The sequence below is a fragment of the Streptomyces sp. IBSNAI002 genome (assembly GCF_052244475.1).
Lineage (GTDB): Bacteria > Actinomycetota > Actinomycetes > Streptomycetales > Streptomycetaceae > Streptomyces.
In genome coordinates this window covers 5502865-5964237 of record NZ_JBQPXG010000002.1, presented here as the reverse complement: position 1 = coordinate 5964237, position 461373 = coordinate 5502865, and the positions used below count along the sequence as shown (strand labels likewise).

Below are 461373 nucleotides of genomic sequence, written 5' to 3'. Positions count from 1 at the left end.
CGCTCAGCGCGACCGGCCCGAACCGCACCTTCCTGTGGAGCGGCAAGATCGACGCCTCCAGCAAGGACGGCGGCGACGAGTCCGGGCTGACCTGGGAGACGTACGCGGAGGCCCTCCAGCGGGCCGGCATGACCTGGAAGGTCTACCAGAACGCCCAGGACAACTACGGCGACAACGGTCTGGCCTACTTCAAGAAGTTCACCGACGCCGCGCCCGGCAACCCCCTGCACGACCGCGGCATGTCCTCCGTCCCGCGCGTCACCGGCTCCACCCCGGACGACATCGCGGCCGCCATCCGCGCCGACGTCGTCGCCGGCACCCTCCCCCAGGTCTCCTGGGTCGTGGCCAACGAGGCCTTCTCCGAGCACCCGTACGCCCCGCCGGGCGACGGCGCGCACTTCGTCGACCTCGTCTACCGGGCGCTCGCCGCCGACCCCGAGGTCTTCGACTCGACCGTCCTGTTCCTCAACTACGACGAGAACGACGGCTTCTTCGACCACGTCCCGCCGCCCGTCGCCCCGCCCGGCACCCCCGGCGAGTACCTGGACGGCGCCCCGATCGGCCTCGGCTTCCGCGTCCCGATGATCGTGATGTCCCCGTGGACGCGGGGCGGCTGGGTGAGCTCGGAGGTCTTCGACCACACCTCGGTGCTGCGGTTCATGGAAACGTGGACGGCCGCCCTCGGCACCCCGGCCGGCTGCCCGAACATCAGCGCCTGGCGCCGCAGGGTGACCGGCGACCTGACCGGCGTCTTCGACTTCGCCCACCCGGTCTACGGGGTCCCGGCGGGCCTGCCCTCCACCGCCAAGGTCATCGGCCAGTCGACCTGCGCCCCGCTGCCCAACCCGGTGCCGCAGGACAACGCCCTGCCGGCGCAGGAGGCCGGGACGCGCCCGGCGCGGGCGCTCCCGTACCAGGTCAACGGCAACCTCGACCGTCTGGAGTTCGGCGCGGCCGGCAAGATCCTGGCCTGGTTCTCGATGACCAACCAGGGTGCGGAGGCCAAGCGGGCGGCGCACTTCTCGATCCACCCGCACCAGTACCGGGACACGGCCGCCTGGCAGTACACGGTGGACGCGGGCGCCACCTCCTCCGACTACTTCAACATCGGGCTCGGGCACGGCTCGGGCAAGTACGACATCTCGATGTACGGCCCGAACCGCTTCCTGCGGCGCTTCCTCGGCGACGCCGCGAAGCCGGGCAAGGACCTGGAGGTGGCCGCCCGCTTCGCGGTCGAGCCGGGCACGGGCAAGACGGCGGTCTACTTCAGGATGACCAACGCCTCGGCCGCCGCGGTCACCTTCACGATCCGCTCCAACGCCTACCGCACGGACGGCCCGTGGACGTACACGGTCCCGCCGAACTCCTCGCGCGAGGACTACTTCAACGCGGTGGCGTACAGCAACGGCTGGTACGACTTCACGGTCCTGGCCTCCTCCGACGGCACCTGGTCGCGCCGCTACACGGGCCACATCGAGTCGGGCGCCCCGAGCATCTCCGGGTCCTAGGCCCACCGCGCCCTACGGGGGCTACAGCACGTCCCCGTCGCGCCAGTCGAAGTCGAGCCGCGCGGCGGGGTCCGGCAGGACCCCGCCGGGCGGCACCCACACGTAGGTGGACCCCTCCTCGTCCGGGAGCCCGACGGGGCCCCCGGGCGAGAGCGCCCCGAGCCGCCCGCCCCACACCTGCCACCCCCGGCCGCGGTACAGCGCGGCCCCGTCCTCGGAGGCGGACAGCGCGCCGAGCACGTAGGCCCGTGCGACGACCCGCTCCAGCTCGGCCATGACCTGCCCGGCGAGCCCCTGCCGACGGTGCCCGGCCCGGACGGCCACGGCCTCGACGTACCCGACCCGCAGCGCCCTCCCCCGGTGCACGGCCCGCCGCTGCACGACGCTCCCGTGGGCCACCAGCACCCCGCCGGCGCGCACCAGCGCGTGCATCCCGCCGAGCGCGTGCTCGAAGTCCTCGTCGGCGAAGTCCCCCTCGAAGGCCTCGTCGAGCAGGGCCCGCACCTCGCGGAGCTCGCCGTCGGCCAGCTCGGCGGTGTGCACGACGCGCAGGCCCATCACTTCTCCAGCCACTCGGTGTACCAGGTGCGGAAGTCCGGCGCCTCGGGCAGGCAGGACCCGAAGTCCTGGTCCAGGTGCCAGACCTGACCGGCCAGCGGCCCGCTCACGATCAGCCTCGAATAGATGCCGCACCCCTGCTCGGCGAGGACGAGCGTGCCCAGGGTCAGCCCCTCGCGCTCGTCGAACCTCCGGTTCTGGTCGAACGGGCGGGGTTCACGGATCGGGCAGGGCGCGGCCAGCCGGCCCGGGCGCCGGTCGTCCTCCCACTCCCCGTCCACCGCCCAGTCGTCGTCGGCCTCCGGGCGCGGGGTGACCAGCGGCATCAGCCCGTGGTGCGGGCCGGCGGGACCGTCGCCGACGGTCAGGGCGAACGACCGGTACTCTTCGGGCAGCCGGATGCCGTGCTCCGCTTCGAAGGCCCGGATCTCCGCCTCCGGGACCGGCGCGCGCAGTTCGTACCGCATGATCTTCGCCCGCAGGCGTGCCCGCACGGCCTCCGCGTCCCAGTCGCTCATGCCGCGACCGTACCAAGGACCGCATTGCGGACGCCGGACGCCGTCCACCGGCCGGAATCGGCCGACACGGCTCTGGCGGTCTGGACCATTGCCTCGGCAGACTCGCCGCATGTCGCCCGATACCCAGCAGTGGACCCCGATCCACGGCCAGCCGTACCGTCCCGCCCCCTACCGGCCCGAGCGGATGGCGAGCGCCGAATCGCTCGCTCGCGCCGCCGGGTTGCGCACGCGGATGGACGAGCGGCGGACCGTACGGCACTTCTCCCGCGATCCGGTGCCCGAGCAGGTCGTCCGGGACGCCGTCGCGTGCGCCGCGACCGCTCCCTCCGGGGCGCACCAGCAGCCCTGGACCTTCGTCCTGGTCAAGGACCCGGAGGTGCGCCGGCAGATCCGCGCCGCCGCCGAGCAGGAGGAGGTGCTCTCGTACGACGGCCGGCTCGGCGACGAGTGGCTCGCGGCCCTGCGCCCCCTCGGCACGGACGCCGTGAAGACCCATCTCACGGACGCCCCGGCGCTGATCGTGGTCTTCCAGCAGCGCTACTGGCTCGGCCCGGACGGCACCAAGCACAAGCACTACTACGTCGACGAGTCGGTCGGCATCGCGGTCGGCATGCTGCTGTCGGCCCTCCACCTTTCGGGCCTGGCGGCCCTGGTCCACACGCCGAGCCCGATGCGCTTCCTCTCCCGCGTCCTGGACCGCCCGGAGAACGAGAAGGCCTTCGCGGTCATCCCGGTGGGCTACCCGGCGGACGACTGCGAGGTCCCCGACCTGGTCCGCAAGTCCCTGGACCAGGTCATCGTCGAGGTCTAGCCCGGAACTGGGACCGCCCCCGCTCCGGACTTGGGGGTACCGGAGCGGGGGCGGGGTTCAGCGGGCGGTGGTCAGCCCATGTGCGGGTAGCCGTACTCGGTCGGCGCGACCAGGGTCTCCTTGATGGAGCGGGTCGAGGTCCAGCGCATCAGGTTCGACGCGGCACCGGCCTTGTCGTTCGTACCCGAGGCGCGGCCGCCGCCGAAGGGCTGCTGGCCGACGACGGCGCCGGTGGACTTGTCGTTGATGTAGAAGTTGCCCGCCGCGAAGCGGAGCTTCTCCATCGCGTCCGCCGCCGCGTAACGGTCCGCGGCGATGACCGAGCCGGTCAGGGCGTACGCCGAGACGGACTCCATCTGCGCGAGCATCGCGTGGAATCCCTCGGTGGACTCGTCCTCGTAGACGTGGATGGCGAGGATCGGGCCGAAGTACTCGGTCGTGAAGACCTCGTTCTCCGGGTCGGTGCACGCGATGACGGTCGGGCGGACGAAGTAGCCCTCCGAGTCGTCGTAGGTGCCGCCGGCGATGATCTCGCAGGTCGGATCGGCGATCGCGCGGTCGATCGCGGCCTTGTTCTTCGCGAAGGAGCGCTCGTCGATGACGGCGCCGATGAAGTTGGTGAGGTCGCGGACGTCACCCATGGCGATGCCGTCGACCTCGGCCGCGAAGGCCTCCTTGAAGCCGTCGTTCCAGATGGAGGCCGGGACGTAGGCGCGCGAGGACGCCGAGCACTTCTGGCCCTGGAACTCGAAGGAGCCGCGGGTCAGGGCGGTCTTCAGGACGGCGCGGTCCGCGGACGGGTGCGCGACGACGAAGTCCTTGCCGCCGGTCTCGCCGACCAGGCGCGGGTAGGACTTGTACGTCTCGATGTTGTTGCCGACCGTCTTCCACAGGTACTGGAAGGTCTTGGTCGAGCCGGTGAAGTGGATGCCGGCCAGCTCGGGGTGGTTCAGCGCCACCTCGGAGACGGCGATGCCGTCGCCGGTCACCAGGTTGATGACGCCCTTGGGCAGGCCGGCCTCCTCCAGGAGCTCCATGAGGAGGACCGCGGAGTGGGTCTGCGTCGGGGACGGCTTCCACAGGACCACGTTGCCCATCAGGGCGGGGGCGGTCGGCAGGTTGCCCGCGATGGCCGTGAAGTTGAACGGCGTGATCGCGTAGACGAAGCCCTCGAGCGGGCGGTGGTCGCTGCGGTTCCACACGCCGGCGCTGTTCGCGACCGGCTGCTCGGCCAGGATCTGGCGGGCGAAGTGGACGTTGAAGCGCCAGAAGTCGACGAGCTCGCACGGGGTGTCGATCTCGGCCTGCTGGGCGGTCTTCGACTGGCCCAGCATGGTCGAGGCGGCGAGCTTCTCGCGCCACGGGCCGGACAGCAGCTCGGCGGCGCGCAGGATGATCGCGGCGCGGTCGTCGAAGGACATCGAGCGCCAGGCCGGGGCGGCGGCCAGGGCGGCGTCGACCGCCTCCTGCGCGTCGGCCGCGGTGGCGTTCGCGTAGGTGCCGAGCACCGACTTGTGGTCGTGCGGCTGGACCACGTCGAAACGCTCGCCGCCGCCCATCCGCTTGACGCCGTTGATCGTCATCGGGAGGTCGATCGGGTTCTCGGACAGCTGCTTGAGCTGCTCTTCGAGGCGCGTGCGCTCCGGGGTGCCGGGGGCGTACGAGTGGACCGGCTCGTTGACCGGAGCGGGGACCTGGGTCACAGCATCCATGGGGCTGGTAACTCCTTGACCTAGTTCTTGGCTAGTTCTTGGTGATCATCGAGCGGAGGAAGAACAGCAGGTTGGCCGGCTTCTCCGCGAGGCGGCGCATGAAGTAGCCGTACCAGTCCGTCCCGTACGCGGTGTACACCCGCATCCGGTGGCCCTCGGCGGCGAGCCGCAGGTGCTCTTCGCTGCGGATGCCGTACAGCATCTGGAACTCGTACTCGTCCAGTTTGCGCCCGGCCTGGCGGGCCAGCTCCTGGCCGATGGCGATCAGCCGCGGGTCGTGGGACCCGATCATCGGGTAGCCCTCGCCGTCCATCAGGATCTTCATGATCCGGACGTACGCCTTGTCGATCTCGGCCTTGTCCTGGTAGGCGACCTCGGCGGGCTCCTTGTAGGCGCCCTTCACGATCCGGACGCGGCTGCCGTTGGCGGCCAGCCGGCGGGCGTCGGCCTCCGTGCGGAAGAGGTAGGCCTGGATGACGCAGCCGGTCTGCGGGAAGTCGCGGCGCAGTTCCTCGTGGATGGCGAACATCGAGTCGAGGGTGGTGTGGTCCTCGGCGTCGAGGGTCACGGTGGTGCCGATGGCGGCGGCGGCCTCGACGACCGGGCGGACGTTGGCGAGCGCGAGCTCGTGGCCGCCCTCCAGAGCCTGGCCGAACATCGACAGCTTCACGGACATCTCGACGGTCTCGCCGAGGCCGAGCTCCTCGAGGCGCGCGATGAGCTGGAGGTAGGCGTCCCGGGCGGCGTGCGACTGCGCCACCTCGGTGATGTCCTCGCCGACGACGTCGAGGGTGACCTCGAGGCCGGCCCGCGTCAGGTCCTCGACGATCGGGATGACCTGGTCGACCGTCTCGCCGGGGATGAACCGGTTCACCACGGGCTTGGTCACCGGAGCGGCAGAGACGATACGACGCATTTTGTCGCTGCGCGAAGCGGCGAGGATCACGGGACCCAGCACGGGTGCACCTCCAGCGGGTGGCAGAAGAAAAGCGCAAGTAAAACCACCGTGAAACCTAAGGATCGGTTTGATCCTCTGCCATCGACAGCTGTCACGCATCCGTGTCCGGGATCTCATACATCTGTCTGAAGGGTCCGGTCCGGGGTGGGAGAATGTCCGGGTGAAGGGCGATTACCAGGACCTGGTGGACGAGATCTCGGCGCTGCTGGGCGCGCCGGCGACGCTGGAGAACCGGGACTTCCGGCTGATCGCCTTCGGCGCGCACGACAGCGACGACGACCAGGCCATGGACCCGGTGCGCACCCGCTCGATCCTGACCCGGCAGTCCACGGCGGCGGTCCGGTCCTGGTTCGAGGGCTTCGGCATCGCCCGCGCCACCGGGCCGGTGCACATCCCGGCGGCGCCCGAGGCCGGGGTCTTCCGGGGGCGGATCTGCCTGCCGGTGCGGCGCCGGGGCGTCGTGCAGGGCTACGTGTGGCTCCTCGACCAGGACCCCGGCCCGGGGCCGGCGGAGCTGGCCGCGGCCATGGAGGTGGCCCAGCGCATCGGGATCCTGCTCGACGAGGAGGCGAAGGCCGGGGCCGATCTGTCGCGGGAGTTCCTGGCGGTGCTCACGGCCGGGCGGGGCTGGCAGCAGGACATGGCGATGGCCGCGCTGCGGGTCGCACTGGGCCCGGCCGCGGAGGGGCTGCACGCCGCGGTGTGCGTGGCGCCGTGGTCCGGGGAGGCCCCGGCGTCGGTCCCCGGCGCGGCGGCGCTCTGCGTGGTCCCGGGCGGGACGGGACCGGGCGACCCGGAGGCCGCCGGGGGCGGCGGCGCGGGCGGAGGCCGTACGCCGGGCCGGCGCGCCCCGGCCCTGGCCGTCCTGCTGAGGCTGCGCTCGACCGACGCCCTCGCCCCGGCCGTGACGGCGATGGAGCGGCTGCTGCCGCGGGCCGGCGCGGCGGACGCCCGGCAGCGGCCCGCGACCGCCGGGGTCGCCGACCCGGTCCGGGCCCTGTCCGAGCTGCCCGCCGCCTGGGAGCAGGCCGTCGCCGCGGCCCGGGCGGCCGTCGCGCAGCCGAGGCTGGGCCCGGTCGCCCGCTGGGCGGAGATCGGCCCGTACCGGCTGCTGGCGGCCCTGGCCGCCGACCCGGTGGACGATCCGGCCACGCGCGCCCTGCTGGGCCCGGCCCACCGCGAACTCGCCCGTACCGCCGAGGTGTTCCTGGACTGCGCCGGCCAGGCGGGCCGCGCGGCCGCGGCGCTGGGCATCCACCGGCAGACGCTGTACTACCGGCTGGCCCGCGTGGAGCAGCTGACCGGCCTCGACCTGGACGAGGGCGAGGACCGGCTGCTCCTGCACATGGCCCTCAAGACGGCCCGCCTGGCCTGACCCGTACGGGCTACGCGCTCAGGACGCAGTCCTCTCCCGGGGCGGCTCCGGGTGCGTCAGCGCCGCTGCGGCGGCCCGCATGCCCTCGGTGAACTCCTCCGCGCTCGCCGCCGACTTCGGGTCGAAGAGCCACTGGATCATCAGGCCGTTCAGCAGCGCCTGGTAGAAGGTGCCCAGCGTGCGCTCCTCGCGTTCGGTGACCTCCTCCTCCGGGGTGCCCGTGAGCAGCGCGATCAGCCCGCGGCGCCCCTCGGCCTGCGAGGCCGCGAGCAGTTCCCGCAGCTCCGGCATCCGGTCGCGGGCGAGCGCTACCTCCAGGCCGGCCGACCAGACCGGACCGGCTTCGGCCCGGTGGGCGAGGAACCCCTCCCAGACCGCGCGGAACCGTTCCAGCGAGCCGCCCTCGCCCTCCATGCCGCCCTCGAAGACCTCGCCCAGTTCCTGCATCAGGGCGGTGAAGGCCTGGGCAAGCAGGGCGTCCTTGGAGCCGTAGTGGTAGCCGATGGAGGCCAGGTTCGCTCCCGAGGCCTTCACGACGTCTCGCGCCGTGGTCCCCACGAAACCCTTCTCGACCAGGCACTTCTTCGCGCCTTCGAGCAGGTCTTCCCGATGTCCCATGCCGTCACGGTAGCAATACGGGCGTCACAGACGTAAGTCCAAGACGCGCGTTCCATACGCACGTTCCATACGTTCGTCATAGACAAGCATGTATGGCGCTTGTGCATTGCTGCCCATGAGGTGCTCATCGCGGCCCGGGGGCTGCTCGGCACCGGCGGGGCGACCCTGATGCCCTCGACGCTGGCCCTCGTCCGCAACCTCTTCCAGGACCCCGTGCAGCGCGGCCGGGCGATCGCCGTCTGGTCCGGGGTCATGACCGGCGGGATCGCCCTCGGTTCGGAGACGAGCGGACGGATGCTCGATCACTTCTGGTGGGGCTCGGTCTTCCTGGTCAACGTCCCCGCGATGGTGCTCCTGCTGGTGCTCGTCCCCGTGCTGGTCCCGGAGTTCAAGGACCCGGCGCCCGGCCGCTTCGACCTGCTGAGCGTGCTGCTGTCCACGGCGGCCGTACTGCCCGCCGTCCACGGCCTGAAGGAGATCGCCGCCGAGGGCTTCGCGCCGCTCCCCGTGGGCAGCGTGGCCGTCGGCCTGGCCTTCGGGTACCTCTTCGTCCGACGCCGGCGCACCCGTGACGACGCGATGGTCGCCCGGGCGCTGTTCCGGGTCCGCGGTGTCGCGGCGGGCATCGGCCTCAACACCGTCGCCGCCTTGCCCCCTCGGTGGTCATCGGCGCCGCCGCCCCGGTTTCCGCGGCCCTGATGCGCGGGGCCGGAGCCCCCGCCCCGGCCGCGGCGGAGCGGGCCGGGCGGGCCGGGACACCGGCGCGGGAGGCGACGTACCGCTGACCGGGGCACCAGAGCCGTACGACGCGGAAGGGCCCGGGGGACGTCCCCCCGGGCCCTTCCCTCTGGTTCCTGCCGGTCAGCCGAGGCTGACGGTGCGCGCCGAGACGGCGCCGATCTCGGCGGCGATGTCCGCGAGGACGTTCGCCGGGACCTCGGCGTCGACCGTCAGCACGGCGAGCGCCTCTCCGTGCTCCTCCGCACGGGCGACCTGCATGCCCGCGATGTTCAGGCCGCCCTCGCCGAGCACGCGGCCGACGGCGCCGACCACGCCGGGGCGGTCGGTGTAGCGCAGCACGACCATGTGGTCGGCGAGCGCCAGGTCCACGTCGTACTCGCCGATGCCCACGATCTTCTGCAGGTGCTTCGGGCCCGCGAGCGTGCCGGAGACCGAAACCTCCTGACCGTCCGACAGGGTGCCGCGGACGGTCACCACGTTGCGGTGGTCCGGGGACTCCGAGCTGGTGGTCAGGCGCACCTCGACACCGCGCTCCTGTGCGAAGAGCGGGGCGTTGACGTAGGAGACCGTCTCGTCGACGACGTCCTCGAAGACGCCCTTGAGCGCGGAGAGTTCGAGCACCTTCACGTCGTGCTGGGTGATCTCGCCGCAGACCTCGACGTCGAGTCGGACCGCGACCTCGCCCGCGAGGGCGGTGAAGATGCGGCCGAGCTTCTCGGCGAGCGGCAGGCCCGGACGGACGTCCTCGGCGATGACGCCGCCCTGGACGTTCACCGCGTCCGGTACGAGCTCACCGGCGAGGGCGAGGCGCACCGACTTGGCGACCGACACACCGGCCTTCTCCTGGGCCTCGTCCGTGGAAGCGCCGAGGTGCGGGGTGCAGACGACCTGGTCGAGCTCGAAGAGGGGGGAGTCCGTGCAGGGCTCCTTCGCGTACACGTCGAGGCCGGCGCCGGCGACCCGGCCCTCCTTGATGGCCGAGTACAGCGCGGCCTCGTCCACGATCCCGCCCCGGGCGGCGTTGACGATGCGGACCGACGGCTTCACCTTGTGCAGGGCCTCGTTCCCGATGAGACCGAGGGTCTCGGGGGTCTTGGGCAGGTGCACGGTGATGAAGTCGGCGACCTCCAGGAGCTCGTCCAGCGTCAGCATCTTGACGCCCATCTGGGCGGCGCGCGCGGGCTGTACGTAGGGGTCGTACGCGACGATCTTCATACCGAAGGCCGACATGCGCTGCGCGACCAGGACGCCGATGCGGCCGAGGCCGACGACACCGAGGGTCTTCTCGCTGAGCTCGACACCCGTGTACTTGTTCCGCTTCCACTCACCGTTCTTCAGTGCGGTGTTGGCCTGCGGGATGTTGCGGGCGGTGGCGACGAGCAGGCCGCAGGCGAGCTCGGCGGCGGTCACGATGTTGGAGGTCGGCGCGTTGACGACCATCACGCCGGCCTTGGTGGCGGCGGAGACGTCGACGTTGTCCAGGCCGACGCCGGCACGGGCGACGACCCGCAGCTTCTTGGCGGCGGCGATGGCCTCGGCGTCGACCTTGGTCGCGGAACGGACGAGGATCGCGTCGACGTCGACGATCGCGGGCAGCAGCTCGGCGCGGTCGGCACCGTTGCAGTGCCGGATCTCGAAGTCGGGGCCGAGCGCCTCCACGGTGGCGGGCGACAGCTCTTCGGCGATGAGTACGACAGGTTTCGAGCTCACGTGGGTCCTCACAGGTCCAGTGCGGACGGCCGTCCCGACGGCCGCAGGCGGTGGAGGGGGTAGCCGCGTGGAAGACGCACGACACTGTGGGCCTGACGCGTATGTGTTGAGCAGTGTAGTGGCGCCGGCGGACCGGATTTCCGCCTGTACGGAAGGATCACCCGTCCGTGGTTGGCCGCCTTGGACAACCCGGGCCGTCCCGCGGCCGTCGGGCCGTGTGCGGCGGGGCCGGGACGCACCGTCCCGGCCCCGCCGCACACCCGGTCAGCTCTCGCTGCTGTCGACCCAGCTCATCAGCTTGCGCAGCTTCTTGCCGGTGGTCTCGAGCAGGTGCGCCTCGTCGGCCTTCTTGTACTCGTTGTACTTCGGCAGACCGGCCTTGTACTCGGCCATCCAGGTGTTGGCGAACTCGCCGTCCTGGATCTCGGCGAGGACCTTCTTCATCTCGGCCTTGGTGGCGTCGGTGATGATGCGGGGGCCGGTGATGTAGTCGCCCCACTCGGCGGTCTCGGAGACCGACCAGCGCATCTTCTCCAGGCCGCCCTCGTACATGAGGTCCACGATGAGCTTGAGCTCGTGCAGGCACTCGAAGTACGCGATCTCCGGCTGGTAGCCGGCCTCGGTCAGGGTCTCGAAACCGGCCTTGACCAGCGCGGAGGCGCCACCGCAGAGGACGGCCTGCTCACCGAACAGGTCGGTCTCGGTCTCCTCGGTGAAGGTGGTCTTGATGACGCCGGCGCGGGTGCCGCCGATGCCGGCCGCGTACGAGAGCGCGAGGGCGAAGGCGTTGCCCGAGTGGTCCTGCTCGACGGCCGCGATGCACGGAACGCCGCGGCCCTCCTCGTACTGGCGGCGGACGAGGTGGCCCGGGCCCTTCGGGGCGACCAGGGCGACGTCCACGTTGGCCGGGGGCTTGATGAAGCCGTAGCGGACGTTGAAGCCGTGGCCGAAGAAGAGCGCGTCGCCCTCCTTGAGGTGGTCCTTGATGGACGCCTCGTAGATCTCGGCCTGGAGCGGGTCCGGGGTGAGGATCATGATGACGTTCGCCCATTCGGCGGCCTCGGCCACCGGGAGGACCTTCAGACCCTGCTCCTCGGCCTTGGCCTTGGACTTCGAGCCCTCCTTCAGGCCGACGACGACGTCGACGCCGGAGTCACGGAGCGACAGCGCGTGGGCGTGGCCCTGGCTGCCGTAACCGATGACCGCGACCTTGCGGCCCTGGATGATGGACAGGTCGGCGTCGTTCTCGTAGAACAGCTCGGCCACTGGGATATCTCCTTGGTGCGCTGGTGTTGCTCCCACCGTACGGCGGGGAACGTAATCTGAGTTTCTCGGTCTCGCCATGCGAACGTCAGGCGCTGCGCTCGAGCGCGCGCAGGCTGCGGTCCGTGATGGACCGTCCGCCGCGCCCTATGGCGATGGTGCCGGACTGCACGAGCTCCTTGATGCCGAAGGGTTCCAGCATCTTGAGCATGGCGCCCAGCTTGTCGGTACCGCCGGTGGCCTCGATGGTGACGGCCTCCGGGGAGACGTCGACCGTCTTGGCGCGGAACAGCTGGACGATCTCGACGATCTGCGAGCGGGTCTCGTTGTCGGCACGGACCTTCACCAGGACGAGTTCGCGCTCGATCGCGTTGTGCGGCTCCAGCTCGACGATCTTGAGCACGTTGACCAGCTTGTTGAGCTGCTTGGTCACCTGCTCCAGCGGGAGGTCCTCGACGTTCACGACGATGGTGATGCGGGAGATGTCGGGGTGCTCGGTGACACCGACCGCCAGGGAGTCGATGTTGAACCCGCGGCGGGAGAACAGTGCGGCGATCCGGGCGAGGATGCCGGGCGTGTTCTCGACCAGGACGGAGAGCGTGTGCTTGGACATGTGAGGCGTTCTCTCTCTCGGCTCTCTCGGCTCAGTCGTCTTCGTTGTCGCCGAAGTCGGGACGGACGCCCCGGGCTGCCATGACCTCGTCGTTGGAGGTGCCGGCGGCGACCATCGGCCACACCATGGCGTCCTCGTGGACGATGAAGTCGATGACCACCGTACGGTCGTTGATCGCGTTGGCCTCGGCGATGACCTTGTCCAGGTCGGCCGGGTCCTCGCAGCGCAGGGCGACGCAGCCCATGGCCTCGGACAGCTTGACGAAGTCCGGGACGCGGGTGCCCTTGCGGGGGGCGACGGACTCGCCGAGCTGGGAGCCGACGGTGTCGTGGCCGGTCTCGTCCGCGTGGAGCACGGTGTTCGAGTAGCGCTGGTTGTAGAACAGCGTCTGCCACTGGCGGACCATGCCCAGCGCGCCGTTGTTGATGATCGCGACCTTGATCGGGATGTTGTTCAGCGCACAGGTGACCAGTTCCTGATTGGTCATCTGGAAGCAGCCGTCGCCGTCGATCGCCCAGACCGTGCGCTCGGGCATCCCGACCTTGGCACCCATCGCGGCCGGGACCGCGTAGCCCATGGTTCCGGCGCCGCCGGAGTTCAGCCAGGTGCGGGGCTCCTCGTACTTCACGAAGTGCGAGGCCCACATCTGGTGCTGGCCGACACCGGCCGCGAAGACGGTGCCCTTCGGCGCGAGCGCGCCGATCCGCTCGATGACCTGCTGCGGCGAGAGGCTGCCGTCCTCGGGCAGGTCGTAGCCCAGCGGGTACGTCTCGCGCCAGCGGTTGAGGTCGTACCACCATGCGGTGTAGTCGCCGGGGTTCCCCTCGGTGTGCTCCGCCTGGACGGCCTGGACCAGGTCGGCGATGACCTCGCGGGCGTCGCCGACGATCGGGACGTCGACCGCGCGGTTCTTGCCGATCTCGGCCGGGTCGATGTCCGCGTGGATGATCTTCGCGAACGGGGCGAAGCTGTCCAGCTTGCCGGTGACGCGGTCGTCGAAGCGGGTGCCGAGCGCGATCAGCAGGTCCGACTTCTGGAGCGCGGTGACGGCGGTGACCGCGCCGTGCATGCCGGGCATGCCGACGTGCAGCGGGTGGCTGTCGGGGAAGGAACCGAGCGCCATCAGGGTGGTGCAGACCGGCAGGCCGGTCAGCTCGGCGAGGACCTTCAGCTCGGCGGTCGCGCCGGACTTCATGACGCCGCCGCCGACGTACAGGACCGGGCGCTTGGCCTGGCAGATGAGCTTGGCGGCCTCGCGGATCTGCTTGGCGTGCGGCTTGGTGACCGGCCGGTAACCGGGGAGGTCCTGGGAGGGCGGCCACGTGAAGGTGGTCTTCGCCTGCAGGGCGTCCTTGGCGATGTCGACCAGGACCGGGCCGGGGCGGCCGGTGGAGGCGATGTGGAAGGCCTCGGCGATCGTCCGCGGGATGTCCTCGGCCTTGGTGACCAGGAAGTTGTGCTTGGTGATCGGCATGGTGATGCCGACGATGTCCGCCTCCTGGAAGGCGTCGGTGCCGATCGCCTTGGAGGAGACCTGGCCGGTGATGGCGACGAGCGGGACGGAGTCCATGTGCGCGTCGGCGATCGGGGTGACCAGGTTGGTGGCACCCGGGCCGGAGGTGGCCATGCAGACGCCGACCTTGCCGGTGGCCTGCGCGTAGCCGGTGGCGGCGTGGCCGGCCCCCTGCTCGTGGCGGACCAGGATGTGACGGACCTTCTTCGAGTCCATCATCGGGTCGTACGCGGGGAGGATGGCGCCGCCCGGAATGCCGAAGACGGTGTCGCACCCCACCTCTTCGAGAGAGCGGATGAGGGACTGCGCGCCCGTGACGTGCTCAACTGCGGCGGACTGGTGTCCGCCGGAACGGGGCCGCGGCTGCGGATGGTGGGCCCCGGTGGCCTGCTCGGTCATCGGCATTCTCTTCTCGAAGCTGAGGGTTTTACGAGGATTCGACTCTGTGCCAGTGCAACAAAAAACCCCTCGTGCCGGGAGGCAAGCGAGGGGAGCGCGTCGGGTGCGTTGAGCGGGGACATGCTGGTCCCGGCTTCAGCCGACGCGCTTTCCAAGTACGAGAATTCGGGTGCGCATGGCACTGACCCTCCCTCCGGCGGGAGGGTGATGTCAAGTAGGTGGGACGGGCGTCTCATTATGTGAGCCTCTGCGGATGGCCATCGATCCCCCGGACGAACCACCGGCCAGGGCGGGCTGGACCGCACCACCCGGTACAGGGAACGTACCGCGCACCAGCGCACGCCGCAGCCTGTATTCGTCGAGCGGTCCGGAGAAGGCCGTTCCCTGGCCGTGGGTGCACCCCATGGCACGCAATGCCAGGACCTGCTCGGGCAGGTCCACCCCGTCGGCCACCGATTGCATGCCCAGGTCGTTTGCGATCCGCAAGAGCCCTGCGGTGATCTTGTGGAGGCGGGCCGATTCCACGACGCCCTCCACCAGGCCCCGATCCAGCTTCAGCATGTCGACCGGGAGGCGCCGCAGGGCGCTGATGGCCGCGTAGCCGCTGCCGAAGCCGTCCAGCGCGATCCCCACCCCGAGCCGGTGCAGGGCGGTCAGACGGCGCTCCAGATCGTCGAAGGGCACTCTGGGGTCGGATACGGCGAGCTCCAGCACCAGCGCCCCGGAGGGCAGCCCGTGCCGCGTCAGCAGCGCCTCCACGGAGCCCAGGGGCACGGCCCGGTCGAGCAGCCGCTGGGCAGTCATCCGGACGGCCACGGGTACGTCGTGCCCGGCCCGGTGCCGGTCGGCGGCCTGCTCCACGGCCTGCTCCAGCAGCCAGCGCCCGAGCTCTGCGCTGCGGGTGCTCGTCCCGGCGACGAAGCCGGGCGGGGTGTCCGCGCCCGCGGCCGAACCCTCGCTGTACTCGGCCACCCGGAGGAACTCGGCCGGGGTGAAGAGGATCCCCTGGGCCGAGCGCCAGCGGGCCTGCGCGACCACGGCGGAGACCTCGCCGGTGGCCAGCGAGACCACGGGCTGGTGGAGCAGCGCGAACTCCCCCTCGTGGAGCGCGGTCCGCAGCCGCCCCGCCAGCTCCGCCTTCCGCACGACCTCGGCCTGCATCTGGGGGGCGTACAGCTCGACGCGGTCCTTGCCCCCCGCCTTGGCCCGGTACATCGCGAGATCCGCGTTGCGCATCAGGTCCGAAGGGGTGATGCCGGGGTCGGCGAAGGCCACGCCGATGCTCGCGGCGACCCTGACCTCGCTGCCCGCGATCCGGTACGGCTGGGAGAGCGTGGTGCGCAGCCGGTCGGCGATCTCGTGCACCTGGTACTCGCGGGCGCTGCGGTCGCGGCTGCCGTCGCCCAGGATCAGCGCGGCGAACTCGTCCCCGCCGAGGCGGGCCGCGGTGTCCCCGGCCCGGACCGAGTCCTGGAGCCTGCGGGCGGCCTCGATGAGCAGCTCGTCGCCGGCCTGGTGGCCGATGGTGTCGTTGACCGCCTTGAAGCCGTCGAGGTCGATGAAGAGCACGGCGGAGCTGTGGTCGCCCGCGCGCCGGCCGGTCAGGGCCTGGCGGACGCGGCGGGTGAACAGCGCCCGGTTGGGCAGGTCGGTCAGCGGATCGTGTTCGGCGCTGTGCTGGAGCTGCGCCTGGAGCCGGACCCGTTCGGTGACGTCGCGGCTGTTGAGGATGAGCCCGCCCTGGTGGCGGTTGACGGTGGACTCCACGTTGAGCCACTCGCCGCCGCCCGATTTGAACCGGCATTCGATGCGGGTGGTGGGCTCCTCGGCCGGTGGAGCGGCCAGGAAGCGGCGTACCTCGTGGACCACTCTGCCGAGGTCGTCGGGGTGGATCAGGGTCGCGAGCTCGGTGCCGACCAGCTCCTCGGCCTCACGGCCGTAGACCCCGGCGGCGGCGGGGCTCACGTACCGCAGGGTGCCGGTGGGCGCGGCGATCATGATGACGTCACTGGAGCCCTGGACCAGGGAGCGAAAGTGGTTCTCCTTCTGGGCCAGTTCCTGGGTCAGCGCGATGTTGTCGAGGAGCATGATGCCCTGGCGGATCACGAGGGCGAGCACGACGGTGCAGCCGGTGAAGACGACCATGCGGTCGACCTTCCGGCCGTCCACGACGTTGTAGAGGATGCCCAGGGTGCACACGGCGGCCGCGAGGTACGGGGTGAGGGCGGGCAGCGATCCGGTGATGGGGCGGCTGTGCGGCCTCTCCACGCGCCGGGGGCCCGCCGGTTCCGGCCCGGGATGCAGGCGCCGGGCGCCCCAGGGCGCGTACGCGAGCAGCAGCGAGCCGGCGAACCAGCCGGCGTCGAGCAGCTGGCCGGACTGGTACTCGGCGCTCAGCAGCGGTGAGGTGAACAGGGCGTCGCTGAGCACGGTCAGGGCGAGCGCGGCGATGGCGGTGTTGACGGCGGAGCGGTTGGTCTCGGACCGCCGGAAGTGCAGCACCAGGACCATCGAGACCAGTGCGATGTCCAGGAGCGGATAGGCCAGCGAGAGGGCGGCGCGCGGGACGCTGCCGGGGGCGCCGGACTGCGCGGTCCGTGCCGCGTGGGCCAGCGCCAGGCTCCAGGAGAGCGTGAGCAGCGAGCCGCCGATGAGCCAGGAGTCGAGCCCGAGACAGACCCAGCCGGCCCGGGTGACGGGACGCTTGGCGAGGACGAGCAGGCCCACGATGGCCGGCGGGGCGAAGCACAGGAAGGCGAAGTCGGCCAGCGAGGGCTTGGGCACGTCCTGGCCGAGGATCACCTCGTACCAGCCCCAGACCGCGTTGCCGGAGGCGCCCATGAGGGAGGAGAAGGAGAAGAGCAGCCAGGCGGGACGCTCGCGGCTGTCGATCGCCCGCGCGTAGGTGTAGCAGGAGACCGCGGCGAGTAAGCCCGCCGCGCTGAGCCCGAAGTCACCCATGATCTCGGCGACTTCCTCCGATCCCCAGTTGAGGGCGGCGCCGACGGCGTATCCCCCGCTGACCAGCGCGAGGAGCAGCTGCATGGCCAGGCCCCTGCCGCCGCCCGAGAGGGACGGACGGTTCAGGAGCGCCGCCCCCGGGGCGCTCACCGGTCCCCCTCGCCCGCGGGTTCCGGTGCAGTCCAGTCTCGGCAACGTCGCCTCCGGCGGCTCTGCCACGTCGGATCCTTCGTCCATCGGCCGTGCATCGCCCGTCGCCCCCCAAAGTGTCCGATCACTCCCCAGCGCCAGACGTTCCCGGCGCAGCCCCTTCTTCCGGACGATACACCACTTTCGTCACTCAGCGACATAGCTTCTCTACGCTCCGTTACCAAGCGGGGAGTTGCTCCCACCGAGCGCATCCGGACGACTGCGGAGCGTGCGCACCACGCGTCAGGTGGTGATCAGTACCGTGTGCTCCACGGGGTCTCCGGCGGCGAACCGGGTGAGCTGGCGCGCCAGCAGGCGCTTGGCCCGTGGCTCGAAAGCCGTGCTGCTGCCGCCGACATGGGGCGTGATCAGGACGTTCGGAGCATGCCAGAGCGGGTGGCCGGCGGGCAGCGGTTCCGGGTCGGTCACGTCGAGGGCCGCGCGCAGCCGGCCCGACTCGACCTCGGCCAGCAGGGACTTGGTGTCGACGACGGGACCGCGCGCGACGTTCACCAGCAGGGCGCCGTCCTTCATACGGGCGAGGAACCCGGCTCCGGCCAGCCCGCGGGTGGCGTCGGTGAGCGGGGTCGTGAGGATCACCACGTCGGCGCCGGGCAGGAGTTCGGGCAGATCGGCCAGGGCGTGGACGGGCCCGCGCGGTGCGGTGCGCGCCGAGCGCGCGACGCGGCTGATCCGTCCGCACTCGAAGGGCGCGAGCCGGTCCTCGACGGCCGAGCCGATCGACCCGTAGCCGACGATCAGTACGGACTTGTCGGCGAGGGCGTCGTAGACGCCGAACCGCCATTCCTCACGGTCCTGGCCGCGGACCATGCCGGGGATGCCGCGCAGGGAGGCGAGGGTCAGGGCGAGCGCGAGCTCGGCGGTGCTCGCCGTGTGCACCCCGGCCGCGTTGCACAGGCGCACCCCGGGACGTAGACCGCCGAGGCCGCCGAGGATGTGGTCCGTGCCCGCGGTGAGGGTCTGGACGACCTCGACGGCGGGCATGGCGGCCAGCGGACGCACGGTGACCGCCGGGGACTTCATGTACGGGGTGACGTAGAAGACGCAGTCGGCGGGGTCCGCGGGGAAGGTGTCCTCCCCGTCCCAGTGGCGGTAGGTGAAGGAGTCGGGCAGGCCGTCGATCTCCCGGGCGGGGTACGGGAGCCAGACGTCACGGGTCTTTACAGTCATGATCAGGAGGCTATGCCAGGCGTGCGGATCAGGCCGTTGGCTAGGTTGGTGCCGGACCGGGAGGGGGACCCACGGGTGGAGCGCAGGTCGATCGGGGCGGGAGCGCTGGCGGTGGGCGCCGTCGGGCTCGGCTGTATGCCGATGAGCTGGGCGTACGCGCCTTCGCGGCGGCGGGGGCAGGAGTCGCTGGCGGCGGTGCACACGGCGCTGGACCTGGGGTCGAACCTGCTGGACACGGCCGATCTGTACGGGCCGTTCACCAATGAGCTGCTGCTGGGGCGGGTGCTGGCGGAGCGGCGGGCGGAGGCCTTCGTCTCGGCCAAGGTCGGGCTGCGGGCGGGGGACCAGCACGTGGTGGCCGACGGGCGGCCGGGCTATCTGCGGCGGGCCTGCGACGCCTCGCTGCGGCGGCTGCGGACCGACGTCATAGACCTCTACCAGTTGCACCGGGTGGATCCGGACGTGCCGGTGGAGGAGACCTGGGGCGCGATGGCGGAGCTCGTGGGCGCGGGGAAGGTGCGGGCGCTCGGGTTCTGCGCGCTGGGGGCGGGGGCCGGTCCGGGGGCCGGGCGGCGCGGGGACCGGGCGTACGCGACGACCGTGCGGCACCTGGAGCGGGCGCAGCAGGTGTTCCCGGTGAGCGCGGTGCAGGCGGAGCTGTCGGTGTGGTCCCCGCAGGCCGCGTGGCAGCTCCTGCCGTGGTGTGCGGCGCGCGGGGTGGGGTTCCTGGCGGCGATGCCGCTGGGCAGCGGGTTCCTGACCGGGACGCTCACTCCGGGTGAGGGCTTCGAGTCGGAGGACGTGCGGGCCCGGCATCCGCGGTTCACCGCGGATGCGATGGCCTCGAACCAGGCGCTGGTGGCGGGGCTGCGGCGGGTGGCCGGGCGGCACGGGCCGGGGGTCACGGTGGCGCAGGTGGCGCTGGCGTGGGTGCTGGCGCAGGGGCCGCAGGTGGTTCCGGTGCCGGGGGCGGACCGGGCGCGGTGGGCGGCGGAGAACGCGCGGGCCGCGGAGGTCCGGCTGACGGCCGGGGACCTGGCCGAGATCGCGGCCCTGCCGGTCGCGGTGGGAGCCTGGGACTGACGGGGCCGGCGGCCACAACCACTCGATCGGGTGTACGAGTGGTGGAACTTCGGGAACCGCCGCGGCTGTTGAGTCTGATGAAAGGACGGGACCGGACGACCGGAAGGGAACAGGACGATGCGATACGGAACGACTCGCGTGCGGCAGGCGGGGTACGGGGCTTCGGGCGCGGGGCGCCGGGGCGTGCTGGCGGCGGTGGCGCTGGCCGGGTGCGGCGCCCTGCTGGCGTCGGGGTGTTCTCCGGCGGGCGGGCCGAAGGCCGGGCCGGGGAGCTCTCCACCGGGCACGGCGGCGGGCTCCGGGTCGGCGGGGCCGGCGGGCAGCGCGTCCGCGTCACCGGGGGCCTCGGGACCGCCGGCGAAGGGCATGGTGACGGTGACCGGCGAGGTCGCCAAGGGCCTGGAGTCGCCGTGGGGCGTCGCCGAGCTGCCCGGCGGGGACCTGCTGGTGGCCTCGCGGGACAAGGGGACGATCAGCAGGGTCGCGCTGGGCTCGGGCGCGGTGACGCCGATCGGGGAGGTGCCGGGGGTGGCCCCGGGCGGGGAGGGCGGGCTCCTGGGGCTCGCGCTGTCCCCTTCCTTCGCCTCGGACCGGCTGGTGTACGTGTACTTCACGACGGAGTCCGACAACCGCATCGCCCGTATGCGCTATGACGAGCAGCGGCCCGCCGGGCAGCAGCTGGGCGCTCCGGACACGGTGTTCCGGGGCATCCCCAAGGGGCTCGTCCACAACGGCGGCCGGATCGCCTTCGGCCCGGACAAGATGCTCTACGCGGGGACGGGCGAGACCGGTGAGACCGGGCTCGCGCAGGACAAGAAGTCGCTGGGCGGCAAGATCCTGCGGATGACCCCGGACGGCGATCCGGTGCACGGCAATCCGGAGGCGGACTCGGTCGTCTACTCCTACGGGCACCGCAATGTGCAGGGGCTGGCCTGGGACAAGGACAAACGGCTGTGGGCGGCCGAGTTCGGCCAGAAGGCCTGGGACGAGCTGAACCTGATCGAGCCCGGCGCGAACTACGGCTGGCCGGAGGCCGAGGGGAAGGCCGGCAGACCGGGTCTGCGGGATCCGGTGGCCGTCTGGAAGACCGACGAGGCCTCGCCGAGCGGGATCGCGTGGGCCGAGGGGTCGATCTGGATGGCCGGGCTGAAGGGGAACCGGCTGTGGCGGATCCCGCTGGCCGGTGCGGAACCGGTGGCCGAGCCGGAGGCCTTCCTGGAAGGAAGGTACGGACGGCTGCGCACGGTGGTGCCGCTGGGAGGGGACCGCTTGCTGCTGGTGACGAGCGAGACGGACGGGCGCGGGTCGCCGGAAGCGGGCGACGACAGGATCCTGACACTGACGGTGCGGTGACCGGCACGGGCCCCGTTGAGGGCGGAAGGTGTGGTGGACGCGGTGTTCAACATGATCGAGGAGCTCTTCAGCCCGGGACGCAAGCACACGGACGAGGAGAAGAAGCGGCTGGAGCTGTCCCGGGTCGACGTCAATGACGGTGACCCGGGACGGGGGCCGATAGACCTGGACTCCGGCCAGGTGCTCATACGCCTCGGTGAGCAGCCTCCGGCTGAGGGCTGACCGGCCCGGACGGGGCGAAGAGCCGCAGCCTGTGGGCGAGGGCGGCCGCCTCGCCGCGGCCCGCGACGCCCAGTTTGGCCAGGATGTTCGAGACGTGGACGCTCGCCGTCTTCGGGGAGATGAACAGCTCCTCGGCGATCTTGCGGTTGGTGCTGCCGGCGGCCACCAGGCGCAGGACGTCCCGCTCGCGGCTGGTCAGGCCGAGTGCCTCCACCGGGTCGGCCTCCGGTTCGGGCGGGGCCTGGGGTGTGCCGGCGGGGGTCAGCGGGAGCCGGGCGCGCTGGGCGAGCAGGGCCAGGTCCTCGCGCAGCCGGCGTGAGCCGAGCCGGTCGGCGGTGGCGTGGGCGGTGCGGAGCAGGGCGGCCGCCGCGTCACGGCAGCCGCCGGCGGCCAGCAGGGCCTCGGCGAGCCGGTGGCGGGCCCGGGCCAGCAGGTACGGGCGCTCCAGCGGGCGGACGGCCGCTTCCACGGCGGTCCAGTCGGCGACGGTGTCCCGGTCCTCCGCCCGCAGCAGCTCGGCGCGCAGGTACGCGGCGTGGGCCTCCCACACCGGGGCCGGGGCGGGGAGGGGCCGGGCGGCGCTGCGCAGGGCGTCCAGGGCCTCGGCGCGGCCGGTGTCGGCGGCGGGCAGGCCCCGGGAGTCCGCCTCGGCCGTCGCGGCGGCGAGGAGCAGCGGCCAGGCGTACCGGTGCTGCCCGAGCGGGAACCCGTACTCGATCGCGGCGGCCGTCTCGGAGCGGACGTCGGTGATCCGGCCCTCCCCCGCGGCGATCCCGACCGCGAGGCGGTAGAGCGGTATCCGGTGCTGGGGCTGGGTGTCGTGGGTGCCGAAGTGGGAGTGGGCGGCGGCGAGCTGGTGGGCCGCCTCGGTCAGCTCGCCCCGGGCCAGGGCGAGGTAGGCCAGCCGTGCGGAGGCGGAGCCGCGCGGGGCGGCGCTCTGGCCGACGAGCAGGGTGCGCCGGGCCGCGGCGGTGGCCTCGTCCCAGCGGCCGAGGCTGTAGAGGCTCTCCGCCATGTTGCCCCGCACCCAGGCCTCGGTGTCGAACAAGCGTGATCTGCCGACGAGTTCCGCTCCCTCTTCGGCCAGCTCCACCGCTTCCCGTGACCGTCCCGTGCTTTCCAGCTGAGAGGTGAGGTTGATATGTGCACGTCCCGCGAGCATCGTCAGGCCGAGTTCGGTGGCCCGGTCCTTGACCGTGCGCAGCTCGGTGAAACCGGCTTCGCCGGTACCGGCGTCGGTGAGGAGGCAGCCGACCGTGATCCGCGCGTTGAGCTCCACCTCCTCGGCGCCGACCATCCGCGCGTAGGCGACGGCGCGCTGGGCCGCTTCGAGGTTGCCGGGGCCCGGGTTGTGGAGCATGCCCCAGCCCGCGGCCCGGACGAGGACCTCGGCGTGCACCTGGGACGGGGGCAGGCCCCGTACGAGCTCCTGTGCCTTGGCGATCTCCTCCCAGCCGTCGCTGCGGCCGAGGCCGGCCACCAGCCGGGAGCGCTCGGTCCAGAACCAGGCGGCCCGCAGTGGGTCGTGGCCGTCCTCCAGGGTCCGCAGCGCCATTTTGGTGATCTTCAGGGCGCGTTCCCGCTCCCCTCCGTAGCGGGCCGCGACGGTCGCCTCGGCCATCAGGTCGAGCCGTCGCAGCGGGGTGCTGGCCGGGTCGCAGCCGCACGGCGGGTACACGTCGGTGTCGTCCGCCGGGCGCAGCGCCCCTCGGACCTCGTCCGGGGCGCTGTCCCACAGGTCCATGGCCCGCTCCAGCAGGCGCAGCTGCTCGGAGTAGGCGTGCCGGCGGCGGGCGGCAACCGAGGCGGCGAGTACGGCGGGCAGCGCCTTGGCCGGGTCGTTGGCCTGGTACCAGTAGTTGGCGAGCCGGATGACCCGCTCCTCGGCGCGGATCAGGGACTCGTCGGCCTCCAGCGCCTGCGCGTAGTGCCGGTTGAGGCGGGAGCGCTCGCCGGGCAGCAGGTCGTCGCTGACCGCCTCGCGGACGAGCGAGTGGCGGAAGCGGTAGCCGTCGCCGTCGGTGGTGGCGAGCAGAATGTTGGCGCCCACGGCGGCCCGCAGGGCCTCGATGAGCTCGTCCTCGGTGAGGCCGGCGACGGCGCGCAGGAGCGGGTACTCGACGGTGGAGCCGCCCTCGGCGACGATGCGCACCACGCGCTGGGCCTCGTCCGGGAGGACCTCGACGCGGACGAGGAGGAGGTCGCGCAAGGATTCGGTGAGGCCGGCGCGGCAGCCGCTCGCCTTGGAGGCGACGAGTTCCTCGACGAAGAAGGCGTTGCCGTCGGAGCGTTCGAAGACCGAGTGGACGAAGTCCTCCTCGGGCTGCGTGGCGAGGATACCGGCGAGCTGGCGGCGCACCTCGGCCCGGTTGAAGCGGGGCAGCTCGATGCGCCGGACGGTGCGCAGCCGGTCCAGTTCGGCGAGGAGCGGGCGCAGCGGGTGGCGGCGGTGGACGTCGTCCGCGCGGTAGGTGGCGACGACGACAAGCCGGCCGCTGGCGAGGGTGCGGAAGAGGTAGGAGAGCAGGTGCCGGGTGGAGGTGTCCGCCCAGTGCAGGTCCTCGAGGACGAGGACGACGAGGCGTTCGGCGGCGAGGCGTTCCAGCATCCGGGCCGTCAGTTCGAACAGCCGGGCGGTGCTCTCCTCGTCGTGCGGGCCGCGCGGGGTGTCGCCGAGTTCGGGGAGGATCCGGGCGAGTTCGCCTTCCTGGCCGGCGGCTGCGGCGGCGAGCTCCTCGGGGAGTTCCCGGTGCAGGGTGCGCAGGGCGGTCGAAAACGGGGCGAAGGGAAGTCCCTCCGCCCCGATCTCCACACAGCCTCCGACGGCGACCACGGCGCCGCGGCGGGCCGCTTCTCCGAGGAACTCCTCGGTGAGGCGGGTCTTGCCGACCCCGGCCTCTCCCCCGATGAGCATCGCCTGCGGCTCCCGGCCGGCGGCGCGGGTCAGTGCGTCGGTGAGCAGGGCCAGTTCGTCGGCTCGGCCGACGAACACCGGGCTGACAGATCTGGTCTCCACGTCGCCGAGCATCGCACAGACGTCCTGTCCGGCGGCACTCGATATCGGTGCGCTTCTCATCACGTGTCAGTTCACGCGGTCTGCGGCGCGCGTCACGCGGCGCGGGCGAAGCGGCCCCGGTGTCCTCTCACCGCACCTTCGGGTTCCTGGCTCCGCGAGGAGGCGCGGCGGGCCTTCTTGGCCTCCCGCGCCAGGCGGTACGCGTCGGCCTCGCGGATGAGGTCGGCGGTGCGGGCGGCTGCGATCTCGTACTCGAACATCTCGTACTCCCTGGCTGCGTTGCTCGGTCACCTCGTTCGGTGTGATCCGAGCTTCGCGTGCCAGGGGGTGCCGGCACATCGGTCGCATGCCGCATTTGCCGGGGGCAGGGGGCCTTAGTCCGGGGCCGTGTGTTCCCCGGACGGGCTCAGGAGACCTAAGGCGGTGCCTAGCCGGCTGCCTTCGGGATGGCGAGGAGGAGGTCGAAGTACATGAGGACGAAGAGCAGGATGCCCAGGGCGCCCAGGGCGATGCCGGCCCAGGAGACGGACCGCACCCAGGCGGGGAGGACGCGCTCGGGGGTGCCGAAGGCGGGCAGGGCCAGCACGAAGACGGCGATGATCAGGGCCAGGGTGGAGAAGATGCCGTTCACCAGGGCGGTGGTGTGCCACGGACCGGCGAACTGGGCGGCGATCTGCGCGTTGGCGTCGGCGGCCTGGGACAGTTCGAGGCGGCCGGTGATGCTCGTGCGCTCGGACACGATGCCGGCGACCCAGCTGCCGCTGAGGGCGACCACGGACAGACCCGCGGCGACGATCGCGGAGGCGGCGGATCCGACGTGGCTCGGCTCCTTGGCCTCGTCCTCGTCCTCGTCGAACGCGTCGTCGTCCAGGTCCCCGTCGGTGAGCGCGGCGTCGGCCTCGGCCTCGGCGGGCTGGGCGGTCTCGGCCTTCTCGAGGTCGACCGGGGTGGTGTCCGCCTCGGGGGCGTTCGTGGCGGGGGTCTTCGTGGTGTCCATGCGTGGCACCGTAGGCGGCCTGTCTGAGAGTCTCATGAGAAATGCGGCGGACCCCGCCGCATCGGGGCCCGGCCGGTGCTCAGGCGGAACGGGCCGCGGTCCACTCGTCGGCGAGGACGGCCCAGACCTCGGTGCTCTGGCGCACGCCCCGGTGCAGGTGGTTCTCGCGCATGACGCCCTCGCGGGTCAGGCCGAGGCGCTCGGCGACCGCGATGCTCTTCTTGTTCCCGGTGGCGACGTGCCACTCCACGCGGTGCATGCCGCGCCCGTCGAAGGCCCAGTCGATGAGCACCCGGCAGGCGGCGGTGACCAGCCCTCGTCCGGCGGCGGCCGGCTCCAGCCAGCAGCCGACCTCGCAGTTGCCGGCGGCGGCGTCGAAGGCCGGGTAGAGCACGCCGCCGACGAGCGTGCCCTCGACCCAGATGCCGAAGAAGCGGGTGCCGTCGTTCGCGGCCTTCTCGGCGTTGGTCCGCAGCAGCTCGCGCGCGGAGTCCAGGTCGGTGGCGCGGTCGGGGAAGCCGACGAACTGTCCGATGAACTCGCGGCCCCGGTCCATGTGGGCGAGGAACTCCTCGGCGTGCCATACCTCCAGCGGCTTCAGCTGGGCGTCTTCGGCGAGGTCTATCGCGAACATGCGGGGAGTCCTTACGGCTGGTCAGCGGGACACGGGTACGGATTCAGCCGGCTCCGCGCTGTTTTCGCTCGGCCGCTGTGCCGGAAGTTTCGCACGCGGGCCGCGGTCTGGGGGCTCGATGCTGATCCGGGGGAGCCTCCGGTCGAGCCATGCGGGGAGCCACCAGTTGGCGCCGCCGAGCATGTGCATCAGGGCCGGGACGAGGAGGGTGCGCAGCACGAAGGCGTCGAGGGCCACGGCCGCGGCGAGCGCGATGCCGAACATCGCGATGATCCGGTCGCCGCTGAGGACGAACGCCAGGAACACCGCGATCATGATGACGGCGGCCGAGTTGATGACCCGGCTGGTCTCGGCGAGGCCCACGCGGACGGCCCGCCGGTTGTCCCCGGTCTCCAGCCACTCCTCGTACATCCGGCTGACGAGGAAGACCTGGTAGTCCATCGACAGTCCGAACAGGACGGACACCATGATCACGGGCAGGAAGGGCTCGATGGGCCCGGCGCTGCCCAGGCCCAGCAGTTCGCTGCCCCAGCCCCACTGGAAGATCGCCACGACCACGCCGAAGGAGGAGGCGACGGCGGCGACGTTCATGGCCGCCGCCTTGACCGGGATGCCGATGGACCGGAAGGCCAGCAGCAGGAGCACGCAGCCCAGGGCGACGATCACGGAGACGAAGAGCGGCAGTTTTCCGACGATGACCTCGGCGAAGTCGTCGTAGCCGGCCGTCACTCCGCCGACGTGGACCTCCATGGAGTTGTCGTGCACGGCGCGCGGGATGACGTCCTCGCGGAGCCGGTCGACGAGGTCGCTCGTGGCCCGGGACTGAGGGGCGGAGTCGGGTACGACGGTGAGGACGGCGGTGTCCCCGCTCCGGTTGAGGACCGCCGGGCCGGTGGACGCGACGCCCTCGGTCGTACGGAGCGCTTCGGCCAGCCGGTCCACGGCGAGCCGGTCCCCTGCGCCGTCGAGGCAGGCGACGACGGTGAGCGGGCCGTTCGTGCCGGGCCCGAACCCTTCCGCCAGCAGGTCGTAGGCCTGCCGGGTGGTGGACGTGGCCGGGTTGTTGCCCTGGTCGGAGGTGCCGAGGTGGAGGGAGAGCGTGGGCAGGGCCAGCACCAGCATGACCGTGGTGGCGACGACGCCCAGCAGCTTGGGGTGGCGTTCCACGAAGGCGGACCAGCGGACGGCGAAGCCGGTGGCGTGTTCGGGCCGCGGGCCCTCGGCGGCGAGCCTGCGGCGCTCGCGGCCCGAGAGGGCCCGCGTGCCGATGTACGAGAGGAGGGCGGGCAGCAGCGTGACCGAGGCGGCGACCGTGAGGACCACCGTCACGGAGGCGGCTATCGCGACGCCGTCCAGGAAGTTCAGCCGCAGCACCAGCATGCCGAGCAGTGCGATGCAGACGGTGGCTCCGGCGAAGACGACGGCGCGGCCGGTGGTGGCGACGGCGTTCTCGGCGGCCTCCTCGACCGGGAGTCCGCGGGCCAGGCCCTTGCGGTGCCGGGTGACGATGAACAGCGCGTAGTCGATCCCGACACCGAGGCCGACGAGGGTGCCGAGCATCGGGGCGAAGTCGGCGACGGGCATCGCGTGGCCGAGCAGGGTGATGCCGAAATAGGCGGTGCCCACACTGACCAGGGCGGTCGCGATGGGCAGCAGGCTCGCGGCGAGCGAGCCGAAGGCAAGGAAGAGGACGAGGGCCGCGAAGGCCACACCGATGACCTCGGCGAGGTGGGCGGACGGGGCCTCGGTCAGGGCGATGGCACGGCCGCCGAGTTCGACCTGGAGGCCGTCGGCCTCGGTGGCCGGGTTCTTCGCCGCCTCGGCGACGGCCTTGGCCTGGGCCTTGGGTACGGCGTCGGCCGGCCGGTCGAAGGTCACCACCGCGTAGGCGGTGCGGCCGTCGGCGCTGATCCGGGCGGCGCTCTCGGGGCCCGGGCCGTAGGGGCCGGCGACCGATCCGACGCCGGGGAGCACGGCGACGGCGTCGAGCGCGCGGGTCATGCGCTGCTCGACGCCGGGGGTTTTGACGCTCTGCCCGTCGGGGGTCCGCCACACGATGGTGTCGGTGTCCCCGCCCTGGCCGTGGAAGCCCTCGCGGAGCAGGTCGTGGGCCTTGCCGGACTCCGTGCCGGGGACCTCGTAGTCATTGGAGAACGCCGATCCGGCGGTCACGGCGGCAGCCGCGGTCCCCCCGAGGGCGAGCAGCCAGATCAGAACGGCGAGGAGTCGGTGCCGCATGCACCACCGTGCGATCGCTGCCAACGGACGTGCTCCCTGAGGGGTCGGATCTTTACCGGGAGAAAGCCCGTCGCAAAGAACGCGTGAACTCGTTGAAGGCCCGGCCGAAGGTCCGGAGGATCGCCCCGGGGCCCTGGCCAGGATGGTCTACACCTCAACGATCTCAGCGTTTCGTGATCGTTGGCCCCATTCGTGTGCATCGTCACAGGGCGGCGGGCAGGTGCGGGACCTTGGTCACCGTGAGGGCCGGCCGGAGGGCTCGTGGCGGCCGTGCGGGTGGTCCCGGTCCTCGGGTTCGTCGACGCGGTAGCCCGGGATCGAGGGCCACCGGACGGTGAGGACCACGGCGTCCTCCTCCGCGTACCAGGAGTGGTCGACGCCGCGCCCCCAGAGCACGTAGTCGCCCTGCTCGGCGAGGACGACGGTCCGCCCCGGGAACTCCAGCCGGAAGCGGCCGCTGATCAGCACCAGCAGCGCGGTGCGCTTCTCCGCGGTGGCCCAGCGCTCCCGCTCGTCGCCCTTCGGGTGGACGCCCCACTTGATCTCCACGTCCTCGCTGTGACGGGGGTCCGAGGGGTCCTTGAAGTGGCCGAGGAGCCAGCCGCGGTCGGCGGCCGCGTCGGGGCCGGCCTTGCCGGTGTAGATGGTGGAGTCGTCGTTCACGGGGTGAGGCTAATGCAGTTGTGCGGCCTGCCCCGACACTGGTCAGCTGGTGCGATGACCATGGATCACGAGGAACTCCTGAAGGTGCGGGCCGCGTACGACGCCCGGATGCGCCGCGACGCCGAACCGGACGCCGCGCAGGCGCGCGTGGAGCGGGCCGGCTCGGTCGTCCGCCAGACAGTGCCGGGCCTCGGCTGGAACGGGGTGCTCTGGTCGGACCTCGACGCGGAGAGCGCGGACGCGGAGATCGCCGCGCAGGTCGCGCACTTCGCGGGGCTGGGGACGGCGGAGTTCGAGTGGAAGCTGTACGACCACGACCGGCCCTCCGACCTGGGGGCGCGGCTGCTGGCGGCGGGGCTCGTACCGGAGCCCCCCGAGACGCTGATGGTGGGCCGGACGGCCGAGCTCGCGAAACTGCCGGTGGATCCGCCCGAGGGCATCACGCTGCGGGTGGTGACCGACGAGGCGGGGGTGGACCTGATGATGGACGTCCACGTGCGGGCCTTCGGCACCGAGCGGCCCCGGATCCGCGAGCAGATGCTGAGCCTGCTGCGGGAGGAGCCGGACTCCATCGCCGCCGTCGTGGCGATGGCGGGCGACACCCCGATCAGCGCGGCCCGGATGGAGATGCGGCCGGGCACTCCCTTCGCCGGCCTCTGGGGCGGCGGCACGGACCCCCGGTGGCGCGGACGGGGCATCTACCGGCTGCTGGTGGCCCACCGGGCCCGCGTGGCGGCGGAGCTCGGCATTCCGTACCTCCAGGTGGACGCGTCGGCGGACAGCCGGCCGATCCTGGAGCGCCTCGGCTTCGACGTGCTGGGGGTGACCACCCCCTACATCTGGTCCAGGGGCTAGGCGGCCGGAGGCCGATCCCGGCGAGTTCGTCGAGCATCTCCAGCGCGAGTTGCCACTTCGGGCGGTGGTATTCGCTCTCGGGGATCCGGCAGGCCGCCCGGCGCTGGGCCGCCTCAGGCCCGTCCCACGACTGCGGCAGGAACAACCGCCAAGACAGCGGGCACGAGGCGGTGTCGGAGGCGGCATGGACACTGACGCCGATCTGGCAGTTGCCGACCTTGCCCAGGGTGCCCGAGTACTGGCGGGCAACCCCGGGCGATGCCTTGCCGTCCTTGGGGAAACCGGTGTCATCGACCACCCACACCTGCGGGCGCACCGCCTGCACAGCCCGCCACGCCAGCCCGGCCCGCACGTCCTTCACCGGCCAGGTCGAGGAGGTCATGAACTGCTGCAACTGCTGGTGGTCGACCCCGAGGCGTTCGGCCATCGGCTGCATCGACTTCCTGCGGCCGTCCAGCAGCAGCCCCCGCAGGTACAACTGGCCCTTCGCCTGCCAGTCCGGCCGCACCAACGGCGCGAACACCTCGGAGGCGAACTCCTCCAACCGGACCCGAACCGCGGCAAGCTCCCCAGCCCTCATACAACCAGCGAACTACCGAACACCCGACGTGACAAGACCCGCTAACAAAGCACTACTAGGGGGTGGCCGGAAACGTCTGTTCCGGCTCGCGGGCGGCGGGCAGGATCGTCGGCATGGAACGCACCGAACGCATCGAACGGATCGACCCGCCCCTCACCGCTGACGAGCGCGAGACCCTCCGCGCCTACCTCGACTACCACCGGGCGACCCTCGCCTGGAAGTGCGAGGATCTCTCCGACGAGCAGCTGCGCCGCACTTCGACGCCCCCGTCCACCCTGTCGCTGCTGGGCCTGGTCCGGCACATGGCCGAGGTCGAGCGGCACTGGTACCGCCGCGTCCTGAACGGCGAGGAGATCCCGCACCTGTGGTCGGACAGCCACGACTTCCAGGCCGCCTACGAGGTCTCCGGTTCCGGCCGCGCCGAGGCGTTCGGCGCCTGGGAGGAGGAGGTGGCCCACTCCCGCCGCATCGAGGCCGCCTGCGCTTCGCTCGACGTGACGGTCCACGTGCCGCGCTGGGGGAAGGAGGCCTCGCTGCGCGTGCTGACGCTCCACCTCATCCACGAGTACGCCCGTCACAACGGCCACGCCGACCTGCTCCGCGAGGCCGTCGACGGGGTCACCGGCGCCTGAGCCGGCGCGGCCGGGCTCAGGCCGCGCGCCAGTAGCCCAGTGCGTTCACCCGCTGCTTCGGCAGGGCGAGTTCCTTGCGCAGGTACGCGACCAGCGCGCGGGTCGTCGCTGTGTCGCAGGCCAGCCAGACGTACGCCGATGCCGGGTCGGAGCCGACCAGTTCCGGCAGCTCCGCCCGGACCCGGTCGGCCAGCGCCGTCCCGGACCGCGGCACCCGCCGGACGTCGTGCCGGTCCGCGTGCTCGCGCAGCGGCAGCCCGGCGTCGGAGTCGTGCTGCGTCTCGAACCAGACCGTCGCGGGGGTCTGCGGGTAGGCGTCCAGCAGCGAGTTGATGGCCGGGAGGGACGCCGTGTCCCCGATGACCAGCAGCCGCTCCGGGGCCGGGTCCGGAGCGGTGAACCCCGTCCCCTGCACGGTGGCCTCGACGGTGTCCCCGGGCTTGGCCGTGCGCGCCCAGTCGCTGGCGACGCCGTCGTGCAGGGCGAACTCGAAGCAGAAGGTGCCCGCTTGCGGATCCGGGTCCACCAGCGTGTAGGCGCGCTGGTGCGGCTTGCCCGCGCCCTCGAACCACACGCGCACCCACATCGTCGGGTGCAGCGACTCCCCGGCCGCGGCCAGCAGCCCGCCGTCCGTGAAGTACACCCGGCGGAAGTGCTCCGTGACGTCTTCCGCTCCCGTCACCGTGAAGGTGAAGTCCTTGCCCCTGAAGAGCTTGAGGACCACGCCCTCCCAGCCCTTGACTACCGCCATGTCCAGCCCCTCCCCTGACACCCTTATAGTTAGGCCAGCCTAACCTAATACACCATGGGGAAGAGTGTGAGCAGCGTGACCAGTGAGAGCAGCGCGAGCAGCGGCGACCGGGCATCCGGCAGCGCCCACGAGGCCCGCGAAGCGTACGGGACCCACGAGGTCTTCCGCGACCCCTGGGGCATCCCCCATCTGCGCGCCTCCGACGCCCTCGCCCTGGCTTACGCCCAAGGCCGCGTCACCGCCCTCGACCGGGCCTGGCAGCTGGAGGTCGAACGCCACCGCGCCCAGGGCTCCAGCGCCTCCTTCCTCGGCGCGGACTGCGTGGCCTGGGACCGGTTCGCCCGCCAGAGCCGCATCGACGACACCGCCCGCCGCTGCTACGAGGCGCTGGACGCCGACGACCCCGAAACCGCCGCCTGGATCCGCGCGTACGTCGACGGCGTCAACGACGGGCTGGCCGCGGGCGCCTCGCGCGACGAGCGCTTCGCGCGCACCGGCCTGACGGCCACCCCCTGGGAGCCCTGGGTTCCGCTGGCGGTCTGGACCGCCACCCACATCCTGTTCGCCGGCTTCGCCACCAAGCTGTGGCGCGACCGCGTGGCCCGCGCCCTCGGCGAGGACGCGGTCACCCTCTTCGCCACCGACGGCCCCGGCACCGCCGGCAGCAACGGCTGGATGGTGCCGGGCGACCGCACCACCACCGGCGCCGCGATCATCGCGGGCGACCCGCACCGGTTCATCGAGGACCCGGGCGTCTACCAGCAGATACGCCTCTCCTGCCCGGAGTACGACGTCCTCGGCCTGGCCGTGCCCGGAGTCCCCGGCCTCGCCCACTTCGGCCACACCGGCTCCGCCGCCTGGGCCATCACCAACGCCATGGCCGACTACCAGGACCTGTACACCGAGCAGCTGCGCGGCGAGGGCCCCGGTCTCGAGGCGCTCGGACCGGACGGGGTCTGGGAAGCGGTCGCCCGGCACACCGAGACCATCACGGTGTCGGGTGGCGAGGGCGCGCCCGAGAGCGCCACCGAGGTCGAGGTCGAGGTCCTGGAGACCGCCCGCGGCCCGGTGATCGTCAACGAGGACGGCCGTACGCTCTCGCTGCGCTACCCGCCCCGCGTCCGCCAGGACCTCGGCTTCGGCACCCTGCCCGCCCTGCTGCGCGCCCGCACCGTCGCCGACATCGACCGCGCCTTCGACGGCTGGGCGGAGCCCGTCAACGTCGTCCACGCCGCCGACTCCGAGGGCGGCCTGCTGCACCGCGTCGCGGGCGCCGTGCCGCTGCGCGACAGCGCCAACCGGCTGCGCCCCGTGCCCGCATGGGACCGCGGCCACGACTGGCAGGGCTGGGCCGAGACCCCGGCCGAGCCCGTGCAGGGCTTCGCCGTCATGGCGAACGCCCGCGGCATCGCCTCGCCGCTGGGCGTGGAGTTCGCGCCCCCGCACCGCGCCAACCGCATCCGCGCACTGCTCAGCGGCTCCGCCGACTGGTCGCCGAAGGCGATGGCCGACGTACACGCGGACACCCACCTGGCCTCCGCCGAGCCGCTGCTCGCCCTGCTGCCGGCGCTCGGCGCGCTGTCCCCCGCCGCGGCGGCCCTGCGCGAGCGGCTGCTGGCCTGGGACCGGCACATGGCGGCCGACAGCACCGACGCCACCGTCTTCTCGGCCTTCCGCGCCGCGACCGTACGGAGCCTCGCCGCCGATCCCGTCTTCGCGGACCTGGCCGGCGCCCCCGCCGGCCCCGCGGTGTTCCACCCCTGGCTCTACCTGGTCCCCCGGATCGGCTACGCCCTCGAAGGCCTGCTCACCACCTCCCTGCTGCCCGGCCTCGACCGCGCCGCGCACGTCCGGGCCGCCCTGGAGGAGACGGCCGCGGCCGGCTCCCCCGACGCGCCCTGGTCCCAGGTCCACCGCCTCGCCCCCTGGTCGGCCCTGCCGGACCCGGAGGCCGAGTGGCCCGGCCTCGGCGGCGACCACGACTGCGTGAACGCCACCTCCTCGGTCCCCGGCTTCACCGACCTCACGGCCCGCGCGTCGGCGGCCCGTTACGTCTGGGACCTCGCACGGCGCGAGGACAGCCTCTGGGCCGTCCCGCTCGGCGCGGACGGTGTCCCCGGCGCACCCCACCACCGCGACCAGCTCCCCCTCTGGGCCCGCTGCGAACTCGTCCCCGTCGTCACCGACTGGACCCGTCTCACCAAGGAAACCGCATGATCTCGACCAGACAGCCCGTGTACAGCCACCTCGTCGAGGCCTTCGGCACGGTCACCATCACCCCCGTGGACCCGGCCGCCGACTCCGCCCTGATCCACGGCTGGGTCACGCAGGAGCGGGCCCGCTTCTGGGGCATGGGCGAGGCCAGCCGCGAGCTGGTCCAGGAGATCTACGAGGACGTCGACCGCCGCACCACCCACCACGCGTTCATCGTCAGCCGTGACGGCGAGCAGGTCGCGCTGTTCCAGACGTACGACTGCGCCGAGGACCGGGTCAGCGAGTGTTACGAGGTCCGGCCCGGGGACGTCGGCGTGCACCTGCTGATCGGCCCCAGCAAGGGCGCCGCCGAGCACGGGTTCACCTCCTCCCTGCTGGAGGCCTTCCTCGGCTACCTGTTCTCCGTCGGCAAGGCCCGCCGCGTGATCGCCGAGCCGGACGCCCGCAACGAGAAGGCCATCGCGGTCCTGGCGCGCAACGGCTTCGCCCCCGGCCCCGAGATCGAACTCCCGGAGATCGACCTGCCCGAGGTCTACCTGCCGGCGAAGAAGGCCCGCCTGACCATCTACGACCCGCGCGCCACCGCGGCGTCGGCCTGACGCCGGGCCGGCAGACCCGCCGGCCCGCGCGCCCCCGCGGAAACGGCGGACGGCCCCGCACCGGAAGTCCGGTGCGGGGCCGCCGCCGTGGTACCTGCCCGGCCGCTACTCGGACACGCCCAGGCGCTCCAGGATGAGCTCCTTGACGCGCGCCGCGTCGGCCTGGCCGCGGGTGGTCTTCATGACCGCGCCGACCAGCGCTCCGACGGCCGCGACCTTGCCGCCGCGGATCTTGTCGGCGATGGCCGCGTTGCCCGCGATGGCCTCGTCCACGGCCGCGCCGAGCGCGCCCTCGTCCGAGACGACCTTCAGGCCGCGCTTCTCGACGACCTCGTCCGGGGTGCCCTCACCGGCGAGGACGCCTTCGAGGACCTGGCGGGCCAGCTTGTCGTTGAGCTCACCGGCGGCGACCAGGGCCGCGACGCGGGCGACCTGGACGGGGGTGATGGGCAGCTCGTCGACGACGACGCCCTGCTCGTTGGCGTTGCGGGCCAGCTCGCCCATCCACCACTTGCGGGCGGCGGTCGAGTCGGCGCCGGCCTCGATGGTCGCGACGATGGAGTCCACCGCGCCCGCGTTGAGGATCGACTGCATGTCGTGCTCGGTGACGCCCCACTCCTGGAGGAGGCGGTTGCGGCGCACGCGCGGCATCTCGGGCAGACCGGCGCGGAGCTCCTCGACCCAGGTGCGGGCCGGGGCGACGGGGACCAGGTCGGGCTCCGGGAAGTACCGGTAGTCCTCGGCGTTGTCCTTGATGCGGCCGGCCGTGGTGGAGCCGTCCTCCTCGTGGAAGTGCCGGGTCTCCTGCACGATCGAGCCGCCGCCGCTCAGCACGGCCGCGTGACGCTGGATCTCGAAGCGGGCCGCGCGCTCGACGGAGCGCAGCGAGTTGACGTTCTTCGTCTCGCTGCGGGTGCCGAACTCGGACTCGGGCGTCGGGCGCAGCGAAAGGTTCACGTCGCAGCGCATCTGGCCCTTGTCCATGCGGGCCTCGGAGACGCCGAGCGCCTTGATGACCTCGCGCAGCTCGGCGACGTACGCCTTGGCGACTTCCGGAGCCCGCGACCCCGCCCCTTCGATGGGCTTGGTGACGATCTCGATGAGCGGGATGCCGGCGCGGTTGTAGTCCAGCAGCGAGTGGGACGCGCCGTGGATGCGGCCGGTGGCGCCGCCCACGTGCAGCGACTTGCCGGTGTCCTCCTCCATGTGGGCGCGCTCGATCTCCACGCGGAAGATCTCGCCGTCCTCCAGCTGGACGTCCAGGTAGCCGTTGAAGGCGATGGGCTCGTCGTACTGGGAGGTCTGGAAGTTCTTCGGCATGTCCGGATAGAAGTAGTTCTTCCGGGCGAAGCGGCACCACTCGGCGATCTCGCAGTTCAGCGCGAGACCGATCTTGATGGCGGACTCGATGCCGATCGCGTTGACGACCGGGAGGGCGCCGGGCAGGCCCAGGCAGACCGGGCAGGTCTGCGAGTTCGGCTCGGCGCCGAGTTCGGTCGAGCAGCCGCAGAACATCTTGGTCCTGGTGCCGAGCTCGACATGGACCTCGAGGCCCATGACGGGGTCGTACGACGCGAGGGCGTCCTCGTACGACATCAGTTCGGTGTAGGTGGTCACGGTGAAACTTTCCCTCTCAGCCCAGCAGGACGTCGTCGTCGCCCAGGCGCTTCAGCTCGCGGTACAGGATCGCGAGGCCGGTGACGATGGCGGCGGCGGACACGACGGCGTCGACCAGCTTCAGCGTGTCGTGATCGGTGCGGGCCTTCTTGACCTGCTTGATCACGCTGATGGCGCCGAAGGCTGTGGTGCCGATCGACAGGTAGGTGCCGGACTTGGACTTCTTGAAGCCCTTGGCCTTGGACAGTGCACTGGTGCTCACAGGGACGGTGCCTCCTCAAGCAGCGGGTGACCCCAGCGTGCGACGAAGGCGGCCTCGACGGCCGCACCGACCTTGTAGAGCCGGTCGTCCTTCATCGCCGGGGCGATGATCTGCAGCCCGACCGGGAGGCCGTCCTCCGGTGCCAGGCCGCAGGGGAGCGACATGGCGGAGTTTCCGGCCAGGTTGGTCGGGATGGTGCACAGGTCCGCGAGGTACATGGCGAGCGGGTCGTCGCTGCGCTCGCCGATGGGGAAGGCGGTGGTCGGGGTCGTCGGGGAGACGATCACGTCGACCTGCTCGAAGGACTTCTCGAAGTCCTTGGTGATGAGCGTGCGGACCTTCTGGGCGGAACCGTAGTACGCGTCGTAGTAGCCGGAGCTGAGCGCGTACGTGCCGAGGATGACGCGGCGCTTGACCTCGTCGCCGAAGCCGGCCTCGCGGGTGAGGGCGGTGACGTCCTCGGCGGACTTGGTGCCGTCGTCGCCGACGCGCAGGCCGTAGCGCATGGCGTCGAAGCGGGCCAGGTTCGAGGAGCACTCGGACGGCGCGATCAGGTAGTACGCGGCCATCGCGAGGTCGAAGGAGGGGCAGTCCAGCTCGACGATCTCGGCGCCGAGCTCCTTGAGGAGCTCCACCGACTCGTTGAAGCGCTGGACGACACCGGCCTGGTAGCCCTCGCCCGCGAACTGCTTGACCACACCGACGCGCATGCCGGCGACCGAGCCGCTCCGGGCCGCCTCGACGACCGGCGGGACCGGGGCGTCGATGGAGGTGGAGTCGAGCGGGTCGTGGCCGGCGATGACCTCGTGCAGCAGGGCCGCGTCCAGGACCGTACGGGCGCAGGGACCGCCCTGGTCGAGGGAGGAGGAGAAGGCGACCATGCCGTAGCGGGAGACGCCGCCGTAGGTCGGCTTCACGCCGACGGTGCCGGTGACGGCGGCGGGCTGGCGGATGGAGCCGCCGGTGTCCGTGCCGATGGCGAGGGGCGCCTGGTACGCGGCGAGCGCGGCCGCGGAGCCGCCGCCGGAGCCGCCGGGGATCCGGGTGAGGTCCCACGGGTTGCCGGTCGGGCCGTAGGCGCTGTTCTCCGTCGACGACCCCATGGCGAACTCGTCCATGTTGGTCTTGCCGAGGATGACGACGTCGGCTTCCTTCAGCTTGCGCGTCAGGGTGGCGTCATAGGGCGGGATCCAGCCTTCGAGGATCTTCGAGCCGACGGTGGTCGGGACCCCGACGGTGGTGAAGATGTCCTTGAGGGCGAGCGGTACGCCGGCCAGCGGGCCGAGCTTCTCGCCGGCCGCGCGCTTGGCGTCGACGGCGCGGGCCTGGGCGAGGGCGCCCTCGCGGTCGACGTGCAGGAAGGCGTGGACCTTCTCGTCGGTCGCGTCGATGCGGGCCAGGTGGGCCTCGGTGACCTCGACGGCCGTGAGCTCGCCGGAGGCGATCTTCTCGGCGGTCTGGGCCGCCGTGAGCTTGATGATGTCGACCATGGCTGTTAGTCCTCCCCCAGGATCTGCGGCACCTTGAATCGCTGCTGCTCCTGGGCGGGAGCGCCGGAGAGCGCCTGCTCGGGGGTGAGCGAGGGACGGACCTCGTCCGCGCGCATGACGTTCGTCAAGGGCAGCGGGTGGGAGGTCGGCGGGACGTCTTGGTCGGCGACCTCGGAGACGCGGGCGACCGCGCCGATGATGTCGCCGAGCTGTCCGGCGAAGTGATCCAGCTCGTTGCTGGACAGCTCAAGGCGCGCCAGCCGAGCGAGGTGGACGACCTCCTCGCGCGTAATGCCAGGCATGCAGCGATCCTCTGGGGGTGGGTGGATGTGTGGTTTCGGACCCAATCCTATGGGGCGGGGCGGCCGGCCTGCGAAACGGTTTGCGGCCGTGCCGGTACGGGGGCCCCGTGCGGCCCGCCGCGGGGCGCTCCCCGGGCTCCGCCCGGCCCCTCGCGGAGCCCCGGTACGCGGCGCGGGCCTCGTACGCCCGACGGGGTCAGACCGCGTCGGCCTCGGCTGCGGCCAGTTCCGCCGAGATGTCGGCCGGGCGGCGCCAGCCGCGTTCGCCCCGGGCGAGGAGCCACGCGGTGGCCTCCTGCGGCGGCATCGCGGCGGCGACCAGCCACCCCTGTACCGCGTCGCAGCCCAGGTCCCGCAGCCGCTCCCAGGTCTCGTCGTCCTCCACGCCCTCGGCGACCACGAGCAGGCCCAGCGAATGGGCGAGGTCGACCGTGCACCGGACGATCTCCGCGTCCTGCGCGTCGACCGCGAGGCGCCCCACGAAGGAGCGGTCGATCTTGAGCTCGCTGACCGGCAGCCGGCGCAGGTGGACCAGCGAGGAGTAGCCCGTGCCGAAGTCGTCGAGGGACATCTTCACGCCGTGGCCGGTGAGCCCGGCCATGGTGTCCGCCGCCCGCTGCGGATCCTCGAGCAGCACGTGCTCCGTTATCTCCAGCTGGAGGCCGCTCGCCGGGACCCCGTGCCGCGCCAGCCGCGCGGCCACCGCTCCCGCGAATCCGGGGGTGTGGACGTCGCGCGGCGAGACGTTGACGGCGACCGGGACCTTCAGGCCCTGCGCGCGCCACCGTGCGACCTGTGCGAGGGCCGTCTCCAGGACGTACTCGGTCAGGTGCGGCATCAGCCCGGAGGTCTCGGCGATCGCGATGAACTCGTCCGGGGACACCCGACCGCGTTCCGGATGCACCCACCGCACCAGGGCCTCGAGCCCGGCCACCTGTCCGTCGAAGCGGACCTTCGGCTGGTAGTGGAGTTCCACTTCGCCCGCGTCGAGGGCGCGGCGCAGATCGCCGAGGAGGCCGAGCCGGTCGGGGGTGTTGCTGTCCCGCTTGGACTCGTACACCTCCACGCCCGTGCGGTCGCGCTTCGCCTGGTACATCGCCACGTCGGCGCGGCGCAGCAGCCCCTCGGCGTCGAGGGCGTGGTCGGGGAAGACGGCGAGGCCGGCGCTGGCCTCCAGGACGAGCGTGAGGCCGTCGAGGTCCAGCGGGGAGCTGAGCTCGGCGACCAGGTGGCGGGCGATCCGCTGGGCGCTGGTGGTGGAGTCGGCGACGGGCAGCAGGACGGCGAACTCGTCTCCGCCGAGCCGGGCGGCCTCGGCGTCCTCGGGCAGCGCCTGGCGCAGCCGGTCGGCGATCTGCAGGAGCAGCCGGTCCCCGGCCAGGTGGCCGAGGGTGTCGTTGACCGCCCGGAAGCGGTCCAGGTCGATCAGCACGAGAGCTGCCCGGGTGCCCAAACGTTCAGCCTCGTCCAGGGCGGACCAGGCCCGCTCCAGCAGCCACTGCCGGTTCGGGAGTCCGGTCAGCGGGTCCCGCAGCTGTTCCTCGGCGCGGGCCCGGGCGATCCACAGGGTGGAGTCCAGCGCGATCAACGGTACGGCGAACAGCGGCAGCAGGACCGGCTGCGTGACCGCGACGACGCAGATCAGCGGGGCGATCCCGAGCAGGGCGACCGCCACTAAGGCCTGCCGGAGCAGGGCCGTACGGGCGACGGTGGGCAGGCCGCCGCCGCGCGGGGCGAGCGCGATCCACAGCAGGACGCGGGTGGCGAGCAGGTACGCGACCGCCACGAGGACGATCTCGGGTACCGCGTCGATCTCCCAGGTGGTGGGGCGCCACGGGTTCTCCACGGACGGTGCCTCGCCGAAGGCGGCGAGTACGAGGGCTCCCGCGCCGATGCCGAGGATGTCCGCGGACCCGTGCAGCAGGCCCTGCCGCCAGCGGTGCCGGCGTGCTGCGCCGACCAGGGAGACGACGGCGAGCGAGACGAGTCCCGCGGGCACCCACCCGTAGAGGAGCAGCACGCCGAGGGTGAGCGCCGCGCCCGAACCGGTGCCGCCCCACCAGCGGTCGCGGCCCAGCGCGACGAGGTGGCCGACGATGACGCCGGTGAGCAGGGCGAGCGCCCAGCCCACCGCGCCGCCGGGGAACAGTGCATGACGGCCGCTCAGCGCGGAGACGACCCCCGCTCCGAGTGCCACGACGGCCAGGCCCACGACGGCGAAGGACAGCACACCGCGCCGTCCGGTTTCCTCCGCACCGGTGGCGAGCGGCCGGTTCTCCGGTGTCCTGGACCCCAGGACACCGAGCCGGCCCGCCCGCATGGACGGGATGTCCCCGCCGAATTCAGGTGACGGGTCGGCGCTTTCGGTGGGTTTCATGCCCGTCCCTCTCACAGCCGGCGATGCCGATGTCACGCGATGGCCCCGATGTCATGCCATCACGGCTGACATCGCGTCCGGCAGCCGTGCACGACAGGCGCACCCCTCAACAGTAGGACGCGGGAGGGCCCCAGGGGCAGCGGTCGGCGGTGGTTGCCCGAATGCGACCCAGCCATCCTCATCAGTACGGTATCCGCCGAACGGGTGAGTTTGGACCAGGACCCCCCGGTCACCCATCCGATGATCCGACAGCTCACCGCCCTACGACCAGCCTTGTACCAGCCGTTTACCACCGTCCGTCGCGCCTGGCGTGCGCCCGCCCGTACGGCCGCACGCCGCGCATCCGTTCACCTTCGCTACTCACCCGCGGATGTGTCCGGGCGATTGCCTTCCGGCCGCTCCTGCGCTCCGCCGTCGCCGTCGCCGTCCACCGGAAGCGCGGCCTCACGGGCCGCGTCCGGTCCCTGCTCCAGCAGGACCTCGAACCCGGCGTCGTCGAGGATGGCGAGCTTCAGCTGCACGGCCTTGTCGTACTTGGAGCCCGGGTTGTCGCCGACCACGACGAAGGAGGTCTTCTTCGACACCGATCCGGTGACCTTGGCCCCGCGGCTCTGCAGGGCCTCCTTCGCACCGTCGCGGGTGTGGCTCTGCAGGGTGCCGGTGACGACGACGGTCAGCCCCTCCAGCGGGCGCGGCCCCTCCTCCTCGGCGGAACCTTCCTCCTCCATCCGGACCCCGGCCTCCTGCCACTTGCGCAGGATCTCCTGGTGCCAGCCGACGTCGAACCACTCCTTGACGGAGGCCGCGATGATCGCGCCGACCCCGTCGGTGGCCGTCAGCTGCTCCTCGGTGGCGTTCCGGATGCCGTCGATCGACCGGAACTCGCGGGCCAGGGCCTCGGCGGCGACCGGTCCCACGTGACGGATCGACAGGCCGTTGATGATGCGGGCGAGCGGGCGCTCCTTGGCGGCGGCGATGTGCTCCAGCATGGCCAGCGCGTTCTTCTTCGGCTCGCCCTTCTGGTTGGCGAAGACCGTGACGATCTTCTCCTCGCCGGTCTTCGGGTCCCGCTTGGGCAGTCCGCTGTCCGGGTCCAGGACGTACGCCTTGATGGGGAGCAGCTGCTCGATGGTCAGGCCGAACAGGTCGCCCTCGTCCAGCAGCGGCGGCTGCGCCGGCTCCAGCGGGCCGGTCAGCGCGGCGGCCGCCACCATGCCGAAGTTCTCGATGTCCAGGGACTGCCGGCCGGCCAGGTAGAACACGCGCTCGCGCAGCTGCGCGGGGCAGGTCTGCGCGTTGGGGCACCGGACGTCGATGTCCCCCTCCTTCATCGGACGCAGCTCCGTCCCGCACGCGGGGCACTCGGCCGGCATCACGAACTCCCGCTCGCTGCCGTCCCGCAGGTCCACCACCGGCCCGAGGATCTCGGGGATGACGTCGCCCGCCTTGCGCAGCACGACGGTGTCCCCGATGAGCACGCCCTTGGCCTTGACGACCTCCTGGTTGTGCAGGGTCGCGAACTCCACCTCGGAGCCCGCCACGTGGACGGGCTCCACCTGCGCGTACGGGGTGACGCGCCCGGTCCGGCCGACGCCGACCTTGATGTCGATCAGCTTGGTGTTGACCTCCTCGGGGGCGTACTTCCAGGCGATGGCCCAGCGCGGTGCGCGCGCCGTGGAGCCGAGCCGTCCCTGGAGCGCGATCTCGTCGAGCTTGACGACGACGCCGTCGATCTCGTGCTCCACGGAGTGCCGGTTCTCGCCGAAGTACGAGATGAACTCGCGGACCTCGGCGAGGGAGGAGACCACCTTGTTGTGCCGGGCGGTCGGCAGGCCCCACTCCCGCAGCAGCTCGTACGCCTGCGACTGGCGCTCGATGCCGAAGCCCTCGCGGGCGCCGATGCCGTGCACGACCATGTGCAGCGGACGGCTCGCGGTGACCTTCGGGTCCTTCTGGCGCAGCGAACCGGACGCCGCGTTGCGCGGGTTGGAGAAGGGCCTGCCCTCGGCGGCGACGAGCCGGGCGTTGAGCTCCTCGAACTTCTCCATCGGGAAGTAGACCTCGCCGCGGATCTCGACGAGGGCCGGGATCCGGTCGCCCTTCAGCCGGTCCGGGATCTCGGCGATGGTGCGGACGTTGGGCGTGATGTCCTCACCGGTGCGGCCGTCGCCGCGGGTGGCCGCGCGGGTCAGGCGGCCGTTCTCGTAGGTGAGGTTGACGGCGAGGCCGTCCACCTTCAGCTCGCAGAGGTAGTGGTAGTCCTGGGTGTTCACGTCCCGGGCCACCCGGTCGGCCCAGGCGGACAGCTCCTCCCCGTCGAAGGCGTTGTCGAGGGAGAGCATGCGCTCGCGGTGCTCGACGGAGGCGAAGTCCGTCTCGTACGCCCCGGCCACCTTCTGGGTGGGCGAGTCGGGCGTGCGCAGCTCCGGGTACTGCTCCTCCAGCGCCTCCAGCGAGCGCAGCAGCTTGTCGAACTCGGCGTCGCTCACGACCGGCTGGTCGTTCACGTAGTACCGGAAGCGGTGCTCCTCGATCTGTTCGGCCAGCAGCGCGTGCTGCTCACGCACCGCCGCCGGTACTGCCGTGTCCTGCTGTTCGGCTGCCATGCCGTGTCCTCCCGTGGCCCGTCTCGACCGTCACTCAGGGTTGTCGGCGAGCGACCTCGCCGCCCTGACGCAATGCGCCTGCGCCGCGCGGGCGTAGGCGGGCGAAGCGCCCGCCAGACCGCACGACGGGGTGACCACGACGGACTCCGCGAGAGCCCCCGGGGCCAGCCCCAGCCTGCGCCAGAGCTTCCTGACACCCATGACGCTACCGGCAGGGTCCGACAACGGGCCGTCGGTGCCGGGCACCACTCCGGCGAAGAGTTTCGTCCCTCCTTCGACGGCCTCGCCGAGGGCGTCGTCCTCGCGCTCGGTGAGCAACGAGAAATCGAACGACACGCCTGCGGCGCCGGCCCGCCGCAGCAGCCCGAAGGGGACCTCGGGGGCGCAGGAGTGCACGATCACGTCTCCGTCGTGGACGGCGAACAGCTCGCGCAGGGTCCCCTCGACGAGCTGCCGGTCGACGGCGCGGTACGTCCGGTAGCCGCTCGCGGAGCGCACCCGCCCGAGCAGTACGGCGGTCAGCGAGGGCTCGTCGAACTGCAGCACGACCTCCGCGCCGGGGATCCGCCTGCGTACGTCGGCCAGGTGCCCGCGCAGGCCCTCGGCGAGCGATCCGGCGAGGTCCCGGCAGGCGCCGGCGTCCTGGAGCATGGCCTCGCCGCCGTGCAGCTCCAGGGCCGCGGCCAGCGTCCACGGGCCGACGGCCTGGACCTTGAGCCGGCCGGTGTACCCCTGGGTGAACTCCTCCAGGGCGTCGAGGTCCTCGCCGAGCCAGGACCGCGCGCGCTTGCTGTCGCGTCCCGGGCGGTCGCTCACCCGCCAGCCGCTGGGCTCGACGTGCGCGTACATGTCGACCAGCAGCCCGAGGGAGCGGCCGATCATGTCCGCGCCGGGGCCGCGGGCGGGCAGTTCGGCGAGGTACGGGAACTCCTCGAAGGAGCCCGTCACGGTCTTGGCCGCCTCGCGGGCGTCCCCGCCGGGCAGCGAACCGACGCCGGTGGCGCTCGCGCTCACCGGCCCGGCCGCACGGTCAGGTCGTTGACCTCGGCGTCGCGCGGCAGGTCGACGGCCATGACGACGGTGGTGGCCACGGACTCGGGGTCGATCCAGGCGGCCGGGTCGTACTCCTTGCCCTCCTGGGAGTGCACCTTGGCCTGCATGGGGCTGGCGGTGCGCCCCGGGTAGACGGAGGTCACGCGGATCCCGTTCGCCTTCTCCTCCTCGCGCAGCGAGTCGGCGAGCGCCTTCAGCCCGTGCTTGGAGGCGGCGTAGGCGCTCCAGTCGGCGTGGGCGTGCAGGCCGGCGCCGGAGTTCACGAAGACGACGGTGGCCTTCGAGGCGCGAAGGGTGGGCAGCAGCAGCCGGGTGACCTCGGCGGGGGCGATCAGGTTCACGTTGAGCTGCTGGTGCCAGGTCTTGGGGCGCAGTTCGCCGACCGGTCCGAGGTCCACGATCCCGGCGACGTGCAGCAGGGAGTCGATGCGCTCGGGGAGGGCCTGCTTGGAGAAGGCCCACGAGAGCCGGTCGGGGTCGGCGAGGTCGCCGACGAGCACGCCCGCCCCGGGGTACCGCTCGACGAGCTGCTTGCCGCGGGCGGCGTCCCGGGCGAGGAGGACGAGGTCGTCACCGCGGGCGTGCAGGCGGGCGGCGACGGCGGCGCCGATGCCGGACCCGGCACCGGTGATCAGGTGAGTAGCCATACCGCCCATGCTCGCACCCCCGGCCCGATCGGCCGGCACGGCCCGGTCGGCCGTCGTCAGAGGCCCGCGGCCGCGCGCAGGGCGGCGGCCGTCTTCCGCGCGTCGTAGTCCGCCGGGACGCCCTCGACCAGGATGACCTCCCCCGCCATGTGGCGGGTGCGCAGGGGGACGAGCGCCTGGTAGGCGGGTGAGGCGTACCAGGCGCGGGCGCGGGCCATGTCCGGGAAGCCGACCACGACGACCGTGCCGGGGAAGGGCCCCTCCATCACCTCGACCTCCGCGCCGTGCACGAGGAAGCGGCCGCCGAAAGGCTCCATGGTCGACTGGATCCGCTCGATGTACTCGAGGATGTCCTCGTTGACGCTCTCGGGGCGGATGTGGGCGATGCCGTAGGCCGTCATGGTCTGCTTCCCTGTCAATCGGCCTGCCGGTGCGGGCCGTTGGTCCGATCCTGACAGGGCGTGGCCGCGGCCGCGATTACCTCGGGGGTCATGCCGGAGCGGGCTGGAAGGTGCGCCGGTAGGCGATCGGGGAGACGCCGAGCGCGGTCCGCATGTGCTGGCGCAGGGAGTTGGCGGAGCCGAAGCCGGCCCGGTGGGCGACCAGGTCGACCGGCAGGTCGCTGGACTCCAGCAAGTGGCGTGCGATCTCCAGGCGTTGGGTGGTCAGCCACTGGACGGGGGTCATGCCGACCTCGTCGCGGAACCGCCGGGTGAAGGTGCGCAGGCTCATCCGGGCGTGGGCGGCGAGCTCGGCCAGGGTGATCGGCTCGGCGAGGCGTTCCAGGGCCCAGGCGCGGGTGGCGGTGGTCGTGGCGACGGTGGGTTCGGGGACCGGGCGGTCGATGTACTGGGCCTGGCCGCCGTCGCGCCAGGGCGGGACGACGCACAGGCGCGCGGCCCGGTTGGCGACCGCGGAGCCGTGGTCCTGGCGGATCAGGTAGAGGCAGAGGTCGACGCCGGCCGCCACGCCCGCCGAGGTGAGGATGTCCCCGTCGTCGACGAAGAGGACCTCCTCGTCGAGCCGGACCTGCGGGAAGCCCCGCTGGAACTCGGGGGCGTGCTTCCAGTGCGTGGTGGCGGGCCGGCCGTCGAGCAGCCCGGCCGCGGCGAGGACGGCGGAGCCGGTGCACAGGGAGACCAGCCGGGTGCCGGGCCGGATCGCGGCGAGGGCGTCGGCCAGCGCCTGCGGCAGGGGCGCGCCGTGCGCGAGGTCGTCCATGGAGTGCGTGGGCGTGACGATCACCGTGTCGGCCGCGGCGAGCGCCTCGGGGCCCGCCGAGACGACCACGGTGAAGCCCGCGTCGCTGGCCACGGGCTGTCCGTCGGCGGTGCAGACGGTCAGCTCGTAGAGCGGGTTCCCGGCCTCGTCCTGGGCGTTTCCGAAGACCCGGGAGGGGATCCCGAGCTCGAACGGCGGGGCTCCTTCGAGCGCGAGTACGGCGATACGGTGCATGGCCAGATCCTGTCACATGGTGGCCGTCCGGCCAATACCACGACCCGCTTCCGACGCCGAGGCTGGTTGCAGAGCAGCACCGGAGACACCTGGAACGGCTGCGGAACCCGAGGAGAAACACATGCGCGCCATCGTCGTCAGCCAGTGGGGCGGACCCGAGGTACTGACCGAGACCGAGCTGGAGCGGCCGGAGCCGGCCATGGGCGAGATCCTGGTACGGGTCCACGCGGCCGGCGTGAACCCGGTCGACTGGAAGACCCGGGCCACCGGCGCTCTGATCCCCTGGGGCCCGGTCCCACAGGTGGGCTGGGACGTGTCCGGCACGGTCGAGGCCGTCGGACCGGGCGTGACCGTCCACCGGGTGGGCGACGAGGTGTACGGGATGCCGCGCTTCCCGCAGCAGGCCGGTGCGTACGCCGAGTACGTGACGGCTCCGGCCCGGCACTTCGCCCGCAAGCCCGCCTCGCTGGACCACGTGCAGGCGGCCGCGCTTCCGCTGGCGGCGCTGACCGCCTGGCAGGCGCTGGTGGACACCGCCGGGGTCACGGCGGGGCAGCGGGTGCTGGTGCACGCCGCGGCCGGCGGGGTCGGGCACCTGGCCGTGCAGATCGCCAAGGCGCTCGGCGCGTACGTGATCGGCACCGCGAGCGCGGGCAAGCACGAGGTGCTGCGCGGGCTCGGCGCCGACGAGGTGATCGACTACCGCACCACGGACTTCGAGGACGCGGTCACGGACGTGGACGTCGTGATCGACGCCATCGGCGGGGACTGCACTCAGCGCTCGCTGAGCGTGCTGAAGCCGGGCGGCCACCTGGTGACCCTGCCCGGCCCGGACGGCATCCCGGCCGACACCCGGGGCGTGCGGGCCGACTGGGTCCTCGTGGAGCCGGACCTGAAGGGCCTGGAGGAGATCGCGGCCCTGGTCGAGCAGGGCCTGCTCAAGCCGCTGGTCGACACCGTGCTGCCGCTGGAGCAGGCCGCGAAGGCCCACGAGATCGGCGAGCTGGGCCGGACCACCGGCAAGATCGTCCTGACGGTGGCCCAGGCCTAGGACGCTATACGGAGGCCGCGGCCCGCCGGGTCGTGGCGATGGTGGCGGAGCCGACCACGCGGGTGCCGTCGTAGAGCACGATCGCCTGGCCGGGGGCCACGCCGCGGACCGGCTCGGTGAAGGAGACGCGCAGCTCGTCGTCCACGAGCTCGGCGAAGACCTCGGTCTCGCCGCCGTGGGCGCGCAGCTGCGCGGTGTACGTGCCCGGGGCGGCGGCCGTGGAGCCGCACCAGCGCGGGCGGATCGCGGTCAGGGCGGTCACGTCCAGGGCCTCGACGGGGCCGACGGTGACGGTGTTGTTCACCGGGGAGATGTCGAGGACGTAGCGCGGCTTGCCGTCGGCGGCGGGGTGGCCGATGCGCAGGCCCTTGCGCTGGCCGATGGTGAAGCCGAAGGCGCCGTCGTGGGTGCCGACCTTCTCGCCGGTCGCCCCGTCGACGATGTCGCCCTCGGCCTTGCCGAGGCGGTTCGCGAGGAAGCCCTGGGTGTCGCCGTCGGCGATGAAGCAGATGTCGTGGCTGTCGGGCTTCTTGGCCACGGCCAGGCCGCGCTCCTCGGCCTCGGCGCGGATCTCTTCCTTGGTGGTCAGGGTGTCGCCGAGCGGGAAGAGGGCGTGGGCGAGCTGCTTCTCGTCGAGGACGCCGAGGACGTACGACTGGTCCTTGGCCATGTCGGAGGCGCGGTGCAGCTCGCGGGAGCCGTCCTCGTTCAGGACGACGGTGGCGTAGTGCCCGGTGCAGACGGCGTCGAAGCCGAGGGCGAGGGCCTTGTCGAGGAGCGCCGCGAACTTGATCTTCTCGTTGCAGCGCAGGCAGGGGTTCGGGGTGCGCCCGGCCTCGTACTCGGAGATGAAGTCCTCGACCACGTCCTCGCGGAAGCGCTCGGCGAGGTCCCAGACGTAGAAGGGGATGCCGATGACGTCCGCGGCGCGGCGGGCGTCGCGGGAGTCCTCGATGGTGCAGCAGCCGCGGGCCCCGGTCCGGAAGGACTGCGGGTTCGCGGAGAGCGCGAGGTGGACGCCGGTCACCTCGTGCCCGGCTTCGACCGCGCGGGCGGCGGCGACGGCGGAGTCCACGCCCCCGGACATGGCGGCCAGGACGCGAAGCGGGCGGGGTGCGCGCGGCAGGTTCTCAGTCATAGCACCTTCCAGGGTACGGGGGAACCGAGCGGGGTCACAGCGCGTTATCGGGTACGGGGGGTGGATCACATGACCGAGTCGGGGAACAAGGGATCGAAACCGCGGAGCCGGACCCGCAGGGCGGTGCTGTTCGGCGGGCTCGGTGTCGTCGCGGCGGCGGCGGCGGTCGCCGGCCGCGACGAGATCGGCCGGGCCTGGTGGCTGGTACCGGGAGTGGCCAAGCCGCGCAAGGAGGGCGAGCTGGACCACGCGGGTGCGAGCTGGACCTCGGCATCGCCCGCGAACTGGCGGATGGCGGACCGGCCCGACGACTACCGGGTGGACCGGATCGTCGTGCATGTCACACAGGGCAGCTTCGAGGGCTCGGTGCAGGCCTTCAAGAACCCGTTCCACCGGGCGTCGGCGCACTACATGGTGCGCGGCGACGGCCATGTGGAACAGCTGGTGCGCGAGATGGACGTGGCCTTCCACGCGGCGAACCGCTCGATGAACGAGCGCAGCATCGGCATCGAGCACGTGGGCTTCGTCGACCGGCCGCAGGACTTCACGGACGCGATGTACGCGGCGTCGGCCCGGCTGGCGGCCGACGTCTGCCGGCGGTACGGGATTCCGGCGGACCGCAAGCACATCGTCGGCCACTCGGAGGTCCCGGGCGCCGACCACACGGACCCGGGCCGCCACTGGGACTGGGACCGCTACATACGCCTCGTCCGGGAGGCCCCCGGGGCGGGCCCGGCTAGCTGAGGCCCGCCGTGCGGGCGCGTTCGACGGCCGGGCCGATGGCCGCGGCCAGGGCGGCGACGTCCTCCTTGGTGGAGGTGTGGCCCAGGGAGAAGCGCAGGGTGCCGCGGGCCAGCTGAGGGTCGGTCCCGGTGGCCAGCAGGACGTGGCTGGGCTGGGCGACGCCCGCGGTGCAGGCCGAGCCCGTGGAGCACTCGATGCCCTGGGCGTCGAGCAGCAGCAGCAGCGAGTCGCCCTCGCAGCCGGGGAAGCTGAAGTGCGCGTTGGCCGGGAGCCGGTCGTCGGGGTCTCCGCCGAGCACGGCGTCCGGAACGGCCGCGCGGACGGCGGCGACCAGCTCGTCGCGCAGCCCGCCGATCTCGGTGGCGAAGCGTTCGCGCCGCTCGGCGGCGAGGACGGCGGCCACCGCGAAGGCGGCGATGGCCGGCACGTCGAGGGTGCCGGAGCGCACGTGCCGCTCCTGGCCACCGCCGTGCAGGACGGGGACGGGGCTCTGGTCGCGGCCCAGCAGCAGGGCGCCGATCCCGTACGGGCCGCCGACCTTGTGACCGCTGACGGTCATGGCGGCGAGGCCGCTGTCGCCGAAGGAGACGTCGAGCTGTCCGAAGGCCTGGACGGCGTCGGAGTGCAGGGGGATGCCGTGTTCGCGGGCGACGGCGGCCAGTTCGTGCACCGGCATGACGGTGCCGATCTCGTTGTTCGCCCACATGACGGTGGCCAGGGCCACGTCGCCGGGGTTGCGCTCGACCGCCGCGCGGAAGGCGTCCGCGTGCACCCGCCCGTAGCGGTCCACGGGCAGGTACTCGACCTGGGCGCCCTCGTGCTCGGCCAGCCAGTGGACGGCGTCGAGCACGGCGTGGTGCTCGACGGGGCTGGCCAGCACCCGGGTTCTGGCCGGGTCGGCGTCCCGGCGGGCCCAGTAGAGGCCCTTGACGGCGAGGTTGTCGGCCTCCGTGCCGCCGGCGGTGAAGACCACCTCGCTGGGGCGGGCGCCGATCGCGTCGGCGAAGGCCTCGCGGGCCTCCTCGACGGTTCGGCGCGCCCGGCGGCCGGCGGCGTGCAGGGAGGACGCGTTCCCCGTGGCGGCGAACTGCGCGGACATCGCCGCGGCGGCCTCCGGCAGCATCGGGGTGGTGGCGGCGTGGTCGAGGTAGGCCATGATCCCCCGATTCTACGAGCCCGCCGGGCCTCCCCTCGCCCCGCCCGTCAGGTCCGGGGGGCCCGGGCGAGCTGGCGGGACTGGGCGACCAGGTGGCCGGCCGAGTCCCAGACCTCGGCGTCCTCTTCGAGGAAGCCGCCCGCCAGGTTGCGGGTGGTGATGGAGATCCGCAGCGGGCCGGGGGCCGGGCGGCGGCGGATGTGGGTGGTGAGCTCCACGGTCGGGGTCCAGCCCATCAGGCCGAGGTCGAAGGCGGTCGGGGGCAGCGCGTCCACCGCCAGCAGCATGGACAGCGGGTCGGCGTCGCGGCCGTCGGCCAGCTCGAACCAGGCCCGCATCTCGCCCTTGCCCGAGGGTGCGCCCAGCGCCCAGCCGGCGGTCGCGGGGTCCAGCCGCAGCCGCAGCCGGTCGACGATCGCGGAGCTCCCGGGGATCGGCGCGGGGCCGGCCTCGGGGCCGATGCAGTCCTCGTAGGCCGGCATCACGGGCGGCAGGGCCGTGGTCCGCACCTCGTCGGACAGGGCCGAGAGGTCGCCGTAGGAGGCGAGGACGCGGATGCGCTCGACCTCGGCGCCGCTCTCGTCGTACTGGAACAGCGAGGCCTGGCCGGTGGAGAGGGTGCGGCCGATCCGTACGACCTGCGTGCGGATCACGGCGGGGCCGGGCACGGAGGAGGTCAGGTAGTGCGCGGAGACGGTGAACGGGTCGGGGTGCGGCAGGGCGGCCGCCAGGGCCCGGCCGACGAGGGCCAGCAGGTATCCGCCGTTGACGGCGCTGATGATCGTCCAGCCGGCGGAGAGCTCCGCGTCGTACACCCCGGACTCGTCCGCGCGCGCGGTGACGGTGGTGTCGCGGTCGAACTCGCTGTCGCCGATGGTTGCCTGGGCAGCTGCGTGTGACATGAAACCGACGGTACACCGGCTTCCTACTAAGCGGTAGCTTTCTTTTGTTACGGCTCTTCGGCCACGGACGAGCGGCGGTTCCAGGCCAGCGGCGCACGCCAGTGGTAGCGCATGGCGAGCAGGCGCAGGACGAACGTGGTGACGATCGCGAGGCCGGTGGTCACGGCGTTGAGGGCCTCGAAGCCGATGGCGACGGCGACCATCGCGGCGCCGACGACGGCCGGCACGGCGTACATCTCGCGGTCGCGCAGCAGGGACGGCACCTCGTTGGCGAGTACGTCGCGCAGTACGCCGCCGCCGACGGCCGTGGCCAGTCCCAGGGCGGCGGACGCGGTGAGGCCGAGGCCGTACTCGTAGGCCTTGGTCGTGCCCGTCACGCAGAAGAGGGCGAGGCCAGCCGCGTCGAAGACGTTGATGGCACGGTTGATCCGCTGGACCTCGGGGTGCAGGAAGAAGACGAGCGCCGCGGCGATCAGCGGGGTCACGAAGAAGCTGAGCTCGCCGAAGGCGGCCGGGGGGACCGCGCCGATGACCAGGTCACGGAAGAGGCCGCCGCCGAGGGCGGTGACCAGCGCGAGGACGGCGATGCCGAAGACGTCGAAGTTCTTGCGTACGGCGAGCAGGGCGCCCGCGGTGGCGAAGACGAAGATGCCGGCGAGGTCCAGCGCATGCTGAACCCCTGGCGGGAAGAGATCGTGGAGCACCGGCTCATTGTCGCCTGTGGCGGGCCCCGGCCCGCCCCCCGCCTCCAACGCCGGCGGGGCTGGATGGGGATCCAGCCCCGCCCGCGGTTTTCGGCCGCTACTCCGAAACCGTGACCACCGCGTCCGCCGCGCCCGGCAGGGGCTTGTCGCCCGGCGCCTGGTCGGGGGCGTTCTCGGGGTGGTGGCAGGCCACCTGGTGGCCGGTCTTCAGGGCCAGCAGCGGCGGCTCCTGCGTCGTGCAGACCTGCGTCGCCTTCCAGCACCGCGTGTGGAAGCGGCAGCCGCTCGGCGGGGAGATCGGCGAGGGCACGTCGCCCTTGAGCAGGATGCGGCCGCTCTTGGCGCCGCGCCGCCGCGGGTCCGGCACCGGCACCGCCGACATCAGCGCCGTGGTGTACGGGTGCATCGGCGCCTCGTACAGCGACTTGTTGTCCGCCAGCTCGACGATCTTGCCGAGGTACATCACCGCGATCCGGTCCGACACGTGCCGGATGACCGAGAGGTCGTGCGCGATGATCACGTACGTGAGGCCGAGCTCCTGCTGGAGGTCGTCCAGCAGGTTGACCACCTGGGCCTGGATGGAGACGTCGAGCGCCGAGACGGGCTCGTCCGCCACGACCAGCTTCGGCTTCAGCGCCAGGGCCCGCGCGATGCCGATGCGCTGGCGCTGGCCGCCCGAGAACTCGTGCGGGTAGCGGTTGTAGTGCTCGGGGTTGAGGCCGACGAGGGACAGCAGGCGCTGCACCTCCGCCTTGAGGCCGCCCTCCGGCTGCACGCCCTGGAGCTTGAACGGCGCGCTGACGATCGTGCCCACCGTGTGCCGGGGGTTCAGCGAGCCGTACGGGTCCTGGAAGATCATCTGGATGTCGCGGCGCATCGGCCGCATCCCGGCGACGCCGAGGTGCGTGATGTCCTTGCCCTCGAACTCGACGGTGCCGCCCGTCGGCTCGAGCAGCCGCGTGATCAGCCGGCCCATGGTCGACTTGCCGCAGCCGGACTCGCCGACGACGCCCAGGGTCTCACCGCGCCGGACGTCGAAGTCGATGCCGTCGACGGCCTTGACCGCGCCCGCCTGCCGGCGCAGCAGCCCCTTGGTGATGGGGAAGTGCTTGGTCAGGCCGCTGACCTTGAGGAGCACCTCGGGAGCCGGAGCGGCGGCGGAAGCGTCGGGAGAGTCCGTGGCCTGCTCGGGAATGACGGCCGGGTCCGTCTTCTTGATGTCGGTCACAGCTTCGGCGCAATCTCTTCGGTCCAGATCCGGGTCCGCTCCTCCTGCGACATGTGGCAGGCGGACCAGTGGCGGCTGCCGTCCTCCTCGACCAGCTCCGGCCGCACCGTGCGGGTCAGGTTGTCCTTGGGCACGTCGGCGTACGGGCAGCGCGGGTTGAAGGCACAGCCGCTCGGGATGTTGATGAGGCTGGGCGGCGAACCCTTGACCGGGATGAGGCGCTCGGTCTGTTCGCGGTCGATGCGCGGCATCGAGCCCAGCAGGCCCCAGGTGTACGGGTGCCGGGGCTCGTAGAAGACCTTCTCGGCCGTGCCGCGCTCGACGCACCGGCCGCCGTACATCACGAGGAGTTCGTCGGCCATCTCGGCGACCACGCCCAGGTCGTGCGTGATCATGATGACGGCGGAGCCGAACTCCTGCTGGAGGTCCCGGATGAGGTCGAGGATCTGCGCCTGGACGGTGACGTCCAGGGCGGTCGTCGGCTCGTCCGCGATGAGCAGCTCGGGGTTGTTGACCAGGGCCATCGCGATCATGGCGCGCTGGCGCATGCCGCCGGAGAACTCGTGCGGGTAGCTGTCGACCCGCTTGTGCGGCTCGGGGATGCCCACGCGGTCGAGGAGGTCGACGGCGCGCTTGCGCGCGGCCTTCTTGTCGACCTTGTTGTGGACCCGGTAGGCCTCGGCGATCTGCTTGCCGATGGTGAAGTACGGGTGCATCGCGGACAGCGGGTCCTGGAAGATCATCGCGATCTCCCGGCCGCGCAGCCGGCGCACCTCGTCCTCGTCGGCGGAGAGCAGCTCCTTGCCGTCCAGCCAGATCTCGCCGGAGATCCGGGCCCGCTGGCGGCCGTACTGGCCGACGCGGTGCAGGCCCATGATGCCGAGGGAGGTGACCGACTTGCCGGAGCCGGACTCGCCCACGATGCCGAGGGTCTTGCCCTTCTCCAGCGTGAAGGAGAGCCCGTCGACCGACTTGACCAGTCCGTCCTCGGTCGGGAAGTGCACCTTGAGGTCGCGGACCTCGAGGAAGGCGGTGGGGGGCCGCGTGCCGTCGACGGGCTCGTGCAGAGCTCCGGTCTTGGTGAGATCGGTCATGACAGCCTCACTCGGGGGTCGATCACCGCGTACATGAGGTCGACGATGAGGTTCGCGGCGACGACGAAGAACGCGGAGATCAGGGTGATGCCCAGGATGACCGGCAGGTCGTGGTCGCTGATGGCGCGGACCGCGTTGTAGCCGAGGCCGTGCAGCGAGAAGGTGGACTCGGTCAGCACCGCGCCGCCCATCAGGGCGCCGAGGTCCAGGCCGAGGACGGTCAGGATCGGCGTCATCGTGGAGCGCATGGCGTGCTTGCCGATGACGACGGGTTCGGTCAGGCCCTTGGCCCGGGCGGTGCGGATGTAGTCCTCGTTGAGGACTTCGAGCATGGTCGCGCGGGTGAGCCGCGCGTACATCGCCGCGTAGAGGAAGGCGAGCGAGACCCACGGCAGGATCATGCCGTTGAACCACTTGCCCGGATCGTCGGCGAACGTCGCCTCGGGACGCCCGAACCAGCCGAGCTGGTCGGAGAAGAAGGCGATGAACAGCATGCCCGTGAAGTAGATGGGGAGGGAGACGCCGGCGAGGGCGACACCCATCGCCGAACGGTCCAGGACCGTCCCGCGCTTGAGGGCGGAGATGACGCCGGTGGCGACACCGCCGATGACCCAGATCACGACGGCGCCGGCCGCGAGCGCCAGGGTGACCGGCAGCCAGTCCAGCAGCAGCGGCCAGACCTCCTGCTCGGTCTTGAAGGAGTAGCCGAAGCAGGGCGCGGCGCATTGCGTGACGTCGGAGCCGTTGGCGTACGTACGACCCGCCACCAGCCCGACGACGAACTTGCCGAACTGGACGAGGATCGGGTCGTCGAGACCCATCTTCTGCCGGATGCCCTCGATGGCCGCGGGGTCGGACTGCTTGCCGACGAAGTACAGCGCCGGATCCGTCCCGATCAGCTTCGGGAAGAGGAAGAAGATTCCGAAGGTCACCAGCGAGATGACCAACAGCATGACGATGACGGCGAAGATCCGTCGGATGAGATATGCAAGCACTGCGCTCGGCCTGGCTGCGGCCCGGGGGCGCCCCCTTCTGGAGAGCGCCCCCAGGCCGAAACCGCGGCCATCACCTGCCCTTCGTGCCTAGCGGGTGTGGCACTGGAACACTGGAACTGGACTGCCTGGCTGACTGCCTGACGGACGAACCGTTACTTCATGACACCGAGCGACGCGTAGTCGTACCGGCCGTTGTAGGCGTCGGAGGTGTACGCGTTGGTCAGGCGGGAGCTGCGCCAGGTGATCGTCTTGTCGTAGACGAAGGGCAGGTAGACCGCGGCCTCGGAGACCTTCTGGTTCATCTGCTTGTAGATGTCGCCGGCCTTGGTCGGGTCGGTCTCCGCGATGGCCTGGTCGAACAGGGTGTTGATCGCCGGGTCGTTCAGCTCGGAGAAGTTGTTGTTGCCGCTCTGCAGGATGAAGCGGCCGTCGACCAGCGGCTGGGAGAAGCCCTGCCCGGTCGGGAAGTCGGCGCCCCAGCCCATGATGATGATGCCGTAGCCCTTCTCCTTGACGACCTTCGGCGAACCGATGATGCCGGAGGTCTGGGCGCCGTCGAACTGGTCGACGTCGGCCTCGATGCCGACCTGCTTCAGGGCGTTCTGCAGGGAGACGGCCGTGGCGACCTCGACCGGCTTGTTGTTGCGGACCGCGATGGTGGTCTTGAAGCCGGACTCCTTGCCGCACGCCTTGAGGGCCTCCTTGGCCTTCTCGACGTTCGGCTTGCCGTCGTTCTTCAGGACCTCGTACGGGTCGTACTTGCCGTCGGAGCCCTTGATGCCCAGCGGGAGCATGTTGGGGGCGATGTCGCCACCGGCCTGCGGGCCGCCGCGGGCGGTCTGCAGGGACTTCTTGTCGGCCGCGTGGATGACGGCCTTGCGGCACTCGATGTTGTCGAACGGCGCGACGGTCTGCGGGAAGACGGCGTACCGGATGAAGCCGGTCTGGCCGTTGTCCAGGTTGTCCTTGTGCTCCTTCAGCGCGGTGGCGCGGGCCGCCTGGCCGATGCCGGTCGCGTTGAGGTCCAGGTCGAACTCGCCGTTCATCAGGCGCTTGTCCATGTCGTCCGCGTTCGACATGAAGGTGACCGAGATGGAGTCCGGGAGCGCCTTGCGGATGGTGTCCGACTCGGGCTTCCAGTTCTCGTTGCGCGAGAGCTTCATGCTCTTGTTGGGCTCGTACGAGTCGATCTTGTACGGGCCGCTCGAGAAGGGCTTCAGGCCGTACTTGGCCGCCGTGTCCTTCTCCTGCTTGACCGGGCTCGCCGCCGGCATGGCCAGCATCTGCTCGAAGTCACCGTTGGGCTGCGGGAGCTTGAAGACGATGGTCTTCGCGTCCGGGGTCTCGATCGCCTTGAGGCCGAGCTTGTCCGGGGCGGTGTCCTTGTACGGGCCCGGGTACTCGGTCTTCGGGTCGAGGACCTGCATCAGGTAGACCGGACCGCCCGAGATGACGTCCTGGGCCCAGGTGCGCTCGATGCCGTACTTGATGTCCTGGGCGGTGATGGGCGTGCCGTCCTCCCAGGTCACGTTGTCCTTGAGGGTGTACTTGTACGTCTTGCCGCCGTCGCTGATGTCGGCCTTGGCGGTGGCGAGGTCGGGGACGAGCTCGGTGCTCTGCTCGCCCGGGGCCGCCTTGTAGCTGACCAGCTGACGCGTGTAGTAGCGGGAGAAGTCCCACATGAAGCCGTAGTAGCCGCGCTGCGGGTCCCACGAGTCGGCTTCCTGGGTGCCGACGAACTTGAGCTCGCCGCCCTTCTTGTCCGACGCGTTGGCGATCTTGCCGATGCCGGCGTTGAAGCCGCCGCCGGCCGCCGGCTTGTCGTCCTTCTTCTCGTTTCCGCCACAGGCGGTCGCGGTCAGCATGACCGCGAGCACGACGGCTGTGCCAGCGGCAAGCCTGCGCTTCGACGTGCGATGGGTAGTCACGGTGCTCGCAACCTCCGTTGTAGTTACGGTGTACGTACGGCTCGAAGCCGGTTCCTGGTATGCCCTGCGATGGCTAGCGGGAGCCCTTCGGGTCGAGGGCGTCACGGACGCCGTCGCCGAAGAGGTTGAAGGCCAGCACGGTGATGAAGATCGCTACGCCGGGGAAGATCATGAAGAGCGGATCGTCCTCGTAGGTCCGCACGGCCGTGGAGAGGGTTTCCCCCCAGGACGGTGTGGGCGGCTTGACGCCGACGCCGAGGAAGCTGAGGGCGGCCTCGGTCAGCACGTTGGTGGGGATCATCAGCGTCGAGTAGACGGTGATGGGCGCCACCAGGTTCGGGAGCAGTTCGCGGAAGAGGATGTACATGCGGCCCGCGCCGAGGCTGCGCGCGGCCTCGACGTACTCGCGTTCGCGCAGCGACAGGGTCTGTCCGCGCACGATGCGGCCGATGTAGGGCCAGCCGAAGAATCCGATGACCAGCACCAGTACGGCGATCCGCAGGCCCGATCCCTCGAAGCCCCACAGCTTGCCGGGGATGACGGAGATCAGCGCGATGATGAACAGCAGCTGCGGGAAGGCCAGCAGCAGGTCCATCACGCGGCTGATCGCCGCGTCGACCCAGCCGCCGAAGTAGCCGGCGATGATGCCGAAGAAGGTGCCCAGCGAGACCGCCACGAAGGCGGACAGGAAGGCGACCAGGAGCGAGATCCGGGCGCCGTAGACGATCCGGCTGAACACGTCGCGTCCGTTGACCGGTTCGACGCCCAGCAGGAAGTCGCTGCTGATACCGCCCCAGTCGCCGGCCGGCAGGCCGAGCAGCGGGTCCAGCATGTCCTCGTGCAGCTCCTCCGGCGGGTGACCGAAGGCCTTGACGATCAGCGGCGCGAAGATCGCGACGAGGATCAGCAGGAGCACGATGACACCGCCGGCGAGGGCGACCTTGTCGCGCTTGAGGCGCAGCCAGGCGATCTTCCACGGCGAACGTCCCTCGATCGCCTTCTGGGGAACTCCGGGGGCGGCCACGGCTGCGGGCTCGGCCGCGGTGGTGTCGTGCAGTGGTGCCGTCATCGTGGTGGGGACCCCTCTCGGCCGACGGTGGCCGGCCCATGCCCGCCGCTGTGGCGGCTTGTTTCTTTCGGCGTCGCGTGATGGTGCGATTGGCGCGAAATGCGCCTGAAGTGCACGTGAAGGGCTGGTGGTTGTCAGATTGACCGGCCTTCGGTGGGGGGAGTCTTCAACGCCCTCTCAATCGGCCGCCAGACCTGCCGGGGATGTGATGCGCAACCGTGATCTGCACCGCCACCTTCCGTTATCCGAACCGCGCGCTCTGTTGAGCGGTGAAACACCGCCCGTTCGGCGCGGAACGGACATCCGGCCCAACTGCTCTTTCGGGCCTGGATCTTGGGCGCATTCGGTGGATATGCCGAAGGCCGCACCGATGGGTCCGGTGCGGCCTTCGAGATGGATGTCTCGGTATGCGGATGTCTGGAAACCGGGCGGTGTACGGCCGGAATCCCCCTGTCAGTACGCGGGCGCCTGGCCCTCGCGGTCGTAGAACGGGCGGGTCTGCGCGCGCAGCCACATCGCGACGGGGTCGTGCTCGTCCGCCAGCGCGACCGTGCACACCGGAACCCCCTCGGGGACGACGCCGACCGACTGGCGCATCATCTCCCGTACGGATTCCAGCGCGGGCGCGGAGGCGTCGTACAGGTCGAGCCCCACCGCCAGGTACGGGGACCCGAGCGCGGGCTGTACCCAGGCGCGGCGCAGCGAGCGGACGGCCGGGGTGCGGTGCGCGTGCTGGGTCAGCAGCCCGTAGAACTGCGGCAGCTCCAGGGAGGGCTCGGACAGCCGCAGCGGCCCGGCCGGCATCCGGTCCAGGCCGGTCGCGATCCGGCGCAGGTCGGCCCACGGGACGCCGAGCCCGCCGCCCTGGGCGTGCGGGTTGAGCCACAGGCCCCAGCGGTCCGGGTAGAGCGCGCGGGCGATGTCCCGCCCGGTGACCACCTCGTAGCCCCGGTTCCAGCCGCTGGCGGCCAGCTCCTGCGGGGAGGTCACGCACGGCGCGTAGCCGAGGCTCTCGACCTCCATGCCGCCGTACTGGGCGTCGGGGGAACCCGGCTGCCCCTGCCACAGCAGCATCCACACCCTGCCCTCGGCGAGGGCGTGCAGAAGTGACTCGTAGCTCTCATAGCGCCCGGGAGTCACCTGGCGCAGCATGTGCTCGACCTGCCCGGCCGCGGCCGTGCCTGACGCACTCACCCGGTACCCCTCTTCGTCCGCCCGTCGTCCACGCGTACCACAGCTTAAGCGGCCCTACGGAAGGTAGAAGGGGCGTACGCGCTCACGAATCCAGTCCGTGACCGGGTCCTGCACGGCGTCGAGGAGGATCAACTGCACCGGCCAGGGCGCCGGGACGCGGGCCAGGGCCCGGCCGAGGGCCTCCAGCGGGGCGCCGTGCGTCTCGGGATCCCATCCCACCAGTCGGACACCGATGAACAGTTCCGGCTCCCCGCCCTCGACGCTGGCGAGGCAGCGGTGCGCGGCGGCGACCACGCCGGTGGCGCGGAACTCCTCCGCGGCGGCGGCCAGGAAGTCCACCGGGTCCTGCTGCCAGTCGGGCTCGTAGAGCCGGACCCGACCGCCGGTGGACGGCCCGTCGAGCGGGGTCCGCCCGGTACGGCACAGCTCCGCCACGGCGGGCGGGGGCAGGGGGACGCCGACGGCGCCCTCGGGATTGAGCGCGATGCCGAGCTGCGGGGGCAGGCCGCGGGCGAACTCCACGGCGGGGGCCACGGCGAAGTCCATGCCGGGACCGACGCAGTAGCGGAACTGGGCCTCGGAACTGTAGACGGGGACGTACGCGGCCCCGCCGATGTCCATGGTCGGCAGGTCGAGGCTCGCGGCCTCGGGTGCGCCGCCGCCGGGCAGGGGCACCCAGACCTGGCTGCGCCCGAGCACCTCCAGGATCCGGGCCCCGGCGTCCGGCTGCCCGAGCGCCGCGCCGAGCACCTGCTCCAGCTCATTCCCGGGCCAGCCGGTGCCGCCCCCGCCGCCGCTGCCTTGCATGTGCCCCGTGCCTCCGTCTGTGGTCCCCGCCGAACGTCGTGGCGAGATTATCCGCTGCGCCGGCGCCCGGGCTCCGCCGGGGCAACCCGCTCCTAGGCCGTCTCTGTCGGATCGCGCCGGGCGACAAGATCCGAAAGAGACGACCTAGGCGTGGAAGGCGATGCGGGACACGGCGGCGGCCGAGGGGCGGTCCAGGAGGGTGACCGAGGCGCAGCCCGCCGGCGGACGGCCGGCCTCGGCCTCGCGCAGGAGCCTGGTCACCGCGCCCCGGTGACGGGCGAAGGCGTACGCGGAGACCCGGCGCCCCCGCGCCGCCTGGCCGGACAGCGCCTCCTCCGGGCTGCTGTCCAGGAGCAGCAGGTGCAGCGCCCGGCCCCGACGGCGCGCGACGGCCGCGAGCAGGCCCCGGACCCAGGCCTGGGTTCCACAGTCGTGCACGACCACCGAGGCTCCGGAGCGCAGGGTCCGCCACAGCCCCCAGTAGTGCGCGGCCCGCACCAGCGGCCGGTACGCCCCGTACGGCAGCCCCGCCGGCATCCGCCGCTCCCAGCGCTCGCGGGTGTCCTGGGAGTCGATCGCGCCGCCCTCGGCGGCCGCCCGCTTGATCAGCGTGCTCTTGCCCCCGCCCGGCAGTCCGGACACCACCACGATGTCGCCCGCGGCGAAGCCGAGCCGGCGCGCCCCCCGCGCCCCGGCCCCGCGCAGGTCGCGTACCCGTCCGGCACCGGCACCCGCACCGGCACCCGCACCGGCACCCGCGCACGCCGCCGCACCGGCACCGGCACCCGCACCTGCGCCGCGCTGCGCCGGCACCGCGTCCACGGTTCCCACAGCCGCCACTACTCCGAATCGCCGCACAGTGTTCGCCTCCCCCGAATCGGGTCACAGGACCCTTTCCCACTGAGTGTAAAGAGACGGTAATCCGGCAGCACCGGTTCCGTTCCAGCCTTCCGGCCCCGTACGAACTTTCGGGGCCCCACGCCCGATCACCACGGTGGCGTGCAATGATGTGCGCCATCTGGACCAACTGCATACCGGCCGCTTGAATCCGCGCGGGAGAGTCCCGGCACGCCGCGAGGCCGTGCACGGGCGCCGAAGGAGCAAGAACCTCCCTTGAATCTCTCAGGCCCCGTACCGCGTGGATGAGGCAGATCTGAAAAGCGAGCCGTCCGACGGACGGCTCCACCCAAGGTGCAAGCCGACCGTCCCCGGCAGTGGGGGAACTCTCGGCGAACCTCTCAGGTTCCGATGACAGATGGGGAGGACCTTCCTCGTCATGTCATGCCCTGGGACTCGGGAGCCACACCCATGAGCAACGCCCCCCGCCTGACCGCACTCGATGCGCTGCACCGCTCGCTCGGTGCGACCATGACCGACTTCGCGGGCTGGGACATGCCCCTGCGGTACGGCAGCGAGCGCGACGAGCACAACGCCGTACGCACCAAGGCCGGTCTCTTCGATCTGTCCCACATGGGCGAGATCACCCTGACCGGCCCGGAGGCCGTCAAGGTCCTGGACTACGCGCTGGTCGGCAACATCTCCACCGTCGGCATCGGCCGCGCCCGCTACACGCACATCTGCCAGGAGGACGGCGGGATCCTCGACGACCTGATCGTCTACCGCCTCGGCGAGACCGAGTTCATGGTCGTCGCCAACGCCTCCAACGCCCAGGTCGTCCTCGACGCCCTGACCGAGCGCGCCGCCGGCTTCGACGCCGAGGTCCGCGACGACCGCGACGCGTACGCGCTGATCGCCGTCCAGGGCCCGGAGTCCCCCGGCATCCTCGCCTCGCTCACCGACGCCGACCTGGACGGGCTGAAGTACTACGCCGGCCTGCCGGGCACGGTGGCCGGAGTGCCCGCGCTGATCGCCCGTACGGGCTACACCGGCGAGGACGGCTTCGAGCTGTTCGTCGCCCCCGAGCACGCCGTGGAGCTGTGGCAGGCGCTGACCAAGGCGGGCGAGGGCGTCGGCCTGGTCCCGGCCGGCCTGTCCTGCCGCGACACCCTGCGCCTGGAGGCGGGCATGCCGCTGTACGGGCACGAGCTGACCACCTCGCTGACCCCGTTCGACGCGGGGCTGGGCCGGGTCGTGAAGTTCGAGAAGGAGGGGGACTTCGTCGGCCGCGCCGCGCTGGAGGCCGCCGCCGAGCGCGCCGCCGTGAACCCGCCGCGCAAGCTGGTCGGCCTGATCGCCGAGGGCCGCCGCGTCCCGCGCGCCGGCTTCTCCGTCGTGTCTGGCGGCGAGGTCGTCGGCGAGGTCACCTCGGGCGCCCCGTCGCCCACGCTGGGCAAGCCGATCGCGATCGCGTACGTCGACGCGGCACACGCCGCGCCCGGCACCTCCGGCGTCGGCGTGGACATTCGCGGTACGCATGAGGCGTACGAGGTCGTGGCCCTGCCGTTCTACAAGCGGCAGAAGTAGCCCCGTACGGCACTTCGCAGTACCGCCGTCTCAGTAACCAAGACCGCTGTTCGTATCCACTCCCCCGCATCCAGGAGAATCAGGTCATGAGCAACCCCCAGCAGCTGCGTTACAGCAAGGAGCACGAGTGGCTGTCGGACGCCGAGGGCGGCGTCGCGACGGTCGGCATCACGGAGTTCGCGGCCAACGCGCTCGGTGACGTCGTCTACGCCCAGCTTCCCGCGGTCGGCGACACCGTGACCGCGGGCGAGACCTGCGGCGAGCTGGAGTCGACCAAGTCGGTCAGCGACCTGTACTCCCCCGTCTCCGGCGAGGTCGTCGAGTCCAACCAGGACGTCGTCGACAACCCGGCGCTCGTGAACACGGACCCGTTCGAGGGCGGCTGGCTGTTCAAGGTACGCGTCACGGAGGACCAGGACGACCTGCTCTCCGCCGACGAGTACGCCAAGCTCACCGCCGGCAACTGACCCAGGGGATCCTGATGTCCGTACTGAACACCCCTCTCCACGAACTCGACCCCGACGTCGCCGCCGCCGTCGACGCCGAGCTCGTACGCCAGCAGTCCACCCTGGAAATGATCGCGTCGGAGAACTTCGCTCCGGTCGCCGTCATGGAGGCCCAGGGCTCGGTCCTGACCAACAAGTACGCCGAGGGCTACCCCGGCCGCCGCTACTACGGCGGCTGCGAGCACGTCGACGTGGTCGAGCAGATCGCGATCGACCGCATCAAGGCGCTGTTCGGCGCCGAGGCCGCGAACGTCCAGCCGCACTCCGGTGCGCAGGCGAACGCCGCCGCGATGTTCGCGCTGCTGAAGCCGGGCGACACGATCATGGGCCTGAACCTGGCCCACGGCGGTCACCTGACCCACGGCATGAAGATCAACTTCTCCGGCAAGCTCTACAACGTGGTCCCGTACCACGTCGACGAGTCGGGCCAGGTCGACATGGCCGAGGTCGAGCGCCTCGCCAAGGAGTCCAAGCCGCAGCTGATCGTCGCGGGCTGGTCCGCCTATCCGCGCCAGCTGGACTTCGCCGCCTTCCGCCGCATCGCGGACGAGGTCGGCGCGTACCTGATGGTCGACATGGCGCACTTCGCCGGCCTGGTCGCCGCGGGCCTGCACCCGAACCCGGTGCCGCACGCCCACGTCGTCACCACCACCACGCACAAGACCCTCGGCGGTCCGCGCGGCGGTGTCATCCTGTCGACGCAGGAGCTGGCCAAGAAGATCAACTCCGCGGTCTTCCCCGGTCAGCAGGGCGGTCCGCTGGAGCACGTGATCGCCGCCAAGGCGGTCTCCTTCAAGGTCGCGGCCTCGGAGGACTTCAAGGAGCGCCAGGTGCGCACCCTGGAGGGCGCGAAGATCATCGCCGAGCGTCTGGTGCAGCCGGACGTCACCGAGGTCGGCGTGTCCGTCCTCTCCGGCGGCACGGACGTGCACCTGGTCCTGGTCGACCTGCGCAACTCCGAGCTCGACGGCCAGCAGGCCGAGGACCGGCTGCACGAGATCGGCATCACGGTCAACCGCAACGCCATCCCGAACGACCCGCGCCCGCCGATGGTCACCTCGGGTCTGCGCATCGGCACGCCGGCGCTCGCCACCCGCGGCTTCGGCGCCGAGGACTTCACGGAGGTCGCGGAGATCATCGCGGCCGCGCTGAAGCCCGCGTACGACAGCGAGGCCCTGGGGGCCCGCGTCTCCGCGCTCGCCGCGAAGTTCCCGCTGTACCCGTCGCTCTGAACCACGGGCTCGGAAGGGGCCCGGCCTTGTTCTGCACAGGGCCGGGCCCTTTTCATGACCAAAGCCCCAGGTGGATGCGGCCCATTGCCACTGAATCGTTCAAGAAGCGGCAAATAGGCTCCGAATAAAGGAATCACCGCATCCCCTGGCAGGACGGACACCCACCCATGGACATGAGCGCAGCCAACAAGAAGGGACTCAGTCTCTTCGCGCTGGTCATGATCGGCATAGGCTCGATCTTCGGATCGGGCTGGCTCTTCGGAGCCGGCACGGCCGCGCAGGTCGCGGGTCCGGCGGCGCTCGTCGCCTGGGTCATCGGCGCGGTCTTCATCGGCATGATCGCCATGTCCTACGCCGAAGTCGGCGCGGCCTACCCGATCCCCGGCGGCATGGCCCGCTACGGCTCCATCTCGCACGGCCCGGTCCTCGGCTTCATCACCGGCTGGGCGGTGTGGATCGCGGTCGCCTCGCTGATCCCGATCGAATCGATCGCGGCGACCCAGTACATGTCCTCCTGGAGCTTCGGCTGGGCCAAGGACCTGGTGGACGCCCAGTCCCACCAGCTGACCGCCTTCGGCATGGCCGTGGCCCTGCTGCTCACCGTCCTGCTGTGGCTGTCCTGCTACTGGTCCGTCCAGCTCCTCGCCAAGATCAACTCCCTGCTCACCCTGGTGAAGTTCGCCATCCCGGTACTGGCGGTCGTCGCGCTGATCGCCTCCGGCTTCCACACCGACAACTTCACCGCCCACGGCGGCTTCGCCCCCAACGGCTGGACGGCCGTCCTGACCGCCGTCACCACCTCCGGCGTGGTCTTCGCCTTCAACGGCTTCCAGGCCGTGGTGAACCTCGGCGGCGCCGCCAAGAACCCGGGCCGGGCCATCCCGATCGCCCTGGTCGGCGCGCTCTCCCTGGGCCTGGTGATCTACCTCGCCCTCCAGACGGCCTTCCTGGGGTCCGTACCGCCGGAGCACCTGGCGCAGGCCGGCGGCTGGTCGGGCGTGAACTTCAACTCGCCGTTCGCCGAGCTCGCCAAGCTCCTGATGATCCACTGGGTCGTGGTGATGCTCCAGTTCGGCGCCTTCATCTCCCCCGCGGGATCCAACATCGCCAACGTGGCCTCGGCCGCGTACATGGTCCAGAACCTCTCCGAGACCGGCTTCTTCCCGAAGAAGCTGGCGCAGACCCACCCCGTCTACGGCACCGCCCGCCCGGCGATGTGGATGAACCTCGGCTTCTCCGTCCTGCTGCTGGTCACCGTCGGCCACAGCTGGAAGACCCTCGCCCCGATCATCTCGGCCGCCATGGTCATCTCGTACCTCATCGGTCCGGTCGCGGTGGGCGTCTTCCGCCGCACCAAGCCGGACCTCCCCCGTCCCTTCCGCCTCCCCGCGGCCTCCGTCCTGTGCCCGCTGACCTTCGTCTTCGCCGCCTGCGCCCTGTACTGGTCGAAGTGGCCGAACACCGGCATCGTCACCGCCCTGACCCTGCTGGCCGCCCCGATCGCGGCGCTGGTGCTCTCCCGCAAGGGTGAGAAGAACCTCCTGCGGCAGTTCGAGCCCGCCTGGTGGATCGTCTTCTTCCTCGGCGCCCTGTCCCTGCTCTCCTGGCTCGGCTCCACCGACTTCGGCGGCCGCGGCACCATCCCGGGCGGCGTGGACATCGCCCTGGTGGCGGCCATGGCCCTCGGTACGTACTTCTGGGCCGTACGGTCGGGCACCCGGGCCCACCACGCGGGCCTGCCCGGCCCCGACCCGGTCCTCGACGCCGACGCGGCCGCGACCGCGCCGGGCGGCGCGGCGGCTCCGGAGCGTGAGCTGACACCCGCCTGACCCGTCCACGTAATCCACACCACCTCGTCCGGCAGCCGAACCGTTCATTTCACCGCGATAAGCTCGTCTGCCGGACAAAATCCGATCAATCCGCCTCTCCTGCCCCCTCCCACCCCACGAGCAGACAAGGGAGTCCGCCAGTGGCCATCTCCGTCTTCGACCTCTTCTCCATCGGCATCGGCCCGTCCTCCTCCCACACGGTCGGTCCGATGCGTGCCGCGCGCATGTTCGTGACGCGTCTGAAGAAGGACGGCGTGCTCGCCCAGACGGCGTCCGTGCGCGCCGAGCTGTTCGGCTCGCTCGGCGCGACCGGCCACGGCCACGGCACCCCCAAGGCGGTGCTGCTGGGCCTGGAGGGCCACTCCCCCCGCACCGTGAACGTGGAGACGGCGGACGACGAGGTCGAGCGCATCCGCAAGAGCGGCCGGCTGCGCCTGCTCGGCGCGGAGATAGGCGATGGCCACGAGATCGCCTTCGACGAGCCGAACCAGCTGATCCTGCACCGCCGCCGCTCGCTGCCGTACCACGCGAACGGCATGACGCTCTTCGCGTACGACGAGTCCGGCGCCCCGCTGCTGGAGAAGACGTACTACTCGGTCGGCGGCGGTTTCGTCGTGGACGAGGACGCGGTCGGCGAGGACCGGATCAAGCTCGACGACACGGTACTGAAGTACCCCTTCCGCTCCGGCGACGAGATGCTGCGCCTGGCCAACGAGACGGGCCTGTCGATCTCCTCCCTGATGCTGGAGAACGAGAAGGCCTGGCGCACCGAGGAGGAGATCCGCGAGGGCCTGCTGGAGATCTGGCGCGTCATGCAGTCCTGCGTCGCGCGCGGCATGTCCCGCGAGGGCATCCTCCCTGGCGGTCTGCGGGTCAAGCGCCGGGCCGCGTCCACGGCGCGCCAGCTGCGCACCGAGGGCGACCCGATGATGCACCGCAGCGAGTGGACGACGATCTACGCGATGGCGGTCAACGAGGAGAACGCGGCGGGCGGGCGGGTCGTGACCGCCCCGACCAACGGCGCGGCGGGCGTGCTGCCGGCGGTCCTGCACTACTACACGAACTTCGTGCCGGGCGCGGACGAGGACGGCGTGGTCCGCTTCCTCCTCGCGGCGGGCGCGATCGGCATGCTGTTCAAGGAGAACGCCTCGATCTCCGGCGCCGAGGTGGGCTGCCAGGGCGAGGTCGGCTCGGCCTGCTCGATGGCGGCCGGAGCCCTCGCCGAGGTCCTGGGCGGCACCCCGGAGCAGGTCGAGAACGCGGCCGAGATCGGCATGGAGCACAACCTGGGTCTGACCTGCGACCCGGTCGGCGGCCTGGTCCAGATCCCGTGCATCGAGCGCAACGGCATGGCGGCGGTCAAGGCGGTCACCGCGGCGAAGATGGCGATGCGCGGCGACGGCAGCCACAAGGTCTCCCTCGACAAGGTCATCAAGACCATGAAGGAGACCGGCGCCGACATGAAGGTCAAGTACAAGGAGACCGCCCGCGGCGGTCTCGCGGTCAACGTCATCGAGTGCTGACCCGCGGCGGCGGGAGCCGGGACGGCTGAGGCCGACGCGCGCGGGCCCGGCGCGCGGACGTGCGCGCCGGGCCCCCTCGCGTTCCCGCGCTAGGGGGTGTCTGACGGACGCCGCGGACACCTGTCAGACACCCCCTAGGAGTCCGTCTTCGCCCGCAGGGCCTTGAGGCAGGCCTTGGCGAAGTCGTCCACGGACGCGTCGAAGGCCGTCAGGCTCTCGGGGGTGGGCGCCGAGCGCGCCTCGGCCGTGACGGTGATGTCGATCATCAGGTTGCTGTCCCGCAGCCGCAGCTCGCGCACCTGGCGCCGGTCGTCCGGCGGGTTGAAGCCGAAGCGGTAGGCCTCCCTCCCGATGCCCTTCGCGTCGGTGAGGGCGCGGTCCGGCTGATCCTTCAGCGTGTTCTCCTTGCCCCGCGCGAAGACGTCCTTGGCGAAGTCGACGCTCTCGGTGTAGGCGAGGTCCAGCTCGACCTTCACGTTCGTGTACTTCGCCGGGCCGGACTCGACGAGCGGCTGGACGCACGCGACGCCCGGTGCGCCCTGGCCGGCCCGTTCGCTCCGGTCCGCGGCCTCCTCGCGGGCGCCGAGCGGATCGGCGAGCTCGCCGTACGGGAGCACGTTGCAGATCTCGTCCGTGGCCTTCCAGCGGTAGCCGCCCTTGCCCTCCTGCGCGACCTCGGGGTCCGCACCGCCGCCGCAGGCGGTGGCCGACAGGACGAGGGCGACGGCGAGCACCACACGGCGGGGAGGGCGGGAACGGCGCATCCGGTTCTCTCCTGTCGGACGGAACTGGTTCACCCAACCAGCCTGCCATCAAAGGGAGTTGTACGCCGGGGGAAAATCGGAACGAAACCGGAACTGTGGGATCCCGCCCGGCGTCTTACGCCGTGCCAGCAGTCCCCGTCTCTCGAGAATCGAGGGGACGTCATGACCCACCCACGTCTCCGGCAGTCCGTGGCCCTGGTATCCGGCGCTCTGCTCGCCGCCTGCCTCTCCTTCGCCGCCCCTGCCTCGGCCGCCGCATCGACCACCTCCGCCACCTCCACCACCTCCGCCACCCAGCCCCGGACCCAGACCCCGCTCGTCGTCAACGCCCGCTGGGCCGGGCACGCCACGTACGACCGGATCGTCATCGACCTGCAGGGGTACGTCCCCGGGGCGACCGTCACCCCCGTCGCGCAGCTGATCTACGACGGGTCGGGCAAGCCCGTGCCGCTCGCCGGGAAGTACTTCCTGGAGATACGCCTCAACCCCGCCGCCGCGCACAACGACGCGGGCGAGAGCGTCTACCGCGGTCCCAAGCTCCAGAAGATCCAGCTCGGCAAGCTCAAGGGCCTCGCCCTGACCGGCGACTACGAGGGGTACGTGACCTTCGGCGCCGCCTTCGACACCCTGCCGTACTACCGCACCTTCGCCCTGCACTCACCGGAGCGGCTGGTCGTGGACATCGCGCACTGACCCGGTGCCGGCGCGCCCGCACGGGGCCGGGTTGTTGCGGGCGCGCGGCCACCGGTACCGGGCTCGGGGCGATCCTGTTCAGGCCGCCGATCATGGCGGTGCTCGGCACGGTCACCCTGCCCTTCCAGGCGCTGCTGCTCGCCCACGGCGGGCTCACCACGCTCGGCGCCGACGTCTTCTCGATGGCGGTGGCCGGGCCCTGGGCGGGCTACGCGGTCTACCGCCTGCTGCGGAAATCCGACCTGCCGCTGATGGTCGCGGTGTTCTCGGCGCGTTCTTCGCCGACCTGGTCACCTCCTGCGTGACCCTGGTCCAGCTGGCGCTGGCCTTCCCCGACGCGGCGAGCGGATTCACCGGCGCGCTGGTGCAGTTCGCGGAGATCTTCGCGTTCACCCAGATCCCGCTCGCGGTGAGCGAGGGGCTGCTGACCGTGCTCGTGATGTGCATGCTGATGCAGTACAGCAAGTCGGACCTGGTCCCGTTCGGCGTCGCCAGGCTCACCGGATCCGAGAAGCAGCGGGAGGCGGCGGTCTGATAACCAGGAACGCGAAGACCAACACCCTGCTGCTGCTCCTGGTGGCGGCGCTGGCCGTCCTGCCGCTCGCACTGGGGCTGGGGGACGGCCGGGCTCGCCACTACCTCGTTCGTCCGGGCCTTCGACCGCGCGGCGCGGCTCCAGGCGGGCCTCGCCGGGCGGGGCTACGACGGCGCCCTGCGGGTGCCGGTCCCCGAGTCCCCGCTGTCCTGGCGGTTCCTGGCCTGGTCCGGCGCGCTGCTGGCCGGGCCGGTCGCCGCAACTCTCACGCTGAAGGAGCTGTACCTGTGCGGCCGTTGGTGGAACTGGTGGGCGCGGGCTACGCGTACGAGGACGGGCCCGCCGTCCTCGCCGGGGTGGACTTCGCCATCGCCGAGGGCCGGGCACTGGTCCTGCTCGGCCGCAACGGCAGCGGCAAGACCACGCTGATGCGGCTGCTGAGCGGCGGCCTGAAGCCGGGCTGGGGCGCGCTGCACCTCGACGGCGCGGTGGTCGCCCACGACCGGGCGGGGCTGACCCGGCTGCGGACGGCGGTGCAGCTGGTCGTGCAGGACCCCGACGACCAGCTGTCCGCCGCCTCGGTGGAACAGGACGTCTCCTTCGGCCCGATGAACCTGGGCCTGCCGGTCGCGGAGGTCCGCGAGCGGGTCGATTCCGCCCTGGCCGCGCTGGACATCACGGCGCTGCGGGACCGCCCGACCCACCTCCTCCCGTACGGGCAGCGCAAGCGCGCGGCCATCGCGGGGGCGGTGGCGATGGCTCCGCGGGTGCTGATCCTGGACGAGCCGACGGCCGGTCTGCACCCGGACGGCCAGGAGCGGCTGCTGGAGGTCCTGGCGGGGCTGCGCACCTCGGGGACCACCGTGGTGATGGCCACCCACGACGTGGACCTGGCCGTGCGGTGGGCCGACGACGCCGCGGTCCCGCGGTCCTGACCCCGTCGGGCATCCGCGTGGGACCGGCCGGGGAACTGCCGTCCGATCCGGCGCCGCTGACGGAGGCGGGCCTGCGCCAGGCCTGGTCCCCGGCGGTGACGGCCCTGCTGCGCGCCCACGGCCTGCTGGCGGCCGGCCTCCCGGGCCCGCGCACCCCGGAGGCGCTGTCCGGCTGGCGGTAGCGGCCGCGGCCGTCCTGGGCCTCCCTAGGATGGCGTCATGTCGCTCCCCCACGCCATCCTCACCGCCCTGCTCGAGAAGCCCTCGTCCGGGCTGGAGCTCACCCGGCGGTTCGACAAGTCGATCGGGTACTTCTGGTCGGCGACGCACCAGCAGATCTACCGCGAGCTCGGACGGCTGGAGGAGTCCGGGCTGATCCGGGAGCTTCCGAGCGAGGTGCCGGTGCGCGGGCAGAAGAAGGAGTACGAGGTCCTGGCGGCGGGCAGCGCGGAACTGGCGCGGTGGGTCGCCGAGAGCCAGGATCCCAAGCCGATGCGCGACCCGCTGCTGCTGCGCATCCGCGCGGCGGGCGTGGTCGGGCCGCAGGGGCTCGGGCCCGAGCTGCGGCGCCATCTGGAGCTGCACCGGCGGCAGCTGGCGCAGTACGGGGCGATCGAGGAGAAGGACTTCCCGCCGGAGCGCGACGCCGTGGAGGACCGGCTGCGCCGTCTGGTGCTGCACGGCGGGATCGCCCTGGAGACGTTCTGGCTGCACTGGCTGGAGGAGGCCCTCGGCGAGGTCGAGGACATGACGGCCGACGGGCCCGGCCCCGGGGCATGACCGCGCCCCCGTCCCGGCAGGCGGAACGGGGGCGGCGCGGGGCCTACTTGTTGAGGGCGGCCCAGAACTCGTCGAAGCTCAGCAGGCCGTCGCCGTTGGCGTCCTTGGCCGCGAGCACCGCGTCCGCGACCGCGCCGGTGACGTAGGCGTCACCCATGGCCTTCATGGCCGCGCTGTACTCGTCGGCGGTGATGAAGCCGTCACCGTTCACGTCGAACTTGTCGAACGTCGCCCGCGCGCTCTCGATGCTCGCCACTGGGTCCACCCCTTCTTGGTGCTTGTTGACCGGCTCAGGGTAGCCGCCCCGCGCACCGGCCCCCGCTCCGGGTCCCGTTCGGACGGCAGATAGATATTCAATTACTCTTCCGTAAGGCGGAAGCGATGATTCCAGCCAACAAATCAGCCCCGGACTTGTCACGCTCCGGGACCACGGCATAACGTCATGGCATTGCCGCCACACCAGGAGCGCAGGGCTCCCAGGGACAAGCGGCAACAAGGGCGATCACACAGGTGACGATCACAGCTGACGCATCATTCGAAGTTCTGCCCTTCACCCGCACCTGCCGCCATATCTGGGAAGACGGCGACCATGTGCTCATCGGGGTGAGTCCCGGAAACAGCTACTTCAGCTCCGAGCGCATCGCCGGCCTCGCCCAGTGGGCCACGACCCGCTTCGCACAAGTCGACTTCGTCTACGCAGACCTCCACGTGGACCGGATGTTCGCCGCTTTCGGCTACGCGAGGGAGCATGCGGAGAAACGTGCCGCAAAGGAGATCAAGGCGGTCCGGCGGCGGATTCTCAAGGGCGTCGAGGAATCAGGGTCCGCACGGCCCGAAATCCGCGTGCGAGCACTTTCCGAGTTCCAGGCGAATCCCGTCTACCAACTGCTGCACCGGCGCGTCCTGCATTTCCTGGCGACTGACACCGAATTCCGCAAAGGCTGCGAGGAGATGGCGCTGCACTTTGTCGGCTCCAAGTTGCCGGAAGGTGAATCCATCACGGCCGGGCAGTTGCAGATCTGTTTCGATTATATGGCGGCCGAGCTGCCCTTCTTCGTGGACACCCCGAGCATTCTCGACGTGCCGTCCTCGGTGGCGGCCTACCACGTCAGGATGCCGCTGACCGATGTCCTGTTCGCGCGCGGCGGGGGCCTGCGCGCGACCCGCAACCAGGCCTACGCCGTCGTACGGCCCGGGACGGCAGCCGAGGAGCACACGGCGCACGCGAACCACGCACCGACGGGAGGGAGTCTCGATGAGCGCCGGGCAGCGTGAGGGCCAGGGGGGCCGGGAGCGGCCTGGCTGGTGAGCAGCTACGCGCTGGCCAGACGGGTGCTGGAGGGGGCCGATTTCGACCCGGAGGCGTTCGAGCGCCCGGACGAGCTGGACCTGGAGCGCGAGAGCTCCCGGCCGCACCTCGCCTTCGGCGCGGGCCGGCACTTCTGCCCGGCCTCCGCGCTGGGCCGGGCGCACGCCGAGATCGCGCTGGAGGTGCTGGTCGAGCGGCTGCCCGGGCTGCGGCTCGCGGTGCCGGCGGAGAACCGCGTCTGGCGGACCGGCTTCATCAAGCGGCTTCCGGAACGGCTCCCGGCCGCCTGGTAGGCGCACCGGGTACGGCGGTGTCCCGGGAGCCGTGCGAGCTCCCGGGGCACTGCCGCGTCCGCGTCACGGCACTACCGGAAGATGCCGGTGTGGCCGAGCGAGTAGCGGCCGGGCTGCGGGTACACGGCGAGGCCGTGCGGGCCACCGCCGACCGGGATCCGGGCGAGCTGCTTGCCGGTCACCGTGTCGATCGCGTAGACCTCGGAGTTGTAGCGGCCCGAGAGCCACAGCACCTTGCCGTCGGCGGAGACTCCGCCCATGTCCGGGCTGCCGCCGTCGGGCAGCGTCCACTTCTTGGTGAGCCTGTTCTGCGGGAAGTCGAAGACCGAGATCGTGCCCTCTCCTCGGTTGGAGACGTACATCTCCTTGGAGTCGCGGCTCACGTACAGTCCGTGGCAGCCCTTCCCGGTCGGCAGCAGCTTGGGGACCTCGAACTTGTCGCCGCCGAGCACCCACATGCCGTGCGCCATCATGTCCGCGATGTAGAAGGTCTTCCCGTCCGGGGAGACCTTGACGTCCTGGGGCATGGCGCCCTCGAACGGCAGCTTCTGCTGGCCGATGACCTCCATCTTCTCGGTGTCGACCTTGAGGAGCTCGCCGGAGAACTCGCAGCTCACGATGAAGTAGCGGCCGTCGGCGGAGAAGTCCGCGTGGTTGACCCCGTAGCAGCTCACCGGGACGGTCTTCACCCGGTCCATCGTGTGCGGATCGCGGAAGACCAGTTCCTTGTCCATCGAGGCCATGACGATCGCGTACTTGCCGTTCGGCGTGAAGTACAGGTTGTACGGGTCGTGCACCTCGACGGGCTTCCCGGCCTCCCCGGTGGCCGGGTTGATGGGGGTGAGCGTGTGGCCGCGGTTGTTGTTGACCCACAGGGTCTTCATGTCCCAGGAGGGCACCACGTGCTGGGGCTGGACGCCGACCGGAATGGTGTCGATGACCTGGTACGTCGCCGGGTCGATGACCGACACCGTGTTGGAGTTGGTGTTCGGTACGTAGACGCGGGACGGGAAGTCCTTGACCACCGGGGAGAGTTTGTTCGGCCGGTCCGCCGCGTACACGTCGTTCGGATCGAGGAGCGGGGGCATCCCGGCCAGGCCCGGCGGTGCGGCCGGGACGGCCTTGGGGGGTCGGGCGGCACCCTTGGTGCCGAGCGCCTCGGCGGGTCCCTTGTCGGCCGATCCGCACCCGGCCAGGGCGGCGAGGACCAGACCGGCCAGCAGCACGGCGGCCTTCCGGGGAAGGCAGGTGGTCTTCATGGCGTCAGCAGCTCCGTGGTGGTCACCGCGCGCAGCTTGCGTCGCGCGAGTTCTTCGAGGAGGGGCGGCATCGCGTCGACCGTGTCCGCGTAGCCGAAGTGCAGGCTCACCACCGATCCGGGCCGGATCGTCCCGGTGACGGTGCGGATGACGGCCGCGGCACCGGGCGAGGTGAAGTCGAGGGAGTCCACGTCGTACGACAGGACGTGCGGGTAGCCGGCCCGCTGGGCCAGCTTCTGGACGAGCGGGGTGGCGTACTGGGTCTGGGAGGGCCGGAACCAGGTGCCGATGGAGCCGGTGAGCCGCTTGAGGCGCTGGGCGCAGCCGGTGATCTCGGCGTGGGCCTCCGCCTCGGGGAGGTCGTTGATCGCGAGGTGGCGCTGGGTGTGGTTGCCGAGCTCGTGTCCGCCGTCGAGGATCCGGCGGGCCAGGTCCGGGTGGGCGTCGAGCCAGCTGCCGATCGCCAGTACGGTGACCCGCGCGCCCGCCTTCTCGGCCGAGGCCAGCACCGCCCGGGCGACGGCGGGGTCCCCGTTGCCGTGGAAGGTCAGGGCGACCCGGGGGCGGTCGCGCGGGCCGTGGGCGATCTCGACGGGCAGCCCCGGGTACCGGCGCGGGAGGGCCGCGGCCGGCGCGGCCGGCCGGGCGGGTCTGGCCGGGCCGGGCGGCGGGGCCGAGGGGGCGGCGGCGGGGCGGCCCGGTCCGCAGGCGGCGGTGAGGCCGGCCACGGCGGCGCCGGCCGTGGTGAGACCGCCCGCGCGCAGGACCGCGCGGCGGCCTGGATGTGAGAGCACCTGCCCATTTAAGGGGCGGATGGACCCTAAGGTAATGATTGACCCAATTCGGGACCTTCGGCGAAGTCGTCCTACCAGGGGTCTGTCCGCTATGTGATCAACGATTCACACAGAGCGGTCGATAGTTATTCATCGAATACGAGGTGAGTGGCCCACCTCACCTAGGATTTAGCAAGAAACTCTTACTATTTGCACAGTTATGTCCGAGTAGGGACTTTTGGCGTTTGGGGCCGCGTCTGCCATAGTCGGAACCACGGCTTCCCATTGACCCGAGCGAAGCCTTCACGCCGAGGATCACACCCCAATCGATCCTCGGCGCACCCATGAAGCCCCCGCACCGCCCCACCACGGCGACCAGGGGGCTTCAGGCGTTGCTGCGGTCGGCCACGCGCATCTCGAACCAGGTGATCTTTCCTCGCGGCAGCAGGTCGGCGCCCCAGCGGTCGGACAGCTTGTCCACGAGGAAGAGCCCCCGCCCGGTCGTGTCCATCTCGTGGACCGGCATCAGGCAGGGCAGTCCCCGCGAGGGGTCGCGCACCTCCACCCGGATCCAGCCGCGCCGCCGGAGCATGCGTAAGCCAAAGGAGCGGGCCCCGGTGTGACGGACCGCGTTGCCGACGAGTTCCGAGACCAGCAGGACGGCGTGCTCGGAGATCTGCGGCGAGAGCCCCCAGAGCCGTATCACCACGCACTGGGTGAGCCTGCGGGCGGTGCCGGCCGACTCCGGCATGGACGGCAGGATCACTTCCGCCTCAGCCGGGTTCCCGTACAACTCCAGTGCCTTGAGGCCCTGTTCGTCCTCAAGTGCCGCCGTGAGCCGCACGGCCGAAGCGCTGCTGCGCTGCCGCGGCTGTTCCACACCCTCCAGGCCCGCCATGCACCCATCATGGACGGCCGACCTGCCCCTCCGGGCCGTTCCACGGGAAAAGCCCCTGCGGAATCAACAATTCCGCAGGGGCCTGGTGTCATATGCGAGAGGCAACCGGAGGCCGGGTGCACCCACCTTGACCAGCGGTGACGCAGCGCTCGGAAGTGATCACCGTGAGTGGATCACCGAATCTGCTTAAGGTTCCCTTAAGGCCTGGCTAATCCACCCGCAGGGGTCATACGAACTTCGCCTTGCCCGGGCCCTCTTCGACGAAGCTGCGCATGCCGCGCTCACGGTCCTCGGTGGCGAACAGGCCCGCGAACCAGTTGCGTTCGATGGTGAGCCCCGTGTCGATGTCGGCCTCCAGGCCCGCGTCCACGCACTCCTTGGCGGCGCGCAGCGCGATCGCCGGGCCCTGGGCCAGCTTCGCGGCCCAGGCGTGCGCCTGCTCGTACACCTCGGCGGCGGGGACCACCCGGTCGACCAGGCCCAGCGCGAGCGCCTCGTCGGCCTTGACCATCCGCCCGGTGAAGATGAGGTCCTTGGCCCGGGAGGGGCCGATCAGCCGCGACAGCCGCTGCGTGCCGCCGGCGCCCGGGATCAGGCCGAGCAGGATCTCGGGCTGGCCGAGCTTCGCGTTGTCGGCCGCGATCCGGTAGTCGGCGCAGAGCGCGAGCTCACAACCGCCGCCCAGCGCATAGCCGGTGACGGCCGCCACGACGGGCTTGGGGATGCGGGCCACCGCGGTGAAGGCGTCCTGCAGCGCGCGGGACCGGGCGATCATCGCCGCGTGGTCCATCGCCTGCATCTCCTTGATGTCCGCGCCCGCCGCGAACACCTTCTCGCCGCCGTAGATGATCACCGCTCGGACGTCGGCCCGGTCGGTGGCCTCCACCGCGAGCTCGCGCAGCCGGTCCTGGGTGGCGATGTCCAGGGCGTTCATGGGCGGCCGGTCCAGGCGGATGGTGCCGACGCCTTCGGAGACTTCGAGAGAGATGGTCATACGGGGAAGGTTAGCGGCGGCTAACGCGAGGTGGCCCGGTGCTGTGTGTCACAGCACCGGGCCACCGGAGTACTACGCGAGGGCGGTTACTTGATCCACTCCGCCCAGTCCATGTTCCAGCCGTTGAGGCCGTTGTCCGGGGCGATCTGCTTGTCCTTGGAGTTCTTCACGACGACCACGTCGCCGATCAGCGACTCGTTGTAGAACCAGGCGGCCGGGACGTCGCCGTTGCCCCCGCCGCGCACGTCACGCAGGCCGACGCAGCCGTGGCTGACGTTCTCCGAGCCGAACGTGCCCGAGGAAGCCCAGTAGTTGCCGTGCACGAAGGTGCCCGAGTTCGACAGCCGCATCGCGTGCGGGACGTCGGGGATGTCGTACTCCCCGCCGAAGCCCACCGTCGCGCCGTTCATCCGCGTGACCTTGTACTTCTCGCTGATGACCATCTGCCCGTTGTACGTGGTCGTCGACGGAGCGCCCGCGGTGATCGGGATGTTCTTGAGCACCTGGCCGTCGCGGACCACCTGCATCTGCTTGCTGCTCGCGTCGACCGTGGAGACCTGCGAGCGGCCGATGGTGAAGGTGACCGTGCGGGTCTGCTTGCCGTAGACGCCCGGGCGGCCCTCGACCCCGTCGAGGGCGAGCTTCACGGTGACCTTGGTGCCCGCGGCCCAGTACTTCTCGGGGCGGAAGTCGAGGCGGTCGTTGCCGAACCAGTGGCCCTCGACCGGAACGGCCGGCTCGGCCGTCACGGTGATGGCCTTCTCGACGGCCTCGGGGTTGGTGATGCCCCGGGTGAAGTTGATCGACACCGGCATGCCCACGCCGACGGTCGCGCCGTCCTCGGGCGTGTAGTGCCCGATGAAGGTGTTCGTCGGAGTCAGTGTGGTGAAGGTGGTGTCCTTGGCGGACTCCCGGCCCGCCTCGTCCTTGGCGACCGCGTGCACCTTGTACTCGGTGGCCGAGGCCAGGTGGCGGGAGGGCTCCCAGCTCGCGCCGTCGTCGGTCAGCTTGCCCTCGACCGCGTTGCCCTTGGTGTCGGCGACCGTCACCGTGGTGAGCTTGCCGCCGGTGCTCGTTATCTTCAGGACGCCGCTGGTCGCGACCTCCTTGGAGCCGTCGTCCGGCTTCACGCTGACCACGGCCTTGGACGCCTCGGTGCCGGTCTTGCCCCCGCCCCCGGCGTTGTCACTGCCGCTGCCGTTGTTTCCCCCGCCGCCGCCGCTGCACGCGGTGGTCAGCAGCAGGGCGGCCCCCAGCAGAAGGGCCGGCAGGCCGGTGCGGACGCGGCCGCGTATCGGCTGCACGTTCACTCTTGTTCTCCCCATGTCCCCCGCGCGCGGGCAGTCGCGCGCTTGCCGACAGGTAATCACATGGGGAGAACACGAAAAGCCACGGTCTTGTCACCATTCCGTCCCAAGTGCCCGGACGGCGAACGGCCCCGCGGGCATCCGTCAGACACCCCCCTAGTCGTCGGTGCCCGGTTTGGTGCCCCACACGTAGACGGCGTCCCCTTCGGTGAGCAGGTCCCACAACCGTGCGGCGTCGGGCACGGAGAGGTTGACGCAGCCGGCCGAACCACCGTGGGCGTACAGGTCCCCCGGGCGGCCGTGCAGGGCCTGGCCTCCGTCGAAGAACTGCGCGTAGGGCATGGGGGCGTCGTCGTAGAGCGTGGAGACGTGGTCCTTGCTGCGCCAGTACACCTCGTGCCAGCCGGGGCGGGTCTCCTGGTCGTCGCGGCCGGTGCGGATGGGCACGGGGGCGAAGAGGACGCGCCGGTCCCGCTGGACCCAGAGCAGTTGCCGGTCGAGGTCCACGCAGGTCACCCGGTACGTGCGGACGGGACACCGGCCCGCCGCGTTGGGGTCGGCGGCGGCTGCCACCGCGACCATCGTGCGGTGGGTGGCGAGGCCCGCGTAGCCGTCGGCGGGCCGGATGCCGTGGCCGCGCTGGAAGGCGGCGATCGCCTCGCAGTCGGCCGGGGACTGGACCCCGTCGACGGGCCGGCCCAGGTGGGCCTCCAGCTCCCGCTGGTAGGGGCCGGTACCGGCCTCGCAGCCCGTCTCCGCGGCGGCGGCCGTGGCGGGACCGGTCTGCGCCGCCGCCGCGTGCGACGGGACCGGGCCCGCCAGGGTGAGCAGCGCCGCCGCGGCCAGTGCGGCCATCGCGCCGCCCACGCCCGTCGGGCGGGCCCTGTCCGTCCGGTGCGCCGTGCCCGTCGCGTTCCCTGCCCTCATGCGGACCTCCTCGCGCCCGCCGGCCGGGCCGCTGGGGCCAGCCAACCCGGCCGGGCCGGGCCCGGCCCGGCGGGTGCGCCGGCGGAGTGAGGAGGTCACTCCGCCGGCGCACCCGGGGGCGGCCCGGACCGGCCGGGGACGGGCCGGAGCCGGGGCCCTCGGCGCCGTCGGGGTGCTACGGGCGGTGCTCGGGGTGCTCGGGCTTGTCCTTGCCGTGGTCGCCCTTTCCGTGACCCCCCTTGCCGTGGTCGCCCTTTCCGTGGCCGCCCTTTCCGTGGCCGCCCTTTCCGTGGCCGCCCTTTCCGTGATCGCCCTTGCCGTGGTCGCCCTTTCCGTGGCCGTCGCGCTTGTTCTTCAGCGTGACCACCAGGCGCCGGTCCGGGGTCGTGCCGTCCAGCCGCAGCGGACCGGTCACCCGGTCGGCGGGCAGCACGTAGCCCTCGGGGACCGCCGTCTCCAGCAGGTAGTACCAGCCCTCGGGGAGCGGGCCGAAGTCACAGACGCCGGTCCGGTCGGTGGCGCAGCCGGCCGCGGCCCGGCGGTCCGGGTTGATGCCGACCGTCTGGAGACCGGCGGTGTCGTTGGTCTCCTGCCAGACCTCGAAGACCGCTCCGCGCAGCGGGCGCCCGGTCTTGGCGTCCTGCTTGACGATGCGGATCGAGCCCTCGTACCCGCCCTGTGGGGTGTTGGGGACGGCGACGACGATGCCGTCCGCCACGTCGCCCGCGTCGAGGTCGAAGCGGGTGACCGGGTCCGCCGGCGGCTCGTACCCCTCCGGGGTGACCGTCTCGCGCCAGTAGTAGGTGTGCCCGGTCGGCAGCTCCACCGCGCAGATGCCGGTCGATCCGGTCACGCACACCCCGTCCCGGTCTGGAGCCCGGCCGTGCCGTTGCTCTCCCGCCACAGCTCGAACTCGGCGCCGGCCAGCGGGAGGCCGGTGGCCGCGTCGGTCTTGCGCAGTTCCACCCGGGCGCCGTCCGGCGGCTCGGGGGTGCGGCGGTTGTCCACCGGGACCCGGATCCCGGCTTCGGCGGTCGCGGGCGTCAGGATCAGCTCGTGGACGGTCTCGGACGGCAGGTCGTAGCCGAGCGGAGCCTCGGTCTCCCGCCAGTAGTACGTGCCGAGCTCGACGGTCTGCTCGCAGATGCCGCTCGCCGGCGTGGTGCACTCGGTGACCAGGGTGTCGGGGTTCGGACCGGAGGTCTGGAGCCCGGGCGTCCGGTTGCTCTCCCGCCACAGCTCGAACTGCGCCCCGGCGAGGGCCGTGCCCGTCCCCGTCTCCTGCTTGAGGACGGACACCGAGCCGGTGACCGGGGCGGGGCCGCCGCACTCGGGCAGGTCGCCGTTGAAGGGGTAGGCGTGGAACTCCTGGCCGCCGCCCCCGACGGTGTCGCTGCCGTGGGTGACGGAGCCGGTGGTGAAGAAGCGGCCGTTGATGCCGGGCAGGGTGATCGTGGTCTCGGAGCTCTGCTGCCCCATCAGGAAGCTGCCCTGGAACTGGCCGCCGCCGGTCAGGTTCACGGTGGTGGCGTCCGGGAAGTTCCACAGCAGCCGCTCGCGGTAGGCGTTGAGCGGGTCGGTGTCCTGGATGCCGCCGCTGTAGGTGTTGATCGTGCGGGTGGCGCCCAGCACGTTCACCAGCACGGTGGCCGTGGCCGGGATGCGGGCGAAGCGGATGCCCTGCTGGCGGCCCTCGTTGCCGACGAGGTTCGCGTCGACGTTGAAGACCTGGAGCGCGGAGGTGCCGTCGCCGGTGAACACCGTCTCGAAACCGCTGTTGAGGACCGTGCCGGTGGCCGGTCGCAGTCGCCCCTCGACCCTGGCGTAGCACTGGCTGGCGGCGCTGAGCCGGTCACGCAGTCCCGCGTGCGGGGTGACGGCGGCCGGGTGCGGGGTCAGGATCCCGGAGACGGATCCCCTGAGGGTGCCGGCGTACCGGACCCTGCCGCGGTCGGCGAGCAGCCGCTCGCCCTCCGCGACGGTGATGTCCCCGCCGGTGGTGAGGAAGTCGGCGCCGTCGGGCGGCGGCACGAGCGATCCGGCCCCGACGATCCCGACGTTGTAGCGGCTGTCGCCGCCCGCCAGCTTGTCCTGGTCGAAGTCGCCGAGGACGACGAGGCGGCCCTCGGCCTCGGAGGCGCGTCCCCTGACCCGGAAGTCGCCGCCGGCGAAGATGTTGATGCCGTTGTCCCGGCCCACCGGGTTCCCGCCCGTGCCGATGGGCGGGAACGGGTCGGGGCAGCGCCCCGGTACGCAGGGGCCCAGGCCGTCGGGCAGCGGCGCTCGGGCGGCCGCAGCCGCCGGCCGTTCGCCGCCGGGCCCCGCCGCGAGGGCGGTGGGGGCGGCCGAGGCCAGGACGGCCCCGACCGCCAGCCCGAGGGCCCATTTCCTTGCTGACATGACGCTCCGTCCGTTACGCGCTGCCCGGATGTGCCCTGACAGGCTGGAGGCAGGCGTCGGCGGGCGCCGCGAGGACACTCCCCGCTACGGCATTCCGATCACACGAATCACTCTTCCGGGCAGCGGTCAGGCGATGGCGGAGCCGGCGACCCAGTCCGCCCAGGACATGTTCCAGCCGCCCAGGCCGTTATTCGGGGCCACCGTCTTGTCCTGTGAGTTGACGACCTCCACCACGTCCCCGACGAGGGTCCGGTCGAAGAACCAGCCGGCCGGGGTGTCCGAGCCGCCGCCCTTGTCGTCGCGCAGGCCCACGCACCCGTGGCTCAGGTTGGCCGAGCCGAAGGTGTCGGGGCTGACCCAGTAGTTGCCGTGCAGGAAGGTCCCGGAGGAGGTCAGCCGCATGGCGTGCGGGACGTCGGGGATGTCGTACTCCCCGCCGAAACCGACGGTCTGGCCGTTCATGCGGGTGACGTCGAAGAGCTCCATCACCACCATCTTCCCGTTGTAGGTGGTGGTCTTGGGCGCCCCGGCGGTGATCGGCAGGGTCTGCAGCAGCGTCCCGTCCCGGCGGACCTCCATGGTGTGCGCGGCCGCGTCCACGGTGGAGATCTGGGAGCGGCCCACGGTGAAGGTGATCGTCTTGTCCTGGATGCCGTAGGAGCCGGGCGCGCCCTCGATGTCGCGCAGGTCCATCTTCACGGTGACCTCGGTGCCGGCCTTCCAGTACGTCTTGGGCCGGAAGTCGAGCCGCTCCTTGCCGAACCAGTGGCCGACGATCTCCACGGGCGGGTTCGAGGTGACGGTGATGGCCCGCTCCACCTCGGCGCGTCGTGTGACGGCCCGGCTGAAGTTGAACGAGACGATCATGCCGGTGCCGACGGTGGAGCGGTTCTCCGGCTTGAAGTAGCCGATGAACCGCTCCTCGGGAACGTAGGTGGTGAAGGTGGTGTGCCGGGCCTGGCGGCGGTCGTGTCCGTCGAGGGCGACGACGTCCACGGTGTACTTGGCCGCGAGCGAGAGCCGGGCGGACTCCGGGTCGGGGCTCCAGCTGAGCCCGTCCTCGGCGATCGCGCCCGGAACCCGCTCCTCCTGCGCGTCCTCGACCTTGGTGACCACGACCCGCTCCAGCCTGCCTTCGGGGACGGTCACGCTGAGGCGTCCGTCGGCGGGGACCCCCTTGGCGTTGTCGTCGGGGGTGATCCGGATGGCCTCGTCCGGCGAGCGGGGTTTGCCGGGCAGTGCGATCTCGACCGGGGAACGGCCGTCCTCGGTGCATCCGGCCAGGCCGCCGAGCAGGCCCGCCCACGCCGCCACGGCGGCCAAGCCCGCCCCTGCCCGCCTCGTCAGAAGTGTCACGCCCCCTCCAACGACCGGGGCCCTCCGGGGGAAACGTGAGGGGCGTGGACGTTCCGGGCAGAACAGTCCGGGCAGAACAGTGTGAAGGACCAGACGGGGACGGGCCCGGGCCGGGACGCCGGGGCCGCACTCCCCTCCCCCGCAGGTACCCAGGAGCCGTGGAGGCGGGCAGTGTCGAGCGCAGCCGAGCAGGAAGAGGCGGTGGAAGCCGTCGGGAACGTGGTGGACGCCGCGGACGCGGTGGACACCGAGAGTGCGGTTCGGGGCGGCGGTCCGACCGCGCCCGCACCGAACGGCCAGGTCAGGGGCCAGGTGTTACGGACGTCCGGGCGGCCGGGGCCGCCGGTGTGGCCCGGTTCCTCGCATCCGCTGGGGGCCCGGTTCCACCACGGTCCGGACGGGACCGCGGGCACCAACTTCGCGCTGTGGGCGCAGGGCGCGGAGGCGGTGGAGGTATGCCTGTTCGACGGGAGCGGGGCCGAGACCCGCTGCGCCCTGACGGAGCTCACGCACGAGATCTGGCACGGCTTCGTGCCGGGCGTGCGCCCCGGGCAGCGGTACGGATTCCGGGTGCACGGGCGCTGGGACCCGTGGACGGGCGCCCGGTACAACCCGTCGAAGCTGCTGCTGGACCCGTACGCGCGGGCGGTGGACGGCGAGTTCGGCCTGCCGCCGGAGGTGTACGGGCACGTCCGGGACTGGCCGCAGCAGTACATCGCCGACACGGTGCGCGACGACCGGGACTCGGCGCCGTTCGTGCCCAAGGGGGTCGTGGTCCACGATGACGACGACTGGGCGGACGACGTCCGGCCGAAGACCCCGTGGGCCGACTCGGTGATCTACGAACTGCACGTGCGCGGCTTCACGATGCGCCATCCCGGGATCCCCGCCGAACTGCGCGGCACCTACGCGGGCCTGGCCCATCCGGCGGCCGTCGAGCACCTGGTGAAGCTGGGCGTGACGGCGGTCGAACTGCTGCCGGTGCACCAGTTCGCGCACGAGGACCACCTGTTGCGGCGCGGGCTGCGCAACTACTGGGGCTACAACTCGGTCGGCTACTTCGCCCCGCACGCGGGCTACTCGTCGAGCGGTACGGCGGGCCAGCAGGTCGGGGAGTTCAAGCGGATGGTGCGGGCCCTGCACGCGGCGGGGATCGAGGTCATCCTCGACGTGGTCTACAACCACACGGCGGAGGCGGGCGAGCTCGGTCCGACGCTGTCCCTGCGCGGGATCGACAACCGGGGCTACTACCGGCTCCAGTCCGACCAGCGCCGGTACGCCGACTACACGGGCTGCGGGAACACCCTGCACGCGGGGCGCCCGCACGTGCTGCGCCTGATCACGGACTCGCTGCGGTACTGGGTGACGGAGATGGGGGTGGACGGCTTCCGCTTCGACCTGGCGGCGGCACTGGCGCGTTCGATGCACGACGTGGACATGCTGTCGCCGTTCCTTGCGGTGATCGCCCAGGACCCGGTGCTGCGGCGGGTCAAGCTGATCGCCGAGCCCTGGGACGTGGGCGCGGGCGGCTACCAGGTGGGGGCCTTCCCGCCGCTGTGGACGGAGTGGAACGACCGGTACCGGGACGCCGTACGGGACTTCTGGCGGGGCGCGCTGCCCGACGTACGGGACCTCGGGTACCGGCTGTCGGGGTCGAGCGACCTCTACGCGTGGGGCGGGCGGCGGCCGTACGCCTCGGTGAACTTCGTGACCGCGCACGACGGGTTCACGCTGCGGGACCTGGTGTCCTACGAGCGCAAGCACAACGAGGCGAACGGGGAGGCGGGCCGGGACGGGACGAACGACAACCGGTCGTGGAACTGCGGGGTGGAGGGCGATCCGCCGGAGGGCACGGACGCCCGGATCGCCGCGCTGCGCCGGCGGCAGCTGCGCAACCTCCTCACCACCCTGCTGCTGTCGACGGGGGTGCCGATGCTCGTCGCGGGGGACGAGTTCGGGCGCACCCAGGACGGCAACAACAACGCGTACTGCCAGGACAACGAGACGGGGTGGGTGGACTGGTCCCTGCTGGAGGACCCCGCGTGGCGGGAGCTGTTCGCGCTGACCGCGCGGCTGATCTCGCTGCGCCAGGCCCATCCGGTGCTGCGGCGGCGGGCCTTCTTCTCCGGCCGGCCGCAGGGGGTGGACGGGCTGCGGGACCTCGCCTGGTTCACGCCCGCGGGGGCGGAGATGACGGAGCGGGACTGGTACGCGCCGGCCGCGGCGCTGGGGATGTACCTGTCGGGGCGGGACATCCCGGGCCGTGACGAGCGGGGCCGCCAGGTGACGGACGACAGCTTCCTGGCCCTGCTGCACACCGGGGACCGGCCGGTGCCGTGGGTGCTGCCGGGGCCGCCGTGGGCCGAGGTGTACGAGGTGGTCCTGGACACCTCGCGCGAGGCGCAGTCCGAGGCCCCGCTCACCCGGCACCGGGGCGGCGAGACGCTGACGGTGCCGGCCCGCTCGGTGCTGCTGCTGAGGGTGGCGCGATAGCGGCGGCCCGGCGGCGGCCCCGGACCGGGTGCGGGCGGCGGACCTGCCCGCGGGGCTGCTTCCGGACGTGCGCGAACGCCCCGGACGGGAGTCCGCTTTCGCCCTGCGATGATGTGTTCGACATCGTCGCTGAGGGGGGCCGTGCATGGGGAGAGTCGGATTCGCGCTGCGGGAGCTGCGCGGGGCGCAGAAGTCGGCGAAGGGGGTGTCGCTCTACTCACGGTTCGTGAACCGGCCGACCGGGCGGTACCTGGCCGCCGGATCGTACGCGCTCGGGCTCACCCCGAACCAGGTGACGCTGATCAGCGCCGCCTTCAGCTTCGCCGCCGCCGCGGCGGTCGCGCTGTGCGCGCCCTCCTGGGGGCTGGGGACGGCGGTGTGGGCCGCGCTCGCCGTGGGCTTCGCCTTCGACTCCGCCGACGGCCAGCTGGCCCGGCTGCGGGGCAGCGGCAGCGCCGCGGGCGAGTGGCTCGACCACGTCGTGGACTGCGCCAAGCTGACCGCGCTGCACTCGTGCGTGCTGATCGCGTTCTACCGCTTCCCCGACGCCTACGGGACGGGCGGGGACGGCTGGCTGCTGGTGCCGCTGGGCTTCCAGTTCGCCGCGATCGTGACCTTCTTCGGCGGGCTGCTGACCGAGAAGCTCAAGCCCCGGCCGGCTCCGGGCAGCCCGGCGCCCGTTCCGTCGACCCTCCGCGCGGTGGCGTTGCTCCCCGTGGACTACGGGGTGTTCTGCCTGGTGTTCGTGCTGCTCGGCGGCGGGGAGCTGTTCGCTCTCGTGTACGCCGCCTTCGGAGCGGTCGCCGGGCTGTTCCTGGTGGCGTTCCTCGTGAAGTGGTTCCGGGAGCTCAGCGCCGTTCGGCGGTGAACGGCTCCGCCGCCGCGAGCGGTTCGGCGAGCGCGTCCAGCGCCCGGCGCAGCTGGGTGCTGGAGGTGTGGACGGTGTACGGGAAGTACACGACGTCGACGCCGTGGGCGGCGAAGTCCTTCTCGAGCTTGTCGCCCTTGGGAGTGCCCCGCCAGTCGTCGCCCTTGAAGATCACGTCGAAGCGCACCTGCTTCCACGTCTCGACCTTGTCCGGCACCGTCTCGACGAAGGCCGCGTCGACGTACTTCACGCTGCGGACGATCTCGAGCCGCTCGACGAGCGGGATCATCGGGCGGCGCCCCTTGGCCAGTTCGGCCATCTCGTCGGAGACGACCCCGGCCACCAGGTAGTCGCACTGGCTGCGTGCGTGCCGAAGGATATTGAGATGTCCGATATGGAACAGATCGTAGGCACCCGGCGCGTAGCCGACTCGATACGGTCTGCGCGCGGGCGCGCCAAGTTCGGACATATCCCGCTCCGTCATCTGTTACCCCCCAGCGGCCACACCCCCCGGTGTGGCGGATTAGCAGACAATAGCGTGCACGTTCCGCAGCACGCGGATGAACGAATAGGGTGACGTGCGCATCATCCAGGGGAGAAGGGGACGCTCAGTGTCCATATCCGGTCACCGGCGCCTGCTGCTGGTCTCCACCAACTACGCGCCCGAACACGCGGGAATCGGGCCGTACGCCACTCAGATCGCGGAACACTGGGCGGCGGATCTCGGCCACGAGACCCATGTCCTCGCGGGAATGCCACACTACCCGGCGTGGTCGGTCGAGCCGGAGTACAAGGGGGCGCTCCGGCGCACGGAACGGCGCGCAGGTGTCACCGTGCACCGGCGTGCGCACACCGTGCCGCAGGTCCAGACCGCCGTGAAGCGGGCCCTGTTCGAAGGATCGATTCTGCTGCACGGAGCCGCGGCCCCGCCCCGGATGCCGAAGCCGGACGCGGTCATGGCCCAGATGCCCAGCCTGGCCGGAGGAGTGCTCGCCGCCCGGCTCGCGGCCCGGTGGAAGGTCCCGTACGTCCCGGTCGTCCAGGACCTGATGGGCGCCGCCGCCGCGCAGAGCGGGATCAGCGGCGGCGACAAGGCGGCCGCGATCGCCGGCCGCGCCGAGGCGTACGCGCTGAAGCGGGCCACCCTCGTCGGGGTCATCCACGAGACCTTCGTGGACCGGGTCGTCGGCATGGGTGTGGACCCGGCCAGGATCCGCCTCGTCCCCAACTGGTCCCACGTGGCCGAACCCACCAAGCCGCGCGGCGAGACCCGCCGCCACCTCGGCTGGGCCCCGGACCAGACGGTCGTCCTGCACTCCGGGAACATGGGCCTCAAGCAGGGCCTCGAGGTGCTCGTGGCAGCCGCCCGGCTGGACCCCGCTGTCCGGTTCGTCCTGATGGGTGACGGCAGCCAGCGCGCGGCCCTCGCCGAACTGTCAGCCGATGTACCCAATCTGGACATCATCCCCCCTGCCGCTGACGGCGAGTTCCCGGATATCCTCGCGGCGGCGGACGTACTCGCGGTCACGCAGCACGCCGCCGTACTGGACATGAGCGTTCCGTCGAAGCTCACCTCGTACTTCCGGGCCGGCCGGCCCGTCGTCGCCTCCGTGGCGGCGGAGGGCGGGACCGCCCAGGAAGTGGAGCGCTCCGGAGCAGGGGTGCTCGTACAGCCCGAGGACCCCGAAGCCCTGCTGAAGGCCGTACGGGTCCTGGCCGAGGACCGCGAGGGCGCGGACGCACTGGGAGCGGCCGGGCCCCGCCACGTGGCGGCGCACCTGAGCCGTGAAGCGGGCCTGGCCCGCATCGACGCACTGATGGACGAAGCACTTGGGGGTCCCCGGCCGTGATCGAGACGAACCGCCCTGCAGCGGCACCGGCCGAGGACGAACCCGATCTTCTCCGGGACCAGTTCCGGCAGCTCCTGCGCTACCGCCGGCTGCTCGGCGCGGGCATCGGGATAGGCCTGCTGGGCGGCGTCTACCTCGGTGTCTCCACCGCCGACACCTACGTCGCCACGGCCGACGTGGTGCTGCGCGCACCCACCGACGACCCCTTCAACCCGAGCCTCGCCCCCGACAAGGCGATCAACATCGGCTCGGAACGCCAGGTCGCGCTCAGCTCCTCCATAGCCAACGAGGCGGCGAAGAAGCTCGGTGTCTCCGCCTCCGGGTTCGCCGCCCTGCGCAGCGGGCTCCAGGTGACCAACCCGCCGCAGACGATGGTGCTCCGGTTCACCTACACCGCGTCCTCCCCCAAGGAGGCCGCCAAGCGCGCCAACGCGATGACCGAGGCCTACCTGCTCAAGCGGCAGGAAGCCCTCGACGTCACCCGCGACAAGATGGTCAAGGGCTACCAGGACCAGCGCGATCCGGTGGCCAAGCAGCTCGACGAGCTGGTCAAGCAGATCAACTCGATGCCGGCGGGCCCCGGGCGCGACGCGGCCTACTCCTCCAAGACCGACCTCCAGAGCAAGGTCAACACGCTCAACAGCAACATCGCCAAGCTCCAGGCCCTGGACATGACCCCGGGCCGGGTCACCAGCGCCGCGACCGCGCCCCCCGGGGCCGACGGCCCCGGCATCGTGATGTCGCTCGCGCTCGGCGGGGCCGTGGGCCTCGCGCTCGGCCTGCTGGCCGCCTGGGTGCGGCTCGTGTTCGATCCGGCGCCGCGCTCCGAGGGCGACGTGGCCCGGGCCCTGCGCGCGCCGGTCCTCGGCTACCTGCCCCGCGACCGGACCGGCGGCGGGCCGCTGCTCGCCGCGGGCGAGGCCGATCCGCGGCTCGCGGAGGAGTACCGGTCGGTGGCCTTCCGGCTCGCCTACGACTCCCGCTTCGCCGACCGGCGCCGGCTGCTCGTCGTCGCCCCGCGCGGCAGCAGCGAGACCGCCGCCGCGGTGGCCGTCAACCTCGGCGCCTCCTTCGCGGAGACCGGCAAGGACGTCCTGCTCATCGAGGCCGACCTGCGCACCCCCGTACTGGCCAGCCAGCTGCCGACCGACGCGGGCGGCCGGCCGCGCTGGAGCCAGACCCCGGGCAGCGCGAAGGGCGGCGGGCGCCACGCCGACTCCGAGTGGCCCGACGGGCGCCAGCTCGTCGTGGACGCCGGGGAGTCCGGCTCCTTCGACCTGATCCCGGGCGAGCGCGCGCGCAACGTGCCGCGCGCCCTGACCTCCGCCCGCGCCACCCGGCTGATCTCCGAGGCCGACTCCCCCAACTCCACCGTCGTCGTGCTCGCGCCGCCGGTGCTCTCGTACGCCGACGCCCTCGCCCTCGTCGACCGCGTCGACGGCGTCCTGGTCGTCTGCGACCCGCGCGCCGTCCACCGCACCGACCTGTCCCGGATCCGGGAACTGATCAGCGGAGCCGGCGGGACGGTCCTGGGCGCGGTGCTGCACGCCCCGCTGCCCGGCGAGAAGCGCGGCCGCGGCAAGGGCAAGGGGGCCGCCCCCGTGCCCGCACCCGCTCCGTCACCGGCCGCGCCGCAGCCGCTGACCCGCGAGTCGGCCGAGCCGGAACAGCACATCCCGGGCGACGGCACCGACACGGTCGCGCTGCGCACCGTCCGCATGGGCCGGAGATGAGCCGGGGCAGACTCGCCGCCGTCTCCTCGGTCCTGGACCAGGCCGCCTCCAGCGCCACCAACATCCTGGTGCTGGTGCTGGCCGCCCGGCTGTCGTCGGCGGCCGGGTTCGCCGCCTTCTCGATGGTGTACGTGACGTTCACCGTCCTGCTGGGACTGAGCATGGCCTACGTCGGCCAGACCCTGGTCCTGGAGAAGGACGGCGAACGGCTCGGCGCGGCCTGCCGGTCGGCCGTGGGCTTCACCGGCGCCGCCTCGGGCGCCGTCGGCGCGGTGCTCGCCGCGACCGGCCTGCTGCTCGGCGGGGCCGGCGGTGCGGCCTTCCTCGCGCTGGGCCTCGTACTGCCGCTGGTGCTCGTGCAGGACGGGCTGCGCTACTGCTTCTCGGCGCTGCGCGCCCCCGAGCGGGCGCTGGCCGCCGACGCGCTGCGGCTGGTGTGCGTGGTCGCGGCGCTCGCGGCGCAGCCTCCGGGGGCTTCGGCGGGGCGGCTGGTGCTCGTGTGGGGCCTGTCCGCGCTGCCCGCGCTGGGGCTGGGCCTGTGGCTGCTGCGGCCGTACGTACGGGGCGCGCGGGCGGACCTGCGGCCGTACCTGCGGCGGGGGCACCTGGGGCAGCGGTTCGTGGTCGAGTTCGCGGTGGGCAACGGCTCGAGCCAGCTCGCGGTGCTGGGCCTCGGCGTCTTCGCGACGCCGCTGGCCGTGGGCGCGCTGCGGGGCGCGACGACCCTGTTCGGGCCGCTGAACGTGCTGTTCAACTCGGCGAACTCGTTCGCGCCGCCGGTGCTGTCGCGGCTCGGCGGCGGGCGGCGCGCGGTGGTACGGGCGACCGCGGCGCTGGGCCTGCTGCTGGCCGCGGTCGGCGCGGGCTGGGCGACGGTCCTGGCCCTGCTGCCGGACCGGCTGGGCCGGGAACTGCTGGGCGACACCTGGACCTCGGCGGCCGCGCTGCTGCCGGCGACGGGGGCGCAGTACGCGGTGATGGGCCTGGGCACGGCCGGCCTGCTGACGCTGCGCGTGCTGGCCCCGAAGGCCACGCTGTCGGTGCAGGTGGTCTTCTCGCTGCTGTCCGTGGCCCTGCTGCTCGGCGGGTACGCGGTGTGGGGCCCGCTCGGCGCGGCCTGGGGCCTGGCGGCCGGCTCGGCCCTCAAGGCCGCGGCCGCCTGGCGCCGCGTAACCCACCTCCCGGCCCCGGCCCCGGCCCCGGTCCCGACCCCCTGACCCCCGCGGGGGCCGGGCCTAGCGCAGCGTCTTGGTGCGGTCCTGGCGGTACGTGGCGACCAGCGCCAGGCAGAGCGCCGCGATCGCCACCCGCCCCGAAGCCTGTAGCAGCGGCCCCCGCAGCAGGATGAAGGAGTAGCCCGCCACCAGCGGGACCACCACCGAGATCAGGCTCCCCGGTGGAGCCCTCCGCGTGGCCCGCTTCGCATAGCGCCGGTCGACGCGGGCCGCCGCGTAGCCCATGCCCAGCAGCCCCGCCCCCATCCCCAGCGGTCCGAAGTCGAGCCACAGCTCCGCCCAGATCGGCGACGAGAGGTTGGTGTTGACCGTGCCCATCCACTGGCCGACCATCACGCCCGTGTCCCGCGGCTTCCCCTCCCACACCGACCTCGGCACGGCGAAGAAGATCGACCCGGCCAGCTGGCGCCCGTAGAAGTGCCCGGGGCCGGACTCCGAGAAGGTGATGGTGTTGGCGAACATGCCGATCTGGTCGTAGTCCTTGAGGGCCATCGGCTCCAGGAAGGACGTGGTCTCCACCGGCTTGTAGTTCTTCTCGTCGTACCGGAAGCGGTCCGCGAACGGGAAGACGAGCAGGGCGACGACCACGGCCATCGACAGCGCCACCCGGTACATCGCCGCGCTGACCGGGAAGACCGTGAAGAGCAGCGCGAACATGACCGTCAGGAACCAGTAGCGCGGGTTCGAGATCGGGTTGTTGACCACCAGGTTCAGCAGCGCGAGCGCCGACCAGGTGACGATGATGGACACCTTGCGCCGGGCGAACTTCGAGGTGATCAGCCAGCGCGTGTACAGCAGCAGCGAGAGCAGCGCCGGCACGGTGCCGAAACCGCGCAGCAGGGCCTGGCCGGCCTGCCCGTCGCCGTTGGAGACGCCCGCCTCCTCGATGCCCGCGATGATCTCCTGGCGGCTGGAGAAGAACACCGCCGGGCCGCCCAGCTTCATCACGAAGACGGCGCTGCACAGGAAGGACAGGGCGGTCAGCAGCTGGAGCCGGCGCCGGTGGGTCATCACCGGCCGCGGCTGCTTCTGGGAGCCGCCCGCGCGGCCGGCGGGCCGGTGCCGGGCGAGCAGGACGCCCACGTCGAAGGCGGTGCAGCCGAGCAGCACGAGCCCGATGGCGGCGGTGAGGTCGGAGCGGGGGCCGACGACGGGCGTCGGGACCTGGCCCAGGACGGCCTGTGCGAGGGGGGCCACGCCCATGGCCATGTAGACGAACAGCCAGAAGGAGCCCTGGAGGAGCTTGCGGCGGCTGGTGAGCACCATCGCGGACAGGCGGGCGCCCGCGTACATGGTGAGCAGCAGCTGGAGCCAGAACGCCGCGTCGCGCGCGCCCGCACCGGTCTGGACGGCGACGAACAGCGGCAGGAAGACGGTGAAGCCGAGGGCGAGCGGGACGGACAGCGCGCGGGAGAGCAGGGTGCGCGGGGTGGTGACCCGGCCCCACAGGGTCTCGTCCTCGAAGGGGGACGGTACGGGTGTGACGGGGGGCTTGCGTATGTCCGTTGCCACTGCCGCCCCCACCCCATGTGCCTGGTCCGCGCGCAGTCTAGTCTGAGCGGGCCGCGCCAGGGGAGGCGCGTTCGCGCGGAACGATCGGGGCTTCAGTTGCGTGACCTTCCTGCCTTCACGCTGGCCGGGTACGACAAGGGGCGCGGGCTGCTGGCGCAGGCGCTCTGGTTCGCCGTGATGAACACGCTGTTCATGAGCTGGTTCTGTCCGGCGCGGCTGCGGGTGGCCCTGTTGCGGGCCTTCGGGGCGAAGATCGGCGAGGGCGTGCTCATCCGGCACCGGGTGCGGGTGCTGTGGCCGTGGAAGCTCGACGTCGGGGACCACACCTGGATCGGCGAGGGCGTCTGGCTGCTGAACCTGGAGCCGGTGACGATCGGTTCGCACGTGTGCCTCTCGCAGGAGGCCATGCTGTGCACCGGTTCGCACGACCACCGGGCCGCCGACTTCCGCTACCGCAACGCGCCGGTCACCGTCGAGGACGGGGCGTGGGTGGCGGTACGGGCGACCGTGCTGGCCGGGGTGACCGTGGGCCGCTGCGCGGTCGCGGGCGCGGGCGCCGTCGTGCACAAGGACCTGCCGGAGCTGACCCTGCAGACCCAGGACGGGCGCCGTCGCCCGGTGGAGGAGCCCAAGTGAGAGTCCTGCACGCCGTCACCCTGCACTCGCCCTCGCACGCGTTCGGCGGGCCGGTGCGGGTCGCGCTGAACCTGGCGAAGGGGCTGCGGGCCCGGGGCCACGAGGCGCGGCTGCTCGCGCTGGGCGAGGGTTTCCCCGAGCCGTGGCCGACGGACGTCGAGGGGGTGCCGGCAAAGCTCTTCCCGGCGCGGCGGATCCTTCCCCTGGGCTTCAGCGGGATGACCTCGCCGGCGCTGCTGGCCTCGGCCCGGCGGCTGGTCGGGGACGCGGACGTGGTCCACGTGCACCTGGCCCGGGACCTGGTGACCCTGCCGGTGGCCCTGGCGGCGCTGCGGGCCGGCCGGCCGCTGGTGCTCCAGACCCACGGGATGGTGGACCCGAGCGAGAAGCTGCTGGCCAAGGTGCTGGACGCGGTGGCGGTGCGCCGGCTGCTGCGCGGCGCGGACGCGGTGCTGTACCTGACCCCGCACGAGCGGTCGGGCCTGGACGCGGTGGTCGGCGGCGCTCCGCTGGCGACGGCGGTCCGGCTGGTCAACGGCACCCCGGCGCAGGAGGAGCGGCCCGCTCCGAGCGGGCCCCCGCGCATCCTGTACTCGGCGCGGCTGCAGGCCCGCAAGCGGCCGGTGGACTTCGTGGACGCGGCCCCGGCGGTGCTGGCCGCGCACCCGGACGCGCGGTTCGTCGTGGCGGGCCCGGACGAGGGCGAACTGGCCGGCGTACGCGCACGCGTCACGGCCCTCGGCCTCACCGACCGCTTCACGGTCCCGGGGGCGCTGTCCAGCGCGGAGGTGCTGGCGGAGCTGCGCCGGGCCCACGTGTACGTGCTGCCGTCGGTGGACGAGCCGTTCCCGATGTCGGTGCTCGAGGCCCTCGCGGTGGGCGTCCCCCCGGTGGTGACCCACTCCAACGGCCTGGCCCGCGACATCGCCGCCGCGGGCGCGGGCCGCGCGGTCGACCCGGGCCCGGCGGGCGTGGCCTCGGCGGTCCTGTCCCTGCTCGACCCCGCGGCCAACGCCGCCGCCTCGTCGGCGGCCCGCAAGCTGGCCGAGGAGTCCTTCTCGATGGATGCGGTCCTCGACACCCTGCTCCCGGTGTACGAGGCGGCCCTGCGGGGCTGAGCGCGGGCGCCGCGGCTCAGATGTCACGGCGCTGTTCCACGACGGGGAGCGCGCCCATGGCGCGGCGGCGCTTGAGGACGCTGGTGTACACGGCCAGGCCGATGAGCCCGACCCCCATCATGATCAGCCCGACCACGTCGAGGTTGACGCTCTCCATCTCCCAGTCGGTGGCGAAAGTCAGGATGGCTCCCACCACTATCAGACCGATGCAGCCACCAAGGCCGGTCATGTCATTCGCCTCCGAAGGCTCGCTGTCGTCGTACTCCGGCCCCGCGAATACCCCCACCCTCCAACGAAAAACGCCCCCAGCGGCCGGCGATCCGGCTGCGGGGGGCGTCGGGTGCCTCAGGAAGGCTGCGCGGATACCGTGTGGCCCATGCCGTCATCACTACTGGAGACCCCTCGCGGCGCGGCCGGGCTGGCGCGGTCACTGCTGCCTCCCCTCGGCGACCGTTGGCTTCACACACAAGGTGTCGCGGCACGTGCCCGGGAACTGGCTCAGGCGGTACCGGAAGGGGAACGAGGGCTGCTGGTCGCGGCCGCGTGGTTGCACGACATCGGCTACGCGCCACCGCTCCACGACAGCGGCTTCCATCCCCTCGACGGGGCCAGACACTTGACGGTGCTCGGCGCGTCGGGGCGGCTGGTACGACTGGTCGCCCACCATTCGGGAGCCGCGTACGAGGCCGAACAACGCGGTCTGTCCGCGGAGCTCGCCGTGTACGAGCGAGAGGACTCCGCGCTCCTGGACGCCCTGACCTGCGCCGACATGACGACGGGGCCGGCCGGACAGCGACTCGGCTTCAAGAGGCGCCTCGACGAGATCCTCGTCCGTTACCCGCCCGACAGCGATGTCCACACGGCCGTCAGCACGGCGGTTCCGTATCTGGCGGGCGCCGTGGCGCGCACCAGTGAGCGCCTCGGCGGTCAGCCGATGTAGGGCTCGGACCGGCCCAGGAGTCCGTGGTCGATTCGCATGCGCATGGACGGGTGGATGCTCACTGCGTCCAGCTCCTCCCGGGCCAGGAAGACCACGTCCCTACTCTCGTTGCTCGTCCGGCGCTCCCCGCCGACGATGCGGGCAGAGAAGCAGATCGAGAACTGCTGGCGGACCTCGCCGTCGTCGTACGCCATGACGTGACGCGGATTGGTGTAGAGCCCGATGAGCCCGGTCACTTCCACGGTGAAGCCGGTCTCCTCCCTGGTCTCACGGACGGCGGCATCGGAGACGGACTCACCCACGTCCACGCCGCCTCCGGGCAGTGCCCACAAGTCGTTGTCGGTCCTGTGGATCAACAGGATCCGGCCGTCGTCGTCGAGGGTGACGACGGTCACCGACGGGACGAGGCTGTTCGCCTGGGGTGCGTTCGGGTCGTTGAAGTAGTCCACTCGGGCCATGTCTGACAGCCTCCCACGCCCTATACGGCGGTGCCGCGTTCCCAGGCGTAGTCGAAGCTCCTCATGTAGTGCCTGAAGCTGCGGCCGCCCGGGATGTAGCGGAAGTGCAGGACCGGGTTCTGGCCGGCCGGCGCCCCGAGTACGTGGGGGTTCACGAGTACGTCGTCATCGAAGCGGTAGATCGAGTTGTAGAGGATGGTCTCGTGCAGCCGCACCTCTACTCCCGGCGTCGCCGTGGCCGCGTCGAGATACCGCCGTGTCATGCGCGACCGGGCTGCGAGATCCGCCCCGATCCCCTCCTCCTCGCCTCGCTGCCTGATGACCTCGGATGTGGGATCACCGAGGAGAATCCGCACTTGGGCACCCGTACGCGCCTTGCCGGAGAGCCTCTCCGCGAGATCGGGATGCCCATCGAAGAGGAACAGGCCTGCGTAGACGAGGACTTCGACATGGCTGACGGCGTTGTCGATCAGAGACGACCAGAGGTCCATGGGCACGACACCACGGTGCGGGTAGTAGGTGACCAGCTCGGACGCACTGGCCGTCTCGGCCTGTCTGGCAACCGTCGGCCACAGGTAGACCTCGTCCACGCCGAGAAGCGTCGCGGTCTTCCAGCGATGAGACCGGTGCGGCGTACGGTCGGCCGTGATCCAGCGTTCCACCGTCTTGGGATCCACACCGACCCGCGCGGCAACCGACTGGATGGTGGCGCCATGCGCCGAAATCGAGGCGCGCAAACGCTCGTTCGCCATGATCCTGACCTACCTCGGGGACGCCCGGACGTTTCAACGGTATCCCGGGACGTCCCTGAACGTCCATTCAGTCGGTGATGTGTCCACTACTCTGCGCGGTTTCCTGCTGGGTGTCCGGGCATCTTCGCTCCGCACACTCCAGGGGACCGAACCATGAGTCAGAAGCACAGCGGCAGGAGCCGCAGGACCGTACTGCCCGACCCGCCGCCCGGCCCGAGTCCGCGCCTGCTGGTGCTGGCGGCCCGGGGTTGGGCGCGCTTCGCCGCGCAGCACGCGAGCGTCTCGGGCGGAACGAAGGAGAAGCGTTGAACAGCAGCGACTCGTTCGGGCACGCATCGCACCCGTGGATCGGCCAGGCCGTGCAGGACGTCGCCACGAAGGGCACAGGCAGGCTGATGGCCGTCGTGCACGAGAAGGTGCTCAATCACGAAGGGCACGATCGCTGGGTGGAACTGGCCTACATCCGGCCCGCCTCCGGCATCGAGTGGTCCACGGCCGTGGACAACATCTCGCTCGTCCGATAGCGGTCACGACTCCCCCTGAGCTCCGCCCGGGCGTGCCGACGGACGGAGTCCGGAGCAGCGGCCCGAAGCCGGAGAGGCCCGCCAGGGCCGAGCCGCGCGAGGGACGCGTCAAAAAGGGTGACGCCCCCCAGCGGCCGGCGATCCGGCTGCGGGGGGCGTTCGGGTGGGGCTGGGGTCAGGCCGGGATCCAGGCGTAGCAGCCTGAGGAGTTGAACTCGGCCGTGCCCGAGGGGATCTTGGCCGTGATCTTGTCGCCCGCGTTGGGCGGGGTCTCCGGGCCCGAGGCGAGGATCGAGCCGTCCTTGGACTTCGCCTCCCACGTGCAGGTGGAGGCCTGCGTCAGGGCGCGGTAGGTGCCGGCCGCGGGCGAGGTGCGGGGGCCTTCGGGGAAGCCCTTCTCCGCGGCTGCGAGGATCGGCTTCTGGTCCGGGCACAGGTGGGTGATCGCGTCCTTGGCGCCCGCGATCTCCCCGGTGATGACGGCCCCGGTCGCCGCGTCCTTGTCCCGCTTCGCGGTGTACTGCACCCGCTGGCATGCCTCCTGACCGGACTGCAGGACGGCCGCCGGGTCCATCTTCTCCGGGACCCGCCCGCTCAGGTACTTCTTCTCCTGCGCCGTGAAGGTGCCCGTCTTCGGCGTGAGCTTCGCGTCGGGCAGGACGGGGCCCGTCGGCTTCGCGGCGAGGGCGGGCGCCGAGGGCGCCGGGCTGTCCGCGGGGTCGGGGGCCGCCGACGAGGCCGGGGGCTTCGCCTTCGCCTCGGCGCCGGAATCGGCCTTGCCCCCGCCGGAACTGCAGGCGGTCAGCGTCAGGGCGGCGGTCAGCAGGACAGCGGCCGCTGCGGAGCGTCGGTACATCGGATGGCTCCCGTGCTTACTGGGGTGGGACAGGGGTGCGGGGCCCGGCCAGGTGGTGCCGGCCGGGCCCCGCCATGTTCTCGTCGCTACTTCGCGCCGAAGGTGAGGACCAGCTGCGGGACGCCGTCGGCGGCCGTGGCCTCGGAGGACCAGATCCACAGCGGGTCGGTGCCCGTGCTCGTCAGGCCCAGGCTGTAGCTGGTGCCCAGCACCGCGGAGACCGCGGCGGTGTCCAGCGGCACGGAGTGGACCGCCGAGCCGTCCGGCACGCCCGCGATGGTGCCGAGCGGGGTGGTGCCCAGGGCGGGCTTGCTGGTGAAGGTGGTGCCCGCGCCGGTCCAGGTGCCGGTGACCGGGACCACGGAGACGGAGTCGGCGGTGCCGGCGCCCGTCTGCGTGTTGGTCTTGAACTGGAGGGCCGCGGACTTCAGGACCTGCCCGGCCGGGGCGGCCGGCATGTTGAAGCGCAGGTACGTCTCGTACGCCGAGGTGCCGCGCACCGCGAGCGAGGTGGACGTGCCGTACGCGGTGCCCGGGGCGCCCTGGTTGACGTAGGTGTCCTCGGTCGCGTTGACCTTGGAGACCGAGTCGGTGGGGGCCTTGGCCAGGGTGAAGTGGTTCTTGATCTGGGCCTCGGTCAGCGCCGTCGGGTAGACGGCCGTCTCGTCGATCTGCCCGGCGAAGAGGTTGCTCGTCGGGCGGGTCGGCCAGCCGGTGAGGTTGTCGCCGCCGACGTGCCAGTAGCCCGCGTAGGTCTGCGTGCCGGTCCGGTTCAGCGAGTCCTTCTTCTGGCCGTCCACGTACAGGGTGATGCCGCCGGGGCCCTGGGTGCCGACCACGTGGTGCCACTTGTTGTCGTTGTACGTGTCGAACAGGCCGGTGGAGACGGTCTGGGCGGAGCCGTTGGAGACTCCGAAGACCAGCCGGCCGGTGTTGGTCATGTACAGGTGCTTGTCGTACGAGCCGCTGGAGCGGTCGGTGTTGCTGCCGAAGCCGACCAGCTTGCCGCCGCGCGTGGTGCCCGTCTTGAACCAGGTCTCGATGGTGAACGTGCTGCCGACGCTCTGGCGGTGGTCGCTGTAGACCTGCTGGCTGGTGCCGTTGAAGCCCATCGCGGTGCTGGCGCCGGTGACCGCGCCCGGGGTCTGGCGCAGGGCGGGGGCGTTCAGCTGGACACCGCTGGTGTTGCCGCCGGCCGAGGAGTCGGCGACGTACGGGCTGACGGTGTCGTCGAAGCGCCAGTACAGCTCGGCGCCGTCGGCGCGGACCTGGTTCGGGTACGACTGGACCGCGGTCGGGACCGTCACGGAGACGCTGGCCGACAGGGCGCTGGTGTTGCCGGCGGCGTCGGTCGCGGTCACGCGGTAGCTGTAGGCCTGACCGGCCTTGACCGTGGTGTCGGTCCAGGAGGCCTGCCGGCGCTCCCACTCCAGGGAGTCCGCGTTCACCGTGGCGGCGGGCGTGGCCGAGCCGTTGCGGTAGATGCGGTAGGTCAGCTTGCTGTCGTCCGCGTCGTAGCTGGTGCGCCAGCGGACCTGGGCCTCGCCGGGCTTGACGCTGTCGACGCTGGCCACCGGGGTGGTCGGGGCGCCGACGTCTCCGGTGGAGGCGAAGCGGGTCAGGGCCTGCTGCGGCTTGCCGTTGATGAGGGTGAACTCACCGCCGACCCACATGTACTTGACGTCGCTCTTCTCCGCGACGGCCATGACGCGCGGGCCGATGCCCTCGCCGAGGCCGTCGTTGGCGGTGGGGTGCCAGCCGAGCTTGCCCGGGCCGCGCACGAAGCCGCCCACGGGCGCCGGGGCGGGGCCGGTGTGGTCGGTGGGCTGCGCCAGCAGGAAGTGGCGCTTGCCGTCCGGGTACTCGAGCTCGGTGGAGCAGTCGTGCGCGTGCGAGGAGCTGTAGAGCACTCCGTCGTACGGCAGCACGTACTGGGTGGCGCCGAGGCAGCGGTCGCGCCACTTCTCGCTGAAGTCGGTGTTCAGGCCGATGCGGCCGTCGAAGACGCCGCCGCCGGAGCCCTCGCTGCCGGTGTAGTAGCCCGTCGCGTCGGCCGAGATGTCCTTGACCACGGAGTTGGACGGGATGTTGCTGTACGTCTTGGTGACGGCGCCGGTGGTGGCGTTCACGACGGCCAGCGCGTGCGTGTTGGAGTTGTTGACCGAGAAGAAGTCACCGCCCAGCAGGACGTTCTTGCCGTCGTTGCTCACCTCGATGGCGCGGCCGGGCTCGTCGGCGTTGGCCACGAAGGGCTTCAGCGCGCCGGAGGCTGCGTCGACCGCGGCGAACCGCTCGCGGGTCTGGCCGTCGACGGCGTTGAAATCGCCGCCCACGTACAGGGTGTCGTCCGTGACGGCCAGGGCGCGCACGGTGGCCGGGACGCCCGGGTGGAACGCTGCCTTGGGGGTGCAGCTCGCGATGTCGATCGCGGCGAGGCTGGAGACCGGGGTCCCGTTGACGGCGCCGAAGTAGCCGCCCGCGTAGAGGGTCTTCTTGTCCTTCGAGACCTCGAGCGCGCGGACCGTCGCGGTCCCGTCGGAGACGGTGAAGGCGAGTTTGCACGAGGTGGGGTTGCCGGTCGCGGCGTCGAGCGCGGCGAAGTTCACGGCTTCCTGCTCGGCGCCGGCGGCGCCGTCGGGCGGGCGGACGGCCGAGAAGGTGCCGCCGGCGAAGACGGTGCCGTTCGCCTGGGCCATCGCGAACACGATGCCGTCGGGCTGCCAGGTCGGCAGGCTGTCGGCGGTGAAGGCCACTGGCGCCGTGATGGCGGACGCCTGCGGCATCAGCACCAGGCCTATACCGGTGCCGGCACCGGCCAGTGACAGGACGAGGGCAGCAGTCAGCCCTCTGGATCTACGCATGAGCCCCCCAGGGCATAGCCCGGTTTGATGGCTGGAACTATCCGAACAGCCATATGTACGGGCGCAGACTAGGGCTCACGCGAGGGCCCGGTCACCCTCCTTGACCCATTGCATACCAAGTTGGAATCAACAGGTTCAGCATGGAGGGTGCACTACGGACATATGGCAAGTTTGCCCCGGCCACACCCACACAGACCTGTGGGTATGACCGTGACACGGCAAATCGTAGGGGAAATATAAGGCCTCAGCGGTCGATGCGGACCGTCACGCCCGCCAGTTGGTCCTCGACCTGACGGATGTCGGCGTCGACCATGATCTTGGCCAGATCGGACACCAGGACCGTCGGCTTCCAGCCGAGCAGGTCATGGGCCTTGGAGGCGTCGCCGATGAGCGCGTCGACCTCGCTGGGACGCTCGTACTTGGGGTCGTAGCGAACGTGCTCGTTCCAGTCGAGACCCGCGTGCGCGAAGGAGGCCTCGACGAACTCGCGGACGGTCGCGGCCACCCCGGTGGCGACGACGTAGTCGGTGGGCTCGTCCTGCTGGAGCATCCGCCACATGGCGTCCACGTACTCGGGGGCGTATCCCCAGTCGCGGACCGCGTCGAGGTTGCCGAGGTAGAGCTTCTCCTGGAGGCCGGCCTTGATGCGGGCGACCGCGCGGGTGATCTTGCGGGTCACGAAGGTCTCGCCGCGGCGCGGGGACTCGTGGTTGAACAGGATCCCGTTGACGGCGAACATTCCGTACGCCTCGCGGTAGTTCACCGTGGTCCAGTACGCGAAGACCTTGGCGGCGCCGTAGGGGCTGCGCGGGTGGAACGGGGTGCCCTCGTTCTGCGGGGGCGGGGTGGCGCCGAACATCTCGGAGGACGAGGCCTGGTAGATGCGGGTGTCGACACCGCTGGCCCGGATGGCCTCCAGCAGGCGCAGCGCGCCGAGGCCGGTCACGTCGCCGGTGTAGAGGGGCGCGTCGAAGGAGACGCGGACGTGGGACTGGGCGCCGAGGTTGTAGACCTCGTCGGGCCGTATCTCACGGAGCAGGTTCACCAGGGCCACGCCGTCGGAGAGGTCGGCGTGGTGCAGGACGAAGGACCGGTTGGCGGTCTGCGGGTCCTGGTAGATGTGGTCGATCCGCTCCGTGTTGAAGCTGGAGGAGCGCCGCACCAGCCCGTGCACCGTGTAGCCCTTGGAGAGCAGCAGCTCGGCGAGGTACGAGCCGTCCTGCCCGGTGACGCCGGTGATCAGTGCGGTCTTGCCCATGGGTCCCCCTGGGGTGCGTTGTGTTCCGTTGTGCCGGGCGTGCTTCCCCTGCCCGCCCCGGGCTGCCCGATCCGGTGTCCCGGAGGCTGGATGCGTACCGTACACGGCCATTCCGCCCATCCGCGCCCGGGTCCACGCCGCGGGGCCCGGACTGCTGCCGTGCCCGCGGCGGCGGACTGGCATCATCGGCGGTATGACAAGTTCGATGCCGCTCCTGCCCCCGCACGCCCGCGTCTTCGTCGCCGGCCACCGCGGCCTCGTGGGGTCCGCGGTCGCGCGCCGGCTCACGGCCGACGGGCACGAGGTGCTCACCCGGGGCCGCGCCGACCTCGATCTGCGGGATGCCGCCGCGACCGCCGCGTACCTGGCGGACGTCCGCCCGGACGCCGTGGTGCTGGCCGCCGCGAAGGTCGGCGGGATCATGGCCAACACCACGTACCCGGTGCAGTTCCTCGAGGAGAACCTGCAGATCCAGCTCAGCGTGATCGGCGGCGCGCACGCCGCCGGCGTGGGCCGGCTGCTGTTCCTCGGGTCGTCCTGCATCTACCCGAAGCTGGCCCCGCAGCCCATCCGCGAGGAGGCGCTGCTGACCGGCCCGCTGGAGCCGACCAACGAGGCCTACGCCCTGGCGAAGATCGCCGGCATCGTCCAGGTCCAGTCGTACCGCAAGCAGTACGGGGCCTCGTACATCTCGGCCATGCCGACGAACCTCTACGGCCCGGGCGACAACTTCGACCTCGAGTCCTCGCATGTGCTGCCCGCCCTCATCCGGCGCTTCCACGAGGCCGCCGCCGAGGGCCGCGACGAGGTCACGCTGTGGGGCAGCGGCACGCCGCGCCGCGAGTTCCTGCACGTGGACGACCTCGCCGACGCGTGCGCGGTGCTGCTGAACGGCTACGACGGCGACGAGCCCGTCAACATCGGCTGCGGCGAGGACCTGACGATCCGGGAGCTCGCCGAGACCGTCGCCGAGGTGACCGGCTTCGGGGGACGGCTCGCCTGGGACACGTCCAAGCCGGACGGGACCCCGCGCAAGCTGCTCGACGTGGGCCGGCTGACCTCGCTCGGCTGGAAGCCCGCCGTCCCGCTGCGGGACGGCATCGCGGCCACCTACGCGTGGTGGCTGCGGGAGCAGCAGCAGCAGCAGCAGCGGAACGGCTGACACACGGAGCCCCTCAGTACGCTCCGCGGCCGTCGACGACGGCGCGGAGCGTGCGGCCCATCACGTCGACGTCACTGGTGAACGACCAGTTGTCGACGTACTGCAGGTCCAGCTGGATCGTTTCGTCCCAGGACAGGTCGGACCGCCCGCTGATCTGCCACAGCCCCGTCATGCCGGGCCGCACGGTGAGCCGGCGCAGCTCGACCTCGTCGTACTGCGCCACCTCCTCCGGGAGCGGCGGGCGCGGGCCGACCAGCGACATGTGCCCGGTCAGCACGTTGATCAGCTGCGGCAGTTCGTCCATGGAGGTGCGGCGCAGCAGCCGGCCCACCCGGGTCACCCGGGGGTCGCGGCGCATCTTGAACATCAGGCCGTCGTTCTCGTTGTGCCCGGCCAGCTCGGCCTTGCGGGCGTCGGCGTCCACCACCATGGTGCGGAACTTCCACATGGTGAACGGCACCCCGTCGCGGCCGATGCGGCGCTGCCGGTAGAAGGCGGGGCCGCGCGAACCGAGACGTATCGCCAGGACGATGCCGAGGAAGAACGGGGTCAGCACCAGCAGCCCCGCGGCCGCCCCGGCCCGGTCCAGGACCGACTTGAGCAGGGTCTGCACGCCCCGGCTGACCGGCGGCGCGACCCGCAGCACGGCGAGGCCGCCCGCGGACAGGGTCTCCAGCCGCTTGACGGAGACCTCCACCAGACCGGGGAAGACGGCGAGTTCCAGTCCGGCGTCGTGCAGGGCCCAGGCGATCCGGCGCAGCCGCTCCCCCGCGATCCGCACGCCCGGGGCCACCAGCACCAGGTCGGCGTGGTGGCTGTGGACGGCGCCGAGCACGGCGGCCGAGTCCCCGTTCGGGGCTTGCGGCATCCCCGTGTCGAGGCGGGCCGCGACCGGAACCCCGCTGGTGAGGGTCCCGGCGCCGACCGGGACCACGCCGACGACCACGTACGGGTGGTCGGTGCGCGCGGCCAGGTGCGCGATGACGTCCTCGGCCGCGTCGGGCTCCCCCACCACCAGGACCCGGCTGACGGCGTGGGCCTCGCGGCGGGCGGCGGAGAGGTGGCGGTAGGTCAGTTTGTGGCAGGCTACGGTGATCAGCAGGGCGGGCAGCAGGGCCCCGAGGGCGGACAGCCGGGGCGTGTCCTCCTCGGTCACCACGCGGGCCACTGCCAGCACGCCGATCAGAATCAGCCAGTCGTGCAGCACGGGCAGCACTCCGCGGGACTCCCCGAGCGCCCGGACCGTGTACCGCCGGCGCAGCGCCTGCACCCCGGTCCACGCCACGGCGGCGGCCAGCGCGCAGTACAGCGGCCGGACCTGCTGCGCAGCGGCGAAGACGAGCCCCACGGGCACGGCGGCGCCGAGCACGTCCGCGCTCACGGCGGCAGGCAGGTACCAGCGAGCCTTGTCACCGTGGCGCCGTGCGGGCAAGGCCGCCCCACGGGCCGCCCTGGCCACTCTTTGCGCCGGAAAATGGACATGCCTCATGGGCCCCCCTGGCACGTGGTCTAGGACAGTGGCGAGCGTCCACGGCTTCCCCGGGCAACGGACGACTGTCGCACCGGGAAACAGTACGACAAACACCCGTACGGTAAATGCGGATTGGGGCAACCCAACCTCTTGTTGCTCAAGTGTTAGCAACCGGTATCAGCCGTTCCGAATATCGGAGCCCTCTTTCGCACGCAAAGGTGAATGGTCCGGATACCGGATACGTCTCCTCGAAGAACGAACCGTTTCCGGCCAACCTTTTGACGCGCTCCTGACATTGTGGCGGGCAGCTGGCACTCTTCGACCGTTCATCGCACCAGTCCTGTTCTGCCCGGAGGCCCACCCAGCCGTCCGGAACCCCCCTTGCAGAAGGAGTCTGCGTTGAGGTCCACCCCCCAGAGGCGTGCCACCGCGGCCGGCGCGCTCGTAGCCGCGGCAGCCCTGCTCGCCGTAGGCATACAGACCGGCACCGCCACCGCCGACGCCACCGCGTCGCAGGCCCGCACTGCCGCCCAGCCCAACCCGGGCGCGGCCAACCGCGTACTCAGCGCTTCGGAGCGTGCGACGCTCCTGGCCGAGGCGAACTCGACCACCGTGCAGGCCGCCAAGGCCCTCGGCCTCGGCAGCGGCGAGAAGCTGGTCGTCCGCGATGTCGTCCAGGATGCGGACGGCACCACGCACACCACCTACGAGCGGACCTACGACGGTCTGCCCGTCCTCGGCGGCGACCTGACGGTCCACGCCAAGGGCGGCGTCACCAAGAGCGTGACCAAGGCCACCCAGCACGAGATCAAGGTCGCCGACACCACGGCCTCGGTGACCCCGGCCGCCGCGGAGAGCCAGGCGGTCTCCGCCGCGAACGCCGAGGGCACCAAGGAGGCGAAGCCCTCCAAGAGCGCCCGCAAGGTGATCTGGGCCGCCGAGGGTGTTCCGGTCCTCGCGTTCGAGACCGTCGTCGGCGGCCTCCAGGACGACGGCACGCCGAACGAGCTGCACGTGGTGACCAACGCCAAGACCGGCGCCAAGATCACCGAGTGGCAGGCCGTCGAGACCGGCACCGGCAACACCATGTACAGCGGTCAGGTCACCCTCGGGACCTCGCAGTCGGGCAGCACCTGGAACCTGACCGACGCCGCCCGCGGCAACCACAAGACCTACAACCTCAACCGGGGCTCCTCCGGCACCGGCACGCTCTTCTCCGGCCCGGACGACATCTGGGGCAACGGCCTGCCGGCCAACCTGGAGACGGCCGGCGCGGACGCGCACTACGGCGCCGCCGTCACGTGGGACTACTACAAGAACGTGCACGGCCGCAACGGCCTGCGCAACGACGGCGTGGCCCCGTACAGCCGGGTCCACTACGGCAACAACTACGTGAACGCCTTCTGGCAGGACTCCTGCTTCTGCATGACGTACGGCGACGGTGACGGCAACGCCAAGCCGCTCACCTCCACCGACGTAGCCGCGCACGAGATGACCCACGGCCTCACCTCGGTCACCGGCAACATGACCTACAGCGGTGAGCCCGGCGGCCTGAACGAGGCGACCTCCGACATCATGGCGGCGGCCGTCGAGTTCTACGCCGACAACCCGCAGGACGTCGGCGACTACCTGGTCGGCGAGAAGATCGACATCCTCGGCAACGGCACCCCGCTGCGCTACATGGACAAGCCCAGCAAGGACGGCTCGTCCAAGGACAGCTGGTACTCGGGCATCGGCTCGATCGACGTCCACTACTCCTCGGGCCCGGCCAACCACTGGTACTACCTGGCCTCCGAGGGCTCGGGCGCCAAGGTCGTCAACGGCGTGAGCTACGACTCGCCGACCGCGGACGGCCTGCCCGTCACCGCGATCGGCCGCGACGCCGCCTCGAAGATCTGGTTCCGTGCGCTGACGGTCGGCTACTTCAAGTCGAACACCAACTACGCCGACGCCCGCGTGCAGACGCTGAAGGCCGCCGCCGACCTCTACGGCCAGGGCTCCACGATCTACAACAACGTGGCCAACGCCTGGGCCGGCGTCGCCGTCGGCGCCCGCATCGTCAACGGCGTCTCGGTCAGCCCGATCGCCAACCAGACCACCCAGGTCAACACCGCTGTCAGCCTGCAGGTCCAGGCCACCAGCACGAACCCGGGTGCGCTGAGCTACGCGGCGGCCGGCCTGCCGGCCGGCCTGTCGGTCAACTCCTCCACCGGCCTGATCTCGGGCACGGCCACCACGGCGGGCACGTCCAACGTGACCGTCACGGTGACCGACTCGCAGAACCAGACCGGTACGGCGTCCTTCACCTGGACGGTCGGCACCAGCCAGCAGAACGTGTTCGAGAACCTGGCCGACTACCAGATCGCGGACAACGCCACGGTCGAGTCCCCGATCACGGTGACCCGCACGGGCAACGCCCCGAGCACCCTCAAGGTGGACGTCAACATCGTCCACACCTACGTCGGTGACCTCCGGGTCGACCTGGTCGCCCCCGACGGCAGCGTCTACAACCTGCGCAACCGCACCGGCGGCAGCGCGGACAACATCGTCCAGTCCTTCACCGTGAACGCCTCCTCCGAGGTCGCCCAGGGTGTGTGGAAGCTGCGGGTCGCCGACCTGGCCAGCCTGGACACCGGCTACATCAACAGCTGGAAGCTCACCTTCTGACCCCCACCGGGGTGAGGTCGGCGCCTGCTGACACCGCATGACCACGGGGCCGCCCGGGAGAAGACCTCCCCGGGCGGCCCTGTTCCATTGGGCCGTGCCCCGCCGGGACCACCTGCCCCCGCGCAGGGGACCTTCGGCGCCGGTCCGCGCGCCCCCGCACGGGGAGACTGGGACCAGCGAACCTACGCAACCGTAGGTTCGGGTGACCCAGCGATGACGGACGTGCCCCCATGCCGCAGCTCCCTTCGACCGCTCAGCCCGCCCCGCCCTCCCAGCCCACCCCGTCCACCCCGTCCTGCCCGTCCTCCCCGGCCACTTCGCCCGCTTCGCCCGCTCCCGCCGCAAGGCGCCCCTGGCTGATCCAGGGCGGCATGGGCGTCGGGGTGTCCGGCTGGCGGCTGGCCCGGGCCGTGTCCCGGGAGGGCCAGCTCGGCGTGGTCTCCGGCACCGCCCTGGACGTCGTACTCGCCCGTGTCCTGCAGACCGGCGACCCGGGCGGACACGCCCGGCGCGCCCTGGCGGCCTTCCCCTTCCCCGAGCCGGCGCAGGCCGCCCTGGAGCGCTACTTCCGGCCCGAGGGCCTCGACGAGGGCACCCCGATGCGGAGCACCCCGCGGCTGCGCGCGGCCGGCGGGGCCCCGGCCGAGATCCTCACCGTCCTCGGCAACTTCGTCGAGGTCTGGCTCGCGAAGGAGGGACACGATGGCATCGTCGGCATCAACTACCTGGAGAAGATCCAGCTGGCCACCGCCCCCGCGATGTTCGGCGCGATCCTGGCAGGCGTCGACCACGTGCTCGTGGGCGCGGGAGTCCCCGGTCAGATCCCGTCCCTCGCCTCGCGGCTGGCGCGGTACGAACCCTGCGTGACCCGGATCACCGTGGAGGGCGACGAGCAGCCGCTCGACCAGCTCTTCGACCCGGCCGACCTGCTCGCCGGCCGGACGCCCGCCCCGCTGCGCCGCCCCGACGTGCTGGCCATCGTGTCGCTTCCGGTGCTGGCCGCCTACCTGGCCCGGGACGAGGCCACCCGCCCCGACGGTTTCGTGATCGAGACCAGTGGCGCCGGAGGCCACAGCGCCCCGCCGCGCGGGCCGATGCGGCTCGACGAGGACGGCGAGCCGGTGTACGGCCCGCGCGACCATCCCGATCTCGCCAAGATGGCGGCGCTCGGACTCCCGTTCTGGCTCGCCGGAGGCCAGGCCAGCCCGGAGGCGGTGGCCGCGGCCCGGGCCCAGGGGGCGGCCGGGGTGCAGATCGGCAGCGCCTTCGCCCTGTGCGAGGAGTCGGGGATGGCCGCCCACCTGCGCGACGAGCTGCGCACCCGGGCCCACGACGGCACCCTCAACGTCCGCAACGACCCCGAGGCCTCGCCGACGGCGTTCCCCTTCAAGGTGGCCGAGCTGCCGGGCACGGTCTCGGAACCCGAGGTGGCCGCCGCCCGGCGCCGGGTGTGCGACCTGGGCTTCCTGCGCACGCCGGTACGGGGCTCCCGCGGGCTGGCCTACCGGTGCGCGGCGGAACCGGTCGCGGCGTACGTCCGCAAGGGCGGGGATCCGGCCGACGCACAGGGCCGGCTGTGCCTGTGCAACGGGCTGCTGGCCACGATCGGCCTCGCCCAGCGGCGGCCGGGCGGACGGGTGGAGGCCCCGCTGGTGACGATCGGCAAGGACCTCTCGTTCCTGGCGGGGCTCTCCCCCGACGCCGGGCCGTACACCGCGGCCGACGTGGTGCGGTGGCTGGCCGCCGGAGCCGGCCCGGTCGCGCACGGCTGAGGGACGGGCGCGGCCGTCAGCCGGTCGAGCGGAAGATGTCGGTGAACAGATCCCCTTCGGCCACCACGGCCCGCCCGTCGGCGGCGGTGCCGGTGCCGGTGCCTGTGCCGGTGCCGGTGCCGGCGTCCTGGTCCCAGTTGCCGCCGCCCTCGCCGCCCGGGTCACCGGGGCCCAGGACACCGGGGCCCAGGACACCGGGGCCCAGGACACCGGAGCCCTGCTCGCCGAGGACCCGGTCCTCGCGGCCGTCGCCGTCCCCGCCCCCGCCGTTCCAGTCCCCGTCCCCGTCCCCGTCCCCGTCCCCGCCGTTCCAGTCCCCGTCCCCGCCGCCGCCTCCGTCACCGTCGACCGGCCTGAAGTAGACCGCGACGACCTCGACGTTCCGCGCCCGCTGGCCCGGCTCCAGGACGCGGGCCGCCCGGCCCTCGCAGCCGCGGTTGTCGTACAGGTAGGCCCGCGAGCTCGTCCGGTTGACCACGTCGACGGCGGGCTCGTTGCCCGAGGTGCCGGTCAGCAGGTAGCAGGTGCCGTCGTCCGCGGGACGGATCTGCGAGCGCAGCTCGCCGCCGTCCTCCAGGAGGAACCGGAAGTGCAGCGTGCCGAGGCCGCTCCCGCCGTCGTCATCGGCGAGCGCCGGACCGGCGGTGGGCAGGGCGAACGCGAGTGCGCCGGCGAACACGGCGGCGGTGGTGCGAAGACTCATGGGGGAAGTCCGTTCCTCAGGTCTGCGTCTGCGGATGCAGGGTCCGGTGGCGTCCGGTGCCATCCCCGGGCAGCGTAAAAGCCGACCAGTATGTAAAAACGATTCGACAGGCCCGTCGCGTCTGAGGTTCACCCGGGCAGCCCGGCAGGGGGACGGCCGGCCGGTGGATCCGCCGCCCGCCCCCCGCACCGGGGAGCCCGCCTCACCGCAGGAGTACGCCGCCCCCCGCGTCCGTGTCCACCGGGGCCGCGACCAGCCCCAGCTCCGCCGGGCTCGCCAGCAGCGGGTGCGCCGGCAGGATGCGGACCGTGTAGCCGAAGGGCCCCGTACGGTCGAGGGCGAGCGGGCCCTCGTACGCCCACCGCCCCTCCAGGTCCGGCCCGGCGGCCGGCTTGAGCGGGAAGGTCCGCCCGTCCCGGATCACGTCCTGCGGGTCCACCCGCCCGGCGAAGGCCTGCACCTCCACGTCCTCCGGCAGCAGCGCGTCCAGCGACACGTGCACGCGCAGCGTGAGGGTGGACCCCAGCTCGGCCGTGCCGTTGACCGGGGCCGCGGCGAGGGCCTCGACGTGCTCGACGCCGACCCGAGGCCAGGCCGCCCGGACCCGGCCCTTCCACCAGGCGAGGTCGCGCGCCGCCTCGGGGCCGAGGGCCCGGTGGGCGCGTGCGGCCGGGGCGTAGAGCCGTTCCACGTACTCGCGCACCATCCGCCCGGCGAGCACCTTCGGCCCGAGCGAGACCAGCGTGCGCCGGACCATCTCGATCCACCGCACGGGAAGCCCGGTGCGCCCGACCCGGTCGTAGAACCTGGGGGCGACCCGGCCCTCGATCAGCTCGTAGAGGGCGCCCGCCTCCAGGTCGTCGCGCCGCTCCTCGTCCGTGCCGATCCCGTCGGCGGTGGGGATGGCCCAGCCGAAGTCCGGCTCGAACCACTCGTCCCACCAGCCGTCCAGCACGGACAGGTTGAGACAGCCGTTCAGGGCGGCCTTCATCCCGCTGGTCCCGCAGGCCTCGAGCGGCCGCAGCGGGTTGTTCAGCCAGACGTCGCAGCCCGGGTACAGCTTCTGCGCCATGGCCATGCCGTAGTCGGGCAGGAAGACGATGCGGTGGCGCACCCGGGGGTCGTCCGAGAAGCGCACCAGCTCCTGCACGAGCCGCTTGCCGCCGTCGTCCGCCGGGTGCGCCTTGCCCGCGACCACGATCTGCACCGGCCGGTCCGGGTCGAGCAGCAGCCTGCGCAGCCGGTCCGGGTCGCGCAGCATCAGCGTGAGCCGCTTGTACGAGGGCACGCGGCGGGCGAAGCCGATGGTGAGCACGTCCGGGTCGAGCACGGAGTCCACCCAGCCCAGCTCGGCGTCGGCCGCCCCGCGCTGGAGCCAGGAGGCCCGCAGCCGGTCCCGTACCTCCTGGACCAGTTGCTCGCGCAGCACCCGGCGCAGGTCCCACACGTCCTGGTCCGGGATGTCGGCGACGGCGTCCCAGCGGGTGGAGCCGCCGACGGACAGCGCGTCCTCGGTCCGTCCGGCACCGATCTGGCGGGCGCCCAGCCGGACGACCTCGGGGGCCACCCAGGTGGGGGCGTGCACCCCGTTGGTGACCGAGGTGATGGGCACGTCGGACGGGTCGAAGCCGGGCCACAGGCCGGCGAACATCTCCCGGCTGACGGCACCGTGCAGGGTGGACACGCCGTTGGCGCGCTGCGCCAGGCGCAGTCCCATCACGGCCATGTTGAACACGCCGGGGTCGCCGCCGGGGTAGTTCTCGGCGCCCAGCTCCAGGATCCGTTCGACGGGGACGCCGGCCAGCTCCCCGCCCTCGCCGAAGTGCCGGGCCACCAGGGCCCGCTCGAAGCGGTCGATGCCGGCCGGGACGGGGGTGTGCGTGGTGAACACGGTTCCGGCGCGCACCGCCTCGACGGCGGCGTCGAAGCCGAGCCCCTGCTCCCGCTCCAGTTCCCTTATGCGCTCCAGCCCCAGGAAGCCGGCGTGTCCCTCGTTGGTGTGGAACACCTCGGGGTCGGGGTGCCCGGTGATCGCGCAGTAGGTGCGCACGGCCCGGACCCCGCCGATGCCCAGGAGCATCTCCTGGAGCAGCCGGTGGTCGCTGCCGCCGCCGTAGAGCCGGTCGGTCACCTCGCGGGCGGGGGCGTCGTTGTCCTCGACGTCGGAGTCCAGGAGCAGCAGCGGGACGCGGCCGACGCGGGCCTGCCAGATGTGCGCGTGCAGGGCGCGTCCGCCGGGGAGGGTCAGACCGACGCGGGCCGGGGAGCCGTCGTCCTGGCGGAGCAGGGCGAGCGGGAGTTCGTTGGGGTCGAGGACGGGATAGTGCTCCTGCTGCCAGCCGTCGCGGGAGAGCGACTGGCGGAAGTAGCCGTGCCGGTAGAGGAGTCCCACGCCGATGAGCGGGACGCCCAGGTCGCTGGCGGCCTTCAGGTGGTCACCGGCGAGGATGCCGAGCCCGCCGGAGTACTGGGGCAGGGCGGCGGTGATGCCGAACTCGGGGGAGAAATAGGCGATGCCGGCGGGCAGTTCCGCGCCGCTCTCCCGGCTCTGGTACCACCTCCCGCCGTTCACGTAGTCATCGAGGTCGGCGGCCGCGACGGCGAGCCGCCGCAGGAAGCGGCGGTCGCCGGCGAGTTCCGCGAGCCGGGTGGCGGACACGGCGCCGAGCAGCCGGACGGGATCGCCGCCGGCGGCCTGCCAGCCCTCGGGGTCGACGGATTGGAAGAGTTCACGGGTCTCGGCATGCCACGACCAGCGCAGATTGCGCGCGAGGTCGGTGAGCGGCAGCAGGGTCTCGGGAAGGACGGGGCGCACGGTGAATCGACGGATAGCCTTCACACGTTCCACCTTCGCAGGGGATTGCGGATCGGAGCGGCCGCACCACGCTGTGCATCCGCGCATCACCCCCGGAAGGCTAGCGCCGCCCCCGTCTCCGGTGCCATGGCGCCCCGGGCGGCCGCCGGCGGCCCGTGTCAGGTGTCGCGGCGGCCGGACCCGTGTCGGGCCGTCCCACTCCGTGGGATCGCGGGTGTCCGTTTCGGGCGCCGCCGGGCGGGCCGGGCCGTGCGGAACCGGTCGGCTCCGGCTGCTTCCGGCCAACTCCGCCGGGCCCGCGCACCCGCACATCCGTACGGAGGCGTTCGCGGTCCGCCCGTTTCCTCCTGGTTCGACCCTGTGGTGCGTGGGCCCCTGCGAGGGCCGGGTGACGGGTGGGGCGCGTGGTGGATGTCGCTACATCAGGTAGTCCTGCGCGACTTGACGGAGCCCGGGCGGATGTCGACCCGGGGCTTGGTATTGGCCGTGCCACTACGTACGAGTAGTTAACCAAGGGCGCGGATTGCGCGGGGAGAGAGTGGGAAGGGCTCACCGGGTACACGTGGTACACGCACGGCGCACCCGCCCCCAACCTCTCCCCGCCACCCGAGTGAACGCGGACAGGAGCGGCCATGCCCGCAGCCCAGCCGTCCACCGAGCGGCTAGAAACAGAGCGAACAGAGCGTGCACTACCAGCCGCGATACCGGCTGGCCTGTTGTCACCGAGCCCTGCGAACTGCCCCCAGGTGATCCCATCATGATCGGTCGCATTCCCGTGCTGGACGTCCGCCCTGCCGTCGACTGCGGCGCCAGACCCGCCAAGGCGGTCGTGGACGAAGTCTTCGAGATCTCCGCAACCGTGTTCCGCGAGGGACACGACGCGGTCAACGCCCACATCGTGCTCCGTGACCCGAGCGGGCGGCTGCGGCCCCCCGTGCCGATGCGCGAGCTCGCCCCCGGCACCGACCGGTGGGGGGCCCGGATCTCCGCCGAGGCCGAGGGGAGGTGGACGTACACCGTCGAGGCGTGGAGCGATCCGGTGGCCACCTGGCGGGCCCATGCCGCGATCAAGATCCCCGCCGGGATCGACACCGGCCTCACCCTCCTGGAAGGCGCCGAGCTCTACACCCGCGCCGCAGGCAAGATCCCCAAACGGGACGGCCGCGAGGCGGTGCTGGCCGCCGCCGACGCCATGCGGGACGAGGACCGGGAGGCCGCCGAGCGGTACGCGGCCGCCCTCGACCCCGCCGTGGACGCCGCGCTCGCGAAGAAGCCGCTGCGCGAGCTGGTCACCGCCGCCAAGCCGATGCCGCTGCTGGTCGAGCGCAAGCGGGCCCTCTTCGGGTCCTGGTACGAGATGTTCCCCCGGTCCGAGGGGGCGGTCGTCGAACCGGGCGGGGTGCCGGTCAGCGGCACCTTCCGGACCGCGGCCGAGCGGCTGCCCGCGATCGCGGCGATGGGCTTCGACGTGGTGTACCTGCCGCCGATCCACCCGATCGGCTCCACCTACCGCAAGGGCCCGAACAACACCCTGTCCGCAGGGAGTTGGGACCCGGGCGTACCGTGGGCCATCGGCTCCACCGAGGGCGGCCACGACGCGGTCCACCCCGACCTCGGGACCATCGAGGACTTCGACGCCTTCGTCGCCCGCGCCCGCGACCTGCGTCTGGAGATCGCCCTGGACTTCGCCCTCCAGTGCTCCCCCGACCACCCGTGGGTGGAGAAGAACCCGCAGTGGTTCCGCCACCGCGCCGACGGGACGATCGCGTACGCCGAGAACCCGCCGAAGAAGTACCAGGACATCTACCCGATCCACTTCGACGCGGACATGGCCGGCCTCGTCGAGGAGACCTGCCGGATCCTGCGGTACTGGATGGACCACGGGGTGCGCATCTTCCGGGTGGACAACCCGCACACCAAGCCCGTGGCCTTCTGGCAGAAGGTGATCGCGGACATCAACAAGTCCGACCCGGACGTGATCTTCCTGGCCGAGGCCTTCACCCGCCCGGCGATGATGCGCGCGCTGGCGGCCGTCGGCTTCCAGCAGTCCTACACGTACTTCACCTGGCGCAACACCAAGGCCGAGCTCACCGAGTACCTGACCGAGCTCTCCGGCACCCGGTCGGCCTCCGTCATGCGGCCGAACTTCTTCGTCAACACCCCGGACATCCTCCACGAGTACCTGCAGACGGGCGGCCGCCCCGCCTTCGAGGTGCGCGCGGTGCTCGCCGCCACCCTGTCCCCCGCCTGGGGGGTCTACGCCGGGTACGAGCTGTGCGAGAACACCCCGGTGCGGGAGGGCAGCGAGGAGTACCTGAACTCCGAGAAGTACGAGTTCCGGCCACGCGACTGGGAGGCGGCCGACCGCGAGGGCCGCACCATCGCCCCGCTGATCACCGCGCTGAACCGGATGCGCCGGCGCAACCCCGCCCTCCAGCAGCTGCGCGACATCCACTTCCACTCGACCGACAACGAACAGGTGATCGCCTATTCGAAGCACGCGGGCGCCAATTCCGTACTGGTGGTCGTCAACCTCGATCCGCACCACACCCAGGAGGCGACGGTCTCGTTGGACATGCCGGTACTCGGCCTCGACTGGCACGGGTCCCTCGCGGTGCGCGACGAGCTCACCGGCGAGACCTATCACTGGGGCAGGGCGAACTACGTGCGCCTAGAGCCGGGCCGCACGCCCGCGCACGTTCTTGCCGCTCTGCGACCGTCCCCGCCCACCGGAGGGTCACCCACCACATGATGATCAACGATCCCGTCCACGACACCTTCGAGGACACCCCCGCCAAGGACCGCGACCCCGACTGGTTCAAGCGGGCCGTCTTCTACGAGGTCCTCGTCCGCTCCTTCCACGACAGCAACGGCGACGGCGTGGGGGACCTCAGGGGGCTCACCGCCAAGCTGGACTACCTGCAGTGGCTCGGCGTCGACTGCCTCTGGCTGCCGCCGTTCTTCGCCTCGCCCCTGCGCGACGGCGGCTACGACGTCTCCGACTACACCTCAGTACTCCCCGAGTTCGGCGACCTCGCCGACTTCGTCGAGTTCGTGGATGCGGCGCACCAGCGCGGCATGCGGGTGATCATCGACTTCGTCATGAACCACACCAGCGACCAGCACGAGTGGTTCCAGCAGTCCCGCAAGGACCCGGAGGGTCCGTACGGCGACTACTACATGTGGGCGGACAACGACAAGCAGTACCAGGACGCCCGCATCATCTTCATCGACACCGAGACCTCGAACTGGACGTACGACCCCGTACGCAAGCAGTACTACTGGCACCGCTTCTTCTCGCACCAGCCGGACCTGAACTACGAGAACCCGGCCGTCGTCGAAGAGGTTCTGTCCGCCCTGCGCTTCTGGCTGGACCTCGGCATCGACGGCTTCCGGCTGGACGCCGTGCCCTACCTCTTCGCCGAGGAGGGCACCAACTGCGAGAACCTGCCGCGCACCCACCGGCTCCTCAAGCGGGTCCGCGAGGAGATCGACGCGCACTACCCCGACACCGTGCTGCTCGCCGAGGCCAACCAGTGGCCCGAGGACGTCGTCGACTACTTCGGGGACTTCTCGAAGGGCGGGGACGAATGCCACATGGCGTTCCACTTCCCCGTCATGCCGCGCATCTTCATGGCCGTACGAAGAGAGTCCCGCTACCCGGTCTCCGAGATCCTGGCCAAGACCCCGGCGATCCCGGACCGCTGCCAGTGGGGCATCTTCCTGCGCAACCACGACGAGCTGACCCTCGAGATGGTCACGGACGAAGAGCGCGACTACATGTACGCCGAGTACGCCAAGGACCCGCGGATGCGGGCCAACATCGGCATCCGGCGCCGCCTCGCCCCGCTCCTGGACAACGACCGCAACCAGATGGAGCTGTTCACCGCCCTGCTGCTGTCCCTCCCGGGCTCGCCGGTGCTCTACTACGGCGACGAGATCGGCATGGGCGACAACATCTGGCTGGGCGACCGCGACGGCGTCCGCACGCCGATGCAGTGGACCCCGGACCGCAACGCCGGTTTCTCCTCCTGCGATCCGGGCAGGCTGAACCTGCCGGTCATCATGGACCCGGTCTACGGGTACCAGGTCACCAATGTCGAGGCCGCGATGGCATCGCCCTCGTCACTGCTGCACTGGACCCGCCGGCTGATCGAGGTCCGCAAGGCGAACCCCGCCTTCGGCCTCGGCTCGTACACCGAACTGCCCTCGTCCAACCCGGCGGTACTCGCGTTCCTGCGCGAGTTCGGGGACGACCTGGTGCTGTGCGTGCACAACTTCTCCCGTTTCGCACAGCCCACCGAGCTGGATCTGCGGTCGTTCAACGGGCGGGTCCCGGTGGAGCTCACGGGTGATGTGCGCTTCCCGCCGATCGGCGAGTGGCCGTACCTGCTGACCCTGGCGGGACACGGCTTCTACTGGTTCCGGCTGCGCGCCGAGCAACGCGGCGAGCAGCGCGCCGCCGAATAGGGACACGCACGTCCCGGCAGGCCGGGTACGGGGCGGGCAGCACGCGAATGGGTCAATCGCCCGCCCCTGTACGGATCATCCTGACCCGACACTCGCACTTACCGGAGAAGCAACTGCCGCACATCCGGGACACTCTGCGCATTCTGTGACGGCCCGGGGAAAGGACGCGACGCCATGTCGGAGGCTGCATCCGCCCGGAGCCGGCTCACGGCCGACCGGGCCGCCCTGCTCACCGGGATCGGCCCGCTGGAACCGATGCTGCGGACCTGGCTGCCCACGCAGCGCTGGTTCGCGGGCAAGGGCCGGGCCATCGGCACGCTGAGCACCGTCTCGGCGGCCGAACTGCTGCCGCCGGGGTCCGTCCCCGGGCTGCTGCACCTGCTCCTCGACGTGGACGGGGACTGCTACCAACTCCTGCTGGGCATCCGCCCGTCCCTGCCCCCCGCGCTCGCCCACACCTTGATCGGGCACGCGGAGGAGGGCCCGTACGCGGGCCGGGCGGTGTACGAGGGCCTGGGCGATCCCCGGCTCGCGGCGATGCTGCTGGAACGGTTGCGCTCCCCCGGGGCGCTCGGCCCGCTGCGCTTCGAACGGGACCCGGACGCGCCGGTCCCGGCCGGGCTCGCCCCGCGCCCGCTGTCCGGCGAACAGACCAACTCCTCGCTGATCTACGGGGATTCGTACATCCTCAAGGTGTTCCGGCGGGTCGGCCCCGGGGTCAATCCGGACCTGGAGCTGCCCAGGGCGCTGGCCGCGGCCGGCTGCACCCGCGTCCCGGCTCCCGTCGCCTGGTACGAGGCCGAGCTGCCTGGGGATCCCCCCGGCGGTAGCCGGGGGAGGAGCGAGCCGCTGACCCTGGGCGTGCTCCAGCCGTACCTGCGCGGCTCCGACGACGGCTGGCAGCTCGCGCTGCGCCGGCTCGGCGCCGGAGAGGACTTCACCGCCGAGGCGCACGCGCTGGGCCGGGCCACCGCCGAGGTGCACAGCGCGCTCGCCGCGGCCCTGCCCACCGTCGCGCTCGGCCCGGAGCAGACCGCCCGGCTCGCCGCCGGGATGACGGCCCGGCTCGCCGCCACCGCCCGGGAGGTCGCCGCGCTGCGGCCCTACGAGGCGGGGCTGCGGGGGGCCTTCGACGCGCTGGCCGCCTCCCGCGGAGCCGGGGTGCCGGCCCAGCGGATCCACGGCGACCTCCATCTGGGCCAGACCCTGCGCACCCTCGACGGCTCATGGTCGTTGATCGACTTCGAGGGTGAGCCGGCCCGGCCGCTGGCCGACCGGCGCCGCCCCGAACCGGCCGTGCGCGACATCGCCGGGATACTGCGCTCCTTCGACTACGCCGCACGCTCGCACCGGCCGTTCGCCCCCGCCTGGGCCGACGACTGCCGGGCCGCCTTCTGCGAGGGCTACGCCCGCACCACGGGCCGCGACCCCCGCGAGGATCCCGTGCTGCTGCGCGCGTACGAGACCGACAAGGCGGTGTACGAGGCCCGCTACGAGTCCCGGCACCGCCCCGACTGGCTGCACGTCCCGATGGCCGCGATCCGGCGGCTCTCGGAACCCCAGCGGCCCGCCCACCGGGTGCCGCCGACCCCGCCCGCCCCCGGCTCCATCGCCCCGCACCCCCAACCCCGTCAGAAGCCCCCGAGGAGGCCGCTCGCGTGAGCGCCGCACGACAGCCGTCACCGACCGTCAGCGACGAAACCGGAGCCGTCCCGGCGTCCGCCAAGCCGGCGACACGGGCGGGGCGCACGCCCCGGGCCCGCCGCGCCGCCCCTCCGCACGGGGTCCGGCCGGCGCCCGCGCTCGGCGCGGAGGAACGGGCCCGCCTGCTGGAGGGCCGCCACCACGACCCGCACGGGGTACTGGGCGCCCGCACCGTGCGCGGCGGGGTTGCCTTCCGCGTACTGCGCCCGTACGCCAAGGCGGTCACCGTGGTGGCCAAGGGGCTGCGGGCCGAGCTCTTCGACGACGGGGACGGGCTGTTCTCCGGGCTGCTGCCGCTGACCGCGGTGCCGGACTACCGGCTGCTGGTCACCTACGACAGCGACGAGATCGAGGTCCACGACCCGTACGGGTTCCTGCCCGCGCTCGGCGAGCTGGACCTGCACCTGATCGGCGAGGGCCGCCACGAGCAGCTGTGGAAGGCGCTCGGCGCCGAGCCGATGGAGCACCAGGGCGTGGCCGGGACCCGGTTCACGGTGTGGGCGCCGAACGCCCAGGGGGTGCGCGTCACCGGGGACTTCTCGTACTGGGACTCCGTCGCCTACCCGATGCGCTCGCTCGGTGCCAGCGGCGTGTGGGAGCTGTTCCTGCCCGGAGTGGGCGCCGGGGCGCTGTACAAGTACGACATCACCCGCCCCGACGGCAGCCACACCCTGCGCGCGGACCCGATGGCCCGCGCCGCCGAGGTGCCCCCGGCCAACGCCTCGCGGGTGACCGCCTCGGCGTACGCGTGGGGGGACGCGGAGTGGATGGCGAACCGCGGGGCGCGGGCCGCGCACCAGGCCCCCTTCTCCGTGTACGAGCTGCACCTGGCGTCCTGGCGGCCCGGGCTCTCGTACCGGCAGCTGGCCGAACAGCTGCCGGGGTACGTGAAGGAGCTCGGCTTCACGCACGTGGAGCTGATGCCGGTCGCCGAGCACCCCTTCGGCGGCTCCTGGGGCTACCAGGTCACCGGCTTCTACGCGCCGACCTCGCGGATGGGCGGCCCGGACGACTTCCGCCTCCTGGTGGACGCGCTGCACCGGGCCGGGATCGGGGTGATCGTCGACTGGGTGCCCGCGCACTTCCCGCGCGACGACTGGGCGCTGGCCGAGTTCGACGGCCGGCCGCTGTACGAGCACCAGGACCCGCGGCGGGCCGCGCACCCGGACTGGGGGACGCTGGAGTTCGACTACGGCCGCAAGGAGGTCCGCAACTTCCTCGTGGCGAACGCCGTGTACTGGTGCGAGGAGTTCCACGTGGACGGGCTGCGCGTGGACGCGGTCGCCTCGATGCTCTACCTCGACTACTCGCGGGGCGAGGGCCAGTGGACGCCCAACGAGCACGGCGGGCGGGAGAACCTGGACGCGGTGGCGCTGCTCCAGGAGATGAACGCGACCGTCTACCGGCGCTGCCCGGGCGTGGTGACGATCGCGGAGGAGTCCACGGCGTGGGAGGGCGTGACGCGGCCGACGGACGGGGGCGGGCTGGGCTTCGGCCTGAAGTGGAACATGGGCTGGATGCACGACACGCTGCGCTACATGTCGAAGGAGTCGGTGCACCGCAAGTACCACCACCACGACATGACCTTCGGGATGATCTACGCCTTCAGCGAGAACTACGTCCTGCCGATCTCGCACGACGAGGTGGTGCACGGCAAGGGTTCGCTGGTGTCGAAGATGCCCGGGGAGGACTGGTGGCAGCAGCGGGCCGCGCACCGGGCGTACCTGGGCTTCATGTGGGCCCACCCCGGCAAGCAGCTGCTCTTCATGGGGCAGGAGTTCGCCCAGGGGTCGGAGTGGTCGGAGGTGTACGGGCCGGACTGGTGGCTGCTGGACGACTCCTACCCGGCGGCCGGTGACCACCGGGGCGTGCGCGGTCTCGTACGCGATCTGAACCGCACGTACACGGCGGCGCCCGCCCTGTGGGAGCGGGACACGGTGCCGGAGGGCTTCTCCTGGGTGGAGGCGGACGCCTCCGAGGACAACGTGTTCGCCTTCCTGCGGTACGCCCAGGACGGCTCGCAGCTGCTGTGCGTGTCGAACTTCTCGCCGGTCGTGCGGCACGGGTACCGGATCGGGGTGCCGGAGGAGGTCCCGCTGTGGCGGGAGGTCCTCAACACCGACCAGGAGCAGTACGGCGGCAGCGGTGTGCGTCATCTGCAGCCGGTGCGGCCCGAGCCGGTCCCCGCGCAGGGCCGCCCGGCGAGCCTGCGCCTGACGCTCCCGCCACTGGCGACGGTCTGGTTCAGGCCGTAGGGGCCGCGACGCGAGGTGCTCCTCGGCATCCTGGAGGAGCACCGGACGGCCGGATTCCTTGTTGCCGGCGTCAAGGCAATGTGTGAGAGCTGTGAGGGGTCTTGCGCCGACCGGCGGCGGCTGGAACCGTACGGGGTAGTGGATCTTCCGTGCACCGATTACCGGACGGTCGCCGGGAAAACCGGCGAAATGCCATAACTGCCTAGGATGTTCCTACGAGTTATGGGCTTGTTTGATTGGTCTGTAGTCGCCGATGCCCAGCCACTCCTACGGTGTGCCGTGTGCACTCCAGCCCACCTTTCAATGCCCCCGCCGCGCGTCGTCTCCGCGCGGCCCTGGGCATGGCTCCCGGTCATGTCGCCTATGGCCTGCGCGCCCAGTACGGACTGATCGTCACGCCCGAGACCGTGATGGCCTGGGAACGCGGCGAGATATCGCCCTCCTCGGCCGAGCTCACGGCGCTCGCCGGCGTCCTGTGGTGTTCCCCCGGGGAGCTGCTCGCCGAGCCGGTCACCCTGCGGGAGCACCGGATGGCCAGGGGGCTGGCCGTCGAGGAGCTGTCCCGGCGGCTCGGCCTGGAGGCGAGCGCCTACCAGAAGATGGAGGACACCGGCCGCTGGAAGGGCAACGAGCGCCAGTCCGCCGCCCTGGCGACGGTCCTCGGACTGTCGCTGGCCCAGTTCGTGACGGCCACCGGCAAGCACGAGGAGCTGGCCGACCTGCTGCGCAGTGCGGTCACCACGCGCTGGCAGGCGTACGTCAAGCCGCTGGCCAAGATGCTGCCGATCCCCAAGGCCCATCTGGAGCGGGTGCTGGAGCGGCTGCACGGGGAGTACCAGTCGCGGATGGTGGCGACGCTCAGCTGGGGCAGCGGGGGCGACGCCGGGAGCGGGGACGCGGGGCGGGAGTACCTCGCCGAGATCGTGGACCGGTTCTGGAGCCTCGCCGGCGGTGCGGCATAGGACACATCCGGGCGGACCGGACACCTGTCGCAACGGCCCCGGCCCGTCCCGGAGAGGGACGGGAACGGGGCCGTTCGGCGGGCGGATCGGGGGCGGAGGTCCCGCGCCCGGAGACCGGCTAGAAGACGGACTCGGCCTCGTACATGCGGTCCTCGGGGACCGTCTTCAGCTCGGTGACCGCCGAGGCCAGCGGGGCCATCACGATGTCCGTGCCGCGCAGGGCGGTCATGTTGCCGAAGGCACCGCGGTGGACGGCCTCGACGGCGTGCCAGCCGAAGCGGGTCGCGAGGACCCGGTCGTAGGCGGTGGGGGTGCCGCCGCGCTGGACGTGGCCGAGGATGACCGGGCGGGCCTCCTTGCCCAGGCGCCGCTCCAGCTCGACGGCCAGGCGGTTGCCGATGCCGGCGAAGCGCTCGTGGCCGTACTGGTCGATGGCGCCCTTCTCGTACGGCATGGAGCCCTCGGCCGGGTGCGCACCCTCCGCGATGCAGACGACGGCGAACTTCTTCCCGCGGGCGAACCGTTCCTCCACCATTTTCACCAGGGCGTCCACCTCGAAGGGGCGCTCGGGGAGGCAGATCCCGTGGGCGCCGCCGGCCATGCCGGACTCCAGGGCGATCCAGCCCGCGTGGCGGCCCATGACCTCGACGACCATGACGCGCTGGTGCGATTCGGCGGTGGTCTTCAGACGGTCGATGGCCTCGGTGGCCACCATGACGGCGGTGTCGAAGCCGAAGGTGCGGTCGGTGGAGGAGATGTCGTTGTCGATGGTCTTCGGCACGCCGACGACGGGCATCCCGGCGTCCGACAGCATCCGCGCGGCGGTCAGGGTGCCCTCGCCGCCGATCGGGATGAGGGCGTCGATGCCGTAGCGCCGGGCCAGCTCCTGGGCGTTCTCGGCGGCCTCGTGCAGCCGGGCGCGCTCCATGCGGGCCGAGCCGAGGATCGTGCCGCCGCGGGCCAGGATGCCGCTGACGGCATTGATGTCGAGCGGGCGGTAGTTGCCGTCGAGGAGGCCCTTGAAACCGTCCTCGAAGCCGATGACCTCGTCCCCGTGCCCGACCAGGGCGCGGTGTACGACCGACCGGATGACAGCGTTGAGGCCCGGACAGTCGCCGCCCGCGGTGAGAACTCCGATACGCATCGTGCTGTGTCTCCTGCCGTACATGTGAAGAAGGGCGTAATGGGTAAGCCTGTCCGATTGTTCCACGGGCCCGGGGTGCCGCGCGTCCCGTACCGCTCCGCCCGCCGGGCCTTTCGACCCTTCCGGCCAGGCCCTTTTCCCGGCGGGCGTCCTATCCATCGGCAGAGGTATTGTCAAGAGGTCAAGCCACACTAAATGGACATTCACAGCATGGACGGAGAGCACGCGTGACGCGCAGCGTGTACGTGACCGGCATCGAGCGGGGGGACGGCCGCCAGGTCGTCGAACTGGGGATCATGGAGCTCCTGACCCGGCAGACGGGCCGGGTCGGCGTCTACCGCCCGTTGCTCCACGACGGCCCCGACCGGCTCTTCGACCTCCTCAAGGCCCGCTACCGGATCGACCAGGACGCCGCCACGGCCTACGGCATGGAGTACCACGAGGCCTCGGCGATCCTCGCGGAGAAGGGCACCGACGAGCTGGTCTCCCGGCTGGTCGACCGCTTCCACCGGGTGGCGCGCGAGTACGAGGTCATGCTGGTCCTCGGCACGGACTACGCCGACACCAACCTGCCCGACGAGCTCGCGCTCAACGCCCGCCTCGCCAACGAGCTGGGCGCGGTCGTCGTCCCCGTCGTGGGCGGCGTCAAGCACCCCGCCGAGGCCGTGCGCGCCGAGGCCCGCAACGCCTACCGCGCGTACGAGAGCCTGGGCTGCCACGTGGTCGCGATGGTCGTCAACCGGGTGGCCGCCGAGGACCGCGACGTCATAGCCGAGCGGCTGGCCGCCCGCCTCCCCGTGCCCTGCTACGTCCTGCCGGACGACAAGTCGCTCTCCGCCCCGACCGTCGCCCAGATCACCCGGGCGCTCGGCGGCGAGGTGCTCCTCGGCGACGACGCCGGGCTGGCCCGCGACGCCCTGGACTTCGTCTTCGGCGGTGCCATGCTGCCGAACTTCCTCAATGCGCTGACCCCCGGCTGCCTGGTCGTCACCCCCGGGGACCGCTCCGACCTGGTCATCGGCGCCCTGGCCGCGCACACCTCGGGCACCCCGCCGATCGCCGGCGTGCTGCTCACCCTGAACGAGCGCCCGGGTCCGGACATCCTCACGCTGGCCTCGAAGCTGGCACCGGGCACGCCCGTGGTGTCGGTGGCCGGCAACAGCTTCCCGACGGCCGCCGAACTCTTCGCGCTGCAGAGCCGGTTGAACTCCGCGACCCCGCGCAAGCTGGAGACCGCGCTGGGCCTCTTCGAACGGCACGTGAACACCACCGAGCTGCGCGACCTGCTGTCGGTGGCCCGCTCCGAGCGCGTCACCCCGATGATGTTCGAGCACGAGCTGCTGGAGCGGGCCCGCTCCGAGCGGCGCCGCGTCGTGCTGCCCGAGGGCACCGAGGAGCGCGTGCTGCGCGCCGCGGACGTGGTGCTGCGGCGGGGCGTGTGCGACCTGACCCTGCTGGGCCAGGAGCCTGCCATCCTGAAGAAGGCGGCCGACCTCGGGATCGACATCTCGGGCGCCCAGCTCATCGACCCGGCGACCTCGCCCCTGCGGGAACGGTTCGCCGAGTACTACGCCACGGCCCGCGCCCACAAGGGCATGACCGTCGAGCTGGCCAACGACGTGGTCACCGACGTCAACTACTTCGGCACCCTGATGGTCCAGGAGGGTCTGGCCGACGGCATGGTCTCGGGCTCCGTGCACTCCACCGCCGCGACCATCCGCCCCGCCTTCGAGATCATCAAGACCAAGCCGGAGGCCTCCATCGTCTCCTCGGTCTTCTTCATGTGCCTGGCCGACCGGGTCCTCGTCTACGGCGACTGCGCCGTCAACCCGGACCCCGACGCCGAGCAGCTCGCCGACATCGCCGTCCAGTCGGCCGCCACCGCCGCCGCCTTCGGGGTCGAGCCGCGGATCGCGATGCTCTCGTACTCGACCGGCACCTCGGGCAGCGGCGCGGACGTGGACAAGGTCCGCAAGGCCACCGAGATCGTCCGCGACCAGCGCCCCGACTTGGCCGTCGAGGGGCCGATCCAGTACGACGCGGCCGTGGAGCCCTCGGTCGCGGCGACGAAGCTGCCCGGGTCCGAGGTTGCCGGCCGCGCGAGCGTGCTGATCTTCCCGGACCTCAACACCGGCAACAACACGTACAAGGCCGTGCAGCGTTCGGCGGGCGCCGTGGCGGTCGGCCCGGTGCTCCAGGGCCTGCGGAAGCCCGTCAACGACCTCTCGCGCGGCGCGCTGGTGCAGGACATCGTCACCACCGTGGCCATCACCGCGATCCAGGCGCAGTCGCAGCCGCTGCCGCAGACCGCCCGGTAATCCACCCACCGCACCCGAAGGAAAGACCCGCAACCGTGACCGCATCACGCGTACTCGTCCTCAACTCCGGCTCCTCGTCGGTCAAGTACCAGCTCCTCGACATGGCGGACCGCTCCCGGCTGGCCGTCGGCCTGGTGGAGCGCATCGGCGAGGAGACCTCCCGGCTCGTCCACGAACCGCTCACCGGGCCGGGCGCCGCGGGCGGCAAGCGCGAGCAGGTGGGCCCGATCGCCGACCACGGGGCGGCGCTCAAGGCCGTGGCGGCGGAGCTGGCCGCCGACGGGCTGGGCCTGGACTCCCCCGAACTGGCCGCCGTGGGGCACCGCGTGGTGCACGGCGGGACGAAGTTCACGCAGCCGACCGTGATCGACGACGCGGTGCTGGCCGAGATCCGGAACCTGATTCCCCTCGCCCCGCTGCACAACCCGGCGAACGTGACGGGCATCGAGGTGGCGCGCGGGCTGCGCCCGGACATCCCGCAGATCGCCGTCTTCGACACGGCCTTCCACTCCACGATGCCGGAGTACGTCGCGCGGTACGCGATCGACGCCGCTACTGCGGACAAGTACTCCATCCGGCGGTACGGCTTCCACGGGACCTCCCACGCCTACGTCTCGCGGGCGACGGCCGGGCTGCTCGGCCGGCCGGTGGAGGACGTGAACGTGATCGTGCTGCACCTGGGCAACGGGGCCTCGGCCTCGGCCGTCCGGGGCGGGGTGTGCGTGGAGACGTCCATGGGCCTGACCCCGCTGGAGGGCCTGGTCATGGGCACCCGGTCGGGCGACCTGGATCCTGCGGTCATCTTCCACCTGGCCCGGGTGGGGGGCCTCTCGGTGGATGAGATCGATTCGCTCCTGAACAAGAAGAGCGGTCTGCTGGGCATGTGCGGCGACAACGACATGCGTGAGGTGCTGCGGCGGGCCGGCGAGGGCGACGAGGCGGCGGCCGTCGCCTTCGCGGCGTACGTCCACCGTCTGAAGAAGTACATCGGCGCCTACTCGGCGGTGCTCGGCCGGGTGGACGCGGTGGCGTTCACGGCCGGGGTCGGCGAGAACGCCCACCAGGTCCGGGAAGCTGCCGTGGACGGCCTCGCCGAGCTGGGCCTGGCGCTGGACCTGGAGGCCAACACGGTGCGCTCGCCGGAGCCGCGGCTGGTCTCGGCGGACTATGCGCGGGTGGCCGTGGCTGTGGTCCCGACGGATGAGGAACTGGAGATCGCCACCCAGGCGTATGAGCTCGTTACTCGTTAGTCACTTGGACTTTCCGCCAGACGGAATATTCCGCTACGAAACAAACCGATAGGATCCGCTCCATGCGCCGTTCCAAAATCGTCTGCACGCTGGGCCCCGCCGTCGACTCGTATGAGCAGCTGAAAGCGCTCATCGAGGCAGGCATGAACGTGGCCCGATTCAACTTCAGCCACGGATCCCAGGCAGAACACCAGGAGCGGTACGACCGCGTCCGGAAGGTCTCCGAGGACACCGGGCGCGCCGTCGGCGTCCTCGCCGACCTCCAGGGCCCGAAGATCCGTCTGGAGACCTTCGCCGAGGGTCCCGTCGAGCTGGTGCGCGGTGACGAGTTCACCATCACCACCGAGGACGTCCCGGGCGACAAGTCCATCTGCGGCACCACCTACAAGGGCCTGCCGGGTGACGTCGCCAAGGGCGACCAGGTCCTGATCAACGACGGCAACGTCGAGCTCCGGGTGACCGGGGTCGAGGGCCCGCGGGTCAAGACCATCGTCATCGAGGGCGGTGTCATCTCGGACCACAAGGGCATCAACCTGCCGGGTGCCGCCGTCAACGTCCCCGCCCTGTCGGAGAAGGACGTCGACGACCTCCGCTTCGCCCTGCGGATGGGCTGCGACATGGTCGCCCTGTCCTTCGTCCGCGACGCCAACGACGTCAAGGACGTCCACAAGGTCATGGACGAGGAGGGCCGCCGGGTCCCCGTCATCGCCAAGGTGGAGAAGCCGCAGGCCGTCGAGAACATGGCGGCCGTGGTCGACGCCTTCGACGCGGTCATGGTGGCCCGTGGCGACCTGGCCGTCGAGTACCCGCTCGAGAAGGTCCCGATGGTCCAGAAGCGGCTCATCGAGATGTGCCGCCGCAACGCCAAGCCGGTGATCGTCGCGACCCAGATGATGGAGTCGATGATCACCAACTCCCGCCCGACCCGCGCGGAGGCGTCCGACGTCGCCAACGCCATCCTCGACGGCGCGGACGCGGTCATGCTGTCGGCCGAGTCCTCGGTCGGCGCCTACCCGATCGAGACCGTCAAGACGATGTCGAAGATCGTCACGGCGGCCGAGGAGGAGCTCCTCTCCAAGGGCCTCCAGCCGCTGGTCCCGGGCAAGAAGCCCCGTACCCAGGGCGGCTCCGTGGCCCGCGCGGCCTGCGAGATCGCGGACTTCCTCGACGGCAAGGCGCTCATCGCCTTCACCCAGTCCGGTGACACGGCCCGCCGCCTGTCGCGCTACCGCGCCACGCAGCCGATCCTGGCCTTCACCACCGACGTCAACACCCGCAACCAGCTCACGCTGAGCTGGGGCGTCGAGTCGTACGTGGTCGCGCACGTGAACAACACGGACGCGATGGTCGACCTCGTGGACGGCGAGCTGCTCAAGCTGGGCCGCTACAACGAGGGCGACACCATGGTCATCACGGCCGGCTCGCCCCCCGGCGTCCCCGGCACCACCAACATGGTCCGCGTGCACCACCTGGGCGGCGGCGCGCGCGACTGACCCGCGCCACCGCTCCACCACCGCAGGACTCTGCCGCACAGAGGCCGAGGGCGGCACCCCGAACGGATCGGGGTGCCGCCCTCGGCGTTCTGCCCTGCGTACGCGCCTACTCCGGCGGGCCGATGTAGTTCTTCAGGCCCGGGACCGTGAGCGTGCCGCCGAACTGGCCGGCCTGGATCACCTGGACGTCCGTGAAGAACGCGAAGGGGACGTTCAGCGGCGGCGGGCTGTTCGGGGTGAACTCGACGGGGATGATGCCGAAGAGGTTGCCCTTGAGGCTCTCGGTGTACATCGTCACCGTGCCGCCGCGGATCTTGGAGGTGGAGCCCGGACGGGACTTCAGGTGGGCGACGTTCCCGCCCTTGCCGACCGTCTGGTAGAGGTCCTTGATGTCCAGCGAGTCCGCGGTGAACTTCAGGACCTTCTTGGTCTTGCCGCCGGCCGTCTTCACCTCGACGATGCCCGCGTAGTCCAGGCCGTAGAGGGTCAGCAGCGAGCTGTCGAGGTACCAGGGCTCGTCCGGCAGGAGCGGGATGCCCGGCTCCAGTTCGGCGTCGGCCAGGGCCTGGGCGTCGTAGGTCGGGCAGGGGAAGGGTTCCTTCCCGTCCGCGTCCTTCGTCGCCTCCGCAGTGGCCTCGTCCTCGGTGGTCCCGTCCTCGTCGGAGCCGCCCGTCTCGTCCTTCGGGGTCGTGGCGGTGTCCTTGACCTCGTCGGACAGCTCCTTGACCTCGGCTCCGGCCTTCTTCGCCGCCTCCCGGATGGCGTCCGCCGCCGGGTCGGGCGCCGGGGCCTCGGGCTTGGGGGCCTCGGGCTCGGGGGCCGGCGTCGTGGGCGGCGCCGACGTCGGGGCGGCCGGCTGCTGCCCGTCCTTGGGGCCCAGGAGCTTCTTGAGCGCGTCGCCGACACCCAGCGGGTCCAGCGGGTTGGTGCTCTTGGTCGGCGTCGGCGCGGGCGTCGCCGTGGCACCGGCCGGAGCCGCGTCCGCCGGCTTGGTCGCCGTCGGGGACGGCGAGCCGCTCGGCTTCGGCTTGACCGCCGCGGACGAGGACGCGGACGGCGAGGGGGACGCACTGGGCGACGCACTCGGCGAAGGCGACTTCGAAGGCGACGGGGACGCCGACTCCGATTCCTCGGGCTCGTCGGACCGCGTCACGCACGGCCCCGGCGCGAAGGGGATCTCCTTGTCGTCGGCCACGGCCAGCTTGGGCGCCATGCCCATGCCGACGAGCACGGCCGTCGGCATGGCCGCCAGCGCCATCGTCTTGCCGACGGGTATCTGGAGCTTGTTCAGCAGCGATTTCCTGGGCGCCGCGTGCCGCGGCCCCTTGATCTCGCGGGACTCTGCGCCTGGGGCCACGCCCCGCTGCGTCTCGTCACCCCGCACTGTTCCTCCCGCCATCGGCATGGGCAGTCGTGTCGCTCGCGTGTGCCGGTGTTTCCGTTGCGCGCTGTCCCGGGAAGCCCTGGGGGCCGTGGAGACCCTCGGGGCCGTGGAAGCCCTGGGGATCGGCCGTCGCCTGCGCCTTGCTCATGTCCACGGCGGCCGGCCGCTGCTCCTCCTGCTGCTGGGACTCGTCCACCGGCTGTCCGGGGACCCAGGCGAGGGCGAGGGCGCCGCCGATCATGGAGAGGCTGAAGCCCATGAAGAAGCCGCCGAGGTTGGACACCGGGAGCGAGACCAGGGCCAGCAGGATCGCGGCGACACCCGCGAAGACGCGGATGGCCTGCTGGAACCAGAGGGCCAGGCCCAGCGTGATCAGCAGGACGCCGATGATCAGCGCACCGGCACCGCCGGTGGTGGCCATCGCCAGGCTGACGTTGCCCAGCCGGAGGTCCGCGTACGGGAAGTAGGCGATCGGGAAGCCACCGAGGAGCGTGAACAGCCCGGCCCAGAAAGGACGGCGACCGCTCCAGGCGTGGAAGTGGTAGTACACCACGGTGAGCCAGGCGTCGTCTTCGCGGCGAACATAAACCGGGGCCTGGGGGTTCATGGACAACAGCTCCCTGGAAACGGTGGTACGGAAAACTCTGTGGAGCCCCGGACGGGCGGCCGCCGGCTCTCGCCGCCGGCCACCCGTCCGGTCACTCTCCGGGACGGATTACTTCTCGTCCTGGTAGCACGGCTGGTCGCCACCGAGCAGGCGCAGCTTCAGGTCGGGCAGCTTGAACGTGCCCGCCGTGGTCGCCCACGCCTTCTGCCGGACGTTGGTCAGGATCGCCTTGTCCGCGCGCTGCGAGAACGCGTAGGGGCTGGCGACCGTACCGGCCTGCGGCTTGGTCTTGTGGCTCGGGTCACCGACCGCGACACCGATGTCCAGGTTCTTGAACTCGGCGTCGGTGTCGAGCTCCGCAACATCCAGGTAGATGTTGTCGGCGACGGCCGGCTTGCCCTTGTGGCCGGTGCGCAGCTGCAGCGTGATGTTGCCCAGCGGCGTCGGGGTCACCAGTGACTGGCACATGTTGGTGATCTCGGCGTGGCTGAACCCGGAGATGGTGACCGGGTGGTGCTGCGCGTTGCCCTTGAGGTCGTGACCCTCGGCGATACCGCCGTACTGGATGAGGTTGTCACCGTCGAGCTTGTCGGCCGAGACCTTGAAGTCCTGGCCGGAGACGCTGAAGGACGCCGCGAGGGCACCCTGCGCCAGACCCACACCAACCGCGGCGGTGGCCGCGATGCTCGGCACCATGACGAGCGCGAAGCGCTTCCATCTGGTCCCGCCACGAACCTGAGAACTCATTTCGTTCCTCCTTCTCGGACGTACATCTCCGGTCCGGGCCGTGCCCGTCCTGGGATGGGAGAAGTGCTACGTCCTCGGGAAGGAGCGCAGGCGGCCGGGCCGCGGCTGTGCCACGTCCGATACACCGGCGATCACCCCCGAGCGACAACCACTGGGCCACGCGTTCGCGCAACCTGGAGGACAGGCCCCGCCGGTGCGGCAGAGACCCCCCTGTCCCACGGCCGGTGCCACTGCCACAGGCCGGCTCGGTGGGGACCCTTCACCGCGGCTCCGGATGAGCGGCTCTGCGGGAAGGACCGAGCGTCGCCGATCGTGGTCCATTCCCGGCCGGGGCACAAGGGGGTTCGTTACTGGCGGGTAACGGCCAGATAACCGGAGCAAGGCCCGCTGTCGTCGGACGGCCACACAGGGTGTCACCAAGGGCCACGACAGATCGGGGGAAGAGTGAACACACCGGACAGTTCACGGGGTTCGACTTACTCGGAGTAACAGCGGCCGCATTTACCAAGTTTTGGCAAAGTGCGGCCGCTGTTTATCTACGTGTCAACAAATCGCGCAGGGCCGCCGAGGCCTCAGAAGAGCACCCGCGCAAGCGCCGTACGCGCCGCCGAGACCCGCGGGTCGTCCCCGCCGATGACCTCGAACAGCTCCAGCAGGCGCAGCCGTACGGCGTCCCGGTCCTCACCGAACGTCACCCGCACGGTGTCCACCAGGCGCCCGAAGGCGTCCTCCACGTGCCCGCCGACCAGGTCCAGGTCGGCCGCGGCGATCTGCGCCGCCGGATCGCGCGGGTTCTCGGCGGCCGCGGTGCGCACCGCCTGGGGGTTCATGTCCCTGACGCGGACGAGGAGTTCCGCCTGGGCCAGGCCCAGCTTGGCCTCGGTGTTGCCCGGGTCGTCGGACAGGACGTTCTTGTACGCCTGCACCGCGCCGGCCAGGTCGCCCGCGTCGAGCGCGACGACGGCCGCCTCCAGCAGGGCGTCGTGCGGGCCGGCCGGGATCTCGTCGCCGGCCGGGGCCGGAGCGGCCCCTTCCGCGTTCGGGTCCACCTCGATGCCGATGATCCCGAACCGCTCCTCGGCGACCTGGACCAGCTGGGCGAGGGTCTCCCGGATCTGCTGCTCGGGGGCGACCCCCTGGAACAGCGGCAGCACCTGACCGGCGACCACGGCGAAGACGGCCGGGATGCCCTGGATCTGGAACTGCTGCATCAGCATCTGGTTGGCGTCGACGTCGACCTTGGCGAGCACGAGGCGGCCGTTCGCCTCGGTGATCAGGCGCTCCAGGAGCGGGCTGAGCTGCTTGCACGGCTCGCACCACTCGGCCCAGAAGTCCAGGACGACCGGGACCTCGGCGGAGAGCTGGAGCACATCGCGTTCGAACCCGGCCTCGTCTACGTCGATGACGAGGGCGGAGGGCGGTACGGCGCCGGCGGCCGGAGCCGCCCCGCCGCCCTGCGCGGCCTGCCGCGCCGATTCGGCGCGGGCCTGCTCGGCCTTGGCCTTGGCTTCGCCGGCCGCCTTCACCGCGGCGAGGTCGACGACGCCGCTCATGGACATGTTTCTGGGCTGCATGCGTACATCCTCCCCCGAGTGCGCGCGCCGACGAAAAAGATCGCGGGAATTGACCTGATCCGCGACCGTGGTGCTGGTCGGCGCCGGGTCCCCACCTGGCGCCAGTAGCTCTTCGCGTGGTTGTCGCTCTTACGCTACGAGTCGTAGCGTAACTCCTCCCGGCCCCGCCGCGCCCGTGATCTGAACCACAGCGGCCCTCTCGGCTACCGGCGGGTATGGTCTCGGCCATGCGCAACCCCAGCCCCGGCCGTACCGGCCGCCCCCGCAGCGCCGCCGCGGACGCCGCGATCCTCGCGGCCACCCGGGACGCGCTGGTGGAGCTGGGCTGGTCGAAGCTGACGATGGGCGACGTCTCGGCCCGTGCCGGGGTCGCCAAGACCACCCTCTACCGGCGCTGGGCGGGCAAGAACGAGCTGGTCGTGGACGCGGTCGCGGAGCTGTTCGACTCGCTGGAGCTGCCCGACCGCGGCTCCCTCGAAGCCGACGTCGAGTACGTGGTGCTGCGGTTCGCGGAGCTGCTGCGGCGGCCGGAGGCCCGTACGGCCCTGATGGCGGTGGTGGCCGAGTCCACCCGGGACGAGGCCCTGCGCGACCGGATCCGGTCGGCCATCGTGGACCGGCAGAAACGTCTCGTCGTACTGGGTCGCGAACGGGCCCAGGCCCGCGGGGAGCTCCCGCACGAGGAGGACGCGGACCTCGCCGACCGCACCACCGACCTGATCTTCGACGTGATCGCGGGCACCGTGGTGCACCGCGCGCTGGTGAGCTCCGAGCCGGTGGACGAGCTGTGGGTGGCGACCTTCACGGCCCTGCTCATGCACGGCCTCCGGGGCCCGGCCCAGGCTTGAGCGGACAGCGCGACGGCCGGCCGGTCCGCCCCCTTCGGGCGTCCCGGCCGGCCGCGTGACTCGGAGGGAGACGGCCTAGAAGCCCGGCGGCTCGGTGTAGGTGCCCCACTCGTCGCGCAGGGCGTTGCAGATCTCGCCCAGCGTGGCCTCGGCCCGCACCGCCTCCAGCATGGCCGGGATCATGTTCGACCCGTCGCGGGCGGCGTCCAGCATGGCCTTCAGGGACGCGGTGACCCTGGCGTCGTCGCGCCGGGCCTTGCGGGCCGCGAGCTCCCGCACCTGGACGGTCTCGACCTCGTGGCTGACCCGCAGGATCTCCAGGTCCCCGGTGACCGAGCCGTGGTGGACGTTGACGCCGACGACCCGCTTGTCGCCCTTCTCCAGGGAGCGCTGGTACTGGAAGGCCGACTCGGCGATCTCCCCGGTGAACCAGCCGTCCTCGATGCCGCGCAGGATGCCCGAGGTGATCGGCCCGATCGGGTGCCGTCCGTCCGGGTGGGCCCGCAGCCCGCGCTCCTTGATCTGGTCGAAGATCTTCTCGGCGTCCGCCTCGATGCGGTCGGTGAGCTGCTCGACGAACCAGGAACCGCCCAGCGGGTCGGCCACGTTGGCGACGCCGGTCTCCTCCATCAGCACCTGCTGGGTACGCAGGGCGATCTCGGCGGCCTGCTCGCTGGGCAGCGCGAGGGTCTCGTCGAGGGCGTTGGTGTGCAGGGAGTTCGTGCCGCCGAGGACGGCCGCGAGGGCCTCGACGGCCGTGCGCACCACGTTGTTGTACGGCTGCTGGGCGGTGAGGGAGACGCCGGCGGTCTGCGTGTGGAAGCGCAGCCACATCGACTTCTCGCTCTTGGCCCCGTAGACCTCCTTCATCCAGCGCGCCCAGATCCGGCGGGCGGCGCGGAACTTGGCGATCTCCTCGAAGAAGTCGAGGTGCGCGTCGAAGAAGAAGGACAGGCCGGGCGCGAAGTGGTCCACGTCCATGCCGCGCGACAGGCCGAGCTCCACGTACCCGAACCCGTCGGCCAGGGTGTAGGCCAGCTCCTGCGCGGCCGTCGCCCCGGCCTCGCGGATGTGGTAGCCGGAGACGGACAGCGGCTTGTAGGCAGGGATGCCCTTGGCGCAGTACTCCATGAGGTCGCCGATGAGGCGCAGGTGCGGCTCGGGTTCGAAGAGCCACTCCTTCTGGGCGATGTACTCCTTGAAGATGTCCGTCTGGAGCGTGCCGTTGAGCAGGCCCGGGTCCACGCCCTGCCGCTCGGCGGCGACCAGGTACATGCAGAAGGCGGGCACGGCGGGGCCCGAGATGGTCATCGAGGTGGTGACGTCGCCGAGCGGGATGTCCTTGAAGAGGACCTCCATGTCGGCGGCGGAGTCGATGGCCACCCCGCAGTGGCCCACCTCTCCCAGCGAGCGCGGGTCGTCGGAGTCGCGCCCCATGAGCGTCGGCATGTCGAAGGCGACGGAGAGCCCGCCGCCGCCGGCGGCCAGGATCATCTTGTAGCGCTCGTTGGTCTGCTCGGCGTTCCCGAACCCGGCGAACTGCCGGATCGTCCAGGTCCGCCCCCGGTAGCCGGTGGCGTGCAGGCCGCGGGTGTACGGGTACTCACCCGGCCATCCGATGCGCTCGAATCCCTCGTACGCGTCACCGGGCCGCGGCCCGTAGACCGGATCGACCTCATCGCCGGAGAGCGTGCTGAAATCGGCGTCGCGCTTGCGGGCCTTGTCGTAACGGGCCTGCCAGCGACGGCGGCCCTCCTCGATGGCGTCTGCGTCCATACCCTCGAATTTACTAGGACGTCCTAGTAAATGTCGATGGGAAACCCGGGGAGATGCCTGCGCATGTCCCCGGGTTCGTGGTGGGCGCGAGGCGCTCTCTAGGCCTTGGCGGCCGCGAGGGAGCCGTTGACCAGCGGCTCGACCTCGGCGCGGATCTTGCGCTCGACGAAGAAGGCGGCCAGCGGGATGGTGCCGCTGAGCATCACCCAGAGCATCTTGCCGAAGGACCACCTGGCCTTGGAGCTCAGGTCGAAGGCGAAGACCAGGTAGATCATGAAGAGCACGCCGTGGGCCTGGGACACCACGAACGTCAGATCGGCACCCTTGTCGAAGCCGTACTTGAAAATCATGCAGGTGCACAGCACCAGCAGCATCACGGCGGTCGCAAGGGCCATCACCCGGTAGCGGGTCAGCACGCTCTTCTTCATGCGGCCGAGCCTATCCGTCCGTTTTGCTCGATCTTGACGGGGGCCTACTTCTCCTCGAAGTCCGCGGCGGCCACCCGCAGCGGGCGCAGCAGCGCGAAGATCTCCGCGCACTCCTCGGCGTCGTACGCGCCGAGTCCGAAGTCGATCTCCATCAGGTCCTTGGTGGCCGCCTCGACGACCTCGCGGCCCTTGTCCGTGATGGAGGCGAGGGTGCCGCGCCCGTCGTTCGGGTTGGGCCGCTTGTCGACGAGCCCGGACCGCACCAGCCGGTCGACGGTGTTCGTCACCGAGGTCGGGTGGACCATCAGCCGCTCGCCGATCTTCGACATCGGCAGCTCGCCGGCCTTGGAGAAGGTGAGCAGCACCAGTGCCTCGTAGCGCGCGAAGGTCAGACCGTACGGCTTGACCACGGCGTCGACCTCGCCGAGCAGGATCTGGTGCGCGCGCATGATCGAGGTGATGGCCGCCATCGCGGGCACCGGCCCCCAGCGCCGCTGCCAGAGTTCGTCGGCGCGGGCGATGGGATCGAAGGGAAGGCTGAGCGGCTTGGACACGTAGCAGACCCTACCGGGCGGTCATTTGACGGCGAGCCCCGTCTCACTCCTCGGTTGTTCCCGTTCCGGGGCGGTGGCGCGGAGTTCGGCGAGGAGCACCAGGACGACGGCCGTGCCGAGGACCCCCGCGCCGGTGACGACCTGGTGGACCGGCAGGAACTCGGCGGCGAGGCCGGCCAGCGCCATGCCGACGCCCTGCAAGGTCATCAGGCCGGTGCTCAGCAGGGTCATCGCCCGGCCGCGGACCTCCTCGGGGACGGCCTCGAGGTACCACCGGTCGAGGCCGAGGGTGTAGGCCTGGGCCAGGCCGGCCAGCAGCAGCGCGGTGAGGGCGAGCGGTACGCCGGGGCGCAGGGCGAACAGGAGGAGCGGCAGCAGTCCGGCGGCGGCGAGCGGGACGGTGATCCGCGCACGGCTCCGGGGGGTGAGCGCGGAGCCCGCCCAGAGCTCTCCCGCGATGGTGCCGACGGGCAGGGCGCACATCAGCAGCCCCAGCACGCCGGTCCCCGCGCCGAGGCCGTCGGTGTACGGCGCGAGCAGCGCCTCCGGTACGACGACGAAGACGGGCGGCAGCCAGAACATCAGGGTCAGCGCCCGGATCCGGCGGTCGCCGAGCACGGCGCGCAGCCCGGCGGCCGGCGAGCGGCGGGAGCCCGCCCGGGCCGGCCTGCGGCGGGTGCCGAGGCGCAGCAGCAGCGCCGAGCCGAGGAATCCGGCGGCGGTCAGGGCGATGGCCCCGCGCGGCGCGAGGACGGTGAGCAGCAGCCCGCCGAGGCCGAAGCCGGCCAGCTGGGCGCTCTGGGCCACCATGCGCAGCAGCGAGCGGCCGAGTACGAGGGTGTCGCCGGCGCCGAGGATGTCGGCGAGGGAGGCGCTGCGGGCGCCCTGGAACAGCGGTGCCACGAAGGCCATGGCGCAGCGCAGGACGAGGAGCAGCGCGACGGGGGTGCCGGGCAGGGCCATGGCGGCCGCGCAGGCGGCGCAGACCAGATCGCACCCGACGAGCACCCGCCGGGCGGGGAGGCGGTCGGCGGCTCCGGCGAGCAGGGTGCCGCCCAGCGCGTAGGGGAGGAAGCCGAGCGCGAAGGTGAGCGCGCTCATCAGCGGCGAGCCGGTGGCGCGGTAGACGAGGACGGTCAGGGCGATCTCGGCGACGACCACGCCGAGTACGGACATCAGGTGCGCGGCGAAGACGGGCCGGAACTCCCGCATCCGGAAGACGGCCCGGTAGCCGGTGGCGGGGGCCGGGGTGGCGGTTGACATGCCCGGCAGCTTCGCGGGAACTACCCTGGCGGGCGTAGGGATTCGGACCTGGACGAATCCTGGGCCGCGGCCGGCGGTGGTCAGGGTCCGTGGTCCGTGGTCCGTGGTCCGTGGTCCGTGGTCCGTGGTCCGTGGTCCGTGGTCCGTGGTCCGTGGCAACGGCGGGGAGGCGGGAGCGTCGTGGGGTTCCATTTCCGTTTCGGTCCGGGCGACCTGCTGCGGTGCCGGTTCGCGGTCTCCCCGCGCTGGGAGACGCAGGAGGCGGTGCGCTCCCTGCTGCGCCCGTACCGGCACACCTACCACCTGCCCTGGCTCCGGAAGGTGCGGGCCGCCGCCGACGGGCTGGACCTGAGGCCCCTGTGGCTGCTGATGCCCCACGCGGGGCACAATCCGGACTTCCTCAGCCCGCCGCCGCTGGGCCCGTCCGTCACCTTCGAGGAGGAGCTCGCGCGGGTGCGGGCCGCCGACCCGGAGGCGGCCCACGAGGACCTGCGGCTCTCCCTGGCCTGTACGCCGGGCGCGACGGAGAGCGCCGCCGGGCAGCGGATGCTGGCCGATCCGGCGCGGGCGGTACGGGAGTTGGCGGACCTGACCGAGCGGGCCTGGGAGGCCCTGGTCGCCCCGCACTGGCCACGGCTGCGCGGGCTGCTGGAGGCGGACATCCTGTTCCACTCGCGGCGGCTGGCGGCCGGCGGCCTGGAGGCCCTGTTCGACGGCCTCCACCCGGACCTGCGGTGGCACGGGGAGACGGACACGCTGACCATCAGCAAGGCCGGACACCACGACCGGGTGCTCGACGGGCAGGGGCTGCTGCTGATGCCGAGCGCGTTCGGCTGGCCGGACGTGGTCGGCGGCTACGACCCGCCCTGGCAGCCGACGCTGGTCTATCCGGCGCGCGGCGTCGGAGCGCTGTGGACGGCCTCGGCGGGCCCGGCCCCGCAGGCGCTGGCCCGGCTGCTGGGCCGGGCCCGGGCCGAGGTGCTGTGCGCGCTGGACGAACCCGCCTCCACGACGGCGCTGGCCCACCGGCTGGGCCTCGCCCCGTCGACGGTCTCGGCGCACCTCGGGGTCCTGCGGGCGGCGGGCCTGCTCGTCTCGGACCGCCACGGCCACCAGGTCCTCTACGAACGCACCCCGCTGGCCATCGCGCTGACCACGGGTGAGCCCACGGTGTCGTAAGACGACGACAACTGACCGCTATGTCACGATATGCCGGTTCGCTGCCCGATCCTTCGTCCCGAGGAAGCCGGATGCGCCCCGCCCTTTCCCGACGCGCCGTTCCCCGACGCCCCGTCACCGTCCTCGGCCTCCTGCTCTGCCTCGCGGCGGCCTCCGCGTGCTCCGGGGAGCCCGCCCCCGAACGGGCGGCTCCGGGCTCCCCGGCCTCCCCCTCCGCCACCGGGGCCGGCGAATCCCCGTACTGGGTGGACCCGCGGAGCAACGCCGTCCGGCAGATCGCCGCCTGGGAGGCGGCGGGCCGCTACAGCGACGCCCAGGTGCTGCGCAGGATCGCGGAACGGCCGGCGGCCCTGTGGCCGCCGGGCGGCGATCCCGGCCCCGAGATCCGCCGGGCCGGGGCCGGCGCCAGGGCCGCCGGGCGGACCCTGGTGCTCGCCGCGCACAACCTCCCGGACCGCGACTGCGGCCGCCGGCCGGCCGGCGGCGCCAAGAGCGCCGCCGCCTACCGGAGCTGGATCGGCGCCTTCGCCGACGCCCTCGCGAAGACCGAGGCCCTCGTCGTCCTGGAGCCGGACGCGATCGGGCACATCGCCGACGGCTGCACCCCGCCGGAGCGCCGGGCCGAGCGTTACGGGCTGCTCTCCGAGGCCGTCGACCGGCTCAAGCGCAACCCCCGCACCAAGGTCTACCTGGGCGCCGGGCACCCGGCCTGGATCACGGACCCGGCCGACCTCGTCGAGCCGCTGCGCAAGGCCGGGCTCGCCCGCGCGGACGGATTCGCGCTCAACGTCTCCGCCTTCCAGCCCGACGCCGCCACCCGGGCCTACGGCGCCAGGATCTCCAAGGCCACCGACGGCAAGCACTTCGTCGTCGACACCGGCCGCAACGGCGAGGGCCCGCTGCCCGGCGACCGCGGCCGGTCCGGCTGCAATCCGCCCGGCCGGGCGCTGGGGACACCGCCGACGGACCGGACGGACGACCCGCTCGTCGACGCGTACCTGTGGATCAAGCGGCCCGGCGAGTCCGACGGCCCCTGCCGCGGCGGACCGCGGGCGGGCGCCTGGTGGCCGGAGTACGCCCTGGGGCTGGCCCGCCGGGCGCGGGAGTGACCGTACGGGGAGCACGCACACGAAAGCGCCCCCGGCCGGCCGGGCCGGGGGCGCTCGAGGACAACGGGGAGCTCAGCCCCCGGCGAGGTGGCGTTCCACCGTCTCGACCTTCGAGGTGATGCCGTCGGCGACCCCGGGGCGGATGTCGGCCTTGAGGATGAAGGAGACCCGCGGCGCCCGCTCCTCCACGGCCGCCACCGCGCGCCGGACCACGTCCATGACCTCGTCCCACTCGCCCTCGACGGTGGTGAACATGGCGTCGGTTCGGTTGGGCAGCCCCGACTCGCGGACCACGCGGACGGCGTCGGCGACGTACTCCCCGACTTCTTCGCCGACCCCCAGCGGGGTCACCGAGAACGCGACGATCACGCGTCGGCCGCCTGCCGGGCGCGGGCCGCGATCACGCTGTCCGACTCGTCCCGCTTGAGCAGCCGGTCGCCGTACAGGCCGCCGAAGGGCAGCAGCGCCAGCACGAAGAACAGCGCGACCTTCTTGACGGGCCACTTCGCCTTGTTCCAGACGTCCAGCAGGAAGAGCGCGTAGAGGACGAAGAGGATCCCGTGGATGATGCCGAGCGGCATCATCAGGTAGTCGATGTCCGAGATCCGGCTCAGCAGCGAGCCGAAGATCAGCAGAGCCGGGAACGACAGCGCCTCCGGGACGGAGATGAGGCGCAGCCGGTGCAGGGCGGAGGCGGTCTTTATGTCCACGGGGAACCTTCGGAGTGGGTGGCCTGGGGCCGTTCCAGTGTCTCAGCCGCTTTGCGGGATCTTGACCCGGGCCCCTGCCGCCGGGGCCGGCGGACGGGCGGGTGACGGCCGGGGGCGTGCGCACATGCCCCGAGCCGTCCCGGACCGCGTCCGAAACCGCCCGGGTGTGGCGTATATCGGCCACGGGACTCTGTTCGCGTCCGCCCGCTGCCGATAACGTCATCCCGTGGCTCAGTTCCGACTCCAAGGCAGCAAGGTGCTCGCCGTCGACCTGACCGGGGACGCCGTGAAAGCGAAGAACGGCTCCATGGTCGCGTACGACGGCCAGATGGCCTTCAAGAAGATGACCGGCGGCGGCGAAGGCATCCGCGGGATGGTGACGCGCCGTCTCACCGGCGAGCAGATGACCGTGATGGAAGTGCAGGGGCACGGCACCTGCTTCTTCGCCGACCGCGCGAGCGAGATCAACCTGGTCAGCCTGCGCGGCGAGAAGCTCTACGTCGAGTCCAGCAACCTGCTGTGCACCGACGGCGGGCTGCGCACCGGCACGACCTTCACCGGTCTGCGCGGGGCGACGACGGGCAACGGCCTGTTCACCACGACCGTCGAGGGCTCGGGCCAGGCGGCGATCATGTCCGACGGCCCGGCGGTGGTGCTGCGCGTCAGCGCCCAGTACCCGCTCTCGGTCGACCCGGGGGCGTACATCGCGCACACCGGCAACCTCCAGCAGTCCTTCCAGTCCGGGGTGAACTTCCGCACCCTGATCGGCGAGGGCTCGGGCGAGTCCTTCCAGATCCGCTTCGAGGGCGAGGGCCTGGTGTACGTGCAGCCCAGCGAGCGCAACACCATCGGGGGCGACGTCTGATGCCGTTCCGCGAGATCAACTCGAAGATGGTCGAGGCCCAGGTGGTGCCCGGGCAGAAGATGTACAGCCAGCGGGGCGCGATGCTCGCGTACCGCGGGGACGTCTCCTTCACCCCGAGCATCACCGGCGGCCAGGGCGGCGTCATGGGCATGATCGGGCGCCGGGTGGCCAACGAGCAGACCCCGCTGATGGCGGTCGAGGGCAGCGGCACCGTGATGTTCGGCCACGGCGGCCACCACATCCAGGTGATCAGCCTGACCGGCGAGACGCTGTACGTCGAGGCCGACCGGCTGCTGGCGTTCGACGGAACACTCCAGCAGGGCACGATGTTCATGGGCTCGCAGGGCGGGGTCATGGGCATGGTGCGCGGCCAGGTGACCGGCCAGGGCCTGTTCACCACGACCCTCAAGGGCCACGGCTCGGTCGCCGTGATGGCGCACGGCGGGGTCATCGAACTCCCCATCCACCCGAACCGGCCGGTCCACGTGGACCCGCAGGCGTACGTCGCCCACCACGGCGACGTCCGCAACAAGCTCTCCACCGCGCTCGGCTGGCGGGACATGGTGGGGCGCGGCTCGGGTGAGGCGTTCCAGCTGGAGCTCTCCGGCCAGGGCGCGGTGTACGTACAGGCCTCGGAGGAGAAGCTGTGAACTTTGGTCCCGTGATGGGCGGACCCGGCGGTCCGACGGTCTACGACCCGTACACGCTGCCCTCCGACGACAACGTGAACGCGTACACCTTCTGCGTGGAGCTCAAGGGGAGCCAGTGGTTCCTGCAGAAGGGCAAGATGATCTCGTACTACGGGAGCATCGAGTTCAACGGCATCGGCCACGGCCGCTTCGACCGGCTGCTGCGCACCAGTTTCCACTCGCCGCTGCACGCGAGCGACTGGGTGGTGGCCGAGGGGCAGGGCAAGATGCTCCTCGCCGACCGGGCCTTCGACGTGAACTCGTACGACCTGGAGAACGGGAACCTGACGATCCGGTCAGGCAATCTGCTCGCCTACCAGCCCTCCCTCGCCCTCAAGCAGTCGATCGTCCCGGGCTTCCTGACGCTGATCGGCACCGGCAAGTTCGTCGCGGCCTCCAACGGGCCGGTGGTGTTCATGGAGCCGCCGCTGCGCGTGGACCCGCAGGCGCTGGTGGGCTGGGCCGACTGCCCCTCGCCGTGCCACCACTACGACCACGCCTACATGTCGGGCGTGATGGGCGGCCTGCGCTCGCTGACGGGCATCGGCGGCACGTCGGGCGAGGAGCACCAGTTCGAGTTCGTGGGCGCGGGCACGGTGCTGCTGCAGTCCTCGGAGATGCTCATGGCCGAGCAGGCGGTCGGCACGGTCGGCGCCGGCGCGGCCACGGGCAACGCGCAGGGCGTCCCGGGGGCCGGCCAGGGTCCGCTGGGGCAGCTGGGCGTACCGCGGATGCCGGGACAGCTGGGTGATCTCCAGCGCCGCTTCGGACTGTGACGCCCCAAGACGCCCGTTCCATTTTTGTACGTAATTCAACTTCTTAGGTAGAGTTCACTCATGGAGACCATGGAGACCGAGACGGCAACCCGGTGGCTGACGGACGCCGAGCAGTGCGCCTGGCGTACCCATCTGGACGTCAGCCGACTGCTGATGCACCAGCTGGAGAAGGATCTCCAGCCCTTCGGACTCACCAACAACGACTACGAGATCCTCGTGAACCTCTCGGAGTCGCCGGACCACCGGATGCGGATGAGCGATCTCGCGACCGCCACCCTGCAGTCCAAGAGCCGGCTCTCCCACCAGATCACGCGCATGGAGGCGGCGGGCCTGGTCCGCCGCGTGAACTGCGAATCCGACCGCCGCGGCCTGTTCGCGGTGCTCACGGACGCGGGCATGGACACCATGCGCAAGGTCGCCCCGCACCACGTGGCGTCCGTCCGCCGGCACTTCATCGACCTGCTGCCGCCGCAGGCCCTGGCCGCCCTGCGCGAGTCGCTGAACCCGGTGGCCGAGCACCTGCGCGACAACCGCGGCAAGGCCTGACCGCGCCCGGACGCCGCGGGGCGCCGCGCACCGGCTCCGGACGCGCCGGACCGCCATCGGCACGACAATGGCTGGGAACGCTCGCTGCCGGCCCGACCGCCCGCAGGGCGACCGCAGGCGGTACGGCCGGCCTGAGGAGGTCCAGCCCATGAAGCGCAACCTGTACGTCTCCGCGGCCGCGTCCGTGGTCCTGCTGGTGGGGGCCCGGTGGCGGCCGCGGGAGCGGCACCCGCCGACACGGCGAGAACCGCCCCCGCGGCCGTGGCCCCGATGGTCGACGTCACCGCCGAGGCCGCGATCGCCGCGGCCCTGAAGGATCACCCGGGCATGGTCGAGTCCCTCGACCGCGACGGCAACATCTGGCACGTCGACGTGATCACCAAGGACGGCAAGGGCCACGCCGAGCTCCAGGTCGACGCCGCGACCGGCGCGGTCACCCGGCAGAACCTCGACACCAACGAGAACGCCGGCGAGCACAAGGACCTGCTCGCCGCCGAGGTCACCGCCGAGGAGGCCGCCAAGGCCGCCGTGGCCGCCGTGGCCGCCCATTCAGGCCAGGTCCGGACGGTCGAGTGGGACTCCCGGGACGACGGCAGGGCCGCGGCCTGGCACGTCGAGGTGCGGGACGCCGACGGCAAGACGTGGGACACCTCCGTGGACGCCACGACCGGCAAGGTCACCACGCAGTCCGACTCGGGGAACGACTCAGGCAACGACTCAGGCAACAGCCCGGACAACGACAACGGCTGACCCGGCCGGTCCGCGTACGAGAGGAGCCGCGCCCCGTGCAGGGGGCGCGGCTCGTCTCGTCACTGCCGGGGCGGTCCGGTCAGGCGTTGGGACGCTTGCCGTGATTCGCCTTCTTCTTCTTGCGTGCTCGCTTCTTGTTGCCGCGCTTGGCCATGAGCCACTCCCTGAATCGGGGTAATCCGGGCGTTCGCCAGTCTAGGGTCGGCGCGCCCGGCGCGCATCAGGCTTCGGTCAAACTGTCCAGCAGGACGTCGGCCGCCGCGTACGGATCCAGCTCGCCCCCGGCCACCCGTGACGCCAGCGCCTCCAGCCGGGAGTCCCCGTGCAGATCGGCCATCCGGGTCCGCAGCGAGGTCACCGCGATCGTCTCCACCTCGCGCGCCGCCCGCGCCGTGCGCCGCTCCGCGAGCACCCCCCGCTCGTCCATCCACGCCCGGTGCTTCTCCAGCGCCTCGACGAGCTCGTCGATGCCCTGGGCCCGCGCCGCGACGGTCTTGATGATGGGCGGGCGCCAGTCTCCCGGCCCCCGGGACTCCCCCAGGCCCAGCATGTGGTTCAGCTCCCGGGCGGTGGCGTCCGCGCCGTCCCGGTCTGCCTTGTTCACGACGTACACGTCGCCGATCTCCAGGATCCCCGCCTTCGCGGCCTGGATCCCGTCGCCCATCCCCGGAGCGAGCAGCACCACCGAGGTGTCCGCCTGAGCGGCGATCTCCACCTCCGACTGGCCGACGCCGACCGTCTCGACCAGGACCACGTCGCAGCCGGCCGCGTCGAGCACCCGGATCGCCTGCGGGGCGGACCAGGCGAGGCCGCCCAGGTGACCGCGGGTGGCCATGGACCGGATGTAGACCCCCGGATCGGAGGCGTGGTCCGACATGCGCACCCGGTCGCCGAGCAGCGCACCGCCGGAGAACGGCGAGGACGGGTCGACGGCGAGGACGCCGACCCGCTTCCCGGCCTTGCGGTACGCGGACACCAGCGCCGAGGTCGAGGTCGACTTGCCGACGCCCGGCGATCCCGTCAGCCCCACCACGTACGCGTTGCCCGTCAGCGGGGCCAGCGCCGCCATCACCTCGCGCAACTGCGGGGACGCCCCCTCCACCAGCGAGATCAGCCGGGCCACCGCTCTCGGCCTGCCCTCACGGGCCTGGGCCACCAGCTGGGGGACGTCCACCGCCGTCATACGTGCTGCGCTCCTCGGTTCTCGTACGGCTACGGGCGGGTGCGGGACCCGGTCACGCCTGGGGCACGCGGACGATCAGGGCGTCGCCCTGGCCGCCGCCGCCGCACAGCGCGGCCGCGCCGACCCCGCCGCCGCGGCGCTTCAGCTCCAGCGCCAGGTGCAGCACCACACGGGCGCCGGACATGCCGATCGGGTGCCCCAGGGCAATGGCGCCACCGTTGACGTTCACCTTTTCCGGGGTGACCCCGAGGTCCTTCATTGACTGCACGGCGACCGCCGCGAAGGCCTCGTTGATCTCGATGAGGTCCAGGTCGCCGACCTCCAGGCCCTCCTTCTTCAGGGCGTGCTGGATGGCGTTCGACGGCTGCGACTGCAGCGAGTTGTCGGGACCGGCCACGTTGCCGTGGGCGCCGATCTCGGCGATCCACTCCAGGCCCAGCTCCTCGGCCTTGGCCTTGCTCATCACGACCACGGCGGCCGCGCCGTCGCTGATCTGCGAGGAGGTGCCCGCGGTGATCGTGCCGTCCTTGGCGAAGGCCGGGCGCAGCTTGCCGAGGGACTCCGCGGTGGTCTCCGGGCGGATGCCCTCGTCCTGGGAGAAGACGACCGGCTCGCCCTTGCGCTGCGGGATCTCGACCGGGGTGATCTCGGCCTCGAAGACGCCGTTCTTCTGCGCGGCCGCGGCCCGCTGGTGCGAGGCGGCGGCGAACTCGTCCTGCGGGGCGCGCTCGATGCCCAGGCGGGTGTTGTGCTTCTCGGTCGACTCGCCCATCGCGATGTTCTCGAAGGCGTCGGTGAGGCCGTCGTAGGCCATCGCGTCGAGCATCTCGACGGCGCCGTACTTGTAGCCCTCGCGGGACTTGGGCAGCAGGTGCGGGGCGTTGGTCATGGACTCCTGGCCGCCGGCCACCACGATGTCGAACTCACCGGCGCGGATCAGCTGGTCGGCCAGCGCGATCGCGTCCAGACCCGAGAGGCACACCTTGTTGATCGTGAGCGCGGGCACGTTCATCGGAATTCCGGCCTTGACGGCGGCCTGACGCGCTGGAATCTGGCCTGCGCCTGCCTGGAGCACCTGCCCCATGATCACGTACTGCACCTGGTCGCCGGAGATCCCGGCCCGGTCCAGCGCGGACTTGATGGCGAACCCGCCGAGGTCGGCACCCGAGAAGGACTTCAGCGATCCGAGCAGGCGCCCCATGGGCGTGCGGGCCCCGGCGACGATCACTGAGGTGGTGTTGTTCGATCCGGACATGAGGCACAGCCCCTTGAGGATGAGGAGTGAACGAGGGTTTACCTGAATGTACTGAGCGGTACCGGTGGCGTCACCGGGCTGTAGGTGTGATCGCTGGCACGTTGCGTCGGCACCCCTCCCGGCGGTGCACTGGTCCCATGCTGACAAGGATCGACCACATCGGAATCGCCTGCTTCGACCTCGACAAGACCGTCGAGTTCTACCGTGCCACGTACGGCTTCGAGGTCTTCCACACCGAGGTCAACGAGGAGCAGGGCGTCCGCGAGGCCATGCTCAAAATCAACGAGACGTCCGACGGCGGCGCCTCCTACCTCCAGCTCCTCGAGCCGACCCGCGAGGATTCGGCCGTGGGCAAGTGGCTGGCGAAGAACGGCGAGGGAGTCCACCACATCGCCTTCGGCACCGAGGACGTCGACGGCGACTCGGAAGCCATCCGCGGCAAGGGCGTCCGGGTCCTCTACGACCAGCCCCGCACCGGCTCGATGGGCTCCCGCATCACCTTCCTCCACCCCAAGGACTGCCACGGAGTCCTGACCGAGCTCGTCACCTCCAACCCCGACCACTGATGTCCCGTATCCCCGGCCGGTAGAGTGGCCATGGCTCGGCCGGGGTTCGGTGCGGAGACGGGGTCGGGGCCTGTGACCCCTGCCCCGGTATCTGACACCATTCCCCCGGGGGCGTCGTTCAGCGGGCGAGCGATGCTCATTGGGAGTGAGCTTGCGACCAGGGGACGGATGGGACCGCGCTGTGCGGGGCTACGAAAGCCAGGAGAGCCATCAGGCCGAGGCCGACCATCTCTCGCGCTTCGAGGCCGAGATGGAGCGGCTGAAGAAGGAGCGCGGGAAGGCCGTACAGCACGCTGAGGACCTGGGATACCAGGTCGAGGTGCTGCGGGCCAAGCTCCACGAGGTGCGCCGTTCTCTGGCGTCCCGGCCCGCCTATGACGGCGCGGACATGGGGTACCAGGCGGAGCAGCTGCTCCGCAATGCCCAGATCCAGGCCGACCAGATGCGCTCCGACGCCGAGCGCGAGCTGCGCGACGCCCGGGCGCAGACCCAGCGCATCCTCCAGGAACACGCCGAGCACCAGGCGCGCCTCCAGGCCGAGCTGCACGCCGAGGCCGTCAACCGGCGCCAGCGCCTGGACCAGGAGCTGGGCGAGCGCCGGCAGACCGTCGAGGCGCACGTCAACGAGAACGTGGCCTGGGCCGAGCAGCTGCGCGCCCGTACGGAGTCCCAGGCGCGCCGGCTCATGGAGGAGTCCCGCGCCGAGGCCGAGCAGTCCCTGAACGCGGCGCGCGCCGAGGCCGCCCGGGTCGCCGAGGAGACCCGGCGCCGGATCGCCGCCGACGCGGAGGCCGCCCGTACGGAGGCCGAGGCCACCCTGCTGCGCGCCCGCAAGGAGGCCGAGCGGCTGCTGACCGCCGCCTCCGCGCAGGCCCAGGAGGCCACCGAGCACGCGGAGCGGCTGCGCTCCAGCACCTCCGCCGAGGCGGAGCAGACCCGCCAGCAGACCCTCGACCTCGGCCGGGTCGCCGAGCAGCGGGTCCAGGAGGCCGACGGAGCCCTGCGCGAGGCGCGGGCCGCCGCCGAGAAGGTCCTCGCGGAGGCCAAGGAGAGCGCCTCGCGGCAGCTCGCCTCGGCGGAGTCCGTGAACGAGCAGCGCACCCGCACGGCCAAGGAGCAGGTGGCGCGGCTGGTCGGCGAGGCCACCAAGGAGGCCGAGGTCCTCAAGGCGGAGGCCGAGCAGTCGCTGGCCGACGCCCGTGCCGAGGCCGAGCGGCTGCGCACCGAGGCCGGCGAGCAGGCCCGTACGGCCGCGGCCGAGGACACCGCGGCGCAGCTGGCGAAGGCGGCCCGCACCGCCGAGGACGTACTGAACAAGGCCTCGGAGGACGCCCGGGCCACCACGAAGGCCGCGTCCGACGAGGCCGAGCGGATCCGCCGCGAGGCCGAGGCGGAGGCCGAGCGGCTGCGCGCCCAGGCGGCGGAGACGGCCGACGAGCTCAAGGGCGCGGCGAAGGACGACACCGAGGAGTACCGGGCCCGTACGGTCGAACTCCAGGAGGAGGCCCGGCGGCTGCGCGGGGAGGCCGAGCAGCTGCGCGCCGAGGCCGTCGCCGAGGGCGAGCGGATCCGCGGCGAGGCCCGCCGCGAGGCGGTCCAGCAGATCGAGGAGGCGGCCAAGACCGCCGAGGAGCTCCTGGGCAAGGCCAAGGCAGGCGCGGACGAGCTGCGCGGCGGGGCCAGCGCCGAGAGCGAGCGGGTCCGCGCCGAGGCCGTGGAGCGGGCCACCACCCTGCGCCGGCAGGCCGAGGAGACCCTGGAGCGCACCCGCGCCGAGGCGGAGCGGCTGCGCGCCGACGCCGAGGAGCGGGCGGAGGCCGTACGGGCCGAGGCCGACGCGGCGGCGCTCGCCCGGCGCGAGGAGACCGAGCAGGCGCTGGCCGCCAAGCGCGCGGAGGCCGACGAGGAACTCGTACGCCTGCACACGGACGCCGAGAGCCGGCTGACCACGGCCGAGCAGACGCTGCGCGACGCCCGGTCGGCGGCGGAGAACATCCGCCGGGAGACCGGCGAGAAGACCGACCGGCTGCGCGCCGAGTCGGCGGAGCGGATCCGTACCCTCCAGACGCAGGCGGAGGCGGAGGCCGACCAGCTGCGCACCGACGCGGCCCAGGACTCCGGCCGGGTGCGCGCGGAGGCCGAGCAGGTCGCGGTGCGGCTGCGCGGCGAGGCCGAGGCCGAGGCGGAGCGGGTGCGCTCCGAGGCCCAGGAGACCGCGGACCGGCTGCGCGCCGAGGCGAAGGCGGCGGCCGAGCGGGTCGCCGAGGAGGCCGCGGAGGCGCTGGCCGCCGCGCAGGAGGAGGCCGCCCGGCGGCGCCGGGAGTCCGAGGAGACCCTGGCGTCGGCGCGGACGGACGCCGACAACGAGCGGGCGCAGGCCCGTGAGCAGAGCGAGGAGCTGCTGGCCGCGGCCCGCAAGCGCTCCGAGGAGGCCCAGGCCGAGGCGGCCCGGCTGACCGAGGAGGCCGAGCGGCGCGCCTCGGATCTGGTGTCGGCGGCGGAGGCCACCGCCCAGCAGGTACGGGACTCCGTGGCGGGTCTCCACGAGCAGGCCGAGGAGGAGGTCGCCGGACTGCGCAGCGCGGCCGAGCACGCGGCGCAGCGCACGCGGACCGAGGCCGAGGAGGAGGCCGAGCGGGTCCGCGCCGACGCGTACGAGGAGCGGGAGCGGGCCACCGGCGACGCGAACCGGATCCGCAGCGAGGCGCGTGCCGAGACGGACGCGGCGAAGGCGCTGGCCGAGCGGACGGTCGGCGACGCGATCGCCGAGGCCGAGCAGCTGCGCAGTGACACGGCGGAGTACGCGCAGCGGGTGCGTACGGAGGCCACGGACGCGCTGGCCGCTTCGGAGCGGGACGCGGCCCGGACCCGGGCGGACGCGCGGGACGACGCGAACCGGATCCGCAGCGAGGCGGCGGCCGCGGCCGACGCGACGCGCGCGGAGGCCGCGGGCACCCTGGACGAGGCCCGTGCCGAGGGCAACCGGCTGCGCACGGAGGCGGCCGAGCAGGCGGACCGGCTCATCACCGAGGCCACGGCGGAAGCCGAGCGGCTCACCGAGGAGACCGCGGCCGCGAACGCCGCCACGGTCGGCGAGGCCGAGTCCGCCGCGGAGGCGCTGCGCGCGAAGGCGGAGCGGCTGACGGCCCAGGCGGCCGAGACCCTGGTCGCGGCCGAGCGGGACGCCACGCGCGTCCTGGTCGACGCCCGCAACGAGGGCGACCGGCTGGTCGACGAGACCCGTGCGGCCAATGAGGTCACGGTCGGCGAGGCGGCGGCGGAGGCGGACCGGCTGCGCGCGGAGGCCGCGCAGGCACTGGACGAGGCCCGTGCGGAGGGCGGCCGGATCATCGGCGAGGCCACCGCGGAGGCGGAGCGCGTCACGGCCGCGGCGAGCGAGACGCTCGCGAGCGCCGAGCAGGAGTCCGCGCGGACGCTCGACGAGGCCCGCGAGGAGGCGAACAAGCGCCGCAGCGAGGCCGCGGAGCAGGTGGACCGGCTCATCACCGAGGCCGCGGCGGAAGCCGACCGGCTCACCGCGCAGACCCGCAAGGACAACGAGCGCACGGTCGGCGAGGCGGCGAACGAGGCGGAGCGGCTGCGCGCGGAGGCGTCGGAGGTGCTGTCCTCGGCGCAGGAGCACGCGACCCGTACCCGCTCGGAGGCCGAGCGGGTCAAGGCGGAGGCCGCGGGCGCGGCCGAGCGGATGCGCGCGGAGGCCCGTGCGGAGTCCGAGCGGCTGCTGGACGAGGCGCGCGAGGAGGCCAACAAGCGCCGCAGCGAGGCCGCGGAGCAGGTGGACCGGCTCATCACGGAGGCCTCGTCGGAGGCCGAGAAGCTCACCTCGGAGGCGCAGAAGCAGGCGCTGGCGTCCACGACGGCGGCCGAGGAGCAGGCCGACGCGATGGTGGACGCGGCCCGCAAGGAGGCCGCGCGGATCACCTCGGAGGCGACCGTGGAGGGCAACTCCCTGGTGGAGAAGGCCCGTACGGACGCGGACGAGCTGCTGGTCGGGGCGCGTACGGACGCGTCGGCCATAAGGGAGCGGGCGGAGGAGCTGCGCGGCCGGGTCGAGGCCGAGGTCGAGGAGCTGCACGAGCGGGCCCGCCGGGAGTCGGCCGAGCAGATGAAGTCGGCCGGCGAGCGCGTGGACAAGCTGGTGCGCGCGGCGACCGAGCAGAGCGTCGAGGCCGAGGCGAAGGCCAAGGAGCTGGTGTCGGACGCGAGCAGCGAGGCGAGCAAGGTGCGCATCGCGGCGGTCCGCAAGGCCGAGGCACTGCTCAAGGAGGCCGAGCAGAAGAAGGCCGAGCTGGCGCGGGAGGCCGAGAAGGCGCTCGCCGAGGCGAAGTCGGAGGCCGGCCGGCTCGTCGAGGAGGGCCGCCGTGAGCTGGAGGTCCTGGTGCGCCGGCGCGAGGACATTCAGGCGGAGATCTCCCGTGTCCAGGACGTTCTTGAGGCGTTGGAATCATTCGAGGCGCCTTCGGGTGGCGGAAAGCCCGGGGTCGGCGGCCAGGGCGCGGGGGGCGTGAAGGCCGGCGCGGCGGCGGGGTCCACTCGTTCGGGTGGCAAGACGTCAGAGGGCTAGTCGGTGCACAGGACGTGTGCTCCTGATGGAGGTTCAGGCGAACGAGTGACAAGCAATCCGTCGCCTTGCCACTCAAAAGGGGTGTCATTGTCCAGATCAAACGTGGATTGACTCGATGACACGCCGCTCGGGCGCCTAGGATTCCCCTTAACACCTCACGTAGCACCTCATCGGTCTCATTCGACAGGAACCCCATGAGCGACACTTCCTCCCCCTTCGGCTTCGAGCTCGTGCGGCGTGGTTACGACCGCGGTCAGGTGGACGACCGCATTACCAAGCTGGTCTCCGACCGCGACAGCGCCCTTGGACGTATCAACTCTCTGGAAAAGCGGATCGAGGAGCTGCACCTCGAGACGCAGAACGCCCAGGCCCAGGTGAACGACGCCGAGCCGTCGTACGCCGGCCTCGGCGCCCGGGTCGAGAAGATCCTGCGGCTGGCCGAGGAGGAGGCGAAGGACCTGCGCGAGGAGGCCCGTCGCGCGGCCGAGCAGCACCGTGAGCTGGCCGAGTCGGCTGCCCAGCAGGTGCGCAACGACGCCGAGTCGTTCGCCGCCGACCGCAAGTCGAAGGCGGAGGACGAGGGCGTCCGCATCGTCGAGAAGGCCAAGGGCGACGCCTCCACCCTGCGCGCCGAGGCCCAGAAGGACGCGGCCTCCAAGCGCGAGGAGGCCGACGCGCTGTTCGAGGAGACCCGCGCCAAGGCCGCCCAGGCCGCCGCGGACTTCGAGACCAACCTGGCCAAGCGCCGCGAGCAGTCGGAGCGCGACCTGGCCTCGCGTCAGGCCAAGGCGGAGAAGCGCCTCGCGGAGATCGAGCACCGCGCGGAGCAGCTGCGCCTGGAGGCCGAGAAGCTCCGTACGGACGCGGAGCGCCGGGCCCGCCAGACCGTGGAGACCGCGCAGCGCCAGGCCGAGGACATCGTGGCCGACGCGAACGCCAAGGCGGACCGTATCCGCAGCGAGTCGGAGCGCGAGCTGGCGGCGCTCACCAACCGCCGCGACTCCATCAACGCGCAGCTGACCAACGTCCGCGAGATGCTGGCGACGCTGACCGGTGCGGCGGTCGCGGCCGCCAACCCGATCGTCGACGACGAGCCGGTCACCCGCGGCGTCCCGGCGCAGCAGAGCCGCTAGCCGGACCGCCGGGAGCCGCTCGCACCCACGAGGTTCGTCCGAGGGCCGTACGTCACCTGTTTGAGGTGGCGTACGGCCCTTCGGCGCTCTAGCGTGGCCCGCATGATCGAGCTTGAGGGCCTTACCAAACGATTCGGCGCGAAGACCGCCGTGGACAACCTCAGCTTCCAGGTCAGACCGGGGGTGGTGACCGGCTTCCTCGGCCCCAACGGGGCGGGCAAGTCGACGACCATGCGCATGATGCTCGACCTCGACAATCCGACCAGCGGTTCGGTCCGGATCGACGGGAAGCACTACCGGGACCTGCCGGAGCCACTGAAGTACATCGGAGCGCTGCTCGACGCCAAGTCCATGCACGGTGGACGCAGCGCCTACAACAACCTGCTCTGCCTCGCGGAGTCGAACCGGATCCCGAAACACCGGGTCGGGGAGGTCCTGGACCTGGTCGGGCTGACGCCCGTCGCGAAGAAGAAGTCCAAAGGTTTTTCCCTGGGGATGGGCCAGCGGCTGGGAATCGCCTCCGCACTGCTCGGTGATCCGGAAATCCTGATGTTCGACGAACCCGTCAATGGTCTGGACCCCGAGGGAATTCTCTGGATCAGGAATTTGATGAAGGCGCTGGCGGCAGAGGGGCGGACGATCTTCGTCTCCTCCCACCTGATGAGCGAAATGGCGCTGACCGCAGACCATTTGGTCGTCATCGGACAGGGAAAGCTGCTGGCAGACCTGTCGATGGCCGATTTCATCCACCAGAACTCGCGCAGCTACGTCCGGCTGCGCTCGCCCCAGCAGGAGCGGCTCAAGGACGTCCTGCACGAGGCGGGGATCGACGCCATCAGCGTCCCGGCCACCGGCGCGCTGGAGATCGACGGCGTCGGCGCGGAGCGGCTCGGCGAGCTGGCCGCCCAGCACCAGATCGTGCTGCACGAACTCAGCCCGCAACGGGCTTCACTGGAGGAAGCGTTCATGCGCATGACGGCGGACTCCGTCGAGTACCACGCCCACGCGCCGGGCCTGCCGGGTGCCACGGGCACCCCGGGCGTCCCGCCGGGCATGGCCGCCGACAACCCGGCCCGGCCGGCCGACGTCCCCGCCTGGGGCGCCGGATCCGGCTTCGACGCGCAGCGCAAGGGCGGCGAGTGATCATGTCGTCCTTCCCCGCCGTCCTCACGTCCGAGTGGACCAAGATCCGTACGGTCGCCTCCACGATCTGGACCCTGGCCGCAGCCCTCCTCGTCACGGTCGGCATCAGCGCCGCCCTGTGCGCGCTCGTGAACAGCACCTTCCAGGACATGGCACCCGAGGAGAGGGCCACCTTCGACCCGACCCTGACCAGCTTCGCCGGGATGACCCTCGGCCAGCTCGCCATGATCGTCTTCGGTGTGCTGGTCGTCGGCAGCGAGTACAGCTCGGGCATGATCCGCACCTCGCTGGCCGCCGTGCCGCGGCGCGGCAGCTTCCTCGCCGGCAAGCTGCTCGTGGCGACCGGCCTCGCGCTGGTCGTCGGCCTGGTCACGAGCTTCCTGTCCTTCTTCATCGGACAGGCCATCCTGGGCGACCGCAGCATCGCCATCGACGCACCGAACGTCCTGCGCGCGGTGATCGGCGCCGGCCTCTACATGGCGATGATCGCCCTGTTCTCCATGGGCGTCGCCACGATGCTGCGCAGCTCGATGCTCTCGCTCGGCATCCTGATGCCGTTCTTCTTCCTGGTCTCGAACATCCTGGGCGTGGTCGAGGCGACCCGGAAGGTCGCCCAGTACTTCCCGGACCAGGCCGGATCCAAGATCATGCAGGTCGTCCCCGGGGCCATGGGCAGCGAGCCGCCTCCGTACGGCCCGTGGGGCGGATTCGGGATCATGGCCCTCTGGACGCTGGCAGCGGTACTCGGGGGCTACCTCGTCCTCCGCAAGAGGGACGCCTGACCTCCCGCCCGCGTACTACGGGTGATCCCCGGGTCGGTCTCAGGGGCGGCTCAGGGATCGGCCCGGGACGGAACCGCGGAGGACTCGATATCCTCTTAATCCTTACGCGGGCGAGAGTCGTCCCGGCCTGGTAAGGGGCAGCAAGATGATCGAGGCAGTCGGCCTGACCAAGCGCTTCGGCGCCAAGACCGCCGTCGACCAGCTGTCGTTCCAGGTCAGGCCGGGTCACGTGACCGGTTTCCTGGGGCCGAACGGCTCGGGGAAATCCACCACGATGCGCATGATCGTCGGCCTGGACCGGCCTACGGCCGGTCATGTCACGATCAACGGCAGCCCCTTCCGGGAGCTGCCGAACGCCCAGCGGCACGTCGGGGCCCTGCTCGACGCCAAGGCCATGCACGGCGGCCGCCGGGCCCGTACGCACCTGCTGTCCATCGCCCAGCTCTCCGGGATCCCGGAGAAGCGGGTGGACGAGGTGCTGGCCGTGGTCGGCCTCCAGGACGTCGCCCGGCAGCGTACGAAGGGCTTCTCCCTCGGCATGGGCCAGCGGCTCGGCATCGCCACCGCCCTGCTCGGGGACCCGCAGGTGCTGCTGTTCGACGAACCGGTCAACGGGCTGGACCCCGAGGGCATCCTCTGGGTCCGCAACCTGATGCGCCGGCTCGCCTCCGAAGGCCGCACCGTCCTCGTCTCCTCGCACCTGATGAGCGAGATGGCGCTGACCGCGGACCACCTGATCGTGATCGGCCGGGGGCGGCTGCTGGCCGACATGGGCACGCAGGAGTTCATCACGCACAACTCGGCCGGATTCGCTCGGGTGCGTGCGGCCGACACCGATCGCCGTGGCCGGGACGCGCTGGGTACGGCGCTCACCAAGGCGGGCGGGCGCGTCCTCCAGGAGCCCGACGGAGCACTGCGCGTGACCGGCCTGGAGCTCCCCCGCATCTCGGACCTCGCGCACGAGGCCGGCGTACGGCTGTGGGAGCTGTCACCGCACCGGGCCTCGCTGGAGGAGGCGTACATGCGGATGACCCAGTCCTCGCTGGAGTACACCTCCACCGAGGACCCGCGGGCCGAGCTGTGGGAGCCCGAGCCGCTGACCGTACCGGCCTGGGAGGAGGAGACGGCCGCCCCCGAGGTCCCCCGGGCGGGCTTCTTCGCGCCGCCTCCGCCCGAGGAGGGCGGCCGGCCCTTCCTGATGCCCAGCGACCCCGGCGCGCTCGCGCGGGCCGCCCGGAATACCGCCGCAGACAGCCACGAGGACTCCCGATGACCGCCCCCACGCCCACCGGCGCCGCGCCCGGCGCCGCGAAGACGACCTCGCCGGGGCAGCCGCAGGAGCACGCCTACAGCTCGCCGCTGCCCACACCGCGGCCGCACCTGGGGCACGCCCTGGCCTCGGAGTGGACCAAGATGGTCTCCGTCCGCTCCACGCTGTGGACGCTCGGCTCCTTCTTCCTGACCGTCGTCGGCATCGGACTGCTCTTCGTCACGCAGACCAGCTCCCCGGACTACGTGGAGATCTCCTACACCACACCGGCCCTGTTCGGCCTGCTGGTCGGGCAGATCGCGATGATGGTCCTCGGCGTGCTGACGATCACCTCGGAACACGCCAGCGGGCTCGTGCGGACCACCTTCACCGCCGCCCCGGAGCGGCACCGGGTGCTGACCGCGAAGTACCTCGTCTTCGGCATCACGGCCTTCGTCACCACCGTCGGGTCGGTGTTCCTGGTCGGGATCGCCGCGGCCCTGGTGCACGGCGGATCCGACGCCGGGGTGCACCGGATCGGCGAGTGGTCCGGCTCGCTGCTGGGCTGTTTCTACGTCACCCTGCTCGGCGTGCTCGCCCTGTCCGTCGGAGCGCTCGTACGGCATTCCGCCGGGGCCATCGCCGTGATGCTGGGCGTCGTCACCCTGCCGCCGGTGATAGGCGCGATGCTCAGCTACTGGGAGGCGTCCGAGCCCCTGGGGCGGGCGATCGTCGAGCACAACGTGCCGACGGCGCTGATCCAGCTGTTCGGGATGAAGGAGAGCGCCACCGGCGGGCCGGCGCCCAGCACCGTCTCGCACATGGCGATCATCCTGCTGGTCACCGCCGGCGCGGTGGCCGCCTCGTACCTGACGGTCGCCCGCCGGGACGTCTAGCCCACCGGACGTCCAGTACGTCGGGCGTCCAGTACGTCGGGCGTCCAGTACGTCCGGCGTCCAGTACGTCGGGCGTCTAGTACTTCGGCGCGTTACGGGACCGCTGCACCTTCGAGGTGCGGCGGTCCTTCGCGTTCCAGCAGGCCTTGTGCCAGTGCCGGCGGTCGTCGACCCCGCCGTACTCGGGCCAGGCCACCAGGTGCGGGGTGCCGGAGGGGATCTCCTGGTCGCAGCCCGGGCAGCGGTAGCGCTTGCCCGCCGCGCTCGCGCCCGCGACGTGCCGCACCTTCCACTGCTCGCCCTGGTACTCCTCGGTGCGCTCCAGCCCGTAGCGGTCGAACCCGGTGCTGGGGCGTTCGTCCGGAGTCTCGCCGCCCCTGGGGCGGTTGTGGCGCGGTGACACGTATACCTCACGGAGGGGCGGACGGCAGTGACTTTCTCCCAGACTACGCGCAGCGAGGCCGGGTACCCGCAGGGTGTCTGACGAAGGGGCGGCCCACCGCTGGGGAGCCGACGGGCACCCGAACGGGAATGGCCCGACAATCCCAATAACTTTCCTGTCAGCCCGTGCCTTTGGCACGTGTCAGACGTTGTTGCCATAGGAAGAACCGGTCCACCTGGGGAGGCCGCGTCAGCCGCGAGGAGGGTAAAGGCGATGCGCGTAGGAGCGTTTGTACTGGCGGCCCAGTTCCCGGGTCAGGGACAGGGAGAGGCACTGCACCGGGCGGTGCGGACCGCCGAGGTGGCCGAGCAGGCCGGGCTCGACTCGGTCTGGCTCGCCGAGCACCACTTCGTCCCGTACGGGGTCTGCCCCTCGGCGGTGACGCTGGCGGCCCTGCTGCTGGGCCGCACCAGGCGGCTGCGGGTGGGCACGGCGGTCAGCGTGCTGCCGAGCACGCACCCGGTGGCCCTCGGCGAGCAGGCGGCGCTGCTGCACCTGACATCCGGCGGGCGGTTCAGCCTCGGCGTGGGCCGGGGCGGGCCGTGGGTCGACCTGGAGGTGTTCGGGGGCGGCCTGGACGCGTACGAGAACGGCTTCCCGGAGGCCCTGGACCTGCTGCGCCGCTGGCTGACGGAGGCGCGTGTCGGGTCCTCGGGCGAGCGGTTCGGCTTCCGCGAGGTGGCCGTCGTACCGCGCCCCTCGGAGACCTTGGAGGGGGACGCGGCGGGCCCGGAGGTCATCGTGGCCTGCACCTCCCCCTCGTCGGTGCGCATGGCCGCGCGGCGGGGGCTGCCCATGCTGCTCGGCATGCACTGCGGGGACGAGGACAAGGCCGGCATGGTCGCGCTGTGGCGCTCCACGGCGCTGGCCGCGGGCCACTCCCCTGAGTACGTCGCCGCCGCGGGCCACGTCTCCGCCGGGGTCTGCCAGCTGGCGGACCGTACGGCGGACGCCCGCGAGACGCTGCTGAAGGCGCTGCCGGGCTGGCTCAAGCAGGGTCTGGACGCGCATGTGACCGTGGACGGCCGGGTCCGCGCGATGCGGGACCCGGTCGCGTACACGGAACTCCTGTGCGACCTGCACCCCGTGGGCACCCCGGAGCTGGCGCTGGACCGGCTGGCGGCCACCTCAGAGCGGACCGGCATCTCGCGCTTCGCCCTCCTGACGGAGGGCTCGGGCGATCTCGCCGCGACGGAGGAGAACGTACGGCGCCTCGGCGCCGAAGTCCTGCCCCGTCTCGGCTGAGACCTACCGGCCGGCGGTGCCGGGTGGCGTCCGGCCCGATCGACCGGACCGCACTCTTAGCAGTCCCGCAGCTCGGGCGACTGGTTGAGCAGCTGACCACGGATCGAAGTGAACTTGGCCAGCCGGTCGTCCACCGAGGAGTCCAGCGGGAACACCGCTACCCGGTGACAGTTCTGGAACGCCAGGCGCACTCCGAAGTGCCGCTGCAGAGCACCGCGTATCGCGTCGCTCGCGAGAGCGCGCAGCAGCTGCCCGCGCGCCTGCTCGTCGGGCGGCGGCGTCTGGTTGTCGGCGAACTGTCCGCCGTCCACCTTCAACTGGGCCACCAGCGAGCTGATCATCTCCCATGCGTAAGGCAGGGAGGTCCGGACGCAGTCGACGAAAGCGGCTTCGTCGACCTCGCCTCGCTCGGCCTGTTCGAGTAGGGCCGGTGAGACGTCGAGCGACATGGGTTCTCCTCTCGTGACCCCGGCCGTCTTGGTTGCCGGAGTCTTACGGGCAGGGAAGGAAGTCGCGACGCAGCGTGCACGCTCCGCAACCTCCCGCTCACCACGGTAGGCGCCCCATGGGTGACGCACCAGGAGAATGCGCATACAACGCGCCATCGGCGAAGGGGGCTTTCAGGGGCGAATCGCGTGGAGCGCCGTCCGTCGAGTAGCGTTGCCGACCATGCGTCTCGTCATTGCCCGCTGCTCCGTCGACTACGCGGGCCGGCTCACCGCCCATCTGCCCTCGGCACCCCGTCTGATCCTCGTGAAGGCCGACGGCAGTGTCTCGATCCACGCGGACGACCGGGCGTACAAACCGCTCAACTGGATGTCGCCCCCGTGCACCCTCAAAGAGGGGAGCGGTGACGACGCCGGTGTGTGGACCGTCGTCAACAAGGCGGGTGAGAAGCTCATCATCACCATGGAGGAAGTCCTCCACGATTCCTCCCACGAGCTCGGCACCGACCCGGGGCTCATCAAGGACGGCGTGGAAGCACACCTCCAGGAACTCCTCGCGGACCGCATCGAAACGCTGGGCGAGGGCTACACGCTGATCCGCCGCGAGTACATGACGGCGATCGGGCCGGTGGACATCCTGTGCCGCGACGCCTCCGGCGCGACGGTGGCCGTGGAGATCAAGCGGCGCGGCGAGATCGACGGAGTCGAGCAGCTGACCCGCTACCTGGAGCTGCTCAACCGCGATCCGCACCTGGCACCGGTCCGCGGCGTCTTCGCCGCCCAGGAGATCAAGCCGCAGGCCAAGGTCCTGGCGACGGACCGCGGGATGGACTGCGTGGTCCTGGACTACAACGCGATGCGCGGCATCGAGGACGACAAGCTGCGGCTGTTCTGACCCGCCGCACCGCCCGTCACCCTCCCCCTCACGATGGCTCCGTCCCCCGGGACGGAGCCATCGGCGTTCAGGGACCGGTGGCGGTGGCCGAGGCCGTGCCCGCACCCGTGCCCGCGGTGGCCGTCGGAGTCGGCGGGGCGGTCTCCGTCGGCGTCGGCGTGGGGGACGGCTCCGTGGAGGTCGGCGGCGGCGAGACCGGCGAGGAGGCCGGGGGCTGCGGCGGGCTGGACTGCGGGCGGCGCGAGGGCGTACGGGACGGGGAACGGCCCGGGGTGGCCCCGGCGGTCTCCCCGGGCGTGGTGGACTGCGACGGCGGGGCCGCCGGGTCGGCGGGCTCCGTTGCAGGATCGTTCCCTCCGGCCGCGGGCACCGTCGGCTGGGTCGCCGACCGCGTCGGGGTGAGCGACACCGCCGGGTTCTGCGTCGCGGGCGGGGCCGAGGAGTCGGAGGAACCGAGCGCGAGGCTCACCACCGTGCCGAGCGCGACCACGGTGAGCGCGCCCGCCCCGGCCAGCAGCACCCGGCGCCGACGGGCGGCACCGCCGTCGGGGGCCGGTCCGGGGGCGGGCCGGGGGGCCGGGGCGGGCTCGGGCTTCGGAGATATCGGGAAGGCGTCCTCGAAGACCTCGGACAGGGTCGAGGGCGTCTCCTGACGCCGGATCACGGGCACCACCGGGGACACCCGCGTCACGGCCTCGGGGGAGACGGCCCCGGGCACACCGGGGACCGCCATGCCCTTGGTCGCGGCCAGGCCGCTGCCGGCTCCCGTGCCCGCGCCGGAGGCCGGACCGCTCCCGGGGCCCGCACCGCTGCCCGCGCCGGTCCCGGTGCCCACGCCGGGCCCGCCCAGGCCGGTCCCCGCGAACGGGCTTCTTCCGGCGCCGTGGGTACCCGAGCCGGTCCCGGAGGACGGACCGCTGCCGGTACCCGAGCCCAGGCCGGTCCCCGCACCCGTGCCGGTCAGCGCGGACGGGCCGGGCTTGGCGGCGGGTCCTGCGGGACCGGGGAGGGCGGGTGTGCCCGGGGTCGTGCCGGAGCCGGAGCCGGAGCTTGAGCCGGAGCCGGAGCCGGAGGCCGTGGGCAGGACCGCGGTCTCCGCCTCCGCCGTCACGGCCGGCGGCTCGAGCCGCAGCGGCGGCGACACCGCCACCCCGGCGGCCTCCTGGTCCACGACCAGCGCCAGCGCCCTGCGGCCCGCCACGGTGCCCCGCTTGTCGGCCAGCGCCCCGCGCAGCCCGATCGAGGTCTCCAGCTCGGCGCGCGCCCGGTCCAGGCGCCCCTCGCACAGGGCGAGCACGCCGAGCTCGTGGTGGAAGTACGCCTGCTCGGCGACCTCGCCCGCCTTGCGCGCCGCCTCGGCGCCCGAGCGCAGCACCCGCTCCCACGCCTCCCAGTGCAGCGAGGCCGCGAACGCCGGGGCCGCCGTGCGCGCCAGTAGCACGGCCGCCACCACGTCCGCGCCGGACAGCGCGCAGAGCACCGCGTCAGCCTCGGCCGCGACCCGCTCCGGCGTCACCGACGAGTGCCCGGTCCACCAGGCGTAGTGCCGGGCCGCCGTACGGGCCTCCTCGGCCGCCGTGTCCCCGTATCCGACCTCCTCCAGCTGCCGGGCGACGCCCGCGGCCAGCCGGTAGCGCGTGCCGACCGGGGTGACCAGCCCGCACTCCAGCAGTTCCGCCACCGCCGAGTCGGCGTGGGTGTCCCCCACCAGCGCCGGCAGGTGCGCGTGGTGCGGCAGCTCCCCGCCCAGCGCGCACACGGTCCGCAGGGCGGCGCGCGCCGATTCGCTGACCCGGGAGGCCAGCAGCTCGGCGGGGGCCGCGCCCTCGGCGAGCGTCGGCAGCGGCACCTCCACGGACTCGCGGGGGCGCTCGTCGAAGACGCCGGGCTCTTCCTCGTCGTCGTCCTCGGGGGTGTGATTGAGCTCGTCGCGCTGCCGCAGCATCGCGGCGGCCTGGACGAAGCGCAGCGGGAGCCCTTCGGAGGCGAACCGCAGGTCGGTCGCCCAGGCGGTCTCCGGGTCGGTCAGCGGCCGGCCCACGCGCGTCTCCAGCAGCTCCAGGCAGTCGGCCTTGGCCAGCCCGGCGAGGAAGACCTCCTCGAGGTGCGAGTCGTCGGAAGGGGACCGGGTGTCGGGGGTCGCGGCCAGCAGGTAGGCGCACTCGGGGGTGGCGTGCAGCAGCTCGTCGAGGGCGGGCCCGCCCATCTCCAGGTCGTCGAGGAGGACGATGGCGCCGATGTCCCGCACCCGGGCCAGCAGTTCGATCCGGTCGGGCCGTCTGCCCGGGGCCTCGTACACGGTCGCGTACAGCGCGTGGAGCAGCTCGCCGGGCTGCTGGTGGCCGTGGCCGGAGAGGCGTACGACTCCGTCGGGGGCGAGGCCCGTACAGCGGGCGGCGACCGCGTCCAGCAGGGCGGTGCGGCCGGAGCCCGCGGGTCCGGTCAGCCGTACGGAGCGGCCCCGGCCCAGCAGCCGTACGAGCCGCTCCCGCTCCTCGTCGCGTTCCAGCAGCGGCCGGACGGGGGCGGGGACACCGGGCAGGACGGGCGGCCGGGCGGCGGCGTCACGGGCGGCGCGGGCGGCCGCGTCGCGCTTGGCGGGGCGGCCTGGGCGCGTGCCGGGCCGGAGCGGCTCGATCTCGCTGCCGTCGACCGGGTTGACGGTGAGCGTGAAGTCGCCGGCGGTGAGCGTGACGACCCGGGCGGGCGCCGTCGGCGCGGGCGGGGGTCCGGGTATCGCGGGCGGCGCGGCGGCGCTCCCGGACTGCTCCTCCGGATGGGCCTGCCGCTGTATGTGGTCCATTGACCATGTCCCCCGATCGCGCCGTGCGCCTCGCCGTCGTACCGCCCGGCCTTCGCACACGCCGCTGCCGCTACTGGTCCGGTTCCGCCCGAACCCTAGACCGTGGCCGGTCGTGCGGGGAACCGCGGGGGTGCCATCACCACCGGACCGTTACGTTTCAGCAAGAAAACGGAACGCTCAGTTCACACCCGGGGCAGGGACTCCGCTTCCAGCCCGCCCTCGATCGAGAGGATCCGGTGCAGACGGGTGGCCACGAGCAGCCGCTGCATCTGGGGCGGCACCCCGCGCAGCACGAGGCGCCGTCCGGTCCGGCCGGCCCTGCGGTGCGCGCCCATGATCACGCCGAGGCCGGTCGCGTCCCAGGAGTCGAGCCCGGTGAGGTCGAGCACGAGGTCGCCGTGGCCGTCGTCGAGGGCGGTGTGGAGGACCGTACGGGCGTCCGCCGCGCTGCGCACGTCGAGGCGACCCCCGACGACGAGTTCGGCGTGGTCGCCCCTGATGTGCATGTGTACTCCCGGCGGTACTGCGTACGTGTGGTCCGACTGGTCCGTGGTCGGCAACTCTCACTGCAACTGACTGCCGCACGGGCAGGGAAGTTGCCGACCGTGAGCGAACCGATACCTAATTCACCCCGAGGGGTGAAGGCATTCGAACAGAAGTGCTCGACGGCAAAGCCTTGCGGCCTGGGGCCCCAGTGCTCGGTCAGTGCTTGTAGAAGCCCTGGCCGCTCTTGCGGCCGATGTCCCCGGCGTCCACCATCCGGCGCATGAGCTCCGGCGGTGCGAACTTCTCGTCCTGGGACTCGGTGTAGATGTTGCTGGTGGCGTGCAGCAGGATGTCGACGCCCGTGAGGTCGGCGGTGGCCAGCGGGCCCATCGCGTGCCCGAAGCCCAGCTTGCACGCGATGTCGATGTCCTCGGCGGAGGCCACGCCGGATTCGTACAGCTTGGCGGCCTCGACGACCAGCGCGGAGATCAGACGGGTCGTCACGAAGCCGGCGACGTCGCGGTTGACGACGATGCAGGTCTTGCCGACGGACTCGGCGAACGCGCGGGTGGCGGCCAGGGTTTCGTCGCTCGTCTTGTAGCCGCGGACGAGCTCGCACAGCTGCATCATCGGAACGGGCGAGAAGAAGTGCGCGCCGACGACCCGCTCCGGACGCTCCGTCACGGCCGCGATCTTGGTGATCGGGATGGCTGAGGTGTTGGAGGCGAGGATGGCGTCCTCACGGACGATCTTGTCGAGGGCCCGGAAGATCTCGTGCTTGATCTCGATCTTCTCGAAGGCGGCCTCGACCACGATGTCGACGTCGGCGACGGCGTCGAGGTCGGTCGTGGTCGTGATGCGGGCGAGGGCGGCCTCGGCGTCCTGGGCCGACAGCTTGCCCTTGGAGACGAACTTGTCGTACGAGGCCTTGATCCCGTCCGTGCCCCGGGTCAGCGCGGCGTCGGTGACGTCGCGCAGGACGACGTCCCAGCCCGCCTGAGCGGAGACCTGAGCGATCCCGGACCCCATCAAGCCGGCACCGATGACGGCAAGCTTCCCAGCCACTGCACACCCCACGTTCTCGAAATAGCCACGGTCTCGGAGGCCCGGCCCCGGAAGGGCCCGGTCTCACAGCCACTCCGGCGGAGACTAGCGTCCGGCCGGTGCGGTGTGACCGCGAAGTAACACGCGTCACGTCTCAGATGACGGACATCACACCGGTACGGCCCAGCAGTGCGGCGGATGCCCGCAGTTGGCCCGGACTACCCTGACGGCATGGTGAACCTCACGCGCATCTACACCCGTACCGGCGACAAGGGCACGACCGCCCTCGGCGACATGAGCCGCACGGCCAAGACCGATCTGCGCATCTCCGCGTACGCCGACACCAACGAGGCGAACGCGGCGATCGGGACGGCGATCGCCCTCGGCAGCCTGCCGGCTGAGGTCGTGAAGGTCCTGGTCCGGGTACAGAACGACCTCTTCGACGTCGGCGCGGACCTGTGCACCCCGGTGGTCGAGGACCCGCAGTACCCGCCGCTGCGCGTCGAGCAGTTCTACATCGACAAGCTGGAGGCGGACTGCGACGTCTTCAACGAGGAACTGGAGAAGCTGCGCAGCTTCATCCTCCCCGGCGGCGCCCCCGGCGCCGCCCTCCTGCACCAGGCCTGCACGGTGGTCCGGCGCGCCGAGCGCTCCACCTGGGCGGCGCTGGAGGTGCACGGAGAGGTGATGAACCCGCTGACCGCCACCTACCTGAACCGCCTGTCCGACCTCCTGTTCATCCTGGCCCGTACGGCCAACAAGGAGGTCGGGGACGTGCTGTGGGTGCCGGGCGGCGACCGCTAGGAGACCTGGCCCGCGGGGGCCTTCTTCGGCCACACCGTGTAGGCGACGGCGACCAGGGCGTGGATGCCGACCGCGCGCAGGGCGCCGTACTGCCAGGCCTGGAGCGAGCTGACGTCGCCCGCGCCGCCCACGTACCAGATGGCGGCCTGGAGGAGGCAGAGGGCGACGGCGGCGCCGATGACGGTCCGGATCCACAGCCGCCACTCGTGGGCGGCCCGCGCCTTCCCGTATCCGGCACCGGGCGGCTTGGGGCCGCCGGCCAGCCGGTACGCGGCGTGCCCGTCGAGCCACTTGATCGTGTAGTGGCCGTAGGCGACGGTGTAGCCGATGTACAGCGCGGCGAGACCGTGTTTCCAGTCCGGCGAGGCCCCGTTCTTGAGGTCGAGCGTGGTGACCACCAGCAGGACCAGCTCCATCACCGGCTCGCACAGCAGGACCGCCGCGCCCAGCCGGGGCATCTTCGCGAGGTAGCGCAGGGCCAGGCCGGCGGCCAGCAGCACCCAGAAGCCCACCTCGCAGGCGATGATCAGCGTGACGATCACTGGACTCTCCGTTCCACTCGGGACTGACGCTTCCCTCACAGGCTCCCGTCCGGTCCGGCCCGTTTCGTCGTCGGCTGTGAGGAAAGGCGGCTGCATCGTTCGATGTACCGGCAACTCGGCCTCTCCGCCGAGGTCGGCGCCCCGCACACCCTGTTGGATGGGACCGTGACCACGAAGAGCCTGCGCCCCCACCGCCACGACGTCCTGCTCGCCGTGGTCAGCGTGCTCGCGGGCGTGGTGATGTGGTCGCTGGGCGTCTACAGCAGCAGCCAGCGCACGCTCCTGCCCGCCTGGGCCGCGCTGGTCCCCCTCGTGGCCCTCGGTGCGATGGAGCTGCTGCGGCGCTCCAGGCCGTCGGTGGCGCTGACCGTCGGCACCCTCGGGGTGATCGCCAACGAGTTCACGGTCGGCAGCCTCGTCACCGTCCTGATCTTCACCGACCTGATGTACGCGGCCGTCGTGTACGGATCGCCCGCGACGGCCCGGCGGCTCCCGATCAGCACCGGCCTGGTCACGGTGGCCGTCACCATCGGCTTCCTGGCCTGGCTGCGCACCCCGCAGGCCCTGCTGATCGGCGTGGTCACCGGCCTGGTGAGCTTCGCCCCCGCGCTGACCGGCGCCACCCTGCGCAATCACCGCGAGGCCGCCGTGGCCGCCCGGCTGCGTGCCGAGCAGACCGCGCTGCTGGCCGAGATGGACCGCAGCCAGGCGGTCGCCGCGGAACGGGCCCGGATGGCCCGCGAGCTGCACGACATGGTGGCCAACCACCTGTCGGCTATCGCCATCCACTCCACCGCCGCGCTCTCCATCGACCGGGCCGACACCAGCCGCGAGGCGCTCGGGGTGATCCGGGAGAACAGCGTGCAGGGCCTGGCCGAGATGCGTCGCCTGATCGGGCTGCTGCGGGACGCCGGAGCCGGGCAGGAGGCGGTGGCCCTGCCCACGCTGGACGGCCTGGACGCGCTGCTGGAGCAGGCCCGTACCAACGGGTCGGGGAGCGGGCTGGACTTCGTGCTGCACGACGGCCGGCCACCGGGGGAAGGGGCGCTGCCGGCCCCGGTGGACCTGGCCGCGTACCGGATCGTGCAGGAGTCGCTGACCAACGCCCTCAAGCACGCCGTCGCCGGCACGGTCACGGTCCGTGTGGCGCGGGCGGACGGACGGCTGACCGTGGCCGTGGACTCCCCCTACGGGCACCGCTCCGGTCCACGGGCGCCCGGCTCCGGCGCCGGGCTGATCGGCATGCGGGAGCGGGCGGAGCTGCTGGGCGGGGAGTTCTCCGCAGGGCGGGCCGGCGGGAGGTGGCGAGTGCGGGCGACCCTGCCCGCCGAGGAGAAGGCGGTGGAGGCATGACCATCAAGGTGCTGGTCGCGGACGACCAGAGCGCGGTACGGGCCGGTCTGGTCCTCATCCTGCGCAGTGCGGGCGGTATCGAGGTGGTGGGCGAGGCGGCCGACGGGGAGGAGGCGGTGCGCCTGGCCCGGGAGCTGCGGCCGGACCTCGTCCTCATGGACGTGCAGATGCCGAGGCTCGACGGGGTGTCCGCGACCCGGCAGGTGGTCGCGGAAGGGCTGGCCGATGTCCTGGTGCTGACCACCTTCGACCTCGACGAGTACGTGTTCGGGGCGCTGCGGGCCGGGGCGGCGGGCTTCCTGCTGAAGAACGCGGAGGCCGCGGAGCTGGTCGAGGCGGTACGGACCGTCGCGCGCGGGGAGGGCCTGATCGCCCCGGCGGTGACCCGGCGGCTGATCGCGGAGTTCGCGGCTCCGGCGCGCCCGGTACGCGGCACGGTGCCGCCGGAGCGGGTCGCCGCCCTGGAGTCCCTGACCCGGCGGGAACGGGAGGTGCTGGGGGCGCTCGGCGATGGCCTGTCGAACGCGGAGATCGCCGTCCGCCTGGAGATGGCCGAGGCGACGGTCAAGACCCACGTCAGCCGCCTGCTGGGCAAGCTCGATCTGCGCAGCCGTGTCCAAGCGGCCGTCATGGCACAGGAGTTGGGGCTATAGCGGAGGCCGGACCGGGGGGCGGAGGCAACCGGTCTGGACCTCTTGACGGTTGGTCCAGACCTTTCTACGCTCACCGCAAACAACTGTGGTGAGCGTGCCATGACAAAGCGTGCTCACGGGCGGCGCAGGTCCCACCCCCATGTCGAAGTCGGCCCCACGACGCGACGGACCTACGGAGGATCACCCTTGAGCACAGCATCCCCACCCCGCACCAGGCGTACCCGGTTCTTCACGCGCGTCGCGGCGGTCGTGGCCGCCCTCGCCCTGCCCGTCACCGGGCTCGTCGCGCTGGCCGGCCCCGCACAGGCCGCCACGTCCGCGACCGCGACGTACACCAAGGTGTCCGACTGGGGCACCGGCTTCGAGGGCAAGTGGACGGTGAAGAACACCGGCACCACCACGATCACCTCGTGGACCGTCGAATGGGACTACCCGGCCGGCACCGCGGTCACCTCCGCCTGGGACGCCACCGTCACCAGCTCCGGCACCCACTGGACCGGCAAGAACGTCGGCTGGAACGGCACCCTCGCCCCCGGCGGCAGCGCCACGTTCGGATTCAACGGCACCGGCGGCGGCTCCCCCACGGGCTGCAAGATCAACGGCGCCTCCTGTGACGGCACCACCCAGCCCGGCGACGCTCCCCCCTCCGCCCCGGGCACCCCTTCCGCCTCCAACGTCACCGAGACCTCGCTCACCCTGAGCTGGGGCGCCGCCACCGACGACAAGGGCGTCAAGAACTACGACGTCTTCCGCGACGGCGCCAAGATCGCCACGGTCACCGGCACCACCTACGCCCAGACGGGCCTGACCAAGGGCACCACGTACGGCTACCACGTGGTCGCGCGCGACACGATCGACCAGACCGGCGCCGCGTCCGCGACCGTGTCGGTCACGACGGCCGGCGGCACCCAGCCCCCGGACCCGGGCGGCAAGGTCAAGCTCGGCTACTTCACCGAGTGGGGCGTCTACGGCCGCAACTACCACGTGAAGAACCTGGTCACCTCCGGTTCGGCCAGCAAGATCACGCACATCAACTACGCCTTCGGCAACGTCCAGAACGGCCAGTGCACCATCGGTGACGCCTACGCCGACTACGACAAGGCCTACACCGCCGACCAGAGCGTCGACGGCGTGGCCGACACCTGGGACCAGCCGCTGCGCGGCAACTTCAACCAGCTGCGCAAGCTGAAGAAGGCCTACCCGCACATCAAGATCCTGTGGTCCTTCGGCGGCTGGACCTGGTCCGGCGGGTTCCCGCAGGCCGCCGCCAACCCGGCCGCCTTCGCCCAGTCCTGCTACAACCTGGTCGAGGACCCGCGCTGGGCCGACGTCTTCGACGGGATCGACCTGGACTGGGAGTACCCGAACGCCTGCGGCCTGTCCTGCGACACCAGCGGCCCGGCCGCGTTCAAGAACCTGATGCAGGCCACCCGGGCCCGCTTCGGCGCGAACAACCTGGTCACTGCGGCCATCACCGCCGACGCCTCCAGCGGCGGCAAGATCGACGCGGCCGACTACGGCGGCGCCGCGCAGTACGTCGACTTCTACAACGTCATGACGTACGACTTCTTCGGCGCCTGGGCCGCCCAGGGCCCGACGGCCCCGCACTCCCCGCTCACCTCCTACACCGGCATCCCGCAGGCCGGCTTCAACTCGGCCGACGCCATCGCCAAGCTCAAGGCCAAGGGCGTGGCCGGCGCGAAGCTCAACCTCGGCATCGGCTTCTACGGCCGCGGCTGGACCGGCGTCACCCAGGCCGCCCCCGGCGGCACGGCCACCGGACCGGCCCCGGGCACGTACGAGCAGGGCATCGAGGACTACAAGGTGCTCAAGAACAGCTGCCCGGCCACCGGAACCATCGCCGGCACGGCCTACGCCAAGTGCGGCAGCAACTGGTGGAGCTACGACACCCCCGCCACCATCGCCTCGAAGATGACCTGGGCCAAGCAGCAGGGCCTCAAGGGAGCCTTCTTCTGGGAGTTCAGCGGCGACACGAGCAACGGTGAGCTCGCGAACGCCATCCACACCGGGCTCCAGTAGGAAGACCGAAGCCGGGTGGACGGGTCCGCCCCCGTCCACCCGGCTTCTCCACGTCCGGAACGCGTCAGGCCACGTTCACCCTCTGCCCGGGCGGCGCCGCCTCGAGCCACGCCAGGAAACCGGTCAGCGCGTCCTCGCTCATCGCGAGCTCCAGGCGCGTGCCGCGGTGGACACAGCCGAGCACGACGGCGTCGGAGAGCAGGGCCAGCTCCTCCTCGCCCTCGGGGGCGCGGCGGGCGACGACCTCGATGGAGGAGCGCTCCAGCAGCCGGCGCGGGCGCGGGGAGTACGAGAACACCCGGAACCACTCGATGCGGTCGCCGCTGTAGCGCGCGACCCCGTAGACCCAGCCCTTGCCGGAGGTGTCGGTCTCCTCCGGCACACCCCAGCGCATGCTGCAGTCGAAGGTGCCGCCGGACCGCTGGATGAGTCTGCGGCGCAGTCCGAAGACGAACAGGCCGATCACCACCAGGGCTACGACCAGGCCGCTCACAAGCAGAGCGAGGAGCATCTTCACCGACCTCCTCGCTCATCGAATACCGCATGCCAAAAAAACGACCTGCATCGCCTCAGCCGCGACCCGGTCTGGAAAATTCCAGAACGGACCGCGGCTGAGGTTTGCCGGGCCCCGGAGGTCTCCCTCCGGGACTCAGCGGTTCAAACTCCGACGGGTGTTCAGCCCGTTACGGCGCGCAGCCGGACATCCGCGCGACGCTCGGCGGCCGCATCGGCCTCCGACTTCGCGCGCTCCAGTGCCCGCTCCGCCCGCTGGACGTCGATCTCGTCCGCGAGCTCGGCGATCTCGGCCAGCAGGGACAGCTTGTTGTCCGCGAACGAGATGAATCCGCCGTGCACCGCTGCGACGACGGTGTTGCCGTCGCTGGTGCGGATGGTCACCGGGCCCGATTCCAGCACACCGAGAAGCGGCTGGTGACCGGGCATGACGCCGATGTCGCCGGACGTGGTGCGGGCGACAACAAGGGTGGCCTCGCCGGACCAGACATTGCGGTCCGCCGCGACCAGCTCGACGTGCAGCTCAGCAGCCAAGGTGGCTCCTCGGGTCACCACCCGGCGGGTCAGCCGGGTGTTGGGTCAAATTCTAATGGGCGTGGGGAGAGGGACGGGACATACCCGCCCCTCTCCCTGAAACTGCGAACCGGATGCGCCCCTCGCGGAGCGCGCCGGATCAGGAGACGCCCAGCTCCTTGGCGTTGGCCTTCAGGTCCTCGATGCCACCGCACAGGAAGAACGCCTGCTCGGGGAAGTGGTCGTAGTCACCGTCGCAGATCGCGTTGAACGCGGTGATCGACTCGTCGAGCGGAACGTCCGAACCGTCCACACCGGTGAACTGCTTCGCCACGTGGGTGTTCTGCGACAGGAAGCGCTCGACGCGACGGGCACGGTGGACAACGAGCTTGTCCTCCTCGCCCAGCTCGTCGATACCGAGGATCGCGATGATGTCCTGGAGGTCCTTGTACTTCTGGAGGATCCCCTTGACGCGCATCGCCGTGGCGTAGTGGTCCGCCGCGATGTACCGCGGGTCGAGGATGCGGGACGTCGAGTCCAGCGGGTCCACGGCCGGGTAGATGCCCTTCTCGGAGATCGGACGGGAGAGAACCGTCGTCGCGTCGAGGTGGGCGAAGGTGGTCGCCGGCGCCGGGTCGGTCAGGTCGTCCGCGGGGACGTAGATCGCCTGCATCGAGGTGATCGAGTGACCACGGGTCGAGGTGATGCGCTCCTGGAGGAGACCCATCTCGTCGGCCAGGTTCGGCTGGTAACCCACCGCGGAGGGCATGCGGCCGAGCAGGGTCGACACCTCGGAACCCGCCTGGGTGTACCGGAAGATGTTGTCGATGAAGAACAGCACGTCCTGCTTCTGCACATCGCGGAAGTACTCCGCCATGGTCAGACCGGCCAGGGCGACGCGCAGACGGGTGCCCGGGGGCTCGTCCATCTGGCCGAAGACGAGCGCCGTCTTGTCGATGACGCCCGAGTCGGCCATTTCCTCGATGAGGTCGTTGCCCTCACGGGTGCGCTCACCGACGCCCGCGAACACCGACACACCGTCGTGGTTGTTGGCGACGCGGTAGATCATTTCCTGGATCAGAACGGTCTTGCCGACACCGGCACCACCGAACAGACCGATCTTTCCACCCTTGACGTACGGGGTGAGAAGGTCGATGACCTTGACGCCGGTCTCGAACATCTCGGTCTTCGACTCGAGCTCGTCGAAGCGGGGCGCCTTGCGGTGGATCGGCCAGCGCTCGGTGACGTTGGCGTTCTCCTCCGGGTAGTTCAGCACCTCACCGAGGGTGTTGAACACCTTGCCCTTGGTGAAGTCACCGACGGGGACGGTGATGCCCTCGCCCGTGTCGGTCACCGGGGCCTGGCGGACCAGGCCGTCGGTCGGCTGCATCGAGATGGTACGGACGAGGCCGTCACCCAGGTGCTGCGCGACCTCGAGGGTCAGGGTCTTCAGTGCGCCGTCCTGGGCCGGGTCGGCGACCTGGACCTTGAGGGCGTTGTAGATCTCGGGCATGGCGTCGACGGGGAACTCCACGTCGACGACCGGGCCGATGACCCGGGCGACGCGGCCCGTGGCGGCGGCCGTCTCAACAGTGGTCGTCATTACTTGTCACTCCCCGCGGTCGCGTCAGCCATGGCGCTCGCGCCACCGACGATCTCGCTGATTTCCTGGGTGATTTCGGCCTGGCGGGCCGCGTTGGCAAGCCGGGAGAGGCTCTTGATGAGATCCCCGGCGTTGTCGGTGGCCGACTTCATCGCGCGGCGGCGGGCGGCGTGCTCGGAAGCGGCCGACTGCAGCAGTGCGTTGTAGATGCGGCTTTCGACGTAGCGCGGCAGCAGGGCGTCGAGGACGTCCTCCGCCGACGGCTCGAAGTCGAACAGCGGAAGGATCTCGCCCTTCGCGCCGGTCTCCTCCTCTGCCTTCTCGAGGCTGAGCGGCAGCATCCGGCCGTCGACCGCGTTCTGCGTCATCATCGACACGAATTCCGTGTAGATGATGTGCAGCTCGTCGACGCCGCCCTCGGCCGTCTCCGTCTGGATGGCCTCGATCAGCGGCCCGGCGACGCGCTTGGCGTCGGCGTAGGCCGGGCTGTCGGTGAAGCCGGTCCACGAATCCGCGACCTTGCGCTCGCGGAACCCGTAGTACGCCAGACCCTTGCGGCCGACGATGTACGTGTCGACGTCCTTGCCCTCAGCGCGCAGCCGCTCGGTGAGCCGCTCCGCCTGCTTGATGGCGTTCGAGGAGTAGCCGCCGGCCAGACCGCGGTCGCTCGTGATGAGCAGAACCGCGGCACGGGTCGGCGTCTCGACCTCGGTCGTCAGGGCGTGCTTGGTGTTCGAGCCGGTCGCCACCGCGGTCACCGCACGGGTGAGCTCGGTCGCGTACGGCATCGATGCCGCCACCTTGCGCTGCGCCTTGACGATGCGCGAGGCGGCGATCATCTCCATCGCCTTGGTGATCTTCTTGGTCGCCGTGACGGCACGGATGCGACGCTTGTAGACCCGGAGCTGCGCTCCCATGAGTCAGGTCCCTTCCGTCGTCACTTGGAGACGTTGACGGCCGGCGCGTCCTCGCCCAGGAGCTTGCCGTCCGAGGTCTCGAACTGCTGCTTGAAGCCGGCGATGGCGTCCGCGATGGAGGACAGGGTGTCGTCCGACATCTTGCCGCCGTCGGCGATGGAGGTGAGGAGGTCCTTGCGCTCGCGGCGCAGGTGCTCCAGCAGCTCCGACTCGAAGCGGCGGATGTCGTTCACCGGAACGTCGTCCATCTTGCCGGTGGTGCCGGCCCAGACGGAGACGACCTGCTCCTCGACGGGCATCGGCTGGTACTGGCCCTGCTTCAGCAGCTCGACCAGACGCTTGCCGCGCTCCAGCGAGGCCTTCGACGCGGCGTCCAGGTCGGAACCGAAGGCGGCGAACGCCTCCAGCTCGCGGTACTGGGCGAGGTCCAGGCGCAGACGGCCGGAAACCTGCTTCATGGCCTTGTGCTGGGCGGAGCCACCGACGCGGGAGACCGAGATACCGACGTTCAGCGCCGGGCGCTGGCCCGCGTTGAACAGGTCGGACTCCAGGAAGCACTGGCCGTCGGTGATGGAGATGACGTTGGTCGGGATGAACGCCGACACGTCGTTCGCCTTGGTCTCGACGATCGGCAGACCGGTCATCGAACCGGCACCCATGTCGTCGGACAGCTTCGCGCAGCGCTCCAGCAGACGGGAGTGCAGGTAGAAGACGTCACCCGGGTAGGCCTCGCGGCCCGGCGGGCGGCGCAGCAGCAGCGACACGGCGCGGTAGGCGTCGGCCTGCTTCGACAGGTCGTCGAAGATGATCAGGACGTGCTTGCCGGCGTACATCCAGTGCTGGCCGATGGCGGAACCGGTGTACGGCGCCAGGTACTTGAAGCCGGCCGGGTCGGACGCCGGGGCGGCGACGATCGTCGTGTACTCGAGCGCACCGGCGTCTTCCAGGGCGCCGCGAACGGACGCGATGGTCGAGCCCTTCTGGCCGATGGCGACGTAGATGCAGCGGACCTGCTTGTTCACGTCGCCCGAGCGCCAGTTGTCGCGCTGGTTGATGATCGTGTCGACGGCCAGCGCGGTCTTGCCGGTCTGACGGTCACCGATGATCAGCTGACGCTGGCCGCGGCCGACCGGCACCATCGCGTCGATGGCCTTGTAGCCGGTCTGCATCGGCTCGTGAACCGACTTGCGGATCATGACGCCGGGGGCCTGCAGTTCGAGGGCGCGGCGGCCTTCGGTCGCGATCTCGCCGAGACCGTCGATCGGGTTGCCGAGCGGGTCGACGACGCGGCCGAGGTAGCCCTCGCCGACGCCGACGGAGAGCACCTCACCGGTGCGCTGCACCGGCTGGCCCTCCTCGATACCGCTGAACTCGCCGAGGACGACCGCACCGATCTCGCGCTCCTCGAGGTTGAGGGCGAGACCGAGGGTGCCGTCCTCGAACTTCAGCAGCTCGTTCGCCATGGCGGAGGGCAGGCCCTCCACCTTCGCGATGCCGTCGCCGGCAACGCTGACCGTTCCGACCTCCTCGCGCGAGGCCGCGTCCGGCTGGTACGACTGGACAAAGTTCTCCAGTGCGTCCCGGATCTCCTCCGGCCGGATCGTGAGCTCCGCCATCTGGGTTCCCTGCTCTCCTTGTTGGGCCTGAAGCTTCTTCGGGGTCTGGGGGCGACCCCCAGGAATCTTCTGCAAGTTCTGCACGGCCCAACCGGGCCGCTAGGAATGCGTTGTTCTATTGGTGGCTGGTCAGCCGGCCATGCGGCGGGACGCCTCTGCGAGGCGGTCCGCGATGGTGCCGTCGATGACCTCGTCGCCGACCCGCACCGTGATCCCGCCGAGGACCTCGGGGTCCACGTCGAGGTTCAGGTGCATCTGGCGGCCGTACAGCTTGGCCAGCACCGCGCCGAGACGCGCCTTCTGCACGTCGCTGAGCGGAACCGCGCTGGTCACGGTGGCGACCATGCGGTTGCGGCGCTCTGCGGCGAGCGTGGAAAGGGACTCGAGTCCCGCTTCCAGGCTACGTCCACGCGGCAGCGAGACAAGACGGATCACCAGGCGCTCGGTGACGGCGTTCACCTTGCCGCCGAGCAGGCTGCGCAGCAGCTCGCCCTTGGCGGCGGTGGTCGCCGCACGGTCGGTCAGCGCGGCACGCAGCCCGGTGTTCGAGGCGACGATCCGGCCGAAGCGGAAGATCTCGTCCTCGACGTTGTCGAGCGCGTCTGCCTGCTGGGCCGCGGTGAGGTCGGCGGTGTTCGCCAGCTCCTCCAGCGAGTCCACCAGGTCGCGGGACTGCGACCAGCGGGACCGGACCATGCCGGACACCAGGTCGAGGGTTTCCCCGCCCACCTGGCTGCCCAGCAGCCGACCGGCCAGCTCGGCCTTGGCCTCGCCGGACTGCGCCGGGTCGGTGAGGACCCGACGCAGCGAGACCTCACGGTCGAGCAGCGCGGTGACGGCAGCCAGCTCACCGGCGAGCTTCGCCGCGTCGACGGACGTGTTGTCCGTCAGCGCGTCGAGACGCTCGCGCGCGGAGGCCAGTGCCTCGCGGCTCGCTCCGTTCATCGGGCGGCCTCGGCCTTCTCCTCGAGCTCGCTGAGGAAGCGGTCGATCGTGCGGCTCTGCCGGGCGTGGTCCTCGAGGGACTCGCCGACGAGCTTTCCGGCCAGGTCGGTGGCGAGCTTGCCCACGTCCTGACGCAGCGCCTGAGAGGCGGCCTTACGGTCGGCCGCGATCTGGGCGTGGCCGGCAGCGATGATCTCCTCACGCTGCCGCTGGCCCTCTGCGCGCAGTTCTTCCTTGAGCGCAGTGCCCTGCTCCAGCGCTTCCTGGCGCAGGCGCGCGGCCTCGTGCCGGGCTTCGGCGAGCTGGGCCTTGTACTGCTCCAGGACGCTCTGGGCCTCGGTCTGGGCGGCTTCCGCCTTTTCGATACCGCCTTCGATCGCCGCGTGACGCTCGTCCAGAACCTTGTTGATGTTCGGGAGGAGCTTCTTCGCGAGGAAACCGAAGACGATGACGAAGGCGAGCAGACCGATGACGAGCTCGGGGATCGGCGGGACGAGGGGGTTACCCGGCTCCTCGGCCGCGAGAACCAGGAGGTTCACATCAGTGCCTTTCGTCGATTCGGACTAGTCGTGGAGTTCGTCTTAGTAGACGAACGGCATGACCAGACCGATGAGGGCGAGCGCCTCACAGAAGGCGAAGCCGAGGATCTGGTTGGCGCGGATCAGACCGGCAGCCTCAGGCTGACGGGCGAGAGCCTGCGTGCCGTTACCGAAGATGATGCCGACGCCGACGCCCGGGCCGATCGCCGCGAGACCGTAACCGACGGAGCTGAGGGAACCTTCGACGGCAGCAAGGGTCTGGGACATGCCAGTTCTTCCTTCTCTTTCATGGACCGGTGGGGGTTGGCCACCGGACGATTCGGGGGTTTGCGGAGCGGACTCGCTCAGTGGTGCTCGGCGAGCGCGCCCTGCAGGAAGCTGCAGGCCAGGAGCACGAAGACGTAAGCCTGGACAGCCTGGATGAAGAGCTCGAACGCGGTCATCACGATGACCATGACGAACGAGACACCGGCGTAGGCGATGCCGATCCCGTTCAGCAGGTACCAGCTGGCGATGGTGAACAGCAGCAGCAGGGTGTGACCGGCGAACATGTTCGCGAACAGTCGGACCGCGTGGGTGAACGGGCGGACGATGACGTTCGAGAAGAACTCGATCACCATGACCATCGGCAGGATCGGGCCGAGGGACTTGTCGTAGCCCGTGAGGTTCTTGAAGCCGCCGACGAAGCCGTGGCGCTTGAAGGTCACCGACATCCACATGACGTAGATGATCGCGGCGAGACCGGCCGGGTACGCGATGACCGCGGTCACCGGGAACTGGGCGAGCGGCACGATCGACCACAGGTTCATGATCCAGACGAAGAAGAACGTCGCGACCATGAAGGGGACGTACTTCTCGCCTTCCTTCTTGCCGAGCGTCTCGTAGACGATGCCGCGGCGAACGAAGTCGTAGCCCGCCTCGGCGATCATCTGAAGCTTGCCCGGGACGACCTTCGGCTTCCGGAACGCTGCCCAGAAGAAGCCGACGATGATGACCGAGCCCAGCAGGGCGAGCAGCATCGTCTTGTTGAAGTACAGGTTGCTGTCGGCGTCACCGAAGATCGGCTCGAACAGGAACGAGTACAGGGTCGGGCCCGGGAAGCCGCAGCCAGTGCCGTCTTCGAAATGACAGTTGATATCGAAGGCGAGCGTCATGTCAGCAGCACTCACCGCAGGGCTCCTTCAGCGTGGCGCATAGGTACGGCAACCTCGTTGTGTCGGCGCGGCGAGCAGCCGCGGTTCGGCACTGGACTGGTGTTACGGATGGTGGGGCGGCGATCAGGCATCGAGCCTCGCGATGGAACAGGCGTCAGCTCAGATGCCCGCGCCCGCAGTGCCGCAGTTGGCACCGGACGATAGCAGGATCTCGAACGCCCACTTATCCCGGCCCTACCCTTCACGACCTCGGCCCCGGATTTTCGGGCTTGTCGCCCTTCATCGAGTCCGGTTCGACGTAAAGGATCTTGGCCTTCATGTGAGCACGGGTCTGTGCGCCGATCCACACGAGGGTGGTGGCGACGAGCGTGATCGCGAAGGCCTTGGGGTGGAACAGAGTGGTGTTCTTGAACGCGGCGAGAAAGACGAAGAGCAGCAGAATCTGGGCCGCGTAGAGCATGAGCCCCATGGCCTGGAAGAGATGCGGGAGTGATTTCGCCGTGCGCTGCAGAACGACGAATCCGATGCCCATGAACAGAATCACGACCAGCGTCGCGACGACGGCACCGACCGCCCCCTTGCCGCCGACGACCAGAGCGCTGATCACGGCGGCGAGAGCGCCGGCGGCAGCGGTGGGTACGGCGGCTTGCAGGAGAGATCGGACGTCATCAGACCGCATGGCGGGTTGCTCCGCGTGGTGGTGGGGGCACGGGACTCGTACGGGACGAGCGTAAGCCCGGTCCGAGTGTGATCCTCGGGCCAATGGACCGTCGCACTACGGTCCTTCGGCTCTGTCGCCGGGTTTAGTGAACGGTATCACAAACTATTTGATGAGAGCTTTACCTGCGAAGTGTGCTGACTGTCACACATGAGAGGGACCCTGCGCGTGTGTGCGCGACAGGGAGGCTCCTTGTCTGCTAATGGCCATTCATATCCGATATGCGCCCCGGCCGTCAGCGGGTCGATTCGGCCTTACGCCGGTCGGGGAAGCGCGAACGGGGGCCGATGGCGGTCGCCCCGTTGACGCCCGAGACCCCCGCCGCGATCGGCCTCGCGGGCTCCGGCTCGGTGCCCGAAGCGTCCCTGGCAGCCGCTTCGGCAGCGGCCTCGGCGGCCCGTGCGGCGTGCCGGTAGCGCGGCGGAACCAGGCTCTCCGCCCAGCGCGGGGTACGGGGGGTGAAGCGCGGCAGGAGCAGCAGGATCAGGCCCACCGCACTGAGCGCGGCGATCGCGAGAACGATCCACATCGAGGCCGAGTTCACCGAGTACGCCACCGTGCCGAAGGCGATCAGCCCCGACCAGAAGTACATGATCAGGACGGCCCGGCTGTGCGAATGTCCGAGCTCGAGGAGCCGGTGGTGCAGGTGCCCGCGGTCGGCGGCGAACGGCGACTGGCCCTTCCACGTGCGCCGGGCGATGGCCAGGACCAGGTCCGCCATCGGGATCGCGATGATCGTCAGCGGCAGGATCAGCGGGATGAACACGGGGAACATCGCGTGCGTCGCGTTGCGCTCACCACCCGCGAACAGGGCGAGCGCGTCCGGGTCGACCTGGCCGCTGATCGAGATCGCGGAGGCGGCGAGCACCAGGCCGATGAGCATCGAGCCGGAGTCCCCCATGAAGATCCGGGCGGGGTGCATGTTGTGCGGCAGGAAGCCCAGGCACATGCCCATCAGGATCGCGGCGAAGAGCGTCGCGGGCGCGGCCGCCTCGATGCCGTAGCCGAACCAGATCCGGTAGGAGTACAGGAAGAACGCGGTGGCGGCGATGCACACCATGCCGGCGGCCAGGCCGTCCAGGCCGTCCACGAAGTTCACGGCGTTGATGGTGATCACGACGAGGGCCACGGTGAGCAGGTTGCCCTGCCACTGGGTGAGCGCGACCGTCCCGATCCACGGGACCGGGATCCACAGGATCGTCAGACCCTGCATCACCATCACGCCGGCGGAGATCATCTGGGCGCCGAGCTTGATCAGGGCGTCGATCTCGAACTTGTCGTCGAGTACGCCGACGAGCCAGATCAGGGCGGCGCCGGAGAGCAGCGCGCGCGGTTCGTTCGAGAGCTCGAAGACCCCGTTGAGGTTGCGCAGGTGGTCGGCGACCAGCAGACCCGCGCACAGGCCGCCGAACATGGCGATGCCGCCCAGCCGCGGTGTGGGCTCGCGGTGCACGTCGCGGGCACGGATCTCCGGCATGGCCCCGGCCGCGATCGCGAACTTCCGCACGGGCCCGGTCAGCAGGTAGGTCACCGCGACCGTGACACAAAGTGTCAGCAGATATTCACGCACGGGCTGCCCCAGATGTATCGCCGGCCATCTCAGCCCCACACATTAGCTGTGATGTCCCCTCCGCCGAGGACGCGAGGGGACGGCATCCCGGTTCCCGTACGCCCCGCTTGTCCCGCTTACTCCCCGTAAGGGGGAAATCCCATCGTCAGTTCCTTGACCTCCGTGCGGGTCCGCGCGGCATCGCCGTGCAGCGCGGCCGCGAACAGCGCCGCGATACGCGGCATCTGCTCCTCCCCCATCCCCTGGCTGGTCACCGCGGCGGTGCCCAGCCGCACCCCGCGCTGGTCCCCGTACGGGAGGGCACAGGTGTCGAGCACGATCCCGGCGGCGGCCAGCCGGCCGCGCGCGGCCGGTCCGTCCACGCCCAGCGGGGCCGGGTCGGCGGTGATCAGGTGGGTGTCGGTGCCGCCGGTGGTCACGGTGAAGCCGCGCTCTTCCAACGCCTCTGCCAGCGCACGAGCGTTGGCGACGACCCGGTGCGCGTACGTGGTGAAGGCGGGGGCAGCGGCCTCCCCGAAGGCGACGGCCTTGGCCGCGATGGTGTGCATCTGGGCGCCGCCCTGGGTGAAGGGGAACACCGCCCGGTCGATCCGCTCGGCGAACTCCGCGCCGCACAGCAGCATGCCGCCGCGCGGACCGCGCAGGACCTTGTGCGTGGTCGCGCAGACGATGTCGGCGTACGGGACCGGGCTGGGCGCGGCACCGCCCGCCACCAGCCCGATCGGGTGGGCGGCGTCGGCGATCAGATAGGCGCCGACCTCGTCGGCGATCTCCCGGAAGGCCGAGTACTCGGGGTGGCGGGGGTAGGAGATGGAGCCGCAGACGATCGCTTTCGGCCGGTGCGCGTGCGCGAGCTGCTGCACCTGCTCGTAGTCGATGAGCCCGGTCTCCGCGTCCACTCCGTACCCGACGAAGTCGAACCACCGCCCGGAGAAGTTCGCGGGCGAGCCGTGCGTGAGGTGGCCGCCGTACGGGAGCCCCATCGCCAGCACCGTGTCCCCGGGCCGCAGCAGCGCGGCGTAGCCGGCCAGGACCGCGGAGGAGCCGGAGTGCGGCTGCACGTTGGCGTGCTCGGCGCCGAACAGCGCCTTCGCGCGTTCCACGGCGACCTGCTCGGCCACGTCGACGTACTCGCAGCCGCCGTGGTAGCGGGCGCCCGGATAGCCCTCGGCGTACTTGTTGGAGAGCGGGGAGCCCAGCGCCGCGAGCACGGCGGGCGAGGTGAAGTTCTCGGCGGCGATCAGCTGCAGGGTGCTCGCCTGGCGCTGCCGCTCTCCCTCGAGCACGTCGGCCATCTGCGGGTCCTGCCGTCGCAGGACGTCCGTGGGCTGGGTGATGACGCTCATGGCGCGACTCCATGGGTACCGGGTACCAGCCACTGTAGGCCGCGGCCGCAGATCGCGCCCTGCGACGGGCCGCCCGCCCGGGCGGCGGGGTCAGCGGGAAGCCGTCACGCCCGTCAGGGCCGTGACCACCGGGTCCAGCGCCTGGTTGATCTCGTCGCCGATCGAGCGGAAGAAGGTGATCGGCGCCCCGTACGGGTCGTACACCTCGTCCGCGTCGGGCGAGGGGGCCAGCAGCCAGCCGCGCAGCGCCGCCGCGGCCCGCACCAGGGCCCGCGCGCGCTCGGCCATGCCGTCGTCCAGCGGCGGCAGGGTGGCCGGATCTATCGCCCGCACCAGCCGGGTGAACTCCTTCAGCGTGAAGGTGCGCAGCCCCGCCGAGTGACCCATCGAGATGACCTGCGCCCGGTGGTCGCGGGTGGCCGTCAGCACCAGGTCGGCCCGGATGACGTGCTCGTCGAGCAGTTCCCGCCCGGTGAAACCGGAGGCGTCGGCTCCGAAGTCCGCCAGCACGGCGGCCGCGTTCGCCTCCATCGGCGCGCCCTCGTGGCCCCAGGTGCCGGCGCTCTCCACGATGAGGTCCGCGGTGGCCGGGCCCCCGAGGCGGTGGGCGAGGGCGTGCCGCGTCAGCCGCTCGGTGATGGGCGAGCGGCACACGTTCCCGGTGCTGACGTGGAGTATGCGGAAAGATCCCTCAGCTATGCCACGCCCGTCAGGGCTCACGGGGCGACCTCGAGGTCGGGTACGACCTCCCGCAGCTGCTCCGCGGTGAGTGCCCCTTCGCGCAGCAGGACGGGAACCTTCCCGGTGACGTCGACGATCGACGACGGCTGGATGCCGGGCGTCGGCCCGCCGTCCAGGTACACGGACACGGAGTCGCCGAGCATCTCGCGCGCCGCGTCGCAGTCCTCGGGGGCCGGGTGACCGGACAGGTTGGCCGAGGACACCGCCATCGGGCCGACCTCGGTCAGCAGCTCGATCGCCACGGGGTGCAGGGGCATGCGCACGGCCACGGTGCCGTCGGTGTCGCCGAGGTCCCAGGCCAGCGAGGGCTGGTGCTTGGCCACGAGCGTCAGCGCGCCCGGCCAGAAGGCGTCGACGAGCTCCCACGCCTGCTCGGAGAAGTCGGTGACCAGGCCGTGCAGGGTGTTCGGGGAGCCGATGAGCACCGGGGTGGGCATGCTGCGGCCCCGGCCCTTGGCCGCGAGGAGGTCGTGGACGGCTTCCGGGCTGAAGGCGTCCGCTCCGATCCCGTACAGGGTGTCGGTGGGCAGCACGACGAGCTCGCCGCGGCGCACGGCGGATGCGGCTTCGCGCAGACCCGTCTTGCGGTCCGTCGCGTCGTTGCAGTCGTATCGCCGGGCCATCAGCGGGACTCCTCGTGCAGCAGGGGGGTGGCGGGAACGGGGGCGATCACGGCAGTGCCTTGCGGGCGGTCGCGAAGCGCGGGCGGTTGTTGAGGTCCGGGTGGTCGGCCGCGTCGGCCCAGCCCTGCTCCTCGGCGAAGATCCACGGGACCTGGCCGCCCTGGGTGTCGGCGTGCTCGATGACGACGATGCCGCCGGGCCGCAGCAGCCGGTGGGCGGTGCGCTCGATGCCGCGGATGGTGTCGAGGCCGTCCTCGCCGGAGAAGAGGGCCATCTCCGGATCGTGGTCGCGGGCCTCGGGCGCCACGTACTCCCACTCGGTGAGCGGGATGTACGGCGGGTTGGAGATGACGAGGTCGACCTGTCCGTCGAGCTCCGGCAGGGCGCTCAGCGCGTCCCCCTGGTGGACGGTGACCCGGGAGCCCTCGGCGTTCTTGCGGGTCCAGCGCAGGGCTTCCTCGGAGAGCTCCACCGCGTGCACGCGCGAGCGCGGCACCTCCTGCGCCATGGCCAGCGCGATCGCGCCGGAGCCGGTGCACAGGTCGACGATCAGCGGCTCGACCACGTCCATGGCCCGCACGGCGTGTATGGCCCAGTCCACGACCGACTCGGTCTCGGGCCGGGGCACGAACACCCCGGGCCCGACCTGGAGCTCCAGGTAGCGGAAGAAAGCGCGGCCGGTGATGTGCTGGAGCGGCTCGCGCGCCTCGCGGCGGGCGACGGCCTCCCAGTAGCGGGCGTCGAAGTCCGCGTCCTTGACGTGGTGCAGTTCCCCCCGCTTGACGCCGTGCACGAAGGCCGCGAGCTCCTCCGCGTCGAAGCGCGGTGAGGGCACGCCGGCGGCGGCCAGCCGCTGGGTGGCCTGGGCCACCTCGGCAAGCAGCAAGTTCACGCTGGTCCTCCGGGCTGCTGTCGTACGGGGGGGTGGTACGGGGTGGTACGGGTGGGACGTGCTGCCTTGCGGCTCCGCCGCCGTCAGGCCTTACTGGGCGGCCGCGAGCTTGGCGGCGGAGTCGGCGTCGACGCAGGCCTGGATGACCGAGTCGAGGTCGCCGTCGAGCACCTGGTCCAAGTTGTACGCCTTGAATCCGGTGCGGTGGTCCGAGATGCGGTTTTCCGGGAAGTTGTACGTACGGATCTTCTCGGACCGGTCCACGGAGCGCACCTGGCTGCGGCGCACGTCGGAAGCCTCCTGCTCGGCGGCTTCCTGGGCGGCGGCCAGCAGGCGCGACCGCAGGATGCGCATGGCCTGCTCCTTGTTCTGGAGCTGGCTCTTCTCGTTCTGGCAGGAGGCGACCACACCGGTCGGCAGGTGCGTGATGCGCACGGCCGAGTCGGTGGTGTTGACGGACTGGCCGCCGGGGCCGGAGGAGCGGTACACGTCGATGCGGAGGTCGTTCATGTTGATCTCGACCTCGACCTCCTCGGCCTCCGGGGTGACGAGCACGCCGGCGGCGGAGGTGTGGATGCGGCCCTGGGACTCGGTGGCCGGAACCCGCTGGACGCGGTGCACGCCGCCCTCGTACTTCAGGCGGGCCCACACGCCCTGGCCGGGCTCGGTGGCGCCGTTGCCGCCCTTGGTGCGCACGGAGACCTGGACGTCCTTGTAGCCGCCGAGCTCGGACTCGGTGGCGTCGATGATCTCGGTCTTCCAGCCCACGCGCTCGGCGTAGCGCAGGTACATGCGCAGCAGGTCGCCGGCGAACAGGGCGGACTCGTCGCCGCCCGCGCCCGCCTTGACCTCGAGGAGCACGTCCTTGTCGTCGCTGGGGTCGCGCGGGACGAGCAGCAGGCGGAGCTTCTCGGTGAGCTCCTCGCGCTGCTGCGTCAGCTCCTTGACCTCGGCGGCGAAGTCCGGGTCGTCTGCCGCGAACTCCTTCGCCGTCTCGATGTCCTCCGCCGACTGCTTCCACGCCCGGAAGGTCGCGATGATCGGGGTCAGCTCCGCGTAGCGCTTGTTGAGCTTGCGCGCGTTGGCCTGATCGGAGTGGACCGAAGGGTCGGCGAGCTTCTTCTCAAGGTCGGCGTGCTCGCCGACCAGTTCCTCGACCGCCTCGAACATCGGGGTACTCCTGGGGTAAAAGTGCGAAGGACTGCAGGGGGTGCTGGACGACGACAAAGGCGCCGGTCCGGCCGCCCCCGAGTGGACAGGGGGCGGCCGGAGACCGGCGCCTGGGTCGCGCTACTTCTTGGCCGCACCCTTGCCGAAGCGAGCCTCGAAGCGGGCCACGCGGCCACCGGTGTCGAGGATCTTCTGCTTGCCCGTGTAGAACGGGTGGCACTCGGAGCAGACCTCGGCGCGGATGGCGCCGTTCGTCAGCGTCGAGCGGGTGGTGAACGACGCGCCACAGGTGCAGCTGACCTGGGTCTCGACGTACTCGGGGTGGATCTCGCTCTTCAAGGTGTCTCCTAGATTCGGGAGGGCGCCGGGTCGCAGGAGCCGAATTGCGCACTGCGTGAACCGGGGCCGACAGACCAGTCTGCCAGGACCGGGCTGCCTGTCAAAATTCTGAGGACGCCTCCGTCAACGGCGGGGGGCCGGCATCTATTCCGGCCCTGCCCCGCCCGGCCCTCACTGCACGATCGAACCGGCCGTGCCCTTGTCGCCCGTGGAGTTCGCGGTGGCCTCGGCGGGGATCGGCTGGTCGGCCAGCAGGGCGTCCCAGACCAGCTTGGACTCCTTCTTCAGCGGGGCGACGCGGTTGGCGTCGATCGCGTCCGTGGTCACCGGCAGGGTGATCATGTGCATGTCCTGGGCGTCGATGCTCTGGAGGCTCTGGGCGAAGCCCATGAGGGATTTCACATCGCCGAGGGACTTGTCGGTGGTGATCGACTTGGTGCCCGTGTCGGCGAGGTCGAGCAGCTTCTTGGGGTTGTCGAACAGCCCGATGCTCTTGACCTGCTTGATCAGCGCCTTGATGAAGGCCTGCTGGAGCTGTATTCGGCCGAGGTCTCCGCCGTCCCCGACCGCGTGGCGGGTGCGGACCAGGCCGAGGGCCTGCTCGCCGTTCAGCTTGTTCGGGCCGGCCGGCAGGTCCAGGTGGCTGTAGTCGTCCTTGATCGGCTTCGCCGTGGTGACCTGCACCCCGCCGAGGGTGTCGATGATCTTCTTGAAGCCCGTGAAGTCGACCTCGATGTAGTGGTCCATGCGGATCCCCGACATCTTCTCGACGGTCTTGACCGCGCAGGCCGCTCCGCCGACGGTGTAGGCCTCGTTGAACTGCACGCGCGGACCGCCGGGGTCGGTCTTGCCCTTGGCGGTGGTGCAGGCGGGCCGGGCGGTCATGGTGTCGCGGGGTATGGACACGATGCTGGCCTTGGTGTGGCCCTCGTTCAGGTGGACGATCATCGCCGTGTCGGAGCGGGCGGAGCCGCCGTCGTCCGGACCGTAGTCGGCGTTGGCCCCGCCGCGGGAGTCGGAACCGAGGACCAGGATGTCCATCGAGCCGTTGTCGATGTTCTGCGGGCGGTCGGTGCCGAGCGCCTGGTCGATGTCGACGGTCTTCAGGTTGCCGTTCAGCTTGAAGTAGAAGTACCCGAGGCCCGCCCCGCCCAGCAGGACCACGCCCGCGGCGCTCCACGCGGCGATGGCGAGGGCCCTGCGGCGCTTCGGCGCTTTCCGTCGACGCCGGCCCGCGGCACCACGGCCGCCGCCGTTGCTGTCCTGGCTCATGCTCTCCTCAGTCCTGAACGCGGTCCCCTGTCCCTTTGACACAGACGGACTAACGTCCCCCAGGGTTCCACGGCCGCCGGGACCTCCGGACCGGGCCGGTGGAGCGCGCCTTGCGCGAGGAACGCCGGGCCACCCCGCCGCCACCTGCGTGTTTCGGGTGGGACGCGGGAGGCGGGCCCGAGGCTCAGCCGGTGCCGGTGTGTGGCGAAGGTCGCACCGTACGAACACGGCCCGTACGAAGAGCGGCCGTACGAACACGGCCCGTACGAACACGGCCGCCCCCGTCGCGGAGGCGACGGGGGCGGCCGTGGTGACGCGCGGCGAGGATCAGTCGTCGTTCTTGCCCGACGGGGTCGTCTTCGCGATCTGCATCAGGAACTCGGCGTTCGACTTCGTCTGCTTCATCTTGTCGAGGAGCAGCTCGATCGCCTGCTGCGAGTCGAGCGCGTGCAGCACCCGGCGCAGCTTCCAGACGATGGCGAGCTCCTCCGCGTTGAGGAGGATCTCCTCCTTGCGGGTGCCCGACGGGTCGACGTCGACGGCCGGGAAGATGCGCTTGTCGGCGAGCTTCCGGTCGAGCTTGAGCTCCATGTTGCCGGTGCCCTTGAACTCCTCGAAGATCACCTCGTCCATGCGCGAGCCGGTGTCGACCAGCGCGGTGGCCAGGATGGTCAGCGAGCCGCCGTCCTCGATGTTGCGCGCGGCACCGAAGAAGCGCTTCGGCGGGTACAGCGCGGTCGAGTCGACACCACCGGACAGGATGCGGCCGGAGGCGGGCGCCGCGAGGTTGTACGCGCGGCCCAGACGGGTGATGGAGTCCAGCAGGACGACCACGTCGTGACCCAGCTCGACGAGACGCTTGGCGCGCTCGATGGCCAGCTCGGCGACCGTGGTGTGGTCCTCGGCCGGACGGTCGAAGGTCGAGGAGATGACCTCGCCCTTGACCGACCGCTGCATGTCGGTGACCTCTTCCGGACGCTCGTCGACCAGGACGACCATCAGGTGGCACTCGGGGTTGTTCGTGGTGATCGCGTTGGCGATCGCCTGCATGATCATGGTCTTGCCGGTCTTCGGCGGGGCCACGATCAGGCCGCGCTGGCCCTTGCCGATCGGCGACACGAGGTCGATGATGCGGGTGGTCAGCACGCCCGGGTCGGTCTCCAGACGGAGCCGGTCCTGCGGGTAGAGCGGGGTCAGCTTCTGGAACTCCGGGCGGCCGCGGCCGGATTCGGGCGCCATGCCGTTCACCGAGTCGAGGCGCACGAGGGCGTTGAACTTCTCGCGGCGCTCGCCGTCCTTGGGCTGGCGCACGGCACCGGTGGTGTGGTCTCCCTTGCGCAGACCCGCCTTGCGGACCTGGGCGAGGGAGACGTACACGTCGTTGGGGCCGGGCAGGTAGCCCGAGGTCCGGATGAACGCGTAGTTGTCGAGGATGTCGAGGATGCCCGCGACGGGGATCAGCACGTCGTCGTCGGCGACCTGCGGCTCGTTCGGCGCGAACTCGTCGCGGCCACGACGGCCCCGGCGGTCGCGGTAACGGCCCCGGCGGCCACGGCGGCCGCCCTCGTCGTCGAAGTCGTCCTGCGGACCGTTGTCCTGGCGGTCCTGGCGGTCCTGGCGGCCCTGCTGACCCTGGCCGGCCTGGCCCTGGCCCTGACCGCGGCCGCCCTGCTGCTGCCGGTCGCCGCGCTCGGCGCGGTCCTGACGGCCGCCCTGGCCACCCTGGCCACCCTGCGCACCCTGGCCCTGGCCGCCCTGGCCCTGCTCGTCGGCCTTGGCACCGCGCTCGCGGCGGTCGCGCTGACGCTCGCCGCGCTCGGTGCCGCGCTCACGGCGGTCGCGACGGCCGCGGCCCTCGCCCTCCTGGGCGGGGGCGGAGACAGCGGTGGCTGCCTCGGCCCGCGCGTCCGTCTGCGGCGCGGTGGCCGTCACGGCCTCGGCCTTGACGGTCTCGGTCTTCTGCTCGACCTGTACGGCGGCGGGGGCCGAGGCCTCCGGGCTGCCGGACGGGGCGGTGGCCCGGCGCCGACGGCGCTCGCCGGCCGGGGCGTCCTCTCCCCCGCTCTCGGCTGCGCTCGAGCGGGAGGGGCCCCCAGCCGGCTGACCCGGGATCTCGATCTGGGCCTGTGCGGCAGGCTTCTCGGCGGGCGCGGCGGCGTCCCCGCCCGTCTGTGCGGCGTCGGCGGCAGCCGTACGGGTCTTGCTGGTGGCACGGCGCTTCGGCTTGGCCTCGGCGGTGTCCGCGGAGGCGGCGGCCTTGGGCGCGGCGGCGCCTCCCGCCTGCGTCTCCTTGATGACCTCGATCAGCTGGCTCTTGCGCATCCGCGCGGTGCCCCTGATCCCGAGGCCCGACGCGACCTGCTGCAGCTCGGCCAGGACCATGCCGTCAAGGCCGGTGCCGGTGCGGCGCCGCTTGGGGGCTGCGCCTGCGGCGGAGGCACTGGTGTCGACAGAGGTGTCGGCAGCGCCCATCAGATCGGTGGTGTCGCTCACGAAGGGTCCTTCCCTGGAGCGGACGTCGGCCTGTCTGGCTCGGCGACCGGTTGTGCTGTCCGACAACAGTCCGTGACCTGATGGGGTTGGACGGCTGCCGGGGCGGAGGTCCGCCGGTAGAGATACGGCGGAGAGAAAACGTGCATGGGTGGTTCCGGCGAGAAGCCCCCGAGCTGGAAGCGTGGGAATGTCACGCCGATTCCGGAGCGTGCTCGAAACTGCTGGAAGTGATCAAAGCAGTCGGGGAGGCTCCCGGAAGAAAGGTGGTCCCGGATGGGGACACTGAGCACCGAGCCATGGCGGCTTCGGTTGCGCACTTGAGACTAACACTACCGGATCCAACAGACATTCCCCCTCTCAATCACCGGCAATCACGCCTTCCGCGCGGGCGGCCTGCCCCGGCCGCCCGCCCCTGCCCGGCCTGGCTCAGCCGCCCTGGGTTCCCAGCGGAAGCACGCTCGCGCCCGCGGCGTCGAGGGCGAGCCGGTTCGCGGCCCACCCTTCGCCCGCGAGCTGCGCGACCTTGTCGGCCGCGTCGTTGTCGACCAGCGCGAGGACCGTGGGGCCCGCGCCGGAGATGACCGCGGGGATGCCGTCCACCCGCAGTCGGTTCACGAGGGCGACGCTCTCGGGCATCGCCGGGGACCGGTACTCCTGGTGGAGGCGGTCCTCGGTGGCCGGCAGGAGGAACTCGGGACGCCTGGTCAGGGCCTCCACGAGCAGTCCCGCGCGACCCGCGTTCACGGCCGCGTCCACGTGCGGGACGGTGCGCGGCAGCAGGCCGCGCGCGGTCTCCGTCAGGACGGGCTTGGAGGGGACGAAGACCACCGGAACGATGGAACCGGCGGGCTCCATCCGGATCGCCTTGGCGCTGCCGCCGTCCATCCAGGCCAGGGTGAAGCCGCCGAGCAGACAGGCGGCGACGTTGTCGGGGTGGCCCTCGATCTCCGTGGCGAGCTCCAGCAGCGCCGCGTCGTCGAGCTTGGCCTCGCCGCCTATGGTCACGGCGCGGGCGGCGACGATGCCGGCGCAGATGGCGGCGGAGGAGGAGCCGAGGCCCCGGCCGTGCGGGATGCGGTTGGCGCAGACGACCTCGAGGCCGCGCGGCTGCCCGCCCAGCAGGTCGAAGGCGGTGCGCATGGAGCGTACGAGCAGGTGGCTCTCGTCCCGCGGGAGGGAGTCGGCACCCTCACCCGCGATGTCGATGTTCAGGCCGGAGTCGGCCACCCGGACGACTACGTCGTCGTAGAGCCCCAGGGCCAGGCCGAGGGCGTCGAAGCCCGGGCCGAGGTTGGCACTGCTGGCGGGGACGCGCACCCGTACGGCGGCGGCGCGGAACGCTGGACCGGCCATCGTCCGATGACACTCCTTGTGACTGTGCGAGATCTTCGCTCTTCGCTGGCTCGCTGCGAATGTACTGGAGAACGTACGACACCCGAAGGCCCACTGGGCAGCACCACGGTCATATGCGCGGTGGCGGATGTAAGTACAGCGTATCGAAGGAAGGTTCTCATCCGACATAGGGCGCACAGGAGGCGCACGATGCGTGTCGCGTCCTTCGGCCGGCCCCTGCCGCACGTACGCAGCGGTTTTGTTGTCGTACGGGGCGAGTTGCCGGGTTCCGGGGGACTCGAAGACCCCTGGAACCCGGCTCGCGGAACTGCTGTCCGGCCGGTGCGTCAGACGAGGCCGAGGCGGATGGCCGCGGCTTCGGCGTCCACCGGAACGGTGACCGGCTGCGGAGCGCCGGCGATCGCCCAGTCGGGGTCCTTCAGGCCGTTGCCGGTGACGGTGCACACGATCTTCTGACCGGGGTCCACCAGGCCCAGCTCGGCGGCCTTGAGCAGACCGGCCACCGAGGCGGCCGAGGCGGGCTCGACGAAAACGCCCTCCTGCGCGGCCAACAGCCGGTAGGCGGCCAGGATCTGGCGGTCCGTCACCTCATCGATGAAGCCGCCCGACTCCTCGCGCGCCGCGAGCGCGTAGTCCCAGGAGGCCGGGTTGCCGATCCGGATCGCGGTGGCGATGGTGTGCGGCTCCTTGACGATCTCGCCGCGGACGATCGGCGCGGAGCCGGAGGCCTGGAAACCCCACACGCGGGGCGTACGGGAGGCCAGGCCGTCGGCCTTGTACTCCTTGAAGCCCTTCCAGTACGCGGTGATGTTGCCGGCGTTGCCGACGGGCAGCACGTGGATGTCGGGAGCGTCGCCGAGCGCGTCGACGATCTCGAACGCGGCCGTCTTCTGGCCTTCGATGCGCACCGGGTTGACCGAATTGACCAGCGCCACCGGGTAGTTGTCGGACAGCGCACGGGCGAGATCCAGACAGTCGTCGAAGTTGCCGTCGACCTGAAGGATCTTGGCGCCGTGCACGAGCGCCTGGCCCATCTTCCCGAGCGCGATCTTGCCGCGGGGCACGAGGACGGCGGAGACCATGCCCGCGCGCACCGCGTACGCGGCGGCGGAGGCGGAGGTATTGCCGGTCGAGGCGCAGATGACGGCCTTCGCGCCCTCCTCCTTGGCCTTGGTGATGGCCATGGTCATGCCGCGGTCCTTGAAGGACCCGGTGGGGTTCGCCCCCTCGACCTTGAGGTGCACCTCGCAGCCGGTGCGCTCGGAGAGCACCTGCGCGGGGACGAGAGGCGTGCCGCCCTCCCGGAGTGTGACCACGGGAGTCGTGTCCGTGACCGGCAGCCGGTCCCGGTACTCCTCGATGATGCCGCGCCACTGGTGGGTGCGATTGCTGCTCATGGGTCCTTACTCCCCTTCAACACGCATGATGCTGGCGACACCGCGCACGGTGTCCAGCTTCCGCAGCGCCTCGACGGTCCCGGAGAGGGCCGCGTCGGGTGCGCGGTGAGTGACGACGACGAGGGAGGCCTCTGTGCCGCCCCCGTCCTGACGACCTTGCTGCCGCACGGTGTCGATGGAGACGCCGTGCTCGGCGAAGGTCGTCGCGACCTGGGCGAGCACGCCCGGCTTGTCGGCCACATCGAGGCTGATGTGGTAGCGCGTGACGACCTCGCCCATGGGACTGACCGGCAGCTGGGTGTACGCCGACTCGCCGGGCCCCGTTGCCTCGGCGAGCTTGTTGCGGCAGACGGCGACGAGGTCGCCGAGGACCGCGGACGCGGTCGGCGAACCGCCCGCGCCGGGCCCGTAGAACATGAGCCGCCCGGCGGCCTCCGCCTCGACGAAGACCGCGTTGTACGCCTCGCGGACGGAGGCGAGCGGGTGGGTGAGCGGGATCATCGCCGGGTGCACGCGGGCGGTGACGGACTCGCCGTCGGCGGCGCGCTCGAGGATCGCCAGGAGCTTGATGGTGCAGCCCATCCGCTTGGCGGAGGCGAAGTCGGAGGCGCTGACCTCGGTCATGCCCTCGCGGTACACGTCGTCGAGGCGGACGCGGGTGTGGAAGGCGATGCCGGCCAGGATCGCGGCCTTGGCGGCGGCGTCGTAGCCCTCGACGTCGGCGGTCGGGTCGGCTTCGGCGTACCCGAGGGCGGTGGCCTCGTCGAGCGCCTCCTGGTAGCCGGCGCCGGTCGAGTCCATCTTGTCGAGGATGAAGTTCGTCGTGCCGTTGACGATGCCCATCACCCGGTTGATCTTGTCGCCCGCGAGGGACTCGCGCATCGGGCGGACCAGCGGGATGGCGCCGGCGACGGCGGCCTCGTAGTAGAGGTCGAGCCCGTGCTGCTCGGCCGCGGCGTGCAGGGCGGCGCCGTCCTGGGCGAGCAGCGCCTTGTTGGCGGAGACGACGGAGGCGCCGTTCTCGAACGCGGTGGTGATCAGGGTCCGGGCCGGCTCGATCCCGCCGATGACCTCGACGACCACGTCGATGTCACCGCGCTTGAGGAGGGCGGTCGCGTCGGTGGTGATGAGCGCGGGGTCGATGCCCTCGCGCACCTTGGACGGCCGGCGCACCGCGACGCCCGCGAGCTCGACGGGCGCACCGATCCTGGCCGTCAGGTCGTCGGCGTGCGTCGTCATGATGCGGGCAACTTCCGAGCCGACCACTCCACAGCCCAGCAGCGCCACCTTCAGCGGACGCGTACGCATCATTCGACCTACGCCTTTCGATCTTCCATCGGTACCCCGCGTGCGGCTTGCGCGCGGGGTGAGAACCAGTCTCACTCAATGGACAACAGTTTCCACCCTCGGTCCATTGAGTGAGACACCTATTTTGGGGGTCTGGGGCCTTCCCCCCGAAATAACCGGATCATCCCAGGTCGAGACGCAGGAGATCTTCCTCCGTCTCGCGCCGGACGATCACCCGGGCCTGCCCGTCGCGCACGGCAACGACGGGCGGGCGCAGCGCGTGGTTGTAGTTGCTGGCCATGGAGCGGCAGTACGCGCCCGTGGCCGGTACGGCGAGCAGGTCGCCGGGGGCGAGGTCGGACGGCAGGAACGCGTCCTTCACGACGATGTCGCCGCTCTCGCAGTGCTTGCCGACGACGCGCACGAGCATCGGCTCGGCGTCGGAGGTGCGGGAGACCAGGGTGACGGAGTACTCGGCGTCGTAGAGGGCGGTCCGGATGTTGTCGGACATCCCGCCGTCGACACTGACGTACGTCCGCAGGCCCTCGAGCGGCTTGATGGTGCCGACCTCGTAGAGGGTGAAGGCGGTGGGCCCGACGATGGCGCGGCCGGGCTCGACGGAGATCCGGGGCGCGCGCAGACCCGCGCTCTCGCACTCCCGCGCGACGATCTCGGTGAGCGCCTTGGCGATCTCGTGCGGCTCGCGCGGATCGTCGTCGGAGGTGTAGGCGATCCCGAGTCCGCCTCCGAGGTCGATCTCGGGAAGCTCGACCCCGTGCTCGTCCCGTACGGCGGCCAGCAGCCGCACGACCCGCTTCGCCGACACCTCGAAACCGGCCATGTCGAAGATCTGCGAGCCGATGTGGGAGTGGACGCCGAGCAGCTCGAGCGAGTCGTGCCCGAGGGCCCGCCGCACGGCCTCGGCGGCGGAGCCGTCGGCCACGGCGATGCCGAACTTCTGGTCCTCGTGGGCGGTGGCGATGAACTCGTGGGTGTGCGCCTCCACACCGACCGTCACACGGATCTGGACGGGCTGGCGCACGCCCAGCTCACGGGCGATGTGCGCGACGCGCGCGATCTCCTGGAAGGAGTCGAGCACGATCCGCCCCACGCCGGCCTCGACGGCCCGACTGATCTCGGCCCCGGACTTGTTGTTGCCGTGGAAGGCGATGCGGGAGGCGGGCATCCCGGCGGCGAGGGCGGTGGTCAGCTCCCCGCCGGAGCACACGTCGAGATTCAGCCCTTCTTCCTTCAGCCACTTCACGACGGCCTTGGAGAGGAACGCCTTGCCCGCGTAGAAGACGTCGGCGTCCTTGCCGAAGGCGTGTGCCCAGGCCCGGCACCGCGCCCGGAAGTCCTCCTCGTCGAGGAAGTAGGCGGGGGTCCCGAACTCCTCGGCGAGCTTGGTCACTTCGATGCCGCCCACGGTGACGACCCCGTCGGCCGTGCGCGTGACGGTCCGGGCCCAGACCTTCTCGTCGAGGGCGTTGAGGTCGGCCGGCGGCGGGGAGTAGTGCCCCTCGGGCAGGACATCGGCGTGACGGGGCCCGGCGGGATGCGCGGAACGGCTCATCGGTCTCTCTCTTCACAGGTCACAGGTGTTCGGGTGCGTCGATGCCGAGCAGGGCCAGGCCGCCGGCCAGCACCGCCCCGGCGGCTTCGGCAAGAGCCAGCCGGGCACGGTGGGCGGCCGAGGGTTTCTCGTCCCCGTGGGGCAGTACGCGGTACTGGAAGTCGAGCAGCGCGTCCGCCAGCTCGACGAGGTACCGGGTGAGCCGCTCGGGCGCCCGGTGGTGTCCGGCGGCCTCGAGGACGAGCCGGTGCTCGGCGAGCACGCGCAGCAGCACGGGGGCGTCCACGTCACCGGGCTCATCCGGCCCGTCCCGCTCGGCTCCGAACCCGAGCCGGGCGGCGTTCGTGAGCAGCGCCCGGCTGCGGGCGTGGGCGTACCGCACGCGGAAGAACTCGTTCTCCTCGCCCTGCACGAGCAGCCGTCCGGAGAACTCGGGCGTCTCACGGCCGGGCACGCAGAGCATCGCCCAACGGGCGGCACCGGGCCCGAACCGGCGGACGACGTCACCGTCCCGCTTGGCGACGGGTGCGACGGGCGCGACGGGCGGCCGTTCGAGCACGTCCCGCCGGTCCCCGCCGCCCTGACTGCGCAGGATCCGCAGCACGCTCTCGCGCACGACGCGCTCGCGCAGGCCGCTGTCGACGGTCGGGACGTCGGCCGAGATGGCCGAGGCGGCCGAGGCGGCGCGCCAGGGGAGGTCCCGGCCCATGACCTCCGCGACGAGGCGGGGGGCGGACGGCGGGGGCAGCAGGAAGTTCACGAACCCGGGGCCGGTGACCTCGACGCCCTCGATCCCCGCCTCCCCGGCGAGCCGGCGTGCCAGCACCGCGGCCACGTCACGCGGCGCGCGTCCGGCGGCCTTGCCGATCTGGAAGGCGACGGGCGTGGCGTAGTCCCCCACCCCACCGGGCCGGGTCCGCTCGACGACGACCCGCTCGGGCACGGCCACGTCCGCCCCGAGCTCCCCACCCTCGACGGCGCAGCGCATGGCGCGCACGACGGCATCGGGAAGATCGGCGGGATTCACGACACCCAGCCTAGGGGAGACGGCCGCCCACCCCGTGAAGGGTTTCGCCATGTGAAATGGCCCGCCTCGGATCCGGCTGACGGCACACGGTGACGTACAAGAGCGGAGGCCCGGGACGGCTCATCCCCTGCCCCTCCCGGCGGGAGCCCCTCTCCTCCCGTCGCGCCGACCCTTCCCCTCGACCAGCCGCCGTACGACCCGTACCAGCTCGGCGGGCTCGAAGGGCTTGGCGACGAAGGCATCCACCCCGGCCGCGATCCCCGCCTCCACCTCGTGCTGCGTACAGGCACTCACGATCGCGACGGGCACCCCACTGGTCCGCGGATCGGCCCGCAACTGCGCGGCGGCCCCGAACCCGTCCAGCCGCGGCATGACCACATCAAGGGTGATCACATCAGGACACACGTGGTGCACGACGTCCAGACACTCGGCACCATCGTTCGCGGTCACGACCTCGAAGCCCTCCAGCTCGAGATTGACCTTGATCAGCTGCCGGATGACCTTGTTGTCGTCGACAACAAGCACCCGGCCCGAGACGCCTGGCACAACTCGAGAGTAGGTCGGCCCGGGGCCCCGCGTCCGGGTTTTTGCCACTTCCACCCCCTGCGGGCGACCCATGTCCCCCTCCCCCGCAAACCGGTTCCTGATCACCCCCGCGAAGCTGGTAGTGTTCAACCCGTCGCCGCACAGCGAACGACACGCCCCCGTAGCTCAGGGGATAGAGCAACGGCCTCCGGAGCCGTGTGCGCAGGTTCGAATCCTGCCGGGGGCACTCCAGTTGGATCAGCGCCGCAAGGTTGTTGATCTGCTGAAGTGCCGAGCATGAAGGCCCGAACTCAGTCCAGCTGAGTCCGGGCCTTTGTCGTTGTGTGGCGCTGGTCGCGTGTGAGAATCCGCAGGCCCCATCGCCCTACTTGCCCGCTCGGCGTGCCACCGCGCAAACGGCAGGCCCGCACGCAGCCAGTGGGTGATGCGGGTGGACCGGAGGTCGAGGATGGGCACCGGACGGCCGCTGGAGGCCTCGCGCCCCTTCAGGCCGCGGCGGTCATGCCGCTCGCCGGAGACGGTCCACTGCTTGACCACGACCCAACCGCTCCTGGAACCGTTGGACCTGGCCGAGACGGTCGTCACCGCCGTGGCCGGACGCTCCCGTCCAGCACACCGCCTCCGCCACCGGGCACGGCAGGCGCACCCCACATCCCGGGCATCACCCACGATCAGGACCAACCGCGCGTCTCGACAGGCGAGGGCGATTCAGCCCTGGTCATGTCATGTCGCATATGTGTAGGGAGGATCCTCGGGCTTGCCGGCCGGGCGCGGCGTGCCTTTGAGGGGGGAGGAGGACTCTTCTTCGGAGTCGTCCGATTCTCCGGAGTAATACGAGGTCGAGCGGAAGTCCTCGTCCTCGTGGAGAAGACGGTTGCTGGGCTCCGAACGTTCGGGCGGCACACTGTAGAGCAGAACAGGGATCCCTGTCGTCTCGTCCCAGCTGATGACGAAGGGGGCCAGTTCCTTTCCGTCATCCGAAGCCAAGAACGAGCGCCACCGCTTCTCACACTCCTGTGGGTCCAGACGCTTCGTTTCTTCCATGAGTCTTTTCACCTTCCCCCACCTGATGCGGACGTCGGACTCGAATCCAATGTCGCCCTTGCGTCTCTTCTTGGTTTTGACGGCTCCGGTCTTCTGATGTTCGAAGTAGGTCTTGAAGAAGGTTCTGAGGGTCTTGATCACCCGGTCCTTGGCGGCGATCATCTCCGCGTCGGCGCCGGGAGTATCCATGTAGGCGGGCCGTTCCCCGTCCGGTGGTCCGTCCGGACCGTTTCGGGGATGGCGCCACAGGCCGGTACCGAGATACTGGGACCCCTTCTTCGTGGTCTTCCTCACGACATTCTTGTCCCCGTCAACTGCATAAAGGGATATGTCAGCTCCGGTCAGGTCGAACCCGGCGTCCTGCAGCGAGGCCGCCGACCTGTACATGTCCAGACTTGTCGGACGGTAGTGTCCGCTGCGGTGGTCGAGGTGTTCGATGACGCCCCCCTCACCGATGATGATGTCGCCGCACGCGATGACGCCTCCACCGCCGAGAGCCGTGGAATGGTGGGTGACCCTGACGTACCAATCGATGCCCTCCCTTTTGAGTTCCGTTACGAGTGCGTCCAGGTCCTCGGAACCAGATGCGCCCCGGAAGAAGCTGTCGACCTTCTTTTCTCCTTCGAAGATATCGACCTGGAAACCGTATTCGACGATGTACAGGTTGGCCGTCCCGGGGTCGGCCACCCACATGTATTTACCCGCAGCGTAATCCTTGCCTTTGCTGTCGACGATGTACTCCTCCACAGAGAAATCTCCGTCGCCGCCACGCTTGAAACGCGGCACCTCGCCGCGGCGGGCACGTTTCTCGACGCGCTCGGCCTCTCCCAAGTAGAGGGTCGCGACCCGCCCCTCCGCGGCTTTGCCTCTCGCGGCCGCGGCCTGTATGTCCGTTTTCCCCTCATTGAGCTCGCCCCGATACGCCGATTGCATCGGCACTCCCGCCCCTTCCTCCTCGATCTGACTGTTGGACAGGGAGGAACCGCTCTCTGACAGCGACAAGAGAAAGTTGCGCGTCGCCTTCCGTGAGGACCTGCGGGATTTTTCGCTCACCTTCATGAGCTTCTGCGCGATTTCCTGGGACGCCCCCTTCTTTCTGCGGAGGACGAGGTCGTGGTTCGGGTGGTACGGCTTGTCGATGTCGATGCGTCCGACGATGTCCAGCATGTCGGGCTGCAGTACGAGGAAGTGATGCTTTCCCTCGTTGCCGTAGAACTGGATCGCCTTGTACCCCTGCGTGCAGGCCCAGGCGTGCCACCCGTAGACCGTCGTGTCCTCCGGTGCCGGGCTGGGGAGCGATCGGGGGCGCAGCGGCTCGAAGCGCGCCGCCGTGTTGGGGGCATCCGCGTACAGCTCCAGCACGAGCCCGGCTTTGAACCGTGAGACCAGGATCGGCCCGGCTCCCGAATTCGCGTAGATCCCCGAACCCACGTTGGGGTCGGATGCGTAGGTCGCCGCCACCTTGTAGTCGGGTGTCTGGTACACACCCCTGCCCAAGACACCGGAACTCGCTCTGAAGCCGCCGCCGCGATCCGTGGGGCGGGTGATCGAATCCGCCGCGCCGCGATTCGTGCCGTGGAAGTACGGATTCATCTTGAGGTTCTCGGCGGCGGCCCATTGGTTCGCCTGGGGCCTGGTCTCGGCCGTCAAGTCGTAGATCCATCGCCCGTCCTCCTCCTGTGTGAGGGGGACGGACGCGAAACCCGCGTTCGAGGCGAGGTCGCGCAGCTCCTGCTCCGAACGCTTCACGGCGAACCGCCCGCCGAGCCCTTCCCTCCCCGCGGCCCTGTCCAGGGCACCCGCGAAACCCTCGAGAAGCACGTCGGAGCTCGCGCACAGATCCGTGAGGTGCTGGGACACGCGCAGCTGCAGCGCTCGGATCGCCTCGTCGTGCGGATAAGACCTGTTCACCCGGCTCCCGGTCAGGTCCTGTGTGTAGGAATCGATGTTCGCGAGCATGGAGTCCATGCACTTGGCGAGGTGACCGGCTGTGGCGTGTACCCAGTCCCCGTGATACCAGAACACCTTGGAACACTGTTCCAGGGTGTCGAAGGAGATGTCCGGGCTCCACTGCTCGCTGTGAAGGACGTCATATATCAGGCGCAGCACCGAGTCCTGCACCTCGCCCAGCGTCGTCACGATCTGGTCGAGGCCGCGGGCGATGTTTTCACAGTTGTCGACCTTCTCCTTGATCGGCGAGGCCTCGTTCTTCTCGCTGTCGACGACCTGGAGCGCAAGCGTCCTGAGCGTGTTCGCCTCGTTCACGATCCCGGTGCACGGTGTTCCGAGCAGCTCCTGGAGATCCTCGGCAGCCCTGCCGAGAATCTGCAAGGCGATCCTGTTGAAAGTGGGGGGCATGGCCTCTCCATTCGCTTCACGCCCGGTCGACGAACGGCCGCCGAAGGACCCGCCGAGGGCTCGCCTGCGCGCCGCGCATGCCGATGCCCGGAGGAGACGGACAGCGACAGATCCCACTCTCCGGCCGCGCGGGACCGGCCGCAGTGTGCGCGAGGGCAGCCCATCGGGAACAGTGGCATGCACAACCATCTGTCCAAACCGTGCTGATCCCCCTATGGATGTCAAGGGGGCCGGGGGGCCTCTAAAAGAGACCAACTCTCACAAGACGTTCGTAGGCGTTAATCGCCGGGGCTCGGACGTCATGTGATCGGAAGCGATGACGTGAGGGGAACCCATTCAGGGGTTGCCGATCAATGGCTCGTAGATCTTGTGCCGACTACGGGGGTGTGCGCGATGCTCCTGCCGGCCAGTGGCTAGGGGAGGTTCGGCGGCAGGCCGGTCGCGCCGTCGTACGTCTTCGCTTGGGCCAGCTGTTCCTTGGTGACGATGGCGCCGGTCAGATTCGCCTTGGTCAGGTTGGCGTTCGTCAGGTTCGCGTTGGTCAGGTTGGCGTTGGTCAGGTTCGCGTTGGTGAGGTCGGCGTGCGTGAGGTTCGCGCCGACCAGGGTCGCGCCGGTCAGGTTCGCCCCGGCGCCACCTTCCCTGCCCGGCCCCAGGTACGCATTCGTCAGGTTCGCGCGCGTCAGATCCGCGCCGGTCTTGTCCGTCTCATCGGACTCGACAGGCCCCAGGTCCGCCTTCGTCAGATCGACTCCGATCAATTCGGCATCGACCAATTTCGCATCGGAGAGATCGGCAAGGGCCAGGGTCGTGCCGCTTCGCAATCGCGCGCGCGTGAGGTTCGCCCACGGCATACTCGCGCTCACGAATTTCACATCGAACAGAGCGGAGTTTTCCAGGTTCACTTCGTATGCCAACGCGTCACTGAGATCCACGCCCATGAAAATCACCTGCCTGAGGTCCGCGTGATTCAGCTTCGCGTATGCGAAGGAAAAGGAGGGGGCGGCGGAGGGGTCGCCACTCGTGACCGTGCTGTTGCGCCGCCGGGCCTGCAGTTCCATGCCGCGCAGGTCCAAGTAGTTCCAGTTGATCTTCTCCCGGCCATCCTTGCCCCGAGGCCTTTCGGCCAAGACCTCTGCGGCAGCGGCGATATCGGTGTCGACGGGATACGGAAATGTCGTTTCCATCGGCTCCCAGCTGTCCGTGGGGACAGGTGAACGCGTGCGCATGTACGCGGACAACACCGCCATGATCCTCGGCTGGTCCCTGGGCGAATCCTGCATGATGCGCTCCAGCGCGTAGATTCCCCCGAACCGCACGTCTTGCGAATCCGACGCCAAGTGCGTGACTGCTTGATTGAAACGGGTGGTGATCTGCCCCTGCTCGGCAATCTTGAGCTGAGCCCGCGTTTGCTCCACGGATTGGTACGTGAAGAAGAGCCCCACCAAAGCGACCACGCCCGGCAACGTGCCGGCCAGAGTCAACCACGGCGGCGCGCCCCTTCCGCCGTCACCCGTCCGCCGCTGCTGCGCCGCCGCCTGCCTGCGTGCGATCTGTTCCGTTGACGGTGACCGCCTGATCCGCATTTCTCCATGACACTGGAGAAGCCTGGATTGCGCACGCCCGTGCAGCACACGCGTGAGCCATACAGCGCCCGGATTCACCCGCGCGATTCGGCGTTGACCGTCACGGTGTCCGCGGAGAGCCGGCCTGCCGACGTCTCGCGGTCGGTGAACTGGCGCGGGAAGTCGGGTGCTTGGGGCGGGTCGTCGAAGCGCTCGCGGTATCGGGCGTCAACGCGTCAGTGGCGCGTGCGGCGGGCGCGGGGTGGGGTGAGGTGGCAGGGCCCCGGAGTGTTCCCGAGATGTCCGGTTTGGTCATGTGATGCCGTGGAGCCGCAGGACGGCGGTGGGGTCGGTGTGGGCGCGTCTGGCGCTGGCGGCGTTGACCCAGCCGAGGGCCCGGAGGGTGCCGCGGACGATGTCGCCGAGGCCGGCCATGACGGCGGGCGTGTTGCGGGTGCGGATGGTGCGGGCGTCTTCGCCGAAGGTGACGTCGCGGACCCAGTGGACGCTGTTCTCGATCGTCCAGTGGCCGCGGGCCCAGGCTGCGATCTCCTCGGGGCTCGCCTGCTCGGCGGTCAGGTCGGTGACCGCGTAGACGATCTCCTCGGACCACTTCTTCGTGCCGAGCGGGCGGCGCCTGCGGCGGATGCGGACCACCTGGCGGGCGTGGGGGAACAGGAGCCCGTTCACGCTGGCGACCTGCAGTTCACGGATCTCCTCGCGGCCGTGGCCGGACTCACTGGTGCGGTGCAGGACCGGGATCTGCTTCCAGGGAAGGGACTTGAGCTGCCGGGCGAGGTTCTTCTGGTTCCCCTTCACGGACAGCAGGTAGTGGGCGCCGCGCTCCTCGACCAGGTAGCGGGCGTGCTCGCGCTGGGCGTGCAGGGCATCGAGGGTGACCACGGCGTCTTCCAGTTCCTCGTCGGGGATCTGTTCCATGAGGGGCTGGAACTCGGGTATCTCGTTGGTCTTGGCGCCGACCTCGCGGGCGGCGACGGTCAGCGCGTCCTGGTGGCGCACTGCGGAGAACACGTAGACCTGGGAGCCGTCCGGGCGCTTCGCCCCGCGCAGGCACTTGCCATCCCCTGCGAAGACCCGCCGCCGGGCCCGGGACGGTGGTGTGCGTTCGGCGGCGTGGTGAGCGCGACGCTGTTCGCGTTCGGCGAGTCCCTCCGGGGTCCGCGCGCTCGGCGCCCGGTCTGCTGATTGCCGGGCCAGGACGGCCAGTCGCGTGTAGCCGGCTCGGGTCAGCTCGGCCGGGTCGACCTTGCCGTAGGCGTCGCGCAGGGTCTTCTCGTTGGGGCACCGCATCCGGCCGGTCATCGGATCGAACGGACAACCGAGATCGGCCAGGACCTGCTGATCACAGCGACGTGCCCACTCCCCGATCGCGACAAGGGAGTTATGGCCGGCGGTGGTCATCGCACAGACCCCGATCGCCAGCAGCGTCGCCAGCCGGTAGCGCCTCCCACGCGGATCACGCGAGTCCGGGACCTGGGCCAGAGCCTGCAGCAGCCCGTCCGGGACGACCGGCTCCGACGCGGCCAGCGACTGCGCAAGCAGGGGCGCGCACACGGGCACGACGGCCACAGGGCAGGATGAAGCAACGAGCACGGCACCCCTGCAGATCGTGAAGCCTAGAGAACTCCATGATCCACAGGTGCCGTGCTCGCTTCACGCCCAGGGACAACCGGCGCCCACGGGGCCAAATCAGACATTCCCGGAACACTCCGGGGCCCTGGGTGAGGTGGGGGTAAAGGTGGGGCCGTGGGTCTGTACGAGGGGGGTGGGGGTGGGTCTGTGGGTTCGGGGGGTGGGTGGGGGCGGGGAGCGTGCGTAGGGTGGGATGTGAGGCCGCATAGTGCCGTTGACCTGGTGCTTTGTGGGAAGTGGCGCATACAGGAATGGGGCGGCACCGATGCGTGAGTTGGTGGAGACGGCGCGGCAGTGGGTGGCCGAGGGGCGGGCCGGGTATCTGGCGCGGCCCGTCACCGAGCAGGGGTTCGGGCCCCGGGATCCGGCCGGGGCCGTGCTCGTGGATGCGGCGCGCGGGGAGTGCTTCGGGGCGCTGTACCGGGGGGTCTTCGATGCCGAGCTCGTCGCCGAGGCCGCGGCGATGGGGGCCGGCGACACCGCGCGGGTGTGCGAGGTGTCCGTGCGCGGGGCCGAGGCCGTGGAGGCGAAGCTGACGTGCGGCGGGCAGGCCGAGGTGCTGCTCCAGCCGCTGGCGGCGATCCCGGCCGAGTGGTGGGAGCTGCTCGGAGAAGGGGTCGGGGTGGCCTTGGTGACCCGGCTGAACGAGGGTGCCGACCGGGCCGTCAGTGAGGTCGTACGGGCCACCGACGCCGCGTTCGACGATGCCGGGCGGCGGGCCGGGGAGCTGCTCGATACGCGGCGGGCCGGGCGGGACGCGTTGTACGGGGTGACCGGGCTGGTGCTGGTGGAGGCGTACCCCTCGGCTCCGTACGTGGTGATCGGCGGGGGCGGGGAGCTGGCCGGGATCATCGAGCGGCAAGCGCTGCTGCTGGGCTGGGAGGCCGTGCTGGTCGAGGGTGCGGAGGAGGCCGCGAAGGTGGTCCGGGCCCGGCGGGACGCCGCGTGCCTGGTCATGCTGAGCCACGACGAGGAGTTCGACGTGCCGACGCTGCGCCTGGCGCTGGCCCTGGGGGTGCCGTACGTCGGTGCGCTGGGCTCGCGGCGGACGACCGCGCGGCGGCGCGAGGGGCTGATCGCGGCCGGGGTGGGCGAGGCCCAACTGGCCCGGGTGCACGGGCCGATCGGCCTGGACCTCGGCGCCCGGACTCCGGCGGAGACCGCGCTGGCGATCTGCGCCGAGATCCTGGGGGTGCTGGGCGGGCGCGAGGTCGACACCCTGCGGGATACGGACGGTCCGATCAACTCCTGAGGATTCAGGGTCCGTTGGTGCGTGGTTGCGGGCCTACGGGGTTGCGGGGTTGCGGGGCCGGGTCAGCTCTCGCCCAGCGCCCGCTTGAGCTGCGCCTTGTTCATGTCCGAGCGGCCGTGGACGTTGCGGCGCCGGGCTTCCGCGTAGAGCTGGTCGTACGTGGGGCCCTGCGCGCCGGAGTGGGAGTGCAGGCCCCCGCGGCGGGACGAGGACATGTCCTGGAGGGACTCCTTGCTGGCGGTCTCGGACTCGCCGGCCCGTGCGCGTTCCTTGTTGACCGTCCGGGCGGCGATCTCCTTGGCCTTCTCCGCCGGCTCGCCGCGCTGCTCCAGGCCCTCCTTGATGTGCTCGTACTGCCGTTCGCGCTTGGGGGAAGATCCGCGGGGCATGGCGGGCCTCCTTCTCGGCTGGGGTCGCTTTCTCGGCCGGGTCGCGTTCCCGGCCCGGTCGATTTCCCGGCCGGGGCCCTCTTCGGGCCGCTTCGGCTGTCCCTGGCGCGTACCCCGGATGGCGCAAGGTATCCCTGCCAGAACTGCGCATACCGCCGTGAAGTGCGGGAAACTGGGTCCCATGGACACGATCCTGAGCGTGGACTCCACCCTGACCGACATCGCCTGGTTCCTGGTGGTCGGGATTATCGTCGCGGGCTTCCTGCTCGCCGGCTTCAGGCTGGGGCAGCGGGTCCGGGCGAAGGAGCCGCCGCCGCCCACCGCGGAGAGCCATCCCCACCTGCCGGACGGCGGAGCCGTCTACGAGGTCCGCGAGGAGCGGGAGCACGTCGAGATCCCCGAGGGCGGTCTGAGGCCGCACGAGATGCAGGGCTACGGGAACTTCGGCTCCACCACCTCCAGCCACCCGGACGAGGTCCGCAAGGCGCGCGAGGCCACCCACCAGCCCGTGGAGGGGCCGGGTCCGCATCCGCAGCCCGGGGCTCCCCCGGACTCGGGGCGCGGCGCGCACAGCTAGGCCGGCCGTGTCATCCGGGTCTCGCCTGGCCCTGATCACATGGCGCCTGGCCCCTGACCTCTAGCCTCTGACCTCTGGCCCGCGCCTCCCGCGTCGGGTCAGAGGTCTGTCCGCAGCCGCAGCACCTCCGGCGGCGGGTGCCGGGCCGAGGCGTGCCGGACCTCCGCCGTCAGGGGCGGGTCCAGCGGCCGGAACGGCACCTCGCCGAGCCCGATCGCGGTGACCGTCGCCGTCACCCCCGTCGCTCCCCCCGTCGCTCCCGCCACCGCCACCGCCTCCGCCACCTCCGCGCGCAGCGCCGCCGTCAGCGGGCTCGACACCAGCGGGGTCTCGTCCCCGACCGGCAGGACCAGCACCAGGGCCAGCGGGCGGCGCGGGGTTCCCGTGTAGCCGACCACCGCCGCGTCGCGCACGTCCGTGTGCCGCAGCTTCTGCCAGCCGCGCCGGCCGGCCGGGTAGGTCTGGTCCAGCCGTTTGACGACCAGGCCCTCGATGCCGCTGGCGGGCAGGGTCTCGTACCAGGTGGCCGCGAGCTCCGGGTCCGTGGTCATCGGCACCGGCTGCAGCGGCGGGCCGAGCGGCAGCAGGAGGTCCACCAGCAGGGCCCTGCGGCGCTCGTACGCGCGCCCGCGCAGGTCCAGCCCGGCCAGTTCCAGCACGTCGAAGGCGGCGTACGAGGCCGGCAGCGTCTGCGCCAGTACGGCGGCCCGCGCGGCCGTGGCCGCCGCCCGGCGCTGCACCAGCGCGAAGTCGGTCCGGCCCGCGTGCCAGACCACCACCTCGCCGTCGAGGACCGTACCGGCGGGCAACCGCCGCGCGGCCGCTTCCAGATCGGGGAAGGCGCTGGTCACGATCCGGCCGGAGCGTGCCTGGAGCACCACGTCGGCCTCCGAGCGCACGATGACCAGGCGGTGGCCGTCGAACTTCGGCTCGTACGCCAGGCCCGCCCCGCGCGGGAGGGTCCGTACGGCCGTGGCCAGCGCGACGCGGATCACGGCCGGGCTCCTCGCGTCCCCGGCAGCCGGCCGGCCCGGTCGGGGTCGGTCAGCGGACCGAACAGGTCCCCGTCGCGCTCCAGCCTCGGCGGGATGTCGTCGGCGAGGAAGACCAGGTCGGAAGGGCGCCGGCAGGCCTCGACCTCCTCCCAGGACACCGGGGCGGACACGGTCTGACGGGCCCGGGCGCGCAGGGTGTAGGGCGCGGCGGTGGTCTTGGCGGCGGCGTTCTGGCTGTGGTCGACGAAGACCTTGCCGGGGCGCAGCGCCTTGGCCATGCGGTGGACGACCAGGTCGGGGAGCTCGCGCTCGGCCTCCTGGGCGAGCAGCTTCGCGTACGCCGACACCTGCTCGGAGGGAGTCGGCTCCAGGGGCACGGCCAGGTGCATGCCCTTGGAGCCGGAGGTCTTGGCGTACGCGTGCAGGCCGTCGGCGGCGAGCCGGTCGCGCAGCCACAGGGCGGCGGCGCAGCACTCGACGACGGAGGCGGGCGCGCCGGGGTCGAGGTCGAGGACGAGGCGGTCGGCGACGGCGGGGCTGCCGGCGGGCCACTGGGGGGTGTGGAATTCGACGACGAGGTTGGCGGACCACATGAGGGTGGCCAGGTCGGCGACGACCACCTGCTCGGCGGAGAGGTCCTCGGAGCGGGGCACGGGGGTGGTCTTCACCCAGTCGGGTGCGCCGGGCGGCGGGTTCTTGGTGAAGAAGAGCTGGCCGTCGGGGCCGTCGGGATAGCGCAGGAAGGACACCGGGCGGTCGTGGATGTGGGCGAGGAGGGGGCGCGCGACGGTGGCGTAGTAGTGCAGGACCTCGCCCTTGGTGAAGCCGGTCTCGGGGTAGAGCACCTTGTCGAGATTGCTCAGCGAGATGCGACGGCCCTCCACCAGTGTGATCGGCGTCATACGATGAGATTGCCACGAATCAGGAGGAACCGTGCGATCCATTTGGAACGGGGCGATCTCCTTCGGCTTGGTCAGCATTCCGATCAAGCTCGTGAACGCCACCGAGAGCCACTCGATCTCCTTCCGTCAGATCCACCTCGGCGACGGCGGGCGGATCCGCTACCGCAAGGTGTGCGAGCTGGACGGCGAGGAGGTGCCGAGCGCCGAGATCGGCAAGGGGTACGAGGAGGCGGACGGGTCGATCATCCCGATCACGGACGAGGATCTGGCGCAGCTGCCGATCGCGACCGCGAGGACGATCGAGATCATGTCGTTCGTACCGGCGGACGAGATCGATCCGCTGCAGATGGACGCGGCGTACTACCTCGCGGCGAACGGAGCCACGGCGGCGAAGCCGTACACCCTGCTGCGGGAGGCGCTGAAGCGGAGCCGGAAGGTCGCCATCGCGAAGTACGCGCTGCGGGGCCGGGAGCGGCTGGGCATGCTGCGGGTCGTGGACGACGTGATCGCGATGCACGGGCTGTTGTGGCCGGACGAGATCCGGGCGCCGGAGGGGGTGGCGCCGGAGGCGGACGTGAGCGTACGGGACGCCGAACTCGACCTGGCGGACGCCCTGATGGCGACGTTGGGCGAGGTCGAGCTGTCGTCGCTGCACGACGACTACCGGGAGGCCGTGGAGGCGATGATCGCGGCGAAGGCGGGCGGGGCGTTCGAGCCGACGGAGGCGGTGGTGGAGCCGGCCGGCGGGCAGGTGATCGACCTGATGGCGGCGCTGGAGAAGAGCGTGAAGGCGGCGAAGGCCTCGCGGGGGGAGGCGGCCGATGCGGATGCCGATACCGGCGCGGAAGCGGAGGCCGGGGCCGGGGCCGAGGTGACGCCGATCCGCGGGCGGCGGAAGACGACGGCGAGCGGGAGCCGGGCCAAGGCCCAGACGGCGGCCGCACCGAAGGCGGTGGGCGGGAAGAAGTCGACGGCGGCATCGGCGAAGAAGACCGCGTCGGGCACGACGAAGAAGACTGCGGGGACGGCCAAGTCGACGGCGAAGACCGCCAAGTCGACTACGGCGGCCGCCAAGTCGACGTCGAGGGGCACCAAGCCGGCTTCGGCCTCGGCGAAGAAGACCGCGACGGCGACCGGCGCGACGAAGAAGGCCGCACCGGCCCGCAAACGCACCTCGGCCTGAGGCGGCACCGGGCACCGGGCACCGGGCACCGGGACGAGGACCGGGCCTGCGGGCGCTTTCGCCCACCCGCCCCTTACCGACACCGGGGCTCCGCCCCAGACCCGGCGCCTCAAACGCCGGCAGCGGGGCGAGTGGCGGGCGGTAGCCAGGTTCGGGTGTCTCGGGCCAGGGTGAACAGGGCTGTGATGTCCGTGGGTTTGAGGGACGGCGGGGCGGACGTGAGGTCTGTCGTGGCCGTGGTGGGCTGGAGGATGCGGACGTCGCGGAGGGTGGGGGCCACCTCTACGCGGGAGGCGTCGACCACGGCCACGGCCGGGGTGACCTGGGCGGTCAGGGCCAGGGTGGCGCGGGCTGCCGCGCGGCGGGTCCAGCGGGGGTCCGGGCTGGGGGCCGTGCGGCCGACCGTGAGGAGGAGGTCCCCGGCGACGGCGCGCTGGCGGCGGCCCGGGACGGTACGGATGCAGAAGATCCCCGGCGGGCCGATGAGCAGGTGGTCGATGCGGCCGAGGCCGGGGACCGGGACGCAGTGCAGGGTCCGCCAGCCGTCCGCCTCCAGGGCGTCGAAGGTGTCGCCCATCCGCTGCTGGGCGGCCAGGTACTGGCGCAGGCGCTGGCGGGCCCTGGTCCCCGACGGGCCGTGTTCCAGCTCGCCCAGCAGGATCTCGCCGGGGCGGTTCGGGGCCAGATCGGCATCCGGCGGAAGGGCCAGGCCGGCCAGGTCGGCGGCGGTGGGGACGGGTGGCGGCCCGATCGAGACCGCGCCGCTCAGGTAGGGGCGCAACGCCGTGAGGATCGCCTCGCGGTGGTCGTCCGCGAGGACGCTGATCCGGTTCGCCTGCCGGTCGTACCAGGCCACCGCGCGGCCGTCGGGCAGATTGACATACAACCGGCGCCGGCCCGCCCGGCCACCGGGCATCACCCTGAGTCCCTTCATGGGCCCTCACCCCCCGTCGTCCATGGGAGCAGCCGGGGCGCCGCTCGGCAATCCCCCCGCCGTGTAACGACTCCGACGTGACCCTGCGACGTCGCTGTTACAAGAACGGGGCTCGGCCGCAACGGCCGACGCCTAGGTTTGTCCCCATCAGGACCGACCAGGGCCTGCCCGCACCGACCCGTACGAAGGGTTTCCCGTGAGCACCGTCAGCCGCCGCACTCTCGTTCGCGCCGCCGCCGTGACCGCATGCGCCGGAAGCCTGCTGGCGCTGCCCACCGCCGCCGCCCTCGCCGAAGGCGTCCCCGCGGTCTCGTCCGCGCACTCCGCGGCGCCGCAGGCCACGCTGGTCAAGAGCCTCAGCCTCGCGGACGGCACCTCCACCGCGAACGTCTACCGCACCGCAGCGGGCGCGTACCACGCCGACATCCTGACCGCCGGGGGCCACAAGGCCACCACCCTGACGAGCCGCGACGGCATCACCGGCTTCGGCGGGGCCGGGGACCTGCACGCCGCGCTGGAGTCCGACGGGCGGCTGACGTCCTGGGTCGGCACCGACGCCCCCGCGCAGGGGCAGGCCCACGCCGTGGCCGGCGACGGTCACAAGACCGGCACCCGCACCGGGCAGGTCGTCCCCGCTTCGGCGCCGAAGGCGGCGGCCGACGGGGGCCGGACCGCGGCCACCGGCCCGGCCGGGTCGCTGCGCCTGGACACGCTGGCCGACGGGCCGGGCGAGGGCGTCTTCCTGCTCGCGGCGGGCGGCGGCATCGCGGCCATCGGCGCGGCCGGGCTCGGCTTCGCGATGCTGCGGCGCGGGCGGACCGAGAGCTGACGTCCGGCGGCACGCCGCCGGATGCCGCCCCGGTCCCGCCCCCGACCCGCCCCAGCACCGCCGGAGCCCGCGGGAAAGCCGTGAGCGTGCCGGGCAAACCTCCGCATATGGTTGACGGGACCCGAAGGTCGCACCGCTGCGGACATGGAGGACGCTGGGCTCTGTGAAAACGTTTCCCTTCCGCCCGGCAGCGGCCCGCCTCCCGCAGGCGCTCGTACTGACCGGCCTGCTCGCGGCGCTGCCCCTGCTGGCGGGGTGCGGCGACGCCGGCGGGCTCGTCGGCGCGGGTTCGACGCCGACGGTGAGCGGGCCCGTGCACCTGTGGCCCGACCGCCAGGGCGCGGTCGTACCGCCGGCCGATCCGGGCGGGGCTCCGCCGGAGTACGTGAGGGGAATCGCGCCCGTCCAGGGCCAGGACGTGCACGGCGTGGACCCGGTGGCCCTGGTGCAGGCGGAGCTGCGGGCCCATCCGAAGACCGACGTCGGCCCGGACGGGATGCCCGCCGAGACCGCCGCCGCGATCAGGGACTGCGGCAAGGAGGGCGCGGAGCCCGGGGAGTGTCCGGTGCTGACGCCGTACTACCGGGACCTGACGGGCAACGGCAAGGACGAGCTCATCGTCGGCATCGAGTACCCGGACAAGATGATGTCGGTACGGGTGTACACGGCGGACGCCGACGGCCGCCTCAACCGCATCATGGCGACGACGCAGACCGTCATCAACGTGGACCTGGCCGGGCGGGACGTGGTCCTGCGGGCGCCCAGCGGGAACAACGGCTACGAGCTGATCACCGCCTGGTCCTGGGACGAGAAGCAGCTGACCATGCTGCCGACGCGCGAGCAGATCGTACGGGTGCCGGGCAATCCGCAGGGCCCTGCCAATCCCGGCCGCGGCAAGGCCGGCGGAAGCGGTCCCGGTGCGGGCGGTCCCGGTGGCGGCGGTTCCGGTGGCGGCGGTTCCGGTGCGGGCCGTGGCACGGGCGGCGGGGACGGGCCCGGCGAGGGCACCGGCAGCGGGCCCGGCACCGGCCCCCGGTCGAAGACCTCGGGCGCGCCCGGCAGCCCGGGCGCGCCGTGAGACCCCGGCTGCCCGCCTGGACCGCCACGCTGACCTGGAAGTCCGCGTGTTTCATCGTGGTGATGTGCTGTGCGCTGGCGGCGGCGCTGGGTGTGCTGGTGCACGTGGAGGTGACCCGGCAGACCGTGGCCACGGCGCGCGAGAAGGCGCTCGGCAAGCTGAGCGACGCCTCCCGCGCGTACGAGGCGGGCGAGGCCCTGCCGCCGGATTCGGCGCTGGACCCCCTGGGGCTGCCGCCTCGGCTGCGGGCGCTCGCCGTGAGCGGGCAGCGCGGGACGGTCGTCGGCGAATACCGGGGCCGCCCGACGATGTGGGCGGCGGCTCCGGCGGACGGGCGGGCCCTGGCCACCGCCATCGACTACGAGCAGAGCGCGCGCACGATCAGCGGGCTGGACAACGCGATCATCGGGTCATCCGTCCTGGCGATCGGCGGAACGCTGCTGGTCGGCGCCTTCGCGGTGACCCGCGTGACACGGCGGCTGCACCAGACGGCGACGGTGGCGCGGCGGATCACGCAGGGCGACCTCGACGCGCGCGTGGGCGATCCGCGCACGAAGGATCCCTCGCGGCACCAGGACGAGGTGGCCACGGTGGCCGGGGCGCTGGACACGATGGCCGGGAGCCTGCAGGCGAAGCTGGAGAGCGAGCGGCGGTTCACGGCGGACGTGGCGCACGAGCTGCGCACGCCGCTGACCGGCCTGCACGCGGCGTCGGAGCTGCTGCCGGAGGGGCGCCCGACGGAGCTGGTGCGGGAGCGGGTACGGACGATGCGGCAGCTGACGGAGGACCTGCTGGAGATCTCGCGGCTGGACTCGGGCAGCGAGGTGGTGGAGACGGACCTGCACCAGCTGGGGCGGCTGGCGGGGCGCGTGGTGCGGGCGTCCGGGACGGACACGGAGGTCGTCGTGGTCCGGGACGCGCACGTGGAGACGGACCGGCGGCGGCTGGAGCGGGTGCTGGGCAATCTGGTGGCCAACGCGCACAAGCACGGGCGGGCGCCGGTGGTGCTGACCGTGGACGGGCCGGTGGTGACCGTACGGGACCACGGCGACGGGTTCCCCGACTACCTGCCGGCGCACGGTCCGCAGCGGTTCCGCAGCGGGGGCAAGGGGCACGGGCTGGGGCTGACGATCGCGGTGGGGCAGGCGGAGGTGATCGGGGCGCGGCTGGAGTTCCGTGCGGCTGAGGGGGGCGGGGCGTTGGCGGTGCTGAGCCTTCCGGGGTGACGGGGTGACGGGTTGCCGGCGTCGGCGGGGTGACTGGCGTCGGCTGGGCGGGGGCTTGGCTTGGGCTCCGGCTGGGGTTTGGCCTCCTGCCGGGGCCGGGGCCGGGGCCGGGGCCGGCGGGATCGGGGCTGCGGGATCCGGGCTTGGTGGCTCGCGTCGGCCCGGGTGGGGCGGGGCGGGCCTGGCTGGGCTGCGGTTTGGTGGGGCCGGGGCCGGGGTGGGGCGCCGTCCGGGACCGCGTGACGTGTGGCGCCTTGGGTGGGGCTTCGGAGCGTGCGGGTTCGGGCTGCGCCCACGGATCACGCTTTACGTCCCGGACAGCACCCCACCCCGTCCCCGGCCCCCGCCGGCTTCGGGAGTTCCAACCCCCCACGCGTTTCGGGGGGTGTGGGTGGGTCCGTTTCGGGGGTGTGGGTGGGTGCGTTTCAGGGGCGTGGGGGTTTGGTCCAGGGCCAGCGGGGTTTTGGTTTCGTGCCCGTCGGGACGTGGCGGTACTTCCAGCCCTTCTGGAGGCCCAGGCGTTTTGAGTAGCCCGCCGGGACGCGTTCGTAGAGGAGCACCGTCGGCTTGGCTCCGTCCGGGGCCGGGACCGGGATCTCGTACCACTTCGGGGGGTGGCCGGTCGGGCCGAGGAGGATCGGGAGGACCCGGCCGTCCATCGGGCCGCCCTCGAAGGGGGTCGGTTCGCTTCTCACCCCACCAGTGTCACAGGAGGTGGGCGGCCTCGGAGACCACCGGGATCACGCGCCGGGCCAGCACCCCGACCGGGCCGTCCGCCGATTCCAGGGCGAGGGCGGCGCGGGCGGCGGCCTCGGTTTCCGGGTCAGTGGCGGCGGTGGCGGTGAGCAGGGCGATGAACTGGTCGACGAGCCAGTCGCGGAGGGTGTCGACCTCCGGCTGCTTGCCCTCGTCGATCCAGATCAGGGAGGCCGCCTCGACAGCGGTGATCCACGTACGGACCATCATGCGCAGGCGGGGGCCGGGGGCGGGGACCCCGAGGTGGAAGAGGATCTGTTCGGCGGCGGCCCGGCGGATGCCGTCGACCGTGGCCGTGGTGCGGGAGGTCTCCACGACGCTGCCGCCCTGGAGGAGCGCGGCGAAGCCGGTGTCGTGCTCGTCGACGAAGGCCAGGTAGCGGTCGAGGGCGCGGCTGAGGCGCTGGGTGAGCGGGCCCTGCTGCGGTTCCGCGAAGCAGAGCTCGAGGAGGTCGGCCGCGGAGCGCAGGGCGGCCTCGTAGAGCTGCTGCTTGCCACCCGGGAAGTAGCGGTAGACGAGCGGGCGCGAGACCCCGGCCGCCTCGGCCACGTCGTCGAGCGAGATCTCCTCCGGCGCGCGGTGCGCGAACAGCGACAGGGCGGCGTCGAGGAGTTGGGCCCGCCGCTCCTCGACGCTCAGCCTGCGGTACGCGCGTGCGGTCATGCCCGCAGAGTAGACGACGCCCCTCGGGCCGGGGCACGGCGTCAGGCCAGGAGGCCCGAGCTCTTCCACAGCCTGCGGCCGACGCCGCGCAGCACGCCGATGTCGTCGAGGAAGTCGGTGAGCCGCTTGGCGCCGGTCTGCATGACCTCGCGCCGGTGGCCGCTCGCCTTGACCTGGGCGACGGCTTCGCGGCGGTCGAGGCCGATGTTCTCGTACACGGCCGGGTTGACGAAGGCGAGGGAGAAGACGCGGGCGGCCTCGCCGCAGCTGACGCGGGTGAGCTCCTGCTCCCAGCGCGGGGCCGTCAGCATCTGGCGGCGCAGTTCCTCGCGGGCGTACCGGACGTGCCGGGCCTCCTCGATGACGTGGATCCGGGTGACCCCGCGGACCAGCGGCTGGACGCGCTCGTCCGGGAAGGTCAGGCGCTGCATCCAGTCGAGGATCTCCTCACCGAGGAGGGTGCAGGCGAAGGAACCGGGGGTGGTGGAGATCGTCTTGAGGACGCGGGCGAGGTTGTGGTTGACGCGGGAGACCGGGTAGGCGGGGGTGCCGGACTTCTGGATCATGCGGGCGAACATCATCGAGTGGCGGCACTCGTCGGCGATCTCGGTGAGGGCGTAGCGCACGTGGTTGCTGGTCAGGGACTTGTCGTAGATGTGCCGGACCATCAGCTGCATGAGGATGATCTCGAACCAGATGCCGAGGGAGCCGAGCGCGGCGGCTTCGTGGCGGGAGAGGTCGATGCGCTGCTCCTCCCCCATCTTCTTCCAGAGCGGGGTGTCGTAGAGGGAGAGCAGCTCCGGTGGCCAGAAGTACTTGCCCTCGATCACCGGGGCGTCCCAGTCGAGTTCCTTGTCGGGGTCGAAGGAGTGCTTGGCGGAGGATTCGAGCAGCCGCTCGGCGATCTGCTCGCGGTCCTTGAGCAGGCCGAGGGCGTCCCTCAGCGCGGCTCGATCGGTCACGGTCGTCATGGCTTCGGACACCTCGTCGTCGAGTTACCGGCGGTCACTGGTTATGAGACTGCTTGTCAGCAAGGTCGTCAATCCCTCGCGCACGACTTGTTGACCGCGCGTCTACCAACGTGTGACGCTGCCAACTGACCGGTCCTGCACGGCAGTAGGTGACAAAGGGGGCGTCAGTGTCGACGCACGAGCTCTACACCAAGGACCCGGGCGAGGGCGTCTGGCAGATCCCCTCCTCCGGCTCGGCCCGCTTCAGCTGGGAGTACGACGAAGGCCGCGAACGCCTCCTCGCGCTCTACCAGAAGGGCAAGGACAAGCAGTGGGACGGCGCCAAGCGCATCGACTGGGACACCGAGGTGGACCCGTACGACGCGCTGGGCACCCCGGACGAGGTGCTGACGCTGTACGGGACGCGGCACTGGGCCAAGCTCACCGAGCGGGACAAGGGCGAGCTGCGCCGGCACTACTCCTCCTGGCAGTTCAGCCAGTTCCTGCACGGCGAGCAGGGGGCGATGGTGTGCGCGGCGCGGATCGTGGAGTCCGTGCCGGACCTGGACGCGAAGTTCTACTCCGCCACCCAGACCATGGACGAGGCCCGGCACGCGGAGATCTTCGGGCGCTTCCTGCACGAGAAGGTCGGGATGCTGTACCCGATCAACGACAGCCTCCAGGGGCTGCTGGGCGACACGCTGCGCGACTCCCGCTGGGACATGCCGTACCTGGGCATGCAGGTGCTCATCGAGGGGCTGGCGCTGGCCGCGTTCGGGATGATCCGCGACACGACCGACAAGCCGCTCCCGAAGCAGATCCTCGCGTACGTGATGCAGGACGAGGCCCGGCACGTGGCGTTCGGGCGGATGGCGCTGCGCGACTACTACAGGCAGCTGACGGACGCCGAGCTGCGCGAGCGCGAGGAGTTCGTGATCGAGGGCTGCTACCTGATGCGGGACCGGCTGCGCGGGGTGGAGGTGCTGGAGAACTTCGGCATCCCGAAGAAGGAGGCCGAGCAGTTCAGCGAGCAGTCGGAGTTCCTGGCCCTGTTCCGCAGGCTGCTCTTCAGCCGGATCGTGCCGTGCGTGAAGGACATCGGGCTGTGGGGCGAGCGGCTGCAGAAGGCGTACCTGGAGATGGGCGTCTTCGAGATGGGCGACTCCAACCTCGACCTGCTGATGCGCCAGGACGAGGAGATCGCCGAGGCCCTCGACCGCGAACGGTTCGCGGCCGAGGAGTCGGAGCGGGTGGCGGAGGTCCGCGCCGCGATCTCCGACGGGGCGGACGTCTGAGGCCCGGCGGCGCGGCCCCGGGCGGACGCCTGAGGTCCGGCGGCGCGGCCCCGGGCGGGCGCTACGGTGCGATCGGGAGCTGCCGCTTGTGCTCGGTGAGCCGGTAGCGGCGGGCGATGGTCTCGAAGGCCAGGCCGTCGACCGGCTTGCCCTCCAGGAAGTCGTCGATGTCGTCGTACGTGACGCCGAGCGCGTCCTCGTCTGCCTTGCCCGGGTCCAGGGTCTCCAGGTCGGCCGTCGGGATCTTCCACACGAGCTCGGCGGGGGCGCCCAGGGCGTCCGCGACGGCGCGCACCCGGCGCTTGGTCAGGCCGGTGAGCGGGACGAGGTCGGCGGCGCCGTCGCCGAACTTGGTGAAGAAGCCGGAGACCGCCTCGGCGGCGTGGTCGGTGCCGACGACCAGGCCGTCGTGCGCGCCCGCGACGGTGTACTGGGCGATCATGCGCTGGCGGGCCTTGACGTTGCCCTGCACGAAGTCCTGGTGGTGGTCGTCGCGGAAGGCCACTCCGGCGGCGAGCGAGGCCTCGAGGGCGGCGTCGCTCGCGGGCTTCACGTCGACGGTCAGGACGTGGTCCGCGCGGATGAAGGAGAGGGCGAGCTGGGCGTCCTTCTCGTCGGCCTGGACCCCGTAGGGCAGCCGCATCGCGTAGAAGGCGGCCTCGTGCCCGGCCGCGCGGGCCCGCTCCACGGCGAGTTGGCACAGCCGCCCGGCGGTGGTGGAGTCCACGCCGCCGCTGATGCCGAGGACCAGGGAGCGCAGCCCGGTCGAGGTGAGCCGCTCGGTGAGGAAAGCCACCCGGCGCTCGATCTCGTGCTCCGCGTCGAAGCTCTCGCTCACCAGGAGTTCCCGGGCGATCTGCTGCTGGAGTGCGGTGGACGCAGGCTCGCTCACGGCTGCTCCTCGGGGTCGTGCGTGGGTACGCGGTTCGCTGCTCCCACGACCCTAGTCGACGCCCCGGCCCCCGGACGGCGCGGCCCCTGCGGCCTTGGCCTCTGGGCTCTCGGCCCCTGGGCTCTCGGCCCCTGGGCTCTCGGCCCCTGGGCTCTCGGCCCCTGGGCTCTCGGCCCCTGGGCTCTCGGCCTCTGGGCCCCGTGCTGCCCGCACCCCCGCGGCCCGCCGCGCGTCCCCCGGCCCGGGCAGGTCACCGCGCCGACAGCGCCGCCTCCATCACCGCGCGGGCGATCGGCGCCGCGGCCAGGTTGCCGCTGATGTCGCCGCGGTCCGCCGCCGCGTCCTCGACCACCACCGCGACGGCGACGGCCGGCAGGGGCGCACCCTCGGCCTTGGCCCAGGAGATGAACCAGGCGTACGGGGTCCCCGCGTTGCCGACCCCGTGCTGGGCGGTGCCGGTCTTCCCGCCGACCACCGCGCCCGGGATCGCCGCGTTCTTCCCCGTCCCGTCCTCCACCACCTTCACCATCAGCTCCTGCATCCGCAGCGCGGTGGCCGGGTTCATGGCGCGGCCCAGGCTGCGCCGGTCGCCGCGCCGCACGGGCGATCCGTCGCCCTGCGTGGTCCGGTCCACCAGGTAGGGGGACGTGAGCTCCCCGCCGTTGGCGACCGCGGCCGCCACCATCGCCATCTGAAGCGGTGTGGCCCGGGTGTTGAACTGGCCGATCGCGGACAGGGCGAGCTGGTCCTGGCTCATGTCGGTGTCGAAGTTCGAACGCGACACCCACGAGGGCACCCGCAGCCCGTCGCGGTTGAACCCGAACCGTTCCGCCGCCTCCACCATGCCGCGCAGCCCGACCCGCACCCCGATCTTCGCCATCACCGTGTTGCAGGACCACTGCACCGCCTCCGCCATGGAGGCGTCCTGGCAGCCGGTGCCCGCGTTCGGCAGCAGGGTGCGGGTGCCGGGCAGCGGGTAGGGGTCGGGGGTGTCGGTGGGCGCGTCCACATCGGTGACCACGCCCGCGTCGAGGGCGGCCGCCGCCGTCACGATCTTGAAGGTGGAGCCGGGCGGGTAGGTCTCGCGCAGCGCCCGGTTGAGCATCGGCCGGGCGGGGTCCGCGTTCAGCCGCGCCCACTCCCCCTTGACCCGGCTCCCCGTGCCGGAGAGCGCGGACGGGTCGTACGAGGGGCTGCTGACCAGCGCGAGGATCTTCCCGGTGGCCGGCTCGACGGCGGCCACCGCGCCCCGTTTGCCCGCGAGCCCGGCGTACGCGGCCAGCTGCACGCCGGCCCGGACGGTGGTGGCCGCGTTCCCGCCGTCGGGGCGGCCGCGCGTCAGGTCGTACCAGAGGGGGAAGGCCGAGAGCCCGGGGTCCGTGCCCGCGAGGACGGCGTCCTCGGCACGCTCGACGAAGCTGGTCCCGTACGTCTGGGAGGAGAAGCCGGTGACGGGCGCGTACAGCGGGCCGTTGGCGTAGGTCCGCTCGTAGCGCAGGAGTTGGCCGCTGTCCCGGGAACCGGTGACGGGACGCCCGTCGACCAGGATGTCCCCGCGCGGCTGTGCGTAGCGCTCGATGGCGGGGCGCTTGTTGGCCGGGTTTGCGCCGTAGGCGGCGGACTCCCAGACCTGTACGCGGGCGATGTTGACCAGCAGGGCGACGAGGAGCAGGGCGCAGAAGTACGCGCACCAGCGGATGTAGCGGATCACTCGGGGGGCTCCTGCGGTGCGGGGCTGCGGGCGCTGTCGCCGAGCCGGACCAGCAGGGCGACGATGATCCAGTTGGTGACGACGGAGGAGCCGCCCTGGGCGAGGAAGGGCATGGCCATGCCGGTCAGCGGGATCAGCCCGGTGACGCCGCCCGCGATGACGAACACCTGGAGCGCGACGATCGAGGCGAGGCCGGTGGCGAGCAGGCGGCCGAAGGGGTCGCGCAGGGCCAGCCCGGCGCGGAAGCCGCGGGCGACGAGCAGCCCGTAGAGCAGCAGGATCGCGGCGAGGCCGACGAAGCCGAGTTCCTCGCCGGCGGTGGCGAGGATGAAGTCCGAATTGGCGGCGAAGCCGATGAGGAAGGACTGGCCGTGGCCGAGCCCGGCACCGAGCAGGCCGCCGGCGCCGAACGCGAAGAGGGACTGGGCGAGCTGGCCGGGGCCTTCGCCGCGCTCGATGGAGGCGAAAGGATTCAGCCAGTCGTCGACGCGGCTGTTCACGTGCGGTTCGAAGGTTCCGACCGCGTAGGCGCCCACCCCGGCCAGGACGAGGCCGATGGCGATCCAGCCGATCCGTCCGGTGGCCGTGAACAGCATGATCACGAACAGTCCGAAGAACAGCAGCGAGGTCCCGAGGTCCCGTTCCAGGACGAGCACGCCGACGCTCAGCGCCCAGATCGCGAGGATCGGGCCGAGGACGCGGCCGGGCAGGAGCCGCAGCTTCCAGAAGAGCCGCCGGCCGGTGAGCGCGAGGGCGGTGCGGTTCGCGGCGAGGTAGGAGGCGAAGAAGACGGCGAGCAGGATCTTGGCGAACTCGCCGGGCTGGAACGAGAGTCCGGCGAAGCGGATCCAGATGTGGGCGCCGTTGACCGCCGGGAAGAAGACGGGGACGAGCATCAGCGCCAGGGCGACGGTGACGGACAGGTACGCGTACCGCTGGAGGACCCGGTGGTCGCGCAGCGCCACGACGACGAGGACGAACAGCGCCACCCCGAGACCGGACCAGCGCAGCTGGTCCCCGGCGGCGAGGTGGCCGGGGGTGGTCGCGTCGAGGCGCTGGATGAGGACCAGGCCGAGGCCGTTGAGCAGGACGGCGATCGGCAGCACGAGGGGGTCGGCGTACGGGGCGCGGAGCCGGACGGCGAGGTGCGCGAACAGGGCGGCGCAGGCCAGGCCCGCGGCGTAGTGGGCGGCGGCCGGGGGGATGCGCCCGGTGGTGGCGAGGCCGACGTAGAGGTGGCCGAGTACGGAGATCAGGACGGCGCCGACGAGGAGCGTCAGCTCGACACCGCGGCGCTTGGGGGCGCCGGCGCCGGGCGGTGGGGGCGGCGCGGGCTCCGCCACCTGTGCCGTCAGAGCGGTCATAGGCGAAACGTAGCAAGCGAACGGATGCTATGTCCGCTTATGTCATAGTGTGCCGAAGAGTCGTCATAAACGGTCGGAACCAGGAGCCGAGCCCTATGGGACCTGTGGAGTTCATCGTCCTCGCCTTCCCGGAGGAGCAGCTGCGGGTGCCGGCCGTCGAGGCGGTGATGGGGCTGCGCAAGACCGGGGTGGTCCGGCTGATCGACGGGCTCGTCGCGACGCGGACGGCCTCGGGCGAGGTCCTCGCCGCGGAGTTCGACGAGTTCGTGGAGCTGCGGGGCCTCCTGACGGGCCGGGACGTGGCGCGGCTGATCGGACCGGAGGACGTACAGGAGGCGGCGCGGCTGCTGGAGCGCGGCAGCTGCGCGCTGCTCCTCCTGGTCGAGCACGTGTGGGCCGAGGACGCGGCGATCGCCGTACGCACGGCGGGCGGCCGGATCGTGGGCTCGGTCCGCATCCCGCCGGACCGGATCCCGGCGGACACCCGGACGGGGGCGGCGTGATGTTCATCCGGCCGGTGGGAGTGACGGTCCGCGCGGCGGACCGCCCGGCGGGCCGCCCGCTGCTGCGGGGGCTGCTGGCGCGGGCGGCGGGGCCGGCGGAGGGCGCGGCGGGGTCGGCCGGGCCGGTGGACGGGCCGGTGGACGGGCCGGTGGACGGGCCGCCGCCGGGGCTGCTGGGGCGGGCGGTCGTCGCGGCGGAGCAGGACCCGGGGCGCGTGGAGTGGGAGCCGGAGGGCGAACCGGAGCCGGAGCACGAGGACCAGCCGTGGCCGCCGGACCCCGGCTCCCCCGAGGAACCCCCGCATCCCGGCCCCACGCCTCCGGCGGGCCTGGCCGCGGACCTCGCCGCCCTCGCGGCCCTGGCCCGAGAGGGCCTGCTCACCCCGGAGGAGTTCACGGCGGCCAAGGCCCGGCTGCTGCGGGGCTGACGTCGGCGGGGGCAGTGCCACGACGGCGGGAGCAGGGCGAGGGCGGCGGGAGCAGGCCCCCAACCGGGTGAGTCGGATTCGGCCCGCCGACTCCGTTGGGCGATTTGTCATACCGGGCGTGGCAGCATCGGGCGCCTCGGAGGTGATCCCATGTCCCATCGGCTGCTTCGTGCCGCCTGTATCGCCGCGGTGCTCGTCGCCGTCGGCCCCGTCCCGACGGCCGGTGCCGAGCCCGAGGCCTCCGGCGTCGGCGCGGTCGGCGCACCAGCTACCCCGTCCGCTCCCCCCGCATCCGGCGAGTCCGTCGGCGTGCTGCTCACCCGGCTGCAAGGCCTGTACCAGAAGGCCGAGGAGGCCACCGAGGCGTTCAACGCCACCGAGGTCGCCCTCAAGATCCGGCAGAACGAGGAGCAGCGGCTCACCGCCGAGTTCGGCAGGGCCCGTACCGCCCTGGGTGACGAGAAGTCGCTGCTCGGGCGGCTGGCCCGCGAGCAGTACCAGGGCGGCCGCGGCATCTCCCCCTACGCCCGGATGCTGCTCGCCGGCAACCCCCAGGCGGCCCTGGACCAGCGGCGCATCACCGCCCGCGAGGGCGCCCGGCAGGCCGCCGTACTGGAGCGGCTCAGGCGCGGCGAGCGGGAGGCCGGCGCCCTCGCCACCCGCGCCCGCCAGGCGCTGGACTCGCAGCAGACGCTGGCCGCGCGGCAGAAGCGGCACAAGGAGGAGGTCGCGACGCAGCTGAAGGAGGTCGAACGGACGCTCGCCGCCCTGACCCCCGAGCAACTCGCGCAGCTCGGCGCGCGCGAGGCGGCGAACACCGCCGGCGCGCAGCGCGAGCTGGTGGACTCCGGCCGGCTCCCCACCCGCACCGGTACGCCCACGGCCGCCGGTGGCGCGGCCCTCAGGTACGCGGCGGCCCAGATCGGCAAGCCGTACGTGTGGGGCGCCGAGGGGCCGGGATCCTTCGACTGCTCCGGGCTGACCTCGCAGGCCTGGGCGCACGCCGGCCGCACGATCCCGCGGACCAGCCAGGAGCAGTGGGCCACGCTGCCGAAGGTCCCGCTGGACCGGCTGCGGCCCGGGGATCTGGTGGTCTACTTCCCCAAGGCCACACACGTGGGCCTGTACATCGGGGGCGGCAAGGTGATCCAGGCGCCGCGCCCCGGCGCCAAGGTCAAGGTCTCGCCGATCGCCGCGAACCCGCTCCTCGGCGCCGTACGCCCGGACCCCGACGGCACGCCGCTGGCGGAGTTCACCCCTCCGCCGCTGCCCGAGGCCGCCGCGGCCGGGGACGACAGCGGCTACTCCGCCGAGGAGGCCCCGGCGTCCGAGGAGGCGGCCCCCGCCTCCGAGGCCGAAGCCGAAGCCGATGCCGTCACCGACGCCGCCACCGACTCCAAGTAGTCTGCCGCGTCCTCCGGGTCGTAGAAGTACGCGTCGAAGTCGGCCGGGTGGTCGAAGCCGTTGGCGAATCGATCCGCCACCGGCTGGAGCTGCCCGGCCGCCCCGATCAGGTTCAGTACGTGCTCCGGCGGGACCCCCAGCATCGCGTTCGTCCACTGGGTCGCCGGCTTGCCCGTGGTGAACCAGAACCTGTCGAACGTCGCCTTCATCCACGCCGCGTCGAACGGCTTGTCCCCGTGCATCAGGATCGACGACAGGTACGAGGCCGCGCACTTGGCCGCCGAGTTCGAGCCCTGCCCGGTGATCGGATCGTTGGCGACGACCACGTCCGCGACCCCCAGCACCAGCCCGCCGCCCGGCAGCCGCCCGATGGGGTTGCGGACCACCGGCGCGTAGCGGCCGGCGAGGGTGGCGCCCGCGTCCGCCAGCTCGACCTCCGTGGCACGCGCGTGCTCCCACGGCGTGAACTTCTCCATCAGCCCCAGCGTGATGGCGAGGTGGTCCGCCGGGTCCTTCACGCCCTGGAACACGTCCAGCGGCCCGCCCGGCACGCCCTCCCAGAACAGGATGTCCGCCCGGCCCGAGGTGGTGAGGGTCGGCATCACGAAGAGCTCGCCGACGCCCGGGACCAGGTTGCAGCGCACGGCCTCGGTCTCCGGGTGCTCCGGGCGCGGGCCGAGCCCGTGCACGTAGGAGACGGCCAGTGCGCGCTGCGGGGCGTCGTACGGGGAACGGGCCGCGTCCCGCCCGAACATGGACACCAGCTCGCCCTTGCCCGCGGCCACCAGCACCAGGTCGTACGTACGGGAGAAGAAGTCGAGGTCGGCGACCGAGGCACCGTGGATGACCAGCTGTCCGCCGCGCTGCGCGAAGGTGTCGAGCCAGCCGGCCATCTTCACGCGCTGGTCGACGGACTGCGCGTACCCCTTGAGGCGGCCGAGCCAGTCGACGGCGCGGCTGGTGTCGGGGCCCGCCACCGAGACGCCGAGGCCCTCGATCTTCGGGGCCTGCCGCTCCCAGAAGTTGAGCTGGAGGTCACGTTCGTGCCGGAGCGCCGAGTCGAACATGCACTGCGTGGACATCACCCGCCCGGTGCGGATCTCGTCCGCCGTCCGGTTGGACATGAGGGTGACCTCGTACCCCTTCGCCTGGAGTCCGAGGGCGAGCTGGAGACCGGACTGCCCGGCTCCCACGACAAGTATCCTGCGCATTTCTCACGTTCTCTGTTCGGGAGGGCGGCGGCCTGGGGCGGCCGACTACTCGGGCGTGCTGTCCAGCGCGTGTCCCACCAGGGTCAGCAGGGACTCGACGACCGTCTCGCGGCGCCGCGCGTCCATGATCACGACGGGTACCTCCGGCGGGACGGTCAGCGCCTCCCGCACGTCCGCCGGCTCGTACGACTCCGAGCCCTCGAAGTGGTTGACGGCGACGGCGTACGGCAGCCCGCAGCTCTCGAAGTAGTCGAGGGCCGGGAAGCAGTCGCGCAGCCGCCGCGTGTCGGCCAGGACGATGCCGCCGACGGCGCCGCGCACCAGGTCGTCCCACATGAACCAGAACCGCTCCTGGCCCGGGGTCCCGTACACGTACAGCACCAGGTCGTCGTCGAGGGTGACGCGGCCGAAGTCCATCGCGACGGTGGTGGTGTTCTTGTCCGGGGTGCCGGTCAGGTCGTCCGTGGGGACGCTGGCCTGGGTCATGACCGCTTCGGTGCGCAGCGGCGTGATCTCGGAGACGGACGAGACGAACGTGGTCTTGCCGACCCCGAAGCCGCCCGCTACCAGCACCTTGACGGCGACGGGAGCACGCGAGCGGTCGTACTGCCACGGCTGGACGGGCTCGTCGTCGGCGTCCGGCGCGGACCGCGGCCGGACGGCCGACGGGTCAGAGACGGCGAAGGCCACTGAGCACCCTTTCCAGCAGCGCGCGTTCGGGACGGCCGGTGCCGTGGCCCGTGCCGTAGACGCGGATCCTGCCCTGGTCTGCGAGGTCGCTGACCAGGACGCGGACCACGCCGAGCGGCAGCTTCAGCAGCGCGGCTATCTCGGCGATCGTGCGCATGCGGCGGCAGACCTCGACGATGGCGGGCATCTCGGGCATGCGGTCGGGCGCTTTGGCGGGACCGGTGTCGAGGGCGGCGACGAAGGTCTCCACCAGCAGGACCTGCGTGAAGCGGGTCCGGCCGCCCGTGAGGGAGTACGGGCGGACGCGGGCGGGACGGCGGTCGGCGCCGCGTATCGGCAGCCGGTCGGAGGCCGGACTCCTCACGGGGTTTTCTCCATCGACTGGCGCAGCTCACTGCGGACTTCGGGGGTCAGGACGTGGCCGGCGCGGCCGACGAACAGGGCCATGTGGTAGGCGACGACGCCCATGTCGCAGTCGGGGGCGGCGTGCACGCCCAGCAGGGACCCGTCACTGATGGCCATGACGAAGACGGAGCCGTGCTCCATCGCCACCATGGTCTGCTTGACGCCGCCGCCGTCCATGAGGGCCGCCGCACCGGTGGTGAGGCTGCCGAGGCCGGAGACGATGGTGGCCAGGTCGGCGGAGGCGCCCCGCGGGCCCTTGGTGCGGGGCCCCTGGGGGGAGTCGGCTCCCGGGTCGGAGGACAGGAGCAGGAGCCCGTCCGAGGAGACGACGGCGACGGAGTTGACGCCGGGCACCTCCTCGACCAGGTCGGTCAGCAGCCACTGCAGGTTGCGGGCCTGGGTGCTCAGTCCGTACGTACTGGGCGCGGTCATGTGCGTGCCTCCTGTGCGGTGTCCCCCCGGTCGGTCTGCCCCTGCTGCCGGTCCCGGGCCCGGCCATGGTCCCGGGCCCGGTCATCGTCGTCCCGGTCCTGCCGGAGCTCGGCGGCGGCCACGCGCCGCCCGTCCTGGGCGCCCTGGTAGAACCCGCCGAGGCGGCGCCGCAGTTCGTCGGCGTCGACCTTGCGCGGCGGCTCGGGCGGCGTGTCGTCGGCGCCCGCGCGGCCGGCGGCGACGGAGCGCGGCGTGCGCTTGGGCAGGCCCTTGTCGGTGACGGCCCCGGCCCCGGCCCCGGCCTCGGGGCCGGCCGGGTCGGCGGGGTGGCTGCCCTGCCGCGGCAGCCAGTTCTCCTCGGCTGCGGCATGCCGGTGCGGATCCGGCTCGGGCGCGTGGTCCCGTACGTCGGCACCTGGCGCGGCAGCGTGCGCGCCGGCCGGGATCTCCGGCTCGGGGTCCGCCGCCGCGAAGCCCGCCCCTTCCGCGTCGGGGACGACCCGCGCGAGCAGCTGCTCCTCGGGACCGGGCCCGCCCGGGACCTCCGCCGCGGGGGCCGCCACCGGGAACACCGCCTCGGGCGCCGCCACCGGGACCTCCCCCGGAGCCTCGAACACCTGCGCGGCCTCCACGGGCACCTCGAACACCGGAGCCTCGACCACGGGAGCCTCGGCAAACGGGACCTCGGCCACGGGCACCCCGGCCACCGGCACCTCGCCCGCCGCCCGCGCGGCCCCCGTAACCGCCTCGCCCTCCCCCGCGCCGCTGCGCGGCCGGCTCGGGAGGGTGTTCTCGTTGGCCTCCGCGATCACACCGGGCAGGTGCAGCGCGGGCGCGCCCGGTGTGGCCAGCGCGTGGACCGGGGAGGCCGACGGGGTCGCGGGCAACAGCGCGGCCGGGACGACCACCAACGCCTCGGTGCCGCCGTGCCGCGGGGCGCGCAGCTCCGCGGTGACCCCGTGCCGGGCGGCGAGGCGCCCGGCCACGTACAGGCCGAGGCCCAGGCCGTGCTCCGCCTCGGGCTCCTCGTCGTAGGCCTCGGGCGTGGACAGCCGGGAGTTGAGGGCCTCCAGCCGGTCCTCGGTGACCCCGATGCCCTCGTCGACGACGGACAGCACCACGTCGCCGGAGTCCAGCAGCCACCCGGACACCTTGACCTTGGCCTCCGGCGGCGAGAACGTCGTCGCGTTCTCCAGCAGTTCGGCCAGCACGTGCGAGATGTCGTCGGCCGCGTGCCCCGCGACCTGGGTGTACGAGGGCAGCGCGGCGAGGTCGACGCGCTCGTAGCGCTCGATCTCGCTGACCGCGGCCCGCATGACGTCGACCAGCGGCACCGGCAGGCCCTGGCCGTGGCCGTGCTCCTGGCCGGCCAGGACGAGCAGGTTCTCGTTGTGGCGGCGCATCACGGTCGCCAGGTGGTCCAGTTTGAACAGGGTCGCCAGCCGGTCCGGGTCCTGCTCCTTGGACTCGAGCTCCTCGATCACGGCGAGCTGGCGCTCGACCAGGCCGAGGGTCCGCAGCGACAGCGAGACGGAGGTGGTCGACATGATGCGGCGGTGCTCTTCGAGCCCGGCCCGCAGCTTCGCCAGCTCCTCCTCCAGCACCTCGCGGCCGGAGGTCAGCGCCTCGTTGCGGCCGATGATGCGGCGCCGGTCGGCGTCGAGCCCGGCGATGCGGGTGTGCAGGGAGACGGTCTGGTCGCGGACCGCGTTGAGGTGGCGCACGACCTCGGCGAACTCGTCGTTGCGGCCGGTGAACCGGACCGGTTCCACCGAGCCCTCCGGCGTCGCCAGCCGTGCCGCGCCGCGGCGCAGCACGGACAGCGGCCGGGTCAGCGAGCGGGCCACGGCGGTGGAGACGCCCACGGTGACCAGGAACAGCACGCCCAGCAGCGCGATCACGGTCTCGAGCCGGGTCACGTCGTCGTCGCGCTGCGCGGCGAGTGCGGAGGCGCGCTGGCCGGCGAGGGTGGACTCGACGGACCGCATGCGGTCGATGCGGGCGGTGAGCGCGGAGCCCACGGCGGCCCCGTCGGTCCTGCGGTCGGCGGAGGTGAGCGTGGGCCGGTCGGTGAGCCGCTTGAGGTAGTCGTCGGCCGCCTTGACCTCGGGGCCGGTGACGGTGGCGGCGAGGGTCTGGCGCACGTCGGGGCGCGCGGCCCGCGCGAAGTCGTCCAGGGCGGCCTGTTCCCGTACGCGCGAGCGCTGGGCGGCGGTGGTCAGTTCGTCGACGACGGCCGAGTTGGGGAGCTGCTCGCCGCGGGGGACGGCCAGCGCGGCGAGCAGCAGTCCGCGGGTGGCCGAGGCCTGTTCCACGGCCTGGCCCAGCGGGGCCATGGGGCGGGTGGTGGCGAGGGCGGCCGTGGCGCGCGGCGGGGTCAGTTCGGCGAGCCGGTCGCCGGGGGCGAGCAGTTCCGCGAGGACTCCGGCATAGGCCTGGTGGGCGGCGAGGGCGCTGCCCTTGCCGTCGACGGCTTCGGTGCGCACGGCCTGGACGCGGGCGAGGGCGCGGGCGGTCGCCTCGTCGGCGTCGGCCTGGACCTCGGCGATCTGCCGGTCGGTGCGGGCGGCGCGTTCCTGGACGGGCCCCTTGGCCGTGCCGGGGCGGCCCTTGGCGGCGTACTCGACGGCGGCGTCGCGCTCGTCGCCGAGGAGGTGGGCGAGGGTGAGCGTGTGCCGGGTCTGTTCCGCGAGGGTGACCAGGCGCTGGGAGTCGTTCAGTTCCCTCGTGGCGGAGACGACGGCGGGTGCGCCGGCCGCGAGGACGGTGAGGCCGGCGACGGCGACGCCCACGACCAGCCTGCGGCGCACGCGGACGCGGCGTCCTGCGGGGGCCGGGCCGTCGGTGGCGGTGCCGTTCTTCCGAGACCGCTTCTTCTGCACCGGTGCTCGCAATCCTGTACGTGTGCTCTGGCTCGTCTACTCGTGTGGCCGAGGTAACGGCCGGTCAACAAGTAAACGCCCCCTGCCCCCTCGTACCGCCTCAGACCTTTGCAGTGCGATGGGAAGAGAGCCGCACATCGCCCACCCGGCCACTCGAACGAGTGAACATCAAGGATGAGTTGGCGACCAACTCGGACATCCGGCGTCAGAGCGCGTCCGTGGACAGGCGGTTGAAAGATCGACGCGGGCTTTGGCAGTATGCCCGCCCACATTCCGGTTGGCCCCGGCCCGGCCCTGCGGCGGCCCGCGCGGCGGGCGGGCCGGCCGCTCCAGTATTGGTACGGACCTACCGGCACTCCGTACTCCGCGCCGGGCAGAATGTCCGCATGCGCATCGACCTCGCCTCCGCCCCCGGCAGTCCGGAACGCCCCAATGAGGACTGGGTGTCGGCCGCGATCCCCGCTTCGGGCGGCGGCGTACTGGTCGTCCTGGACGGGGTCACCCCGCCGCGCGGCGGGGACGGCTGCGTGCACGGGGTGCCGTGGTTCGCGACCCGGCTCGGCGGCCGATTGACCGAACTGTCCGGGTCGCGGCGGGACCTGCCGCTGGACCGGATCCTGGCGGAGGCCGTCCGCGGCACGGCCGAGGCACACCGGGGGACCTGTGACCTTTCTCACGTCCGCACGCCGCAGGCGACGGTGGTGATCGTGCGCTGGGACGAGGCGTACGTGGAGCACCTGGTGCTCTCGGACTCCGTTCTGCTCCTCCAGGCGCCGGGGGGCGAGGTGACGGCGGTGCTCGACGACCGGCTGGACCGGGTCCCCCGGGAGGTGCTGCGGTCGGTGGAGGCCACGGACGCCCTGCGGAACGCGGAGGGCGGGTTCTTCACGGCGGCCGCGGATCCGGCGGTGGCGGCCCGGGCGGTGACCGGGCGCACCCCGCGCGACCGGGTGCGGGCGGTGGCCGCGCTCACGGACGGGGCGAGCCGGTGGACGGACACGTTCGGGGAGGGCAACTGGGCGCAGTGCCTGGCGGTGCTGCGGAAGGAGGGCGCGGAGGGCCTGATCGGCCGGGTCCGCGCCGTCGAGTCCGATCCGGCACGCCCGCCGGCCCGGTACAAGCGGCACGACGACGCCTCGGCGGTCTACGCGGAGCTGTAGGGCAGCGCAGGGCCTGTGCGGATACGGGCCCTACGGCGTGCCCTGCGGCATGCGCCACGGCGTGACCACGGCAGGCCTACGGCGTGTCCTCGCCCGCGTTCAGCTGGTTGAGCAGCCGGGCCAGTTCCGCCACTTCGCCGCGGTCCCAGTCGGCGAGTTTGCGCATGTACTGCTCGCGCCGGGCGCCCCGTACCCGGAGGAACCGCTCGCGGCCCTCCTCGGTGAGGCCGACCAGGAAGGCCCGGCCGTCGGCGGGGTCCGGCTCGCGGGCGATCAGGCCCAGCACCTCCAGGGCCCGCAGCTGGCGGCTCATGGTGGCCTTGCCGACGCCGAAGTAGGCGGCGAGCTCGGTGGCCCGCTGCCGGCCGGCCGCCTCCAGGCGGACGAGGAGGCCGTACGCCGCGGGCTCCAGCTCGGGGTGGAGGGCGCGGGCCATCTCGCCGGAGGAGGCGCGGGCGCGCCGGAGGAAGACGGACAGCTCCCGCTCCAGGGCAAGGAACTCCTGGTCTTCGCTCCCGTGCACGTCCTGCTCCTTCGGTGGTGGATCGGACCGCCAGTATTTCGCAGCGGGCGCGCCGACGGCCCGGGACCCCGCCGCCGCGGGTCCCGGGCCGTCGTACGGGTGTCCGTCAGGCGGCGGTGACCGCCGCCTCCTCCTGGGTCCTGGCCCGCGACAGGGCCAGCTCCAGTACCTGGCGCACGTCGGTCACCGGGTGCACCTCCAGCCCGTCCAGCACCTCGGCCGGGACGTCGTCCAGGTCGGCCTCGTTGCGCTTGGGGATGATGACGGTGGTCAGGCCCGCGCGGTGCGCGGCGAGCAGCTTCTGCTTGACCCCGCCGATCGGCAGGACGCGCCCGGTCAGCGAGACCTCGCCGGTCATGGCCACGTCCGTGCGCACCTGGCGGCCGGAGAGCAGCGAGGCGAGGGCGGTGGTCATGGTGATGCCCGCGCTCGGGCCGTCCTTGGGCACGGCGCCCGCCGGGAAGTGGATGTGCACGCCCCGGTCCTTCAGGTCGGCGACCGGGAGCTCCAGTTCCGCGCCGTGCGAGCGCAGGAAGCTGAGCGCGATCTGCGCCGACTCCTTCATCACGTCGCCGAGCTGGCCGGTGAGGGTCAGGCCGGCCGCGCCCGTCTCCGGATCGGCCAGCGAGGCCTCCACGAACAGGACGTCGCCGCCCGCGCCGGTCACCGCGAGGCCGGTGGCCACGCCGGGGACGGCGGTCCGCCGCTCCGCCGGGTCCTGGGCGGACTCGGGGACGTGGTGGGGCCGTCCGATCAGCCCGCGCAGGTCGTCGGCCCCGATGCTGAAGGGCAGTGCGCGCTCGCCCAGCTCGTGCTGCGAGGCCACCTTGCGCAGCAGCCGGGCGATGGACCGCTCCAGGGTGCGCACGCCCGCCTCGCGGGTGTACTCGCCGGCGAGCTTCCTGAGCGCCTCCTCCCGCAGGACCACCTCGTCGGCGCCCAGGCCCGCGCGCTCGAGCTGGCGCGGCAGCAGGTGGTCCCGGGCGATGACGACCTTCTCGTCCTCGGTGTACCCGTCGAGGCGGACCAGCTCCATGCGGTCGGCGAGCGCCTCGGGGATGGCTTCCAGGACGTTGGCCGTCGCCAGGAACACCACGTCGCTGAGGTCGAGCTCGACCTCCAGGTAGTGGTCGCGGAAGGTGTGGTTCTGGGCCGGGTCCAGGACTTCCAGCAGGGCCGCGGCCGGGTCGCCGCGGAAGTCGGAGCCGACCTTGTCGATCTCGTCGAGGAGCACGACCGGGTTCATCGACCCGGCCTCCTTGATGGCGCGGACGATCCGGCCCGGCAGGGCGCCGACGTAGGTCCGGCGGTGTCCCCGCACCTCGGCCTCGTCGCGTACGCCGCCGAGGGCGACGCGGACGAACTTGCGGCCCATGGCGTGGGCCACGGACTCGCCGAGCGAGGTCTTGCCGACGCCGGGCGGTCCGACGAGTGCGAGCACGGCCCCGCCGCGGCGGCCGCCGATGACGCCGAGGCCGCGTTCGGTGCGCCGCTTCCTGACCGCGAGGTACTCGGTGATGCGGTCCTTGACGTCGCCGAGCCCGGCGTGCTCGGCGTCGAGGACGGCCCGCGCGCCCTGGATGTCGTACCGGTCCTCGGTGCGCTCGTTCCAGGGGAGCTCGAGGACGGTGTCCAGCCAGGTGCGGATCCAGGAGCCCTCGGGGCTCTGGTCGCTGGCCCGCTCGAGCTTGTCGACCTCCTTGAGGGCGGCCTCCCGGACCTTCTCGGGGAGGTCGGCGGCCTCGACGCGGCTGCGGTAGTCGTCGGACTCCTCGCCCTCCTTCTCGCCGCCCAGCTCCCGCAGTTCCTTGCGCACGGCTTCGAGCTGGCGGCGCAGCAGGAACTCGCGCTGCTGCTTGTCGACGCCGTCCTGCACGTCCTTGGCGATGGACTCGGCGACGTCCTGTTCGGCGAGGTGGTCGCTGAGGGCCTTGACGGCCAGCCTCAGGCGGGCGACGGGGTCGGCGGTCTCCAGCAGCTCGACCTTCTGCCCGAGGGTCAGGAACGGCGAGTAGCCGGAGTTGTCGGCGAGGGCCGAGACCCCTTCGATCTGCTGGACCCGGTCGACGACCTGCCAGGCTCCGCGCTTCTTGAGCCAGCTGGTGGCGAGCGCCTTGTACTCCTTGACGAGCTCGGCGACGGCGCCCGGCAGCGGGTCCGGCACGTGCTCGTCCACGGTCTCGCCCTCGACCCAGAGCGCGGCGCCGGGGCCGGTGGTCCCGGCGCCGATGCGGACGCGGCCGCGGCCGCGGATCAGCGCGCCGGGGTCCCCGTCGGAGAGCCGGCCCACCTGCTCGACCGTGCCGAGCACCCCGGTCCCGGCGTACTTCCCGTCGATCCGCGGTACGAGCAGGACCCGGGGCTTGCTGCTGCCCGCCGCCGCCTGGGCCGCCTCCACGGCCCCGCGCACCTCGGCGTCGGACAGGTCCAGCGGAACGACCATTCCGGGCAGCACGACCTCGTCGTCGAGCGGCAGCACGGGCAGAGTGAGCGTTACGGACGTCGAAGCCATGATCAACCCTTCGGCAGTGAAGTTGAGCTATGCCGACTCAATGCATCTGCGCCGCCCGTTGTTCCCCACGCTGCGTTCGCCGGGGGCGAACGCAGCGTGCGCGGCTATCCGCCGGCCGGGCCGACGGCCACCGGGCGCTCGTCCGAGGGCAGGCCCCACTCGCTCCAGGAACCGTCGTACACGGCCGTCCGCCGGTAGCCGGCGAGGGTGGCGCCGAGGGCGAGGACGCAGGCGGTGACGCCGGAGCCGCAGCTGAAGTAGAGCCGCTCCCGGTCCCCCGCCAGCGCGGCGAAGGCCTCGCGCAGCTCCTCCGCGGGGCGCATCAGGCCGCCGTCCCGCTGGAGGTCGCCGAACGGCAGGTTGAGCGCGCCGGGCATGTGGCCGCCGCGCAGGCCGGGCCGGGGCTCCGGGGCGGCGCCGGTGAAGCGCTCGCGGGTGCGGGCGTCGAGGACGGCTGCGGCCGGGTCGGCCAGGGCCGCGGCGACGGCGTCGGCGCCGACCAGCAGCCCCGGCCGCGGCCGGGCGGTGAAGGAGCCGCGCGGGCCGTCGTACGCGGGACGGGCGGCCTCCACGGGCAGACCGGCCGCGGTCCAGGCGGGCAGTCCGCCGTCGAGGACGGCGGCCCGGTCGAAGCCCATGGCGCGCAGCATCCACCAGGCGCGGGCGCTGGAGTAGACGCCGGCGCCGTCGTACACGACGACGGTGTCGGTGTCGTCGACGCCGAGGTCGCGCATCGCCTCGGCGAAGCGTGCGGCCGCGGGCATGGTGTGCGGGGCCGGGGCCTCGTGGTCGGAGAGGTCCCCGTCGAGGTCGAAGGGGCGGGCGCCGGGGATGCGGTGGCCGGCGCCGCGGTGGGCGCCCACGGAGGCGTCGAGGACGACCAGTCCGGGCGCGGTGAGCCGTCCGGCCAGCCAGTCGGCGCCGACCAGCGGTCCGGGCGGTCCGGGCGGTTCGGGGGAGTGGGAGGTCATGCGGCGGCTCCTCGGCGGGGTGGGGCCACGATCCTGCCGCACCCCTCAGGCCGGGCAGCCGCCCGGGCGGGCGTACAGCGCGACGCGGGCGCCCCGTACCTCGGTGACCGAGCACAGGTCGAACCAGGCGGCCAGGGTCTGCCGCTTCACCGCCTCGCGCGGGTACGGGTCCAGCGGCTGGCCGGCCGGGTCGAGCAGGGCGATGACCCGGGGGGAGGCGATGAGCGCCGCGCGGATCTCGGCCGAGGGCAGCTCGGTGCCCTGGAGGCTGTGCGAGGCCTCCGGGGAGCGGTCCAGGGCCACGTCGCGCAGCCCGTCGTGGACGGCGGGCGAGGACAGCAGCCATTCGCGGCGGCGCGAGGGCAGGAAGAGCACGGCGTCGCCCGGCCGGGCGAGCTCCCGGACCGCTGCGGCCACCGCGAGCACGTCGTCCTTGCGGCTCTCGGGGGTGCGCAGCCACACCGACCACCAGCCGGCGGGCACGAGCAGGGCCGCGACCAGCAGCCAGGGCCACCAGCCGCGGGCCGTGGCCAGCCGGGCGCCGGCCAGCAGGGCGAGCCCGGCCAGGGCGTAGAGCACGTACCGGTCTACGTACCAGGGGTGGACCAGCGAGAGCGTCATCAGCAGGCCGGGCGGCAGCAGCGCGAGGGGCAGGGCCACGCGGACCAGGCCGGCCTGGTCGCGCCGTGCGGAGCCGTGCGCGAGCAGCAGCGCGGCGCCCGCGAGCACCCCGTACGCCGCCCAGTCCTGCCAGGACGGCCGCCCGAGCCAGCCGAGCTGCTGCTCCGCCTGCCGGGCGCTGACCAGGGCGAGGGGCAGCAGCAGGAGCACGACGGCGCCGGCGGCGAGGCGCCAGCCGCGCGAGCGCCAGGCCAAGACGGCGTGCGCGAGCAGGGCGAGCACCGCGAACTCGTGCAGCCAGCAGCCGAGCAACAGGACCGCGGCGTACGCGGTCCACCGCTCGCGCAGCATCAGGTACGTCGCCCACACCACGGCCGCGGCGACGAGGGCGTACGAGCGGCCCTCCTGCGCGTACGTCTGGACGGGCGGGAGCACGGCGTACGCGAGGCCCGCGAGCAGTGCGGCCCGCTCCCCCGCGAGCCGGTGCCCGATCGCGGCGACTCCGGCGGCGGCGAGGGCGGTGGCGGCGACGGAGGGCAGCCGCAGGGCCCACAGGCCGCCGTCCCAGGCGAGGAACACCCCGTGCACGAGCAGGTAGTACAGGCCGTGCACGGCGTCCACCTGGCCGAGCAGGTCCCAGAGCGCGCCGAGCGGCCGGTGGGCCACCTGCCAGGTGACGGATTCGTCGCGCCACATGCTGCCGCCGCGCTCCAGACCCCACAGGCCGAGGAGGGCGGCGAGCAGCGGCGGGAGCACGCGCCAGGGGGCGATGCGGCGGATGGCTGCCTCCGGGTGCTGTCGGATCGGGTGCGGGGACTCCATACTCGGGGTTCGGACGGAGTACCTGCGGAGGTGGGTGTGCGAGCGCTCCGAGTGGCGACGGTGACGGCGGCGGTGCTGACCACGGTCCTGGCCACGGTTCTGACCGGATGCGGATCGTCCGATTCTGGTGGCAGCGACGGCCGGCCGCCGGCGACCGGCTCGCCGGCCCCGACGGACACGGGGACCGCGGCCACCCCCGCGGCCACCCCCGCGGCCACCCCCACGGGCGCGCCCGCTCCGACCACGGCGGGTCCGGCCCCCGCCGATTCCCCGGCCGCGTCCGAGACCCTGCTCCGGGCCACCCGCAGCGGCGGCTACGCCGGCCGGGCCCACACCCTCATCGTCAAGGGCGACGGCTCGTGGACGCGGCTGGACGCCGAGGCCAGGGCGGAGGGGACCGGAAAGCTCCCGGAGGCCGGGCTGGCCGCCTTGCGCACGGCCCTGCGGGAGGCGGACTTCGCCCGTCCGCCGAGGATCGCCACGGGCGACACGACGGTGTACGACGGGTTCACGTACGCGTTCGCGCACGGCGGCTTCGAGGTGGCCGCGGAGGAGGCGGCGCTGGCCCCGGCGCTGAAGAAGGTGCTGGACGCGCTGCCGCCGTTCACGGCCGCCGGCTAGGGGACGGCGAGTCCCGCGGGCCCCGGCCCCGGCTCCGGCCCAGGCCCAGGCCCCGGCCCCGGCCCAGGCCCAGGCCCCGGCCCCGGCTCCGGCAGCCCCGTCCCGGCGACCGAGATCTCCCGCAGCCGCCGGTCCAGGCAGGCGTGCAGCAGGGCCGGCATGTCCACGCTGGCGGGGGCCAGCACCCACTGGATCTGCAGGCCGTCCATGACCGCGAGGGTCTCGCGGCCGACGCCCTCGCAGTCGGTGCCGGGGCGCAGTTCGCCGCGGGCGACCCCGGCCTCCAGCAGGTCGACGGTGTAGCCGAGCACGCGGGCGTAGCGCTCGCGGAAGTAGGCGTGGGCGGGGTGCCCGGGGTTGCCGGACTCGCCGACCAGGGTGTTGAACATCCGGACGAGGCCGGGCCTGCGGGCGTTGTCGGCGGCGAGGGCGACGACGGTGGCGAAGTGCGCGGCCACCGAGTCGGCGGGGCGGCTGAACAGCCGCTCGATGTCGTGCCGCTCGCTCTGCGCCAGCACGGACAGCAGCAGGTCCTCCTTGCTGCGGAAGTGGTGCAGCAGCCCGCCCTGGGTGATCCCGCAGTCGGCCGCGATCCGGGCCAGCGAGGAGGCGTGGAAGCCCCACTGCGCGAAGTGCTCGACCGCGGTGTCGAGGATCTTCTGCCGGCGGGCGTCGCCCACCGCGTAGGTGCCCCGGCCCGTGGCCTTCGGGGCCGCTCGCCCCTTGTCCTGTGCCATGCGGACCACCCTAGGCCGTGCCGTTTCCGGCCACCGGCACGGAGTGATCCAGGTCACTTCCGAAAACCTAGTGGGTACATGGTTTTCGCGTCTACCTTGGGGCCCCCGATCGTCCCCGCCTCCCAGGAGCCTCCCGATGAACGCGACCCCCGCCTACAAAGACGCCTCGCTCGCCGTCGACCGGCGCGTGGAGGACCTGCTGTCGCGGATGACGCTGGAGGAGAAGGCCGGCCAGCTCTTCCACTCCATGCTGATGATGAACGCGGACGGCACCCCGGTCACCGAGACCGACGGCTCGATGCTCCCCTTCACCACGCCCGAGCTGATCGGCGAGCGGCTGCTGACCCACTTCAACCTGCTCGGCACCTACGGGGCCCGCGAGATGGCCCGGTGGCAGAACACCGTCCAGGAGATGGCCGCGGCCACCCGCCTCGGCATCCCGGTCACCCTCTCGACCGACCCGCGCCACGCCTTCACCGACAACGTCGGCGCCTCCTTCAACTCCGGCGCCTTCTCCGCCTGGCCCGAGGCTCTGGGGCTGGCCGCCATCGGCGACCCGGAGCTGGTGTTCCGCTTCGCCGACACCGTCCGCCGCGAGTACCTGGCCGTCGGCTTCCGCGTCGCCCTGCACCCGCAGATCGACCTGGCCAGCGAGCCGCGCTGGGCCCGCCAGACCGGCACCTTCGGCTCCGACGCCCGGCTCACCGCCGAGCTCGTTCGGGCGTACGTACGCGGCCTGCAGGGCCCCGAGCTCGGCCCCGAGTCCGTATCGGCCATGGTCAAGCACTTCCCGGGCGGCGGCCCGCAGAAGGACGGCGAGGACCCGCACTTCGCGCACGGCAAGGAGCAGGTCTACCCGGGCGGGATGCGCGAGCACCACCTGGAGCCCTTCAAGGCGGCGATCGCCGCCGGATGCGCGCAGATGATGCCGTACTACGGCCAGCCGATCGGCACCGACTGGGAGGAGGTCGGCTTCGGCTTCAACAAGGGCGTGGTCACCGGTCTGCTGCGCGAGGAGCTCGGCTTCGACGGGATCGTCTGCACCGACTGGGGCCTGATCACCGATTCCTCGATCTTCGGGGAGAGCCACCCGGCGCGGGCCTGGGGCCTGGAGCACCTGAGCGTGGCCGAGCGCGCGGCGCGCGCCCTGGACGCGGGCTGCGACCAGTTCGGCGGCGAGCAGTGCCCCGGGGTGGTGGTGGAGCTGGTCCGCTCCGGCCGGGTCGCGGAGTCCCGCATCGACGCGTCGGTACGGCGGCTGCTGCGCGAGAAGTTCCGGCTGGGCCTGTTCGAGAACCCGTACGTCGACCCGGACGCGGCGGCCGAGACGGTGGGCCGGGCCGATTTCACCGCCCTGGGCGCGGCGGCCCAGCGCCGCTCGCTCACGGTCCTGACAAATCCGGAGCGAATTATTCCGCTCTCCGCGAAGTCGGCGCCCCGGCCCAGGCTCCACCTGCGCGGCGTCGACGAGGCCGTGGCGGCCGCATACGGCGAGGTCGTCGCCGACCCGGCCGAGGCCGACCTGGCCGTACTGCGCCTGCGGACCCCGTACGAGCCGAGGGAGAACATCTTCGAGTCCTTCTTCCACTCCGGCTCGCTCGCCTTCCCGGAGCCCGAGCTCGCCGGGATCCTGGCCCTGCTCGACACGGTGCCGACCCTGGTCTGCATCAACCTGGAACGGGCCGCCGTCATCCCGGAGATCGCCGCGCGCGCCGCGGCGCTGATCGCCGACTACGGCGCCTCGGACGCCGCCCTGCTGGACGTGGCCTTCGGCCGGGCGGTCCCCGAAGGACGCCTCCCCTTCGAGCTGCCGCGCTCGATGAAGGCCGTCGAAGCCTCCCGTCCCGACGTCCCGAACGACACCGAGGACCCGGTGTTCGCACACGGCCACGGGCTGTCCCTGTAGGCCGGTACATCCCTCCCCCAACCCGGATCATCAGCACAAATGCCCTGTCCGAACCCCGCATAGCCGCAGGCCGGTGCCTCCTCTACGCTGCACCCCACCACGCAGATCTTCAGGGGCGGACCGGGACATGGAACAGACGAACACCACCCACAACGGCGCCTCGGCGACCCCCGGCGCACAGCGGCGCGTGCTCGTGGTCGAGGACGACCACACCATCGCCGAGGCCATCGCGGCCCGCCTGCGGGCCGAGGGCTTCCAGGTCCAGACCGCCGCGGACGGCCCTGCCGCCGTCGCCGCGGCCGAGAGCTGGCTGCCCGAGCTGCTGGTCCTGGACGTGATGCTGCCGGGCTTCGACGGACTGGAGGTCTGCCGCCGGGTCCAGGCGCAGCGGCCGGTCCCGGTGCTGATGCTCACCGCCCGCGACGACGAGACCGACCTGCTGGTCGGTCTCGGGGTCGGCGCGGACGACTACATGACCAAGCCGTTCTCCATCCGCGAGCTCGCCGCGCGGGTGCACGTACTGCTGCGGCGTGTGGAACGGGCCACACAGGCCGCGCACACCCCGCGCGGCGCCACCCTGCGGCTGGGCGATCTGGAGATCGACCACGCGCAGCGCCGGGTCCGGGTGCAGACCGAGGACGTGCACCTGACGCCGACCGAGTTCGACCTGCTCGTGTGCCTGGCCGGGACCCCGCGCGCGGTCCTGTCCCGGGAGCAGCTGCTGGCCGAGGTGTGGGACTGGGCCGACGCGTCCGGGACCCGTACCGTCGACAGCCACATCAAGGCCCTGCGGCGGAAGATCGGGGCGGAGCGGATCCGTACCGTCCACGGCGTCGGGTACGCCCTGGAGACACCGGCGCAGGCATGAGCGGCCGGCATCCGGGACCGGGGCTGCGGCCCTTCTCGCCGTTCTCGATCAAGACCAAGCTGGGCACCCTCGTGGTGGTCTCGGTCTTCATCACGACCGGGCTGCTGCTGGTGGCCCTGCGCACGGACACCGAGCTGCGGTTCATCACGGTCTTCTCGGTGATCGCCTCGATGCTGATCACCCAGTTCGTGGCGCACAGCCTGACGGCGCCGCTGGACGACATGACGCGGGTGGCCCGGGCGATATCCCACGGCGACTACACCCGCCGGGTGCGCGAGGCGGGACGCCGCGACGAGCTGGGCGACCTGGCCTCGACGATCAACCTGATGGCGGACGACCTGGAGGCGGTGGACCGGCACCGCAAGGAGCTCGTCGCCAACGTCTCGCACGAGCTGCGCACGCCGATCTCCGCGCTGCGGGCGGTGCTGGAGAACGTGGTGGACGGCGTCTCGGCCGCCGATCCGGAGACCATGCGCACGATGCTCAAGCAGACCGAGCGCCTCGGCCGCCTCGTGGAGACCCTGCTGGACCTGTCCCGGGTGGACAACGGGGTGGTCCCGCTGAAGGCCCGCCGCTTCGAGGTGTGGCCGTACCTGTCGGGCGTGCTGAAGGAGTCGGGGCTGGCGGCCGCCGGCCGGCCGGGCCTGCTCTCGGGTTCGGGCGGGCACACCCGCAACGACGTACACCTGCACCTCGACGTCTTCCCGCCCGAACTGACGGCCTATGCCGACGCCGAACGGCTGCACCAGGTCGTCGCGAACCTGATCGACAACGCGGTCAAGCACAGCCCCCCGCACGGCCGGGTCACGGTCCGCGCCCGGGCCGGCGACGCTCCCGGCTCGCTGGCGCTGGAGGTGCGGGACGAGGGCCCCGGCATCCCGGAGGCGGAGCGCCACCGGGTCTTCGAGCGGTTCAACCGCGGCAGCGCGCGAGCCGGCGACGGCGGCACCGGGCTGGGGCTGGCGATCGCCCGCTGGGCCGTGGAGCTGCACGGAGGGCATATCGGCGTGGCCGAATCGTCACGGGGCTGCCGCATCCTTGTCACGCTCCCGGGCAGCTCGCAGGCGTCGCGTTGACGTAGGGTTCGAGTGGGAAGGACATGATCTCGGCCACACGTACCCGGGGTCCGTCAGGGGTGCGAAGCCAAGGGGGCCGCAACCTCGGTGCCCCCTACCCGAACCACGCTTGTTTCCCGCCATTCCAGGCAGCGAAACCCGCCGTTCGATGTGACCTACGCGACGGATGTCCCGCCCGGTCTGCATCTCGCGGCCGAGGAGGCGTAGCCTTTATTCCCGCTGTCCATACCTTGTGAAGCGGAAGAGGGCGGTTGCCGCCGTGTCGCCACAGTCCCCCAGTAACCCGAGCACCACGACCGAAGCAGCAGAGGGCGGGAAGACCCCTGCCTCAGGCTTCGGTGCCAACGAGTGGCTCGTCGACGAGATCTATCAGCAGTACCTCCAGGACCCGAACTCGGTCGACCGGGCCTGGTGGGACTTCTTCGCCGACTACAAGCCGGGGGGCGCTGCCGCTCCGGTCAAGGCCGAAGAGCCGAAGAAGTCCCCGACGACGGACGGCGCCTCCGCACAGGCCGCCACCGCCGTCGCCGCAGCTCCGCAGGCCGTCGACGCCGCCGCCACGGGGGCGGCGCGCGCCGCGGCCCCTGCCGCCCCGAGCCCCGCGCCCACGCCCGTGTCAGCTCCTGCCCCTGCTCCTGCCACCCCCTCTGGTGCCCCTGCTGTGACTGTCACCTCCCAGGCCCCGGCCGCCGCACCGGCCGCGCCCGCCACCTCCGCTCCCGTAGCCAAGCAGGCCGCGCCCGCCACCGAGGCCCCCGCGGGCCCGGAACTGGTGACGCTCCGCGGCCCGGCTGCCGCCGTGGCCAAGAACATGAACGCCTCCCTCGACGTCCCGACGGCCACGTCCGTCCGCGCCGTCCCGGTGAAGCTGCTGTTCGACAACCGCATCGTGATCAACAACCACCTCAAGCGCGCTCGAGGCGGGAAGATCTCCTTCACCCACCTCATCGGCTACGCGATGGTGCAGGCGATCAAGGCCATGCCGGCCATGAACTACTCCTTCGCGGAGAAGGACGGCAAGCCGACCCTGGTCAAGCCGGAGCACGTCAACTTCGGCCTCGCGATCGACCTGGTGAAGCCCAACGGCGACCGCCAGCTCGTCGTCGCCGGCATCAAGAAGGCCGAGACCCTCAACTTCTTCGAGTTCTGGCAGGCCTACGAGGACATCGTCCGCCGCGCCCGCGTCGGCAAGCTGACGATGGACGACTTCACGGGCGTCACCGTCTCGCTGACCAACCCCGGCGGCCTGGGCACCGTGCACTCCGTGCCCCGCCTGATGCCCGGACAGTCGGTCATCATGGGCGTCGGCTCCATGGACTACCCCGCCGAGTTCCAGGGCACCTCGCAGGACACCCTGAACAAGCTGGGCATCTCCAAGGTCATGACCCTGACCTCGACCTACGACCACCGGGTCATCCAGGGCGCGGCCTCCGGCGAGTTCCTGCGCATCGTCGCGAACCTGCTGCTCGGCGAGAGCGGCTTCTACGACGACGTCTTCGAGGCCCTGCGCATCCCGTACGAGCCGGTCCGCTGGCTCCGGGACATCGACGCCTCGCACGACGACGACGTCACCAAGGCCGCCCGCGTCTTCGAGCTGATCCACTCCTACCGGGTCCGCGGCCACGTCATGGCCGACACCGACCCGCTGGAGTACAAGCAGCGCAAGCACCCCGACCTCGACATCACCGAGCACGGCCTCACCCTGTGGGACCTGGAGCGCGAGTTCGCGGTCGGCGGGTTCTCGGGCAAGTCGATGATGAAGCTGCGCGACATCCTCGGCGTGCTGCGCGACTCGTACTGCCGCACCACCGGCGTCGAGTTCATGCACATCCAGGACCCGAAGCAGCGCCGCTGGATCCAGGACCGCATCGAGCGCCCGCACTCCAAGCCGGAGCGCGAGGAGCAGCTGCGCATCCTGCGCCGCCTGAACGCGGCGGAGGCCTTCGAGACCTTCCTGCAGACGAAGTACGTCGGCCAGAAGCGCTTCTCCCTGGAGGGCGGCGAGTCCGTCATCCCGCTGCTCGACGCCGTCATCGACTCGGCCGCCGAGGCCCGCCTCGAAGAGGTCGTCATCGGCATGGCCCACCGCGGCCGCCTGAACGTGCTCGCGAACATCGTCGGCAAGTCGTACGCGCAGATCTTCCGCGAGTTCGAGGGCAACCTCGACCCGAAGTCCATGCACGGCTCCGGCGACGTCAAGTACCACCTGGGCGCCGAGGGCACCTTCACCGGCCTGGACGGGGAGCAGATCAAGGTCTCGCTCGTCGCCAACCCCTCGCACCTGGAGGCGGTCGACCCGGTCCTGGAGGGTGTCGCCCGCGCCAAGCAGGACATCATCAACAAGGGCGGCACGGACTTCACGGTCCTGCCCGTCGCCCTGCACGGCGACGCGGCCTTCGCGGGCCAGGGTGTGGTCGCCGAGACGCTGAACATGTCGCAGCTGCGCGGCTACCGCACCGGCGGCACCGTCCACGTCGTGATCAACAACCAGGTCGGCTTCACCGCCGCCCCGGAGTCCTCGCGTTCCTCGATGTACGCGACCGACGTGGCCCGCATGATCGAGGCGCCGATCTTCCACGTCAACGGCGACGACCCGGAAGCGGTCGTCCGCGTTGCCCGCCTGGCCTTCGAGTTCCGACAGGCGTTCAACAAGGACGTGGTCATCGACCTCATCTGCTACCGCCGCCGCGGCCACAACGAGTCCGACAACCCGGCCTTCACGCAGCCGCTGATGTACGACCTGATCGACAAGAAGCGCTCGGTGCGCAAGCTGTACACCGAGTCCCTCATCGGTCGCGGCGACATCACCCTGGAAGAGGCCGAGCAGGCGCTCCAGGACTTCCAGGGCCAGCTGGAGAAGGTCTTCGCGGAGGTCCGCGAGGCCGCCACGCAGCCCGCCGCCGGCGCCCCGGTGACGCCCGCGCAGACCGCGCAGGAGTTCCCCGTCCCGGTGAACACCGCGATCTCCCAGGAGGTCGTGAAGCGGATCGCCGAGTCCCAGGTCAACGTCCCCGAGCACGTCACCGTGCACCCGCGCCTGCTGCCGCAGCTCCAGCGCCGCGCAGCGATGATCGACGAGGGCACCATCGACTGGGGCATGGGCGAGACCCTGGCCTTCGGTTCGCTGCTGATGGAGGGCACCCCGGTCCGGCTGTCCGGCCAGGACTCCCGCCGCGGCACCTTCGGCCAGCGCCACGCCGTCCTCATCGACCGTCAGACCGGCGAGGACTACACCCCGCTGCAGTACCTGTCGGACGACCAGGCCCGCTACAACGTCTACGACTCGCTGCTCTCCGAGTACGCGGCCATGGGCTTCGAGTACGGCTACTCGCTGGCCCGTCCGGACGCGCTGGTCCTCTGGGAGGCCCAGTTCGGTGACTTCGTCAACGGCGCGCAGACCGTCGTCGACGAGTTCATCTCCTCGGCGGAGCAGAAGTGGGGCCAGACCAGCGGCGTCACCCTCCTCCTCCCGCACGGCTACGAGGGCCAGGGCCCGGACCACTCGTCCGCGCGTCCCGAGCGCTTCCTCCAGATGTGCGCGCAGGACAACATGACGGTGGCCATGCCCACCCTCCCGTCCAACTACTTCCACCTGCTGCGCTGGCAGGTCCACAACCCGCACCACAAGCCGCTCATCGTCTTCACCCCGAAGTCGATGCTGCGTCTGAAGGCCGCGGCGTCGAAGGCGGAGGAGTTCACGAACGGCTCGTTCCGCCCGGTCATCGGCGACAGCACGGTGGACCCGAACGCGGTCCGCAAGGTCGTCTTCTGCGCCGGCAAGGTCTACTACGACCTGGAGGCCGAGCGGGAGAAGCGCGGCATCACCGACACCGCGATCATCCGCATCGAGCGGCTGTACCCGCTGGCCGGTGCGGAACTCCAGGCGGAGATCGCCAAGTTCCCGAACGCGGCGAAGTACATCTGGGCCCAGGAGGAGCCGGCGAACCAGGGCGCGTGGCCCTTCATCGCCCTCAACCTGATCGACCACCTCGACCTGGCGGTCGGCGCGGAGGTCCCGGCGGGCGAACGCCTCCGCCGCATCTCCCGCCCCCACGGCTCGTCCCCGGCGGTCGGCTCGGCCAAGCGCCACCAGGCCGAGCAGCAGCTCCTCCTGGACGAGGTCTTCGAGGCGTAGCCGCTGCGCTGAGCTCAGCAGTCCCGGAAGGCCCGGCCCCCCTCGCGGGAGCCGGGCCTTCCGGCTGTCGTACGGGGCTTCGCGGGGGCGGCGTATTCACCCCCCTCTCCCCACCACCGGACCCGGCGGTTGCCCACCCGCCCCCATCGGCGGCGCGGCGGGGGCGGAGGGCTTGCCGGTCGGGGTCGGGGGTGAGCGGATTCCGCTGGGGCGGCCCGGGCGGTGGGGCGGTGGCTGCGGTGGTCGGGAGCCGACTGGCCTGCATCAGAGAGGGTTTGGGGGTTTCCCGCCAGTCCCATCGTCCTTCCGCGCCGGGCCGCCCTGTCAAGGGCGCTCCTACGTCGCGTCGCTTCGCGATGGCCTTCGGCCACCCTTGACAGACCGTCCCGACACGGAAAGACAAGGACTGCGGGGAAGCCCCCAAAGGAACGGTCCACTGGTTCACGATCACAGCCATTGGCCATCAGGGACCGGCTCCCTGGTTCACGTGGCCATGCCCCGGCCCGGCCCCGCCGGGAGGGATCCAGGGCCGGCGGGCGCACCAGATCTCTACGCGCTCCTCACGTCCCGGCGTCCGGCGGCCGTCTGGGGTGGCTACCTGCACGAGACAGCGACAAGAAGAGCATCCGGGTCGGTGGGCGCGTCCGATTGCCACTGCCCCGTCTCACCGAAGTTTGATGAGTCTCAGCGAAGTTTGACCGGCGCGGCAGCTCTGCGGCTGGTTCAATCAGTGGAGCTCTCCGGTGGGGGCCACGGTCCGCCACACCCCGATGGTCAAACTTCGATGAGACTCGCCGAACTGCGCTGAGACAGGTCAGCCACGGGCTTTCCGGTGCGGCCGACGGCTCCTTTGCCAGCGGCAACTCGGAGCAGGAGGCTTCGAGCTTGGCGAGAAGGTGCGGATGCGCGACTCGGATTTGAGCACATCTCATCCAGGCTTGAGAGGCTGAGCTCCGGCCGGTCAGCCGAGCGGATGCTCCCATCGCAGGGCCGGGGAATTGCCGATCCAGTAGGTGTGGGAGTGCTCGGTCACGCGGAGGTGGACCTCGGTGATGCCGGGCCTGCCGAGGTCGTGCCATCCGCCGAGTGCCCGCTCGACGTCGTCCCACAGGGAAACGGGGCCGCCCTGACGTACGAGCCAATCGCCGCCGTCCTCAACGAGCTCGGCGAACGACTCCCGGTCCGGGTCGAAGAGGTAGACGAGGGTCCCGCCGTCGCTGGCCCGGGCTCGTAGGACTTGGGCCGTCGGTGCTGCGAGCTGGGCCAGGAGGGCCTGCATCGGCTCGTCGAGTTCGGTCGGGGGTACGAGGGCGCGTCGTTCGGTGTTGGGGTATGCCACGCGGGAGGACAGGTCTCCGGCGATCGGTGTGACGGCCTGGGACCGCGCCTGCATGAAGTTGGCGTGGGCGACGAACCGCCCCTCGGCCGTCCCGTCCTCGCGCACGGTGACCTTGGCGAGGCCGGTCCCGGTGAGGAGTGACCCGACGGTAGCGAGGATGACGCCGCCGGGGCGGGTTTGCCGTACCCACGTGTAGGGGATGCGTCGGACCCCGCAGGTGGCGATCACCCTGTCGTACGGGGCGCGGCGGGGCAGGCCGAGCAGTCCGTCTCCCGTGACGGTCCAGGTGGAGAAGCCGGCGCTCTCCAGGGCCGCGTCGGCGCGGGCGGCGACTCCCGGGTCGACCTCGATGGTGGTGACGTTGTCCTCGCCCAGGCGGTGACACATCAGGGCCGTGGAGTACCCGGTGCCGGTGCCGATCTCCAACACACGGTGTCCGTCCTCGGCCTCCAGTTCCTCGATCATCTCCAGTACGAGCTGGGGGGCCGTGGACGATGAGGTCGGGATGCCCGGCACCGGGCCGGGAGCCTGGTCGGCGGTGAGCTGGTTGTCGAGCTGCGTGACGAGTGACTCGTCGGCGTACGCGGTCCTGGTCCACTCCGCGGGGTCCGTGTCGGCAGCGGTCATCGGCCGCCAGAGCCCGTTGCCGGCGGGCAGGAAGACGCCGGGGTTCAGGAACAGTTCGCGGGGGACTGCTTCGACCGCCTTTCGCCACGCCGGTGTCCGGACGGCGCCCACGGCTTCGAGCCGGTCCGCGAGGGCCTGCCGCAGGGGGCTGGTATCGATCAATGGATTTCTCCTTGGGTGAGCAGGTCGGCGAAGGAGGCTGCCATGGGAAGGCCGGTGTGCTCCTCCAGCCAGCCCCATTGACCGTTGGGGTTCAGTTCCAGGAGCCAGTACGTTCCGGCGCGGTCGACTGCGAGGTCGAAGCTTCCAGACGCGAGGCCGAAGGCGTCGAGGAAGGCGAGCAGGGCCGCTTCCAGCGCGGCGGGCAGGGTGATGACCGAGTACGTCAGGGCAGAGTAGTCCCGCCGCCAGTCCAGGAGATCGGACTCGATACGTACCGCGAAGACCCGGCGGCCCACGATCAGGACGCGGATGTCACACGTTTTGTCGATACGTACCTGGAAGAGGTGCGGGACGACCTGGATACGGGCATCGATCTCGTCCGCAGTGACCTGCTCCGCCCAGGACACGAGGGGGACGCCGTCGCGGTGGTAGGACGTTGCCCGCAGCGTCTTGTGGATCACTGCGGGGTGAACCGCGACGAACGCGCGCGCGTCGTCGAGGTCGTTGGTGATGAGCGTGGCCGGCACGGCGAGGCCGAGACGCTGGGCGCGGGCCAGTTGGTGGGGCTTGTAGTCGGCTTCGGCGTTCCGCAGGGGGTGATTCACCCACAGCGGGCCATCAAGCGCGTATAGGACGCCGCCGAGTCCGTACCGGGTCTGCGCCGCGGCGAACCGGGCGTCGTCGGAGCTCAGGTGCGGGAAGGCCGGCCATATCGGCCGCCGCCAGTACACGGCTCGCACGTCATCCAAATGGGCGGCTCTCGACGGGGTGAGCATCCGCCCGGCCGCGTTGGCCGGGCGGATGCCGTACTGAACGGAGACCGTCAGGCCGTCGCCGATGTCGGCGGGGTTGAACCGAACCACCGGCACACTTCGCCGGTTGAGTTCGGTGATGACCATGTCGGCGGTGAGGTCGTCCGCCTCGGTGGCCACCAGAACCGGCCTCTCCTCGGTCGTGGGCATCAGTCCTGCTGACTGTCCTGGTCGCTGCCCTGGTCGCCAGTGCCCTGTCCCCCGTCGGGGCTGGTCGAGGTCGTGGTTCCCGTGGCGCTGCTGGTGCCGTGCTTGCCCATCTCGGCCACTCGGCCGTGCCGGTCGCGGAAGATGCCGAGCTGGGTAGTGGGGTCGATCGTGACGGAGGCGTGCGGGAGCTGCACGGTGGTGGCGTACGGGGCGAGTCGGCTACTTCCCCACGGCGCGATGGGCGTGGGAGACGTGATGGACATGGGACTCCGTTCGGTAGCTGAACCCGGACCCGGGCGGGACCGGGAAGTCAGAGGGCGTCGGCGAGGTCGATGAGCAACGCGCGCGCGGCGAGGAGGGAGCGGCGTCAGCCCGCATCGGGCTGGTCACAAGCCGCCCGCGATCGCTAGGCGCTCCTCGATCACGCGTCCGGCCGCCCGTCTGGGGCTGGGAATAGGCGGCCGACGATCAACGGGCAGCTGACCTGTGGGGCCTGGTTCGGGCCGTCCGACGCTCACGCAGGGCCTTGAGCATGGTTTTCGCGATGAGCGCCAGCATCCGTGCGTACGCCAAGTTGCCCGTAGTGTCGTCCGCTGCCGCTGCCGGGTCCGCGGACGAGAGGTCCGACCAATCCCGCAGTGCCCCATGGCGCGGGTGGATCGCTGGGCCAGGGGGATTTCCCGGAGACCTACCGCAAGAGTCTCGCAGTGGGTGACCATACGGTTGGTCAGCTCTGCGAGCTCTACGGGCGCAGGATCGGTTGTGAGGACCGTGGTGATATCACGCTCCGCGTCGTCCTCGACAGCGGATTCGATGGCCTCCGCGATCTCCTCAAGCGCGACCCCAAGCTGGGTGAACCCGTCACTCAGGACTTGTCGGCTGTACTCGTGCACGGCTGCCCCCTACCGTGGTCAGCGGGTGGTGAGACGACGGTAGGGGCGGAGACACCAGAGCAGGGGCACGAATTGTGCCCCTTTGACTACGCGGTCAACAACCCGAGGCGGGCGGCAAGTTCGGAGGCTCGTCGCCGCCGGTGGGGGCTCTTTGCCGCCGCCTCCTCCAGGATGATCCGACGCGCGTACCCGTTGTACTGGACGGTCTCCGGGGCCGCCTCGTGGGCCTGTGCGAGGGTGGCGAGCGCCACGTCAGGCTGTGCATCCAGGTGGTAGGCGCGGGCCTGCTCGATTCGGTGTCGGGCCCGTCTGGGCCGGGACGGGATCGCCTGGGCCTCTGCACGGGCGGCCTGCCGCGCGGACTCACCGCCGGCGTGCAGTTCGACGGCGACCGTGACCGCGTGGGCACCGATGACCGCACGGGAGAAGCTCGTCACTGGGTGGAAATAGCCGCGGGGCAGCGACTCGGCCAACGTGCGGGCCTCGTCCCAATACCTCCATGCTGTGCCTGTCTCGCCGCGGCGCGCGGCCGTCAGTCCCGCCTCGACTGTGAGGGCCCCGGCGACCGCGCGGATGTCCGTGCGGGCATCGGGAAGGAGCGGCGTCAGGTAGCGAAGAGTCTCCAGGGTGACGGCGTCGGCCGCGTCCAGGTGTGCGCTCTCGCGGTGAGCCTGCGTGGTCAGCCACGCGGCGAGCCCGATCGCGTGCGGGTCCTCGGAATCCTGGGCAGCCATCATGCCGCGCTCGGCCACCCGCCACACCAGCGGCGCGTCAGGCTGGTAGGCGCAGAAGAACTGGGCCAGGAAGTACACCTCTGCGAGGGAGGCTTGGGCCGCCTTCCGGTCCGCGACGGTCTCGGCCGCGCGGACCGACGCCTGAGCGTCGCGAATGAGATCCGGCAGAAGAGACCCGATGACGTCGCGGTGATTCGGCGCCGAGTGTCGCGCCTGCCAAGCCCTGGACAGGCGAGCGGACAGGTGCGCAGCGGGCGGGGCCGCCCGGCCGGCACCAAGCTGAAGTGCGTTCAGGGCCTCGCGGACCGCGGCGAACCGCGGATGCCCGGGGCCCGTGAACAGGGCGGTCCGCATGGACTGGTCCCCGGTGAGATCGGACAGCTCCCGGACACGGAGGACTTCGGCGATGCGCAGGATCATCGGCAGGTCGGGAGTCTTGAGACGGCCGTTCTCAACGGCCTTGACCCACGATCCGGACCGGCCGACGAGACCGCCGAGCTGGTCGCGGGTGAGGCCTCGGCGCTGACGGAGGATCTGCAGCCTCTGGCCGAATGCCAGCTGTTCGCGGTACGGGTCTGGGGTTGCATCGGTAGACATTGCGCCTTGCCCCTCTCCTTGCAGCTCGACTCTGACAGGGTAGGGGCAGGGCCGGTTGCGTGTGATCCAGAGCGCCCCAACTGGTAACCACATCAGGAAGAAGCGGCTGGAAGTCGCGGCCGTAGGGCGCGTGTGGAGCGATTGTGGGCGGCTTGTGTCCGGCCCAAGACGGGCGCCGGACGCCGGGAGTGAGCAGCGCGTAGCGATTTGACGCGTCCCCGCTCCCGAGGAGGCTCTCGCCGCTGTTTCGTCCGGGTAGAGCTCAGACCCCGGCCCGGTGGGGCCGGTGACGGGCCCGGGCCGGGGCGGGCTCACCGGAGGCGCGTGGGCCCCGTACAGCACACGGCGGAAGCCTCGCCCCGTGGCCCCCCTACCGCTCGCCCTAAGGCTGTGGCTCGAAGTCCCAGTACGGGCGGGTCTGTTGTTTGGCGGCGATCGTGTGGACGTGTTGGGGGCCCAGGGTGCGGGTGAGGCCCTTGATGCCCGCCTCCTCGTGCTTGCCCGCCTCCACGTCCTCACGGACCGACCGGAGGTCCGCCGCCAGGGCGATCTGGGCGCTCAGCGTCATCGGGTGGTCCGGGCCCAGGACCCGCTCGGCGGTGCGCAGCGTCTCCCGGCTCAGGGACAGCGCGTCCTCCAGGTGCCCGGTGATGTTGCGGTGTCCGGTGGCGTTGAGGGCGCAGCCCAGCGTCCAGGGGTGCCGGTCGCCGAGCGCGCCCCGCATGCCGACCAGCGCCTGCTCCGCGAGGGACATGGCCTCCGCGCGTTCGCCCTGCGCGCGCAGGACGAGGCCGAGGTTGCCGACCGTGCCGATGCTGTACGGGTGGGCGAGGCCCAGCTGCGACTGGTAGCCGCGGACGACGTCCTCCGAGATCCGGCGGGCCTCGCCGACGTCCCCGTACTCCCGGAGGTACGTGGCGTAGTCGGAGGCCACCATCAGGGTCCACGGGTAGTCGACCCCGAACACGCGCGTGGCCCGCTCCCAGACGGTCCGCAGCCGCAGCCCCGCTCCGGGGATGTCGCCCGAACGGCGCAGGCACAGCCCGAGGTTGTGCTCGGCGCGCAGGGTCTGCGGGTGGCCCAGCCCCAGCACCTGGGTGTTGAGTTTGACGCCCTGCTCCTGCCGGGTCTGCGCCTCCCGGTAGCGGCCCATCAGCCGCAGCCCCATCGCGCAGGCGATGCCGGAGGAGAGGGTGGAGATGTGCTGGGGGCGCAGCACCCGCTCGCGGCGGCGCAGGGTGTCCAGGTCGAGGTCGTAGGCGTCCTGGTAGCGGCCCAGGAGCCGGTAGGTGGCGGCGAGGTTGTTCTGGGCGCCGAGGGTGGTGGAGTCGTCCTCGCCGAGCAGGTCGCGGTAGGTGCCCAGGCAGTACTCGAAGATCTCGCGGGCGGGCTCGAACTTGGCGATGCAGAGCAGCACTCCCCCGTACGCGCTGCCGGCGCGCAGGGTCTCCAGGTCGCGCTCGCCCCGCTCGGAGGTGAGCCGGTCGGCGACGGCCCGGGTGAGGGTCTCGGCCCGCCGGAACAGGCCGAGGTTGCGCAGGGCTCCGCCGTACTGGTAGCTGAGCTCGCGGACCTTGGGGTGGTCCTCGCCGAGCATCGCCCGCCAGACCTGGTCGGTCTCCTCGGACAGCCGCAGGCAGGTGCGGTACTCCCCGGCGAGGATCAGGTAGCGCAGGCACTGGAGCAGGAAGTTCTGGATGCGCGGGTTGCTGCTGGTCAGCACCCCGGAGGTGGTCAGGTGCGGGATGAGCTCGGCGTAGCGGGGCCACAGCCGGGAGTCGGAGGGGCGGCCGGGGTCGGCGGCGGCGAGGACCTGGCGGACGGCGCGGGCGAGCGGTTCGGCCTCGTCCTCGGAGAGGTTCTCGCGGACGATGCCGTGCACCATGCGGTGCAGCTGTACGGTCTCCAGGCCGCCGCCGCCCTCCTCCACGGGCAGGTCGGAGTACTCCAGGCGGACGACGGAGAACTGGACGAGCTTGTTGAGGGCGGCGTTCCAGCGGATCTGGTCGTTGATCAGCCCGGCGAGCTGTTCGGGCACGTCGTCGGCGGGGAACTCGCGCAGCAGCCGCAGCGGTACGGGTCCGGGGGCGAAGAAGACGAACAGCCGCAGCAGGGCGAGGGCGTCGGGGAAGTTCTCCCGTACGTTGTTGAGGAGTATGGCCAGGGCGGTCGGGAAGGGCAGCGGGTAGTCGTCGGAGACGGTGACGGCCTCGCGGGAGTCGAGCCGGCGCTGGAGCAGCGCCAGGTAGTCGCCGACGGTCAGCGGTGAGTCGGCGAGCCAGCCCGCGGTCTGGTCGAGGGCGAGCGGGTAGTCCTCCAGGGCCTCGGCGAGCTGGTCGGCCTCGCCGGCGGTGAGCCGCAGGGCCCGGCGGCGGATGAAGGTGATGGATTCGGGCCGTGCGTAGAGCGGGACTTCGACGAGGCTGGTGTGCCGGGAGGCCCATTCGCGGTTGCGGGAGGTGATGATGACGTCGCCCGAGCCGGAGGGCAGCAGGTCGGTGAGGTCGTCGGGGTTGTCGCAGCCGTCGAAGACCATCAGCCAACGGCCGTACGGGGATCCGCGCCGCAGCGCTTCCAGGACGGCCCGGATCTGCTCGCCGTAGCTTCCGGCGCCGCGCGGCAGGCCGAGGGCGGGGGCCAGGTCGGCGAGGCGTTCGCGCAGAGTGGGCCGGTCCTCGGCGGGGACCCACCAGACGATGTCGTACTCGGAGGCGAACCGGTAGGCGTACTCGGTGGCGACCTGGGTCTTGCCGACTCCGGAGAGCCCGAGCAGGGTGACGGTGGAGGCGCCGGCCGGTGCTTCGGTGAGCGCCGCGCGCAGGGTGCCGATGACGTCGTTGCGGCCGGTGAAGCGGGGGTTGCGGCGCGGGACCCGGCCCCAGATCTCGGGCGGGTCGTTGGGGAAGCGGGGTCCGCGGCGGCCGGTCTCGGTGCCGATGCGGTCCGTGGGCAGCTCCAGGCGGCGCAGCACGCGGTACTCCGCCTCGTACGCGTCCAGGCCCCACAGGTCGGTCTTCTCCAGGACGGCCACGGCGCTGGGCAGCGGGGCGTCGGTGAGGCAGACGGCCGCGAACCGGTCGGGGTGGCGGTCGGTGACCGTGCGCAGGGCGGTGTTCCACGCCTCGTCCTGCGTGCCGGTGTGGGTTCCGGCGGAAAAGTAGCGTTCGCTGAGGACCAGGAGGACCCGGCTGCCGGAGCGGGCGAGGTCGTCGAGGGCCTCGGCGAGGCCGGGGCTGTTCTGCGGGTCCCAGCGCTGGAGGGCGACCCGGTGGCCGTGTTCCTCCAGGCGGTGGGCGATCCACACGGCCCAGGGCCGGTTGAATCCGGCGAAGCTGATGACGAAGCGCTGCGGTCCAGCGGTGGTGCCCTGTTCCTGCCGACTACCGGTGGTCATGCGGCCGTCTCCCTGAAATCCGGGCAGTGGACGGGCTTGAAAGGTACCGCAGCCCGGCCCCTGGCGAAGCCCCTCAAGCCCGTACGAACGGGGCGAGTTCGGGATGGGCCTCGCACCAGGCGCGGCGCTCGCGGTCGACGGCCCGCCGGGCGGTGGTGTGCTGGTCCCCGGGCGGCGGGAGCTCGTCCATGGCCCGCTCGGCCGCCGCCATGGCAGCGGTGAACTCCCGCCCAGTCGAAGTCAGTTGTTCGTCGGCGCGCAGTACGGGCAGGACGGCGGCGACCTGGGCGCGGATGCGGGCGTGCTGGGCCCAGGCGCCCCGGGCCCCGTAGAGGGCGGCGCGCTGCCAGTACCCGGCCAGGGCCAGGTGGGCGTAGGCGCCGTGCAGGAGGCCCTCCAGCGGGCGGGGGTCGGCGCGCCAGGGCGCCCAGTAGCGGGGGGTGCGGTCGGCGGTGTGCAGGGTCAGGACGTCGGCGAGGGCCGTGAGCTTGCCGTGCTGGACCTCGTGCACGAGGGTGGCGGCCAGTGCGGGCGGGGCCTGTGCGCGGGCCAGTACGGATCCGGCGGCGGCGGGCAGGGTGGCCCCGGTGGAGCGGGATCCGCCGGCCAGCGGCACGACGGAGCGCAGCAGGTGGACGGTCTCCTCGGCGCGGGCGGTGTCGTAGCGCCGGAGCAGGGTGAGCGCGCCGGTCCACTGGGTGTCCCAGCGCTTGTGCCCCTTGGGGGTGAGCCGGCGGGCGGGCCGGACGGGGGACGGGCGGGCGGGGCCGGGCGCCCGGTAGGGGTCCAGGTCGTCGAGGGCGGTGCGCCCTCCGGGGAGGGTGTGCAGGGGCAGCGTGGCCGGGTCCTCGGGTTCCCAGGAGCGTTCGGTGAGGGCGAGCGGGCCGGGGCGCTCGGGGCGCAGCAGTCCGAGGGTGGGCAGGAGGAGGCGGCCCTGCTGGGGCCGCAGGGTGTGGGTGAAGGCGATCCGGGCGCGCAGGGCGGCGGCGACGGCGAGGGCGCCGAGGTGCCCGAGGTCCGGCGGGGGCCCGTACGGGGCGTGCAGGCGGCGCAGGGTCTCCTCGGCCCAGACCCCGGTGGCGGGGTAGTGCAGGACGTCGCGGACGGCGTCGGGGGCGTGCCGTTCGGCCGCTTCCAGCAGGGCCCAGTGGTCGGCGGTCTCCCCGGCCCGGGCTCCGGGGGCGGCGTCGAGGACGGCGCGCAGCAGGACCAGGCGCTTGGAGCGGCGTACGTCGCGGACCAGGCGGGTGCCCTCGGCACAGGGCTCGGTGGAGGCGAGGGCGCGCAGGGTGCCGGTGGAGACGGTGAAGGGGGCGAGGGCGGCGGTCACGAGGCGACCGCCGGGGGGCGGGCGGCGCCCGCGACGGCCGCGGCGATGTGCCGGATCAGGACCTGGAGGTCGGCGCAGTACACGGACGGCTGCCGGAAGCCCTCGCCGGCCCGGTAGCGGTGCGGGTAGTGCCCGCCGCCGCACACCTCGACCAGTTCGCAGGCCCGGCAGCCGTCGGCGAGCGCGTCCCGTCCGAGCTGGCGGGCGGCGAACCCGGGGTGGTCGAGGAGCTGGTCGAAGCTGTGGCTGCGCAGGGTCATGCCGGTGGTGGCGGCGCCCTCGTAGGCGGACTTCAGCGAGTCGGCCTGTTCGAGGGAGCCGTCGGTCTCGATGACGGCGGTGGCGGCGGGGGCGAGCCCGAGGGTCTCGGTGGCGGCGGGCAGGCCGAGCAGCAGGGCGATGATCTCCTCGAAGACGCGGATCCGGGTGCGCCGCAGCCCGTCGTGCCACCACCGTTCGAAGACGGCGAGGAGCCAGTCGGCGTACGGGGTCCCGCCGGGGTGGTGGCCGGGCGGCGGGGAGCTCCAGTTGGCCAGGGGCAGCAGCAGTCCGATGCTGGGCGGGGCGAAGGAGAGCAGGGACTCGTACGTCTCGACCGGGTCGTGGTCGAGGTCGATGACGCAGAGCACCCCGGCGTAGCTGTCCGGATGCCGTGCCAGCAGCCGCAGGCCGCGGGCGGCGGCCCCGAATCCGGGGCGTCCGGCGTGGTCCACGCGCCGGGTGTTGTGGGCGGGGAGCCCGCCGTCGAGGCTGACGCCGACGCGTATCCCGGCGGCGGCCAGCGCGGCGAGGCGGCCGCGGGTCAGCAGGGTGCCGTTGGTCTGCACGGTGGCGGTGACGCGGGTGCGCGGGGAGGCCGCGGCGACGGCGGCCCGTACGGCGTCGACGGGTCCGGCCAGCCCGGCGGGGGCGGTGAGCAGCGGTTCCCCGCCGTGCAGGACCAGGTCGACGCGGGGCAGGTCGTGGGTGGCGGCGTGCTCGGCGATCCGGCGGGCGGCGCGGTCGGCGGTGGCGGGGTCCATGGTGGCGGGCTGGGCGCGCCAGCCCTGGTCGGCCATCTCGTAGACGTAGCAGTAGGTGCAGGCGAGGTTGCAGCGGCTGCGCGTCTTGAGCACGAACTGCCGTACGGGGTGGGGTGGGTGTCCGGCGGCGCGCAGGGCGGGCACGTCGAGCCGGGTGTAGGGCCAGGGCGCGTGGGCGCGGTGTGCGGGCGGCCCGGCCGCGCTCGTGTGGGTGTGCCTCATCGCTGTACCTCCCGCCCCCGCCCCCGGACACCGCGGGAAGGTGCCCCGCGGACGGTGCATCCCTGCCCTTCGTTCGGCCTCGGCTAACGGCGGAAAGTGGTCAAGTGGGCGGCGGTCCGGGGGACTCGGGGGGTTCGGGTGGTGACGGCGGTCCGGGTGGTGATGGCGGTCCGGGCTGCGACGGCGGTTCCGCCGGCCCCGGCTGCGGTGCGCCCGGTCAGTCGACGCCGGAGTCGAAGGCGTTCAGGATCTCGGCCGGGTGCGTCACCCGCTCGACCATGCCCTCGATCACCTGGGCCAGCACGGGATGGTCGATCCCGCGCAGCGCGGCCAGATCCAGTCCGGAGAGGTCCGGCAGCCGTGCGGGGCACTTGTGGGCCTGGGCCACCACCGCCAGGTCCTGATCCTTCGTCACCATGGGCCGCCCGTCCCCTTGTTGCGTCGCACGTTCGATGGTCCACTGCCCTTTCCCCTCCCCCGGCGCCCGGAAACGGCGGCGCCGGGGGCGCAGAGCCGCTCAGAGGGCCGCCTCCAGGGTTCTGATCCGCTCGGCGAGCGCCGCGGACCGCCCCTGTTCACCGGGGTCCAGCCGCGCCCACAGTTCCAGCGCCGAGCGGTAGGCGTCCAGGGCCGCCCGGGGCCGGGCCAGCCGCTCCAGTACCTCCCCGCGCAGTTCCTGTACGCGGGCCGCCAGCTGCACGGCCAGGTCCCCGCGCTCCTCGCGGTCGGCCTCCAGGGCGGCCCGCCAGGCCCGCCGGTAGGAGTCCGCCGCCCGGTCGAGGCGGTCCGCCGCCCGGGTGTGGCCGTGGATCTCCAGCTGGACGTCCGCGTGGTCCCGCCAGGCCCCGGCCCGCTCCAGCGGGCCGCGGCTCTGCCGCACGGCGAGTTCCAGCAGGTACTCCGCCTCCCGCAGGTCCACCGGGTCCCCTTCGTAGGCGTGCCGCAGCCGCAGCCCGGTGGCCAGCCGCAGCAGCCGGTGCGCCGCCCCCGGGTCGGACTGCGGCACCGCCGCCCGGCTCTCGCGCAGCACGCGTACGGCCGCCCCGGTGAACTCCCGGCCGTCGGCGGCCCGGGCCCGCTCCAGCAGTACGTCGCCCCACTCGGGCAGCAGCTCCCCGAAAGCCTCCGCGTCCCGGGGGATCAGCCGCCGGGCCCGGCCGTACGCCTGGGCGGCGTCCTCCAGGGCCACCGGGTCGGCGTCCCGCTCGTACCGGGCCCGGTGCACGCGTGCCAGGCACACCAGGGCGGCCACCCGCAGGTCGGGATCCCCGCCCGCCTCCTCGACGGCCTGCCGCAGCTCGCCGGCCGCCTCCTCGAGCCGCTCGGGCAGGTACCGCAGCGCCCCGGCCAGCTCGACCCGGGTCCGGGCCCGCGCCTCCCGTCCCGGGGCGTCGTCCCCGGCCGGGCCGGTCGCGGCCAGCCGGGCCGCGGCCTGCCCGGCCAGGGCGGTGCGCTCGGCCGGGTCGGGGGTGTGGGGCAGCAGGGCCAGCAGGACGCGGCCCAGGGCCCGTTGCAGCTCGGGGTGGGCCGCCCCGCCGCCGACGACGGGCTCCAGTGCGGCCCGTGCCTCGCGCAGCGCGCCCGGGTCCTCGCGCAGCGCGCTCAGCCGGATCAGGGTCTCGGCGCGGCGCACCGCGCAGTCCCGCCGCAGCGCGGGGTCGGCGGAGACGGCGGCCGCCTCGGCGAACTCCCGGTCGGCGGCGGCCAGCAGGTCCGCCCGGGGTTCGCCGGCCAGCGCCCGCTCGTACAGCACCCGGCCGTGCAGGGCCCGGGCCGGGGCCGTGGCCAGGCCGGTGACGGTCCGCTCGGCCTCGGTGAGGAGTTCCGGGTCCCGCTGCACGGCCCACAGCCGCAGCAGGGCGCCGGCCAGTTCGGTCTCGGCCTCCTCGTGCGGGTCGCCGGGCCCGGCGGGGGCGGTGACGGCCCGGCGCAGGACGGCCACGGCCTCGTAGAGCGCCCGGGCGTCGCCGTCGGCGTCGCCGCTCCCGTCCCGGTCCGCGTCGGCGAGCCGCTCCCGGGCGGCGCGTACGGCCGCGGCCCTCGCGGGCGGCGGCGGGGGCGTGGCGGGCTCGCGCACCTGCGGGCCGCCGTCCTCGGGCATGCCGGGCAGGTAGCGCCGTACGACCTTGGCGGAGACCTGCGCGAAGGCCTGCGGGAGCCGCCCGGCGGCCACCCGCTCGGCGGGAACCGGCTCGGCGGGAACCGGCTCGGCGCCCCCCGGCACCGGCCCGACCTCGGCCGGCTCGGCCGTCTCGGGCGGCGCCCCGGTGAGCTGCGAGACGGCGAGCGCGGGGAAATTGCGCACGCCCCGCCCGAAGTGGGCCAGGACGTACTCCGAGCAGTGCTTCAGCACCAGGGCGGCCTCGTCCCGCCCCAGCGGCCCCAGCAGCACGTCCTGCACCCCGGGAGCGAACTCGTACCACTGCCCGGGGGTGTCCGCGCTGCGCCGCAGCAGGCCGCTCAGCAGGACCTCGGCCAGGTCCGAGGGTTCCGAGTCGGGCAGCATCGTGCGCTGCACGAGCCGCATGACGGGCAGGGTCAGCGGGGCCGCCGACAGGTACACGGCGAGCTGTACGGCCCGGGGCGCGGCCGAGGACCGGAACCGGGCCACCAGCTCGCGCGGCGGCCGTACGGCGCGGGGCGGCGGCAGGGGCGCGGCCGGATGGGCGGGCAGTACCCGGCCCACCTCGGCCGGTACCGGGCCGGTGCCGAGACCGGCGACGAGCCGGGCCCACGCGCCGAGGGCGATGGCGCTGGGCGGCAGCACGGGCACGGTCAGCCCGCCCGTGGGCCGCCCGGGCAGCGGCGGCCGGTCCGACCGGAATTTCAGCTTCCGGCCGCCGCCCTCGATCCGGGACAGCGTGCCGCGCTCGGTCGGCAGCCAGCTGCGGCCCCACAGCCGCTGGGGCAGCGGCTGGACGACCACGCACGGGGTGCACTCGGCCCACCGGTGCAGCAGCCGCTGCGCCGAGCCCTCGCGCCACAGCGGTCCGGCACAGTCGGAGACCACCATGGTCAGGGCCCGGCCGGTGGGGTCGCGCAGCTGGTCCCCCGAGCGCAGCCCGGCGCCGGGCACGGGGCCGCGCCCGAGCGCCGCCGTGCCGTCGGGAAGGCGGTGCAGGTAGTGCGTCTGGACATCGCGGAAGGCGCCCAGCCGCTCACAGACCGAGCGCAGTTCCTCGAACATGTCCTGCCACACCGCCATAGACGGCGACGCGTCCATCACCAGCCGTAGGGTCGCCTCCCGCCGGCTCTCCGGCCTGAGCACCGGGATGACCATCCCGAGGGCCCGGGCGCTGGCCTCGGCGGTGGCCGGCTCGTCCAGCACGGTGCGGGCGGGCGGGGCGGGCGGCCGGTGCCGCTGGAGGGCGCGCAGCGCCCGCTGGATCTCCAGGATGCGGGGCAGCGCGGCCGCCGCGGGCACGCGTACGGGCACCCCGCGCTCGACGGGCGGCTCCCCGGTGAACTCGGCCTCCGTCTCGCCCGCGCGGTGCGGCCCGGGGGCGTAGAGCCTGACCGGATCCTCAGGTTCCGGCTCGATCGGCCCGGGGTCGTCGGGCGGGCTCTCCGGCTCCCCGGCCTCCGGCTCCGGCACGGGCGCCTCCGCACCCGGCGCGGGCGGCGGTCCGGGCCGGCCCATCCGCGCGGCCAGCCACAGCGCGTCGGCGAGCTCCTCGGCGGACGGATCGAGCCCGGCGCCGCGCAGCAGCACGGCCAGTTCACGGATGCCGGGCGGTCCGGCGGGCGGCACGGCCCGTCACCTCGGGCGGTCGAGGCGCTGGATGAGCAGGTCGGCGAGGTCCTCCCGGGTGGGCGGGGCGGCGTAGTGGGTCAGGTAGACCGCGTTGAGCAGCTGGTCGGCGGCGACCAGCTCGGACTGCGAGCGGCTGAGGAACTCCCGGATCAGGTCGGCCCCCAACTGGGCGGCCTCCTCGCCCAGATGGGCCCGGACCATGGTGGCGAGCCGTTTCTCGCCGGGCTGTCCGAGCTTGAGCTGGATGCAGCGCCGCAGCAGTGCGGCCGGGAAGTCCCGCTCCCCGTTGCTGGTCAGGATGATGAAGGGGAAGGCCCGGCAGCGCACCCGGCCGCCCCGCACGGTCACCTTCGAACCGTCGTCGGTGAGCACCTGCACCTCGGGCTCGGTGTCGGCGACGCGCTCCAGCTCGGGAAGGGCGAACTCCCCTTCCTCCAGCACGTTCAGCAGGTCGTTCGGCAGGTCGATGTCGCTCTTGTCGAGCTCGTCGATGAGCAGCACCCGGGGCCGCGCGGTGGGCAGCAGGGCGGTGCCCAGCGGCCCGAGCCGGATGTACTTGCCGATACCGGGCGCCCCCCCGGGTGCCCCGCCCGGCTCCCCTCGCGACGCCCCGCCCAGGGCGCCTCCGCTCGCCGCGAGCTGTACGTCCTGGAGCCGCGCCAGGGCGTCGTAGCGGTACAGCCCGTCCTGGAGCACGCTGCGCGACACCACCGGCCAGCGCAGCACCCGGCCCAGCTTCAGCTCGTGGGCTACCGCGTGCGCGAGGGTGGACTTGCCGGTGCCCGGGAAGCCCGTCACCAGCAGCGGCCGCCTCAGGTACAGGGCCGCGTTGATGGCCTCCAGCTCCTCCGGCTCCGGCCGGTGCAGCTCGGCGGCCTGCCGGTGGGCCCCGAGCCGCCGGGCGACGTTCCCGTCCGCCACCGAGGCCGGTCCGCCCGCCTCCCCCACGGGCCCGCCGTCGAAGTCCCGCCACGGCGGCGGGTCGGGCAGGGCCTCGATCCCGTCGTGGGGCTCGCCGACACCGCGGTAGATGAGCCATTCGTCGTTCATGGGTGCTGCTCCCTCCTGCCGGTCACAGGTCGCCCTGGAGCGGCTCGTCCTCGGGCAGGGCGCGCGCGGGGTCGTTCCAGACGAGGGCCGCCCCCGCGGACCAGTAGGCGTCCGGGTCGGCCCCGTGCGCCCGCCCCCGCAGCGCCTGGAGCCGCAGCGGCAGCACCTCGGCCCGTCCGGCGTCGGCCAGTTCCTCCCGCAGACCGCGGTGGAAGGGGGCGCACGACGCCCCCGGGTCGGCCGGGGGCCGCCGGCACACCACCACCCCGTACCCGGCGTCCCCCACCGCGTGCAGCGAGCCCAGCGTGGGCTCCTCCGCCGCCGCCCGGCAGTGCACCGGGACCGTGTTGTCCGGGAGTCCGGACAGCCAGCCCGCGGACGGGCTGCGCGGCCGGCCCCGTACGCAGTCGGCCCGTTCGTCCAGCAGCGGTCCGGCCTGGGCGCGCGCCCACCGGGCCGCCGCGGCGGGTGCGGGGTTCCCGGCCGGATACCGGAACACCACCGGCCGCTGGACCCCCACCGGCACCCTTCCCACCAGCACCCACTCGTCCACCGCGAGCCCGAACAGCTCGGGGGTGACCGCCACTTCGAGCGGGGCCGCCGCCTCGTGGGTGTCGCAGCGCCGGAAGGCCTCGGCGAGCGGGGCCCGCAACGCCTCCGGCAGGCCCGCCCCGGTGGCCCGTACCCCGGAGTCCACCGGCGTCACCCGCCCCGGACGCTCCGGACCCGCCAGGACCGAGACCCGCCAGTCGTACACGTGCTCCCAGCCGTGCGCCCACACCTCCAGCAGCACCGACGCCCCGGGCGGCAGCCCGCCGGACGGCCGGACCGGGCCGCGCACCGCCCGCCCCGCCGAGGCCCGCCGGCGCGCCTCCCGCGAGGCCAGGCCCCGCTCGTGCCGCTCCCCGAGCTCCCGGCGCAGCGGGCGCCACAGCCGCTCGGCGGTGGCCCGCACCCAGTCCCACAGCTCCTCGTCCGCGCCGGGGGTGGGCGGCTCGCGGTAGTCGGCCACGCTCACGTCGGTCGCGTACCGGAGCATGGCCGCGGCCTCCCCCGCGCCGCCCGGCGGATCGTGCAGCAGCCCCAGGCCGTCGCGCCAGCTCAGCGGGGCGAGCGGATGCGGCTCCGGCTCCTCCCCGCGCGCGGCCTCCACCAGCGCCCGTACGACCTCCGAGGAGCCGGGCGGGGGCAGTTCGGCGAGCAGCCCGCACAGGGTGGTGCGCTCGCCGGGGGTGAGCCGGCCGCGCCCGCCGTACGGGTCGCCCTCCCCGGCCGGGAGTTCGCCGTGCACGTCGGTCCAGGTCCGGCGGCTGTTGAGGTCGCTGAGGTGCTGGTCGTAGTGGTGCAGGTCGTGGGCCTGCATGACCCGGCGGTAGAGCCCGGTCTGGCCGCGCAGGGGCATCGGCAGGGTGCGCAGCTGCACGACGGACACGGCGAGCCCGCCGCCCCCGGTGTGCCGCCGGGCCTTGACCACGCCGACGACCTCGCCCCGCGTCAGGTCCACCACCGGCCCGCCGGACATGCCGGGCTCGATCTCGTCGTCGTCGCCGAGCCGGATGGCCGCGCCGTGGCCCGCGCTGCCGCGCAGCCGGGTGGTGCGGCCGGTGATCTCGGGCGTCCCGAGGTCCTCGGTGCAGCCGAAGTAGGCGACCTCGTCGAAGCGGGGTCTGGAACGGTCGGTCAGCCAGACACAGGCGTGCGAGACGGGGGCCAGGACGCGGATCAGGGCGAGGTCGGGCAGGTCCCACAGGGCCCGGCGGGCCGGCCGCCGCTCCTCCAGCCGCTCGGGCAGTACGCACTCCACGCGCCCGGTGACCGTACCGGTGGCGCCGTTTCCGGTGACGTTGACCCCGGAGGAGAAGGTGATGCCGACCTCGCGGCCCGTCAGACGCACCGCAGCACCCCCTTCCCCCACCACGTGCGCGCACGTCAGGACCCAGCCGGGGGCGATGAAGAAACCGCTCCCCCAGGTGGGTCCGGTCCCAGCCGTTCCATACCCGCCCTGCGGGGCGTGGACGCGTACGGTCGCCGCCTGGAGGAGGGGTTCCAGGAGCTCGAAGGCGCGCGCGGAGCCGGCCGTGCGCCCTTCCGTCATGCGCGCCCCCCAGCTCGTGAGGCGTCCAGGCTAGCGCCGGAGGCTCCGCCGGCGGGAGGTCTTGCCGGGCCGCGGATTATCCTGGCGGGAAACACCCCCTGCACACCCTCATCACGGCACGGAGCCCGACTTGTACTTCACCGATCGCGGCATCGAGGAGCTGGAGAAGCGGCGCGGCGAGGAGGAGGTCACCTTCGAGTGGCTCGCCGAGCAGCTGCGCACCTTCGTCGACCTGAACCCGGACTTCGAGGTCCCGGTGGAACGCCTGGCCACCTGGCTGGCCCGCCTGGACGACGAGGACGACGACACCGACGAGTGAGCGGCGCGTGCCGCGGACGGCGCACCTGCGGGAACGGACGGACGGACGGGAACGGCCCGGCTGCCGGTGGGCAGTCGGGCCGTTCTCGTACGTCGTCGCCCGCCGAGGACGGCGCGGGCGGGGGAACCGGGCGCCGGATCAGGCGGCCTTGGTCTCCCAGAAGATGCGGTCGATCTCGGCGATGAGCTCGAGGGCCTTCTGGCCGGTCGCCGGGTCGTTCGACGCCTTGGCGGCCGAGAGGGCCTTCAGGGTGTCGTTGACCAGGGTGTGCAGCTGCGGGTACTTCTCGAAGTGCGGGGGCTTGAAGTAGTCGCTCCACAGCACCGAGACGTGGTGCTTGGCCAGTTCGGCGCGCTGCTCCTTGATGGTGATGGCGCGCGCGCGGAAGTCGGCGTCGTCGTTGGCCTGGTACTTCTCCTGCACGGCCTTGACGGACTCGGCCTCGATGCGGGCCTGGGCAGGGTCGTACACGCCGCACGGCAGATCGCAGTGGGCGGAGACCTTCGCCTTGGGGGCGAAGAGGCGGGAAAGCATGGAGTGTGTCCTCCTCGTGATCGTCTTCTCAAGGGGGAGGTTACTCGCTCGGATTCGCGTTTTCTCGGTCGCCCCCATGGGGTTGGGACAAAAGTCCAGCGTCGCGTGCGCACCGGTGAGCGAATGTACGGAGCCGTACGGCAGCATGCGGGGGTGACGAGGAGGTCGGGCATGACGCAGAGCGGGCGCGCGCGGGGCCGGTTCGAGGTGGTGGAGGTGGCCGGGCCGTCGATGGTGCCGACGCTGCTCCACGGGGACCGGCTGCTGGTCCGCTACGGTGCGGCGGTCCGTCCGGGTGACGTGGTGGTGCTGCGCCACCCCTTCCAGCAGGACCTGCTGGTGGTCAAGCGGGCGGTGGAGCGGCGGCCGGGCGGCTCCTGGTGGGTGCTCGGCGACAACCCGTACAACGAGACCGGCGACAGCACCGTCTTCGGGCCGGTGCCCGGCGATCTGGTGCTGGCGACGGCGGTGCTGCGCTTCCGGCCGCGCGAGGACGGTCAGCGGTCGCTGAGGGCGCGGCTCTCGTGGGCGGCGTCGGCGCTGCGGCCGCTCCGGGCGGACTCCTCGGCCTCCAGCCGCTTGCGGGCGCGGTAGGCCGCCACGTTCGCCCGGGTGGCACAGCGGTCGGAGCAGTAGCGCCGGGAGCGGTTGGTCGAGGTGTCGAGGTAGGCGTTGCGGCAGGGCGCGGCCTGGCACAGGCCGAGCCGGTCGGGGCCGTGCGCGGTGAGGTGGAAGGCGAGTCCGAAGGAGGCCATGGCGGCGTAGCCCGCGGAGGCGTTCGAGGGGTGCTCGGCGAGGTGGATGTGCCAGTCGGGGGCGCCGTCCTCGCCGAGGGTCTCGTGGCCGGAGACCTGTGGGCTGATGGGGAACTCCATGAGCAGCGAGTTCAGGAGGTCGACGGCGAGGACGTGGTCGCCGCCGTCGGCCGCCTCGAAGACGGAGCGCAGCCGGCCGCGGACGTTGCGGAAGCGGGTGACGTCGGTTTCGGTGACCCGGCGGGCCATCTGCACGCTGGCGCCGAACAGGGCGCGGACGGCGTCGACCGAGGTCAGCGAGTCCTTGTTGCGGGCCGGCTCCTCGGTGTTGACCAGGCGCACGGCGAAGTCCGAGTAATGGGCCAGTTCCACTTGTAGTCCTTACGGCTGCGGATTAGTGTCTCCGGTAACGGCTGAGACGTATTCGAGGGTATTACGTATGGAGGGGTTCGCGATGGCGGATACGACAGGGACGACCGGTACCGGCACCTACTGGCAGGGGTGGCAGGACAGCTGGGACCGCCAGCAGGAGTGGTACATGCCCGACCGCGAGGAGCGGTTCCGGGTGATGCTGGACATGGTCGAGGCCCTGGCCGGCCCCGCCCCCCGGGTACTGGATCTCGCGTGCGGTACGGGAAGTATTACGGACCGCGTGCTCAAGCGGTTCCCGGAGGCCACCAGCACGGGCGTCGACCTCGACCCGGCGCTGCTGGCCATCGCCCGCGGCCACTTCGAGGGCGACGACCGGGTCGCCTTCGTGACGGCCGACCTCAAGGACCCCGAGTGGCGGGCGGCCCTGCCCCACGGCACGTACGACGCGGTCCTGACGGCGACGGCCCTGCACTGGCTGCACAGCAAGGACCTCGCGGTGCTGTACGGGCAGTTGGCGCCCCTCGTGCGGCCCGGCGGGGTGTTCATGAACGCCGACCACATGCCCGACCCGGCGACCCCGCTCGTCAACGCCGCCGAGCGTGCCCACCGGCACGCCGGGATGGACCGCGCCAAGGCGTCCGGGGTGCCCGACTGGCGCGAGTGGTGGGCCCTGGCCGCCGCGGATCCGGTGCTGGCCGAGGCCGTGGCGCAGCGCTTCGAGATCTACGGGGAGCACGCCGACGGAGACACCCCCTCCGAGGCCTGGCACGCCCGCGCCCTGCTCGACGCCGGGTTCGCGGAGGCCCGTACGGTCTGGCGCTCCCCCTCGGACGCACTGGTCCTGGGCCTGAAGTAGGGGCCGGGCACGGCGGAGGGGCGGTACGGGATTCCCGTACCGCCCCTCTTCCATACGCGCCGGCCCGGTGTCAGAGGACCTTGGACAGGAATGCCTTGGTGCGGTCGTGCTGGGGATTGCCCAGTACCTCGCGGGGGTGGCCGGACTCCACGACGACGCCGCCGTCCATGAAGACGAGGTTGTCACCGACCTCGCGCGCGAAACCCATCTCGTGGGTGACCACGATCATGGTCATGCCCGACTCGGCCAGGTCCCGCATCACGTCCAGCACATCACCCACCAGCTCCGGGTCGAGAGCCGAGGTCGGCTCGTCGAAGAGCATCAGCTTCGGCTCCATCGCCAGCGCACGCGCGATCGCCACCCGCTGCTGCTGCCCGCCCGACAGCTGGGTGGGATAGTTCCCGCCCTTGTCACCCAGACCCACCCGGTCCAGCAGCCGCACGGCACGCTCCCGCGCCACCGCCTTCGACTCGCCCTTGACCATCACCGGCGCTTCCATGACGTTCTCTATGGCCGTCATGTGCGGGAACAGGTTGAACCGCTGGAAGACCATCCCGATGTCCCGGCGCTGCGCCGCGACCTCGGAGTCCTTCAGCTCGTACAGCTTGTCGCCCTTCTGCCTGTACCCCACCAGATGCCCGTCGACCGACAGCCGGCCGGCGTTGATCCGCTCCAGGTGGTTGATACAGCGCAGGAACGTCGACTTGCCGGACCCGGACGGACCGACCAGACAGAACACCTCACGCGGAGCGACTTCCAGATCGATCCCGCGCAGGATGTGGGCGGCGCCGTACGACTTGTGGACGCCTTCTGCCTTGACCATCGGCTGGGCGGTCACTTGGTCACCTCCGTACGGCGGAACATGTTCAGGTTGGCCTTCAGCCGCTCGAACGGCGTCGGCGGCAGACTCCGCAGCGAACCGCGCGCGTAACGCCGCTCCAGGTAGTACTGGCCGACACTGAAGACACTGGTCAACGCCAGATACCAGATCGAGGCGACGAAATACATCTCGATGATCGCACCCGCCGTCGACCCGATGTTCGAACTGGCCCGCAGCAGCTCGGTGTACTGCACCGCCGACACCAGCGAAGAGGTCTTCAGCATGTTGATGAACTCATTGCCGGTCGGCGGGATGATCACCCGCATCGCCTGCGGCAGCACCACCCGGCGCATCGTCTGCGTACGCGTCATGCCCAGCGCGTGCGAGGCCTCGCTCTGCCCCTCGTCGACGGACTGGATACCCGCACGCACGATCTCCGCCATATAGGCGCCCTCGTTCAGGCCAAGCCCCAGCAGGGCCACCATGAACGGCGTCATCACATCGACGGTCTCGTTCTTGTAGATGGGACCCAGGTTGATGTACTGGAAGATCAGCGGAAGGCTGAACCACACCAGCAGCTGCACATAGACCGGGGTACCGCGGAAGAACCAGATGTACAGCCACGACACGAAACTCGTGACCGGGTTGTGCGAGAGCCGCATCACCGCGAACACGATGCCCAGCACCAGACCCAGCGCCATCGACGCCACACTGATGATGACCGTGTTGCCCAGACCGCTCAGGACCGCGGGATCGAACAGCTTGTCGCCGACCGTACCCCAGATGATCTTGCCCTGGGAGAACGCGTACACCAGCCACGCCAACAGCACGGCCACCACGACCGCACTGATCCAGCGCCCGTAATGCCGCACCGGAATCGCCTTGATCGCCTCATACGGGATACCCGAGGCACCGGGCCCGGCCGGCACAGGCACGGCCGGACCCTTGTCGTTCTTGTCAGTCACAACGACTGCCCTTCAGTGGAGCGCTCGGATCACTTGCCTGCGTTGACCGTGGCGGACGGCACGGCGCTGTCCTTCACGTTCCACTTCTCCAGGACCTTGGCGTAGGAGCCGTCCTTGATGATGGCGTCGAGGGCTTCCTTGATGGCGTCGCGCAGCTCCGTGTTGTCCTTGGAGACGGCGATGCCGAAGAGGCCGACGTCGGCCTGCTCGCCGGCGACCTCGAAGTCGTTGCCGCCGCCGGAGGTCTTCGCGGCGTACGCGGTGACCGGGTAGTCGTTCAGGTCGGCCACGGCGCCGCCGGCCTTGACGCGGGTCTGCGCCTCGGCGTCGGTGTCGAAGGCCTCGATGGTGAGCTTCTTGTCGCCGCACTTCTCGGCCTGGGCCTTGAAGGTGTCCTCGTACGTGGTGCCGCGCTGGACGGCGACCGTCTTGCCGCAGAGGTCGTCGAGGGACTTGATGTTGTCCGGGTTGCCCTTCTTGACCAGCAGCGAGACACCGGAGGAGAAGTAGTCGACGAAGTCGACGCCCTTGCCGATCTTCTTGCCGTCGTCGTCCAGGCCCTCCTGGCGCTTCTTGTTGTCCGTGATGGACGACATCGCGACGTCCTGGCGGCCGGTCTCCAGGGAGGTCAGCAGGCCGTCGAAGGTGCCGGAGGTGAACTTGAACTCCACACCGAGCTGCTTGCCCAGCGCCTCGGCGATGTCCGGGTCGACACCGACGATCTTGCCGCCCTCGACGTACTCCATCGGCGCGTAAGCGGTGTCGGAACCGACCTTGACGACACCGGCGTCCTGGATCTTCTTCGGCAGCTTGGAGAACAGCGGAGCATCGCTCGTCTTCTCCTTGGCCGCGGAGCCGCTGTCGGTCTGGTCGCCACAGCCGGTCAGGATCAGGGCACCGGCGACCGCGATCGCGCCGACCGCGGCGATCCGGGACCGGGCGGCGGTCGTACGACGGGTGATGCTTGCGGTCATGAGCTGGTTCCTCCGGCTGGTGGAAAAGCACCGAAAAGGGGGTCGGGCACGCACCATCGAGTGTCGCGACCTTGTGTGATTACGGCATCTTGCCATTCGGACTGACGCATTCAGGCTGCCCATGAGGTCAAAATCAGATAACGGACACGCCCGGCTACCCAACAGGACTGCGGGCAGGGCGCCTCGGAGCCGCACAAACCCCCGCGACCAGGCAGTTCGGCCTCACTATTTGCGGTGCGTCTCGCCCATTGGACACAAGGGTTTGGACTTTTAGCCAAAACCATGACAAGCAGCCTATGGTCGAGCCGGAATCGACTCGTCTGGGTGAGCGTTCATCCGGTAGAACAGATCCTTACACCCCTCATCCGGGGCTCAGGGCGCGCGTGCGGCGCGCCCGCGCGTACGAACCTCCCCTTCGCGGAGGCGGTCCAACCGCCGATGCGGAGTACGAACGCGGTGCCCGCCCACCCCTTAACCAGGAGTGGCCACCCTCAACGATTCAAAGGACTTAAGGGGTCACACAAAGTGGCAGCGGAGATCGTCAACCCTCACACCGACAGCGCGACGGACAACAACCCGGACGCGGTGTTCGCCCTGCACCGGGGCGGCAAGATGGCCATCCAGGCCACGGTCCCGGTCACCAACAAGGACGACCTGTCCCTCGCGTACACCCCCGGCGTGGCGAAAGTGTGCAGCGCCATCGCCGAGCAGCCGGACCTGGTGAACGAGTACACCTGGAAGTCCAACGTGGTCGCCGTCGTCACCGACGGCACGGCCGTGCTCGGGCTCGGTGACATCGGCCCCGAGGCCTCCCTCCCCGTGATGGAGGGCAAGGCCATTCTCTTCAAGCAGTTCGGCGGCGTGGACGCGGTCCCGATCGCGCTCGCCACCAAGGACACGGACGAGATCATCGAGACGGTCATCCGTCTCGCGCCGTCCTTCGGCGGGGTGAACCTGGAGGACATCTCCGCTCCCCGCTGCTTCGAGATCGAGCGCCGCCTCCAGGAGGCCCTCGACATCCCGATCTTCCACGACGACCAGCACGGCACGGCCATCGTGACGCTGGCCGCGCTGCGCAACGCCGCGAAGCTCACCGGGCGCACGCTCGGCGACCTGCGCGCCGTGATCTCGGGCGCGGGCGCCGCGGGCATCGCCATCGCCAAGATCCTGGTGGACGCGGGCATCGGCGACGTCTGCGTGACCGACCGCAAGGGCGTGGTCTCGGCGGACCGCACCGACCTGACGGACGTCAAGGCGGAGATCGCGGGCCTGACCAACAGGACGGGCCAGACCGGCTCGCTGGAGCAGGCCCTCGCGGGCGCGGACGTCTTCATCGGCGTCTCCGGCGGAACGGTTCCGGAGGCGGCGGTGGCCTCGATGGCGAAGGACGCGTTCGTCTTCGCCATGGCCAACCCGAACCCGGAGGTCCACCCGGACGTCGCGCACAAGTACGCGGCGGTCGTGGCCACGGGCCGCTCGGACTTCCCGAACCAGATCAACAACGTGCTGGCGTTCCCGGGCATCTTCGCGGGCGCCCTCAAGGTGCGCGCCACCCGGATCACCGAGGGCATGAAGATCGCCGCCGCCGACGCCATCGCCGGTGTCGTGGGTGACGAGCTCTCCGCCGACTACGTGATCCCGTCGCCCTTCGACGAGCGCGTGGCCGCGGCCGTCTCCACGGCCGTCGCCGCCGCCGCCAAGGCCGACGGCGTGGCCCGCCTGGCCTGACCGCCGAGCTGAGCCGAGCTGTACGGGCGGGGCCCGGCCGGAGCGATCCGGCCGGGCCCCGCTTTTTCGGTGTTCCACGGCTCCGTACCCGCTCCGGCCCGGGCCCGGTGCGACGAAGGCCTCACCGTCCCGGTCCCGCAGGGGCTGGAACCCCCGCCCTACCGAGCGGTAGCGTCACGGCATGTTCGCTGCCTATGCCGCCCGAATCGACCGTGACCACCCGCTGAACGGCCTGGAGCTGGGCGAGCGCCCGGCTCCCGGGGCCCGGCCCGGGTGGGTGACCGTCAACGTCAAGGCCGCCTCCCTCAACCACCACGACCTGTGGTCGCTGCGCGGGGTCGGCCTCGGCGAGGACAAACTCCCGATGATCCTCGGCTGCGACGCCGCCGGAACCGACCAGGACGGCAACGAGGTCGTCCTGCACTCCGTGATCGGCCAGAGCGGCCACGGGGTCGGCCCGGACGAGCCCCGCTCGATCCTGACCGAGCGCTACCAGGGCACCTTCGCCGAGCAGGTCACCGTGCCCGCGTGGAACGTGCTGCGCAAGCCCGCCGGGCTCTCCTTCGAGGAGGCCGCCTGTCTGCCGACGGCCTGGCTGACGGCGTACCGGATGCTGTTCACCAACGCCGGGGTCCGCCCCGGGGACTCCGTGCTCGTCCAGGGCGCCGGCGGCGGGGTCGCCACCGCGGCCATCATCCTCGGCAAGGCCGCGGGCCTGCGCGTCTTCGCCACCAGCCGGGACGAGGCCAAGCGCAAGCGCGCCGTGGAGCTGGGCGCCCTGGAGGCGTACGAGCCGGGCGCGCGGCTGCCGCAGCGGGTGGACGCCGTGATCGAGACGGTGGGCGCGGCCACCTGGTCGCACTCGGTGAAGTCCCTGCGGCCGGGCGGCACCCTGGTCATCTCCGGCGCGACGAGCGGCGACCGGCCGGCGCACGCCGAGCTGACCCGCATCTTCTTCCTGGAGCTGAAGGTGGTCGGCTCGACGATGGGCTCGAAGGACGAGCTGGAGGACCTGCTGGCGTTCTGTGCGACCACCGGGGTGCGGCCGGTCATCGACGAGGTGCTGCCGCTGGACCGGGCGCGCGAGGGCTTCGAGAAGCTCGCGTCGGGCGACCTCTTCGGCAAGATCGTCCTCAAGCCCTGATTGTCAACGGGGGTTGACGCCACCTCCCGCGTCAACCTACATTGACACTTATGACGGAAGCCACTGATCTCGCCGAGCGGGCCGGTGACCGTGACCCGCGCGTGGGCCTGCGTGCCGTGGCCGCCCTCCGCAGGCTGCTGGAGCAGCTGGAGGCCGTACAGGTGCGCAGTGCCCGCGCGCAGGGCTGGTCCTGGCAGGAGATCGCGGCCGAGCTGGGCGTGAGCCGGCAGGCCGTGCACAAGAAGCACGGGAGGGTCTGATGTTCGAACGCTTCACCCGCGAGGCCCGGTCGGCCGTGACGGGCGCGGTGGCCGAGGCCCGGCGGGCCGGGGCCCCCGCGGTCACCGCGGAGCACCTGCTGCTGTCCCTGCTGGCCCTGGGCGTGCTGGACCCGCTGGGCGCGGACCGCACGGCGATGACCGCCGACCTCGCGGCGGCCCGCCGCCGGGGCGGCATGTCCCGGGCGGACGAGGAGGCGCTGGCCGGACTCGGCATCGACCTGACGCAGATCGTCTCCCGGATCGAGGAGACCCACGGCGAGGGCGCGCTGGCGACCCCGGCGCCGCGCCGGCGGACCCTGGGCGCCTCGCTGCGCTCCGCCCTGGGCCGCGCCGAGCCGGACGGCGGCGGGAACCGCCACGTCCGCTTCACCGAGGACGCGAAGAAGGTCCTGGAGCAGTCCCTGCGGATCGCGCTGGGCCGCAAGGACCACCACATCGGCGCCGTGCACCTGCTGCTGGCGCTGCTCTCCCGCCCCGGCACGGCCTCCGAGGTCCTGACGGACCACGGCATCACCTACGGCACGGCGGAAACGGTCCTGCCGGCGGCCTGACCCGCCTATCCGGCGCGCAGCGTCGCCCCCAGCCGGGCGGCGGCCGCCGCGAGGTGGGCGCGGGCCTCGGCCAGCCGGACCGGGGTCACCCCGTGGTCCCGCGCGGCGTCGCGCACCTCGTCGCGGAAGCGGTCCAGCAGCCGGTCCAGGTCCCGCGCCGGGTCCCCGGTGGGAGCCAGGTCCTCGGCCCAGTCGGTGTCGGCCACGGGCGGCGCGGCGGACCCCGTCTGCGCGCCCGGCGCCGCGCCCGGCGCCGGGCCGCTCCCGCCGAGCCACGCTCCGGCCAGACTGCCCAGTACCCCGCCCGACTTGGCGAACTGCTCCTGGAGCTGCCCGGCGATGCGCTGGACCTCCTCGCGGGCGCGCTCCTGGGCCTCCTTGGCCTGCCGGCGGGCCTGCTGGGCCTCCTCGCGGGCCCGGCGGCTCTCGTCCCTGGCCCGCCGCGCCTGCTCCTTCCACTCCTGGCGCGCCCGGCTCAGCTCCTCCTTGGCCGCCTTCCAGGACTCGTCCTCGACCCGGGTCGCCGACGCGGAGGCCGCGGCCCGCATCTCGCGCCGCAGTTCACCGGCCGCGCCCCGGACGTCGTCGCGGATCTCGGCGGCCAGTTCGGTGACCGAGTCCCGGATCTCGAGCTCCAGGTCGGCGAGTTCGCCGCCGCGGTCGGCCAGTTCGGCCCGGCCCGCCTCGGTGATCGAGTACACCTTGCGCCCGCCTTCGGTGGCGTGCGTGACCAGGCCTTCGGCCTCCAGCTTGGCCAGCCGCGGGTACACCGTGCCCGCGGAGGGCGCGTACAGGCCCTGGAACCGCTCCTCCAGCAGGCGGATCACCTCGTACCCGTGCCGCGGGGCCTCGTCCAGCAGCTTGAGGAGGTAGAGGCGGAGGCGGCCGTGGGCGAAGACGGGCGGCATGTCAGAGCACCTTCTTGTCGAGCGCGAGGGGGGCGGCGGCGGAGGCGGCGGTCTCGGCCTCGGCGGGCGGGCGGCGCAGCAGCGCGATGGCTCCCGAGACCGTGGTGGCCCGCAGGGTGCCGGTGCCCGAGCCGAGGGTCCCGGTGATCCGCTTGGCGCCCAGGTGGCCGGAGACCCGCAGGTCCTCGAAGGCGTTGGAGACGCCGCCGGTGGCGGTGTTGGCCTCCACCCGGGTGTCGGCGGGGTGCGGCAGCCGGATGGCGACCTGGCCGGAGACGGAGTTGACCGCGATGTCCACGGGGCGCGGGGCGGCGGGGTCGAGGTCCAGGTCGATGAGCATGTCGCCGCTGACCGAGTCGCCCCGTACGCTCACGCCCGCGCCGTCGACCACCGTCAGCCCGCCGGACACCGAGTGGAAGCCGAGGTCACCGGTGACGGACTGGGCCTCGACGCTGCCGGAGACCGTGTGCGCCTTGACCCGGCCCGACAGCCCGGACAGCGTGGCGTCGCCGGAGACCGTGTTGACCGCGGCGCCGCCGGAGATCCCGGAGACGAAGGCGGTGGCGTCGACCACGCCCACCTCCACCTGGGTGCCGGCGGGGACGGTGAGGGTGACGGCGGCGCTGCGCTCCCAGGCCTTGCGGCCGGAGGCGGATCCCGACCACGCCTTCCACGGCTTGGCCTCCCACCACTGCTTGAAGCCCTGGGCGCCGTTCCAGGGCAGGTCCTCGTAGGAAACGGTGAGCGAGCCGCCCTCCTGCACCACGTACAGGGGCGGTCCCTCGACGCCGGTCACCTCCAGGCGGGCCGGGCCCTCCTCGGCGGCGACCACGTTCACCGTGCCGCTCACGAGGCGGACGCGGAGCTCGGTCACCGGCTCCCCGAAGGTGAGCTTCTGCGCTTCGGCGATGTGCCACGTCGACTGCGACGCCTGCTCGGCCATGGGGCTGATCCTCCTCGTACGTTCACGGACGGGTCTCGACGCACGCAACATATCGCGTCTTCTGAGGAACACGATATATCGCGGTCTGGGGAAGTCAAGTGGTCGGGACTGCCGCCAAAGTCCCCCCTTTGGGCCAATTGGGGCGGTTTGCCTTAGCGTGTGGACATGCCGATCTCCCGGACCCCGGCCGGCGGACTGCTCGTCTGCCGTGCCGAGCCCCTCGCCGCCCGCCCCGCCGCGCACCTGCTGCGCGTCCACCTGCTGCTCGCCCCGGCGGGCGAGTGGACCGTGCTCGTTCCCGAGGCCACGCCGTGGCTCGACGGCGAGGGGACCGTGGCCGAGGTGCTCTCCGGCTGGGCCTCTGCGGTCGCGGTCGGCGCCAACTGGCCCGTGCTGAGCCTGTGGTGGGAGGGCGGACGGACCGGGTTCGCCCTGGCGAGCGGGTTCCGGCGCACCGCCGCCTACGAGTGGGACCGGCTCGGCGGGCCGGCCGGCGAGCCCGACGCCATGCGGACCCTGGCGGCCCGGCTCGGCCTGGACCCCGTACTCGACCTGGAGGAGCTGGAGCGGCTGACCCGCCCGGCCGCCGACCCCGCGGTCGACGGCGAGGCCCGGCTGCTCGCGCTGATCGCCCTGCTGGGCCGCGCCGGCCTGGCACTGCCCGCCGGGCTGGCCCCCGGCGAACCCGCCGACCGGCTGCGGGAGGCGGCGCGCGGCGCGCCCGGCGCCGAGGCCGTGCAGTGGTCCGGCTGGCGCGACGCGGTGCGGGCGGAGCTCGACGCGGTGGAGGAGGGCCCGCTGGGACCGTGGGTGCGCGGCCCGAAGGCCCGGCTGCTGGGGGCGGCCCAGCTGGCCGCGGGCGCACCGCTGCTGGCCTGGGCGGCCCGCCGCCGAAGCCCCGGCTGGGCAGCGGCGGGCGCCGCCCTGGTCACCCAGGGCGCCCTGTCCCTCGCCTACGCCCGGACCCGCCGCCGGCCCGCGCCTTAGGGGGTGTCTGGCCGGCCCCCGGCTACGCCGCCTCGAGCAGAGGGCTCGCGTGGTGGTGGAGCCAGGCGCGGTACGGCGGCGTCAGCAGCGCCACCTCTCGGTACGCGGCGCGCAGATCCTCGTAGAGCTCCGGATGGGCACCGGGCCGGGTCGCCAGGAGCAGCCGTACGGCGAGGGGGTCGCCGGACAGCGGCCGGATCGCCATGTCCTCGCGCGGCCCCGAGGTCGGCTGGCAGGGAGCCACCGCCTCGCCGGAGACGATCAGCGAGCTCGCGGTGTGGTAGTCGGCGTGCAGCACCGGCGGGTCCAGCCCGGCCCCGGCGAAGACCCGCCGCAGGCCGTCCCATTCGCCGTCGACCGACGGGTCCACCATCCAGCGGTCCTCGGCCAGGTCCCGTAAGGACACCACCGCGTGCCGGGCGGCCGGATGGTCCCGTGACATCGACACGAACTGCGGCTCGCGCTCCATCAGCACGCGCAGCTGCAGCCCGGCCGGCACCCGCAGCGGGCTGCCCTCCACCTCGTGCACGAAGGCCACGTCCAGCTGCCCCGAAGCCGCCATCCGCAGCAGTGCGTTGGCGGACACGTCCACCACCAGCGAGGTCTCGGTGTCCGGCAGCCGCCGGTGGATCCGCCGGAGCCACCCCGGCAGCGCACGGCTGGCCGTGGAGCCGATCCGCAGCCGCGGCCCGTGCGCGAGCGCCCGGGCCTCCGCCACCAGCGCGGCCATCTCGGCGAGCAGCGGACGGGCCCGGCCCAGTACGGTGCGCCCGAAGGGGGTGGGCCGGCAGCCGGTCCGGTCACGCAGGAACAGCTCGCCGTCCAGGGCCCGTTCGATCCGGCGCAGCTGGGTCGTGAGGGAGGGCTGGCTCACACCGAGCTGCCGGGCCGCTTTGTGCAGACTCCCGGCGTCGGCGATGGCGCACAGTGCGCGCAGGTGCCTGACCTCAAGCTCCATGACCCGAGGGTAGGCGGCGGCCGGTGGGACGCACCAGCCACCTATAGCCCCCCGAATCCCGCCATTCTCACACCAGTTGATCTGTCGAAAACTTCCCGATAGCCCCGCACTATCGGGCAGTGACATCATCCGCAGCACACTTCCGCTCCCTCAGACTCCGGTGCGAACGACCCACCCCCCACCGCACCGGACGAGTAGGAGCTCCCCCACATGCGCCACTCCCGTAAGGCCATGCTGGCCACCACCGTCGGCCTCGGCCTGGCCGCCTCCCTCGGCGGCGTCGTCCCCACCGCCAGCGCCGCCACCCCCGGCAGCACCGCGAGTTACGCCGCGTACGAGCGCTCGCCGGAGAACCAGGCCGCCAACCAGGCCTTCTTCGAAGCCGTACAGCGCTCGGTCGCCGAGCAGCGCGCCGCGAACCCCGGCGCCCTGGCCGTGACCGTCACCTACAACACCCGCAACGCCCCGAGCTTCCGCACCCAGATAGCCCGCTCCACGCAGATCTGGAACAGCTCGGTGAGCAACGTCAGGCTGCAGGAGGTCTCCTCCGGCGGGAACTTCTCCTACCGCGAGGGCAACGACCCGCGCGGTTCGTACGCGAGCACGGACGGCCACGGCCGGGGCTACATCTTCCTCGACCACCGGCAGAACCAGCAGTACAACTCCACCCGGGTGACCTCGCACGAGACCGGCCACGTGCTGGGCCTCCCGGACCACTACTCGGGCCCGTGCAGCGAACTGATGTCGGGCGGCGGCCCGGGCACCTCGTGCCAGAACGCCAACCCGAACAGCGCCGAGCGGGCGCGCGTCAACCAGCTGTGGGCCAACGGCCTGGCCGCCTCCGGCCTGGGGTCGAAGAGCTAGGACGAGACCCGGGACGGAACCCTGCCGGAGCCGCGTGCCGCGTGGCAGCCCCGGTTCCGGCAGGGTGCGCCCTCCGCCGTTTCACACCGGCCCGCCCTCCCGGGCGGGCCGGCTTTCCGCGTCCGGCGGGTCAGCGCCTGCGCAGGTACGTGCTCACGACCTGCCCTCCGCCGTAGCGCTTGAGGTCGGTCAGCTCCAGCTCGCGGGGGGCGAAGCCGGCGCGGGACATCGGGATGCCGGATCCGGCGAACACCGGGTACGTCTTCACGACGAACTCGTCGATCTCCTCGGCCAGCTGCCCGGCCAGGTCGGCGCCGCCGCAGAGCCAGACCCCGAGGCCCGGCAGCTGCTTCAGCCGCCGTACGCGCGCGGCCACGTCGCCCGAGACGATTTCGACGGCCGGGTCGGGCGAGGTGCCGAGGGACCGGGAGGCGACGTACTGGTCCAGATGCGCGTACGGGCTGGTGATCCCCACCCGCAGCCCGGCGTCATAGGTGGCGCGCCCCATCAGGACCGCGTCGAAGTGCTTCCCCACCGCGCCTTCGAGGCCGAGCTCGGCCCGGACGTGGGTGGGCACCGTCTCCGGGAACTCGCCGAACATGTCCTCGGCGTACCCGGGCTCCACCCAGCGGTTGAGGTAGTCGCCGTCTCCGTCCGGGTCGGCGATGAAGCCGTCGACCGACGTCGCGACGAAGTACGTGAGCTTGCGCAAGCGATTCTCTTCCGTTCGACAGTGCCGCCGCACCGGGGCACGTCAACCAAAGTACTTCGAGTGAAGTGGTTACGCAAACCGCTTCCGCACGCCCCGGCGCCGCACCTGCGACCGCCCGCCGCCACTACCCCTGCGGCTTGCGCCACATCGGCCACATCAGCGGCCCGCCCGGAAGCCGTACCGCCTCGCCCGTGAACTCCCAGCCGAGCCGCTCGTACAGCCCCTTGCTGCGCTCGCTGCTCGCCTCCAGGTACGCCGGCAGGCCCTCCCGGTCGCAGCGGTCCAGCACGGGCCGCATCAGCTCGGTGCCCAGCCCCTCCCCCTGCCGGGCCGGGTCGACCGCGATCATCAGCAGGTACTCGTGCTCCTCCGACGTCGGGTGCACCGCACCCGTCAGCCGGCCGACGAGCTCGCAGCGCTCGTTGTCCGGGTCGGCCACGGCCCGCATCTTCGCGGGGATCTCGTCCTCCCCCTCCGGCTCGCCCGCCGGGATCCGCAGCCACAGCGCGGCCGCCGAGCCGTCGACGGCGTAGTCGATCCGCCCCTCGGCCAGCGCCACGTCCACGAACACGCCGAGGAACTTGCCGTGCACCGCGGCCCGGTGCTCCGGGTCCGGGAAGACCCAGCTGCTCACCGGGTCGGTGCGGAAGGCCTCGTCGAGCAGCCGCGCCACCGCGTCCCGGTCCGACTGATCCGCCTGACGTATCTCCAGCCCCATGGGCCACACCCTTCGCTCAATCATCAACAACCTTGAGCGATCCTAGAGTTGGGCCCGGAACGCGGACAGTCCGGTTCCGGCACCCCTCGGTGCCGGAACCGGACCGCCCGTCACCGCGTACGGCGCGTCACGAACTCCGCGAGCGCCAGCAGTCCGCCCGCCGCCCCGAGATCCGGTACGGCCCGGGACAGCTGCTGCACGGCCCGGCCCATCCGGTCCGCGGCATGGGCCTGCGCCCAGTCGCGCCCGCCCGCCCGGTCCACCGCGTCGGCCGCCCTGCGTACGTCGTCCCCGGTCATGGGGCCCGCGTACAGGGCCGCCAGCTCCTCCCCCGCCTCGGTGCCCGAGGTGAGGGCGGCCACGACCGGGAGGGACTTCTTGCGGGCCAGCAGATCGGCCCCGGCGGGCTTGCCGGTGTGCCCCGGATCCCCCCAGATGCCGATCAGGTCGTCGATCAGCTGGAAGGCCAGCCCGGCCTCCCGCCCGAACGCGTCCATGGCGTCGACCTCGTCCGGCCCCGCGCCCGCGTACAGCGCGCCCAGCGCGCAGGCGCAGCCCAGCAGGGCACCGGTCTTGGCCGTCGCCATGGTCAGGCACTCGTCGAGCGAGACGTACGCGCGCTGTTCGAAGGCGCAGTCCGCCTGCTGGCCCGCGCACAGCTCGATGACACAGGCCGCGAGCCGCGCCGAGGCCGCCGCCGCCGCCGGGTGCGGGTCCTCCGCGAACAGCCGCAGCGCGAGCGCCATCATGGCGTCGCCGGCGATGATCGCGTCCGGTATCCCGAACACGGTCCAGGCGGTGGCCCGGCCGCGGCGCCGGGAGTCCTTGTCGATGACGTCGTCGTGCAGCAGCGTGAAGTTGTGCGCCAGCTCCACGGCCACCGCCGCCCGGACGGCGTCCTCCACCTGCCCGCCCGGTCCTCGCACTGCCTGGGCCGCGGCCAGCACCAGGGCCGGCCGGATGGCCTTGCCCGCGTTGCCCGCGGCCGGTGTGCCGTCCTCGTGTTCCCAGCCGAAGTGGTACATCGCGACGTGCCGCATCGAACCGGGCAGGCTCTCGACCGTCCGGCGCAGTTCCGGATTGACCGCTTCTCTCGTCCGCTCCAGCAGGACCGCCGCCTCCTGGCCCTCGCCGGTCGCGGTGGCCTCGGTGGTCGCCATGGCGGGTCCGTGTCCCCGTCGCTCTTCGGCCGGCCCCCTCAGCGCCAGCGGCCGATCTCGACGTTCTCCAGCACGCCGAGCGCGTCCGGTACCAGCACCGCGGCGGAGAAGTAGGCGGTGACCAGGTAGGAGATGATCGCCTGCTCGCTGATCCCCATGAAGCGGACCGACAGGCTCGGCTCGATCTCGTCCGGGATGCCCGGCTGGTGCAGGCCGATCACGCCCTGCTCCTCCTCACCGGTGCGCATGCACAGGATGGACGTGGTGCGGGCGTCGCTGATCGGGATCTTGTTGCTCGGGAAGATCGGCACCCCGCGCCAGGCCGGCACCCGGTTGCCGCCGATGTCCACCGACTCCGGGTACAGGCCGCGCTTGTTGCACTCGCGGCCGAAGGCGGCGATGGCCTTGGGGTGCGCGAGGAAGAACTTGGAGCCGCGCCGCATGCTGAGCAGCTGGTCCATGTCGTCGGGGCTGGGCGCGCCGTCGTGCGGCTGGATGCGCTGGTCGTAGTCGGTGTTGTGGAGCAGCCCGAAGTCGCGGTTGTTGAGCATCTCGTGCTCCTGGCGCTCGCGCAGCGCCTCGACCGTGAGCCGCAACTGCTGCTCGGTCTGGTTCATCGGCTGGTTGTACAGGTCGGCGACGCGCGTGTGCACCCGCAGGACCGTTTGTGCAATGGAGAGCTCGTACTCGCGCGGGTGGGCGTCGTAGTCGACGAAGGTGCCGGGGAGCACGGCCTCGCCCTGGTGGCCGGCGGACAGGTCGATGGCCGCCTCGCCGTACTTGTTGGTGCGCTGGGCGGGCTGCGTCCGCACCTGGTTCACGTGCTCGCGCAGGGATTCGACGCGGTCGGCGAGCAGCTGGAAGTCCTGCCGGGACAGGGAGAGCGCGGTGCCGGAGGTGGCGGCGCGGGCGGTGTACTCCCAGATCGCCTCCTCGTCGACGAGGGAGTCCTCACCGAAGTACGCGCCGTCGGCGACGGTCCGCAGGACGGCGTCGTCACCGTAGGGGCCGGGGCCGACGTGGTCGATGCGGCCGTGGGCGAGGAGGTAGACGCGGTCGGAGGCGTTGCCGAAGGAGGTGAGCTCCTGGCCGGCCTCGAAGTCGATCTGCTGGCACCGCTGGGCGAGCTCGCCGAGGACGTCGAGGTCCTCGTACTCCCTCAGCAGCGGGAGCTCGCCGAGCTCGGCCGGGATCACCTGGACCTGGGTCCCGGTCTTGATGAACTCGACGCGCCCGTCGCCGACCGAGTAGCTCAGCCGTCGGTTGACGCGGTACGTGCCGCCCTGCACGGACACCCACGGCAGCATCTTCAGCAGCCACCGGGAGGTGATCTCCTGCATCTGCGGCGCGGACTTGGTCGTGGTTGCCAAGTTCCGTGCGGCCGACGTCCCGAGACTGCGCTGCGGCGCCTGGGCTTCGGTTTCGGAACCTGCCTGGACCGACATGTATTTCCCTTTCGATCACTCCATGAATCTGCGATACGCAGCCTTCCAGTACGGAACGTGGTGAGACCATTACACAAAAGGGTGGGACTACTCCGTCCGGGCGCGGGGCACTCTCTTGGGTTCATCTCCTCCCCCACACACCCCTCTGGACCCACCGGTTCCGGCCACCCGCGATCCGCATATCTTGCATCCTGGATGCAAGTTTTCTACGCTGGACCCATGCGCCTGACCCGCTTCACCGACCTCGCCCTGCGCGTCCTGATGCGCCTGGCCGTCGAGGAGACCGACCTCCCGACCACGCGCGAGGTCGCGGCGACCATGGAGGTCCCGTACACGCACACGGCGAAGGTGGTCGCCAGGCTGCAGCACCTCGGCCTGGTCGAGGCGCGGCGCGGCCGCGGCGGCGGGCTCGCCCTGACCCCCGCCGGGCGGCGCGCCTCGGTGGGCGGGGTGGTGCGCGAACTGGAGGGCGCGGGCGACGTCGTGGACTGCGAAGGCACCGTCCCGTGCCCGCTGGCCGGCGGCTGCGTACTGCGCGGGGCGCTGCGCCGGGCCCAGGAGGCGTTCTTCGCCGCGCTGGACCCGCTGACGGTGAACGACCTGGTGGCGGCCCCGACCGGACCGCTGCTGCTGGGCATCTCGGGCGGCGCGGCCGCGGGGGCCGAAAGGCCCTGACACGCCGGGCCGGATGGCCGGTTCGCACCGGCGAGGGGCCCGCCTAGGCTGAGCCCGGCGGGGATGTTCGAACAGAAGTCCCCATCCAGGGCGGCCCCCTGGTCAAAAACATGCATTTCACATTCCAATTCAACGATCCGACCCACGAGGAGTCCCGATGCTTTCCGAGAAGTCGACCGCGACCGTACGAGCCACCCTGCCCGCCGTGGGCGCGGCGATCGGCGAGATCACGGAGCTCTTCTACGCGAAGCTGTTCGCGGCCCACCCGGAACTCCTGCGCGACCTGTTCAACCGGGGCAACCAGAACGCCGGCCTCCAGAAGCAGGCCCTCGCCGGCTCCATCGCCTCCTTCGCGACCCACCTCGTCGAGCACCCGGACACCCGCCCCGACGTGATGCTGGGCCGCATCGCCCACAAGCACGCCTCCCTGGGAGTCACCCGCGAGCAGTACCCGGTCGTGCACCGGTACCTCTTCGAGGCGATCGCCGAGATCCTCGGCGAGGCCGTCACCCCGGAGGTCGCCGAGGCCTGGGACGAGGTCTACTGGCTGATGGCCAACGCCCTCGTCGCCATCGAGGAGCGCCTCTACGCCGAGCGGCAGGTCGTCGCCGGCGACGTGTGGCGCGAGTGGACCGTCACCGGCCGGGTCGAGGAGACCGCGGACTGCACGACCTTCCGGATGGCCCCGGCCGACGGGGCCCCGGCGCCCGCCTTCAAGCCCGGCCAGTACGTCTCCGTCCAGGTCGAACTCCCCGACGGCGCCCGCCAGATCCGCCAGTACAGCCTCTCCACCTCCCCCGGCTCCCCGGTCCGGGCGATCACCGTCAAGCGGGTGCACGCCACGGCCGCGGCGGGCCCGGACGGCGAGGTCTCGAACCACCTGCACGCCCGGGTCCGGGCCGGTGACACCCTGCGCGTCTCGGCCCCGTACGGCGACCTGGTCCTGCGGGACTCCGCCGCCCCGGTCCTGCTCGCCTCGGCCGGCATCGGCTGCACCCCGATCCTCTCGATGCTGGAACACCTGGCCGACACCGGGCACAGCGCGCCGGTGACCGTCCTGCACGCCGACCGGTCCCCGGCCGACCACCCGCTGCGCGCCGACCACCGGGCGCTCACGCACAAGCTGGCCGACGCGTCGGCCCGGTTCTGGTACGAGCAGTCCGCCGAGCCCTGCGACGGCACGGGCCGCCTCGACCTGGCCGCCGTCCCGGTCGCGCCCGGCACCCGGGCCTACCTGTGCGGGCCGCTGCCCTTCATGCGGTCGGTCCGCGAGCAGCTGCTGGCCAAGGGGGTGTCCGCCGCCGACATCCACTACGAGGTGTTCGGCCCGGACCTGTGGCTCGCCTCGGCCTGACGGCTGTCCGGATCGGCTCGCTCGCCGTACGAATCCACTGGCGCGGAAGCCCCTCCTCCATTACACCGGAGCGTAGTGACGTGGACACACTGGGTGTCCACGGGAGGAGGGGGTCATGGCCGCACCCATGTCCGCGGACCGGTTCGTCGACGCACTGCGCGACGAGGGTCTGACCGTCGTCGAGGTGGGCGCCTGGCGCACCCACAACCGCAACCACAAGGGCCCCTGGGGGCCGGTGCACGGGGTGATGATCCACCACACCGTCTCGAACGGCACCGCGAACACCGTCTCCCTCTGCCGCCGCGGCGACTCCGACCTCCCCGGCCCGCTCTGCCACGGCGTGATCACCAAGGACGGCCGGGTCCACCTGGTCGGCTACGGCCGCGCCAACCACGCGGGCGCCGGGGACTCCGACGTCCTGGCCGCGGTGATCGCCGAGAAGCGCCTCCCGCCGGACCACCGGGCGGACACCGACGGCAACCGCCACTTCTACGGCTTCGAGTGCGAGAACCTCGGCGACGGCGAGGACCCCTGGCCGGCGGCCCAACTCGACGCGATCACCCGCGCGGCGGCGGCCCTGTGCCGCGTCCACGCCTGGACGTCCCGCTCGGTGATCGGCCACCTGGAATGGCAGCCGGGCAAGATCGACCCCAAGGGCTTCACGATGGAATCCCTCCGCCACCGCATCGCGGAACGCCTGAAGTAGGAGTCCCCGGCGCGACGGACGGCTCCGGCGTGCGGCGACGGCGGCGCGGGCGCCGGACCGGCAGCGGAGAATGAGCGGGTGGAACACGTTGTTGATGCCGACGCCCTGTTGCAGTCGCGGCCGCCGTCGCCGTTGCGGGAGATCCGTGACGAGCGGTTCGGGCGGTACGGGGTCCGGGTCGTGCTGAAGCGGGACGATCTCGTGCATCCGGAACTGCCGGGGAACAAGTGGCGCAAGCTCGCGCCCAATCTGCGGGCCGCCGTGGCGGGCGGGCGGCGGGCCGTGGTGACCTTCGGCGGGGCGTACTCGAACCATCTGCGGGCCACCGCGGCGGCCGGGCGGCTGCTCGGGCTGGAGACCGTCGGCATCGTGCGCGGCGAGGAGCTGGCCCGGCGGCCGCTCAACGAGTGCCTCGCGAGGTGCGCGGCCGACGGGATGCGGCTGCACTTCGTGCCCCGGTCGGAGTACCGCCGCAAGGCGGAGCCCGAGGTGCTCGCGCGGCTGCTGGACGCGGCGGGCGCGAGCGGGGCGTACCCGGTCCCCGAGGGCGGCAGCAACGCCCTCGCGCTGACCGGCTGCGCCGAGCTCGGCCGCGAGCTGCGCGGCACGGCCGACGTGGTGGCCGTGGCCTGCGGGACCGGCGGGACGCTGGCCGGGCTGGCCGCCGGACTGGACCCCGGGCAGCGCGCACTGGGCGTCCCGGTCCTGGCGGGCGGCTTCCTGACCGGGGAGATACGTTCCCTCCAGCTGGCCGCCTTCGGAGGTCCGGCCGGCGACTGGAGCCTGGCCGAGGGGTTCGACCACGGCGGCTACGCCCGCGTCCCGGCCGCGCTCGACGCCTTCGCCGCGGACTTCGAGTCCCGGCACGGGCTCCCGGTCGAGCGGATCTACGTCGCCAAGCTGCTCTGGGCCCTGACCGAACTCACCGCGTCCGGCGCGTTCCCCCGCGGCACCACCCTGGCCGCCGTCGTCACGGGCCGGCCGTGACCGGCCCCCAGCGCCCTCACGTCTCCTCCCGGTAGGCCGCCGCCTCCTCCAGGTCCAGCCGGCGCAGCAGCCCCCGCAGCATCTCGTCGTCGATCCGGCGGCGGTCCCGCAGCGACACGAAGACCTCCCGCTCCGACTCGATCATCTCCCGCGCGAGGCGCCGGTAGATCTCGTCCGCCGACTCCCCCGTCACCGGGTTGACCTCGCCCAGCCGCTCCCACACCGCGTTGCGCCGCCGCTCCAGGACCGTGCGCAGCCGGTCCGCCAGCGGGGGCGGCAGCTGGTTCTCGGGCGACTCCAGCAGCTCCGACAGCCGCTCGTCCGCCGCCCGCGAGGCCTCGCTCTGCGCCTGCGCCTCCGCCAGCGTCTCGGCCTGGAGGTTCTTCGGCGGCAGCCGCAGCACCCTGATCAGCGGCGGCAGGGTGAGCCCCTGGACGACGAGCGTGCCGATGACCGTCGTGAACGTGAGGAAGAGAATGAGGTTCCGGTTCGGTACGTCGGCCGGCACGGAGAAGGCGATCGCCAGCGAGACGACCCCCCGCATCCCGGCCCACCCCACGACCACCGGCGCCTTCCAGTCCGTGTCCGGCTCCCGCGTACGGATCCGCTCCGAGATCCAGCGCGGCACGAACGTCGCCGGGAACACCCACAGGAACCGGCTCGCCACCACCGCGAGGAACACCAGGACCGCGTACCAGGCCACGGACCCGGCGTCGTACTCCGCCAGCCCCTCCAGCACCACCGGCAGCTGGAGCCCGATCAGCGCGAACACCACCGACTCGAGCACGAAGGCGACCATCCGCCACACGGCCTCCTCCTGGAGCCGGGTCGCGAAGTCGACCTGCCAGTTGCGGTGGCCCAGGTACAGCGCGACCACGACCACCGCCAGCACTCCGGAGGCGTGCACCCGTTCGGCCGCCGCGTACGCCACGAACGGGATCAGCAGCGAGAGGGTGTTCTGGAGCAGCGGCTCCTTCAGCCGCTTGCGCAGGTGGTGGATCGGCACCATCAGCAGCAGGCCCACGCCGATCCCGCCCACGGAGGCCAGGAGGAACTCGACGATCCCGTCCGCCCAGCCCGCGCTCACCCCGATCGCCGCCGCCAGGGCCACCTTGTACGCGGTGATGGCCGTGGCGTCGTTCACCAGCGACTCGCCCTGGAGGATCGTCGTGATCCGGTTCGGCAGCCCGAGCTTGCGGGCGATCGCGGTGGCGGCGACCGCGTCGGGCGGTGCGACCACCGCGCCCAGCACCAGCGCGACCGGCAGCGGCAGCCCCGGCACCAGCAGGTACGCCGCGTACCCGACCGCGAGCGTCGCGAACAGCACGTAGCCCACGGAGAGCATCGCGATGGGCCGGATGTTCGCCCGCAGGTCGAGGTACGAGCTGTCCACCGCGGCCGTGTGCAGCAGCGGCGGGAGCAGCAGGGGCAGCACGATGTGCGGGTCGAGCGCGTACGACGGCACGCCCGGCAGGTAGCCGGCGAGGAGCCCGGCGGCTACCAGCAGCAGCGGCGCGGGCACCGGTGTCCGGCGGGCCACGCCCGCTACGGCCGCGCTCCCCGCGACCAGTGCCACCAGCGGCAAGACCTCCATCGAAGATCCCATCGGTAGTCGTCGGAGCCATCGCGCGCGCGCACCCTGGCCGTACGCTGGCCATCATGAGCGAGTGCACCCACGTTGCCGAACTGCCGCGCCCCGAGCCCGCCCCCTCTGACCGGACCTGCGCCGAATGTCTGGCGGTCGGCAGCCACCCCGTGCAGCTGCGGATGTGCCTGGAGTGCGGGGAGGTGGGCTGCTGCGACTCCTCCCCCTACCGGCACGCCACCGCGCACCACGAGAAGACCGGCCATCCGGTGATGCGGAGCTTCGAGCCGGGCGAGATCTGGCGCTGGTGTTTTGTCGACGGTTCGATCGTCTGAGGCGGGGTAGGTCAACCCTCCGCCGGTTCCCCCGATTTGGGCCCGCAGACCCCTAGCCACTGTGCGTACCCATGGGCTTACCATCAGTCACTGACCGTGGGAAGGGGTGCCCTCAGCGGGCATCACGAGGGGTGCCGCGACACGATCGCCCGGATCGCGGTAGCGTCACCGGCGAACAGAGCTCGTACCACCTTGGAGGTGAGGGTGTCCCAGATCGCAGGCGAGCCCGGGACCCAGGACTTCGTGGAAGTCCGGCTGCCCGCTGCGGGTGCCTACCTGTCGGTGCTGCGCACGGCCACGGCCGGTCTCGCAGCACGTTTGGACTTCACCCTCGACGAGATCGAGGACCTCCGCATCGCGGTGGACGAGGCCTGCGCGATCCTGCTCCAGCAGGCCGTGCCCGGCTCCGTCCTCAGCTGCGTCTTCCGGCTGGTGGACGATTCGCTGGAGGTGACCGTTTCGGCGCCGACCACGGACGGCCGTGCGCCTGAGCGCGACACGTTCGCCTGGACCGTACTGTCGGCGCTGGCCGGCAAGGTCGAGTCGACGGTCGAGGAGGACCGGACGGTGAGCATCAGTCTCTACAAACAGCGCGGCGCGGGACCAGGCCCGGCGTGAGCGGCGGGGAGATCCCGGTGCGGGGCGGGGATCGGCCCCGGGTACGGCACGAGGTCGACGGCGGCATCCCGGAGCAGCAGCACGCCCGGCCGCACCCGGCTGACACGGATGCGGAAGACGGCTTTTTGGACTCGGCGGAGCGACGGGCGGGCCCTATGAGCGACAACCAGCACGAAGAACCACAGCCGGCGAAGCCACCGGCGGCCGCTGCCACGGCCCCGGAGGCACCGGCTCCCCCGGAGACACCGGCTCCCCCGGAGGCGCCCGCGTTCCACGCGACCGCGCCGCTGCCGGACCCGCGCGACCGCAGCGGGGCGCGCGCGCTGTTCATCGAGCTGCGGGCGCTGCCCGAGGGCTCGGTGGAGAAGGCCGAGCTGCGCAACCGGCTCGTACGGATGCACCTGCCGCTGGTCGAGCACCTGGCGCGGCGGTTCCGCAACCGCGGCGAACCGCTCGACGACCTGACGCAGGTCGCGACCATCGGCCTGATCAAGTCGGTGGACCGGTTCGACCCGGACCGCGGGGTCGAGTTCTCCACCTACGCCACGCCCACGGTGGTCGGCGAGATCAAGCGGCACTTCCGCGACAAGGGCTGGGCGGTGCGCGTGCCCCGGCGTCTGCAGGAGCTGCGGCTCTCGCTGACGACGGCCACGGCGGAACTGTCCCAGCAGCACGGCCGCTCCCCCACGGTGCACGAGCTGGCCGAACGGCTGGGGATCTCCGAGGAGGAGGTGCTGGAGGGGCTGGAATCGGCCAATGCCTACAGCACGCTCTCGCTGGACGTGCCGGACACCGACGACGAGTCGCCGGCGGTCGCGGACACCCTGGGCGCGGAGGACGAGGCGCTGGAGGGCGTCGAGTACCGCGAGTCCCTCAAGCCGCTCCTGGAGGGCCTGCCGCCGCGGGAGAAGCGGATCCTGCTGCTTCGGTTCTTCGGGAACATGACCCAGTCGCAGATCGCGCAGGAGGTCGGCATCTCCCAGATGCACGTCTCCCGCCTGCTGGCCCGCACCCTGGCCCAGCTGCGCGAGAAGCTCCTCGTCGAGGAGTAGCCGGCGGGGCGCCGGCCGGCGAAGCGGACTATCGGGCCTGTTGTCCGGGCCCGATACCCAGGGCCTCGGTCGCCGTCGGATTGACCAGCAGGGCCGCGACCGCCACGGCCGCCAGCGCCAGGGCCACGGCGGCGACGATCATCGCGCCGCCGGTGCTGTACAGGGTCCAGGCCACCGGCAGCGCCATCAGCTGGGTGATCAGGGCCGGGCCGCGGCTCCAGCTGCGGCCCAGGCGCAGACCGCGGGCCGCGACCAGCGGCAGCGCGGCGAGCGCGAGCAGGGTGACGCCGCCCGTCTCCGCCTGCTGCGGGGAGTCGGGGTCTCCGGCGATGCCCACGAACAGCATGTAGACACCGAGGCCGGCCAGCGCCAGGCCCTCCAGGGCCGTCAGCGCGGCGGCGGCGGTCAGCCGGCCGGGCAGCGCGGCTGCGCCTCCGGCGGTCGGAGTGCCGGTGGCAGTGGCGGCGGGGGCGGCGGCTTTCGCGGGCTGCTTCTTACTCACTCCAGCAGGGTAGCCGCGCGCCCCGGACGCCGGAGGGGACGGGCAGTAGGGTCGCTCTTCGAAGGGGTGGGTAGTCTGGCGCTCATGCGTGCACTTCTCGTGGCCAACCCAGCAGCGACGACCACCAGTGCGCGCACGCGCGATGTCCTGACCCACGCCCTGGCCAGCGAGATGAAGCTGGAGGCGGTGACCACCGAGTACCGCGGGCACGCCCGGGACCTGGGACGGCGGGCCGCGCACGAGGGGCTCGACCTCGTCGTGGCCCTCGGCGGTGACGGCACGGTCAACGAGGTGGTCAACGGACTGCTGCACGACGGGCCGGATCCGGAGCGGCTGCCCCGGCTGGCGGTGGTGCCCGGCGGCTCCACGAACGTCTTCGCCCGCGCACTCGGCCTGCCGAACGACGCCGTCGAGGCGACCGGCGCCCTGCTGGACGCACTGCGCGAGCAGCGCGAGCGGACCGTGGGGCTGGGTCTGGCGGCCGGCACCCCGGGCACGGAGGACGAATCGGTCCCGGCCCGCTGGTTCACCTTCTGCGCGGGCTTCGGTTTCGACGCGGGTGTCGTGGGGCGAGTGGAGCAGCAGCGCGAACGCGGAAAGCGTTCGACGCACGCACTGTATGTACGACAACTGATGCGCCAGTTCTGGGACGAGCCCAACCGCCGGCACGGTACGGTCACGCTGGAGCGTCCGGGGGCGGATCCGGTGACGGATCTGGTGCTGTCCATAGTCTGCAACACCTCGCCGTGGACTTATCTGGGGAATCGCCCGCTTTACGCCTCTCCGGAGGCATCGTTCGATACTGCGCTTGACGTACTGGCCCTCGATCGTTTGTCAACTCCGGCGGTCGCCCGCTACGCGACACAGCTCCTGACCTCGACTCCTGAACGAGGTCCACACGGCAAGCACGCAGTGTCTCTGCACGATCTGACCGACTTCACCTTGCATTCCAAGGTTCCCCTTCCGTTCCAGATGGACGGAGACCACCTCGGTCTGCGCACCAGCGTTCGGTTCACAGGCGTACGGCGGGCACTGCGTGTGATTGTGTGAGTGGAAGAGCCTAAAGTCCTTTCACTCGAACGTTTACACGCTGGTCCACCCCCACGAAGTAGGGCTGTGACCTAGTAGACACCGACGAATCAAAAAAAACTTTCCGGAAGGGGTTGTATCCCCGTCCGAGGTTTGCGAATCTCTACATGGCGATCGGGACAGCCCGCAGAACCGGCACCCACACAGACCGCCAGAACCCCTCCACGAATCTTCGGACCACACCGGGCAACTGGGTGTCGGCCCTTCCCCCACGGGGGGATTCGTGAAAGCGTTCACATTCACAAGCAACGTGCATGTCACACAAGAGAGGTAGCAGCCATGGACTGGCGTCACAACGCCGTTTGTCGTGAGGAAGACCCGGAGCTGTTCTTCCCCATCGGCAACACCGGTCCTGCGCTGCTGCAGATCGAGGAAGCCAAGGCCGTCTGCCGCCGCTGCCCCGTCATGGAGCAGTGCCTGCAGTGGGCGCTCGAGTCCGGTCAGGACTCCGGCGTCTGGGGCGGTCTCAGCGAGGACGAGCGCCGTGCGATGAAGCGCCGCGCCGCTCGCAACCGGGCGCGCAACGCCAGCGCCTGACAACGACTTTCGAGCCTCGACGCGCAGCGCGTAGTACCCGTATAAGCGCTTAGCAACGTGCTCTTGAGCCCCGGATCGAGAACCATTCGATCCGGGGCTCAGTGCTGTCCGGGGCCCGGCCGGGAGACCGGTCCGTCACGCTGAGTGACGCCAGGTCCGGCTATTTCTGCGGGCTGGACGGGATGTCGAGGACGACCTTCGTACCGCGCGGCTCCGCCCGGACCATGTCGAAGGTGCCGCCGAGCTCCCCCTCCACGAGGGTGCGTACGATCTGCAGCCCGAGATTGCCGGCCCGCTGGGGATCGAACCCCTCGGGCAGACCGCTGCCGTCGTCGAGCACGGTGATCAGCAGCCGGCCGTCGGCGCGACCGGTCCCGCTGCGGGCGGCCGACACCTCCACGGTGCCGCCCTCCCCCTGGACGAAGGCGTGCTCCAGGGCGTTCTGCAGGATCTCGGTGAGCACCATCGACAGCGGAGTGGCGACCTCCGCGTCCAGGATCCCGAACCGGCCGGTGCGCCGGCAGGCGACCTTGCCCGGCGAGATCTCGGAGACCATCGCGATCACGCGGTCGGCGATCTCGTCGAACTCGACGCGCTCATCCAGGTTCTGAGACAGCGTCTCGTGCACGATCGCGATCGAACCGACACGGCGCACGGCCTCGTTGAGCGCCTCTCGGCCCTGGGGCGAATCCATCCGACGGGACTGGAGCCGCAACAGTGCCGCCACGGTCTGGAGGTTGTTCTTCACCCGGTGGTGGATCTCCCGGATGGTCGCGTCCTTGGTGATCAGTTCGCGTTCGCGACGGCGCAGTTCGGTGACGTCGCGGCACAGCACCAGGGAGCCGATGCGGGTGCCCTTGGGCTTCAGCGGGATGGCGCGCAGCTGGATGACCCCGCCGTTGCCCTCGACCTCGGTCTCCCTCGGGGCCCAGCCGCTGGCCAGCTTGACCAGGGCCTCGTCCACCGGGCCGCGGGAGGGCGCGAGTTCGGTGGTGGTGTCGCCCAGGTGCTGCCCGACCAGGTCGGAGGCGAGGCCGAGGCGGTGGTAGGCGGACAGCGCGTTCGGGGAGGCGTAGGTGACCACGCCGTCGGCGTCGAGCCGGATCAGGCCGTCCCCGACGCGCGGGGAGGCGTCCATGTCGACCTGCTGGCCGGGGAACGGGAAGGAGCCCGCCGCGATCATCTGCGCCAGGTCGGAGGCGGACTGGAGGTAGGTGAGCTCCAGCCGGCTCGGTGTACGCACAGTGAGCAGGTTGGTGTTGCGGGCGATCACGCCCAGGACCCGCCCCTCGCGGCGCACGGGGATCGACTCGACGCGGACCGGCACCTCCTCGCGCCACTCCGGATCGCCCTCGCGCACGATCCGGCCCTCGTCGAGCGCCGCGTCGAGCAGGGGACGGCGGCCGCGCGGGACCAGGTGGCCGACCATGTCGTCCTGGTACGAGGTGGGGCCGGTGTTCGGGCGCATCTGCGCGACCGAGACGTACCGCGTGCCGTCGAGGGTGGGCACCCACAGCACGAGGTCGGCGAAGGACAGGTCGGAGAGCAGCTGCCACTCCGAGACCAGCAGGTGCAGCCACTCCAGGTCGGTTTCACTGAGAGCGGTGTGCTGGCGTACGAGGTCGTTCATGGACGGCACGTGGCGAGCGTACCCCGGGTACGCCGCATGACTTTCCCCACGGGAATACTCGGGAGTACACAGGAGGGGTGCGGGAAGCGTACTGTTGGAGGAAGTGACGGCATTCAGGGTCCCGTCATTGGATGGACAGAACAGAATGGTCTAGTCCACAATTGCCTTAAGCTTCCGCCCTCCCCGCACAGGAGGACGGATCGAGGTAAGCCGCGCGCTCTGCCCTGACCGCGCAGGCACCTCCAACGGCCGCGGGAACCGCACACCCTCGGCCGTGAGTACTCCGGGCTACGGTGCCGGACGGGCTGAGGGTCCCGTCGGGCACCGTGGCCCAGAGGAACTCCCGCCCCGCCCCCGTACGACGACTAGCTGGTCTCGGTGACCTTGGCCAGGGCCCGTGGCGCGTCGGGGTCATGACCCCGGGCCACGGCGATCTCGTGGGCCAGCAGCTGGAGCGGCAGGATCTCCAGCAGGGGCCACAGCTCCTCGGGGACCCCGTCCGCGGGCAGCGCGAACCCGGTGGCCGCCGCTTCGGCCCGCTCCTTCGAACCCACCACGCACAGGTCCGCACCGCGGCTTCGCAGCCGGTCCAGTACGGGCTGGAGCGCCTCGCCCGCTCGTCCGTCGGGGACGACCGCGATGACCGGGGAAACGTTGTCCACCAGGGCCAGCGGGCCGTGCAGCAGGTCGGCGCCGGAGGAGGCGAACGCGGCGATGTAGCTGGTCTCCATGAGCTTGAAGGCCGCCTCGCGGGCGGTCGGGTACCCGAAGCCGCGCGAGGTGACCACCATCCGCTCGGCGAACCGGTAGCGCGCGGCCAGCGCCCGCACCTCCTCGCCGCGGGCCAGCACCCCCGCGGCCAGACCGGGCAGGGCCGCCGCGGCCGCGGACCCGTCCGCCTCCCTCAGCGCCGCTGCGAACAAGTACAGGGCGAGCAGGGAGGCCGTGTACGTCTTGGTGGCCGGCAGCGCCTTCTCGGGGCCCGCCAGTACGTCGATCCGGTACTCGGAGACGGCGGCGAGCCCGGAGTCGGGGTTGTTGGTGACGGCCAGCGTCAGCGCGCCCGCACGGCGGGCGGCGAGCGCGGAGGCGACCAGGTCGGGTGAGCCGCCGGACTGGCTCACGGTGACGACCAGGACGTCCTCGAGGCGGGGGGTGGCGCCGTACGCGGTGATCGTGGACATCGAGCTGAGCCCGCAGGGCAGTCCGTGGCCCACCTCGAGGAGGTACTTGGCGTAGAGCGCGGCGTGGTCGGAGCTCCCGCGCGCGGCGAGCAGGACGAACCGGGGGCCGCGGGCGGCGATGGCGCGGGCGGTCTCGGCGATCGGCCCGGCCCCGTCGGCCAGGAGCCGGCGCCACACCTCGGGCTGCTGTCCGATCTCGCCGATCATGATGCTGCCGGGGCGTTCCATGACGGGCATGGCTCCCAGTCTGACCCCGCCCACCGGGATGCGCCCGCGGGGATTCGGACCACCATGGGAATGGGCGCGAACCCGGGGTGCGCGGGGCCCGGCTCTGCTAGATTGGTCTATACCACAATATGCCCACACTCCCCCACGCTCCGCCGGGGGACACCACTCAGATCGGCAGGCCCCGCGTGGAAGTTGTCATCGTCCCGGACGCCAAGGCAGGCGGCGAGCTCATCGCGGAGGCCATGGCCGCACTGGTCCGCCGCAAGCCCGACGCCCTGCTCGGCGTGGCGACCGGCTCTACCCCGCTGCCCATCTACGAGGCCCTCGCCGGCAAGGTCAGGGCGGGCCGGGTCGACGCGTCCCGCGCGCGGATCTGCCAGCTCGACGAGTACGTCGGCCTGCCGGCCGGCCACCCCGAGTCCTACCGCGCGGTCGTGCTGCGCGAGGTCGTCCGGCCGCTCGGGCTGTCCGAGGCCTCCTTCATGGGCCCCGACGGCTCGGCCGAGGACATCGTGGGCGCGTGCGAGGCGTACGACCGCGCGCTCGCCGAGGCCGGAGGTGTGGACCTCCAGCTGCTGGGCATCGGCACGGACGGGCACATCGGCTTCAACGAGCCGTGCTCCTCGCTGGCCTCCCGCACCCGGATCAAGACGCTGACGGAGCAGACGCGCGTGGACAACGCGCGGTTCTTCGACGACGACATAGACCAGGTGCCGCACCACGTCATCACGCAGGGCATCGGCACCATCCTGGACGCCCGCCACCTGGTGCTGCTGGCCACCGGCGAGGGCAAGGCCGAGGCCGTCGCGCAGACGGTCGAGGGGCCGCTGTCCGCCCTGGTCCCGGCGTCCGCGCTGCAACTGCACCCGCACGCGACCGTCGTCGTGGACGAGGCGGCGGCGTCGAAGCTGAAGCTCGCCGACTACTTCCGCCACACGTACGCGAACAAGCCGGCCTGGCAGGGCCTGTAGCCACCGCACGCCGCGAAGGCCGGGCCCCTGTCAGGGGGCCCGGCCTTCGTCGTACCCGGGAACGGGTGCGGCCCGGAGAGACGGGCTAGGCGCCCGTCAGGATCTCCGCGGCGGCCCGGCCGCAGACCGGGGAGGCGCCGTGGGTCGCGATGTACAGCCGGCCCCGCGGCGGCGACTGCGGCAGGCCCATCTCGACCACCACCGTGTCGGCCCGCGCCGCGACCAGCGCGTCCAGGACCTCCGCCATCCACGGGTGCCGGTGCGCGTCGCGCACCACCGCGACCACGGTCCGGCCACCGGCCGCCGCCAGCACGTCCGCCGCCGACACGCCCTGCGGGTAGACGCCCGAGGCCGTTCCCGGCATCAGCGCGGCCAGCTCGGCGGCCACGCCCCACGGGGTCTCGTCGCCGACCGCGAAGTTCGCGACGGGGGCCAGCGTGGCCACGTACGGGGCCTGTGCGAGCGGGCCCGCCGTGCCGGTGACGGCCACCGCCCGCCGGGCTGCCTCCAGGCCGATGCCGGACGCGCGGCTCCCCTCCGGTCGCGCGTCCGGCCGGGCCCCGCTGGTCCACTCGGCCAGCGCGCGGACCCGGGCGGCGGCCTCGGCCAGCCGCTCCTCGGGCAGCGCGCCCTCCCGTACGGCCGCGACCAGCGCGTCGCGCAGGCGCAGTACGGTCGCCTCGTCGGCGAGCCCGCCGCCGACACAGATCGCGTCGGCGCCGGCCGCGACGGCCAGGACCGAGCCGCGCTCGATCCCGTACGTCCCGGCGATGGCGTTCATCTCCATGCCGTCGGTGACGATCAGCCCCTCGTAGCCGAGCTCCTTGCGCAGCAGGCCGGTCAGGATCTGCGGGCTGAGGGTGGCCGGGCGGGTCGGGTCCAGGGCGGGCACCAGGATGTGCGCGCTCATCACCGCCTTGGTGCCGGCCTCGATCGCGGCCCGGAAGGGCACGAGCTCGCGGGCCTGGAGGGTGCCGAGGTCCACGTCGATGCGCGGCAGCGCGTGGTGCGAGTCGACGTTGGTGTCGCCGTGGCCGGGGAAGTGCTTGGTGCAGGCGGCCACGCCGGAGGCCTGGAGGCCTTCGACGTACGCGGCGGTGTGCCGGGCCGCGAGCGCGGTGTCGGCGCCGAAGGAGCGTACGCCGATCACCGGGTTGTCCGGGTTGGAGTTGACGTCCGCGGACGGGGCCCAGTTGAGGTTGACCCCGCACTCGGCGAGGCGCCGGCCCAGCTCGCGGGCCACGTCCCGGGTGAGGGCGGTGTCGTCGACGGCGCCGAGCGCCAGGTTGCCGGGGAAGGACGAGCCGGCGCGGACCTCGAGGCGGGTGACGTCGCCGCCCTCCTCGTCGATGGCGACCAGCACGTCGTCGCGCTCCGCGCGCAGCTGCGCGGTCAGCGCGGCGAGCTGCTCGGGCGAGGCGATGTTGCGGCCGAACAGGCCGACGGCGGTGAGGCCTTCGGCGACCCTGCGGAGCAGCCAGGCCGGGGCCGTGGTCCCCTCGAAGCCGGGCTGGAGGACGGCGAGGGCGTCGCGGGTGACCGTATCCACCTTGTGCGCAAGGACAGTCATGGAGCCGTTATCCCTTCACGGCGCCGGCGGTCATGCCGCCGACGGCCTTGCGCTGGAGGAAGATGAAGATCAGCAGGACCGGCACGGCGAACAGGGAGGACGCGGCCATGGTGGCGCCCCAGTCGTTGCCGAAGGCGCTCTGGAACTCGGTGAGCCAGAGCGGCAGGGTCTGCGCGGACTTGTCCTTGTTCAGGATCAGGACCATCGCGAACTCGTTCCAGGCGGTGATGAAGCCGAAGAGCGAGGTGGACATCAGGCCGGGGGCCAGCAGCGGGAAGATCACCTTGCGGAAGGCCTGGCCGCGGGTGCAGCCGTCGATCTGGGCGGCCTCCTCCAGGGTCACCGGGACGGCGGCGATGAAGCCGCGCAGGGTCCAGATGGTGAAGGGGAGGACCATCACGAAGTAGATCGCGGTGAGCAGCGGGAGGCTGTTCAGCATCTCGCTGTCGCGGGCGATCATGTACATCGCGATGACCATGACCTCCCAGGGGGCCATCTGCGCCATCATCACGGCGAGTACGAGGCCCTTGCGGCCCTTGAACTTCATGCGGGCGATGGCGAAGCTCGCGGCGAGGGCGACGATCAGGGCCAGCAGTACGGCGCCGACGGTGACCAGGACGCTGTTGGTGACGTACGTCCAGAACTGTTCGACGCCGGTGGCCTTGGTGAAGTTGTCCAGCGTCGGGGTGAAGACGAAGACCGGGTCCTTGGTGAGGATCTCGCTGGACGGCTTGAGCGCCGAGGAGAACATCCAGTACACGGGGAAGACGAAGACGAGGGCCACCAGGAGCGCGCCCACGTTCTTGGCGACGGCTCCGGGGCGCAGCGGCCGGCGCGTACGGAGCTTCTGCGCCGGCTTCACGGACGGCGCGGACGGACCGGACGGCGCGGGCTTCGGGGCGGTGGTGGTGCTCACTGCTCCTCCTCCTGCTTCAGGATCAGGCGGAAGTAGAAGGACATGACGACCACGAGGATCACGATCGTCAGGACGGAGATCGCGGCGGCGAGGCCGTAGTGGGCCTGGCTCTGGCCCTCGACGTAGGCGAAGACCGGCAGGATCTCGGAGGCGCGGTCGGGGCCGCCCTTGTTCATCGCGTAGACCTGGGTGAAGGCCTTGAAGACCCAGATCACCTCGAGGAACGTGGTGACGAGGAAGAAGGGCTTGAGGTTCGGGAAGACGATCTTCCAGAAGGTCTGCCAGCCGTTGGCGCCGTCCATCCGGGCGGCTTCGTAGAGCTCGGTGCTGACGGTGGTCAGGCCGGCGTACATGTTGAGCGCCACGAAGGGGATGGAGCCCCAGACCACCAGGATGGTGACGATGACCAGGGTGGAGAAGCCGGTCTCCATCCAGTTGTGCTGCTCGTAGCCGGCGAAGCCGGCGGTGCGCATGAGCCAGTTCATGACGCCGAACTGCTCGTCGAACAGCCACTTGAAGACCTGGACGGAGGCGACGATCGGCATGGCCCAGGCCATCACCAGCGCCATCGACAGGACCAGGCGCATCTTCTTGCCGAGCTTGTTCAGCAGGATGCCGATGAGGCTGCCGAGCACCATGATGAGCGCGACGTTGGCCAGGGTGAAGGCGAAGCTCCGGACGACCACGGTCCAGAAGTTCGTGTCGCCGAGCAGCTCGGTGTAGTTGCCGAACCCGGCGAAGGGGTACTTCCGCTGGATGAACTCGATCTTGTTGATGTCCTGGAAGGACAGGATCACGTTCTTGATCAGCGGGTACAGCAGGAGGACCGCGAGGCTGAGCACCGCGGGCCCGATCAGCAGATAGGGCAACCACCCCGACGGGAGCGCCTTTCTGGCCCCGCGAGGAGACGTTCGGCCGCGGTCGCCGCCGCCGGCCGGTGCCTTCGGCGGCGGCACGGCGGACTTCATCGGTGCGTCCTGTGGAGCGCTGGTCGCCGCCCCCTGGGAGTGCACAGTCATGGTCTTCGTTTCCTCGCGGTTGACTGTGGAGTCACATGCGCCACCGGGGGCGCGGCCGACGCTGCGGGCGCCTGCCGCACCCCCCGGTGCGTTCACACTGCTGGGTACTGCGCGTGCTGCGGGTGCAGCCGGTACTGCGGGGTGGGACTACTTGTTGATGCGGTTCGCGATTTCCTTGTCCGCGTCCGCGCCCGCCTTGGCGGCGTCCTCACCCTTCAGGACCTTGGTCATGAACTCCTTGATCGGGTTCGGCTCGGTCTCGACGTTCGCCCAGCCCGGGGTGACCGGGGTGATCTTGCCGTTGACGCCGGCCTTGCCCATGGCCTCCGCGAAGGAGCCCGCGGCGGGGGTGAAGTTGGCGCCGACCTGGTTGGGGAGCAGCGCGCCCTTGGTCTCGGCGGCGTACTTGGTCATCTGGTCCTTGCCGGCGGCGAGGGCCAGCCACTCCTTGGCGAGCTCCTTGTTCTTGGAGCGCTCGGCCACCGCGAGGTTGGAGCCGCCGAGGAAGACGGTGCTGGTCTTGTCAGCGGTCTTGCCCGGGATCGGGAAGTAGCCGAAGTCGGCCTCCTTGCCCGCGTCCTTCAGCGCCTTCTCGGCACCGCCGGCCTCCCAGCCGAGACCGATCCAGGAGGAGACGCCGCCCTTGGGGACGATGTCGGTGGACTGCTGCGGGTTGGCCTCGTCCTTGTCCTTCGGCGCGGTGGAGAAGGACTGGAGCTTCTTGTAGAACTCCATGGCGGAGGCGGCCTGCGGAGTGCCCAGCCCGCCCTTCCACTTGTCGCCGTCCTTGACGGCGAGGTCGCCGCCCTCGTCCCAGATCAGGCCGGCGAGGACGTACCAGCTCTGGCCGGGCAGGTAGATCGGCTGCGAGGCCGGGTCGGCCGCCTTCAGCTTCTCGAGGCCGGCGATCCACTCGTCGCGGGTCTTCGGCGGGGTGACGCCGGCCTTCTCGAAGGCCTTCTTGTCGTAGATGACGACGCGGTTGGCGGCGTACCACGGGGCGGAGTAGAGCTTGCCGTCGACCTCGGCCGAGGCGAGCATGCTCTTCTGCCAGGCGTCGGCGCCGAGCTTGGCCTTGTCCTTGGTCAGGTCGGCGAGGCCGCCGGTGACCGCGTAGCCGGCGGTCTGGGTGTTGCCGAGCTCAAGGACGTCCGGAGGGGTGTTCTCGGAGAGGGCCGTGGTGACCTTCTCCTGGATGCCGGTCCACTTCTGCTCCTCGACCTTGACCGTGACACCGGGGTGCTTGGCCGAGAACTCCTTGTTGACCTCTTCGATCCAGGCCTTCGGCGCGGAGCCGTCCATGACCCAGACGGTGATCTCCTTGGGGCCCGCGTCGGCCTTGGCCTTGCCGTCGTCGCCGTTGCCGCACGCCGCGACTCCCGCCAACATGCCCGCGACACTGACCGCCACGATGAGCTTGCGCTTCACGCCACCCTCCTCAGGGATGCCTGCCTGCACTTCCCTTGCCCGCCGCGGTGACATACGCGAAGTACTGCCGTGGGGCCGGGATCTGATCCATATTGGTTTAGACCAGTAGCTGGAGCTTGGCCTAGACCTTTAGGGGTGTCAAGGGTCTAATGAGCGGGTGCTCGGTCCGTTATCGGACCGACACCTGGGGAGAGAGAAGGCCTGTCCCCCCACACGTGTCACGATGTGACCGCACATATCGGAGGAGCCGGTGACGGCAGCGAAACTGGAGTCGGGAAGGCGGGCGGCGATGGCCACCGAAGGGGCGATCACGGAGCCGGAAGGCGGGGCGGCCACCCGCACGGCGCGTGTACCCAAGTACTACCGACTCAAGCGGCACTTGCTCGATATGACCGAAACGCTGCCGCCCGGCACCCCGGTGCCGCCGGAGCGCACGCTCGCGGCCGAATTCGACACCTCGCGGACCACCGTCCGCCAGGCCCTGCAGGAGCTCGTCGTCGAGGGACGACTGGAGAGGATCCAGGGCAAGGGCACCTTCGTCGCCAAGCCCAAGGTCTCGCAGGCGCTCCAACTCACCTCGTACACCGAGGACATGCGGGCCCAGGGCCTGGAACCGACCTCCCAGCTCCTGGACATCGGCTACGTGACCGCCGACGACACCCTCGCCGGCCTGCTCAAGATCACCACCGGTGGCCGGGTCCTGCGCATCGAGCGGCTGCGGCTGGCCAGCGGTGAGCCGATGGCGATCGAGACCACCCACCTGTCGGCGAAGCGCTTCCCCGCCCTGCGCCGCTCGCTCGTCAAGTACACCTCCCTCTACACCGCCCTCGCCGAGGTCTACGACGTCCATCTCGCCGAGGCGGAGGAGACGATCGAGACCTCACTGGCCACCCCGCGCGAGGCAGGGCTGCTCGGCACCGACGTCGGCCTGCCGATGCTGATGCTCTCCCGGCACTCGCTCGACGCGGACGGGGAACCCGTGGAGTGGGTGCGGTCGGTGTACCGCGGCGACCGGTACAAGTTCGTCGCCCGGCTCAAGCGGCCCGCCGTCTGACGACGGGCGGACCGCCGCCCGACCTCCGTCCCTATATACCGGGACCCCGAATACCGGAATACGGACGGGGTCTTACGTTCACCAGGCAATCCCCCGTAGATTCCCTGCGCTTACGCAGATGATCGACGATGGGACGAGGGTCATGGCTGAACCGGAAGCAACTGGGACACAACGGAACGCGGCGGGTCCGGGCGGCAGGCCGGGCTCGCCTTCCCCGAAGGCCATCGCCGCCTGGGTGCTCGTCGGACTCGTCGGCGCCATCGGCTGGGGCGTCCTGGCCCTCTCCCGCGGCGAGGAGATCTCCGCCGCGTGGCTGCTCGCCGCCGCGCTGGGCTCGTACGCGATCGGCTACCGCTTCTACTCGCGGTTCATCGCGCACCGCGTACTGAAGGTGGACAAGACGCGGGCCACCCCCGCCGAACGCCTTGACAACGGTGTCGACTTCCACCCCACCGACCGACGGGTCCTTTTCGGCCACCACTTCGCCGCCGTCGCCGGAGCCGGACCCCTCGTCGGGCCGGTGCTCGCCGCACAGATGGGCTACCTGCCCGGCACCATCTGGATCGTCGTGGGCGTGATCTTCGCGGGCGCCGTGCAGGACATGGTGACGCTGTTCTTCTCCACCCGGCGCGACGGCCGTTCGCTCGGCCAGATGGCCCGGGACGAGATCGGCCCCGTGGGCGGAGCCGCCGCCCTGCTCGCCGTGTTCGCCATCATGATCATCCTCCTGGCCGTGCTCGCCCTGGTCATCGTCAACGCCCTGGCGCACTCTCCCTGGGGCGTCTTCTCCATCGGCATGACGATCCCGATCGCCCTCTTCATGGGCTTCTACCTGCGCGTCCTGCGGCCCGGCCGGGTCACCGAGGTCTCGCTGATCGGCGTGGCCCTCCTGCTGCTCGCCATCGTCGCGGGCGGCTGGGTCGCGGAGTCCTCGCTGGCGGGCACCTTCACCCTGGAGAAGGAAACGCTGGTCATCTGGATGATCGTCTACGGCTTCCTGGCCTCGGTGCTGCCGGTCTGGATGCTGCTCGCACCGCGCGACTACCTCTCCACCTTCATGAAGGTGGGCACCATCGCACTGCTGGCCGTCGGCGTGTTCATCGCGATGCCCACCCTGAAGATGCCCGCGGTCACCGACTTCGCCGCGCGCGGGGACGGCCCGGTCTTCGCCGGATCGATGTTCCCGTTCGTGTTCATCACGATCGCCTGTGGCGCCCTGTCGGGCTTCCACGCGCTGGTCTCCTCGGGCACCACGCCGAAGATGATCCAGAAGGAGACCCAGGTCCGGATGATCGGCTACGGGGCGATGCTCACCGAGTCGTTCGTCGCCGTCATGGCCGTGATCACGGCCTGCATCCTGGAGCCCGGCCTCTACTTCGCCATCAACTCCCCCGGCGGCGTCATCGGCACCACCGTGGAGTCGGCCTCGCAGGCGGTCACGAACTTCGGCTTCGCCATCTCCCCGGAGGCCCTGACCCAGGCCGCGAAGGACGTCGAGGAGACGAGCCTGCTCTCCCGTACGGGCGGCGCGCCGACCTTCGCACTCGGAATGTCGGAGATCTTCGCCTCGGTCATCGGCGGCGGCTCGATGAAGGCCTTCTGGTACCACTTCGCGATCATGTTCGAGGCGCTGTTCATCCTCACCACGGTCGACGCGGGCACCCGGGTCGGCCGGTTCATGCTCCAGGACACCCTGGGCAACGTGCACAAGTCCTTCAAGGACGTCAGCTGGAAGCCGGGCGTGTGGCTGGCCAGCGCCGTCGTGGTCGGCGGCTGGGGCTACTTCCTGTGGGTCGGCGTGAAGGACCCGCTGGGCGGCATCAACCAGCTGTTCCCGCTGTTCGGCATCGCGAACCAGCTGCTGGCCGCCGTCGCCCTGGCGGTGTGCACCACGCTGCTGGTGAAGTCGGGGCGCCTGAAGTGGGCCTGGGTGACGGCGGTGCCGCTGGCCTGGGACGCCACGGTGACGCTGACCGCGAGCTACCAGAAGATCTTCTCCGAGGACGTCCGGGTCGGCTTCTTCGCCCAGCGCGACAAGTACCAGGCCGGCATCGACGCCGACAAGGTGCTGCCGCCCGCCAAGAACATGGAGGAGATGCAGACGGTGGTCACCAACGCCACCGTGGACGGGGTCCTGTGCGCCCTGTTCGCACTGCTGATCATCATCGTGCTGGCCGACGCGGCCCGCACGTGCTTCAAGGCGATCAGCAACCCGGAGTCGGCGAAGCTGGCCGAGGTCCCGTGGACCGAGTCGAGGATCGTCGCGCCGGCCGGGCTGTTCCCGACGGCCGAGGAGCGGGCGGAGCTGACCGCGGCGGGGCTCGACTCGGGCGGCGGCCACGTCAAGGAGCCGGTGGCATGACCTCCCTGCGGGAGCGGCTGGCCAGGGTCCGGTACTTCGTGCGCGAGTTCTCGGGCGAGGCGGCGTACGACCGCTACGTCGCCCACGCCCGCGGCCACGATCCGGACGTGCAGGTCATGACCCGCCGCGCCTTCGAACGCGCCCGCACGGACGCACGCGAGGCGGACCCCCGCGAGGGCTTCGGCTGCTGCTGAGCCCGTGCCGTACACACGAAGGCCCCGCCGCCACCCGCGGCGGGGCCTTCGTGCTCCTCGGCGCACCCCCGCCCCGAACCCGGCTCCTGCGCACCCGGCCCCTGCGGACTGCGGCCCGCCGGCCGCCGCCGGCCGTCCGGCACACTCGATGCCATGGACATCGTGATCAGGGCGGCGCTGCCCGCCGAGTACGAGCAGCTGGGTGAGATCACCGCGCAGGCCTACCTGGGCGACGGACTCCTGGGCTCCGGTGAGGCGTTCTACGCGGGCGTGCTGCGCGATGTCGCCGGGCGGGCCGCCGACGGGGAGGTGCTCGTGGCCGCCGAGGAGAGGGCCTTGCTCGGCGGGGTGACCTTCGCCCCGCCCGGCAGCCCGCTGGCCGACATCGCCGGACCCGGCGAGGCCGAATTCCGGATGCTGGCCGTCTCCCGCGAGGCCCGCGGACGCGGCGCGGGCGAGGCGCTGGTGCGCGCGTGCGTGGCCCGCGCGCGGGAGCTGGCGGGCGTCACGCACTTGGTGCTGTCCACCCAGCGCGGCATGACGGGGGCCCAGCGGATCTATGAGCGGCTCGGTTTCATCCGGACGCCGGAGCGGGACTGGGCGCCGGTTCCCGGGCTCACCTTGCTTACGTACCGTCTGGAGCTGTAGCCACACCGACACAACATGTGGGGGGTCACGCATCTGCGGCCCCCCACATGTATGCTCATGCCTGCTGTCGCCGCAGGGGAATCCGGTGCGAATCCGGAACTGTCCCGCAACGGTATGAACTGTCCGCTTACCGGACATGAAGTCCGAGGACCTGCCGACGGTGCGCCCGGGTCGACCGAACCGGGTGCCGATACGTCCGGGCCTCGCGGTTGGGCCGGTGGACGCCGTGCGGTCTCCGCGTGCCTGCCACGCCCGCACGCGCCTCCCCGTGCCCGCCCGCCGTCGATCCGGGCCGAGCGAGGGAGAGCTCCCGCCGTGACCATCGCGCCTTCCGCACCGCGCGCCGAGTCCGTTTCTGGCGACAACACCGAGGGCCCGGGGGCCACGCTGCTGCGTACCCTCACCGAACTGACGGCGGACCTCCCCGACACCGACCCCGGCCGGGTCGCGGCCGCCGCGCTGCGCGGCCGCAGCACCGCCGCCGACGATGCCGAGCTGCGCGGCCTGGCCACCGAGGCCGCCGCCGGGCTGATCTCCGAGGACCCGGCGTACTCCCGGCTCGCCGCGCGCCTGCTGACGCTGGCCGTACGCGACGAGGCCGCGGGCCAGGGCTCGACCTCCTTCTCGGCATCCGTCGAGGTCGGCCACCGCGAGGGCCTCATCGCCGACCGCACGGCCGAGTTCGTACGGATCCACGCGAGCCGCCTGGACGCGCTGGTGGAGCACACGCTCGCCGAGGGCGCGGACGACCGCTTCGGCTTCTTCGGCCTGCGCACCCTGCACAGCCGCTACCTGCTGCGCCACCCGATCACCCGCCAGGTGATCGAGACCCCGCAGTACTTCATGCTGCGCGTGGCCTGCGGCCTGGCCGAGAACGAGTCCGTCCAGGCGCTCGAGGAAGTGGCCTCGCTCTACCGGCTGATGAGCCGCCTCGACTACCTGCCGTCCTCCCCCACGCTCTTCAACTCCGGCACCCGTCACCCGCAGATGTCCTCCTGCTACCTGCTGGACTCCCCGCTGGACGAGCTGGACTCGATCTACGACCGCTACCACCAGGTCGCCCGCCTCTCCAAGCACGCCGGCGGCATCGGTCTCTCGTACTCCCGCATCCGCGCCCGCGGTTCGCTGATCCGCGGCACCAACGGCCACTCCAACGGCATCGTGCCGTTCCTGAAGACCCTCGACGCCTCCGTCGCCGCCGTGAACCAGGGCGGCCGCCGCAAGGGCGCCGCCGCCGTCTACCTGGAAACCTGGCACGCGGACATCGAGGAGTTCCTGGAGCTCCGCGACAACACCGGTGAGGACCAGCGCCGTACGCACAACCTGAACCTGGCCCACTGGGTGCCGGACGAGTTCATGCGCCGCGTGAACGCCGACGCCGACTGGTCGCTGTTCTCCCCGGCCGACGTGCCCGAGCTGGTAGACCTGTGGGGCGACGCGTTCGACGCCGCCTACCGCAAGGCCGAGGCGGACGGCCTGGCCCGCAAGACCATGCCCGCGCGCGACCTGTACGGCCGGATGATGCGCACCCTCGCGCAGACCGGCCAGGGCTGGATGACGTTCAAGGACGCCTCCAACCGCACGGCGAACCAGACCGCCGAGCCGGGCACCGTCGTGCACTCCTCGAACCTGTGCACCGAGATCATCGAGGTCACCAACGACGGCGAGACGGCCGTCTGCAACCTCGGCTCGGTCAACCTGGGCGCCTTCGTCATCGACACGGCGGACGGCCCGGAGATCGACTGGGAGCGGATGGACGAGACCGTCCGCACGGCCGTGACCTTCCTCGACCGCGTGGTGGACATCAACTTCTACCCGACCGAGCAGGCCGGCCGCTCCAACGCCCGCTGGCGCCCGGTGGGCCTGGGCGCGATGGGCCTCCAGGACGTCTTCTTCAAGCTGAAGCTGCCCTTCGACTCCCCCGAGGCGAAGGCCCTGTCCACCAAGCTGTCCGAGCGGATCATGCTCGCCGCGTACGAGGCCTCCTGCGACCTCGCCGAGCGCAGCGGCCCGCTCCCGGCCTGGGAGCAGACCCGTACCGCCCGCGGTGTCCTGCACCCGGACCACTACGACGTAGAGCTGAACTGGCCCGAGCGCTGGGACGCGCTGCGCGCCCGCGTCGCCGAGACCGGCATGCGCAACTCGCTGCTGCTGGCCATCGCCCCGACGGCGACGATCGCCTCGATCGCGGGCGTGTACGAGTGCATCGAGCCGCAGGTCTCCAACCTCTTCAAGCGCGAGACGCTGAGCGGTGAGTTCCTCCAGGTCAACGCGTACCTGGTGGAGGAGCTGAAGCAGCTCGGCGTATGGGACGCGCAGACCCGCGAGGCGCTGCGCGAGGCCTCCGGCTCGGTGCAGGGCTTCGGCTGGATCCCGGCCGAGGTGCGCGAGCTGTACCGCACGGCGTGGGAGATCCCGCAGCGCGGACTGATCGACATGGCGGCGGCCCGTACGCCGTTCCTCGACCAGTCGCAGTCGCTGAACCTGTTCCTGGAGACGCCCACCATCGGCAAGCTCAGCTCGATGTACGCGTACGCCTGGAAGCAGGGTCTGAAGACCACGTACTACCTGCGCTCGCGCCCGGCGACGAAGATCGCCCGTGCGGCGTCCGCGTCCGCCGTCCCGGCCGCCGCCACCCCGCTTCCGCAGGCCGTCGACGCCGACGCGCTGGCCTGCTCCCTTGAGAACCCCGAGTCCTGCGAGGCCTGCCAGTAATGAGCTCCATCGACAACAAGAACCTCCTGGACCCGGGCTTCGAGCTCACGCTCCGCCCGATGCGCTACCCGGACTTCTACGAGCGCTACCGGGACGCGATCAAGAACACGTGGACGGTGGAGGAGGTCGACCTCCACTCGGACGTCGCCGACCTCGCGAAGCTGACGCCGGCCGAGCAGCACATGATCGGCCGTCTGGTCGCGTTCTTCGCGACGGGCGACTCGATCGTCTCGAACAACCTGGTGCTGACGCTCTACAAGCACATCAACTCCCCGGAAGCGCGCCTGTACCTGTCGCGCCAGCTGTTCGAGGAGGCCGTGCACGTCCAGTTCTACCTGACGCTGCTCGACACCTACCTGCCCGACCCGGACGACCGCGCGGCCGCCTTCGACGCGGTCGAGGAGATCCCCTCCATCCGCGAGAAGGCGCAGTTCTGCTTCAAGTGGATGGACTCGGTCGAGAAGATCGACCGGCTGGAGACGAAGGCCGACCGCCGCCGCTTCCTGCTGAACCTGATCTGCTTCGCCGCGTGCATCGAGGGCCTGTTCTTCTACGGCGCCTTCGCGTACGTGTACTGGTTCCGCTCGCGCGGCCTGCTGCACGGCCTGGCCACGGGCACCAACTGGGTGTTCCGCGACGAGACCATGCACATGAACTTCGCCTTCGAGGTCGTGGACACGGTCCGCAAGGAGGAGCCGGAGCTCTTCGACGACGCTCTCCAGCAGCAGGTCACCGACATGCTGCGGGAGGCCGTGGAGGCGGAGCTGCAGTTCGGCCGCGACCTGTGCGGCGAGGGCCTGCCGGGCATGAACACCGAGTCGATGCGCGAGTACCTGGAGTGCGTCGCGGACCAGCGCCTGGTCCGCCTCGGCTTCGCGCCGGTGTACGGCTCGCAGAACCCGTTCTCCTTCATGGAGCTGCAGGGCGTGCAGGAGCTGACCAACTTCTTCGAGCGCCGTCCGTCGGCGTATCAGGTCGCCGTCGAGGGCACCGTGGACCTGGACGAGGACTTCTGAGCCTTCCGGGCCCTGCCCGTCTCGCGGGCCTCTGATCGGCCGGCTGCTGCTTTGCGCAGCTGCCGGTCGATTCTGCGTTCCCGGGCCGCTGCGTACAGGGCGGGGGCGAGGAGGAGCGCGGCGACGGCGAGGACGGCGAGGTAGTTCACGAACGTGTTCATGACTCCACTCTCGCGAGGCCGGGGAAACCGGGACAGTGGCAGGACTGTCATGAAGGGGCGAATTACTGCCACACTGGTCTCATGCCTTTGAACAACGTGGCCGTGGCGGTCGTCAACGGGGTCGCCCCCTTCGAGCTGGGCATCTTCTGTGAGGCCTTCGGGATCGACCGCAGCGCGATGGGCCTGCCGACGTACGACTTCGCCGTGTGCGCCGCCGAGGACGACCGGGTGGTCAGCGGCGACGGCCTGTTCGACCTCACGCTCCGCCACGGGCTGGAGCGGCTGGAGGAGGCCGACCTGATCTGCCTCCCCGCCGACCGGACGGCGCCCACCCGCGACTACCCCGAGCCCCTGCTGGCCCTCCTGAACCGGGCCGTGGACCGGGGCGCGCGGGTGCTGAGCGTGTGCAGCGGCGCCTTCGTGCTGGGCGCGGCCGGGCTGCTCGAGGGCCGGCGCTGCACCACGCACTGGATGCACGCGCCCGCCCTGCGGCGCCGCTTCCCGAACGCCCTGGTCGACCCCAACGTGCTGTACGTGGACGAGGGCCCGGTGATCACCGCGGCCGGCACCGCCTCGGGGATCGACGCCTGCCTGCACGTCGTACGGCAGGAACAGGGCTCCGAGGTGGCCAACACCATCGCGCGGCGGATGGTCGTACCGCCCCACCGCGACGGCGGGCAGGCCCAGTTCATCCAGCGGCCGCTCCCGCGCACGGCGTGCGACACGGTGGGCGAGGTGATCGGGTGGATGGCCCGGCACCTGGACGACGAGATCACCGTCGAGCAGCTCGCCGAGCGCGCGCACATGTCACCGCGCACCTTCGCCCGCCGCTTCCTCCAGGAGACCGGCACCACCCCCTACCAGTGGGTGCTGCGCCAGCGGGTGCTGCTCGCCCAGGAGCTGCTGGAGACCACCGACGAGACCGTCGACGCGATCGCGGGCCGCTGCGGCTTCGGGACCGCGGCCGCCCTGCGCCACCACTTCCTGCGGACGCTCGGCACCACCCCGAACGCCTTCCGGCGCGCGTTCCGGGGCCCGCGGGCCGTGGCCTGAGCGGTGGCCTGACCTTGGCCGAGAACCGGCAGCCTTTGGCCCAAAGCAGCCCCTTGCGTAGTCGGACGGTGGCGTACCGTGATGACGCCCGGCCCGTCGCCCCCGCACCGCGCCCGGCCGCGCACCGCTCGCTCATCACAGCCCAGCTCAGCTCAGGAGGGCCCGTATGTCCCGTACCGCCCGCACCCCCGCCGCTGCCGCCCCCGCCGACAGCGGCTGGGGCTTCGCGCAGAAGTAGGCAGGCAGAAACAGGCAGAAGCAGCCGGAAGCAGCAGTCCGACGCGGCAGGGCCCCGCTCCCCTCACGGGAAGCGGGGCCCTGCCGCGTGTGCGCAGAGAATCAGTCGTTGGGGACCGTCTCGTAGCGGGGGGTGCCCTCCGCCATCTGCCGCAGGGCGTCCTTGCGGTCGCGCTTCGAGAGCCGGTCGATGTACAGGTACCCGTACAGGTGGTCGGTCTCGTGCTGGAGGCAGCGCGCGAAGTAGCCGGTGCCGCGCACCTTGATCGGGTTGCCCTGCGCGTCCTGGCCCTCGACCTCGGCGTAGTCCGGGCGGGCCAGCGAGGCGTACGCCGTCGGGACGGACAGGCAGCCCTCGTTCGAGTCGTCCAGCACGCGGGCGCCGGCCGGCAGCTCGACGAGCTTCGGGTTGACCACGACGCCGGTGTGCCGCGCGCCGTCGTCGTCCGGGCAGTCGTAGACGAAGACCTTGGCGTCCACGCCGATCTGGTTCGCGGCCAGGCCCACGCCCTCGGCCGCCCGCTGGCTGGCGAACATGTCGTCGATCAGCTGCGCCAGCTCGTCGCCGAACTCGGTGACGTCCTTGCACTCCCGGTGCAGGACCGGGTTGCCGACCACCGTGATGGGGCGGGCGGTACCGCGCTCGCGGTGGGCGAGCTCGCGCTCCGCACAGTTCTCGGTGTCCACGACGTACCCGTCGTTCACCTCGCCCGCGACCTCGACAACCTCGTTCTCCTGCTGCGCCATGTCCGCCGTACGCCTTCCGTAAGTCACCGATGTGCCCGTACAGCCTACGGCCCCCGGCTCAGCAGACTTCCTCGAGATCCCGCCACTCCCGGGTGTCCGGGCTGTCGGCGACCCAGCCGTCGAGCAGCCCGCGCACCAGCCCGGCCGGAGCCGCGATGCCGCACTCCCGCTCGGGCACCCACAGCGCACCGGACCCGGCCGTACGGTGCCCGAGCGGCCCCGGGTGCCCGGGCTCGCTGTGGTCGTGCGGATCCAGGTGCTCCCCGTCGCCCTCGTCGCTCGGCATCTCGCTCTCCGAGCAGGTCCGGCACAGCAGCCGTACCGACGAGGACCAGTCCTCGGCGGCGAACCCCGCGTCCGAGGCGAGCTGCTCCAGCGCGTTGCGGTCCGCCTCGCCGGCCGCTTCCAGCAGCACCACCCAGGTCGGCACGGGCGACGGCGCCCACAGCTCGATCTCGTCGAAGACGGGGTACGAGGGCCCGGCCGCGGTGACCCGCTCGCCGTGCGGGACCCCGTCGTGGAGCACCACCTCGCCCCAGCGCCGCCCCGAGGAGGGCAGCGGGATCGAGAGGACCTCCATCCGGGCCGGGTCCAGCCGGCGGCCCCAGACGACCTCGGCCTCGCCCTCGGGCGACAGCCGCACGGCGGCGCTGCCGAGCTCCATGCCCACCGGTTCGCCGCTGTTCTTCCCGCCCGCGCCGTGCCCGTCCCCGGGCACCTTCAGCCCGTACGCCTGCCAGGCCCGGCGGGCCAGCGGCCAGTCCTGGAGGGCGGTCGCGGCGATGCCGACGTTCCACCAGTCCGGGGCGCCCGTCTCGCGGTCCAGCAGGGCCACGGCCCGCAGTCCGGCGGCCCGCGCCTGTTCCCAGTCGTGCCGGAACTTGTGCAGCAGGGCCAGATTGAACCAGGACTCGGACAGCCAGGGCTCCAGGTCCGCCGCCCTGGTCAGGAGCGCACCCGCGTCCTCGTACCGCCCGTCCCCGATCAGCGTGAACGCGCGGTCGGTGGCCTGCCGCCACGAGGCGGAGGGCCGATGCCGTACCTTCCCGAAGATCCTCACGATTCCCGCCTGCCGGTCCGACGGTGCAGCCTTGCGGACACTCTCACTCGCACTCTTACTGGCATCCAACCATGCCCACTCGGACGGCCGCTCATTACCCATGGGTTACCCAGGTGGGACGGGAACAACTCTGTCACGTCCGCCCCTGGCCAGAACCCTCGCCAGACACTCCACGACCTCCGGCTGGTAGTCGTGCCCGGTGCCCAGGCGGAGCTCTTCCAGGGCCGCCAGTGAGCCGCTCGGGTGACGGTCCCCGCCCACCAGGTCGTCGTACGCGTTGACCGCGCGCACGATGCGCGCGGCGACGGGCTGCTCCCGGTACGGCTCGGCCTGCCGCTCCACGACCACGGCCACCTCGGGGGGCACCCCGGTCTGGCGGGCCACCTCCCCGCCGAGCCCGGCGATCCGGCGGGCCTCGGCGGCGGGCAGGACCGCGGTGGCGCCGTCCGGGACGGGGTCGACGAGGGAGAGCTGCCCGATGTCGTGCATCAGCGCCGCGTACTCCAGGACCGTGAGCTCCCGCTCCGACAGCCCCAGCTCCCGGCCGACGGCGCAGCTCAGCTCGGCGACCCGGCGGGCGTGGCCGGGCGGGGTGTAGCCGGCGATCTCCGTGGCCCGGGCCAGGGAGGTGATGGTCTGGCGGTAGGTGGTGCGGATCGCGGTGATCCGGTGGAAGGACATCTGGGTCAGCAGCAGGGGCACGCTGAAGACGGGCAGGGCCCACAGCCCGGCCCCCGCGACGCCGAGGGCCATCACCACACCGGTGGCACAGATCGCCGAGCCGATGCCGAGCTGGGCGCGCAGCTCGTCGCGCAGCAGGGGCCCGTACGGCCAGCCGGTGCGGGCCCCGGCGAGCAGGGCGGCGAGCACGGCGTCGCACAGGGCGGTCAGGCCGAGCAGGCAGAGCAGGAACAGGACGAGGTACGGGCCCTGGCCGACCCGTTCCTCCAGCCGGCCCGAGTTGTAGAGCGGCTGGAAACAGACGGCGGCGAAGGCCACGGTGAGGACCCGGCGGGCCACGTGGTCCACGGCGGACCCGTGGCCCCGGGCGACGTGCGGGACGATCCCGACGAGGGCGGCCGCGACGACCACGACGACGACCTGGAGGACCCCGTGGTGGGTGGTCTGCCCGGCGTTCTGCCCGAGGAGGGCGTAGGCGAGGGCTCCCGCGGAGCCCAGGGGCGCGGGGCGGCGGTCGCTGGGGCCCGGCCGGCCGCCCTGGTCACGGCGGGCCAGCTCGCCGACGGTGATCAGGACGCCGAAGGCCAGGGTGACGCCGGGCTCGGCGAGGCCGCTCCACAGGGTGTGGCCGAGGGCGACGGCGGTGAGCGCGCCGGCCGCGCCCCGCACGATCCACCCGGCCGTCCCCGTGCCCGTCACGCCCCGCCCTCCGCCCGGCGGCGGGCCGACGCGTCGGCGGCCTCGGCCCCGGACCGGGCGCCGGCCGCGGGCACGGTCCCGGCGGCCCCGGCCTTCCCGGCCGGGCGGCCGCCCTGGGCCGGCAGGCCCGCGAGGTCGGGCAGCCCCGGCCCGGCCCCGTCGGGAGCGGAGGTGCTGATGACCTGGAGGTCCGCGTCGGAGGTGACCACCGGGTGCCAGCCGTGCCGGCCGATGGCCCCGGTCAGGGCGTCCACCATGGCCGGGTCGAACTGCGCCCCCGCGCACCGCTCCAGCTCCGCCAGGGCGACCGGCACCGGCCGGGCCCGGCTGTACGAGCGGGTCGAGGTCATCGCGTCGAAGGCGTCGGCCACCGCCACCACGCGGGCCAGCACCGGGATCTGGTCGCCGGTCAGCCCGTACGGGTATCCGGAGCCGTCGACCCGCTCGTGGTGGTGCAGGATCGCGGCCCGGGCCTCCCCGAGGAAGCCGATGCCGCGCACCATCTCGTGCCCGTACTCGGGGTGCAGTTCGATGATCCTGCGCTCCTCCGGGGTGAGCGGCCCGTCCTTGCGCAGCAGCCGGGTCGGGACGCCGAGCTTGCCCACGTCGTGCAGGATCCCGGCGATGCGGACGGTTTCCAGGCGGTCCTCGGACATGCCGAGCTCGCGCGCGATCATCGCGGAGGCCTGGCCGACGCGTTCGCTGTGGCCGCGCGTGTAGCGGTCCTTGATGTCGACGGCCTGGACGAGGGCGCGGATGGTGGCCTGGTGGGCGGCGCGTTCGCGGTGGTACTGGGCGAAGACCCAGCAGGAGATGTACATCGGCAGCAGGACCAGGAGCGCGGCCGGGAGGCCGTACGGGCTGCGCCACATGACGGCCATCATCAGCCCGGCGAGGCCGTGCACGCAGTGCGGGGCGAGGGAGATGGTGAGCAGTCCCTGCCAGGCGGTGGCGGCCGGGCGGCGCTCCGCGGCGGCGAGGATGCCCCCGTCGAGAGCGGTGAGCACCAGGCAGAAGACGACGGCCGCGGCCGCCGCGGGCAGCAGCACGTACGGGAAGTCGGCGACCCAGACGGACGGGCCGGCGGCGGCCGCGCCCGTGCCCGGCAGCCCGGACTCGGCCGAGGAGCCCAGGGCCGCCGGGCCGCGCAGCAGCCGGAACGTTTGCCCTGCGGTCCACGCGGCCAGCGCCTGCTGGGCCCCGTGCCAGACCCTGCGCACCCGGGCGGGCCGCTGGACCACGGTCCCCGCGAGACCGCCGGGCAGCGCCACCAGGGCGGCGGCGGGGGGCGGCAGCAGCAGGACGGCGGCGAGCACCACCGGGAAGAAGGAGCCGATGCCCTCGGGCACCCGGCTGCCCAGCAGCGGGCAGATCCTCACGAGCTCGCAGCCGAGGTAGAGCACCGCGAGCAGGGCGACGGCGGCCCAGGGGGTCGCGGGATCGGCGACGGCGGGCGCGGTGCACGCCAGGGCCGCGAGGACGGCGCACAGGATGTACGCGCGCGCCACCGGCGGAAGTACCCGCATGGCGCTCTCCTCCCCCGTGCCGAGCCGGCAATCCAGGTACCGAATCAAACCAGCACCGAATGGGGAGAATAAGTGGGGCCCCTCGAGAACCGGGCCAGAATTCCGCATTGCGCCATACGGACGCCCCCGGATTAGCACCTTCGGGTGAACGAAGTGCTCTTCCGGGGGCGGTTGTTCACACGGTCAGCCGGTGGCGGGGTTGTCCGCGGCGATGTCGGCGGTGACGTCGTGTTCGGGCACGGCCTGTCCCGACCGGATCAGTTCGATCCGTCCCATCACCTTGGACCGCAGGTCGGTCGGCACGTCGTCCGACCCGCAGCAGCGCTTCACCAGCTTCTTCACGGCCTGTTCCAGGCCGTACTTCTCCAGACAGGGGCTGCACTCGCCGAAGTGCGTCTCGAACTTCGTGCAGTCGCTGTCGGGCATCTCCCGGTCGAGGAACTCGTAAAGGTGGTCCAGGACCTCAGAACACTCCGTCTCGTGCGGCTCTCCGCAAATCATGAGCCCGAGCCTTTCCGGTCGTTCGACTCTCCCGCGCCCGCGGGGACCAGCCCGCGCTCACGGGCATAGTCCTCCAGCATTCCGCGGAGTTGACGGCGGCCACGGTGCAGTCGCGACATGACCGTACCGATGGGTGTACCCATGATGTCGGCGATCTCCTTGTACGCAAAGCCCTCTACGTCGGCAAGGTAGACCGCGATGCGGAACTCCTCCGGAATGGCCTGGAGCGCTTCCTTCACATCCGAATCGGGCAGGTGGTCGAGCGCCTGCGACTCGGCGGAGCGCAGCCCGGTCGACATGTGCGATTCGGCGCGCGCGAGCTGCCAGTCCTCGATCTCCTCCGCGGCGCTGCGCTGGGGTTCGCGCTGCTTCTTGCGGTAGGAGTTGATGAAGGTGTTGGTCAGAATGCGGTACAGCCACGCCTTGAGGTTGGTGCCCTCGCGGAACTGGTGGAACGACGCGTATGCCTTCGCGTACGTCTCCTGGACCAGGTCCTCGGCGTCGGCCGGATTGCGCGTCATGCGCAGTGCGGCCGAGTACATCTGGTCGAGGTAGCCGAGGGCGTCCCGCTCGAAGCGCGCGTTGCGCTCCGGGGTCGTCTCCTCCGCGTGGCCTTCGTCGGTCCCAGCGACAGGACCCACCTCCTCCGACTGCGTGGCGGCTTCGAGAGCGGAGCCGCTCGAATCGGAGAATAGTCGACCATCCCGGCCCCCCGCCGCCCGAAGCGTGCTGCGCTTGGGGCCGGGGAGAACCGTCCAGTCCAGGTCAGCGGCCTGCCGACGGTTCTGACTGATGACCTGGGTCATGCGCTCCCTCTCCTCCGACAAGTTCCCGTACGTACCGACATCCGCCACAACAGACGCTGCGGGCCCCGCATTCCCCGGGCCGGGCGCGGCTTTCGGCCCCGTCGCAGGGCGGATGCGGGAGGGTGAGCGGGATCACTCCCCGGTCCGCCGGATCCGGATCAGACCTCGAGCGCGGTGAGCCATTCGGCCACCGACGCGGTGATCAGGGCGAGGGCCGCCTCCTGGGTGACGTCCGCCTTCTTGGGCACGGCGAAGCCGTGGTCCCCGTGCGGAACCTCCACCAGCGTGTACGTGCCGCCCTGCGGGAACTCCTCCGGCCGCCCGAAGGGGTCGCGGCCGCCCTGGACCACCAGCGCGGGCCGTCCGGCGCCCAGCAGCTCCTCGGCCCGGGACTTCTCGGGCCGGCCGGGCGGGTGCAGCGGGAACGCCAGCGCCAGCGCCCCGGCCGCGCCGAGCTCCGCCGCGGTGCGGCAGGCCACCCGGGCCCCGGCGCTGCGGCCGCCGGCGACCACGGGCGGTCCGGGTTTCGCGAGGGCCGGCCACAGCCCGCGCCATCCCTCGTCGAGCACCTTGGGCGCTGCGGCGACCTTCTTCCCGGCGACCCGCCAGGGCTGTTCGACCAGCGCCACGGTGATCCGGTGCGCCGGCAGGGCGGCGGCCAGCGCCTGGAGGTCCCGGGCCTCGATCCCGCCGCCGGCCCCGTGGCTCACGGCGAGCACGAGCCTGGCTCCGCGGGCGGTGTGCCAGGTGATGCGGGCCTCGCCCGCCGGGGTGTCGACGCTCTGGGTACGGGTGCTCATGCGCCCCATCCTGCCCGGGTCAGAAGAGGGTGCCCTCCTCCGGCGCGGCCAGTTCCGCCAGCAGCTCCGGCGCGTTGTTGCGCACGTTGCTGACGGCGGTGGACACCGGGTAGGCCCGCATCAGGCCGCCCGGCGGCGGGGCCAGGAGCTCGCGCAGCGAGCCCTCGGTGTCGGTGTCCGCGGGGTCCAGCCAGGCGTCCCAGCGGTCGGGGGGCAGCATGAGCGGCATCCGGGGGTGGATGTCGGACAGCGAGCGCGGCCCCTCGGCGGGTGCCTGCCCCAGCGGCCCGGTCTCGGCCTCGGCGGTGATCACCGAGCAGGTGACCCACCAGGCGAGGGGGTGCTCGTCGGGCAGGGTCCGGTCGCGCCAGAACTCGTATATGCCGGCCATGGCGAAGACGGAGCCGTCGGCGGGGAGCACGAAGTAGGGCTGCTTGCGGGCCCGCTTCTTCTTCCCCTCCACCTCCAGCTGCCGTTCGTCGTGGGCGGTGACCCACTCGTAGTAGCCGTCGGCGGGGACGATGCAGCGGCGCTGCGCGAAGGGGCGGCGGAAGGAGGGCTTCTCGGCGAGGGTCTCCGAGCGGGCGTTGATCATCCGGGCGGCGCCGTCGGGGTTCTGGGCCCAGGAGGGCACGAGACCCCATTTCAGCGTGCGCAGCTGGCGAACCGGACGGGGGTCGGACGCGTCTTTCAGGGGACGGTCGAGGACGACGTGGACCTGCTTCGTGGGTGCCACGTTGAAGTCGGGGGCCAGGGTCTCCTCCGGCTCCCATTTCTCGATGCCGAAGGCCTCCACCAGGTCCTCGGGCCTACGACTCGCTGCAAACCGTCCGCACATGCCTGCCACACTGCCATGGCACCAGCACCCCACCGCAAGGAGTCCGCCACTTCATGGACAGCAGCAGCACGGCCGGCCTGTGGGACCGGCTCACGGGCATACAGACCGCGCCCGACCTGTGGCTGGTGATCGCGACCGGCCTGGTCGCCCTGGCCGCCGTGGGCCCGCGCCCGCTGTGGCGGCTGTCGCGCAACGCGGTCACCATCGCGCACGAGGGCGGCCACGGCCTGCTGGCGCTGCTGACCGGGCGGCGGCTGGACGGGATACGGCTGCACTCCGACACCAGCGGGGTCACCGTCAGCCGGGGCAAGCCGACCGGGCTGGGCATGATCCTGACCGCCGCCGCCGGGTACACCGCGCCCTCTCTGCTGGGGCTCGGCGGGGCGGCCCTGCTGTCCGCGCACCGGATCACGCTGCTGCTGTGGGTGGCCACCGCCCTGCTGGTGGCGATGCTGGTGATGATCCGCAACGCCTACGGGGCGCTGACGGTCGTGGTGACCGGCGGGACCTTCCTGCTGGTGTCCTGGCTGGCCCCCGCCGAGGTGCAGGCCGTGTTCGCGTACGCGGTGGTGTGGTTCCTCCTGCTCGGCGGCGTCCGGCCGGTCTTCGAGCTCGGCGCCAAGCGCCGGCACGGCGGAGCGCCCGATTCGGACGCCGACCAGCTCGGGCGGCTCACCCACGTACACCCGGTGGTGTGGCTGCTCCTGTTCCACGTCGTCGCGCTGTGCTCCCTGGTGGGCGGCGGCCGCTGGCTTCTCGACCTCTGAGACGGCCCAGCGATCAAGATCCGGGGCCGGGCGGAGCCACTAAAGTGGGGGCCATGACCGAGACCCCCGCGCTCCCCGCCCTCTGGCCCGCCCCGACCGCCGACGCAGCCGTCCGCGCCACCGTCACCGTGCCGGGTTCCAAGTCGGTCACCAACCGCGCCCTCGTGCTCGCCGCGCTCGCCGCCGAGCCGGGCTGGGTGCGCTGGCCGCTGCGCTCGCGCGACTCCCAGCTGATGGCGGACGCCCTGCGCGCGATGGGCGTGGGCATCGAGGAGACCGTCTCCTCCAGTTCCGCCGGGTCCGCCAACGGTGCGGTGGGCGGCGAGGCGTGGCGGGTCATCCCGGCAGCCCTGCACGGTCCGGCCACCGTGGACGTCGGCAACGCGGGCACGGTCATGCGCTTCCTGCCGCCCGTCGCGACCCTCGCCGACGGCGACATCCGCTTCGACGGCGACCCGCGCTCCTACGAGCGTCCGCTGGGCCAGGTCATCGACGCCCTGCGCACCCTCGGCGCCCGCATCGACGACGACGGCCGGGGCGCGCTGCCGCTGACCGTGCAGGGCGGCGGGGCCCTGGAGGGCGGCGTCGTGGAGATCGACGCCACCAACTCCTCTCAGTTCGTCTCCGCGCTGCTGCTCTCCGCCCCGCGTTTCAACCAGGGCGTCGAGGTGCGGCACGTGGGCACCAACCTGCCGTCGATGCCGCACATCCGGATGACGGTGGAGATGCTGCGCGCGGCGGGCGCCCAGGTCGACACCCCCGAGGCGGGCGGCGAGAAGAACGTGTGGCGGGTGGCCCCCGGCGCGGTGCTCGGCCGCGACCTGGTGGTCGAGCCCGACCTGTCCAACGCCCAGCCCTTCCTGGCCGCGGCGCTGATCACCGGCGGCACGGTCACCGTTCCGGACTGGCCGCGCCGCACCACGCAGCCCGGTGACGCGCTGCGCCGGATCTTCACGGAGATGGGCGGCTCCTGCGAGCTGACCGACGCGGGCCTGGTCTTCACCGGCACCGGCAAGATCCACGGCATCGACGTGGACCTGGGCGAGGTCGGCGAGCTCACCCCCGGGATCGCGGCGGTGGCGGCGCTGGCCGACTCGGAGTCGGTCCTGCGCGGGGTGCAGCACCTTCGCCTGCACGAGACGGACCGGCTGGCCGCGCTGACCAAGGAGATCAACGCGCTCGGCGGCGACGTCACCGAGACGGCGGACGGCCTGCGCATCCGGCCGCGCCCGCTGCACGGCGGCACCTTCCACACGTACGACGACCACCGGATGGCCACCGCGGGCGCGGTGATCGGCCTGGCGGTGGAGGGCGTGATGATCGAGAACGTGGCGACGACCGCGAAGACCCTGCCGGACTTCCCGAAGATGTGGGCGGACATGCTCTCAGGGGATTCCGCGTCGGGAGCGGGAGCGTAGGGCCGCGTCATGCGCAGGTACGGCAAGCACACCGATGAGGACGACATCCGCCAGCGGCCCAACCCCAAGGGCAACCGGCCGCGGACGAACATCCGGCCCAAGCACGAGGACGCCTCGGAGGGCTTCGTCCTGACCGTCGACCGCGGCCGGCTCACCTGCCTGGTCGGGGACCGCACGGTGCACGCGATGAAGTCCCGGGAGCTGGGCCGCAAGGCGGCGGTGGTCGGGGACCGGGTCTGGATCGTCGGTGACCTGTCCGGCAAGAAGGACACCCTCGCCCGGATCGTGCGGATCGAGGAGCGCAAGTCCGTCCTGCGGCGCACCGCCGACGACGACGACCCGTTCGAGCGGGTGGTCGTCGCCAATGCCGACCAGCTGGCGATCGTGACGGCCCTGGCCGACCCGGAGCCGCGGCCCAGGATGATCGACCGCTGCCTGGTGGCGGCGTACGACGCCGGTCTGGAACCGCTGCTGGTGCTCACCAAGTCCGACCTGACCTCCGCCGACAAGATCCTGGAGATCTACTCGACGCTCGGCGTGAACTACGTGGTGACCAACCGCGAGGAACTCGCGACGGGGGACGCGGCCGACCGGGTCCGCGAGCGGCTCCACGGCCGGATCACGGCGTTCGTCGGCCATTCGGGCGTCGGCAAGACCACCCTGGTCAACTCGCTGGTCGCCGAGGACCGCAAGCGCGCCACCGGGCACGTCAACGCGGTCACCGGACGCGGCCGGCACACCACCACCTCGGCGCTCGCGCTGCCGCTGCCGGGCGGCGACGGCTGGGTCATCGACACCCCGGGCGTGCGCTCCTTCGGCCTGCACCACGTGGATCCGTCCCGGGTGATCCTGGCCTTCCCGGACCTGGTGCGGGGCACCGAGGAGTGCCCGCGCGCGTGCAGCCACGACGAACCGGACTGCGCGCTCGACAAGTGGGTGGAGGACGGTCACGCGGACCCGGCGCGGCTGTATTCGCTGCGGCGGCTGCTGGAGACGCGGGAGCGCCGCGAGGGAGACTGACGCGTCGTCGGGTTTGCCGAAGATCGTGTCTGGATAAATGCATAATCGCACCAAGTGGCGAGAACTCACGTGACGCGGGGAGGCATTCGACATGGCGTGGCTGCTCGTCGTGGTTGCGGGAATCCTGGAAACCGGCTTCGCCGTCTGCCTGAAGCTGTCCCACGGCTTCACCCGGCTGTGGCCGACCGTCGCCTTCGCCTGCTTCGCCCTCGGCAGCTTCGGCCTGCTCACCCTGGCCCTGAAGAAGCTGGACGTGGGTCCGGCGTACGCGGTGTGGACCGGGATCGGCGCCGCCGGGACGGCGATCTACGGCATGGTCTTCCTGGGCGACCTGGTCTCCACCCTCAAGCTCGTCTCGATCTCACTGGTGATCCTCGGGGTCATCGGGCTCCAGCTGTCCGGTTCTGCGCACTGAGCAGCCGCAGCAGCTCCCCCGCCCCCGGCTCCTCCCCCGGGGCCACCACGTAGGACAGCGCGAGCCGCACGGCGAGCTCGCACCTCTGCACGTCCTGGGCGGGCACGAGCGCGGCGGCCGCCCGGTCCCGGACGGCCCGGGCCAGCTCGCCGGGCCCGGGCGTGCGGCCCGCGGCGGGCAGACCGGGCTCCCAGAACCCGGTGAGCAGGGCCCGTACGAGGGGATGGGCGCGGGCCGCCCGTACGGTCCACTCCGCGACCGCGGCGAGCCGCTGGGAGGTCGGGGCGGGGGTGGACAGGGCCCGCTCGACCCCGTCGAGGTACCACTCGCCCTCGCGCCGGATCAGGGCGCGGCCCAGGCCCCCCTTGCCACCGAACTCGTTGTACAGGGTCTGCCGGGACACCCCGGCCGCTGCCGCCACGTCGACCATCCGCACGGCCGGCCAGGGGCGTGCCGAGAGCGCCGCTCCCGCCGCCTCCAGCAAGGTCTCCCGGGCTGCCGGCATCGTCGCCTCCCACTGGGCCGTTCCCGCTGGGCTCCCCGGCCAGAGTTGACGGGTCGACAGATCCTGTCAAGGGCGCGTCCCTGCCGCGCCACCGGCCGCGATACTGTTCGGCCATGTCCGAGTATGACGATGACCTGCGCCTTGCCCTCGAACTCGCCGACGCGGCGGACGCCGCGACGATGGAGCGTTTCCGTGCCCTCGACCTCCAGGTCGAGACGAAGCCGGACATGACCCCGGTGAGCGAGGCGGACCGGGCGGCCGAGGAGATCATCCGGGCCGGCATCGAGGCCGCGCGCCCCGGGGACGCGATCCTCGGCGAGGAGTACGGACTCAAGGGCGACGGCCCGCGGCGCTGGGTCGTGGACCCGATCGACGGTACGAAGAACTACGTGCGCGGGGTCCCGGTCTGGGCGACCCTGATCTCCCTGATGGCCGAGGGCGAGGACGGTGTCTTCCGGCCCGTGGTGGGCGTGGTGTCGGCGCCCGCGCTGGGCCGGCGCTGGTGGGCGGTGCGCGGCGGCGGCGCCTTCGCGGGCGGCGCGCTCGGCGAGACCGCGCCGGTCGGCGTCTCGAAGGTGGGCTCGCTGGGCGACGCCTCGTTCGCGTACTCCTCGCTGAGCGGCTGGGAGGAGCAGGGGCGCCTGGCCGGCTTCCTGGACCTGACCCGCGCCTGCTGGCGCACCCGCGGCTACGGGGACTTCTGGCCGTACATGATGGTTGCGGAGGGCTCGCTGGACCTGTGCGCCGAGCCGGAGCTGAACCTGTGGGACATGGCGGCCATCGCGGTCGTGGTCCAGGAGGCGGGCGGCCGGTTCACCAGCCTGGACGGGGTGGACGGGGTGCACGGCGGGAACGCGGCGGCCTCGAACGGGCTGCTCCACGAGGAGATGCTGGAGCTGCTGCGCCCGCGCGGCTGAGCGCGCCCCGGGCGCGCCTCGCATGTCCTGTCGCGCGCCTCGCCGCATGTCCCTTTGCGTGCCCCCTTGTTGACGGTGCGTGTCCGTGGGAATCTGAGAATCCTCCGCTTGTGCGCTTGTGAATCCTTTCTCTAGGATCCTGCGGGCGCACCACACCCAAGCGGAGGGACTCACCCAGGAGGTGGCTCTCTTCATGCTCGTCCGTGACGCAATGAGCACCGTGATCCTCACCCTCGGACCCGCGCACACCCTGCGCCAGGCGGCCTGCCTGATGTCGGGGCGGCGCGTCGGCGCAGCCGTCGTACTCGATCCCGACCACAGCGGAATCGGCATCCTGACCGAGCGCGACATCCTCAACTCGATCGGCGCGGGCCACGATCCCGACCGCGAGACCGTGGGGGCGCACACCACCAACAACGTGGTGTTCTGCACCCCGGAAGCCACGCTGCAGGAAGCCGCCGAGGCCATGGCCCACGGCGGATTCCGGCATCTGATCGTCCTGGAGCACGGCGGCCCGGTGGGCATCGTCTCCGTGCGCGACGTCATCCGCTGCTGGGTGCCGGCGCGGCGCACCGTCGCGGCATGACGCGGCGACGGGCCGGAACCCGTGGGTTCCGGCCCGTCGCCCTGCTACGGCAAGCGGTCCGCGTCAGCCGCGGAGGGCCTGGACCGCGGCGTCGAGCCGCTTGCCGAAGTCGCCGTCCGCCCGGCGGAAGTTGCCGATCGCGCGCTCGACGATGTCGTCACGGGAGACCTTGGCGATGAAGCCCGCCAGGTTCTCGATCAGACGGGACTTCTCGTCCTCCGAGTACAGGCGGTAGAGGTTCCCCGCCTGGACGAAGTCGTCGTCCTCGCTGTGCACGGCCGCCGGGTGGCCGCCCGTGCCGCCGGTCACCGCGACCGGCTGCCACAGCGGGCGGTCCGTCTGGTGCGGGCCGCCGAAGCTGTTCGGCTCGTAGTTCTTCGCACCCTTGTGGCGGCCGTCGTACAGGTGACCGTCGCGGGAGTTGGTGCGCGCCTCGGTGGCGTGCGGGCGGTTCACCGGCAGGTGATCGGCGTTGATGCCGACGCGGTAGCGGTGCGCGTCGCCGTAGCCGAAGAGGCGGCCCTGGAGCATCTTGTCCGGGGAGGGACCGATGCCGGGGACGAAGTGGGCGGGGCTGAAGATGCTCTGCTCGACCTCGGCGAAGACGTTCTCCGGATTGCGGTTGAGCTCCAGCCTGCCGATCTCGACCGGCGGGTAGTCCTCGTGCGGCCACACCTTGGTGAGGTCGAACGGGTTGAAGCGGTACGTCGCCGCGTCGGCCGCCGGCATGATCTGGACCTGCACGGTCCAGGTCGGGAAGTCGCCGCGCTCGATGGCCTCGCGCAGGTCGCGCTGGTGCGAGTCCGGGTCCTCGCCGGCGAGCCGGTTGGCCTCGGCCTGGGTGAGGTTCTCGATGCCCTGGTCGGTCTTGAAGTGGTACTTGACCCAGAAGACCTCGCCGGCCTCGTTGTTCCACTGGAACGTGTGCGAGCCGTAGCCGTTCATGTGGCGGTAGGACGCCGGGATGCCGCGGTCGCCGAACAGCCAGGTCACCTGGTGCGTGGACTCGGGCGACAGCCCCCAGAAGTCCCAGACGTTGTCCGCCTCCTGCGAGCCCGTGTACGGGTCGCGCTTCTGGGTGTGGATGAAGTCCGGGAACTTGATCGCGTCCTTGATGAAGAACACCGGGGTGTTGTTGCCGACGAGGTCGTAGTTGCCCTCTTCGGTGTAGAACTTCAGCGCCCAGCCGCGGGGGTCGCGCACGGCGTCGGCACTGCCGAGGTTGCCCGCGACGGTGGAGAAGCGCAGGAAGGTCTCGGTCTCCTTGCCGACCTCGGAGAGGAACGCCGCGCGGGTCCACTGCGAGACGTCGCGGGTCAGCGTGAAGGTGCCGTACGCGCCGGCGCCGCGGGCGTGCACCACCCGCTCCGGGATGCGCTCGCGGTTGAAGTGCGCGAGCTTCTCGAGCAGCAGCTGGTCCTGGACGAGCACGGGGCCGCCGACGCCTGCGGTCTCGCTGTTCTGGTTGTCGGCGACCGGAGCCCCGGCCTCCGTGGTGAGCGGTCCCTGCGTCACGTGCGCCTCCTGCGTCATTCCTGCGTGTCCTGTCCTCGATGCTTGCCGTACTCGATCCTACAATGGACAATGTCTAAGTCAAGTAAGCATCCAAGTCCGCACTGGTTCGGGAGTTACACCGAATCCCCTCACTGTTAGGCTGGCGTCCATGAGTGACCTGCTGGAACGACTTCGCGGACGCGGATGGCGCATGACCGCACAGCGGCGCGTCGTGGCCGAGGTGCTCGACGGTGACCACGTTCACCTGACGGCCGACGAGGTGCACGCGCGCGCCGTGGCGAAACTGCCGGAGATCTCCCGGGCGACGGTCTACAACACGCTCGGCGAGCTCGTGAGCCTCGGCGAGGTGCTGGAGGTCGCCACGGACCGCCGCGCCAAGCGGTACGACCCGAACGCCCACCGACCCCACCAGCACCTGGTGTGCGCCCAGTGCGGCGCGATCCGCGACGTCCACCCGGCGGGCAACCCGCTGGCCGACCTGCCCGACACCGAGCGCTTCGGATTCGTGGTGTCGGCGGTCGAGGTGACGTACCGCGGGGTGTGCCCGAACTGCGCCGCGGCCTGACCCCGGACACCAGGAGGGCCCGGATCCCCAGGGGATCCGGGCCCTCCTTGCTGCTCACCGCTTCACGTGTGAAAACGACTCAGGGCCCGGATCCATTGGATCCGGGCCCTGAGCCTTCAGTAGCGGGGACAGGATTTGAACCTGCGACCTCTGGGTTATGAGCCCAGCGAGCTACCGAGCTGCTCCACCCCGCGTCGGTAAACACGACTTTACGTGAGGCAACACGACAGATGCAAATCGGTTAACCGACCCTGCCGGGGCGCCGTCCCGGCGGCCCCCGGCGGACCCGGCCCGGGATCAGGCCGAGAGCTCCTCGGCCAGGGCGTCGCGGAGCCGCGCCGCACGCTCCGAGACCTCCGCCGGGCCCAGCTCCATGGCGCGGACGCACCACTTCTGCCCCTCGGCCAGGTCCCCGTGACGCGCCGCGAGCAGGCCCAGCCGCAGGGCGGCGCGGCCGTGCCCCGCCACCGCGGCCCGGGTCCACCACAGGGCGGCCTCCGGCTCGCTCCCCTCGCGGGCCAGCAGCAGCCCGAGGTTGAAGGCGCCGTTGCGGGACCCGGCCTCGGCCGCCTCCCGGTACCAGCGCGCGGCGGCCGCCAGGTCGCCCCGGGCCGCGGCGAGCATGCCGACGCGCACCTGGGCCCGGCGGTGCCCCAGCTCGGCGGCCCGCTCGTACCACTCCTCGCTCTCGGTCCGCGGCGCACCGCCCACCGGCTCGCCCAGCGCCACCGGCTCCGGCGGCGGGGCCAGCGACTCCAGCAGCGCGGCCAGCCGGAAGGCCGCCTCCGCGCTGCCGCCGCCCGCCGCGCACCGCAGGTGCCGCTCGGCGGCCCGCTCCTCGCCGTCGCGCACGAGCGCGATGCCGACCTGGAGCGCGGCGTCGGTGTGGCCCGCCGACGCCGCCCGCTCGTACCACTTCAGCGCCGTGCGGTCCTCGTCGCGGCTGGCGAACAGGATGCCGAGGTTGAAGGCGGCGTCCACGCTGCCCGCCTCGGCCGCCTTCGAGAACCACGGCTCCGCGCCCGCCGCGTCCCCGCCCTGGAGCAGCAGGATGGCGAGCGCGTTGGCCGCCTCCCGGTGGCCGGCGTAGGCCGCCCGCCGGTACCACTGCTCGGCCTGCGCGGTCCGGTCCTGTGCGACGCACAGCAAAGCAAGGTTGTACGCCCCGTTCTGGTCGCCCGCGTCCATGGCGCTGCGGTACCAGCGCTCCGCGGTCTGGGTCTCGCCGCGGGCGGCGTGCAGCGCGCCGAGTGCGTTGGCGGCGTTGCCGTCGCCGTCCTGGGCGGCGCGGTGCCACCACGCGGCGGCGCTGTCCTCGTCCCCGGCGTCGCGCAGCAGGAAGCCCAGGGCGCAGGCCGCCCGGGCCTCGCCCTGCTTGGCGGAGGTCAGGTACCAGCGCCCGGCCTCCTTGAGCTCGCCGCGCGCCTCCAGCAGCGCGCCCAGGTGCAGCGCGGCGCGGCGGTGCCCGCGCGCGGCGGCCTGCCGGTACCACTGCTCGGCCTCGGCGGGGTCGCCCTTGCGCAGGTGCCGGGCCAGCCGGTACGCGGCTTCGCGGTGCCCCTGCTCCGCCGCGGCGCGGAACCAGCGCTCCACGCCCTTGTCGCCGCGGTGCTCCAGGAGGTCGGCCAGGCCGTACGCCCCCAGCGCATGGCCGGATTCCGCCGCCTGGCGCAGCCAGTACTCGGCGGCCGGCTCGTCCCCGCGCTCACGGAAGTGGCGGCCCAGGGCGTGCGCGGCCGGAGCGGATCCGGCCACGGCGGCCACCCGCCACCAGCCGGCCGCCTCCTCCGGGTAGCCCCGCTGGTGCAGCAGTACGCCCAGGTTGTTCGCGGCGGCGCGGTCCCCTTCCCCCGTGGCACCGCGCAGGTACGGCTCGGCGCCGTCGAGGTCGCCGCGGCGCAGCAGCAGCGCACCGAGCACGCTCATGGCACCGGGGTCGCCCTTGTCGGCGGCCACCCGGTGGCGGGCCTCCAGCTCGGCGTCGCTCGCCGTGTCGGTCTCGGCGAACATCTCCTCCGCGCTGTGCTTGTCCAAGAAGTCCGCATCGTTCAGCGCGGTCTGCGCGTTGACAACGGGAGCCGGGTCACCGGCTCCCGTACCCGGCTCGGCATCCGCCCTCGCAAACCGCCCTGTCTCCAGCAGAGTTGACCTGTCCCCCATAAATCCCATCGTCGCATCACCTGCTACCCGCGTACACCTGGTATGTCGCAGCCAGTGAGGTCACTACAGCGTTTTGTCGACATGCCCATAGAGAGCCAAGTCAAACACGCTCCCGCCCCAACTCACCCGTCTCAGCTACCGCGTGTCCGCCCCGGACATGACGAAGGCCCGGATCCCAAGGGATCCGGGCCTTCGTTTTCAGTAGCGGGGACAGGATTTGAACCTGCGACCTCTGGGTTATGAGCCCAGCGAGCTACCGAGCTGCTCCACCCCGCGTCGGTGAAACCACAGTATCACGACGCGGGACGGAGCCATGACCGGCCGGCGGTCAGCCTCCCGGGCTGGGAGCCGTCAGCTTCGCCTCCGCGTCGATCGCCCGCTTCAGCGCCGCCTTGATGTCCTCCTGCGCCTTGCCGAAGGCCGCCCAGTCGCCGGCCTGCCTGGCCTTCTCGGCCTCCTCGATGGCCCGCTGGGCGTCGGCGAGCGCCGCCTTCACCGTCGGGTCCGCCGCGGTCGGCGGCGTCACGGAGCCGTCGCCAGGGGGCTGGACCGGCGGCACGGGCGTGGTCGGGGCCTCGGCCCCGAAGACCACGTTCAGCGCCTTCTCCAGCGTGTCCTCGAAGGCCGTCTGCCCGCCGTAGGTCACCAGCACCTTGCGCAGCAGCGGGTACTTCAGCCCCGAACTGCGCACGTACACCGGCTCCACGTAGAGCATTCCGCCGTCGAGCGGGACCGTGAGCAGGTTTCCGTACTCGACCTCCGAGTCTCCACCGCGCAGCAGGCGGATCGACTCGGCGATCTTCGGTTCGGACTGGAACTTGCTCTGGACCTGCTTGGGGCCGTCGACCGGCTTGCTGGTCGGCAGCTTCAGGACGCTGATCTTGCCGTAGTCCGGGGTGCCCGGATCGGCGTTGACCGACATGAAGGCGCTCAGGTTGTCCCGCTCGTTCGGCGTGAACGTCGTGGTGAGCGAGAAGACCTGGTCCTTCTCCGTCTGGCCCGGCAGCTTCATCGACAGGTAATACGGCGGAACCGCCGTGCCGGCCTTGGTCGTCGGGTCGTCGGGGACGGCCCAGGCCTCACTGCCGCTGAGGAAGGTCTGCGGGTCGGTGACGTGGTAGCGGGTCAGCAGCTCGCGCTGGACCTTGAACAGGTCCTGCGGGTAGCGCAGGTGGTCCATGAGCGGCTTGGAGATGTCGCTCTTGGGCTTCACCGTGCCCGGGAACGCCTTCATCCAGGTCTTCAGGACCGGGTCCTGGGTGTCCCACTGGTACAGGTCGACCGTGCCGTCGTACGCGTCGACGGTGGCCTTCACCGAGTTCCGGATGTAGTTGACCTGGTTCTCCTGCGCCACCACCGCGCGCTGGCTGTTGGTCAGCGAGTCCGCGGTGCTCTGGCCCAGGGTGGTGCGCGAGGCGTACGGGTAGCCGTTGGTGGTCGTGTACGCGTCGACGATCCACTTGACCTTGCCGTCGACGACCGCCGGGTACGGGGCGCCGTCGATGGTCAGCCACGGGGCGACGGCCTCGACGCGCTCCTTGGGCGTGCGGTTGTACAGGATCCGCGAGCCCTCGCCGATGGCCCCCGAGTACAGGATCTGCGGCTCGCTGAAGGTCAGCGCGTACGCCGCCCGGTTGATCGGGTTGTCGAGGCTGACGCCGGACTTCCCGGTGTAGCTCGTCTCCTTCTCGCCCTTGTCGTCCGAGTAGTCGAGCTCCTTCTGCGGCCCGCCGACGATCGAGTACTGCTTCGTCTGCTCGCCGTAGTAGATGCGCTGCTCGAAGTCCGTGCCGAACATCCCCTTGGAGGGCAGGTCGGACTGGGTGAAGTCGGGAGCGCCCTGGTCACCGACGGTGGTGCCCTTGGCCGCGACCACGCCGTAGCCGTGCGTGTACTTGAAGTGGTCGTTGATCCAGTTGTTCTTCGGGATGCCCGCGATGTTCAGCTCGCGCAGCCCGATGACGGTGTCCTGGCCGCTGTACCGGTCCACGGCGAGCGTGGACGGGAAGGCGTAGTAGCCCTTGACCTGCTGGAGCTGCTGGAACGCCGGGGAGACGATGTTCGGGTCGAGCAGGCGGACGCTGGCGGTCGTGTCGGCCGCCTTGCGCAGCTGGTTCTTGTCCGTGCCCGCGGCCGGGACGCCCGGGTAGTCCTTGACTTCGGAGCCGGCGATCCCGTAGGCGTCGCGCGTCGCCTTGATGTTCTTCTGGACGTACGGCGATTCCTTGGCCTGCTCGTTCGGCTGGACCTGGAACTTCTGCACGATCGCCGGGTACAGCCCGCCGATCAGGATCGCCGAGAGCACCATCAGGCCGAAGCCGATGACGGGCAGCTGCCAGGTGCGGCGCCACAGCGTCGCGAAGAACAGCACGGCGCAGATCGCGGCGATGGCGACGAGGATCGTCTTCGCCGGGAGGTACGCGTTCGCGTCGACGTAGCGCAGACCGGTCCAGTTGTCCGCGGCCTTGAAGTCACTGGACTTCACGGCGAGGCCGTACCGGTCGAGCCAGTACGCGATCGCCTTGAGCGTCACGAAGAGGCCGAGCAGCACCGACAGGTGGCCGGTCGCCGCGGCGGTGGCCCGGGCCCCCGGGCTGGTCACGCGCAGTCCGCCGTACAGGTAGTGCACGACGGCCGCGGCGATCACCGACAGCACGACCGCGGCGAAGCCGAAGCCGAGCAGGAAGCGGTACCAGGGCAGGTCGAACGTGTAGAACGACACGTCCAGGTGGAACTCGGGGTCCTTCTGGCCGAAGGGCACCCCGTTCACGAACATCAGCCAGGTCTTCCACTGGCCGGCCGCCGAGGCGCCCGCGATCAGGCCCACCAGTACGGCGATGCCCAGCAGCAGCCACTTCTTGTACGGGGCGACGCTCATCCGGTACCGGTCGAGGCTCTGCTGCTCCATCGACATCGCGCTGAGCGGCGGCCGCAGCCGGTGCGCCAGCCAGATGTTGAACCCGACGGCACCCGCCATCAGCAGGCCGAAGACGGCGAAGAGGCCGATCTTGGTCCACAGGGTGGTGGTGAAGACGGTGGAGTACTTCACGGAGCGGAACCAGAGCCAGTCCGTCCAGAAGCCCGCGAACATGATGAAAAGCATGACCAGGACAGCCAGCACGCCCAAGGTCATGAGGAGAGTGCGGGCTCGCCTGGACGGGCGGCCGACTCTCATCCGTGGCCCCGAAGGGCCTCCGCCGCGGTCCGGCATCTGGAAAGCCAAGGTGCGCACCTCTGAAAGTCTGGGGTCCCCCCGGACGGAGTCCGGGGGAGGGTCTGGTATTCAACGGGGCCCCCGATCGTAGAGCCCACTCATGGAACTTACTGAGGCTTTAGTCAGTTCCCGGTATCCGGTGGAAAGGAGGCAGGATGTTGTCCATGTCCAACCTTTCGCCTTCCCCCGGCACGCCGATGGCGGCCAGCCCGCTGACCCGTGCCTGTCTCGAGATCGACGAGTACGCGGCCGGCCTCGGCTGGGACAAGCCCGCCCGGCTGTTCGCCCTCGTCGACACAGCCCGGCTCAAGAAGCAGGAGCCGCGGCTGGCGAGCCAGCTCGGCCTCGACCAGGACGACGCCGGAAAGTCCTCCCTCACCCCGATCGAGCAGGACGAGGTCCCGGCCGGGACCCCCCTCGACAAGTTCCTCGGCACCATCGCCTGGCCCGACGCCGTCGTCGGCTGCGCGCTGACGGTGGAGCGGCTGATGCTGCCTCCGTCCGCGGAGGCCTCCGTACCGGAGGGGCTGAGCGACAAGCAGCTGGCGAAGTGGGTCGCCGGACACCCGGAGCGGCAGGAGGTCCGGCTGACCGTGGCCGTGCTGCGCGACGGATCGCGGGAGTCGGCCGTACGGCTGCGCGAGAAGGACTCCTCCACCGAGGTGCTCACCGGCGGGGGCCTGGTGCCCGGGCTGGCGGAGGCGCTGGCGGCGACCTTCTCGTAGCCGTCGGGCCGCGCGGGGATCCGTGGGGAGCGGGGGCGGGGGGCCGGGTCAGGGCTTGGCGCTGCACTGCGGCAGCCCGGCCGTGTCCCCCTTGCTGATCTTCTCCAGCGACTTCGTGGCGTCCTCGATGGTGGAGACCTTCACCAGGGTCAGCCCGTCGGGCACGTGGACGGACGCGGCCGCGCAGTTGTCGGCGGGCGTCAGGAAGTACCGGGCGCCGGCCTGGCGGGCGCCGATGGTCTTCATCTGGATGCCGCCGATGGGGCCGACCTTGCCCGTGTCGTCGATGGTGCCGGTGCCCGCGACGAACTTGCCGCCGGTCAGGTCCTCCGGGGTGAGCTTGTCCACGATCCCGAGGGCGAACATCAGGCCGGCGCTGGGGCCGCCGACATCGGCGAGCTTGATGTCGATCGTGAACGGGAAGGTGTGGTCGGTCCCGGCCCGGATGCCGACGATGGCGTGGCCGTCGTCCTCCGCCTTGCCCGCCGTGATGGTGACCTTGGTGGAGCCGGTGGGCTCGCGGTTCGCCTTCGCCGCCTCGGCCGCCTCGTCGGCGGGCACGATGGTGAACTCGACCGGCTCACCGGGCTTGTGCTTGGTGACGAGCTTCGCCACGTCCTCGGGGGCGGTGACGGGGGCGCCGTCCACCGCCTTGATGACGTCACCGGCGTGCAGTTTGCCCTCCGAGGGGCTCGCCTTGACCACGGAGGCGACGATGACGCGGGCGGAGACCGGGATGCCGAGCTGCTTCAGGGCGGCCACCTTGGCGCTCTGCTGCGACTGGCTGAACTCCTCGGCGTTCTCCTGGGAGGACTGCTCCTCCGTCTTGCCGTCCGGGTAGAGGTTCTCGTGCGGCACGACGATGTTGTCGTCGGACAGCCACCCGTACACCGCTTCCAGCAGGTTCATGTCGTAGTCCGCGCCGGTGACGCGGACCGTCGTCATGTTGAGGTGACCGCTGGTGGGGTAGGTCTTGCGCCCCGAGATGTTGAGGACGGGCTCGCCGTGCGAGTCGCCGAGCGTGTTCACCGTGGGACCGGGGCTCATCTCGGAGTACGGGACCTTGATGAACACTCCCGCGCAGAGCAGCGCGAACAGCACGAGGGTGGAAGCGAGCATCGTCGCAGTGCGGCGTGGCATGGATCCGACAGTACGGGACCGCCCTGTCGGGCGGCCGCTGGGGCCGGTCCGTACGGGGGCCGTACGCGGAACTCTCAGGGGATTCTCAGACGGCGTCGGAGCCGGAGTGCGCCTGTGCCCTCGCCTTGGCCTGTTCGGCACTGCCCATGGCCTCGCGGAACCGCGCGTAGCCCGCGAGCTCGGATATGTCGCCTTGCGTGCGGTCGCGTGCCGCCCAGCTGCCCCATATGCCCGCACCGATCGCGGCGAACAGCGGAATCAGCAACCACGCCAGAGACGCCATGGGCCTGCCTCCCTACCCCTGAGTACATGTCGTTGGTGGCTTCAACGCTCATGCCCGGGAGGGGGTTACGCAAATCGAGGGCGTGTTGCGCGGCCGAACGGGTGCGAGGGTACCGCCTTCCGGGGGCAGTTCCACGACCGGGTGTTCAGCAGGCGCCGACCCACTCCTCGGTGCCGTCGGAGAACGTCTGGTGCTTCCAGATCGGGACCTCGTGCTTGAGGTCGTCGATCAGCATCCGGCAGGCCTCGAAGGCCTCGCCGCGGTGCGGGCAGGACACGGCGACGACCACGGCCAGGTCGCCGACGGACAGGTCGCCCACGCGGTGCACGGCGGCCAGGGCGCGGACCGGGTACTTGGCCGTGACCCGCTCGGCGACCCGGCGCATCTCGGCCTCGGCGGTGGGGTGGCAGGAGTAGCCGAGCGAGTCGACGTCCGCCCCGCCGTCGTGGTCGCGCACCGTGCCGACGAAGAGCGTGGTGCCGCCCGTCGCGTCGTCGCCGACGGCCCGGAAGACCTCGTCGATCGAGAGCGGGGTGTCGCGGATCGCGAGCAGCCGGATCGGGTCCTGCGCGGCCTGCTCGCCGGGGTGATCGAAGTGCGGTGCCATGCCTTCATCGTGCCCTAGCCGCTGACGAGGCGAAATAGCTGATTCGCCCGTCCCGGACGCTCCCCCTTGGGAGCCTCCTACAGAAACCCGCTGGTGAGCCCCCGGAAACGGGCCCCGGCGGCGGCGCCGCACCCCCGCGGGAGCCGATCGGTCAGATCCCGCGCCGCTTGCGGGCCCTCCGTACGGCGGCGGCCGCACCCAGCAGCGCCACCGTCGCCCCCGCGGCCCCGGCAGCCGTCGCCGCGTCCTTGCGCCCGAGCCGGCGCCCCGCGACCGTGTGCCGGCCCGCGACCTCCTGCAGGAGCTCGGCCAGCACCTCCTCGTTGGTCCAGCGCGGCCGCCAGCCCGCCGCGTGCAGCCCGCTGACGCTGACCACCCACGGGTGCATCGTGTACGCGAGGTCCCCGGCCGGGGACGGCGTCAGGCCGATGCGGTGCAGCCGGGCCGCGGCCCCCAGGGCGACCGCCGAGGGGAGCTCCATGCGGCGGATGCCGCTGAGCTCCTCCACCTCCTCCTGCTCGAGCCAGCCCTCGCAGCCCACCGCCAGCTCGCCCTCGACCTTCTCCAGGGCCGCGTACTCCAGCGCGCTGACCAGGTCCTCGACGTGGCAGAACTGCCAGGTGGGACGGGACCCGGCGACCACCAGCAGGCGCGGGGACTCGAAGTACCGGGTCAGGGCGGTGTCCGTGCCGCCGACCAGCACCGCGGGGCGGACGACCGTGACGTTCAGGCCCGGGTGCGCGCGCGGCGCCCGCCGCCCGAGGCGTTCGATCTCCAGCAGGTCGCCGACACCGGTCGCCTCGGCGGTGGCCCGCAGCTCGGAGTCCTCGGAGAGCGGGATGTCGTTGTCGGGCAGGGCCCCGTAGACCATCGCCGAGGTGCACAGCACGACCCGGTGGACCCCGGCCGCCGCGGCGGCGGTCAGCACGGTCTGGGTGCCGCGCACGTTGTACGCCGTACGGGCCGCCGGGTCGGTCTCCAGGTCCAGGTCCAGGGCGAGGTGCACGACCACGTCCGCGCCGCGCAGCTTCTCGGCGATGGCGGGGTCCCGTACGTCCAGGACGTGCCACTGGGCGGCCGCGCAGTCCCCGCGCCGCTCGTCGATCGCGACGACCTGCTTGACCTCGTCGGAGGCGGCCAGGCGGGCCACCAGCGCCGCGCCGACGCCCGACGCGGCGCCGGTGACGGCGATCACGGGGCTGCGCCGCGGCAGGCCGGCCTCGTTTCGCGGCTGGCGAACACCGGGAGCGTCCTCGCCGTGCTCGGCGCGGATTTCCGCGTCGTGCGGCGCGCGGCCGTGCTTGTCCGAGCCGTGTTTGCCCAAAGCGTGCGGATCCGGGGAACTCACCAGGCGTCTCCAGCGGTTGTCTTCAGTAGGGACGCGCCGTGACGCGTACCTACCAGGTGACGTCCATCCTGCCGCAGCCCAGGAGTCGGCGGAGCACCGAGCCCCGAAGCGGGTGTGGTGTCTACGCTGGGTGGTGTTGTCGGGACCAATGCCCGCCGGCTCCCGCCGGCGGCCCTACGAGCCGAGGAAACCCGTGAGTGACACCCCATTCGGATTCGGCCTTCCGCCGGAGGAGCCGGAGAACGGCGACGAGGGCAAGAAGAAGGGCGGCCAGGGCGGCCCGAATCCGTTCGGGTTCCCGGGCATGGGCCTGCCGGGCGGCGCCGGCGGCCCGGGCGGTGCGGACAACCCGTTCGCCTCGATGTTCGGTTCGATGAACCCGAACGACCTCGGCGCGGCCTTCCAGCAGCTCGGCCAGATGCTCAGCTACGAGGGCGGTCCCGTGAACTGGGACATGGCCAAGGACATCGCCCGCCAGACCGTCGCGCAGGGCACGGCGGACGGCGTGAAGGACACCAGCGTCGGCGTCGCCGAGAAGTCCGCGGTCGAGGAGGCCGTGCGCCTGGCCGACCACTGGCTGGACGGCGTGACCTCGCTGCCCTCGGGCGCGACCACGGCCGTCGCGTGGAGCCGCGCCGAGTGGGTCGAGGCCACCCTCCCGGTGTGGAAGGAGCTCGTGGACCCGGTCGCCGAGCGGGTCGGCGCCGCCATGGGCGGGGTGCTCCCCGAGGAGATGCAGGCCATGGCGGGCCCGCTGCTCGGGATGATGCGCTCCATGGGCGGGGCCATGTTCGGCCAGCAGATCGGGCAGGCCGTGGGCGTGCTCGCGGGCGAGGTCGTCGGCTCCACCGACATCGGGCTGCCGCTGGGTCCGGCCGGCAAGGCCGCGCTGCTCCCGCTGAACATCGAGAGCTTCGGCAAGGACCTGAGCGTGCCCCTGGACGAGGTGCGGCTGTACCTCGCGCTGCGCGAGGCGGCCCACGCCCGGCTCTTCGCGCACGTGCCGTGGCTGCGCTCGCACCTGTTCGGTGCGGTCGAGGGTTACGCCCGCGGCATCAAGGTCGACACCTCGAAGCTGGAGGACGTGGTCGGGCAGCTGGACCCCTCCAACCCCGAGCAGCTGCAGGAAGCGCTCGCGGGCGGCATGTTCCAGCCGCAGGACACCCCCGAGCAGAAGGCCGCCCTGGCCCGCCTGGAGACGGCGCTCGCGCTGGTCGAGGGCTGGGTCGACGCGGTGGTCCACGAGGCCGCGAAGACCCGGCTGACCTCGGCGGACGCGATGCGCGAGACCATGCGGCGGCGGCGCGCCTCCGGCGGCCCTGCGGAGCAGACCTTCGCGACGCTGATCGGCCTGGAGCTGCGCCCGCGCCGGCTGCGCGACGCCTCGCGGCTGTGGGCCTCGCTCACCGACGCGCGCGGTGTCGACGGCCGCGACGGCCTGTGGGAGCACCCGGACATGCTGCCGACGGCCTCGGACCTGGACGACCCGGACGGCTTCGTGCACCGCGAGCAGCTGGACTTCTCCGAGATCGACAAGATGCTCGGCGAGGCCGCCGAGAAGCGCGACGGGAAGCGCGACGGCAACGGCGACCAGAACGGCGAGCAGAACGGCGACGAGAAGAAGTGAGCCTGCACGAAGACGCGGTCCTCGTCCTGAAGGGCTACGAGGGCCAGCCCGAGCTGCGCGAGACCTACCTGGAGCACCTGGCCGCCCATCCGGACGGGGTCTACAAGCCCTGCCGGGCCGGGCACGTCACGGGCAGCGCGCTGGTGATCGACCCGGAGCGCCGGCGGGTCCTGCTGACCCTGCACAAGAAGCTGGGCATGTGGCTGCAGATGGGCGGCCACTGCGAGCCGGGCGACGCCACCCTCGCCGACGTGGCGCTGCGCGAGGCCCGCGAGGAGTCGGGCATCGCGTCCGGGCTGACGCTGCTGCCCGGCGGCCCGGTGCGCCTGGACCGGCATCCGATCCCGGCGCCCTGCAACTGGCACCTGGACGTGCAGTACGCGGCGCTGGCACCGGCCGGGGCGGAGGCGGAGATCAGCGAGGAGTCGCTGGACCTGCGCTGGTTCCCGTACGAGGAGGTGGCGGCGGTGGCCGACACCTCGGTCGTACGACTGCTGGAGGCGACCCTGGCGCGGCTGTGACACCGGCATGACGAAAGGGGCGGCCCGCTGCGCGGGGCCGCCCCTTCGTCGTGCCTCGGAAGGCTAGTTCCAGGCGTTGTTCTGGTTCTGCGCGTGCGCGCCGTGCTGGCCCATGCCGAACTGGGCGGCGGCGCCCTGTCCGATCTGGGCGTTCTGCGGCGGCAGCACCTCGCTGGGCTGCACCAGGGCGTACCCGGTGCCGAGGAAGCTCAGCTCCCAGCCCTCACCGGTGTTGCCGCGGCGCCGCCAGACGCCGGTGGAGTGCGTCTGGGCCTGCATCTGCACCCGCAGCGAGGTGGACCAGGCGACGATCGCGTCCGCGTCGGCGTTGACGTACTTGTCGGGCGTGACCTGCAGCATCAGGGGCTGCCCGGAGGTCATCAGGGCGACCTTGCCGCGGCCGCTGATGTTGAGCTGGTACTTGCCGGACCCGGAGATTCCGTACTGGCTGTCCACCGCGATGACCTCGGTGTGCAGGGTGGAGTCCAGGGCCAGCACGTAGCTGCTGTCGACGGTGAGCCCGTCCTGGTCGACATCCACGACGTGGACGTACTGCGCCAGGTTGGCGAGGTAGACCGTGCCCTGCCCGGAGCAGCGCATGAGGTCGAGGCCCTCGCCGGTGCGGCGCCGGGCGCCGCGCTGGTTGGCGCTCTGGTACTCGCCGTCGAAATCGATGATCCCCTGGTAGGCGACCATGGCGCCCTTGCGGGCGAGTACGTCGTCGGAGCCGGTCAGCGAGACCCGCAGCAGCTGCGGGTTCTGGACGGTGTACCGGTCCTGGGACTGCGCCTCGGCGTGGGCGAAAAGTGCGCTCTGCATGATGTGTCCGCTCCCCCTCAGCCCCGGGCCCGGAGCCGGTCGGTGCTGTCCTCGCTGGGCTGTACGACGACGATGCCCTGGCCGGAGAAGGCCATCTGGTAGGCCTCCCCGCTGCCCCGGCCGATCATCGAAGAGGCCTTGAAGCTGCGCTTGCCCTTGACCTTGAGATTCGGCGACCAGGCGACGAGCGCGTCCGGGTCGACGTACGTCTCGTCCTCGCCGCGGCCGCAGTCGACGACGATCGGCGTGCCGCGCGAGGTGAGCGCGACCCAGCCGGTGCCGGCGATCGACACGTTGAACAGGCCCTGGCCTGCGAACTTGGCCATGCCCTTGACCCGCTCGACGCCCCACTGGAGGTGGGCGTCGAAGGCGAGCAGGTTGGTGCCGTTGACGGAGAGCGAGTCGTTGTTGAGGTTGATGACGACCACGTCCGCGCCGTAGTCGGCGAGGTAGAGCAGGCCGTCGCCGGTGCACTTCATCAGCGGGGCGCCTTCGCCGGTGAGCCACTGCGAGGCCATCTGGCGCACGGCCGGCGGATTGGGCTCGTACTGGACGAAGCCCTCGTAGGCCACCATCGAGCCGGTGCGGGCGAAGAGGTCCTGGCCGCTCTGCATGGCGACCTTGAGCATGGCCCGGCCGTGGTTCTCCATGCGGGCCGTGACGGGGGTCGGGGCGTAGCCCGCGAGCTGTTGGTTCATTGCGTTCATGTCGGGCTCCCTCAGACCTCGTACGGCTGGACGACGATGAAGTTGCCGGGAGCGCCGCGGAACTGGAGGTTCACGGTCTCCCCGCTGTGGCCGGGGTAGGCGTTGCGCCGGAGCCGGACCTGACTGGAGATGATCACCTGCGAGGCGGCGGACCAGGCCACGATGGCGTTGCTGTCCGCGAAGGTGGTCGGGGTGACGGGCAGGACGACGGGGACGCCGTGCGTCTTGACGATCACCGTGCCGGTGCCCTGGAACTGCATGGTGAACAGGGCGCCGCCGGGGATGCCGTGGCCCTCGATGCGGCGGACCTCGTGCTGGAGCGACTCGTCGAAGGCGAGGACGGCTTCGGCGGAGACGCAGATCCCGTCGCCCTGGAGCTCGATCGCGTGCAGGTGGGCGCCGTTCTCGGCGAGGAAGACCTGGCCGCGGCCGGTGCAGCGCATGAGCTGCATCTCCTGGCCGGTGGCGTTGCCGACGATGCGGCCCGCGAAGCCGGCTCCCTTGTAGCTGAAGTCGACCTTGCCCTGGTAGAGGACCATGCTGCCCTGGCGGGCGAGGACGGCCTGGCCGCCCATCGACAGGTCGACGCGCATGAGCTGCTGGTTCTGCGGGGTCCAGCGGGCGCCCGTGGGGGCTTCCTTGTACGGCTGGAGGGCTGCGGCGAGACCGGCTCCGGCGGCGGCCGGGGCCTGCGGGGCGTAGCCCGGCTGCTGGCCGGGGACCTGTCCGTAGCCGGGCGGCTGGCCCGGGACCTGGCCGTAGCCCGGCTGCTGGCCGTACGGCGCGGGGGCCGCGGCGGGCGGCGGGACCTGGCCGTAGGAGGGCTGCTGGGGCGGTTGCCCGTAGGGCGCGGGGGCCTGCGGGGCGAAGGGCGCGGCCATGGTGGGCGCGCTGTGCTGCGGGTACGCCTGCGGCTGCGGTGCGGGCGCGGGAGCCGGAGCGGGAGCTGCGGCGGGCACGGGTGCGCCGAAGGAGGGCGCGGGGGCCGGGGGCTGCGGGGCCGGAACCTGCGGTGCCGGGGCGCCGAACGACGGGGCCGGGGCCGGGGCGGCCGCCTGCGGCGGCGGGGCGAACCCGGGCGCGGCGCCTGTCTGGGCGGCCGGTGCCTGCTGCTGCGGCTGCTCCTCGGCGACCTCGCCGCCGAAGTTCCTGAGCAGTGCGTCGAGTCCGCCGTCGAAGCCCTGGCCGACGGCGGCGAAGCGCCACACGTCCTTGAGGTAGAAGTCGCCGAGCATCACGGCCCGCTCGGTGGTGAACTCCGAACCGTTGAACGCGTACCGGACGACCTCTTCGCCGCCGGCCACGATCCGGATGTATCCCGGGCCGACCTGGGACATCTGGCCGGCGCCGTCGATGGTGGCGGTGAAGGACAGCTTGTGGATGGACGCCGGCACGCGGTCCAGGGTCACCCGGAAGGATTCCGTGTCACCGGCCTGCGCGCCGAGCTGCTGGATGGACTCCTCGGGCGACTTCGGCTGGTTGAAGAAGACGAAGTAGCGGTCGTCCGACAGCTGTTCGTTCGCGTCGAGGCCGAAGCAGCTGATGTCGAAGGTGAGTCCGGGCCCGGCGATCTGGACACCGATGTACAAATCGGTACCCGCCGTCAGATCACTGATCTTGGCCTTGTGGCCCCGTTGGAATTCCCTTGCCATACGTAACGACCGTCCCCCATCCCGACTGTGAATGCGTGCCGCTCAGGCTAACGGCAACGGCCGACATCCGGCCAAGTCGGTACCGACCCGGTACATATCACCGTGCGTGACGGTCCGGGTGGCGCCGGGCTATTCGTCCCGGGCGGCGGGAACCTTCGGCAGGCGCTCGGCGGCGACGATCCCCTCCAGGTACCCGCGGGCCCGCTCGGTCCGGGGGTAGGCCTCCAGCAGCGCCCAGAAGCGCGGTCCGTGGCCGGGTACGAGCAGGTGCGCCAGCTCGTGCAGGAGCACGTAGTCGACGACGTACTCGGGCATTCCCTGGAGGCGGTGCGAGAGCCGGATGCTGCCCTCGGCCGGGGTGCAGGAGCCCCAGCGGGTGTTCTGGTTGGTGACCCAGCGGACGGAGCGGGGGCGCGCCCGGCCCTCGAAGAACTGCTCGGACAGGCGCTCGGCGCGCTCGGTCAGCTCCGCGTCCCCGAGGGTGCGCTTGCTCTCCTGCGCGGCCAGCTTGTCGAGCATGACGCCCACCCAGCGCTGCTCCTCGGCCTCGGACATCCGGGCAGGGATCAGGACGACCGTACGGTCACCCTCGCGGTAGGCGGATACGGTCCTGCGGCGGCGCGCGCTCCGGCGGACTTCGACGGCGCGCTGCGGTGGGTCGGCGGACACGCCACGACGGTACCCGGAACCCGTCGCGGAAGTCCCGCGCGTCCGGGCTTCGAACGCGATCGATGCGCGGCCGGTATCCCGAACGCACTATTCCTTCATCTCATATGCCTAATAAGCCTTGCCTGTGGACAAATTTCTGCACGGAATGCGGGGGACGGGCACTGTGGCGGAGGAAGGCGCAAGGGGGCGGCGGCAGCACCGAAGCCACCGCACGTGACATCGAGATCGAGGGGGACGGTCATGTATCCGAAGGTGAAGCCCGCGCTGGCGCGGGCGTGGCGGGATCTGCAGACGGTGCAGTTCGGGGTGACCCCGGCCCACGCGGTGGTCCTCGGCCCGGTCGACACGGCGACGGGCGCGTTCATCGACCGGATCGACGGGACGCGGCGGATGGAGCTGCTGCGGGCCGAGGCCGCGGGGATGGGGCTGCCGGAGGGGCAGGCGGACGAGCTGGTCCGGCGGCTGGCGGGGGCCGGGCTGATCGACGACGCCACGGCGGGCGGCCCGCGCGCCCAGGCCGTGCGCGGGCGGCCGGAGGCCCTGGAGCGGCTGGGACCCGACCGGGGTTCCCTCTCCCTGGTCCACCGCGAACCGGGCGGGGACTTGCGGGGCATCGCCGCACGCCGGGCGATACGGGTCCAGGTGCGCGGGAGCGGCCGGGTGGGTGCCTTGATCGCCTCGGTGCTGGCGGGAGCCGGCGTGGGCGGGGTCGAGGTGCTCGACGGCGGCCGGGTCGAGCCGGGGGACGTGGCCCCGGGCGGGCTCGGTCCCGGGAGCGTGGGCCGGCTGCGGGCCGAGGCGGCGGGCGGGCTGGTGCGCGAGTCGGCTCCGGCGCGCACCCCGCGGTCCGGGGAGGGCGGGGGCCCGGAGCCGGGGCTCGCCCTGGTGGTGGTCGCGCCGCGGGACGGGCTTCACGCCTGGGCTCCTGATCCGGACACCGCGGCCGCCTGGGTCGCGGCGGGGATCCCGCACCTGTACGCGGGGGTGCTGGAGGGCACCGGGCTGGTGGGGCCGCTGGTGCTGCCCGGGGCGACCGCGTGCGCCGGGTGCATGGAGCGCGACCGCGTGGACCGGGATCCCGCCTGGCCGAGGATGCTGGTGCAGTGGCGTTCGGCCCACCGCCGGCGGCCCGGCGCCGCCTGCGATCTGGGACTGTCCACGGCGGTGGCCGGGCTGGCCGCGGCCCACGCCCTGTCCTTCCTCGACGGCGAGCTGCCCGCCTCCACCGCGTCCCGCTGGGAGGCCGCCCTGCCGGGGCTGCACTGGGAACACCGTTCCCTCCTGCCCCATCCCGGCTGTCCCTGCGGCGCGGGCACCGGCAGACCGGCGCCCGCGCCGCAGGGGGCCGGGGGTGGATCGGGAGCGGACCCGCCGGGAGGGCCATGACAGGATGCGTGGGTTGGAGGGGTATTCCCGAACCGCCGCTTGCGGCGCAGCTGTCTGGGACATGGAGGGGCGTATGTCTGATCTTCCCCGGAAGGCGGTCACCCGTACCGTCAAGCTGGCCGCGCTGCCGCTCGGCATAGCGGGTCGGGCCACGTGGGGCCTGGGCAAGCGGATCGGCGGCAAGTCGGCGGAGATCGTGGCGCGCGAGCTCCAGCAGCGCACCGCCGAGCAGCTGTTCCGCACGCTCGGGGAGCTGAAGGGCGGTGCCATGAAGTTCGGGCAGGCCCTGTCGGTCTTCGAGTCGGCCCTGCCCGAGGAGGTCGCGGGGCCCTACCGGGCCGCGCTGACCAAGCTCCAGGAGGCGGCCCCGCCGCTGCCCGCGGCCACCGTGCACCAGGTGCTCGCGGACCGGCTGGGCGCGGACTGGCGGGACCTGTTCGAGGAGTTCGAGGACAAGCCGGCCGCGGCGGCCTCGATCGGGCAGGTGCACCGGGCGGTGTGGCACGACGGCCGGCAGGTGGCGGTCAAGGTGCAGTATCCGGGTGCGGGCGAGGCGCTCCTGTCGGACCTGAAGCAGCTGGGCCGGTTCGCGGGCCTGCTGGGCCCGCTGATCCCCGGCATGGAGATCAAGCCGCTGATCAAGGAGCTGCGCGACCGGGTCGCGGAGGAGCTCGACTACGAGCTGGAGGCGGAGGCCCAGCGGACGCACGCGGACGCGTTCGTCGACGACGCCGATGTGGTCGTGCCGGACGTCGTGCACCAGGGCGACCAGGTGCTGGTGACCGAGTGGCTGGAGGGGACGCCGCTGTCGGAGGTGATAGCCGACGGCACGCAGGAGGAGCGCGACCGCGCCGGGCAGCTGCTGGCCCGGTTCCTCTTCTCCGGGCCCGCGCGCACCGGGCTGCTGCACGCGGACCCGCACCCGGGCAACTTCCGGCTCATATCGGGCACGGACGGCCGGATGCGGCTGGGCGTCCTGGACTTCGGCACGGTGGACCGGCTGCCCGGCGGCTGGCCCAAGCCGATCGGCAGGTCGCTGCGGATGACGCTGGACGGTGATGCGGAGGGCGTCTACGGGCACCTGTGCGGCGAGGGTTTCGTGAAGGAGTCCGTGGAACTGGACCCCGACGCGGTGCTGGACTACCTGAAGCCGATCATCGAGCCCGCCGAGGCCGAGGAGTTCACCTTCACCCGCCCGTGGCTGCGCGGTCAGGCGGCGCGGATCGCCGATCCCCGCTCCCCCGCACACCAGTTGGGCCGCCAGATCAACCTGCCGCCCTCGTACCTGCTGATCCACCGGGTGACGCTGAGCACCATCGGGGTGCTGTGCCAGCTGGGCGCGACGGTGCGGCTGCGTGACGAACTGGACACCTGGCTGCCGGGGTTCGCTCCCGGGGAGTGACGGGGGGCGCGGTCGCCGTCACCACCAGGAGGAGTCGAGCCTGCCCTCGATCGACCGGAGATGGGCCCGAGCGCAGTCGACGCAGAAGTACTGTCTGGTCCCGTTCTCCACCGAGCAGGTCCAGGTGATCGGGGCGCCGTCGGGAGACCGGGCGCCGCAGCGCGCGCAGACGACGGGCTGGGTCTCGGGACCCGGCTGGGCGGGGTGGGGAGTCGGCTGGTCCACCTCCAGACGATATCGCCGGACGGGGTGGACAGCCCCTCGCAACGCACCGGGGGACCGGCCCCTTCGGGCCGGTCCCCCGGTCTGTTTCCCTGCTGTGAGCTCATGCCTGTCGGCATGTGCGGTCCTGCCGTGTGCTCTTACTGCATGACGGCCATGGCCAGCGCGCGGCGGGCGCGCAGCGAGACGCGCTCGGCTCGCCGCTGCATGCGGCGGGCGGCGACCAGGCGCAGGGCGTGACGCTCGGCGTCGGCCTCACGCATGCGGTCGTCCATATGGGCACGGGCCAGGGCTTCTGGGATGAGTTGCATTTCGCGGGTCCTGTTCTGACGCGAGGTGATCGCGCCGGTGGTGATGAAGTCTGCGTGGGCGGCGCCGTGGGGCTGCTCGCTCGTGGTGTAGGCGGTCATGAGGGCCTGCTTCAGGGGGTCGTGCGTCAGGGGGCGGTCGATGGTGCCGATGGCGGTCATGCCGCGACAACCGGGTTCTTGCGCGGGCGGCCACGCGGACGCTTCCGGGCGACGACGACACCCTGGACGAAGAGCTCGCCACCCCAGACACCCCAGGGCTCGCGGCGCTCGACCGCTCCGGCGAGGCAGGCCTCGACCAGAGGGCAGGTGCGGCAGAGGGACTTCGCGTACTCGACGTCCGCCGGGGACTCGGCGAAGAAGACCTCGGGGTCGAAGGTGCGGCAGGGGACGGGTACGCCGAGGTTCTCGATGGCGTCGTCGAGCGCGGTGAGCGCGGTGAGCGGGGTCAAGGTGTGGTCCTCCGGGACTGCGGGCGGGGAGATCGTTTGGGTCTGCGGTACGGACGGGGCGTGCGCTTCGAGTTGCACGGTGGTTTCTTCCTCGTCTTGTTCGGCTAGTCGTTCCGGCCGGTCGGCCGGGTTCGGCTGGGCTGTCCTCACACCGACTGGCTCTGCCAGTCCCGGGGCGCCTTCGCTGTGTCGTCCCCGTTCGGGGACAAACAGAAGGGCCGCGGATCCCGGGTGGGGTTCCGCGGCCCTGAAGGCGCCGGCCAGATCATGCGATCAGGCTGGATCACTCCAGGGTTCGAGCCCGCGGAAGGCCCACATCAGGTGGTGCTGCTGCTTCGTCTGCTTCGTCTGGCGCTTGAATCCGGCACTGGCGGCACCGGCTGCGGCGGCGGAGCCATAGGCGCCGTGCGCCTGAGCTTCTGCTGCCAGTACTGCCACCGGTGCCTGGGTCGGTCGCTCATTGCGCTCGCTGACCGGAAGGGTCGCCAGCAGGGTGGGGCCGGCCGCGGGAATCGCGGACAGACCGGTACCCAGGACGGAGACGGAACCGAGCAGGCAGGAAGCGTCGACCGAGCGATCGGTCATTTTGGTGAAGGTCATGAAGCTGGTCACTGGTCTCGCCTCCTCTCGGCGTCTCGGGGACGGGGCCCGGGGGCCTGTCCCATGTGTATTCGGATAAGTACAGCACGGATCCAGGGCTCCGGAGAAGCCACCGTTTCCGTTGCTAAGAACCTATGGGGATTGGCTGGGCATGTGCAAACTATTTTTCCGACGAGTTTCTACGCGTCGTCAGACTCCCCGGCCCCAGGCTCCTGACCTGCACAGATGGCCAGCACGTCGGCTCCGTACCGCTTGAGCTTCCGTCCACCCACGCCGGAGATCATCGACAGCTCGCCGTCCTCGGAGGGCGCGGCCTCCGCGATCGCCATCAGCGTCTTGTCCGTGAAGACGCAGTAGGCGGGCAGGCCCTGCTCCTCCGACTGGACCGCACGCCACTCGCGCAGCCGCTCGTAGAGCCCTTCGTCCATGTCGGACGGACAGTCCTCGCAGCGCATCAGCTTCAGCTCGCCGGCCTCGGTCAGCGTCTTGCCGCAGACCCGGCACAGCGCCGGCCCCCGGCGGCCCCGCTTGCGGGCCACCGCAGGCTCGGCCGCGGCGCCCGGCCCGCTCCCCGGGGCCACGGAGCCCGGCCGCAGGCCGTTCAGGAAGCGGCTGGGGCGTCGGGAGGCCCGGCCGCCCGGAGCGCGGGAGAGCCCCCAGGAGAGGCCCAGGTGCAGCCGGGCCCGGGTGACGCCGACGTAGAGCAGCCGGCGCTCCTCCTCGACCTGCTCGTCGGTCTTGGCGTAGGTGATCGGCATCATGCCGTCGGTGAGGCCGACGAGGAACACGGCGTCCCACTCCAGGCCCTTCGCCGCGTGCAGCGAGGCCAGGGTGACGCCCTGGACGGTCGGGGCGTGCTGGGCGGCCTTGCGCTCCTCCAGCTCGATCGTGAGGTCCGCCAGGTTGGCGCCGGGCCGGCCGCGGGCGAAGTCCTCGGCGAGCCGGACCAGCGCGGCCAGCGACTCCCACTGGTCGCGCACGGCCCCGGAGCCGGCCGGCGGCTCGGCGGTCCAGCCGGTGGAGCTGAGCACGGCGCGGACCTGGGAGCCGAGCTCGACGACGTCGTCGAGCAGCGGGTCGTTCCCGCCGGACCGGGCGGCCCCGCGCAGCGCGAGGATCGCCTTCTGGACCTCCGGCCGCTCGAAGAACCGCTCGGCTCCGCGCAGCTGGTACGGCACCCCGGCGTCGGCGAGGGCCTGCTCGTAGACCTCTGACTGGGCGTTGATCCGGTAGAGCACGGCGATCTCGCCGGCCGGGACGCCCGCCGCGATCAGGTCCCGGATCCGGTGGGCGACGCCCTCGGCCTCGGCCGGCTCGTCCGGGTACTCCGCGTAGACCGGGTCGGGGCCGGTCTCGCGCTGGGAGACCAGCTCGAGGCGGTGCTCGGCGGCGCGGCCCTTGGCCTGGTGCAGGAGGCCGTTGGCGAGGTGGACCACCTGGGGGGTGGAGCGGTAGTCCCGGACCAGCTTGACCACGGTGGCCTGCGGGTAGCGGGTGCGGAAGTTCAGCAGGTGGTCGGGGGTGGCGCCGGTGAAGGAGTAGATCGTCTGGCTGGCGTCGCCGACGACGCAGAGGCTGTCGCGCTCGCCGAGCCACAGGTCCAGCAGCCGTTGCTGGAGGGGGCTGACGTCCTGGTACTCGTCGACGACGAAGTACTGGTACTGGGCGCGGATCTGCTCGGCGATGTCGTGGCGGTCCTGGAGGATGCCGACGGTCAGCAGCAGCACGTCCTCGAAGTCGATCATGCCGCGGTCGCGCTTGAGCTGCTCGTACGTCCCGTAGATCTGGGCGATCTCGGCCAGGTCGCGCGGAGCCTCACGGCCCGCCTTGATCGCGGCCGCCGGATAGTCGGCGGGCACGGTCTGGGTGACCTTGGCCCACTCGATCTCGGCGGTGACGTCGCGCAGCTCGCCGCGGTCGAGGCGGATGCGGCAGCGCGCGCCGGCCTCGGCCACGAACTGGATCTTGCGCTCCAGCAGCCGGGGCACCTCTCCGCCGATCGCCTTGGGCCAGAAGTACTGGAGCTGGCGCAGGGCGGCCGAGTGGAAGGTCCGGGCCTGGACCCCGCCCGCGCCGAGGGCGCGCAGGCGGCCGCGCATCTCCCCCGCGGCCCGGTTGGTGAAGGTGACGGCCAGCACACTGGCCGGCATGAGCTGCCCGGACCGGACCCCGTAGGCGATGCGGTGGGTGATGGCGCGGGTCTTGCCGGTACCGGCGCCGGCCAGCACGCACACCGGCCCGCGCAGGGTCGTCGCGACCTCGCGCTGCTCCGGGTCCAGGCCCAGGAGCACCGCGTCGGCCGGGTCGACGGAAGCGGCGAAGGATGGGGAGTGCGTTGCTGGTGTCACCCCGCCATGCTGCCAGGTCTCGAGGGGCGGCCGTGAAACTTGTCCACAGGCCGCCGGTATCCGTCGTACTTGACGGAAGGGGCCCACGGGAATGGCCGGGCCGCCCCGTACGTTCGACTACTCGGACCACCGAGCCCCCACGAAGGAGAGCGCAGCATGCAGGACACGGGCACCGTCACGATGTACAGCACCACCTGGTGCGGCTACTGCCGCCGGCTGAAGACCCAGCTGGACCGGGAAGGCATCGCGTACAACGAGATCAACATCGAGCTCGACCCGGAGTCCGCGGCGTTCGTGGAGAAGGCCAACGGCGGCAACCAGACGGTTCCCACCGTCCTCGTGAAGTCCCCCAAGGGCAACGAGTCCGTCATGACGAACCCGAGCCTGGCCCAGGTCAAGCAGGCCCTCGCCGTCTGATCCTCCTCCGTACACAGAGCGGCCCCCGCCACGGCGGGGGCCTTCTGCTGTGCGGGGTGCGGGTGCGGGTGCGGGCCCGCGTCAGGTGGTGGGGGCGGGCTTGGGGAGCGGCTTGCCGTACCAGAGCTCCACCAGGCGGGCGGCGATGGAGATGCCTCCGGCCGGGGGGACGACCTCGCCCGATTCGATCGCCGTGCGCAGGTCCTCGCGGGAGAACCAGCGGGCCTCCTCGATCTCCTCGCCGTCCACCGTGATCTCGGAGCTGGTCGCGCGGGCCGTGAAGCCCAGCATCAGGCTGTACGGGAACGGCCAGGGCTGGCTGGCCACGTACTCGACCTCGCCGACTCGGACGCCCGCCTCCTCCCACACCTCGCGGACGACGGACTGCTCGATCGACTCGCCCGGCTCCACGAACCCGGCCAGGGTCGAGAAGCGGCCCTCCGGCCAGTGCACCTGGCGGCCCAGCAGCGCGCGGTCCTGCTCGTCCGTGACCAGCATGATCACGGCCGGGTCGGTGCGCGGGTAGTGCTCCGCGCCGCAGCCCGGGCAGCGGCGGATGTGCCCGGCGGCGGCGACCACGGTGCGCTCGCCGCAGCGGGAGCAGAACCGGTGCATCCGCTGCCAGTTCTCCAGCGCGACCGCGTGCACCATCAGCCCCGCGTCGCGCGGCGGCAGCAGCAGTCCCGCCTCGCGCAGGCCGGCGGCGCGGGCCGACTGGTCCATGCGGCCCGGCAGCGCGTCCTTCTGCAGCGCGAAGTACCGTACGCCGTCCTCGTCGGTCCCCAGGAAGTAGCGGTGCGTCTCGGTGACCGGAGCCTCGAAGGCCGGGGTCATGACGATGCCCGTGCCCCCGTCGGGGGTGTCGTCGATCAGGACCTGGCCGCCGGAGACGACGAAGACGCGGGTCGTCGGGTGGCTCCAGGCGGCGGCCAGCCAGGCCTCGTCGAGGCGGTGGTGCGCGGCACGGTCGATTCCGCTGGGCGCGGTCAGCGAGATCGGGCGCTCGGTCGGGATCGGGCGCTCGGTATGGATGCTCACGGGTACTTCCAACTCCCCCGGTGGTGGGACAGGCAGGTGGGCGTCAGGCGGGTGTGCGGTGGGACGCGGCCAGATCGCCCCAGAGGTAGGCGGCCGTCTCGACGCCCTTGAGGAGGAGGTCCAGCTCGACCTTCTCGTTCGGCGAGTGCCAGCCGTCGGACGGCACCGAGATGCCGAGGAACAGGACGGGCGCGCCCAGGACGTCCTGGAGGTCGGCCGCGGGTCCCGAGCCGCCCTCGCGGGTGAAGCGGATCTTCTGGCCGAAGGCACGGCCCATGGCCCGTACGACCGACCGCAGCGCCGGGTGGTCCAGCGGGGTCAGGCAGGGGCGGGTCGGCGCGCCGAAGGTGATGGAGTGCCGGATCCCGGCCGGGACGCGTGCCGCGACCCAGTCCCTGACGGCGGCCTCGACCTCGTACGGGTCCTGCCCCGACACCAGGCGGAAGGAGAGCTTCAGGTGGGCGGAGGCGGGCACGATCGTCTTGCCGCCGGGGCCCTGGTATCCGCCGCCGATGCCGTTGACCTCGGCCGTCGGGCGGGCCCAGACGCGCTCCAGGGTGGAGTACCCGGCCTCACCGGCGGCCGCGTGGGACTTGGCCGTACGGAGCCACTCGGACTCGTCGAAGGGCAGCTCGGCGATGAGCGCCCGCTCGGTGTCGGTGAGCTCGGCGATGTTGTCGTAGAAGCCGGGGACGGTGACGCGGCCCTCGTCGTCGTGCAGGGCCGCGACGAGGCGGGCGGCGGCGGTGGCCGGGTTGGGCACGGCCCCGCCGAAGGCTCCGGAGTGGATGTCCTGGTCCGGCCCGTGGAAGTCGATCTCGCAGTCGGCGACGCCGCGCATGCCGGTGCAGACGGTGGGGGTGGTCTCGGACCACATGCCGGTGTCGGAGACGATCACGACGTCGGCGGCGAGCTCGGCGGCGCGGGCCTCGACGAGGTCGCGGAAGTGGATCGAGCCGGACTCCTCCTCGCCCTCGACGATCAGCTTGAGGTGCACGGCGGGGGCGGCGGCGCCGGTGGCCGCGAGGTGCGCCCGTACGCCCAGGGTGTGGAAGAAGACCTGCCCCTTGTCGTCCGCGGCGCCGCGCGCGTACATGCGGCCGCCTCGCACCACCGGCTCGAAGGGGTCGGTGTGCCAGCCGTCGGCGAGGGCGGCGGGCTGCACGTCGTGGTGCCCGTACACGAGGACGGTGGGGGCGTCCGGGTCCTCGCTCGGCCAGTGCGCGAACACGGCCGGGGCGCCGGGGGTCTCCCAGACCTCGGTGACCGGGAAGCCGGTCTCCTTGAGCTTCGCCGCGAGCCATTCGGCGCTGCGGCGGACGTCGCCCGCGTGCTCGGGCTGCGCCGAGACGGAGGGGATGCGCAGCCACTCGGCGAGGTCGTCGAGGAAGGCGGCGCGGTGGGTCTCGATGTACGTGCGGACGACGCTGTCCGGCGGGGTGTCGCTCATGACCCCGAGCCTAGCCGTCCGCCTGATGGTCACCGTCGGTGTCCGATTTGCCTTGGAGGATCCGCTCAAGACGGGCCCGGTCGGGGAGGTTCCGGGGGCGGATCACGCGGCCGCTGCGGACGTGCAGGAAGGCCGCGGTGACCTGGTCGAGCGGGGTGCCGGTGGCTTCCGCCCAGGCCAGGCGGTAGACGGCGAGCTGGAGGGGGTCGGCCTCGGTGGTGCGGCCGGTCTTCCAGTCGACGATCTCGTAGCCGGTGTCCGTGCGGTAGACGGCGTCGATCCGGCCGCGGATGACGCGTCCGGCGAGGGTGAGCTGGACCGGGGCCTCCATGCGGTGGGGCGGCCGGTCCGCGTACTCGCTCCGCTCGAAGGCGGCCTTGAGGGAGTCGAGGTCGGCCTCGTCGGCGACCTCCTGGTCGGAGCCGGGCAGCTCGGTGACGGGGTCGAGCACGTCGAGGAGCGGGAGCGGGAGCTCGTCGAATCGGGACTCGACCCAGGCGTGGAAGCGGGTGCCCTGGCGGGCGGCGGGCTGCGGGGGCTTGGGCATGGGGCGGGCGAGGTCGCGGGCGAAGCCCTCCTCGTCGGCCGCGAGCCGGAGCAGCTGGCTGGCGGACAGGGCTGCGGGGAGCTCGACGTCGCGCACGGCCGCGCGGGCGCGGCGGAGCTCGCCCTCCAGGGCGTCGAGGTCCCGGTCCCAGGAGGCGACGGCCCGCGCCTCCTCGGGCACGAGCGGCACCGCGGAGTCCGCGGAGTCCGCGGAGCGGGCCTCGGCGGGATCGAACGGTTCGCGGGGGCGGGCCTCGGCGGGGTGGAGCTCGGCGGGATCGAACGGGCCACCCGCGCGGGCCTCGGCAGGCGCGAGCGGGCCGCCCGAGCCGGGCTCCGCAAGGGCGAGCGGGACGTGGGCGTCGGGCTCCGCGGGGGCGAGCGGGGCGTGCGCGTCGGGCTCCGCAGGGGCGAGCGGGGCGTGCGCGTCGGGTTCCGCGGGGTCTTCGGCGTACGGCTCCGGGTCCTCCGGGGGCGGCCACGGGGCGTCGTCCGGCCAGGGTTCGTCCTCGTAGGGCGGCGGTTCCTCGCAGTCCGGGGGCCAGAGGTAGGGGTCCTCCGCGGCGGCGCCGGAGTCCTGCACGGGGGCGGGCGGGGCCGCCAGGTAGGACTGCACCAGGGCCGCCGCCGAGCGGCGCAGGGCCAGGGAGCCCGGGTCCAGGGGCAGCGGCCAGGAGTGGTCCTGGGCGGCTTCGGCGGACAGGGCCGGATTCTCCGCGTCCGGGGCCGGCTCCTCCGCCCAGGCCTCGATCTCGCCCGCGCCGGCGGCGCAGTGCTCGTACAGCGCGGTCAGGAAGGCGGACGGGCCGCGGCGCTTCTTCTGGCTCGGGCCCCACCAGTGGCCCGAGGCAAGCAGGAGGGAGCGGGGGCGGGTGAAGGTCACGTAGCCGAGGCGGAGTTCCTCCACGGACTTGTGGTCCTTCAGGGCCGTCTTGAAGGACTTCAGCCCGGCCGAGGTCCAGGCCGGGTCGGTCGGCAGGGTGGGCGCGTCACCGCGCAGCGCGTACGGCAGCACCTTCGCGTACGAGGTCCAGGCCTCCGGCGCCCGCTCCTTCGGGAAGGCCCCGGCGGACAGGTCGGGGACGACGACCACGTCCCACTCCAGGCCCTTGGACTTGTGCGCGGTGAGCACCTTCACCGTGTTCTCCCCGCCCGGCAGGGCGTGGTCCAGGCCCTTCTCGTACTGGGCCGCCGTCCGCAGGAAGGCGAGGAAGGCCAGCAGGGTCGCCTCGCCGTCGAGGGCGGCGAAGCCCGCGGCCACGTCCATGAAGTTCGACAGGGTCTCCCGGCGGCGGGCCGCCAGCGCGTGCGGAGAGGCCGAGAGCTCCACCTCCAGGCCCGTCGCCGACAGCACCCGGTGCAGGACGTCCATCAGGGGGTCGGCGAGGGACCGCCGCAGGTCGCGCAGCTCCTGCGCGAGGTGCGCGAAGCGCACCCGGGCCTCGGCGGAGAAGGGCAGCCCGTCATCGGACCGGCCCGCCCCGTCCAGGAACGTCTCCAGCGCGTCGGCCAGCGACACGATCTCCGCCGGGTCCACGCCCTCGACGGCCGCAGCGAGCCGTTCGTCCGCGTCCGGCCCGTCCCCCGCGTCCGGGCCGGACGGCGAACGGCCCACGAGCAGCCGCGCCCGGCGGCCGAGCAGGGCCAGGTCGCGGGCGCCGATCCGCCAGCGCGGGCCGATGAGCAGCCGGACCAGGGAGGCGTTGGCGCCCGGGTCCTGGAGGACCTCGCAGACGGCGACGAGGTCCGCCACCTCCGGCAGGTGCAGGAGCCCGGACAGTCCGACGACCTCCACCGGCACGTCCCGGGCCACCAGGACGGCCTGGATCCGCGCGAAGTCCCCGGCGGACCGGCACAGCACGGCGATCTCCCCGGGCTCGGTCCCGGTGCGGACCAGGTGCGCGACGGAGTCCCCGAGCCACTCCAGTTCCTCGGCGTGGGTCTCCAGCAGGGCGCACCGTACGGAACCCGCGCGCTCGGCGCCGGGCGCGGGGCGCAGCGCCTCCACCCCCTCGTGCATGGCGCGCAGCGGTCCGGCGAGCCCGTTGGCCAGGTCGAGCAGGCGGCCGCCGCTGCGCCGGTTCTCGCTGAGCGAGAGCCGGGCGGCGGGGGCCCCGTCGGCCTGCGGGAAGTGCTCCGGGAAGTCGTCGAGGTTGGCCACGGAGGCGCCGCGCCAGCCGTAGATGGCCTGGCAGGGGTCGCCGACGGCCGTCACCGCGTGCCCGGTGCCTCCTCCGAACAGCCCGGACAGCAGCAGCCGCTGCGCGACGGACGTGTCCTGGTACTCGTCGAGCAGGACCACCCGGAACTCCTCGCGCAGCAGCGCCCCGACCTCGGGCCGGGTGGTGGCGAGCTGCGCGGAGAGGGCTATCTGGTCGCTGAAGTCGAAGAGGTCGCGGGAGCGTTTGGCGGAGCGGTAGCGGGCGACGAGCTCCAGCAGCTCGAGGCGGCCGCGCACGGCCTCGGGGACCTTGCGCAGGTCGTCGTTGGTGAGGTTGGTGTCGGCGAGCGTGCCCAGCAGCTCCGTGTCGTACGTGCGCAGGCGCGCCGGCTCGACCAGGTGCTCGGAGAGCTCCGCGTCGAGCGCGAGCAGGTCGCCGACCAGGTCGGGGAGGGACTTGGTGAGCGAGGGGTAGGGGCCGGGGGCCTCGCGCAGCACCTTGGCGGCGAGCTGGAAGCGGGTCGCGTCGGCGAGGAGGCGGGAGCTGGGCTCCAGGCCGATGCGCAGGCCGTGGTCCTTCAGGAGCTGCCCGGCGAAGGCGTGGTACGTGGAGATGCGGGGCTCGCCGCCGGCCGCGTCGGGGGAAGGGTCCGGGTCGGTGATGCCGGCCCGGGCGAGGGCCGTGCGCACGCGCTCGGACAGCTCGCCGGCGGCCTTGTTGGTGAAGGTCAGGCCGAGGACCTGCTCGGGCGCGACCGCGCCGGTGCCGACCAGCCAGACCACGCGGGCGGCCATGACGGTGGTCTTGCCGGATCCCGCGCCCGCGACGATCACCTGGGGGGCGGGCGGTGCGGTGACGCAGGCCAGCTGTTCGGGCGTGAAGGGGATGCCGAGGAGCTCTTTGAGCTGCTCGGGGTCGGTGAGGACGGACGGACGCGCGGACACCTCAAAAGGCTAGCCGCCCCCACCGACACTCCCGTCCGGCCGCCCCGCTCACCGGGAGCGGGAGGGTCGGGAACAGGGGGAGGGGCGGGGGCAGCGGCTCACTCCACGGTCTGGCGGCCTTCCGGGCGGGCGCTGCACGAGCTGCGGAAGGAGCAGTGGTCGCAGTGCTTGCCCGCGGCGGGCGCGAAGCGCTCGTCCAGCACCCGGCCGGCGGCGGTGGCGAGGAGGTCGCCGACCCACTCGCCGTCGAGCGGCTGCTGGCCCTGCACCTTGGGCACCTCGTCGCCGCCGTCCTTCTTGGGCGCGCCCTGGCGCAGCTGGACGAGTTCGGCGCCGCCGGGTGCGGGGCGCACGCCGTCGAAGGCCTCGTCGACGGCGCCTTCGCGCACGGCGAGCTGGTAGACGGCGAGCTGGGGGTGGCGGGCGACCTCGTCCCTGGTGGGCGCGGACTTGCCGGTCTTGAAGTCGACGACGTACGCGCGCCCCTGCGGGTCCGATTCGACGCGGTCCATGGAGCCGCGGATCCGGACCGTGTGGTCGCCTGCTTCGAGGGTGACGTCGAACTCGTGCTCCGTGGCCACCGCGGCCCGGCCGCCGCGGTCGGTGACGTGCCAGCGCAGGAACCGCTTGAGGGCGGCGCGGGCGTTCTCCTTCTCCTGGGCCGACTTCCAGGGCGCGTCGAAGGCGAGGGCGTCCCAGACGGAGTCGAGGCGTTCCATGAGGACGGCCAGGTCGGCGGGGGTGCGGCCGGAGGCGACCTCGTCGGCGAGGACGTGGACGACGTTGCCGAACCCCTGGGCGGCGGTGGAGGGGGCGTCGGCCTTGACCTCGCGGCCGAGGAACCACTGGAGCGAGCAGGTGTTGGCGAGCTGGTCCAGGGCGCTGCCGGAGAGGGCGACGGGCCGGTCCCGGTCGCGCAGCGGGACGCTGCTGCGGGTGGGCTCGTACAGCCCCCACCAGCGCTGCGGATGCGCGGCGGGGACCAGCGGGCGGTCCTCGTCGTCGGTGAGCGCGGCGAGGCGGGCGAGGCGGCGGGCGGCCGCGTCGCGCAGGGCGGGCGAGGCCTCGGGGTCGACGGTGGTGGCGCGCAGCTCGGCGACGAGGGCGGGAACGGCGAGGGGGCGGCGGGGGCGGCCGGTGACGTCCTTCGGGGTGACGCCGAGTTCGGTGAGGAAGCGGGAGGGCTGGTCGCCGTCCTCGGCGGGGGCCTTGACGGCGGTGACGACGAGGCGGTCGCGGGCGCGGGTGGCGGCGACGTAGAACAGCCGGCGCTCCTCGGCGAGGAGCGCGCCGGGGGTGAGGGGTTCGGCGAGGCCGTCGCGGCCGATGCGGTCGGCCTCGAGGAGGGAGCCGCGGCGGCGGAGGTCGGGCCACAGGCCCTCCTGTACGCCGGCCACGACGACCAGGGACCACTCCAGGCCCTTGGAGCGGTGGGCGGTCATCAGCCGGACCGCGTCGGGGCGGGTGGCGCGGGTCGTCAACGTGTCGGCGGCGATGTCCTCCGCCTCCAGTTGTTCGAGGAAGTTGAGGGCGCCGCGGCCGCCGGTGCGGTCCTCGGCGCGGGCGGCGGTGTCGAAGAGGGCGCAGACGGCGTCGAGGTCGCGGTCGGCGTTGCGGCCGGCCGCGCCGCCGCGGCGGGCGGAGCGCTCGAGCCGCTGGGGCCAGGGGGTGCCGTCCCAGAGGGTCCACAGGGCCTCTTCGGCGGTGCCGCCGCCCTGGAGGAGCTCGCGGGCCTTGCGCAGGAGGAGGCCGAGGCGCTGCGCTCCGCGGGCGTAGGCGGGGTCGTGGGCGGTGAGCCGTTCGGGCTCGGCGAGGGCGCGGGCGAGCAGGACGTCGCTGGGCGCGGGCACCTTGACGCCCGCGGCGCGCTCCTCCTCGCGCAGGGCCCGGCCGAGGCGGCGCAGGTCGGCGGCGTCCATCCCGCCGAGCGGCGATCCGAGCAGACCGATCGCGGCCTCCACCCCGATCCCGGACCCATCGGCCTCGCCCGCGGCGGGCTGGGGCTCGGCGGCGTCGGGGGCTGTGGAGTCGGGATCTGCGGTGTCGGGGGTTGCGGAGTCGGGCTCGGCGGCGTCGGCCGCGGGGAGGCCGGACTCGGCGGCGTCGGCCGCGGGGAGGCCGGACTCGGCGGCGTCGGCCGAGGCGGTGGCCGACTCCGCGGCTGTGCGGAGGGCCGTCAGGAGGGGGGCCACCGCCGGTTCGTGGCGGAGGGGGGTGTCCGTGCCGTCCGTTTCCACCGGGACGCCCGCCGTGATCAGGGCGCGCCGCATCGCCGGAAGGGTCCGGCCGCCCGCGCGGACCAGTACGGCCATGTCCTGCCAGGGCACGCCGTCCTCCAGGTGGGCCCTGCGCAGGATGTCGGCGATGTTGTCCAGCTCGGCCCCGGCCGTCGGGTAGGTGTGCACCTCCACCCTGCCGCCCTCCCGCGTGGCCTGGAGGCCGCGGTGCGCGCGGACCGCGGCCGCGGGCAGCCGGGGCAGCGGCATGCGGGTCGTGAGGAGCCGGGTCGCCGCCAGGAGGGCCGCGCCCGAGCGGCGGCCCACCGTGAGGGCCTTGACCGCCGCGCCCGGGAAGGCCGACTCGAAGTCCAGCACGTTGTTGATGTCGGCGCCGCGGAAGGCGTAGATCGACTGGTCCGGGTCGCCGAAGGCGACCAGCGTGCCGCCGGGGCCGTTCAGGGCCCGCAGCAGCCGCAGTTGGGAGGCGTCCGTGTCCTGGTACTCGTCCACGAAGATCACGTCGTAGGCGGACGCGAGGGCCGGGGTGCGCTCCGCCAGGAGCACCGCCCGGTGCAGGAGCTCCGCGTAGTCCAGCGTTCCCTGCATGTCCAGGACGTCCAGGTATTCGGAGAGGAAGGCCGCGGCCGCCTTCCAGTCCGGGCGGCCGGTCCGGGTCGCGAAGGAGTCGAGCGCCGAGGGGCCGAGGCCCAGTTCGCGGGCGCGGGCCAGGACGGCGCGGACCTCGTCCGCGAAGCCGCGCGTGGTCAGCGCGGCCCGTAGGTCGTCCGGCCAGCGGATGGAGCGGATCCGGCGCTGGCCCTCCAGGAGGGTGCGGACCATCACGTCCTGCTCCGGGCCGGACAGCAGCCGCAGCGGATCGGCGAAGAGGTCGGTGTCCTGGTGGGCGCGGACGAGCCCGTAGCAGAAGGAGTGGAAGGTGGTCGCCTGCGGAGCCCGCGCGCCGCCGAGCCGCAGGGCGGTCCGGTCGCGCAGTTCCACGGCCGCCTTGCGGCTGAAGGTGAGGATCAGGATCCGGGCGGGGTCCGTGCCCGCCTCCACCCGGGCGGCGACGGCCTCGACCAGGGTGGTCGTCTTCCCGGTGCCCGGTCCGGCCAGGAGCAGAAGCGGTCCGCCGGTGTGATCAACCACCGCGCGCTGTGCTGCGTCCAGGACAGGGGGACCCACCCGTTCCGGTCCGGTGCGCACGAGGCGGTACGCGTCAGGGGTCCGCGTACGCCGCCGCTCGGTGCGGTCGGAAGGAGAGGTGATCACGTGAGCTGCCGGTCCTGGTGGGTCTTCGGGTGGCACCGCGACGGCGGCGGCCGGAGCGGAAGAGGCAACGCTACGGCAACCGGCCGATCCCGCGCAGTCCGTCTCCGTCCCCCGGACGGGCCTTCGCACGGGCGCTCGACCGCCCGCCCGGGCCGCGCATGGCCGAAGCTGTCAGGTGTGAGCCTCGTCGCGGTCCCCGTCGCGCTCTTCGCCGCCGTCCCAGCGTGCCCGGCGCATGTCGAGGCGCGGCTCGCCGCCGGCCGTCAGGCGCAGCGGGGTGGCCTCCGCCCGGTAGTGCTCCAGGGCCCGGCGCTCGCTGCCGGGCAGCGGTACGCCGTCCGCGCGCACCACCCGCCACCAGGGCACGGCCCCTCCGTACAGGGCCATGACGCGGCCGACTTGGCGCGGTCCGCCCTCGCCGAGCCACTCGGCGACGTCTCCGTACGTCATCACCCGGCCGGGCGGAATACGCTCGGCCACCTCCAGCACGTGCTCCGCGTACGCGGGCAGCTCCTCGCTCATTCGGCCCATGGTGCAGCACGGCGGCCCCCGGGCGGCGGAAGGCAAGGTTCCGTACCGGCGCGCACCCTGATGCCCCGCGCGCAGGTCGGTCCGTGCCACCATCTTGCGGGCGGTGACTGGTGATACGTGATCAAGAAGAGACGGAAGTGACGACTAAGGAGCAGGGTGTGAGCCCTCCGGACGGCGCGGCGGCGGACGACGACGCGACGCGCCCAGACGACGGCCCCGCCCCCCGGCCCAGACCCCTGTCCGAGCCCGGACCCGAGCCCGCAGCAGGCAGCGGAGCGCGCGGCGGAGCGGAGCCGGAGGGCCCGCACGGGCACGCTCCCACCGCCGCCGACCAGGTGGAGGTCGACGAACCGCTGCTCGCCGCCCGCGTGCACCGCCCCTCCGACCTCGTACGCCTGCTCGTCGGCATCCTCGGCATCGCCGTCGTCCTCGGCATCGCCGCCTTCGCCCACGGCACCACCGTCGGCCTGGAAGAGGACATCAACAAGGGGACCGGCCAGGCGCCCGACCTGCTGATCAAGGTCGCCGCGCTGGTGTCGAGCATCGCGGTGCTGCTGCTCCCGGTCGCCTTCGCCATCGAGCGGCTGATCAAACGCGACGGCCTGCGCATCGCCGACGGCGTGCTCGCCGCCGTGCTCGCGCACGGGGTCACGCTCGCCACCGACCTGTGGGTCTCGCAAGCCGCTCCGGGCACGATCCAGGACGCCTTGACCCGGTCCGCGGGCAGCGGCGGGGCCCTCACCGATCCGGTGCACGGCTATCTCGCGCCCGTGATCGCGTACATGACGGCCGTCGGGATGACCCGCCGGCCGCGCTGGCGCGTGGCGCTGTGGGTGGTCCTGCTGATGGACGCGTTCACGATGCTGGTCAGCGGCTACACCACTCCCTTCTCGATCATCCTGACCGTGCTGATCGGCTGGAGCGTCGCGTACGGGACGCTGTACGCCGTCGGCTCGCCCAATGTGCGCCCCACCGGGCAGACCCTCCTCGCGGGACTGCGCCGGGTCGGCTTCCGGCCGGTCAGCGCGATGCGCGCCGAGGTCACCGAGGGCGGCCCGGAGTCCTCCGAGGTCAGCGACCGCGGGCGGCGCTACCACGTCACCCTGGAGGACGGCCCGCCGCTCGACGTCACCGTCGTCGACCGCGAGCAACAGGCCCAAGGCTTCTTCTACCGGGTCTGGCGCCGGCTCACCCTGCGCGGCATCACCACCCGGCGCAGCCTGCAGTCGCTGCGCCAGGCGCTGGAGCAGGAGGCGCTGCTCGCGTACGCCGCCATCGCGGCCGGGGCGAACGCGCCGAAGCTGATCGCCACCTCCGAGCTCGGCCCGGACGCCGTGATGCTCGTGTACGAGCACCTGGGCGGCCGCACCCTGGACTCCCTCTCCGACCAGGAGATCACCGACGAGCTGAGCCGCAACGCCTGGGAGCAGGTACGGGCCCTCCAGTCGCGGCGGATCGCGCACCGGCGGCTGACCGGGGACGCCCTGGTGGTGGATCGTTCCGGCACGGTCATCCTCACCGACCTGCGCGGCGGCGAGATCGCGGCGGGCGACCTGGTACTCCGGATGGACATCGCCCAGCTGCTCACCACGCTCGGCCTGCGGGTCGGCGCGGAGCGGGCGGTGGACTCGGCGGTGTCGGTGCTCGGCCCGGACGCGGTGGCGGACTGCCTGCCGCTGCTCCAGCCGATCGCGCTGAGCCGCTCCACCCGGGCCACGCTGCGCAAGCTGGCCCGGGAGCGGGCGGACCGGCAGCGGGAGGCCGTACTGGAGTCCTCGCGGGCGGCCAAGGCGGCGCGCGGGGCGGACGCCTCCGCCACCAGCCCGGCCGCGGACCGCAAGGCCGAGAAGAAGGCGCTGGACGACGCCCTGGACGGGGCCCGCGAGGAGGACCTGCTGAGCCAGATCCGCCGGCAGGTGCTGCTGATCCGCCCGCAGGCGCCGGTGGAACCGGCCCGGCTGGAGCGGATCCGGCCGCGCACGCTGGTGTCGTTCATCGCGGGCGCGTTCGGTGCGTACTTCCTGCTGACGCAGCTGGCCCACGTGGAATTCGGCAAGATCATCAGCGAGGCCGAGTGGGGCTGGGTCGGGGCGGCGCTGGCGTTCTCGGCGCTGAGCTACTTCGCGGCGGCGATGAGCCTGCTGGGCTTCGTGCCCGAGCGGGTGCCGTTCCTGCGGACCGTGGTGGCCCAGGTGGCCGGGTCCTTCGTGAAGCTGGTGGCTCCGGCGGCGGTCGGCGGTGTCGCGCTGAACACCCGGTTCCTCCAGCGGGCCGGGATCCGGCCGGGGCTCGCGGTCGCGAGCGTGGGCGCCTCGCAGCTGTTCGGTCTGGCGAGCCACATCCTGCTGCTGCTGTCCTTCGGCTACCTGACGGGCACGGAGAACGCCACGGAGATGACCCCTTCCCGGACGGTCATCGCGGGCCTGCTGACGGTGGCGGTGCTGGTGATGGTGATGACGGCGGTGCCGTTCATGCGGAAGTTCGTCGTGACGCGGGTACGGGCGCTGTTCGCCGGGGTCGTGCCGCGCATGCTGGACGTGCTCCAGCGGCCGCAGAAGCTGGTGACGGGCATCGGCGGGATGCTGCTGCTGACGGGCTGCTTCGTGATGTGCCTGGACGCGTCGATCCGGGCGTTCGGCGACGGCCAGGCCATCAGCTACGCGAGCATCGCGGTGGTGTTCCTCGCGGGCAACGCGCTGGGGTCGGCCGCGCCGACGCCGGGCGGTATGGGCGCGGTGGAGGGGGCGCTCACGGTGGGTCTGGTCGCCGTGGGCCTGCAGTACGACGTCGCCTTCTCCGCGGTGCTGCTGTTCCGGGCGATGACCTTCTGGCTGCCGGTGCTGCCGGGGTGGATCGCGTTCAACTTCCTGACGCGCAAGGAAGCCATCTAGGGCCTGGTCCGCCCGGCCGCCGTCAGAAGGCGAGCAGGAGGGTGGCCAAGAGGGCTGTCGCGCAGGCGAGTTCGACGGCGCCGACCAGGGGGACGCGGAGGCCTCGGCCCGGGAGGGCGGCGGCTCGGGCCAGGTAGGCCGTGAAGGGGAGGGCCAGCCACGGGGAGAGGCAGGCGGCCGCCGCCAGGGCCAGGGCGTGGTAGGTCACCGAGCCGACCCGGTAGGCCCGGGAGTTCCGCTCGCGGATCATCGTCTTCACGTACGGGACCGTGCCCGCGAAGTACAGCAGGCAGGCCACCGCCGGCTCCCAGGACCGCGCCGGGCCGAGGCCGCCCAGGCCGGCCGCCACCATCAGCATCCCGCAGGCCGGGACCACCGCCGCCAGGCCGTTGACCAGGGCCCGCTCCCGGCCGCGCCGGGCGTGGTACGTGTTCACCGCCACGAACGGCGCGGCGAGCAGCGCGGCCGCCGCCAGCCACGGGTACAGCACCGCCAGCGGGACGCCCGTCACCGCGAAGGCCGCGCCGAAGACCACGGCCGGCCGCGCGTGCCGGCGCGCCGACCGCAGCCCGCGCGCCCGCAGCCTCAGCCACTGCTGGGCGTGGAAGACGGCGACGTATCCGAGCAGCCAGGCCGCGAACAGCGCCGCGTGCGCCCAGCCGGGCCGGGGCGCGAGGAACGTGCCCGCGAGGAACGGGACCGCGAGCATCGCCCACGCCCCGTGCTGGTCCGGTATCCATTTGCGCACCTGAGTCACCCGGGGCACCCGACCCTTAATTGGAATTCCATCGCGTAATTTCCGCCCTCTTCGCCGAAGTTGACGTCCTTCCAGCGTGGCAGACACTCGGCCTGTGAAATACCGGAAAGAGGTCATGCCCGCACGGGACCTTTGTCACCGCTTTCGCCTTTTCCACAGGCGTAGCGTCGATACGCACCATTCATTCCGGCCTGGAGGGTCGCTTTGCAGGAGCGTCAGGGACATCAGGACGCCGCCGATTCGCTCATCAGGGCGGGCAGCTTCTTCACCCGGGCCGAGGTGTCCGAGGACCTGCGTACCGTCCATCACACGGGCGGGCGCGCGGCGGAGGCCTTCTACCGGGACCGGTGGAGCCACGACAAGGTCGTGTACTCGACCCACGGCGTCAACTGCACCGGTTCGTGCCGGTGGAAGGTGTACGTCAAGGACGGGATCATCACCTGGGAGACCCAGGCGACCGACTACCCGTCCGTCGGCCCGGACCGGCCCGAGTACGAGCCCCGCGGCTGCCCCCGCGGCGCCTCCTTCTCCTGGTACTCCTACTCCCCCACCCGCGTGCGCTACCCGTACGTGCGCGGCGAACTGCTGAGCATGTACCGCGAGGCGAAGGAGCGGCTGGGCGATCCGGTCGAGGCCTGGGCGGACATCCAGGGCGATCCCGAGCGGCGCCGCGCCTACCAGCGGGCCCGCGGCAAGGGCGGTCTGGTGCGGGCGACGTGGGAGGAGGCCACGGAGATCGTCGCCGCCGCGCACGTGCACACGATCAAGGAGCACGGGCCGGACCGCGTCGCCGGCTTCTCCCCGATCCCGGCCATGTCGATGGCCTCGCACGCCTCCGGCGCCCGGTTCCACTCCCTCATCGGCGCGCCGATGCTGTCGTTCTACGACTGGTACGCGGACCTGCCGGTGGCCTCGCCGCAGGTGTTCGGCGACCAGACGGACGTGCCGGAGTCGGGCGACTGGTGGGACGCCGCGTACCTGATGATGTGGGGCTCCAACGTCCCCGTCACCCGCACCCCGGACGCGCACTGGATGGCCGAGGCGCGCTACCGCGGGCAGAAGGTCGTCACCGTCTCCCCGGATTTCGCGGACAACACGAAATTCGCCGACGAATGGATGCACCCGCACCCCGGTACGGACGGCGCGCTCGCCCTCGCCATGGGGCACGTGATCCTCAAGGAATTCTTCGTCGACCGCGAGACCCCCTTCTTCACCGACTACGTCCGCAAGTACACCGATCTTCCCTTCCTCGTCTCCCTGCGGGAAACGGAACAGGGCCTCGTTCCCGGCAAGTTCGTCACGGCCGCCGATCTGGGCCGGGACACGGAGAACGCCGACTGGAAGACGGTGCTCGTCGACGACGCCACCGGTGAGCCCGTCGTCCCGAACGGCACCCTCGGACACCGCTGGGGCAAGAACGAGACCCCCGAGTGGAACCTGGACCTCGGCGACACCGTGCCCCGGCTGTCCCTGATCGGGGAGGGCGAGAGCGCCGAGATCGTCCTGCCGCGCTTCGAGGACGACGAGCGCGGCGGCACGGTCCGCCGCGGGGTTCCGGTCCGCCGCCTCGGGGACCGGCTGGTCACCACCGTCTTCGACCTGATGCTCGCCCAGTACGGGGTCGGCCGCGAGGGCCTGCCCGGCGAGTGGCCCACGGGCTACGAGGACGCGAGCCAGCCCGGCACCCCCGGCTGGCAGGAGTCGCTGACCTCGGTGCCGGCGGCCCAGGCCGCCCGGGTGGCGCGGGAGTTCGCGCAGACCGCCGAGCAGTCGCAGGGCCGCTGCATGATCCTGATGGGTGCGGGCACGAACCACTGGTTCCACTCCGAGACCATCTACCGCTCCTTCCTCGCCCTGCTCACGCTCACCGGCTGCCAGGGCCGCAACGGCGGCGGCTGGGGCCACTACGTCGGCCAGGAGAAGTGCCGTCCGGTGACCGGCTGGGCCACGCTCGCCGCCGCCTCCGACTGGTCGCGACCGCCGCGCCAGATGATCGGCGCCGCCTGGTTCTACCTGCACACCGACCAGTGGCGCTACGACACCCTGCCCGCCGGGGCGCTGGCCTCCCCGCTGGGCACGGGCAGCTTCGAGGGCATGACCGGCTCCGACTGCCTGGCGGCGAGCGCCCGGATGGGCTGGATGCCGTCCTACCCGACCTTCGACCGTAACCCCCTCGAGCTGGGCGAGGCCGCCGACCCCGTTGCCGAAACGATTCAGCAGCTCAAGGACGGCACCCTCGGCTTCGCCGGCGAGGACCCGGACGCCCCGCGCAACTGGCCGCGCGTGCTCAACGTGTGGCGGGCCAACCTGCTCGGCTCCAGCTCCAAGGGCAACGAGTACTTCCTCAAGCACCTCCTCGGCACGCACTCCAACCTCCCCGAGGACGGCCCGCGCTGCACTCCGAAGGACGTCACGTACCGCGCGGAGGACGTCGAGGGGAAGCTGGACCTCCTCATGACCATGGACTTCCGGATGACGTCCACGACGCTCCTGTCCGACGTGGTCTTCCCCGCGGCGACCTGGTACGAGAAGCACGACCTGTCCTCCACGGACATGCACCCCTTCCTGCACGCCTTCACCCCGGCCGTGGACCCGCCGTGGCAGGCCCGCTCCGACTACGACGCCTTCCGCGGCCTGGCCGAGCGCTTCGGCGAGCTCGCCCGGACCCACCTGGGCGTCCGCCGGGACCTGGTGGCGACCGCCCTCCAGCACGACACCCCGGGCGGCGAGATGGCCCAGCCCGGCGGGGTCGCGCTGGACTGGTCCAAGGGCGAGTGCGAACCCGTACCGGGCCGGACCATGTACAACCTGACCGTCGTCGAACGCGACTACGGGGCGGTCGGCGAGAAGTTCTCCGCGCTCGGCCCGCTGGTCGACCGGCTCGGCGTGACCACGAAGGCGATCACCTTCGACGTGGCCGAGGAGGTCGCCTACCTCGGCGAGAAGAACGGCACCGTCCGCGGCGGGGTCGCCGACGGCCGCCCTCGCCTGGACACCGCGCAGCGGGCCTGCGAGGCGATCCTCTCCCTCTCGGGCACCTCCAACGGACGCCTGGCCACGCAGGGCTTCGAGACCCTGGAGAAGCAGGTCGGCACGCACATGGCCCACCTGGCCGCCGAGGCCGAGGGCAAGCGGATCACCTTCGCCGACACCCAGGCCCGGCCCGTCCCCGTGATCACCTCGCCCGAGTGGTCCGGGTCGGAGGCCGGCGGACGCCGGTACACGGCCTTCACCGTCAACACCGAGCACCTCAAGCCCTGGCACACCCTCACCGGCCGCCAGCACTTCTTCATCGACCACGACTGGCTGCACGAGGTCGGCGAATCGCTGCCCGTCTACAAGCCGCCGCTGAACATGCACACCCTGTACGGGGAGCCCGAGCTCGGCACCGTCGACGAGAAGGCGAAGTCGGTGGCCGTGCGCTACCTGACCCCGCACAACAAGTGGGCGATCCACAGCCAGTACCAGGACAACCTCTACATGATGACGCTGGGCCGCGGCGGCCAGACGGTGTGGATGTCCCCGCAGGACGCCGAGGCGATCGGGGTCGCGGACAACGACTGGATCGAGGCCGTCAACCGCAACGGCGTGATCACCGCACGCGCGATCGTCTCCCACAAGATGCCGCCCGGCACCGTCTACATGAACCACGCGCAGGAGCGGACGGTCGGCGTCCCCAAGACCGAGAAGACCGGCCGCCGCGGCGGCATCCACAACTCGCTCACCCGGGTGATGCTCAAGCCCACCCACCTCATCGGCGGCTACGCCCAGCTGACCTGGGCCTTCAACTACCTCGGCCCGACCGGCAACCAGCGCGACGAGGTGACGGTCATCCGCCGCCGCGACCAGAAGGTGGAGTACTGACAGATGCGCGTCATGGCACAGATCGCGATGGTCATGAACCTCGACAAGTGCATCGGCTGTCACACCTGTTCGGTCACCTGCAAGCAGGCCTGGACCAACCGGCAGGGCACCGAGTACGTCTGGTTCAACAACGTCGAGACCCTCCCCGGCCAGGGCTACCCGCGCCGCTGGGAGGACCAGGAGAAGTGGAAGGGCGGCTGGGAGCGCACCCGGTCCGGGCGGCTGCGCCTGAAGGCGGGCGGCCGGCTGAGGAAGCTCGGCGAGATCTTCGCCAACCCGCACCTGCCGGAGATCGACGACTACTACCAGCCCTGGACCTACGAGTACAAGAACCTCACCGAGGCCCCGGCGGGCGACGACATGCCCACCGCGCGGCCCGTCTCCCAGGTCACCGGCGAGCCGATCGACAAGATCGAGTGGGGCCCGAACTGGGACGACAACCTCGGCGGCGCCCCGGCGAACGCGCCGAAGGACCCGATCGTGGAGAAGATCCGCGACGAGGTGGGCGAGAAGATCCGCTTCGAGTTCGAGCAGAGCTTCATGTTCTACCTCCCCCGGATCTGCGAGCACTGCCTGAACCCGGCCTGCGTCTCGTCCTGCCCGTCCGGCGCGATGTACAAGCGCGAGGAGGACGGCATCGTCCTCGTCGACCAGGACCGGTGCCGCGGCTGGCGCATGTGCGTGACCGGATGCCCTTACAAGAAGGTGTACTTCAACCACCAGACCGGCAAGGCCGAGAAGTGCACCTTCTGCTTCCCGCGCATCGAGGTCGGCATGCCGACGGTGTGCTCGGAGACCTGCGTGGGCCGCATGCGCTACCTCGGCGTGATGCTGTACGACGCCGACAAGGTCGCCGAGGCCGCGGCCGTGGAGGACGAGCACGACCTCTACCCCGCCCAGGTGGAGTGCTTCCTCGACCCGCACGACCCGGCCGTGGTCGCCGCCGCGAAGAGCGCCGGCCTCACCCACGAGTGGATCGACGCGGCGCAGAACTCGCCCGTCTACGACCTGATCGCCACCTACCAGGTCGCCCTTCCCCTGCACCCGGAGTACCGGACCATGCCCATGGTCTGGTACGTGCCCCCGCTCTCGCCCGTCGTCGAGGCGGTCGCGGCGACCGGCAGCGACGGCGAGGACGCGGGCAACCTGTTCGGCGCCATCGACGCCCTGCGCATCCCCGTGGAGTACCTCGCGGCGATCCTCACGGCCGGCGACACGTACGCCGTCGAGGCGGTGCTGCGCCGGATGGCCGCGATGCGCGCCTACATGCGCGGGATCAACCTCGGCGGGAAGGCCGACGAGTCGATCGCCACGGCGGTCGGCCTCACCGGCGTCGAGATGGAGGACATGTTCCGGCTGCTCGCGATCGCCAAGATCGAGGACCGGTTCGTGGTCCCCAGCGCCGCCCGCGCCGACGCCGAGGCACTCGCCGACACCCATCCGCTGGACGCCGAGTGCCCCGTCGGGGCGGTGGGCGAGCCACGCGTGATGCTCAACCTCAGTCCCACCAGGAGAAGTTCGTGAGCCTCCGGTCCCCCCGCTCCTCCCATGCCCTGGTGCGCCTGGTCGCGGGCTGCGCGCTGCAGTACCCCGGCGACCACTTCCACGACGAACTCCCGCGGCTCCGTGCGGCCCTCGCCGGGGCGGCCGCCGAACCGGCCGCGCTGCTCGGCTCGTTCCTCGACCACGCCGCATCCCTGGGCCCGATCGAGCTGTGCGCCGAGTACACCTCGACCTTCGACACCCGCAACCGGCGCTGCCTCTACCTCACCTGGTGGGTGGACGGCGACACCCGCCGCCGCGGCCTGTCCCTGGTCCGGCTGAAGCGGATCTACCGGGACTTCGGGCTGGAGTTCGCGGGCGAGGAGCTGCCCGACTTCCTGCCGGTGGCCCTGGAGTTCGCCGCGCTGTGCGGGCGGGCCGGGACCGAGCTGCTCCAGGAGCACCGGGCCGGGCTGGAGCTGCTGCGGCTCGCGCTGACCGAGTCCGGGTCCCCGTACGCCCGGGTGCTGGAGGCGGTCTGCTCGACCCTGCCGGGCCAGTCCCCCCGGACCAAGGCCGAGGCGAAGGCGCTCGCGAAGAACGGGCCGCCGCAGGAGCTGGTGGGCGCGGGCTCCCCGCTCGAACCCTTCGGCCCCGGCCTCGACATGCCCGCAGACCTGCCCGCCGACCTGCCCACGGGCCGGCCCACCGACCTCCCCTGGCCCACCACCGCGGAAAGGCAGACGGCCTGATGGACCTCCTCCTGTGGGGCGTGCTCCCGTACGTCTCCGTCGCACTGCTGATCGCGGGCACGGTCTGGCGGGCCCGGTACGACCGGTTCGGCTGGACCACCCGCTCCTCGCAGCTGCACGAGTCGCGGCTGCTGCGCATCGGCTCCCCGCTGTTCCACTTCGGCATGCTGTTCGTGGTGCTGGGCCACGTCGTGGGTCTGCTGATCCCGATGAGCTGGACCGACGCGGTGGGCCTGAGCGACCACGCCTACCACCTGCTGGCCGTCTCCACCGGCGCGGTCGCGGGCGTCGCGGCCGCCGCCGGCATCGGGATCCTGGTCTACCGGCGCTTCACGGTCCCGGCCGTGCGCAGGGCGACGCTCAAGGGCGACCACCTGATGTACACCGTCCTGCTCGGCGCGATGGTCCTCGGCCTGACGGCCACGATCCTCAACTCCACCGGGCAGACGGGCGGCTACAACTACCGCGAGGGCATCTCGGTCTGGTTCCGCAGCCTGTTCGCCCTCAGCCCCGACTACCACCTGATGGCGGGCGCCCCGCTCGCCTTCAAGCTGCACATCCTGTTCGGCTTCACGCTGTTCGCGCTGATCCCCTACTCCCGTCTGGTGCACATGTTCTCGGCTCCGCTGGCGTACCTGGTGCGGCCGTACGTCGTCTACCGGCGGCGGGACCCGAAGCAGCTGGCCAACCGCCCGAGCAGGCGCGGCTGGGAGCGGGTGTCGTGAAGCCGCCCAGCATCGTGCGCCGGCCCCGGCACGCCGTGTCCGAGCGGCCGTTCATCGTCATCTGGGAGGCCACCCGGGCCTGTCCGCTGGCCTGTCTCCACTGCCGGGCCGAGGCGCAGACCGCCCGCCACCCGCAGGAGCTCGACGGGGCCGGCGCCCGCCGCGTGATGGACCAGATCGCCGCCTTCGGCCGGCCGGGCCCGCTGTTCGTGATCACCGGCGGGGACCCCTTCCAGCGCACCGACCTCACCGGACTCGTCGCGTACGGGACCTCGCTGGGCCTGCGCGTCGCGGTCTCCCCGTCCGGTACGCCGACGCTCACCCGCGACAACCTCGTCGCGGTGCGCGACGCGGGGGCCGTGGCCCTGTCCCTGTCCCTGGACGGCTCCACCGCCGAGCGGCACGACGCCTTCCGCGGGGTGCCCGGGGTCTACGACTGGACCCTGGACGGCTGGCGGGCGGCCCGCGAGCTCGGGCTCAAGGTGCAGATCAACACCACGGTGTCCCGTGACAGCCTGGAGGACCTGGCCGACATCGCGGCGCTGGTGCGGCGCGAGGGCGCGATGCTCTGGTCGGGCTTCGTCCTGGTCCCGACGGGCCGCGGCGAACAGCTGGACTCCCTGACGCCCGGCGAGATCGAGGACGTCCTGCACTTCCTGTACGACTGCGGCGCCGTGATGGCCACCAAGACCACCGAGGGCCACCACTTCCGGCGGGTCGCGCTCCAGCGCACCGTCCTCGACGCGCGCGGGGAGCGGCCGCGGCTGGGGCCGCTGTACGCGCGCCTGTCGGCCCGCTCCGCCGCGCTGGGGCTCGGCGGCGGGGAGCGGCGGGCGGTGCGGCGCCCGCCGATGGACGTCTCCTCGGGGCGCGGCTTCGTCTTCATCTCGCACACCGGCGAGGTGCACCCGAGCGGCTTCCTGCCCGTGTCGGGCGGCAACGTGAAGACGCGGCCGCTGACGGAGATCTACCGGGAGTCGGAGCTGTTCACACGGCTGCGGGACCCGTCGCTGCTGCGCGGGCAGTGCGGGGCGTGCGAGTACAAGACGGTGTGCGGGGGTTCGCGCTCGCGGGCGTACGGCTTCACGCGGGACGTGCTGGAGTCGGACCCGTACTGCGCGTACGAGCCGGGCAGCTTCCCGTACCAGGACGAGGTGAGGGCTCTGGCCGAAGGCATGAGGCACTGACAGCCGGAAGCCCCATATGTTTCATATGGGGACATATCTTTCGCGGGAGAAGACTATGCGTTCAGTGATCGTCATCGGTGGCGGCATCAGCGGGCTGGCGGCCGCGTGGCAGCTGCGCGGCCGGGCGGATGTCACCGTGCTGGAGAGCCACACCAAGGTCGGCGGCAAGCTCCGCACCGGCACCATCGCCGGAATCACCGTGGACGAGGGCGCGGAGTCCCTGATGGCGCTGCGGCCCGAGGCCGTGGAGCTGGCGGCGGCCGTCGGACTGGGCGACGCACTGTGCGACCCGGCGCAGGCACCGACCACCATCTGGACCAAGGGCGCGCTGCGCCCGCTGCCCGCCGGACACGTCATGGGCGTCCCCACCGACCCCTCGGCACTGGCCGGGACCGGGCTGCTCTCCGCCGAGGGCGTGGCGCGGATGTGCGCGGAGGAGACCCTCGCGGCGGCCCCGCTGACCGAGGACTGCTCGGTGGCCGGCTACCTCGCGGCACGCTTCGGCCAGGAGGCCGTGGACCGGCTCGTCGAGCCCGTACTGGGCGGGGTCTACGCCGGACGCGCCGAACGGCTCTCGCTGCGCGCGGCGATGCCGCGGATCGCGGCGCTGGCGGCGCAGGGCGGGCCGCTGCTGCCCGCGCTGCGCCGGATGAAGGCGGCGGGCGCCCCGCGGTCGGCGGCGGTGGCCGTCCAGGGCGTGGCCGGCGGCACGGGCCGCTTCCCGCAGGCCGTCGCGGAGGCCTGCGGGGCGCGGATCCTGACGGGTACGACGGCCCGCTCGCTGCACCGGATCGCGGGCGACCGGTGGCGGGTGCAGGCCATGACGGGCGACGGCCCGCTGACCATGGAGGCCGACGCGGTGATCCTGGCGCTGCCGGCCTTCGCGGCGGCGGAGCTGCTGCGGCCGCACTCGCCGCTGGCGGAGGCCGACCTCTCGGCGATCCCGCACGCGTCGACGGCGGTGATCACGATGGCGTTCTCCCGCTCCCAGGCGCATTTCCTCCCGGAGGGCAACGGGTTCCTGGTCCCGGCGGTGGACGGGCACACCCTGAAGGCGGCGTCCTTCCTGTCGAACAAGTGGGCCTGGCTGGCCGAGGCCGCTCCGGACACGTTCGTCCTGCGGGCGTCCGTCGGCCGGATCGGCGAGGACCAGCTGCTGGCCCGTCCGGACCGGCACCTGGTCCGCTCCGCGATCACCGAACTCCACCACGCGGTCGGGGCGATGGGCGAGCCGCTGGCGGCGCGGGTCACGCGCTGGGACCGGGGCCTGCCGCAGTACGGCGTGGGCCACCGCGAGCGGGTCGCCCGCATCCGCGAGGCCGCCGCAAAGCTCCCGGGCCTGGCGTTGTGCGGAGCCGCGTACGAGGGCGTCGGCGTGGCCGCCTGCGTGGCCACGGGCCGCTCCGCCGCCCGCCAGCTCCTGGCCGGCTCCTGACCACCCCCCGAACCCCGGGACCCGTTTGGGTCAGCGCGGGGGCGGGGGCGGCGGGCGGCGCCCAGGATGGGGGCATGCCGAGAAACGTCTGGCGGGTCACCGCCGCCGCCGCACTGGCCACCACGCTCTTCGCCACCGCCGGCTGCTCCGACGACGGTGACGAGAAGAAGACGAAGGCCGACGGCACCAAGGAGACCAAGCCCCTCGAATGGGGCGAGTGCCCGGCCCCCACCCCCCTGGAGGGCGGCGGCCAGGCCCCGCCCAAGGACTGGCAGTGCGCCACCCTCGACGTCCCCCTCGACTACGCGAAGCCCGAGGGTGAGACCGTCCCGATCGCCCTCATCCGCGCCAAGGCCCGCGACCAGAAGAACCGCATCGGCTCGCTCGTCTTCAACTTCGGCGGCCCCGGCGGCTCCGGCATCACCACGCTGCCCGGCGCCGCCGAGGAGTACGAGGCCCTGCGCGCCCGGTACGACCTGGTCAGCTTCGACCCCCGCGGGGTCGGCCGCAGCGCCCCCGTCCGCTGCGAGGACGACAAGCAGCTGGACGCCTACTACGCCGCGGACTCCTCGCCCGGCACCCCGCAGGAGGAGAAGGACTTCGTCGACAACATCCGGGCCTACCAGGAGGCCTGCAAGAAGAACTCCGACAAGCTCCTCCCCCACGTCGGCACCTCCAACGCCGCCCGCGACCTGGACCGCATCCGCCAGGCCCTCGGCGACGAGAAGCTGCACTACTTCGGCATCTCCTACGGGACCGAGCTCGGCGGGGTCTACGCCCACCTCTTCCCCAAGAACGTCGGGCGGGCCGTCTTCGACGCCGTCGTGGACCCGACCAAGGACTCCGAGGAGGGCGCGCTCGGCCAGGCGCAGGGCTTCCAGCTCGCCCTCGGCAACTTCGCCCAGGACTGCGTGGACCGCGGCGACAAGTGCAAGCTGCAGGGCAGCACCGCCAAGGAGATCGAGGCCAACATCATCAATCTCCAGAAGGAGCTGGCGGCCAAGCCCATCGCGGGCATCGGCGACCGGCAGCTCACCGAGAGCCAGGCGACCAACGGCATCGCACAGGCCCTGTACTCGCAGGAGCTGTGGCCGCTGCTGGAACAGGGCCTCGACGAGGCCGGCGGCGGCCAGGGCCAGCTGCTGCTCGCCCTCTCCGACGCGCTCAACGGCCGCGACCAGCAAGGGCACTACAGCAATATCGGCGCCGCGAACACCGCCATCAACTGCGCCGACTCCAAGGACCGGTACACGCTGGAGCAGACCAAGGCCAAACTGCCCGCGTTCCGCGCGGCCTCGCCGGTCTTCGGCGACTTCCTCGGCTGGGCGATGCTGGGCTGCACCGACTGGCCCGTCGCGGGCGCCTCGGAGACCCCGGACGTGTCCGCCCCGGGATCCACTCCGATCCTCGTGATCGGCAACACCGGCGACCCGGCCACCCCGTACGAGGGCGCCCGCCGCATGGTCGAGCGGCTCGGCCCCGGCGTCGGCGTCGAGCTCACCTACAAGGGCGAGGGGCACGGTGCGTACAACAGCGGCGACACCTGTGTGCAGGACGCGGTGAACGCGTACCTGCTGGACGGGAAGAAGCCCGCGGCCGGGACCGTCTGCACCGCGAAGGAGAACCCGACCTCGCCCCCGACCGGCTCCCCCGTCTGACCCGGGCATGCCGAAGGGGCCGCACTCCCCAGGGAGTGCGGCCCCTTCGGCGACCGCTAGTAGATCGGCTTGTCCGGCTCGATCTGGTGGACCCAGCCGATGACGCCGCCGCCGACGTGGACCGCGTCCGCGAAGCCGGCCGCCTTCAGGACCGCGAGGACTTCCGCACTGCGGACACCCGTCTTGCAGTGCAAGACGATCCGCTTGTCCTGCGGGAGGTCCTGGAGGGCGGTGCCCATCAGGAACTCGCCCTTGGGGATCAGCTTCGCGCCGGGGATCGAGACGATCTCGTACTCGTTGATCTCGCGGACGTCGATGATCTCGATGTTCTCGCCGTCGTCGATCCACTCCTTGAGCTGCTTGGGAGTGATCGTCGAGCCGGCGGCCGCCTCCTGGGCCTCCTCCGACACGACGCCGCAGAAGGCCTCGTAGTCGATGAGCTCGGTGACGGTCGGGTTCTCGCCGCAGACCGCGCAGTCGGGGTCCTTGCGGACCTTGACCTGGCGGTACTGCATCTCCAGGGCGTCGTAGATCATCAGGCGGCCGACCAGCGGCTCGCCGATGCCCGCGAGGAGCTTGATCGCCTCGTTGACCTGGATGGACCCGATGGACGCGCAGAGCACGCCCAGCACGCCGCCCTCGGCGCAGCTCGGGACCATGCCCGGCGGCGGGGGCTCCGGGTACAGGCAGCGGTAGCACGGGCCGTGCTCGGACCAGAAGACCGAGGCCTGGCCGTCGAAGCGGTAGATCGAGCCCCACACGTACGGCTTGTTCAGCAGCACGCAGGCGTCGTTGACCAGGTAGCGCGTGGCGAAGTTGTCCGTGCCGTCGACGATGAGGTCGTACTGGCTGAAGATCTCCATCACGTTCTCGGCTTCGAGCCGCTCTTCGTGAAGGACCACGTTCACGTACGGGTTGATGCCCAGCACGCTGTCGCGGGCCGACTCCGCCTTGGAACGGCCGATGTCCGCCTGGCTGTGGATGATCTGACGCTGCAGGTTCGACTCGTCGACCTCGTCGAACTCCACGATGCCCAGCGTGCCGACGCCGGCCGCGGCCAGGTACATGAGGGCGGGCGAGCCGAGGCCGCCCGCGCCCACGGCCAGCACCTTGGCGTTCTTCAGGCGCTTCTGGCCGTCCATCCCCACATCGGGGATGATCAGGTGGCGGGAGTACCGACGAACCTCGTCAACGGTGAGCTCAGCAGCTGGCTCGACCAGGGGTGGCAGCGACACGGGGACTCCGTAGATGGTGACGTTCTCAACGGTGGTTCTTCCCGTAACACTGCCACGCCCGTCTTCATTCCAAGACACCCGTCCCGATCCGCGAGACGATTTCGTCCCAGTAGGCGGGCATGGACGCCCACGGGTCACGATCGGCCGCCCCGCGCCGGTCGGTGAACCAGATGGTGCCCGCACCCTGCCAGCGGGCGATGCGCATCGCCTCTTCGAGGTGCGTGCGCGGCACCCCGTGCACGAGGTGGCAGAACCGCTCCGGCGGATGGTCGGCGGTCCACTCCGCCACCTGCGACCAGCGGTAGTCGGCCCACGCCCCGGAGAAGGTGACGAGCTGGTCGGCGGCCTCCAGGTAGCCCTCGTACGGGTGCGTGCCGTGCCCGAGCACGATCCGCACCTCCTCGCCCAGGCCGCGCAGGGTGTCCGCGACCCGGCGCACCGAGGCGAGTTCGGCCTTGCCGGACGGAGCGCCGGCGAGGTAGAAGCCGCCCACCCCGTACCAGTCGCGGAAGCGGTGGGCATCGGAGACCAGCTCCCCGAAGGACCGCTCGCCCTCCCGCATCGCGAGATGGCCGAGGAGCCGCGGGCCGCCGCCCGCGCCGCGGAGCTTCGCGGCGGCCTCCGTGCAGTGCGGGTCGGGCCGCCCGCCCGGGCCGTCCGTGATGTTGAGGACCGCCCAGTGCAGCGGGGTCCCGGGGCGGGTCAGCTCGGCCCATTCGACGGGGGCGAGCAGCGGGTGCGCGTAGCCGGGGATGCCCAGACCGAGGCGGCCGGCCTCGGTCGCGGACGCCGTCGCGGCCCCCGGCGGGGTGGTCAGATGCGGCACGCCGCCTCCATCCAGATGTCCGCGAGGGACTCCTCCAGGTTGATCCGCGGCCGCCAGCCGAGCCGGTCGCGGGCGGTGCGGACATCGGCCTGCTGCCAGGCGCCGCACCCGTCGGGGTACGGGTACGCCTGCGGCGCCGCGCCGGCGAGCTGCTCGGCGGTCGCCTCGGAGCGGGGGGACCCGATGGCGGCGAGACCGGCCGGCCGGCCGGGGTGCGCGTGCTGCTGGGGCCCGCCGTGCGGGACGTCGAGCTCGTGCAGCGCGCCCCCGTACCCGGCGACCCGGGCCAGGACGGCGGCCGCGTCGCGCAGCCGGACCGCGCGGCCGGTGCCGATGTTCACGACGCCCTGGGCCGCCGAGAGCGAGGCGGCGTGCACCGCACGGGCCACGTCCCGTACGTCCACGAAGTCGCGCTGCACGCCGAGCCCGCTGAGCTTGAGCTCCCCGTCCCCGGACTGCATGGCCCGCCGCATGGCCTCGGCGAGGCGGCCGAGCGGGGAGCCGGCCGGGGTGCCGGGGCCGACGGGCGAGAAGACCCGGAGCACGACGGCGTCCAGACCGGAGCCGAGCACCAGCTCGGTGGCGGCCAGTTTGCTGACGCCGTACGGTCCGCCGGGTCTCGGCACGGCGTCCTCGGCCGTGGAGGAGCCGGGCTGGCTGGGCCCGTACTCGGCGGCGCAGCCGAGCTGGACGAGGCGGGCCCCGCAGCCGCTGCGGCGCAGCGATTCGCAGATCGTCGCGACGGCCACCGTGTTGTGCCGGGTCAGCTCGCGGGCTCCGCCTCGGGTGGCACCGGCGCAGTTGATCACGACGCCCGGGTGGACGGCGTCGAGGAACCGGGTCAGCGCACCGGGGCTTCCGGTGGCGAGGTCGAACCGGACGTCGGCGTCGTCGCCGCGGCCGAGCGCGGTGAGCTGGACGGCGGGGTCGGCGAGCAGCCGGTCGGCGACGTAGCGGCCGAGGTATCCGTTGGCTCCGATCAGCAGCACCCTCATCGCGTGGCCCCTTGGTTGGTTGGCTGGCCGGTCATCTTCTGTTTCTCCTTGCGGGTGGGTGGACGGGGCCGCGCATGGGCGGATGCGCGGGACAGTGCGAGGACCGCGTGTACGAGGAGTCCCGCGGCCGCGGCGGAGGCCGCGGCCGGGACCGGTACGAGGGCGAGCGCCAGGGCCGCGGCGACGGGCCCGCGGTGGGCTCCGTGGCGCAGCAGCAGCCTGGTCAGGAACAGCAGCAGGGCGAGCGGGACGGCCGCCGTGAGCGGGGCTCCGGCGAGCGCGGCGGCCCCGGCGGCGGCCGCGGCGAACACGGCGACGGTGACGAGGAGCAGCGGCCGTACGCGGTCCGCGAAGTCCTCCAGCGCCCGGCTCCCGGCGAGCCACGTCCTGGCCCGGGCCGCGAACGATGCGGCGGCCAGGTGCGCGGGGGCGACGGCCAGGGCGAGGGCGAGCGTGAGGGAAGTGCCGTACCGGTGCGCGGCCCATCCCGCGACGGCCGCGGCGAGCAGGTGAGCGCCCAGCGGGAACCGCCCGCCGCCGGCCCGGCCGGGCCATACCAGCGCGGCGACGGTCAGGACCGCGGCCACGGGCCCGGCCCAGGCCGGAGCGGCGGAGGCCGCCCCGAAGGCGAGGGCTCCCGGCAGCAGCGCGAAGCCGAGTCCCAGCAGCGGGGAGGGCCCGGCCGGCGCCTGGGTGCGCTCGGCGGCGGGGGCGTCCCCGCGCGGGGTGCGGGCGTACAGCTCCTCGGCGAGCGAGAAGACGTCCCGGTGCCGGAAGCGCCGGGCGGTGCGGTCGGTGATCCCGTGGGCCTCCAGCCCGGCCGCGATCTCCAGCGGATCCACGGCCCGCCCGCACAACTCCCGATGCCGGTGCAACAAGGCCTTGACGGGATCCCCCTTCCCCCGCCGCCCGACCTCACCCCCGCCGCCGCTCACGGCACGGGGCCCGTTTTCAGCCCCGCCGCCGCTCACGGCACGGGGTCCGATTTCAGCCCCGCCGCCGCTCAAGGCACGGGGTCCGATTTCAGCCCCGCCGCCGCTCACGGCACGGGGTCCGATTTCAGCCCCGCCGCCGCTCACGGCACGGGGTCCGATTTCAGCCCCGCCGGCGTTTGAGGCGCGGGGTCCGGGGCGGAGCCCCGGCAACGGCGCCGCACCGGCAGTCAGACCTTCCTCCCCGCCGGAGGCGGACACGCGGAGCCCCGTCATGCCGTCGCCTCCGGCACCGGCACCGGCACCGGCTCGGCCCAGGTCGGGCTGGTCCAATGCCCCGGCACCCGCGCCTCGGCGGGCCGGGAGAAGGGGACCCCCCCGTCCGGCCGCGCCGACCCGGCGGCGAGCAGCCTCAGGTAGATCTCCCGGAAGGCGGCCACGTTCTGTTCGACGGTGAACAGCTCCAGCGCCCTGGCCCGCGCGGCCGCGCCGAGCCGCTGCGCCCGTTCGGGATCCCGCAGCAGCGCCAGGCACGCGTCGGCCAGCGCCCGCGGGTTGCGCGGCGGGACGACGAGCCCGGTGCCGCCGATGACCTCGCAGACGGCGCCGACGTCGGTGGAGACGGTGGCGCGGCCGCACAGCATCGCCTCGGCCAGGGTCACCGGGAAGCCCTCGATCACGGAGGACAGCACGACGACCCGCCCGGCGCCGTACGCCTCGGCCGGCGTCGGCGCGTCGGGTCCGCCGATCTCCTCGAAGGTGACGGGGTTCTCCCCGACCGTGACGGCGTCGGCGGCCTCGTCGGGGAAGAGCTGGGCGGCCAGCGAGCGGCAGTCGGCGAGGTAGCCGGGGGCCGCGGCCGCGGCGAAGATCCGCAGCCGGGTCTGCGGGGCGGCCTTGCGGACCTCAGCGAAGGCGTGCAGCAGGGCGATCAGATCCTTGGCGGGCTCTATCCGCCCGACCCACACGAGGGTGTCGGGGTCCCCGCAGTCCGCGGACTCCCCGACGGTGGCGAATCGGTCCGCCTCCATCCCGGGGTAGACCGTGCGCAGTTTGTCCCGGGCGGCCCCGCACCGCTCCTGCCAGCGTCGGGCGTGCGCGTTCCCGGGGGTCAGCAGGTCGGCCCGGGCGTAGATCTCGGCGGCCAGCCGGATGTGGAAGGCCGCGAGCAGGGCCCGTACCGCCGGGCGGGCCTCCGGGCGCTGCTCGAGGTAGTGGGCCCGCAGCTGGACCCCGTACTCGGTGACCAGCAGCGGGACTCCGAAGAAGCGTTTGGCCAGCAGCCCGGGGAGGGCGGCGACCCCGCCCGCCGCCGCGTGGCAGACGTCGACCGCGCCCAGGCTTCCGAGCCGGGCGCCCTCCTCGTACCAGTCGAGGGACAACGGCCGCAGCATCCGCTCCAGTTCGTCCACGAACTCCAGCAGGTCCGGCACCTGCGCCGCCTGTACGGTCCGCCCGGCGCCCCGTGCCCGGCAGGCGGATTCGAGCAGCCGTACCGCGGACTCGGAGCGCAGCGCCGCGTACAGGCCGCCCTGTTCGCGGGCGAGTCCGGCGAGTCCGTACAGCCCGGCCTCGAACGCGGGCGCCTCTCCGGCGCAGATCCCGTGGACCAGTTCCCGGAAGCAGTCGGCGAACCGCCGGCGCTCGCGCCGGGAGTACGTCCGCCCGTCGTCGGCCGGGGCCCACAGGGGGGCGGTCCGGACTCCGGTGACGTGTCCGGGCAGCGGGACCCTCGCGCGTTCCTGCTCGGCGCTGCGGCTCAGTGCGTAGAGCTCGAACTCGTGCTGCGGGAGCCCGCGCACGAGCCGGTCGCACCACAGCCTCGCCTCTCCCGTGGCATACGGATAACCACCTTCCGTGAGCAGTCCGATCCGCACGAGTGGCACCCCCGATCTCCCGTTCAGGCGGTCACCGTCGGTCAGGCGACCCGCCGCGGAAGAACTCAAGCGGATATGCCGAAGGCGCGACGGACGGTTGTCCGTCGCGCCACCGGAAGGGGTGAAGAGTCGTAACTTTCCCGTACGGTTCGCGTTCGAGCGCGCTACGCGGCGGAACGCCTGCGTGAAGTGCGGTCAACTACCGGGGAAAACCCACGGGTTGGGCTTGCACTGGATGCCGCCGATGTCGAGCGACTTCGTCTGCTGCTGCATGATCGGGGCGAGTGCGCCGGGCGTGCGGCAGTTCACGTGGCTGTGTCCGAGCCGGTGTCCGACCTCGTGGTTGATGAGCATCTGGCGGTAGGCGAGCATCTGGTCCGGCCCGAAGGTGGCGGCTCCCTGGGCCCAGCGGAACGCGTTGATCATCACGCGCTCGGTGGACGCGGAGTCGCACGAGACGTTGTCGACCGTGGTGTCCAGGCCGGACTTGGCGCACCACTTCGCGGTGGTCCCGGGGCTGGCGAGGGTGATCACGAAGTCGGTCTCGCCGCCCGGCACCCGCTCGAAGGTCCTGGCGCCGCCGCGGGCCCAGCTCCGGTCGTCGTTGAGGGTCCGGTGGACGGCCTCGGCGAACAGCTGCGGGTCCAGGCCCAGGCCCTGCTCCACGTCGACCCGGTAGCGCACGAGCTTGCCCTTGCCGGGGGCCTTGGCCACGCCCGGCACGGTGTCGAAGGCGCCGGAGCCGGCGAGTTTCTCGTCGATCGGCAGCTGCTGGGCCATCTTCTGCTCGTACGTGAGCTCCGGCGCCGGCGCGGGCGCGGGTGCCTGCGCGGGCGCCTCCGGCGTCGGGCGGCCGTCGGAGCGGGAGGCGCCCCCGTCGGCCCGGCCGTCGTCGGTGGCGGCGAGCGTGCCGTGCTGGACGCGCTCGCCGTCGGCGGCCACCTGCCCGGCGACGACCACGGCGAGGACGGTGGTGACGGCCGCGGCGGCCATGCCGGTGTAGGTGCGGACCTTCAGGCCGCGGCCGGAGCCGGGCTGCTCCGGCCGCGGTGCCGACGCTTCGTCAGGCGCCGCGTCGGCGGGTTTGCGCGGCCCGGGCACGCGGCGGTGCGAGCCGGTGGAGGTGAGGGCGTCGCCGGCCGGGTCGGAGGCGGGGGCGGGGACCCGGGCGGGCGCGGGCACCGACTCGGGCGGGGCCAGGGTGACCTGCGGGAAGCCGACCGCGGGAGTCCCGAAGGCCGGGGTGTCGGTGTCCAGCAGGGCGGTCGTGGTGCGGGGCCGCGGGACTCCGCGCCAGTCCCCGTACACGGAGTCGGCCCGGGCCCCCCAGGCGCCGCCGCCCTCGTACTGCTGGGGATGGCCGGCGGGGACGGGCCGCTCCTCGGGCACGTACCCCTGGTGGGTGACGGTGGTCTCGGGCCAGGACCGGCCGCGTTCCTCGTACACCGGCGGCCGCCCGTGCGACTGCTCGTACGGCTGCTCGTACGGCCGCGGGGCCGGCACCGGTTCGGGTGCGGGCGCCGGTGCGGGCGCGGGCGCCTTGCGGCTATGTCGTCCCACGGTTCTCAGCCTCTGCCGTCTTCGGTGTCCTGGAGCAGCTCCCGGAAGGCGGCGGCCACCACCTCGGGGTACTCCATCATCGCCACGTGCCCGGCCTCGGGCAGACACAGCAGCCGCGAACCCCGGAAGGCTGCGGCCGCCTTGTGCGCCATGCGGTACGAGACCAGCTGGTCCCTGCCACCGTAGACCAGCAGGGTCGGTGCGAGTACCCGCTGGGCCTGCCTCCACAGTCCGTGCTGGCCGCCGAGGGTGTAGGCGTCGACGATCCCGCGGGACGAACGGCTCAGGGACTCCCAGAAGTACGGCAGCGCCAACCGCCGCTCCATCTCCTCGACCGCGTTGCGGAACCCCTCCGGCGTCACCCGTGCGGGGTCCCCGTAGCAGAGCTCCGTCACCCCCCGGGTGCGCTGTTCGGCGGTCAGGCCCTGGGCGATCCGGCCCACCAGCGCGGCCATCCCCGGTACGGCGAGCAGCGCCGTCGGCACGGCCGACCGCTGCACGCGCAGTTCGGGCAGGGCGGGCGAGACCAGGGTGAGGGAGCGCACCAGGTCGGGCCGGACGGCCGCGACGCGGGTGGAGACGGCGCCGCCGAGGGAGTTGCCGAACAGGTGGACCGGCCCCCGCCCGGCCGCGTCGAGGTACCGGATGACGGCGCGGGCGAACGCGGTGACGGAGTAGACGCGGTCGCCGGGCGGCGGGGACCAGCCGAAGCCGGGCAGGTCGAGGGCCTCGCCGTCGACGGTGTCGGCCAGCCTCCCCATCAGATCGGACCAGTTCTGGGAGGAACCGCCGAGTCCGTGGACGAACAGGGCGGGCGGCAGGTCCGTGCGGACGGGCGGGCGCACCCGGACCGCCAGTTCCAGCCCGGGCAGTGCGACGGTGCGCAGCTGCTCTCCATCGGCCACCCGGACCGCTCCCGCCGGGGCGGAGGGCTCGGCGGTGGACCGTACACCCGGCAGCTCGGTCGAAGACATGCGGCAATGTTACGAGACGATCACGCCGGACTCCTTGTGTTCGCGGTCACAGAGGCATGGCGATCCGTATAGCGGGGTATCGGCAAGCCTCCTAGGCTCGTAAGTGAGCACAAGGAAGCGAGGGGAGCGGAATGACTGTCGACCCTGCGGAGCCGGACACCTTCCGGGAGCCGTTTCCGGAAGTCGTCGACCCCGAAGCGCCCGAGGCGGACCTGGCCGAGCAGCTGACCGAGGTGGAGCCGTCGCGGGAGGACGACCCGGTCACCGGTGTGGATCGCGGCGAGGCCAATGACGGCGACGCCGTGGAGCAGGCCAGGGTGGTGCCCCTGGACGACGACGACTACCGCTGACCAGCACGTCCGACCGGTCCGTACCGCGAGAAAAGTCGGCTTGAACCCACCAGATTCGGTTACCGAAAAGTACGATGGCCGCGCGGCGCAGAGCGCACTGTGTTCTTAGAGAAAGTGGGAGGCGGCGTGACAGCCATCGAGCAGACCGAGGCAGCGCGTCCGCGGGGCACGCGACTGCCGCGCCGGGCCCGGCGCAACCAGCTGCTGGGCGCGGCTCAGGAGGTCTTCGTCGCGCAGGGTTACCACGCCGCGGCCATGGACGACATCGCCGAGCGGGCCGGCGTGAGCAAGCCGGTGCTGTACCAGCACTTCCCCGGCAAGCTCGACCTCTACCTGGCGCTGCTGGACCAGCACTGCGAGGCCCTGCTGCTCGCCGTGCGCACGGCGCTCGCGTCGACGACCGACAACAAGCTGCGCGTGGCGGCGACGATGGACGCCTACTTCGCGTACGTGGAGGACGAGGGCGGCGCCTTCCGGCTGGTCTTCGAGTCCGACCTGACGAACGAGCCGGCCGTGCGCGAGCGCGTCGACCGGGTCTCGCTCCAGTGCGCCGAGGCCATCTGCGAGGTCATCGCCGAGGACACCGGCCTGTCCAAGGACGAGTCGATGCTGCTGGCCGTGGGCCTGGGCGGGGTCTCGCAGGTGGTGGCCCGCTACTGGCTGTCCAGCGAGAGCCCGGTCGCCCGGGACACGGCGGTGGGCCTGCTGACCTCGCTCGCCTGGCGCGGTATCGCGGGATTCCCGCTGCACGGCAGCGAGCAGGGCGGCGACCAGGACGCCGAAGGCTGAGCCGCGCGAGGCGCTGTTCGCTGCGAGCGTGTCCGCTGCGCGCGGTTCCCGTCCCCTCTCCGGGCTAATGTGGACCGCGTACGGCGCGGCTGATCGCGCGAAACGGACCGTCGGAGGGACATAGCCGTGGAGGTCAAGATCGGCGTGCAGCACGCACCCCGGGAGATCGTGCTGGAGAGCGACCTGAGCGCCGAGGAGCTGGAGAGCATCGTCGCCGCCGCGCTGTCCGGCACCGCACCGCTGCTCAGCCTCACCGACACCAAGGGCCGCAAGGTCCTGGTGCCGTCCGACCGCCTGTCGTACGTCGACCTGGGCGAGCCGAGCACGCGCAAGGTCGGCTTCGGAGCGCTCTGACGCGATGGCACCTGACGTGCCGAGAACTGTCTGAAACGGCCCGGTGGTTGCTCCCACCGGGCCGTTTCCGTGTCTTCCGCTTCGGGTAGGACCGCAGTGACGGCGTTTGCCCTGACGTGTGGGAGGGACTTCATGCTGCTGATGGAAGTGCTCGGCTCTGCCCTGCTGGGCCTCGCCCTGTCCGCGACGGCCGCGCGCATGCTCTCCGGACGGCTGCCCGCCCCGCGGGTGGTCCTGGTCAGCGGGGTGCTCGGCGCGCTGTTCGGGGCCTATCTGACGCACTTCGCGCTGGGCCCGGGGCACAACACCCTGACCGCGACCTTCGTCGGGGCCGTGCTGGTGTCCGCGGTGGTGCTGTCCCTGCTCCTCCGGCCGGCCTCCGGGCCCCGCAGGCCCCCGCACAGGACTCCGTTTTCGCTCCCGACCCGGGGCTGACCCCTGACGCACCGCGGCCCCGGCACGGATGACTCCGTGCCGGGGCCGGCGTACGCGTGGCCCGCTTCCGGGCGGCGGGGCTAGGCGGCGAGGCCGAGGGCCGCCATCCGCTTGGTGTGCGCCTTGGTGATCCGGGTGAACATCTCGCCGACGGCCGCCAGGTCGAAGCCGGCGGCCATCCCGTCGACCCCGCCGACCAGCATGGTGGAGAGCGCGTCGCGCTCGGCGACCACGCGCTGGGCCTGCGAGAGGGCCTCGCCCATCAGCCGGCGGGCCCACAGCGCGAGGCGGCCGCCGCAGCGCGGGTCGGCCTCGATGGCGGCGCGGACCTTTTCGACGGCGAAGTTGCCGTGGCCGGTGTCGTCGAGCACGCCGAGGACCAGGGCCCGGGTGTCGGTGTCGAGGTGGGTGGCGACCTCGCGGTAGAAGTCGCTGGCGATCGAGTCGCCGACGTAGGCCTTGACCAGGCCCTCCAGCCAGTCCGAGGGCGCGGTCTGGCGGTGGAAGTCGTCCACGCCCTTGGCGAAGGGCTCCATGGCGGCGGTGGGCTCGGCGTCGATCGCCGCGAGCCGGTCGCGCAGCCGCTCGAAGTGGTGGAACTCGGCGGAGGCCATGGCGGCGAGCTCGGCCTTGTCGTCGAGGGTGGGCGCGAGCTTCGCGTCTTCCGCGAGGCGTTCGAAGGCCGCGAGCTCTCCGTACGCGAGCGCGCCGAGCAGGTCCACGACGGCGGCCCGGTACTGCGGCGAGGCGGAGGCGGCCGCCCAGTCCTGGGCGGCGATGCCCTCGGCTTCGGCGGGGGTGCCGTCGCCGGCGGGCGTGGCGTTTTCTACGGTCGACATGCTCCGCACAATAGCCCGCCGAAAGGCGGCTCAAGTCACCACGCCTGGTCACCGCCGGTCTGCCTAAACGTGCCGCGGTGATGAATTCGCCCGACACAGCTGCGCGATTCCGGGGTACAGTGGTAATGCGCCTGCCGGATACTCGGCGGGCCATCCGAATGAGGATGCCCGGTCGGTGGCCCGATCGGCTCCAAACCGACCGCCCTCAGTGGCGTGGTGTGTGCGCAGACGTGCACCTCCCCGCACGAGGGGCCCCCTCAGCGGCAAGAGCGCTTGAGCGACGGCAGTGGTCCCGCGCAGCTTCGTACGTAGCAGTACGGCATAGCCAGGCACGGTACGACCCCCTTCGCCGCCTCGGGCCGCGTCTCACAGAAGAGGCAGCACCCTGACTACGTTCCGAGACCTCGGGATTCTCCCCGAGACCGCCGAAGCCCTCGAGGCCGTCGGCATCGTGTCCCCCTTCCCGATCCAGGAGATGACCCTTCCCGTCGCCCTTTCCGGCACGGACGTCATCGGCCAGGCCAAGACCGGCACCGGCAAGACGCTCGGTTTCGGCCTTCCCCTGCTGGAGAGGGTCACCGTCCCCGCGGACGTCGAGGCCGGCCGGGCCCGCCCGGACCAGCTGACCGACGCCCCGCAGGCCCTCGTGGTGGTTCCGACCCGCGAGCTGTGCACCCAGGTCACCAACGACCTCCTGACCGCGGGCAAGGTCCGCAACGTCCGCGTCCTCGCCATATACGGCGGACGCGCGTACGAGCCCCAGGTCGAGGCGCTCAAGAAGGGCGTCGACATCATCGTCGGCACCCCGGGCCGCCTGCTCGACCTGGCCGGCCAGAAGAAGCTGGACCTGTCGCACATCCGCGCGCTGGTCCTCGACGAGGCCGACGAGATGCTCGACCTGGGCTTCCTGCCCGACGTCGAGAAGATCATCAACCACCTGCCGCCCAAGCGTCAGACCATGCTGTTCTCGGCGACCATGCCGGGCGCGGTCATCGGCCTGGCCCGCCGGTACATGTCCCAGCCGACGCACATCCGCGCCGTGTCCGAGGACGGCGAGGGCGCGACCGTCGCCAACATCGCGCAGCACGTCTTCCGCGCGCACAACATGGACAAGCCGGAGCTCGTCTCCCGCATCCTGCAGGCGGAGGGCCGTGGCCTGGCCATGATCTTCTGCCGCACCAAGCGCACGGCGGCCGACATCGCCGAGCAGCTGGAGAAGCGCGGCTTCGCCTCGGGCGCCGTCCACGGCGACCTGGGCCAGGGCGCGCGCGAGCAGGCCCTGCGCGCGTTCCGCAACGGCAAGGTCGACGTGCTGGTGTGCACCGACGTCGCCGCCCGCGGCATCGACGTCGAGGGCGTGACGCACGTCATCAACTACCAGACGCCGGAGGACGAGAAGACCTTCCTGCACCGCGTGGGCCGCACCGGCCGCGCGGGCAACAAGGGCATCGCCGTCACGCTGGTCGACTGGGACGACATCCCGCGCTGGCAGCTGATCAACAAGGCGCTGGAGCTGGACTTCCACGACCCGGTCGAGACGTACTCCACGTCCCCGCACCTGTTCGAGCAGCTGAACATCCCGGCCGGCACCAAGGGCATCCTGCCGCGCGCCGAGCGCACGCGGGCCGGCCTGAACGCCGAGAACCTCGAGGACCTGGGCGAGACCGGCGGCCGCGGTGGCCGTGGCGGCCGCGGTCCGGCCGCCGCCGTGGTCACGGAGGAGCGCCCCGCGCGCACCCGTACGCCGCGTCAGCGCCGCCGTACCCGTGGTGGTGCCGAGCTGGGCTCCGAGGCCGCCGTCGCACCCGCGGCCGAGGCCCCGCAGTCCGCGCAGGCCCCGGCCGCCGACGAGCCGCGCAGGCCGCGCCGCCGCCGTACCCGTGTGGGCGCGGTGCCGGCCCAGGCCGTCGAGGCCGTGGCCGTCGTCGAGGCGGCTCCGGTCGCCGAGGCCGCTGCCGTCGTCGAGGCCGCCGTGGTGGCCGAGGAGGCCCCGGCCAAGCCGAAGCGCACCCGTACCCGCAAGGCCGTCGCCGCGGTCGCCGAGGCGGCCGTGGTCGAGACCCCGGCCGAGGAGGCCCCGGTCAAGCCGAAGCGGACCCGCGCCCGCAAGGTGGCCGAGACCGCACCGGAGCCGGACTTCCAGATGGCCCCTCCCGTGGAGCCGGTCAAGGCCCGCGCCGTCCGCGCCCGCGTCCGCAAGGTCGCGGAGTCGGCTCCGGAGCCGGACTTCCAGATGGCTCCGCCCGTCGAGCCGGTCAAGGCCCGCCGGACCCGGACCCGCAAGGTCGCCGAGGCCGCTCCGGAGGCTCCGGCCGCCGCGGTGGCCGAGGAGGCCCCGGCGAAGCCGAAGCGCACCCGCACCCGCAAGGCCGCGGCCGCGCCGGAGGCGTAAGCACCGTTGCGATGGCCCGGTTCCCCCTCCTGGGGGGCCGGGCCATCGGCGTACCGGTACCGGCCGTCCCGCGGAACCGCGCGGCCGACCGGCCAGTAACGTGAGCCGTATGAGCAAGCCGCCGCGCCTCACCCTGCCCCCGCGCGCCCGCGCGTACCTCCTCGACACCGCCCGTGGCGCGTTCGCCGTGCACGAGGCCGGTGCGCCCGTCCGCGGGACCGCGCTGCTGGTCCCCGGGTTCACGGGCAGCAAGGAGGACTTCATCGCGCTCCTGGAGCCGCTGGCCGGCGCCGGGTACCGCGTCGTCGCCGTCGACGGCCGCGGGCAGTACCAGAGCCCGGGTCCGCGCGAGGAGTCCGCGTACACCGTGGAGGAACTGGGCAGGGACGTCCTCGCGCAGGCCGCCGCGCTGGACGCGGGCCCGGTCCACCTGGTCGGGCACTCCCTCGGCGGGCTGGTCTCGCGTGCCGCGGTGCTCCGCGACGCCGCCCCCTTCGCCTCGCTCACGCTGATGAGCAGCGGGCCCGCCGCGATCTCCGAGGAGCAGCAGGCGCGTACGAAGCTGCTGGTGGCGGCTTTGGAGGCGTTGCGCGAGGACATGCCGGCGGTGTGGGAGGCGATGCGCGCGCACGCCGCCGACGACGACACGGGCGGCGCCGTCGCGGACGCGCCCGAGCTGACGGAGTTCCTGCGCGGGCGGTGGCTGGCGACCGTTCCGGAGCAGCTGATCGGGACGGGCCGGGTGCTGATCTCCGAGCCGGACCGGGTCGCGGAGCTGGCGGCCGTCGCGCTGCCCAAGCTGGTGCTGTCCGGTGTCGTGGACTATGCCTGGCCGGTGCCGCTGATGGACGAGATGGCAGAGCGCCTGAGCGCTTCGCGGGTGATCGTCGAGGGCGCCGAGCACTCGCCGAATGCGGAGAATCCGCAGGTCACAGCCGGTGCACTGGCCGCCTTCTGGGACGGCTGCACCCGCGAGTAGTTAGCCAGTGAAAAAATTTCCTTAGCGTAGGGAATGTTTGCCGTCTACACTTCGTTATACCTACGCAAGGAGAAACACCGACGAAGGGAGAAGCCCCATGCGCTTCGAGATTCTGCGCCTGGACGATGTCGACGGATCCGCCGTGGACAGCACCGTCGTGGACGCGGCCTCCGTCAACCGGATCGTGCAGCAGGCCGCGGCCGTAGGCCAGCGCATCCTGATCCGACCGGCTGAGACGGCGTCCTGCTGACGCCCAGAACCCCCGCACGGACGCCGACGCCCCCGCACCGGACCGGTGCGGGGGCGTTCGCACGCGCGTCAGGCGCCGCGTACGACCTGGAGCACGCCGTTGATGATCTGCTGGACGGCGATCGCGGAGAGCATCATGCCGGCGAGCCGCGTCACCAGGACCACGCCGCCGTCCCTGATGACCCGGATGATCACGAGCGAGTAGCGCATGGTCAGCCACAGCACGACGTGCATGGCGATGATCGCGCACCACACCGACAGCTGGCCGCCGAAGCCGTCGGCCTTCTGGACGGCCAGGATCACGGACACGATCGCACCGGGACCGGCCAGCAGCGGCATGCCCAGCGGGACGAGGGCGACGTTGACGTCCTTGGTCTGCTTGGGCTCGTCGGTCTTGCCGGTGAGCAGGTCGAGCGCGATGAGCAGGAGCAGCAGACCACCGGCGATCATCAGGGCCGGAACGGACACGTGCAGGTAGTCCAGGATCTGCTGGCCGCAGATCCCGAAGACCGCGATGACGCCGAAGGCCACGCAGACGGCCTGCCAGGCCATCTTGCGCTGCACCTTGGCGGGGCGCCCGGAGGTCAGGGCGAGGAAGATCGGCGTGATCCCCGGGGGGTCCATAATCACGAAAAGCGTGAGAAAAAGGGATCCGAAGACGGCGAAGTCGAACACAGTGATGCCTTGCAGGAGAGAGGGGTGTCGCGAAGAGAACGCGCAGAGAAAAAGGGTGGGACGGGTGGAGCTGAGCCCAGGACTCGCTAGCCCACGCGTCCGCCGGCGCCGGGCACCGGGAAGGCCCCCGTCGCACGGCGCGTGATCTCGCCGTAGATCTCGGGGTCGGTGGTGTACTCCCCGAGCCGGCAGGTCTTGCGGCTGCCGTGGTAGTCGCTGGAGCCGGTGGTCAGCAGGCCGAGGTCCGCCGCCAGGCCGCGCAGCCGCGCACGGGTGCCGGTGTCGTGGTCCATGTGGTCCACCTCGATGCCGTCCAGGCCCGCGGCCGCCAGCGCCGCTATCGCGGACTCGGGCACGCACTCGCCGCGCTTGACGGCGGCGGGGTGGGCGAAGACGGTGACCCCGCCGGCCGCCTTGACCAGGCGGATGGCGTCGAAGGGGTCCAGCTCGTGCTTCTCGGCGTACGCGCGGCCGCCGTCGGCGAGCCAGTCGGGCGTGAAGGCGTCCGAGACGGTGGGTACGACGCCCAGCTCGACCAGCGCGGTCGCGATGTGCGGCCGCCCCACCGAGCCGTCCCCGGCGATCCGGGCCACCTGCTCCCAGGTGACGTCCACGCCGAGCGCCTGAAGCTTGCCGACCATGGCCTGGGCGCGGGGGGTGCGGTCGTCCCGTACGAGCTCGCGCTCACGGGCGAGCTCCGGCTCCTGCGGGTCGAAGAGGTACGCGAGCATGTGCAGCCCGACCCCGTCGAGCCGGCACGACAGCTCCGCCCCGGTCACCAGCGTCAGCCCGGCGGGCAGCGCGGCGACGGCCTCGGCGTACCCGCCCACCGTGTCGTGGTCGGTCAGTGCGACCACGTCCAGCCCCGCCGCGGCGGCATTGCGCACCAGCTCGGCGGGGGTGTCCGTACCGTCGGAAGCCGTGGAGTGGGCGTGCAGGTCGATGCGCACAGCCGGGCTCCAGGGGTGGTGGTACGGAAAGGGGGGCACTCCAGGATAGCCGGGCCGCTGGACTCCGGGGGCAGCGGGCCCCCGTGCCGGAGGCGGCCCGGGTGGCCTAGGGCGTGTCGTCAAACTCCCGTCGTCGCCCGGAGGGCGGCCCTGCGGCGTCTGGTGCGCGCTCTCGGTGCGCCGGGCGGAAGCACGCGTACTGGACGTACTTTGCTTTCGCCCGGTGCGGCGAGAGCACGTGCCAGGCGTCGCGGGGCAGACGGGAGTTTGACGACAGGCCCTAGCCGGGCCCGAGGATGCGGGGGCTCAGCGCCCCGCACGGCAGGAGCTCGAGTTCGGCGCCCGCGTCGCGGAGGTCGGTGAGGACGAGTTCGTCGTACATCAGGAGGCCGGACTGCTCCGGCCAGACGATCGCCCAGAGCCACAGGCCGCGCGCCTCGCCCGCGAAGACGGCCCGGTCGTCGGGGGCGCCCTTGAGGTGCCACAGCGGGGTCGGGCGGCCGGCCGCGACCACCTTGGCGTGCGGTGGCGCCGAGACGTCGAGGTGCGAGCCCGGGTCCGGCCCGTCGATGCCCGCGAAGCGCGCGCCGAGGCCCACTCCCAGCTCCTCGGCGACCAGCAGCAGCTCGCCCATGCCGCCCAGCGGGCCGGGGCCCGAGCAGGCCACGGCCGTCGCCCGGCCCCCGCTGCGGTCGTCACCGGCGGAGGCGACCCCGGTGAACAGCCATCCCACCGGCAGCGGCCACGGCATCCACACCGGCACGCGCGTCCGGTGCACGACCACGCTCAGGCCTTCGACGCTGGGCGGGATGACGGGTTGCAGAGGGTAAACGGCGCCGTGCAGCGTGCACTGCCAGGAGTCGGAGAAGAGACCGGGCGCTCTGACCCGGCCACCGCACTTCGGGCAACTTGGTTCGCCCCTCATAAGAAGCCACGCTCCTCCCCGCCCGGCGCGCCGTCAAGACACGATCACCCGTCCGGGCTCAGTCCAGTGCGACTGCGGTACGCAGAGGATCCCGCAGATCCGTGCCGCGCGCGAGCCAGCGTTCCTGGAGAGCGGATGCCCCGTGCACCCGCTTCCACGCGGCCTCGTTCGCCGTCATCGGCAGGAGCGGGAGGAACCGGACCGGGTCCATGGGCTCGTCCAGCTCCAGGTCCTCCACCAGACCGCCCGGCTCCGCCACCAGAACGGAGCTGAACGATGCCCCCTCCCAGAGGGGTTCACCCACCTCCAGGGAGGCGCCGGGGGCCACGATCAGCCCCTCGACCTGCGGTGACGCGGCCAGTACGGCGAGCGGCCTGAGCAGTTTGTCCGTGGCCGCCAGTCCGGCGCGCACGGTCAGCACCAGCTCGGCGCGCGGCCCGCGCACGGGGTCGGCGACCACGGCGGTCGGATCGGTCATCGGGTGTGCGGACATGCCGAGGGTCGCGTACCGCACGAGGTCGCCCTCGGCGAAACGGAGTACCTCGATGCGGTCGGTGCCCAGGAAGGTGACGGCGGCGCGTGCGTCGGGTACGCCGAACGCGGTGTGCAGCCGAGCCTCCACGAGGGCCAGAATTTCTGCCATGGAGCGAGCATAGAACTCGTATCACCCGGGTAAAGGGCGCGTCTTGACCATCCGTCGGCTGATAGTGTTGACAGCTGGCCGGGGCCGCGCTCGAGAAGCGCTGGTGGCACGCTCCGGCGACAGGACGTCCCTCACGGGGGACCGGCCGGAGGAGGTGGGGCTGCGATGGATCGAAGTCGACCGTGCAGTACCAATCGCTCTTCCGCTTCTGTGACGGGCGTCTCCCGCCCCCTTTGATCTCCTGATCAGCAGAAGAGCGACGGCAGAACTTTGTCCTCCCGTCCTGTTTCCCTCCCCCTGCCCGGGCCTGCACGTCCTCCGGCGGCGGTGAGGGTCTCCCACCCGCACGGTCCGCAGCCGTGCGCGCGAAGGAGCCTGCCATGTCGATGCTGCCCTACCTGCGTGCGGCCGTCCGTCCGTCGCTGCGCAAGTCCGCCCCGGTCCAGCCCCGGTACGACACCACCCGCGACCCTTCGGCGAGCAGCACGGTCGTCGACTGCGCCGTGTACCGCGACGGCCGACGCGTGCTGGGGCCCGTCCGCCTGACGCCCCGTGAGGCGATCCGCCGGGTCCGCGAGGACGGCGGCTTCGTCTGGATCGGCCTGCACGAGCCGACCGAGGAGGAGTTCGCGGGGATCGCGGCCGCCTTCGGCCTGCACCCGCTGGCGGTGGAGGACGCCGTGCACGCGCACCAGCGGCCGAAGCTGGAACGCTACGACGACACCCTCTTCACCGTCTTCAAGACGATCCACTACGTCGAGCACGCCGAACTGACCGCCACCAGCGAGGTGGTGGAGACCGGCGAGGTGATGTGCTTCACCGGACCCGACTTCGTCATCACCGTCCGGCACGGCGGGCAGGGCTCCCTCAAGGGGCTGCGCCACCGCCTCCAGGACGACCCCGACCTGCTCTCCAAGGGCCCCTCCTCGGTCCTGCACTCCCTCGCCGACCACGTCGTCGACGGGTACATCGCGGTCGCGGCGGCCGTGCAGGACGACATCGACGAGGTGGAGAGCGAGGTCTTCGCCGCTCCCGCGAAGGGCGCCGCGCGCGGCGGCGACGCGGGCCGCATCTACCAGCTCAAGCGCGAGGTGATGGAGTTCAAGCGGGCGGTCTCTCCGCTGCTGCGTCCGATGGAGCTGCTCAGCGAGCGGCCGATGCGGCTGGTGGACCCGGACATCCAGAAGTACTTCCGGGACGTCGCCGACCACCTGGCGCGGGTGCACGAGCAGGTGGTGGGCTTCGACGAGCTGCTGAACTCGATCCTCCAGGCCAACCTCGCGCAGGCGACGGTCGCCCAGAACGAGGACATGCGCAAGATCACCTCCTGGGCGGCGATCATCGCCGTGCCCACGATGATCTGCGGGGTCTACGGGATGAACTTCGAGCACATGCCCGAGCTCCAGTGGAAGTACGGCTACCCGATGGTGATGGCCTCGATCGTCGGCGTCTGCCTCACCATCCACCGGACGCTGCGCCGCCACGGCTGGCTCTGAGGCCCGTACGGCCCTCCCCTACTCTGGTGCGCATGACTCTCAGCGCGCTCGACCTGGCCCTCGTCGAGGAGGCCACCAAGAAGTCCGGCCTGATCTGGGTCCGCGGGACCGGGGCCGACCGCGCCCTGTGGCACGCCTGGGTGGAGGGTGCGGCCCACGTACTGGGCGACGGGCCCGGCGAACAGCCGTTCCCCGGGCTCGCCGACGGTGCGACCGCCGAGGTGACCGTGCGGAGCAAGGACAAGGGCGGCCGTCTGGTGGCCTGGACCGCGACGGTGCGGGAGCTGGCGCCGCGCGGTGAGGAGTGGGCTGCCGCGGTCGCCGAGCTCAAGGGCAAGCGGCTGAACGCGCCCGACTCCGAGGAGATGACGGAGCGGTGGGCGCGGGAGTGCCGCCTGCTGCGGCTGGAGCCGGAGTCGGTCCGTACGGAGCTGCCCGCCGGTTCGCTGGCCGCGGCCCCGCTGGACTCCCCCGCGACCACCCGCAAGCCGATCCCGGCGCACCTGCCGAAGCTCCTGCTGAAGCGGAAGAAGGCATCCTCCCGCTAGGCCGTCTCCTGCGGATCTCGGACCGCTACGGCGCGGACGGGTTCGCGCCCTGGCCCGTGCCCTTGGTCTCGCCCGCCTTCGTGGTCGGCAGCTGGGAGCCGTAGTCCACGGTCTGGTCCTGTGCCGGCGGGTCGAGCGGGAAGGCCTTGCCCCACTCGGCGAGTTCCACCCGGCCGGCGCCGCCCGCCCGCTCCATGAGCAGCGGGTACGGCGTCCCCTCCAGGGAGACCGAGAGGGTGCCGCCCTTGCCCTCGTCCGCCGTGACCTGGACCGCGCGGGTGGGTCCGACCTTCGTGTAGGAGCCCTTGGCGAGCTTGCCCTCGAGGCCCAGCAGGCCGTCCAGCAGGACGTCCATGTCGGTGAAGCCGCGGAACTGCTTGTAGGAGGGGTCGCCCTCGGGCACCTTCACGTACTTGTCGCCGAGCTTCCCGGCCGAGTCGGACTGGCCCCAGAACGCGGCGCTCGCCTTCAGGTACAGCTGCTCGCCCACGCGGAGCAGCTGGAAGGTGTTGTCCTGGGACTTCACCTCGCCGGAGCCGCCGTCGGACTTCAGCCGCATGTCGACGGTGAAGGACTTGCCGCCGGTCACCAGCGTGCCGGACAGGTGCACCGAGTCGGCCTCGCCGGCCGCCGCCTTCGCCTTCGCCTCGATCTTGTCGGCGGAGAGCTTGCCGATCCCGTTCGTCCCCTCGTCGGGATTCTCCCCGCAGCCCGTACCGGTGACGGCGAGGCCCGCGCACAGCGCACCGATGAAGGCGGCCCGGCGCAGCCGCACGGCAGGGAAGTAGGCGGTCACGTACGGGTGCCTCTCGTCGGTCGCGGGCCGGGGTACTCCCCAGCCTCCGGCCGGGGGCACCCCCACCCAGCGGTGGCTGGGGGAGCAGCAGGCAGCGTACCCGTCCGCGGACCGCGCGCCGCCAACCCCCCGGAGGGACCCCGTGCGGACCGCCCCACCAGGACGGTTGCTCGGGGCACGGGCTAGCCTGAGGGGCGGCAGGACTGTCGGTTCACGCTCTAGGAGGCGCTCGGATGGCTGCAGGCGCCCCGCGGATCTTCGTCTCGCATCTGTCGGGTGTGCCCGTCTTCGACCCCAACGGCGACCAGGTCGGCCGCGTCCGCGACCTCGTCGCGATGCTGCGCGTCGGCGGCCGCCCGCCGCGGCTGCTGGGACTGGTGGTCGAGGTGGTCAGCCGGCGCCGGATCTTCCTGCCGATGACCCGGGTCACGGGCGTGGAGTCCGGGCAGGTCATCACCACCGGCGTGGTCAACATGCGGCGCTTCGAACAGCGCCCCACCGAGCGGCTGGTCCTCGGCGAGCTGCTGGACCGGCGGGTGAAGCTGAACGCGACCGGCGAGGAGGTCACCGTCCTGGACGTGGCCATCCAGCAGCTGCCGGCCCGCCGGGACTGGGAGATCGACAAGATCTTCGTACGGAAGGGCAAGGCCGGTGCGCTGCGCCGGCGCGGCGAGGCCCTGACGGTGGAGTGGTCGGCGGTGACCGGCCTCTCGCTCGAGGAGGAGGGGCAGGGCGCCGAGAACCTGGTCGCCACCTTCGAGCAGATGCGCCCGGCCGACGTGGCGAACGTGCTGCACCACCTGTCGCCGAAGCGGCGCGCCGAGGTGGCGAGCGCCCTCGACGACGACCGGCTCGCGGACGTCATGGAGGAGCTGCCCGAGGACGAGCAGGTGGAGATCCTCGGCAAGCTGAAGGAGGAGCGCGCCGCCGACGTCCTGGAGGCGATGGACCCGGATGACGCGGCCGACCTGCTCTCCGAGCTGCCGGAGGACGACAAGGAGCGGCTGCTGACGCTGATGCAGCCGGACGACGCGGCCGACGTGCGGCGCCTGATGTCCTACGAGGAGCGGACGGCGGGCGGTCTGATGACCACCGAGCCGATCGTGCTGCGGCCCGACGCGACGGTCGCGGACGCGCTGGCCCGCGTACGGCAAGCGGACCTGTCGCCGGCGCTGGCGGCCCAGGTGTACGTGTGCCGGCCGCCGGACGAGACGCCGACGGGCAAGTACCTGGGCACGGTGCACTTCCAGCGGCTGCTGCGGGATCCGCCGTTCACCCTGGTCAGCTCGATCGTGGACACCGGCCTGCCGCCGCTGCGGCCGGACGCCTCGCTGCCGGTGGTCACCAGCTACCTGGCCGCCTACAACATGGTGGCCGTCCCGGTGGTCGACGAGAGCGGCTCGCTGCTGGGCGCGGTGACGGTGGACGACGTACTGGACCACCTGCTGCCGGACGACTGGCGCGAGACGGACTTCCACTCGGAGGAGGCCGTGCGTGGCCGGTGAGCGGGGGCGCGGCGAGCAGTCGCGCGAGCGGCGGCGCGAGCAGATCCGGGAGCGCCGCGAGGCGTCACGGCAGACGGCGCGCGAGCACGGGCTGGCCGAGGCGGCCGAACGGGTGGAGCGTTCCTCGTTCGAGCGCGGCGAGCGGGCGAAGGCCGGCCAGTTCGGCCAGTCGACCGGTTCGAGCGCGCTGACGCGCTCGCGGGTGCGGCTGGACCTGCCGCGCCCGGCGCGCCGGCGCCTGCTGCCCGAGTACGACCCGGAGGCGTTCGGGCGGCTGTCGGAGCGGGTGGCGCGGTTCCTCGGCACGGGCCGGTTCATCGTCTGGATGACGGTCGTCATCATCGTCTGGGTGCTGTGGAACATCTTCGCGCCGGACGACCTGCGGTTCGACGAGTACCCGTTCATCTTCCTGACGCTGATGCTGTCGCTCCAGGCCTCGTACGCCGCCCCGCTGATCCTGCTGGCGCAGAACCGGCAGGACGACCGCGACCGGGTCAACCTGGAGCAGGACCGCAAGCAGAACGAGCGGTCCATCGCCGACACGGAGTACCTGACGCGGGAGATCGCGGCGCTGCGGATGGGCCTGGGCGAGGTGGCGACGCGCGACTGGATCAGGTCCGAGTTCCAGGACCTGATCAAGGAGATGGACGAGCGGCGGCTATTCCCGCCGGAACGTGATGAAGGCGACCGCTGACGGGCTTACCTGCGCCGTGCTACCGAGCCGTACCATCGGGGCATGGCTACCGACACAAGCTCCGCCGCCGTGCCTGAGCAGGACGCGATCCTGGACGCTCTGGCGACGGTGAACGACCCCGAGATCCACCGGCCGATCACCGAGCTCGGCATGGTGAAATCGGTGGAGATCGGCGAGGGCGGCGAGGTCGCCGTCACGGTCTACCTGACCGTGTCCGGCTGCCCCATGCGCGAGACCATCACCAAGAACGTCACCGAGGCCGTCGAGCGGGTCGCGGGCGTCACCTCGGTCGCCGTGTCCCTGGACGTGATGAGCGACGAGCAGCGCAAGGACCTGGCGGCCACGCTGCGCGGCGGCACCGCCGAGCGCGAGGTGCCCTTCGCCAAGCCGGGCTCGCTGACCCGTGTGTACGCGGTCGCGTCCGGCAAGGGCGGCGTCGGCAAGTCCTCGGTCACCGTCAACCTGGCCGCGGCGATGGCCGCGGACGGCCTGAAGGTCGGTGTGGTCGACGCGGACATCTACGGCCACAGCGTGCCGCGGATGCTCGGCGTGGATGGCCGCCCCACCCAGGTCGAGAACATGATCATGCCGCCGTCGGCGCACGGCGTGAAGGTCATCTCCATCGGCATGTTCACCCCGGGCAACGCGCCGGTGGTGTGGCGCGGCCCGATGCTGCACCGGGCGCTCCAGCAGTTCCTGGCGGACGTGTTCTGGGGCGACCTGGACGTGCTGCTGCTGGACCTGCCGCCGGGCACCGGTGACATCGCGATCTCGGTGGCCCAGCTGGTTCCGAACGCGGAGATCCTGGTCGTCACCACCCCGCAGCAGGCCGCCGCCGAGGTGGCGGAGCGGGCCGGCTCGATCGCCGTGCAGACCCACCAGAAGATCGTCGGCGTCGTCGAGAACATGTCGGGCCTGCCGTGCCCGCACTGCGACGAGATGGTGGACGTCTTCGGCTCGGGCGGCGGTCAGAAGGTGGCCGACGGCCTGACCAAGACGGTCGGCGCGACCGTCCCGGTCCTCGGCTCCATCCCGATCGACGTCCGCCTGCGCGAGGGCGGCGACGAGGGCAAGCCGGTCGTCCTGTCCGACCCGGACTCCCCGGCCGGCGCGGCACTGCGCGCGATCGCGGGCAAGCTGGGCGGCCGCGCCCGCGGCCTGTCGGGCATGTCCCTGGGCATCACGCCCAGGAACAAGTTCTAGACTCCCGCGGCCCGCACCGGGCCGCGCACGCGGAAGGGCACCGCCGGCCGGCGGTGCCCTTCCGCGTAGCCGCCTACTCGTACGTCGCGAGGTCCGCGATCGCGGAGAAGCCGAGCCCGTACGCGCTCATCCCGCGCCCGTAGGCTCCCAGGTGGACCCCGCTCCCGGTGGACCCGGCCAGCACCCACCCGAACTCGGACTCGCGGTAGTGGAACGGCGTCGGCTCCCCGTCCACCGGCAGCGACAGCGTCGACCAGTCCTCGCCGCCGAGATCGTCGGCGAGCTCCCAGGCGGCCTCGGTCTGCTGGTCGAGCCAGTCGCTGCGCAGCGAGTGGTCCATCTGTCCGGGCCAGCTGTAGGCCAGCAGTCCGGAGCCGGCCAGCCAGGCCGCGGAGGAGACCGAGGTGGCCTCCAGGGTGCCGGTGCCGTCCCCGCTGCGGCGGACCGGGTTGCTGGCGACGGTGACGACCACCGCGAAGCGTTCCTTCTCGCCGGTGGCGATCTCGCCGCGCGCGGACGGCTCGTCGCCGTGACCGGTGGATCCGTGCTCGACGGTGCCGTCGGCGGCCGTGCCCACCTGCATCAGCCAGCGGGGCCCGGTGAAGGCCTCGTCCAGCCCGTACCAGGGGAAGTCCGCCGCCAGGAAGCCCTCGGCGGTCCGGCGGGCCGCCGGGACGGGTGCGGCGGCCTCCGGCGGCTGTGCGGTGGTCTGCGGTTCCTGAGCGGGTGCGGCGGCGGTCTGCGCCCCTACCCTGCTGCTGCTCGTCGTCTCCATCTGACCGGCCTCTCGTTCCGTGGGGCCCGGAACGGCCAGCCCCCCTCGGGCGCCCTGGGTCCGGACAACAGATGGAGGATAGCCATCCGACCCCGGATCGCCGGGCAGGCTGCGCTCAGGTGGCGTCGGCGTCGAAGCGCGCGCGCTGTTCCGCGGCCGGGGCGGCGGGCTTCTTCAGCAGGTCCGGGCCGGTGGCGCCGGGCGCGGCGGACGGGCCGGCGGCGGGCGTCGCGACGTCCGTCTCCTTGCTGTTCACGGCGTCGGTGACGTCGTTCAGCTCCTTGCGGAGGTCGAAGCTGCTGCGGATCTCCTTGAGGTCCTCGTTCTCGCCCAGCTGCTTGCGGATGAAGGTCTTCGGGTTCAGGTCCTCGAACTCGAAGTCCTTGAACTCCGGGCCGAGTTCGGACCGGATGTCCTGCTTGGCGCTGTCGGAGAACGCGCGGATCTTCCGGATGACGCCGGTGACGTCCTGGATGACCTTGGGCAGCTTGTCCGGACCGAAGACGAGGATGGCGAGCACCACGATCGTGACGAGTTCGAGTGCGCCTATGTCGTTGAACACCTTGCCGCTCCTCGGCTCTCTGTCACTTCGGGCCCGGACACACGGTACCCGGCGTTCCCGCCGGGCCCCTACCTGCGTACCGGTTCAGAACCGTTTTCTCCCGTACGTCATCTGCCGGTCACGAGCCGTTCGCCGACCCGAGGACCAGTTCCAGTGTCCGCTCCCTGCCGTCGCGCAGGACGGTGAGGGTCAGCGGATCGCCCGGCCGGTGGGCCCTGATCTTGATGATCAGCTCGTCGCCGCCGCGTACGCGCTGGCCGTTCACCTTGGTGATCACGTCGCCGGCCTTGATCCCGGCGCGGGCGGCCGGGCCGTCGGCGACCACGGCCGGCTTGCCGTCCTCGCCCTTGTCCCCGACCCGGGCCCCGTCGCCCGCGTACTCCATGTCCAGGGTGACGCCGATGACGGGGTGCGTGGCGCGTCCGGTGCGGATGAGTTCCTCGGCGACGCGCTTGCCCTGGTTGATCGGGATGGCGAAGCCGAGTCCGATGGACCCTCCCTGGCGGGCGGGGTCGTCCTTGTCGGCGCCGCGGATCGCGCTGTTGATGCCGACCACGTGGGCCTTGGCGTCGAGGAGGGGGCCGCCGGAGTTGCCCGGATTGATCGGGGCGTCGGTCTGGAGGGCGTCGACGTAGCTGATGTCGCTGCCGTCGCCCTTGTCGCCGCCCGCGGTGACGGGCCGGCCGGTGGCGCTGATGATGCCCGCGGTGACGGTGTTGGACAGGTCGAACGGGGCGCCGATGGCCACGACCGGGTCGCCGACCTGCACGTTCTCTGAGTTCCCGAGGCTCAGGGGCCGCAGGCCGCGTACCCCGCTGACCTTGACCACGGCCAGGTCGTAGCCGGAGTCGCGGCCCACCAGCTCGGCGGTGACGCTCTCGCCGGTGCTGAAGGTGACCGCTATCTCCTTGGCGTCGGCGACCACGTGGTTGTTGGTCAGGATGTGGCCCTGCTGGTCGAGCACGAAGCCGGTGCCCGTGCCGCTGCCGGAGGCGCCCCGCACGTGCAGGGTGACCACTCCGGGGAGCGCGGCGGCGGCGATGCCCGCGACGCTGTCCGGGGCGCGCCCCTTGTCGGCTGCGACGCCGGCCTGGGGCAGCTCGAGGCGGGTGCTGCTCTGCCGCTCCGCGAGGACGCCGAGGTATCCGCCGGTCCCGCCGGCGAGCAGGGCCGTTCCGGCGGCGAGGGCCGCCACCTGCCACAGCCGGAAGCCGCGCCCCTGCCGGCCCCGGTCCACGACCTGCAGCGGCTGTCCGCCCCACGGGTCGTAGCGCACCTCGGGGACCGGCGGCGGGACCTGCGCCGCGACGGCGGCTTCGGGCAGCGGGCCGGGGACCTCTTCACCGCCGGCTTCGGGGCGCGGGGCCGGAACCCCCTCGCGGTCCGCGTCGGCCGCCGTGCCCTCGGGCCGGCTCCACCACTGTGGAGCCGGGTCGGTCTGCTGCCTGTCGGCCATCGGCGCTCCCCGCGTACTCGTGCGCATGTGCCGCAGATTCAACCAGGTCCCGGGTCAGCGCAGCAGGGAGACCGGGCGGGCCGTGCCCGGCGGGGAGGGATGGAGCGGCGGGAGCGGGGTCGCCGCGGTCGACAGGAGCGTCGGGACGGCGGCCGGGGTGGGCATCCGGTCGCGGACGAAGGCGTCGGCCACCGTCGCGTCGTTCACCGGCGCGCCCGGGCCGGGCCGGGACGCGGGTGCGGGGGATTCGCCCCGCAGGGCCGGGTCCATGGTCTCCAGCGGCATCGCACCGCCCAGCGCGAGCGCGGCGAGGGACACCGCTCCGGCGGCGGCGAACGCGAACCGGCGGCGCGGACGGCCCACCTCGTGGATCCGGAAGCCCTCCTGCTGCGGCCGGGAGGCCGGGGGCAGGGCGTACGCGAAGGAGGAGAGCGGGTCTCCGGAGGGGGGACCCCCGGGGCCCGGCGGTCCGTCGAGGCCGCCGCCCGGCAGCCCCTGGAGACGGGCCAGCAGCCCTGCGGACAGCGGCGGCGGCGCGCTCTCCACGAACATGGTCTTCAGCCGGCGCTGGGCATCGGCCTCGGCCTTGCACTTGGCGCAGGTGGCCAGGTGGGCCAGGACGCGCTCGCGCGCGTCGTGGTTGAGCTCGCCGTCCACCAGGGCGGCGAGCCGGTCGCCCAGGTGCTGTTCGGCGGGGGACGGACTGACTCCGCTCACTCGGCTCCGCCCTCTCCCCCGGTCCCCGGCGCGCCCACGGCCACCCCGGCCAGGGCGCGCTGCTCGGCGCGGGCTTCGGGCGACCGGTGCTTGAGCGCCTTGCGCAGGTGCGAGCGGCCCCGGTGGATGCGGCTGCGCACGGTGCCGAGCTTCACGCCGAGCGTGGCGGCGATCTCCTCGTACGACAGGCCCTCGATGTCGCACAGCACCACGGCGGCGCGGAACTCGGGCGCGAGGGTGTCCAGCGCCTGCTGGACGTCCGCGTCGAAGTGGGTGTCGTGCAGGACCTGCTGGGGGGACGGCTCGCGGCTGGGCAGCCGCTCGGCGGCGTCGTCGGCGAGCGCGTCGAAGCGGATGCGCTGCTTGCGGCGGACCATGTCCAGGAACAGGTTCGTGGTGATGCGGTGCAGCCAGCCCTCGAAGGTGCCGGGCGTGTACGTCGACAGCGAGCGGAAGACGCGGACGAAGACCTCTTGGGTCAGGTCCTCGGCATCGTGCTGGTTGCCCGTCAGGCGGTAGGCGAGACGGTAGACCCGCGCACTGTGCGTGCTGACGATCTCCTCCCACGAAGGAGGGGTCCACGCCTGGGAGCCCGCATCGGCGGCGAAGGTCGCGGTGGTTGCGGTGGCTGCGGTGTGGAAGCGGTCAGCGGTGTCGGTCACGGATTTCGGCTCGCCAGCCGACCAGAAGAGGCGTCTCAACACGCCCCCACGATCCACAGGCGCAGCCGCACCTCCCCTGTCGGCTCTGGTGGTGTCCAGCGGAGTCCCTACCATAGCCACCCCCTCCGTCAGCTCCGGATAAGCGTTTTTGCATTAACTTTGCACGGCTCGCGGGCCCCGGAACGGTCCGGACCGGCGATCTGCCCGGCCCCGTCCCTTCTGATCCCGCCCACACCCCACTCAACGCCCGGTCCCATCTGCGGGTTCCCGACGTCAACGGATACAGTCACCGTTGCGCCAACTATGGGGACAGGAGAGGGTCATTACCGGCAACCGGCAGACGAGCTGGGCGTTCGCCGACGCGTTTGTCGCCGAGGACGACGCTCTGCGATGGGCCCGCGACCGGTCCAGGGAAGCGGGCCTGCGCTCGGTCTCCCCCGGTACCGGGGCCGCGCTGCGCCTGCTCGCCGCCACCGCGGACGCCAAGGCGGTCGCCGAGATCGGCACCGGAACGGGCGTCTCCGGCATCCACCTGCTGCACGGGATGCGCCCGGACGGCGTGCTGACCACGGTGGATCCCGAAGCCGACCGCCAGGCCTTCGCCCGCCAGGCCTTCCGCGCCGCCGGCTTCGCGGGCAACCGCGCGCGCTTCATCCCCGGCCGGGCACTCGACGTGCTCCCCCGTCTCGCCGACGGCGGGTACGACCTGGTCTTCTGCGACGGCGACCCGGCCGAGTCCCTCGACTACCTCGCTGAATCGTTGCGCCTGCTGCGGCCCGGCGGACTGGTGTGCTTCGAGGGGGTCTTCTCCGACGGCCGTACGGTCGACTCCTCGGCCCAGCCGGTGGAGGTGCTCCGCGTCCGCGAACTGCTGCGCAGCGTCCGGGAGAGCCCCGCCCTGGAGGCCGCGCTGCTCCCCGTGGGCGACGGACTGCTGTGCGCCGTACGGCGCTAGGCGGTGTCTGACGGATCGTGCCGGGCCGGCGTCAGCGCAGCAGGGCGAAGGTGAGGGCCGCCGTCCCGCCCAGGGCGGTCCCGGCGAGCAGCTGAGCGGCCGTGTGCGCCCGCAGCGCCAGCCGGGACCAGCCGATGGCGGCGACGATCAGCGCCGCCGGGAGGACCGGCGGGCCGAAGACGAGCAGCAGGATCATCACGGTGCCGCCGGCCACCGACATGTGGATGGATATCTGCCAGCCGAGGGTGACCAGCAGGGACGACACGAGCCCGGCGAGCATCGCCACGACGAGCGCGAACACGTCCGCCGGGGCGCCCAGGGCGCGCAGCAGCCCGATCCCGGCCGCGACGGAGACCAGGCTCAGGGCCATCGGGGCGACCCGCTGGCTCCGCACCCGGATGTGCTGGTCGGTCAGCGCGCCCCGCCGCACGCCGAGCGCGATGATCCCGATCGGGACCACCCCGCAGAACAGGGCGGCCAGCAGACCCCAGCCGAGGCCGGACCACGAACCGGTGGCGTGCCAGCCGATCAGCAGCAGCAGGGCGACCACGAGGTTCGCCGGAGCGAGCGCGTCGGAGAGGATCCGGGCCGCCTTCAGGCGGGGCGTGCAGTCCGCGAAGGCGGGCGGGGCGGGCGGGGAGAACGTCACGTCACGGCTCCGACGGTCAAGATCACAGACGCGATCACAGACGCGATCACAGTCACGGTCACGGCCGCGCTCACGGTCACGGTCCTGGACACAACGCTGCCCCGACCGCTCACGAGCGGTCGGGGCAGCGCAGAGAACGCAGAATGCAGATGGTGCCGAAAGGTCAGCCGACGACCTTCTTGAGGGCGTCACCCAGGGCGTCCGCCTCGTCCGGGGTCAGCTCGACGACGAGCCGACCGCCGCCCTCGAGCGGTACGCGCATGACGATGCCCCGCCCCTCCTTGGTGACCTCGAGCGGGCCGTCGCCCGTCCGCGGCTTCATGGCCGCCATGCTCGTTCCCCTTCCTGAAACCAGCTCATCGTCAGCCGACGGCCCCATTCAGGCGCCTAGTACCCGGCATCGAACACATTGCTTCCCAGCCATTATCCCGCATGTCAGGACCCGATGACCAACATCGGCCGGGAACGCTTGGGCAACGCGCTCGGCCAAAACCACTCATTTCGGGGACCCGCCTGCGATACTTCGCCCCCGCTCCCGGTGAAGGGCCTCCGCTTTCTTTGACGCACATCACATGTGCGCGTGCCGTCCGGTCCGCCATGCTGGCCCTTGCACCGGCCGGTACCGGCCGGTAGCCATCCCGCGACGAAGGGGGACCCCCCGCCATGGCCGACAGCGTGCTCTACGAAGTGACCGACGGACTCGCGACCATCACGATCAACCGCCCGGACGCGATGAACGCCATGAACACGGAGGCCAAGGTCGCACTGCGCGACGCGGCCCTCGCCGCGGCCGCGGACACCGCGGTGCGGGCCGTGCTGCTGACCGCGGCCGGCAACCGGGCGTTCTGCGTGGGCCAGGACCTCAAGGAGCACATCGGGAACCTGGCGGCGGACCGCGAGGGCGGCTCCTCCCTCACGATGAGCACCGTCGCCGAGCACTACAACCCGATCGTCCGCGCGCTGACGCAGATGCCGAAGCCGGTGGTGGCCGGGGTCAACGGCGTGGCGGCCGGGGCGGGCTTCGGGTTCGCGCTCGCGGCCGACTTCCGGGTCGTCGCCGACACCGCGTCCTTCAACACCTCGTTCGCCGGGGTGGCGCTGACCGCCGACTCCGGGGTCTCGTGGACCCTGCCCCGCCTGATCGGCGCCTCCCGGGCGTCCGACCTGCTGCTCTTCCCGCGCTCGGTCAAGGCGCAGGAGGCGTACGAGCTGGGCATCGCCAACCGCCTGGTCCCCGCGGACTCCCTGCACGCCGAGGCCGAGGCCGTGGCCCGCGCGCTGGCGTCCGGGCCGACGGTCGCCTACGCGGCCCTGAAGGAGTCGCTGGCGTACGGGGCCTCCCACTCGCTCCCCGAGGCGCTCGAGCACGAGGACGTCCTCCAGACCCGCGCCGGGGCCTCCGAGGACCACTCCATCGCCGTGCAGGCCTTCCTCGCGAAGCAGCCGCCGCAGTACCTCGGCCGCTGACCCGCCGGGCCGCTACGCCTCGCGGGAGACGCAGCCCGCGAGGTGGTCGTTGACCAGGCCGCACGCCTGCATCAGGGCGTAGGCCGTGGTGGGTCCGACGAAGCGGATGCCCGCCTTCTTCAGGGCCTTGGCCAGGGCCGTGGACTCCGGGGTGACCGCCGGCACGTCGGCGGTGCTCCTCGGGGCCCGGCCCCGCCGCTTCGGGGCGTGGGACCAGATCAGCCCGTCCAGTTCCCCGGGCTGCCAGCCGGCCAGCACCTTCGCGTTGGCGAGGGTGGCCTCGATCTTGGCCCGGTTGCGGATGATCCCCTCGTCGGCGAGCAGCCGCTCGGCGTCGGCCGGCCCGAACTCCGCGACCGCCGCGATCTCGAACTTCGCGAAGGCCTTACGGAAGCCCTCGCGCCGCCGCAGGATGGTGATCCACGACAGCCCGGACTGGAAGGCCTCCAGGCACAGCCGCTCGTACAGGGCGTCGTCCCCGTGGACCGGCTTGCCCCATTCGGTGTCGTGGTAGACGACGTAGTCCTCGGTGGACAGCCCCCAGGGACAGCGCAGACCGCCGTCCGGTCCGGCCACCAGGCCGGTACCGCTCACCGCTCGTCCTTGGTGAGGTCCACCCGGTCCTGCGGGGCCGGGCCGGCCGGTGCGGCGGGTGCGGCCGCCGCCGTGAGCTGCGCGATCCGCGCGTCCCGTTCGGCCAGCTCCGCCGCCAGCCGCTCCAGTACGTCGTCCACCTCGGCCATGCGGTAGCCGCGCGGCGCGACCGGCAGCCGCAGGGCTTCGATGTCCGCCCGTACGACCGGCCGGGTCTCCGGCAGCCCGTCGGCCACCCGGTCCGGCTCCGCTTCCGGCAGGACGGCTTCCGAACCGCCGCCGATCACCGCCAGGGTGACCGCTGCCACGACCACGACCAGCGCGATCATCAAGAAGAAGAACACGATCAACTCCCCTGAGAGACTCCGGCCACCAGGTTAAGGTCGCAGGCGAGGCGCATGGGCCGCCGAAGGAGGAAAGAGCAGGATGCTGCGACTGGGCAGGCGCGAGTTCGACACCCACGAGCCGGTGATCATGGCCATCGTGAACCGGACTCCGGACTCCTTCTACGACCAGGGCGCGACGTTCCGCGACGAGCCGGCGCTCGACCGGGTCGAGCAGGCGGTCGCCGAGGGCGCCGCGATCATCGACATCGGCGGGGTCAAGGCCGGACCGGGCGAGCACGTGGACGCGGCCGAGGAGGCCCGGCGCACGGTGGGCTTCGTGGCCGAGGTCCGGCGCCGCCACCCGGACGTGGTGATCAGCGTGGACACCTGGCGGCACGAGGTCGGCGAGGCCGTGTGCGAGGCCGGGGCCGATCTGCTGAACGACGCCTGGGGCGGGGTGGACCCCAAGCTGGCGGAGGTCGCGGCGCGCCACGGGGCCGGGCTGGTCTGCACCCACGCGGGCGGCGTCGAGCCGCGCACCCGGCCGCACCGGACCTCGTACGAGGACGTCATGGACGACATCCTGCGGGTCACGGTCGGCCTCGCCGAACGGGCGGCGGCCCTCGGGGTCCGCAGGGACGCGATCATGATCGACCCGGGGCACGACTTCGGGAAGAGCACCCGGCACTCGCTGGAGGCCACGCGCCGGCTGGACGAGATGACGGCGACGGGCTGGCCGGTGCTGGTCTCCCTGTCCAACAAGGACTTCGTGGGCGAGACCCTCGACAAGCCGGTCAAGGAGCGACTGCTGGGCACCCTGGCCACGACGGCCGTCTCGGCCTGGCTGGGCGCACAGGTCTACCGGGTCCACGAGGTCGCGGAGACCCGGCAGATCCTGGAGATGGTCCGCTCCATCCAGGGCCTGCGCCCTCCGGCCGTGGCCCGCCGCGGGCTGGCCTGAGCCACGCCGCCCGGCCCCGGGCCGGCAGAGCGGCCCCGGGGCCGGGCCCGCGGGCCCGGCCCCGGGGTGTGCGGGTCCTACTTCCCGACTTCCTTCGTCACCAGCGCGATCGCCTCGTCCACGTCGTCCGTGACGTGGAACAGGTACAGGTCCTTCTCCGAGGCCTTGCCCTGGGCGATCACCGTGCCCCGCAGCCAGTCGACCAGCCCGCTCCAGTACTCCGTGCCGAACAGCACGATCGGGAAGCGGGTGATCTTCTGGGTCTGGACCAGGGTCAGCGCCTCGAACAGCTCGTCGAGCGTGCCGAGGCCGCCCGGCAGCACCACGAAGCCCTGGCTGTACTTCACGAACATCGTCTTGCGGACGAAGAAGTACCGGAAGTTCAGACCGAGGTCGACGTGCTGGTTGAGCCCCTGCTCGAAGGGCAGCTCGATGCCCAGGCCGACCGAGACGCCGCCCGCCTCGCGGGCGCCCTTGTTGGCCGCCTCCATCGCACCCGGACCGCCACCGGTGATCACCGCGAACCCGGCGTCGACCAGCGCCCGCCCGATCCGCTCGCCCGCCTCGTACTCCGGCGTCCCCGCCGGGGTGCGGGCCGATCCGAACACGCTGATCGCGGGCGGCAGCTCGGCGAGCGTGCCGAAGCCCTCGATGAACTCGGACTGGATGCGCAGGACCCGCCAGGGATCGGTGTGCACCCACTCGGAAGGCCCGGCGGAGTCCAGCAGCCGCTGGTCCGTCGTACTGCCCGCCTTGATCTGGCTCCGCCTCCTCAGCACCGGGCCGAGCTGCTGCTCCTCGGGCCGACGACGAGCGGACCCTTCAGGGTTGCCCATGATGTGCTCCCTCCTGCTGATCGTTGGATCAGGTTAGGCGCACAAAGGTGACGGCAAGCGGAATTCAGGAGGTCAGCCAGGCGCGGAGTCGTTCCTCGCAGTGCAGGATCGCCTTCGTCTCGACGCGTTCGTCGACCTTGTGGGCCAGCAGCGCGTCGCCCGGGCCGTAGTTGACCGCCGGAACGCCGAGCGCGCTGAAGCGGGAGACGTCCGTCCAGCCGAACTTCGGCATGGCGCGGCCGCCGACCGCCTCCATGAAGGCCGCGGCGGCGGGGTGCGAGAGGCCGGGCAGGGCGCCGCCCGAGGAGTCGTCGACGACGAACTCGGCGATGTCGCAGTCCGCGAAGACCTCCCGGACGTGGGCGACCGCCTCCGCCTCGGTGCGGTCGGGGGCATAGCGGAAGTTGACCGTCACCGTGCACGCGTCGGGGATGACGTTGTTGGCGACGCCGCCCTCCACACGGACCGCGTTGAGGCCCTCGTGGTACTCCAGACCGTCGATCACGGGCCTGCGCGGCTCGTACGCGGCCAGCCGCGCCAGGATCGGCGCCGCCGAGTGGATCGCGTTGGAGCCCATCCAGCTGCGCGCGGAGTGGGCGCGCTCGCCCGCGGTCCGCAGCAGCACCCGCAGGGTGCCCTGGCAGCCGCCCTCGACCTCGGCGTTCGAGGGCTCGAGGAGCACCGCGAAGTCGCCGTTCAGCCAGTCGGGGTGGGCCTCGGCGACCTTGCCCAGGCCGTTGAGGTCGGCGGCGACCTCCTCCTGGTCGTAGAAGACGAAGGTGAGGTCCCGGTTCGGCTCGGGGACGGTCGCGGCGATGCGCAGCTGCACGGCGACCCCGGACTTCATGTCCGTCGTGCCGCAGCCCCACAGGACGTCGTTCTCGTCGAGACGGGAGGGGACGTTGTCGGCGATCGGCACGGTGTCGAGGTGGCCGGCGAGCACGACGCGCTCGGCGCGGCCGAGGTGCGTACGGGCGACGACGTTGTTGCCGAAGCGGTCCACGGCGAGGTGCGGCAGGGCCCGCAGCGCGCGTTCCACGAGATCGGCGAGTACCTTCTCGTCGCCGCTCACGGAGGGGATGTCGACGAGCCGGGCGGTCAGCTCGGCGGCGTCCAGGGTGAGGTCCAGCTCGGATTCGGGCATGAAACGACCCTAACGCCCCCACCCGGGGGGCCACCTCGTCGTCCGGCCGGTGGACACGTCATATGCCTCAAGTACGGTGGGCCGCGTGTCCGAATCCCGTGCTCCACGCCCTCGTCGCCGCAGGCCGCTCCGTGCGGCCGTAGGTCTGCTCGTCCTGTTCGCGGTGATCGGTTATTTCGCCGTGCAGCGGTACTCCAACGGCGGGGCCGGTGCCCCGTACTGCACCGCCACCGCGACCGCCGGCGGCGGCCAGAAGTACGAGATGACACCCGAGCAGGCGGCGAACGCGGCGACGATAGCGGCCGTCGGCATCTCCAAGGGACTGCCGGACCGGGCGGTGACCATCGCGCTGGCGACCGCCATGCAGGAGTCGGCCCTGCGCAACCTCGACCACGGCGACCGCGACTCGCTGGGCCTGTTCCAGCAGCGGCCCTCGATGGGCTGGGGCACCCCGGAGCAGATCACGGACCCGGTCTACTCGGCCGGGATCTTCTACGACCACCTCGTCGACGTGCCGGGGTATTCGCGGCTGCCGCTGACGGTGGCGGCGCAGAAGGTCCAGCGCAGCGGGTACCCGCAGGCCTACGCGAAGCACGAGACGGACGCGACGGTCCTGACGGCGGCCTTCGGCGAGGGCGGGGTGCTGTTCTGCTCGGGCCCGGCCCCGCTGAAGGGTGATCCGGAGAAGGTGAAGGCGGAGCTCGTACGGGCCTTCGGCAAGGAGGCGCTGGCCGGCGGCGGGGGCGCCGCGGGCGGGACCGAAACCGGCCGGACCGATCCGGGCGGGGTCGCGGAGCCCGAGATCAGGCTGCTGCTGAAGCGGGACGGCGGCGCGGCCGAGGAGCGCCGCGGCCGGGCGATGGCGCACTGGGCGGTGGCCCGGTCGCACGAGCTGGGCGTCGCCCGGGTCTCGTACCGGGGCAGCGGCTGGGTCGGCGGGCAGGCCCGGGGCGTGTGGCAGGACAAGGGCGGCCCCGGCAAGTCCGGGGACGGCGACCCGCACAACTCCCTCGGCGACGAGGTCCGGATCTTCGTCGCCCGCTGAGCCGCACGCCTGCCGGGCCGCACGCCTGCCGGACGCGCCCCGCAGGGGACCGGCCGCGCGTGCGAGGTGTCCCCCGTACGGGGGTGGCCGGACCGGCGGCCGCGGCGCCGCGGAGCGACAGAAGGCCTGGTGGGCGCGCATCCAATGCGCTTGTCGCGGAAGCCGATTAAACGATGCGTTACCGATCTTTTACCCTTCGGCCCCGCAACTCCACCCGCCCCACGAGCGGTTGTACACGGCGTACTCAGCCGCTACCGCTTAGGAGCATCATGTCCCTCCCCCTGACCCGTCGGATCGCCCGCGCCGCGCTGCTCCTCGCAGCCGGGGCAGCACCCGTGGTCGGTGCGGCCGGCGCGGCCAGCGCCGCGGACGCCCCCGACGCCGCGGCCACGACGGCGGCGGCCACGGACACGGCGAGCACCGCCGTCGAGGCCCTTCCGGCGGCCGCCCCCGCCGCCGGTCTGACCGACAAGGCCGGCGGCCTGCTCGGCGGCCTGCCCACCGCGCAGCAGCTGCCGGCGACCGGTGAGCTGCCGGGCGGTCTCCCGGCCGAGCTGCCGGGCGGCCTGCCGGGCGGCCTCACCGGCGGCCTGCCCCAGCTGCCGCTGGGCTGACCCGCCGCGGGAAACACCGAAGGGGCCGGGAGCACGAACTCCCGGCCCCTTCGGGCTGTCCGGCCGCCTGACCGGTCAGCCCAGGCGCTTGACCGCGGCCTCGACGCGCTCGTCGGTGGCGGTGAAGGCCACGCGCACGAACCGCGCGCCCGCCTCCCCGTAGAAGTCTCCGGGCGCGACCAGGATGCCCAGGTCGGCGAGGTGGGCCACGGTGTCCCAGCAGGGCTCGTCCCGGGTGACCCACAGGTAGAGGCTCGCCTCGCTGTGCTCAACCCGGAAGCCGTGCGCCTCCAGCGCCGTGCGCAGCGCCGCGCGGCGGGCCGCGTAGCGGACGCGCTGCTCCTCGACGTGCCGGTCGTCGCCGAGCGCCGCGACCGTGGCCGCCTGCACCGGGGCGGGGGTCATCATGCCGCCGTGCTTGCGGATCTCCAGCAGCTCGCCGAGCACGTCCGCGTCACCGGCGATGAAGGCGGCCCGGTAGCCGGCCAGGTTGGAGCGCTTGGAGAGCGAGTGGACGGCGACGAGGCCCTCGTACGAACCGCCGCAGACCTCGTCGTGCAGGACGGAGACCGGCTCGGCCTCCCAGCCCAGCTCCAGGTAGCACTCGTCGCTGAAGACCAGGATCCCGTGCTCGCGCGCCCACGCCACGATCCGGATGAGCTCGTCCTTCGCGAGGACCTTGCCGGTGGGGTTGGACGGGGAGTTGAGCCACAGCAGCTTCACGCCGGCCGGGTCGAGCTCGGTCGGGTCGTCGTAGACCACCGCTTCGGCGCCGCACAGACGCGCGCCGACCTCGTACGTCGGGTACGCGAGCCGCGGGTAGGCGACCTTGTCGCCCGCGCCCAGCCCCAGCTGGGTCGGCAGCCAGGCCACCAGCTCCTTGGAGCCGACGACCGGCAGGACGTTGCGGTGCTCGGCGGCGCTCGCGCCGAGGCGGCCGCGCAGCCAGCCGGTGATCGCGTCGCGCAGGGCCGCGGTGCCCCACACCGTCGGGTAGCCCGGGGAGTCCGCGGCGCCGGTCAGGGCGCGCTGGACCAGCTCGGGCACCGGGTCCACGGGCGTGCCGACCGACAGGTCGACGATGCCGTCCGCGTGGGCCGCCGCCGTCTTCTTGTACGGCTCCAGCTTGTCCCAGGGGAAGGCGGGAAGACGGTCGGATACTGCGGCCACGGTGCTCTCTGCTCTCTCTCGGTGCCGGTCGCGAAGGTCGGGAAACACCTCGGCCCCGTGCGGCGGGCTGGCCGTACGGGACCGAGTGGCGCTCGTGCCGTGAACCCTCAGTGAGAAGGGTTGATGTCGGCGGGGAGCGCCGCGATGAAGGGGTGGTCCCGCTCGATCAGGCCCAGCTTCGAGGCACCACCGGGCGAACCGAGCTCGTCGAAGAACTCGACGTTCGCCTTGTAGTAGTCCTTCCACTCTTCCGGAGTGTCGTCCTCGTAGAAGATGGCCTCGACCGGGCAGACCGGCTCACACGCACCACAGTCGACGCACTCGTCCGGGTGGATGTACAAGGACCGCTTGCCCTCGTAGATGCAGTCGACGGGGCACTCTTCGATGCATGCCTTGTCCTTGACGTCGACACAAGGCTCCGCGATGACGTAGGTCACGCTCTCGTTCCTCCTCGGTAGGGCTTTCCATATCGCGCGGGAGCGCGGCGTCGTCGATGCCCGCACCTAGTATCTCCGTTCCCGGGCACGATCCGAACAGGAGGGGCGGACAGAGCTGTGGAAATCACTGCCGGTGGGCTGCTGGAGGTCCGTATCACCCCGGCTGACGTGGGTAAACGAGTGTCTGTACGACGGGTGGAGTACGGGTCGAGCGGGGTCCCCGGGTACACGGACGCCGTAGGGGTTCTCACATCCTGGAACGAGGGTGTGCTGCTGATCACACAAAAGAATGGAAAGTCCGTCCGCATCGCGGAATCCTCGCTGGTGGCGGGCAAGATCGTGCCCCCCGCGCCGGCCCGCCGGAGGGGTCCCGCGGCCTCCTTCGAGGAGCTTTCGAGGGTGACGGCCCGGTCCTGGCAGCCGCTGGAGAGCGAGCCGCTGGGCGAGTGGACGCTGCGGGCGGCCGCCGGCTTCACCCGGCGGGCCAACTCGGTGCTGCCGGTCGGCGATCCGGGGATACCGCTGGACGAAGCACTCGCGCGAGTGACCTCCTGGTACGCGGAGCGGGGACTTCCGGCCTACGTGCAGGCCGCGACGGGGGCCGTCGGCACCCAGGAGCTGCTGATCGGGGAGCTGGAACGGCGCGGCTGGGCGGCCGAGGTGTCGGCGCAGGTACGGATCGGGGCGCTGGCGCCGGTCGGGGACGCGGACGCGCCCGCCGCCGGGGCCGTACGTCTGACCCGTACGCCGGACGAGGCGTGGCTCGGGCGCTACGGCAAGGTCGGCGACCCGGAGGTGGCGAGACGGCTGCTGGTCGAGGGCCCGTCGGTGTGGTTCGCGGCGCTGCCGGACGGCCGGGCGATCGGGCGGTGCGTGGTGGACGGGCGGTGGGCCGGTTTCGCGGCGGTGACGGTCGATCCCGCGCACCGGCGGCAGGGCCTGGCGACCGCGGTGATGGCGGCGCTGGCGCGGCGGGCCCTGGAGGAGGGCGCCTCGGCGGCCTGGCTCCAGGTGGAGACGGACAATCCGGGGGCGCTGGCCCTCTACGACGGGATGGGCTTCGCCACGCACCACACGTACCACCACTACCGGGCGGCGCGGTGACTCCGGCGGAGCGGCGCGCGCAGTTCGCCGCGGAGGCGCGGGCGGAGCGCCCGGACCTGGCGCTGCTGTGCCTGCTGCTGGCGGCGGAGGCGGACCCGGAGCTGGACGACCGGGTCATGGACTGGGCACAGATCGAGCTGGACCGGCTGGCCGGGATGCTGCCGTACGGGCTGCGGGGCGGCCGGGCCTGGGCCTCGGCGGTGACGGAACTGCTGGGCGGGCGCGTGGGGTTCCACGGCACCCCGGGGGACTACGAACGGCTGTCGTCCTCGCTGCTGCACGAGGTGCTGCGGCGCCGGCGGGGCCTGCCGATCCTGCTGTCGGTGGTCTGGCTGGAGGTCGCCCGGCGGGCCGGGGCCCCGGTGTACGGGCTGGGGCTGCCCGGGCACTTCGTGGTGGGCTTCGGGGACCCGGAGGAGGGCGTGGTGGTCGACCCGTTCGCGGGCGGCGCGTCCCTGGGGGCGGGGCCGGCGGAGGCGGCGGAGGGGCCGCGGACGCCCGCGCGCACGCTGGACATCGTGCTGCGGATCCTGAACAACATCCGAGCGTGGGCGTCGACCCGGCCGGAGCAGTCGGGGGTGGCGCTGTGGGCGCTGGACCTGTCGCTGCTGCTGCCGTCGCATCCGGCGTCGCTGCGGTACGAGCGGGCGCGGCTGCTGGTGGAACGCGGAGCGTTCCGGGACGGGGCGGCCGAGCTGGAGGCGTACGCCGAGGTGGTCGACGCGGTGGACGGCGACGCGGCGTCCCGGATCCGGGGCGAGGCCACGGCGGCCCGCGCCCTCCTGAACTGACCGGGGGCGGGGCCGGGGGCGGCTAGAGCCAGCCCTTCTCGCGGGCGGTGCGGATGGCTTCGGCCCGGTTGCGGGACGCGAGTTTCTGGATCGCCGTCGAGAGGTAGTTGCGGACCGTGCCCGGTGACAGGTGCAGTCGCGCGGCGAGCTCCGCGTTGGTCGCCCCCGACTCCGCCGCGCGCAGCACTTCCCGTTCCCGCTCCGTCAGCGGATTCGCGCCCTCCGCGAGAGCCGCCGCGGCCAGGGTGGGGTCGATGACCCGCTCCCCCGCCAGGACCCGGCGTACCGCGTCCGCGAGCTGCGCGGCCGGTGCGTCCTTGACCAGGAACGCGGAGGCGCCCGCCTCCATCGCCCCCCGCAGGTACCCCGGCCGGCCGAAGGTGGTCAGGATGACGATCCGGATGCCGGGCAGCGCGGCACGCAGGGCGGCGGCCGCCTCGATGCCCGTCATCCCCGGCATCTCGATGTCCAGCAGCGCCACGTCGACGTCGTGCGCGCGGGCCGCCGCCACCACCTCGTCGCCGCGGGCGACCTGCGCCGGCACCTCGATGTCCGGCTCCAGGCCGAGCAGCGCGGCGAGTGCCTCGCGGACCATCGACTGGTCCTCCGCCAGGAGGATGCGGATGGGGCGGCGGCTCATGACGGGGATCCTAGTGCCGGGACGCGGGCGACGAGGCGGAAGCCGGACCGGCCGGCCGGGCCCGCCGACAGGGTTCCGCCGACCGCCTGCAGGCGCTCCGTCAGGCCCGTCAGGCCGTTACCGGGGACGGCGGGGCCTCCCGCGCCGTCGTCGGACACCGTCAGTTCCACGAACCGGCCGCCCAGGGTCTGCCGGCCGGTGAGGGCGACCGTGCAGCGCCGGGCCCCGCTGTGCCGGACCACGTTGGTCACCGCCTCGCGCAGGGACCAGGCCAGGGCCGATTCCGCTTCCTCGGAGAGGTCGGCCACGGGCTCCGCCGGAAGGTCCGCGACGACGCCCGCCGCGGCCAGCGCCGTCCGGGCGCCCGCGAGTTCGCCGGGCAGGGTGGGCCGCCGGTAGCCGCTGACCGCTTCGCGTACGTCGACCAGGGCCTGCCTGCTGACGCGTTCGATGTCCGCGACCTGCCGGGCGGCGTCCTGCGGCTGCCCGGGCAGCATGCGGCCCGCCAGCTCGCTCTTCAGCGTGATCAGCGACAGCGAGTGGCCCAGCAGGTCGTGCAGGTCGCGGGCCATCCGCAGGCGTTCCTCGTTGGCCGCCAGCTGCGCCACCGTGGCCCGGGCCTCGCGCAGTTCGACGGTGGTGCGGATCAGGGTCCGGACGCCGGCCATCGCGAAGCCGCCCATCAGCGCCGGGATGAGCAGGCCCGCCAGGTACGCCTCGCCGCCGGGCACCGCGAAGGCCGTGGCCGTCATGAGCGCGGCCGCGCCGGGGACCGTCCAGCGCGAGACCTCCCCGGGCAGGGCCGCCCCGGAGGAGATGGCCACGTAGACGAAGAGCACGAGCCATTCGCGGCCCAGGGTCAGCGAGAGGACCGTGGCCTGGGCGGCGAGCACCACGAGCGAGAACAGCACGCGCGGGACGGCCGTCCGGCGGACGCTGCGGAAGACCAGCACCAGGTACCAGGCGACGAAGGCCGCGAGGCCCAGGGCCCCGAGCAGCCGCGCCCCGGTGCCGTGCCCGCCGCTGACCAGGTCGGTGACGGGCGCGCTCAGGTAGAAGAGCCAGATGCCGATCCACAGGGCCTTGACCGCCTTCTGACGGCGGTTCTCCGGCCGTTTGGCGATCTCGGGGAAGCCCCGGTCCTCGTCGTGTTCCGTCAGCGCCACGGGTTCACGCCTTCATCGAGTCCTTGCGGTACAGCCAGGCGGCGGCACCGGTGAACAGTACGAAGTACACCGCGAGGACCGCGACGTCCCCGGCCCGCGGCGCGCCCCCCAGCTCGATGGCCTGACCGAGGCCCGCGTAGGCGTGGGTGGGCAGCCAGCCCGCGATGGTCTGGAGCCACTGCGGGAAGTTCGTCGTGGGCATCCACAGGCCGCCGAGCATCGACAGTCCGAAGTAGACGAGCATCGTCACCGGCCGGGCCGTGTCCCCGCTCGCCAGGTATCCGATGGCGACGCCGAGCACGGCGAAGACCAGGCTGCCGGCCCAGATGGCGCCGGTGAGGGCGAACCACTGCCAGGCCTCGAACCGTACGCCCTTGACGGTGGCCGCGACCGCGAAGACGACCAGGATGGCGGGGAGCGAGAGCACTGCGGCGCCGGCGGTCTTGGCCAGTACGTAGCCGCGGCCGGGGAGGGCGGTCAGCCGCAGCTGGCGGACCCAGCCGCTCTCGCGTTCCTTGGCGATGCGTTCGCTGTTGCCCATCAGGACGGCCGTGAGGGCGCCGAAGGAGGCCATGGCGACCATGTAGAAGGCGGGCATGCCCAGTTCGGTGCCGCTGACCTTGACGGAGCCGTCGATGGTGCCGCCGAGCAGCAGGAACAGGACGGCCGGGTAGAGCACGGTGAAGAAGAGGTACTTCTTGTTGCGCAGGGCGCGGGTGATCTCGAGCCTCACGAGCGCGTTCACTTGGCGGCCTCCTCGGTGAGGGCGATGAAGGCCTGTTCCAGGCCGAGGCCCGCGACCTCCAGGTTGCGGGGGTAGAGTCCGAGCGCGTACACGGCGTGCACGGTCGCGTCGGCGTCGCGGGACTGGAGCCGTACGGTCGCGCCGTGCCGCTCGTAGCGGGTGAGGTGCGGGAGGGCGCGCAGCACCTGCTCGTCGACCGGGTCGTGGCCTTCGAGGTCGAAGGAGATCTTCCGGGCGCCGGCCCGGGCCTTGATCTCGGCGGCGGTGCCGTCGGCGAGCAGCCGGCCGCGGCCCAGGACCAGCACCCGGTCGGCGATCGCGTCCGCCTCCTCCAGGTAGTGGGTGGCGAAGAGCACGGTGCGGCCCTGGGCGGCCTGTTCGCGCATCGTGGCCCAGAAGGCCCGGCGGGAGGTGACGTCCATGCCGGTGGTGGGCTCGTCGAGGACGATCAGGTCGCTGCGGCCCGCGGTGGCGAGGGCGAAGCGGACGCGCTGTTCCTGACCGCCCGAGAGCTTGTTGACCACGCGGTCGGCGATGGTGTCGACGCCGGCGCGCGCCAGTACCTCGTCCACCGGGTACGGGCGGGGGTGCAGGGAGCAGCCGAGGCGGACGAGTTCGGCCACGGTCACGTCCTCCATCAGGCCGCCGCTCTGGAGCATCGCGCCGACGCGGCCGGCGGCGACGGCCTCGCGCGGGCCGGTGCCGAAGAGGCGGACGGAGCCGGAGTCGGCGGGGCGCAGGCCGAGGAGGAGGTCGAGGGTGGTGGACTTCCCGGCGCCGTTGGGGCCGAGGAGGGCGACGGTCTCGCCGGGGCGGAGCGCGAGGGAGAGGCCGTCGACCGCCCGGACCGTGCCGTAGCTCTTGGTCACGTTCTCGAAGCTCACCACGGTGCCGGTGGCGGGGCCGTCCGCGGGGGCGGGTCCGGGCTGTGCGGTGTGTGTCGTCGCGGTCGTCGTCATGGCCCCAGGCTCGCCCGTACGGGGTCCCGCGCGGCAGTGTCGCGCGTCGTGGGTGCCGTATGACGGATGTCATGCACCGGGCATGACGGTGCCCCCGCCCGGAGGGGGCGGGGGCACCGTCAGCGCGCGCGGGTCAGCCCGCGTTGGTGTCGACGACGACGGTCCGTTCGGCCGTGGTCTTGCCGCGCAGGGCCTTGCCGAGGGCTCCGGCGACGTCCTGCGGGGTGACGGCGGTCTTGGCGCCGGTGCCGCGGGTGATCGTGACGCCGTCGAAGGTGTTCCCGTAGGTCTCCTTGAGGGCCTCCAGGTCGAACTTCTCGACGAGGCGGCCGTCGACGGGCTGCATGCTGAGGATCTTGGGCAGGGACTTGCCGCCGAACGCGAGGGACTTGGCACCGATCTTGACCGTGGCATTGGCGGACATCGCCGGTTCGGCGAACTCCTTCATGGCCCGGCCCAGTTCGGCGTCGTCGATGACGGGCGCCTTGGTGGTCACGGGCAGTTCGGCCACGGCCGCGTTGCCGGTGGCGACCATGTCGCGGAAGGCCTGGGTGACCTTCTCGACGGAGGCGTCCACGTCGAGGGTGGAGCCGGGGGCGCCGGGGACGGCCACCGCCTTGCCGGTGTCGAACTTGATGGTGCCCTCGGTGGCCGTGCCGGCGGTGCCCGCGAGCTCCTGGAGCGCGACCTGGAGCTTCTCCTCGTCGACCGGCATCACGGGGTCGGCCTTGCGCTCGTTGCCGAGGAGGGAGCCGATGACGGTGACCGGGTTGTAGTCGCTGCCGGCGGCGTTGCGGACGGTGGTCTGGCTGTCGAGGGTCAGACCGGCCTTCTCGGGCTTCAGCTCGACCTGCTTGCCGCCGACGCTCAGCTGGAGCGGGGCGGCGGCGCGGGTGCCGAAGGCCGTCTGGAGCTTGGCCACGGCCTCGTCGCGGCTGCCGCTGATGTCGACACTGAGGACGGTGGTGCCCTTGGGTACGTCGGAGTGGTTGAGCAGCAGCCCGGCGCCGTAGGCCACGCCGAGCAGGGCCACGATGCCGCCGCCGAGCAGGACCACCTTGGAGCGGCCCTTCCTGGCGGGCTTCGCGGCCTTGGCGGAGGCCTTCGGCTGCGCGGGCGCGGGCCGCGGGGCGGCGGGCGCGGGGGCCGGTACGGGGGTGGGTCCGGGTGTCGCCGCCGGGGCCGGCGCCGGGTCCATCTCGGGTCCGGGCCAGCGCGGGGCGCCCTCGCCGGCGGGGCCGCTGCCGAAGCCGGGGCCCGCGGTGGGACCGGCGGGGAACTCGTCGCCCTGGCTGCCGTAGGCGGGGAACGCCTCGGTGACCGGGCCGGTGTCGCCCTGACCGGCGCCGTACGCCGGGAAGCCCTGGGTCGAGCCGACGCCGGGGCCGCCCGGGGCCCGGCCGTAGTCCGCGACCGGCGGAGGCGGGGTGCGCGGCGGCGCGAAGCCGGCGCCGGGCGCGGGCGCGGACTGGGTGTGCACGGGCGGCGGGTAGCCGGCGCCGGGCCCTGCCGGGGGCGGCGGGGTGATGCCCGGCGCGGGTACGGCGCCGGGCGCGGGGGCGGGCCGCTGAGCGGAGCCCGGGTACGGAGCCTGAAGCGGGGCCTGGCCCGGGTGCGGGCCGGGGGCCGGGGCCTGGCCCGGGTGCGGGGCCGGGGCGCGTCCGGCGGCGGGGCCGGGCGGCGGAGCGGGGGCCCGGCCGGGCGCCGGCGCCGGTGCGGGGCCGGGCGCGGGCGCCTGGTTGGGCGACTTGCGCGGCGCGAACCAGTTGTTGGCGGGCTCCTCGGCGGCCGGGGTCTGGCCCTGGCCCTGACCCTGGCCCTGCGGGGCGCGCGCGGGCTCCCGCTCGGCCTCGATGCGGGTCGGCACGGCCTGCGGCCGCTGCGGGAGCGGCGGCTCGGCCGCCCGTCCCGGCGCCGGCCCGGAGGCCTGGGCGCCCTGCGGCGCGGCGTCGGCCGCGCCGTCGGCCGCGGCGTCGCCGGGACCCATCGCCTTGCGGACGACGACCGGCGGGATCGGCCGCGAACCCGGGATGTTGATCCGGATCCGGGTCGTCAGAGTGGTCTCGGTCTTGGGCCCGTCCGAGTCGGGCGTGGACGGCTTCGAGGTCACAGGGTTCTCCTCCGGGGCATTCGCCGCGCCAGGCCCAGGCACAGCCGTGGTCGGGTACTGGCCGGTTCCATACGGCGGTGTACCCGAGGGGTAGGCGGCTCCACCGCGCCCTGTGGGCCCGGAGGACGAACTGTCGGTTTCACGACTCAAGGCAGGTTCTCCCGGTTGGCTCCGCCGCCCGTCATACCGTGCGCGGGCAGCTCGGCGGCCCGTCCACCATACTGGCCGCCGCCCTCGCGCAACTGACCACCAGGAATCAGGGGTTCCTCATAACGCCCGCCAAACCCCGGTGAAGCCGCCCGAGAGCCGTCGCGCGCCCCTCGGACCGGCCACCTCTAAAGAGTCCGACACCACGTCACTTGGCAGGCCGGGCGGCCGAAACCGGCCCGTCCAGCGGAGCGCGCATCGTGGCGCACATCACAGCGAAGACCGTTCCACCCAAAAGGTAGACGTACATGCTGATTCCGGACGAACTGAGCAGGAAGTCCCCCTCGGGGCGCGGGACACCGAGCAGCACGTACGCCAGGAACCAGCCCGCCGCGGCCCCGCCCACCCCGAGGCCGGTGCCCAGCGCGATCCGGCCGCCGAGGAACAGCCCGAAGGCCGCCAGCAGCGCGACCAGCAGGCCGCCGGGGAACCACAGGTCCACCACCAGCCAGCCGGCCAGGCCGGTCAGCGCCCCCAGCACCAGCAGGCCCAGGCAGCCGGCGACCCGCGCCGGGGTCAGCGTCCCGGTCATGCCGCCACCCCCGCGAACAGGTCGCGCTCGCGCTCGCCCGCAGGTGCGCCCGGCCGGCCCGCGACGAGTTCGTAGTACTCGCGGGTGAACAGCGGCTGCGCCAGGTCGTTGGAGAGGGCGAAGAAGGGGCCGTCCACGGCGATCTGGGTGGCGTGGGCCCGCATGGCCGCCGCCTTCGCCGCCACGAGCTCCTCGGCGGCCTCGATCTCGGTGGTGATCCTCTCGTCGGGGACGACCCCGGGCACGTCCTCGGGCGAGGCCACCCCCGGGAAGGGCGCCTCGATGCCGGCCGCCGCGCGCAGCGTGGCGAAGCCCTCCTCGACCACCGAGCGGGGCACCCGGTTCCAGTAGATCTTCCCGATGCCGTGCGGCTCGCCCAGATCCCGCCGGTAGGCGGTCTCGGCGGCCAGTTCGGCGGCGCGCATGGCGACGCGGTGGGCCTGGATGTGGTCGGGGTGCCCGTAGCCGCCGTCCGGGTCGTAGGTGACCAGCACCTGCGGCCGTACCTCCCGGATCACCTCCACGAGGTGTGCGGCGGCCTCGTCCACGTCCGCGGACCAGAAGGCCTCCGGGCGGCGGTTCTGCGGGGCGCCCATCATCCCGGAGTCCCGGTAGCGGCCGGGGCCGCCGAGGAACCGGTGGTCGGTGACGCCCAGTTCCGCCATGGCGGCGGCGAGCTCGCCGACCCGGTGGGTGCCGAGGTCGTCGTCCCGGTCGGACGCCAGGTGGGCGAGGCCGGGCGGGATGACCTCCCCCTCCTCGCCGAGGGTGCAGGTCACCAGGGTGACGTGGGCCCCCTCGGCCGCGTACTTGGCCATGGTGACGCCGTTGTTGATCGACTCGTCGTCCGGGTGCGCGTGCACGAGGAGCAGACGACGGGCGGGAAGACCGTTCATGGGCCTAGCCTACGAGGCACGGCTCAGAACTTGAGGCCACTGATCATGCTGGCCACGTTCGAAGTGAGCTGGCTGAGGGTCGGGGCGATGGTGGAGCTCGCCAGGTAGAAGCCGAGCAGTACACAGACCACCGCGTGTCCCGCCTTCAGGCCCGACCGTCGGACCAGCAGGAATACGACGATCGCCAGCAGCACCACGGCCGAGATCGAGAGTGCCACGGCGTTTCACCTCCACGTCGAGCGGACATCGGTACGCGTATCAGTGCTCGGCGAGAGTCATACCCACCGTGCGCTACGGATCATAACTATCCGTACCAGCGCATCGATCGAATTCCGGCAGCACGAGGGGCGCATGGCGCGCACGGGCCGGGGCATACGGGAGGCCGGCCGGAGGGCCGGTACGCCCCTCCGGCCGGCTGTCGGCACCCGCACGGCCGCACGCCGTCCAGGCTGCATGCCCCAGATCTCGGGGCAGAAACGGTCAAGTTGCCTGTGTGTAAACGGCGTTGGCCGAGGTGGGCCGCTTGCGGACCGGAGCGGCGCGGGTGGCTGGAAATCATCGCACCGGACGGGGCGCCGCCGAGCGGGGCGCGAACGGCCGGAAGCACTCGGCCGCGCGCCCCGAACAGCCGCCCTGCGCCGGGCGATGCGCCCCCGTGCGAGATCCCGGCCGCCGACCCCGCGCGGCCGCGCCACTCGCCCGCGCTACTCGCCCGCGCCGTCCGGCGGGGGCGAGGGGACCACGTGCTTCTCCGCCGCGAAGTGGCAGGCCGACGGATGCGCCGCCGGACCCGTCGGGAAGACCTCCGGGACCGCCAGCAGCGGCTCCTCGGCGGCGCACCTCTCCCGGGCCTTCCAGCAGCGGGTGCGGAAGCGGCAGCCCGACGGCGGGTTGGCCGGTGAAGGCACGTCGCCGGTGAGGATGATGCGCTCGCGGCGGGCGCGGGCCTCCGGGTCGGGCACCGGGACCGCGGACAGCAGGGCCTGGGTGTACGGGTGGGTCGGGTGGTCGTAGATCTGGGTGTCGGTGCCGATCTCCACGATCCGGCCCAGGTACATGACGCCGACCCGGTCCGAGATGTGCCGGACGATCGACAGGTCGTGCGCGATGAAGACGTAGGACAGGTCGAACTCGTCCTGCAGGCGGGCCAGCAGGTTGATCACCTGCGCCTGGACGGACACGTCGAGCGCGGAGACGGGCTCGTCGGCGACGATGACCTCGGGCCGCAGGGCCAGGCCCCGGGCGATGCCGATGCGCTGGCGCTGGCCGCCGGAGAACTGGTGCGGGTAGCGGTTGATGTACTCGGGGTTCAGCCCGACCACGTCCAGGAGCTCCTGGACCCTGCGGCGCCGGTCGCCCTTCGGGGCGACCTCGGGGTGGATCTCGTACGGCTCCCCGATGATGTCGCCGACCGTCATGCGCGGGTTCAGCGAGGTGTACGGGTCCTGGAACACCATCTGGATGTTGCGGCGCACGGCCTTGAGGGCCCGGCCCGACAGCTTCGTGATGTCCTCGCCCTTGTACGAGATCGCGCCGGCCGTCGGCCGTTCCAGGTTGACCAGCATCTTGGCCACGGTGGACTTGCCGCAGCCGGACTCGCCCACGATGCCGAGCGTCTCCCCCGCGCGCAGCCCGAAGGACACCCCGTCGACGGCCTTGACCGCGCCGATCTGCTTGCGGAAGACGATGCCCTGGGTCAACGGGTAGTGCTTGACCAGGTCCTTCACTTCCAGAAGGGACTCAGGCATGGAGGCACTCCGTCCAGAAGTAGCAGGCGCTGGTCCGGTCCTCGGCGACCTGCGCCAGCGGCGGGACCTCGGCCCGGCAGACGGCCTGCGCCATCGGGCAGCGCGGGTTGAAGGCGCAGCCGGGCGGGATGGCCAGCAGGTTCGGGGGCAGGCCCTTGATGGCGTACAGCTCCTGGCCCTTCTGGTCCAGACGCGGGATGGAGTCCAGCAGGCCCCTCGTATAGGGGTGGGCGGGTGCCCGGTAGATCGCGTGGACGGGGGCGGCCTCCACGATCCGGCCCGCGTACATGACGGCGATCTTGTCCGCGACGTCGGCGACGACGCCGAGGTCGTGGGTGATCAGGATGAGGCCCATGTTGAGCTCGCGCTGGAGCTCGGCCAGCAGGTCCATCACCTGGGCCTGGACGGTGACGTCCAGGGCGGTGGTCGGCTCGTCGGCGATGATCAGCGAGGGTTCCAGGGCCAGCGCCATCGCGATCATGATGCGCTGGCGCATGCCCCCGGAGAACTGGTGCGGGTAGTCCCCCACGCGCTGTTTGGCCGCCGGGATCTTCACCCGGTCCATCAGCTCGACGGCCTTGCCCTTGGCGTCCTTGCGGGACATCCCGCGGTGGACCTCGTACATCTCGCCGAGCTGCGCGCCCACGCTGAGGACGGGGTTCAGGGAGGAGAGGGCGTCCTGGAAGATCATCGCCATCTCGGCGCCGCGGATCCTGCGCCGGTCCTCCTCCTTCATCTTGAGCAGGTCCTTGCCCTTGAAGAGGATCTCGCCGCCCGCGATCCGGCCCGGGGGCACGTCCAGGATCCCCATGACGGCCTGCGCGGTCACCGACTTGCCGGAGCCCGACTCGCCGAGCACGGCGAGCGTCTCGCCCTCGTCCACCGAGTAGTCGACGCCGTTGACCGCCTTCGCGACTCCGTCGCGCGTCTTGAATTCCACGTGCAGGTCGCGGACTTCGAGCAGCATGTGCGGGGCTCCTCAGCGCAGCTTGGGGTCGAGGGCGTCGCGCACCGCGTCGCCGAGCATGATGAAGGCGAGCACGGTCAGGCTGAGCGCGCCCGCCGGCCACAGCAGCATGTGCGGGGCGTTGCGGATCTGCGAGGCCGCGTTGGAGATGTCGATGCCCCAGGAGACGGTGGGCGGCCGCAGTCCGACGCCGAGGAAGGACAGGGTGGCTTCCAGGGCGATGTAGGTGCCGAGCGCGATGGTGGCGACGACGATGACGGGCGCGACGGCGTTGGGCGCCACGTGCCGCAGCAGCATCCGGCCGTTGCCGGCGCCGAGCGCCCGCGCGGCCTGGACGTAGTCGTTCTGTTTGGCGGTGATCACCGAGCCTCGGGCGATGCGGGCGAGCTGCGGCCAGCCCAGCAGCACGATGAAGCCGACCACGGGCCAGACGGTGGTGCTGGTGACGACGGACAGGAAGACCAGGCCGCCGAGGATCACCGGGATGCCGAAGAAGATGTCCGCGACCCGGGAGAGCAGCGCGTCCCACCAGCCGCCGAAGAATCCGGCGAGCCCGCCGAGCGCGGAGCCGAGCAGGGCGGCGCCGAGGGTGGCGCACACGCCCACGGTGATGGAGGCGCGGGCGCCGTAGACGGTACGGGTGTACACGTCGCAGCCCTGGGTGTCGTAGCCGAAGGGGTGGCCCGGGGAGGAGCCCTCCTGGGACTTGGACAGGTCGCAGGTCAGGGGGTCGCCGCTGGCGATGAGCTGGGGCCAGATCGCGATGACGACGAGGAAGAGGATCAGCAGGGAGGAGATGACGAAGACCGGGTTGCGGCGCAGCTGGTGCCAGGCGTCGGACCACAGCGAGCGGGCCTTCTCGGACGGGCCGGCTCCGCCGGATCCGGGGACGAGGGGCTTCTCGAGGCTCTCCGCCTCCTCCAGGGCAAGATCCATGGCTCCGCCCTGGCCGGTGGGGGACACGGCTTCGTTCGGGCCGGGGCCCACGGGGTCGTACGCGTCGGGGCGCTCGGGCTCAGGCATAACGGATCCTCGGGTCCAGGACCGCGTAGAGCAGGTCGACGAGCAGGTTCGCCAGCAGGAAGACGATGACGAGGATGGTCACGAAGCCGACCACGGTGGGCGAGTTGTTGCGCAGGATGCCCTGGTAGAGCTGGTAGCCGACGCCGTGGATGTTGAAGATCCGCTCGGTGACGATGGCACCGCCCATCAGCGCGCCGATATCGGTGCCGATGAAGGTGACCACCGGGATCAGGGAGTTGCGCAGCAGGTGGCGGGTGATGACCCGGCGGCGCGGCAGTCCCTTGGCGACGGCGGTGCGGACGTAGTCGGCCTTGACGTTCTCGGCGATGGAGGTGCGCGAGAGCCGGGTGACGTACGCGAGGGAGACGAGGGCGAGCACGATGCCGGGCAGGATCAGCTCGCTGAAGGGGGCGTCCGGGGAGACGGTGGGCCGGACCCAGCCCCATTTGACGCCGAAGAGGAACTGGAGCAGGTAGCCCGTCACGAAGGTGGGCACCGAGATGACGACGAGGGTCATCACGAGTACGGAGGTGTCGACGGCCTTGCCCCGGCGCAGTCCGCTGACCACGCCGAGGGTGATGCCGACGACGATCTCGATGACGATCGCGACGATGGTCAGGCGCAGGGTGACGGGGAAGGCCGTCGCCATGAGTTCGGTGACCTTCTGGCCGTTGAAGGCCGTGCCGAAATCGCCCTGGAAGATCTGGCCCATGTAGTGGAGGTACTGCTCCCACAGGGGGCGGTCGAGGTAGAGGTCCTTGCGGATGCGGGCGGCGGTGGCGGGGTCGGGCGCCTTGTCGCCGAAGAGGGCGGCGACCGGGTCACCGAGCGCGTACACCATGAAGAAGATCAGGAAGGTGCTGCCGATGAACACGGGGATCATCTGGAGCAGCCGCCGGATCACATAACGTCCCATGGACTGCTCCAGGATCGATCCGTCGGTGGGTCAGCTGACCTTGATCTGGTCGTAGACCGGCACGCTGAACTGGTTGAGCGCCACGTCGGTGATCCGCTCGGAGTGCCCGGCGCTGCCGTTCTGGTACCAGAGCGGGATGGACGGCATCTGGTCGGCGAGGATCTTCTCGGCTTCCTGGAAGATGGCGGTCGCCTTGGCGGCGTCGCTCTCCTGGTTGGCCTGGTCGACGAGCTTGTCGAACTCGGGGTCGTTGAACTTGCCGTAGTTGGCGGAGGCCCCGGTGTAGTAGAGCGGCTGCAGGAAGTTCTGGATCAGCGGGTAGTCGGCCTGCCAGCCGGAGCGGAAGGGGCCGGTCAGCTTGAAGTTCGTCTGCTGGTTGCGGAAGTCGGCGAAGGTGCCGATGGGGTTGACGGTGCAGACGGGGCCCTCGCCGAGTGCGTTGTTGATGCTGTTGCAGACGGCGTCCATCCAGTCGCGGTGCGATCCGGTGTCCACGTTGGAGGTGAGCGTGACCTTGCCGTCGGGCAGTCCGCCGCCCTCCTTGATGAGCTTCTTGGCCTCGGTGGGGTCGAAGGTGCAGGCGTCGCCGCAGATGGTGGACTTGAAACCGCCCTTGTCTCCGAGGGCCGGGGAGGTCCAGTCCTTGGCGGGGGTGCGGGTGTCCCGGAAGATCTGCTTGGTGATCTCGTCGCGGTTGATCGCCATGGAGATGCCGCGGCGGACCTTCTCCCTGCCCTCCTTGCTCCACTCGGGTTCGTACAGCGGGAAGGTGAGGGTCTGGATGATCAGGGCGGGCTGGTTGATGTAGCGGTCGCCGAGGTCGTTCGCGACGTTCTTCAGCTGCTGCGCCGGGACGTCGTCGACCAGGTCGAGGTTGCCGGAGATCAGGTCGGTGTAGGCGGTGTTGTTGTCCGTGTAGACCTTGAGGTCGACGCCGCCGTTCTGCGCCTTGTCCGTGCCGGGGTAGCCGTCCCACTTGCGCAGCTTCATACCGGTGCCCTTGGTGTACGAGTCCACCGTGTACGGGCCGTTGCCGACCGGCTTGGCGAGCCAGCCGGCGTGGTCGGTGAAGAAGGCCTTGGGCAGCGGGGAGAAGGCCTGGTAGCCGAGGGTCTCGGGCCAGGTGGAGAACTTCTGCTTGAGGGCGACGGTGAAGGTCTTGGGGTCCTTGACGACGAGGCCCTTCATCGTCTTCGTCTTGGGGTCGCCGGAGGCCGGGTGCAGGTCCTCGTAACCGACGATGTCCGAGAAGAACGGCGAGTTGTTCTGCTTGTTGCGCACGTCCGCCGCGTAGTTCCAGGCGTCCACGAAGGACTCGGCGGTGACGGGCTCGTCGTTGCTGAACTTCCAGCCGTCCTTCAGCGTGATCGTGAAGTTCTGGCTGTCGGTGGTCTCGATCTTCTCGGCGAGGAAGTCCAGCGCCTCGCCGGTCTTCGGGTCGTAGCGCTTCAGACCCCGGAACAGCATGTCCAGTACCTTGCCGCCCTGCACCTCGTTGGTGTTGGCGGGCTCCAGCGGGTTCTGCGGGTCACCCCAGGAGGAGCTGACGATCCCCGCGCCGTCGCCACCGCCTCCGCCGCCGTCGCTTCCGCCGCCGCAGGCCGTCGCCGCGAGGGCGACGGCCATTGCACATGCGGCCCACTTGGCGTGGGTGGCTCCGCGCATGGAGTGCCTCCTAGGGATCCCAAGACTCGCTTAGGGGCCAATGTCACCCTATGTGGAGTCCCATACACCCTTGGTTCGACCGATTGCACCCGCGCGTCCCCCGGCTGTCACCCCTGCGAGTGCAAAGGCAGCTCCCAGGTGTCGACGGCGTAGTGCAGGCCCATGCCGTGCGCCTCGTAGAGCGCGAGTGCGCCGGTTTCGTTGTGGATGTCCACGCCGAGGCCCACGGTGTCCCGGCCGCGCGCCGCGTAGGCCGCGAAGCAGTGGCGGAGCAGGTGGCCGCCGATGCCGCGGCCCCGCAGGTCCTTCCGTACGCCGATGTGGCTCAGCCAGCCCATGCTCGTACGGTCGTCCCGGGTGAGCAGTACGGCGACGTCGCCCTCCCCGGGCAGGGAGGCGATCCAGACCAGGGACCAGTCGAGCCGGCGGGCGTCCAGGTGGTCCAGCCAGGCCTCGTACGCGCGGTCCACATGGCCGAAGTGGTTCGCGAAGGTCTCCTCGACCAGGGCGTGGGCGCGCCGTCGGTCGGCCTCGTCGGCAGCGCAGTCGCGCAGGGTGAGCCCGGCGGGCGGGACGGGGAGGGGGTCGGTGGCCGGGTTCACGGCCCGGGTCATGACCTGGTAGCGGCGTACGGTGCGGTAGCCGCGGCCGGTGAGCAGGGAGAGGTCGAGGGTGGGCGCGATGTTGAGCTGGAGCCGCAGTCTGCCCGGTCCGGCTCCGGCGGCCATGTCGCGGGCCCGGGCCTCCATGAGCTCGAGCAGCCGGAGGGCGGCCTCGGGGTGGGCGGGCAGGACGTAGTGGTCCCCGTCGACGCGGCCGGGCCCGGAGTCGGCCCAGACCAGGGCGTAGGCGACGAGCCGGCCGTCCTGGAAAGCGAGCCAGGAGTCGCGGGCCAGGTCGACGTCGGGGTGGTGCAGGTCGGCCTCGACGGTGCCGAGGTCGGTCTCCGGGCGGCCGATCTCGATCATGTCGACGGCGTTGAGCAGGGCGCAGATGTCGGACGCGTCCCCGGGCCCGGCGGGCCGGACGGTCAGCATGGCGGTCATCACCCCACTGTCGGCCCGCCCGGGCGGCGGCCGCAACCCGCTTTCTCCGCAGGGGAATCCCGCCGCGCCACCGGAGCCCGGGCGGCGCGGCGGGGCGCGCCGAAACGGCCGGCCCCCGGCGCCGGTGAGGGGCGCCGGGGGCCGGCCGTTCGTTCGCGCGGGTGCGTGCGGGTCAGACGGCCAGGATGGCCTTCTCCTCCGCGAAGTGGCACGCCGACTCGTGCGCGGCGAAGCCGCCCTGGGCCTTGAAGCGCTCCGGGATCGCCAGCAGCGGCTCCTCGGTGGCGCACTTGTCCTGGACCTTCCAGCAGCGGGTGCGGAAGCGGCAGCCCGACGGCGGGTTGGCCGGGGACGGGACGTCGCCGGTGAGGATGATGCGCTCGCGGTTCTCGCGGACCTCGGGGTCCGGCACCGGGACCGCCGACAGCAGCGCCTGGGTGTAGGGGTGCGTCGGGTGGTCGTAGATCTGCGTGTCGGTGCCGATCTCGGCCATCTTGCCGAGGTACATGACGCCGACGCGGTCCGAGATGTGCCGGACGATCGACAGGTCGTGCGCGATGAAGACGTAGGACAGGTTGAACTCGTCCTGGAGCTTCTCCATCAGGTTGATGACCTGCGCCTGCACCGACACGTCGAGCGCGGAGACCGGCTCGTCGCAGATGATGATCTCCGGGTTGAGCGCGAGGCCGCGGGCGATGCCGATGCGCTGGCGCTGGCCGCCGGAGAACTGGTGCGGGTAGCGGTTGATGTACTCGGGGTTGAGGCCCACGACGTCCAGGAGCTCCTGGACCTTGCGGCGCCGGTCGCCCTTGGGAGCCACCTCGGGGTGGATCTCGTACGGCTCGCCGATGATGTCGCCGACCGTCATGCGCGGGTTCAGCGAGGTGTACGGGTCCTGGAACACCATCTGGATGTTGCGGCGCACGGCCTTGAGGGCCCGGCCCGACAGCTTCGTGATGTCCTGGCCCTTGTAGAAGACCTCACCGGAGGTGGCGGTCTCCAGGCTCATCAGGAGCTTGGCGACGGTGGACTTGCCGCAGCCGGACTCGCCCACGATGCCGAGGGTCTCGCCCTGGTACAGGTCGAAGGAGATCCCGTCGACCGCCTTGACCGCGCCGACCTGCTTCTTGAACAGGATGCCCTGGGTCAGCGGGAAGTGCTTGACCAGGTTGCGGACCTGGAGGATCGGCTCGCGCTCGGTGGCGTTCTTGGTGAGCTCAGCCATGGATCTGCTCCTTCCAGAAGTGGCACGCGCTGGTGCGGCCGGACAGCGCGGTGCCGTCCTGCGCGGTCACCTGGTGCAGGACCGGCACGTCGGTGCGGCAGATGTCCTGCGCCTTGGGGCAGCGCGGGTTGAAGGCGCAGCCCGAGGGGATGTTGAGCAGGTTGGGCGGCAGGCCCTTGATCGCGTAGAGCTCCTGGCCCTTCTGGTCCAGGCGCGGGATCGAGTCCAGCAGGCCGCGGGTGTACGGGTGCGCCGGGTTCTTGTAGATCTCGTGCACCGGGGCGTTCTCGACGATCCGGCCGCCGTACATGACGGCGATCTTGTCCGCGACGTCGGCGACGACGCCGAGGTCGTGGGTGATCAGGATGAGGCCCATGTTCATCTCGCGCTGGAGCTCCGCGAGCAGGTCCATCACCTGGGCCTGGACCGTCACGTCGAGAGCCGTGGTCGGCTCGTCGGCGATGATCAGGTCGGGCTCCAGGGCCATCGCCATGGCGATCATGATGCGCTGGCGCATACCGCCGGAGAACTGGTGCGGGTAGTCGCCCACGCGCGCCTTGGCGGCGGGGATCTTCACCCGGTCCATGAGCTCGACGGCCTTGGCCGTGGCGTCCTTCTTGGACAGCCCGCGGTGGACGCGGAACATCTCGCCGAGCTGGGCGCCGACGGTGTGCACCGGGTTGAGCGAGGACAGCGCGTCCTGGAAGATCATCGCGATCTTCTGGCCGCGGACCTTGCGGAACTCCTCGGCCGGGAGCTTCAGCAGGTCGGTGCCCTGGAACAGGATCTCGCCGGACGGGATCTTGCCGGGGGGCATGTCGAGGATGCCCATGATGGCCTGCGCCGTCACGGACTTGCCCGAGCCGGACTCGCCGAGGACGGCGAGGGTCTCGCCGGCGTTCACGGAGTACGAAACGCCGTTGACCGCCTTGGCGACGCCGTCGCGGGTGTGGAACTCGACGTGCAGGTCGCGCACTTCGAGGAGCGGGGTGCCCTCCGGCGCCGAGCGGGGCGCGGGGACGTTCGAGGTCTTGTCGATGATGGTCAACGTACGCCCTTCCTCAGCGCAGCTTCGGGTCGAGGGCGTCGCGCACCGCGTCGCCGACCATGATGAACGCGAGCACCGTGATGCTCAGCGCGCCGGCCGGGAAGAGGAGCACGTGCGGGGCCTGGAGCCAGCGGACGGAGGCGTCGCTGACCATGAGGCCCCAGGAGATCTCCGGGGGCTGCACACCGATGCCGAGGTACGACAGGGCCGCCTCGGCGGAGATGTACACACCCAGGCTGATCGCACCGACCACGATGACGGGGGCGATGGCGTTCGGCAGGATGTGCCGGATGGTGATGCGCCAGGCGCCGGCACCGAGGGCGCGGGCGGCCATCACGTAGTCGTTGTTCTTGTTCTGCAGCACCGAGGACCGCATGATGCGGAAGATCTGCGGCCAGCCGAGGGTGGCGAGGACGATGGAGACCGTCCAGGCGTTGCCGGGCAGGGCGGACATGATCAGCATGCCGCCGAGGAGCAGCGGGAGCGCGAAGAAGATCTCGGCGAAGCGGGACAGGAAGCTGTCGACGATGCCGCCGAGCCAGCCGGCCAGCAGGCCGAGGCCGCCGCCGACGACGATCACCAGCGTGGTGGTGACGACGCCGACGATCACCGAGTTGCGGGCGGCCCAGACGGTACGCGTGTAGACGTCGCAGCCCTGGATGTCGAAGCCGAACCAGTGGTCGCCGCTCGGGGTCTTGAGCGAGTTCTGCAGGGTGCAGGCGCCGGCGTCGAACGGGCTGCCCTGGGTGAACCACTGCGGCACGGCCGACACGACCAGCATGGCCAGCACGAGCACGGTGCCGATCAGGAAGATCGGGTTGCGGCGCAGGTCGCGCATCGCGTCGGACCAGAGGCTGGCCTCGCGGTCCTTCTTCTTGCCCTTGCCCTTGTTGACCGGGGCGCTCGTGGCGGGGGCTCCGGTGGTCTGGGTGTCGGTCAACTCATCCCCCACCGTAGTTGTGTCACGCATAGCGGATCCTCGGGTCGAGCACGGCGTACAGCAGGTCCACCAGCAGGTTGGCGATGAGGTAGATGAGGACCAGGAGCGTCACACCGCCGACGACGACGGCGCCCTGCTTGAGGTACACGGACTGGGCGAGCAGACCGCCGAGGCCGTGGATGTTGAAGATGCGCTCGGTGATGACCGCGCCGCCCATGAGGCCACCGAGGTCGGCGCCGAGGAAGGTGACGATCGGGATGAGCGCGTTGCGCAGCGCGTGGCGCACGACGACGCGGCGGCGGGGCAGGCCCTTCGCGGTCGCGGTGCGGACGTAGTCCGCGCGCATGGTCTCCATGAGGCTGGTGCGGGTCAGGCGGGCCACGTACGCGAGCGAGGTCGACGCGAGGACGAATGCCGGGAGGAGGTAGGCACGGATCCCGTCGGCCTCGTTGAAGGAGACCGGGAAGAAGTCGATGCCCCAGGCGTCCTTGAGCTCCACGCCGAGCGTCAGCTGCAGCACGAAGCCGGTGACGAAGACGGGGATGGAGATGACCATCAGCGTGGACAGCAGCACGAGCTGGTCCAGGAACTTCCCGCGGCGCAGCGCGGCCATGACACCGGCGAGGACACCGACGACGGCCTCCATGGCGAAGGCGATCAGGCCGAGGTTCACCGTGTACGGGAACGCTTCGCTGATGAGGTCGATCACCTTGCGTCCGGTGAGGGTTTCACCGAGGTCGCCCTGGAAGACGCCGCTGAGGTAGTTCCAGTACTGCATGAGGAACGGGTCGTCGAGGTGGTACTTCTCGCGCAGCATCGCGGCGACGAGCGGGTCGGCCTTCTTGTCACCGGCGAGGAGCTGAATCGGGTCGGCTCCGGGCATGTGGAAGGTCAACGTGTAGATCAGGAAAGTGGCACCGAGCAGTACAGGGATCGCCTGTATGAGTCGGCGGATGAGGTAGCGGCCCATCAGACCTCCAGCAGAAGAGCAGGGGGAAGGGGCAGACGGGCGGAAACCTGATTCCGCCTGTCCGCCCCCGATGTCCCCTTGGTGTGAAGAAGGGTGTTAGTTGAGCTCGACCTTGGCCAGGTCCATGCGGCCCTGGGCGTCGATCTCAACGTTCTTCACGGACTTGGAGTAGGCCGAGGAAGACATGTAGGTGAAGACCGGGATGTACGGCAGGTCCTTGATGATCACGTCATCGGCCTGCTGGTACAGCTTGATGGCCTCCGCCTCGTTGGCGGTCTTGTCGGCCTGGTCCATCAGCGTCTCGAACTCTTCGTTGACGTAGGCGCCGTAGTTGGAGCCGTGGTCGATCGCGATCTTCGAGAAGATCGGACGGAGGTAGTTCTCGGCCGCGGGGTAGTCCATGGACCACGCCATGCGGAAGGCGCCCTTGTACTTCTGGTCGCCCAGCTCGGTCAGCATGTCGCCGAACTTGGTGAACGGCTTGGCGGTGACCTCGATGCCGAGGTTCGCCTTCAGCTGGTTGGCGACGGCCTCGATCCACTCCTTGTGGCCGCCGTCGGCGTTGTAGCCGAGCTCCAGCTTGTTGCCGGGGATGCCACCGGCCTGGGTGTAGAGCTCCTTGGCCTTGGTCGGGTTGTACGTGCCCGCCTCGCCGAGGGCGCCCTTGCGGTAGCCGGGGATGATCGGGCTGATGAAGTCGTCGGCCGGCTTGCGGGTGCCGTTGAAGATGGTCTTCGTGATGGCTTCCCGGTCGATCGCCATGGAGATCGCCTTGCGGATCTCGACCTTGCCGAACGCCTCGGCGTTCGTCTTCAGCGGGAGACCGATGTAGCCGACGCCCGACTCCGGCTTGTACAGGTAACGGTCGCCGAACTCCTGGGAGACGGTGGCCATCGCCGAGATCGGGAGCTTGTCGACGATCTGGAGGGTGTCGGCGCGCAGGTCGTTGTACGCCGTGTCCAGGTTGTCGTAGATCTTGAAGGTGACGCCCTCGAGCTTCGCCTTCTCGCCACCGAACTTGTCGTAGCGCTTGATCTTGATCTGCTTGTTGTGCTCCCAGGTGCCGTCCATCTGGAAGGCGCCGTTGCCGATCGGGGCCTCGCCGAACTTCTTCGGGTCGGCTTCGAAGGCCTTGGGCAGCGGGTAGAAGGCGTTGTAGCCCAGCATGGTCTTGAACTGGGAGAACGGAGCCTTCAGCGTGACGGTGAAGGTCTTCTCGTCGACGACCTTCAGGCCCTTGAGCTCGGTGGCCGTGGGCTTCTTGTCCTTGCCCGGCGCCAGCTCCTCGGAGCCCTCGATCTTGTCGAAGAACGGCAGGCCCTCGGCGGCGTTGTCCTGGTTGGCGCCCCAGTTCCAGGCGCGGACGAACGACTGCGCGTCGACCTTCTCACCGTTGTGGAAGGTGTAGCCGTCCTTCAGCTTGATCGTCCAGACCTTCGAGTCCGTGGTCTCGATGGACTCGGCGACCGCGAGCTTCGGCTCGTTGGTCTTGTTGTCGTACTCGACCAGACCGGTGAAGAGCGCGTTGAGGACCTCGGCGCCTTCGGACTCGGCGGTGTTCTGGCCCACGAGACCGTGCTGCGGCTCGCCGAGCACCACGGTGATGTTGCCACCGGCCTTGCTGCCGGCCTCGTCCTTGCTGGTGCTGCAAGCCGTGGCAGCCATCGCCACGATGACGGCACCCGCGACCCACTTGGCGCTCGTTGCTCCGCGCATGGGTAATTGCCTCCTCAGGAGTCACTGTCGATACGTGAAGGGCCCGGCACCCGCTGACACCCCTGACAGCGAATTCCGGCCCCATCGTGTGTGCTCGTGAGTCGGCGCTCCCCACAGCGCGTGACCCATTGACCCGAGCTCAATGGAGCCATCCTCAGGGACGCCCAGACCGTAAACCACACTTAAGTGGTCTCGTTTTCACAACATCACCGCATGTCCAAAACCCGAAATCCGGACAAACGGATAGGAGACAGACACGTGCGAAACGGACTGTTAGCTCACCTTCCGGAGTGTCACGGTCGGTATGCGGACACGTGAACCCAAAAATCCGCTTGACAAACGGGAACGGCGCACCGTTCCGTCAACGGGCCATCAGACCGCGCACCTCACCGGCCCGGCCGGCCCCCAGAGCCTCGTACAGACCGAGGGCATCCGTCCAGGACCGGAAGGCCCCTTTCTCATCGCCCGCACCGCGCCGGGCCCGTCCCAGCAGCAGCAGGGCATCGGCCCGGTGGGCCCGGTGGCCGGGCTCGGCCAGCAGCGCGGACGCCTGCCGGGCCCGCTCCGCGGCGGTCTCGAACTCAGCCCCGTCCAGGGACAGCTCGGCCAGCAGGAGCAGCGCCCTGGCCTCGAAGAGCCCGTAGCCGCTGCGGCTCGCCGGTTCCCGTGCCGCCTCCGCGAACCGTGCCGCGTCCGCCGGCCGCCCCAGCCTCAGGCTGCTGTCGGCCAGTCCCAGCAGGGCCCGGAGCTCGGGAGTCCGGGCGTTGCAGCGCCTGGCCAGGCCGCGGGCCGTCTCGAAGTGGCTGAGTGCGACGCCGTGGTTGCCGACGCTTTGCGAGAGCAGGGCCCGCCCGACGTACAAATAGGACTCGGCGCGCGCTTCACCGGTCGCGATCTCGAAGCCCTGGTCGAGATGGTCCAGGGCGCCGGACCGGTCGCCTGACTGGATCATGGTCAGGGCCAGCCAGAAGAAGGTGTAGGCGAGGTCGACCTCGTTCCCGAGCCGCCGCTGCGTCCCGGCCGCCCGGTCCAGGACCGCGCGGGCCCGCTGCGGCTGCCCGCTCTCGTACAGGACCGCCCCGAGGTTGCGCTCGGCGAGCGTGGCCGCCGTCGGGAACCCCAGCTCGTCGTAGAGGACCAGCGCCTCCTCGAGCCGTGCCTCGGCCTCCGCCAGCCGGCCCATCTCGTGCAGGATCGCCCCCACGTTGCCCGTCGCGATGGCCTCGCCGGTACGGAAACCCGCGGCGCGGCCGAGCTCCACGCAGCGCTCGCTGTGGCGCAGGGCTTCGTTCAGGTCGCCCACGTACCAGGTGGCGAGGCACAGGCTGTTGTGCGCGGCGCTCTGCCCCTGGGTCGAGCCGGTCGCGCGGTACAGCTCCAGGGCCCGGTGGTCGTGGGACATGGACATGTCGTAGTCGCTCTGGTTCAGGTAGGCGCTGGACAGGCTGCGGTGCGCAGCCGCCTGTCCGGCCAGGTCCCCGTCCGCCTCCGCCGCGGCGAGGCCCGCGGCCCCGACGGCGAGCCAGTCCACCGCGTAGGCCCTGCGCATCATGTACGGGCGCAGGGCGTCGGCCAGCGTCCACGCGAGCTTGCGCGGGCCGTGCTCCGCGGCGCGCTGCACCAGGGCCACGGCGTTCGGCCGTTCCGCGTCCATCCATTCCAGCGCCGCGCCGGCGTCGGCGAAACCGAGGGACTCGCCCGCGGCCTCGACCGGCAGGCGCAGGGCCTCGGGCTGCAGCAGCCGGACGGCGTTGTCGGTGCTGCCCAGGTACCAGGAGTGCAGCCGGTCCAGGGCGGCCGCCTCTCCCCCCTGTTCCCGGACCCGCTCCACGGCGTAGGCGCGCAGCAGATCGTGGAAGGTGAACCGGCCGGGCGCGTGCTCCTCCAGCAGGTGGCTCCGTACGAGCTCCGCCAGCAGCCGTTCGGCGGCCCGGAGCTCCACACCGGCCAGGGCCGCGGCGCCCCGCAGCGGCAGGTCGCCGCCGGGGACCAGCCCGAAGAGGCGGAACATCCGGGCGGCGGCCGGCGAGAGCGTGGCGAAGGACATGCCGAGCACGGCGCGGACCGCGGTCCCCTCGTCCCCCGGCACCTGGAGCGCCCCCAGCCGGTCCCCGGTCAGCCGGGCGGCCTGGTCGGCGAGGGACCGGTCCGGGTGGACGGCCAGGTCGGCCGCGGTGATGGCGACGGCCAGCGGCAGGTAGGCGCAGGCGGCGGTGAGGACGGCGGCGGCCCCGGGCTCGGCGCCGACCCGGTGCGCTCCGATGATGTTGAGGAGCACCTCCTCGGCCTCGCCGGGTTCCAGCACCCGCAGCGGCAGCGGAGTGGCCCCCTCCCGCGCGACGAGCCCGGCCAGCGAGTCCCGGCTGGTCACCAGGACCAGGCATTCCGAGCTGCCCGGGAAGAGCGGGCGGACCTGGTCGGCGGAGTGCGCGTTGTCCAGGACGACGAGCATCCGCCGGCCCGCGCACAGGGAGCGGTAGAGGGCCGCGGCCCGGTCCGCCTCCACCGGGATGTGCTGCGCCGGCACGCCGAGGGCCTGGAGGAACCCGCTGAGCGCGTCGACGGGCCGCAGCGGCCGGCCCGCGTCGTGGCCGCGCAGGTTCACGTAGAGCTGCCCGTCCGGGAAGGACTCGCGCCGACGGTGTCCCCAGTGCACCGCGAGGGCCGTCTTGCCCGCGCCGCCCTGCCCGGTGATCAGCCCGGTCCGCACGACTCCGGAGGGCACGGTCCCGGTGGCGGGCAGCATCGCGTCGAGTCGCCGCAGCAGGTCCGCCCGCCCGGCGAACGCGGGGGTGGATCCGGGCAGTTGGGCGGGCGGCTGCTGCTGTCCCGGCGCCGCCGCCCCGGCCGGGCTCCGGTGGGCTCGTGCGGCCGCCTCGGTGCGCGGGGCGCGGGCCTCCATGAGGGCGGGGTCGCCGGCCAGGACGCGCCGGTGCAGTGCCAGCAGTTCGGGCCCGGGCTCCAGCCCCAGGTCGTGCACCAGCTGGGCGCGCGCCTGCTGGTAGGCGGTGAGCGCGTCGCCCCGGCGTCCCGAGCGGTACAGGGCGAGCATCAGCTGGCCGTGCAGCCGCTCGCGCAGCGGGTGGCCCACGATCGCGGACTGGACGTCGATGATGACGTCCGCGTGGCGGCCCAGCCGCAGATCCGCCTGCACCCGGTTCTCGAAGGCGACCATCCGGGACTCGTTCAGCCGGGGCGCCTCCACCTGGGTCAGCCGGTCCGCGCGGCTCCCCGCCAGGGCGTCCCCCCGCCACAGCGCGAGCGCGGCCCGCAGCCGGGCCGACGCCGCGGCGTCGTCCCCGCGCTCCGCGGCCTGGGCCGCACCCCGGGTCAGCCCTTCGAACTCCCGCAGGTCCAGCACCCCGTGGTCGAGCCGGAGCACGTAGCCCCCGGGCTCGGTGGCCAGCACCTCCCGGTCGGTACCGGAGCCGTGCAGTGCGTGCCGCAGTCTCTTGACGTAGTTCTGGAGCGTGGTGCGGGCCGTCGAGGGCGGCGCCCCGCCCCATATCCCGTCGATCAGCTCCTCGGCCGGAACCGGACGGTCGGCGTTCAGCAGGAGCAGGGCGAGCAGATCGCGCTCCTTCGGCGCCGTGACCGCCACGGGCTCGCCGGCCCGCCGGACGTCCAGCGGCCCCAGGATCCGATAGTGGAACAACCCGCACCCCTTCCACCTCGCCCGTTCGGGCGTAGGGGGGAGCCTACGGGAACGCCCCGCTCGAATCTCGCTAGTGATCCGCTAGTGCCGCCTTCGCATGCTGACGTCACGTTGACCGCGCTACACGGGAGTTGCACTCATGACCACGTCTGCGTCCGATCAGAACAGGCTGCGGGTCGCCCTTGTGGAACGCCACCCGCTGCTGCGGGCGGGCATCCGCGCCGCGCTCGACAGTGCGGGGGGAATCGACCTCGTCGCGGAGGCCGGGGAGGCCGGCCACGTCGTGCCCATGGTCCTGGGCGCCGCCCCCGACGTGGTCCTGCTCGACCTGGACCTGCCCGGGTCCGCCTCGCTGGAGGTGTGCCGAACTCTGGTCCGCGATGCCGGGGTGACGGGGATCCTGGGCATGACGGGCCGCGGCGACGACGCGGGGCTGCTGCGGTCGGCCCTCATGGCCGGGGTCCGCGGGTACGTGTCCAAGTCCGCGGGGGCGCACGAGATGGTCGGGGCGGTGCACATGGTCGGCAACGGGTTCATCGTCGCCGGCGGCGGCGCGGCCCGCCTGGTCACCGGCCTGCTGCGGGCACCGGGCCGGTCCGCGGAGCTCGACGCGCCGCTGACCGTGCTGACGCGGCGCGAGCGGGAGATCCTGGACCTCGTGGCCCGCGGCTACGACAACCGCCGGATCGCCCGCGCCCTGACCCTGGCCGAGAAGACGGTGCGCAACCACGTCTCGGCCGTCTTCGCGAAGATCGGCGTCAACTGCCGTGCGCAGGCGGTGGTGTACGGGCGGGAGGCCGGCATGGGGCTGACGGGCCGACTCTGACCGGCTGAGGCCGACGGGCGTTCCGGGGGGACTGCGGGCCCCGGGGGCGTCAGTGGTATCCGGCCGCCTGGAGGTCGAACAGGGAGGCGTACAGGCCTTCGGCGGCCATGAGTTCCTCGTGCGAGCCCTCCTCCAGGACCCGGCCGCCGTCGAGCACCACGATGCGGTCGGCGGTGCGGACGGCGGAGAAGCGGTGCGCGACCAGCAGTGAGGTCGCCCGGTCGCGGACCCCGCGCAGCACGTCGAACACCTCCGCCTCCGCGGCGGCGTCGACGGCGGCCGTCGGCTCGTCGAGGATCAGGATCGGAGCCCTGCGGACCACCGCCCGGGCCAGGGCCACCTTCTGCCACTGGCCGCCCGAGAGCTGGTGGCCGCCGGGGAACCAGCGGCCGAGCTGGGCGTCGAGTCCGCGCGGGAGCCCGGCCAGGATGCCGTGGGCCCCGGCGGTCGTGGCCGCTTCCCACAGCAGGCGGTCGTCGCCGAGGGCGGACACCTTGCCGAAGCCGATGTTCTCCCGGACCGGCGCCTCGTACTGCTGGTAGTCCTGGAAGATCACCCCGATGCTGTCCCTGAGCCCGCTCCGCGCGTAGTCGGTGAGCGGCCGGCCGTCGAGGAGGATGCGGCCGCCGGTCGGCTCGTAGAACCGGGTGAGGAGCTTGAGCAGGGTGGACTTGCCCGCGCCGTTGCGGCCCACGAGCGCCACGCAGGATCCCGCGGGAACGGTGAAGGACACCCCGTCCAGGACCGGCCGCTCGTCCCCCGGATACCGGAACGAGACGTTCTGGAACTCGATTCCGCTGCGCAGCGCGGTCGGTACGGGCAGTCCGTCCGGCTCGGCCGGCTCCTCCTCCATGTCGAGGAAGTCGAACAAGTGGCCGAGGAAGAGGCAGTTCTCGTAGAGCTGCACCCCGCTCGTGAACAGGCCCCGCACCGATGCCTGGATCAGCGTCACGCCCGCGATGTATCCGGCGAGGACGCCCACTTGGCCGCCGGACAGCGCCGAGCGCACGGCCAGCAGGATCGCCACGGCCGTGGTACCCGCGCTGAGCAGGCCGGACAGCGCGCCGGCCACGGCCCGGCGGCGCTCGATGCGCCGGTCGGTCTCGTAGAACTCCTCGACCAGCGTCCTCGACCGGCCGAGCAGCAGGGGCACCAGGCCGAACAGCCTGGTCTCCTTGTAGGTCTGGTCGTTGGTGAGCAGGTGCTCCAGGTACGTGAGCCGCCGGCGGCCCTCCGCCCTGGCGTGCTCCACCGCGTGGGTACGGCGGCTGAAGTACAGGTTGACCAGCGCGGCGGGCACCGGGGCGAGGCAGACGGCCAGGGCCACCGGCACGCTCGTGCCCAGCAGCACGGCACCGACCGACAGGAAGGACACCGTCGCGGAACCGGCCGCGATCAGGTGCGTGAGCACCTGGAAGGGCCGGAACACGGACTCGCGGGTGGCGCGTTGCAGCCGGTCGTAGGTGTCCGGGTCCTCGAACTGGCACAGCGACAGCCGGGCCGACTTCTCCATCACCGTGAGCCCGACCGCCTCCGGCAGGCGGCTGCGCAGCAGGGCCTGCCGGTGGTCCTGGAGGACCGCGAGGAAATGGCCCACGACGGCCGCGCCCGCCAGGCACCCGCCCGCCGTCAGGGCCGGCCCGGTGCCGGTCCCGCGGCCCACCGCGTCCACCACGGCCTGGACCATCCGCGCCGTGAAGTACACCTGGACGGCCGGAAGGAGCGCCGACAGCAGGGAGAGCACGGACACCGACAGCACCTGGCGGGGGCTGATGCGCCACAGCAGCCGCACCGCCCGCGCCCCGAGCCGGATCACCGCCGGCCGCCCGCCGCGCGGCGGCCCTGGACGGCGCGCAGCGCGAGCGCCCGCAGGTGCCCGCACCGGCGCTCGCCCTCCCGGTCGAGGCCCAGCAGCCGGATGGCCTGCATATGGGCGAGGGCGGCGAGGATCCCGTGCTCGGTGCCGGTCAGCCGGCCGTCGGCGGCCAGACCGCGGACGAGCCGCCCGGCGTCCGCCACCGCGTCCGCCTGGAGGGCGACCGCCGCTCCCAGTGCGCCGGCCCACTCGCGGGCGAGCGGGTCGGGGCGCTCGTCCCAGGGGGCGATCAGGTCGCACAGCGTGGAGCGCACGGCGCGGAAGCGCTCCCGGGTGGACGGCGGGATCTCCGTGCCCGCGAGCCCGTGGTCCGCGGCGGGCACGCTCCCCCACTGCCGGTGGAGGGCGTCCAGTGCGTACGCGCCGACGATGTCGGCGTCCGGGCCGGGGCGGCCGCGGAGCAGGTCCAGCAGCGCCGTCGCCATGTCGCTGCCCGCTTCGAAGACGGCCTCGGCGGCGTCCATCGCGAGGGGGCCGCCGTAGCGTTCGGTCTCGCGGTCGTACGAGACGACCGCCAGGTCGGCGGCGAGTCCCGCGTCGACCAGGCCCTTCGCCCAGGCGACGAGCCGGACCAGCGGGGCCGACGGGTCGGTCCCGGGCGCCCTGCGCACGCGCACCCGCAGGTGGGGGTGGGGGTCGCCGTAGCGGATGAAGAACCACCGGTCGATCAGGCCCTCTTCGCGCAGCTCCCGGACGAGCCGGGGCAGGCTGCCGGTGAGGACGTCCCCGTGCCGGCCGGCCGCCGCGTAGAGCTTCACGTGGGCCCAGTCGCCGCCCGCCGTCTGGCGCTTGGCGCGGGCGGGGTCGGCGGCCAGGTCGCGGGCGTCCGCGAGCGCGGCCGGGTCGACTGCCGGGACCGGCCTGCGCACCGCCGTGCCGCGCGCCAGCAGCGGTACGACGATCTCGTTCGCGTACGAGCGGCCGTCCGCGTCGCGCAGCCAGGACGGCCGCGCGGGATCGGCCACGGACTCCTCGAACACCAGGGCGTCGCCGGGGGCGTGGGAGGTGCGCAGCGCGCGCTGGACCTCGTCCACGCACAGCGGGCTGTCCAGGTCGAGGAGGATCCGGTGGTCGAACAGGCTCAGGTGCACCCAGCGGGGCACGTCCCAGTCCTGCCGCCACTCCCGGAACGCGGCGGTGAACGCGGCGCGGTCCACGGCCGCGGCGTCGGCGCAGCCGTCGGGGAAGCCGGGGACACCGGAGCCGAACAGCCAGCGGGCGGGCTTGAGCACGGTGCGTCCCCGGGTCACGCGCGGCAGGAACGGCGCCCGGTCCAGGGCGCCCCAGGAGAACTCGGCGAGGGGCGCCCAGCCGTCCTCCGAGGCCTCCAGCAGGAACCGGCACACGTTGGGCGCGCTGCCCCAGTTGACGAGGTGGCTCTGGGTCACGTGCAGCTGCCTGCCGAGGCGGGCGGACCGCAGGTAGAAGCGCTCCTGAGTAGCTCCCACCAGGACGTCGGAGAGGTCGATGGGCTGTACGTCGCCCCCGGTCGGCGAGGCGTTGACGCAGATCTCGTGGCGGCGGACCGGCGGGTGGATGGCCACGTTTGCGCGCCGCCCGTCCAGCTGGGCGTAGTTGAGCTCGGCGAAGACAGCGCCCTCGCCCTCGTCGTCACCATCGCCGTCGCCGAGGCGTTCCTCCGCCGTGGCGTACTCCTGGAGCAGCTTGCGGAAGTTCTCGCCGAGCAGATCGAAGAAGCGCCCGCCGAACCGGCCGCCGTCCCGCATGGGCCCCGTACCGAGTACGAACTTCCAGTCGCCGGCGTCCAGCCGTTCGCGCGATTCCGCCACGACCTGCCCCATGACGTCCAGCGACGGGCGGGCGTCCGGGCCCGCGCCGCCCTCGTCCCGCGGCTGCCACGCCCCGAGGAAGGCGTCCGTGATCTCCACTTCCCGCTTCCCCCGGTGGAGCGCTCCCGCGACGAGCGCGGCCAGCGCCTCCTCCTGCTCCCGCCGCTCCCGCCTCGGGGCCGGGGCCAGCGGCAGCGCGCGGGGCGGGAACCGGTACGTCTCGGGCGCGTCGAGGCCGGTCTCGGGGTCCAGCAGCTCCAGGACGGGGACCTCCGCCCCCACTCCGTACCGCTCGAGGAACTCCCCGTGGTACACCGCGAGATGGTGCGGCCGCGCCGACTGGCCCAGCCGCAGCAGCGCGTCGGCGGCGTCCGCGGCCTCGGCCGCGACCCCGGAGTGCAGGGTGGTACCGGTCAGGTCCAGCCGGGCGTCCGCGTGGAAGGGGCTCTCCCGGTGGCCGGGCACCACCACCCGCTGGTGCTCGTACAGCTCCGCCAGCAGCCGGCCGGCCTCCTCGGGCGCGGCCGCGTCCGCCGCCGCGGCGAGCCGCCTGGTGCGGCCCAGGGCGCGGCGGTAGCGGCCGGAGCCGGCGAGGCCCTCGATGCGGTCCAGGACCGCCTGCTCGGGGCAGGGGTGGGTCAGGGCCGGCCGCAGGTCGCTCGTCAGCATGCCCAGGTCCCACAGCTGGTCCACCAGCGCCGTGATCTTCTCCGGCGGGGCCGCCGGGAACTCCCCGGCCAGCGCGGCGACCAGCTCCGACCAGCGCGGCCGTGCGGCGGCCCGGGACAGGGCGGCGTCGACGGGCCGGGTGGCCCGGACGCTGCTCGACTGCTGGTCCGCCGTGACCGCAGCCGTGGCCACGGCCAGCGTGATCCGGTCGCCGGTCCGCCGGAGCAGCGGGTTCACCGCGACGGTCAGCTCTCCGCGCAGCTCCCGGTCGGCCTCCATCTCGCCGATCAGCCCCATGAGCCACCCCATGTCCGCGCGGGTCCGGGTGGCCGCCGGCTGCTCACCGGCCCGTGCCAGGGTGGTGGATTCTCCGAACTCCCCCGCCTCCACCTGCGCGAACAGCCCGTACGGGGTGGACCTGGAGCTCATTCTGGACAGGTAGCGCAGCAGCGAGGAGTGCATCCGGTCCGCGGCCCGGCCCCCGCCCCCGGGTGCGGTCTTCTCGAGTTCCTCCGCGAGGCTGTGGCTGGCCACGCGTACGGCCTGCCGCACCAGGGGCCGCTCCCCCAGCGTCCAGAGGCGGTCGCGGGCACCCCGGCCCCGTCCGTCGAGCGCCTCGACGTACGGGTCCACCGGCAGCGCCGGCGAGCGGACCAGGAAGAATCCGGCAGGGGTGTACAGGCTCATGGAGTCTCTCTCTTCCGCGGGTGGGTCAGGCGATGAGCAGGGCGCGTTGCCACCGCCGTGGGGGGACGGGCGTGGACACGGTCCACAGCACGGCGGCGACTCCGGCCGCTCCGCACAGGAAGTCCGGGTTGTCGATGTGCAGGTCGGGCTGTTCGAGGTTCTGCACGCCGAAGGGCAGGTCCTCGGAGCAGTGCGCGAGCAGCCGCCGCGTCAGGACGGGCAGCGCGGCCCCGGCCCGGGCGCTGTCCGTCGTGCGGGCGAAGACCTCGCAGATCGCCAGCAGGCCCGCCAGGCCGTGGCAGATCGTGGGCGACAGCGTGTGCACGTGGTCTTCGGACCGTCGCAGCGCCGCTTCGAACGCGGCGACGGCGCGGGCCCGCAGCCCGTCGTCCGCCAGGGCCCGGGCCGCGAGGAGCAGGGCGGCGGCGATGCCGGGGGCGCCGTAGCACCAGGCCGTCCTGGCGGGGTGCCGCGGCCGGGTGCGCCGGCCTTCGGGGTCCATCGCGATGCCGCTCGGCCAGTCGGCGCCGAAGCCGTCCTCGACGGCGGAGGCCGACAGCAGGGCGACGGCGTTGTCGATCGCCTCGCGCATGCCGGGGCGGCGGTAGCCGGCCGTCCAGGCCAGGGACAGTGCGGCGAGCGGGCCGGGGACGCCGTGGGCGAGGCCCAGGTTGATGTACCCGTACGGGTACTCCTCCAGGTCCCTGGGCAGCGGATAGTCCTCGGGCGGGATGACCCAGCGGGCCTCCGTCTGCTCCGGGGCCGGGGTGCAGAGCCGGACCAGTTCGTCCACGAGCCCGTGGACGGCCTCCCGCAGCGCGGCGTCCGGTCCGGGCACGGACAGCAGGTACCCGAGCGTGCCCGCCGCTCCCTGGAGCGCGTCGTAGGCGGCGATGCTCGTGTGGCAGCCGGTGGCGGGCGCGTCCCCGGCACCCAGCCGCTCGGCGAGGCGGGTGTGCAGGCCGTCGAGGGGGCGCTGGTAGCGCCGGTCGCCCGCGGCGAACTCCGCCAGTACGAGGGCCAGACCGGCCGACCCGGCGACGATGCCGTGGCCGGCCAGGGGCCGCTCGTGCGTGCTCCGCACCGCCCGGGTCAGTGCCCCGTGCGCGGCCCGGCGCCAGTGGTCGGCGGATCGCGGGTCGGCCTCCGAGGCCAGCCGCAGGACCAGCGCGAGCCCGGCGTCACCGGCGAGCAGCGAGCTCTCCGGCCGCCGGCCCGGGGTGTTGGGGTCCACCGTCGACGCGGCCACGTGCTCTTCGACGTACCCGGGATCGACGAGGCGCGAGGTGATCAGGTGCGCCGTGCGGCGGGCCTGCTCGGCGAGGGCGCCGCCGATCACCGTCCGGCCCCCCGCGCGTAGCCGAAGCTGTCGAGGAGGTGGCCGAACGTGGACTCGAACCGCTCCACGTGGGCCGGGGTGAAGGTCTCCCGCCAGCGTCCGGTGCGGCCCTTGTTGAGGGTGAAGGACCGCGGGTTGAAGAGGTGGTCGGCCACGGCCCCGGGATCGACGTCGTGCTCCAGCCAGTCCGCGACGCGTTGGACGGCGGTCAGCTGCGCCGCGCGGCTCCCGCCGCCCTGCGGGCCGACGAGCTCCTCGAAGGAGACGTGGCAGACGTTCGGGTGGTGCAGAAAGCTGATGGCGGACTCGAAGTCGGACAGCAGCGGCATCTGCGGGTCGGACAGCGCGTAGTCCAGCTTCTTCCCGTAGTCGCCGATCGACTCCAGGACCGGGCCGAAGATGGCCGACTCCGGGTACCGCATGAACTTGAGTCCGTTGTTCCGGGAGAAGAAGTCCACGAGCGAGACGAGGACGTCCCTGGGGTCCCGGTAGTTCAGGATCACCTTGGGCGAACCGGTGTTGACCCACTCCGCCAGGAACGAGCCGTCCATCCGCCAGACGTCCACCGAGTGGAAGATCCAGCTCACGCCGGCCGGTGTGGAGGAGAAGGGGGCGGTCCAGACCTCGGGGCGCATCTTCGGGCCGAAGCGCGCCTCGGGGGCGATCGCCTCGACGTGGGCCAGGGGTGCGACGGCCAGGCGGGTCTGCCACGCCCAGGCCAGCTGGAGCCAGGCTTCGTCCGTCGTGCGGATGAAGGCGTCCCGGTCCCTCTGGTGGTCGAGTGACGCGAATTCGGCGGGGTCGAGGAACCGCTCCGCCATGTCGAGCCGCTCGCGGATGCTGAAGGCCGGGCGGCCCGCGTCCGGCGGTACCGGCTCTCCGTAGATCCTGTAGCCGAGGTGCACGAGCAGTTCCTGCACCAGGTGGGTTCCGCTCTTGCGCGGAGATATGACGAAGACCCGCTCGCTTGACACTTCGGGCTGCCCTTTCACATGAGTGCGGCGGCCCGCCCGGAAAGGGCGGGCCGCCTCCGGTGGGTCTCAGCAGATGCAGCTGATGATGGTGGGCTTGTCACAACCGCAGTACGAGCCGCACGTGCCCTTGCAGGAGTACCAGTTGCTGAATCCGCCCTCGATGGACGCGATGTCCGAGCTCACCGCGATGCGCACATCGAGGTCGAACTCGTCGAGGTCGAATTCCTGGACGGCCGGCGCTGCCTGAGTAACTGCCATGATCTTTTCCCCTTTGGTGATGCGAACCGGATGGAACAAGAGGATCATCTCCGGATATCCGTCCCGGATTCCTGATGCAGATGTCCCGGATATGTCCCGACTGTTTCTTTCACCGCAGGAGGCCGGCCGCCGTCAATTCGGAAATGCAGGCGTCGACCTGGGTGCGCGCGGCCTCGGAATCCACCCCGGCCCGCCGGGCGTACTCGCCCCGCACGGATCCCACGTCGCGCCCGTCGCACAGCGAATAGATCAGCCATGAGCGCGCGTTGAGCCAGTGCATCGCGGCGGTGTCCGTGTTGACCAGCAGCAGCTCCCCGCGTTCGGGCAGCGGCCGGGCCAGCGCGCTCGCGCTGCGGCCCGCCACCGCGCCCTCGGGCAGCGCGGGCTGCGGTACCGGGGCCACGCCGGCCACCCCCGCGGGCGGCGTGACCCCGGAGTCTTGGTGCACCAGGTGCAGTGCTTCGAGCAGCCAGTGCATGAACCGCCGGCCGTCGGGCGTCAGGCGGTCCTCCGGGAGGCCGAGCACGTACCCGGCCAGGTAGCGGGCGCGCTCCAGGCTCGACCCGTGGGTGCCGTTCCTGGCGGCCTCCGTGTCCGGGCTCACCTCGTCGACGACCTCACCGGCCGGCGGTTCGCCGAACTCCGTCCGGAGCGTGTCGTCCGCGTGCCGGGCGGCTTCCTGGAACACCAGCATGTGGACGTAGAAGTGGAGCGCCACGAGCACCCGTACGAGCCGCCACGGCGTCTGCCGCCACGGGATCGGCACGGACAGGTCCGCGTCCCGCAGGAGCGCGCCCGAGCGCAGCGCGTCGAAGAGCTTGAGGTGGACGCCCTCGTGCAGCAGGGTCTCCGCGGCCGTCCACGGGTCGGCGAGCTGCTCCGGGGCCATCAGGACGGCCGACGGGAGGGGGTCGCCGCCCGAGAGCGACTGGAGCGGGCCGTCGGCCGACTCCCCGCGGGTGAAGCCCACGACGGAGACGTGCCGCAGCACGCTGGGCCCGACCTGCGGAAGGAGCCGCGTGAGCAGGTCGGCGCCGCGGGTCAGCCGCCGGCACATCTCCGGGGTCGGTATGACGGGGTCGGCGGTCGGCCCGCCCTCGATGCTGCCGTCGTAGAGCCGGCGCAGCCGGGCCGACAGCTCGCCCGGCACCCGGTCGGCCGGGCTCATCTCGGTCCACAGCCAGGCGGGCCCGTGCTCCGGCCACGGCCTGACGTGCGGGGTGGCCATCCGTTCGCACGGCCCCTGGCCGTCCGGGTCCAGGGACAGGCGGGAGGCCAGGTCGCCCAGGCCGAGGGCGCCGGTGTGGCCGTTCTCCAGCTTGACGATGTCGTCCTCGAAGGCGTTGCGCAGGACGGGGTCGCCGAGCAGGGGGAGCAGCTGCTCGCGGCTGAGCAGGGAGAGCCGGCGCAGCACCTCCTGGTGGCGGGTGTCCTTGTGCGCCAGCAGCCGCAGGCCCAGGACGAAGCGGGCCATGTTGCGTTCTGCGATGGCGCCGGAGTCACCGAACCGGCCGTCGGCCACCAGCAGTCCGTCCGCGCGGCCGACTTTCTCTCGGGAGGAATGACGTGAGGCTACGAGCGACATCGAGAACACCGTCCGATACGGAAAGCGGGAACTGGGGATGAGGGGATGGGAAAACGCGACCGGGGGGCGCCCGGAACCGGCACCCCCCGGTCTGACGTCACGGTCAGGCGGCGGAGGGAGTCGCCCAGTAGGCGGGAACCCAGGCCCGCTCCTCCGCCGCGTCCCGCCCGATCTGCGGAACGCTCTCGACCGCCAGCCAGTTCTGCGCGACGGCCGGGAATTCGATCTCCAACTGCGGCATCAGCCTCTCCTCTCGTCGGCTCCCCCTGGAGCGGACTTCCTCAGGATGGCCGGGCCCGGTCCCGGACTTCATGAGGCGGCTGTCCCGTACTTGTCCCGGTACGGACGCGAAAAAGCCCGGCCCCCGCACGGAATTCCGTGCGGGGGCCGGGCTGTGGGCCGCGGGCGGCTCAGGCGCCTACTTGGCGGACTTGGCGCGCGACGCGGTGCGCGAGCGCTCCTTCTGGTCCAGGACGACCTTGCGGATGCGGACGGCCTCCGGGGTCACCTCGACGCACTCGTCGTCGCGGCAGAACTCCAGGGACTGCTCCAGGGAGAGCCTGCGGGGCGGAATCACGTTCTCCGTGTTGTCCGCGGAAGCCGCACGCATGTTGGTGAGCTTCTTCTCCTTGGTGATGTTGACGTCCATGTCGTCGGAGCGCGAGTTCTCGCCGACGATCATGCCCTCGTACACCTCGGTGCCGGGCTCGGTGAACAGGACACCGCGCTCCTGCAGGTTGATCATCGCGAACGGCGTGACCGCACCCGAGCGGTCCGCGACCAGCGAACCGTTGTTGCGGGTGACCAGCGGGCCGAACCACGGCTCGTGGCCCTCGTGGATCGAGTGGGCGATACCGGTACCGCGGGTGTTCGTCAGGAACTCCGTGCGGAAGCCGATGAGGCCGCGGGACGGGACCACGAACTCCATGCGGACCCAGCCGGAGCCGTGGTTCGACATGTTGTCCATGCGGCCCTTGCGGACGCCCATGAGCTGCGTGACCGCGCCCATGTGCTCCTCGGGGACGTCGATCGTCATGCGCTCGACCGGCTCGTGCACCTTGCCGTCGACTTCCTGCGTGACGACCTGCGGCTTGCCGATGGTCAGCTCGAAGCCCTCGCGGCGCATCTGCTCGACCAGGATGGCGAGCGCGAGCTCACCGCGGCCCTGGACCTCCCAGGCGTCGGGGCGCTCGGTGTCGAGGACGCGGAGCGAGACGTTGCCGATCAGCTCGCGGTCCAGACGGTCCTTGACCTGGCGGGCGGTGACCTTGCGGTCCTTGACCGCGGACTTGGCGTCCGCGCCCTTGCCGGTGCCGCCGCGGCCGACCATCGGGGAGGTGTTCGTACCGATGGTCATGGAGATCGCCGGCTCGTCGACCGAGATCAGCGGGAGCGCGATCGGGTTCTCCGGGTCGGCCAGGGTCTCGCCGATCATGATCTCGGGGAAACCGGCGACCGCGCAGATGTCACCCGGGCCCGCCACCTCGGCCGGCTTGCGGGTGAGCGCCTCGGTCATCATCAGCTCGGTGATGCGGACGTTCGAGATGGTGCCGTCACGCTTGATCCACGCGACGGTCTGGCCCTTGCGCAGCTCGCCCTGCTCGACGCGGACGAGCGCGATGCGGCCGAGGAAGTTGTCGGCGTCCAGGTTGGTGACGTGGGCCTGGAGGGGGGCCTCCTCGTCGTACACCGGGGCCGGGACGTGCTCCAGGATGGTGGAGAAGAACGGCTCCAGGTTGGTGCTGTCCGCGGGGACGGTGCCGTCCTCCGGCTTGGTCAGCGAGGCGACGCCGTCACGGCCGCACGCGTAGACGATCGGGAACTCGATCTGGTCCTCGTCCGCGTCCAGGTCCAGGAAGAGGTCGTACGTCTCGTTGACGACCTCGTCGATCCGGGAGTCCGGACGGTCCGTCTTGTTGATGCAGAGGATGACCGGCATCTTCGCCTGCAGGGCCTTGCGCAGGACGAAGCGGGTCTGGGGCAGCGGACCCTCGGAGGCGTCCACCAGCAGAACGACGGCGTCCACCATCGACAGACCGCGCTCGACCTCACCACCGAAGTCGGCGTGGCCGGGGGTGTCGATGATGTTGATCGTGATCGGGGCCCCGCCGTCCTTGGGGTGATACTTCACCGCCGTGTTCTTGGCGAGGATCGTGATGCCCTTCTCACGCTCCAGGTCGTTCGAGTCCATCATGCGGTCGTCGAGCTGCTGGTGGGCGGCGAAGGCACCGGCCTGCTTGAGCATGGCATCGACGATGGTCGTCTTGCCATGGTCGACGTGGGCGACGATGGCGACGTTACGGATGTCGTGGCGCGTGGGCACTTCGGCGCTTCTCCCGGGATCGTGGATGGCGTCACGTACGGCCTGGCACGCGCGCCTCGGCCGGGCGAAAACCTGCCACGGCCTTACCCCATGGTACGTCGCGCGGCGGGAACCGCCCGCCGGGGGGTCTGTCAAGAGGCCGGACGAATGAGCACGGCCGGATGCGGGGTGGGGGGCACCGGCCGTCGGTCCTGCCGGAAATCATGCGGGTCAACGGGTATCCACGACCTTGCCCGCCGGGGGATCCGGCGGGCAAGGGACTTGAGTCACATCTGAGCTTGGAAGCCGAAGGTCAACCTCCCGGGCACCGCTTTGTCACTACTTCTTCTTGTTCTTGGCCGTCGGCGGCTTCTTCCAGCCGATGTCCTGGAAGCGGGGGGCCCCGAGCCCGAAGGCGCCGGCGTTGGCCAGGGACGGCTTGACGGCCACCAGCTCCGGGCGCTGGTAGAGCGGGACGGAGCCGGCGGCGGCCCAGATCCTGGCGTCGGCCTTGCGCATCAGCTCGCGGGACTGCTCCTCGTCCAGTTCCCCGGCCGCCTGGTCGAAGAGCTGGTCGATGTGGTCGGTGCCGACGCGGGTGTAGTTCTGTTCGACGAGGAGCGAGCCGTCGGCGGCCGCTTCCGGCTTGGCGAAGATCGGCCGGGCGTCGGTGGCCGGGTAGGCGGTCGCGGGCCAGGAGTAGAGCGCCAGGTCGTACTGGCCCGAGGCGATGTGGTCCTTGAAGAAGCTCTCGTCGGCCACCTTCTTGATCTCGGTGGTCACCCCGATCTTCCGCAGCATCTGGGAGATCCGGTCGCCGACGGCGCGCAGCGCCTCCGATCCGGGACCGGCCGGGAGCACGAAGCGCAGGCTGAGCGGCTTGCCGTCCTTGGCGAGCATCGCGCCGGAGGTGCGGGCGGCCTGCTTGGCCGGGGTGGCCTTCGCGGGATCGGCGGGCTCGGCGGCCCCGCCCTCCTTGGCGTCCTCCCCGTCCTTGGCGTCGTCCCGGGCCTTGGCGTCGTCCCGGGCCCAGGCCGCCGCGGCCACCGCGGCGGCCTGCGCCCGCAGGAGGGCCTCCTGCCGGGCCGCGAACGGCGCGGGGGCGAGCACCGGGGAGGGCTGGTCCTGGGCCGCGCCGGGAGCGGCCGGAGCGAAGGCGCCGGCGACCTCGCCGCCGTGCGCACCGCCGTGGTCGCCGTTGCGCTCGTCGTCCTGGCCCACGATGTAGAGCCCGTCGTTGCCGGTGCCCGGGCCCTGGGGGGTCTTCCCGTCGTCCTGCGGCGCGCTCTGCGGTCCGGCCTTCGCGCCCGCCGGTTCGGTGATCTTGCCGCCGCGGCGCCATCCGGCGTCCGCGAGGAGGGCCTGGGCCGCCTGGGTGTCCTGGCCGCCGAGGGCCTCGCTGTTGTCCGCGTACGCCTGCTGTCCGGCCAGCGCCAGGTGGCTGCCGACCGGCTTCGCGGGCAGGCCGAGCGGCCCCAGGACGATCTCGGCCAGCTCCTTGCGGTCCAGGGCCCGCGCCACCGCGCGGCGCACCCGCTCGTCGGCCAGCGGACCGGCGGAGCCGTTCATGGCGAGCTGTGTGTAGGCGGGCTCGAGCGACTTGCGGACGGTGAACTTCCGCAGGGCCGTCTGCTCGTCCGCGTACCGCTTGACGGAGTCGACGTGCTTCTTGCGGGTCTCCGCCTCCGCCAGGGCCTTCTCCTCGTCCGCGCCGAAGGCGACCGCCCAGGACAAGGTGGCCTGCGCGGCGGTCATCTCGGCGGCGGGTCCGTGGGCCGGGGCACCGCCCGCGCCCTTGCCGCCCTGCTGCTCCGCCTCCCGGTGGGCGAGCGCGATCCGGTCGGCGCCGGAGCGGTCGATCTCCGCCAGATCGACCTTCCCGGAGGCCAGCGCGGCCGGGCGCTGCGCCCGGGGAACCGCCGTCAGCACCAGCGTGTCGAGCTTGGCCGGCCAGCCCCACCAGCGCGGGTTGCGGGTCAGCGAGGCGGTGCCGGTCTTCTTGTCGATCGCGCCGAGGCCGAAGGGTCCGGCGGTGACCTTGAGGGCGCCGCGGGCCCCTTCGTTGAAGGCCTCCGGGGTGGCGGTGACCTGCTTGGGGTACAGGGGGCTGAACAGCGAGCGCCAGTCGGCGTACGGCTTGGCGAAGGTGACCCTGACCTCCAGGTCGGTCTTGCCCCGCTCGATCTTCTCGATGCGCTCGTAGCCGGCGTTGCGGGCCGTCCAGAACGCCGAGTCCTTGCCGTTCAGGGCCCGCCACTGCGCGACGAAGTCGGGGGCGCCGATCTCGCGGCCGTCGCTCCACACCGCCTGCTGGTTCAGCTTGTACAGGACGACCTGCTTGGGCTCCCGCTCGACGACCTCGGCCTTCTCGAGGTAGTCGGGATTGGCCACCGGCCGCCCCTTGTCGTCCAGCACGAACAGCTGCGGCAGCACGGCCGCGGCGATCCGGCCGGTGGTGGCGTCCGCGTCGGCCTGGAAGGTGTTCAGGGTCTCGGGCAGGGAGTCCACCGCCCAGCGCAGCACACCCCCGTCGGCGACCTTGTCGCGGGTGGTGGCCGCGATGTCCGGTCCGGCGGCGACCGGGCCGCCCTCGTCGTCACCCGCGCCGCAGCCCGTGAGCAGCGGCAGTGCGAGGACTCCCGAGGTCAGGAGCGCCAAGGACCTGCGCCTTCTCTGGGACATGGGTGGTACCTCCGGGGCGGGGCGTGGGGGAAGCATGATCACGTTCGGCGGTATATGGAGCTGATCACACCGGTTGCCGGAACCCACTGAAATCCACGGCCCGCCACACCCCTCGCAGCCGCCTCGCGCCACGCCGCGAACCCCACCCGTGCGGACCAATCCCGTTTGCGCGCCGGAGAGGCGCTCACCCACGAGGGGGATGAGAATGGGGTCCAGGGAGGGGCGCACAGTTCACGCCTGCGCGCCCGCAATCGCTGCACGTCCCTTCACAACCGGGGACGTGAGGGGCGACACTGCCAGGCGCACATGAGCGTTGCCACCGCACCCTGCGGAAGTGAGGGCAAGAATCATGTCCCTGCAAGACGACCTGAATGCCGTACGGCGCAACCTGGACGAGCTGACCCGCAAGGTCGAGCAGCTCGAGCAGCAGGCCGGACGGCGGGCTCCGGCGAGCCCGCGGGCGGGCTCCGCCCCGCCGGACCCGTCGCGGATGGTGACGGTTCCCGACACCCCGTACGACAGCTCGCTGTGGACGGACTCCGACGACGAGGGCCTGGGAGCCCGCGACCGCCGCGCGCCCTGACGGCCCCCGCCGCCGCGAACACCCGTACGCACCCGTACGCCCTTCACCCCATCTGGCCCGGCCGCCCCAGGCGGCCGGGCCTCCTGGGCCCGTCACTCCTCTCCCGGAGTCTCCTTTGGCCACAGGTACACAACCACCCCAGCAGCGGCCCGGCGGCGTCCACGACGCCTCCCGGGCCGCGATCGCCGCCCGGCACCTGCGGACCGACCGGTGGTGGCTGTCGCCCGCCGGCACCGCGGCCGGGCTGCTCGCCTTCATCGTCTACTCGACGTGGCGGGCCTTCGCGAACGCCGACTACTACGCGGCCCCGTACGTCTCCCCGTTCTACTCCCCGTGTCTCGCGGAGAACTGCCAGGAGATGCGCGGCGGCCCCAACTGGGACCTGTTCGGCAGCTGGTGGGGCCTGTCCCCCGCCCTGCTGATCCTGGTCTTCCCGCTCGGTTTCCGGCTGACCTGCTACTACTACCGCAAGGCCTACTACCGGGGCTTCTGGGCCTCGCCGCCCGCCTGCGCGGTCGCCGAACCGCACGCGAAGTACACCGGGGAGACCCGCTTCCCGCTGATCTTCCAGAACATGCACCGGTACTTCTTCTACGCGGCGCTGCCGGTCGCGGGGATCCTCACGTACGACACCGTGCTGACCTTCCGCGACGAGCACTACGCCTGGGGCCACATGGGCCTGGGGACGCTGATCTTCCTCGTCAACATCGTGCTGATCTGGGCCTACACGCTGTCCTGCCACTCGTGCCGGCACATCATGGGCGGCCGCCTCAAGCACTTCTCGAAGCATCCGGTGCGCTACCGGCTGTGGGGCTGGGTCAGCCGTCTCAACACCCGTCACATGCAACTGGCGTGGGCCTCCCTGATCAGCGTCGCCGCGTGCGACTTCTACGTGTACCTGGTGGCCAGCGGCGCCTTCACCGACCCGAGGATCTTCTAGATGACTCAAGTGGAACGGCAGCAGTGGGACGTGGTCGTGGTCGGCGCGGGCGGCGCCGGCCTGCGGGCCGCGATCGAGGCCCGTGAGCGCGGCGCCCGTACGGCCGTGATCTGCAAGTCCCTGTTCGGCAAGGCCCATACGGTGATGGCGGAGGGCGGGATCGCCGCCTCCATGGGCAACGTCAACGAGGGCGACAACTGGCAGGTTCACTTCCGCGACACCATGCGCGGGGGCAAGTTCCTCAACCAGTGGCGGATGGCCGAGCTGCACGCGAAGGAGGCACCGGACCGGGTCTGGGAGCTGGAGACCTGGGGCGCGCTCTTCGACCGCACGCCCGACGGGAAGATCTCCCAGCGCAACTTCGGCGGCCACGAGTACCCGCGCCTCGCGCACGTCGGCGACCGCACCGGCCTGGAACTGATCCGCACCCTCCAGCAGAAGATCGTCCAGCTCCAGCAGGAGGACTTCAAGGAGTACGGGGACTACGAGGCCCGGCTCAAGGTCTTCCAGGAGTGCACGGTCACCAGGGTCCTGAAGGAGGGGCAGCGGGTCTCGGGGGCCTTCTGCTACGAACGCGAGTCCGGCCGCTTCTTCGTCCTGGAGGCTCCGGCGGTCGTCCTCGCGACGGGCGGGATCGGCAAGTCCTTCAAGACCACCTCCAACTCCTGGGAGTACACCGGCGACGGCCACGCGCTGGCCCTGCTCGCGGGCGCTCCCCTGCTCAACATGGAGTTCGTGCAGTTCCACCCGACCGGCATGGTCTGGCCGCCCTCGGTGAAGGGCATCCTCGTCACCGAGTCGGTGCGCGGCGACGGCGGGGTGCTGCGCAACAGCGAGGGCAAGCGGTTCATGTTCGACTACGTCCCCGACGTGTTCAAGGAGAAGTACGCCGAGTCGGAGGAGGAGGGCGACCGCTGGTACGAGGACCCGGACCACAACCGGCGTCCTCCCGAGCTGCTGCCGCGCGACGAGGTGGCCCGGGCCATCAACTCCGAGGTGAAGGCGGGCCGCGGCTCCCCGCACGGCGGGGTCTTCCTCGACGTGTCCACGCGGATGCCCGCGGAGAAGATCAAGCGGCGGCTGCCCTCGATGTACCACCAGTTCAAGGAGCTGGCGGACGTGGACATCACCGCCGAGGCGATGGAGGTCGGCCCGACCTGCCACTACGTGATGGGCGGGATCGCGGTCGACTCGGAGACCGCCGCCACGGTCGGGGTGCCTGGGCTCTTCGCCGCGGGCGAGGTCGCGGGCGGGATGCACGGCTCGAACCGGCTCGGCGGCAACTCCCTCTCCGACCTGCTGGTCTTCGGCCGGCGGGCCGGGCTGCACGCGGCGGAGTACGCCTCCGGGGCCGGCCCGCGCCCGGACGTCTCGCAGTCGGAGATCGACGCGGCGGCCGCGGAGGCGCTGGCCCCGTTCCACGCCGCCGACGGCGCGGAGAACCCGTACACGCTGCACCAGGAGCTCCAGACGACCATGAACGACCTGGTCGGGATCATCCGCCGGGCCGGCGAGATGGCCGAGGCCCTGGAGAAGCTGGCCGGCCTGCGGGAACGGGCCGCCCGCGCCGGCGTCGAGGGGCACCGGCAGTTCAACCCGGGCTGGCACCTGGCCCTGGACCTGCGGAACATGCTGCTGGTCAGCGAGTGCGTGGCGCGCGCCGCGCTGGAGCGCACCGAGAGCCGGGGCGGGCACACCCGCGAGGACTGCCCGGCGATGGAGCGCGACTGGCGTCCGGTGAACCTGCTGTGCCGCCCCGTGGACCCGGTCCCGGCGGATCCGGCCGCCGACCGGATCGCCCTCGTGCGCACCCGCACCGAGCCCATCCGTTCCGACCTGCTCGCGCTCTTCGAGAAGGAAGAGCTGGTCAAGTACCTCGCCGAAGAGGAGCTCTACGAATGAGTACGTACGACGCGAGCTTCCGGATCTGGCGGGGCGACGCGGAGGGCGGGGAACTGCGGGACTTCACCGTCGAGGTGCACGACGGGGAGGTGGTCCTGGACATCGTCCACCGGCTCCAGGCGACGCAGGCCTCGGACCTCGCGGTCCGCTGGAACTGCAAGGCGGGCAAGTGCGGATCGTGCAGCGCGGAGGTCAACGGCCGGCCGCGGCTGATGTGCATGACGCGGATGTCCACCTTCGAGCGGTCCGAGACGATCACCGTCACCCCGCTGCGCGCCTTTCCCGTCATCCGGGACCTGGTCACGGACGTCTCCTTCAACTACCAGAAGGCCCGGGAGGTCCCGGCCTTCGTGCCGCCGGAGGGGGTGGCGCCGGGCGCGTACCGGATGCAGCAGATCGACGTGGAGCGCTCGCAGGAGTTCCGCAAGTGCATCGAGTGCTTCCTGTGCCAGGACACCTGTCACGTGGTGCGTGACCACGAGGAGAACAAGACGGCCTTCGCCGGTCCGCGCTTCCTGATGCGGGTGGCGGAGCTGGACATGCACCCCCTGGACGCGGCGGCCGAGGCGGGCCTGGACCGCAAGCGCACCGCCCAGGAGGAGCACGGGCTCGGCTACTGCAACATCACCAAGTGCTGCACGGAGGTCTGCCCCGAGGGGATCAAGATCACCGACAACGCGCTGATCCCGCTGAAGGAGCGGGCGGTGGACCGCAAGTACGACCCGCTGGTGTGGCTGGGGAGCAGGATCCGCCGCCGGCAGGACTGAGGCGGCCGGCCCGGGCCCCTCGGGAGCCCGGGCCGCGTGCCGGCCCGGCGCCCGGACGACTCCGGGATGGCTCCGCATGCGCGGCCGCGAAACCGCCCATACCCTCCCAATTGTGATTCCGCCGAGAAGCAGGCCGCCCCTCAGGGCCTTCGTACGGTCCGGGCCCGCCCTTGCCGCCGCGCTGCTGGCGCTCGGCGGCTGGGGCCTGGCCGGGGCGCCTCCCGCGCGGGCCGAGGATCCCGTCACCCTCTCACAGCAGGGGCAGATCACCGACCGGGTCGGCGCGCTGGGCGACCGCAGGGCCGCCGTCACCGCCGCGCTCGACAAGCTGTACGCCGACCGGCGGATCCAGCTGTTCGTGACGTACGTACGGGACTTCTCCGGGCGCTCCGCCCAGAGCTGGGCCGACGCCACCGCGGAGAAGAACGGCCTGGGCCGCGACGACGTCCTGCTGGCCGTGGGCACCGGGGCCCGCCAGTACGCCTACTCCGCCGCCCTCGACTCCGGATTCACCGAGCAGCAGCTCGCGGACGTGGCCCGCACGGCCATCGAGCCCGCCCTGAAGCAGAACGACTGGGCGGGCGCCGCCATCGGCGCCGCGGACGGCTACGGCGCGGTCCTCGGCGGCCGGCCCGTGCCCGTGCCCGCCATCACCCCCGGCCCGGCGGACCCCGGCGGGAAGTCGAGCGGCGAGAGCGGGGCCGGGGACTACGTGCTCCCGGTGATCGCGGTGGGCGCCGCCGGGGCGCTCGGGGCGTACGCGTACTCCCGCCGCAAGCGCGGTACCGGCGCGGACGGCGGCCGCGGCGCGACGACCGGACCGGGCTGGCCGGAGGGCGCGCCCGACCGGCTCCCGCTGCCGGAGCTGGACGCGCGGGCCAAGTCGCTGCTGGTGGGGACCGACGACTCCATCCGCACCAGCACCGAGGAACTCGGCTTCGCCTCCGCGCAGTTCGGCGACGAGGCGGTGGCCCCGTTCAAGACGGCCGTGGAGTACGCCAAGGACGAGCTGACACACGCCTTCCGGCTGCGCCAGCAGCTCGACGACGCCTACCCCGAGGACGACGCGACCCGGCGCCGCATGCTGGACGAGATCGTCGCCCGGTGCACCGAGGCGAACCGGCGGCTGGACGCCGAGACCGCGGACTTCGACCGGCTGCGGGACCTGGAGAAGAACGCCCCGCAGGCCCTGGCCACCGTGGAGACCCACTTCCGCGCCCTGACCGGGCGCACCACGACGGCCGTGGCCACCCTGACCGCGCTGGCGCAGCGGTACGCGGACTCGGCGTCGGCGCCCGTCGCCTCCAACCCCGAACAGGCCAAGGACCGGCTGCTGTTCGCCACCACCCACCTCGGCGAGGCCCGCGCGGCCGTCGACGGCGGCGACAACGGCCGGGCGGCCGTGCACGTACGGGCCGCCGAGGGGGCCGTGGACCAGGCGGCGACGCTGGTGGACGCGGTGGAGCGGCGGGCTCAGGAGCTGGCGGAGGCGGCCGGGAAGCTGCCGGGGGCGCTGACCGAGACGGAGACCGACCTCGCGGACGCGGGCGGGCTGCTCGGCGGCACCGCGGAGGGCACCTCGACGGCGGACCTGCGCGGCCGCATCGGGCGCGCCGAGGCGGTCCTGGCCGACGTACGGCGGGAGCAGACGGCCGGCCGGTACGACCCGATCGACGCGCTGCGGCGCGTGGAGGAGGCCGACGCGGCCCTGGACGAGGCACTGGCCGGGGCGCGGGAGCGGGAGTCGGGCCGGCAGCGGGCGGTGGCCCTGCTCGACCAGGCCGTGCTCACGGCGCGCAGCGCGATCGGCGCGGCCACGGACTACATCACCACCAGCCGGGGCGCGGTCGGCAGCCAGGCCCGCACCCGGCTGGCGGAGGCGCAGCGGCACATGGAGCGGTCGGTGTCCCTGACGGGCACGGACCCCGCGGCCGCCCTGGCGGAGGCCCAGCAGGCGGACGCGCTGGCCCGGCAGGCGCAGCAGCTGGCGGAGCAGGACGTACGGGCCTACCAGGACCCGTACGCGGGCCGGCGGGCCGGCGGCGGCCAGGGCGGCGCCGTACTCGGCGGGATCATCCTCGGCGAGATCCTGCGGGGCGGCGGGGGCGGCTTCGGCGGCGGCGGGCGCGGCGGCTTCGGCGGCGGGAGCTTCGGCGGCGGGGGCGGGCCCGGATCCTTCGGCGGCGGCGGAACCCGCGGCCGGATGGGCGGCGGCGGCCGCTTCTGAACCTCAGCGCGTACCCCACACCCCCCTCGACCAGGAGAGCCCATCATGAGCAAGCAGACCATCCTCGGCCGCGTCACCCAGCTCGCGAAGGCCAACATCAACGCACTGCTGGACCAGGCGGAAGACCCGCAGAAGATGCTGGACCAGCTGATCCGGGACTACACGAACAACATCTCGGAGGCGGAGCAGGCCGTCGCGACGACGATCGGCAACCTCCGGATGCTGGAGGCCGACCACGCGCAGGACGTCGAAGCGGCCGCCGAGTGGGGCGGCAAGGCGCTGGCGGCGAGCAGGAAGGCGGACGAACTGCGCGCGGCGGGCGGGACGGCGGACGCCGACAGGTTCGACAACCTCGCGAAGGTGGCGCTGGGCCGGCAGATGCAGTCGGAGAAGGAGGCGCAGACGGCGGAGCCGACGATCGCCGCCCAGACGGAGGTCGTCGACAAGCTCAAGTCGGGCCTCGACTCGATGAAGAACAAGCTGACGGAGTTGCAGGCGAAGCGCGACGAGCTGGTGGCCCGGGCCAGGACCGCGCAGGCGCAGAACACGATGCTGGACGCGGTGAAGAACATCGACGTGATGGACCCGACGAGCGACCTGAACCGCTTCGAGGAGAAGGTCCGCAGGGAGGAGGCCATGGCCCTGGGCAAGCAGGAGCTGGCCGCGTCGTCCCTGGACGCGCAGTTCGAATCCCTCGAGGACCTGGGCAAGACCTCGGAAATCGAGGCCAGACTCGCTGCGCTCAAGCAGGGCCGGGCCGCCTGACCCCCTCCCCGGGGGCCCGCGCGGCCCCCGCGGCTCAGCCGTACATGCTCAGGAGCTGCTCCGCCGAGAGTTCGGACACGGCTTCGGCCGCCGCCCCGGGCAACGGCAGCTCGAACCAGACCGTCTTCCCGCGGTGGGTCCGCCGGGTGCCCCACCCCGCGGACAGCAGGCCGACGAGCTGGAGCCCGCGCCCGCCCTCGTCCGTGTCCCGCGCCCGCCGCCGCCGCGGCTGGACCAGGTTCGCGTCCCACACCTCGCACACCAGCGTCCGGTCCAGCAGCAGCCGCAGGCGGATCTCGCCCTCCCCGTACCGCAGCGCATTGGTGACCAGCTCACTGACCAGCAGCTCGGTGGTGTCCAGCAGCCCCTCCAGCCCCCACCCGGGCAGCTTCGCCCGCGCCAGCTCCCGGGCCCGGCCCACCGAACGGGCCTCGCGCGGCAGCTGCCAGTCCCCCACCGCCTCCTGCGGCAGCCCCTGCACGCGTGCCATCAGCAGGGCGATGTCGTCCTCCCCGTGCCGGGTGTCCAGGGTGTTCAGCACGTGGTCGCAGACGTCCTCCAGAGGACGGACCGGATCCGCGAGGGCCTCGCGCAGGCCCCGCAGTCCCTCCTCCAGCGGATGGTCCCGGGACTCGACCAGCCCGTCGGTGTACAGCGCCAGCAGCGCCCCCTCCGGCAGTTCCACCTCGACCTCCTCGAAGGGCTCCCCGCCCACCCCCAGCGGCATTCCCGGCGGCACCTCCAGCAGCAGCGCGGGCCGCGGCCGCCCGGCCTCGTCCGGCGGTTCGACCAGGACGGGCGGCATGTGGCCCGCGTTGGCGATCGTGCACCGCCGGGTCACCGGGTCGTACACGGCGTACACACAGGTGGCGAGGTACACCTCCGAGCGGTCCGCGTCCCGCGAGTGCAGGGCCGCCCGCGAGGCCTGCTGGGAGCCGCCGGGCGCCCCCAGGCCCCGGGCGACCTCGTCGAGGGCGGCCAGGACCTCCGCCGGTTCGAGGTCCAGCAGCGCCAGGGTCCGTACGGCGGTGCGCAGTTCGCCCATCGCGACGGCGGCCCGCAGTCCCCGCCCCATCACGTCGCCGACGACCAGCGCGGTGCGGTGGCCGGGCAGCTCGATGACGTCGAACCAGTCGCCGCCGACCTCGGTGGCCGCGTTGCCCGGCAGGTACCGGCAGGCGATGTCCAGGCCGGCCGCCTCCGGGTCGCCGGGCGGCAGCAGGCTGCGCTGGAGGATCAGCGCCCGCTCGTGCTCGCGCCGGTACAGCCGTGCGTTGTCGATGCAGACCGCGGCCCGCGCGGCGAGCTCCACGGCGACCGCCCGGTCCCGTTCGCCGAAGGGTTCGCTGCCCTTCGTACGGGAGAACTGCGCGAGGCCGACCACCGTGTCGTGGGCGACCATCGGCACGACGAGCGTGGACTGCACGAGGTCGTCCGCGCCGCCCCCCTCGATGAGCCGCGGCCGGGCGGTGCGCAGCGCCAGCGCGCCCGGCGAGGCCGCCGGATAGCGGTGCACCTCGCCGACGGAGACCAGCGCGCCGGGTCCCGACAGCGGGGCGTCCGAGACGGCCGAGGCGAAGGCGACCCGCCGCAGCGGCGCGGACGGGGCCCGGCCGGCGCCCAGTCCGGGCGGCAGCGAGGGCACCCCGGGGCCGTGCGGGCGCGCGGGCCGGTCGTCGTCGCCGAGCAGCAGCCCCTGGTAGAGGTCGACGGCGGCCAGGTCGCAGAAGCCGGGGACGGTGACGTCGAGGAGTTCGCGGGCGGTGGTCTCCAGGTCGAGGGAGTTGCCGATGCGGTGCCCGGCCTCGTTGAGCAGCGCGAGGTTGCGCCGCACCCCGGCGGCCTCGCGGGCGGCGAGATGCCGTCGGGTGACGTCGGTGCCGATCCCGGCGACGCCGATGGGACGGCCGGTGCCGCCGTGCACGCGGTAGAGGTTGATGGACCAGTGGCGGTTGTCCCGGCTGCCGGGGGCGGCGCCGGTGATGCGGAGGTCGGTGACCGAGTCCCCGGTCTCCAGGACCCGGCGCAGCGCCTCGGCCATCCGGTCGGCCTCGTGCACGGGCAGGTAGTCGTGCACGGTCCGGCCCCGGTGCTCCTCGGCGGCGCCCCCGAACACGGCGGCGAAGCGGCGGTTGGCCCGCTGCACGGTGAGGTCCGTACCGAAGAGGAGGAAGCCGAAGGGAGATTGGCCGAATATGGCTTGTGAAGCCGCCAGGTCGGACTCAATGCGCCGCAGCGCACGCACGTCGACGACGACGCAGAGCGCGGCCCGCTCGGCGGATTCGGTCTGTGTGGGCATCACGTAGATCTCGGCAACGCCGTGCTCGCCGTCGCCGCCGGGGATCCGGAAGGGGACGAGGCCGGTCCATTCCTTTCCGTCGAGGATCTCGGCGACCCGGCGGTGTCCGCCGGCCCGGAGCTCGGGCGGCATGAAGGCGTCGACCGGATCGCGGCCCACGGCCTGGGCTGCGGTCAGGCCGAAGAGCTCCTCGGCGCGCAGACTCCACTGGTCGATGAGGCCGTCGGGCCCGATCGAGAAGGAAGCGACCTTTATGTAGTCATATATCGAGCCAGGCGGGCTGCTGTGCCACAGGGAGTCGTGCCATGTCTCCCCGGGCACCCTGGTCTGATGTGCCTGCGCAGGTATCTCGCTCACGCGACCGTCCCCTCCAGCTCACCGCACCGGACCGGCCATGACCGCAGTATTCAGCACCACGGCCCCGGACGGCACGGCGTTCACGATCACAAAAAGGTCCCGTTAGTTTCGAGCCACCTCTTGTGCCGGTCGGCCACCCGTCACCTTGTTACTCACCAGGAAGAGCCAACTCGAACCACACAGTCTTGCCCGACTTCCCGTGGCGGGTCCCCCAGCGCTGCGAGGAGACGGCGACGAGATGGAGCCCCCGGCCGCCCTCGTCGTCGGCGCGGGCGACCCGTTCGCGGGGTGGATCCGGAAGCGGATCGGAAACTTCCACGAGGAGGGCGGCGCCGCCGACCGGGCCGCCGGCGGCCGGATTGCGCCGTACCAGCCGGACGCCGATGGGGCCGGACGCGTACCGCAGGGAGTTGGTGACGAGCTCGCTGACCAGCAGGACGGTCACATCGCCGACGGATTCGAGGCCCCAGTCCCTGAGGGCGCCGCGCACGGCGTGGCGGGCGGTTCGGACGGCGCCGGGCTCAGCGGGAAAGGCCCACTCGGCGCATTCACCGTCTGTGTCGATCACGCCGATCACTTCCCGGGCCGGCAGCGACCCCAGTCCGGTTCGTCGGGGACGAAAGGGGGACGAGATAGGGACTAATAGCGACATACCCGATATTCGGGGCGTCGTACCACTCGATCCCCCACGCACCGGCGCACTGTGGCGCAGACGGCCTAGAGAGCGCGCGTCACGCGCCCCCGGGCGCCCCGTCGTGCGGCTGCGGGCGCCGACCGGCGCGCAGCCGGCGCCCCGCCTCGGCGACCGCGGGCCGGTCCTGGTCGAGCCAGTCCACCGACTCGAGCTCCTCCGGCCCGAGCCAGCGCAGCTCGTCGTGGTCCTCGAGGGGCGCCGGTTCGCCCGAGACCAGGCGGGCGGTCCACACGTGCAGGACGAGGCCGGGCCTCAGCTGCCACTCCCCCGGGATCCGCTCCAGCGGCTCGGCCTCGACGCCGAGCTCCTCGCGCAGTTCGCGCACCAGCGCCTCGGGGACGGACTCACCCGGCTCGGCCTTGCCGCCCGGCAGCTCCCAGCGTCCGGCCAGCTCGGGGGGTGCGCTGCGGCGAGCGGCCAGCAGGCGCCCCTCATGACAAAGGGCTCCGCCCACGACCACTCGTACCGTCATGGGCGGAGCCTATGTCAACTCTGGATGCTCAGTTCATCGTGGCGGTCTGACCGATCCGCTCGACCCAGTAGAGCTGCTTGTGTCCACGGTCGTCGAGGCTGTCGACGACCTTCTGGGCCTCGGCCCGGGTGGAGTACCGGCCCACCCGGTAGCGGTTGCCGTTGTCGTCCTGACGTATGACCAGCCACGGGAGCAGGGCACCGCTGTCGTTCATCGCGTTTCACCCTCCGCCGACGTACCTGCCCGGGAAACCGCATTGCGCATATGCCCGAGCTTACGCCCGGACTTTACGGAGCGGATACGGTTTTTCACGAAGAGGTACCCCGGGGCGTACGCATTCGGCCATGCGTACGAGTGCGCCGTGCGCGCCGGTCCCGACCCGGCGCACGGGCGCACCGGGTGACGGCCCGTCACCTGTGACCAGGGTCAGGGGGATTCACCCCCACACCCCCGGACCACCGCCGGCCGGGGCCCCGGGCAGCACCGGATTTTGGCTGATGC

Annotated in this window: 404 protein-coding genes, 3 tRNA genes, 5 pseudogenes and 2 riboswitches (1 of these 414 only partly in view); of the genes and pseudogenes, 157 read left to right on the top strand and 255 right to left on the bottom strand. The window is 72.1% G+C overall.

The genetic code is table 11. The annotated features are described in order from the left end of the window. Positions 1–1508, top strand: partial view of a phosphocholine-specific phospholipase C gene (locus tag ACTVZO_RS28780; protein WP_443301102.1) — the 3' portion only. Its footprint begins 523 nt before the window's first position; the window shows 1508 of its 2031 coding nt (coding positions 524–2031); the start codon falls outside the window, past its left edge; it ends in the stop codon at positions 1506–1508. Between the two features lie 21 nt (positions 1509–1529). On the opposite strand, the gene ACTVZO_RS28775 is transcribed toward ACTVZO_RS28780, so the two are convergent. Both ACTVZO_RS28775 and ACTVZO_RS28770 read right to left on the bottom strand, forming a co-directional pair. Continuing rightward, positions 1530–2066, bottom strand: coding sequence for a GNAT family N-acetyltransferase (locus tag ACTVZO_RS28775; RefSeq protein WP_443303298.1), 537 nt, complete (start codon positions 2064–2066; stop codon positions 1530–1532). Then, a complete protein-coding gene (locus tag ACTVZO_RS28770) occupies positions 2066–2584 on the bottom strand; it encodes an SMI1/KNR4 family protein (RefSeq protein WP_443301101.1) in 519 nt (172 codons plus the stop codon). Before ACTVZO_RS28770 ends, ACTVZO_RS28775 begins: the two co-directional genes overlap by 1 nt. Before the next feature lie 109 nt (positions 2585–2693). Between ACTVZO_RS28770 and ACTVZO_RS28765 the strand changes: the two genes are divergently transcribed. Then, complete coding sequence (locus tag ACTVZO_RS28765; protein WP_443301100.1) at positions 2694–3395, top strand: nitroreductase family protein; 702 nt, start codon at positions 2694–2696, stop codon at positions 3393–3395. Positions 3396–3466: 71 nt separating this feature from the next. Here ACTVZO_RS28765 and pruA read toward each other — a convergent pair whose 3' ends face one another. After that, positions 3467–5107 (bottom strand): L-glutamate gamma-semialdehyde dehydrogenase, encoded by a 1641-nt coding sequence (gene pruA / locus ACTVZO_RS28760; protein ID WP_443301099.1) that lies wholly within the window; start codon positions 5105–5107, stop codon positions 3467–3469. A 31-nt stretch (positions 5108–5138) separates the two neighbouring features. Next, complete coding sequence (locus ACTVZO_RS28755; RefSeq protein ID WP_443301098.1) at positions 5139–6065, bottom strand: proline dehydrogenase family protein; 927 nt, start codon at positions 6063–6065, stop codon at positions 5139–5141. Positions 6066–6225: 160 nt separating this feature from the next. Here ACTVZO_RS28755 and ACTVZO_RS28750 point away from each other — a divergent pair, with 160 nt between their 5' ends. Further along, positions 6226–7440, top strand: a complete 1215-nt coding sequence (locus ACTVZO_RS28750; RefSeq protein ID WP_443301097.1) for a PucR family transcriptional regulator — start codon at positions 6226–6228, stop codon at positions 7438–7440. Positions 7441–7458: 18 nt separating this feature from the next. Here the strand turns inward: ACTVZO_RS28750 and ACTVZO_RS28745 are convergent, their stop codons facing one another. Continuing rightward, positions 7459–8058, bottom strand: a complete 600-nt coding sequence (locus tag ACTVZO_RS28745; protein WP_443301096.1) for a TetR/AcrR family transcriptional regulator — start codon at positions 8056–8058, stop codon at positions 7459–7461. Positions 8059–8175: 117 nt separating this feature from the next. On the opposite strand from ACTVZO_RS28745, the pseudogene ACTVZO_RS28740 reads away from it, so the two are divergent. Continuing rightward, positions 8176–8706, top strand: a pseudogene (locus ACTVZO_RS28740) (MFS transporter); the annotation flags it as partial. A 213-nt stretch (positions 8707–8919) separates the two neighbouring features. Here ACTVZO_RS28740 and serA read toward each other — a convergent pair. The 6 genes from serA to ACTVZO_RS28710 all read right to left on the bottom strand — a co-directional run bounded on the left by serA (position 8920) and on the right by ACTVZO_RS28710 (position 18638). Continuing rightward, complete coding sequence (gene serA / locus ACTVZO_RS28735; RefSeq protein ID WP_443301095.1) at positions 8920–10509, bottom strand: phosphoglycerate dehydrogenase; 1590 nt, start codon at positions 10507–10509, stop codon at positions 8920–8922. 264 nt (positions 10510–10773) lie between these two features. Continuing rightward, entirely contained in the window at positions 10774–11775 is a 1002-nt protein-coding gene (gene ilvC / locus ACTVZO_RS28730; RefSeq protein ID WP_443301094.1) for a ketol-acid reductoisomerase, read from the bottom strand. A gap of 85 nt (positions 11776–11860) precedes the next feature. Next, positions 11861–12385: an acetolactate synthase small subunit gene (ilvN, locus tag ACTVZO_RS28725; protein ID WP_443301093.1), complete on the bottom strand. Its 525-nt coding sequence runs from the start codon at positions 12383–12385 to the stop codon at positions 11861–11863. 31 nt (positions 12386–12416) lie between these two features. Continuing rightward, positions 12417–14303 (bottom strand): acetolactate synthase large subunit, encoded by a 1887-nt coding sequence (locus ACTVZO_RS28720; protein WP_443301092.1) that lies wholly within the window; start codon positions 14301–14303, stop codon positions 12417–12419. Positions 14304–14507: 204 nt separating this feature from the next. Then, entirely contained in the window at positions 14508–17408 is a 2901-nt protein-coding gene (locus ACTVZO_RS28715; protein ID WP_443301091.1) for a putative bifunctional diguanylate cyclase/phosphodiesterase, read from the bottom strand. A 282-nt stretch (positions 17409–17690) separates the two neighbouring features. Beyond that, positions 17691–18638 (bottom strand): 2-hydroxyacid dehydrogenase, encoded by a 948-nt coding sequence (locus tag ACTVZO_RS28710; RefSeq protein WP_443301090.1) that lies wholly within the window; start codon positions 18636–18638, stop codon positions 17691–17693. A gap of 75 nt (positions 18639–18713) precedes the next feature. On the opposite strand from ACTVZO_RS28710, the gene ACTVZO_RS28705 reads away from it, so the two are divergent. From ACTVZO_RS28705 to ACTVZO_RS28695, 3 genes are all read left to right on the top strand, one after another. After that, positions 18714–19721, top strand: a complete 1008-nt coding sequence (locus ACTVZO_RS28705) for an aldo/keto reductase (RefSeq protein ID WP_443301089.1) — start codon at positions 18714–18716, stop codon at positions 19719–19721. Between the two features lie 138 nt (positions 19722–19859). Then, entirely contained in the window at positions 19860–21074 is a 1215-nt protein-coding gene (locus ACTVZO_RS28700) for a PQQ-dependent sugar dehydrogenase (RefSeq protein ID WP_443301088.1), read from the top strand. A 33-nt stretch (positions 21075–21107) separates the two neighbouring features. Next, positions 21108–21296, top strand: coding sequence for a DUF6191 domain-containing protein (locus ACTVZO_RS28695; protein WP_443301087.1), 189 nt, complete (start codon positions 21108–21110; stop codon positions 21294–21296). Here ACTVZO_RS28695 and ACTVZO_RS28690 read toward each other — a convergent pair. The 6 genes from ACTVZO_RS28690 to ACTVZO_RS28665 all read right to left on the bottom strand — a co-directional run bounded on the left by ACTVZO_RS28690 (position 21259) and on the right by ACTVZO_RS28665 (position 28844). Beyond that, entirely contained in the window at positions 21259–24324 is a 3066-nt protein-coding gene (locus ACTVZO_RS28690; RefSeq protein WP_443303297.1) for a helix-turn-helix transcriptional regulator, read from the bottom strand. The two genes, ACTVZO_RS28695 and ACTVZO_RS28690, sit on opposite strands and share 38 nt — an antisense overlap. 80 nt (positions 24325–24404) lie before the next feature. Then, entirely contained in the window at positions 24405–24572 is a 168-nt protein-coding gene (locus tag ACTVZO_RS28685; RefSeq protein ID WP_362296639.1) for a hypothetical protein, read from the bottom strand. A gap of 167 nt (positions 24573–24739) precedes the next feature. Beyond that, positions 24740–25309 carry a hypothetical protein gene (locus tag ACTVZO_RS28680; protein WP_443301086.1) on the bottom strand — a complete coding sequence of 190 codons (570 nt, stop codon included), beginning with the start codon at positions 25307–25309 and terminating at the stop codon, positions 24740–24742. A gap of 79 nt (positions 25310–25388) precedes the next feature. After that, positions 25389–25943 carry a GNAT family N-acetyltransferase gene (locus ACTVZO_RS28675; RefSeq protein ID WP_443301085.1) on the bottom strand — a complete coding sequence of 185 codons (555 nt, stop codon included), beginning with the start codon at positions 25941–25943 and terminating at the stop codon, positions 25389–25391. Positions 25944–25964: 21 nt separating this feature from the next. Next, positions 25965–28205: an MMPL family transporter gene (locus ACTVZO_RS28670; protein WP_443301084.1), complete on the bottom strand. Its 2241-nt coding sequence runs from the start codon at positions 28203–28205 to the stop codon at positions 25965–25967. 210 nt (positions 28206–28415) lie between these two features. Continuing rightward, positions 28416–28844: a signal peptidase I gene (locus ACTVZO_RS28665; RefSeq protein ID WP_443301083.1), complete on the bottom strand. Its 429-nt coding sequence runs from the start codon at positions 28842–28844 to the stop codon at positions 28416–28418. Between the two features lie 60 nt (positions 28845–28904). Here ACTVZO_RS28665 and ACTVZO_RS28660 point away from each other — a divergent pair, with 60 nt between their 5' ends. Continuing rightward, positions 28905–29699 carry a GNAT family N-acetyltransferase gene (locus ACTVZO_RS28660; RefSeq protein ID WP_443303296.1) on the top strand — a complete coding sequence of 265 codons (795 nt, stop codon included), beginning with the start codon at positions 28905–28907 and terminating at the stop codon, positions 29697–29699. Position 29700: 1 nt separating this feature from the next. On the opposite strand, the pseudogene ACTVZO_RS28655 reads toward ACTVZO_RS28660, so the two are convergent. Further along, positions 29701–30279 (bottom strand): annotated as a pseudogene (locus tag ACTVZO_RS28655) (IS701 family transposase); the annotation flags it as partial. 113 nt (positions 30280–30392) lie between these two features. On the opposite strand from ACTVZO_RS28655, the gene ACTVZO_RS28650 reads away from it, so the two are divergent. Then, positions 30393–30911 (top strand): DinB family protein, encoded by a 519-nt coding sequence (locus tag ACTVZO_RS28650; protein WP_443301082.1) that lies wholly within the window; start codon positions 30393–30395, stop codon positions 30909–30911. A gap of 16 nt (positions 30912–30927) precedes the next feature. Here ACTVZO_RS28650 and ACTVZO_RS28645 read toward each other — a convergent pair whose 3' ends face one another. Beyond that, entirely contained in the window at positions 30928–31662 is a 735-nt protein-coding gene (locus ACTVZO_RS28645) for a siderophore-interacting protein (RefSeq protein ID WP_443301081.1), read from the bottom strand. 54 nt (positions 31663–31716) lie between these two features. On the opposite strand from ACTVZO_RS28645, the gene ACTVZO_RS28640 reads away from it, so the two are divergent. Continuing rightward, positions 31717–33879, top strand: a complete 2163-nt coding sequence (locus tag ACTVZO_RS28640) for a penicillin acylase family protein (RefSeq protein WP_443301080.1) — start codon at positions 31717–31719, stop codon at positions 33877–33879. Further along, positions 33876–34475, top strand: a complete 600-nt coding sequence (locus tag ACTVZO_RS28635) for a GNAT family N-acetyltransferase (protein WP_443301079.1) — start codon at positions 33876–33878, stop codon at positions 34473–34475. The genes ACTVZO_RS28640 and ACTVZO_RS28635 overlap by 4 nt, the downstream gene beginning before the upstream one ends. Positions 34476–34580: 105 nt before the next feature. Here the strand turns inward: ACTVZO_RS28635 and gatB are convergent, their stop codons facing one another. The 10 genes from gatB to ACTVZO_RS28585 all read right to left on the bottom strand — a co-directional run bounded on the left by gatB (position 34581) and on the right by ACTVZO_RS28585 (position 46284). Then, the gene (gatB, locus tag ACTVZO_RS28630) at positions 34581–36071 is read right to left on the bottom strand and encodes an Asp-tRNA(Asn)/Glu-tRNA(Gln) amidotransferase subunit GatB (protein WP_443303295.1); all 1491 of its coding nucleotides are present in this window, start codon (positions 36069–36071) and stop codon (positions 34581–34583) included. A 37-nt stretch (positions 36072–36108) separates the two neighbouring features. Then, positions 36109–36354, bottom strand: a complete 246-nt coding sequence (locus tag ACTVZO_RS28625; RefSeq protein WP_443301078.1) for a hypothetical protein — start codon at positions 36352–36354, stop codon at positions 36109–36111. Further along, positions 36351–37844 carry an Asp-tRNA(Asn)/Glu-tRNA(Gln) amidotransferase subunit GatA gene (gene gatA, locus ACTVZO_RS28620; protein ID WP_443301077.1) on the bottom strand — a complete coding sequence of 498 codons (1494 nt, stop codon included), beginning with the start codon at positions 37842–37844 and terminating at the stop codon, positions 36351–36353. The genes ACTVZO_RS28625 and gatA overlap by 4 nt, the downstream gene beginning before the upstream one ends. A gap of 5 nt (positions 37845–37849) precedes the next feature. Then, complete coding sequence (gene gatC, locus ACTVZO_RS28615) at positions 37850–38146, bottom strand: Asp-tRNA(Asn)/Glu-tRNA(Gln) amidotransferase subunit GatC (protein ID WP_030010586.1); 297 nt, start codon at positions 38144–38146, stop codon at positions 37850–37852. A 196-nt stretch (positions 38147–38342) separates the two neighbouring features. Beyond that, the gene (locus ACTVZO_RS28610; RefSeq protein ID WP_443301076.1) at positions 38343–40523 is read right to left on the bottom strand and encodes a putative bifunctional diguanylate cyclase/phosphodiesterase; all 2181 of its coding nucleotides are present in this window, start codon (positions 40521–40523) and stop codon (positions 38343–38345) included. 356 nt (positions 40524–40879) lie between these two features. Next, positions 40880–43129, bottom strand: a complete 2250-nt coding sequence (gene ligA / locus ACTVZO_RS28605) for an NAD-dependent DNA ligase LigA (RefSeq protein ID WP_443301075.1) — start codon at positions 43127–43129, stop codon at positions 40880–40882. A 30-nt stretch (positions 43130–43159) separates the two neighbouring features. Further along, complete coding sequence (locus ACTVZO_RS28600; RefSeq protein WP_443301074.1) at positions 43160–44143, bottom strand: methionine synthase; 984 nt, start codon at positions 44141–44143, stop codon at positions 43160–43162. Further along, positions 44140–44829 carry an SDR family oxidoreductase gene (locus tag ACTVZO_RS28595; RefSeq protein WP_443301073.1) on the bottom strand — a complete coding sequence of 230 codons (690 nt, stop codon included), beginning with the start codon at positions 44827–44829 and terminating at the stop codon, positions 44140–44142. The genes ACTVZO_RS28600 and ACTVZO_RS28595 overlap by 4 nt, the downstream gene beginning before the upstream one ends. 56 nt (positions 44830–44885) lie before the next feature. Beyond that, entirely contained in the window at positions 44886–45230 is a 345-nt protein-coding gene (locus ACTVZO_RS28590; RefSeq protein WP_443301072.1) for a DUF1330 domain-containing protein, read from the bottom strand. Between the two features lie 88 nt (positions 45231–45318). Further along, positions 45319–46284: a GlxA family transcriptional regulator gene (locus tag ACTVZO_RS28585; RefSeq protein WP_443301071.1), complete on the bottom strand. Its 966-nt coding sequence runs from the start codon at positions 46282–46284 to the stop codon at positions 45319–45321. Positions 46285–46405: 121 nt separating this feature from the next. Between ACTVZO_RS28585 and ACTVZO_RS28580 the strand changes: the two genes are divergently transcribed. Then, complete coding sequence (locus ACTVZO_RS28580) at positions 46406–47335, top strand: NADP-dependent oxidoreductase (protein ID WP_443301070.1); 930 nt, start codon at positions 46406–46408, stop codon at positions 47333–47335. A gap of 4 nt (positions 47336–47339) precedes the next feature. On the opposite strand, the gene mnmA is transcribed toward ACTVZO_RS28580, so the two are convergent. Then, positions 47340–48473 (bottom strand): tRNA 2-thiouridine(34) synthase MnmA, encoded by a 1134-nt coding sequence (gene mnmA, locus ACTVZO_RS28575; RefSeq protein WP_443301069.1) that lies wholly within the window; start codon positions 48471–48473, stop codon positions 47340–47342. 69 nt (positions 48474–48542) lie between these two features. Between mnmA and ACTVZO_RS28570 the strand changes: the two genes are divergently transcribed. Then, positions 48543–49217 carry an N-acetylmuramoyl-L-alanine amidase gene (locus ACTVZO_RS28570; protein WP_443301068.1) on the top strand — a complete coding sequence of 225 codons (675 nt, stop codon included), beginning with the start codon at positions 48543–48545 and terminating at the stop codon, positions 49215–49217. On the opposite strand, the gene ACTVZO_RS28565 is transcribed toward ACTVZO_RS28570, so the two are convergent. The 11 genes from ACTVZO_RS28565 to ACTVZO_RS28515 form a co-directional block, all read right to left on the bottom strand. Further along, on the bottom strand, positions 49210–50373 hold the full coding sequence (locus tag ACTVZO_RS28565) for a cysteine desulfurase family protein (protein WP_443301067.1): 1164 nt from the start codon (positions 50371–50373) through the stop codon (positions 49210–49212). The two genes, ACTVZO_RS28570 and ACTVZO_RS28565, sit on opposite strands and share 8 nt — an antisense overlap. A 47-nt stretch (positions 50374–50420) precedes the next feature. Further along, positions 50421–51275 (bottom strand): thioesterase family protein, encoded by an 855-nt coding sequence (locus ACTVZO_RS28560; protein ID WP_443301066.1) that lies wholly within the window; start codon positions 51273–51275, stop codon positions 50421–50423. A 47-nt stretch (positions 51276–51322) separates the two neighbouring features. Further along, on the bottom strand, positions 51323–51979 hold the full coding sequence (locus tag ACTVZO_RS28555) for a trimeric intracellular cation channel family protein (RefSeq protein WP_443301065.1): 657 nt from the start codon (positions 51977–51979) through the stop codon (positions 51323–51325). Positions 51980–52076: 97 nt separating this feature from the next. Further along, positions 52077–53207, bottom strand: a complete 1131-nt coding sequence (locus ACTVZO_RS28550; RefSeq protein WP_443301064.1) for an ABC transporter ATP-binding protein — start codon at positions 53205–53207, stop codon at positions 52077–52079. Continuing rightward, positions 53204–54301, bottom strand: a complete 1098-nt coding sequence (locus tag ACTVZO_RS28545) for an ABC transporter ATP-binding protein (RefSeq protein ID WP_443301063.1) — start codon at positions 54299–54301, stop codon at positions 53204–53206. The genes ACTVZO_RS28550 and ACTVZO_RS28545 overlap by 4 nt, the downstream gene beginning before the upstream one ends. After that, the gene (locus ACTVZO_RS28540) at positions 54298–55296 is read right to left on the bottom strand and encodes an ABC transporter permease (RefSeq protein WP_443301062.1); all 999 of its coding nucleotides are present in this window, start codon (positions 55294–55296) and stop codon (positions 54298–54300) included. Before ACTVZO_RS28540 ends, ACTVZO_RS28545 begins: the two co-directional genes overlap by 4 nt. A 152-nt stretch (positions 55297–55448) precedes the next feature. Next, positions 55449–57224 (bottom strand): ABC transporter substrate-binding protein, encoded by a 1776-nt coding sequence (locus tag ACTVZO_RS28535; RefSeq protein WP_443301061.1) that lies wholly within the window; start codon positions 57222–57224, stop codon positions 55449–55451. A 73-nt stretch (positions 57225–57297) separates the two neighbouring features. Next, positions 57298–58293: an ABC transporter permease gene (locus ACTVZO_RS28530; protein ID WP_443301060.1), complete on the bottom strand. Its 996-nt coding sequence runs from the start codon at positions 58291–58293 to the stop codon at positions 57298–57300. Positions 58294–58746: 453 nt separating this feature from the next. Next, positions 58747–59487 (bottom strand): enhanced serine sensitivity protein SseB C-terminal domain-containing protein, encoded by a 741-nt coding sequence (locus ACTVZO_RS28525; RefSeq protein WP_385062246.1) that lies wholly within the window; start codon positions 59485–59487, stop codon positions 58747–58749. Positions 59488–59541: 54 nt separating this feature from the next. Further along, positions 59542–60294: an enhanced serine sensitivity protein SseB gene (locus tag ACTVZO_RS28520; RefSeq protein ID WP_443301059.1), complete on the bottom strand. Its 753-nt coding sequence runs from the start codon at positions 60292–60294 to the stop codon at positions 59542–59544. Between the two features lie 144 nt (positions 60295–60438). Continuing rightward, the gene (locus ACTVZO_RS28515; protein WP_443303294.1) at positions 60439–61116 is read right to left on the bottom strand and encodes an AAA family ATPase; all 678 of its coding nucleotides are present in this window, start codon (positions 61114–61116) and stop codon (positions 60439–60441) included. A 221-nt stretch (positions 61117–61337) separates the two neighbouring features. Beyond that, positions 61338–61441: riboswitch (glycine riboswitch) on the top strand. A 161-nt stretch (positions 61442–61602) separates the two neighbouring features. Between ACTVZO_RS28515 and gcvT the strand changes: the two genes are divergently transcribed. The 5 genes from gcvT (at position 61603) to ACTVZO_RS28490 (ending at position 67808) form a co-directional block, all read left to right on the top strand. Continuing rightward, entirely contained in the window at positions 61603–62718 is a 1116-nt protein-coding gene (gcvT, locus tag ACTVZO_RS28510) for a glycine cleavage system aminomethyltransferase GcvT (protein ID WP_443301058.1), read from the top strand. 86 nt (positions 62719–62804) lie between these two features. Continuing rightward, the gene (gcvH, locus tag ACTVZO_RS28505) at positions 62805–63185 is read left to right on the top strand and encodes a glycine cleavage system protein GcvH (RefSeq protein ID WP_443301057.1); all 381 of its coding nucleotides are present in this window, start codon (positions 62805–62807) and stop codon (positions 63183–63185) included. A gap of 14 nt (positions 63186–63199) precedes the next feature. Beyond that, positions 63200–64456 (top strand): serine hydroxymethyltransferase, encoded by a 1257-nt coding sequence (gene glyA, locus ACTVZO_RS28500; protein ID WP_443301056.1) that lies wholly within the window; start codon positions 63200–63202, stop codon positions 64454–64456. Between the two features lie 167 nt (positions 64457–64623). Next, positions 64624–66285, top strand: coding sequence for an APC family permease (locus ACTVZO_RS28495; RefSeq protein ID WP_443301055.1), 1662 nt, complete (start codon positions 64624–64626; stop codon positions 66283–66285). A 140-nt stretch (positions 66286–66425) separates the two neighbouring features. Continuing rightward, the gene (locus ACTVZO_RS28490; protein ID WP_384219517.1) at positions 66426–67808 is read left to right on the top strand and encodes an L-serine ammonia-lyase; all 1383 of its coding nucleotides are present in this window, start codon (positions 66426–66428) and stop codon (positions 67806–67808) included. Positions 67809–67942: 134 nt separating this feature from the next. Here ACTVZO_RS28490 and ACTVZO_RS28485 read toward each other — a convergent pair whose 3' ends face one another. Beyond that, a complete protein-coding gene (locus tag ACTVZO_RS28485) occupies positions 67943–68572 on the bottom strand; it encodes a hypothetical protein (protein ID WP_443301054.1) in 630 nt (209 codons plus the stop codon). A 162-nt stretch (positions 68573–68734) separates the two neighbouring features. On the opposite strand from ACTVZO_RS28485, the gene ACTVZO_RS28480 reads away from it, so the two are divergent. The 5 genes and pseudogenes from ACTVZO_RS28480 to ACTVZO_RS28460 all read left to right on the top strand — a co-directional run bounded on the left by ACTVZO_RS28480 (position 68735) and on the right by ACTVZO_RS28460 (position 71515). Next, positions 68735–69265, top strand: a complete 531-nt coding sequence (locus ACTVZO_RS28480) for an AMIN-like domain-containing (lipo)protein (RefSeq protein ID WP_443301053.1) — start codon at positions 68735–68737, stop codon at positions 69263–69265. Beyond that, positions 69160–69800: pseudogene (locus ACTVZO_RS28475) on the top strand (energy-coupling factor ABC transporter permease); the annotation flags it as partial. The gene ACTVZO_RS28480 and the pseudogene ACTVZO_RS28475, both read left to right, overlap by 106 nt. Before the next feature lie 87 nt (positions 69801–69887). Beyond that, positions 69888–70079, top strand: a pseudogene (locus tag ACTVZO_RS28470) (cobalt ECF transporter T component CbiQ); the annotation flags it as partial. 8 nt (positions 70080–70087) lie between these two features. Beyond that, positions 70088–70917: pseudogene (locus tag ACTVZO_RS28465) on the top strand (ATP-binding cassette domain-containing protein). A gap of 37 nt (positions 70918–70954) precedes the next feature. After that, the gene (locus ACTVZO_RS28460) at positions 70955–71515 is read left to right on the top strand and encodes a PadR family transcriptional regulator (protein WP_443301052.1); all 561 of its coding nucleotides are present in this window, start codon (positions 70955–70957) and stop codon (positions 71513–71515) included. A gap of 43 nt (positions 71516–71558) precedes the next feature. Here the strand turns inward: ACTVZO_RS28460 and ACTVZO_RS28455 are convergent, their stop codons facing one another. Beyond that, a complete protein-coding gene (locus ACTVZO_RS28455) occupies positions 71559–71771 on the bottom strand; it encodes an EF-hand domain-containing protein (protein ID WP_069922031.1) in 213 nt (70 codons plus the stop codon). Between the two features lie 254 nt (positions 71772–72025). On the opposite strand from ACTVZO_RS28455, the gene ACTVZO_RS28450 reads away from it, so the two are divergent. Together ACTVZO_RS28450 and ACTVZO_RS28445 are read left to right on the top strand one after the other, a co-directional pair. Beyond that, a complete protein-coding gene (locus ACTVZO_RS28450; protein WP_443301051.1) occupies positions 72026–72790 on the top strand; it encodes a tRNA-dependent cyclodipeptide synthase in 765 nt (254 codons plus the stop codon). Positions 72791–72820: 30 nt separating this feature from the next. Next, positions 72821–73117, top strand: a complete 297-nt coding sequence (locus ACTVZO_RS28445) for a cytochrome P450 (protein ID WP_443301050.1) — start codon at positions 72821–72823, stop codon at positions 73115–73117. 71 nt (positions 73118–73188) lie between these two features. Here ACTVZO_RS28445 and ACTVZO_RS28440 read toward each other — a convergent pair whose 3' ends face one another. From ACTVZO_RS28440 to ACTVZO_RS28400, 9 genes are all read right to left on the bottom strand, one after another. Continuing rightward, entirely contained in the window at positions 73189–74376 is a 1188-nt protein-coding gene (locus tag ACTVZO_RS28440; protein ID WP_443301049.1) for a YncE family protein, read from the bottom strand. Beyond that, complete coding sequence (locus tag ACTVZO_RS28435; RefSeq protein WP_443301048.1) at positions 74373–75170, bottom strand: polysaccharide deacetylase family protein; 798 nt, start codon at positions 75168–75170, stop codon at positions 74373–74375. The genes ACTVZO_RS28440 and ACTVZO_RS28435 overlap by 4 nt, the downstream gene beginning before the upstream one ends. 364 nt (positions 75171–75534) lie before the next feature. Then, the gene (locus tag ACTVZO_RS28430) at positions 75535–76047 is read right to left on the bottom strand and encodes an ATP-binding protein (RefSeq protein ID WP_443301047.1); all 513 of its coding nucleotides are present in this window, start codon (positions 76045–76047) and stop codon (positions 75535–75537) included. Between the two features lie 226 nt (positions 76048–76273). Next, the gene (locus tag ACTVZO_RS28425; RefSeq protein WP_384219490.1) at positions 76274–77041 is read right to left on the bottom strand and encodes an enoyl-CoA hydratase/isomerase family protein; all 768 of its coding nucleotides are present in this window, start codon (positions 77039–77041) and stop codon (positions 76274–76276) included. Positions 77042–77127: 86 nt separating this feature from the next. Further along, positions 77128–78366 carry a L,D-transpeptidase gene (locus ACTVZO_RS28420; protein WP_443301046.1) on the bottom strand — a complete coding sequence of 413 codons (1239 nt, stop codon included), beginning with the start codon at positions 78364–78366 and terminating at the stop codon, positions 77128–77130. A 138-nt stretch (positions 78367–78504) separates the two neighbouring features. Continuing rightward, positions 78505–79203, bottom strand: coding sequence for a L,D-transpeptidase family protein (locus ACTVZO_RS28415; RefSeq protein WP_443303293.1), 699 nt, complete (start codon positions 79201–79203; stop codon positions 78505–78507). 247 nt (positions 79204–79450) lie between these two features. Continuing rightward, positions 79451–80128, bottom strand: coding sequence for an MSCRAMM family protein (locus tag ACTVZO_RS28410; protein WP_443301045.1), 678 nt, complete (start codon positions 80126–80128; stop codon positions 79451–79453). Then, a complete protein-coding gene (locus tag ACTVZO_RS28405; protein WP_443301044.1) occupies positions 80125–81675 on the bottom strand; it encodes a choice-of-anchor A family protein in 1551 nt (516 codons plus the stop codon). The genes ACTVZO_RS28410 and ACTVZO_RS28405 overlap by 4 nt, the downstream gene beginning before the upstream one ends. Before the next feature lie 126 nt (positions 81676–81801). Beyond that, positions 81802–83022: an Ig-like domain-containing protein gene (locus ACTVZO_RS28400; protein WP_443303292.1), complete on the bottom strand. Its 1221-nt coding sequence runs from the start codon at positions 83020–83022 to the stop codon at positions 81802–81804. 180 nt (positions 83023–83202) lie between these two features. On the opposite strand from ACTVZO_RS28400, the gene glgX reads away from it, so the two are divergent. Then, a complete protein-coding gene (gene glgX, locus ACTVZO_RS28395; RefSeq protein WP_443301043.1) occupies positions 83203–85524 on the top strand; it encodes a glycogen debranching protein GlgX in 2322 nt (773 codons plus the stop codon). Positions 85525–85669: 145 nt separating this feature from the next. Continuing rightward, a complete protein-coding gene (locus ACTVZO_RS28390; RefSeq protein WP_443301042.1) occupies positions 85670–86392 on the top strand; it encodes a CDP-alcohol phosphatidyltransferase family protein in 723 nt (240 codons plus the stop codon). Here the strand turns inward: ACTVZO_RS28390 and ACTVZO_RS28385 are convergent. Continuing rightward, a complete protein-coding gene (locus tag ACTVZO_RS28385; protein ID WP_443301041.1) occupies positions 86373–86861 on the bottom strand; it encodes an adenylyltransferase/cytidyltransferase family protein in 489 nt (162 codons plus the stop codon). The two genes, ACTVZO_RS28390 and ACTVZO_RS28385, sit on opposite strands and share 20 nt — an antisense overlap. A gap of 172 nt (positions 86862–87033) precedes the next feature. Here ACTVZO_RS28385 and ACTVZO_RS28380 point away from each other — a divergent pair, with 172 nt between their 5' ends. The 3 genes from ACTVZO_RS28380 to ACTVZO_RS28370 are packed head-to-tail and all read left to right on the top strand — an operon-like array spanning position 87034 to position 91192. Continuing rightward, positions 87034–88242 carry a glycosyltransferase family 4 protein gene (locus ACTVZO_RS28380; protein WP_443303291.1) on the top strand — a complete coding sequence of 403 codons (1209 nt, stop codon included), beginning with the start codon at positions 87034–87036 and terminating at the stop codon, positions 88240–88242. Continuing rightward, positions 88239–89975: a lipopolysaccharide biosynthesis protein gene (locus ACTVZO_RS28375; RefSeq protein WP_443301040.1), complete on the top strand. Its 1737-nt coding sequence runs from the start codon at positions 88239–88241 to the stop codon at positions 89973–89975. Before ACTVZO_RS28380 ends, ACTVZO_RS28375 begins: the two co-directional genes overlap by 4 nt. Continuing rightward, positions 89972–91192: a hypothetical protein gene (locus ACTVZO_RS28370; protein ID WP_443301039.1), complete on the top strand. Its 1221-nt coding sequence runs from the start codon at positions 89972–89974 to the stop codon at positions 91190–91192. The genes ACTVZO_RS28375 and ACTVZO_RS28370 overlap by 4 nt, the downstream gene beginning before the upstream one ends. 18 nt (positions 91193–91210) lie before the next feature. Here ACTVZO_RS28370 and ACTVZO_RS28365 read toward each other — a convergent pair whose 3' ends face one another. After that, positions 91211–92710 carry a hypothetical protein gene (locus ACTVZO_RS28365; RefSeq protein WP_443303289.1) on the bottom strand — a complete coding sequence of 500 codons (1500 nt, stop codon included), beginning with the start codon at positions 92708–92710 and terminating at the stop codon, positions 91211–91213. Positions 92711–92818: 108 nt separating this feature from the next. Between ACTVZO_RS28365 and ACTVZO_RS28360 the strand changes: the two genes are divergently transcribed. Beyond that, positions 92819–93358, top strand: a complete 540-nt coding sequence (locus ACTVZO_RS28360; RefSeq protein WP_443301038.1) for a WcaF family extracellular polysaccharide biosynthesis acetyltransferase — start codon at positions 92819–92821, stop codon at positions 93356–93358. Beyond that, positions 93355–94476, top strand: coding sequence for a glycosyltransferase (locus ACTVZO_RS28355; RefSeq protein WP_443301037.1), 1122 nt, complete (start codon positions 93355–93357; stop codon positions 94474–94476). The genes ACTVZO_RS28360 and ACTVZO_RS28355 overlap by 4 nt, the downstream gene beginning before the upstream one ends. Positions 94477–94492: 16 nt before the next feature. On the opposite strand, the gene ACTVZO_RS28350 is transcribed toward ACTVZO_RS28355, so the two are convergent. Beyond that, on the bottom strand, positions 94493–94705 hold the full coding sequence (locus tag ACTVZO_RS28350) for a hypothetical protein (protein ID WP_443301036.1): 213 nt from the start codon (positions 94703–94705) through the stop codon (positions 94493–94495). A gap of 147 nt (positions 94706–94852) precedes the next feature. Here ACTVZO_RS28350 and ACTVZO_RS28345 point away from each other — a divergent pair, with 147 nt between their 5' ends. Then, positions 94853–95416 carry an HD domain-containing protein gene (locus ACTVZO_RS28345; RefSeq protein ID WP_443301035.1) on the top strand — a complete coding sequence of 188 codons (564 nt, stop codon included), beginning with the start codon at positions 94853–94855 and terminating at the stop codon, positions 95414–95416. Here ACTVZO_RS28345 and ACTVZO_RS28340 read toward each other — a convergent pair. Both ACTVZO_RS28340 and ACTVZO_RS28335 read right to left on the bottom strand, forming a co-directional pair. Next, entirely contained in the window at positions 95404–95874 is a 471-nt protein-coding gene (locus tag ACTVZO_RS28340; RefSeq protein WP_443301034.1) for an NUDIX hydrolase, read from the bottom strand. The two genes, ACTVZO_RS28345 and ACTVZO_RS28340, sit on opposite strands and share 13 nt — an antisense overlap. A gap of 20 nt (positions 95875–95894) precedes the next feature. Next, complete coding sequence (locus ACTVZO_RS28335) at positions 95895–96626, bottom strand: helix-turn-helix domain-containing protein (RefSeq protein ID WP_443301033.1); 732 nt, start codon at positions 96624–96626, stop codon at positions 95895–95897. A 153-nt stretch (positions 96627–96779) separates the two neighbouring features. On the opposite strand from ACTVZO_RS28335, the gene ACTVZO_RS28330 reads away from it, so the two are divergent. Further along, positions 96780–96935, top strand: a complete 156-nt coding sequence (locus ACTVZO_RS28330; protein ID WP_443301032.1) for a hypothetical protein — start codon at positions 96780–96782, stop codon at positions 96933–96935. After that, positions 96932–97150 (top strand): hypothetical protein, encoded by a 219-nt coding sequence (locus ACTVZO_RS28325; protein WP_443301031.1) that lies wholly within the window; start codon positions 96932–96934, stop codon positions 97148–97150. Before ACTVZO_RS28330 ends, ACTVZO_RS28325 begins: the two co-directional genes overlap by 4 nt. Positions 97151–97325: 175 nt before the next feature. Here the strand turns inward: ACTVZO_RS28325 and ACTVZO_RS28320 are convergent, their stop codons facing one another. The 3 genes from ACTVZO_RS28320 to gmd form a co-directional block, all read right to left on the bottom strand. Next, the gene (locus tag ACTVZO_RS28320; RefSeq protein ID WP_443301030.1) at positions 97326–98006 is read right to left on the bottom strand and encodes a hypothetical protein; all 681 of its coding nucleotides are present in this window, start codon (positions 98004–98006) and stop codon (positions 97326–97328) included. Between the two features lie 86 nt (positions 98007–98092). Beyond that, positions 98093–100867 carry a CBM96 family carbohydrate-binding protein gene (locus ACTVZO_RS28315; RefSeq protein WP_443301029.1) on the bottom strand — a complete coding sequence of 925 codons (2775 nt, stop codon included), beginning with the start codon at positions 100865–100867 and terminating at the stop codon, positions 98093–98095. Between the two features lie 244 nt (positions 100868–101111). After that, complete coding sequence (gene gmd, locus ACTVZO_RS28310; protein ID WP_443301028.1) at positions 101112–102125, bottom strand: GDP-mannose 4,6-dehydratase; 1014 nt, start codon at positions 102123–102125, stop codon at positions 101112–101114. 193 nt (positions 102126–102318) lie between these two features. Here gmd and ACTVZO_RS28305 point away from each other — a divergent pair, with 193 nt between their 5' ends. Further along, positions 102319–103287, top strand: coding sequence for a GDP-L-fucose synthase family protein (locus tag ACTVZO_RS28305; RefSeq protein WP_443301027.1), 969 nt, complete (start codon positions 102319–102321; stop codon positions 103285–103287). 13 nt (positions 103288–103300) lie between these two features. On the opposite strand, the gene ACTVZO_RS28300 is transcribed toward ACTVZO_RS28305, so the two are convergent. Then, positions 103301–104776 carry a sugar transferase gene (locus tag ACTVZO_RS28300; protein WP_443301026.1) on the bottom strand — a complete coding sequence of 492 codons (1476 nt, stop codon included), beginning with the start codon at positions 104774–104776 and terminating at the stop codon, positions 103301–103303. Between the two features lie 381 nt (positions 104777–105157). Here ACTVZO_RS28300 and ACTVZO_RS28295 point away from each other — a divergent pair, with 381 nt between their 5' ends. Further along, positions 105158–107425, top strand: a complete 2268-nt coding sequence (locus ACTVZO_RS28295; protein WP_443301025.1) for a M4 family metallopeptidase — start codon at positions 105158–105160, stop codon at positions 107423–107425. Between the two features lie 230 nt (positions 107426–107655). Further along, positions 107656–109197 carry a nitronate monooxygenase gene (locus ACTVZO_RS28290; protein ID WP_443301024.1) on the top strand — a complete coding sequence of 514 codons (1542 nt, stop codon included), beginning with the start codon at positions 107656–107658 and terminating at the stop codon, positions 109195–109197. A 16-nt stretch (positions 109198–109213) separates the two neighbouring features. Here ACTVZO_RS28290 and ACTVZO_RS28285 read toward each other — a convergent pair whose 3' ends face one another. Continuing rightward, positions 109214–109900: a hypothetical protein gene (locus tag ACTVZO_RS28285; RefSeq protein WP_443301023.1), complete on the bottom strand. Its 687-nt coding sequence runs from the start codon at positions 109898–109900 to the stop codon at positions 109214–109216. 202 nt (positions 109901–110102) lie between these two features. Continuing rightward, positions 110103–112739 (bottom strand): alpha-glucan family phosphorylase, encoded by a 2637-nt coding sequence (gene glgP, locus ACTVZO_RS28280; RefSeq protein WP_443301022.1) that lies wholly within the window; start codon positions 112737–112739, stop codon positions 110103–110105. A 733-nt stretch (positions 112740–113472) separates the two neighbouring features. Here glgP and ACTVZO_RS28275 point away from each other — a divergent pair. The 5 genes from ACTVZO_RS28275 (at position 113473) to ACTVZO_RS28255 (ending at position 122106) form a co-directional block, all read left to right on the top strand. Beyond that, entirely contained in the window at positions 113473–115467 is a 1995-nt protein-coding gene (locus ACTVZO_RS28275; RefSeq protein WP_443301021.1) for a maltotransferase domain-containing protein, read from the top strand. After that, entirely contained in the window at positions 115464–117185 is a 1722-nt protein-coding gene (treS, locus tag ACTVZO_RS28270) for a maltose alpha-D-glucosyltransferase (RefSeq protein WP_443301020.1), read from the top strand. The genes ACTVZO_RS28275 and treS overlap by 4 nt, the downstream gene beginning before the upstream one ends. Before the next feature lie 174 nt (positions 117186–117359). After that, positions 117360–118847, top strand: a complete 1488-nt coding sequence (locus ACTVZO_RS28265; protein ID WP_443301019.1) for a maltokinase N-terminal cap-like domain-containing protein — start codon at positions 117360–117362, stop codon at positions 118845–118847. Next, positions 118844–121144 (top strand): 1,4-alpha-glucan branching enzyme, encoded by a 2301-nt coding sequence (gene glgB / locus ACTVZO_RS28260; RefSeq protein ID WP_443301018.1) that lies wholly within the window; start codon positions 118844–118846, stop codon positions 121142–121144. Before ACTVZO_RS28265 ends, glgB begins: the two co-directional genes overlap by 4 nt. Before the next feature lie 341 nt (positions 121145–121485). Further along, positions 121486–122106, top strand: a complete 621-nt coding sequence (locus ACTVZO_RS28255) for a helix-turn-helix domain-containing protein (RefSeq protein ID WP_443303288.1) — start codon at positions 121486–121488, stop codon at positions 122104–122106. Positions 122107–122224: 118 nt separating this feature from the next. On the opposite strand, the gene ACTVZO_RS28250 is transcribed toward ACTVZO_RS28255, so the two are convergent. Continuing rightward, positions 122225–123250, bottom strand: coding sequence for an ATP-dependent 6-phosphofructokinase (locus tag ACTVZO_RS28250; RefSeq protein ID WP_443301017.1), 1026 nt, complete (start codon positions 123248–123250; stop codon positions 122225–122227). A 227-nt stretch (positions 123251–123477) separates the two neighbouring features. Between ACTVZO_RS28250 and pta the strand changes: the two genes are divergently transcribed. From pta to pyk, 3 genes are all read left to right on the top strand, one after another. Continuing rightward, a complete protein-coding gene (gene pta, locus ACTVZO_RS28245) occupies positions 123478–125568 on the top strand; it encodes a phosphate acetyltransferase (RefSeq protein ID WP_443301016.1) in 2091 nt (696 codons plus the stop codon). Between the two features lie 35 nt (positions 125569–125603). Next, positions 125604–126818: an acetate kinase gene (locus tag ACTVZO_RS28240; RefSeq protein WP_443301015.1), complete on the top strand. Its 1215-nt coding sequence runs from the start codon at positions 125604–125606 to the stop codon at positions 126816–126818. Between the two features lie 62 nt (positions 126819–126880). After that, positions 126881–128311 (top strand): pyruvate kinase, encoded by a 1431-nt coding sequence (gene pyk, locus ACTVZO_RS28235; RefSeq protein WP_443301014.1) that lies wholly within the window; start codon positions 126881–126883, stop codon positions 128309–128311. Between the two features lie 106 nt (positions 128312–128417). On the opposite strand, the gene ACTVZO_RS28230 is transcribed toward pyk, so the two are convergent. The 4 genes from ACTVZO_RS28230 to ACTVZO_RS28215 all read right to left on the bottom strand — a co-directional run bounded on the left by ACTVZO_RS28230 (position 128418) and on the right by ACTVZO_RS28215 (position 132623). Then, entirely contained in the window at positions 128418–129695 is a 1278-nt protein-coding gene (locus tag ACTVZO_RS28230) for a hypothetical protein (RefSeq protein ID WP_443301013.1), read from the bottom strand. Further along, entirely contained in the window at positions 129685–130302 is a 618-nt protein-coding gene (locus tag ACTVZO_RS28225; RefSeq protein WP_443301012.1) for a DUF6114 domain-containing protein, read from the bottom strand. Before ACTVZO_RS28225 ends, ACTVZO_RS28230 begins: the two co-directional genes overlap by 11 nt. A gap of 108 nt (positions 130303–130410) precedes the next feature. After that, positions 130411–131049, bottom strand: coding sequence for a DUF6230 family protein (locus ACTVZO_RS28220; RefSeq protein ID WP_376662219.1), 639 nt, complete (start codon positions 131047–131049; stop codon positions 130411–130413). 572 nt (positions 131050–131621) lie between these two features. Then, complete coding sequence (locus tag ACTVZO_RS28215) at positions 131622–132623, bottom strand: tetratricopeptide repeat protein (RefSeq protein ID WP_443301011.1); 1002 nt, start codon at positions 132621–132623, stop codon at positions 131622–131624. 227 nt (positions 132624–132850) lie between these two features. Here ACTVZO_RS28215 and ACTVZO_RS28210 point away from each other — a divergent pair, with 227 nt between their 5' ends. Beyond that, positions 132851–133471 carry a TetR/AcrR family transcriptional regulator gene (locus tag ACTVZO_RS28210; protein WP_443301010.1) on the top strand — a complete coding sequence of 207 codons (621 nt, stop codon included), beginning with the start codon at positions 132851–132853 and terminating at the stop codon, positions 133469–133471. A 75-nt stretch (positions 133472–133546) separates the two neighbouring features. Here ACTVZO_RS28210 and ACTVZO_RS28205 read toward each other — a convergent pair whose 3' ends face one another. The 4 genes from ACTVZO_RS28205 to ACTVZO_RS28190 form a co-directional block, all read right to left on the bottom strand. After that, a complete protein-coding gene (locus ACTVZO_RS28205; protein ID WP_443301009.1) occupies positions 133547–135247 on the bottom strand; it encodes an acyl-CoA mutase large subunit family protein in 1701 nt (566 codons plus the stop codon). A 98-nt stretch (positions 135248–135345) separates the two neighbouring features. Continuing rightward, positions 135346–135675 carry a DUF3817 domain-containing protein gene (locus ACTVZO_RS28200; RefSeq protein ID WP_443301008.1) on the bottom strand — a complete coding sequence of 110 codons (330 nt, stop codon included), beginning with the start codon at positions 135673–135675 and terminating at the stop codon, positions 135346–135348. Between the two features lie 44 nt (positions 135676–135719). Then, positions 135720–136229, bottom strand: a complete 510-nt coding sequence (locus tag ACTVZO_RS28195; protein ID WP_443301007.1) for a MarR family winged helix-turn-helix transcriptional regulator — start codon at positions 136227–136229, stop codon at positions 135720–135722. A gap of 21 nt (positions 136230–136250) precedes the next feature. Then, positions 136251–137492, bottom strand: a complete 1242-nt coding sequence (locus tag ACTVZO_RS28190; protein WP_443301006.1) for an MFS transporter — start codon at positions 137490–137492, stop codon at positions 136251–136253. A gap of 180 nt (positions 137493–137672) precedes the next feature. On the opposite strand from ACTVZO_RS28190, the gene ACTVZO_RS28185 reads away from it, so the two are divergent. After that, complete coding sequence (locus tag ACTVZO_RS28185) at positions 137673–138671, top strand: DUF5937 family protein (protein ID WP_443301005.1); 999 nt, start codon at positions 137673–137675, stop codon at positions 138669–138671. 71 nt (positions 138672–138742) lie between these two features. Further along, a complete protein-coding gene (locus ACTVZO_RS28180; protein WP_443301004.1) occupies positions 138743–139780 on the top strand; it encodes a glycoside hydrolase family 6 protein in 1038 nt (345 codons plus the stop codon). Positions 139781–139852: 72 nt separating this feature from the next. Here ACTVZO_RS28180 and ACTVZO_RS28175 read toward each other — a convergent pair whose 3' ends face one another. Together ACTVZO_RS28175 and ACTVZO_RS28170 are read right to left on the bottom strand one after the other, a co-directional pair. Continuing rightward, positions 139853–140149: an MTH1187 family thiamine-binding protein gene (locus ACTVZO_RS28175; protein ID WP_443301003.1), complete on the bottom strand. Its 297-nt coding sequence runs from the start codon at positions 140147–140149 to the stop codon at positions 139853–139855. Continuing rightward, positions 140146–140490, bottom strand: a complete 345-nt coding sequence (locus ACTVZO_RS28170) for a DUF3817 domain-containing protein (protein ID WP_443301002.1) — start codon at positions 140488–140490, stop codon at positions 140146–140148. Before ACTVZO_RS28170 ends, ACTVZO_RS28175 begins: the two co-directional genes overlap by 4 nt. A 226-nt stretch (positions 140491–140716) precedes the next feature. On the opposite strand from ACTVZO_RS28170, the gene ACTVZO_RS28165 reads away from it, so the two are divergent. The 5 genes from ACTVZO_RS28165 (at position 140717) to ACTVZO_RS28145 (ending at position 144116) form a co-directional block, all read left to right on the top strand. After that, the gene (locus ACTVZO_RS28165) at positions 140717–141355 is read left to right on the top strand and encodes an AIM24 family protein (RefSeq protein ID WP_443301001.1); all 639 of its coding nucleotides are present in this window, start codon (positions 140717–140719) and stop codon (positions 141353–141355) included. After that, on the top strand, positions 141355–142005 hold the full coding sequence (locus ACTVZO_RS28160) for an AIM24 family protein (RefSeq protein WP_443301000.1): 651 nt from the start codon (positions 141355–141357) through the stop codon (positions 142003–142005). Before ACTVZO_RS28165 ends, ACTVZO_RS28160 begins: the two co-directional genes overlap by 1 nt. 14 nt (positions 142006–142019) lie before the next feature. Then, positions 142020–142820, top strand: a complete 801-nt coding sequence (locus tag ACTVZO_RS28155) for an AIM24 family protein (RefSeq protein WP_443303287.1) — start codon at positions 142020–142022, stop codon at positions 142818–142820. A 69-nt stretch (positions 142821–142889) separates the two neighbouring features. Next, positions 142890–143366, top strand: coding sequence for a MarR family winged helix-turn-helix transcriptional regulator (locus tag ACTVZO_RS28150; RefSeq protein ID WP_443303286.1), 477 nt, complete (start codon positions 142890–142892; stop codon positions 143364–143366). A 207-nt stretch (positions 143367–143573) separates the two neighbouring features. After that, on the top strand, positions 143574–144116 hold the full coding sequence (locus tag ACTVZO_RS28145) for a PepSY domain-containing protein (RefSeq protein ID WP_443300999.1): 543 nt from the start codon (positions 143574–143576) through the stop codon (positions 144114–144116). Between the two features lie 79 nt (positions 144117–144195). Here ACTVZO_RS28145 and ACTVZO_RS28140 read toward each other — a convergent pair whose 3' ends face one another. The 3 genes from ACTVZO_RS28140 to ACTVZO_RS28130 all read right to left on the bottom strand — a co-directional run bounded on the left by ACTVZO_RS28140 (position 144196) and on the right by ACTVZO_RS28130 (position 146554). After that, on the bottom strand, positions 144196–144270 hold the full coding sequence (locus tag ACTVZO_RS28140) for a 50S ribosomal protein bL37 (protein ID WP_099895366.1): 75 nt from the start codon (positions 144268–144270) through the stop codon (positions 144196–144198). Between the two features lie 66 nt (positions 144271–144336). Next, positions 144337–145299 carry a methylmalonyl Co-A mutase-associated GTPase MeaB gene (gene meaB / locus ACTVZO_RS28135; RefSeq protein ID WP_443300998.1) on the bottom strand — a complete coding sequence of 321 codons (963 nt, stop codon included), beginning with the start codon at positions 145297–145299 and terminating at the stop codon, positions 144337–144339. 52 nt (positions 145300–145351) lie between these two features. After that, entirely contained in the window at positions 145352–146554 is a 1203-nt protein-coding gene (locus ACTVZO_RS28130) for an acetyl-CoA C-acetyltransferase (RefSeq protein ID WP_443300997.1), read from the bottom strand. 137 nt (positions 146555–146691) lie between these two features. On the opposite strand from ACTVZO_RS28130, the gene mce reads away from it, so the two are divergent. The 7 genes from mce (at position 146692) to ACTVZO_RS28095 (ending at position 156908) form a co-directional block, all read left to right on the top strand. Then, positions 146692–147120 carry a methylmalonyl-CoA epimerase gene (gene mce, locus ACTVZO_RS28125; RefSeq protein WP_443300996.1) on the top strand — a complete coding sequence of 143 codons (429 nt, stop codon included), beginning with the start codon at positions 146692–146694 and terminating at the stop codon, positions 147118–147120. A gap of 181 nt (positions 147121–147301) precedes the next feature. Next, on the top strand, positions 147302–151705 hold the full coding sequence (gene scy, locus ACTVZO_RS28120) for a polarized growth protein Scy (RefSeq protein ID WP_443300995.1): 4404 nt from the start codon (positions 147302–147304) through the stop codon (positions 151703–151705). Between the two features lie 194 nt (positions 151706–151899). Then, positions 151900–152838: a cellulose-binding protein gene (locus tag ACTVZO_RS28115; protein WP_030386920.1), complete on the top strand. Its 939-nt coding sequence runs from the start codon at positions 151900–151902 to the stop codon at positions 152836–152838. A 102-nt stretch (positions 152839–152940) separates the two neighbouring features. Further along, positions 152941–153981, top strand: a complete 1041-nt coding sequence (locus tag ACTVZO_RS28110) for an ABC transporter ATP-binding protein (RefSeq protein WP_443300994.1) — start codon at positions 152941–152943, stop codon at positions 153979–153981. A 2-nt stretch (positions 153982–153983) separates the two neighbouring features. Beyond that, positions 153984–154763, top strand: a complete 780-nt coding sequence (locus ACTVZO_RS28105; RefSeq protein ID WP_443300993.1) for an ABC transporter permease subunit — start codon at positions 153984–153986, stop codon at positions 154761–154763. Positions 154764–154908: 145 nt separating this feature from the next. Beyond that, the gene (locus ACTVZO_RS28100) at positions 154909–156036 is read left to right on the top strand and encodes an ABC transporter ATP-binding protein (protein ID WP_443300992.1); all 1128 of its coding nucleotides are present in this window, start codon (positions 154909–154911) and stop codon (positions 156034–156036) included. Further along, complete coding sequence (locus tag ACTVZO_RS28095; protein WP_443300991.1) at positions 156033–156908, top strand: ABC transporter permease; 876 nt, start codon at positions 156033–156035, stop codon at positions 156906–156908. Before ACTVZO_RS28100 ends, ACTVZO_RS28095 begins: the two co-directional genes overlap by 4 nt. Before the next feature lie 76 nt (positions 156909–156984). Here ACTVZO_RS28095 and ACTVZO_RS28090 read toward each other — a convergent pair whose 3' ends face one another. Next, entirely contained in the window at positions 156985–157311 is a 327-nt protein-coding gene (locus ACTVZO_RS28090) for an ATP/GTP-binding protein (protein WP_384221177.1), read from the bottom strand. Between the two features lie 252 nt (positions 157312–157563). On the opposite strand from ACTVZO_RS28090, the gene ACTVZO_RS28085 reads away from it, so the two are divergent. Next, the gene (locus ACTVZO_RS28085; RefSeq protein WP_443300990.1) at positions 157564–158595 is read left to right on the top strand and encodes an LLM class flavin-dependent oxidoreductase; all 1032 of its coding nucleotides are present in this window, start codon (positions 157564–157566) and stop codon (positions 158593–158595) included. A 56-nt stretch (positions 158596–158651) separates the two neighbouring features. Here ACTVZO_RS28085 and ACTVZO_RS28080 read toward each other — a convergent pair whose 3' ends face one another. After that, positions 158652–159044 carry an SCO5389 family protein gene (locus tag ACTVZO_RS28080; protein WP_069921977.1) on the bottom strand — a complete coding sequence of 131 codons (393 nt, stop codon included), beginning with the start codon at positions 159042–159044 and terminating at the stop codon, positions 158652–158654. A 220-nt stretch (positions 159045–159264) separates the two neighbouring features. Here ACTVZO_RS28080 and nucS point away from each other — a divergent pair, with 220 nt between their 5' ends. After that, positions 159265–159936 (top strand): endonuclease NucS, encoded by a 672-nt coding sequence (gene nucS / locus ACTVZO_RS28075; protein WP_362296365.1) that lies wholly within the window; start codon positions 159265–159267, stop codon positions 159934–159936. 67 nt (positions 159937–160003) lie between these two features. Here nucS and ACTVZO_RS28070 read toward each other — a convergent pair whose 3' ends face one another. From ACTVZO_RS28070 to ACTVZO_RS28060, 3 genes are all read right to left on the bottom strand, one after another. Further along, on the bottom strand, positions 160004–162739 hold the full coding sequence (locus tag ACTVZO_RS28070; RefSeq protein ID WP_443300989.1) for an ATP-binding protein: 2736 nt from the start codon (positions 162737–162739) through the stop codon (positions 160004–160006). A gap of 182 nt (positions 162740–162921) precedes the next feature. Then, positions 162922–163245 (bottom strand): STAS domain-containing protein, encoded by a 324-nt coding sequence (locus ACTVZO_RS28065; RefSeq protein ID WP_385062007.1) that lies wholly within the window; start codon positions 163243–163245, stop codon positions 162922–162924. Positions 163246–163441: 196 nt separating this feature from the next. Next, the gene (locus ACTVZO_RS28060; protein ID WP_443300988.1) at positions 163442–164290 is read right to left on the bottom strand and encodes a 3-hydroxyacyl-CoA dehydrogenase family protein; all 849 of its coding nucleotides are present in this window, start codon (positions 164288–164290) and stop codon (positions 163442–163444) included. Positions 164291–164500: 210 nt separating this feature from the next. Between ACTVZO_RS28060 and ACTVZO_RS28055 the strand changes: the two genes are divergently transcribed. Further along, positions 164501–165073, top strand: a complete 573-nt coding sequence (locus ACTVZO_RS28055) for a cob(I)yrinic acid a,c-diamide adenosyltransferase (protein ID WP_443300987.1) — start codon at positions 164501–164503, stop codon at positions 165071–165073. On the opposite strand, the gene ACTVZO_RS28050 is transcribed toward ACTVZO_RS28055, so the two are convergent. Further along, the gene (locus tag ACTVZO_RS28050) at positions 165070–165615 is read right to left on the bottom strand and encodes a hypothetical protein (RefSeq protein ID WP_443300986.1); all 546 of its coding nucleotides are present in this window, start codon (positions 165613–165615) and stop codon (positions 165070–165072) included. The genes ACTVZO_RS28055 and ACTVZO_RS28050 overlap by 4 nt on opposite strands. 165 nt (positions 165616–165780) lie before the next feature. Here ACTVZO_RS28050 and ACTVZO_RS28045 point away from each other — a divergent pair, with 165 nt between their 5' ends. The 3 genes from ACTVZO_RS28045 (at position 165781) to ACTVZO_RS28035 (ending at position 169661) form a co-directional block, all read left to right on the top strand. After that, positions 165781–166968, top strand: coding sequence for a sensor histidine kinase (locus ACTVZO_RS28045; RefSeq protein ID WP_443300985.1), 1188 nt, complete (start codon positions 165781–165783; stop codon positions 166966–166968). Next, complete coding sequence (locus ACTVZO_RS28040) at positions 166965–167621, top strand: response regulator (RefSeq protein ID WP_443300984.1); 657 nt, start codon at positions 166965–166967, stop codon at positions 167619–167621. The genes ACTVZO_RS28045 and ACTVZO_RS28040 overlap by 4 nt, the downstream gene beginning before the upstream one ends. Positions 167622–167807: 186 nt before the next feature. After that, on the top strand, positions 167808–169661 hold the full coding sequence (locus ACTVZO_RS28035) for a glycosyl hydrolase family 18 protein (RefSeq protein ID WP_443300983.1): 1854 nt from the start codon (positions 167808–167810) through the stop codon (positions 169659–169661). A 64-nt stretch (positions 169662–169725) separates the two neighbouring features. Here the strand turns inward: ACTVZO_RS28035 and ACTVZO_RS28030 are convergent, their stop codons facing one another. The 25 genes from ACTVZO_RS28030 to ACTVZO_RS27910 form a co-directional block, all read right to left on the bottom strand. Beyond that, on the bottom strand, positions 169726–170172 hold the full coding sequence (locus tag ACTVZO_RS28030) for a DUF2550 domain-containing protein (RefSeq protein WP_215148874.1): 447 nt from the start codon (positions 170170–170172) through the stop codon (positions 169726–169728). A gap of 164 nt (positions 170173–170336) precedes the next feature. Next, positions 170337–170708, bottom strand: coding sequence for a F0F1 ATP synthase subunit epsilon (locus ACTVZO_RS28025; RefSeq protein WP_030720897.1), 372 nt, complete (start codon positions 170706–170708; stop codon positions 170337–170339). Positions 170709–170847: 139 nt separating this feature from the next. Continuing rightward, positions 170848–172290, bottom strand: coding sequence for a F0F1 ATP synthase subunit beta (gene atpD, locus ACTVZO_RS28020; protein WP_392646853.1), 1443 nt, complete (start codon positions 172288–172290; stop codon positions 170848–170850). Continuing rightward, positions 172290–173207 (bottom strand): F0F1 ATP synthase subunit gamma, encoded by a 918-nt coding sequence (locus ACTVZO_RS28015; protein WP_443300982.1) that lies wholly within the window; start codon positions 173205–173207, stop codon positions 172290–172292. The genes atpD and ACTVZO_RS28015 overlap by 1 nt, the downstream gene beginning before the upstream one ends. 20 nt (positions 173208–173227) lie before the next feature. After that, the gene (gene atpA / locus ACTVZO_RS28010; protein WP_443300981.1) at positions 173228–174823 is read right to left on the bottom strand and encodes a F0F1 ATP synthase subunit alpha; all 1596 of its coding nucleotides are present in this window, start codon (positions 174821–174823) and stop codon (positions 173228–173230) included. Between the two features lie 129 nt (positions 174824–174952). Beyond that, on the bottom strand, positions 174953–175768 hold the full coding sequence (locus tag ACTVZO_RS28005) for a F0F1 ATP synthase subunit delta (RefSeq protein WP_443300980.1): 816 nt from the start codon (positions 175766–175768) through the stop codon (positions 174953–174955). After that, complete coding sequence (locus ACTVZO_RS28000; RefSeq protein ID WP_443300979.1) at positions 175765–176307, bottom strand: F0F1 ATP synthase subunit B; 543 nt, start codon at positions 176305–176307, stop codon at positions 175765–175767. The genes ACTVZO_RS28005 and ACTVZO_RS28000 overlap by 4 nt, the downstream gene beginning before the upstream one ends. Positions 176308–176349: 42 nt before the next feature. After that, positions 176350–176574: an ATP synthase F0 subunit C gene (gene atpE / locus ACTVZO_RS27995; protein WP_030545783.1), complete on the bottom strand. Its 225-nt coding sequence runs from the start codon at positions 176572–176574 to the stop codon at positions 176350–176352. Between the two features lie 77 nt (positions 176575–176651). Further along, positions 176652–177461, bottom strand: a complete 810-nt coding sequence (gene atpB / locus ACTVZO_RS27990) for a F0F1 ATP synthase subunit A (protein ID WP_443303285.1) — start codon at positions 177459–177461, stop codon at positions 176652–176654. A 241-nt stretch (positions 177462–177702) separates the two neighbouring features. Next, the gene (locus tag ACTVZO_RS27985) at positions 177703–178140 is read right to left on the bottom strand and encodes a hypothetical protein (RefSeq protein WP_069921963.1); all 438 of its coding nucleotides are present in this window, start codon (positions 178138–178140) and stop codon (positions 177703–177705) included. A gap of 274 nt (positions 178141–178414) precedes the next feature. Next, on the bottom strand, positions 178415–179749 hold the full coding sequence (locus ACTVZO_RS27980) for an MraY family glycosyltransferase (protein WP_443300978.1): 1335 nt from the start codon (positions 179747–179749) through the stop codon (positions 178415–178417). Positions 179750–179865: 116 nt separating this feature from the next. Continuing rightward, positions 179866–181095: a serine hydroxymethyltransferase gene (glyA, locus tag ACTVZO_RS27975; protein ID WP_443300977.1), complete on the bottom strand. Its 1230-nt coding sequence runs from the start codon at positions 181093–181095 to the stop codon at positions 179866–179868. 90 nt (positions 181096–181185) lie between these two features. Next, positions 181186–181815 carry an arsenate reductase/protein-tyrosine-phosphatase family protein gene (locus ACTVZO_RS27970; protein ID WP_443300976.1) on the bottom strand — a complete coding sequence of 210 codons (630 nt, stop codon included), beginning with the start codon at positions 181813–181815 and terminating at the stop codon, positions 181186–181188. After that, positions 181812–182459 (bottom strand): L-threonylcarbamoyladenylate synthase, encoded by a 648-nt coding sequence (locus ACTVZO_RS27965; RefSeq protein WP_383563111.1) that lies wholly within the window; start codon positions 182457–182459, stop codon positions 181812–181814. Before ACTVZO_RS27965 ends, ACTVZO_RS27970 begins: the two co-directional genes overlap by 4 nt. A 46-nt stretch (positions 182460–182505) precedes the next feature. Then, positions 182506–183351 (bottom strand): peptide chain release factor N(5)-glutamine methyltransferase, encoded by an 846-nt coding sequence (gene prmC / locus ACTVZO_RS27960; RefSeq protein WP_443300975.1) that lies wholly within the window; start codon positions 183349–183351, stop codon positions 182506–182508. Positions 183352–183441: 90 nt separating this feature from the next. Further along, on the bottom strand, positions 183442–184521 hold the full coding sequence (gene prfA / locus ACTVZO_RS27955; protein ID WP_384221129.1) for a peptide chain release factor 1: 1080 nt from the start codon (positions 184519–184521) through the stop codon (positions 183442–183444). 120 nt (positions 184522–184641) lie between these two features. Further along, a complete protein-coding gene (rpmE, locus tag ACTVZO_RS27950; RefSeq protein ID WP_069921957.1) occupies positions 184642–184860 on the bottom strand; it encodes a 50S ribosomal protein L31 in 219 nt (72 codons plus the stop codon). Positions 184861–185031: 171 nt separating this feature from the next. Continuing rightward, on the bottom strand, positions 185032–186132 hold the full coding sequence (locus tag ACTVZO_RS27945) for an LCP family protein (protein ID WP_443300974.1): 1101 nt from the start codon (positions 186130–186132) through the stop codon (positions 185032–185034). A gap of 327 nt (positions 186133–186459) precedes the next feature. After that, positions 186460–188625 (bottom strand): transcription termination factor Rho, encoded by a 2166-nt coding sequence (rho, locus tag ACTVZO_RS27940; RefSeq protein WP_443300973.1) that lies wholly within the window; start codon positions 188623–188625, stop codon positions 186460–186462. Between the two features lie 426 nt (positions 188626–189051). Then, positions 189052–189978, bottom strand: a complete 927-nt coding sequence (gene thrB, locus ACTVZO_RS27935) for a homoserine kinase (protein ID WP_443300972.1) — start codon at positions 189976–189978, stop codon at positions 189052–189054. 326 nt (positions 189979–190304) lie between these two features. Further along, positions 190305–191375, bottom strand: a complete 1071-nt coding sequence (gene thrC, locus ACTVZO_RS27930; protein ID WP_385061988.1) for a threonine synthase — start codon at positions 191373–191375, stop codon at positions 190305–190307. A 6-nt stretch (positions 191376–191381) separates the two neighbouring features. Further along, positions 191382–192686: a homoserine dehydrogenase gene (locus ACTVZO_RS27925; protein ID WP_443300971.1), complete on the bottom strand. Its 1305-nt coding sequence runs from the start codon at positions 192684–192686 to the stop codon at positions 191382–191384. A 157-nt stretch (positions 192687–192843) separates the two neighbouring features. Beyond that, positions 192844–194235: a diaminopimelate decarboxylase gene (lysA, locus tag ACTVZO_RS27920; protein ID WP_443300970.1), complete on the bottom strand. Its 1392-nt coding sequence runs from the start codon at positions 194233–194235 to the stop codon at positions 192844–192846. 19 nt (positions 194236–194254) lie between these two features. Continuing rightward, complete coding sequence (nrtL, locus tag ACTVZO_RS27915) at positions 194255–195262, bottom strand: ArgS-related anticodon-binding protein NrtL (RefSeq protein WP_443300969.1); 1008 nt, start codon at positions 195260–195262, stop codon at positions 194255–194257. 120 nt (positions 195263–195382) lie between these two features. Continuing rightward, positions 195383–195880: a response regulator gene (locus ACTVZO_RS27910; protein ID WP_443300968.1), complete on the bottom strand. Its 498-nt coding sequence runs from the start codon at positions 195878–195880 to the stop codon at positions 195383–195385. Positions 195881–195962: 82 nt separating this feature from the next. Between ACTVZO_RS27910 and ACTVZO_RS27905 the strand changes: the two genes are divergently transcribed. Continuing rightward, positions 195963–196034: transfer RNA gene (locus ACTVZO_RS27905), tRNA-Arg, on the top strand. A 497-nt stretch (positions 196035–196531) separates the two neighbouring features. Here ACTVZO_RS27905 and ACTVZO_RS27900 read toward each other — a convergent pair. From ACTVZO_RS27900 to ACTVZO_RS27890, 3 genes are all read right to left on the bottom strand, one after another. After that, the gene (locus ACTVZO_RS27900) at positions 196532–199210 is read right to left on the bottom strand and encodes a hypothetical protein (RefSeq protein WP_443300967.1); all 2679 of its coding nucleotides are present in this window, start codon (positions 199208–199210) and stop codon (positions 196532–196534) included. 413 nt (positions 199211–199623) lie between these two features. Beyond that, complete coding sequence (locus ACTVZO_RS27895) at positions 199624–200796, bottom strand: pentapeptide repeat-containing protein (protein ID WP_443300966.1); 1173 nt, start codon at positions 200794–200796, stop codon at positions 199624–199626. A 291-nt stretch (positions 200797–201087) separates the two neighbouring features. Further along, positions 201088–202389 (bottom strand): ISAs1 family transposase, encoded by a 1302-nt coding sequence (locus ACTVZO_RS27890; protein ID WP_443296498.1) that lies wholly within the window; start codon positions 202387–202389, stop codon positions 201088–201090. A gap of 304 nt (positions 202390–202693) precedes the next feature. On the opposite strand from ACTVZO_RS27890, the gene ACTVZO_RS27885 reads away from it, so the two are divergent. Next, positions 202694–203680: an XdhC family protein gene (locus ACTVZO_RS27885; protein ID WP_443300965.1), complete on the top strand. Its 987-nt coding sequence runs from the start codon at positions 202694–202696 to the stop codon at positions 203678–203680. Positions 203681–203742: 62 nt separating this feature from the next. Here ACTVZO_RS27885 and ACTVZO_RS27880 read toward each other — a convergent pair whose 3' ends face one another. Next, on the bottom strand, positions 203743–204069 hold the full coding sequence (locus ACTVZO_RS27880; protein ID WP_443300964.1) for a plasmid stabilization protein: 327 nt from the start codon (positions 204067–204069) through the stop codon (positions 203743–203745). Between the two features lie 181 nt (positions 204070–204250). Between ACTVZO_RS27880 and ACTVZO_RS27875 the strand changes: the two genes are divergently transcribed. Next, positions 204251–204646, top strand: coding sequence for a DUF6479 family protein (locus ACTVZO_RS27875; protein ID WP_443300963.1), 396 nt, complete (start codon positions 204251–204253; stop codon positions 204644–204646). A gap of 98 nt (positions 204647–204744) precedes the next feature. Here the strand turns inward: ACTVZO_RS27875 and ACTVZO_RS27870 are convergent, their stop codons facing one another. After that, positions 204745–205638 (bottom strand): ATP-dependent DNA ligase, encoded by an 894-nt coding sequence (locus tag ACTVZO_RS27870; protein WP_443303284.1) that lies wholly within the window; start codon positions 205636–205638, stop codon positions 204745–204747. Beyond that, positions 205638–206543 (bottom strand): non-homologous end-joining DNA ligase, encoded by a 906-nt coding sequence (gene ligD / locus ACTVZO_RS27865; protein ID WP_443300962.1) that lies wholly within the window; start codon positions 206541–206543, stop codon positions 205638–205640. Before ligD ends, ACTVZO_RS27870 begins: the two co-directional genes overlap by 1 nt. 31 nt (positions 206544–206574) lie before the next feature. Between ligD and ku the strand changes: the two genes are divergently transcribed. Next, positions 206575–207726 (top strand): non-homologous end joining protein Ku, encoded by a 1152-nt coding sequence (gene ku / locus ACTVZO_RS27860; protein ID WP_443300961.1) that lies wholly within the window; start codon positions 206575–206577, stop codon positions 207724–207726. Positions 207727–207835: 109 nt separating this feature from the next. On the opposite strand, the gene ACTVZO_RS27855 is transcribed toward ku, so the two are convergent. Beyond that, positions 207836–208660 (bottom strand): nuclease-related domain-containing protein, encoded by an 825-nt coding sequence (locus tag ACTVZO_RS27855; RefSeq protein WP_443300960.1) that lies wholly within the window; start codon positions 208658–208660, stop codon positions 207836–207838. A gap of 196 nt (positions 208661–208856) precedes the next feature. Here ACTVZO_RS27855 and ACTVZO_RS27850 point away from each other — a divergent pair, with 196 nt between their 5' ends. The 3 genes from ACTVZO_RS27850 to ACTVZO_RS27840 all read left to right on the top strand — a co-directional run bounded on the left by ACTVZO_RS27850 (position 208857) and on the right by ACTVZO_RS27840 (position 211793). Further along, positions 208857–209489, top strand: a complete 633-nt coding sequence (locus ACTVZO_RS27850; protein ID WP_443300959.1) for a hypothetical protein — start codon at positions 208857–208859, stop codon at positions 209487–209489. Positions 209490–209652: 163 nt separating this feature from the next. Further along, positions 209653–210567: a hypothetical protein gene (locus tag ACTVZO_RS27845; protein WP_443300958.1), complete on the top strand. Its 915-nt coding sequence runs from the start codon at positions 209653–209655 to the stop codon at positions 210565–210567. After that, positions 210564–211793 carry a histidine kinase dimerization/phospho-acceptor domain-containing protein gene (locus ACTVZO_RS27840; RefSeq protein ID WP_443300957.1) on the top strand — a complete coding sequence of 410 codons (1230 nt, stop codon included), beginning with the start codon at positions 210564–210566 and terminating at the stop codon, positions 211791–211793. Before ACTVZO_RS27845 ends, ACTVZO_RS27840 begins: the two co-directional genes overlap by 4 nt. A gap of 425 nt (positions 211794–212218) precedes the next feature. Here the strand turns inward: ACTVZO_RS27840 and ACTVZO_RS27835 are convergent, their stop codons facing one another. From ACTVZO_RS27835 to ACTVZO_RS27825, 3 genes are read right to left on the bottom strand one after another with little or no spacing between them, the layout of a single operon-like run. Further along, positions 212219–212488 (bottom strand): hypothetical protein, encoded by a 270-nt coding sequence (locus ACTVZO_RS27835; protein WP_384220278.1) that lies wholly within the window; start codon positions 212486–212488, stop codon positions 212219–212221. Between the two features lie 10 nt (positions 212489–212498). Continuing rightward, the gene (locus ACTVZO_RS27830) at positions 212499–213212 is read right to left on the bottom strand and encodes a TetR/AcrR family transcriptional regulator (protein ID WP_443300956.1); all 714 of its coding nucleotides are present in this window, start codon (positions 213210–213212) and stop codon (positions 212499–212501) included. A gap of 41 nt (positions 213213–213253) precedes the next feature. Then, complete coding sequence (locus ACTVZO_RS27825; RefSeq protein ID WP_443300955.1) at positions 213254–214183, bottom strand: AurF N-oxygenase family protein; 930 nt, start codon at positions 214181–214183, stop codon at positions 213254–213256. Between the two features lie 167 nt (positions 214184–214350). On the opposite strand from ACTVZO_RS27825, the gene ACTVZO_RS27820 reads away from it, so the two are divergent. Beyond that, positions 214351–215457, top strand: coding sequence for a ferritin-like domain-containing protein (locus tag ACTVZO_RS27820; protein ID WP_443300954.1), 1107 nt, complete (start codon positions 214351–214353; stop codon positions 215455–215457). A 61-nt stretch (positions 215458–215518) separates the two neighbouring features. Here ACTVZO_RS27820 and nadE read toward each other — a convergent pair whose 3' ends face one another. The 3 genes from nadE to ACTVZO_RS27805 form a co-directional block, all read right to left on the bottom strand. After that, positions 215519–216349 carry an ammonia-dependent NAD(+) synthetase gene (gene nadE / locus ACTVZO_RS27815; RefSeq protein ID WP_443300953.1) on the bottom strand — a complete coding sequence of 277 codons (831 nt, stop codon included), beginning with the start codon at positions 216347–216349 and terminating at the stop codon, positions 215519–215521. A gap of 250 nt (positions 216350–216599) precedes the next feature. Then, entirely contained in the window at positions 216600–218060 is a 1461-nt protein-coding gene (locus ACTVZO_RS27810) for a penicillin-binding transpeptidase domain-containing protein (RefSeq protein WP_443300952.1), read from the bottom strand. Continuing rightward, positions 218057–219424 (bottom strand): FtsW/RodA/SpoVE family cell cycle protein, encoded by a 1368-nt coding sequence (locus tag ACTVZO_RS27805; RefSeq protein WP_443300951.1) that lies wholly within the window; start codon positions 219422–219424, stop codon positions 218057–218059. Before ACTVZO_RS27805 ends, ACTVZO_RS27810 begins: the two co-directional genes overlap by 4 nt. A 95-nt stretch (positions 219425–219519) precedes the next feature. Here ACTVZO_RS27805 and ACTVZO_RS27800 point away from each other — a divergent pair, with 95 nt between their 5' ends. The 3 genes from ACTVZO_RS27800 to ACTVZO_RS27790 all read left to right on the top strand — a co-directional run bounded on the left by ACTVZO_RS27800 (position 219520) and on the right by ACTVZO_RS27790 (position 221759). Beyond that, complete coding sequence (locus ACTVZO_RS27800; RefSeq protein ID WP_443300950.1) at positions 219520–219927, top strand: DUF6325 family protein; 408 nt, start codon at positions 219520–219522, stop codon at positions 219925–219927. After that, on the top strand, positions 219927–220355 hold the full coding sequence (locus tag ACTVZO_RS27795; RefSeq protein ID WP_443300949.1) for a hypothetical protein: 429 nt from the start codon (positions 219927–219929) through the stop codon (positions 220353–220355). The genes ACTVZO_RS27800 and ACTVZO_RS27795 overlap by 1 nt, the downstream gene beginning before the upstream one ends. A 150-nt stretch (positions 220356–220505) precedes the next feature. After that, a complete protein-coding gene (locus ACTVZO_RS27790) occupies positions 220506–221759 on the top strand; it encodes an NlpC/P60 family protein (RefSeq protein WP_443300948.1) in 1254 nt (417 codons plus the stop codon). Here ACTVZO_RS27790 and ACTVZO_RS27785 read toward each other — a convergent pair. The 5 genes from ACTVZO_RS27785 to ACTVZO_RS27765 are packed head-to-tail and all read right to left on the bottom strand — an operon-like array spanning position 221657 to position 227379. Further along, complete coding sequence (locus ACTVZO_RS27785; protein ID WP_443300947.1) at positions 221657–222970, bottom strand: styrene monooxygenase/indole monooxygenase family protein; 1314 nt, start codon at positions 222968–222970, stop codon at positions 221657–221659. The genes ACTVZO_RS27790 and ACTVZO_RS27785 overlap by 103 nt on opposite strands. 45 nt (positions 222971–223015) lie before the next feature. Beyond that, a complete protein-coding gene (locus tag ACTVZO_RS27780) occupies positions 223016–223660 on the bottom strand; it encodes a GTP-binding protein (protein ID WP_443300946.1) in 645 nt (214 codons plus the stop codon). After that, positions 223641–224024 carry a DUF742 domain-containing protein gene (locus ACTVZO_RS27775; protein WP_384220236.1) on the bottom strand — a complete coding sequence of 128 codons (384 nt, stop codon included), beginning with the start codon at positions 224022–224024 and terminating at the stop codon, positions 223641–223643. Before ACTVZO_RS27775 ends, ACTVZO_RS27780 begins: the two co-directional genes overlap by 20 nt. Next, on the bottom strand, positions 224021–224497 hold the full coding sequence (locus tag ACTVZO_RS27770) for a roadblock/LC7 domain-containing protein (RefSeq protein ID WP_361754853.1): 477 nt from the start codon (positions 224495–224497) through the stop codon (positions 224021–224023). The genes ACTVZO_RS27775 and ACTVZO_RS27770 overlap by 4 nt, the downstream gene beginning before the upstream one ends. Next, the gene (locus ACTVZO_RS27765; RefSeq protein WP_443300945.1) at positions 224494–227379 is read right to left on the bottom strand and encodes a sensor histidine kinase; all 2886 of its coding nucleotides are present in this window, start codon (positions 227377–227379) and stop codon (positions 224494–224496) included. Before ACTVZO_RS27765 ends, ACTVZO_RS27770 begins: the two co-directional genes overlap by 4 nt. Positions 227380–227765: 386 nt before the next feature. Between ACTVZO_RS27765 and ACTVZO_RS27760 the strand changes: the two genes are divergently transcribed. Further along, on the top strand, positions 227766–228539 hold the full coding sequence (locus ACTVZO_RS27760; protein WP_443300944.1) for a protein phosphatase 2C domain-containing protein: 774 nt from the start codon (positions 227766–227768) through the stop codon (positions 228537–228539). A 76-nt stretch (positions 228540–228615) separates the two neighbouring features. Here the strand turns inward: ACTVZO_RS27760 and ACTVZO_RS27755 are convergent, their stop codons facing one another. The 4 genes from ACTVZO_RS27755 to ACTVZO_RS27740 form a co-directional block, all read right to left on the bottom strand. Then, positions 228616–229062 carry a MarR family winged helix-turn-helix transcriptional regulator gene (locus ACTVZO_RS27755; RefSeq protein WP_257554212.1) on the bottom strand — a complete coding sequence of 149 codons (447 nt, stop codon included), beginning with the start codon at positions 229060–229062 and terminating at the stop codon, positions 228616–228618. 106 nt (positions 229063–229168) lie between these two features. Continuing rightward, on the bottom strand, positions 229169–231574 hold the full coding sequence (gene lon / locus ACTVZO_RS27750) for an endopeptidase La (protein ID WP_443300943.1): 2406 nt from the start codon (positions 231572–231574) through the stop codon (positions 229169–229171). A 104-nt stretch (positions 231575–231678) separates the two neighbouring features. Continuing rightward, positions 231679–232545 (bottom strand): sulfurtransferase, encoded by an 867-nt coding sequence (locus tag ACTVZO_RS27745; protein ID WP_443300942.1) that lies wholly within the window; start codon positions 232543–232545, stop codon positions 231679–231681. Between the two features lie 45 nt (positions 232546–232590). Next, positions 232591–233988 carry a glycosyltransferase family 39 protein gene (locus tag ACTVZO_RS27740; RefSeq protein WP_443300941.1) on the bottom strand — a complete coding sequence of 466 codons (1398 nt, stop codon included), beginning with the start codon at positions 233986–233988 and terminating at the stop codon, positions 232591–232593. Between the two features lie 36 nt (positions 233989–234024). On the opposite strand from ACTVZO_RS27740, the gene ACTVZO_RS27735 reads away from it, so the two are divergent. Beyond that, positions 234025–234609, top strand: coding sequence for a hypothetical protein (locus ACTVZO_RS27735; protein WP_443300940.1), 585 nt, complete (start codon positions 234025–234027; stop codon positions 234607–234609). On the opposite strand, the gene ACTVZO_RS27730 is transcribed toward ACTVZO_RS27735, so the two are convergent. Beyond that, entirely contained in the window at positions 234606–235346 is a 741-nt protein-coding gene (locus tag ACTVZO_RS27730) for a TetR/AcrR family transcriptional regulator (RefSeq protein ID WP_443300939.1), read from the bottom strand. The genes ACTVZO_RS27735 and ACTVZO_RS27730 overlap by 4 nt on opposite strands. A gap of 136 nt (positions 235347–235482) precedes the next feature. Between ACTVZO_RS27730 and ACTVZO_RS27725 the strand changes: the two genes are divergently transcribed. The 4 genes from ACTVZO_RS27725 (at position 235483) to ACTVZO_RS27710 (ending at position 243331) form a co-directional block, all read left to right on the top strand. Continuing rightward, positions 235483–237252, top strand: coding sequence for a glycoside hydrolase family 3 protein (locus ACTVZO_RS27725; protein ID WP_443300938.1), 1770 nt, complete (start codon positions 235483–235485; stop codon positions 237250–237252). 127 nt (positions 237253–237379) lie between these two features. Beyond that, positions 237380–238120 (top strand): response regulator transcription factor, encoded by a 741-nt coding sequence (locus tag ACTVZO_RS27720; protein ID WP_384220213.1) that lies wholly within the window; start codon positions 237380–237382, stop codon positions 238118–238120. Then, positions 238117–239196 carry a HAMP domain-containing sensor histidine kinase gene (locus ACTVZO_RS27715; RefSeq protein ID WP_443300937.1) on the top strand — a complete coding sequence of 360 codons (1080 nt, stop codon included), beginning with the start codon at positions 238117–238119 and terminating at the stop codon, positions 239194–239196. The genes ACTVZO_RS27720 and ACTVZO_RS27715 overlap by 4 nt, the downstream gene beginning before the upstream one ends. Positions 239197–239455: 259 nt before the next feature. After that, positions 239456–243331, top strand: a complete 3876-nt coding sequence (locus ACTVZO_RS27710) for a multifunctional oxoglutarate decarboxylase/oxoglutarate dehydrogenase thiamine pyrophosphate-binding subunit/dihydrolipoyllysine-residue succinyltransferase subunit (protein WP_443300936.1) — start codon at positions 239456–239458, stop codon at positions 243329–243331. 961 nt (positions 243332–244292) lie between these two features. On the opposite strand, the gene tgmC is transcribed toward ACTVZO_RS27710, so the two are convergent. The 11 genes from tgmC to ACTVZO_RS27655 form a co-directional block, all read right to left on the bottom strand. Next, complete coding sequence (gene tgmC / locus ACTVZO_RS27705) at positions 244293–245459, bottom strand: ATP-grasp peptide maturase system methyltransferase (protein ID WP_443300935.1); 1167 nt, start codon at positions 245457–245459, stop codon at positions 244293–244295. Continuing rightward, on the bottom strand, positions 245456–246421 hold the full coding sequence (gene tgmB, locus ACTVZO_RS27700; protein WP_443300934.1) for an ATP-grasp ribosomal peptide maturase: 966 nt from the start codon (positions 246419–246421) through the stop codon (positions 245456–245458). Before tgmB ends, tgmC begins: the two co-directional genes overlap by 4 nt. Next, positions 246421–246684, bottom strand: a complete 264-nt coding sequence (gene tgmA / locus ACTVZO_RS27695) for a putative ATP-grasp-modified RiPP (protein ID WP_443300933.1) — start codon at positions 246682–246684, stop codon at positions 246421–246423. Before tgmA ends, tgmB begins: the two co-directional genes overlap by 1 nt. Before the next feature lie 716 nt (positions 246685–247400). Continuing rightward, a complete protein-coding gene (locus ACTVZO_RS27690) occupies positions 247401–248645 on the bottom strand; it encodes a helix-turn-helix domain-containing protein (protein WP_443300932.1) in 1245 nt (414 codons plus the stop codon). A 382-nt stretch (positions 248646–249027) separates the two neighbouring features. Then, a complete protein-coding gene (fxsT, locus tag ACTVZO_RS27685; RefSeq protein WP_443300931.1) occupies positions 249028–252039 on the bottom strand; it encodes an FxSxx-COOH system tetratricopeptide repeat protein in 3012 nt (1003 codons plus the stop codon). 73 nt (positions 252040–252112) lie between these two features. After that, entirely contained in the window at positions 252113–253369 is a 1257-nt protein-coding gene (locus tag ACTVZO_RS27680) for an aKG-HExxH-type peptide beta-hydroxylase (RefSeq protein ID WP_443300930.1), read from the bottom strand. Beyond that, complete coding sequence (locus ACTVZO_RS27675) at positions 253366–254613, bottom strand: FxsB family cyclophane-forming radical SAM/SPASM peptide maturase (RefSeq protein WP_443300929.1); 1248 nt, start codon at positions 254611–254613, stop codon at positions 253366–253368. Before ACTVZO_RS27675 ends, ACTVZO_RS27680 begins: the two co-directional genes overlap by 4 nt. 217 nt (positions 254614–254830) lie before the next feature. After that, the gene (gene fxsA, locus ACTVZO_RS27670) at positions 254831–255031 is read right to left on the bottom strand and encodes an FxSxx-COOH cyclophane-containing RiPP peptide (RefSeq protein ID WP_384230995.1); all 201 of its coding nucleotides are present in this window, start codon (positions 255029–255031) and stop codon (positions 254831–254833) included. Between the two features lie 99 nt (positions 255032–255130). Then, entirely contained in the window at positions 255131–258364 is a 3234-nt protein-coding gene (locus ACTVZO_RS27665; RefSeq protein ID WP_443300928.1) for an SAV_2336 N-terminal domain-related protein, read from the bottom strand. A gap of 6 nt (positions 258365–258370) precedes the next feature. Further along, positions 258371–259417, bottom strand: coding sequence for an AAA family ATPase (locus tag ACTVZO_RS27660; RefSeq protein WP_443300927.1), 1047 nt, complete (start codon positions 259415–259417; stop codon positions 258371–258373). Between the two features lie 22 nt (positions 259418–259439). After that, positions 259440–261512: a VMAP-C domain-containing protein gene (locus ACTVZO_RS27655; RefSeq protein WP_443300926.1), complete on the bottom strand. Its 2073-nt coding sequence runs from the start codon at positions 261510–261512 to the stop codon at positions 259440–259442. A 130-nt stretch (positions 261513–261642) separates the two neighbouring features. Between ACTVZO_RS27655 and ACTVZO_RS27650 the strand changes: the two genes are divergently transcribed. After that, the gene (locus tag ACTVZO_RS27650) at positions 261643–261831 is read left to right on the top strand and encodes a DUF6104 family protein (RefSeq protein ID WP_443300925.1); all 189 of its coding nucleotides are present in this window, start codon (positions 261643–261645) and stop codon (positions 261829–261831) included. A gap of 138 nt (positions 261832–261969) precedes the next feature. Here ACTVZO_RS27650 and sodN read toward each other — a convergent pair whose 3' ends face one another. Then, positions 261970–262365 carry a superoxide dismutase, Ni gene (gene sodN / locus ACTVZO_RS27645; protein WP_136215065.1) on the bottom strand — a complete coding sequence of 132 codons (396 nt, stop codon included), beginning with the start codon at positions 262363–262365 and terminating at the stop codon, positions 261970–261972. A gap of 171 nt (positions 262366–262536) precedes the next feature. On the opposite strand from sodN, the gene sodX reads away from it, so the two are divergent. Next, positions 262537–262959: a nickel-type superoxide dismutase maturation protease gene (gene sodX, locus ACTVZO_RS27640; RefSeq protein ID WP_443300924.1), complete on the top strand. Its 423-nt coding sequence runs from the start codon at positions 262537–262539 to the stop codon at positions 262957–262959. Here sodX and ACTVZO_RS27635 read toward each other — a convergent pair. Further along, complete coding sequence (locus tag ACTVZO_RS27635) at positions 262863–263492, bottom strand: CGNR zinc finger domain-containing protein (RefSeq protein ID WP_443300923.1); 630 nt, start codon at positions 263490–263492, stop codon at positions 262863–262865. The genes sodX and ACTVZO_RS27635 overlap by 97 nt on opposite strands. Positions 263493–263574: 82 nt before the next feature. Here ACTVZO_RS27635 and ACTVZO_RS27630 point away from each other — a divergent pair, with 82 nt between their 5' ends. Beyond that, positions 263575–264348 carry a class I SAM-dependent methyltransferase gene (locus tag ACTVZO_RS27630; RefSeq protein WP_443300922.1) on the top strand — a complete coding sequence of 258 codons (774 nt, stop codon included), beginning with the start codon at positions 263575–263577 and terminating at the stop codon, positions 264346–264348. A gap of 70 nt (positions 264349–264418) precedes the next feature. On the opposite strand, the gene ACTVZO_RS27625 is transcribed toward ACTVZO_RS27630, so the two are convergent. From ACTVZO_RS27625 to ACTVZO_RS27615, 3 genes are read right to left on the bottom strand one after another with little or no spacing between them, the layout of a single operon-like run. Continuing rightward, entirely contained in the window at positions 264419–265171 is a 753-nt protein-coding gene (locus ACTVZO_RS27625; RefSeq protein WP_443303023.1) for an amino acid ABC transporter ATP-binding protein, read from the bottom strand. Between the two features lie 11 nt (positions 265172–265182). After that, positions 265183–266133 carry an amino acid ABC transporter permease gene (locus ACTVZO_RS27620; RefSeq protein WP_443300921.1) on the bottom strand — a complete coding sequence of 317 codons (951 nt, stop codon included), beginning with the start codon at positions 266131–266133 and terminating at the stop codon, positions 265183–265185. A gap of 29 nt (positions 266134–266162) precedes the next feature. Beyond that, positions 266163–267107: an ABC transporter substrate-binding protein gene (locus ACTVZO_RS27615; protein WP_443300920.1), complete on the bottom strand. Its 945-nt coding sequence runs from the start codon at positions 267105–267107 to the stop codon at positions 266163–266165. Between the two features lie 525 nt (positions 267108–267632). On the opposite strand from ACTVZO_RS27615, the gene ACTVZO_RS27610 reads away from it, so the two are divergent. The 4 genes from ACTVZO_RS27610 to ACTVZO_RS27595 all read left to right on the top strand — a co-directional run bounded on the left by ACTVZO_RS27610 (position 267633) and on the right by ACTVZO_RS27595 (position 270811). Further along, positions 267633–268835: an NAD(P)-dependent malic enzyme gene (locus ACTVZO_RS27610; RefSeq protein WP_443300919.1), complete on the top strand. Its 1203-nt coding sequence runs from the start codon at positions 267633–267635 to the stop codon at positions 268833–268835. A gap of 181 nt (positions 268836–269016) precedes the next feature. Then, positions 269017–269979 (top strand): zinc-binding dehydrogenase, encoded by a 963-nt coding sequence (locus ACTVZO_RS27605; protein ID WP_443300918.1) that lies wholly within the window; start codon positions 269017–269019, stop codon positions 269977–269979. 50 nt (positions 269980–270029) lie between these two features. Then, positions 270030–270239 carry a helix-turn-helix domain-containing protein gene (locus ACTVZO_RS27600; RefSeq protein WP_008741547.1) on the top strand — a complete coding sequence of 70 codons (210 nt, stop codon included), beginning with the start codon at positions 270030–270032 and terminating at the stop codon, positions 270237–270239. Then, complete coding sequence (locus tag ACTVZO_RS27595) at positions 270239–270811, top strand: Clp protease N-terminal domain-containing protein (protein WP_443300917.1); 573 nt, start codon at positions 270239–270241, stop codon at positions 270809–270811. The genes ACTVZO_RS27600 and ACTVZO_RS27595 overlap by 1 nt, the downstream gene beginning before the upstream one ends. A 5-nt stretch (positions 270812–270816) precedes the next feature. Here ACTVZO_RS27595 and ACTVZO_RS27590 read toward each other — a convergent pair whose 3' ends face one another. Further along, a complete protein-coding gene (locus tag ACTVZO_RS27590; protein WP_443300916.1) occupies positions 270817–271719 on the bottom strand; it encodes a helix-turn-helix transcriptional regulator in 903 nt (300 codons plus the stop codon). Position 271720: 1 nt separating this feature from the next. Beyond that, positions 271721–272662: a DUF4097 family beta strand repeat-containing protein gene (locus tag ACTVZO_RS27585; RefSeq protein ID WP_443300915.1), complete on the bottom strand. Its 942-nt coding sequence runs from the start codon at positions 272660–272662 to the stop codon at positions 271721–271723. Between the two features lie 165 nt (positions 272663–272827). Here ACTVZO_RS27585 and ACTVZO_RS27580 point away from each other — a divergent pair, with 165 nt between their 5' ends. Next, on the top strand, positions 272828–273649 hold the full coding sequence (locus tag ACTVZO_RS27580) for a hypothetical protein (RefSeq protein ID WP_443300914.1): 822 nt from the start codon (positions 272828–272830) through the stop codon (positions 273647–273649). Between the two features lie 22 nt (positions 273650–273671). Here ACTVZO_RS27580 and ACTVZO_RS27575 read toward each other — a convergent pair whose 3' ends face one another. Next, a complete protein-coding gene (locus ACTVZO_RS27575; protein ID WP_443300913.1) occupies positions 273672–274607 on the bottom strand; it encodes a LysR family transcriptional regulator in 936 nt (311 codons plus the stop codon). Between the two features lie 210 nt (positions 274608–274817). On the opposite strand from ACTVZO_RS27575, the gene snpA reads away from it, so the two are divergent. Then, positions 274818–275471, top strand: a complete 654-nt coding sequence (gene snpA / locus ACTVZO_RS27570; protein WP_443300912.1) for a snapalysin — start codon at positions 274818–274820, stop codon at positions 275469–275471. Between the two features lie 130 nt (positions 275472–275601). Here the strand turns inward: snpA and ACTVZO_RS27565 are convergent, their stop codons facing one another. The 4 genes from ACTVZO_RS27565 to ACTVZO_RS27550 all read right to left on the bottom strand — a co-directional run bounded on the left by ACTVZO_RS27565 (position 275602) and on the right by ACTVZO_RS27550 (position 279506). Then, positions 275602–276183, bottom strand: coding sequence for a dihydrofolate reductase family protein (locus ACTVZO_RS27565; protein WP_443300911.1), 582 nt, complete (start codon positions 276181–276183; stop codon positions 275602–275604). Between the two features lie 124 nt (positions 276184–276307). Beyond that, complete coding sequence (locus tag ACTVZO_RS27560; protein ID WP_443300910.1) at positions 276308–276901, bottom strand: GNAT family N-acetyltransferase; 594 nt, start codon at positions 276899–276901, stop codon at positions 276308–276310. A 110-nt stretch (positions 276902–277011) separates the two neighbouring features. Beyond that, positions 277012–278061, bottom strand: a complete 1050-nt coding sequence (locus ACTVZO_RS27555) for a family 2 encapsulin nanocompartment cargo protein polyprenyl transferase (RefSeq protein ID WP_443300909.1) — start codon at positions 278059–278061, stop codon at positions 277012–277014. A 38-nt stretch (positions 278062–278099) separates the two neighbouring features. After that, positions 278100–279506, bottom strand: coding sequence for a family 2B encapsulin nanocompartment shell protein (locus ACTVZO_RS27550; RefSeq protein ID WP_443300908.1), 1407 nt, complete (start codon positions 279504–279506; stop codon positions 278100–278102). Between the two features lie 219 nt (positions 279507–279725). Between ACTVZO_RS27550 and ACTVZO_RS27545 the strand changes: the two genes are divergently transcribed. The 4 genes from ACTVZO_RS27545 to ACTVZO_RS27530 all read left to right on the top strand — a co-directional run bounded on the left by ACTVZO_RS27545 (position 279726) and on the right by ACTVZO_RS27530 (position 283228). Next, positions 279726–280181 (top strand): RrF2 family transcriptional regulator, encoded by a 456-nt coding sequence (locus ACTVZO_RS27545; protein ID WP_443300907.1) that lies wholly within the window; start codon positions 279726–279728, stop codon positions 280179–280181. 157 nt (positions 280182–280338) lie between these two features. Beyond that, entirely contained in the window at positions 280339–281535 is a 1197-nt protein-coding gene (locus tag ACTVZO_RS27540; protein WP_443300906.1) for a globin domain-containing protein, read from the top strand. Positions 281536–281650: 115 nt separating this feature from the next. Beyond that, positions 281651–282241, top strand: coding sequence for an N-acetylmuramoyl-L-alanine amidase (locus ACTVZO_RS27535; RefSeq protein WP_443300905.1), 591 nt, complete (start codon positions 281651–281653; stop codon positions 282239–282241). A gap of 78 nt (positions 282242–282319) precedes the next feature. After that, a complete protein-coding gene (locus ACTVZO_RS27530) occupies positions 282320–283228 on the top strand; it encodes a 1-aminocyclopropane-1-carboxylate deaminase/D-cysteine desulfhydrase (protein WP_443300904.1) in 909 nt (302 codons plus the stop codon). 16 nt (positions 283229–283244) lie between these two features. On the opposite strand, the gene ACTVZO_RS27525 is transcribed toward ACTVZO_RS27530, so the two are convergent. After that, complete coding sequence (locus tag ACTVZO_RS27525) at positions 283245–284822, bottom strand: Na+/H+ antiporter (protein WP_443300903.1); 1578 nt, start codon at positions 284820–284822, stop codon at positions 283245–283247. Positions 284823–284887: 65 nt separating this feature from the next. Between ACTVZO_RS27525 and ACTVZO_RS27520 the strand changes: the two genes are divergently transcribed. The 3 genes from ACTVZO_RS27520 (at position 284888) to ACTVZO_RS27510 (ending at position 286818) form a co-directional block, all read left to right on the top strand. Further along, positions 284888–285148 (top strand): UBP-type zinc finger domain-containing protein, encoded by a 261-nt coding sequence (locus ACTVZO_RS27520; protein ID WP_443300902.1) that lies wholly within the window; start codon positions 284888–284890, stop codon positions 285146–285148. A 204-nt stretch (positions 285149–285352) separates the two neighbouring features. Beyond that, complete coding sequence (locus tag ACTVZO_RS27515; protein WP_030153599.1) at positions 285353–285766, top strand: anti-sigma regulatory factor; 414 nt, start codon at positions 285353–285355, stop codon at positions 285764–285766. Further along, a complete protein-coding gene (locus tag ACTVZO_RS27510; RefSeq protein WP_443300901.1) occupies positions 285763–286818 on the top strand; it encodes an RNA polymerase sigma factor SigF in 1056 nt (351 codons plus the stop codon). The genes ACTVZO_RS27515 and ACTVZO_RS27510 overlap by 4 nt, the downstream gene beginning before the upstream one ends. Positions 286819–286846: 28 nt before the next feature. Here the strand turns inward: ACTVZO_RS27510 and ACTVZO_RS27505 are convergent, their stop codons facing one another. Next, positions 286847–287320, bottom strand: a complete 474-nt coding sequence (locus ACTVZO_RS27505) for a hypothetical protein (RefSeq protein WP_443300900.1) — start codon at positions 287318–287320, stop codon at positions 286847–286849. 84 nt (positions 287321–287404) lie between these two features. On the opposite strand from ACTVZO_RS27505, the gene ACTVZO_RS27500 reads away from it, so the two are divergent. Together ACTVZO_RS27500 and ACTVZO_RS27495 are read left to right on the top strand one after the other, a co-directional pair. Then, the gene (locus ACTVZO_RS27500) at positions 287405–288370 is read left to right on the top strand and encodes a diacylglycerol/lipid kinase family protein (protein WP_443300899.1); all 966 of its coding nucleotides are present in this window, start codon (positions 287405–287407) and stop codon (positions 288368–288370) included. Positions 288371–288688: 318 nt separating this feature from the next. Next, the gene (locus ACTVZO_RS27495; RefSeq protein WP_003953983.1) at positions 288689–288946 is read left to right on the top strand and encodes a WhiB family transcriptional regulator; all 258 of its coding nucleotides are present in this window, start codon (positions 288689–288691) and stop codon (positions 288944–288946) included. Positions 288947–289106: 160 nt separating this feature from the next. On the opposite strand, the gene ACTVZO_RS27490 is transcribed toward ACTVZO_RS27495, so the two are convergent. Continuing rightward, on the bottom strand, positions 289107–290576 hold the full coding sequence (locus tag ACTVZO_RS27490; protein ID WP_443303283.1) for a sensor histidine kinase: 1470 nt from the start codon (positions 290574–290576) through the stop codon (positions 289107–289109). Positions 290577–290941: 365 nt separating this feature from the next. After that, the gene (locus ACTVZO_RS27485; RefSeq protein WP_443300898.1) at positions 290942–291997 is read right to left on the bottom strand and encodes an SIS domain-containing protein; all 1056 of its coding nucleotides are present in this window, start codon (positions 291995–291997) and stop codon (positions 290942–290944) included. Between the two features lie 176 nt (positions 291998–292173). Here ACTVZO_RS27485 and nagB point away from each other — a divergent pair, with 176 nt between their 5' ends. Continuing rightward, complete coding sequence (gene nagB, locus ACTVZO_RS27480) at positions 292174–292959, top strand: glucosamine-6-phosphate deaminase (RefSeq protein ID WP_443300897.1); 786 nt, start codon at positions 292174–292176, stop codon at positions 292957–292959. Between the two features lie 85 nt (positions 292960–293044). Here the strand turns inward: nagB and ACTVZO_RS27475 are convergent, their stop codons facing one another. The 4 genes from ACTVZO_RS27475 to ACTVZO_RS27460 all read right to left on the bottom strand — a co-directional run bounded on the left by ACTVZO_RS27475 (position 293045) and on the right by ACTVZO_RS27460 (position 297892). Next, entirely contained in the window at positions 293045–294529 is a 1485-nt protein-coding gene (locus ACTVZO_RS27475) for a glycoside hydrolase family 3 protein (RefSeq protein ID WP_443300896.1), read from the bottom strand. 7 nt (positions 294530–294536) lie between these two features. Further along, positions 294537–295391: a carbohydrate ABC transporter permease gene (locus ACTVZO_RS27470; protein ID WP_443303282.1), complete on the bottom strand. Its 855-nt coding sequence runs from the start codon at positions 295389–295391 to the stop codon at positions 294537–294539. 50 nt (positions 295392–295441) lie between these two features. Then, on the bottom strand, positions 295442–296464 hold the full coding sequence (locus ACTVZO_RS27465; protein WP_443300895.1) for a carbohydrate ABC transporter permease: 1023 nt from the start codon (positions 296462–296464) through the stop codon (positions 295442–295444). A 147-nt stretch (positions 296465–296611) separates the two neighbouring features. Continuing rightward, positions 296612–297892 (bottom strand): extracellular solute-binding protein, encoded by a 1281-nt coding sequence (locus ACTVZO_RS27460; RefSeq protein WP_384226027.1) that lies wholly within the window; start codon positions 297890–297892, stop codon positions 296612–296614. 289 nt (positions 297893–298181) lie between these two features. Here ACTVZO_RS27460 and ACTVZO_RS27455 point away from each other — a divergent pair, with 289 nt between their 5' ends. The 6 genes from ACTVZO_RS27455 (at position 298182) to ACTVZO_RS27430 (ending at position 305881) form a co-directional block, all read left to right on the top strand. Then, positions 298182–298946, top strand: coding sequence for a GntR family transcriptional regulator (locus ACTVZO_RS27455; protein WP_069921883.1), 765 nt, complete (start codon positions 298182–298184; stop codon positions 298944–298946). A 142-nt stretch (positions 298947–299088) separates the two neighbouring features. Further along, a complete protein-coding gene (locus tag ACTVZO_RS27450) occupies positions 299089–301308 on the top strand; it encodes a carbon starvation CstA family protein (protein WP_443300894.1) in 2220 nt (739 codons plus the stop codon). Then, positions 301305–301502, top strand: a complete 198-nt coding sequence (locus ACTVZO_RS27445) for a CstA-like transporter-associated (seleno)protein (protein ID WP_443300893.1) — start codon at positions 301305–301307, stop codon at positions 301500–301502. Before ACTVZO_RS27450 ends, ACTVZO_RS27445 begins: the two co-directional genes overlap by 4 nt. Before the next feature lie 153 nt (positions 301503–301655). Then, on the top strand, positions 301656–302150 hold the full coding sequence (locus tag ACTVZO_RS27440) for a GNAT family N-acetyltransferase (protein WP_443300892.1): 495 nt from the start codon (positions 301656–301658) through the stop codon (positions 302148–302150). 51 nt (positions 302151–302201) lie between these two features. Next, positions 302202–302323: riboswitch (cobalamin riboswitch) on the top strand. 142 nt (positions 302324–302465) lie between these two features. Further along, positions 302466–304865, top strand: coding sequence for a ribonucleoside-diphosphate reductase subunit alpha (locus tag ACTVZO_RS27435; protein WP_443300891.1), 2400 nt, complete (start codon positions 302466–302468; stop codon positions 304863–304865). After that, positions 304865–305881, top strand: coding sequence for a ribonucleotide-diphosphate reductase subunit beta (locus ACTVZO_RS27430; RefSeq protein WP_443300890.1), 1017 nt, complete (start codon positions 304865–304867; stop codon positions 305879–305881). Before ACTVZO_RS27435 ends, ACTVZO_RS27430 begins: the two co-directional genes overlap by 1 nt. Here the strand turns inward: ACTVZO_RS27430 and ACTVZO_RS27425 are convergent. Continuing rightward, a complete protein-coding gene (locus tag ACTVZO_RS27425) occupies positions 305836–306042 on the bottom strand; it encodes a hypothetical protein (protein WP_443300889.1) in 207 nt (68 codons plus the stop codon). The two genes, ACTVZO_RS27430 and ACTVZO_RS27425, sit on opposite strands and share 46 nt — an antisense overlap. 81 nt (positions 306043–306123) lie before the next feature. On the opposite strand from ACTVZO_RS27425, the gene ACTVZO_RS27420 reads away from it, so the two are divergent. Beyond that, positions 306124–307095: a helix-turn-helix domain-containing protein gene (locus ACTVZO_RS27420; RefSeq protein ID WP_443300888.1), complete on the top strand. Its 972-nt coding sequence runs from the start codon at positions 306124–306126 to the stop codon at positions 307093–307095. A gap of 339 nt (positions 307096–307434) precedes the next feature. Here ACTVZO_RS27420 and def read toward each other — a convergent pair whose 3' ends face one another. From def to ACTVZO_RS27380, 8 genes are all read right to left on the bottom strand, one after another. Continuing rightward, positions 307435–308079: a peptide deformylase gene (gene def / locus ACTVZO_RS27415; protein WP_443300887.1), complete on the bottom strand. Its 645-nt coding sequence runs from the start codon at positions 308077–308079 to the stop codon at positions 307435–307437. A gap of 58 nt (positions 308080–308137) precedes the next feature. Then, positions 308138–309139: a tetratricopeptide repeat protein gene (locus ACTVZO_RS27410; protein WP_069921873.1), complete on the bottom strand. Its 1002-nt coding sequence runs from the start codon at positions 309137–309139 to the stop codon at positions 308138–308140. Positions 309140–309244: 105 nt separating this feature from the next. Continuing rightward, positions 309245–310519, bottom strand: coding sequence for an HD-GYP domain-containing protein (locus ACTVZO_RS27405; RefSeq protein WP_443300886.1), 1275 nt, complete (start codon positions 310517–310519; stop codon positions 309245–309247). Then, a complete protein-coding gene (locus ACTVZO_RS27400; protein WP_443300885.1) occupies positions 310516–312045 on the bottom strand; it encodes an HD-GYP domain-containing protein in 1530 nt (509 codons plus the stop codon). Before ACTVZO_RS27400 ends, ACTVZO_RS27405 begins: the two co-directional genes overlap by 4 nt. Positions 312046–312228: 183 nt before the next feature. Further along, positions 312229–312546 carry a mycothiol system anti-sigma-R factor gene (gene rsrA / locus ACTVZO_RS27395; protein WP_443300884.1) on the bottom strand — a complete coding sequence of 106 codons (318 nt, stop codon included), beginning with the start codon at positions 312544–312546 and terminating at the stop codon, positions 312229–312231. Further along, the gene (locus ACTVZO_RS27390) at positions 312543–313187 is read right to left on the bottom strand and encodes a sigma-70 family RNA polymerase sigma factor (protein WP_030709911.1); all 645 of its coding nucleotides are present in this window, start codon (positions 313185–313187) and stop codon (positions 312543–312545) included. Before ACTVZO_RS27390 ends, rsrA begins: the two co-directional genes overlap by 4 nt. 323 nt (positions 313188–313510) lie before the next feature. Then, positions 313511–314152 carry an alpha/beta hydrolase family protein gene (locus ACTVZO_RS27385; protein ID WP_443300883.1) on the bottom strand — a complete coding sequence of 214 codons (642 nt, stop codon included), beginning with the start codon at positions 314150–314152 and terminating at the stop codon, positions 313511–313513. A 19-nt stretch (positions 314153–314171) separates the two neighbouring features. Next, positions 314172–314990, bottom strand: a complete 819-nt coding sequence (locus tag ACTVZO_RS27380) for an SOS response-associated peptidase (RefSeq protein ID WP_443300882.1) — start codon at positions 314988–314990, stop codon at positions 314172–314174. A gap of 53 nt (positions 314991–315043) precedes the next feature. On the opposite strand from ACTVZO_RS27380, the gene ACTVZO_RS27375 reads away from it, so the two are divergent. The 4 genes from ACTVZO_RS27375 to ACTVZO_RS27360 all read left to right on the top strand — a co-directional run bounded on the left by ACTVZO_RS27375 (position 315044) and on the right by ACTVZO_RS27360 (position 318610). Continuing rightward, positions 315044–315757, top strand: a complete 714-nt coding sequence (locus tag ACTVZO_RS27375; protein WP_443300881.1) for a M50 family metallopeptidase — start codon at positions 315044–315046, stop codon at positions 315755–315757. Positions 315758–315810: 53 nt separating this feature from the next. Further along, positions 315811–317175 carry a 3-phosphoshikimate 1-carboxyvinyltransferase gene (gene aroA / locus ACTVZO_RS27370; protein ID WP_443300880.1) on the top strand — a complete coding sequence of 455 codons (1365 nt, stop codon included), beginning with the start codon at positions 315811–315813 and terminating at the stop codon, positions 317173–317175. Between the two features lie 9 nt (positions 317176–317184). Continuing rightward, complete coding sequence (gene rsgA / locus ACTVZO_RS27365; protein ID WP_443300879.1) at positions 317185–318195, top strand: ribosome small subunit-dependent GTPase A; 1011 nt, start codon at positions 317185–317187, stop codon at positions 318193–318195. 91 nt (positions 318196–318286) lie between these two features. After that, on the top strand, positions 318287–318610 hold the full coding sequence (locus tag ACTVZO_RS27360; RefSeq protein WP_069921864.1) for a DMT family transporter: 324 nt from the start codon (positions 318287–318289) through the stop codon (positions 318608–318610). On the opposite strand, the gene ACTVZO_RS27355 is transcribed toward ACTVZO_RS27360, so the two are convergent. Next, a complete protein-coding gene (locus tag ACTVZO_RS27355) occupies positions 318576–319115 on the bottom strand; it encodes a TetR/AcrR family transcriptional regulator (protein WP_443300878.1) in 540 nt (179 codons plus the stop codon). The two genes, ACTVZO_RS27360 and ACTVZO_RS27355, sit on opposite strands and share 35 nt — an antisense overlap. A gap of 113 nt (positions 319116–319228) precedes the next feature. Between ACTVZO_RS27355 and hisN the strand changes: the two genes are divergently transcribed. Together hisN and ACTVZO_RS27345 are read left to right on the top strand one after the other, a co-directional pair. Then, positions 319229–320032, top strand: a complete 804-nt coding sequence (gene hisN, locus ACTVZO_RS27350; RefSeq protein WP_443300877.1) for a histidinol-phosphatase — start codon at positions 319229–319231, stop codon at positions 320030–320032. A gap of 193 nt (positions 320033–320225) precedes the next feature. Further along, positions 320226–320618: a CBS domain-containing protein gene (locus ACTVZO_RS27345; protein ID WP_362295981.1), complete on the top strand. Its 393-nt coding sequence runs from the start codon at positions 320226–320228 to the stop codon at positions 320616–320618. 63 nt (positions 320619–320681) lie between these two features. Here the strand turns inward: ACTVZO_RS27345 and ACTVZO_RS27340 are convergent, their stop codons facing one another. Further along, complete coding sequence (locus ACTVZO_RS27340; RefSeq protein WP_443300876.1) at positions 320682–322151, bottom strand: catalase; 1470 nt, start codon at positions 322149–322151, stop codon at positions 320682–320684. Positions 322152–322281: 130 nt separating this feature from the next. Between ACTVZO_RS27340 and ACTVZO_RS27335 the strand changes: the two genes are divergently transcribed. Continuing rightward, complete coding sequence (locus ACTVZO_RS27335; protein ID WP_384226078.1) at positions 322282–322698, top strand: Fur family transcriptional regulator; 417 nt, start codon at positions 322282–322284, stop codon at positions 322696–322698. Between the two features lie 120 nt (positions 322699–322818). Here the strand turns inward: ACTVZO_RS27335 and ACTVZO_RS27330 are convergent. From ACTVZO_RS27330 to ACTVZO_RS27315, 4 genes are all read right to left on the bottom strand, one after another. Beyond that, positions 322819–322892: transfer RNA gene (locus ACTVZO_RS27330), tRNA-Met, on the bottom strand. Between the two features lie 103 nt (positions 322893–322995). Continuing rightward, complete coding sequence (locus ACTVZO_RS27325) at positions 322996–324858, bottom strand: sel1 repeat family protein (RefSeq protein ID WP_443300875.1); 1863 nt, start codon at positions 324856–324858, stop codon at positions 322996–322998. Positions 324859–325060: 202 nt separating this feature from the next. Further along, positions 325061–325134, bottom strand: a tRNA-Met gene (locus tag ACTVZO_RS27320). 52 nt (positions 325135–325186) lie between these two features. Next, positions 325187–328069: a UPF0182 family membrane protein gene (locus ACTVZO_RS27315; RefSeq protein WP_443303281.1), complete on the bottom strand. Its 2883-nt coding sequence runs from the start codon at positions 328067–328069 to the stop codon at positions 325187–325189. 158 nt (positions 328070–328227) lie between these two features. Between ACTVZO_RS27315 and ACTVZO_RS27310 the strand changes: the two genes are divergently transcribed. Then, positions 328228–328797, top strand: coding sequence for a PPA1309 family protein (locus tag ACTVZO_RS27310; protein ID WP_443300874.1), 570 nt, complete (start codon positions 328228–328230; stop codon positions 328795–328797). Between the two features lie 48 nt (positions 328798–328845). Here ACTVZO_RS27310 and ACTVZO_RS27305 read toward each other — a convergent pair whose 3' ends face one another. The 4 genes from ACTVZO_RS27305 to ACTVZO_RS27290 form a co-directional block, all read right to left on the bottom strand. Further along, positions 328846–329937 (bottom strand): YlbL family protein, encoded by a 1092-nt coding sequence (locus ACTVZO_RS27305; protein ID WP_443300873.1) that lies wholly within the window; start codon positions 329935–329937, stop codon positions 328846–328848. A gap of 85 nt (positions 329938–330022) precedes the next feature. Next, on the bottom strand, positions 330023–330220 hold the full coding sequence (locus ACTVZO_RS27300) for a hypothetical protein (protein ID WP_443300872.1): 198 nt from the start codon (positions 330218–330220) through the stop codon (positions 330023–330025). A gap of 145 nt (positions 330221–330365) precedes the next feature. Further along, positions 330366–330827 (bottom strand): molybdenum cofactor biosynthesis protein MoaE, encoded by a 462-nt coding sequence (locus tag ACTVZO_RS27295; RefSeq protein ID WP_443300871.1) that lies wholly within the window; start codon positions 330825–330827, stop codon positions 330366–330368. Positions 330828–330978: 151 nt separating this feature from the next. After that, the gene (locus ACTVZO_RS27290; protein WP_384229153.1) at positions 330979–332040 is read right to left on the bottom strand and encodes an SDR family oxidoreductase; all 1062 of its coding nucleotides are present in this window, start codon (positions 332038–332040) and stop codon (positions 330979–330981) included. 328 nt (positions 332041–332368) lie between these two features. Between ACTVZO_RS27290 and ACTVZO_RS27285 the strand changes: the two genes are divergently transcribed. Then, positions 332369–333802, top strand: coding sequence for a zinc-dependent metalloprotease (locus ACTVZO_RS27285; RefSeq protein WP_443300870.1), 1434 nt, complete (start codon positions 332369–332371; stop codon positions 333800–333802). Continuing rightward, positions 333799–334323, top strand: coding sequence for an NUDIX hydrolase (locus ACTVZO_RS27280; protein ID WP_443300869.1), 525 nt, complete (start codon positions 333799–333801; stop codon positions 334321–334323). Before ACTVZO_RS27285 ends, ACTVZO_RS27280 begins: the two co-directional genes overlap by 4 nt. A gap of 63 nt (positions 334324–334386) precedes the next feature. Here ACTVZO_RS27280 and ACTVZO_RS27275 read toward each other — a convergent pair whose 3' ends face one another. From ACTVZO_RS27275 to ACTVZO_RS27260, 4 genes are all read right to left on the bottom strand, one after another. Further along, entirely contained in the window at positions 334387–335142 is a 756-nt protein-coding gene (locus tag ACTVZO_RS27275) for an AIM24 family protein (protein ID WP_384229115.1), read from the bottom strand. Between the two features lie 17 nt (positions 335143–335159). Further along, positions 335160–335840 (bottom strand): AIM24 family protein, encoded by a 681-nt coding sequence (locus ACTVZO_RS27270; RefSeq protein WP_443303280.1) that lies wholly within the window; start codon positions 335838–335840, stop codon positions 335160–335162. A 20-nt stretch (positions 335841–335860) separates the two neighbouring features. After that, on the bottom strand, positions 335861–337501 hold the full coding sequence (locus tag ACTVZO_RS27265) for a TerD family protein (protein ID WP_443300868.1): 1641 nt from the start codon (positions 337499–337501) through the stop codon (positions 335861–335863). A 129-nt stretch (positions 337502–337630) separates the two neighbouring features. Continuing rightward, positions 337631–338170, bottom strand: coding sequence for a M48 metallopeptidase family protein (locus ACTVZO_RS27260; RefSeq protein ID WP_384229122.1), 540 nt, complete (start codon positions 338168–338170; stop codon positions 337631–337633). Between the two features lie 240 nt (positions 338171–338410). Here ACTVZO_RS27260 and ACTVZO_RS27255 point away from each other — a divergent pair, with 240 nt between their 5' ends. Further along, positions 338411–339556, top strand: coding sequence for a TOMM precursor leader peptide-binding protein (locus ACTVZO_RS27255; RefSeq protein ID WP_443300867.1), 1146 nt, complete (start codon positions 338411–338413; stop codon positions 339554–339556). 73 nt (positions 339557–339629) lie between these two features. Beyond that, positions 339630–340958 carry an ABC1 kinase family protein gene (locus tag ACTVZO_RS27250; RefSeq protein WP_443300866.1) on the top strand — a complete coding sequence of 443 codons (1329 nt, stop codon included), beginning with the start codon at positions 339630–339632 and terminating at the stop codon, positions 340956–340958. Positions 340959–340976: 18 nt separating this feature from the next. Here the strand turns inward: ACTVZO_RS27250 and ACTVZO_RS27245 are convergent, their stop codons facing one another. The 5 genes from ACTVZO_RS27245 to ACTVZO_RS27225 all read right to left on the bottom strand — a co-directional run bounded on the left by ACTVZO_RS27245 (position 340977) and on the right by ACTVZO_RS27225 (position 344888). Continuing rightward, the gene (locus ACTVZO_RS27245) at positions 340977–341183 is read right to left on the bottom strand and encodes a hypothetical protein (RefSeq protein WP_443300865.1); all 207 of its coding nucleotides are present in this window, start codon (positions 341181–341183) and stop codon (positions 340977–340979) included. 137 nt (positions 341184–341320) lie between these two features. Next, positions 341321–341650 carry a hypothetical protein gene (locus ACTVZO_RS27240; RefSeq protein WP_443300864.1) on the bottom strand — a complete coding sequence of 110 codons (330 nt, stop codon included), beginning with the start codon at positions 341648–341650 and terminating at the stop codon, positions 341321–341323. Next, entirely contained in the window at positions 341647–342018 is a 372-nt protein-coding gene (locus ACTVZO_RS27235) for a WhiB family transcriptional regulator (protein ID WP_384229134.1), read from the bottom strand. Before ACTVZO_RS27235 ends, ACTVZO_RS27240 begins: the two co-directional genes overlap by 4 nt. 195 nt (positions 342019–342213) lie before the next feature. Then, positions 342214–342540, bottom strand: a complete 327-nt coding sequence (locus tag ACTVZO_RS27230; RefSeq protein WP_443303279.1) for a hypothetical protein — start codon at positions 342538–342540, stop codon at positions 342214–342216. Positions 342541–342719: 179 nt separating this feature from the next. Further along, positions 342720–344888 (bottom strand): ATP-dependent DNA helicase UvrD2, encoded by a 2169-nt coding sequence (locus ACTVZO_RS27225; protein WP_443300863.1) that lies wholly within the window; start codon positions 344886–344888, stop codon positions 342720–342722. A gap of 156 nt (positions 344889–345044) precedes the next feature. On the opposite strand from ACTVZO_RS27225, the gene ACTVZO_RS27220 reads away from it, so the two are divergent. Further along, positions 345045–345305: a mycoredoxin gene (locus ACTVZO_RS27220; RefSeq protein ID WP_443300862.1), complete on the top strand. Its 261-nt coding sequence runs from the start codon at positions 345045–345047 to the stop codon at positions 345303–345305. Between the two features lie 81 nt (positions 345306–345386). On the opposite strand, the gene nudC is transcribed toward ACTVZO_RS27220, so the two are convergent. The 5 genes from nudC to ACTVZO_RS27195 form a co-directional block, all read right to left on the bottom strand. Next, the gene (gene nudC / locus ACTVZO_RS27215; RefSeq protein ID WP_443303278.1) at positions 345387–346337 is read right to left on the bottom strand and encodes an NAD(+) diphosphatase; all 951 of its coding nucleotides are present in this window, start codon (positions 346335–346337) and stop codon (positions 345387–345389) included. Positions 346338–346386: 49 nt separating this feature from the next. Next, the gene (locus ACTVZO_RS27210; RefSeq protein WP_443300861.1) at positions 346387–347793 is read right to left on the bottom strand and encodes a dipeptidase; all 1407 of its coding nucleotides are present in this window, start codon (positions 347791–347793) and stop codon (positions 346387–346389) included. A 10-nt stretch (positions 347794–347803) separates the two neighbouring features. Continuing rightward, positions 347804–351445 (bottom strand): UvrD-helicase domain-containing protein, encoded by a 3642-nt coding sequence (locus ACTVZO_RS27205; RefSeq protein ID WP_443300860.1) that lies wholly within the window; start codon positions 351443–351445, stop codon positions 347804–347806. A 98-nt stretch (positions 351446–351543) separates the two neighbouring features. Then, positions 351544–354870, bottom strand: coding sequence for an ATP-dependent helicase (locus tag ACTVZO_RS27200; RefSeq protein ID WP_443303277.1), 3327 nt, complete (start codon positions 354868–354870; stop codon positions 351544–351546). 237 nt (positions 354871–355107) lie between these two features. Beyond that, positions 355108–355467, bottom strand: coding sequence for an MGMT family protein (locus ACTVZO_RS27195; RefSeq protein WP_384229149.1), 360 nt, complete (start codon positions 355465–355467; stop codon positions 355108–355110). A gap of 110 nt (positions 355468–355577) precedes the next feature. On the opposite strand from ACTVZO_RS27195, the gene ACTVZO_RS27190 reads away from it, so the two are divergent. Continuing rightward, positions 355578–358358 (top strand): lysylphosphatidylglycerol synthase transmembrane domain-containing protein, encoded by a 2781-nt coding sequence (locus tag ACTVZO_RS27190; protein WP_443300859.1) that lies wholly within the window; start codon positions 355578–355580, stop codon positions 358356–358358. Positions 358359–358380: 22 nt separating this feature from the next. Here the strand turns inward: ACTVZO_RS27190 and ACTVZO_RS27185 are convergent, their stop codons facing one another. Next, the gene (locus ACTVZO_RS27185; RefSeq protein WP_443300858.1) at positions 358381–359115 is read right to left on the bottom strand and encodes a YwiC-like family protein; all 735 of its coding nucleotides are present in this window, start codon (positions 359113–359115) and stop codon (positions 358381–358383) included. 204 nt (positions 359116–359319) lie between these two features. Here ACTVZO_RS27185 and ACTVZO_RS27180 point away from each other — a divergent pair, with 204 nt between their 5' ends. From ACTVZO_RS27180 to ACTVZO_RS27150, 7 genes are all read left to right on the top strand, one after another. Then, a complete protein-coding gene (locus tag ACTVZO_RS27180; protein ID WP_443300857.1) occupies positions 359320–362979 on the top strand; it encodes a nitrate reductase subunit alpha in 3660 nt (1219 codons plus the stop codon). Between the two features lie 3 nt (positions 362980–362982). After that, complete coding sequence (narH, locus tag ACTVZO_RS27175) at positions 362983–364503, top strand: nitrate reductase subunit beta (RefSeq protein WP_443300856.1); 1521 nt, start codon at positions 362983–362985, stop codon at positions 364501–364503. Then, complete coding sequence (gene narJ, locus ACTVZO_RS27170; RefSeq protein ID WP_443300855.1) at positions 364500–365213, top strand: nitrate reductase molybdenum cofactor assembly chaperone; 714 nt, start codon at positions 364500–364502, stop codon at positions 365211–365213. The genes narH and narJ overlap by 4 nt, the downstream gene beginning before the upstream one ends. Continuing rightward, entirely contained in the window at positions 365213–365938 is a 726-nt protein-coding gene (gene narI / locus ACTVZO_RS27165) for a respiratory nitrate reductase subunit gamma (RefSeq protein WP_443300854.1), read from the top strand. Before narJ ends, narI begins: the two co-directional genes overlap by 1 nt. After that, on the top strand, positions 365935–367125 hold the full coding sequence (locus ACTVZO_RS27160; RefSeq protein ID WP_443300853.1) for a TIGR04053 family radical SAM/SPASM domain-containing protein: 1191 nt from the start codon (positions 365935–365937) through the stop codon (positions 367123–367125). The genes narI and ACTVZO_RS27160 overlap by 4 nt, the downstream gene beginning before the upstream one ends. Before the next feature lie 55 nt (positions 367126–367180). Then, positions 367181–368560, top strand: a complete 1380-nt coding sequence (hemG, locus tag ACTVZO_RS27155; RefSeq protein WP_443300852.1) for a protoporphyrinogen oxidase — start codon at positions 367181–367183, stop codon at positions 368558–368560. A gap of 74 nt (positions 368561–368634) precedes the next feature. Continuing rightward, positions 368635–370218: an alpha/beta hydrolase gene (locus ACTVZO_RS27150; RefSeq protein ID WP_443300851.1), complete on the top strand. Its 1584-nt coding sequence runs from the start codon at positions 368635–368637 to the stop codon at positions 370216–370218. A 56-nt stretch (positions 370219–370274) separates the two neighbouring features. Here the strand turns inward: ACTVZO_RS27150 and moeZ are convergent, their stop codons facing one another. From moeZ to ACTVZO_RS27115, 7 genes are all read right to left on the bottom strand, one after another. Continuing rightward, on the bottom strand, positions 370275–371453 hold the full coding sequence (gene moeZ / locus ACTVZO_RS27145; RefSeq protein WP_384222576.1) for an adenylyltransferase/sulfurtransferase MoeZ: 1179 nt from the start codon (positions 371451–371453) through the stop codon (positions 370275–370277). 64 nt (positions 371454–371517) lie between these two features. Next, the gene (locus ACTVZO_RS27140) at positions 371518–372279 is read right to left on the bottom strand and encodes a spherulation-specific family 4 protein (protein ID WP_443300850.1); all 762 of its coding nucleotides are present in this window, start codon (positions 372277–372279) and stop codon (positions 371518–371520) included. Then, entirely contained in the window at positions 372267–373274 is a 1008-nt protein-coding gene (locus ACTVZO_RS27135; RefSeq protein WP_443300849.1) for an NAD-dependent epimerase/dehydratase, read from the bottom strand. Before ACTVZO_RS27135 ends, ACTVZO_RS27140 begins: the two co-directional genes overlap by 13 nt. Next, positions 373271–374152, bottom strand: a complete 882-nt coding sequence (locus tag ACTVZO_RS27130) for a hypothetical protein (RefSeq protein WP_443300848.1) — start codon at positions 374150–374152, stop codon at positions 373271–373273. The genes ACTVZO_RS27135 and ACTVZO_RS27130 overlap by 4 nt, the downstream gene beginning before the upstream one ends. A gap of 326 nt (positions 374153–374478) precedes the next feature. After that, the gene (locus ACTVZO_RS27125; protein ID WP_443300847.1) at positions 374479–376083 is read right to left on the bottom strand and encodes a DUF3492 domain-containing protein; all 1605 of its coding nucleotides are present in this window, start codon (positions 376081–376083) and stop codon (positions 374479–374481) included. 195 nt (positions 376084–376278) lie between these two features. Beyond that, positions 376279–377643: a DUF3152 domain-containing protein gene (locus ACTVZO_RS27120; RefSeq protein ID WP_443300846.1), complete on the bottom strand. Its 1365-nt coding sequence runs from the start codon at positions 377641–377643 to the stop codon at positions 376279–376281. A 5-nt stretch (positions 377644–377648) separates the two neighbouring features. After that, the gene (locus ACTVZO_RS27115; RefSeq protein ID WP_443300845.1) at positions 377649–378617 is read right to left on the bottom strand and encodes an alpha/beta fold hydrolase; all 969 of its coding nucleotides are present in this window, start codon (positions 378615–378617) and stop codon (positions 377649–377651) included. 131 nt (positions 378618–378748) lie between these two features. Between ACTVZO_RS27115 and ACTVZO_RS27110 the strand changes: the two genes are divergently transcribed. From ACTVZO_RS27110 to ACTVZO_RS27095, 4 genes are all read left to right on the top strand, one after another. After that, positions 378749–378967, top strand: coding sequence for a hypothetical protein (locus tag ACTVZO_RS27110; protein ID WP_443300844.1), 219 nt, complete (start codon positions 378749–378751; stop codon positions 378965–378967). 126 nt (positions 378968–379093) lie between these two features. Next, on the top strand, positions 379094–379756 hold the full coding sequence (locus ACTVZO_RS27105; RefSeq protein WP_443300843.1) for a TetR family transcriptional regulator: 663 nt from the start codon (positions 379094–379096) through the stop codon (positions 379754–379756). Between the two features lie 126 nt (positions 379757–379882). Continuing rightward, positions 379883–380110 carry a DUF3107 domain-containing protein gene (locus ACTVZO_RS27100; RefSeq protein WP_069921827.1) on the top strand — a complete coding sequence of 76 codons (228 nt, stop codon included), beginning with the start codon at positions 379883–379885 and terminating at the stop codon, positions 380108–380110. Positions 380111–380242: 132 nt separating this feature from the next. After that, positions 380243–380545, top strand: a complete 303-nt coding sequence (locus tag ACTVZO_RS27095) for a hypothetical protein (RefSeq protein WP_443300842.1) — start codon at positions 380243–380245, stop codon at positions 380543–380545. An 80-nt stretch (positions 380546–380625) separates the two neighbouring features. Here the strand turns inward: ACTVZO_RS27095 and ACTVZO_RS27090 are convergent, their stop codons facing one another. Then, positions 380626–381384 carry a ferritin-like fold-containing protein gene (locus ACTVZO_RS27090; RefSeq protein WP_443300841.1) on the bottom strand — a complete coding sequence of 253 codons (759 nt, stop codon included), beginning with the start codon at positions 381382–381384 and terminating at the stop codon, positions 380626–380628. Between the two features lie 475 nt (positions 381385–381859). On the opposite strand from ACTVZO_RS27090, the gene ACTVZO_RS27085 reads away from it, so the two are divergent. The 3 genes from ACTVZO_RS27085 to ACTVZO_RS27075 all read left to right on the top strand — a co-directional run bounded on the left by ACTVZO_RS27085 (position 381860) and on the right by ACTVZO_RS27075 (position 385005). Beyond that, complete coding sequence (locus ACTVZO_RS27085) at positions 381860–383776, top strand: DEAD/DEAH box helicase (protein ID WP_443300840.1); 1917 nt, start codon at positions 381860–381862, stop codon at positions 383774–383776. A 109-nt stretch (positions 383777–383885) separates the two neighbouring features. Beyond that, on the top strand, positions 383886–384755 hold the full coding sequence (locus ACTVZO_RS27080) for an alpha/beta fold hydrolase (RefSeq protein WP_443300839.1): 870 nt from the start codon (positions 383886–383888) through the stop codon (positions 384753–384755). 97 nt (positions 384756–384852) lie between these two features. After that, positions 384853–385005, top strand: a complete 153-nt coding sequence (locus tag ACTVZO_RS27075; protein WP_215149874.1) for a hypothetical protein — start codon at positions 384853–384855, stop codon at positions 385003–385005. Between the two features lie 68 nt (positions 385006–385073). On the opposite strand, the gene ACTVZO_RS27070 is transcribed toward ACTVZO_RS27075, so the two are convergent. The 4 genes from ACTVZO_RS27070 to ACTVZO_RS27055 all read right to left on the bottom strand — a co-directional run bounded on the left by ACTVZO_RS27070 (position 385074) and on the right by ACTVZO_RS27055 (position 388197). Continuing rightward, the gene (locus ACTVZO_RS27070; protein ID WP_384222606.1) at positions 385074–385679 is read right to left on the bottom strand and encodes a MarC family protein; all 606 of its coding nucleotides are present in this window, start codon (positions 385677–385679) and stop codon (positions 385074–385076) included. Positions 385680–385765: 86 nt separating this feature from the next. Then, positions 385766–386629, bottom strand: coding sequence for a PHP domain-containing protein (locus ACTVZO_RS27065; protein ID WP_443300838.1), 864 nt, complete (start codon positions 386627–386629; stop codon positions 385766–385768). Between the two features lie 280 nt (positions 386630–386909). Then, positions 386910–387554, bottom strand: coding sequence for a DUF6758 family protein (locus ACTVZO_RS27060; protein WP_443300837.1), 645 nt, complete (start codon positions 387552–387554; stop codon positions 386910–386912). 58 nt (positions 387555–387612) lie between these two features. Continuing rightward, the gene (locus ACTVZO_RS27055; RefSeq protein WP_443300836.1) at positions 387613–388197 is read right to left on the bottom strand and encodes a suppressor of fused domain protein; all 585 of its coding nucleotides are present in this window, start codon (positions 388195–388197) and stop codon (positions 387613–387615) included. Positions 388198–388577: 380 nt separating this feature from the next. Between ACTVZO_RS27055 and ACTVZO_RS27050 the strand changes: the two genes are divergently transcribed. Continuing rightward, positions 388578–389693 carry a magnesium and cobalt transport protein CorA gene (locus tag ACTVZO_RS27050; RefSeq protein WP_443300835.1) on the top strand — a complete coding sequence of 372 codons (1116 nt, stop codon included), beginning with the start codon at positions 388578–388580 and terminating at the stop codon, positions 389691–389693. Between the two features lie 32 nt (positions 389694–389725). Then, positions 389726–390241 (top strand): hypothetical protein, encoded by a 516-nt coding sequence (locus tag ACTVZO_RS27045; protein WP_443300834.1) that lies wholly within the window; start codon positions 389726–389728, stop codon positions 390239–390241. A gap of 25 nt (positions 390242–390266) precedes the next feature. On the opposite strand, the gene ACTVZO_RS27040 is transcribed toward ACTVZO_RS27045, so the two are convergent. Further along, entirely contained in the window at positions 390267–391037 is a 771-nt protein-coding gene (locus tag ACTVZO_RS27040; protein WP_443300833.1) for a hypothetical protein, read from the bottom strand. A 233-nt stretch (positions 391038–391270) separates the two neighbouring features. Here ACTVZO_RS27040 and ACTVZO_RS27035 point away from each other — a divergent pair, with 233 nt between their 5' ends. From ACTVZO_RS27035 to ACTVZO_RS27025, 3 genes are all read left to right on the top strand, one after another. Further along, a complete protein-coding gene (locus tag ACTVZO_RS27035; protein WP_443300832.1) occupies positions 391271–392542 on the top strand; it encodes a magnesium transporter MgtE N-terminal domain-containing protein in 1272 nt (423 codons plus the stop codon). Between the two features lie 187 nt (positions 392543–392729). Continuing rightward, positions 392730–393236, top strand: a complete 507-nt coding sequence (locus tag ACTVZO_RS27030; RefSeq protein ID WP_384222707.1) for a DUF1003 domain-containing protein — start codon at positions 392730–392732, stop codon at positions 393234–393236. A gap of 42 nt (positions 393237–393278) precedes the next feature. Continuing rightward, a complete protein-coding gene (locus tag ACTVZO_RS27025; protein ID WP_443300831.1) occupies positions 393279–394439 on the top strand; it encodes an Mrp/NBP35 family ATP-binding protein in 1161 nt (386 codons plus the stop codon). Positions 394440–394512: 73 nt separating this feature from the next. Here ACTVZO_RS27025 and ACTVZO_RS27020 read toward each other — a convergent pair whose 3' ends face one another. The 5 genes from ACTVZO_RS27020 to sigE form a co-directional block, all read right to left on the bottom strand. Next, on the bottom strand, positions 394513–395214 hold the full coding sequence (locus ACTVZO_RS27020; protein WP_384222631.1) for a hypothetical protein: 702 nt from the start codon (positions 395212–395214) through the stop codon (positions 394513–394515). A 115-nt stretch (positions 395215–395329) separates the two neighbouring features. Next, the gene (locus ACTVZO_RS27015) at positions 395330–395776 is read right to left on the bottom strand and encodes a sec-independent translocase (RefSeq protein WP_443300830.1); all 447 of its coding nucleotides are present in this window, start codon (positions 395774–395776) and stop codon (positions 395330–395332) included. 118 nt (positions 395777–395894) lie between these two features. Then, the gene (locus ACTVZO_RS27010; protein ID WP_443300829.1) at positions 395895–397232 is read right to left on the bottom strand and encodes a trypsin-like peptidase domain-containing protein; all 1338 of its coding nucleotides are present in this window, start codon (positions 397230–397232) and stop codon (positions 395895–395897) included. A gap of 54 nt (positions 397233–397286) precedes the next feature. Further along, complete coding sequence (locus ACTVZO_RS27005; RefSeq protein ID WP_443300828.1) at positions 397287–397949, bottom strand: anti-sigma factor family protein; 663 nt, start codon at positions 397947–397949, stop codon at positions 397287–397289. Further along, positions 397946–398725, bottom strand: coding sequence for an RNA polymerase sigma factor SigE (gene sigE, locus ACTVZO_RS27000; RefSeq protein ID WP_384222641.1), 780 nt, complete (start codon positions 398723–398725; stop codon positions 397946–397948). The genes ACTVZO_RS27005 and sigE overlap by 4 nt, the downstream gene beginning before the upstream one ends. A 178-nt stretch (positions 398726–398903) precedes the next feature. Between sigE and ACTVZO_RS26995 the strand changes: the two genes are divergently transcribed. Further along, a complete protein-coding gene (locus tag ACTVZO_RS26995) occupies positions 398904–399566 on the top strand; it encodes an O-methyltransferase (RefSeq protein ID WP_069921811.1) in 663 nt (220 codons plus the stop codon). 31 nt (positions 399567–399597) lie between these two features. Here ACTVZO_RS26995 and ACTVZO_RS26990 read toward each other — a convergent pair whose 3' ends face one another. After that, the gene (locus ACTVZO_RS26990; protein WP_443300827.1) at positions 399598–400215 is read right to left on the bottom strand and encodes a hypothetical protein; all 618 of its coding nucleotides are present in this window, start codon (positions 400213–400215) and stop codon (positions 399598–399600) included. Between the two features lie 163 nt (positions 400216–400378). Continuing rightward, a complete protein-coding gene (locus ACTVZO_RS26985; protein WP_003966491.1) occupies positions 400379–400546 on the bottom strand; it encodes a DUF3117 domain-containing protein in 168 nt (55 codons plus the stop codon). 332 nt (positions 400547–400878) lie between these two features. On the opposite strand from ACTVZO_RS26985, the gene ACTVZO_RS26980 reads away from it, so the two are divergent. Further along, complete coding sequence (locus tag ACTVZO_RS26980) at positions 400879–401682, top strand: enoyl-CoA hydratase/isomerase family protein (RefSeq protein ID WP_443300826.1); 804 nt, start codon at positions 400879–400881, stop codon at positions 401680–401682. A 12-nt stretch (positions 401683–401694) separates the two neighbouring features. Here ACTVZO_RS26980 and ACTVZO_RS26975 read toward each other — a convergent pair whose 3' ends face one another. Both ACTVZO_RS26975 and ACTVZO_RS26970 read right to left on the bottom strand, forming a co-directional pair. Further along, positions 401695–402276 carry a DNA-3-methyladenine glycosylase I gene (locus ACTVZO_RS26975; protein WP_443300825.1) on the bottom strand — a complete coding sequence of 194 codons (582 nt, stop codon included), beginning with the start codon at positions 402274–402276 and terminating at the stop codon, positions 401695–401697. Continuing rightward, on the bottom strand, positions 402273–402626 hold the full coding sequence (locus ACTVZO_RS26970) for a DivIVA domain-containing protein (RefSeq protein ID WP_443300824.1): 354 nt from the start codon (positions 402624–402626) through the stop codon (positions 402273–402275). Before ACTVZO_RS26970 ends, ACTVZO_RS26975 begins: the two co-directional genes overlap by 4 nt. A 76-nt stretch (positions 402627–402702) precedes the next feature. Here ACTVZO_RS26970 and folP point away from each other — a divergent pair, with 76 nt between their 5' ends. Then, a complete protein-coding gene (gene folP, locus ACTVZO_RS26965) occupies positions 402703–403563 on the top strand; it encodes a dihydropteroate synthase (RefSeq protein ID WP_443300823.1) in 861 nt (286 codons plus the stop codon). Between the two features lie 77 nt (positions 403564–403640). Here the strand turns inward: folP and ACTVZO_RS26960 are convergent, their stop codons facing one another. Both ACTVZO_RS26960 and dapE read right to left on the bottom strand, forming a co-directional pair. Further along, positions 403641–404399 (bottom strand): LOG family protein, encoded by a 759-nt coding sequence (locus ACTVZO_RS26960; protein WP_384222654.1) that lies wholly within the window; start codon positions 404397–404399, stop codon positions 403641–403643. Positions 404400–404463: 64 nt separating this feature from the next. Continuing rightward, positions 404464–405543, bottom strand: coding sequence for a succinyl-diaminopimelate desuccinylase (dapE, locus tag ACTVZO_RS26955; protein ID WP_443300822.1), 1080 nt, complete (start codon positions 405541–405543; stop codon positions 404464–404466). A gap of 85 nt (positions 405544–405628) precedes the next feature. Between dapE and ACTVZO_RS26950 the strand changes: the two genes are divergently transcribed. Both ACTVZO_RS26950 and ACTVZO_RS26945 read left to right on the top strand, forming a co-directional pair. Beyond that, the gene (locus ACTVZO_RS26950; protein WP_443300821.1) at positions 405629–406588 is read left to right on the top strand and encodes a hypothetical protein; all 960 of its coding nucleotides are present in this window, start codon (positions 405629–405631) and stop codon (positions 406586–406588) included. A 269-nt stretch (positions 406589–406857) separates the two neighbouring features. Next, entirely contained in the window at positions 406858–407202 is a 345-nt protein-coding gene (locus ACTVZO_RS26945) for an ATP-binding protein (protein WP_443300820.1), read from the top strand. 75 nt (positions 407203–407277) lie between these two features. Here ACTVZO_RS26945 and dapC read toward each other — a convergent pair whose 3' ends face one another. Both dapC and fdxA read right to left on the bottom strand, forming a co-directional pair. Further along, the gene (dapC, locus tag ACTVZO_RS26940) at positions 407278–408372 is read right to left on the bottom strand and encodes a succinyldiaminopimelate transaminase (RefSeq protein ID WP_443300819.1); all 1095 of its coding nucleotides are present in this window, start codon (positions 408370–408372) and stop codon (positions 407278–407280) included. A 107-nt stretch (positions 408373–408479) separates the two neighbouring features. After that, on the bottom strand, positions 408480–408809 hold the full coding sequence (gene fdxA, locus ACTVZO_RS26935; RefSeq protein WP_443300818.1) for a ferredoxin: 330 nt from the start codon (positions 408807–408809) through the stop codon (positions 408480–408482). A 117-nt stretch (positions 408810–408926) separates the two neighbouring features. On the opposite strand from fdxA, the gene ACTVZO_RS26930 reads away from it, so the two are divergent. Both ACTVZO_RS26930 and ACTVZO_RS26925 read left to right on the top strand, forming a co-directional pair. Continuing rightward, positions 408927–409913, top strand: coding sequence for a GNAT family N-acetyltransferase (locus ACTVZO_RS26930; protein ID WP_443300817.1), 987 nt, complete (start codon positions 408927–408929; stop codon positions 409911–409913). Continuing rightward, positions 409910–410704, top strand: a complete 795-nt coding sequence (locus tag ACTVZO_RS26925) for a transglutaminase-like domain-containing protein (RefSeq protein ID WP_443300816.1) — start codon at positions 409910–409912, stop codon at positions 410702–410704. The genes ACTVZO_RS26930 and ACTVZO_RS26925 overlap by 4 nt, the downstream gene beginning before the upstream one ends. Positions 410705–410726: 22 nt before the next feature. Here the strand turns inward: ACTVZO_RS26925 and ACTVZO_RS26920 are convergent, their stop codons facing one another. The 20 genes from ACTVZO_RS26920 to ACTVZO_RS26825 all read right to left on the bottom strand — a co-directional run bounded on the left by ACTVZO_RS26920 (position 410727) and on the right by ACTVZO_RS26825 (position 434878). Next, entirely contained in the window at positions 410727–411344 is a 618-nt protein-coding gene (locus ACTVZO_RS26920) for a response regulator transcription factor (RefSeq protein ID WP_443300815.1), read from the bottom strand. Beyond that, positions 411341–412510 carry a sensor histidine kinase gene (locus ACTVZO_RS26915; protein WP_443300814.1) on the bottom strand — a complete coding sequence of 390 codons (1170 nt, stop codon included), beginning with the start codon at positions 412508–412510 and terminating at the stop codon, positions 411341–411343. The genes ACTVZO_RS26920 and ACTVZO_RS26915 overlap by 4 nt, the downstream gene beginning before the upstream one ends. Before the next feature lie 4 nt (positions 412511–412514). Further along, a complete protein-coding gene (locus tag ACTVZO_RS26910) occupies positions 412515–413255 on the bottom strand; it encodes an ABC transporter permease (protein ID WP_443300813.1) in 741 nt (246 codons plus the stop codon). Continuing rightward, positions 413252–414214, bottom strand: a complete 963-nt coding sequence (locus ACTVZO_RS26905) for an ABC transporter ATP-binding protein (protein ID WP_443300812.1) — start codon at positions 414212–414214, stop codon at positions 413252–413254. The genes ACTVZO_RS26910 and ACTVZO_RS26905 overlap by 4 nt, the downstream gene beginning before the upstream one ends. A 133-nt stretch (positions 414215–414347) precedes the next feature. After that, positions 414348–416324, bottom strand: coding sequence for a peptidoglycan binding domain-containing protein (locus ACTVZO_RS26900; RefSeq protein ID WP_443300811.1), 1977 nt, complete (start codon positions 416322–416324; stop codon positions 414348–414350). A 355-nt stretch (positions 416325–416679) separates the two neighbouring features. Continuing rightward, positions 416680–417063, bottom strand: a complete 384-nt coding sequence (locus tag ACTVZO_RS26895; protein ID WP_443300810.1) for a DUF6113 family protein — start codon at positions 417061–417063, stop codon at positions 416680–416682. Further along, entirely contained in the window at positions 417060–417959 is a 900-nt protein-coding gene (gene mshB, locus ACTVZO_RS26890) for an N-acetyl-1-D-myo-inositol-2-amino-2-deoxy-alpha-D-glucopyranoside deacetylase (protein WP_443300809.1), read from the bottom strand. The genes ACTVZO_RS26895 and mshB overlap by 4 nt, the downstream gene beginning before the upstream one ends. 23 nt (positions 417960–417982) lie before the next feature. Then, positions 417983–418177: a hypothetical protein gene (locus tag ACTVZO_RS26885; RefSeq protein ID WP_053677094.1), complete on the bottom strand. Its 195-nt coding sequence runs from the start codon at positions 418175–418177 to the stop codon at positions 417983–417985. A gap of 486 nt (positions 418178–418663) precedes the next feature. Beyond that, a complete protein-coding gene (locus ACTVZO_RS26880; RefSeq protein WP_443300808.1) occupies positions 418664–419707 on the bottom strand; it encodes an ABC transporter ATP-binding protein in 1044 nt (347 codons plus the stop codon). Beyond that, complete coding sequence (locus ACTVZO_RS26875) at positions 419700–420674, bottom strand: ABC transporter ATP-binding protein (protein WP_443300807.1); 975 nt, start codon at positions 420672–420674, stop codon at positions 419700–419702. The genes ACTVZO_RS26880 and ACTVZO_RS26875 overlap by 8 nt, the downstream gene beginning before the upstream one ends. Positions 420675–420686: 12 nt before the next feature. Continuing rightward, positions 420687–421697 (bottom strand): ABC transporter permease, encoded by a 1011-nt coding sequence (locus ACTVZO_RS26870; RefSeq protein ID WP_443300806.1) that lies wholly within the window; start codon positions 421695–421697, stop codon positions 420687–420689. Beyond that, a complete protein-coding gene (locus ACTVZO_RS26865; protein WP_443300805.1) occupies positions 421690–422613 on the bottom strand; it encodes an ABC transporter permease in 924 nt (307 codons plus the stop codon). The genes ACTVZO_RS26870 and ACTVZO_RS26865 overlap by 8 nt, the downstream gene beginning before the upstream one ends. 30 nt (positions 422614–422643) lie before the next feature. Further along, positions 422644–424278 (bottom strand): peptide ABC transporter substrate-binding protein, encoded by a 1635-nt coding sequence (locus ACTVZO_RS26860; RefSeq protein WP_443300804.1) that lies wholly within the window; start codon positions 424276–424278, stop codon positions 422644–422646. Positions 424279–424385: 107 nt separating this feature from the next. Further along, positions 424386–425324: a GNAT family N-acetyltransferase gene (locus ACTVZO_RS26855; RefSeq protein WP_443300803.1), complete on the bottom strand. Its 939-nt coding sequence runs from the start codon at positions 425322–425324 to the stop codon at positions 424386–424388. A gap of 172 nt (positions 425325–425496) precedes the next feature. Beyond that, the gene (locus tag ACTVZO_RS26850; RefSeq protein ID WP_443300802.1) at positions 425497–426549 is read right to left on the bottom strand and encodes an ABC transporter ATP-binding protein; all 1053 of its coding nucleotides are present in this window, start codon (positions 426547–426549) and stop codon (positions 425497–425499) included. Next, complete coding sequence (locus ACTVZO_RS26845; protein ID WP_443300801.1) at positions 426542–427597, bottom strand: ABC transporter ATP-binding protein; 1056 nt, start codon at positions 427595–427597, stop codon at positions 426542–426544. The genes ACTVZO_RS26850 and ACTVZO_RS26845 overlap by 8 nt, the downstream gene beginning before the upstream one ends. A gap of 13 nt (positions 427598–427610) precedes the next feature. Next, positions 427611–428567 carry an ABC transporter permease gene (locus tag ACTVZO_RS26840; RefSeq protein ID WP_443300800.1) on the bottom strand — a complete coding sequence of 319 codons (957 nt, stop codon included), beginning with the start codon at positions 428565–428567 and terminating at the stop codon, positions 427611–427613. Continuing rightward, entirely contained in the window at positions 428560–429507 is a 948-nt protein-coding gene (locus tag ACTVZO_RS26835) for an ABC transporter permease (RefSeq protein ID WP_443300799.1), read from the bottom strand. Before ACTVZO_RS26835 ends, ACTVZO_RS26840 begins: the two co-directional genes overlap by 8 nt. A gap of 96 nt (positions 429508–429603) precedes the next feature. Beyond that, positions 429604–431223 carry a peptide ABC transporter substrate-binding protein gene (locus ACTVZO_RS26830; protein WP_443300798.1) on the bottom strand — a complete coding sequence of 540 codons (1620 nt, stop codon included), beginning with the start codon at positions 431221–431223 and terminating at the stop codon, positions 429604–429606. A gap of 361 nt (positions 431224–431584) precedes the next feature. After that, positions 431585–434878 (bottom strand): AfsR/SARP family transcriptional regulator, encoded by a 3294-nt coding sequence (locus tag ACTVZO_RS26825; protein WP_443300797.1) that lies wholly within the window; start codon positions 434876–434878, stop codon positions 431585–431587. Between the two features lie 139 nt (positions 434879–435017). On the opposite strand from ACTVZO_RS26825, the gene ACTVZO_RS26820 reads away from it, so the two are divergent. Then, entirely contained in the window at positions 435018–435704 is a 687-nt protein-coding gene (locus ACTVZO_RS26820) for a LuxR C-terminal-related transcriptional regulator (protein ID WP_443300796.1), read from the top strand. Positions 435705–435753: 49 nt separating this feature from the next. Here ACTVZO_RS26820 and ACTVZO_RS26815 read toward each other — a convergent pair whose 3' ends face one another. From ACTVZO_RS26815 to ACTVZO_RS26775, 9 genes are all read right to left on the bottom strand, one after another. Then, positions 435754–437520: an ABC transporter ATP-binding protein gene (locus ACTVZO_RS26815; RefSeq protein ID WP_443300795.1), complete on the bottom strand. Its 1767-nt coding sequence runs from the start codon at positions 437518–437520 to the stop codon at positions 435754–435756. Next, positions 437517–440726 carry a lantibiotic dehydratase gene (locus tag ACTVZO_RS26810; protein WP_443300794.1) on the bottom strand — a complete coding sequence of 1070 codons (3210 nt, stop codon included), beginning with the start codon at positions 440724–440726 and terminating at the stop codon, positions 437517–437519. Before ACTVZO_RS26810 ends, ACTVZO_RS26815 begins: the two co-directional genes overlap by 4 nt. 25 nt (positions 440727–440751) lie before the next feature. Next, positions 440752–442065 (bottom strand): lanthionine synthetase C family protein, encoded by a 1314-nt coding sequence (locus ACTVZO_RS26805; RefSeq protein WP_443300793.1) that lies wholly within the window; start codon positions 442063–442065, stop codon positions 440752–440754. Then, a complete protein-coding gene (locus tag ACTVZO_RS26800; RefSeq protein WP_443300792.1) occupies positions 442062–443039 on the bottom strand; it encodes a hypothetical protein in 978 nt (325 codons plus the stop codon). The genes ACTVZO_RS26805 and ACTVZO_RS26800 overlap by 4 nt, the downstream gene beginning before the upstream one ends. 66 nt (positions 443040–443105) lie before the next feature. Beyond that, positions 443106–443297: an FDLD family class I lanthipeptide gene (locus ACTVZO_RS26795; protein ID WP_443300791.1), complete on the bottom strand. Its 192-nt coding sequence runs from the start codon at positions 443295–443297 to the stop codon at positions 443106–443108. Positions 443298–443406: 109 nt separating this feature from the next. Next, the gene (locus tag ACTVZO_RS26790; protein WP_443300790.1) at positions 443407–444882 is read right to left on the bottom strand and encodes a PqqD family protein; all 1476 of its coding nucleotides are present in this window, start codon (positions 444880–444882) and stop codon (positions 443407–443409) included. Between the two features lie 103 nt (positions 444883–444985). Next, complete coding sequence (locus ACTVZO_RS26785; protein ID WP_443300789.1) at positions 444986–445123, bottom strand: hypothetical protein; 138 nt, start codon at positions 445121–445123, stop codon at positions 444986–444988. Between the two features lie 177 nt (positions 445124–445300). Next, positions 445301–447205: a translational GTPase TypA gene (gene typA / locus ACTVZO_RS26780; RefSeq protein WP_443300788.1), complete on the bottom strand. Its 1905-nt coding sequence runs from the start codon at positions 447203–447205 to the stop codon at positions 445301–445303. A gap of 318 nt (positions 447206–447523) precedes the next feature. Continuing rightward, the gene (locus tag ACTVZO_RS26775; RefSeq protein ID WP_443300787.1) at positions 447524–449866 is read right to left on the bottom strand and encodes an ABC transporter family substrate-binding protein; all 2343 of its coding nucleotides are present in this window, start codon (positions 449864–449866) and stop codon (positions 447524–447526) included. A 349-nt stretch (positions 449867–450215) separates the two neighbouring features. Between ACTVZO_RS26775 and ACTVZO_RS26770 the strand changes: the two genes are divergently transcribed. The 6 genes from ACTVZO_RS26770 to ACTVZO_RS26745 all read left to right on the top strand — a co-directional run bounded on the left by ACTVZO_RS26770 (position 450216) and on the right by ACTVZO_RS26745 (position 457050). Then, entirely contained in the window at positions 450216–450449 is a 234-nt protein-coding gene (locus ACTVZO_RS26770; RefSeq protein ID WP_443300786.1) for a hypothetical protein, read from the top strand. 115 nt (positions 450450–450564) lie between these two features. Further along, a complete protein-coding gene (locus tag ACTVZO_RS26765) occupies positions 450565–451389 on the top strand; it encodes a hypothetical protein (RefSeq protein ID WP_443300785.1) in 825 nt (274 codons plus the stop codon). Continuing rightward, on the top strand, positions 451390–453291 hold the full coding sequence (locus ACTVZO_RS26760) for a fumarate reductase/succinate dehydrogenase flavoprotein subunit (protein ID WP_443300784.1): 1902 nt from the start codon (positions 451390–451392) through the stop codon (positions 453289–453291). Beyond that, positions 453288–454058, top strand: coding sequence for a succinate dehydrogenase/fumarate reductase iron-sulfur subunit (locus ACTVZO_RS26755; RefSeq protein ID WP_443300783.1), 771 nt, complete (start codon positions 453288–453290; stop codon positions 454056–454058). The genes ACTVZO_RS26760 and ACTVZO_RS26755 overlap by 4 nt, the downstream gene beginning before the upstream one ends. 112 nt (positions 454059–454170) lie before the next feature. Then, entirely contained in the window at positions 454171–456285 is a 2115-nt protein-coding gene (locus ACTVZO_RS26750) for a TPM domain-containing protein (protein ID WP_443300782.1), read from the top strand. Between the two features lie 45 nt (positions 456286–456330). Continuing rightward, positions 456331–457050: a PspA/IM30 family protein gene (locus ACTVZO_RS26745; RefSeq protein WP_443300781.1), complete on the top strand. Its 720-nt coding sequence runs from the start codon at positions 456331–456333 to the stop codon at positions 457048–457050. Positions 457051–457084: 34 nt separating this feature from the next. On the opposite strand, the gene ACTVZO_RS26740 is transcribed toward ACTVZO_RS26745, so the two are convergent. From ACTVZO_RS26740 to ACTVZO_RS26725, 4 genes are all read right to left on the bottom strand, one after another. Continuing rightward, positions 457085–459697: a SpoIIE family protein phosphatase gene (locus ACTVZO_RS26740; RefSeq protein WP_443303275.1), complete on the bottom strand. Its 2613-nt coding sequence runs from the start codon at positions 459695–459697 to the stop codon at positions 457085–457087. Positions 459698–459854: 157 nt separating this feature from the next. Beyond that, positions 459855–460283, bottom strand: a complete 429-nt coding sequence (locus ACTVZO_RS26735; RefSeq protein WP_443300780.1) for an ATP-binding protein — start codon at positions 460281–460283, stop codon at positions 459855–459857. A gap of 154 nt (positions 460284–460437) precedes the next feature. Continuing rightward, positions 460438–460872, bottom strand: coding sequence for a (deoxy)nucleoside triphosphate pyrophosphohydrolase (locus ACTVZO_RS26730; protein WP_443300779.1), 435 nt, complete (start codon positions 460870–460872; stop codon positions 460438–460440). 28 nt (positions 460873–460900) lie between these two features. Beyond that, positions 460901–461086 carry an SPOR domain-containing protein gene (locus ACTVZO_RS26725; RefSeq protein WP_319723421.1) on the bottom strand — a complete coding sequence of 62 codons (186 nt, stop codon included), beginning with the start codon at positions 461084–461086 and terminating at the stop codon, positions 460901–460903. Positions 461087–461373 lie beyond the last annotated feature (287 nt).

Coding starts and splice junctions, on each gene's coding strand:
- lon (WP_443300943.1), bottom strand. CDS start 231,574: ATGGCTTCGACGTCCGTAACGCTCACTCTGCCCGTGCTGCCGCTCGAC.
- ACTVZO_RS26795 (WP_443300791.1), bottom strand. CDS start 443,297: ATGGCAGTTACTCAGGCAGCGCCGGCCGTCCAGGAATTCGACCTCGAC.
- ACTVZO_RS27585 (WP_443300915.1), bottom strand. CDS start 272,662: ATGGCCGAGCAGGCGTCGCAGTCGACGTGGCACATCGCCGAAGCGCAG.
- glyA (WP_443300977.1), bottom strand. CDS start 181,095: ATGAGCGTCATCACCCAGCCCACGGACGTCCTGCGACGGCAGGACCCG.
- ACTVZO_RS28685 (WP_362296639.1), bottom strand. CDS start 24,572: ATGTTCGAGTACGAGATCGCAGCCGCCCGCACCGCCGACCTCATCCGC.
- ACTVZO_RS27595 (WP_443300917.1), top strand. CDS start 270,239: ATGTTCGAACGCTTCACCCGCGAGGCCCGGTCGGCCGTGACGGGCGCG.
- ACTVZO_RS27560 (WP_443300910.1), bottom strand. CDS start 276,901: ATGGGGCTGGAGATACGTCAGGCGGATCAGTCGGACCGGGACGCGGTG.
- ACTVZO_RS28635 (WP_443301079.1), top strand. CDS start 33,876: ATGATCTCGACCAGACAGCCCGTGTACAGCCACCTCGTCGAGGCCTTC.
- gcvH (WP_443301057.1), top strand. CDS start 62,805: ATGAGCAACCCCCAGCAGCTGCGTTACAGCAAGGAGCACGAGTGGCTG.
- ACTVZO_RS26865 (WP_443300805.1), bottom strand. CDS start 422,613: ATGGGACGTTATGTGATCCGGCGGCTGCTCCAGATGATCCCCGTGTTC.
- ACTVZO_RS27050 (WP_443300835.1), top strand. CDS start 388,578: ATGTCGATGCTGCCCTACCTGCGTGCGGCCGTCCGTCCGTCGCTGCGC.
- ACTVZO_RS28220 (WP_376662219.1), bottom strand. CDS start 131,049: ATGAGTTCTCAGGTTCGTGGCGGGACCAGATGGAAGCGCTTCGCGCTC.
- ACTVZO_RS28055 (WP_443300987.1), top strand. CDS start 164,501: ATGGTGAACCTCACGCGCATCTACACCCGTACCGGCGACAAGGGCACG.
- ACTVZO_RS27785 (WP_443300947.1), bottom strand. CDS start 222,970: ATGCGCAGGATACTTGTCGTGGGAGCCGGGCAGTCCGGTCTCCAGCTC.
- ACTVZO_RS26810 (WP_443300794.1), bottom strand. CDS start 440,726: ATGAGCCTGTACACCCCTGCCGGATTCTTCCTGGTCCGCTCGCCGGCG.
- ACTVZO_RS26920 (WP_443300815.1), bottom strand. CDS start 411,344: ATGAGCCGCCGCCCCATCCGCATCCTCCTGGCGGAGGACCAGTCGATG.
- ACTVZO_RS27900 (WP_443300967.1), bottom strand. CDS start 199,210: ATGCCCCCCACTTTCAACAGGATCGCCTTGCAGATTCTCGGCAGGGCT.
- gatB (WP_443303295.1), bottom strand. CDS start 36,071: ATGTCGTACGAGGACGCCCTCGCGTCGTACGACCCCGTCATGGGCCTC.
- ACTVZO_RS28440 (WP_443301049.1), bottom strand. CDS start 74,376: ATGAAGACCACCTGCCTTCCCCGGAAGGCCGCCGTGCTGCTGGCCGGT.
- ACTVZO_RS27540 (WP_443300906.1), top strand. CDS start 280,339: ATGCTTTCCGAGAAGTCGACCGCGACCGTACGAGCCACCCTGCCCGCC.
- ACTVZO_RS27220 (WP_443300862.1), top strand. CDS start 345,045: ATGCAGGACACGGGCACCGTCACGATGTACAGCACCACCTGGTGCGGC.
- ACTVZO_RS26870 (WP_443300806.1), bottom strand. CDS start 421,697: ATGCCTGAGCCCGAGCGCCCCGACGCGTACGACCCCGTGGGCCCCGGC.
- ACTVZO_RS28305 (WP_443301027.1), top strand. CDS start 102,319: ATGACAAGTTCGATGCCGCTCCTGCCCCCGCACGCCCGCGTCTTCGTC.
- ACTVZO_RS27825 (WP_443300955.1), bottom strand. CDS start 214,183: ATGACGACCGTGACCGATCGAGCCGCGCTGAGGGACGCCCTCGGCCTG.
- ilvN (WP_443301093.1), bottom strand. CDS start 12,385: ATGTCCAAGCACACGCTCTCCGTCCTGGTCGAGAACACGCCCGGCATC.
- mnmA (WP_443301069.1), bottom strand. CDS start 48,473: ATGACTGAGAACCTGCCGCGCGCACCCCGCCCGCTTCGCGTCCTGGCC.
- sodN (WP_136215065.1), bottom strand. CDS start 262,365: ATGCTTTCCCGCCTCTTCGCCCCCAAGGCGAAGGTCTCCGCCCACTGC.
- ACTVZO_RS27655 (WP_443300926.1), bottom strand. CDS start 261,512: ATGACGGAAGGGCGCACGGCCGGCTCCGCGCGCGCCTTCGAGCTCCTG.
- tgmA (WP_443300933.1), bottom strand. CDS start 246,684: ATGTCCATCACGTCTCCCACGCCCATCGCGCCGTGGGGAAGTAGCCGA.
- ACTVZO_RS26880 (WP_443300808.1), bottom strand. CDS start 419,707: ATGCCTGAGTCCCTTCTGGAAGTGAAGGACCTGGTCAAGCACTACCCG.
- nucS (WP_362296365.1), top strand. CDS start 159,265: ATGCGTCTCGTCATTGCCCGCTGCTCCGTCGACTACGCGGGCCGGCTC.
- ACTVZO_RS27425 (WP_443300889.1), bottom strand. CDS start 306,042: ATGAACACGTTCGTGAACTACCTCGCCGTCCTCGCCGTCGCCGCGCTC.
- ACTVZO_RS27430 (WP_443300890.1), top strand. CDS start 304,865: ATGAGCTCCATCGACAACAAGAACCTCCTGGACCCGGGCTTCGAGCTC.
- ACTVZO_RS26840 (WP_443300800.1), bottom strand. CDS start 428,567: ATGCGTGACACAACTACGGTGGGGGATGAGTTGACCGACACCCAGACC.
- ACTVZO_RS27110 (WP_443300844.1), top strand. CDS start 378,749: ATGACTGTCGACCCTGCGGAGCCGGACACCTTCCGGGAGCCGTTTCCG.
- ACTVZO_RS28675 (WP_443301085.1), bottom strand. CDS start 25,943: ATGTTCGCGATAGACCTCGCCGAAGACGCCCAGCTGAAGCCGCTGGAG.
- ACTVZO_RS27675 (WP_443300929.1), bottom strand. CDS start 254,613: ATGAGGCACACCCACACGAGCGCGGCCGGGCCGCCCGCACACCGCGCC.
- ACTVZO_RS26905 (WP_443300812.1), bottom strand. CDS start 414,214: ATGACGACGACCGCGACGACACACACCGCACAGCCCGGACCCGCCCCC.
- ACTVZO_RS27210 (WP_443300861.1), bottom strand. CDS start 347,793: ATGAGCGACACCCCGCCGGACAGCGTCGTCCGCACGTACATCGAGACC.
- ACTVZO_RS28660 (WP_443303296.1), top strand. CDS start 28,905: ATGGATCACGAGGAACTCCTGAAGGTGCGGGCCGCGTACGACGCCCGG.
- ACTVZO_RS28765 (WP_443301100.1), top strand. CDS start 2,694: ATGTCGCCCGATACCCAGCAGTGGACCCCGATCCACGGCCAGCCGTAC.
- ACTVZO_RS27550 (WP_443300908.1), bottom strand. CDS start 279,506: ATGTCGGTCCAGGCAGGTTCCGAAACCGAAGCCCAGGCGCCGCAGCGC.
- ACTVZO_RS27985 (WP_069921963.1), bottom strand. CDS start 178,140: ATGCGGTCTGATGACGTCCGATCTCTCCTGCAAGCCGCCGTACCCACC.
- thrC (WP_385061988.1), bottom strand. CDS start 191,375: ATGAGCAGCAATCGCACCCACCAGTGGCGCGGCATCATCGAGGAGTAC.
- ACTVZO_RS28095 (WP_443300991.1), top strand. CDS start 156,033: ATGACCGCCCCCACGCCCACCGGCGCCGCGCCCGGCGCCGCGAAGACG.
- ACTVZO_RS27325 (WP_443300875.1), bottom strand. CDS start 324,858: ATGGGGGACAGGTCAACTCTGCTGGAGACAGGGCGGTTTGCGAGGGCG.
- narH (WP_443300856.1), top strand. CDS start 362,983: ATGCGCGTCATGGCACAGATCGCGATGGTCATGAACCTCGACAAGTGC.
- ACTVZO_RS28545 (WP_443301063.1), bottom strand. CDS start 54,301: ATGACCGATCTCACCAAGACCGGAGCTCTGCACGAGCCCGTCGACGGC.
- treS (WP_443301020.1), top strand. CDS start 115,464: ATGATGATCAACGATCCCGTCCACGACACCTTCGAGGACACCCCCGCC.
- ACTVZO_RS27345 (WP_362295981.1), top strand. CDS start 320,226: ATGCTCGTCCGTGACGCAATGAGCACCGTGATCCTCACCCTCGGACCC.
- ligD (WP_443300962.1), bottom strand. CDS start 206,543: ATGACGCCGATCACACTGGTGGAGGGCCGTCGCATCTCGCTGAGCAAT.
- ACTVZO_RS28425 (WP_384219490.1), bottom strand. CDS start 77,041: ATGACCATCTCTCTCGAAGTCTCCGAAGGCGTCGGCACCATCCGCCTG.
- ACTVZO_RS28570 (WP_443301068.1), top strand. CDS start 48,543: ATGACCGAGTCGGGGAACAAGGGATCGAAACCGCGGAGCCGGACCCGC.
- ACTVZO_RS28390 (WP_443301042.1), top strand. CDS start 85,670: ATGGGGAGAGTCGGATTCGCGCTGCGGGAGCTGCGCGGGGCGCAGAAG.
- ACTVZO_RS28265 (WP_443301019.1), top strand. CDS start 117,360: ATGTCGGAGGCTGCATCCGCCCGGAGCCGGCTCACGGCCGACCGGGCC.
- ACTVZO_RS28110 (WP_443300994.1), top strand. CDS start 152,941: ATGATCGAGCTTGAGGGCCTTACCAAACGATTCGGCGCGAAGACCGCC.
- ACTVZO_RS28100 (WP_443300992.1), top strand. CDS start 154,909: ATGATCGAGGCAGTCGGCCTGACCAAGCGCTTCGGCGCCAAGACCGCC.
- ACTVZO_RS28610 (WP_443301076.1), bottom strand. CDS start 40,523: ATGAAACCCACCGAAAGCGCCGACCCGTCACCTGAATTCGGCGGGGAC.
- ACTVZO_RS28580 (WP_443301070.1), top strand. CDS start 46,406: ATGCGCGCCATCGTCGTCAGCCAGTGGGGCGGACCCGAGGTACTGACC.
- ACTVZO_RS27440 (WP_443300892.1), top strand. CDS start 301,656: ATGGACATCGTGATCAGGGCGGCGCTGCCCGCCGAGTACGAGCAGCTG.
- ACTVZO_RS27575 (WP_443300913.1), bottom strand. CDS start 274,607: ATGGAGCTTGAGGTCAGGCACCTGCGCGCACTGTGCGCCATCGCCGAC.
- ACTVZO_RS27745 (WP_443300942.1), bottom strand. CDS start 232,545: ATGACCTCCCACTCCCCCGAACCGCCCGGACCGCCCGGACCGCTGGTC.
- ACTVZO_RS28205 (WP_443301009.1), bottom strand. CDS start 135,247: ATGGACGCAGACGCCATCGAGGAGGGCCGCCGTCGCTGGCAGGCCCGT.
- def (WP_443300887.1), bottom strand. CDS start 308,079: ATGGCGCAGCAGGAGAACGAGGTTGTCGAGGTCGCGGGCGAGGTGAAC.
- ACTVZO_RS26835 (WP_443300799.1), bottom strand. CDS start 429,507: ATGGGCCGCTACCTCATCCGCCGACTCATACAGGCGATCCCTGTACTG.
- ACTVZO_RS27895 (WP_443300966.1), bottom strand. CDS start 200,796: ATGCGGATCAGGCGGTCACCGTCAACGGAACAGATCGCACGCAGGCAG.
- ACTVZO_RS27625 (WP_443303023.1), bottom strand. CDS start 265,171: ATGGTCAAGGCAGAAGGCGTCCACAAGTCGTACGGCGCCGCCCACATC.
- ACTVZO_RS27580 (WP_443300914.1), top strand. CDS start 272,828: ATGCCGATCTCCCGGACCCCGGCCGGCGGACTGCTCGTCTGCCGTGCC.
- ACTVZO_RS27875 (WP_443300963.1), top strand. CDS start 204,251: ATGGACACGATCCTGAGCGTGGACTCCACCCTGACCGACATCGCCTGG.
- ACTVZO_RS27270 (WP_443303280.1), bottom strand. CDS start 335,840: ATGAACCAACAGCTCGCGGGCTACGCCCCGACCCCCGTCACGGCCCGC.
- ACTVZO_RS27490 (WP_443303283.1), bottom strand. CDS start 290,576: ATGAACGACCTCGTACGCCAGCACACCGCTCTCAGTGAAACCGACCTG.
- ACTVZO_RS27690 (WP_443300932.1), bottom strand. CDS start 248,645: ATGTCTACCGATGCAACCCCAGACCCGTACCGCGAACAGCTGGCATTC.
- ACTVZO_RS27800 (WP_443300950.1), top strand. CDS start 219,520: ATGGGACCTGTGGAGTTCATCGTCCTCGCCTTCCCGGAGGAGCAGCTG.
- ACTVZO_RS27195 (WP_384229149.1), bottom strand. CDS start 355,467: ATGGGCCGAATGAGCGAGGAGCTGCCCGCGTACGCGGAGCACGTGCTG.
- ACTVZO_RS26760 (WP_443300784.1), top strand. CDS start 451,390: ATGACTCAAGTGGAACGGCAGCAGTGGGACGTGGTCGTGGTCGGCGCG.
- ACTVZO_RS28680 (WP_443301086.1), bottom strand. CDS start 25,309: ATGGACACCACGAAGACCCCCGCCACGAACGCCCCCGAGGCGGACACC.
- sigE (WP_384222641.1), bottom strand. CDS start 398,725: ATGGTAGGGACTCCGCTGGACACCACCAGAGCCGACAGGGGAGGTGCG.
- ACTVZO_RS28495 (WP_443301055.1), top strand. CDS start 64,624: ATGGACATGAGCGCAGCCAACAAGAAGGGACTCAGTCTCTTCGCGCTG.
- ACTVZO_RS27500 (WP_443300899.1), top strand. CDS start 287,405: ATGCGTGCACTTCTCGTGGCCAACCCAGCAGCGACGACCACCAGTGCG.
- ACTVZO_RS28330 (WP_443301032.1), top strand. CDS start 96,780: ATGAGTCAGAAGCACAGCGGCAGGAGCCGCAGGACCGTACTGCCCGAC.
- ACTVZO_RS27740 (WP_443300941.1), bottom strand. CDS start 233,988: ATGGAGTCCCCGCACCCGATCCGACAGCACCCGGAGGCAGCCATCCGC.
- ACTVZO_RS27275 (WP_384229115.1), bottom strand. CDS start 335,142: ATGCAGAGCGCACTTTTCGCCCACGCCGAGGCGCAGTCCCAGGACCGG.
- ACTVZO_RS27230 (WP_443303279.1), bottom strand. CDS start 342,540: ATGACCTTCACCAAAATGACCGATCGCTCGGTCGACGCTTCCTGCCTG.
- ACTVZO_RS27525 (WP_443300903.1), bottom strand. CDS start 284,822: ATGGAGGTCTTGCCGCTGGTGGCACTGGTCGCGGGGAGCGCGGCCGTA.
- ACTVZO_RS28080 (WP_069921977.1), bottom strand. CDS start 159,044: ATGTCGCTCGACGTCTCACCGGCCCTACTCGAACAGGCCGAGCGAGGC.
- ACTVZO_RS27545 (WP_443300907.1), top strand. CDS start 279,726: ATGCGCCTGACCCGCTTCACCGACCTCGCCCTGCGCGTCCTGATGCGC.
- mce (WP_443300996.1), top strand. CDS start 146,692: ATGCTGACAAGGATCGACCACATCGGAATCGCCTGCTTCGACCTCGAC.
- rsgA (WP_443300879.1), top strand. CDS start 317,185: ATGCGCAGGTACGGCAAGCACACCGATGAGGACGACATCCGCCAGCGG.
- ACTVZO_RS28710 (WP_443301090.1), bottom strand. CDS start 18,638: ATGACTGTAAAGACCCGTGACGTCTGGCTCCCGTACCCCGCCCGGGAG.
- mshB (WP_443300809.1), bottom strand. CDS start 417,959: ATGAACGGTCTTCCCGCCCGTCGTCTGCTCCTCGTGCACGCGCACCCG.
- ACTVZO_RS27885 (WP_443300965.1), top strand. CDS start 202,694: ATGCGTGAGTTGGTGGAGACGGCGCGGCAGTGGGTGGCCGAGGGGCGG.
- ACTVZO_RS28370 (WP_443301039.1), top strand. CDS start 89,972: ATGAGCCGGGGCAGACTCGCCGCCGTCTCCTCGGTCCTGGACCAGGCC.
- ACTVZO_RS28590 (WP_443301072.1), bottom strand. CDS start 45,230: ATGACGGCCTACGGCATCGCCCACATCCGCCCCGAGAGCGTCAACGAG.
- ACTVZO_RS27335 (WP_384226078.1), top strand. CDS start 322,282: ATGAGTGACCTGCTGGAACGACTTCGCGGACGCGGATGGCGCATGACC.
- ACTVZO_RS27520 (WP_443300902.1), top strand. CDS start 284,888: ATGAGCGAGTGCACCCACGTTGCCGAACTGCCGCGCCCCGAGCCCGCC.
- ACTVZO_RS26755 (WP_443300783.1), top strand. CDS start 453,288: ATGAGTACGTACGACGCGAGCTTCCGGATCTGGCGGGGCGACGCGGAG.
- ACTVZO_RS27095 (WP_443300842.1), top strand. CDS start 380,243: ATGCTGCTGATGGAAGTGCTCGGCTCTGCCCTGCTGGGCCTCGCCCTG.
- ACTVZO_RS28640 (WP_443301080.1), top strand. CDS start 31,717: ATGGGGAAGAGTGTGAGCAGCGTGACCAGTGAGAGCAGCGCGAGCAGC.
- ACTVZO_RS28690 (WP_443303297.1), bottom strand. CDS start 24,324: ATGCTCGGCGACGTGGAGACCAGATCTGTCAGCCCGGTGTTCGTCGGC.
- ACTVZO_RS28275 (WP_443301021.1), top strand. CDS start 113,473: ATGATCGGTCGCATTCCCGTGCTGGACGTCCGCCCTGCCGTCGACTGC.
- ACTVZO_RS28745 (WP_443301096.1), bottom strand. CDS start 8,058: ATGGGACATCGGGAAGACCTGCTCGAAGGCGCGAAGAAGTGCCTGGTC.
- pruA (WP_443301099.1), bottom strand. CDS start 5,107: ATGGATGCTGTGACCCAGGTCCCCGCTCCGGTCAACGAGCCGGTCCAC.
- ACTVZO_RS27250 (WP_443300866.1), top strand. CDS start 339,630: ATGTCTGATCTTCCCCGGAAGGCGGTCACCCGTACCGTCAAGCTGGCC.
- ACTVZO_RS26770 (WP_443300786.1), top strand. CDS start 450,216: ATGTCCCTGCAAGACGACCTGAATGCCGTACGGCGCAACCTGGACGAG.
- ACTVZO_RS27760 (WP_443300944.1), top strand. CDS start 227,766: ATGCGCATCGACCTCGCCTCCGCCCCCGGCAGTCCGGAACGCCCCAAT.
- ACTVZO_RS26790 (WP_443300790.1), bottom strand. CDS start 444,882: ATGTCGCTCGTAGCCTCACGTCATTCCTCCCGAGAGAAAGTCGGCCGC.
- ACTVZO_RS27855 (WP_443300960.1), bottom strand. CDS start 208,660: ATGAAGGGACTCAGGGTGATGCCCGGTGGCCGGGCGGGCCGGCGCCGG.
- folP (WP_443300823.1), top strand. CDS start 402,703: ATGCTGCGACTGGGCAGGCGCGAGTTCGACACCCACGAGCCGGTGATC.
- ACTVZO_RS26875 (WP_443300807.1), bottom strand. CDS start 420,674: ATGCTGCTCGAAGTCCGCGACCTGCACGTGGAATTCAAGACGCGCGAC.
- ACTVZO_RS27555 (WP_443300909.1), bottom strand. CDS start 278,061: ATGGCGACCACCGAGGCCACCGCGACCGGCGAGGGCCAGGAGGCGGCG.
- ACTVZO_RS27725 (WP_443300938.1), top strand. CDS start 235,483: ATGAACGCGACCCCCGCCTACAAAGACGCCTCGCTCGCCGTCGACCGG.
- ACTVZO_RS28340 (WP_443301034.1), bottom strand. CDS start 95,874: ATGGCCCGAGTGGACTACTTCAACGACCCGAACGCACCCCAGGCGAAC.
- ACTVZO_RS27150 (WP_443300851.1), top strand. CDS start 368,635: ATGCCGAGAAACGTCTGGCGGGTCACCGCCGCCGCCGCACTGGCCACC.
- ACTVZO_RS27020 (WP_384222631.1), bottom strand. CDS start 395,214: ATGGAGACGACGAGCAGCAGCAGGGTAGGGGCGCAGACCGCCGCCGCA.
- ACTVZO_RS27535 (WP_443300905.1), top strand. CDS start 281,651: ATGGCCGCACCCATGTCCGCGGACCGGTTCGTCGACGCACTGCGCGAC.
- ACTVZO_RS28180 (WP_443301004.1), top strand. CDS start 138,743: ATGCGCCCCGCCCTTTCCCGACGCGCCGTTCCCCGACGCCCCGTCACC.
- ACTVZO_RS28105 (WP_443300993.1), top strand. CDS start 153,984: ATGTCGTCCTTCCCCGCCGTCCTCACGTCCGAGTGGACCAAGATCCGT.
- atpA (WP_443300981.1), bottom strand. CDS start 174,823: ATGGCGGAGCTCACGATCCGGCCGGAGGAGATCCGGGACGCACTGGAG.
- hisN (WP_443300877.1), top strand. CDS start 319,229: ATGTCCGAGTATGACGATGACCTGCGCCTTGCCCTCGAACTCGCCGAC.
- ACTVZO_RS27265 (WP_443300868.1), bottom strand. CDS start 337,501: ATGGCAAGGGAATTCCAACGGGGCCACAAGGCCAAGATCAGTGATCTG.
- ACTVZO_RS28160 (WP_443301000.1), top strand. CDS start 141,355: ATGCCGTTCCGCGAGATCAACTCGAAGATGGTCGAGGCCCAGGTGGTG.
- fxsA (WP_384230995.1), bottom strand. CDS start 255,031: ATGGTGACGAAGGATCAGGACCTGGCGGTGGTGGCCCAGGCCCACAAG.
- ACTVZO_RS28345 (WP_443301035.1), top strand. CDS start 94,853: ATGCCGTCATCACTACTGGAGACCCCTCGCGGCGCGGCCGGGCTGGCG.
- ACTVZO_RS27600 (WP_008741547.1), top strand. CDS start 270,030: ATGACGGAAGCCACTGATCTCGCCGAGCGGGCCGGTGACCGTGACCCG.
- ACTVZO_RS26850 (WP_443300802.1), bottom strand. CDS start 426,549: ATGGCTGAGCTCACCAAGAACGCCACCGAGCGCGAGCCGATCCTCCAG.
- prfA (WP_384221129.1), bottom strand. CDS start 184,521: ATGTTCGAGGCGGTCGAGGAACTGGTCGGCGAGCACGCCGACCTTGAG.
- ACTVZO_RS27305 (WP_443300873.1), bottom strand. CDS start 329,937: ATGCCACGCCGCACTGCGACGATGCTCGCTTCCACCCTCGTGCTGTTC.
- ACTVZO_RS26960 (WP_384222654.1), bottom strand. CDS start 404,399: ATGGGCAACCCTGAAGGGTCCGCTCGTCGTCGGCCCGAGGAGCAGCAG.
- ACTVZO_RS27055 (WP_443300836.1), bottom strand. CDS start 388,197: ATGGCAGAAATTCTGGCCCTCGTGGAGGCTCGGCTGCACACCGCGTTC.
- tgmB (WP_443300934.1), bottom strand. CDS start 246,421: ATGCCCACGACCGAGGAGAGGCCGGTTCTGGTGGCCACCGAGGCGGAC.
- rsrA (WP_443300884.1), bottom strand. CDS start 312,546: ATGATTTGCGGAGAGCCGCACGAGACGGAGTGTTCTGAGGTCCTGGAC.
- ACTVZO_RS27060 (WP_443300837.1), bottom strand. CDS start 387,554: ATGAGGGGCGAACCAAGTTGCCCGAAGTGCGGTGGCCGGGTCAGAGCG.
- fxsT (WP_443300931.1), bottom strand. CDS start 252,039: ATGACCACCGGTAGTCGGCAGGAACAGGGCACCACCGCTGGACCGCAG.
- ACTVZO_RS28065 (WP_385062007.1), bottom strand. CDS start 163,245: ATGCACATCAGGGGCGACCACGCCGAACTCGTCGTCGGGGGTCGCCTC.
- sodX (WP_443300924.1), top strand. CDS start 262,537: ATGACGCAGAGCGGGCGCGCGCGGGGCCGGTTCGAGGTGGTGGAGGTG.
- ACTVZO_RS26820 (WP_443300796.1), top strand. CDS start 435,018: ATGACCACGTCTGCGTCCGATCAGAACAGGCTGCGGGTCGCCCTTGTG.
- ACTVZO_RS27300 (WP_443300872.1), bottom strand. CDS start 330,220: ATGGCGTCTCTGGCGTGGTTGCTGATTCCGCTGTTCGCCGCGATCGGT.
- ACTVZO_RS28350 (WP_443301036.1), bottom strand. CDS start 94,705: ATGACCGGCCTTGGTGGCTGCATCGGTCTGATAGTGGTGGGAGCCATC.
- ACTVZO_RS28255 (WP_443303288.1), top strand. CDS start 121,486: ATGGCTCCCGGTCATGTCGCCTATGGCCTGCGCGCCCAGTACGGACTG.
- ACTVZO_RS28150 (WP_443303286.1), top strand. CDS start 142,890: ATGGAGACCGAGACGGCAACCCGGTGGCTGACGGACGCCGAGCAGTGC.
- ACTVZO_RS28770 (WP_443301101.1), bottom strand. CDS start 2,584: ATGAGCGACTGGGACGCGGAGGCCGTGCGGGCACGCCTGCGGGCGAAG.
- ACTVZO_RS28070 (WP_443300989.1), bottom strand. CDS start 162,739: ATGGACCACATACAGCGGCAGGCCCATCCGGAGGAGCAGTCCGGGAGC.
- glyA (WP_443301056.1), top strand. CDS start 63,200: ATGTCCGTACTGAACACCCCTCTCCACGAACTCGACCCCGACGTCGCC.
- ACTVZO_RS27925 (WP_443300971.1), bottom strand. CDS start 192,686: ATGATGCGTACGCGTCCGCTGAAGGTGGCGCTGCTGGGCTGTGGAGTG.
- ACTVZO_RS28420 (WP_443301046.1), bottom strand. CDS start 78,366: ATGGGGAGAACAAGAGTGAACGTGCAGCCGATACGCGGCCGCGTCCGC.
- ACTVZO_RS28430 (WP_443301047.1), bottom strand. CDS start 76,047: ATGGCGGGCCTGGAGGGTGTGGAACAGCCGCGGCAGCGCAGCAGCGCT.
- ACTVZO_RS28015 (WP_443300982.1), bottom strand. CDS start 173,207: ATGGGAGCGCAGCTCCGGGTCTACAAGCGTCGCATCCGTGCCGTCACG.
- ACTVZO_RS27475 (WP_443300896.1), bottom strand. CDS start 294,529: ATGACTGTCCTTGCGCACAAGGTGGATACGGTCACCCGCGACGCCCTC.
- atpB (WP_443303285.1), bottom strand. CDS start 177,461: ATGACGCTCGCCTTCGATATCAACTGTCATTTCGAAGACGGCACTGGC.
- ACTVZO_RS27795 (WP_443300949.1), top strand. CDS start 219,927: ATGTTCATCCGGCCGGTGGGAGTGACGGTCCGCGCGGCGGACCGCCCG.
- atpE (WP_030545783.1), bottom strand. CDS start 176,574: ATGTCCCAGACCCTTGCTGCCGTCGAAGGTTCCCTCAGCTCCGTCGGT.
- ACTVZO_RS26895 (WP_443300810.1), bottom strand. CDS start 417,063: ATGACCGGGACGCTGACCCCGGCGCGGGTCGCCGGCTGCCTGGGCCTG.
- gmd (WP_443301028.1), bottom strand. CDS start 102,125: ATGGGCAAGACCGCACTGATCACCGGCGTCACCGGGCAGGACGGCTCG.
- ACTVZO_RS27085 (WP_443300840.1), top strand. CDS start 381,860: ATGACCCTTCCCGTCGCCCTTTCCGGCACGGACGTCATCGGCCAGGCC.
- ACTVZO_RS28530 (WP_443301060.1), bottom strand. CDS start 58,293: ATGACGGCACCACTGCACGACACCACCGCGGCCGAGCCCGCAGCCGTG.
- ACTVZO_RS27400 (WP_443300885.1), bottom strand. CDS start 312,045: ATGCGGGTACTTCCGCCGGTGGCGCGCGCGTACATCCTGTGCGCCGTC.
- ACTVZO_RS27360 (WP_069921864.1), top strand. CDS start 318,287: ATGGCGTGGCTGCTCGTCGTGGTTGCGGGAATCCTGGAAACCGGCTTC.
- ACTVZO_RS27090 (WP_443300841.1), bottom strand. CDS start 381,384: ATGTCGACCGTAGAAAACGCCACGCCCGCCGGCGACGGCACCCCCGCC.
- ligA (WP_443301075.1), bottom strand. CDS start 43,129: ATGGCAGCCGAACAGCAGGACACGGCAGTACCGGCGGCGGTGCGTGAG.
- ACTVZO_RS28480 (WP_443301053.1), top strand. CDS start 68,735: ATGACCCACCCACGTCTCCGGCAGTCCGTGGCCCTGGTATCCGGCGCT.
- ACTVZO_RS27035 (WP_443300832.1), top strand. CDS start 391,271: ATGGCTGCAGGCGCCCCGCGGATCTTCGTCTCGCATCTGTCGGGTGTG.
- ACTVZO_RS27450 (WP_443300894.1), top strand. CDS start 299,089: ATGGCTGAACCGGAAGCAACTGGGACACAACGGAACGCGGCGGGTCCG.
- ACTVZO_RS28290 (WP_443301024.1), top strand. CDS start 107,656: ATGCCGCAGCTCCCTTCGACCGCTCAGCCCGCCCCGCCCTCCCAGCCC.
- ACTVZO_RS27485 (WP_443300898.1), bottom strand. CDS start 291,997: ATGCCCGTCATGGAACGCCCCGGCAGCATCATGATCGGCGAGATCGGA.
- ACTVZO_RS26855 (WP_443300803.1), bottom strand. CDS start 425,324: ATGACCGCCATGCTGACCGTCCGGCCCGCCGGGCCCGGGGACGCGTCC.
- ACTVZO_RS28650 (WP_443301082.1), top strand. CDS start 30,393: ATGGAACGCACCGAACGCATCGAACGGATCGACCCGCCCCTCACCGCT.
- ACTVZO_RS27880 (WP_443300964.1), bottom strand. CDS start 204,069: ATGCCCCGCGGATCTTCCCCCAAGCGCGAACGGCAGTACGAGCACATC.
- ACTVZO_RS27830 (WP_443300956.1), bottom strand. CDS start 213,212: ATGACCGCACGCGCGTACCGCAGGCTGAGCGTCGAGGAGCGGCGGGCC.
- ACTVZO_RS28030 (WP_215148874.1), bottom strand. CDS start 170,172: ATGCTCCTCGCTCTGCTTGTGAGCGGCCTGGTCGTAGCCCTGGTGGTG.
- ACTVZO_RS26745 (WP_443300781.1), top strand. CDS start 456,331: ATGAGCAAGCAGACCATCCTCGGCCGCGTCACCCAGCTCGCGAAGGCC.
- ACTVZO_RS28585 (WP_443301071.1), bottom strand. CDS start 46,284: ATGCACCGTATCGCCGTACTCGCGCTCGAAGGAGCCCCGCCGTTCGAG.
- ACTVZO_RS27135 (WP_443300849.1), bottom strand. CDS start 373,274: ATGAGGGTGCTGCTGATCGGAGCCAACGGATACCTCGGCCGCTACGTC.
- ACTVZO_RS28155 (WP_443303287.1), top strand. CDS start 142,020: ATGGGCGGACCCGGCGGTCCGACGGTCTACGACCCGTACACGCTGCCC.
- ACTVZO_RS27805 (WP_443300951.1), bottom strand. CDS start 219,424: ATGACCGCTCTGACGGCACAGGTGGCGGAGCCCGCGCCGCCCCCACCG.
- ACTVZO_RS27045 (WP_443300834.1), top strand. CDS start 389,726: ATGACTCTCAGCGCGCTCGACCTGGCCCTCGTCGAGGAGGCCACCAAG.
- ACTVZO_RS27080 (WP_443300839.1), top strand. CDS start 383,886: ATGAGCAAGCCGCCGCGCCTCACCCTGCCCCCGCGCGCCCGCGCGTAC.
- meaB (WP_443300998.1), bottom strand. CDS start 145,299: ATGACGGCGGTGGACGTCCCCCAGCTGGTGGCCCAGGCCCGTGAGGGC.
- ACTVZO_RS26980 (WP_443300826.1), top strand. CDS start 400,879: ATGGCCGACAGCGTGCTCTACGAAGTGACCGACGGACTCGCGACCATC.
- ACTVZO_RS28200 (WP_443301008.1), bottom strand. CDS start 135,675: ATGAAGAAGAGCGTGCTGACCCGCTACCGGGTGATGGCCCTTGCGACC.
- ACTVZO_RS28250 (WP_443301017.1), bottom strand. CDS start 123,250: ATGCGTATCGGAGTTCTCACCGCGGGCGGCGACTGTCCGGGCCTCAAC.
- ACTVZO_RS26945 (WP_443300820.1), top strand. CDS start 406,858: ATGTCCCTCCCCCTGACCCGTCGGATCGCCCGCGCCGCGCTGCTCCTC.
- ACTVZO_RS28645 (WP_443301081.1), bottom strand. CDS start 31,662: ATGGCGGTAGTCAAGGGCTGGGAGGGCGTGGTCCTCAAGCTCTTCAGG.
- ACTVZO_RS28085 (WP_443300990.1), top strand. CDS start 157,564: ATGCGCGTAGGAGCGTTTGTACTGGCGGCCCAGTTCCCGGGTCAGGGA.
- ACTVZO_RS27615 (WP_443300920.1), bottom strand. CDS start 267,107: ATGACCGCAAGCATCACCCGTCGTACGACCGCCGCCCGGTCCCGGATC.
- ACTVZO_RS28720 (WP_443301092.1), bottom strand. CDS start 14,303: ATGCCGATGACCGAGCAGGCCACCGGGGCCCACCATCCGCAGCCGCGG.
- ACTVZO_RS27715 (WP_443300937.1), top strand. CDS start 238,117: ATGAGCGGCCGGCATCCGGGACCGGGGCTGCGGCCCTTCTCGCCGTTC.
- ACTVZO_RS27310 (WP_443300874.1), top strand. CDS start 328,228: ATGTTGTCCATGTCCAACCTTTCGCCTTCCCCCGGCACGCCGATGGCG.
- ACTVZO_RS28300 (WP_443301026.1), bottom strand. CDS start 104,776: ATGAGGCATGTCCATTTTCCGGCGCAAAGAGTGGCCAGGGCGGCCCGT.
- ACTVZO_RS28130 (WP_443300997.1), bottom strand. CDS start 146,554: ATGTCCGGATCGAACAACACCACCTCAGTGATCGTCGCCGGGGCCCGC.
- ACTVZO_RS27770 (WP_361754853.1), bottom strand. CDS start 224,497: ATGACCGCGCCCAGTACGTACGGACTGAGCACCCAGGCCCGCAACCTG.
- ACTVZO_RS26785 (WP_443300789.1), bottom strand. CDS start 445,123: ATGCCGCAGTTGGAGATCGAATTCCCGGCCGTCGCGCAGAACTGGCTG.
- ACTVZO_RS27355 (WP_443300878.1), bottom strand. CDS start 319,115: ATGCCGGCAGCCCGGGAGACCTTGCTGGAGGCGGCGGGAGCGGCGCTC.
- ACTVZO_RS28565 (WP_443301067.1), bottom strand. CDS start 50,373: ATGGCCTACCTCGACCACGCCGCCACCACCCCGATGCTGCCGGAGGCC.
- ACTVZO_RS27340 (WP_443300876.1), bottom strand. CDS start 322,151: ATGACGCAGGAGGCGCACGTGACGCAGGGACCGCTCACCACGGAGGCC.
- ACTVZO_RS27465 (WP_443300895.1), bottom strand. CDS start 296,464: ATGACTGTGCACTCCCAGGGGGCGGCGACCAGCGCTCCACAGGACGCA.
- snpA (WP_443300912.1), top strand. CDS start 274,818: ATGCGCCACTCCCGTAAGGCCATGCTGGCCACCACCGTCGGCCTCGGC.
- ACTVZO_RS28485 (WP_443301054.1), bottom strand. CDS start 68,572: ATGCGCCGTTCCCGCCCTCCCCGCCGTGTGGTGCTCGCCGTCGCCCTC.
- pyk (WP_443301014.1), top strand. CDS start 126,881: ATGCGCCGTTCCAAAATCGTCTGCACGCTGGGCCCCGCCGTCGACTCG.
- ACTVZO_RS27385 (WP_443300883.1), bottom strand. CDS start 314,152: ATGAGCACCCGTACCCAGAGCGTCGACACCCCGGCGGGCGAGGCCCGC.
- ACTVZO_RS27295 (WP_443300871.1), bottom strand. CDS start 330,827: ATGGCACCGCACTTCGATCACCCCGGCGAGCAGGCCGCGCAGGACCCG.
- ACTVZO_RS27240 (WP_443300864.1), bottom strand. CDS start 341,650: ATGACCGCCATCGGCACCATCGACCGCCCCCTGACGCACGACCCCCTG.
- ACTVZO_RS27790 (WP_443300948.1), top strand. CDS start 220,506: ATGTCCCATCGGCTGCTTCGTGCCGCCTGTATCGCCGCGGTGCTCGTC.
- ACTVZO_RS27420 (WP_443300888.1), top strand. CDS start 306,124: ATGCCTTTGAACAACGTGGCCGTGGCGGTCGTCAACGGGGTCGCCCCC.
- dapE (WP_443300822.1), bottom strand. CDS start 405,543: ATGCCCGAATCCGAGCTGGACCTCACCCTGGACGCCGCCGAGCTGACC.
- gatA (WP_443301077.1), bottom strand. CDS start 37,844: ATGGTCGACATCATCAAGCTCACGGCGGCCCAGACCGCCGAGAAGATC.
- ACTVZO_RS27660 (WP_443300927.1), bottom strand. CDS start 259,417: ATGAACGACGAATGGCTCATCTACCGCGGTGTCGGCGAGCCCCACGAC.
- ACTVZO_RS28315 (WP_443301029.1), bottom strand. CDS start 100,867: ATGCGTAGATCCAGAGGGCTGACTGCTGCCCTCGTCCTGTCACTGGCC.
- ACTVZO_RS27495 (WP_003953983.1), top strand. CDS start 288,689: ATGGACTGGCGTCACAACGCCGTTTGTCGTGAGGAAGACCCGGAGCTG.
- ACTVZO_RS27075 (WP_215149874.1), top strand. CDS start 384,853: ATGCGCTTCGAGATTCTGCGCCTGGACGATGTCGACGGATCCGCCGTG.
- ACTVZO_RS27255 (WP_443300867.1), top strand. CDS start 338,411: ATGTATCCGAAGGTGAAGCCCGCGCTGGCGCGGGCGTGGCGGGATCTG.
- ACTVZO_RS28190 (WP_443301006.1), bottom strand. CDS start 137,492: ATGTCAACCGCCACCCCGGCCCCCGCCACCGGCTACCGGGCCGTCTTC.
- ACTVZO_RS28560 (WP_443301066.1), bottom strand. CDS start 51,275: ATGTCACACGCAGCTGCCCAGGCAACCATCGGCGACAGCGAGTTCGAC.
- ACTVZO_RS26985 (WP_003966491.1), bottom strand. CDS start 400,546: ATGGCGGCCATGAAGCCGCGGACGGGCGACGGCCCGCTCGAGGTCACC.
- ACTVZO_RS26725 (WP_319723421.1), bottom strand. CDS start 461,086: ATGAACGACAGCGGTGCCCTGCTCCCGTGGCTGGTCATACGTCAGGAC.
- ACTVZO_RS27605 (WP_443300918.1), top strand. CDS start 269,017: ATGTTCGCTGCCTATGCCGCCCGAATCGACCGTGACCACCCGCTGAAC.
- lysA (WP_443300970.1), bottom strand. CDS start 194,235: ATGAGCCGTTCCGCGCATCCCGCCGGGCCCCGTCACGCCGATGTCCTG.
- ACTVZO_RS28415 (WP_443303293.1), bottom strand. CDS start 79,203: ATGGCCGCACTGGCCGCGGCGGCGCTGCTCACCCTGGCGGGCCCGGTC.
- ACTVZO_RS27375 (WP_443300881.1), top strand. CDS start 315,044: ATGGACAGCAGCAGCACGGCCGGCCTGTGGGACCGGCTCACGGGCATA.
- gcvT (WP_443301058.1), top strand. CDS start 61,603: ATGAGCAACGCCCCCCGCCTGACCGCACTCGATGCGCTGCACCGCTCG.
- ACTVZO_RS27945 (WP_443300974.1), bottom strand. CDS start 186,132: ATGAGCCAGGACAGCAACGGCGGCGGCCGTGGTGCCGCGGGCCGGCGT.
- ACTVZO_RS27025 (WP_443300831.1), top strand. CDS start 393,279: ATGGCTACCGACACAAGCTCCGCCGCCGTGCCTGAGCAGGACGCGATC.
- ACTVZO_RS26830 (WP_443300798.1), bottom strand. CDS start 431,223: ATGCGCGGAGCAACGAGCGCCAAGTGGGTCGCGGGTGCCGTCATCGTG.
- ACTVZO_RS28115 (WP_030386920.1), top strand. CDS start 151,900: ATGAGCGACACTTCCTCCCCCTTCGGCTTCGAGCTCGTGCGGCGTGGT.
- ACTVZO_RS26860 (WP_443300804.1), bottom strand. CDS start 424,278: ATGCGCGGAGCCACCCACGCCAAGTGGGCCGCATGTGCAATGGCCGTC.
- atpD (WP_392646853.1), bottom strand. CDS start 172,290: ATGACGACCACTGTTGAGACGGCCGCCGCCACGGGCCGCGTCGCCCGG.
- ACTVZO_RS28005 (WP_443300980.1), bottom strand. CDS start 175,768: ATGAACGGAGCGAGCCGCGAGGCACTGGCCTCCGCGCGCGAGCGTCTC.
- aroA (WP_443300880.1), top strand. CDS start 315,811: ATGACCGAGACCCCCGCGCTCCCCGCCCTCTGGCCCGCCCCGACCGCC.
- ACTVZO_RS26730 (WP_443300779.1), bottom strand. CDS start 460,872: ATGACGGTACGAGTGGTCGTGGGCGGAGCCCTTTGTCATGAGGGGCGC.
- ACTVZO_RS28520 (WP_443301059.1), bottom strand. CDS start 60,294: ATGCAAGGCAGCGGCGGCGGGGGCGGCACCGGCTGGCCCGGGAATGAG.
- gatC (WP_030010586.1), bottom strand. CDS start 38,146: ATGCCTGGCATTACGCGCGAGGAGGTCGTCCACCTCGCTCGGCTGGCG.
- ACTVZO_RS28210 (WP_443301010.1), top strand. CDS start 132,851: ATGCGCAACCCCAGCCCCGGCCGTACCGGCCGCCCCCGCAGCGCCGCC.
- ACTVZO_RS28040 (WP_443300984.1), top strand. CDS start 166,965: ATGACCATCAAGGTGCTGGTCGCGGACGACCAGAGCGCGGTACGGGCC.
- ACTVZO_RS27910 (WP_443300968.1), bottom strand. CDS start 195,880: ATGGGTCGCCCGCAGGGGGTGGAAGTGGCAAAAACCCGGACGCGGGGC.
- ACTVZO_RS28335 (WP_443301033.1), bottom strand. CDS start 96,626: ATGGCGAACGAGCGTTTGCGCGCCTCGATTTCGGCGCATGGCGCCACC.
- ACTVZO_RS27455 (WP_069921883.1), top strand. CDS start 298,182: ATGGCCACCGAAGGGGCGATCACGGAGCCGGAAGGCGGGGCGGCCACC.
- ACTVZO_RS28320 (WP_443301030.1), bottom strand. CDS start 98,006: ATGTACCGACGCTCCGCAGCGGCCGCTGTCCTGCTGACCGCCGCCCTG.
- ACTVZO_RS28285 (WP_443301023.1), bottom strand. CDS start 109,900: ATGAGTCTTCGCACCACCGCCGCCGTGTTCGCCGGCGCACTCGCGTTC.
- ACTVZO_RS27380 (WP_443300882.1), bottom strand. CDS start 314,990: ATGTGCGGACGGTTTGCAGCGAGTCGTAGGCCCGAGGACCTGGTGGAG.
- ACTVZO_RS27445 (WP_443300893.1), top strand. CDS start 301,305: ATGACCTCCCTGCGGGAGCGGCTGGCCAGGGTCCGGTACTTCGTGCGC.
- ACTVZO_RS28405 (WP_443301044.1), bottom strand. CDS start 81,675: ATGTCAGCAAGGAAATGGGCCCTCGGGCTGGCGGTCGGGGCCGTCCTG.
- ACTVZO_RS27630 (WP_443300922.1), top strand. CDS start 263,575: ATGGCGGATACGACAGGGACGACCGGTACCGGCACCTACTGGCAGGGG.
- thrB (WP_443300972.1), bottom strand. CDS start 189,978: ATGGCCGGTCCAGCGTTCCGCGCCGCCGCCGTACGGGTGCGCGTCCCC.
- ACTVZO_RS28595 (WP_443301073.1), bottom strand. CDS start 44,829: ATGGCTACTCACCTGATCACCGGTGCCGGGTCCGGCATCGGCGCCGCC.
- ACTVZO_RS27965 (WP_383563111.1), bottom strand. CDS start 182,459: ATGGCCCGGCGATACGACTGCAACGACGCGACGGACCGCAAGACGGGT.
- narI (WP_443300854.1), top strand. CDS start 365,213: ATGGACCTCCTCCTGTGGGGCGTGCTCCCGTACGTCTCCGTCGCACTG.
- ACTVZO_RS27010 (WP_443300829.1), bottom strand. CDS start 397,232: ATGGCCGACAGGCAGCAGACCGACCCGGCTCCACAGTGGTGGAGCCGG.
- ACTVZO_RS28775 (WP_443303298.1), bottom strand. CDS start 2,066: ATGGGCCTGCGCGTCGTGCACACCGCCGAGCTGGCCGACGGCGAGCTC.
- ACTVZO_RS28225 (WP_443301012.1), bottom strand. CDS start 130,302: ATGAACCCCCAGGCCCCGGTTTATGTTCGCCGCGAAGACGACGCCTGG.
- ACTVZO_RS28215 (WP_443301011.1), bottom strand. CDS start 132,623: ATGCAGCCCAGAAACATGTCCATGAGCGGCGTCGTCGACCTCGCCGCG.
- ACTVZO_RS28460 (WP_443301052.1), top strand. CDS start 70,955: ATGTCGCTCCCCCACGCCATCCTCACCGCCCTGCTCGAGAAGCCCTCG.
- ACTVZO_RS27720 (WP_384220213.1), top strand. CDS start 237,380: ATGGAACAGACGAACACCACCCACAACGGCGCCTCGGCGACCCCCGGC.
- ACTVZO_RS26775 (WP_443300787.1), bottom strand. CDS start 449,866: ATGTCCCAGAGAAGGCGCAGGTCCTTGGCGCTCCTGACCTCGGGAGTC.
- ACTVZO_RS28385 (WP_443301041.1), bottom strand. CDS start 86,861: ATGTCCGAACTTGGCGCGCCCGCGCGCAGACCGTATCGAGTCGGCTAC.
- ACTVZO_RS27315 (WP_443303281.1), bottom strand. CDS start 328,069: ATGCCGGACCGCGGCGGAGGCCCTTCGGGGCCACGGATGAGAGTCGGC.
- ACTVZO_RS27115 (WP_443300845.1), bottom strand. CDS start 378,617: ATGTCTTCGACCGAGCTGCCGGGTGTACGGTCCACCGCCGAGCCCTCC.
- ACTVZO_RS27730 (WP_443300939.1), bottom strand. CDS start 235,346: ATGGCACAGGACAAGGGGCGAGCGGCCCCGAAGGCCACGGGCCGGGGC.
- hemG (WP_443300852.1), top strand. CDS start 367,181: ATGCGTTCAGTGATCGTCATCGGTGGCGGCATCAGCGGGCTGGCGGCC.
- ACTVZO_RS27590 (WP_443300916.1), bottom strand. CDS start 271,719: ATGCCGCCCGTCTTCGCCCACGGCCGCCTCCGCCTCTACCTCCTCAAG.